The following is a 461373-nucleotide window of genomic DNA, read 5'->3' as shown; positions in this document are numbered from 1 at the left end:
TTGCGAATCCAATAGGACAGAGGAAAATAAGGGTTATTGCAAATTCTCTGAAACTTATCCGGGTCAGCACTTAAACTTTCAAGCAGCAAACAGAAAATGGTTCTGGATAAATGTAAATCCTCAGAGAGTTTCCTGGCTATTTCTAAATAAATTACATAGGCCTGTTCAAACTCTAATGATTGAAGCAGGTTCAGGTAATCGCTTGCCGTTGTTAAAGCCGGTGTAATTTTGTGCATACATTTAGAGAACAATAGCTGGTATTCAGAAATGGGTAAGTACTTGCCCAGATTGATGAAATCTTTTTGTGAGAGGCTGCTCAGCGGAGCCGAATTAAAAGCATCAATCAGAGATTCGAAAATACCTGTCCCTGGAAGTTCCGGACATTTCTTTCCAGCCTCTCGATAAATCATACAGGCTTGTGTCAATCGCAATGATTTGAGAAATTCAATGCTCGTGTTGACCTCTGAAAGAGTGACAAATTTATCAACGCATAGTAAAAATAAATCTCGGCACTGCGTGTTATTTAAGAAGCTGCTGAGCCTCGAAAATCCACCGGGCCACTGAATTTGATGTGGAAGGAAATCAAAAATTGTTTCTATGGTTGCTGCCGATTCGCCTGGTGTCATTAAGCGAAGTTCACCTATCGTCTGTTCAATCGTATGTCCGTTTGTTGCAAATTTAATTCGAGGGCTTATTTGCTGAAGCTGGGCTTTTGTTAGAAAACGGCCAATTGAAACAAGATCTTTCGCTGATTTAATAAGCTTAGGAATAAATCCTTTCAACAGGTCGAATGCCTCCTCGAGTTCGGAAGGCCCCAGACATGAAAAAAGAGTGCCGAGAGTGAATACACTCTTGCCCTGCCAGCGGCAGAACCTGTATTTAAACAAATCAAAGATTTCCTTGTTTTCTTTGTTGGGTCGACCTGTTTTTATCAAAAATTCAGAGAATGATTTAAATGATTTAATACTTTCAAGTAAGACCTCTTTTTGAGTTGAGAAAATAATGTGACACTGTTCTTCGTCAAGATACTGGAAGGGAGCCCTGTTAAAAGAGTTCATATCAGAGAATAGTTTGAGATTCTCAAGATTATCCAATACAAAACGATTGATTATTTTCCTTTGCTGAGGAGATAGATAAATCAATAAATTCTTCCAATCAGTCGTTGTTTTCAGCAAATCCCTTAAGTGGGGTATTATATACTTGTCAAAAACACTATCGCGTTGCTGGATACTGAGGCCTTGAAGTACATTGGCAACTGCATAAGTACCAATGCGTGAAAACCCCTCCAGACGAAATTCGACGCTTTCAAAAAGAGTATTAATATGCTGTTCTGAGCTTAGTAGAAACTGGCGATCTTCGGCATCAAGTGATTCCAGAGCGCAGCTAGTCACCGATGAAGAGCTGTCCACTGTATGCACACTGGCTCTTTCGAAGACCCGCTGCCGCTCCTGATGAATGAGTTGGATAGCATGACTTAGACTATGAAAAGAACCGATGTTGGAAAAATCAGTTAATGTGACAAGCAAATGGAGATACCGTCTGGGTATATAGCGTCCAACATACTTGCTTTCAAGTGCAGAACGAACCTCAGTGGGACTTGTTTTTTCCAGTTTATCCAGTTGAATTTCTGAAAGCAGTTCATCAAACTGTGCCGGTATTAAAATCCTGAGTAACTGTAATAATTGGGCTGATGATTGAACCCATGCCGCTAGCTGGCTTTTATAAGTTTGAAACAAATCTGTCTGTTCATAGTGATGTAAATTAGAGTAAAGCGATTTAAACTCATTAAACGTTTTTACCGGAACAGACTGATCGGCTAAGCCATTTGGAAATATTATCATCCGATGCTCAGGCGACAATTTCTTGTATACCAGTGTGCGATTATTCACTGTGTTCATCAAGGACGGCAGCTTTCCTCGCATTTGATTGAAAAAAACCGTCTTTTTTTCGGTGTTATGTGTGGAGATTACTCTATAGACTTTGCAAAAAGAGTCTGCTGTTGTAATCCGTTTTGAAAGCTCGTCGATAATTGAACCCAAGAGAAGATTATTTTTTTGCTGATCAAGCTCAGCAATCAGGTCCCAGGAGAACTGGGATGGTCTGTTTATGCATAATCGAACCAGATAATCTTTCGTGGTTTCGTAAACAGCCCGGCATTGCTCTATATCCAGAGCTTCTGAAAGATGGCGCAACAATGGAATCAACCTATCCAGTGTTTTCTGATGGAATGGAAGCAGTGACAGGCTTAACCCCTTCAGCAGCGCATGCAATTTGTCAGTTGAGGTGGTCAGGGAGAACAGAATTAACTGGTCTCTAACGTGTGGATCAAGTAAAGAGGCAGCGAGCCTTGCATCGTTACAAATGCTGGTAATTTCATCGGGGCTAAGGCTTTGCAGAATGTCTAAATCTTCAGGTTCCTGAAAAGAATAAGAGATTTGTAATTTATCAAGAACCTGGGGATTTAGAGGGAGTTTATCATGACCATTTAAAGGTTCGGAATTATCGAGTTTTCTCTGAAATGCTTCTTTCGCCGCTTTGAGAATTTTTAAGGCTTCTTCTGCCAGCGACTGCTGCCTGTTTGAGCTAGTTTTTATTTTGGCCAAAGCCTCATGATGTTTAATTAATAGTTCATCCAGTCTTGTCCCTAAAATAGAAAGACAGGTGCTGGGATTTTCGCGATTATCTTTCTTAAAAGCATAGCGTTTCAGGCTGGATACCTTATCAGCAAGGGTTTCCGGAAGCACCCTTTGCAAGGGAGGTATATTGGTTGAAGAGGCAATAATACCTAGTTGTACCAACAAGTTATAAATAATTTGGCGAGCCTCTTCCAATTGCTGCTCATCAGGCTTATCTATTGCAACAAGGGTTTTGAGAGGGGCAAAATAGTTCTGAAAAAATTCATTGTCCTCTGGCGGCAGCTGTTCGACAATTTCAAGAGTTTCGACAATAAGCCCTTTGTTGAATGGATTTACTACAGGCCCGCTGAAACCGCGGAGTCTCTGAATATACTGGTGAATTTCCTCCGGTTCATTGGAATGATCTTCGATGGCATTATACCAGGTGATAAAATCCATAAGACTTTTATCAAAAAACTGACCTGCCGCCAATTCGCTTCCACGCCCATGAACACTGTTTTCTTTCATTTTTTTGCGAAGCAAAGTCAGCTGGCCTAATAAATCATCATTATTTGCCGCCAGAGCGTCAAACTGCTGCTTTGACTCATAGATAGTCTGGGTATCCAATGAGAAATGGAAGATACGGAAAATTTCTTTTTCATTCAATTGAACCACAGAGGGGTCTGTATCGTCATCAATATAAGGATTATAAATAGTTGGAAGACCCACGGCCTCGTCTTGCCTGAGCAGGCAGCGCAGCGGAATCAAATGGGTGCCCGCGTCATTCAGTATGTGAGAGGATATAATTTTCAGCAGGTCCATTTCGCATTTCCCTGTCGTCTGATTAGAGACGGGCAGCAAATCAGGGTAGTCCTCGTGCACCGAGACGACGCATTGTAGATCAGGAATTAAAAATACAAGGGGATTGGCAGGTTCCTGAGATTTGGGTTTGGATAAGGCAACCCATTTTGCAGCATCGCACCAGAACGCCGTCACCGGGTGAAACGGTAGGGCAGTATATGAAAGAAGGCTTTTTTTTATTAATTCCCAATTGTCTTTAAGGGCTTGTTCCAGCGCTTCTGAAATGTTTTCTGACTCGGATAATTCCAAAAATACCTGATGGCAATGGAGGGTATAGGCTCGAATTGCTTTTTCATGCATCGTCTGCAAAGGGTCTGCTGATTCAATTTCCTTTGCCATATCTGAAAGTGATGCCAGAGTTTTGCCTATAAATTCGCGAATTTCGTTATCCATTGTGTCTCTAATAAAACCTATGTGGTCTGGCATTGTACTAAGAGTTGGGTTTGTAATCCAGCTTTTCTTTGCTGCTATTGACTAATTAGGAAACAATTGGAATAAAACATTTTATCTCGAATTATGGTATAATCCGTCATTATAAAAAGCACATTGAATGGATAGGATTAAAATTCATTGTAAATAACTATCGCATTCGAGGAATAAATTATGAGTTTTAAAGAGCTGGGATTGATTGAGCCCTTGGTTTTGGCAACCAGCGAACTGGGATACCTTAAGCCATCTCCTATTCAGACGCAGGCCATTCCTGCTGTTTTGGGGGGAAGAGATGTTCTGGCTTCCGCACAGACAGGTACGGGAAAAACAGCAGGTTTTGTTCTGCCTCTTCTACAAAAGATCCACGATAAGCCACGGGCCAGATCCAATCGGGTTCTCATTCTGATATTAACTCCAACCAGAGAGCTGGCAGCGCAGGTCCATGAAAGTATTTTGGAATACGGGCGCCATTTGTCATTGCGTTCCGCTGTTGTTTTTGGCGGGGTAAAAATTAATCCTCAGATGATGAAGTTACGCAGCGGTGTTGAATTATTAGTTGCAACTCCAGGACGTTTGCTGGATTTACATCAGCAGCGAGCAATTTCCTTTGATCAGATTAATACTCTGGTGCTCGATGAGGCCGATCGAATGCTCGATATGGGTTTTATCCACGACATTAAACGAATTATCAGCTTGTTACCAAAGAACCGGCAGAATCTTTTGTTTTCAGCTACTTTTTCCGATCAGATTCGTTCACTTGTGAAAAATATACTCAACAATCCTGTGGAAATTGATGTGGCCCCCCGCAATACCACTGTGGCTACAATTAAACAAACCGTTCATCCGGTCGATAAAGGTCGGAAAGCGGCATTGCTCGGCCATCTGATTCATAAAAATAAATGGGGACAGACGATAGTATTCTCGCGTACCAAACATGGGGCAAACAAGCTGGTCAAACAATTGGCTGAACAGCAGATCTATGCCGCGGCAATTCATGGCAATAAATCACAGTCACAGCGCACCAAGGTTTTAGCCGAGTTCAAAGCGGGTACACTGCATATCCTGGTTGCTACTGATATTGCAGCGCGAGGAATTGACATTGATCAACTGCCCTGTGTGGTTAATTTTGATTTACCGCAAGTGGCTGAAGATTATGTCCATCGCATTGGCCGCACCGGTCGTGCGGGTGCTGACGGCTTGGCTGTGTCCCTGGTAAGCGCCGATGAAGTGGGTCAGTTAAATGCCATCGAAAAATTAATCAAACGCAAATTAAACCGGGTTGAAATTGAAGATTTTGAACCTAATCACAATTTACCTGCTTCAGTTCCTAACAAGACTCCTCCCGGAAAAGCTGTGGCATTCAAGAGGAGAAAACCCCTTGGTGCTGACAAGCAGCAGGCGAAGCGAAATCGCAGACCTGCTTAATAAAGTATTCTGTGCTGACAAGCTATACAGGAGTTGTCTGTTCAAAGGATTGATCAGAGTTTTTGAAAGCTGCACAGAAACAAAATTAAGTGATACAATCAGTCCCCTAAACTGTATCTGGAATCAATGGACATTTAACAGGGGACCTTTTAATGAGTCAGTTTTTTGCAATTCACCCGGACAATCCACAGGCAAGATTGCTAAGAAAAGCAGCGTCCATTATTGAAGAGGGTGGTTTGATTGTTTATCCAACTGATTCAGGCTACGCGTTAGGATGCCGTTTGGGCAACAAAGCGGCGCTTGAACGTATCAGACGCCTGCGTCAGCTTGATAAAAATCACAATATGACGCTGGTCTGCCGCGATCTTTCGCAGCTAGGAACTTATGCCAGAGTATCTAATCCGATATTTCGCCTGTTAAAAGCATTCACTCCCGGATCCTATACATTTATTTTAAACGCCACTCATGAAGTACCCAGGCTTATGCTGCATCCCAAGCGGAAAACATTGGGTTTGCGTGTGCCGGACAATAATATCACCTTGTCATTGCTTGAATGCCTTGAGGCGCCCTTAATGAGTACAACCCTGATTCTTCCTGGCGCCGAGGTTCCCTTAAGTCAGCCTGAAGCCATCAGAGACTTGCTGGGCAACCAGATTGATTTAATTATTGATGGAGGCGACTGCGGTCACGAACCCACTACGGTCGTCGATTTAACTGGTGATTACCCTGTAATAATCCGGGAAGGTAAGGGTGATCCGGAACCGTTTCGCTGATTTATATAAACCTGAGGTTTTAGATGTCTTTATTTAGTGCTAACAAACGTGTCGTTTCAGGTATGCGTGCCAGTGGCCGTTTACATTTGGGTCATTATCATGGTGTTCTAAAAAATTGGTTGAAGCTCCAACACCAGTATGATTGCTATTTTTTTGTTGCTGACTGGCATGGCTTAACCACTTCCTATGAAGAACCAGGATTTATAGAAAATATTTTATGGGATATGGTTGTTGATTGGCTGGCTTGCGGGATTAATCCCAGTTTATCCAAGGTTTTCATTCAGTCCTGGGTGCCTGAGCATGCCGAATTACACCTGCTTTTATCGATGATAACGCCGCTTGGCTGGCTGGAAAGGGTGCCTACTTATAAAGATCAGCAAGAGAAACTTCGAGAGAAAGATTTATCAACCTATGGATTTCTTGGTTATCCGCTTTTACAAAGCGCTGATGTTTTACTGTATAAAGCTGATTGGGTTCCTGTGGGTGAAGATCAGGTTGCGCATATTGAATTAACCCGTGAAATTGCACGACGTTTCAATTTCATTTATGGCAAAGAGCCAAATTTTGAAGTGCAGGCCGCTGAAGCAATCAAGAAAATGGGCAAAAAAAATGGTTCCCTTTACAGCGAGTTGCGAAAAAAATTCCAACAGGATGGTTGCCATGAATCACTTAACACAGCCAAAGCATTGATTGCTAATCAACACAATCTTTCGATTGGGGATAAAGAGCGCTTAATGGGCTATCTGGATGGTTCAGGCAAAATTATTCTTCCCGAGCCGCAACCTCTTCTGACGGAAACACCGAAAATGCCAGGTACAGACGGGCAGAAAATGTCGAAGTCCTATGGTAATACTATTAGTCTGAGAGAAGATTTGACGCAGGTAGAAAAGAAAATTTTCACTATGCCGACTGATCCTGCTCGAGTGAAAAGGACAGATCCTGGCGAGCCTGAAAAATGTCCGGTCTGGCAATTGCATAAAATTTACTCCTCTGAAGATGTGAAAGACTGGGTTCAAACTGGCTGCCGCTCTGCTGGAATTGGCTGCATTGATTGCAAACGGCCCGTGGTGGATGCGATTAAGCAGGAACTGATTCCCATTCAGGAAGCTATTAAAACATATGAAGCGGATTTAAGTTCTGTTAAACGTCTGGTAGCGGAGGGTAGTGAAGCTGCCCGCGATGAAGCGAATAAAACGCTGAAAGATGTGCGTGAAGTCATAGGCCTTGATTATTAATGCACACTGCTGAAACAGAGCCGGAACAAATAATACTCGCAACGATCGGAGGCAAACCATTCACTGATTTGCCACCGGATCTGTTCATCCCTCCTGATGCGCTGGAAGTATTGCTCGATTCATTTACCGGACCCTTAGATCTCTTGCTGTATCTGATTAGAAAACAGAACCTGGATATTCTGGACATTCCTATTGCCCTGATTACCCGTCAATATATGCAATACATTCAATTGATGACGGATAGAATGGAGCTGGCCGCTGATTATCTGGTGATGGCTGCCATGCTTGCTGAAATCAAATCAAGAATGCTTTTGCCGCAAACCAGTTCTGAAGAAGAAATTGAAGAAGACCCGCGTGCGGCGCTGGTTCGAAAATTACAACTCTATGAGCAATTTAAACAGGCCGCACTACAATTAGATGAGTTACCCCGTGAAGAACGGGATTTTTTCAGTGTAAATCTGCCGGTTGATGGCGCGGAAAAATTAAGATTACATCCGGATGTTTCGCTTCAATCGCTAATAGAAGCAATGGCTGAGCTGATTACCCGCCAGGGTCATCAGGTGCATCATCAGATTATGCGTGAACCGCTATCAGTTAGGGAGCGAATGGCCATCGTTCTCGAACGCCTGCAGCAGGGCGAAAACATGTCCTTTGTCGCGCTGTTAAACAAGGAAGAAGGGCGAATGGGAATTGCTGTTACATTACTGGCTGTTCTCGAGTTAGCCCGGCAATCAATTGTCATTATTATTCAAACGGCCGCGTTTGAGCCCATTCATATTCGGGAGTTTGATAATGGATGAGATTAACTTAAGAGGAATTCTGGAAGCTTTATTAATGAGTTCGGAAAGTCCATTGACTATTGAACAATTGCAATCGGTCTTCGATGAATGCCCTCCAGAGAAAGAAGCAATTAAACAGGAGCTTGAGAACCTTGCCCGGCAGTATGATAACAGTGGTATTGAGTTAAAGCAGCTAGCCAGTGGTTTTTGCATACAAACAAGGAGTAAATACAGCTACTGGGTTAATCGGCTGAATGCCGAGAAACCGGTAAAATATTCGCGTGCCTTGCTGGAAACCCTGGCCATTATTGCCTATCGCCAGCCGGTGACACGCGCTGATATTGAAGAGATCCGCGGTGTTGCAGTGAGTACCGCCATCATTAAAACCCTGTTGGAGCGAAACTGGGTACGGGCTGCGGGTTATCGGGATGTGCCTGGAAGACCGGCTGTTTATATTACGACCAAATTTTTTTTGGATTATTTTAATTTATCATCAATCCATCAGCTGCCGCCGCTACCTCATTTTGAGGATATGCCTTCAGGCAAAGCCGAGCAGTCTGTCGATGTAGAAGAAGAGTGTGTTGAATTATGAAAGAACGTTTACAGAAGATATTAAGCCAGTCAGGCCTTGGCTCGCGCAGAGAAATGGAGAAGTGGATTGAGCAGGGCTTGGTTTCCGTGAATGGGCAAGTTGCCAAAATTGGAGAATCGGCGGGTCCTGAAGACAAAATTGCGGTAAAAGGCAAACTCATTGCCAACCCGCTTAAACATAAAACTAAAACTCGGGTGCTTATCTATCATAAGCCGGTCGGTGAAATTTCCAGCCGCCGCGATCCCAAACATAGCAAGACCGTTTTTGATCAGCTGCCTCATTTAAAGGAAGGGCGCTGGGTGCAGGTCGGTCGTTTGGATATTAATACCTCGGGTTTGCTTATATTTACCAATAATGGGGAATTGGCAAACCATTTGATGCACCCCAAACAACAGCTTGAAAGAGAATATGCTGTCCGTGTGCATGGTCAGGTCAGTGATGAAATAGTAAGTAACCTTTTAAAGGGGGTTACCCTGGATGATGGTTTCGCCAAATTCAAAAAAGTGGAATACCGGGGCGGTGAAGGGGCGAATGCCTGGTATCATGTCACACTGACTGAGGGACGAAATCGTGAAGTCAGGCGCCTTTGGCAATCGCAAGGTGTTGAAGTGAGCCGTTTAATCCGTATCCGTTATGGTCGAATTACCATGCCAAGATCGCTGGCAAGAGGAGATTCTCAGGAGTTGTCCGATAAGGAAGTGCATTCCTTTCTATCATCCGTAGGCATGAGCGACGTATGACAAGATGATAGGTAAATTTCCTAATTAATATAGAAGATAGATGTAACATGACAAGAAAACGCAAAACTCCACCTGTTTTAAGCACTGCTATTATCGAAAAATTCAGTCATGATGGGCGTGGAATCGCCCGTATCAACGGCAAAACGACGTTTATTGATGGTGCTTTACCTGAGGAAACCGTTTCATTTGAGTATCTGCGAACCAAAAAAGATTATGACGAGGGAAGACTGGTTGAGGTGATTAGCCCTTCCGTTCATCGGGCAAACCCTCGCTGTCAGCATTATCAACTCTGTGGCGGCTGCTCTTTACAGCATTTGGATGAAGAGACGCAAATTCAGGAGAAGCAAACCCTGCTGTTTGATATGTTCCAGAGAATAGGCCATTGTCAACCTGAAACGATTCTTGAGCCTTTAAGTGCTGGCAGCTGGAATTATAGAAACAAAGCCCGCTTAAGTGTTCGTTATGTACATAAGAAGCAAGCCACTCTGGTTGGGTTTCGAGAAAAAAATAATCCTCGCTATATCACAGAGATCAGCCATTGCCCGGTCCTGCATAAAAAAGTGGATGATAATATTCAGGCCTTGCGCCAATTGATGGACTCTTTAGAGTCTCCTGAAAAGATAGCACAGATTGAGGTAGCGGCGGGCGATGATGAGGTGGCTCTAATTTTACGAAATCTGGATGCGCTATCCAGTCAGGAAGAACAGCAATTGAAAGCCTTTGCTGATGCCAGCGGCTTTATCTTATATCTTCAGCCGGGTAACAGCGAAACTGTAAAACGTTTCTATCCGGAATCGGATGATGAGTTTCTGCACTATGAATTACCTGAAGAGGGCATTCGCTATCAATTTCACCCCACTGATTTCACTCAGATAAATCCGCGATTAAATCGACTTATGATTCCAAAAGCTTTAAAATTATTGGAATTAAATCAAGAAGATACAGCTCTTGATCTGTTTTGTGGACTGGGAAATTTCTCTTTACCCATTGCCAAACGATGCCGCCAGGTGATTGGTTTTGAAGGAAGTGAAACCATGGTTGAGCGCGCTGCGATGAATGCCAGAATCAATCAGCTGGATAATCTGCAATTTTATGCCGCCAATCTTGATGAGCCAGATATTCTGGCTAAATTTAATCTTCCAGCCATCAGTAAAATGCTAATTGATCCTCCGCGTTCAGGAGCACTGGAAATTATGCGGCAAATCGATAAACTTAAACCAGAGCGTATTGTTTATGTTTCCTGTAATCCAGCCACTCTGGCTCGCGATAGTGATATTCTGGTTAATCATCAGGGTTATCGTTTTATCGCTGCAGGGGTTATGGATATGTTCCCTCATACGTCTCATGTTGAATCGATTGCGGTGTTTCAAAAGGAAAAGTAGTCATGGTTAAGGTTAAAGAAGATACTCCCTGGTTAAGCGACAATGGTATTGATCTGGAGCAATGGCTGCACCAGTTAGGGAGCAAGGGGTATTTTCAGGATTTGGATTTAATCCGCAATGCCTGCACCTTAAGCCAGCTTGCTGGCTTTGATCATGCAACTGAAACCGGGATTTCCTGCTTGCAGCAGGGTTTGCAAATGGCAGATCTGCTGGCTGATCTGGAAGTGGATCAGGAAACTCTTAGCGCCGCTATTATTTTTGAAAATGTTCATTATGCCGAGCTCTCACTGGATGATGTCGAAGAGCAGCTGGGGCCATCGATAGCCAAGCTGGTTAAAGGCATTGAAAAGATGAGCGCTATCCATAATCTGCAGGCACTTAATAAATATCCGCAAAATAAGCATCAGATTGATAATGTTCGCAAGATGTTGCTGGCTATGGTTGATGATGCACGGGTAGTGCTGATTAAGCTCGCAGAGCGTTTATGTGTTTTGCGTACCTGCTCACAATTACCCGAAGCCATACGCCGCCAGATTGCCACAGAGGTCATGGAGATTTATGCGCCGCTGGCGAATCGTCTTGGTATTGGTGCCATCAAATGGGAAATGGAGGATCTCGCCTTTCGCTATCTCCATCCAGAAGAATACAAGTCCATCGCCAAAGGGTTAAAGGCCAAACGCCTGGACCGCGATCGTTATGTAAATCTGATTGTTCAGGAGTTGAATAAACGGATCAAGGCCACCGGCGCTACTCATTTTGCGGTTTACGGACGCTCTAAACATATTCACAGTATTTACAAAAAAATGCAGCGTAAGAATGTGCCGCTGGAAGAAATTTATGACGCCACGGCAGTTCGTGTTCTCCTTGAAACGAAAGAGCAATGCTATGATGTGTTAAGCATGGTGCATGCACTTTGGAAGCAAATTCCCGCTGAGTTTGACGACTACATAGTCAATCCCAAACCCAATGGGTATCAATCGCTGCATACAGCAGTTGAAGGTCCCGAGGATCGCGTGTTTGAAGTTCAAATCAGAACTTTTCATATGCATGATTTGGCTGAAATGGGAGTTGCCGCTCATTGGAAATACAAAGAAGGTGGGCTTCAGCAAAAAGAGAGCCATGAACGCAAAATTGAATGGCTGCGGGATGTTTTGGCCTGGCATAAGGAAATGGCCGCCTCAAGTGGTGTTTCTGAAGCAATGGAAACCGAATTTCTTGAAGATCGTGTCTATGTATTTACACCAGATGGCGATGTGCTCGATCTGCCGAGCGGAGTAACTCCTCTTGATTTCGCCTATCACGTTCATAGCCAGCTCGGCCATCGATGCCGCGGTGCGAAAGTGAATGGTTCTATTGTCAACCTGACTTATCAACTGCAAACGGGCGATCGGGTCGAAGTGTTAACTGGCAAAGAATCAAGGCCTTCACGCGACTGGATTAATCCTCATTTAAACTATCTGAGAACTTCCCGCGCCAGGGCAAAAGTATTGCATTGGTTTAAAATGCAGGATTATGACAAAAACAAGGCGGAAGGCCATGAGATTCTCGATAAAGAGTTGAAGAATCTCGGCATCAAAATGGATCGCCTTGGCGACGTGGTCTCTTCGTTCAATTTCAAACGTCTCGACGATATGCTGGCAGCATTAGGGCGCGGTGATATTAAACTGGGGCAAATATTGCATCGAATCACGCCTTCCGTGGAATCAGAGCCGGACATCCATACGATTGTCAAATCCCAGGCTATCCCGGAGGTCAGGGGAAGTGATTTACGTATCGAAGGAGTGGGTAATTTATTGACTAATATGGCGAGATGCTGTCAGCCATTACCCGGTGATGATGTCGTTGGCTATATTACCGTTGGGCGCGGTGTGTCTGTTCACCGCAAAGATTGCGCTAATATTCTGCATGCCAGTGACAAGCAAAAGCAGCGTTTTCTGGAAGTCTCCTGGGGCTCGGCGACCCGCGATCATTACGTGGTTGACGTCATTATTAAAGCCTTCGACCGCTCAGGACTTTTACGCGATGTCACCTCCCTGTTATCCAATGAAAAAGCGCATGTCTATGCCTTGCAAACGCAAAGCGACAAGCAGGAAAACATGGCGACTATTAAATTAACCGTGGAGATTGATGGCTTGAACAGCCTTTCGAGGTTACTGAACAAACTGGAACAAATACCCAATGTTTTAGAAGCTCGCAGGCAGGTTTAAACCGGTTTATTCTGAGGAGAGCAGAGTGATAAAAAATCCCCTCTCCCAAGTTGGGCGAGGGCTAGGGTCACTGCCATTAAGTTAAGGAAATTTTGTCATTCCCACGAAGGTGGGAATCCATTCCTCAATTGCATGTAGGTTGTGCCCTTGGCACAACATTGAGTTCTGGAGTGGTTCAACCCTTTGTTGGGCCAAGGGCCCAACCTACGAGGATTCCTTAATTTAATGGCAGTGAGGCCTAGGGTGAGGGCTGATTTTAACTACTTAGGACCTACAAGAGGAGACTGTTCCGGCGTTGGATTGCTGGCTGTAATCCTTGAAATCCAGGTTGAGAGGAAAGCCGGGCTCCAGCTTCCTTGTCTTTCGGGAGCAGCTCTTCGGGATTCTCTTGCTGCCTGCAGTCTTTCTTCAAGAACTGCGGCGTCTGCTTCCGCTTTTTTAACAAGGTTCAATTCTGCGATTGTGACTGAACGTTTGGTTCCCTGCGTATGTTCTATATGCGCTGCATAAGTGTGCGTGAATTGTCTTTTAATGGTTTCCATATCAAGCTCTATTGGAAATCTGACAACATTCCAATAGTTGTACTCACCAGGTACATTGGCGGTTAACGAAAGCATTTCATCATTTACGATTTTTGACAATGGGATGATCTCGATATCATATCCTAAATGTTGGCGGCGTTCTTCGTGAACTTTGGTTACATCGTCTCCCGTAATGAATAAATACTGATGGACACTCTGATGCTCGAATTTAATGCGTCTTGAATTAAGGATATGGGTATCCATGAACGATTTAACAGTATACTTGTCGGTGAACATTTCCACTGCCTTTTCATTATCAAACAACAAACCGGAGGTTGCATCATCGCTATCAGCTAAAAATATAAGCCGTTGGCAATCTCTATTTATTGAGGGATCCACCGCGGGTAATTCACTTAGATTGAATAGTTCATTTTTAGTAGTAAGATAGAGCTTGAGTTCTGGAACCAGGCCAATTCTGGCAGGAGACGAGGGAGTTTCTGATATGCTGTTGTATTGGAAGGGCATGAGGATTGTTTCACTTGGCGCTTGAAGTGAGGCTATGAAGCTTCCATATACTTTATTATGTCTTGACGCGTTAAGCGTATCTTCATCTGCAAACGATAAAGGAGTGACTGTTGACAGCCATTTGGTTGGAACAAGAATTATTTTAATCATATTTTAATTTCTACTGGTGAACAATGCGGGCATTATATCACCTTAAAGTACAAAATTCAAACAAAATTAGAGGTGTAATTTATCGGCCGGACTTATGCCAGCCGACTTGAGGGTGGCTTATCAACTGAAGTATGATATGTTTCTTGCTTCTTCTTGACTATCTTTGGACTCTTCTTTCTTAGCTACTGGCTGAGGTACTGTAGCGCCGTACATTCCATGTCGGTTTGTTCCCGGGCTGGATGGCTGTTCTTCCTTGAAAGAACTCAATTCTAATTCCAGCGCGCCTTTCTGAGCGATCAGTTCTTGCAGTTGCTTATTCAGTGGTCCTTCAGTCTCAATAGTTGCCATTATTTCCTGATCAAGCTTACTGGGATCAACCATTCTGATTTCTTTGGTCTGTCTCAGGCGTTTGAATAGGTCAAGTCCTTTACCAATTAAGAAAAGAAGCCTGGCTTTAAAGCCGGCATATTCTGGAGAATAATTCTCATCTCTTGGTTCTTTCTGCTCTTTATCCACCATAACCATTAATGAGATACTTTCAGGCCCTGCTTTTTTCAAGTGCTTCCTGACTTCAAGGTAGGTGTGTGCAGTTTCACAGACATCATCCAGAAAAATAACATGCCGCCCGCCCAAAGGAACTTTGGATTCAGCAATTATATTAACCTTACCGCCTGTTGTTTTATTGCCATAGCTTGACACCTGCATGGTGGCTGGCGTGTAAATATATCCAAGCTCATTGAGTGCATCTTCTACATCGCGGGCAAATGGTATGCCTCCATCGAGAAGGGTAATGAGTACCGGATTAGTGCCTTGCGGATGTTTTTCTTTAATCTCGGCTGCCAATTCTTTGGCACGAACCTTTATTTGTTCAGCGGTGAATGCTACAGGACTTTCCTCCCAGACTTTGTTTGCATAGTCCTGGGTAATTTTATGAACTCGTTTCAACTCAGCAGTTACTGCTTTGATTTCGTTGTCAGTCTGCTCTATTTTCTGCATCAATGCTTGTCGTGTCACAACACACCTCTTATGTAATGTAATGGCTAAATACAGCGTGCAGGATTTTTATTCATTCAGTAAAAAATAGCAAATTCTTTTTAGCTTTATGAATTATTAATTGACGTCACCTTTTAAAGCTTTATCGTAAGTACTGTGAATATCTAGTTTAAGTTTATGAAGCCAACCCGCCATTCTTTAATGGATCATATTTTTAATGTCTTTGGAAATTACAGCGAGTCTAGCTTGTTCATTAAATCGTCTAGATCCACATGTAACCTGCTATCTTTGGATGTTTATCAATCAGTTCGATGCATCAAGTAGCATGTTGGTTATGTTTTATAGTATAATCAAATTCAAAATTTAGACACAAGGGTTTACATGTTCACCGAAACACCCACAAATAGCCTATTTGAAGCCTTACGCGAGGATGATGAGATAAAATTCAAAAAGCTTTTGAATATTAGTGATCCCAATGCAAAATATGAAGGCATTCCATTATTGCATTTTGTGGTACGCAGTGCGGGCCCTAAGCACCTTTATGCCTTAATTGAGTCAGGAGTTAACGTTAATATTCTTTCAGAACAAAATATGCCTGCAAGCGCTTTGCAGTGGATAACCGGTATGATGTATCCAAATGGTTTTTGCTGGGGATGGCCTCGAAATTATGAGTCTCGTGAAAATCATATTACCTCCATAGGCATAGATGGTTCACGAGAGCTAGATGGATTTATTGGAACAGCCCATGCAATTATGATTGATATTTCAACAATGTTAATATCGCAGGGGGCTACTATAGATTTCTACAGTGCCTGTGCATTAGGTTATCTGGATAGTGTGAAAAAACATTTGGCGGGTAATCCTGATTTGCTTTTTATCCCCGGACCTGATGGCGCCTCAGCATTAGCATGGGCCGCACGCCGAGCACAAAATCAGGTTATATCCTTGCTACTTGAGTTAGGTGCTGATGTCAATCAACATAATTCTGAGTCTTATTTAACCCCCTTGGAAGAAGCAGTTCTATTTCATGGCACAAAAGAAACACTAACCCTTCTTCTTGCGAAAGGAGCATGGCCTAGGAGAGGTATTATTGGCGCTTGCGGTAAAAACCGCATTGAAATTATTGATTATTTACTCAGTTGCGTAAGCAACCCCTCTGACTTGATAGAAGCAGGCGACATAAAAGCGATTCAATCAACTACAAACTACTTGAATATATTAAACGTCTTTGCAAAACATCATATTTCTTTGGCTAAAATCGAAAAAGAAATTACTTCATCAGGTTTGGAACGGCCATTAATTTTTGATGGCTGCACAAAGAGTATCGATTTATTAAGACTGTTAATATCAATGGGTTGCAATATTAATGCTAGTTTTCCTAGACAATTTGTTGCAGGCCAAGATAGAGAAAATAATAAGTTAAACGAGGCAAGCCCTTTGTGTTTTCTTTTTTTACATCTCCAAACTAAGACAACAGAAAAAGAGAAATTAAAATTATTAAACAAAATGGCTTTATTATTTCTTAACGGCTCAGAGGTTAGTCCAGCACACGCCCATCAGCCGCATCCAATTAATGATTTATGTGCAATTGATTTAATCAGTTTTTTAATATTTATTTATGATGAGATAAAACAATCTCAAATAAACAGAACAGAGGCATTCTCTAAACTAAGTCGTGATTCAATTTCGTTATTAGAAGACAAAATAGAGCAAGCATTAATAGTTACGAGGGATAGCGGTATTCGGGGTAAATTGGAATACCTTGGTTCCTGTTGCCGATTTCCTAGCTTAATGACACTTTGTATACGTACTCTGACCAAATATAATTTATTCAATGAAACACAGAAATCAATTGTACCTGATGAGTTGGCAGAACAGTTGACCATAAGTTAAAATTTAAATCCTAAGTCAAACCTATACTAGCAAGGGGTAATGCCTAGTACTAGAAGAGTGCCAACCCTTTATCGATTTTGTGGCAAATCGCTGGAAACGCATTCAGCAAACCGACCTGTAGGTTTCCAACACAAAGCATTACCTGAAATGCCCTTATTCTCTAACATCAATTTCTAAACTCTTATTAGATACCTTTTCTTACAGAGAGTCTGTAGAACTAGTTCATAAGTTTGGACAGGAGGCTTATCGGTCATCAATTCTGTTAAGTGAAACAGTGGTTGCTTGACATGTAGACAAAACCAATCTTCGCCGTAGAGAATGAAGCACGCGCTCTCGCCAAGATGCCCCTAATATCACTGGCAATTTGAAACAAGAGATCCTGCCATATTAAGTTCAATAGCAAAAGAATTTTTAATAAAGTCAAGCAACGATTGCTGAGCATTCGTCTGTAAATCTTTCTGACTAAATGCCTCATAGACTGATTCGTCGTCATCAAAACTTTTCATTAAAAATTCAGTTACATAGCTTTTTGAATCACTGTGATTTAGTGAAGATAAAGAATACATGAATGTATTCTTAGCCCGAGAAATAGCTTTTTTTATTCGCCGCACCTGTTCAGAGTCTTCAGTAAAAAAATTTGGTTGACCAGTGCTTGGTAAGGCCTTTATTAACTCACTGCAATGAATTAATAAAGTTTTAATATCATCAAATGCCTCTTTCATTTGTTTAGAACGAGCTATCGCTTGTTCTTTAGGTAACCAGGTTGTTTCATTACCGTTTGCTATAACAAGCGAGATATTGTTTTCATCAACAAAAGTCGCATTTATATAACATAAGCTACGATTAAATTTTGTTTTTAATACTTCAATGTCTTGATACAGCTCTTCTAAATTTTTTGCCACCCTATCGAAAGTGGTTACGATATCAATTGTCTGACTGAGTTCGGATATTATTTTTTTTTCTTCTGCAAATTTAACTACGACGTCCTTATTCAAACAAAGCGATAAAAACTTGGCTATATTTTCTTCAGTAAACCCCTCGTTTCTAGTATTAACTAATGGCTTTGAAAAGTAACTATGATTTGCAGGTGGCGCTAAATAAAGCGTGAATTCTCTCGCCGCTGTTTTCTGGAGTAATGGTAAAGCATATAACCATTGATCCATTAACTGTCCCTGACCAACTATAGCCATAGTAATCGTTGATTTATCGGGTGGTAGTCGATCGGGTAAATCCTTAAAAATGTCTTGAAAAAGAGTTTGCTCTTTTGTCATAAGGAATGGTTTTACCGAATCGGTAGTAACAGCCATTTTATATTGATCATAAGAAAATAGGAAAAAACCATCTCCTGCTAGCAAATCCTGCGTTTGCATCACATCATTAAACACGTTTGCTTTAAAAATATTTTCAAAATCAATGCCAACAATAAGGTGAGCTTTTTGAGGTTGTGCGTTTACTTGGTATTGGGCCACTGAGTTAAAGTAATTAATGGTTATTTTAGCCTTTAACTCTTGGGCTATAAGAGCAAGCCAATTGAATTGATTTTGCGCAAGCAAGGATAAATTAGGCTCAATCAATGAAATTTGAATATTTTTGTAACCCACTTTAAGTAACTTAAGCACAATAATAAAATCTTGTAATAACTTACCGCTGCCTATGCTTAGATAATTTAAAGATACTGTTGACTGGGGCGGATAGCGCTTAAGCGCTTGACTAAGTAGCTCAGCTTCTAACTGCTGCCTCACTTCTCGCTCATGCCCATGGCAAGCACACTCTGACAAAGCGGGATAAAGTTGACTTACTGTTGCATGTATATCTGTTCGTGGGGCTAGTGCTTTATCATCTGAAATTGTTCGCTCAAAAAAAGATAGAAGTGTTTTATTTTGCCGATGCTGTTCCAACAATAATAAATAGGCTTGGTATTCTTCTAACTCTTGAATAATAGTGCTATTAGCTAAATCAGCTTGTAAATTCGGCTGCCTTCTCAGATAGGCCAGAAAACAATTCAATTCTTGACTACTATTGCATCTAAAACCTTGTAATTGAACACAATATTCTCTATCGAGCTGACGTCTATAATTATTAAGCAATCGATTTCTTTGAGTTTCAAAACATAACAACTTATTATTATCTAGGCGCTGAGGTTTTTTTAATCCATAAGCCACTAAAAGTTGAAGACACATGAAAATATTAGCATGATGTGGTTGCTCTAAATTTGGCGCATAATATTCAAAGTAAATCTCCAGAAACAACTCTTCTTGGTTTAATAATTGCTGAAATTCATCTGATTGATGATACTTTTGTATGAAAATAAAAAGTGCTTGAATGCTGCCTTGTTGAGATAAAGTGATTAATTCCTGCCGCATATGAATAACCAAAGGAAAATAAAAACGATTATATCATAGGCTAGTTGACTACAAAATAAACAAATGAAAAGGGCGTTCTATATGTTTTCGTCATTGGCATCTATTATAATTCGTGCTCATTCATTCTCGGGTAAAGTGAGGTTTAACCTTTGGGTTGAAAAGGATCATTCCCATGGCTATCACACCGTTTAATTTCACCGTTTTTCCATGAACGATAAGCTCTACATGCGCTTTCTCACTGAGTCCTCTTGCAAAATCGACGGCTTCTTTCGGTCGTGAATCTGAGTAAATACAATGGAAGTTTGTAAAACCGTTGGGCACTGAAACTGATGATACACTGATAAGTAGTGGAATGATTCCCTCTAGTTGGATATCTGAGGTTTGATCGAAGGATTGACCCGAATATAGCTAATAAATTTTCCTGATGAAGCAAATTGAAACCTCTGATTAAATTTGTCAGGTTAATGTCTAATAGTTGACTAGATGGCGTCAGGTAATGAAAATTTTACACCCTTATCTGATCAGGATGAATAGGGGAGGCGAGAACTGTACCGTTTAACTCAATTGCAAAAATAGCGCTGGAATTTTTCTTAAACTCAGCAATTGCCTTACTCTTTCCATTTCTCTGAATGAAGGTCTTGGCTTCCTTAACATTCTTAATGACTTTTTTTTCTTGGATGTTTATGTCCGTTCCTATAGCAAAGTCTTCATCTCAGTTAAGCACCCCATTAAAAAACAAATTATCCGCGCATACTTGTTAATATTCATTACCCCCTGTAGGATTAACTGCTAGCAATATCTTCAATTAATGCATAGAAGCATTAAGCTGTTCAAGTTAAAATGCCTCATAATCAAATCATCAACCAGGTTGATACAAGTTGAAAAATGATCGATTCGTTATCGGTTGGACTTCAGTCAGAAGATATTTCAAGCAGATAAACAAGGGCTTCCATAAAGATAAATCAGGATGTCATTTGCTACTATCTTTGAACGAATTATTCAGGACATCGGTGGCAATATAAATTCCTACGAAATGATGTCGAAAATTCAGCATCAACTATCAATAGTTCCGAAAACGAATATGAAGGTTTTCAATTAGTAAGGTAACTAATAAAATCAATCGCGAACCACTGCGTAAAGTGTAACACTAATTCATTTAGATGTGATTTTTGATATCTCGAGGAGTCCTGTTTACAAAAAACTTATCTATCTCAACGGCATGAATCAATTTTACGAGAGCCCCGGGTTCAAAATGATACCCAAAGCGACTCGTCGTTGTTCGCTAAGTAATACATTGTAAGTTCGGCAGGCGGCACCAATGGACATGGATTCCAAACCGATGCGTTTTTGTGACAATAACTCAAAAATAGCCGGAGAGGGTAATTTACCAGACTCTGTATGGCCAATGATGATAATCTCTGGTTGAACAGCTAAAAAACTGTTTAACGATTGAATAATCATTTCAGAGATCCTGGTGACAGGCCAATCGGTGAGTACTCCTTGAGCTGAGGCAATAAGATTGTGCTGATAAATTTCGCCGTCAATTTTAACTTCTGAATCACTGTATGCCTGCACGGCAAATTTATCTGCGGATTCCAAATGTAGGTGCATGGTTTTTAGTCACACAATAATTTATAATATCGAGCATTATATCATAGAGGTGAATCATGAGTCAGTTTCCACGCATAAAACGTTTACCCCCTTATGTCTTTAATACAATGACCCAATTAAAGTCAGAAGCGCGGGCGCGTGGAGAGGACGTAATTGATTTTGGCATGGGAAATCCCGATCAGCCTACGCCGCAGCATATCGTTGACAAGCTTGTTGAAACGGCACAACGTCCCGATACGCATCGGTACTCGATGTCCAAGGGTATTCCTCGCCTGAGGCGGGCAATGGCCAGCTGGTATAAGCGCAATTACAATGTTGAGCTGGATAGCGAAAAGCAGGTGCTGACCACTATTGGATCTAAAGAAGGCCTTGCTCATCTGGCCCTGGCTATCAGCGGCCCGGGAGATACAGTGATTGTACCTGACCCAGCTTATCCAATTCACACCTACGGATTTATTATCGCTGGAGCCAATGTCAAGCAAATTCCGCTGGTTGATGAAAATCAGTTCCTGCAGGATATTGAAATAGCCATAGAGCAAACCTGGCCACGGCCCAAAGCGCTGGTTATTAACTTTCCTGCTAATCCCAGTACACACTGTGTGGAATATGATTTTTTTGTAAAAATAGTTGAATTGGCAAAACGTCATCACATCTGGGTTATTCATGATTTGGCCTATGCTGATATCGTCTTTGATGGATATAAGGCACCTTCCATTTTACAGGTTCCCGGTGCTATCGATATCGCCATTGAAACCTATTCAATGTCAAAGTCCTATAACATGCCTGGCTGGCGGGTTGGTTTCGCCTGTGGAAACGAAGAACTGGTCGCCGCCTTAACCCGCATAAAATCCTATCTCGATTATGGCACTTTTACCCCAATTCAGGTGGCAGCAATTGCAGCACTTGAGGGACCGGATGATTGCGTCCATGAGATTAGATCCTTGTACGAAAAGCGCCGCGATGTGCTCTGTGAAGGTTTGTGTGAATTGGGCTGGTTTGTAGAAAAGCCCAAAGCCACTATGTTTGTCTGGGCAAAAATTCCCCCGTTTTACCGCCATATGGGTTCGCTTGAGTTCTCAAAATATTTGTTACAGGAAGCGCATGTCGCGGTATCCCCTGGTATTGGCTTTGGTCCGCAGGGTGATCAGTATGTCCGTTTTGGACTGATTGAAAACAGGCAGCGAACTCGCCAGGCACTTCGTAATTTAAAGGCATTATTTAAAAAGGATGGTTACGCTGAGGCGGTATAAATGGATATTATCATCAATGGCTTATCTGATGATTGCCCATCTGAGGCCAGTCTCTTACCAACTCAGGGTAATTACTGGCTGAACATTCTTCATGTTCTGGATAGTCATAATGAAAATCCTGCGATTGGAGATTTTTTACGACGCCTTCATCAATTGGAAGGCCAGTGGATTGTCGCCTCTCCCATTCACTGGGAAGCAACTCATAATGATGCAATGATTGTGGCAATGGGCCATGAACTTGAATTAAGCGAGGCAGATGCCCGAAACTTATTTCAGCAAGTTAAACAATTTTTAGAGCAGGACAATTGTTCAGCCTATTACCATGATGCACACTTATGGCTGTTGAATCCAGGTGATAAGCCCAAATTACAAAGCCAATTCCTTCCTCGCATTCTGCATCACTCCTTATTACCTATCTTAAAAAATATGGGCCAATCTCTATATTGGCAACGTCTGTTTACCGAAATGCAGATGTTGTTTTCCGCAAGCACCGTAAGTAATCAGAATAATGGGGCTAATGTAAACGGGCTGTGGTTTTATGGCGAAGGGGAATTTCATTTTCCTGCTAAAAAAAGAATTTTAAGCGATGATGCACAATTAATCTCAGCATTTCCTCAAATTATTCAGAATCTTAATCTGCAGTGTAAGCTGGATAAAAACACCGTCATTTGTTTGCATGATGAACAAGCGCTGGATGCTCTCCTCGATAAAGCAAAAAAGAAAGGTTTGGCAGTTCGCTGTTACTGGAATAATATGGCCTGCCAGATAACAAAACCAAATGTATTGATACGATTGTGGAGATCCCTGATTCATGCAAATAAAAAGAAGAACGATTGCTGAAGTTTCCTCGACCCTGAGCTCATTATCCCCGCTGTTACAACGTATTTATACGGCCAGAGGTATTGAGCATGAGAGTCAACTGGACAAACGTTTGCAATCTCTGCTTCCTTATAATGAGTTGATCGACATTGACAAGGCCAGTCAGCGTCTCGAGCAGGCCTTACGACAGAAACAAAGAATCCTGGTTATTGGTGATTTTGATGCCGATGGCGCCACCTCAACCGCGGTAGCTATTTCGGCATTGAGGAGCATGGGGGCAGCAAATGTAGATTATCTGGTTCCTAACCGCTTTGAATTTGGCTATGGACTGACTCCCGCAATTGTTGAGGTGGCCAGACAACGAGCTCCTGATTTATTAATTACTGTCGATAACGGCATCGCCAGCATTGAGGGTGTGGATGCTGCCAACCAGGCGGGAATAGATGTATTAATTACGGATCATCATTTACCCGGAGATCAATTGCCCAAAGCCTGTGCTATTGTGAATCCCAATCAGTATGGCGATGGATTCGCCAGTAAATCAATGGCTGGAGTTGGGGTTATTTTCTACGTTATGCTGGCCTTGCGCAGGCACCTGGTGAATTCCAACTGGTTCGCCGAACAAGGTATTGAAGCACCGAATATGGCCCAGTTTCTGGATTTGGTCGCCTTGGGAACTGTCGCCGACGTGGTTACTCTGGATCAGAACAATCGCATCATGATTAATCAGGGGATTGCCCGCATTCGGCAAGGGCATTGCCGGCCTGGCATTCTGGCCATACTGGAAGTTGCAGGCAAGAGTGCTGAAACGATTCGCGAATCGGATATGGGATTTTCTGTGGCTCCGCGTTTGAATGCTGCCGGGCGTCTTGATGATATGTCTCTAGGTATTGAATGCCTTTTATGTGAGGACATGAATCGGGCAAGGCTTTATGCCCGTCAATTGGATGAGTTGAATCAGGAGCGCCGTCAAATTGAGGCGGAGATGAAAGAGCAGGCTTTAGCGGTCGTAAACCAGATGGCTAAAAAAATGGAAAATAGTGTTCATCTTCCTCCGGCATTATGCTTAATGGATGAAAACTGGCATCAGGGAGTGATAGGGATCCTGGCGGGGCGCCTGAAAGATCGCTTTCACCGGCCGGTTATCGCTTTCGCGGTAGTCAGTGACAGTGAAATGAAAGGTTCTGCACGCTCTGTTTCAGGCCTCAATATTCGAGACGTTCTTGCAGAAATCGATACCCATTACCCAGGTCTTATCAATCGCTTTGGTGGCCATGCGATGGCTGCGGGATTAAGTTTGCATCCCGGCGCCTTTTCAGATTTTCAAAAAGTATTTGTTGAAGAAGTCGCAAAGCATCGCCATGAACTGGATTTGGAAGGGGTGTTATTAAGCGATGGTTCGCTGACATCATCAGAACTATCCCTGGAAACTGCTTTAATGTTGCAACAGGCAGGTCCCTGGGGACAGCAATTTCCTGAACCTTGCTTTGATGACATATTTGAAATTATTGAACAGCGCCTGGTTGGTAAAAATCATCTTAAGCTGAGTCTTATTCATGAAAGCGGGGGCGATACAATTGACGCGATAGCATTTAATGTGGATCTCAATCAATGGCCGAATCATCGTCTGCGTAAGTTGCATATGGCATATAAACTGGATATTAATGTGTTCCAGAGGCGGGCAAGGCTACAATTAATAGCTGAAATGTTAGTGCCTTTGACTTAAATGCTCACTTATAATTAATTTGTACAAAATAAAAGCTACTGTATACTATGTCTAATTTTTTGAAGTTTATTTTCCATTATGTCAAGTGACGCGATTTTTTCCCCATTGGCTATTGCCCCAATGATAGACTGGACGAATACTCATTTTCGCGTATTCATGCGTCTGATAGCCCCGAGGGCATTGCTTTATACGGAAATGCAGACAGCAGGAGCCATACGCAATAAGCCGGAGCGGGCATTAGGTTATGATGCCTGCGAACATCCGCTGGCTTTACAGTTAGGGGGCTCAGAGCCTGAGGCACTCGCAGAATGTGCAAAGATTGCAGAGGAAAGGGGCTTTGCGGAAGTGAATCTGAATTTAGGCTGCCCCAGTGATCGAGTCCTGGCAGGGCGCTTTGGCGCCTGTATGATGCGAGAGCCGTCGCTAGTTGGTGAATGTATCGCTGCGATGAAGGAGGCTGTCCGAATTCCGGTTACAGCCAAGACGAGAATAGGCATAGATCATCAGGACAGTTATGATTTTTTTGCAGGATTTGCAGAGAAAATTATTAACGCGGGCGCTGACAAGTTAATTGTTCATGCGCGAAAAGCCTGGCTGCATGGTTTAAATCCCAAGCAAAACCGCAGCATTCCACCCATAAATTATGACTATGTGTATCGATTAAAAAAAGAGTTTCCAGCGATTCCCATAATTGTAAACGGAAATATATCAAACCTTGAGGCCATTAAAACACATCTTGAGCAAGTTGATGGAGTTATGCTGGGCCGGTTAGCCTGCGATAATCCCTATGCACTGGCTGGTTTACATCGTCACGTTTATCCTGATGTTCCCGTTTTAAGTCGTCTGAGTATCTTTCAGAACTATATGTATTATGTGAAAATCCAGTTGGAGCAATCGGTTCCGCTTTCAGTTCTGTTAAAGCCTGTTTTTAATTTTTATCATGGACAGTCGGGAAATAAAGAGTGGAAAGCATTATTGCAGTCTATTTTGCAAGCTAAAAATGCCGCCCAACTGGACTTTGCGACAGAATGGCTTGAAAATCGGGAGTCATTACTTAACTCAGTCATTCCCGAATCTGCAGCGCTTTGAAATTCAATGGATTTTCAGGAGTAATTATGTTTGCAAAAACCGTGTTAACCTTGCTGATTAGTTTGGTTTCCTTTACTGCCAATGCCTATTTTTGTCTATCGGGCTATCATTACAGTGAAAATTATAGCTTTCAGGCAAGCTGCGATTACTACCGTCTGCAGGATTTAATGAGAGGGAAAACTTACAATACAAGTTGTTATAAAGGATTAATTTTTTATTACTATTGCCAACTGGATGAGAAGCCTGTCAGCACTAAGTGAGCTGATTTCCCCATTCATAGACTTTCTGCTCATCAACAATATTGCGTGTTTCAGCAAAACCCTCTCTGTTTTTCAGGGGTTCAATTGCTGAGGCGGCAATATTAATGCAGTCAGGTTTCGCATGTTTTTGCATATGCCCCGCAATATCAATTGCCCGATCACTGACTTGTTCCAGGGGAGTATCATCATCGATATAAACAAAGCCGCCATTGATGCCGCAGCGGACATGAAAATTTCGCTTAATCTGTTTTGAGTGTTGATTGAAGTCAACGAGGCGTTTAAGAAGCATTTTGGCAGCGCTGACCGCTTCATCTATTTTTTGAAAGCAGCTCATCATACCATCAGGGGTCATTGCATATTTAATGACATGGTTTTCTTTCAGGCACTGTATTACCAATTCATTATAGCGATCGAAATCATAGGCCGCGAGGTACTTGTCTTCATTACGTTTCATTCCTGTGGAATCCACAACATCAATGGATAGAAATGCTAATTGCTGTCCCATCGCATCCAGTTTACTTTTAAGACGGGCAAACTCTTTCAACATTTTTCGCCGTTCGCTGGATGAGAGGGAGGAATCGAGTTGCGAAAATTTACTGTCAATTTCCTGCATCTGCTCCCTGGACAGGCGTTCCTCAAGTTTTTTTCGCCATTGCTGATATTGAATACTTTCTCGTCTTTTGTATATCAATAAACCAAGCTTGTCCTGTATCAGGTTTAAAAAGTGCAGGACGATTGAGATTAAACCTATCAGGATAATCTGACTGAAATCCGTTCCGGAAAACTGGTAGGGAACCGTTCTTTTAATTAATCCGATTGCTTCGGCTGTATGCGAGTTTGTAAACTGATTGAGTTTCATCAGAACAGGGTAGGCCTTTGGATCGGATATATAATGGCTTAAAAATGAAATGGCAATGAGTATTATAACCAGAGTGCATAGCATTTTAATAAATCTGACAAGGTAAATGAGTCCTCTTGCGGTTGTGACTTGCATATTGAATAACCTCTTTTTTTGAAATAGTTCATTGGCAGGTTTTTAATTCTTTCCTAAAAATCCTTATTCAGTGCAAGGTTTCTCTTAAGATTTTAGCCCAAAATTCAACCTGCGCGTATTTTGAAATTGTGTTGCACTGCCAAGTCATAACACAGAATTTTCATAATTCGAGCCGATCTGGGAGTCTGCACTTTGTTTTGAGAGCTTAATTTACATAGAAATGGTCTTATTCATGGCAATTTTTCTTTAATTCTAGTAAATTAAGCGCTTTTGACGTGCAAAAATCACAGGGGATTATTAGGCCATGCTAAATACATTGATGAAAAAAATGTTTGGTAGTCGGAATGAGCGGACCTTGAGACGCATGGAGAAGGTTGTGCTGGCTATCAATGGTTTTGAGCCAATGATGCAAAGCCTCTCTGATGAGCAATTGGCAGCAAAAACCCAAGAATTTAAAACGCGCCTGGAGCAGGGTGAATCGCTTGATGAAATGCTGGCTGAAGCATTTGCGGTTGTCAGGGAAGTCTCTGTACGGACAATGGGATTGCGGCATTTTGATGTGCAATTGATTGGGGGAATGGTTCTGCATGAAGGGAATATTGCCGAGATGCGAACTGGTGAAGGTAAAACCCTCGTAGCCACATTGCCCGCTTACTTAAACGCTATTAGCGGTTTAGGTGTCCACGTGGTGACTGTAAACGATTATCTCGCTAAGCGGGATAGCCAGTGGATGAAGCCAATCTATGAATTTCTGGGCTTAACGGTTGGAGTCATTACCCCCGACATGGCGCATCCAGCAAAACAGGAAGCGTATAAAGCCGATATCGTCTATGGAACCAATAATGAATTTGGCTTTGATTATCTGCGCGATAATATGGCATTCAGCCTGGCAGATAAGGTTCAGAGAGAGCTAAACTTTGCTATCGTCGACGAAGTCGATTCCATTCTCATTGACGAAGCGCGAACGCCTTTAATTATTTCTGGTGCTGCAGAGGGCAGCTCTGATTTCTATGTGAAAGTAAATAAACTGATCCCCCAGCTTAAGAAACAGGAGGAAGAAGGTGATGGCGGCCATTACACCGTAGATGAGAAGCAGAAACAGGCGCATCTGACTGAGTCTGGTCATCAGCTTATTGAAGAGTTATTGACCAATGAAGGTTTGCTCGATCCAGGTGAAAGCCTCTATCATGCAAGTAATATCATATTAATGCATCATGTCAATGCGTCCTTGCGCGCCCATGTCATGTTCCATCGTGATGTAGATTATATCGTCAAAGACAATCAGGTTGTTATTGTTGACGAGCACACTGGACGAACCATGCCCGGTCGTCGATGGTCCGAAGGGTTGCATCAGGCTGTTGAAGCCAAGGAACGAGTGGCTATCCAGCATGAAAATCAGACGCTTGCCTCTATTACTTTCCAGAACTTCTTCCGCATTTATAATAAGCTGGCTGGAATGACTGGTACTGCGGATACTGAGGCCTATGAGTTTCAGCAGATTTATAACCTTGAAGTGGTTGTTATTCCAACCAATCGTTCCATGCAGCGCCAGGATCAAGCGGATCTGGTTTATCTGACTCAGAAAGATAAATACGAAGCGATTATTGAAGATATCCGTGATTGTATTTCCAGACGTCAGCCAGTACTGGTCGGTACGGCTTCCATTGAAGCCTCTGAGCTGGTTAGCCGCCTCCTGGATAAAGTCAAGATCAAGCATCAGGTGCTCAATGCAAAATTCCATGAAAAAGAAGCGCATATCATTGCTGAAGCGGGTCGGCCGGGTGTAGTCACAATTGCTACCAATATGGCGGGCCGGGGAACTGACATCGTATTGGGAGGCAGCTTGTCTGCCGCTCTGGCTGAGTTGCCTGCCGATGCTTCAGAAGCTGATCGTCAGAAAGTAAAAGAAGAATGGCAAAAGCGTCATGAAGAAGTATTAAAGGCAGGGGGCTTGCGAATTATTGGTTCCGAGCGCCATGAATCTCGCCGTATTGATAATCAGTTGCGAGGTAGAGCAGGCCGTCAGGGGGATCCTGGCAGCAGCCGCTTTTATCTGTCGCTGGAAGACAATTTAATGCGTATCTTTGCTTCAGAGCGTGTGGCGAATATGATGCGCCGTCTGGGAATGAAACCTGGAGAGCCTATCGAACACAACCTGGTTACAAAAGCAATTGAAAATGCACAGCGTAAATTGGAAGGTCATCATTTTGATGTGCGTAAGCAATTACTGGACTACGATAATGTTGCCAACAACCAGCGTAAAGTGATTTATAGCCAGCGGGCTGAAATTATGGCAATGAGTGATCCTAAGGAAACTGTCGATTCAATGCGCGAAGATGTAATATTCGGTCTGGTTGATAGTTACATTCCTCCGCAGAGCCTTGAAGATCAATGGGATTTAAAGGGCTTAGCCACTACCCTGCAGGAAGATTTTCAAATTAAAGCGGATGTAGAAAGCTGGGTTGAAAACGATCACTCCCTGCAACCTGAACAAATCAGGGATCGAATTTTTGATTTATGCTTGAAACGCTATGAGGAAAAAGAACAGCTGGCTGGACGCGAAGTGCTTTCACAATTCGAGAAGTCAGTGATTCTTCAGACGATGGATACTCAATGGCGTGAGCACCTTGCAGCAATGGACCACCTGCGTCAGGGAATCCACTTAAGAGGTTATGCTCAAAAAGATCCGAAGCAGGAGTATAAACGAGAAGCGTTTACATTATTTACAATGATGTTAGACAATTTGAAATACGATATTATTCGTCTGCTCACCTCGGTTCAAGTGCAGACTGAAGAAGATGTGAATGCTGTCGAGGAGCAGCGCCGCTCTGAACAGGTTCAGAAAATGCAATTCATTCATGAAGATGAGTCGCTAGCTGAACAAGACCAGCAGCAAGAAGGGCAAACTACTTTTCGCCGGACAGAGCAAAAAGTAGGGCGTAATGAGCCTTGTCCTTGTGGTTCTGGCAAAAAATATAAAAGCTGTCATGGTAGTCTGGTGTGAAAGTAGCCGTTGCAGTCATTGTTGACCACTTACAGAAAATTCTCATTACTCAAAGGCCCTTGCATGTTCCGCATCCAGGGGCCTGGGAATTCCCTGGGGGTAAAGTCGAAGCCTCTGAAAATGCAGCGGGTGCGCTGATTCGAGAAGTGCATGAAGAAGTGGGTTTAACTGTTGAGAAGTATGATTTCTTAGGCGAAGTTGTCCATTCTTATGGGGCAAAGCTCGTTCAACTCCAGGTTTTTCTGGTCTCTCATTTCTCAGGCACTGCCGTTTGTAAGGAATCCCAACTTGACCTAAGATGGGTAAGCCTTAATAACCTTAGCAATTTTGAGTTTCCAGAAGCTAACCTTAAAATTATCCCAATGATAGAAAAGGCCCTTTTCAAGTAACAGTCAGATAACGTTCTCTAACCAGTTTCAGTATTTCTAAGAGTCAGCACGTCGCAGCTTGCATGATGCATGACCGCATTGGCTGTACTTCCTAAAAATGCGGGTATGCTTGAGCTATGACTGCCAAGGATAACCAGATCGCAGCCTAAGTCTTTAATTTTCTGTAAAATATGCTGAGAAGCTGTGCCAATTTCAATGTATTGCTGTTCGGGCGGGATACCCAGACTTTCGCAGAGTAAGTCCATAACTGTTTGGGCATCTTCCTTGGATGGCTTGGCAATTTCAGCAAATCCCAGGCTTTGTGCGAATTGAAGCGACTTGGGGGGCTCGATGACATGAAGAAAATGAAGCTCGGCATTAAACGCTTTTGCTAACTTCACTGCCTGTTGACAGTAAATCCTATGATTTTCTTTTAAGTCCGTCGCGTGCAGAATTATTTTATACAAGATTGCCTCATCCATAAAACAGGTATCAACTTAATTGTAGTTTCTTTCAGTAAAAACAACAACCTTATATTAGCTTCTACGTCCCTCGGGCAAGCCGAGCGACATGAGGAGTAGGGCAGCTCATTGAACCATGCTGTGACGTAGCAGCCCAATCCTAAAATTTAAACCCTGGTCGATCATTATCCTGTTCGAGTGAATTCATGGCCTGTTCTGCAGACTTCACAAAGGGAGAGGTAAATGAATCCTCTCTGTGAGCATGTATGCCAAATTTCGAAAGAGGCCCTGCATTTTTTGCTCGTGACGGATTTTGATTTCCTTTCCGTTTTTTTAGGGTATCAGTATCTTCGTTGTCATTAGCTCTTTTGAAAACCGCACCACCTGCCAGTACCTCATCTTCTTGCAAGGGATCTTCAGGTAATAGAGGGGGTTCATTAGAATAATCCGAAGACATTAATGCCAAAGCAGATGCTGCCATTAATTTCTTCTGCTCAAACTCATCAACGCAGGTTTCATTGAAGTTTCCACTGCCTATAAATTCTAAATTTTCTGATATTTGCAGCTGAATCGGCTTTTCAAATGGAAATGAACCAACATATCTCACCAAGAATGTCGGGGTACTGTGAAACCTGGTATTAACAAACTTGCCGAGCTTTTCTAATTGGGGACATTTGCCGAGATAAGTGTCAATATCGCCTGGGATATCGATTGATCTATCCAGGGCGCTTCCCATTTCAATAGCAATAAACCCGCCCACTTCCAAACCCATCTGCGCCTGGCTAATGAGTGGCATCATAAAGTTTTTGAACCAGTCCTCATATTTTGGATACAATTTATGTGATTGTAGTTTGCCTGGATAGTTTTCTTTATCAAAATAAGGAGGAGAGGTTAACATCATGTGGTTGGGCTTGCCGTCTGGGCATAACTGAGCTTGTGTGAGGGCTTCCATTGGAAGTGCATAAGTAAAGGTTTGGAAGTTTTTAGGTTGATGGTTTGCAATGATCTCTTTATAGGCTGGTACCAGCTTAGTGTTCGGATCGGTTCCAACATAACGATTAACGCCCAAAGGGGAAGCACCAAAGGCACCTGCCATCCGATCGGCCCATCCCATACATAAATCGAGATAGCTTTCCACTGAGTAGCCATATTCTCTTTTCAGGAATTCAACAAGAGAACCTACGTATAAGGGATGATACTGGTTTACACCATATTTTCTTATAAGTGCATATCTTATTTTTGAACATGAAAGATGCATGTCAAGCCTGTGAAAATTATACATATCTGACGGTGTATTTCCAGATAGATTGGGAGCAGCCACCGCAGTTTGTGCTTTCTGGGCATTTTTTCTGGCATTCATCGCTGTCTGGCGAAGTTGCCCACAAAAAAATGAAGCCAGATTATCTTCACTCCAGGCACTTAAAGGAGTATAGGCATTTGTTTTGGCCCTTTGTCCATTGCTAACGGCATAACGGAAAGGATCCATATAGCGGGCTGAGACAGACGCTCCAACTAGAGTTTGTGGAAAACTGTCGTTAAAAGACAGGGTCAGTTTTTTTGTTGTACCAAGCTTTGGCATAATATTTTTTAAAGCTTGCAAATCTTTTTCCGCGTCTTTTCTGCTTATCTGTTCAAATGGGAGTTCCAGTTTCTTTTCCCTGATTTCTTTGAGCAATCGTAAACCAATCATTTGGCATATCAGGAATTCAATGGTGTCAACTTTAAGCGCCCTTTCATCGGGGCTTAAAGACGAGTGGCAGATCTGGATATAATTCTGCACTTCAATCAATTTGCTCTTAAAATAATCTGCACTGATTAAGATATTTGCTTCGAAATTAAGAAAGTCGAAGCGATCACTGAATAAAATAGAAGTAATCAGTTTGAGTAGTTGAGGATTATCTTTCACTTCTTTTTCAGTAGGAATGAAATCCGAAGGAGATGCGTTTATAAGTTTTTTTTGTGAAAAGTACTTATAGTTCTTCATTACTTTAAAGTTAATATTTTCATAAGCTGTGCAATCGACATTATATTCTTTGCTAAGGAGATTGATTATTTGCTGAGAGTTATTTAAAAAACGGGGCATAGTAATTGATACCAGAATAGTGCTTCAAAATCGGCTATTTTAGGTATATTGACGATAAACTGTCAATAAATAGATCATTTTGATTTAATTATTTAGAGATTGTAAAACAGGTTTGGGTCGGGTTTTTTACAATAGAATCTGATACCTTACTTCCATCGGGTAGTTGAATTTTCGGTGAGATTTCCAATAAGGGGAGAAACATAAAATCCCGCTCCAGTAAACGTGGATGCGGGATTTGAAGCCGCGGATGTTGTGAGAAACACTTTCCAATAATTAAAATATCAATATCCAGGGTACGAGAACCCCAGCGTAATCTTCTGATCCTGCCATGAGTTTTCTCAATCTGCTGGCATTGTTTCAACAAATCCAAAGCCCGGAGTCCTGTTTTAACCTTAATGACTGTATTACAAAAACAAGGCTGAATTTTTCTGCCCCAGGCGACACTCTCATACAGACTGGCTGTTTTGAGTACCTGGGTCTTAGGTAACGAAGCTATGGCCTGAATTGCCGTTCGTATCTGTCTTTCAGGACTTTTCAAGTTACTTCCAAGCGCAAGATAGCAAATCATTCTGAAACCGATTTGCTCCGTTGTCTGCGTCTGGGTTTTCTTGACGGAGGGGGGGATATTTCATTGATCATTTCATGCTGCCTGCTTTCGTCTGCATCCTGAAAATTTGTCCACCATTGGGCAAGTTCCATGGATTCATCACCAGCTAGCGCCCTTAGTGCCAGAAAATCGAACGCTGCCCTGAATCGGGGATGTTGCAACAAATTAACCGCTCTTCCGCCATGCCGTTTGGTAAAGCGAAATTGCAAAAGCCAGATTTCACGAATAACCTGAGTAAACCGTTTGGGAATAGCAATGACCTTATTCTGTTCAAAAATCACATGATTCATTGCTTTTTCCAGTGCCGATAAGGGCGGTAAATTTTCTGCTTGCTGATAAATCGCTGCCTGCTGTTTCAGAGGAAACCAGAGCAATACGGCAAAAAGAAAGGCAGGAGTTACCGGTTTATTACCTTGTATTCGGGTATCTGTACTTTCCAGAGCAATTCCTAATAGCGCACTCACCGGATATTCGGAATGAAGCAATTGCGAGGTTTGGCTAAAGAGTTCTGCAAATAAGCCATGCTCAATCAGCAAGCGCTGAACGGCCTCACCTTGTCCGCATTGATAGAGCTTGGTAATCTCATCGAATAATCTGGAGCTTGACACATGACGTATTAACGAACTCATCTTCGTCAAGGGTTTCGCAGTTTCTTCTTCCAGAGCAAAATTAAGTTTGGCGCTGAAACGAATGGCACGAAGCATCCTCACCGGATCTTCCTGATAGCGAATGAGTGGATCTCCTATCATACGCAATTGTCTGCGATGTATGTCTTCCACTCCGCCTGTGAAGTCGACAATGGAAGAATCTTCGATATTATAGTAAAGTGAGTTAACGGTAAAATCACGCCGCCAGGCATCTTCATCCAGACTACCGTAAACATTATCGCGCACAAGCATGCCGCGCTCATTAACCTGCTGGCTTTCATCAATTGACTGATTACCGCGAAATGTGGCTACTTCGATAATATCGCGATGGAATATAATATGAACTAATTTGAAGCGGCGACCAATAATACGGGCATTTCTAAATAAGCTTTTAATCTGGCTGGGAGTAGCGTTAGTTGCCACGTCAAAATCTTTGGGAGCCTGGCCTAAAAGAAGATCACGCACGCTTCCTCCAACAAGATAAGCTTGAAAGCCAGCGCCATTGAGGCGGTTTAAAACCTTCAGGGCATTAGGACTGATATCCGTTTTTGAAACATTATGCTGTGTGCGGGGTATGATGAAGCTGGCTTCTATAGGAGTATGTTTTCCCCTGGACTTTCGCAACAGCTTTTTTATTAACTTAATTATTGTGGTCACCTAAATAAAGATTGTATAACGCTGTCTATTATAGCTAAGATATGTAGTAAAGTGAAATGGTTATGTTTAATTAAAATCATAGTCTTATTCTCAAGAGAAAATACATTTTTTTTAGCTCAATAAATAATTGATTTCGATCAAGTCATGAGAATTACAAATGGATATGTTGGATATCATATTTAGTCTGATAGCATTGGTTATATTGGAGATTGTACTAGGAATAGACAATTTAATCTTTTTATCAATCCTTACAGAAAAATTGCCTTTGGAGCAACGTAAGGCCGCCAGACGATGGGGGCTTACATTTGCCTGGGTGACCCGTTTATGCCTGTTAGCCTCAGCGGTCTGGCTGGCAGAACTTAAGCATCCCTTATTTTCAATTGCTAAATTTTCCTTCTCGGCACGGGATCTTTTTCTTTTCGCGGGCGGTGCGTTTCTCATCGTCAAGGCGACACAGGAAATTCATGATGAAGTGGGAGAACATCCCCCGCTTATGATTGATAAGCCCTCCAGGAAAACCACTATGAAATCGGTGGTGACACAAGTTGCAATTATGGATGTGGTATTTTCACTGGACAGCGTTCTAACTGCGATTGGCCTGACTAACCGCTTCTGGGTTATGGCGGCTGCAATTACCTGCGCTATTCTGGTAATGATTTATGCCAGCGAACCAGTCAGCCGTTTCATCGATAAACATCCGACGATAAAAATGCTGGCCTTGTCTTTTCTTATTTTAATAGGTACGGTTCTTATCGCAGACAGCTTCTCATTCCACGTTCCTCGGGCTTATGTATATTTTGCGATGGGTTTTTCCATTAGTGTAGAATTGCTTAATATGCTAAGACGCTCACGTCATAAGCGAAAAAGAATTCATAAGTAACATATTGTAGAGCTTAGCTCTACATTTTCATCGACTGCGACAGCTTTTCAGCTAATACTGAAAAAAGGAGCATAGGTTTGAGTTGGTTGAAAGCAACCTGTCTCAGTTTGAGAAATGCTTTTGTAAATTTAAAATTACCATCTTTCAAAAGATGGTAAGCCGGCTTATTACGGGCCAGCTCGTGCAAAAACTCCTCTCGTGAGGAGAATAAAAGCGATGGCGTTTGAAATCCTGATGCGGGGGAGTTGATTTTCCGAATCACAGTCTCTTCGCTTTGCCTCAAGTCTTTTAAAATATCTGGGGGAATGGTTAATAATTTTGTGCCGGCAACTGAAAGCACTTGCTCTTTATTCCTGAAGCTCGCTGCCATAATTTCAGTAGAAATCGCATGGGCACTGTAATAGTCAACAATGGTTTGTATCAGCTCTACCCCCGGGGATTGTTTCGATTCGATATGATTATTGGAATAATATTCATTCAGACGCCCCACAAAAGGAGAAATAAGTGTAACTTTCGACTGTGCACAGGCTGCCGCCTGAACCAGGGAAAACACCAGAGTTAAATTACAATGGATCCCTTGTTTTTCCAATTCTTCTGCTGCCTTTATACCTTCCCAGGTTGCTGCTACTTTTATCAGAATACGGTCAGGCGCGATTCCATTTTTTTCGTAAAGGGAAATTAAGTATTGGGCCCGCTTGATTGTTTCGATTGTATCGAAACTTAAACGAGGATCCAGTTCACTGGAAATTCTGCCAGGAATTACCTGTAAAAGTTCTGTTCCAATTTTGGTAATGAAGCGTGCTGCAAAGCGAATGGCCTGCGGGTAACCGGAATTATCATCTTTTTCAGCTTCGGTCAGGGCTTCTTTCAATGTCCGTTGGTAATCCGGATTAAGTGCGGCATCCAGAATCAGTTTGGGGTTGGTTGTTGCATCGCGTGTTTGAAATTCATTTAACAGTTTGATATCCCCAGTATCTGCAACCACTTCAGAGTACTGTTTAAGTTGTTCTAGCTGGTTCATCATACCACCTCTCCATCATTGCCATGAATTGGGCTATATTGCTATTCCTGCTTATACAAGAATAGCAATAATTTGAGGAAGGTGCTGAAACCAGATTATTCCTCTATTTCAACCATTTCAAAATCTTCTTTTCCTGCTCCGCAATCCGGACAAAACCAATTCTCGGGAACGTCTTCCCAGCGAGTCCCTGGCTCAATGCCATCCTCGGGCCAGCCTTCCTGTTCATCGTAAATAAAACCACAAATCACACAAATGTATTTTTTGAAATCCTGCATAAATGAAAGTCTCTACCTTAAAAAAGCTGTAATTTAACGATTGTATTTTGTCTTGTAAAGTAAATTACAGTTAAGTATAGAAAGTGGTTATTTTTGATCAAATGGTTAAAAAAAGGTAGAATGACCGCTTTCTTAGGCAAAGGAGTCGTCGTGAGTCAGTCTCAACAACTTTTTAATGAAGCTCAGGTCATTATCCCAGGCGGAGTTAATTCTCCTGTTCGTGCATTTAGAGGGGTCGGCGGTGAGCCCATATTCTTTAAACAGGGGAAGGGAGCTTATCTCATCGATGCAGACAATCGGCATTATATCGATTATGTGGGATCGTGGGGGCCATTGATTCTTGGGCATTGTCATCCAAAGGTAATCGAAGCGGTTTCTACTGCTCTCCATAATGGAATGAGTTTTGGTGCGCCTACCGAGCTGGAAATTCGCCTTGCCGAAAAAATAATCCAGTTAATGCCCTGTATTGAAAAAATACGTATGGTTAATTCCGGCACTGAGGCGACAATGACTGCGATTCGCCTGGCCAGAGGATTTACCGGAAAAAATAAAATCATTAAATTTAATGGATGCTATCATGGTCACAGCGATAGTTTACTTGTCAAAGCCGGTTCAGGTCTTTTAACTTTGGGAATTCCGTCTACTCCAGGTATTCCAGCCAGTATTACTGAACACACACTGACTGCAGATTTCAATGATCTTGCGTTTACCGCGCAATTATTTGAGGCCTATGCCGATGATATTGCAGCGGTAATTCTTGAACCAGTGGCCGGCAATATGGGATTTGTTTTACCTCGGCCTGAATTTTTAAAGGGTTTGCGCGAACTTTGCGATCATTACAATTCGCTACTGATTTTTGATGAAGTGATGACTGGTTTTCGTGTTGCACTGGGTGGTGCACAGGCGGTTTTCAGCATTGAACCGGATATTACGACATTAGGGAAGGTGATTGGCGGCGGCATGCCAGTAGGTGCGGTAGGCGGCAAGGCCGCGATTATGAGCCATCTTGCTCCAGAAGGAAAGGTTTATCAGGCGGGAACTTTATCGGGCAACCCTTTGGCAATGGCCGCGGGATTAGCCACATTAACTGAAATAGAAAAGCCTGGTTTTTTTGAAAATCTTGGGCAAACAACACAAAACCTGGTTCAGGCCCTGGCCGAAGCGGCAGACTCATTAAATGTACCATTTTGCTCAGCATCACTGGGCGGAATGTTCGGTTTCTGCTTTAGCGAAGCATCACAGGTCTTTGGCTATGAAGACATTGCGGCATCTGATGAAGCACTATTTAAACGCTTTTATCACGGCATGCTCAACAAGGGCATTTACTTTGCGCCGTCTCTCTACGAAGCTGGGTTCGTATCTTCTGCACATCAGAAAGAAGAAATTAAGATGACACAGGAGGCAGCGGCAGAGGTGCTGGAAGCGTGTTTTAAAATCGGGGCCTGATTTTATTTTGTCTTGAGATTTGTTTTTCCTGCAGAGGATTTTAAACCCCTCTCTCTAACTCTCTCCCCTGAGGGGAGAGAGGACTTTTAAGGAAGGTTCCTCGAAAACTGATTATTTAAACCCAAACACTTTCTCTGCAATCATTGCTTCTTCATCGCCCCGTATTACCAGAATATTATGACCTACATCCGAAATATTATCGCAGCTTTCTATCTTCTCGGAGTTTTTTTCCTCATCGATAAAAAAATTAAAATGCTTAAGCGGACTTAAAATCATTTTACGGATTTGAACGGCATTTTCACCAACCCCGCCAGTAAAAATAAGCGCGTCGAGTTGCTCTATTTGGCTGAGATAAGATCCTATTACTTTTTGAATGGTATAAACATACATATGAATGGCCAGCTTTGCCTTTGGATCGCCTTTTGTGAATCGAGAGGATAAATTGCGCATGTCATTATCGCCGCCAATACCATAAAGTCCGCTTTTTTTGTTTAACAGATGATCTACCTCTTTGGGGCTTAAGCCTTTATCTATCAGGTAGAGTGGAATTGCCGGGTCAATATCGCCGCAACGCGTTCCCATAACCAGGCCAGCCAGTGGGGTTAACCCCATTGTAGTATCTGCGGACATTCCTCGTTTAATCAGGCATGCACTGGCTCCATTTCCCAGATGCAGGCTGATGAAATTACAGGCGTTCAAAGGCTTATCGAGGAACTGAGCAGCGCGTCTGGCAACATATTCATGATTAATGCCATGAAAACCGTAACGCCTGATTTTAAATTGCTTACTGACTTCCATGTCAATTGGGTAATTGTAGACATGATCAGGCATTTGATGATGAAACCCGGTATCAAAAACAGCGACATGCACTGCTTCCGAAAAATTCTGCTGCGCCAGCTCAATCCCAATTACATTAACGGGATTATGTATCGGCGCAAGAAAACTTAATTCTTTAATTTGCTGGAGCGTTTCCGGAGTAATGATAGTAGGTTCAAACAAGTCTGTACCTCCATGTACAACCCGATGACCAATACGTGTCAGTGGATGATGGGCGAGATCTGATTTCAAGCGGGTAGACAATAGTGAAAACGCCTCGGCATGATTGGCTAATTGCTCCTGTGAAACGGAGCTGTTTTTAAAGTGGTGATGCCAGCTGGCACTCGACTCGGCAATTCCTTCAATCAGACCGCTTAGCAAAAGCTTGTGACCTTTGCTGGAAAACGTATAGGCCTTGTATTTAATAGAAGAGCTGCCCGCATTAATTGAAAGAATATTCATAGTTTTTCCCGGTTGACCTGAAGTGCCGTAACCAGAATCGTATTGATTACATCCTGGGGTGTGCAACCTCTGCTTAAATCATTAATAGGTTTATTTAACCCCAGTAATACAGGGCCAATAGCCAATGCACCACTTTCCCTCTGTACTGCCTTATAAGTGTTATTGCCTGTGTTCAAATCTGGAAAAATTAACACATTGGCTTTGCCGGCCACTTTGGAATCAGGCATTTTCTTCGCGGCGACTTCTGCGTCAACCGCTGCGTCATATTGCAAGGGACCCTCAGCCGCTAACTTAGGATGTTTCCGACGTAAAATTTCCATGGCGCCCGCCACTTTCGCTACACTTTGGCCTTTTCCGGATTCTCCTGAAGAATAGGACAGCAAGGCCACTTTGGGACTTATTCCCAGCCTTCTTGCCATATCGACTGCCTGTTCAGCAATTTCTGCGAGCGTTTCACTGTCTGGTTCTGGATTAATAGCGCAATCGCCATAAATCAGCACTCGGGTAGGCATACACATGATGAACACAGAAGATACCTTGGAAATTCCCGGTTTTGTTTTAATAATTTCCAGAGCAGGACGTACCGTATCTGCGGTAGTATGGGCCGCACCCGATACCATCCCATCGGCTTCACCACTGTAAACCATCATTGCGGCAAAATAATTCACATCCGTCATACGCTCAAGCGCGATGGGGAAATTGATATTTTTATGCTGCCTTAGTTTGAAATACTCATTAGCAAAAATTACCTTGTCAGTGGACTTGTCAATGTCAATAATACGGACATTGGGAAGTTCCAGTTCCAGGCGTTTGGAATGCATTTTGATTTTTTGCGGATCACCAATGAGCGTAATTCTGACTACATTGCGTTTGAGTAAATAATCCGCAGCAATGAGGATTCTGCTGTCTTCGCCTTCAGGAAGAACGATGTGGCATTTTTTTTCTCTGGCTTTGCGGATTAATTCATAGAGAAACATAGCCGGACTCATTGAGCGAATATACGTTTTGCTGCTTAATACACTCAACAAGGGCTGTGACAGATAAGGCACCAGTGCCTGCATCGCTGTTTTAACCCGTTCCTCGTCATGGGAACTAAGGCTGAATTTTGCTGAAAATAATCTGGTCGCCGTTTCATAGGTTTTGTGTTCGACCAATAATACAGGGAAGCAATGCTCAAGACCGGTAATGATATTCCGGATAATAATTCCTGGTTTTTCCCCACCGGTCAGAACAATTCCAGCGATTTTGGGATAGTTGGCGGATTGTTCGGCCAGTAATGAACCCAGCAGAATGTCGATTCGATCATCCGGGGTAATAATCAGCATGCCGCCCCGGTCCAGACGTGACTCGAGAAAGTTACCTATGGTTTTTGCTGCGATGGTAAATTGCCGAACTGGTCTGTCCAGTTCCTCTTTACCGCAAAGGACTTCAGCCTCCAATAATTCTGCGATCGCTTTGACCGAAGGGCTGGATAATTGCTCAAATTCAGGGATAATTACAAGAAACGGGATAGATGCAAACTGTTTTTTAAATAATAATTCCGCCTCTGTTTCATCCTGCACACGGCTGATAATGATCCCGGCAACGGCCACATGGGAACGCCTGCACATTTCAATTGCCGTATTGAGTACTGCCAGAGTATGTTCCAGTGTTCTGTCTTTTGAGGAAACGACCAGAAATAATGAGCAGTTTAACTGGTAAGCCATGTTAATGTTAAACTGAAACTCATACACATCATTGTCGCTTTCAAAATCAGTACCTTCAAAATAATCGAGAGACGAGGTGTTATCGAGCTGGGTTTTTTCAAGGACCATCCCGAACAGATCATCAGGTTGGGTTCGCATCATGGATATAGCCTGGTTTACGTCCATAATTGCAGGAACCACAGTGCCGGTGGTTTTTTCTAACAGGCACTTCTGGGCGTCGTCTTTTTCACTGAAAAGCTTGAAGCAGCGAAACGCAATATGCTCTGCTAACAAGGTAGAAACGATACCCAGGGAGATAAAGGATTTGCCCGCTCGTTTCTCTATACCTGATAGATATATTTTTTTGTGCATATTGATTCTCTCTGGGTCAGTCTTAGTTGATTTTAGACTATCCGGATATCCAAGTTAAGAACTTTAATACAGTTTTTTATTTAGTCACTCATTAAAAGGGTGGGGTAAAGGCATAGACAGCTTAATAATTGCATGGCATAGTCAAAACAGGCAATCTAACAGAAGGACGTATTGTGTCGACAGAAGATAGAATCCAATCAGCCTCAACTAATTGGCCGCAAGGTGTATTTGCTCTGTTTTGTATTCAAATTTTTTCGACTTTAAGTTTTAGCGTTCTCTATTCCACTCTTGTTCTGTATATGACTGGCCCCTTAAATCTATCGGCACAGAATGCCAACAGTATAATGGGTGTATTTGTCGCCTTCAATTTTGCTCTCCATCTGCTGGGTGGTTGCTGGGGTGGCCGCTATCTTTCCAACCGAATGTTGTTCAGCATTGGAATGCTTGCTCAGGTTATTGGTTGTATTTTGCTTTCAACGGAGAGTCTGACTTACCTTTATTATGGACTTGCTGCATTTTTGACAGGTTGTGGTTTGAACGTCACTTGTATCAACTGCATACTGACGCAATTGTTTTCTCCTGAAGACACTCGCAGGGAAACGGCTTTTTTATATAACTATGCCGGTATGAATATTGGTTTTTTCGTGGGATTTACTTTAAGCGGGTATTTCCAATTATCTCAGGGATATGAACGATTATTTTTATTAAGCAGCCTGGGAAATTTAATAGCGCTGGTTATTTGTCTTTATAATTGGCCATCTCTCGCTGATAAGGATACGATTTATGCCAGGCTGCCAAGACGAAAGCAGAAAAAGTTTCTTGTATTAGGCGCCATAATGGTCTTCCTGCTATTCCTTCTACTGCAGCCTTTGCTTCATTTCGCCGCGTTTGCTAACAAGCTGGTTCTGACAACCGGGGGAATAATGCTGCTGGTGATATTGTACATTGCAAGATCACAGGACACCCCTGTGGCTCGAGACAAGATTTATGCCTTTATTACGTTGATGGCGGTAAGCATTGTATTCTGGACCTTGTATCAGATAGGACCAATGGGTCTTACCCATTTTATTGACCATAATGTACAGCGCCACTGGCTATTTGTGACCATTCCACCGCAGTGGTTCCAGAATATTAATACAATTTGTATTGTTTTCGGCGGACCGTTATTAAGTGTGATACTAAATAAATTAAGAGCCCGTAATATTGGTGTAAATATTCCCACTCAATTCGCGATTGCCCTGGTATTTATTGGCGTTGCCTTTGCAATATTACCTATAGGTATCAGTCATGCAGATGCCAGGGGACTGACTTCCCCGTTTTGGGTTGTTAGCAGCTTTATTTTACAGAGCGCAGGCGAATTATTAATTTCACCCATAGGCTATGCAATGGTGGGGAGCCTGGCTCCGGCCTCGTTGCAGGGGGTAATGATGGGAATGTGGATGCTGACCACAGGTGTGGGAGCAACGCTTTCCAGCTATAGCTCTAACTGGATGACCGCCGGGATGAATAGCGTTGAACCGCTTATTACGAACCCAGGATATGGCCGCGTGTTTCTTGTTCTGGGTATAACGGCTATCGCTGCCGGTTGTTTGCTATTTACATTGACTCCCTTATTGAAGCGGTGGATGTATAAATCCACGCTTAGTTCAAAAACAAATGTCAGCACACTAGCTGCAATTGGATAAGAATTCAAAGGATCACTGCCTGTTCATGAAGAGCTAATCGGGATACACTGTTGTCAGTTGTATTTTTGAAGAGCTCTTCATGTGAGTAATCCCTTTATCCCTATAGAAACTGCCCAAATTGTCTGGCAGGAAAACATTCCTTATTCACTTTTGTACCAAGACTCCTATTTTTCCGGAGAAAATGCTTTGTCAGAGGCGAGAGATGTTTTCATAGAAGGTAATGATTTAATCAATCGCTGGCTAAAATTACAGCCTCTTGCACGCAAGCAATTTTGTATTGGAGAAACAGGATTCGGAACTGCCTTAAACTTTCTTATAACCTGGCATTACTGGCTTCAACATGCGCCTGAAGAGGCAATATTGTATTATTACAGTTGTGAAAAGCATCCATTATCTATTGCTGATTTGAAAAAATGTCTTGCTCAATGGCCTGAGTTTGAATGCTTATCGGCCGAGTTGATTAGCCAGTATCCTCTATTGACGCCAGGATTTCATTATCTTTCTCTTTCCGAAGGAAAAGTCAAATTAATTCTAATGCTGGGCGAGGCAGACTCCTGTTTTAAGCAGCTATCAGTCTCAGGTGATTTAAAACTGGATACCCAGCTGAAATGTGCAGGATTTGATGCCTGGTACTTTGATGGCTTTGATCCTGAAAAAAATGAATCCATGTGGAGTGAAGATCTCTTTAAGGTGATTGCCTTGCTGTCCAGGCCGGCCTGCACATTCGCGACACGGTCTACGGGAAGCAGGGTTAAAGACAATTTATTAACCTGTGGTTTTATAATCAATAAACAAAAGAAACTGGATGCGAAGACTGATATGCTAAGCGGGGAACTTCTTACCGCACGGTATAATGGCGGCAGACGAAGTACTCCCTGGCATTTTTCAACAAAAAAAGAAGTAGCAGCCCGCAAGGCAGCTATTATAGGGGCAGGTCTTGCAGGAGCAATGACTGCCAATGCGCTGGCTCGGCGGGGATGGAAAGTCACAGTGCTTGAACGGGCAGCCAATCCAGCTCAGGGCGCCTCAGGAAACTCGCAGGCGATATTATATCCTCAGCTATCTGCTTTTAAATCTCCACTGACCGATTTCATGCTGATGGCCTATCTTTATGCGCTGCGTTTTTATAAGCAATTACCAGCCATTGAAAAGTTTGCAGATTTAAAGGGTATTATTCAACTTGCTTATAGTGATAAGGAACGTAAATTACAGTCCAGTTTAAAAAAATGGCTCGAACGATATCCTGAAATGGCTGTTCCAATCGATGCAAAAGAGGCTTCTCAAAAGGCTGGTATTGTTTTGGAAAATGGAGGTTTGTTTATACCTGAGACCGGATGGATCGATCTGCCTGAGTTATGTCGTTTTTTACTTGAGCATCCAGGAATTAATACTCAGACTGATACATCTATTTCTCAAATTCACTACGAGAATGGATACTGGCTGGTTAATAGCCAGAGAGCGGAAGTCCTGGTTATTGCAAATGGATATCAGGCAAATCAGTTTGAGCAAACCAGCTGGCTGCCATTGAAACCTATCAAAGGGCAGATGACCTGGATTGATGAATCATTGGAAAGTCGAGCTTTAACGCGGCCTCTGTGCGGCGATGGTCATGTGCTGCCTGCGCGAAATGGTCTTCATGCCTTGGGTGCTACATTTGAATTAGGTTTTACGCATGATCAAGCGGATAACCAGGGGAGCCAGCTGAACTTGAACAGGCTTTCCACCTTGGCTGCTAATGTAAACTGGCAAAAAGAGGTTCGTGAACAATGGGCCGGTGTCCGGGCTGCAGCTCCGGATTATCTTCCAGTGGTAGGACCTGTACCTGATGAGCATACGTTTTTGCAGCGCTTTGCAGAATTGGCCGATGACTCCAAACGCTGGATTGCCGCGAGTGGGAGCTATCTTCCCGGATTGTATCTGTGTTCAGGATTTGGATCGCGTGGTTTGACCAGCGTGCCTGTCTGTGCGGAATGGCTTGCCGGGCTTATAAATAATGAACCTGGATTTCTGCCCAGAGACACTATCCGAGCACTATCAGCGGGTCGTTTTTTAATCAAACGTATTGTGTTTGGGAAAAAATAGTAATTATGCACAAAAAATAGATTCTGCGTTCAAATAACTTTTCCTTGATTCTGATTGCAGAGATAGTTAATCTTGGCAGCATTTGTTAAGACCGACTGCCATGAGGGGTTTGTTGTGTTAAGTATTGAAATTTTTCAAATAGATGCGTTCACTGACAAGATTTTTCATGGTAATCCAGCGGCAGTCTGTCTCTTAAGCGACTGGTTAAATGATGAGTTGATGCAGGCAATCGCGGTAGAGAACAATTTGTCCGAGACTGCATTTGTCATTGAAACGAGTAATGGCTTTCATATCCGCTGGTTTACTCCTAAAGGCGAAATCAGTCTTTGCGGTCATGCCACTCTGGCAGCTGGATTCGTTCTGTTTGAACTGGGCAAGTGCAGCGGCGATGTGATTCATTTTTCCAGTATCGGTGGACAGTTAAGCGTCAAAAAGAAATCAGAGCGTTACATGCTTGATTTCCCCAGACTCGGATATTCTCAAATCCATGCACCGGAACAATATGAGACGCTGATCGATCAGAAAGTAGTGGAGTTTTATGAAAGTGAACTGGATTATCTGTTTCTGCTTTCTGATGAAACTTCGGTCGCTTCGGCACAAATAGATTATCGAAGTTTAAGCTTATTACCCAAACGCGGTTTAATTATTACGTCAGCTGCAGCAGATCATGATTTTTACTCGCGCTGTTTTTATCCCAAGCATAATATCACTGAGGATCCGGTAACTGGATCAGCGCATTGTGTACTGGCACCATTTTGGGCTGAACGCTTGCAAAAGAATACTTTAAAAGCAGTTCAGGGTTCTTTAAGAAAAGGCGAGCTTTGGTGTGAGGTTTCCTCTGACAGAGTATATATAACTGGCAGCTGCAAGTGGTTTCTTAAAGGCCAGCTGGTGATTTAGTATTTGTTTCTCACAGTCTCACTGTCCTTGAGTTACAGAATGGGTGTTAAACTTAAAAGAATGTTCTCTCTCTAACTCTCACTGCCATTAAGTTAAGGGGTTATGTCATTCCCGCGAAAGGCGGGAATCCATTCCTCAGTATGTAGGTTGGGCCAAGGGCCCAACATTGAGTTCTGGAGTGGTTCAACCCCTTTGTTGGGCCAAGGGCCCAACCTACAATAATTCCTTAACTTAATAGCAGTGAGGGCTAGGGTGAGGATTGCTTTAAGGGGAGAGAGAATTTTTAAAGCATCGTCTGAATGTCCGTGGCAAGTTTTAATATTATGGTTTATGCTGAATAAGTCGTCGGTAAAGACGATTTTTATAAATTGACTAAGGATAGTTAAAATGATGAACAATTGGAACAGCGTTATTTTCTTAAAAACTGAAAAATCATCTTCTGACATGATGAACATGATGTCCAAATGGGACGGCATAGAAAATATGTGGTCAACCACTGGCGATTGGGATTGGTGCATCAAGCTGGATAGCAAATCTTCAAGCCCTGAGAAAACTGAAGAGTTTGTTAATCGCATGCGTGAAGGCCATTGGGCTACTCAAACCAAAACCAATTGGTGGAAGCAAATCGATAAACGATAAGCTGAAATTGTTTATCGAGTGTTAAAGATTTGGTGCGCAATCCAGACTAAGCATTGATGATTTAATTTGGATTGCTCACGCAAGCCTCACTATAGTCCATATCGGTTGTGTTCATTTAAGCTCTTGCTATTTCACATAAATTGCTTTTTAAAACTTCTTTCTTTTCGTCTTGCCATACATCATCCATCATGTAAAAATGCCAACACACTCAGGATGGAATCATGTTATGACTGAATCTGCAGGGAAACGATTTAGGTTATTAGTAAAAACCCAGGCACCACTTCAGGTGATGGGAACAATTAATGCATATTGCGCTATGCTGGCAGAGCGTGCAGGTTGCCAGGCAATTTATTTATCTGGAGCAGGTGTCGCCAACGCATCTCATGGTTTACCGGATTTGGGTATGACCAGTTTGCAGGAAGTTGCTGAAGATGCGCGACGGATCACCTCTGTTAGCGAGCTTCCACTTTTAGTGGATGTCGATACCGGTTGGGGGCATGCATTCAACATTGCCAGAACAATCAGGACAATGGAAGATGCGAAGGTTGCCGCCATTCATATAGAAGATCAGGTTATTGCCAAGCGTTGCGGCCATCGCCCCAATAAAGCAATAGTCAGTATGAGCGAAATGGGCGATCGGATAAAAGCCGCGGTGGATGCGCGTACTGATGAACAGTTTGTCATTATGGCAAGAACAGACGCTTACTCGGTAGAAGGCATGACTGCTGCTATTGAGCGTGCCCAGCTTTGTGTAGAACTGGGTGCTGATATGATTTTCCCAGAGGCAATGGCTTCGCTTGATGAATATAAGCAATTCACAGACAGTTTACCTGTACCCGTTCTGGCAAATATCACCGAGTTTGGCAAGACCCCTCTATTCACGCGCGACGAGCTGAAGAAGGCAGGTATCAGCCTTATTCTTTACCCGCTGAGTGCTTTCAGAGCTATGTCAAAAGCTGCTTTACAAATGTATGAAACAATTCTGAATCAGGGAACCCAGTCTTCATTGCTTGACTCAATGCAAACGAGAGAAGAATTATATGATGTTTTGGGATATCACCGCTATGAACAAATTTTGGATCAACTGAGGGAGAAAGAGGATGGTCAATAATACAGCCGGATTAGCTGGAGTTGTTGCTGGGCAGTCAGCAATTTGTACAGTAGGTAAAGCTGGAAAGGGCTTAAACTACCGAGGATATTCGATTGATGACTTGGCCCTGTATGCCAGCTTTGAGGAAGTGGCCTATCTTCTTCACTACGGTCATTTACCCACTCAAAAAGAGCTGGATGCTTATAAAGACAGATTGATGAGCCTGCGCAAATTACCTGAGCCATTAAAACAAGTCCTTAAAATGATTCCCAGGAATTCACATCCGATGGATGTATTAAGAACAGCGTGCTCGTTTCTTGGAAACATTGAGCCGGAAACTGATTTCAAGCAGCAATATGATATTGCTGATCGTCTGCTAGCCTCATTTCCGGGAATGATTTGCTATTGGCATGCCTATCATTTTGAAGGTAAGGAAATTAGTCTGGAAACCGATGAAACGTCCATCGGCGGCCATTTTCTGGCAATGCTTCATGGCAGAAAGCCCGAAAAACTCGAACGAGATATGATGAATGTTTCATTGATTCTTTATGCAGAGCATGAATTTAACGCGTCTACTTTTGCTGCCAGAGTTACTGCTGCCACATTGTCTGACTTTTATTCTGCAATTACTTCAGCTATTGGTACTTTGCGTGGACCCTTGCATGGCGGTGCCAACGAAGCGGCGATGGAAATGCTGGAACAGTTTAAAAACCCCGATGAGGCAGAATCACGGTTGATGTCAATGCTGGCTAATAAAGAAAAAATTATGGGATTCGGCCATCGGGTCTATACCGTGAGTGATCCGCGTTCGGATATTATCAAGGAATGGTCGAAGAAATTAGCAGAAGTTCGTAATGACACTCAGTTATATCATATTTCTGAGCGGGTTGAAGCTGTAATGCGCAGAGAAAAGAAGCTCTTTCCCAATCTGGATTTCTACAGTGCCTCGGCATACCACTATGCAGGTATTCCAACTCCTCTGTTTACCCCGATTTTTGTGATGTCCCGTATCACCGGATGGGCTGCCCATGTCTTTGAACAGCGAGCGGATAACAAGCTGATCAGGCCTACTTCAGAATATACCGGACCAGAGCCAAAATCTTACCTGCCCATTGAAAAACGAGGTTAATATGCATTCCTATGTTGAAGATAATGTAAAACCAGATTATGACTTGGTGATTCAGGATATTGCAGACTATGTTCTGAACTATGAAATAAATAGCCCTGAAGCTTATGAGACTGCCAGGCTGTGCCTGATGGATACTCTGGGCTGTGGAATGCTGGCGCTTAATTTTTCAGAATGCACCAAGCTCCTGGGGCCTGTTGTACCGGGAGCTGAACTGCAGGGTGGGGCAAGAGTGCCAGGAACATCCTATGAACTGGATCCGGTTCAGGCGGCTTTTAATATTGGCGCGATGATTCGCTGGCTCGATTTTAACGATACCTGGCTTGCGGCAGAATGGGGACATCCATCTGATAATTTAGGGGCAATTCTTGCAGTTGCCGACTACATAAGCAGACTCAATTTAAAGCAGGGCAAGTCGCCTTTGTATATGCAGGATGTCTTGACTGCTATGATCAAGGCGCATGAAATACAGGGTTGTCTGGCACTGGAAAACAGCTTTAATCGTGTCGGACTGGATCATGTTTTTCTGGTCAAAGTGGCCAGTACAGCGGTTGCAGCCCAATTGTTGGGTGGTGATCGCGATATGCTGTTAAGAACCTTATCGCAGGTTTTTGTTGATGGCCAAAGCCTTCGCACCTATCGCCATGCGCCTAATGCCGGTTCACGAAAATCCTGGGCTGCCGGCGATGCTACTTCGCGTGCAGTTCGTCTGGCATTGATTGCCAAGGCGGGTGAAATGGGTTATCCAAGCGCCTTGTCAGCACCCAAATGGGGCTTCTATGATGTGCTTTTCAAAGGCAAGCCATTCGCTTTTCAAAGACCCTATGGCAGTTACGTTATGGAAAATGTCCTCTTTAAATTATCCTTTCCGGCGGAGTTTCATGCACAAACTGCCGTGGAATGCGCAGTGAAACTTCATCCGGAGGTTATTGCAAGGTTTGATGAGATTAGTCAAATTAAGATGATTACCCACGAATCGGCTATTCGTATCATTAGTAAGCAGGGGAAGCTTCATAATCCGGCGGATAGAGATCATTGCCTGCAGTACATGGCTGCTGTTGCCTTATTGCATGGTGATTTAAGAGCTGAGCATTATGAAGATGATTATGCTTCCGATCCACGTATCGACCAGCTGCGGGAACTGATGCATGTTACTGAAAATGAATCTTTTTCCAAAGATTATCATGATCCGGACAAACGTTCGATTGCCAACAGTATGCAACTGGTGTTTAAAGATGGAAGCCAATCTGAATTGATAAGCATTGAGTATCCAATTGGACATAAGAGACGTCGTGCTGAAGGGATCCCGGTGTTAAATGATAAATTTATGCGTAACCTGAAAACCCGCTTCTCAACGCCGCAAACTGAAAAAATAGCCTCTGCCATGTATGATACCAATTCACTGGCTGCGATGTCTGTGGATCAATTTATGGCGATATGGCAGGTTAAATAACTACATTGCCATAACCTTAGGGGAATTCTTACAGGTTGGGCCCTTGGCCCATAGCGGTCAGGCTAAGAAGTAATGTTATCCCCTCTCCCCCGCTGCGCGTGGTGGAGAGGGGACTCTTAGCCTGACCACTATGGGCCCTTGTCCCAACAAGCGAGTTGAATTCTTCTAAAACTTTCGCTTTATATTTGCAGCGGCGAGGATCTTGGTAGCGATTTCTTCAATAGAAAAGCGGGTTGAATTCAGATAGGGAATGTTCTCGTGTTTATACATCGCTTCAACTTCCGCAATTTCAAGCCGGCATTGTTCAGCTGAGGCATACTGACTATTGGGACGTCTTTCGGTTCTTATGTGCTGCAGGCGTTCAGGATCAATGGTTAAGCCAAATAATTTACGCTTGTAAGGCCGTAATATCTCGGGTAAATGATAATGGAGTGTGTCTTCCTCAGTAAAAGGATAATTGGCGGCCAAAACACCAAAATGCAAAGCCATATAAAGACAACTGGGCGTTTTGCCAGAGCGTGAGACGCCCACAAGAATAATATCGGCTTTATCATAATCCCTGATTTTGATGCCATCATCATGCATCAGGGCATAATCGACTGCCTCAATGCGATTACTGTAGGATTGAGAATTGGCAACCCCATGAGTACGGCCTACAGTGTAGGATGATTTTGAGTGCAGTTCAGTCTCGAGCGGACCGATAAAAGTATTAAATAAATCAAAAACACAGGCCTCTGCCAGTCGAATCGTCCTGGCGATTTCCATATTGACCAATGTCATAAACAGCAAGGGTTTAACGCCGGTTTCTTTATAGCAATTGTTTATGCGCTCAACGACTTTTTCCGCTTTATCATGAGTATCCACATAAGGGATGGTTTGCTTTTCAAATACGATATTTTCAAACTGGGTCATCAGGCTATTGCCTAAGGTTTCAGCAGTAATCCCGGTGCCATCTGAAATCATAAAAACATACCGTTTCATTCTTTTGCCTTTTGGTTTAGCAGATTGACACTATATTACAAAATTTATCCAGTTTCGGCAAACTTGGCAAGAGTGCATTCTTCTGCTATGTTGAATTTAATCATAAAGTTATAGAAACAATTTGAATGACTGAATTAAAAGAGAAAACAAGAGATTTACACGCAATTGCCACTGAAATCCAGGCAATAGCTCAAATTGGACTGGCATACAGCAAAGATCCCTTTGATCTCGAGCGCTACCAGCAATTAATGCGAATTGCCGCAGAATTGTTTTCACCTCTTTGCGACTTAAATTCCGAACATCTTTCTGTAGAGTTTCTTACAGAAATTGGTTATTCCTGTCCTAAAATAGATGTCAGGGCCTTTATTCGTAAAGATGATCAATTATTATTAGTCAGAGAGGCTCAGGATAATAAATGGTCTTTGCCTGGTGGATGGGCGGATGTAAATCTATCGCCTTCGGAATGTGTGGCTAAAGAGGTATTGGAGGAAACCGGGCTGATCTGTCAGGTAAACAGATTGCTTGCGCTCTGGGATACAGCAAAACATGATCATCCGCCACATTGGCCCTATATTTATAAATGTATATTTGATTGCAGTATCGTTGGTGGGGAGTTTTCTGTGAGCCATGAAATCAGTGATGTTAAATTTTTCCCTTTAGATGATTTACCGCCGTTATCGCGCTATCGAATAACAGTTTCTCAAATAGAAAAACTGGTTGATTTACAAAGGGATGGAACTTTATGCACTGTATATGATTAAGAGGATATGCAATGGAACCCAGTCGATTTGAGTACAACAATAAGTTGTTCATAACGGGTATGATTAGTCTTGCCATGTGTCTGGTGCTGATTTGCCTTGCGCTTTATCTGTTTCCCTATCTCATTTTTAATTGGGTTTATGATGTGCCAGAGTTTGCGATTACTTTTCGTCAGTGGTTGGTTGAAAAGTACGGCATAAGTGAAATAGCAGCTGGCTGGAGTGTTTTTCTGATGTTTTTAATCCCGGCATTGATTACAGGGTTAATTTCTTATAGTACTTCCAATGCCATCGATAATAAAATTCACGGCCTTGACAAACCTTCAGATGAGAAAGAAGAACAGAGTAAGAACAGACTTGAGAGCGTGACATTCGGATCGCAATTGCTACTTTTAATCATAGGAATAGTAATGCTTGTGCTTTTTGTAGATTGGTTAATGTTTTCGATATGAGTTATATCTCATAAATACAAGGAATTTGGGGGTAATCATGACATTTTTTAAACGTTATAAAATCAAATCGCTCAATAAAAAATTAAAGGCTTTGCAGCAAAGTCGTTTAAGTACTCAGCCGAGCGAAGAGGCTCTGATTAAGGAGCGCGCAATTTATAAATCACTGATTGATATTTATAAATCCCTGAGGGGAAAGAAAAAGTATCCATTTGCTGATCAGATGATTCGGGAGTGCCAACGCGCAGCCGCAGCAATTGATGATGCAGAAGCCCAGTATCTGCTGGGGAAAGATCTCCTGGAGGAAGCTAAATTCAGAGAGCAATTGGAAAAAGATAAAATCTTTTCCAGCACAATCAATGAAAAACATATGACTCAATTGTATGACGAAGCGCATGCCTATTTTATTGCTGCACAGAAACTAAATCACATCCAGGCCAAACGCTTGCAAGGACTTGCCTATATCAATGGCTGGGGTGTTGAGCCCGATCGTGAGAAAGGTTTTGAGATGATTGTTGCCAGTATCAATCAGGAAAATAGCTGGGATAAGGTACCGCAAATCTTTGCCTCTCTCGGTTTAAATAAACCTGAGTTCTTTTCTGCCCTAACTAAACTCAGAGGCAAAAGTTAGTACTCCTATTTGCTTCTTCTATACTGCCTATGCTCCTAACTTCTACGTCCCTCGGCTTGTCCGAGGGATCCAGAGGTCTGATAGATCAACTGGATTCCCCGCATAAAGCGAGGGACGTAGGAGTAAGAGTTAAAGCCTTATGTAAGTGCTATTAGGCCCAACAAAAGGGTTGAACCACTTCGGAACTCAATGTTGTGCCAAGGGCACAACCTACATGCAATTACAGAATTTCCCTAACTTAATGGCAGTGGGCTTAGCCACAGGGCGCAGTGGAGCTGTATGCCAGCTCAACCAACAAGTGAATAGGCCTGAGCTTTAAAAGCCCTAACCTTTATGATATAACAGCGTGGATATGAAGTGGTTTAATTAAAGGAATACATGATGTTATCTGGCAAGTTATGGAAGCTGGGAGCTCTTTCAGTTGGTCTATTATCATTCTCTGTATCTTACTCAAACACGGGTCAATCAGTCGATACCTCCATTTGGGAAACCTACCAGGGCAATGCTGCCCATACAGGATATGTTCCCATCGCCATTGATCCTGAACTGATCAGACAGCTTTGGGCAGTATCCGTGGGACGGGATGGCTTTCCAGGTTGGAGAACTGAAGTTCATCAGGCCTCCATTGGTCAGAAGTATGTATTTGTCTCAAGATATAACTATGGCCAGGCAAATTCATTAGAAGCATTTTCGTTTACAGACGGGCAGGTTGTCTGGACCGCAGATTTAAACCACGTTGCCGTTCAGCCAAGTGCCTATCATGATGGTGTGGTTTATGTACAAACGGTGTATAGCGATTCGTATAAAACCAGGCTTAGGGCATTTGATGAAAATACAGGCGAATACATTTTTTCATCGCATTTTCCTGCACAATACCAGGATTACAAGGCGCCTGTGATTGATGAAGGCGTGGTGTTCATTAGCTCTGGTTATTACTCTGGAATTACTGCTTTTGATGCACATAAAGACAATAAACTTTGGCATACTCCTTTTCCTCGTTTGTCTAACGGAGCTTCTCCTGCTGTAAATAAACAGTATGCCCTTTATTATAATGCCGGATACCTGTATAAGCTTGATAAAAACAAAGGCAAGGTTCTCGCTAAAATTCACGATGATAATTGGGAATGGAGTAATGACTATGATCCAACGCCCGTCCTCTTGGGTGATTCTGCTTTTGTGACCAGTAATCATTCCTTAACTAAATTTAATATCGCAGAAGATAAAATTGAATTTGCAATTTCTAATGTGTCCAGCAATCCATCAGTGGATGATAAAAACGTCTATGTTATTAAAGACTCTCATCTTACGGCAATCAATGCTGGTACAGGGGATGTGGTATGGAGCATTGATAGCTCTGAATACCATAAAGTTGAGGATCTCCTGGTCACTAAAAACCTGGTTTTTGTTTCGGATGGGAAAGAAACAAAAGCCTATTCAAAATCAAAAAAACATGAAGTGGTTTGGCAGGCACCTGTGGGGGGTAAAATGTCTTTATCATCCAGAGGCTTGTTTATAGTTTCTAAAAAAGCAACGCTTACAGCTTTTGGTATAAACAGTACCGTAGAAGCTGAAGTCAAATAAAATAGTCAAACTCGTATTACAAACAGGAATCGCCTTCATGAATGAAGACCAATTCACTGTTCTTTAATAAGAATACCCAGGAATATAAGCTGCGTAAGCTATATAATACATTCATCAAGTACGGTTTTTATCAGAAATATGGTGAAGAGGAAGATGGAGCTGATTTTAGAAGGACGCTAAGTGTTGCGGACAATCGATATGTTAACTGGACTTCGATTGATAAGAAAATTAATAAACCTTGTACTGAAACCTGGCCGCAATTTTTTAAACGAAATATCCTGGGCGGCGAACAGCCTACAGAGGAATGTTATACTTATTCACATCCAGTATATGATACCAGACCCACCTAGTTTGCTTGCTATTTAGTTATGTAATGCGATAACTGCATTGAGATAAAAAGCGAAGACAAGCCAAGTAATATAAGGTACTAATAATGAAAAAACCAATCTATTCCTGGTTCGTATTTTTACCATTAATATTAAATTAAGTATAGTAAGAATCATCAATAGAAAAGCACTGAAAATCAAGTAATGAAATTGAAAGAAAAATGGCGTCCAGAGCCAATTTATAATCATCTGGAATGCGAATAAACAACGGAATGAGTTAGGATAAATATGTTTTTCTTTATTCCATAAAGTCCAGGCTATGAAGGCAAGTATCCCATATAAAATTGTCCAGACAATCGAGAAAATGAAACCTGGAGGGGTGAGAGCTGATTTATCAAGATTTTCGTACCAGGGGTGTAGGTTGCTTTGTGTTAATAACCCTAATGAAAACCCTATCAGCTGAAATATAAGGATCCAGATTAGTAATTTAAGGAGGTTGTTCACAGTCAAATTTCGTCTCCATGACATTAATCCCGTTCTTATTGATTATTGTCAGAATTGTTATATATTTCCAGGAGAAGTGTTAATTGGATTATATCACTTACACAGGGTGATTTTTAGTGAGAACATATAAAGTAATAAGTATTTACATCCTTTCCTATTTCTTCTTTGGTATTATAGTTTTTCTTTTAACCTTTGGCTTTGCTGATAGCTTTAAAATTTTAACAACTTCACCCCTGAGCAAAGACATAAATGGAACAACTATTTTATTTTCGTCACTCTTAGCCAGTGTCTGGATTATTAAATTAATGAGAAAACGTTTATCACTCCAGCCTTATCCCTATTTTATATTAGGTTTTTATATTGGGAATTTATCTTTATTATTAATGTTCCTATTAGATGCTTTGTTGAACAACTATGTGATTTGGAAATTCCCTGAATTTTTATTAATATTTTTTGCGCCATTTATTGAATTGTTTGTTTCCTATCTCTTTGGTTTTGCATTTTTGGCATTAATTCCCTCTTGTTTAAGTGCATATATCCTTTTCAAAGTGATACAGAAACATTTTAAAGCTTGGTAGCAGATAGAATATTTTATTGCTCAGCGATTTGGATATTGAAGATTTGATTCAAATCGCCAGAATTGGTATAATTAATGTACATTTAGATGGGTATTTACTCCAACATGCATCTTTCGGATAAGCATTTGTTCTTTACAGCCAGCAGCGAAATGCAAGAGCTGATCAAACCTTTAGAAAAATACGATATTAATTACTTTACTTATAACAAAAATTATTTGGATGGCTCCCGTATTCGTCTCACCACAAATGCTCCTCATTTAAAGGCTTTTCTGGAGAATGAGTTTTATAAAACTGGCAACATCGATGCCAGCCCTGAACTTTACCTGAATCAGGCAATGCTTTTTTCCTCCTTAAAAAATCAAGTGATAGTGGAATGGGTGCGCGTTAATTTTCAGATCCATAATGGCATTTATATAGTACGAAAATCTGAAACTTACACAGAGTTTTTCTGTTTTGCCACCTCATCAGATTCGCAAGACATGGTCAACTTTTACTTAAACAATTTGGATTTTTTGCAGAAATTTTGTGACTATTTCCAAGATCAAGGTAAAAGTCTGATCGACCGTGCTGAAAAAAACAAATTAATCCATGAATATAACAGCACCCCGATTGAGATCTGTAAGAAAGTCGATATCAACTTTCTATTAGACGCCGATGCCGAAAAAAAACTGACTCCAAGACAATTGGATATTGCACTCTTCCTCATGCAAGGTAAACGTGCAAAAGAAATTGCCCAGAGCCTGCATTTGTCTTACCGCACAGTAGAAGACCATATCGCTATATTAAAAAACAAATATCAAGCTCGGAACATTATTGAATTGGTTATTAAAATAAATAATCAATTAAGGGCTTAATTTGATGCCTGTTGCTGTTAATAAGCAGAATAATTCACTTTTTTAGTGAATCACAGCCAAAATCCAAGATACCAATGGATTATTGATTTGCCCCAAAATAAAGCGACTAGTCCAGCGAAGCATAAAAATGGGCCAAATGGAATCGGGGTATTGCGGTCTTTGTCCTGTAAACGAAGATATATTAATCCGATAATTGCTCCGCAAAATGACGCTAAAAGCAAAATCAGAGGAAGCATTATCCAGCCGAACCAGGCACCAAAAGCGGCAAATAACTTAAAGTCTCCATTTCCCATTCCTATCTTACCGGTTATGAGATAAAAGATTTTCATAATCGACCAGAGAAACAGGTAGGCCGCTGCGGCTGAAATGACTGCATTGGGTAAATCTGCAAACAGATGCTGTGTATTAGCCAAAAGCCCAAGCCATAATAGACTTAGGGTCAGATTATCAGGAAGGATCTGATGTTCAAGGTCTATATAGACCATGATAATTAATATCCATAAAAACAAAAAAATAAGCGGTAAAAACCAGGTAAAGCCGAATACCCAGGTCGCATAAAGACTAAGGATGCAGGTCAGCAACTCAATAAATGGGTATTTAAGTGGAATACTTTGCTTGCAGGATTTGCACTTTCCACGCAAAAAGAGATAACTGAACAGTGGAATATTAGCAATTGCCGGAATCGTTTTTTTGCAGGAAGGGCAGAATGAACGGGGGAAAAAAAGATTAATATTGGCTGCCGGTGTTTTTGTTTCAAGGTTTAAAAGACACTCGCACTCCTCTGTCCATTGTCGTTTTAACATAATTGGCAAACGATAAATAATCATATTGAGTACACTGCCTACTGACAATGTAAATAGAGCTATGAAAGAATATAATACAGCGGGATTTAGTTGTGAGAGTTGATCAAGCATGAAATTACACCACAGAACCAAGTTTGAAAATAGGCAGATACATAGCAACAACCAATCCGCCCACCAAAATACCCAGAATCGACATAATTATCGGTTCTAACAAACTGCTTAGGGCATCCACGGCGTTGTCAACCTCTTCCTCATAAAAATCAGCTACCTTGCCCAACATCTTTTCAAGAGTACCTGATTCTTCTCCAATGGCAACCATTTGTATCACCATATTGGGAAACATATGTGTATTGTGCATGGCAAGCTGCATTTGCTGGCCTGTTGAGACATCCTGGCGAATCTTGTCGGTAGCCTCTGCATAGAGGATGTTTCCTGTCGCACCGGCAACTGATTTCAGTGCATCCACCAGCGGTAATCCAGCTGCAAAGGTTATTGAGAGAGTTCGAGCGAATCGAGCGATAGACGCATTGACGAGAATAGTACCAATAATCGGAATTTTAAGCAGGCTGCGATCAATTGTATGCGCAAATTGAGGTGAATGATTTTTTGCATGGATAAAGGCATAAATAGCACCACCCAGCAATCCAAAGATAATATACCAATAGGATTGGAAAAACTTTGATAAATCAATAACGCCTCGAGTCAGAGCGGGCAAGTCCGCGCCAAAGCCTTCAAAAAGGGATTGAAATTGCGGCACTACAAAGATGAGTAATGCAGCGGTTACCAGAATCGCAACGATAAGGACGGCGATAGGGTAGGTTAATGCTTTTTTGATTTTCTTTTTAATGGTTTCGATTTTTTCTTTATAAGTGGCAACCTTGTCTAGCATGATATCGAGTGAACCCGATTTTTCCCCAGCATCCACGAGATTTGTAAACAATTCATTGAAATACACCGGATGCTTTGATAATGCTTCTGCCATGCCCGTACCGGACTCAATATCCTTTTTTACGCTTTCAAGCAGTTTGATCATCCTCGCATTCGTTTGGCCTTTTGTGACAATATCAAAAGATTGAATGAGGGGGATCCCCGCGGCAATCATAGTCGCGAGTTGACGGCTAAAAATTGTGATATCTGCCTGCTTGATTTTTTTATTTTTTCTATCAAAAAAGGGCTTTCTCTTTTTGACTACTTTTTTAACGATATAGCCTTGCTTGTTTAAATCAGCTTTAGCCAGAACTAAAGTTTTGGCTTCAATTATGCCCTTAACCTTTTCTCCGGCCCGATTAACGCCTTCCCAGCGAAAGCTTTTTAAATTATTTTCAGTTTTTTCCATTGAGTTAATCCATTGTGACTCGGTTGACCTCTTCGATGGTCGTAATTCCTTCCTTTATTTTTTCAAGTCCGGCATGATAAATGGTCCACATTCCTTCTTTCTGTGCCTGCTTTAGAATGTCAAGGGATGTGCCGCCTGACATGATAATTTCACCCAGTGCCTTGGACATTGGCATCACTTCAAAAAGCCCAATACGTCCTCGATAGCCGTTTTGATTGCAATTGGGACAGCCGGCTGCCTTATAGATTTTCATTCTCTGGCTATCTTCCTCTGAGAATCCCAATTCAACAAGACTTTTGGGCGTGGTATCATCACGAACTACTTTACAGGCATCGCATAATTTACGCGCAAGTCTCTGAGCAATCAACAGGCTGACAGAGCTGGCTATATTAAAAGAGGGGATTCCCATATTAACCAGACGGGTGAGGGTTTCCGCTGCACTATTGGTGTGTAGAGTCGATAAGACAAGATGTCCTGTTTGTGCGGCTTTGACCGCAATTTCTGCCGTTTCGAGATCGCGTATTTCCCCCACCATAATAATATCCGGATCCTGACGTAAAAATGCTCTCAAGGTGTTTGAAAACGTTAATCCCGCTTTGGGATTAATGTTAACCTGATTAATTCCAGGCACCTTGATTTCCACTGGATCTTCCGCTGTCGAGATGTTACTTTCTTTAGTATTCAGAATATTCAAGGCGGTATAGAGGGTTACGGTTTTACCGCTTCCTGTCGGGCCGGTTACCAGTATCATACCCTGCGGTTTTTCAATTGCTTTTAAAAAATGAGCGCGTTGCAGAGGGCTAAATCCAAGGGCCTCAATTCCAAGTCTCGTTGATCCGGGATCCAGGATCCGCATGACAACTTTTTCGCCGGCAATTGTCGGACAGGTACTTACCCTGAAATCAATAGAGCGTGCACGGGAAAGTTTCATTTTAAAACGTCCATCCTGAGGGATTCGTTTTTCTGAAATATCCAGATTGGACATGATTTTTATTCGAGCTGTAATTCGACTTGCCAGACTGACAGGAGGGGCAGCCACTTCGTTTAAAAGACCATCGAGCCGATAGCGGATACGATAATCACGCTCATAGGGCTCGAAATGAATGTCCGAAACGCCTTTTTTAATTGCCTCATAAAGAATTTTGTTGACGAATTTAACAACGGGAGCATCTTCGCCGGCCGCACTGCGATCTGCTTCTTCCTCGTCCGCGCTTATCTCAAGATCATCAAGGTCATTGGCATCCTTAACGTAGTCATTTAGTCCCTGATTTTCTTTTTCATTGAGTAATCGATCAACCAGTTTTGCTAATTTATTGCTTTCAACAACAATCGTGTTGGTGTGAAGACCGGTATGAAACTGGATTTCTTTAAAAGACGCTTGCTTGCTGGGATCATCCGTGGCCAGGAAAAGATGGTTTCCACGGGTAAAAAGGGGGAGAATGGTATGACGTCGAATAAGCTTTTCGTTAACGAGTGATACCGGAAGCACTTCAGGATCCACGCTATCCAAATCAATAAAAGGCAGGCCGAAATTCTGTGCGACAATCAAAGCCACCTGCTGTGCGCTTAAAATATGATTCTGCACCAGATATTGCAATAAAGTTTGCTTATTCTGGTGAGCCTGGGTTTGACATTCAAGGGCTTTGGTCTTGTCAAGAAGATTTTCATGGACCATTAGCTGCGCAATCCCTTGTAGTCTTTGTTCTTCCGTTGTGATTGCCATCAGTTTATTAAGAAGTTAATACTATGATTACTATAGACAAAAAATCGGCTCAATGCACGAAATAGACGAGTCTGTGCTGGTAAGGAAATACAGGAATCTTGCTGTTTCTGTTATGCCTGTGATACAAAAGAAGCTGGGTATATAACTGGAACAAAGCTTGTCCCTAGAAAAACAAAAGAGCCGATTCAGGATGCTGGATGAATGGTTTTTAAGCGAGCCAGGTCTGTCAGTATCAAAAGCGTTCTGCGAGGAGCTCCAGCCGTTAAAAGAGTTGCTTCATGGTGAATGCCTGCTGCAATTAGGTTGCTGTGGGCAAAACCAATGGCTCCCTCTTTTACGTTATCAGCACAAATGGATTGCCACACCGCATTCCAATCTTAATCTCAGTACGTTTATTTCAGAACTGGATCTGCTGCCTCTCGACAGAAATAGTGTCGATTGTGTTTTAGCGCCATTGACCCTGGAGGGTACTTCTCGCATGGCGGTCGTTGATGAAATTGACCGGATATTAAAACCCATGGGCTATGCGGTATTTCTTGGCATTAATCCAATCAGTTTATGGGGAGCGCGCCTGCGCTGGTCAGAGGATTTGTGTTTCGGTCATACTCGAAGTACAACACGCTCTGCTTTTTCGGTCAAAAGAGCGATGATTCACCGAGGCTTTATTCAATGCCATTTATCCTATTTTCATTATATCCCGCCTTGCAGTAATCCTTTGTGGATACAGCGATTTAAGGTGTTGAATCAATTAAGCAAGATGATATCGATTCTTCCTTCAGGATTTTATTGTCTGGTTATGAAAAAATATCAGGAAGATCCCATTCATCCTCAGGCGATAACTTTCAAAGAGCAATTGGCTGAAATGCGTATCCGACCAGCCCAGCAGGGTTGTAACTCAGAGCAGACTCGTTGACTCAAGATGAACAGGAACGTGTAAACTCTGAATAAATTCGGTATAATCGCGCCAGGTTCTGTGAAGCAATTTTATTGTGAGCGAAAATGCGGATAATTGAGTGCTAATATGTTTTTGAATGAGGCGAATAGCGAGTTCTATTTAACGAATTCAAAAACATATTGGCACCAGTTAGCTGCATTTGCAGCCACAATTAAAATTGCTTCACAGAGCCTAAGATTGTCTATCGTTTTATAGACTGCACCCAAGTCACTTACTTCAGGTCAAATTATGTCAAAAAAAACTATTTACCGCATTATGTTTAATCATCAGGAGACGGTGTATGAAATTTATGCTCGTAAAATTAGCGAAAGTGAAATGTTTGGCTTTCTTGAGGTAGAGGACTTTGTATTTGGTGAAAACTCTTCGCTGGTAGTCGACCCTTCCGAGGAGCGTCTTAAACTGGAGTTTAGCAACATTAAAAAAACATTCATCCCGCTTCATTCCATTCATAGAATCGATGAAGTAAACAAGCAGGGAGTTGCTAAAATTAAAGAGCATGGCAAGTCGGAGGCCAAGGTGAGTATGTTCCCAGTGCCTGGTAAAAGAGAATAATATTTAATGAAGACGATGCTTGCAGATTAATTAATTCAATTTTAGGAATTCTGATGTCAATACCAGTTAATATCAAAGAAGTTTATGAAAAATCATCGCTTCTTTTCAGCACCCAGGAAGTGGAAGCTGCCTTGGACAAGATGGCGGCCAGTATCAATGAAGTGCTGCAGGATAAAAATCCGGTCATCTTATGCGTTATGATTGGCGGCCTGGTTCCTATGGGCAACTTGCTTCCCCGGCTTAACTTTCCTCTGGAAGTTGATTATGTCCATGCGACACGCTATAACGGCGAGATTCGTGGCGGCGAGCTTATCTGGAAAGTAAAGCCCAGCGTAAATCTTGAAGGGCGTACGGTATTGGTAGTAGATGACATTCTTGACGGGGGGGTTACTCTGGCAGCTATTATCGACACAGTGGGCGCGATGGGGGCTGAGGCAGTGTATAGTGCTGTTCTGGTAGATAAATACCGCAAGAGAGTTCCTAATGGCCTGCAAAAAGCAGATTTTGTCGGGCTTGAGGTAGAGGATCATTATATTTTTGGTTATGGAATGGACTACAATGAGTATCTGCGTAATGCACCTGGAATATTTGTAGTCGATCCCGAACACGAATAAGTCGATTATAGACTTATGTGTAGCTCGGCTTGTCTCTGAGGAGTCCCCTTCATTATTTATATAGTCAGCGGATGACTTACCAATTACTCAAACAGATCTATTATCGTGTCGTTCCCGCAAAGGCGGGAATCTATTTCTCAAGATAATTCCTGACGTTGTTTGCAAGATGGATTTCCGCCTACGCGGAAACGACATTATTCAAAGTCATTTTGACCTGATAAGCAACTAACAAAAATTGGTGTTCAAATATAGGTCAATTAATGTTATAATGGCTCAATTGTTTTGGAGAGCCGATATGTTTTTAAAAAGATTTCCTGAAAATCCCCTTATTCAAAAAATAAAAATTAATGGCCGGTTTATAAGTGTTTATGTGCCATTAGATAAACTGGAAGCGTTCAGGGAGCGTTATGATCGCTTGGGGCATAAGTATGAAACACTGGCCATCGGTGAAGGCGTAATGCATGATTATGCCCATAACTCCCGCAATAAGCATCTTGGCTGGCTAATCAAAAAGAGCCAGCATGAGCATTTTCATTTTATATTGCCTGCCCTGGCAACCCCATCAAACCTGGAAGCGTTTTTAAATCATTTTGATGCGGATTTAACGCAGTTACAAAGGCATGAAATAGTATCAGGCTACGAGTCCTACATTAGTAAAATGTCGTTGGAACGTGTTCTTGAATTTTCAAAAATTTATGAATATATAGCAGCTGCAATTAATCAGCAGGATTTATATGTGAAGCAGCTAATGCCTTTATTCAACGAATTGTGTATACAGATAAACACGTATGATCAGGCTGTGAATGAGCAAAAAAAGATACCATTAACAATTCAGTTGGGGAATCGAACTATCAATGCAAAGAAAGCATTCGACACTGTTTCCAATTTTTTTGGCCATGTAGGGATTATTATTCAATTTGCTAATAAATTACGAGAGCTGCAAGACAAAAATGAGGCATGTCTAGCGTATAGCTCAGAAATAATCGAGGAAATTAATCAATTATTTGAAAAGGCGTCCTCCATGCCGCTTCCTGATATGCTTAAACTGTCCCCGGAACTATCTGAGGAATTAGCTGATAACTTTCCATTTATGGATGCCAAAATCAATGAATTCTATGTACATATCAAAGAGCAACTCTCCGAACGGTTAAACACTTCAGAATTAGTGTTTACTCCAAAGGAAGCGGAGCTGAGTAATTATGATAAAGCAATTGCGATCTTAAATAATCAGGGAAAGATAGGTAATACGATTATAAACCTGATTACCCGCCTGGCTGAGAATCAAAATAGCTGGAACCCATACTGGCGTAACAGCAACGCAAAAATGGAATTAATAATTAATGCAGTCTTAAACGCTGAGAAGGGGGCTGATTTTGCATCGATATTAAACGATAAGCAGTCTGAACTTTATACAGCACTAAATATGCAACGATTACTTCCAGTGACTATTTTGGGTAACCTGGGTTTTTATCACGCTAAATCTGCCATCAGAGCAGAGAATGAACTAGCGAAACACGATGATATTAAAGACACATCTGCCAGTATCATCTGATATCTGGTTAACCATTAAGTTCATTGGTAATAAACAGCGAGTCAAAACAGGCGGTTGTGGCAGAATCTCGACGAGATCCTGCCCTTAAACACTGCTTATCTCTCGGTCAGCGCGTTTTCCTTGGCTTTCAATATAGGTTTAAGCAAGTAATTCAAGACGGACTTATGTCCGGTCAATATATCCACTGTCGCCATCATTCCGGGGATAATATATAGCGGTTTTTGCTCAGTACCCAGGTAATTCTTCTCTGTTCTCACCCGGATAATATAATAGGTTTCTTCTTTCTGTTTTTTTTCATCGGTTATCGTATCGGCACTAATCTGCTCTACTTTCCCGGGAAGACCTCCGTAGATGGAAAAATCATAGGCAGTAATTTTTACCATTGCTTCCTGCCCAATCTTTATAAATCCAATATCGGAAGGTTTAATTTTGGCTTCAATTAATAAAGTATCGTCGAGAGGAACGATTTCAATGATATCCATTCCTGGTTGAATTACTCCCCCAATGGTATTTACCTTGATTTGTTTGACTATTCCTTTCACCGGCGAGCGTACGGTAGTTCTGACCAGTCGGTCTTTGTCTGCCATATGCGCTTCGTTTAAGGCTGCAAACTCGCCCTTGGCTTTATTCAGTTGTTCTAAAGCTTGCGATTTAAACTGAAATATTTTACCCTTTAACTCATTAACACTGCGTTGCAGACGTAAAATTTCCACTTCGGACACAGCTCCTTTGTCAACCAGGGGCCTGGAAAGATTTAATTCCTTAATGGCGTTGTCGAGCGCCTCTTTCATCTGTTCCAATTCTTCTTTTCTGGAGTTGAACAGTGCTTTTTCAGCTTCGACCAAACCTGGATTTTGCTTGGAAAAATCAGAAGGCACAGACATTTTCGATCCGCTCATTTCCGCATTCAGGCGCATTATCTGGATCTGTAAGGCTGCCATCTTTTTTTGTGCTTCATTAAAAGTAGCCATAAAACGAGTATTATCGATTTGCATCAGGATCTGATTCTGCTGGACAATCTGTCCTTCTCGTACGTAGAGTTTGTGAACGATTCCTCCCTCAAGGTTTTGAATAATCTGAATCTGACTGGAGGGAATTACCTTGCCTTCTCCTTTGGTGACTTCGTCCAGAATGGCAAAATGGGCCCATAACAATGCAACGCAGACAAAGATGATCGTTCCCCATAGGATTAAATGTGAAAATATGCGTGATTTTTCAGACATTATTTTTTTCCTTTTGAACAGTCATTCCTGTACGAAGGGTTGCCAGGACGGTTTCTTTGCTGCCATTGGCGACTAAGCGGCCTTCGTCAAGGACAATAATTCGATCGACTAATTCCAGCATGGACAATTTATGAGTAATAAGAATCAGAGTATGCTTGGGAGTCAAAAATTGAGTAAGCTGCTCTTTCACATAACGCTCACTGTTATCATCCATTGCGGATGTCGGTTCATCCATAATGAGTAAATGCGGATTACGAAGCAGCGCGCGGGCAATTGCAACGGATTGGCGTTGTCCTCCTGACAGCTCGCTTCCTTTTTCGCCAACTTGTCGGTCAAAACCATCCGGATGTTTATTAGTAAAACTCCCGACTCCTCCCGCATTGGCAGCTCGTATGATTGATTTGTCGTCAATAAAGGGTGCGCCAATGGTAATATTCTCTCTGACGCTGCCATAAAAAAGGCTGACATCCTGCGGTACGTAGCCAATCTGCTGCCTAAGATCGTCAGGATTAATCTGGCGATAATCGGTATCATCCAACAATATTGCACCCTCGGTAGGGAGATACAGTTTAAGAATTAATTTCGCCAGGGTCGATTTACCTGAACCGACACGTCCGATCACCGCTACTTTCTCACCCGCTTTTATCGAGAAAGTCAGATTTTTCAGGATAGGAAGTTTTTTATCCCCATAATCAAAGGAGACTTGTTTAAACTCGACATTACCCGTTAAGGCAGGACGATGCAGAAAATGCGAATCCTCGGAAACATCGAGAGGCATTTGCATCACGCGGTTCAATGATTTCAGTGCATTGACGGACTGATAATAGCGAGTCAGTAAGGAAGCAACCTGCGACATGGGGGCTAGTGCACGACCGGTGAGAATAGTGCAGGCGATCAAGGCACCCATTGTTAAATTCCCTTCGCTAATCATATACACACCCGCAATAACCATAATTATCGTTGCCGATTGCTGAGCGAATGCCGTTAAATTCATACTGATATTAGAGACACTACGCAGTTTCATCCCGGTTTGGGCGGAAAGCCGGATAAGCTGCTCCCATCTTGATTGCAAAGCCGATTCAGCCCCCACTGTCTTCACAGTTTCAATATTAGCCAGAGACTCAAATAAGGTCGCCTGTTTTTCAGCGGCTAATTGATAAGACTGCTTCGTTAATCTGACTAAGGGAAGTTGCAAAATGAAACCGACAAGAAAAATTATAGGAACAATAATTAATGGGATAAGAAAAAGATTACCCCCGATAAAATAGATAACGAGTATAAAAATAGCAACGAAAGGTAAGTCAACCAGCACGGTCATTGTGCCTGAGGTTATAAAATCACGGAAAACTTCAAAGGATTGAACTGTATTGCTTAAAGCGCCCACTGATTTGGGCCTGTCTTTCATGTTAACACCCAGAATCTGTTGAAATATAGAAGCAGAGAGTTCAACATCACTGCGCTTACTCGCCTGATCGATAAAATGCGCGCGTAAAGTCTTGAACAATAAGTCGAATAGAAACACCAGGCCGACACCACCGGCAAGTACCCACATGGTTTCAATAGCATGATTGGGCACTACCCGGTCGTACACGTTCATGGTGAACAGAGGCAACACCAGGGCAAAAATATTAATTAACAGGGAGGCAACCAGTACTTCGGAATAGAGGGGCCAGGATTTTACCAAAACCTTCCAAAACCAGTTCCTTGATCGTTTGCCTGTAGTTTCTTCAGCTCTGGTTGTAAATTTATATTCAGGATGTACCAGAAATGCTTTTCCAGTATATTGGGGTAAAATGTCGTCCACATTAAACAGTTGGCTGGAATCCTCTGGTTTGAAGACTTTTCTCTGTCCATGAGCGTCATGAATCAGTAAACAGGCTTCATCTTCTTTTAAGAGTAATACTACAGGCAGGCTTTCATCCGAAATTTTATTAATGGGTGTTTCTTTAAGCTCGGCATTTAACGATGCTCTTGCGGCAGCGCGGGAAAATAGTGCGGGACTTAGCCTGTTACGTTTTAATGGCAGTCGTGCTGAAAGCGATTGAGCAGAGTAAGGGTTTTGATAATACCTGCTTAACAAAACGAGACAGGATAATAAAGAATCATTAGGAGGAAGCGATTCTTTATCAATAGACGACCAGGATTGTTTTTGAAATATTGTCATAATAATTATCTTTTATAGTTAGTTTGACAAAAAAATAAACCTCAAGCCATCATAAAAAGGTTAGTTTTTTCACGCTATTTCTCAGCGCCATCTGCTTTTTCAAATGGTAATTTATAAAAGCTCAGTGCAAACGATGAGAACGCCAGTATTGCAATGACCAGTAAGAAAGAAAACTTATTCTCTAAAAGACTTAAAGCGATAACTCCCATAAAGAAAGAACTTATATTAAGGAGGAGAGAGTAAAGTGAAACTTTAATCATAACTGACTCATCATTACTCTCAACAGCAAGCCGACTAAACACAGGAAATCCTATCCCCAAAGTAAAAATCAGCGGTAATAAGGTAGCTATAAGCGATACGAGCGTAAAGATTTTCAGGAGACTGAATAGTATAGCCAGGAAGCCTGAGATTAGAACAATTATACTGCATAGTGTAGCAATACCCTTGAGGGAATACCGTTTTAATAACCAGCCTATACATCGTGTTCCCAGAATGAAAAAAGCAAAAATCAAGCCTTGTACCACACCAAATGCTATCGGATTGTACTTCAGGTAGCTGATTACGAAAAATGGCCCGCAGATACTCCATGCGGTCATACCGGCAAAAAGTAAACACCATACGGATGCAGGACGGAGAAAGCGGGGGTTAAATGTTGTTTTCAAATATTTTTTGATCAAGAGGATAAAGTTACTCTTGTGACCATCCTGACTGGCCGTTTCTGGCATAATTTTGTACAAGTAAATAAGACAGAAAGAAGCCGCCAGGGAAAGAATAAGAAATATCCAGCGCCAGCTGGCCAGCTTCATAATAAATGCTCCCAATATAGGCCCTACGGCAGGAGCAAATACGGTAATACTTCCCATCCATGCAATAATTTTTACAGCCTGTTCCTGGTCGTAGAGAACATGTATGGTGCTATAGCCTGCAATTATAAGGGAGGTGATGGCCATTCCCTGCAGAAAACGAGCAAAAATCAATACTTCAATTCCAGGAGAAAAAGCGGCCATGAAGGATGAAATGACAAACACAGCTCCTCCCCACAACAGAATTTTTCTCCGGCTATATTGCTCAGAAATCCAGCCTAGCAAAAGCTGAGCAAATACATTACCTAAAAATATGACGGTAAGAGTGAGCTGGACAAGAGAATCGCTAACCTTAAATTGCTGGGCGATGATCGGCATTGCGGGAAGGTAAGCGTCGATGGATAAATAGCTGATTAATTCGTATGCGACTAGAAATACCGGAAACAACTTTAGATTAGAAGATCTTAGCATTTGTCTGCTGCCTTATTAATACAGCTGGATGCCCAGCCTCATTATTTTGCTTCAAGTATTGATACTATTGTAATTTTAGCTCAAATCCTAATTTTATCCATCTACAGGCAGGCAGTACCTGCGAGGTAGCCTTCAAGTGCCATCTCAAATTTATCCTGGCTCATAAGAATGATTTCACAGATTTCCCTTACTGCTCCTTCACCGCCGCTGCGCTCGGTCATCCAGTGCGACCACTCTTTCACCTGTTGCACTGCATTGGGAACAGTGACGCCTAATCCGACTTGTTTGATAATCATCAAGTCAGACAAATCATCTCCGATATAAGCAAAATCACCATCGTGTAATTGCAATTCTTCCTTGATCTGCGTATATGCTTTTCGCTTGTCAACTTGACCGCAAAAACACATGATGCCCACTTTCTGCATTCGCTCATAGATGACATTGCTATTGGAGGTGGTGATAACTGCAAGATGAATACCTGCCGCAATCAGCATTTGCATACCAATTCCATCATGGGCATTAAATGCTCTCGTGTCCTCGCCGCTACTACCTATGTATACTTTGCCGTCCGTCATTACTCCATCAATGTCGCAAATAAGACATTTTACTTTTTTCGCACGCTCAAACAAATCGCCTTTATTTAATTGATTCATTTTTATTTTCCGAAAAGAGTTTTATAAGTTTTGGTTATGTTCTTTCAGTATAGGTACAAATCAATACACAATCATTTCAATCAGGAAAAAGAATTTGGGCTTTATGAATGTCATCATAAATTTGTCCAATAAGGGCATCTATAGATGAAAACTTTATTTCGTCACGCAACTTATGAACAAATAAAATTTCCAGCGCCTCACCATACAGATCGCCAGAGAAATTGAAAATGAAAACTTCCAGCACCTGGGTCGAGCCTCTTACTGTAGGTCTTTTACCAACACTGGCAATTCCCTGGTAGCTCTGGCCATTTTTCCGTCTTACCTTGACGTAAAAAATTCCTGACAGGCAAGGGTACATATGTTCAGCATCGATATTTGCTGTAGGAATACCCCATTGACGACCCAACTGCTTTCCCTTTTGAACTCGTCCGATATAGCGAAAGTCGTCTTCAAGATCATGTACGAAATGATTGCAATCGCAAAGCTTCTCAAATTGTTCAAAATGCACAGGGAATTTTTCGTTATGGATAGAATTTTCAGAGATTAGTAAAACTTTGGGAGGGTCGGCCAAGGGCTGGTAAGAAAATTTTGAATGCGTGGACTGTTTGATTTCGTTTGGAGCGGACGCTTTATCTTGATAATATTTCATGACAGGGCCTCTTTCATGCAAAACTGCTAAGCCAATCTCGCAATAACAGTAATGAATAACTTGATATTGTTGACGATCTTACCGTTCAACACCCAAATCTCTCACGATAAAAATTGAACTCAGCCGAATTCGACTGAGCAAGTAGTTGTATTTTGTCAGATGAAACATTTTTTATAAAAATCTTCATATCTGACACCTTTTTTACTAAAGTCCTGGCCACCCTGGTAACTATTAAGCATCCTGGTCAGGATCCCATCGTTTGACGACTCCAGAATCAATATCAAAAAGATCGAGAGCTCGGCCTACGCTGTGGTCAACGACATCCGCTAAAGTTTGTGGATTGTTGTAGAAAGCAGGCATCACTGGGCAAATAATGCCGCCTTGCATGGTTACTTTAACCATATTTTCCAGATGGCCAAGATGCAAAGGAGACTCTCTGGTCATTAGAACCAGTTTTCGTCTATCCTTGAGCATGACATCGGCAGCACGTCCAATAAGATTAGTGCTGATACCATGTGCAATTTCAGCCAATGTTTTCATTGAGCAGGGGGCCACGATCATCCCCAGGGCTTTAAAGGAACCGCTGGCGATATTGGCACCAATGTCATTAATAGGATGATAGACATCCGCCATACTTTTTAATTCTGAGACAGAGAGTTCTGTTTCGTATTCGCGAGTCAACTGAGCTGATTTACTGACAACCAGATGAGTTTCAATCGGGAGAGAATGTAAAAGCTGTAACAAACGGATTCCGTAAATAATACCGGATGCACCACTTATACCAACAATAAGGCGAGGATTATTCTTCATCCTGTGACTCCTTCAATTAATAATTTTTTTTGCAGACGCAAGTCAAAGATAAGTATAGCAGTGTTTTTTTCCTGCATGGCTATGAATTGATTATTATTAATCAAAAAAACGCTTAAAAATTAGGCTACTACAAATAGAATACTATAAGAAAAGGAATCCATTTATGGAAAAACAGATAAGTTCGCACTAGAGGGGTACCTTAAACTTTTACTTATCGATGGAGAATGGGATCAAATCTCATAATGAAACCTATTATGAAGTCATCAATCCCAGCATTGAAGGGCTTTGTACCGTCAACTTGCGACACCGATTCCCTAATTCAACTTTCACACAAAGAACACCCGCCTGGCTTCATATTTCATGTCTATACTTTTTACGTATTCCTGGCAATATTTCCTTGGCAAAAATAGGAATGTCGTGCAAATAATCAGGAAAAATGATCATCATGCCATCTATATGAGTGCGATCAAATATTTCCAGAATTCGCTCCATAATCGTTTCTGTTGAACCGGCTAGGCGCATCGATAAAAAACCAGTGCGTGCAGCTTTAACATAATCATTTTCTTTACCAATTTCTTTGTCCAACAGGCCATAAGCTTTTAGCATCCCGTTTAGGGCGCCTTCATCCAGGCCCTCGCTATAATAGTTAGCACGAGCCTGAGCTTTAGCATCGGTTTCATCCATGACTAAAGTCATCTGAATGTAGGTGCGCATATAACGACTTTTTTGTTCAGCATGTTCTTTGACAGACAAGCTGATCTTAGCCAAATCTTCATCTGTTTTACCACTTAGGAAAATAGCGTCTGTTTCATTGATGGTAAAATTCATGCCTTGCGGAGAAATACCCGCGCAAATAAGGAAAGGCTGCTTCTCAGGTTTAGGGCCAGATTGACAGTCAATGAGGGAAAAATACTTACCTTTCATTGTTACGGATTCTTCGCGCCAAAGTGCTTTTATTGCCTGAATCCACTCTGTTGCCAAATCATAACGTTGATCATGATTAACATCATCCAGCCATGCTCCCATTTGAGAAAATTCATCCTTATAGGAACCCGTTACTATATTTAATCCAGCTCGGCCATTGCTTATCTTATCCAGAGTGGTGATTATTTTTGCCGCAACCGCGGGGTTTTGTAATAGAGTATGAATGGTTGTCCAGATTTTAACACGAGATGTGATGGCTGCAATTGCCGCTGCCAGTAATGTAGCATCAAGCGTATCGTTCCAATGACGAGTCTCTCCACCGTATCCTCGATACTTAGCCATTGACATAACAAAATCAAAGTCTAACTTCTCGGTCATTAACGCAATTTGTTTATTAAGCTCATAACTGCCATCAAGTTCAGGTTTATTCTTGGATAAAATCCAACCGCCGTTACCCATAGGGAGGAACACACCAATATCTTTTCCCTGGGTGTCAGACGGTAAACCAAAGCTATTTTTATAGATGCTCATTGTTTTTCGACTCCTGCTACTTAAACATTGATGAAAATTAACTTAATTTGCTTTTTCAAAGTCAAATGCATCAGCAAAAATCATTTTTTTACAAACTCCTTTTTCGAACCTAAGCATCACGAATGTCATATATCATTTCAAAACGGCCATTTAATTGATAATCAGTTAACGAGCTTGAGGATGCTTGTTCTATACGGTCCTTTATTTAAACAGTCCTTCGATAATAATCCTCAATAGTTGATTCAAGCTTATTCTGTGCCGATAGAATAAACTCACAGACTTCACGTACAGCACCATGCCCGCCTTCATTTTTTGTCTGCCAGTGAGAAATGTCCTTTACCTGCACTACTGCATTAGCAACTGCTATACTAAGACCGACACGGCTCATAACAGCCAGATCGGGAAGATCATCACCACAATAAGCGATAGCCTCATCATCTAACTGAAGTTCTTCTTTAAGATGATAATATGACGGTAATTTATCACTTAGCCCCGTGTAACAAATCACTCCAAACCGCTCTAAATGATGAGTAATTGTAGAAATTTCGGAAGTAGTCAAAATTGCAAATTTAATGTCATTTTTTATGAGCATATTAATACCGACACCATCCAAGGCATTAAGCACTTTTAAATCAAACCCAGTCTGAGACATGTAAATTGAACCATCAGTCATTACACCATCCAGATCACAGATGAGACATTTTATTTTTGATGCTCTCTGAATCGGATCATTGATTTTTTTATTTGTGGTAAGATTGCTCATAGTTTTAACCTGCTGTGTTTAATTTAATTTTTTTTGGTTTCAATCTAGGAAATGGATTCGTTCTTTGGGTAACTCTATAAGGTATAGCTTACCCTTATTGAATTGGTCAAGCTTCCTTCAAGCACAGCAGGAGGTACAAAAATTAATCTGGCAGCAAAATACCCAGGGTTCCAAACCGCTATTTAGGCACACTTGCTTTTTCTGTGCCTGGATTACATAACTTTGAATTGCACATAATAAATCCTATGCCGCATCTTTTTGTTTAGTAAACTAAAAAAATCATCTTTTTTTCCACAAAAATCAAAATATAAAACTATAGTTAGATAAAAGAATAAATAGTTAGTTGCCAGCATGGATGAAAATTATCTTTTAGCCGCCTTAGAACAGGCCTTTCTGGGACGAGGAACTTGTGCTCCCAACCCTAGTGTTGGAGCTGTCGCTGTCCGTGAAGGGAACATTATAGCTCAGGCATTTCATAAAGGTGCCGGTACTCCACATGCGGAGGTCCTGGTTTTTGAGCAGTTTCCAAAGCATTTGGAAGGAGTCACTCTTTATGTCACCCTGGAGCCTTGTAATCATTGGGGACGCACGCCGCCTTGTGTGAATGCGATTATTGCGCAGGGAGTCGATAGAGTGGTGTACGGGTATCGAGATCCCAATCCTGTAGTCATCTCCAATAATACCCCTTCAATTCTGAAAGAACATGGTATCGAAAGCCGTTATCTTCCTCTGAAAGAAATCGATGATTTTTATATCAGCTATCGACACTGGCGGCTTACTAAAAAGCCCTTCGTCAGCACTGCGTTAAAACAAAATTTTTCAGGCGAGTCGGATTCCAGATTCATTAATCCACCACAGGATGAATTTTTTCAAATGCAAAGAAAAAATGCAGATATTATTCTAACAGTTGCTGAAGGTCGTTACCCAAACATTCAAATGATTAATGTCGATATAAATGGCAATAAATATCAGAAAAATATCGCCATTATGGATGATAATCTTCAATTAGATAATTCCTCTGAAATCTTTAATTCGTCAAAAAATGTATTAATTTATTTTGATGAGGGAATAGAGCCAATATCCCAAAACAAATCAGCAACCTATTACACTAAAAAGTCGAAAGATTATGAGTCAAGTTTGGACGAGATAATCACTCATCTTGGCGAGCTTGGATTTCATGATGTATGGGTGGAAGGAAGTGCTGAGCTTCTGGCAGCTTTACATCAAGCAGATCTCGTCGATAGAACTTATATCTATTCTGATGAAAATCAGAAGAAGATAAGTGACGAAGAATTATTGAAAAATAGTCTGAATCATCAAAAAAAAGCTGTCTTAACCTGGCAAATTATGAATGAGGAATCCATACTTTGCTGTGATTGGAGGAAACGCTAGTGTTTACTGGTTTAGTAGAGAAAGTGGGGAAAGTTCTGACCAATACAACTGTATCGTCTGGAAAAAGGCTGGTAGTCGAAGCATTCATACCCGATTTACAGGAAGGTGAAAGTATTGCCGTCAATGGAACATGTTTAACCTGGTTGCCTGAATCGCCAACAAAACTACAATTCGATGTTTCACCAGAAACACTCGATGTAACGACTCTGGGGAGTCTGCAGGAGGGAGAGCCAGTTAATCTTGAGCGTGCCATGATGGCATCCACGCGTCTGGGGGGCCACTATGTATGTGGCCATGTCAATACAACAGCATTTGTAAAAGAGAGGAGGAAAATTAAAGATTTCACAGAACTTGTGGTCGGTGGTTTTTCAGAAGATCAAAGGAAATACCTTATACCAAAAGGGTCTATTACCTTGGATGGAGTGAGTTTGACAATTAATGATGTTAGAGGGCGAGAAATTTCATTAATGATTGTGCCATATACTCTCGAAAATACCACGCTGAAGTTTATAGGAGAAGGGAAAAAAATCAATGTGGAATTTGATTATATCGCACAAATTGTTGCATACAATTTGTCTCTAGCTGGTTAATTTTTTACAGATATTTAGGGGTGAAAAATATGTCAAATAGTGCCTTTGCATCAATAGAAGAAGCTGTTGCAGCGTATAAAGCCGGTAAAATGATCATTTTGATGGATGATGAAGACCGGGAAAATGAAGGCGATTTATGTATCGCTGCGCAATTTGCAACACCGGAAGCAATTAATTTTATGGCTACACACGGCCGGGGACTCATTTGCCTTGCTATGGAAGGAGCAATCATTGATAAATTTAACTTACCAATGATGGTTGCTAAAAATGGTTCGCCTTTTGGCACAGCGTTTACAGTTTCAATTGAGGCTTCAACAGGAGTTTCAACTGGTATTTCTGCTTATGATCGGGCTCGAACAATTCAGGTAGCAGCAGATCCAAACAGCAAATGTGGTGATCTTATTTCCCCAGGACACATATTCCCATTACGAGCCAGGGATCGAGGTGTGCTGGAGCGTGGCGGTCAAACCGAGGGAAGTGTTGACCTGGCCAGATTGGGAGGTTTAACTCCGGCTTCAGTGATCTGCGAAATTATGAATACTGATGGAACAATGAGTCGACGTGATACCTTAACATTTTTTGCCAAGAAACATGGATTGCTCATGGTAACCATTAAAGCGCTTTTAGAATATCGTATCCGCAATGAAACACTGATTCAACCACAGGCCACCGTTAATTTACCAATGAAAAACTACAAAGATTTTCGTATGACTGTGTTTTCGAATCAACTTGATAATTCAGAGCATTTTGTGCTGATTAAAGATTCCGTTAATAAAGATGTTCCTCCTTTAGTCCGTATCCATTCGGAATGTATAACTGGGGATGTTTTCGGTTCATTCCGATGTGACTGTGGCATGCAATTGCAAAACTCAATTGACCGTATCGCTCAGGAAGGGGGAGTTTTAATATACCTGCGTCAGGAAGGACGAGGTATCGGTCTTGCTAATAAACTGAAAGCCTATGAGCTTCAGGAAAAAGGCCTGGATACAGTGGATGCTAATCTGAAACTGGGATTGCCGGTTGATAAACGCGATTATGCGATGGCTTATCAAATACTTCGCCATTTAAAAGTGGACTCTATCAGACTTTTAACTAATAATCCTTCAAAAATCGAAGACCTGGAAAAGTATGGTATCAAGGTGGTCGAGCGTATTTCAGCACAAATGCCGCCCACTATGGAAAATCATTTCTATCTGAAAACCAAAAAAGACAGATTAGGGCATTTTCTTAATTTAGGTGAGGATGTGTCATGATACATTATAAAAACACTGAAGAAGAAGGTATCGTTGAGTCTTTTCCGGTTGGGATTGTTTTCAGCCTGTTTAATCCGTCAGTGTCAAAGCCCCTTTTAGAAGGGGCTCTTGAGCACTTGCGGGCAAGAGGATTCAAAGAAGAGCACATAACGGTTGTAGAGACGCCCGGAGCGCTTGATATTCCCTATTTTGCGCGTATGCTGGCAGCTCAGAATCGCTTTGAGGCACTCATTGTGCTTGGTTCAATTATTCATGGTGAAACCTACCACTATACCTGGGTTGGCCCACAGGTTTGTAAAGATTGCCAGGATATATCAAGAGATTTTAATATTCCTGTTATATTTGGCATCCTGACGACCGAGCATGCCTCGCAAGCGATGGAAGCTCTTGGTGGACGCTACGGACATAAAGGCGTGAATTGTGTAGATTATGCGATTGACATAACCAATGTGCGACGGCAGCTCGCTGCAAGTTAAATAAGTCATGACCGATTAAAAGTAGGGAGAATATAATGCAATATTCAAAGCCGGCTGAAGATCTCAAGCCTGTTAAATCGTTTCCTGTTGCAATAATTACAAGTCAATTTAATTCTGATATTACAGCGGCATTAAAAGAAGGTGCAGTGGATCAACTGCGCAAAAGAGGAATTGAAGATAAAGACATACTGCTCTTCGATGTTCCTGGAGCTATTGAAATCCCGCTAGTGGCCCAACGTATTGCCAGCAAGAAAATGGCAAAAGCGATTATAACTTTAGGTTCAGTGATTCGTGGTGATACCAGTCACTATGATTTGGTCTGCGATGTGGTGAGTGATGGCTGTATGAGAGTATCTCTGGATCACAGCATTCCAGTACTTTTTGGGGTGCTTACCACTGAAAATAACGAGCAGGCCTGGGATCGTCTTGGAGGCAAGTACGGCCATAAAGGCAGAGAAGTAGCTGATTGTGCCGTGGCAATGCATGAACTCTTAACCAATCTGGGTTAATTTTCACGATTAAAAGACGTTGAAAACTGTTTTGTGGAGTTCACAAAGTCCATTGCGAAAGTCGCATAGCTCTTTTTAATGAGCTCCACTTATCAAACAGCCTTCAATAAGTGACAATCAGTAGTGAGTACCTTTATGGCTAATGAGTTTGAGCAGTTTGAAAAACGGAAACAGGATCATATTAAACTGGCATTGATGCCTGAGAATCAAACCGATAATCTAAGCAGCTTTGATCATTTACATTTTGAACACGAGGCTTTACCCGATTTGGATTTTGATGAAATTTCAATCGAAAGCAATCGCTTTGGGGTCAAGGTCAAATCTCCTTTTTTAATCAGTTCGATGACAGCGGGGCATCTCCATGCTGCCTCAATTAATCGAAACCTGATTGAAGCCTGTGCGCAAAGCGGGTGGGCTATGGGTGTCGGATCTCAACGGCGCGAATTAACCGATCCACAAGCGGCTTTTGAGTGGCGCTCTTTACGCCAGGATTATCCTCATGTCAGCCTGTTTAGCAATATTGGCATTGCCCAATTAATCATTTCTTCAGTTACTGACATTCAACGTATTACAGAATCACTTCAGGCCGATGCGTTAATAGTCCACTGTAATCCCCTGCAAGAGTGTATACAGCCGGAAGGAGATACTACCTATAAAGGCTGTTGGGCCGCATTGGAAAATATTGTTAAAAAACTTGGCTTACCGATCATTGTTAAGGAAACTGGCTGTGGTTTCTCAGCTTCCACAATTAAAAGACTGAAAGATATTGGTATTGCTGCCCTTGATGTAAGTGGATTGGGTGGAACCCATTGGGGACGTATTGAAGGACATCGGGCTATTCATGATCCTGTACGTTATCAGGCCGGTATTACATTTAGGGATTGGGGTGTGGATACGGTGGAGTCGGTGAAAACCGCTGTTGAATTACAACCTGTTTTTGAAGTTTGGGGATCCGGTGGCGTTCTGAATGGTTTAAATGCCGCAAAACTTTTCGCATTGGGTGCGAGCACCGTAGGTTATGCCAAGCCAATGCTTGAAGTGGCTTTGGAATCGGTTGAGCAAGTCATGTTGCGCATGTCCACCATTGAATACGAATTAAAAGTAGCCATGTTTTGTACTGGGAGTCGTGTACTCAGTGACTTAAAGGGGAAACTATGTGCCTAGATGATGATAATGCGGAATTATTTCATGGGTTCTCCAAATTAAATTCACAGGAGCGATTCGAGCGATTGATGGCCTTTGGAGTTCTCAGCCAGGAGGATATCAGCTACCTTTCCAGGGGAGGGGTACAGCATCTTGATTTATCGGAAAAACTAATTGAAAACTCTATTGGTTATTTTCAGCTCCCTTTAGGTGTGGCTACCAATTTTCGCATTGATCAAAAGGACTATACTATCCCTTTAGCAGTGGAGGAGACATCCATTATCGCGGCTCTATCAAAAACAGCTCGCTGGATAAGACGACAGGGGCAGATTGCAACCAGAATTAATGGAGAGGGAATTATTGGGCAGATTCAATTGGCTAATGTGAGTAACTTTGAGCAATTTGCTGAGCTCTTTTCTGAAAATCGGCAGCGATTGATCGATCTTGCCAACTCAGAAGTTGCTGCAAATATGGTCAGGAGGGGCGGAGGTGTGACCGATTTAACTCTGAGACGAGTTCCTCTGGATGAGCAGCGCGATATGGCAGTTATTCATCTTACTCTAAATAGCTGTGATGCAATGGGTGCTAATTTAATTAATCAGGTATTGGAGTTTTTAAAAGAACCCATAGAGCAGCTGACAAATGAAAAAGTAACCATGTGCATCTTGTCAAATTTAAACGATCAGAAGCTGACCACTGCAAAAGTGTCAGTCGAGGGCGTTGACCCGCATCTGGGGAATCGCATACAAGAGGCTTCATTTTTTGCAGAGAAGGATCAATATCGAGCAGCCACCCATAATAAAGGGGTGATGAATGGGATTGATCCAGTGCTGATTGCCACTGGCAATGACTGGCGAGCTGTGGAGTCTGCGGTTCATGCCTATGCCTCCAGAAACGGACGTTATCAGGCTATTACCATTTGGCGATATAAGGATGGGGTACTAACAGGAGAGATTACTGCACCGATCATTGTGGGGATAGTTGGCGGCGTAACCACCCTGCATCCCACTGCCAGGTTATGTCTTGGTATGATGAAAGTACAATCTGCCAATGAATTATCTCGTGTGATTGCCGCAGTTGGACTGGTGCAAAACCTGGGGGCGCTTACCGCATTATGTACAGATGGGATTGTTAAAGGGCATATGCGTCTGCATATCAATAATCTACTGATGGCCGCAGGTGCCAGCAACGAGGAAATGGACGCCCTGAAAGAACGATTACAGGCCTATCTGGCATTAAATAAGCGGGTCAATTTAAGCGATGCTCAACAGTTGTTGGAAGAGTTAAGGATACAAAAACAAAACCTTTCCTCATTATAAGGATATCAGGGAGATTTTAATGACAATCAGTAACTCCGAGGCACTGACTTATTTGCAAAATCCCTTTTGGGATTTTTCAATTTCGACTTACGGCAATTCCCGCGTTCAGGAAATTACGCACTCCCTGCAGGATAATGAGGGTGCCAACGTCAACTTATTATTATACTGCTGTTGGTTAGCCTTTCATGTAGAAAGATTATCTCAGGAAGAATTTAACAAAGCCTGTCAGACGGTTTTTTCATGGCAACAGGATGTCACTACAAATTTACGTCAGGCGCGTCGTGCTATTACTGAATTGGGAAAAGAAAATAAAGACTGGGTGGATCGTTATTTGAAGCAGGTATTAAACGTTGAAATACTCTCTGAGTCCTATCAACAGCAGCTTCTATATAGCGCGGTGAAGGATAAAGATACCCAGGCTAATAACAACGATATCAATCTGGCTGCTAATTATCTGGTGTGGTTGTTTGAATTAATGGGGCGACCGATTAAAGAAGAGCATAGACAGCTGTTTAGTGAGTTAGCCAATTCTGCGAAGGGCTAAAAATCCTCTCTCCCTGAGGGAGAGAGTTAGAGAGAGGGGGGGCTCTTAATGCCTATGCAGATATGACAAGTTTGGACAAAGGCTACCCAGCTCTAGACGACTCTTTTAAAGCCCGTCTCAGTATTTTCCCGACATTTGTTTTAGGAAGTTCGTCAACAAATTCCACAATTTTAGGGATCTTGTAACCTGTCAGATGTTCTCTGCAGTGCTCAATAACCTGTTCTGCTGTCAGGGCAGGATCGCGCTTGACGATAATAGCCTTCACCCGCTCACCGCTTTCTTCATGCTGAACGCCGATAACACCTACTTCATGTACGCCTGGCATCATCCCGATAACCTGCTCTACTTCATTGGGATAGACATTGAAACCGGAAACAACAATCATATCCTTTTTACGGTCAATAAGATAAACGAAACCATTTTCATCGATTTGCGCCATATCCCCTGTACGTAAAAATCCGTCTTCAGTCATCACCAGAGCGGTTTCATCCGGACGCTGCCAATATCCAGCCATAACCTGAGGGCCTCTGACGCAGAGCTCGCCTGTTTGATTGAATCCAAGCTCCACACCGTCGTCATTGCGTATTGATACTTCAGTCGAGGAAATGGGTAAACCGATACTTCCATTGTAATCTTCCATATACATTGGATTAATGGTTACCGCGGGACATGTCTCGGTTAATCCGTAGGCTTCGAGAATACGGCTTTTGGTCAGTTCGACCCATTTCAAAGCAACGGCTTTTTGTAAAGACATTCCGCCGGAGAGCGCCAGTTTTGACTTGCTGAAATCAATTTCATGAAAAGCGGGGTTGTGCATCATCGCATTAAACAGAGTGTTAACACCTGTAATCGCTGTAAACTGGATATTTTTAATTTCCTTGATAAAGTGGGGAATATCTCGCGGATTAGTAATCAGAACATTCTTCGCGCCGGCCTTTAAAAAGGTCAGGCAATTGGCTGTCAGTGAAAAAATGTGGTAGAGCGGCAGGGCAGTAACAATAATATCCTGCTCACCCACATCCATTGGGCTAATCCAGGCATAGGCCTGCAGCACATTGGCAACCATATTTCCATGAGTCAGCATGGCGCCTTTGGCCACCCCTGTTGTTCCACCAGTGTATTGCAGAAATGCAATATCATCGTGATTAAGATCAACAGGCTGCACTGGTTTGCCGCTGCCCTGACTCAGGGCTTCGTTAAAACTGATGGCTTGAGGCAGGTGGTATGCTGGAACCATTTTTTTAATGTACTTAACAACGGCATTCACAATAATCCGTTTAACAAATGGAAGCAAATCACCAATTTGCGTGACGACAATATGTTTAAGCATTGTATGCGGCAAGGCTTTTTCCACCGTTTTCGCAAAATTAGCCAAAACAACAATGACTTCAGCTCCAGAATCATTCATCTGATGAATCAGTTCATCGGCTGTATAAAGCGGATTGGTGTTAACTACCATATAACCGCCGCGTAAGGCGCCAAATAATGCAACCGGATACTGAAGCACGTTAGGCATCATAATAGCGACTCGTGCGCCTTTTTTTAAACCTAGTTGTTGTAGATAAACCGTAAACTCGTTGCATTTCCTGTTTAATTCTTCATAGGTTATACCATGCCCCAGATTTTCATAGGCAATTTTATCAGCATGCTTGTTGCAGGCTTCGTCGAATAACTGTGCCAAAGAACGATATTCATTAATATCAATTTCAGCGGGCACACCTTTCTGATAATTTTTAAGCCACACTTTCTCCACAATAGTGTCCTTCTGTTATCTGTCCTCTCGTGTTAGTATAAACAAAAAATGCGACGGTGGATATCAGAACAATGGTAGATAATTTATTGAAATCTCAGGCTTTTAAACTAAAAGGGCGGTTATACACTTTTACAGTGATACAATTATTATCTACGGACAAGACTCTTTTTGTTCACCAATTAAATGAAATGATAGCCAAAGCGCCCAGGCTGTTTGATAATACGCCTGTTGTATTGGATTTTAGTCAGTTGAATAACCAGTCAATTGATCTGGATATTTTTTACCAGGAATTAAGGGAACATAATCTTTTTCCTGTAGGAGTCCAGGGAGCTGATCCACTGGTGTCTACAGTTGCCCAATGTAAAGGTATGGCTGTTTTGCATGCCTCTACGAATCATGATAAACCGCTTCTTGATGAGCAGCCTGAAGAAGTACCTCATCATGACAATCCTAAAACCAAATTATTGACGACTCCTGTTCGCTCAGGCCAGCAGGTAGTTAGTAAGGGCGGTGATTTGATTATTACCGCATCGGTCAGTCATGGCGCTGAGTTGCTTGCTGATGGAAATATCCACGTGTATGGCACACTCAGGGGACGAGCTCTTGCAGGTATTTCAGGCGATAAAACGGCCCGTATTTTCTGCCAGGCTCTTGAGGCCGATCTGGTGTCTATCGCGGGCTTTTATCGTCTGAGCGATGCGATTGAGCCTAGTACAACACCTTGTCAGATTTATCTTCAGGATGAGCACATTCACATTGAACCCATATGCTAGAAGCTGTTTTTATTTCGGATTTACATCTGCATCCTGGTGATAATGAGATTGCCAGACGTTTTGAAGCATTTCTTAGCTGGATAAAGAGTAATCCCTGTCGTCAGTTATATATTCTTGGTGATTTTTTCCATGCCTGGGCTGGTGATGATGGTATCAGTCCCTGGAGCGAGAGGATTGCCGAGTCGCTAAGAGAGTTAAGCGCTTCTGGCATTCATACCTATTTCATGCATGGCAACAGGGATTTTCTGATTGGTCATCAATTTATTGAAAAAGCCTCTCTCCAGTTACTTGCTGATCCTTGTATCATACAGCTGAACGGACAAGCCATCTTATTATCCCACGGCGATCGCTATTGCACGCTGGATAAGGCTCATCAACGTTTTCGTCGTTTAACTCGAAACAAATTCTTCCGTTTTCTGTTTCTAAGTCTGCCTTTAAGTACCAGAAATCGAATGGTTGAACGCGTTCGCCAGCAAAGCCAGTCGAATCGTTCTCTAAGTTACGAATCAATGGATGTGGTTGCCCGTGACTGTATTCAGGAGATGCAGTCAAAGAATACACCCATTCTGATACATGGTCATACTCATAAACCAGGTATCAGCGAATACCCAATGCCTGACCAGTCAATACTGCGAAGATTTGTACTAAGCGACTGGGACAATACTCCGAAGATTTTAAGTTTCGATAATGTGAAGGGTTTGAGTTTTGTTAGTTTGGAATGAGAACGTAAATGCCTAATGTAAAGAAATCGAAAAAAAGTTTAAATGATATAATTCCCCATTATGTTACAGGGTATTCTAGTGCAAAAATCAATCATATAATGTCATGATAGATGTGTTATTATTTATTAATAGAGTAATATTTGGACAGCCAAGCCTTGCTTAGAGGATAGATTATGAGTACGAACAAAGAAGAGATAGAAAAACGCCTACGCGAAGAGATTATTGCAAAAGAGAATGCCAACATTCAGGCTACCCGCGATGCAAAACAGCGTATTGCCGCGGAAACAGACTGGGCCAATGCTCAACCTTACTGGGATAAGGTAGAGCAAAAAGCGAATGATTTGATGGACCGGAGTATGGAAGGGTTCACCGAATGGTCGACAGGTGCATCAGAACTGGTAAATGCCTTTATGAAATTAAATATTGCACTGAGAGTCACTTTTGCCAACAGCAACCCGGTTGAAAATGCCATTATATGGCTTGGTGGGAAAGCAATCGACATAGGTAAAGCAGTTGCCGAGAAAGCCGGAATCTATACACCTCAACCCAAAGAAGCTGTTGATTATGCCGTTAATTTTGATGCTGATGGCAAATTAACTACTCATCTGCGATATAAAGATGAAGAGTTTACTGAAGGTCAGAAAGATCTAGTGGATGCAGGATTATTGATCTGGTTAAAAAAGAATGGATTTAAAAGAGAACCTGATAACACCATTAAAAATGTAGCGACAGGCAAACCCATGACACAGGATGACTATATAAAGATGAATGCGGATAGTAAGAATGGATTAAGAGCACACTTTGAAAACTATTTCCAAATGGCTTTCAATAATGTTAATGAGAATACTGAAGAGAATACAAACAGTCCGTCTATGTGACAGGCATAGAAATCCTTTCTTCCCTCAGAATCAACCCTCACCCTGGCCCTCTCCCAACTTGGGAGAGGGGAATTTTCCTAGGGAATCTTCCTTGAGATCCTCTCTCCCCTCAGGGGAGAGAGTTAGAGAGAGGGGTTTAAAATCAACCATCTCCAATTTGGGAGAGGGTATTTCTTATAAATACACAGCAAATTCAAACCGGAATGCCGCTATGAAAGCGAAATAGCTCATCCTTATCTCTTATGATCTGATTCTCTATCTCAAGAAAAAATTGCAACCGCTCTTCAACATTCTGCCCATATAAATGAGCCAGTTTCAGATAGTCCTGAAAATGACGCGCTTCAGATTTAACCAGTGAGGAATAAAAGCGGCTTAAAACCGGGTCATCCAATAAGGGAACCAGCGCATAAAACCGCTCACAGGAACGTGCCTCGATGATTGCTCCTACTATCAACTGGTCTCTCAGGCGATCAAAGCCTCCACCCTTTGTCACATGAGCATGTATTTTCTGGGCATAATTACATGACTGTAAAGGTCCAAAGGTATAGTTTCGTTCCCTCATTAAATCAAGCACTTTTTCAAAATGCAATAACTCCTCACGAGCCAGTGGAGACATGGTTTTAACCAGCTCAGCCAGTTCAGGATACTTGCTGATAAAATTGATCGCAGTAGCTGCAGCTTTACGTTCGCAATGTGCATGATCCAAGAGCAGTAAAGGAATATTTTTTAACGCTGCGGTCAGCCACTCTTCAGGGGTAGGTATTTGTAAAAAATCAATTAAAATTTGCAAATCATTGGAAATAGGGCTTAGCATGAGGGTATTCTATAATTCAAAATATGCCTTATAACATAGATGTATTATGTCCTCAATTAGCGATCCTCCTGAGTTTTCTAATTGAGATTCACTTGTTGCAATTTTAATTGGACGCATCATGAGCGAAGAAAAAACAGAAAATGATTTATCCAAATGGTTTTCAAGCTATGGAATAATTACCGCCAAGCGGATATTGGAAAATTATAAGATAAAGCTGGCTGATGAAGATTTACTCTATGCACTGAAAACACCAAACAATTTCTATCATACGCTGATGCGTATGCCTTTAAAAAATGTTTTCAATGGCATCATCATGCAACAGGCGAGAGACTATCAGCTTTATGCGCAGAAATTGTTCATTGATTATCTTCTCTCCGGTGAGACAGGAAAAGTTGAGGAAGCTCCAGGCGGTGCCACCAGAGAAGATCTGGAGGCGGAACGTCAAACCCTTTTAAAGATTAATGATACATTTCATATCGATGAACTGGCTCAAGAACAGTTAATATCAGAAAGCCAGAAAAAACTTAGATACTGCGCTGAGGAATGGCAAAAGAAAGTACAAGCAATGGCGAAGGAGATTAATCAGGAATTAGCTACCCAAGGCATTCATGAATCTGATCACTCAATTGCACAATTCCTCACCAGCCTCCTGGTCCATTACGATTTTACCAAAGGAGACAACTCTATTAGCAAGGATGTTTGGGCCAGAGCCGAAACAAGTCTCGGCATAAATCTGGATGCAGAGCGCCACCGGCAAATTTTAAGCCGAATCAGCGAATTAAAGCCGGTAGTAATTGCTGCGGAACAGGATTTGGAGGAATACTTCGATCGAGTCATTGGGATGGGAGTTAAAATGAGAGACTACCGAAGTGTTTTTCATGATCTCATTATACGCATTAATGAATTGATCAAACTACTTCCCGACTACAAACCGGACGTAGCACAGGTTCAGGAAAATCAGGAATCTTTATTATTTGATGCCAGTTTAGGTGAAGATGAGAAATAAGAAGAATTCCGAAAGAATTTCGTGTATAATAGCGCGCTTTAATGAGAACTGAATGGAGTGACGATGTCAACTGAATTAACCCTTTCCATTATCAAGCCCGATGCGGTTGCCAAATCGGTTATCGGTAAAATCTACTCACGATTTGAAGAAGCAGGCCTTAAAGTAGTTGCTGCAAAAATGGCACATTTGACCAGAGAACAAGCTGAGGGGTTTTATGCTGTTCATAAAGCACGTCCATTTTTCAACGATTTGGTGAGCTTCATGATTTCCGGTCCTGTTATGATTCAGGTTTTAAAAGGCGACAACGCAGTCATGAAAAATCGTGATCTGATGGGTGCAACAAACCCTAAAGAAGCAGCTCCAGGCACTATTCGTGCTGACTTTGCTGACAGCATTGACGCTAATGCAGTACATGGTTCTGACAGTGCTGAGAACGCTGCTACTGAAATTGCTTTTTTCTTTGAACCTCATGAAATTTGCGACAGATAATTCTGTTTCAATCCGCACGAGCTCTTGATTAAGAGCTCGTGAACACGGCCAGTTAATTTCTGATAAACTATATAAATGCTGCGAAGCGTGTATTATCCCCTGAGGTTGTCATGACTAGTAAGATCAACTTGTTGAACTTTAATTATCAGCAAATGCAAAACTTTTTTTTAGAACTTGGCGAGAAAAAGTTTCGCGCGCAACAAGTCATGCAATGGATTCATCAGGCGGGTTATCATGATTTTTCTCAAATGACGAATCTTGGAAAGGCATTGCGCGAACGTCTTTCTCAAATTGCAGAAATCAGACTTCCAGAAATAGTAGCCTGTCAGCAATCAAAAGATGGTACCTGCAAATGGCTTTTAAAGCTGGACTGCGGTAATTGCATTGAAACCGTTTTCATACCTGAAGCCAATCGAGGAACTCTCTGTGTTTCATCACAGGTTGGATGTGCCTTGAATTGCAGTTTCTGTTCCACAGCAAAACAGGGATTTAACAGGAATTTAAGCACTGCTGAAATTATTGCTCAGGTATGGTTGGCTGTAAGAACCCTGTCTAAAGAAGATGGGCATCATGATAAACATATAACCAATGTTGTTATGATGGGAATGGGCGAGCCCTTGCTAAACTTTGATAATGTAGTTGCGGCAATGGACATCATGATGGATGACCTGGCTTATGGACTCTCCAAGAAACGAGTAACCTTAAGCACATCCGGCGTATTACCTGATCTGGAAAGACTGCGCGAAGTCAGCCCGGTAGCCCTTGCTGTCTCATTACATGCACCTAATGACGAATTGAGAAATGTGCTTGTTCCAATCAATAAAAAATATCCCCTTGAACAGTTAATGAAGCTTTGCAAGTCTTATTTTAAAGATGAACCTAAGCGCAAAGTGACATTTGAATATGTCATGTTAAAAGGGGTGAATGATCAGCCTGAACACGCGAGACAGCTGGTTAAACTACTCAAGGATATTCCATCAAAGGTGAATCTGATTCCTTTTAATCCCTTTCCCTTAACCCAGTATGAACGGTCTTCCAAAGAGGCAATTGATGCGTTTCGAGACATATTAGTGTCCAAGGGAATTAATACCATTACAAGAAAAACACGAGGCGATGATATTGATGCCGCCTGTGGACAACTCGCCGGAGAGGTGAAAGATCGCACCACGCGTTCGCAACGATGGCAAAAACTGCATTTTCAATCCAAAGAGAAAGCAGTCAGTCAAAACGAAAATCAAAGCTAAGTCTTTTTAAATTGCTTTATTCGCGGTTATAATGGGCGCTCTTTATCATAGTGGTGAAAAAAATTGTGTTAATCTGTTCACGGCTTTTATTACTGACTCTTCTTTCGTTGCTCATATCTTGTCAACACAGCTCAGAAATTCAGGCTGAAAAAAAACTTGAAACACAAAAACGTAATGATGCATCCTCCTATAATGTGCAATTGGGAATGGCTTATCTGAAGCAGGGTGATATTCCCCGGGCTAAACGAAAATTGTTAATGGCTCTGGATTTAACTCCAAACTCACCAGACGTCAACGCCGCTATGGGTTATTATCTCGAGAAGACCGGTGATAAGGCTCAGGCGAAAACCTATTATCTGAAAGCGCTTGCAGCAGCACCGCAAAATGGTTCCCAGCTAAATAACTATGGCGCATTCCTCTGTCGTCAAGGGCAATATCAGCAAGCTGAGCAATATTTTCTTAAAGCCGTGAAAGATGTTCAATATGTTCATACTGCCGGAGCCTATGAAAATGCAGGGCTTTGTGCAGAACAAATCCCTGATTTTCCAAAAGCAGAGCAGTATTTTATAAAGGCACTGGAGCATGATTCTCAGCGCAAACAGTCGCTTTATGAATTAGTTAATCTGGAAATTAAACACAATAAAACCGAAAAAGCACTTACCTATTTAGAGCAATATAAGGATTTAGTTAACAGCGATACAGTCCTTTTAACAAAAGCAATGGACGCTGCTCATGAAGCAGGACGCTTCGACATGGAAGAAAGCTATAAACAACGTCTTAGCAAGTTGGAACAACCAGCGGACTATACCGGAGCAAAAAATGAATACGACAACATTAACGGATGAAGTTAATCAAATCAATCAGGAACTTCCTGGTTCACAATTAGCTCGTATACGTGAAAAAAAGGGCTTTAGTCAGGAATATGTGGCCGGAAAACTTCATCTCAGAGTACGTGTGATCGAGTTACTCGAGGCGGATAATTATGAACAGATGCCTGAACCGGTATTTATCAAAGGTTATCTGCGCGCTTACGCAAAATTATTGGGGATTTCACCGGAACCTTTTCTGTCAACCTATAACAGTTTATTTAACTCAGAACGCAAACTGGAAAAAGCCTTGTGGCAAAGCAGACGCGAATCAAACCGTAAAGAGAAAGTGGTCCGCTGGATAACCATGATTGTTGCCTTGGCAGCAGTGATTTCCGTAAGTCTCTGGTGGCAGAAAAACAAAACAAATCAAACGGTTATTTCTGCCGAAAAAGTATCCGAAGAAAAGCCTGTGGCTGCCAATACTGAAGCCGATACCAAGTTAACAGAACTGTCACAAATGCAATCCATGTTTAGCAATGATTCAGACAGCGCTTCGGAGGTCCAAGGTGGTTGAGAAAATCCAGGCCATCAGAGGCATGAATGATGTCTTGCCCCAGCAAAGCGCTGCCTGGCAAAGACTTGAGGAACGATTCAAATATTGCATGTCCCGTTATGGTTATCATGAAATCCGTTTCCCAATCGTAGAGTCCACTCAATTATTTAAACGATCTATCGGCGAGATTACTGATATCGTTGAAAAAGAGATGTATACATTTAACGACTTAAATGGAGAGAGCATCAGTTTACGGCCGGAGGGCACGGCAGGGTGTCTTAGAGCATGCCTTGAGCATGGATTATTACACAATCAGCAGCAAAAGCTCTGGTATGCAGGCCCAATGTTTCGCCATGAAAAACCTCAGAAGGGACGTTACAGACAGTTTCATCAGTTCGGCGTTGAAGCACTGGGTATGTCTGGACCTGCAATTGAACTGGAACTCATCGCTCTTTGTTTTCGTCTGTGGCGTGAACTGGGAATACAGGATCATGTTAAGTTACAGATTAATAGCTTGGGTGAAATCAGCGAAAGACAGCGTTACAAAGAAATTCTCACAAATTATTTAAGTCAGCATTTTGAACGACTTGATGAGGACAGCAAGCGCCGATTATATAAAAATCCATTGCGGATTCTGGACAGCAAAAATCCAGATATGCAGGAACTGCTATCTAATGCTCCAAAATTAGGCGATTCCCTTGGAGAAAAAAGCAGTCAACATTTTTCAACGCTTTGTTCTGGTCTTGAGCGTCTGGAAATTCCATACACCATTAATCCTCAGCTTGTCAGGGGCCTCGATTATTATGGTCACACTGTTTTCGAATGGGTGACGGACAAGCTTGGCAGTCAGGCTACTGTTTGTGCCGGTGGACGTTATGACGCCTTAGTTGAACAATTAGGAGGAAATCCTGCACCTGCAGTGGGTTTTGCTATTGGTGTTGAACGAATGCTGTTATTATTGGAAACTCTTGATATAAGCATGCCAGCTCCAGCTTACCCCAGTTTTTTTATTGTAGCGACAGGTGAACAAGAATTGTTACAGGCTCTGGTTGTTGCAGAAAAATTAAGAGCAACAAACCCGGAGTGGCAAGTGCTGACTAATACAGCAGGCGGCGGCTTTAAGAGCCAGTTTAAAAAAGCGGATAAGAGCGGTGCTGATTATGCCATCATTATTGGTGAGAATGAGTTACTTAATAATGAGGTCAGTATTAAAAACCTGCGTAATCAGGAAGAGCAGATTACAGTTTCACAAACTGCCTTGGGCCAATTTTTAACAGATCATCTTGGATGATGACAGGAGAAGATAATGTCAGTGTACATGACAGAAGAAGAACAGTTAGAAGCAATTAAGAAATGGTGGAATCGGTACAGCACTCGGATTACCATAGTGCTTTCTATTATTCTGCTGGCCGTATCCGCTTACAAGTATTGGAACTGGCATGTTGAAAAGGTCAACATACAGGCATCCAACGCCTATGAGCACATGATGGTTGCTTATTCCAATAAGGATAATAAATCAATCAAATCCTATGCGAACGATTTGATAACCAATTATAGCGAAACGGTCTATGCAGATGCCGCACGCATGATTCTGGCTAAACTGCTGACTTCTCATAACCATTTCGGCAAAGCACGTACCATGCTTGAGGACGTTGCCTCTCATTCTAAAATGAAAGCCTTGAAACAGGTTGCCCGGATTCGCATTGCGCGCCTTCTGGTTGCTGAAAAAAATTATGACAAGGCGCTGGAAGAGCTGACATCGGTTGATGATGCCGCTTATATGCCTGTAATCAATGAACTGAAGGGAGATATTTTTGCCGCAACAGGTCACTACCAGCAGGCAATCACTTCTTATAAAGAGGCGATTACAGAGGTGAGGACACATGGCATTGGCAACTTGTTTTTGGAAATGAAAACAAATGAGTTAGCCGCGTTATCTCAATCAAGCGTATCAAAAAGCAATTTACAGGCTGCATAGTAATAAGAGGTCACATGTTTAAAAAAAGTTTATTATTAGTTGTAATTTCGGCTCTGACTGCCTGCTCTACGGTAGATGATTATCTTTTAGGTAAAGATAATACCCCTGTTCCAAACGAACTTGAGCCAATTAAGCCCAAAGTGGCATTAACTGAAAAATGGTCTGTTCCTGTCAGCCGGGCCAAGCATTCAGGGAATTATCTTAAATTACAACCGGTTATCGTTGGAAATACGATATATACAGCGGATGCCAGTGGTTCAGTTGAAGCAATCGACAAAAAAAATGGAAAAATCCTTTGGTCACGTAAACTGGACAATGTGTTAGTTAGCGGCCCAAGTGTTGGCGCTGGCTACATTGCGGTGGGTACTGAAAATTCCAAGGTGATTGTTCTAAAACAGGCTGACGGCAGTGATGGTTGGCAGGCCAGTGTATCGGGTGAAGTATTGTCAAAGCCTGTGATTGCTCAAGGTAAAGTGCTGGCAAAAACCATTGATGGTAACCTGTACGCTTTTAACCTGGCTTCCGGCGAACAATTATGGGTATCTGATCATGGCGCACCGGGTTTGGTATTGAAAGCAAGCTCATCTCCGGTTGTAGTGAACAATCAAACCGCATTAGTAGGCTACTCCGATGGCAAAATGGATGCGGTAGATATCCAAACCGGGCATGTCATCTGGCAACGTAGCATCGCATTTGCCAGCGGTGCCAGTGATGTTGAGCGTCTGGTAGATATCGACGCAGATCCTATCGTTGAAGGGCAAACAGTTATTTTAGGCAGCTATCAGGGGTATGTCGGCGCATTTTCCCTCTCCGATGGCCAGTTTATATGGAGAAAACCAGCCTCCATTTATAAGAATATGACTGTACAAGGCAACACGCTTTATCTGACTGATAGTGAGGATGTTGTTTGGGCTATTAATAAGCAAAACGGGCAGGTGAACTGGAAACAGGTCGCATTGAAAGCACGTGGCTTAACGGAGCCGGTGATCTCGGGCGACCGCTTGCTGATTGGTGATAAAACTGGAATGCTGCATGTTCTTTCAGCTCAGTCAGGGGAATTTATTTCGAGAGCTCAGGTAGGAAGTGCAATTATCTCAACACCAAGTGTTTCAGGTAAAGATGTGTATGTAATGACCAATAACGGCAAATTAAGCCGATTTTCAGTAGGGTAAGCATGATTCCAGTGGTTGTATTAGTGGGCAGGCCTAATGTAGGCAAGTCCACTCTGTTTAATCGGTTAACGAAGACTCAGGACGCTTTAGTGGCGGATTACCCCGGGTTAACACGAGATCGGCAGTATGGTCAGGCAGAGTTTGGAGACAAACCATTCATTATTGTCGACACAGGCGGGGTAGGTGTCGAAGATTTGGCTGTGGATGCCTTAATGTCTAAACAATCGGCAATGGCTCTTGAAGAAGCCAATGTCATTCTTTTTCTGGTGGATGCCAGAGATGGACGAACAGGGATTGACGAAACAATCGCTGTTCAACTGCGCAAACTGGGCAAGCCTGTCTATCTTGTTGTAAATAAAATTGATGGCCTTGATGAAGAAATTGCCATTTCAGAATTTCAGCAGCTGGGTTTTTCTGATATCTATCCCATTTCGGCAACTCATGGTCGAAACATGTCCGATCTATTGCATGATTTAACGGCTGATTTTAACTCTGTCGAATCGGATCTGGACAATGAGAATCCAAACGAGATTAAAATTGCATTTGCCGGTAAACCCAATGTTGGGAAATCTACCTTAATCAATCGCATACTGGGCGAAGAACGAGTTGTTGTTTACGATATGCCTGGAACGACTCGAGACAGCATCTCAATTCCTTTTGAGCGAGATGAGCAACGCTATATATTAGTTGATACGGCTGGAGTTCGCCGCCGAGCGCGGGTTGATGAAAAAATTGAGAAATTTTCAGTTATTAAAACTCTACAGGCTATCAAAAACTCACATGTCTGTTTAATGCTGATCGATGCAAAAGAAGGTTTAACCGAGCAGGATATGCACATTCTGGGCTTTATTATCGAAGCCGGGAAGGCGCTGGTTATCGCAGTCAATAAATGGGATGGATTGGAAGAGGATCATAAGGAGCATGTGCGTAGTGAAATCGGACGACGTCTCCATTTTGCAAATTTTGCCAAAATCCGTTTTATTTCTGCATTGCATGGGAGTGGAGTAGGATTATTATTTAAAGATATCAAGGAGGCCTTCGCTTCTGCAGTACAGGCGTTTTCAACGCCCAAGCTCACCCGGCTGTTACAGGATATTGTTAGCCAGCATGAGCCGCCTTTGGTTCAGGGAAGACGTATCAAACTGCGCTACGCACATGCAGGAGGGCATAATCCTCCTATCATCGTCATTCATGGAAATCAGCTTGAATCTTTACCAGGAAGCTACAAACGGTATCTGACCAATGCCTTTGTAGAGCATTTGGGCTTGATTGGCACCCCTCTGAAACTAGAGTTTAAGAGCAGTGCCAATCCCTTTAAAGATAAAAAAAATAAACTGACTGACCGCCAGATAAAAAAGAAAAGACGCCTGATGAAAAAAGTCAAAAGCAAATAAATTTTCTCTGGAGCCTTGACTATATAAACTATATCGGGCTTCCGTTTGGCTTTTTGATTATTTTTTCACTTCCAAATGCAAACTCTGGGACTTGATTTTTTCCGTTTTAAGGACTATCTTTTATTGTGCAATGCAACAAAACGGGGATTGTCATGATTATGGAAAATTATATAAATCAGCTAAATCAATTTGCAAGACAGATACAAAAGCCGATGGAAGAAATGATGCAATTGAATATCAAAACCTTGCAGTCATTCCAGGCTTTTAAGCCAGAAAACTTACAGAAAATTGAACGGCCCGAAATGATTTGGGAAAGACAAATTTTTGCCCTGATTGATTCTGGACACAAGTGGCTTGATTATGTCGAAAAATCCTATGAAATATCTGAACGAGCCATGCTGCAATTATTGAAAGGGCTTGGTCAAATAAGAGAAGAAACAAAAGCAGGCAAAAGTGCTTTTGATACCGCCATGTCAAACATGAGTCAATTTAATCCAATGACAGCCTGGCAAAATACGGCTAAACAAGTACTGGATCCAGCTGCAATGGAGGGTATCGATCCAACTCAGATCGTTCGTGAAGTTGCTGAGGCCGCTGGAATGCCGCAATATAAGAAAGAGGTGTCCAAGCCTGAGGGAAATGGTTCTATGAGCCAGAACAAGCCCGGTAAACGCTCAGAAAGAGCGGCTGATAAGAAAGACAAACACTAGGCCTTGTCTTTTCCGATTAGCATGATGATCGCACATTATCAACAACATGTATCCCCGCAATGCGGGGAAGAACAATGTTACCTCTTCCTGAAAAGGGAAATAATGCGTAGACAGGAAATTAAATGTCTCTATTTTTATTTGTTCAAATAATCTGTACCCTTGTTGGAATAGTGCTGCTTTTCGTGGCTTTTAACATGCTGCGCCCCAGAGAAAACGAGCAAAAAAGAATTCAGGATCAGTTTATGCTTTATTTGGGGCTTGGACTTTTTTTAATCTTTTTTCCCTTTGTTATTGATTATCTTTTACTCTAGCGGCGATAAGTGCTTGAGATTAGATGTTCATTGGCTTTGCTTGTTGAATGCAGTTTGTACATAAAATGGGTTTCTGCGGTTCGGTCTCCATTTCTTCTTTTTTCTCAACAGACAAATCGAGATTGTCTGTATCCTCAATCTCTACTTTGATACCACAATTCTCACAGTGCTGTACAAATGTCATGTTTGATTTCCCTGTCTATGCTTATATTTATATTTTAGCTTATTTATTGCGGAGACGGATTGCTTTGTAAATGAGGTCAACTATGATCATTAATGAGAGTGTTCATTGAGCCGTGTCATTACTCAAAGGCCCGCCGTCATCTCGAACGCAGGCCGTCATCTCGAATGCAGTGAGAGATCTCCCGATGCTGGCACAAACCAAAATCAGATAGATCTCTCACTGCGTTCGAGGTGACATGGCATGAAACAGTTTGATGAAGACTCTCTCATTAATAATAGTCTTTGAGGAGATCTTGATGGCTATCTGGTCGAGGGAAATTACGATTGAACAGCTTAATCAATATATCAAAAATACCATGTCAGAAGTTTTGGGTATGCAGTTTTTGGAAATAGGCGATGATTTTTTAAAGGCAAGCATGCCGGTTGATGATCGAACCAGGCAGCCTTTCGGTCTTCTTCATGGCGGAGCGAATGTCGCGCTGGCAGAAACAGTGGCCAGTATGGCTGCCAATGGAGTGATTGATCCACAGAAGTATTATTGCGTGGGTTTGGAAATCAACGCGAATCATCTTCGCGCTGTCAAGGAGGGAATTGTAACTGCAATCGCTTCACCTATACATCTGGGGCGAACTACTCAGGTTTGGGAGATCAATATTTTTGATGAACGCGGGAAAAAAACCTGTGTATCAAGAATGACTGCGGCAGTAGTGAAGCGTTAAGTTAAATTATATCGCCGCGCCTTGGTGGAAAGCGCGGCAGCAGGCGATTATCTGCCAGGCTAGCAAATAAAACTTAAGCTAAACTGCAATTCATGAGTATATAAATTGGATAGCTTGGGATAGCCGTAACCCCAGGGATCAGGCATCTCATTGTTTAATCGGCTCTTACCCCAATCAGCAAACTCATATCCCAATCCTACTTGCCAATGACGGCTCAGTGATTTTTGAACCCCGGCACCCAGCGTAAATGAGAAACCTTGTGTGGTGTTGCTTTGATAGCCAAGTTGTAATAACGCGACGCCAGGATTCAGCAGATAAACAGGGGGCTGTGTCTGGAAACTATAGGCATGGTTAAAGCCGATACCGAAACTGCCGCTCAGGTAAGGTTGCACATAATAGCCTGGATTATCTGTAGCCAGTAAACCTTTTATTGCTACGCGAGTGTGGTTAATGTGATAGCTATAGTTTGCTACGCTTGGAACACCAATTAAATCCATTGTTCCATTAACTTCTACCTGACTGGACCCGGCAAAAGCAAGTCCGAGCCGGCCAATCATATTCGGTCCGGTCTGATGTTGCAATGCCAGAAAGACTTCACCAGTTCCAAGAGTGCTGGCATCCTTGCTTCCCCTGAAACGATGCACTTCATCGAAATTGACGGGATAAACATAAAGACGACCCAAGGTCTGGTCATCGCCCGGCCAGGCCCAGGCAGGCCCCGCACTCAATGTAATCACTTTGGACCATCCAATGAGATAGGGTTCATCTTCAAGAATGCCGTCTGCATAGCTGTTTACTGAAAATAAAATCCCAATCGCTAAAGAAATTGGCTTATAAAACCTCATCTTTTGTCCTTAAATTAATAAGAAATTTATTTAAAACATATTCCATGTCGTCTATTTAACGTTGACTCTACGGGTGAGTCAATCACTATTTCAAAAATTTGATAAATCTCAGCAGGCAGAATAATGCCCCTTAAGCGCCTGTTTAATTATTGTGCTATATATTGATAAAGAAGTAACCTTGTCGAGTGTGACTTTTATGGCACTGTCAGACCAGCTTTTTGCGCAAATTGGTGTCTATCAACAACCGCATAAAGAATCGAATTACCAATTAGTTAACCGCTTGCTATCAACTGATGCTCAAACGGAACTATATGCCGGTGTCGGATCTTACCAGGAGCAGCATCGGGAAAAGGTAGATAGCTATCTTAACAGAAACAATGTACTTCCTAATGTTTCGATGAGTGATCCTGAGTTTTTTAGAAAAATGTTTATTCAGCATGTCGAGAAAATAAATTCACAGACAAGCAATCAATACAAGGTTGGAGATCCAGATACCCGGGGAACAAATCCAGAGCAGGCAACAGTTACAATGGAGAGTTTTTTAGGTAAGGATGGTGCAGAGCTTTATCGGCTTGCACTTGAGGAGGAGATGAATAGCAAGGAATACCGCGAAGGGGTATTCAGCGCTTCAACAACTCATTATGAAGGTGAAAAATGGTCCAAGCGGGCAGTTGTTATCGTTGCAGGCCCTTCAAGTTCTGGAAAAACAGTTTCGGCTGTTCAGGCAGTGAAAACTACTGCGCAGTTCATGCCTAAGGTGCCTGGTGATATGTCAGGAAATGATGTAGTGGCGGTGGATGGCGGGGTAGCCCGGGAAGTATCCCAAATAAGAAAACTGGCCATTCAGGCCTCGATTGCTAAAGGTTATACGGGAATAAAAGACTTACATGAACAAAGTGCTATTCTTGGAAAAGCAAAAGATCGTGTTCAGGAAGCTTTGTTTAAAACGGATACTGGAGTAGGGGTAGTAATACCTGAAACCTTTTCAATGTGGATTAAGCCTTTGAACGCCATCAAAAAATTGATGCCTCGTATTGAAGCCTTGCCCAATACCAAGCACGTATTTTGCAGAGTCGAGGGCGAGGAGCCTGGCTTGTTCCAGAAAGTCGTTTCTTTTCTGGGTTCTCGTCGAGCCTGGAAAACTGATCAATTTGATGCAGAGCAAAAATTTGATATGAACTCAACTCAGGGCATACCAGAATCCAAGGCCTATGGAGCCAGTGGTTTCAAATTTGGTGACATGGGTTCACGTATGGCTGAAAAATGGTTTGAATCAAACAGCAAAGATAAACTAAGAATGGTCGTTATCAATGATATGATCCTGGTTAAGCCAAATCCTAATGGTCAAAAGAATAACTGGATCCCTGCAGAGCAAAATGACAAAGGTGCAATCGCTATATCGAAGCGCGCATTTGATACCTGGACTAAAAATCCCGATCCAGACAAAAGTGATTTAAAAAGTTACAGCCGAACTTCCGAAGGAAGGCCTCCTCCAATAATTAAAACGTCTGCAGAAATTGATATCGCTATCGCTTATCAGACGCTTGTTAACCGACGAATGGATTTACTCGGCCAAAGAGCGAATATACGTAATCTGGAAAATAACCCAGAAAAAGAGGCAATGCTCACTAAAAAAATTGATAATATTGAATTAGCTATTAAGGCTATTGAATCGCCCAATCTCACCGATAAACATTCTGTGGAGCAATCAAAGGCGCAGGTATCTAATGTTCTGAAGGACATGAAGGCAGAAGGTCAGCTTGCGATGTTTTTCAGTACAACAAAAAAAGCCTTAGAGACAGCGATTAGCGCATTCGATAAAACTTCCGCCGCATTGGAAAGCAGCCAGGAAAAAAAGGCTGAACCAGCCCAGCCCGTGGCAGTAACCCCGGAGCAGCAAAGCTCGTCAGAGGGAATTAAAAATTTTTCTTCATTTAAAAACAATTTTAAATCCCAGATCATGGCCGCAAAACCGCCGCCTGATTTATCTGAAGAAGTCGAAGCAACAGCGGCTCCCAGTGCCTGAAATTATGTAATATTCTCTTTTTCTGTGCACTGGATTCAGCTAGAATGGTGGCTTTGGGGTTCATTACTTTGAAAAGGAAACCACTGCTTCTGCTGGCACTTCTGTTTACCAAAACGACTCTTGCATTTTCCGTCACAACCTGCGATCCCATATCAGGGCCGATGCGAATACAAAATCCCGCTGAGGAAACCGTATTTGATCATAGCAGCGGATGTCCAATTCCTAATGGCGACTATTCGGATAACCCGGCGCGGCCTTTTATTGCAGCGGATCAGACGGTCTGGTGGTTTGCAAGTAATTCAAAGGGCTATTTTAAATCAGTAGGGGTGCCGGTGGCTGATGGTGCCAAAGATATTATTTCCAGTCTGGTACGTTATCAGGAAAACAATCAATGCGTTGCCTGGCTGGAAAGTCAATTTAATACCACACCGAATGAATATCCAATCGCGAGCTATAACAATGAAATCTGGATGGTTACGCCTTTTACCCTGGATGGACAAAATATTTTCACATTTGTTCATAATGAATATCATATTATTCCATCCAACGTGGATGATGTGTATGGAAATCTGATTGGCGCCTCTTCCACAGACGGTGGAAACAGTTTTCAATTTTACACCAATGCACAGCAGCCAGGATATAATATACCGCTTATTGTCGCCCCATATCCTTTTAACAGCAGTGGTAAAGGGGGAATGTTCGCGCAGAGTAATATTATTCAATGGGGAGACTATTTCTATATTTTAGTTGAGCAGAATCTGCAGCCTTTTAACAGTTCCGCACCTGCCGCGGGAGTTTGTATTTATCGTAATGACAATCTTGCCAATCCACGAGGATGGCTTGGTTTTGACGGCAAAGCTTATACGGTTCCTCTTGTTCCGGAATATCATCCGACAAACCCGGAACAATACTTGTGCCACAGCGTATTACCGAATTATTATCGCTTTTCCTGGACTTATAATTCAGTGCTCCAAAAATTTATCATTATCGGCCTGGACACCAATTACTCTCAGTCAGGTCAATCCATCGAGGCATTTGTCTATACCCTCGCAAATCTTGATCCCGATACGGGAATTCTGACATCAGCAACCAATACCGGTTCTTTGTTTAAAGAATATTTTCTGCGTCAAATTACCTGGCTTGACCAATGGCAAAATGCAGGCAACGTATTCGGGCAAGCTTATCCAAGCATGCTGGACCCCGGCAGCCCAAATGTGAATGGAGATAGAAATTTTCAATATTCAGGAGCCCATCCCTATCTTTACTATACTTCTCTATTTCCTGCCCAGGAAAATCATGGAAGGGATAGGGATGTCGTACGGCAACAATTGATTGTTGAGAACTGCATACCCCAGTAATATGGATATTATTAATCGCAAACGACTGGCGACCTAAGGAAAACTTCCTCAGTTTCGGGCTCAAGATCCTCAACTGAGAAAAAACCTAGATTTTCTTGCCAGCGGTTGACGCTTGCTTTTATTGTAGTAAGAGCCATTTCTTTCGGAGAATCTGGCTCTTCAACGATACCGGATACAACCACTGAGGCATCTTCTGAAAGATTTAATTTATCAAGCGCTAAACCGTCTACTTCACAGTCATCCTCTAAATCGACGACTCTTGGCTGTTGTTTAGGTGCACAGTAAATTGCCTTGGAACATTCACTAAACTCGGGCTGGTTTTCAAAATTTATACTATTCAGGTCTAGTTTATGGCGAAACTTTTTGGGGTTTCCTGCCTCTATGGTCTCACCTGAGCCAGATTCCGCACGATTATTTAAGTTATTGTATTCATGCGTGTAGGGAAATGCCACCGCAAGTGTCGCTGTGTAATAAAACAAATTTAAATTTTCGTAACGCTTACCTAATGATTGAGCAAAATGAGCTGCAAGATTTCGGTTACTGTTATTTGTTTCACAAATGTATAACTTCAGTGCCTTAAGATCGTTGGCCATCTGATCAGTTAGTCCACATGCCTTTAGACGCCCAGCCACTGCATTAACTGATAAGACAAACGTATCTTCGCCAGATCTTTTAAAAAATGAATTAATATTGCTTACCCATTGAGACTGCCCAATGCCGTCCGCAAAAAGATAAACAGTTGAACCTTTGGGACAGTTTTTTTCGCTAAATTTAAATTCATCAACATACTCTTCGTAATCATTGTCTGTCTCATCGAAATGGCGGTAAGTAACAATACTGATGTCTTTATCATTGTTTTTAGTTTGCTGATAATTATAGCGCCAGCTTATTGCTCGCAAATAAAGTGAGAAGTTATTTTCAGTGGCAGAAAAAGGGATAAATAAGACAATTTTCGACATTGGACCTGGCTCATAATGCGAAATTCAGGTTTTATATTAACCGCACTTGATTAAGGAAATATTAACGTATAATCCAGAGCTCCCATTACTAGAGAACCCATTATGAATGTGGTCCGGTATTTTGTTTCCTGATACAATAAGCAGCTTACAACACTAATTCATAAACGCAGAAGATGACTCAACTTGCCTCTGCCTTTCAGAGATTAATCGCATGAACGAATTATCAGTGGAAAACTATAAAAACCCCCAGCAATCGGAGCTAGGGCAGTCATCTGAATATGATGATCACTATAATCCGGAGCGATTATTCGCCATAGCTCGTGCACCCAAACGCAAGGAAATTGGCATTGATCCAATGGCTCTGCCTTTTTACGGTTTTGATTGCTGGAATCATTATGAAGTGTCATGGCTCAATGAGAAGGGGAAGCCTGTCGTTGCAATCGCTGAAATTATCTATGATTGTGCAACACCAAATATCATTGAATCAAAATCATTAAAACTGTATTTCAATTCATTCAACAATACACGGTTTAAAGATAATGAAGCAGTAAAACAAATCATTAAACAGGATTTGGCGCAACGTGTTGGCGGGGATGTGCAGGTTCGTATACTTGGCTTAACAGAATCCGGCTACAATCACATTAAACCAAGCGCTGCTGGCGAATGCCTTGATGATCTTGATGTGGCTTGTTCTGTTTATCTCGTTGAACCCAGTTTTCTTTGTACAGAAGATAAGCGAGTAGAAGAAATACTTTACTCGGACTTATTAAAATCAAATTGCCTGGTAACCAATCAACCTGACTGGGCTACGGTACAAATTACCTATACGGGTAAGAAAATTGATCATGAAGGGCTATTAAAATATTTGATCTCATTCCGTAATCATAATGAGTTTCATGAACAATGTATTGAACGCATCTTTATTGACATCATGAATCGCTGCCAGCCGGAAAAATTGACTGTATATGGAAGATACACAAGACGCGGGGGGCTGGATATTAACCCTTACCGTTCTACTGAAAAGTTGAAATCAAAAGAACTGAATTTTCGATTAATCCGGCAATGAGAAACGCACCCTAAGCCCTGGTACGTAGAGGATTGTCAGTTAAATACCTTAAAAAGCTCTATTTGAGACGAGTCTGTATTTTAATTTTTAATCTACAATTAAGCTAAGTATTCATAAAAGGACTTACTATGCTGAGAATAGCCAGCGTGTTCACTTCGCTTTTATGCTTTTTGGTCTTACCTGCTATAAGCCATGCTGATGAAACTTATAGTTCAAAATTTATTAATCAAAGCAATAAAGGTTCTCAACAGTACACTCTGGTTAAAACAAGATTATGGCCCGATTCCGGATGTATCATGGAGAGCGGTCCTGAAGTACTTCAACCTGGTGACAATACAGAGCTTGTCATTGCAAAAAAGCAAGGCTGTGATCAGGCAGGCATAGGCTACTCTCTGTATGAGGCGAGCGATACTAAAAAACAACATTTGCTAGGTTACGTTTCTCACCGGTTTCGTGATGGAACCTTTAGCTTGCAAGTGTCTGTATTTTGCAAAGATAAGCATTGCGTTTTTAAGGACCTCAATCCTAAACAAGATGATTAATTAAGATTGTCTGGCGCGGCTCATATTTAAGGTCAATTTAATTTTAAAGACTCGATGCCGCGCTTAAGTCAAAAAGCCAACAATTTGTTTGGCCATCTTGAGGCAGTGAACGATTGATAGTACATATAAATGGAGTTATAATTAGTGCCTATAAATCCACAATTACCTAAAGAACCCATTCATCTGATATCAAAACCTTTTGTGTACTATATTCGTGTTGAGACAAGTACAGCATGCTTATTATTGTTATTTACCGTTGTTTCACTAATTATTGCAAATTCTCCTTGGTCAAGCTCTTTTTTATCTATTTGGGAAATATCATTAGGAATCCACGTGGGTACTTTCGAATTTTCTCGCTCAGTGCACGCATGGATTAATGATGGCTTAATGACGTTGTTTTTCTTTTTTGTCTCTTTAGAATTGAAAAGAGAAATAGTATTTGGTGAGCTACGAGAGCCCAGGAAGGCCGCATTTCCTATTATGGCCGCCTTGGGCGGAATGCTCCTGCCTGCTCTAATGTATCTCATGCTCCAATCCGGCGGACCAGGGCAGAAAGGATGGGGCACGGTTATGGCCACTGATACTGCTTTTGTGATTGGCTGCTTGGCACTTCTGGGTAAACATATTCCTCAAAGCCTCCGTATGTTCATGTTGTCCCTGGCGATTATTGATGATATTGGCGCGATTTTGGTTGTTGCCATCGGATATAGTCACGGCCTTTCTTGGACAGCTCTTTTTATATCGGTATTAGGGTTGTTTTTTATACAAATAATGAAAAACCTGGGGATTCGAAATATTAGCGCCTATTTTTTTGTTGGTTCTTTCATTTGGATGGCAATAGATGCATCAGGAATTCATCCCACGGTAACCGGAGTTATTTTAGGATTAATGACTCCTACTAAAACTTGGGTAAGTGATAAACGACTACATATGATTTTAGAACACATGGTTTCATATCCACCTGGAGAGCACTGGAGTGGCGATACGGAAGATCGCAAAGCACTTCACGTGACTGAAGTAGCAGCTCGTGAAGTTCTTTCCCCGGTTGAACGATTAGAAATTCTTTTACACCCTTGGATAGGTTATCTCATTTTGCCTTTATTTGCGTTAGCTAACGCGGGAGTAGCCCTAACTTCTTCAGATTTTACCCAGGGAGTTACAGTGGCTGTTTTTTTAGGTTTCGTTTTGGGAAAACCCATAGGTGTTTTGGGTTTTAGTTTTATTGCTGATTTTTTTGGATTAGCGATTCGGCCTAAAAGCCTTAATTGGATTTTGCTAGCTGGTGGCAGTATATTAGCTGGGATTGGATTTACAATGGCTATTTTTATCGCTAATTTAGCGTTCAATCAAGAAGTTATCAATGCTGCTCGTTTAGGGATACTATTGGCCAGTATTTTTTGTGCTTTGGCAGGGATGTCTGTTTTTTTAATATATAAATATTTTATCAAGGATAAATCAATATGATTTTTCAGTCGTTTTAGCTCTTGTATGACATTGGTATGGCACTGATCTGAGTTCATGAACAATTAAGAATGTTTGTGCTATAATTAAGTATAGATTGTATAAACATTTCCATTTTCGATCCTTCTCTCAAACAAATTATACTTTCTAGTTCGCATTTATTTGCGCCTTTATCTTCTTTATATCGAGAATTAAAATGTTTACTTACACTGCAAAAATATATTTTGATGATTTTGAAATCACAAAACGATCTGGAAATAATTTGGAATCTCTTTTTATTTGGATGTTAACCCAAGCTCAAGGACAATCGGGTAACTTAAGCGGTCAGATTACTAATAATAAATCGAAATTGGTCGAAAGAGTATTTCAGAACTGTGCTTTTGATTAAAGCTTTGAGTGAGCACATACATTGACCAAATAACTTTTTTGAAAGAAATATAGTGTGCAGAGCCCGCTATATTTCTTCAAGACATTTTTTTTACTATCGAAGTATCCTACAATCCTGCCTGATGACTTTTAAATGGCTGTATAATATTGAGAGTCTTTTCCCAACTGCCTGATTTTGGTAGTTAATCAGATTTCCCATATCAGAGGTTTTACATTTGACTCACAATAATCAAACACCCTATGCGACACTTAATCCAAATACCATTCTGGATGCGATTGAAAACACAGGTTTCCTCTGCACAGGGAGCCTCCACGCCCTTAATAGCTATGAAAATCGTGTTTACCAAATAGGAATTGAAAACGCAGAACCTCTAATTGCTAAATTTTACAGACCCCAGCGCTGGAGCTCAGAGGCAATTTTAGAGGAACATCAATTTTCACTGGAGTTGGCAGAGCATGAAATTCCCGTTATCGCTCCATTAATTATTAACGAGCAGACCTTACACCATCATCAGGACTTTAGATTCGCACTTTTTCCAAGGCGCGGCGGCCATGCCTTGGAATTGGATAATAATGAACAATTAGAGTGGATGGGGCGGTTTATAGGTCGTATGCATAGAGTCAGCGCCAGCCGATCCTTCCAACACCGTATCTCCCTGAATATACAAACTTATGGTTTTGAACCTTATCGTCTTCTCATTGAGCAAGGCTTTATCCCTGACTATTTAACTTCTAATTTTTGTAAAACCGTTGAAACAGCATTAGAGAAAGTAGCACAAATATTTGAATGGGTAGGCGACCTCGATCAAATAAGACTGCATGGCGATTGTCATGCCGCTAATATACTATGGAGAGACTCCGGCCCGCATATCGTAGATCTGGATGATTGCCTGATGGGACCTGCCATACAGGATATCTGGATGTTACTTTCAGGCGAGCCGAAACACATGGAGTTACAGCTTGAAAAAATTCTAAATGGCTATTATGAATTTCACGATTTTAATCTGCGCGAACGTCATTTAATCGAAGTTCTACGCACATTACGCATGCTGCATTATTCAGGATGGCTGGCAAAGCGATGGGATGATCCCGCATTTCCATTAAGTTTTCCCTGGTTCAATACACCAGTATATTGGGAAAATATGATGAGAAATCTGAACGAGCAAATTGACTTGTTAGATCAGATTGAATGTTAAATATCTAGCGTAATGAGGAAGAAGCATTCTCTTCAGGAGCCTCTTCTTCATTTAATTCCGCAGCTTCCTGCTCTTCTGCATCGGCTGTGTTCTCTGGAGATAGTTCGAGATTGTTTGCTAAATTACTGCTTACTGTATCAGAGAGCGAGCAATTATTCTGATTTTGTAAAACTTGATCGCATGTTTTGGTGTTTGCATCAAAAGCGTTCAAATAGGCCTCGTACGCCTTATCACTTGCTTTGTCATTCTGGTGTTTAATAGAACAGGCAAAATCATAGGCCTTGTCATTAGCCAAATCATTTTTTTCTTTAATAGCCACCGCTTCTTCGTAGGTCATTTCTCCAGCTCTGTAACTATTAAAAGCAGCAGCCGAATTAGCATTATTGCGCTCACAGGTCTCTCTATAAGCGTCGAAGGCCTCGTCACTTTTAGCATTATTCTGCTTTTGTACAGCAAGATAACCCTGATAAGCTGCATCGTTTGCGCTTTCAGTTCGGGCTATTGCTTCGAAAGGAGATGACCCCATCATATTTTTATTAAGATCTTTATTGGCTTTGCGCATCTGTTCAATAAAATCTTCCAGTAATTGCGCTAGCTGACGTTGCAGTTTTAGTGCATCTTCTTCGGTTAGATTCATACATAATAACCATCAATACGGGCTTTTATTAGTATAGATCAAGAACCGGGCAATACTAGCAGAAGGGGGCTTAGCTATTTGTCGGTCTTTGGATTTTCCAATCGCTTTCATCCTCGTGATATAGATTTTCAAAATGCTTAACTAATGCATTAAAAGACTGATTTCCAGTGGCATCATTTCTATAGGTTTCTACAAATTTCTTCCCAAATGAGCTGCTTTGATAACATAAATCCGGCTCCTTCGCTTCGATAGCCTCTGCAAAAACTTTTGCAACCTCTGTTCCTGTCTGAAAAGAAGAGGGGTCGTACCACTGATAAGCCTGTTGTGTAAAATTTTTATAATGCTCATTAGTAACATCGGTTCTTGACCCTTCAAATCGGGTCAGCTCCGTTGCGATAGGGCCTGCCTGGAAGTTAATTACCTTAATATTCCATGGTGCCAGCTCGATGGCCAGTGATTCCTGCAGCCGTTCAAAAGCCGCCAGGGCTGAAAAATAGACTCCTACGCCAGGCATGCTGATGGGCGACGAAGTAAAGATGGAGGAGGTCGTAGTCAATAATCCTCTTCGGCGTTGGCGCATAACGGGCACAAATCCTCGAATTAAGGCCAAAGGACCAAATACTTTGGTCTGATAGGTCGTTAAAACATCCTCGTCTGCGGCTGATTCCACAGGCCCGATTGCCACATTGGCTGCATTGTTTACCAGAATGTCAATATAGGAATACTGAGATAATATCCGTTTGATAAACGCATCAATTGAGTCCTTTTGGCAAAGATCTAAAACCTGAATGTCCAAGTTTTCAGGATTGGGAACGTTTAACTTGTTCAATTCCGATCTTTCTATGTTTCTTACAGTGGCAATTACTTTGAATCCTCGCTCAAGCAGTGCACAAGCCAGGTTATAACCCACACCAGATAGTTTTGAACATCCGGTAATTACTGCAATCTTTTTATCCATAATAGGTGTTCCAATGCTTGCTGTCTCTGGGAATAATTGTAGTATTAATGTCAATAAGAATGAAGGCTCGTCTTACAGGTGGCAGCAAGAATAACTCGTCTTAACGGTATATCGTTGATGTAATTGAGCAAGAATATTGTTCGTACTCGCCCTAACTCACGAAATGCCTGGTAAATTTTATTCTTACGGCTTTGCGTCCACAGATTCCGCAAATGGTTGAGGATATAATTTTATCATTCTGAATTGACATCAATACCCGTCACATATCGTAGTTGGTCTTAAGTCTTTATGTTTTTTATGCATTAGTTAACGTTTACTTAATATATATTTGATATGGTTTATATTAAATACACGCATACAACAAATCAAAGGGCTCTAACATCGGTGTCTTTTGCAATCTATGAAGATGCAGCAGAAAAATATGGTTTAGAGCCTGATAAATATCTGGCGCACATGGAGAACATTATAAAGCCCGCGGTTAGCGGAATTAAAATCCATCCGCATCTTGGAGAAGTTTTAGGCGCATTTAAACGCGAATTGAGCTGGTCGGATAATCGTGATGAGAGTCAAGCGTTTCATGCTTTAAATATGGCTCTAGAGATGTTTTTACGAAAGAATTTCATTAATCCAGAAAAAATTGCTAGGAATAAATTAGCAGAGATTGAAGCAAGCATCCAACAATTAACAGCAGGTTTAAATCCATATACTGATGAATTAAAATCTGCTTATGTGAAATTAAAAGCTTTGGTTGACCAGCATTTTGCACTTTCTCCTGCTATGCAAATTAAAGAAAGCGCGAATTTTGAACGAAAAACAACGCTTGTTTGCTCTGAACATAAAGGAGCTATTGAAAGTGATGCAAAAATTAAATCTACTTTTTATAGTTTCCTTGCAATGATTTCAAGTGTTTTAGTTGTTGTTGGAGTGCCAATTTCTAAGACTTTTCAAGGAAAAAGCAATTTCTTTCAAGAAGCTGCTCAAATACCAGGAAATATACTGAAGCAATCAGATCTTTCTGTACCGCTTGTTGAGATACAAGATTCTGACGAAGCTGATCAACAAGTTGGGATTGGGAGTGGTCCTTCGTAAGGCCACCTTTTAAAGAGTGTTGACGTGGCATTATGGCGGGAGCTTACGGTTCGTGTTTCCTACCGAATTAGTAATTCAAATGAAACAAACAAACAGCATTATGAAAGAAGTTGAATCGTTAACCAGGCAGGCTGCGCGTGTGCTGGCTGAAAACCCTGAATTTTTTAATGAAGAATTACTGAGTGATACAGCCATTCTCCAGGTAAAAGAAGAAATTGAAAAGCTAGAATGTCTAAAAAAATTATGCAAACTTCAGGATGAACAGATAGTAGAATTCCTCTTGGAAAAGCATTTACGCAATGAGCCAATAGAGAATCCTTATCCCTCCCATCTAAGTTTACAGGATGCTCTGAAATACCCCAAAAAGTTACCTGAAGTCCTGAAATGGCAAACCCAGTTTCTTTTGACTAACCATAAAAAAGAGATACTAACAGATAGTCACCCTGAAATAGATCGTCATCCTGAAAACTTTAGTTTGAAAGGTGGCCTTGATAGCGACATGCTTACTTACAGCCCCTCTTTTTTTTCCAATAGAATTACTTTTGTGCCAGCATGCCTGAGAGAGAATAGGGAGCAATCAAATACATTAAGCCCTGGTTGTCGATAGAACTAGCCCCAAGGTTTGGTATTTCTTTGACTCAATATCAATGGCGAATGCTATCCGTCCCCTTTGCAATACTAAGTCTGATTATCAAAATAATCAGACTTAGTATTTCTTGATTCATCACTGATGCAAATTATACGGTAATGCCCCATTCCGAAAAACAAAATATAAGTTTACCAATGGATTTCAATTTTTGACGCTCTGTGGCTAGCACTTAGTAGTTCTAATGGCCCTCGTTTTTGCCCCTATTATGGAGGAGATTGTTTTTCGAGGCTTCCTCACTCCTTTTTTTCGCTATTTTTTCGAAAAAATTGGCATTGAGAAAGAATTAGCAGAGCACAGCACTGTTGGTCTCACAAGTATTATCTTCGGTTCAGCCCATTCTAATTAGCAAGACTACAGACGACCTACTTGGCTTTTAATGCTGAAGAACTGGTAAGAAAAAATAATGGGAGTTTATGGGGAAGTATTTCCTATCATTTTACAAACAATCTTTTTGCAGTAGCTGGCTCTGTTGTGAGGAAAGGATGTAAAGAAGCATTTAATTCAATAACATCATTTACCCTTTAATTTATACAAAATGCGGCCACTCTGACCGCATTGTTTCTTTTCCGTATTTTTATTTAAGGCTGTCAGGCACGACACCGCCGCTTTCGGCAAGCTTAATCATAACCTGCTCGTGAAGCCAGACATTCATCTCAGCCGAACCGTTGAGGGCTCCAGTGTAGCCAAGTTCCTGGGCAAGCTGCTTGCGAGCGCTAAGGCTTGAATCGAGATTCAGCAGCTTCATCAAATCGACAATTGATTGTTCCCAATTGTAGTCCTTACGACCAGTAGTATCGGCGACCTTTTGGATCATCGCTTCGACTTCGGCTCTTGTCATCGGCTTTCGGGTAGAGGGGGCTGCCGCCGTATTGCCGCCGGTGACCACTGCTGTAGCTGCTTTTGCAGTTCCAAAAATTGCGGAAACGATGCTACCAAAAATGCTCATGTCTTCCTCCTTGAATTAATTCCAGGCGCATCGCTGATGCGCGTTCCTGGTTAAGTCTAGTGCCCACTTTCTGATCTTACAACCTTTTGTAGACAAAAGGGAACAATTCATCGATTTAGCTAAAATGCCACTACTTAGTATCCTTGCTGATTCAAAGCTATAAAACCGTGTTTAGACATTATAACTCAAACCCGATATGCTTAATTACAACTAGTTATAATGTAGAAACACTATGCTCACCGTTTACTGGAAGCGCGATTTTTTCACGCAAGGAGACTGCTTAAAACTTATCCATGAGAGTGGTGACTTTTTTGCAACAGTTACAGCCCGACTAAAAAAAGAAGATCGCACTTTTAAATTTCAACATATACTCTGGGAAGGGATTGATTATTTAACTATTAAAGAATTTAAGAAATTGTTGAGGACGGAGTCTTTTTTAGGTTCGATGTATTTGAACTCTGAGGAAGAATTATGTTTAAAACTAGTTTTATCACCACCCCCCTTGTCTGATTTTTTTACTGAAGAAAATATACAAAAACACCCCTGGATTCCTGGATTTCGACGAATGCGGGAGTATTTAGCAAACGCTTTGGAAATGAGCAGCAACAATTCGAAAGATTTACACTTTAGCGAAAATGAAGGTCATGTTCCTTTATCTAACTTAATCCACCAAACATATAAACAAAAATCGGTGACAACCGTTATTGCTTTACTAAACGATTTACCAGCCCAGCAACGAAGTTACTTCCTCCAAAAGTTTGCACTAGACACCTTGAATAACTATCGTGAAGGACGATTTCTAGTTATCTATTGCCCCCTTTCACGATTGACTTCTCCCACCAATCTAAAGATTGAGACACTCTCTTTATATGGTTTAAATCCTCATGCCTATCTTTTGCAAAAACTTCCGATAATATGGGTTATTGATGAGCTGGAGCAATTTTTTGACAAACATAATTTATTCAATGTCCTAAGCGGAGAGCGTTATCGCTTTGATCTCTGGAATTGCCATTTTCTCCTTAGCGCCGCCGACAAGCCCAACCCTGATAGATTCTATAGTGGTTGTTTCAATCCAATACAGACCATTCGGGTTATAGGAAGGAGAGAAGACGAAGGGCCGTCTATTTATCGCTTTTTCTATAGTATGACCGCAGAGCCCATTCAGAATAACATGACTTCCACAGCAATATCAGGCATCCCAATCTCAATTGAAGAATTGCTTGTTCTCTCCAAAGAAAAAACGAGCGCAACTATTCCACAACAGCCTCACCCTACTCCACCTGAGCTTCAAGAACCTCTGGATGATCCAAAAGCCATCGAAGAGTTATCAATAATCATGCAAGATACAATCAACGCCATTGAACGCGCTAGTTTATTTTGTGTGGGAATACAAAATGTGCGCAAGGTAAGTGAACTACGACAGTCTCTAAATAACGCAAAAAGCAAGAGCACAGGAACGTTAGAAGAGTTTTTAAATCACAAAGAAAAAGAGGCTAAATCAATTCTACAAGCATTCGCTTATTATCGAGTCGGGTTATTTGGCGAATCACGCTCTGTGAAACGATACCACGAGCATGTGGAAGCGTCTTCTTTAGCAAAAATATATTAACTAGACTTCACGGAGTTCTTTTATTTCTATAACTCCAACTTCTTGACCAGATGAGGACTACTAGAGAATGTCATCTCGATTACTGTAAACTGCCACTAATTTGTGGTGATAATTTTAAAACATGCTATTAGAGTTGGCTGATTTTACTGGGATATCTTGGATCGTGTCCCAATGCTCCATGATTTTCCCGTCTTCTAACTTGAATAAATCAAAAATAGCTCTACCTCGAGTGCCAGGCTCACGAATAGAGTGTACATGAAGAATTACATAGTCCCCATCCGCAAAAATTTGTTTAATTTCACTATGAGAATTAGGATAGAATTCAAGTAAATATTGAATATATGCTCTTAAACCTTCAGCTCCATCAGCGGCAGCAGGATTATGTTGTTTGTAATGTGTGCCCAGATATTTTGATGCTGCTTTGAAGTTTTTTTGATTAATTGCTTTATTATAAAACTCAGTGACAATTTGTTTATTTATTTTTTGTTGCTCTTCAATAGATGCATAGCTATTGTCAATAATTGATAGCAGAAGCAAACTTATCGCAACTATTTTTGATCTATCTATAATCATAAAACACCATTGGTTATTGATTCTCATGGGTTATTTTAAATTGTCATCAAAAAACTCGGGTAAATCTTTCAATGCCTGTGCTCTTGCTGTTTCATTAAAACCAATGTGATAAGGTTCTCCTTTTTCGTCAATAATCTCTTTTGATACTGGAAACTCAAAGTTATCAAACCCATGCAATGCATTTTTATAAATTTTTATGGAAACATTTTGATGACTATCAGAGCTTTGCTCGACTAGCTGAATGCAATCTTTGGTGGTTGCGCGATCATCATTTTCTCCAATAAATACTTTGGTGATTGCCCTTAGTTTTGCTCCGTCTTCAAGACGATGACATACGCCATAAAACGAAGCCGCTGCTTTAAAAGGAAGCTTTTGATAAGGTTTCGGATCTTGTTGTGATAATGCCATGATTTTCAATACATCAAAGCCTCCCATGGAGAATCCTAAAAGCCCTATCCGGGCAGGATCAACTGAAGGAAGCTGCTTAAGATATTCGTAGGCAGGAACGATATCATCAAGCTGGGCTTGCGTTGCTCTTTCCCAGCCTACTGAGCGACGGTCTTCCCAACCTCTGGGTTTAAAACTGTCTATCATATAAACTACGTACCCATGCTCTTTTAATCGGGTGGCCCAATCATAATTCACTTTTTCAATACCGGTACTCGCGTGCAACAATAAAATAGCAGGTGAGCGCATCGTTGCATCAGAAATATAAAGACTGTGATGGGGATCCTTGGGATCAAAGACATATTCTTCATTATGTGCTAGTACTTCAGTACACAGCAATAAAATAAATATTATAAACAGCAACCTGGGGTGGAGAAACATAATTTAAATCCTTAATTTTAGCTGAGCTTATCCATTTGTATGAGGTTTTAGGGGTAAAAGAGATGAAACTCACCCTCATTTAACAAAGTGGTTATTTGTTGATAATCCAGAGTATTGGCTGTTTGAGATGCATTTTGGAATTTCAAACCGATGACTGATGCCATTGCTGACCAGGAAGTAGGTTTAAAATTGTATTGAGTAATATAGCCTTTCTCATAAAGGTTTGTTGTTACAAAATAATCATAACCTCGAGCTATATTATCAGCTCTCCAAATTGATTCTTCGGCTGCTGGGGTTAGAATAATTTGGTTTGCTTCTGCTATTTCTTTTTCGAGATTGTAGTTATCAATACCATAGGTAGATAACAAAATTTGTATTCGATATTGATTGAGCAGTTCCTGAGTCAGGCTTATGAGTTTATCTTTCCTGGATTCAGTGTCCAGATAAACAATATCGGGATCATAAACTTGATTATTAATTAACAGTCCGCCGCTTTGGATAACTGTACTTTTCCAATATTCATATCCTCTTAGCATTTCACGCCCTTTAGCACCATCCTCTCCTGTCAATGGTAAAGCAACCCCCATACGCAGTTGTTTGTGTGAACCTGGGTTAAATTCAGGGATGAATGCCAAACCATTGGGTCCAGCATGGGTTGCAATAGAGCTGAGCTCAAAACTATGTAAATCTATTTTAGATAAATGCTTGTCGGTTGCATTAGACACATAAGCATATTGACCCTCCGGATCAATTAAAACATTAATCGGATTTAATCCGGTGACTAAACGTTTTATAACCTGGCCTGAATGAACATCAATTACAGCAACCTGGTGATCAAAGGGAGCTGGTGCTAATACATAATTTTGATCCGGCGTAATATCCGAGTAAAGAATCGGTCCTAAATTCAAATTAGTGAATTGTTTTTGAATGGCAAGGGTCTCTGGATCAATAAATACAATCTGATTGACAGCGGATACCATTAAGGAGCGATTATCTGGCGTGTATTTCAGGCCCCTTACAGCAGAGGGCAATGTGAGGCTCCCCGTAATCACTCCTGAATCAGGATCGATTCGGATGACACCGTCCTTACCCGCCATTAACCACAATGTTTTTCCATCATTGGAAAAGAAAATATTATGCGTATTTGGACTAACCGCAATTTTTTTCACAATCGTTTTGGTATCGATGTCAAAGACAAGGATCTTCCCACCCTTTTCCACATTAACATAAAGCTGTTTTTCAAAAGGAGGTCTTAACTTCACACCATGAGGCGCGCTATCGATGTCTGAATAGTCCTTATTTTCTAGTGACTGAAAAGTAAATAAACGATATTTCTCGACTTGATTTAATAAATCGATAACAGAAATGGACACACCGGGTATGCCAGAGCCGCTGTCGTAGTCCCTAATACCAAAATTGCTGACATAAGCCGTTTTTCCATCTTTTGTAACAGCAATCTCATGAGGAAGTAAGGCAAGTTTCAGACTCCCTTTTCTTGCACCAGTCTCAGGATTATAAAAACTGATACGATCGGCATTTTCCTCCACAACAGCTAACGTGGAATTGATAGAAGAGGAATAAGTGAAGCTATTGAAAATCGATAAAGCAAGGAATAGGCTGTAGCTTTTTTTGAACATCATTAAATCCCTTTATAACTAAAAAAGTGTCGCCATGATAGTGACAGAATATAATATTTGTCAATATATATAGGGGCCTATATAATAATGAAGAAAGGAACAATCCATGACATTTAACTTAAATGAACATACTGGTGTCTTGATTAAAAAAGCAGCCCGCTTATTTGAACGTGTTTCCAATCTCAACCTTGAAGAGCTGGGTGTGACCTACAGTCAGACTATTTTTCTGGTTCGCTTGTGGGAGCGGGACGGCCAAACGCAAATGGAGCTTACAAAAAGCGCCGGACTGAAACAACCTACCGTAGTAGGTATACTTGATAAGATGGAAAGAGACCAGCTTATTACACGTGTACGAAGTGAATCTGACAAGCGCTGCTACCATTTTTTTCTTACTGAAAAAGCCAAATACGCTTGCCGTAAATTAGAAACACAGGGAATGTTGATGCAGAATTTGTCTACTGGTAATTTACCCGACAAAGAAGTTAGCAAGTTAAATGAGAACCTGTTATCAATTATAGAAAACCTGGAGCGTTTCATTGAAAACATCCGGGGAGAGTCTTAGAATACCCCGGTGTTACATCACAAACCCTCTTGCCAGCTTTTACAACTATTTATCGGATGAATTAACCACCAATAAATTATAACAAAACTATACTGGCCAATTTTTTTCAACAGACCATATTCGGACGTGACTCGCAAGTTTGTATGTAAGACCAACGATGTTAGTTAATTATTTTGGTTGAGATTAGTCCTGCTGGGTAAGAGGTATCTGGCTTCCTGAAAACATAAATAACTGTGCTCTTAGAATCCGATAGGCGATCCTCACTTGAAGTGGCTTAAGTGAGGATTGAATGTCCTTCAACAAACATGCTATAAGGACAAAGTCGCTTGGTGATTAGCCCATAGCCTCACTGCCGTTAAGTTAGGGAATCATTGTAGGTTGGGCCCTTGGCCCAACAAAGGGGTTGAACCACTCCATAACTCAATGTTGCGCCAAGGGTACAATCTACATGTAATTGCAGAATTCCCTAACTTAATGGCAGTGCACCCTACCCTCCCCCCCACGCTGCGCGCGGTGGAGGAGATAACATTACTTCTTAGCCTGACGGCTATGGGTGATTAGCCCGACAGTTTCCCTCGGCAATGACACTACTACAAATAATAAACGAAATAATTTTATGTACTTTGTAAATTTAAACTTAGAGGTTGATAAACTTCAGGTCCATCAATAGCCAACTCAAGTTGTTTATTATAAATATTATTGACTGCTTCCAGCACGCTTTTAGCTATAGAACAAAATGCTCGCATGTTTTTTGTCCACTCACCATGGTTAATTACATTTGCACCAATTATCAATGCTTTTTTTAATTCAAATTCATTCTCTAAATTTATTGCGAATGAGGTTAAAGAAGACAGCAAGCTACTTATTTTTCGATTAACTTGACAAATTTTAATTTGAATTGGACAATCCTTGTCAGAAAAAAAATTTTGTAAATCAAGAATATTTTTCTTTATTTGATTTATATCCTCTTGTATTTCTTCATCATTAAATACCTGTGTTTTATTAACACATTCCAGGGTTGTTTTTTCGATCGCGACAAAATGAGCTTCAAGCTCTGATAATGCAGTGTTTATGGTTTGTACGCTAATCGCTTTTTGGTTAGGATTAGGTGGTGTCGCGACAAAAAAAGTTGGACTGGTAGAACTTGTTTTTAACTGATTAAAACGTGCCAAAAGATCATCCTGGTTTACTTTCAAATTAAGCTCTTGAATGGCTGGTATGATATTTGGCTTTATTGCAGAAGAAACCTTTAAATCAGATGTTTTAAATAAACGGCAAATTTCAGGCAGTTTTCTGATTTTCGCTAACTCTAGCGGAGTTTTGCCATCTGCATCTTGACATGTTTCGCTTGCATTGGCTTGTAGTAAAATTTTTACAATCTCTTCATGTCCAAAGAATACAGCAGCATGTAAAGGAGTAAAACCATTTTTACCAGCGACAACATTAACATCAGCTTTGTATTGAAGCAGTAAACTGACAAGCGCTTTTTGACCTGTTGAGCAAGCCCAAAACAAAACAGTATAATGATATTGTTCATTATTCGAATGCAAGGGTGTTTCAATACAAGCGCCATTTATTAAGCTTGTTTCAACCTCTTTTATAGTCAGGTTTTGGCTGGCAAAAATAAATTGCTGATTTAGCTTTTTTTGATGTTCTTTAAGTAAGGTTTTTATTGCTAAAGTGCTTTGTTCCGCCCCTGAAAAAGCATTTTTTTGTGCTGCATTTCTAATGGCAGCATTTGCATTTGTTTTCAACAAAAATCGCACTACCTGCTCATGATTATTGACGATGGCATTTAATAAGGCGGTGGAACCATTTTCACTCGTTTTATCTAATAATTCAGGGTAATTTTCAACAATGACTTGCACCAGCTCTAGATGACCATGGCTGGCTGACCAATGTAAAATATTACCTCCATATTTTTCATCAGTGATTTCAGCGATAGAGCAATGCTGAGCTAGAGAATTAAGTAAGGCTTGACAAATAATTACATTACCGTCTTGCGCTGCTTTTAATAGCGCTTGTTTGGCTTGTTCAAGTTGTTCGTAAAAATTCATGTAAATTACCTCTAAATATAGTGTTTACCAATTTCAATGAGTTCATTTTTTATTTGATTGATTCCTTCTGTTCCATTTCTGGTGTTACAAGAGGCTGAAAATATTGTATCTTCGTTGGAAATCTATTTTTAAACTCTCAAGGTAATCGGAAGATCTTGATTTTAACATAATGGTAAAATTGAAGTAAACTCAAGGATGGACTGTCTATTTAAACAGGCGAATATATTTTAAAAAAATTCGAAGTACTTTAATAGAATTTGAAGCCAAATTATCGCTTGGCTAATCGTACGAATTCTCGGGGCGAAATCATCTTTTCCTGTAAATGTTTCCACACAAATAACCTCAACTTTAAAGCTATGATTCAATTTTCCATTTTGATTCGGCACATAGTGCTCGAGCAATACATTCCTATGCTATATTATTTAAAGAGCTTGTTTCATTGCTTTATTATCATGACCTGTCGAGCGGCTATTAGATGGGTCACGAGAGGCACACAAAAACCTCCAGTGATTCAATACATGCTTTTGGATAAGGATTTGGAATATATAATTTATCCCAAAGAATTTGTAGTATCTGATTTAAAATCCAATCTTAAATCTATTTTAGAGGAGTTAGAAACATGCTCTAAATCCGATGGATTAGAGGTGTATTATAAGTCCATAAATAAAGGATACGGCAAGCACCGCAGGGACTCAGGTCAATTTCATAGGTGGATAAACAAAATATTGGCGAAAAAAAAATTGCTAAAAGACAATAGTCGTCTGGCTTTTATATTAAAAAAAGACCAATTGCGTTTATTTAAAGATGCATTATCGTTATTGGACATAGACTGCAAGACGCGTGGTAATGCATATGTTACGCATCTCTGGGCCATTGGGTTAAAAGCCACACGAAGTAGAGTTACTATTGTAATCAAACAGATTTGGAAATCCCGCTTTTCTATTATTCGTATGAATCCAACACATGAGCGCAATTTCCAAGAATTCTATTCCCATTTGCTCTAAAGTAGATAATGTTGGGTCCTCTGGATTACAGTATTATTCTGCTCTTCAGGAAAAGGAAGTTAATTGCGATACTTAAGTGTTCTCTCTTGCTGCTTAGTTTGCTAAATTGAACAACAATATGAACCTCCTTCCCTACTTCTGGTAATCGCTACTCCGCTTCTAATTGGAGTATCACCCCATTTCACCTGCGCATTCATCTCTATATTAAGTGCACTTCATCGTTTCATTGATACCGAATCACAAACTTCCTAAAAAGTAGTCTTCAAAAAGATCAACAATCCATTTGAGGAGTAAACAGTTTTTGAAATTGAACATCCAAAATAAAATCATTCAGTTAGGTATATACCCTACTAATTTCATTTACTTCATCCATTGGTTGTTTTTCTGGTTCAGTTATATATTTAGTTGCGAAATAACAGTATATAGCTCCTGGAGTTGCCCCTATAAAACTGAACCACCTAACTCACCGCTAATAAGCTCCTGATATATTCTCTGGGAGCCATCATTTTTAGGATTATGACACAGCCGACAATAGCTTATTAGCCTGGGATGAAAATTAAGGATTGGAATGTGGCGATACACTTGCTTTAATTTTACTGGAGGGAATCCGGCATTACGCAAAATCATATGAATAATAAGCGTTTCTCGTTGTTTTTGCTCATTCATATAGGATTTGCAATTCGCATGAAACCTGTCTTTAGCGGCATTAAACGCTTCGGCCAATTGCAGTGTAATGGGTGGCCCGCCTAAGGCGCCTTGATAGGCGCTCGTTGCTTGAGGGTTATTATGATTAGAAGGATAAAAATCCAATAATGCCTCGGCGAAATGCAACAAATCATTTGCGAAATACGATGCATCGGGCACATTAATCCAGACTGATGGATAGTAAATGACTTCGTAACGCATCACCTGCCGCAAGAACTTCTTTAAAATCAGAAACTATCTCGAGTGCGCTACTCATAATTTATTGAGACCAGAAACAACCCTGGCTTTTTTCTAATCCGCAAAACTTAGGACACAGTTGATAGGTCTTTACCAAATTTTCCAAATGCCGTTTCGCGCATGCACACTGGGGAAAGCACCAAGTATAGTATTGTCTTCCCCTCGCCCGTCATTATCTGGGTTGCCCTGAATGCTTTGATAACTGGATGGATTGATTTGGAGTTGAAATCCCACCGGAAGCTTTCGCAGTAGCCCATAATTTTGCACGTATGGTCACTGTGATGGGATTCTGGTTTCCTTTATGCTGAGTAAATTAGAAGGATAGTCAACCCCGTAGTTCTACGGTATTTTTTTATCGCACCCTGGTTTAAAATAATCCTTCCCTAAAGATCCGTTGCAAAGTAAATTCACACCTCAGCACTTTAAAAGAGTCAGCCCACCATGAATGAAAAGAAAGAAAAAAACGATAACCAAACCCCTTTACGTGAAAATCTTGGAAAAGCCGCTGATGTCATTGCAGATTCTGCAAGGCAGGTTAACCGAAGTGCCAAAGCTGTTGGAGAAAGTATTCCTTATGTAGGAAAAATTTCAAGAGCGGCAACGGTTGTATCGGACGCTGCCAAAGATACCGAATACGGTTTTGGTGAAAGCCTGGTGTGCAATGGACTCAAGAATGTTGTCGAAGTGGGGGCTGGTGCGGGGGTCGTGACATGGGGGTTAGTGCGCGGAGCAGCTGTTGGTGGTCTTGCCGCTGGGGGGCCTGTACCCAATCCCTATGTTAAAGGAGCCGGCGCCATAATTGGGGGATTAACCGGGGCAAAATTAGCGTCTGACGCGGTTGCTCCAATCGTTAAGCCGCTTGGCGAAGTTACCCGGAATGTTTGCCATGCCACATTTGGCTGGTTAAACGGCCGAAATATGCCTGCATCGCCAAAAGCAGAGCAAAAGCAGGCAGCACAGCAACAGGCGTCAACGAACACCGCCCGTTATCAGGCGACTAATCTACATTCTAAAAATACCTCTTTCCAGCAATTCATCTGCACAAGTAACCAGTTTAATTTATCTTATCAGCCGCGTTATTTCGCATTTAATAATCTTTCAATGATGACCTGGAGTGCGCAACAACAGGCGGTCAGGGAATTTCAGTTGCGCTACGGGTTCATGTCGCCATCGATTGAGTCGGCGATTTACCGTGAAGTTTCTTTATCAACGTCTTCCTGGAATAGCGCTTATTTCCAAACATCGGGCTTGGCAGATTTTTCGCATGTGCTTATGGCAACCAATCTGGTCAGTAGCTTTAACGCGTATAATATAGTCAACAGAGTCTATTCTCAAATGGAGGCATCCGGGGAAATTGGCGGTGTCGCTTCTGAGGTATCCCTCATTGAGAACCTCCTCAACAGTGAGGCGCATGCAGTTACCGATCATTTCTATCTGTGCTTTCCCGAGGACAAAATGTCTGTTTCTGATGAGTGGTTTAATCAGGTTCAGCATGAACTTTACAATGCCTATCACAAAGAAAAGACCCTGCCGATTTTTAGTTTGCATATTAACCAAAAGGGTTTTAACTATCCCGTTTTGCCTAAGGCATTACAAGACACATCGGTCGGCAGGCTCATTGGATTCCTGGATTTCTGGCTGAAAGGCTATTTAAATGGCGGCATTTTTGATGAGGCGTTTTTAGAGCGATGGCATGAGCAGGAAAATTGTGATGATGCTTTTTTAAGAGCCAACATGATTGACCTTAAGAAATACTGCAAAGAGAAGATGCCGGGCCTTGCTTATATTTCATTGCGCGAGTTGGAAAGCCGTTATGGAGTACAATATAAATCAAGCGATTCTGCTTATCAGCAGCCTTTCATGACCTCATTTCGCATTATTTCCATACTTCCAAAAATCGAAACGATTGACAATATGCTGCTTCCCCATCCCGATATAAGGATTGAGTACAGTGTTGATTTAATGCCGGACTATAAGCAATATGTCGATTCCTATTTATTGGAACATGGAAAATATCCCCCGGAATATGAGAGCAATTTACGCTGCTATGAATTGTTTGCCCAGGAAGTGGCTGAAAAAATGCCGCAACTGCAGTTCTGTAAAGAGCTATTCAAGCGTTTAGGGATAATCACTGTACTGTCATATCTTTATGTAACCTTCGAGAAGATGGGCAAGCTTCCTCAGCTTCCGCCTTTAAAAGAGGCAGCTATTCATCCCCATTTCCCAAAATCTTTACCGCCAATTCCAGTTCGTCATTTTCAGACCTATCCTTTGAGCATTCAGTTTAATGAGATACTTGAGCGCTTCAGGCAGACAGAGGGGCGTGAGCAAAGCGATCAATTATTTTCCGAGCTTTTTAAATTTAAAAAAGCAGGGGCGCTTCCCAAGGGCATTGCCGAGAAAATGCAGGCAAGTGTTATTTCGCTGATTAAGGAAAAACTAAGCCCTAAGCTTCCGCAGGGTGAAGCAGTTGAGATTAATGAAGATGAGAGTGAGCGCATCACAAAAGCCGCGAATGATTACTTACTGAATAATATTCGCCAATTGCACAGCATCATTGAAAAAGCCGCTAACAAAATGGCCGCCGGCTTGACCAGGGAACAGCAAGCGATGGCCAAAGAAAAAGCATTGGCCTCGCGGATTGAATATATCATAGGCGCCATTACTCAAAAGCAGGCAATATTAGAGGCTGAATGGAAAAAAGATCCTCGGAAAGCACAGGACGGAATTCTTGCGGTAATTCCGGAAGACGCTCTGGTAAAAGACAAAGAGGAAAAATTAATCTCATTGCGGGCGAGCATACGCGATAATTTCAAGGCTATCCAACAAAATATGGACACTACGAAACAAGCTGCTATTTCTGAAATTAAACAGAAAAGCGAGTCGAATTTAGCCGATGATCTCGCAGAGCTGTCAAAAGCCTATGAGGCTGGATTGCAGGCAAATAAAGAGCGTCATGAGAAACAGGCTGCAGAAGCTTTTTCCCAACAAATTACAGCGCTTAAAGATCTTATTATCAAGCAGCTTGAGGAAGCAATAAAAAAAATCGAAGCCAACAAAAAGGCTCAGGTCGACGCTGTACCGGTGCATCTCCGTGCAGCTAATGAGGTTCAAATTACGGCGTTCATTAAAGGGGAGAACGACCGGATTGAAGGGATTCGACAGTCGATTGAGCAGGTTAAACTTGAAGCGAGCGAAACAGTTCCGGGGACAAGCCCAAATCCTGAAGAGGCTATACAATTATTGCGCACCAGAAAAACCGAGCTGGCAGCACTAATTAACCCACAAGTTGAAAAATTCATTAAAGAAGACAGCGAAAAATTAAAAGAAAAGTATGATGAGGAAATAATAAAATGTAAACAGCATTATACAAACCTTAACCAGAAACAGGCTAAAAATATCGAAGCGGCGGTAGCCGAAGACGTTATAACTGCTTGTTATCAGGAGGCATTAGGGCAGTTGGGGTATTATTTCGCCCATGAAATAAAACGACTTACCAGTTATCTGCAGAATATACAGCATCTCATTGATTGCCTGCTTTCTCACAAGGAAATCGCAGAAAATCCTGTCAGTAAGCAATACACCCACAGCTTCGTCTCTTTCACCAGCTCGGATTTAACACGAAAATATGTCGGCGGCTGTGCTCCCGAGCTTCCCAATATAAAAGCTGCTCCGCTGCCGCATGGGGAATTATTTGCAGAGTCACTGTCTGCCGCTTTTAAAGCGGGCAGACAGGACAAAGTCAGCTTTCAGTTCCAAGGGCAAAGCTATATTGCTTATCGATTAAGAGCCAAAGATTCTGAACTGGTGCTCGCTAATTCAGAGGAAAATGAGGCACTGGATACTCTGGCCGTGGAGGCGATTAATCGCATAAATAATGATGCCGCCCAGGCTGTGCATTTAAGTCAGGAAAGCTTAAAAACAATTGTTGACAGCAATGGCGCCACCCTGATGCACTATGCGGCAGTGTCCTTAAATCCCGCTATTTTAAAAACTATATTCCAGGCAAACGGTATAGAAGTGCTTCGACTGGCGGATAAAGCAGGTAATTTGCCGGTGCACATGGCAGCACAATCGGGTCATGTAGAAGCGCTGCGGTTAATGCTTGGCATTGCCCCTGATCTGGTGAACGCCAAAAACAAACGTGGACTGACACCGCTCATGCTGGCTGTGCAGCATGGTAAACAAGAGGTAATGGAAGCATTGCAGCTCGCAGGAGCCGATTTTAACTATGCGCTTCCCAATGGTCTATTTCCCTTGTTCATGGCGTTCCAGAAAAATTTCAGATCGCTTGCATTATGGATGATGGAGCATGTCCCTGGACTGGATCTCAATCAAATGATTGACAGCCGTATGACCAGTTTACACCTGGCCATTCAAGGCGGTGAAATAGAAGCAGCCAAAGAGTTGGTTCGCCGAAAAGCCCGGCCGGACATCCGCAGAAAATCCGATGGCTACACCGCGTTTCATTGTGCGGCGTCTCAGGGTGAAGTTGAACTGCTTCAAATCATGTTAGCGGCTAACCCGGATTTAGCCGTGGATATGCCTTTGGAGTCTAAAAAAACAGCCTTGCATCTTGCGGCACAGGCAGGACAGTTAGCTGCAGTTCAGTTTCTCATTGGAAAAGGCGCTTTAATCGATGCCCAAAACCTGGAAGGAGAAACCCCATTAATCCTCGCTATTAAGGCGGGACAGCTTGAAACAGCCCAATGGCTTGCTGAGCGGGCAGCTGTTAACCAGCCTAATCATAAAAAACAGACTGCTTCACAATTAGCTATTCAGTATGCGCTGCCTGCCGTTAGCGATATCTTGTTCAGGCGCGGTGAAGACTATCACGCCAAAGACAGAAATGGCTTTTCAAGTCTGTATTTTCTGGTGCGCAATGGGGATTATGCACGCGTCAGGCAGTTGCTTCGAAAGAATGTAAATTTCAGGGAGATGTATGAAGGCAATAGCTTAACAGCGATAGCGGCGCAGTTTGGCCATTTTCTCATTGTTTATGCTTTGCTTGAAAAAGGTGTTGCCTATAAAACATCTTCATCGCTGACTCTGCTTGATTGTGCAGTAATGGCTGATGAAATTGGTTATTTGCGGGATAATCTGCAAGAAGACAATGATATGACCGCTTTGAGTTTGAAGGCAATTCAAAATAGAGCATTTTCCTGCCTGGAATATTTATTCAAAAAAGGTCAAAAGAACTCTATTCAGACGTCTCTTTTAATAGCTGCGGCAATTGAAAGTAATGATGAAAAAATAGCTTCTTTGGTTTTCAGATACTGCAAAGATATCGATCAGCCGCTGGATACTGAGAGAAACTATCCAGTCCACATCGCGATAAAGACTGGCGCCCATCGTATTTTACCCTTGTTAAAGGAAAGGGCTTGTCAATTTGCAAGTGTTAACAGCAGGCAGCAAACGGCTTTTCATTTGGCTGTAAAACAGGACGATGCTGCGCTCCTTAAACGTTTGTTTAAATTAAGCCTGCCGAGTGAATGGCCGAAAGACTTGTTTGTATTGGAAGAAGTGTCTGCTGATATTCGTAAGCTGCTCAGTAAATATGAAAAGCGTCAATCCCCCTCTCGAGAGGCTGCTAAATCAAAAGGAGTTCCAGTTCAGCCCTCCTCAGCTCCCAGCAAGCCGCTTCCTACCCCTGTTCTTGATAAAAAGGGAAGGAAGGTTATAAAAAAATTCAAACTGCATCTACAAAAACTGCAATTTGATAAAGCATTGTCATTATTTAACAAAGAAAAAATTCTGTTGACGGCTTTCAAGTCCACAAAAGGGGCTTCTTTACTGCAACATCTTATCGCAAATACCTATCATCTGGCTTCACTTCAGGCAGGTGAAGAAGGCTTGGCCCTGGGTAATCTTGATTCCTCTTTGGAAAAATTGTTGGCCGCCTTAAAAAAGGATGGAGTCTCTCCTGGTTTGTTTAAAGGAGATAAAAATGTATTACGGGCGATTATCAATGCAAATGATGACGCAACGGCATGCTACCGCTTTGATGTCCTGGTCAAGTATTTTCCTGACTGCATTGCCGATTTAATTTCCGACAAAATCCGCGGCCTCAGTATGCTGCAGTTAGCTTCAGCAAAGTCACATAGCATGCTCTTTACCAAAATGGATGCGGTTTGCCGTAGTGCTGAAACATCGGATCATAATGGTTTGCATGAAGCCATAAAGGCCAATAAGTATGAACTGGTGAAACAGTTGCTGCCCTATTATGCGGTTAACCGCCCCAATCATAAAGGGCAGACTGCCCTGATGTTTGCAGCAGCCACCGGCAATGTCGCCTTAATGAACCTGCTGCTAAAAGAAGGGGCAAGAGTTGATCAGGTTGATTTAAAAGGTAATAGTGCCTTGCATTATGCCCTTGAGAAGCCCTCTGAGGCCGCCGCATTAACGCTTCTTCCTCTGATGAAAACACCCAATCAGAGCAACCGTCTGGGCATAACGCCAATGATGTTAGCTGCTGCCAAGGAATCGCTGCCTGTCTTGCGATACCTTTGCGAGTCGGGACATAGCATTTCCTCTGTTGATCAATCCGGAAACAACGCCCTTCATTATGCGGCGATGCTTGGAAAAGTAAAAAGTATTGTGTATCTGGCGAGGCAGGGCTTTGATTTAAATCAACCCGAGACACCTGAGGAGACTAAAAAACTTGAAAAAAGTGCGAGGCGAACCGCTTTGCATCTGGCTGCTTTGAATGGACATGTTAAAGCCGTACTTTGTCTGCTCGAGTTAAAAGCTGACCTTGAAAAAGAGGATAAGCATGGCTTTGGGGTATGCGAGTATGCCATTTATTCGAAGAATCAGGAAATGCTGGATTTTGTTAAATTAATTCCGCTTTATCATAGCAAAGAACGCAATCGATCGCTTTTGCATGCAGCTGTAACAAAAAATAACAAAAATGCATTGGCAGAGCTGATTCTGGACGATGTGGATCTCAATGTCCTGGATAAGAATGGGCGATCTGCTTTGCACTTGGCCTGTATTAACGATGCCAGGGACGCTGCTGCGCTGTTGCTCAAAGGTGGGGATCTTGTTCTCAATGATACTGATCGGCTTGGGTATGCGCCAATTCACTATGCTGCCCAACTTAATCATGTGGGTTTGATTGAATTGCTGGCTAAAGCGGGGGCAAATCTGAATCAACCAGCAAGCGGCAATGGCACTGCATTACACCTCGCTTGCCAGAATGGAAAGATGCCTGCAGTGCTGGCATTGATAAAGCATGGGGCTGATTTAAACCCCATCAATGCTCATGGTTTAACGCCTGCACAAACGGCTCTGGGTAAAGGGCATTTTAGAATTGTCAGGGCACTGGTGCAAGCGGGGGATAAAAGTATAAGCCCTGCAAGTTTTGCTCATTTACCTAAGGAGCGTAATGACGAGTTAAATCGCGCGTTTAGCCAATACCATGCAGTGTCTAAAGTGAAGGAAGGTTTAATGATGCACAGTTTTTATAAAAGCTTTCATAAGCCGATGCAGCCATCAGCTGAACAGTCAAAAACAAACGTCCCAAGCTAATGTTTTAAGAGAAAATACTAATGAGAACCCCTGAATCGTATCAATCGGCAACTTTTCAAAGTCAAAAAGAGGCAGTCCTGGATGAAGTGGATTATTTTTCGCATCAAAAGAAAGCAGAAATTTTTTTCAAGAATTTCCATACAGTGCCCTCCTGGCAGCAATGGAATCAGTTTTGCAATCATTTAAATGCCAGCCAGGATAAGACAGCCGAGAAATTTTTATTACAGGAGCTTGTTTTTCAATGTTTTGAGCAGCCTTTGGCTGTGAAGGAATTGGCGCAGCTTATCACCCTGGCTTCCTATTTTAAATCAGTTTATGGCCTTGAACTGTATCGAAGATTATTAGAGGCAGAAGTGCCAGATAGCGAACGCCGAATTGCCGATTACCTTGCTGTCATGCAATTACTGATTAATCTGCAGGATGTCAAAGGAATTTCTTCTCTGCTTAAGAGCCACCTGCCTGATCTACAGGCACTGCGCAAGGCTCTGCAGTCAGAATATGGTCTTTATCTGGAAAAGCGTTATCCCAACCGCGATATCGATACAGTTTTGGAGCGCTTTGCAACGGCTGATGAGTTTACGGCAAACCCCTTGCCCGCGGCAGTCCTACAGCGTTTTAAACCGGAATATCTTGGCATCAGGGCAAAGGCAAAAACACTTCAGGAATTGAGCCAGGATGCTTTGAAAACTTCATTTCTCGAAGCGGCAAAACGATTTCGTGAGCAACAGGATAATGAAGCCAAGCAAATAATGATTGCTGTAATTATCGAAACCCTGCGCCGCTTTTTTAAAATATCCCCTTACGATACTCAAATCATGGCCCTATTGGCTTTAATAGGTCAGGAAGAGACGGATATCAAGGGTTGGATTGCCCAAATCAGAACGGGCGAGGGCAAGTCGACTATCTCTGCCATGTTGGTTGCCTTTCTGGCGGGACAGGGGCATTTTGTCGATGTCATCACGTCTTCTTCGGTGCTGGCAATCCGCGATTACAGAAAGTATGCAGAGTTTTTTGAAGCTCTGGGAATATCCAGCTCCCACATCAGCCGTGTCGAGCAGAAGCAAGCGCATTTCCATGCACAGGTTTTGTTTGGTACAAATTGGGATTATGAATTTGCACAATTAAGAGACGGTCTGAATAAGGAAAAGTTACGGTTTTCTTACAATCTAAATGGAGAGCTTGTCCCTCGCACCCTCGACGCTGCGGTGGTTGACGAGGTGGATAATCTCCTGCTGAATACAACCGGTGCTGCCCGTATTTCCTATCCTGGAAAAGACGATTTAACCTGGATTTACGCGCCAATCCTGAAATTCACTATAGAAACTGTGAAAGCAGGCCGAATTACTCCAGAACATATTTCAAAACTAAGAAATCAACTGGGTATGGAATTTAACAGCCCCGCGTTTCTGAAGGAGTTACGCTCGCTATCGGATACTGCCCTCAGCCGATGGATTAAAAGCGCGCAAATTGCTTATTACTACAAGAAAGAAGGGAGAGATTATATTATTCAGGCGGATGACATTCGCATTGTTGATTATTCCAATACCGGAAGTATTAGTGAAGGATGCCAGTGGCAGCATGGTATCCATCAAATGCTGCAAGCCAGGCATCAACTGAAAATAACGCCTCAGTCCCTCATGGTGGCTTCCATTTCCCATCCTTCCATGTTTAATGAGTATCAATTGCTCTTTGGTTTAACAGGAACTATGGGAGAGAAAATTGAGCGGGAGGAAGTTCAGGATATTTATAAAATAAAGAGCTTCGATGTCCCGCCGCATTTTCCCTGCCAGCGAAAGACATTGCCTCCCAGAATTCTCGATGATATTCCTAATCAGTACCTGGCTATATATCAACGCATTCAGGAAATGCAGGCGCTTAACAGGCCAGTGCTGGTGCTTTTTGAAAGTATCGCTGAAACCGAACGATTTAATGCATATCTTGCTGAAAAAGGCATTAACAGCCAGTTGTTAAATGAAACCCAGCGGGAATCGGGCGAGTACATTATTGCGCGAGCCGGACAGGAAAGGATGGTGACGATTGCCACCAATATAGCAGGAAGAGGAACTGATATTATCCTGTCTCCCGGAAGTAAGGCAGCCGGCGGATTGCATTTTATTTTCACCTTTCATCCTGAGGATTCCAGAGTACAGGAACAAGGGGATGGGCGCTCTGCAAGGCAGGGAGAACCGGGCAGCTCGGAAATGATTTTACAAGCCAAAGATCCCAATATATTAACTTTATTAAGCAACCAATCACTGGATTCTTTAGTGCAGAATTGGCTCAAGGGGACAAATGAAGAAAAAATAAATTTTCTTCGTCAGCTAAGAAACGAGCAGACCGAAAGGCATTCGAAAGAACGCCGCTATAGTTCAAAACTGGAAACAATGCTCTACAGCGTATTGAAGGAGTTTTTCAGCAAACTGCAGGAAATTCGTGAGGATTTTGATACCCTGAGCCCGGAAGAGTGGCAGCAATCCTGTCAGATTAATGCAGCGCCTTCACAGGGAGATCCTTTAGTGCACTCCCCTGCCTGGCATTCGCTTTGCAACAGGGCCAGGATTTTGCTTGGTTATCACTCAGAAGGCAAGGCGGTCGATTGGTCCTCCTTCATTGAACAGTATAAGCAGCTTTTCATTGAATCGATTAACGAGGAATGGGCTCTTTTTTATAGCACACTGGACCATACTGTCCGGGATATGGATCTTAAACTGGCTCAAAAAACGATTCAGGAGAATTTCGCCAAACTGAACCTGGCAAGAATGAATAAAGAATCCGCCTTTGCAGGTCTTAGCCATCTATTGTATCAAGCCAGTCTTCCACAGGAGGAGGCACCGAAGAAAGTTCAGTCAGGATTTTTTTCGCTGAAACCGCGTGAGTTATATGATAAAGCAGTGGCTCATTATAAGCTGGAGGATTACCAAACGGCATTCAACTATTGTGTTGCTGCAAAAGAAAGCTATGAGCAAAACAAGGGATCCGATTTGGAATTAGGGTATTGCTATTCGGTGCTAGGGTCTTGTAATGCGAAGAAGAATCTGATTCCTGAAAGTATTAATGCATTTGAAAAGGCGCTTTCGCTATTTTATCCACTTAACAACAATAAAGAGCATACTGAATTATTGAAGCGTACGCAGAATAAATTTAATGATTCTATGAATCTTGGTAAATTTGATTTTAAATTTATTTATGACAAGGCAGTAAAAAATTATCAGGCGGAAGCTTATGTCGTCGCGGTGTATCAATTATTGTATTTAATAAGCTATTTTCCTGGACAGGCCAAAGACGAGCGTGCAATTTGCTACTCAACATTGGCGTCCTGTTACAATAAATTGAAACAAAGCGAAGAAGCTGATGCGGCTTGCATAGAGGGGATTAAGCTTGCTAAAGAGGCGGGTAAGTTACAGTTGGCGGGGAGGATTTCGGATAAGAAGGATAGCTTTGATAAGGTCCGTGTGTCGGGGGTGTCAGCAGGGTTGTGATGTTGTTGAGCATTAGGTTACCTTTTTCAAGAACGTATGCCTAAGCTTATACGGCGTAAACTCAAACTGTTCATGTTCTGGCAAAAATGCCAAACTTGCTTTAAAACCCGCTGACAGATTCGGTATATGTTACGAGTATTGATTCTATTCCCTGCCCTATTTACAAACAGAGGTTCGTTGGTAATCGCTACTCCGCTTCTAATTGGAGTATCCCCCCATTTCACCTGCGCATTCATCTCTCTATTAAGTGCACTTCATCGTTTCATTGATACCGAATCATATACTTCCAAAAAAGGAGTCTTCAAAAAGATCAACAATCCATTTGAGGATTGAATGGTTTTTGAAACTGAATGTCCAAAATAAAATCATCCAGTTTTGCATAGTCGAGCTGGATTTCGTAAATCATAACCCCTTTTTGATAATGAGCCAGGTGGAATGGAAGCTTGATATTGCCAACTTCCCGCCAATCTGATTCCAAGCGGTACTCTTCAGAACTGCCGATAGCATTCACTAACCCGGTTGATAAATCAAAACAATATGCACGCTTCGGATTTCCTTCGTTAGCTTGAATACATTGACTGTTCTCGGGTGCCCATGCCGGTGGGAAATCCATCATCTTAAACTTTGTGCACTCGTTTCTTATCCAAAGCAAGTCACGATTAGCGCGCTCTGCTGTGAGATGCATATATTGAATCAGGGCTTTGTCGTCAGTAAATTCATATTGATTGCCAGTCCATAGCCAAAAAGATACCCCATCAGTCCCCCTGTCGTATTCGATCCGTCTGCCTTTTATTTGCTCACGTAATTTATTGGGGTAAATAATATCGGTGTGATAGCAAAAGTTTTCTTTAGTACCTTGCTGATAAAAAGAAATCTGCCCGTATCGTGAGATAGATTGCATTTCCATCAAGGCATTTTCGCCACCACTAGCCTCTATATGTCGTGAAAGCAGTTTCTCAACTTGCGAATTATTTAGCATGCTCGCGATCCCTATTGAAGGGAGCAGCAACACAAGTGCAAGACATTTGATAAGAGATGGCATCATATCGATACGCATATAATGATGTTTGATGCTAACATAGAGGTGAGGCCCTTGATACAAGAGCTGAAATTTAGCACATAACTAACATGGAACTCAAATCAGATACACATCTTTTCAGTGAGTAATATGCCAACTTTTTCAGGAAAATATCTCCGATACTTAATTAAAATCTGTTACAATGCGGCGCTCGTCTAACCACTTAATTAGGAAAGCTGATGGAAGATTATGATGATAGCGATTTTGGTTATCAACCTTTTTTCACAAAAGAAACTCGCGATGAATTCACAGATAGCCCTCTCCCTTCTTTAATTAAAGAGGTTGTTTTAAGAGTTAAGGAGTCTTTTCGAGAGCCCAATCGATTTCAAAAAAGCACGCCGGTATCCTCTGAAAGAATAGCTATTCCAGGGACAAAATTATTTACCTCCGCGGGTCCTCAAAGGGATACATTAGATAATTTCATTGCAAACAATATCTACCCTTCTGAAAATCCAGTAAAAAAAATTATTGCCCTAGGGGTAACATTTTCTAGTGATAAACATCATTTTCCTGATTTTGCTGATTATTGTTTTACTGACGGGGATAGGTCATTTGCTTTGGCAGGAAAAAATTATCGCTTTACAGTCACTCGAAAAAGCGGCGAGGCTGAGTTTAAAACGAATCGGGTTTGTCCCAGCACTATCGCATATTCCACTTTAAGCTTCCCCCAAACCGATAATAGCGAAGCAAAAGATGTTGATGTCGTTTTAATTCCTATATCGGATGGCGGCTCACTTAACCTGGCAAACTGCTGGCATAGCCATCCTGTTCTTGATGGTGAAGTGCTTAAAAAGGCGATTTGGGAGATCTATGAAGATAGTTTAATTAACAACACCGTAATTCACTGTAGCGCAGGCAGAGGGCGAACAGGGTATTTTCTCATGAGTCTTATGCTTTTAATGAATTATGACACGGTGTTTGCCAGTGAGAATGTTGCCGATATTACCAGCGAAGTAATGAAAATATATAAAATGCTTCGCGAAATAAGTCCGCTTTATATGCTGCGCGACAATCAATTAGGGAATGCTGTTTGTACCAGCTACCTCGCCCATCAATATGGTATGGAACTTCAGGCGAAAGCAAGAAATGAAGCGACTACTCAATGCGAGACCACTGAAGCCACTCCCCTAAGGCGAAGTGCGTCATTTGGCGATATGAAACAAAACGTAGCCATCCTCGCCAAAATGGGAAGTGTATACACCGCAGTAGTTCCTGACGAAGAGGAAAAAAACAGCCATACCTTGGAATTGAAATAAGGGCCTTCGTAAACATTTTGCCTAACGAGCTCCCGCAAAACTCTTGCGGGACCTGGCAATCCAACTCAAAATTAGTCCGATCAAACTCCCTGATATTACCAGGGTACCTCTTTGAAACGATAGTCAGAATAGCTCCGGCAGGGATACCAGTTCAAATCGATCATCCAGAGAATGCATTACATCTTTAATCACGCCATCCGCTTCGTGAAGATCTCTTAAAGAATACCCGACCGTAATATGAGGATGAAAATGTCTCGGATTCCAGGCATCTTTATTACCTCCATTTTTGACGAATTCTTCATAAATTAATTGCCGAATTTTCAATAAATTTATAGATTTTACGATAAGAAAATACGTTTCTTCTGTTTTATCATTAATGCTTGCGACACCTCTTCCCAACCCCAAAATCTTCACATCCGAGTTTTGAATGCTATTCTCTATGGCAATCTCTTCAATTCGTTCTATGCTGACAAACTTCTTAATGACTTCGGAGTATTCTGGCGGTGTTACCACCGTGATATGTGCTTCACCATCTTCATTCCACCCTGTGAAAAATCGCAAGGGGTATTGCAGATAGCTTGAGAGTTCCTCTCGTATTGATTTAACTGGCTGGTATTGAATATTCATCGCGATCGCAGTATCGAAAGGACCTGATCCCCGATGCGATTCAAAGGGAAGACTGCTATTAACATAAATATTTTTTGAAAGAGAGATTTGTTCGGCTGCGTATCCATTCATACTAGCGAGAAGTAATACACCGATAGATATTATTTTAAATATTAAATTCAACATTCCCTGTTTCATAAGTTTTTCTGTAATTGTTTACTCGGTATGGGATACTAGCAGAGGCTTATAAAGCAGTCGAGCAGCTAACAAACAATTTGATTCATATGTTCTGAATTCATATTCTTGCAGGTTTTACAAAAAGATTAGAATATGAAACAATGTCCATTTTATTATCAGCGTGTCAAATAAATGCAAAGAGAAAATCACCCTATCGCTAAGAAAATACCCGAGCAATTCTGGTTTAATAAGTTTCAGCTCAAAATAACCTGGAATGATGACCAGCTTATTGGAAAACCCTTTCAAGAAACAACTCGTCTTGATTTTCCAGAAGATGATGTTCAAGCTCTCATATAACTAAGAATATTTTATCCCGATTTACAACTGTCCGACTATATGCGTTTCGCACAGGACACACTGGGTTTATCTCAGCAGAAAATCTTTACCATCAGCGCCATTATGGGATACCTGGATGTCTTGCAAAAAATTAAAGACCAATCGCCTGATGAATTTCTAATTCTGATACAAAACAAAGAGTATGAGGCTTTTTGCTGGGCGGCAGCAAATGGTCATCAAAAAATTATCGATTGGCTAGCCAGTGAAGCGCCGAATGACTTGTCATCAATGATTCGATCCCAATCCTATGACGCCTTTGATTTTGCAGCTAAGTCTGGTCATTTGCATATTCTTGAATGGATGCAGAGAAAAGCACCGGCGTCACAGTGAATGTAGTACTCTTTGATTCCTTTTTCTTCGAAGCATGCTGAAATCTGATTGATATCATCAATCGCCCCCTTAAACGTCGTACCTATATTTAAATTTAAAATAACAGGACGCGTAGAATCCAGTTCATCATAAAGTTGCTGATATACCCTACCTCTGGGGCCTCTCATCAAATATCGAAATGGCTGTCTTGCGATCTGACATCATGAAATTTCTATGCTAGGCTTTTAGGTTCCCCATTAATAATCGATTAAGGAAAATCACTTATGAAGAAACTTATCTTATCACTTGGCTTGTCTTTGTTACCTGTGTGTAATATCGTTTTTGCAGATACTGATAATCAAGTTGGTGTAGATAATCCATTTGGTTCAAACGTAATCATCTTCGATCCCTCTATGCCCGCCAGTGAAATCAATAACAGGATTCTTCAAATCTACAATCAGCAAAATAATCCTGCGAACAGCTACTCTGTTGATTTCTCTGATAATCGCTATGCGTTTATATTCATGCCGGGAAAATACGGCACTGCTTCATCACCAGTTGATGTGCGTGTTGGAGTGTATACCTCCGTTGTCGGTGCGGGACAAAAGCCCGATGATGTCGTCATAACCGGTGCCGTGCGTACTCAGGATAGACCCAATCTGGGTGGAGTCACCACCGTATTCTGGCGCTCAATGGAAAATCTTGCAATTATTCCTACCCTGGGCTCTCTTACTGATGGCTCTATTCCTAAAAACCAGAATGTCTGGGCGGTCTCTCAGGCATCACCAGCAAGACGCATTCACGTAATGGGCGATTTGCGTTTAAATGATGTAAGCTGGTCAAGCGGCGGCTTACTTGCAGACTCACGGGTGGATGGAACCATTTATTCAGGTACACAACAACAATATCTGACAAGAAATACGCAGTTTAAAGCCTGGAATGGCAGTAACTGGAACATGGTGTTTGTGGGTATTACACCGGGAAGTCAGATACCTGCGGGTAATTGGCCCAATCCACCTTACAGTATCATTGATAAAGTGCCTTTGATTAAAGAAAAACCTTATTTGGTATTTGATAAACTTACCAATCAATTCGCACTAAATGTAAGAACGCGCAGGAAAAATGTTTCCGGTACTGACTGGCATATTGCAGGCAAAAACCTGCCGATATCGTCATTTTATATGGTAAAACCAGGGGATAGTGCAGCTTCAATCAATGCAGCTTTACGACAGGGAAGCAATCTTTTCATCACCCCAGGCGTCTATCATTTAACAGAAACCATTAATGTCACGAGAAAAAATACAATTATATATGGGATGGGATATCCGACCTTCGTTTCCGATACAGGCAAACCAATCATGAATGTTAGTGATGTTGAAGGCGTTCAGCTAGCTGGCTTTATGATCGATGGTGGTCCTGTTTCGGCCCCTGTTTTACTACAGGTAGGTGCCTCAGCGAACAATACAACCCATGTTGATCCTGTTTTCATTGATGATGTGTATTGTCGTGTAGGTGGACCCAATAACTACAAGAGCACCGCTGGAAGCTGTATGGTTATTAACAGCAATGATGTCGTTATTGATAACACCTGGCTATGGCGTGCAGATCATGGCTCGAATGTGGGCTGGACTCAAAACGCCGGTGATTATGGCATTATCATTAATGGCAATAATGTCAAAACCTACAACCTTATGTCCGAGCATTTTGAAAAATACAACGTAGTATGGAATGGAAATGGCGGAATAATGTATGAGTTTCAATCGGAGCCTGCCTATGATGTTCCCAGCCAGCAAGAGTGGATGGATGGAAATATTAATGGCTACGCCGTTTATAAAGTGGGAAGCAATGTGACTACTCATACAGCGATTGGTTTTGGTGTCTACACCAATTTTAAAAACGCTATTTGGATGGACAGTGCCATTTTAGCTCCCAAAGTACCGGGGGTTAATTTATCGCATATAATTGGCTTTTGGCTGGGTGCGAATGGTAACTCAGGTTATAGACATTCAGTTAATAACGATGGCTGTGGTGTAAGTCAGAACAGCAGACTTTGTCATTATTCCAAGTGGCAGTGAAGTACCTGACTTTAGAAATCTTCAGGCTGACTCTCAATTCGATCCGAGTCAGCCAGAACAACCCAATCAGGCTTATGCCCATAAATCAGTAATCTAACTGCTTCTTTTTTTGATATATACTCAAGATAACCGCATCGGCCTGGATAGAATTACCTGTTATTGAAAGGGATACAATGAGTCTTTTTAAATTTTATCAAAGCTTATTCAGATATCAGAAAAAACAGCCTGTATTGTTTTCACTTTTATTTATCTCCGTCATCCTTTCGGTAGTGTTTCAATGCATTCAACCTGTGATCGTCGAGTGGTTAATTAATGATGTTTTAAAAACAAACAGTATTTCTCTGTTAGCGCTGACGATGTTTCTCTTACTGGCTAACTATATCCTTTTTATTTTTGCTTTTCTGATGCGCACAAAAATTCTGTCCACTATGGGGGCAAAGATTATCAGCCATTTGAGATATAAAATGTTTGTTACTCTTCAGAATTTAAATCTGACTTCCTATTACAAAAAACAATCCTCTCCTCTGATCTCCTATTTTAGTGAACATCTTGCACTTATTGAAAGCACTACCCTGTTCTCAACCTGGAGTATTTTGAGTGATGTTTTACTTTGTTTTATTGCAGGAGCCCTTCTGTTTTATTTTGACTGGATTATTGCTCTGATTATTTTACCCAGCCTGGTAATAATTCTGGCGCTGCCACGTTTCTTTTTCAGAAAAACCGCGCAGGCAATAAGCGATAAACAAAAAATGGATGCCCAAATACTGGATAACATTCAAGAAAATATTAGAATGCAGGACGTAATACGATTAGAGCTTTTAAAAGAGTTCAAAAAAAACAAATTTAAATCCTTTCTCACACAATCAACAGAAGCAAATTATAGATATAACATCAACTTAGGTCTTTCCAGTGCCTCTTTGCTAATTGGCATCAATTTTTCCATGCTTTTGATTTATATTCTGGGAGGAATCCTGGTATTTTTTCATTTATTAAGCCTGGGCTCGTTTATTGCATTTATCCTGTTATTCAGAAACTTTTTATCATCAGTGAATAGCATCAGCAATACCTTACCTGTCATTATGCGCTGCGCCTCAAGCTTGAAGATCATTGAGGATTTACTGGAGATGGAAGAAACATCCAGTAAAGAAGTTTTTCTTCCACGACTTCAGAAAGGAATTTATATAAAAGACGTTGCCTTTAATTATGATGACAGAATCGTCCTGAAACAGGTTAATTTTGAAATTGCAGCAGGAAACTTTCTAGGGATTGTTGGCCTGAGCGGCTCAGGTAAAAGCACCCTTTTAAAGCTTATTCTAAAGGAAATTACTCCTGCTTCAGGCACTATCATTTTTGATTCAAAGGATTATCGGGATTTCCCTCAGGAATCATTGCTTGCTCAGACTTCGGTGGTATTACAGGAACCCAGGCTTTTTGAGGGAAGCATCCTGGAAAACATCAGAATGGGTCGTTTGGACGCATCAGAAAATGAAATTATTGAGGCCGCAAAACAAGCTGGAATTCACAATGAAATTATGCAGCTTCCTGATACCTATAATACGCTTATAGGCCCTAAAAACTCCGATCTTTCTGGCGGCCAGAAACAAAGGATCTGTATAGCCCGCGCACTGATTGCCAACCCTGCGATTCTTTGTCTGGATGAAGCAAGCTCGGCCCTGGATCCTTTTTCTTCTTCACTAATCGATGAAACCATCGATAAATTAACCGGCTTGCATACAATTATTTCGATAACACACAGGCTAAGTTCGGTTGTCAATGCTGATTTGATACTGGTTATGAAGGAAGGTGAAATTGTGGAATCGGGTAACCACAGCACTCTGGTTAATCAAAATGGATTTTATAATCAGCTATGGAATAAACAAAAAGGCTTCACCTTAATGCCGGAACAGGGCTTTGTGCGAGTTAATCCTGCATGGCTTGAACACATACCTCTTTTTGCGGAATTCGATAAAGAGCTCATGGTTGACATTGCGAACAACATGACTACCGAGCGATTTGACAGACATGAAATTGTGTTTAAACAAGGTGAACAAGGGGACAAGTTTTATATTATCGCTATCGGTATGGTTGATGTGTATTCTATTGAAGATGGCGAAGAAATAATCATCGCAAGTTTAAGTGATGGCGACTTTTTTGGAGAAGTCGCCTTGCTTTATAATTGTGAGCGAAATGCCACTGTCAAAACAAGTTCGACTTGCCTGTTTTTGTCTCTGTCTTCCGATGGTTTTTATAAAATTATTGAACATTTACCGAAAGAGAAAAAGGACTATTTGCTTGAGAAGGCCTATGCTCGTTTGAGCGGCGAACAAAAATTAAAAAACATCCATGCTCGTTTTACAGTTTAATAATTCCTGGGCTTAGTACATTGCTCTTGTTCAAAGTAAGCATTCAATATAATGCTGCTAAATAGGACAGACAAGTTATTTATGGAACTTATTTTTCATTTATGAAAAAATGACGTCTTTTAAATGGAGTAAGGACAAAATTAAATGAAAAATAGTATGTTTAAACAGGAGCAAGCCACTTCCTCACCCGCGATTAAGCATGTGATTGACTTGCAAGGATTTGAAATCAGCTCGAAACAAAGGCCAGTACCCGCCCTGCCTTCAATAACTGAAGAGTTATTGCAGAACTTACAGAATCACTTGGGAAATAAGTTTGTGGCTGAGGAGCTGATTAATAAATTGCCCAAAGTCGACCTCCATGTTCATGGAGAAGCCGGATTCATAACGGTTAGAAGAGCAAGGGAAATTGCCGCAAGAAATGGTCTTCAATTCCGCGAAGATCTTGTTCATGAGAGCGGTAACCTGTTTAAATATCGAGGGGTAGAAGACTTTCAAGGCTTTCTCGATGATTTTTTTGAAATTTCCGATTTTATTAGAACACCACAGGATATCGAGGACATTGCCTACGATTTTTACAGATATTGCTATGAAAATAATGTTATTTTCGCCCTTCCCGGCATATCCTGGGTCCAGTGCAAAAAATACATGAGTTTTACTGATTTTAATCAGGCTTACAACAGAGCATTAGTGAGAGGCATGCAGGATTTTGGCGAGATTAGTGTTTTAAGACTGCGTTATTATCAGGAGCGCCACCACTATCCAGAACCATTTAATGAGATTTGGAAAGATCTTAAAAATTGCCCTAATGGATTAATTACAACAATAGGCCTGGCTGGCAATGAAGGGCCATTTCCGTTTGAACTATTCAAAGAGTTTTACAAGGAAGGCAAAGAGCTTCGCTTATCAGCAGAAAACCCAGCCTGGTATTTTACGGCGCATATGGAAAAATCCTCGGATGCGAAGATTATACTGGAATCGACAGAACTTCTTGATTGGGTAGCACATGGGCAAAATAGTGCTGATGAGGAGGAGTACTTAAATATAATGAAAGATAAGGGCGTAACGCTTGAAAGCTGCCCTATCAGTGATATTACAGTATATCCTAATGAAATTCCTGGTTTGGATAGACACAAGCAATTTATAAAGTTTCTGGAAAAAGAAATAATCTCATTGAACTCGGATGATCCGGCATTTTTTGGTGGAGTTGACCGCGTATATCGGCAAGTTTTCGCTGCCAAACTGGCTGATTTGCAGCAATTGCTGCAATGTACAGTGAATGGATTATTACCTGCACAGCATGCAACCCAGGAAGAGCTCAAACAAAATCAACCTGTTTTTTATCAGGATCAGCAACGCATCGCAATGGCAGGATTGTTGAAAGTTCAGTTTTTCCAGTATTACTGCATGATGCTTCCCGCATTACTCAACTTATCCTCCGAAAGTGCGAAAAAATTGTTTGCAATTAATTTAAAAACTTCAGAAGCAAGCCTGGCTGAATTTTTGTCTGAGTTTCGCCCTGTAGCTGATCAAAGCATCTCGAATGCGCTCTCTGGAATGCTCCAATGTAAATGCAAAATCCGCGGCCTTAGTCAGGCTATCCTCCAGACAACAGTCGATCTGCATAAAATTTATATTCAAAAATGCGAGAATGCAAAAACCAATCAGGATGATAACGAGGCTGATGACAAAAATGACTTTGGCCATGCAGTTGCATCAAGCATTCTTTGCTTGAATGGAATGCTTTCATAACATAGAAGATAACCGGTCCCCACTGGGGACCGTCTTAATCAGTAATCGTACTTCTGACTTTGACTGAATCCTTAAAGCTGTAGACTGTAATAGGGAACCGAGCCCTTCTCTCGTTGATAAGCCACAAGCTGATCGATTCGCTTTGTTTCTTCTTCATTTAGTCCGCTCTGTTGTAGAAGATTTTGTTGCAGAAAACTATAACGATTTGATAATTCACTGGCGTGCATTATTTGCTTTGCCAGCAATACCTTGTTTAATTTATTTTCCTGTATCTCCTCATCGCTGAGTTTTCTTTTCTTACCAAAAAGAAGAAAGGTTCTTGATGCGGTTTTCACAGAAACGGTTTCCCGAGACGCATTTTTTATTCTTAATTGCTCTTGCGAAGAAAATTTGGAGTTTAAAGGCTGTGTTGTTTTTATTTTACAGTAGCGATCGAGTTCATCAGGATCTTCAAAATTTACCGGTTTTGCTGTCTTATCTTTCGCTTCAGAATTCTCTTCCCGCACTCTTTTCAAATCAGCAAGGCTATTGCTGAGTATGTTACGCGTGTTTTCGTTTAGAGAGTTCACTCTGGCCTGCAAACTCCTAAGTTCAACATACACTGCAACCCTCATATGTCGGCAAGCCTCTCGCTGTCTTAGATTGAGAGTATTGTTTCGTAAAAGCAGATCGATTTTTGATAAAGTTTTCTTTAATCGAAATATCTGAAATGGAATAGTCTCTGCTTCCTTGCATTGCCGCTCAAACCAGGCATCAATACAAGACTGAGAACAGGATCCCATTTTCTGATGTTTTATCTGATGATCATCATCCAGTAATCGCCCCTGTCTTTGTAATTCGGATAATGGCTGCAGCATATTTTGTAAACCGGTTTTAATATCCGGTGCGGTGGTGATTCTAGGCGCTAATAACTCTGGCATTAACGAGCCTGTTACCAGCTCATCGATGTCAATTGGGCTTGTTTTTTTAGCGGGGCTTTTATCCAGGCCAAATACATTGTCTACAATTGAGGTTAGCCAACTATAACTTTTCTGGACACCATACCCGGTATTAATAAACAGGAAAACTGAAGAATCCTTCTCAAGTTTTTCCACTTCAAACAGAGTCGCATGCCCTCCCTGAGTAGAGGCAAAACCGTGGCTAAAAAGGGCAGACTCCCCAGGACAAAGATTATCAATTTTTTTAATCGCCTCAAATGTCATTTCATCATGCAATTGTTCATTAAGCGTTTGTACATCCTGATGACGTCCATTTTTGATAAGATACTCTGTTTGCGTACGATGTCTCAAAACTCGTCCTTCCTGCTCCTCACAACTCTTGAGCTGCACCGCTATTCGCTTGAGTCGGAGCTGGATCTCAGATTGCTCGGGCAAGGTGCTGATATAATCATTTAAATCTGAAACATAATCACGATAAGCGGTAACACTGGCATTTCCTTCCAGGTAATCGGGTACGTCTGTAACGGAAAGTAAAGAGCGATGCGACAAATTCGATAACTGCCTGTCGATATCTTTTTCACTATCCACAAGAGAATCAATTTGCTCGTCCACAATGGATAGCACCCATTTATCCAGGAAGTCAAAGCTAAACTTCATCTTTTCCAAGCTTTGAATTTGTTTTTTTAATGACTTATTGAGTGAGAGAAGTCGAGATTCATCTTTCGGGACCCAGCCAAAGAAGTAGAAAATCTTCTTCCACCAGCTTTTTTTACTGTAAATTTGCGTATCATAGAAGTCATTGTTTTTTTCGAGAATTGATTTTAGAAAATCAATTTGCGCAACAAGGCTTTTCTCCTTATTTTTTTTATAATCTGTATGAAGTGTGCGTGCTTCATCGTATATGCTATGCAGGGTATAGCTTTTGTTAGGCTTTTGCATGAAATTTTTTAAATTTCGGCGAGATACTAAATTGTAGTGAACTGACATGAAATAATCGGATGATGCTATTTTTGACATATTGTATAATTTGTCTAGCATGATGCCAAGCTATAGAAATTAGTAATTGAAAAACTTGAAATAAAATACAGACGCCTTGAAACAAAGCCCCATAAAGTATAAAATAAAGCCTATTTGATTTATTTCCGATACCAATGCCAAACAATTCTACTGAGACCATGCCTGTACCTGGCGATAATCCAAACGATAACATTTCTAAACACAGATACGCTGGCAGCCAGTTACAGGGGGGGCGTGCTTACCAGGAAGATACTGCCGCCTGGTTTAAATCAGACTCCGCTTCTTTGGACTTGACACCCCTGCAGATTGGCCAGCGTCTATGGACTGCTTATCGGCAAATTGACGCTGAAATACTTAGAGATAAAACACTTGAACAAGTCGGTTCAACCGCAGTTACAACAGTGATTAAAAATAATTTCCTGATTACCGCACTTCTTGCAGATGCTGCAGCATTCGCTGCTGTTTATAATGAATCTGGCGAAGTGATTGATGTCTACAGATTAAATGCGAGAGAGCACAAGCCCGAGCTCGAAAGAGCACGTATAATGGAATTCGAAGATTATTATGTTTTAAATGGCCGAGTTTGGGGCAGACTTGCCGTTTCCAGAGCAATTGGCGATGCCTTTTTTCTACCTGTTATCGCCGATTCAGACATTTCCATTGTCGACTTGTCCAATATTCCCGCAGGATATTCAGTAAAATTAATTAGCTGCTCAGACGGCTTTACAGATGGAGCACGCAAGCAGGTAAAAACGCTGGGCGACGTTAAAAAGGCTCAGGAAAACTATCTGAAGGAAGCAATCGCCGCTGCTGGTAAATCAGAAACCATTTCAGAAGGCCAACTTTCTGATCATCTTGCTTACTGGGCTATCACAAATGGATCTAGCGACAATGTGACCGTCGCAGTGCAAACCGTTAAACGGCCAAATGAGGTGCCTGGTTTTATGGGCATGAGCGGTGTGTACGATGGCCACGGTGGACAACAGGTCTCGGCTTACATAGCTGCTCGCATCCAGGATAAACTGGAAACCCTTTTCGCAATGAGTGAAGAGGACTATCAAAAACTTGAAGACAGCGCATTTTCTCAGGAAAAAGCTTTTCTCCGCGACAATACAGATCTGAAAGTATTTGATCTGAATACCCGATTGAAAAAGCCAGAGCCTGTTAGCGAAACCTCCGCAGCCTCCGATGCAGAAAAACTATCCGCACCAGGTAGCTCCGGTTTCTTCGAATCGAACAGTTCACCAAAAAAAGGATTAAAAAGGACAGTATCGATATTGGACTTAAAGACGGTAATAACGGATACAGGGAATACAAGAGATACAGAAGATGAGCAGCGCAATAAAAAAGCAAGGCGGGATGACAGCTCATCCTCCAGTTTTGTACCGTGATAGAGACGGGTAGCTTAGTTCAGCTGCGATGACTCACTTTACCTGTCGTCATTGCGAACAAAGTGAAGCAATCCAGATCGAAGCTTGAGCAAAGCAAGGAACTGGCTTGCTTCGCTAACGCTCGCAAAGACATTTTTTACGCCCCCATCTTCATTTACGCAACAATATCTTCGTGAGAAGGACAGCCCATCTCTTCCAAAACAAAATCCATTTGCTGAAAATACTCTTCCCATGAGGGGTATTTAAAACTATTAATACGCTCAAGTTGTGCCCTTCTGCGACTACTCTCCGACGCAGCGTATTCTGAGATAAGTTCTTTCCAGCGCCTGCCATCCAAAGGATCAATATAGTCAGGAATATGTCCTGCAATTTCTTTAAATACCGCCAGATCGCTAGCAATCACTGGTACTTTCAGGGTTAAGGCTTCAACAAGAGGCAAGCCGAACCCCTCACTGAACGATGGAAAAAGCAGAGCTTGAGAGTGAGAAAGATAGGTAACTAAATCTGCATCCGGGCAATGTGATAATTCAGTGACGAACGTTTTAAGAAAATGAGAACGCTCGAGAATGTCTACCACATTTTCACACTCCCAGCCACGTTTGCCAATGATGACTAAATGAGGAGCGTTTTCTCCCATCTGTTCCACTAACTGGCGCCATATCTGCAGTATTAATAAATGGTTTTTTCGCGGTTCAATGGTACTTAACATCACAAAATAGGGCTTCTGGATTGGCCTTAAACCAGGTTCAATAGCTGGTGGAATTCCTGAACCCAGCAAAATAGCCTTAGTATAAGGTAAATCATAATTGTGCTGCTTTGAATAAAGGATTAAGTCATTCAGAGTCGCCTCTGAATTGGTGATGATTGCGCTTGCCAGCGATAAAATGGAAGCCATTTTTTCGTGGTATCGCCGGTCTTCTCCTGGGCTGCAATATTCAGGATACGTAATCGGGATAGTATCATGAACGATAAAAACGGGTTTAATACCCTCTTCTTTTGCCAGACGTTGATAATCGGATTGTCTTAAACCGACATGCCCCGTGTTTAGTAAAAAGGCTGGCTTCTCTTTACTCATTTTTTTGCGCGAGAAAATGCCGCTAATAATACATTTGGCTAACTGGGAACGAGTACCCTCACTGTTCAGCCATGTGAATAATGCCTTAGATTGAGCCCGCGGTAAAATCCAGCTCCGGCCGCTCCAGCGTACAAGCGCGAGCCCTCTTTCGCTATAGTGATTGACGAAAGCCTGAGTAACCCTGTCAATACCCGTAATCGTTTGTTTTTTAAGTTTACGCCGCATTAGCCGGGTGATATCAATAACAATATTCATTCAGAATCCTTATGCAATATGCTGTTTCAACCAATCCAGCATATACTCCTGAACCTCTGCTGGCGCTTGATCGATACTTTGCATGCATACAAAAGCGACATTCTTATTTTTATGGGCCTGATTCAGGCGTTTTTTTATTTTAGGAAAAGAATGACTGGCCCCATTAACCATTGCCACCTTCTTTTTAAGATCATGCACTGCCCGCTTTTCTTTTAAATCAAAATGAACCATCAAGGGTACGCTCGATACCTGATCCGCATGTCGAAATGGAATGCGTATATTCCTGGAAAACAATTCGGAATTGTTTGTCATGTACTTCTCAAAAGAACTTCGGAATAAAGGAAAAGGGGCATGCGGGAGAAGATAAAAATGCGTATCCCAACCGCTCATTCTGGCAGATTTTTCCTGCCATGCCCGATGAGGATTAGTCTTTGGAAGCGGTTCCTTAATGCTAAACCATTGGCTTAGCTGTTTTTGCAGTCGATAAGTCCATCTTTTCTCTGCCTGTACCTTCCATTCGCCTCGAAGAATTAATTGCTGGTTGCGAAAAAAATCCTCCGGGCTGACCTCCCGAATGATAAAAAAATCGTCGTTGAGATAAAGAAATTGATCCGACAAGCCGGGAATATGCCAAATTAACCACTCCACACTGATGCTGTTGAATACCGGTGCTTTTGAGCCAAACTCTAAAAGCAATTCATTCTGATCAATTATTTTAATTTTTTTTGCCAGATTACTACCCTGTAAATCTGCGATTACCGAAGGAATTTGCTGATTGGTGATAATAAAGATTGTTCTAATCCAGGGGGCGAAACGATCAAGCGAAAGCAGGCAATACTGAATTTCATTACAGTGGTTAATACGTGTTGGTTCAACGGCCGTATGCTGTTTGATTCCCAATTGTTCGCAAAACGATCGCAGCTTCTCCAGATAAACAGGATCATGGCCGTCAACCCATGAAATAACCGCATCAATTGGATTCATATTCTCTCTGGGCTCTCTCACAAACTCACAATTTTAAAAGAGTTTAATTGAAAGTCCAGAAAACTATGAAATTTATTGAACTAAGGGCTTGAGGGGGGGCGCAATTGGGTAGAATCCTCCAGGCATTGCAAACTTAAGTTTCTTTTAAAAAATAAATGACTGTTTTCAGTCATCGCAGAACTCAATATAGATTTTCTGAATGACTCACCAAATGATTCAAAGACCTCAAGATTAGCAAGCGCGTCAGTCATTTCTGACAAATAAGACCCCCATCTTGGTTTTATATTGGCTAATTTATCATTTCTGCTGTTTAATAATCTGATAAAGCTGACTGCAAGCATTTTTAATTCTTTAGAACTCTTCTGATCATTTTCCAGAAGATCGACAGCAGCGACTCTCAACTCGTTTGCAAGTTCCAATATCTGTTTTCCTTCAGCAGGATAATAAATTGAAAGAGTCCAGGCGAATGCTTCCAGACGGGAAAGATGAAAATACAATCCCTGGCTATCAATGCTAAAAAAGAATAAACCACATGCCACATTTTCTTTTCCCGCAATCAATTGAACAGGAGCCTGATTACCCAGAAACTCCTGAGAATATATATCTTTTACCAAGGCTCGTTTAATCTCGATACGTTCATTGTTTTCCAGCTTCCAGTTCACTTCGGCCGCCACCAGTTTTTTAAGCCTGTTATTGATACCATATTTATATTTTTCTACCAAGGCTCTACTGATGAGTTCGGGCATTAGACTTCGGAGGCCCAGCAGGGTTAATACAAGACTCTCTAATCGGACTCTTTTTATCGACTGATTAATTGAGATACATGAAAATCTGTCGCTCAGATCGTATGCTGATGAATTGGAAAACTGGTGCTTTCCAATATCAATCAAGCTTTGAACTATTGCATGTCCCTGAGGAGATGTTAAAACTACTCTTCTGTCATATAACCTGTTGAAAAAAATTGTATAATAACTCTCATATTGCTGATCAGGATCGCCTCTGCTCTCTTCTCTGAAGAGTTTGCAAGCCAGATCCCTTAATTCCACCTGGAAAGAAGATAGATTGCAATTGATACGATTGAGGCTGGAAATGCGTGAAAACAGCAGAGCATATGAGGAATCATTCAGTAGTTTATCTTCGACCGCTTCAGTCAGTTTTTGCCATCCCGGTTCATGGATCTGATAGTCATATTTATGAAGGTATTGCAATAACTCGAGTTTAAATCCAAGCTCGGCGCCTTCGGATTCAGGCGCTTCATAGGCTTGTTGTAATTGTAAAAACAGATGAAGCAAATTATTGGAAAAAGTGGGAAGTAATGATGAAAAATTAGCGGGAAACTTTTTAAGGAGGGTCATTATCGCTTCAAGAAGCTCTCGATCTCTAACCGGGATATCAAGCGTCCACAATGAGTGAATGAACAGATTATGATAGGCAGGAGGTATTATTTTAAAGAGATGCTCCCAGGCAGCTCTGACTGGCTTTGGTATGACACGATGAATAAAGCGGCGAAGTTGTAGTGAGCCTCCTTCAACTTTACAGTAGTCACTGCACAAACTGATATAAAAAAACTCGGAGTGTTCCTGCATGAATAAATCATAGAATAATTTCCCCCTTCGCGAATTGGGCCGTAAGCCAAAACCCATTTCAAATTTCAGTTTTGGCCATAGTTCATTTTCAATTTCGCTTAGTATCTCCCTCGCGGTAAAAAGAGACTCTTTCTCACTCTCACTATATTGGGAACGTTTTATTTGATCCCATCGGGGATAAGACGTGGTACAAAATGCCGCATTAGGGTATTTTTTAAGGAATTCAAGCTTTGGGTTTTTTAGTGCCAAAGCTTTTCTTAACAGACTCGCCTCAGATTCTGTAAGTGGTTGTCGCCCCTGAATTTTTTTTTGGATAATCGATTTGCTTTCCCTATTCAAATTATCGATGAAAGATTCACGCGCAGTTCCCCCATACAAGTAAAAATAATATATCTCCCCCTGAACCACTTGCAGGTAAATCTGGTCTTCTTTGAACTGAGTGAATAAACGGTGCATTATCAAGGGTCGTGCATAATTTTTTGGAATTTCCGGTTTGGGAATTGGAAGAACGGGTACAAAATCACTGGTCCATACAACAAAATCATTGGTATATTTTGCATGCAGCAAAGAGAGCCCGAGAATCATATGAACAAATTCTTTTAAGAGAATGGGTTTATCCTCACTTCCGAACTCCCTGAAGAGATGATTAATGACACCCAGAGACCATTCCAGGGGCAGAATTTTATTAAAAATTTCCATTTCGACAAAATAAAAAACCTTATTAACAAAATTTGCCGCTAACTGTTTCTCATCATCATCCGCAATCCGTCTAATTAGTGGTGTCAGGAGTTCTTTATACCAAGGTGTCATAGTTCCGTGCCTGTTAATTAAATCCATTCCAAGTATTTTAATAAGAGATGGAAGCCCTTATAATTTAGTATATTCATAATGGTAGCTTAAGTTAAATCGAATGTGCCTGAAATAATGCCATTCAATGGACGCGCTCTTATTATTAACAGGGAACTGGTCAAATTTAATGTCAAAATTTTTTTTTTATACCGGCCAGAAAATTTTTAGCCTGCATCGGGCAATTACTCTCTTTTTTGTTTATCTGGGCCATTTATCCTATTGCTTCATATTCAAATGGCAGGATGTGCGATGGAGCCATACCATTCTTGGTACTCTGCACTCAGGATCAGTGCTGGTGTTTCCGCTCCTTATACTGAGCTGCCTGATTGGGATGTCTCTGGCTTATAGCATTAACTACATACTTGCACCATTCAATTTGCAGAATCAGGCATTGTTTATTGCACAAAGCACTATCATCCGCGATATGGCGCCCCTTCCGATTGGTTTTATTTTCTGTGTGCAATGCGGGCTTAATCTGATTAACCCGGATCATCCCAGCTTAAATCATACGCCCGATCGGGTAATGCTGGAGACCATTATTCCTTTGATTGTAGGCGTCAATATTACAGCGATGTTACTTTACACCTACATATCAGCGGCTTTTTTTCTCAGTGTTTTTTTAACCTTTTCCTATCTTTTGCATATGAGCACCGACGAATACCTTTTGCGTCTTTCAGAAATTATTAATCCAGCGGATGTAATCACTTCGCTGATCAAAACTATTCTGTATGCAAGCATTGCCAGTTATACTGCAGGTTATTACTATTACTACGTTACCAGTAAGGTGATGCCGGTCAGAAGAGCAGTTTCAAGAATTATAACCCGGGGTTTATTTTGGCTGGTTGTGATTAGTGTGTTGGTCAAACTGAACTTTACTTAACACTTTAGGAATTTCATGGAACAGGAAAGATTTTATATCGGAACAGGTATTTTTGTTTTTTTTGCTCTCATTCTAGCCGTATTTGGTACCCTATTCGTTTATAATCAATACCTTCATGGCAAAATTGAAACCTATGTCATGTTATTTAAAGGCTCTCTCAGCGGACTGGATGCTACCTCGCCTATCACCTATCGCGGCGTTAAGATCGGTGAAGTCAAACGTGTTGAGCTGACCGCTACCAAGTCCAAGACCAATGTATCTATTCCCGTATATGTGGAATTCTTTGTCGAGAAATCATTTGAGCCTGGGGATAATCCAATTCAAATTCTCATCCAGAATGGGATCGTTGCTACTATTTCATCACCCAATTTGCTGACAGGTACCTCCAGTATTGAGCTGGTTCTTGCGGAAAAAAAACAGGCTTCTGTTAAAGCCAGAACTTTTCATGGCGTCCCTTTATTTCCAACAGAAGTGGCTGTCGAAGACGATATGAGCGCCAAAGATACAATGCGAACGGCCAGGCGTACACTGAATGACATCAGTAATTTTGTTAAATCGAAAGAACTAAAAGAAGCCATTATAGCTATTCAGACAATGGCTGACAGTATTAATCAATTTGCCGATTTGATGACAGGCCAGATACCAAGCGCCTTGATCTATTGGAATGAAAGTTTGAAAGAGGTATCCAAAATGGCTTATTCCGTGCGCACGCTTACTGATTATCTGGCGCGCCATCCCGATGCCTTGCTAAGAGGAAGGTGATGAAAAAATATCTCTTAATTGTACTGACGTTACTCTTGGTTGCCTGTGGTCGAAGTAAAGAGCCATTGTTATATGTCATTAATCCCATTTTGAATACAAGCTCACAGGCATACAGTCATTCAGTAATGCGTATTGGTATCGACGATGTGAGTATACCGGAGTATCTGGCCAAGCCCCAGCTGATGTTTTTCCTTAGCGCTAATCAGAGTAAAATGGAAGATGATCATCAATGGGCTGAAGGTTTGCAGAGTAATGTTAAAAGAGTGCTTCGCAGCAATCTCTCCACGCTTATCCCAAATGCCGTGGTCGAAGTAGCTCCCTGGGACCCCAAATTTGATCCCGCCATTCAGCTTCAGGTAAACATTAACGAATTTAAAGTGGATAGTCAGGGCAACAGTATCCTGCAGGCGGATTATGTGATCTATGGACCATCCTTTGAGAACAGGAAATACAGTGCTTACTATCACATCAAGTTACCGGTTGTTAACCAGCAAACCCTTGTAAGCAGTATGAACGCTAATTTTACCTGCTTAAGCCGTGATATCAGCCGCCACATCCCAGTGAAATTAGCGGAGAAACCCAAGGAGTCTCCAGAGACTTCCCTGCCGCCGCTAACTACGAAATAAGCCTGGTCCTGGCCTCACTGCCATTGAGTTAGGGAAATTCTGCAATTGCATGCAGGTTGTGCCCTTGGCACAACATTGAGTTCTGGAGTGGTTAAACCCCTTTGCTGGGCCAAGGGCACAACAATAATTCCTTAACTTAATGGCAGGTGAATCCTGGCCCGACCTACGGGTTCTGATAGATTGCCAGAAGAATTTCCTCTTCCAATCCCTTTGCGATATAAATAGGCTTTTCAACTCCGTTGATAATGATTGAAAAGACCAGCGGACTTCTTTCAGGACGCATCAGAAAACCGGATAATGAAGAAGCATCATGGAGTGTTCCTGTTTTGGCATAAACCAAATGATTCAGATCTGTCTTTGTCATACGTGCCTTCAGACTGCCGCTGCTGCCTGATTGCGGCAATGCCTTAAAAAGGATTTCACGCAACTTTTGATTTTGATACAAGGAGTCCAGCAAATTAACGAGTTGCTGAGCTGTCAGCAGGTTGTAACGTGTTCCCTCCCCGTCGTAAAGAGCAATTTTCTTAACATCAACCGAGGTATTCTTGCTTAATATCTGTTTAATTGCGAATACCCCCTGCTTGTAGGAGCCCTCACCCGTAATAGCAAAGCCCAATTCTTTAGTGAAGCTATTTGCATAAAGATTATCTGACTCTTGCAGCATATGCGTAATCAATTTTTCAGCGGCAGGTGATTCCAGGCTGGCGATCATTTTAGCATCGGCAGGCGCTTTGCCGGTATTCACATGACCGTTCAAAGCAATATGATGTATTTTGAGATAGTCTTCAATTAACTTCCTGGCTCTTGCTACAGGCTGCGGAATGGCCAGCCTCATCACTTTGGGATCTTTAGTCTGAGCGAGACAACCATAGAGTTTCAAGGTATTGCCAGGCATGACTTCAATATTCATATTGCAATGATTTTTTTCGGTTTGAGCAGATACCGTATCCACCTCATTGATGAGATGCAGTGGATTATCAGGCTTCTGCGATTGAATCTGAACCCGTTTGTTTAAAAGCCTGGAGCTGGTAAATTTAAATGCAACCTCATTCGCATCAAGAATTGCCGCTGTATCGGGAGCAGCATAGTACCAGCCCAGATCATCAAAGGACGTTCCTCCAGGATAATAGGGTGGTTTAAAATGTGATACGTCTATTATCAAATTCCCTTTGATCTTCTTTGGAAGACTTGAAAGCAAACGGGCCAAATCCTTAGAAGTCAATGATGGAGAGCCATTGAAAACCACATAAACATCATTCCCTTTTGTCATTAATCGAGTTTTGAACTTATATTCCGGAGTTAATTGATAGAGCGCTGCCGCCGCGGTTAGCAGCTTGGTGCTGCTTGCTGGTGCCAATAGCTTATCCGGATTTTTACTGTAGACTATTTCGTTTGTAACAACATCTTTCACCACTATCCCCACAGTCGCCTGGGGCAGTTTCTGTTCAATTAATTGTTCAATTTTTTCATTAAGATCAGCATAGACAGAGGTGCTGCAGAATAGAAACAGTATGCCGGCAAAACGCATAGAGCTCTCCCTTTAATCGAGTTAATTTATACTGTAGGGGCGGAAGGAATGGGATCCTTGGACATTTCTCCTATTCCCAATGCTAAGGCCAACAGTCCGGAATAAACTGCCTCCAATATAAAATACGCTTTACATAATGCATGCTCATCGTTGGCACATTCCTCACCCATTATGTACAAAGCAATGATAAATGCCAGCTGAGTTAAAGTAATCCCGGCTTCCAGTCCATTAATGATTTTTTCGCTTGTGTGGGTTGATGTGCAAAAGACGGTATAACCGGATGAACCAATTTGCACCACTTTACTCGGAATTGCATTGAGAGTGCCGCCGCTAATGGCATTGAGCCCATTTTCAACAACTGTAGCCACAGCGGATGCTTTTTGAGCTCCCCGATGAGTTGATGAGGATGAATAATAAGGGCCAAATAAGCCAGACATAGAAATCTCCTGAAAACTACAAGGTCACAAACTATATCTGGTTTCGGGTGAAAACGAAAAGTATTTTGTATAGAGTAAACAGAAGAACAATTTTATCGCCGCCATACGAACAAATTGAAGCAATCCAAAAAACTTTTCGAATTGCTTCCGAATCACATTACTTTAGTAGGCGATGGATCATCCAGTTTAGAATCATTTCCCCCTCTTACCTCTTTTATCTGTTCTTTGAAACTTAAAAATTTCATTGAATCCTTGACACTGTTAACAGTCTGCTCCGCTTTGGTTTCTTTTGGTTTAAGGGATGGGAAATAGTTGCCTATCCAGGATAATAGTTTCTGAAATTGGCGGCCGAGCCAGTTTTTACTTTTTGAAGACAATTGATCTTCGGCAGTTTCAATCATTGTTACCGCGGTTTTTCTAAATGCCTGAAGGTCTTTTTTGTCATGAGCCTGTCCGGAAAAGTAATTCATTCCATGAATCGTCAGATTATGGGCCATCTCTCTGATAATCATTCGATCTTTACTATTAACTTCAGACGATTCTGCGCGTCCTCTTAATTTAATAAGCGCGTCAAAAAATAATTTTTGATTGGCCTCTTCCTTCTCAAACTGATGGACTGTACTAACTGAGTGACTCACAAATACATCATACTCTTTTGCCAGTTCTGATAAAGGATTACTGGGTGGAATATTTGCAGCAACTAGCGCTTCCTGCATGAGAGTATTGTCTTTAAGGATGTTTTCTTTATAGAGCTCAATAAAGTTGTTGGCCAAATCCGCAGGTAAAGCATCGACCATGCTCGATAATTGAGTAATCAATACCCTGTAGGATAATTGGGAAGGTACTTCTTTGTTTTGAGCATCTTTAAACATAATTAAATGCGTCATCAACTGATCAAAAACCTCAGGGCTTCTGTTTGCAATAGAGCTAAATTGATTATGGTTCTGAATAATGAACCTGATGTCTTCATCGGATAAACTCATCTGATCCGGATACGCCAGTTTCCAGAGCGCTATCATTTTATCCAGTTTCCAGGCATTTTCCGGTTTATCTAAATCGGCAGCATGGGTATTAAGTGCATCGAGCACCTCTTTTGCTGGTAAACCCTTGTCGATATAAGGCCAATATTTATCAAATTTCTTTTGATTCGCAAAAGGAATGTCTCTTAATGCTTCATATTTCCAGACAATGACGTCATCCTTGGGTGCAGGCATTAAAAGAGCTTCTTTTTCCTTTAGATTACTTACAACAAACTCCCCTTCCCCCAATAGCTCTTTAATCTCGGGATTAGCTCTGAAAAATTCGTGAAGAGCTTTTGGTTCATTGTTATTTACAAAATCAGTGAGTGACAGGGATTTAGTTGCCAATGTCTCCTCTAAATTTCTTAAAAACGCGACAATAGCTTCAGAATGTTCAGGAAGATGGCGATTTAAACGTTGAGAGAAATTCTCCCGATCATATAAATAGAAATCCAACAGCTTATTAATTTTAGGAAATTGATAAGGAACAAGTGGTTTTAACTCAGGACGTCCATTGATATCAAAGTGTTCTGCATTCATTAATTGAGTCATAAACTCTTTATCAGAATCACTGCCGCTGAAATGAACCGCATCATTTCGTTCCCATAAACCTGATGCGGGATTGAAGTTGAAATGAATAGTTAATCCTGCATCGATATTATGAAGCATTTTTCCATTAGTGTCCCAAAACTGAATACCTTGGATGAAATAAGTTTGTGTAAATTCATCACCATTCTTTTCAATATTCCATCGACTGGAGGCTGTATTCCACTTAGCAATGATACCTCGCTGGGTGTAGAGTTCAGAGTTTTGCAAGTGAGCAATACAATAATTTATTGCATAGGAAAGATGTTGGGACTGAGCCTTAACCAGATCTAATGCCTGTGTTTCTGAAATCTTTAGCACTTCAGCGAGCTTAGAAACAGCGGTAGTATTATTTAGCACAACAGTTTGGCCATTAAATTTCAGATCACGTTCAGAATCATTCACAATTTGTAGCTTTTTCCCCGAAACAATTTCTTCTTTTATTTTTAGACTCTCACGGTTAAGCAGTAGTTGAGAGTTTTTTGTTTCTGCAATAGAGATTATTGAATTAAGTTCTTGTTCAAGTTGCGCTTTGACAGTCACTAGCTGATTCTTAAAATCATCTACTGACTCGACAGGTTGTAGTGCCTTATACACCGCCTTGGGTGCATCGGTATTATAGAGATCAAATTGAGCATGCCATTCCAGAAACTCCGGGCTGGCCGTTGGATTTTCCGAATCACTAAATGAGACAGGCCTTATTTGGTTAAATAACGTTCCAGGTAAAGAAAACATTAATGCGTAGAGCTGAAATCGATCACGATCAGTGGACTCAGGAGACAAGGGAATTTTGCGTAAAAATTCCTTCATACGAGAATCAAACTGATATGCTTCATTTAACCTACCCTCTTGTGAGAAGAAAGGCTCAAGATCAGCGTTTTCCAGTTTGATTTTGCGCTTGTCTAACCAAATTGCCTGAGGACCATTCAAGGCCTCAGTCAAGAGATGATTATCCTCCAGGGTCTTCAGGATCAAATCAATATACTGTATCGCAACAGTAAGTGTTCTTTCTTCTTTTGTCTTCGCTGGCATTGTCATTACAACTATCTATTTGGTTATAGTATTAGTTTAATGTATCAGGCTTAAATAAATGTTAAGGATTTGAGATTTATTTAGAGACAAAGTCCAAAATACAGTCTTTGCGAGCGTCAGCGAAGCAATCCAGCTCCTGACTTTATTCAAGATTCGATCTGGATTGCTTCACTTCGTTCGCAAAGACGACAGTGTCGTGAGACTTTATCGATGCCATTTTTGCGGATGCGATTCACGCATCATTAAGACGGCCAGCAAACTAATTAAGAAGCAAACCGGCATGACTAACAAGGCTTTATTATAACTCGCCACAGTATACACATGAATGCCGCGAGTACTCACCCATTCTGTGCTCTGATGAAGAAATACGCCGACTAAGGGCTGGAATACCGCCCCGCCAATAAGAACTGATAAGTTATTAAAGCCAGAAGCGGTGCCCACTAACTCAGGAGGATTATTATCTTTAACCACTGCAAAACTAACCGTCTGACCGCCGGCTCCAATGCCTAAAAGAAATAACACAAAATACATCATCTGGATGTCAACCTGCGGAACATAGAGCAGAAAAATCGTAGCTACCAAACCGCAAAGTGAACTGATGCCCAAGGCAATTTTGCGACTGTGAATCCGGTCACTAACCCAACCGAGCAAAGGGCTTCCAATACCAATACCTAACCAAATCATGCTGCACAGGCCAGACGCAGTAAGCACTGAGATTTGAAATTTCTGTTGTAAATAAGGCACTCCCCAAAGCGCAGCAAAAACTGCGATTGGCGTCCAGATAGCACAGGCATACAAACCAGTTATCCAGGTATAGCCACGCCCACAAACCTGAAGTAAACGCCTCCATTCTTCTTTAAACTGGCGTTTGGTGGGGGATTGCGTTTGCTGATGTGGATAATCTCTGATCACAAACCAGATCAGAGCAGCCAAAATGAGCCCGATAAAAGAAAGAATAAAACTGGATGTGCGCCAACCCACTGCTTCAATTAAAGCAGCTAGCGGCACTTCTCCAAACATCGCTCCAACAGAGCTCATTAACTGGGCAACACCTGCCAGAATAGCGAACTGCTGAGGTGGAAACCATCTGGAAAGCAATACCAGAACGCCGATGAATGAAAAGGCAGAGCCGATCCCAATTAGAAAACGACCCAGGGCGGCGGTCAGCAAACTATCAGTTGCGGCAAAGAAAAAAGAGCCCACAGCACAGAGAATCAGTGCGTAGGTCATTAGTTTTCGAGGTCCGTAACGATCAAAAAGTAATCCAGCAGGCAATTGCATTGGCGCATAGGCATAAAAATAAAAGGCGGAAACAATGCCAAAGCCAGCAGCACCAACCTGAAAAGTATTCATCATAGGATCAGCCATAACGCTAGGCGCGACCTGTAACACAAACTCATACAGATAGAAGCTGGCTGATAATAAAAAAATGATATAGGCACTGGCTTTATTGGCCTGTTGATAATGCGGATAATGCGCTGTCACACCAATGTCCCGAGTGTCAAATCAAAAGGCACATTACACCCATTCGGATTTCTTTTGTCAATCCCCGCAGGATAAATTGCTCCAAGAATCGCAGGATATTTTGCGCCCGTAATCGATTTTAAATTGAAAGGAATGTGGTTCATCGTTTTAGCTGCAAACCAGGCAAACATCATGGCTTCAATATAATCAGCATGAATATTGAAGTCATTGCTCGATTTTACGGTACAGGCACTTAAAAGGGTCTGCAGCGACTGCAGCAACTCGTTGTTATGGGCACCTCCGCCGCAAATCAATACAGTAAGCGGTTCCGGAAATATTTGCTGGATGCCCATGGCTATTGTTTTGGCAGTCAGAAATAATAAACTGGCCTGCACATCCTCAGGAGGATAATCCCCTTTCAGATAGCGGCTTAGCCAGTCTAGGGAGAAATATTCCTTGCCGATGCTTTTAGGTGCTGGGCGTTTGAAATAGGGATCATTCAGTAATTGCTCGATGAGCTCCTGGATTATTGTTCCCTGGCCAGCCCATTCTCCATTTTTGTCATAACTTTTGCCAAGATGCTCGCTTATCCACTGATCCATAAGACAATTGCCGGGCCCCAAATCAAAGCCTGAAATTGTTGTTTCATTATGTAAACAGGTGATGTTGCTGATCCCTCCGATATTCACAATAGCTAAAGGGGTTTCAAGATGTCTGAAAATTTCCTGATGATAGGCAGGAGCAAAAGGTGCTCCCTCTCCACCAACAATTAAATCTCTTGTGCGAAAATCGGCAACCACCGTAATTCCGGTAGCCTCGGCAATAGTGTGGCCGCAACCTAACTGAACAGTATATGGGATTTGAGCACCTGCATCATGACATAGTGTCTGGCCGTGACTGCCAATGGCCTGAATCCACGGTTTCTTATCCTCATGCCTTAGAATAAGCTCCTGGGCAGCCGCGGCGAATTCTCGACCAATAAGCGTATGCAACTGGTTAAATTCGGCGATCGTTTTTCTCTCACCTTGAGAAACCGAAAGAATACTGTCTCTGACCTGATGATCATAGGGTCGGGTTAAACCATCGATAAAATTATTATTGTCATCAATCAGGGCGGCGTCAATACCATCCATACTGGTACCAGACATAAGACCCAGGTAAAATTTCATCAGATTCTCAGCAGGCATAAATAGAATCAGCTATTTTAATATGAATTTCAAACGCATGCTATGCTAATATATTGCCAGCATACTACGAAATAATTGAAAAGGAATCAGTCATCTGTGAACGAGAATAAGCTGGTTTATCTTGGTTTTCTTTCTTCCTTTTGTCTCGTAACCTTTGATTCTTTTCAGCCAGCTTTGCCTGCAATAACCAGTTATTTTGAGACTACCCATGCTCTCGGGCAATTAACCCTCAGTCTTTTTTTCTTTTCTTTTGGGGTAGCTCAACTCTTTTGGGGTCCAGTCATTGATTATTTCGGGCGTCGCAAAGCCCTTTTTTCAAGCCTTTACGTTTTTCTTTTTGCCACCTTGATTTGCACTTTCGCCACCAGTATTGAAATATTGATTATTGCAAGAATCATTCAGGGATTTGCAGCCTGCAGTTCCAATATAATCGCCTTCTCCACTGCACGTGATGTGGAGGATAATATTGACCGAGCCCGTCTACTATCCCATCTTTCGATGATCGTTACGGCCTCCCCTATTTTTGCCCCATTGATAGGCTCATTCATTTTTGTCAATTTTGGCTGGAGGGCCAATTTTGTATTTATGGCCTTGCTGGCTATTGTTTTATTTTGGGCCTCAATTCCTTTTTTAAAAGAGTCTCGCTATTGGCAGAGATCAGCCAAGACAATCTGGCACTACTTTAAATATTACAGGGAAATTTTATGGCATAGAAAATTATGGATAGGGACCATCATGGTTACATTTTCCTACACTTGCCTGATGATTATTGTGGTAAATGCCGCTTATCTGGTTATCGATAGTTTAAGTTACTCGCCACAAGCCTTTGCCCTTATATTCGCCTGCAATGGGTTAACTATTATTGTGGGGAATTATTTCGGAATCTGGCTAAGAGAGTATAAATCTCTCGTATGGAATATTCGTTTTGGTAACCTGTTAATGGTTGTTGGCTCAGCATTACTCATAATCTTATATATATGCTATGGAATTACACTGACCTCTCTGGCTCCTGTCCTCTTGCTCAGTTTTGGATTAAGTATTTCCAACCCGCCGACTGTCTCTTTGATTCTCGCTGATTATACTGAGCAAGCCGCTACCGTCCTTGGCTTTGTCAACACCTTCCGTATGTGTATGTCTTCAGCATTGGGAGGTCTGGTTGGCATTTTTCTTATGCAATATCCCTCACTTTTTTCAGTCAGTCTGTTAGCTTGCGCATTTATTGGTCTTGTTGCCAGCCTCTTTTGCAAGGAATAAACGAACTATACTTATAGTTAGCTTCGCTGTTTAACGGAATAAACTACAGGAGAGCATTATGTGGAAATATATTATTGCCTGGCTGTTAGGAGTACCGCTTAGCGTATTGGTTCTGATTTGGCTTTTAGCCCGCGTTTTCTAGTTGTATCAGCCGTGATAAACGCGTTTATTTTAAAAATCCGCGCAAAAACGCCAAGTTGTCTGCTTCCTTTGCCGGTTTATCCCAGCGTATACGATGTATTCTTGGAAAACGAAGCGCCAGACCTGATTTATGGCGCTTCGATTCACGTACCTCATCAAAAGCTACTTCAAACACCAGTTGCTTCTCTACTTCGCGCACAGGACCAAACCGGTTAATGGTGTGATGTCTTATCCATTTATCGAGTTCATAAAGCTCCTTGTCGGTAAATCCAAAATAAGCCTTTCCGATAGGAACTATCTCACTATTTTCCCATAAACCAAACGTATAGTCGGAATAAAACGATGAACGTTTCCCTTGTCCGCGCTGAGCATACATCAATACAGCATCCACCAGCATTGGATCTCGTTTCCATTTAAACCAATGGCCTTTTGGACGGCCTGCAATATAAGGGCTGCTTTTACGTTTTAACATAAGCCCTTCAACAGCCACGTGTTTTTCGGCAAGTATCTGATCTCTGATTACAAAAATATCCTGCTTATCCAAATCGAGAAGTTCGGATAATAGCCAGCTGGAATTCGGATTTTCTTTATACCAGGATTCAAGACTGACTCTTCTCTCCATAAAAGTCAGCGGACGAATATCCTTTCCGTTAATAGAAAGCATATCGTAAAAAATAATGGCGGCCGGGTATTTGTTAATAAGGTCTTTACCAGGATTTTTCCGATTCAAACGCTGCTGCAGTTCATTAAAGCTACCAACCGTTTCCTGACTTTGGACAACCAGCTCTCCATCAAGTACTACTTTTCCCTGTATTTCAGCAAGAATATCCGGGAATGAATGACTAATATCCTCTCCTGTTCGAGTAAACAATCGCTTGCCAGAGTCGGTTGAAATCAATTGAACTCGAATTCCGTCAAACTTTCTTTCTATAGCGTATTGTTCGAGATCCAGGCTATTCAAATCTTTTTCATTCAAAGGATGCGAAAGCATCACCGGATGATAATGGATACTCTCTGCAATTTGTGGATAGCCAGTGTGTCCTTCAAGCCAGGCAAACAACTCCTTATATGGCGGCTTAACAGCATGCCATAGATGCTCAATATCTTTCACATCAACCTGCCCGTACTCGGCAAGAGCTTTTTTTATAAACCGGGCAGAAACACCTACGCGCAAACTTCCAGTGCCTGTTTTCAATAAAGCCCAACGCTCATCCGTCGTCGCACTGTTTAAAAGCTCACGAAGATAGGATGCAATTCTTTCTTCAGATAAATGATTAAAGGTATCAATAATTTCACTCAATGCAGGAAGCGGCTTTGAAATTTGCTGGTTTGGCCAGAGTAATGCGATAGTGTCAGACAGATCGCCAACGTAATCATAAGATAAGGAAAATAATACCGGATCGACATATTCCTTCATTAACTCTTTTATCATACTCCATTTGAACGTTGGAAACTCTAGTGTGCCAGCAAGTATGGCCAGACCATAACCCCTTTCAGGATCGGGAGCTGTCGAAAAATAATTTTTTAGCAGTTCAGTTTTAGCCAGATTACTGTATGTGAAATACAAATCATTCAGTAAGCTCGAAAATTGATGCATATTCACTCCATATTTTCTTCGTATCCTAACAAATGCAGCGCTTGCGCCTGGTATCCCTTTTGCCGAGCATAATAAACAAGGGCTTCTTCGCTTCCATGTGTGACCCATAGCAATTCGGGATTAATTTCTTCAATGGTCTGGGTCAGTTCATGCCAGTCCGCATGATCAGAAATGACCAAAGGCAGATCAATACCTTTCTGTTTGGCACGTGCTCGAATCCGCATCCAGCCTGAGGCATAGCCTAAGCGAATATCTCCGAATCGCCTGTTCCAGCGATCCTGTAATGCGCTCGGCGGACAGATAACCAGTTTCCCGGCTGCAGTTTGCGGACTAAGTTGACTGGCAGATCTTAAATCACCCAGATCTATCCCTTTTTGCTGATAAAACTCACAGAATGCTGATAAGGCGCCATGAATATAAATCGGTTCATCAAAACCTGAAATCCTCAAACTTCTAATAACGCGCTGGGCTTTCCCCAAAGCATAGGCGGCAACGATATGACAGGTGCCAGAATGGTTTTTCATCGATTCCAATAAGCGGTTTAACTCTGACTCAACAGGCGGATGCTTAAAAACAGGTAATCCAAAGGTCGCCTCTGTAATCAGGAGATTTGCAGGCTCCGCTTCAAAAGCGGCACAAGTTGGGTCACCGGAACGCTTATAATCACCAGAAATAATCAGACGATATCCTTTAAATACGATAACAACCTGAGCACTTCCCAAAATATGTCCTGCCGGCAGAAAATAAACAGTCACGCCGTTAATATCAATCCTGGAATGGTAAGTAAGTCCTTGAAAACGGGTATTGCAATTTTCACCATAACGGATTTGCATGAGCTCAATTGTTTCAAAAGTGGCCAAGACCTCCTCATGGTCCATACGGGCATGATCGGAATGCGCATGAGTGATTACTGCTTTTTTTACTGAGACAAGCGGATCGATGTAAAAATCGCCAGGAATACAATAAAGTCCCTCAGGCTTTAAGCTAATCACTGCAGCGGCATCAATCCCCATGAAAACTCCTTTTTTCCGGATTACATTTAAAGTATGGATTAAATGAAAACCTTCATGCGATATTAGGTACAGATATTGATAGTCCCTCTCCCTAAGATAACCTTAAGCTAAATGTTCTAAAATTATTGTAAGCAGTAATCAGTTATACGAGTTTTAACATGTCTAACAAATCCCCTTTACCTGATTTTGGATTCACCAGCGTCAAAGGAATGGAGCAAGCTTATGTTATCCCCATGATTAATTTAATTCTTCAGGAGGGAGATATTAAGCTTAGTGCCAATGATAATGGGATATGTAATGGCTTGGCTGCGGTTTATGTCCAATATGCTCTCGAAGGAAAATCCAGCCAGTTTGCAAAAATCTTAGATGCTATAAATCGTAAGGGGGAGTTATTAGCTCAAAAGAAAGATCCTGAATCTATCCAAAATCAGACTGTTAGCGACAGCGAGATTAACAAGTTTATACGGGAAGTATTAAATGCCTATCTGCCCCAGGAGTTCAATAAAAAACTAAGCCAGGAGGATGCGGTACTCAATCTGAAAGTGCCAGTTGCCCAGCCTGCACCAGGACCTGACGGAGATGTCACGACTGTCAACGTGCCAATGAAGCTACAGCGCGTTTATAATATCGGGCTGGTCGCTGAGCGCGGTGACTGGAGAAATATCTTTAACAGAATGAGAGTTCCTGATACTGCCTGGACAGTTAGAACCCCAACACATGCAATCGCTGTATCAGTCAATAAAGAGGGAAATTTCGAAGTCTATGATCCGAATAATAACAAGTTTCGTGTGTTTACAGATGGAGAGAAAGTAAACGCTGCAGGTAAGTTAGCTAATTTTTTATCCAGGGAAGCGTTTGCAACAGAACAAGGCCCTCTGGAAACAATTCCCCTGACCATTAATGTCATGGCGCATCCTTCCTCAACCATCAATCACAGCTTCCCTGATAAAGAAAACTTTATTATCAAGAATATTATTAAAAATAATCCTGATCGAGCTAATGCCTCTGCCGACGTTGGCGATAATGTTCATTTTAATCAACTGACGATGGCAGCTATTCAGGACGATAAGGACTTAATAGAGGCCTGGTTTAGAAATGGAGCAAGCGATTCACGTATGGCGTTGAAAATGGCTGCTCGTGACAATAAACTGGAAGCAATGACTATATTGCTAGACGAGCAATATAGAAGTTTTTTAAATGATGCCGATGGAGATCCCAGTGTTGCTTATCTGGCTGCCAGTAAAATCGCACTGCAAGCAGGCCGACTACAGGCTTTTGAAAAATTCATTGAAGATGATTTTGTACGCCAAACACTGGATAAACATGTACAGAATGAGCAACATGGAAAAGTGTATCAGCTTTTTCTACTAAAAGGAGCAGCCGCATCTCGTAACCCCGATTGTGTCAAGGCGGTAATTAATTACTTAAATGAATCAGTACCAAATCTTAATCTGGCTGCATTAATCAAGTCAGAAGATGTACTGGATATAGCAAGAAATGCAGGTGATCAGCGATGTCTCAATATACTGAAGACTTTAGCTGAAAAACCACAAATGGCTCATGACTCAGCTGATGAAGCCGATTATCCTCAAAATGAAGAAGAAACGAAAGAATATGTTAGTCGATTGCCAAGCTTTACAGAGCTTTTGAGCAGGCTATGGAATTGGATAAAAAGCGGATTCAGTTCGCCCAAATCAGCGCAGAGTAAAATTGCGGAGCAGGACGAAGCTATGAAGCCATTAATTGCTACCTCACAGTATTATAAGAGTCGAGCCCAAGATATACGGGACGAAAATAGTAATAATGAGGCAGACAATACGAACGAGGAAGACTTGTCTGCGCAAAGTTCACACAGCATTTAAGCCCTCACTGCGATTAAGTTAAGTGTAATTATGTCATTCCCGCGAATGCGGGAACCCATTCCTCAGTTGGCATTACAGTAGTTCAGAGAAAGGGCCTGCTCAGAAGATTCAAATTAATTTGAAACAGCGTTTAAAGTTTTCAGTGGTAATTCTCGCGACCTCTTCATAATCAATTTGCCTCAAGTCTGCAACCGCCTGAGCCACATATTTAACCAGCGCGGGATGATTTTGCTTGCCTCTGAAGGGAACCGGCGCAAGATACGGGGAATCAGTTTCAATCAACAAACGATCCAGAGGCACTTTTTTAGCAACATCGTGCAAAACAGTTGCGTTTTTAAAGCTGACAATTCCAGACATTGAAATATAAAAGTTCATATCGAGAGCTTGTTTGGCGATATCCCAGGTTTCCGAAAAACAATGCATTACCCCGCCAATGGCGTCCGCATTTTCTTCTTTCATCACTCGAAGTGTATCTTCGGCTGCCTGACGGGTATGAATAATCAGAGGTTTTTTTGACTTAATCGCTGCCCGAATATGCTCGCGAAACCGGGAGCGTTGTAAATCAAGCCCATCTTCAGTCTCGGTTCGATAATAGTCAAGTCCGGTTTCCCCGATGGCAATACAGGCTGGATGGCCTGCCATTTGTACTAGCAATGGGGCATCAGGCTCCTTTTCAATCAGGCTATTCGGATGCAGGCCAACGGAAATACTCACCTGATTATATCGCTTGGCGATAGCGCACAAAGTATCATAATCAGACAAATCGACGCAGACACAGAGAAAGTGCTGTACATCATTATCCTCTGCTTGTTGGATGACGTTATCCAGATTATTGTCAAATTCGGTTAAATCGATAAAGTTTAAATGGCAGTGGGAGTCAATCAGCATCGCATTACATCGTATCAGTCATTTGAGATGATTTTAGCATGCCAGCAAGGTGAGTTTCTATTTTATTCGCAAAATTACGGGCGTCTGGATCGATAAATTGAAGCCCCAGGCCCGGCGGTTTGCTGCCTTGTGAACCTCGGGGAGTGATCCAGACTACCCGTGCCGTTACACGATAGGTTTGTGTCTCATTAGGCAAGTTAACCAATAACACGACTTTGGTGTCTATAGCATAAGACTGTAAGGTTCTTACAAACAGGCCGCCATTTTTTAAAAATGGCATATAAGCCATATACAATGCACTTTCGGAAGGATAAGCACAGTTAATTACTGGAACTTCCTCGCTCATTTTTGCATCCCTGTTTTGTCATAATTAATAGATTTTCCAACGCCAGCAGCGGGTTCACATTCATATTATGGTTCAAATTTCTGGTAATAGCATTTATTTTATCCAAAACCATGAATAATGAAAACAAGTGAAAGCCTGAGGCGAGTTGGCCAAGAGCTTGAGAGTTAACATGGCCTGGAAACTGTTTCAGCAGTTTAGCCTCGATCATTTCTGAGCATATTAAATACAGGATCCAGGTTAATTCTACTAAAGGATAAACTGCCCATTTTGCGGCAAGCTCACAGGCTGAGTATTGGTTATTACTTAACTTCAGCAAGTCCTCAATAATTTTCGGCAAATCGGCGGCAAGTTTTCCGCGTTCGCTCTCCGGATTATAACAGGAAGCCAAGCTTAAATGACCTTCAGATTCAAGCCTGTCTGTGAATCGCCATAATTGGCATCGGCTGATGATGGTCGGAAGCAGCGTACCAACCTGCTCGGCCAATAAGATGAAATAGACATTAGCAGGCGGCTCTTCAAGGATTTTTAATAAAGCATTGGCTGCAAATGGGTTCATTTTCTCTGCAGCATAGACTATAACTACACGCGTATACCCTAATTGAGGGCTGGTATAAACACTGGACTGTAAGTCCCGGATTTGCTCGATCTTAATCCCTGCCCCCGCTTTTTCAGGCATAATTATCTGAAGATCGGGATGCTCTTTACTGTTTGCCAGAGTGCAGGATTGGCAGTGCTCAATATCTGAATGCAGAGAGGAACATAAAATACTTCGGGCTATTTGCAGTGAAAACTGCTCCAGCGACAAATGCGCGGCTCCTACCAGCATCAGAGAATGACTGAGCTTGCCTTTTCGTGCCATCTCAACAAAATGCTGCCAGTGTTGGTAATGAGTGCGTATTAAATGCGCCGGTTCAGACAAATTCACCACAGCTCCCAAACTATCAATTAAAAAATGCTTCCAGACTGGAGATAACCTGCTCCTGAACTTCACTTAGGGACAGTTCCGCATCGATAATAACGACTTTTTCCATCGTGCTGATTTTATGATGATAAGCTTGATAAACCCGGTTAAAGAAGTCCATAGATTCACGCTCTATACGATCAGCCTCTCCCCTTCCCCTGGTTCGGGCCAGCCCATTCTCGGGTGAAATATCAAGAAAAAAAGTCAAATCAGCCTGAATATTATCAAGGCAAAAAGAGGACAACTGATTAAGAAACTCCATATTGAGTCCACGCCCCCCGCCCTGATAAGCAAAACTGGATAACTCAAATCGATCGGCAACCACCCAGCCGCCCTTTTCCAGAGTTGGATGTATAAGTTCTTCCAGCAACTGGACTCTGGCTGCATACATTAGTAATAATTCGCTTCGCGCTGCAAGAGTCTCACCAGGATAATTTTCCTTTATGATTTCGCGGATTTTTTCTCCAATACGCGTTCCGCCTGGCTCGCGGGTAAGAATGACTGAATCAATTCTTTTTGTCAGAAACTCTTTAATGGTATGAATGACAGTTGATTTACCTGCGCCCTCCATCCCTTCAACGACAATAAATTTGCCTTTTGACGTCATTCATGCCCCTTAATCAGATAGCGAAAGATAGCGCGGCGTTGTTCATCATAATTAGTGGAAAAGTAATGCGAGCCATCACCTTTAGCCACATAATATAAATAATTGGTTTTCTCGGGTTGAGCCGCAGCGAAGATAGCATTTTTTCCAACCATTGCAATCGGTGTCGGTGGCAATCCCTTGTTACGATAGGTGTTATAGGCAGAGTTTATGGCAAGGTCCGCATGAGTTAATTTTCCTTTAAAATCAGGCCCCATTGCATAAATAACTGTAGGATCCATCTGCAGTGGCATATGCTTCTTTAAACGGTTGACAATAACTCCTGATATGATCCCGCGCTCTTCTGCAATAGAGGCTTCCTTCTCCAAAATCGAGGCTACAATAAGGAGGTCATACGGTTCTTTATAGGGAAGATCTGCAGCCCGCTGCTGCCATGCCTCATTAAGTACCTTAAGGAGATTTTTATTTGCAAGTTGAATTATTTTTTTTGCATCACTCCCTGCATTGTAACGATAGGTATCTGCCAGCAATAAGCCTTCCGCTGTTTCATGATTACCAATAATCAGCTTAAAATCATCCGGGCTGAAGTACAGATAAGGGGTTTGTGTAAATTGCTTTTCAACCTGAGCAAGTGTTGTCCCTTCGATAATTGCCAGGGATTCAATCAATACCTTCCCTTGAATTATCTTCTCAAGGAAATCAAGCGCTGAATCGCCGGGTTCGATTTCATAGACTCCTGCCTTAAACTGAGCGGCAATCTTTTTCCATTTAATATAATTCAGCAAGGTTTGCTCAGACTCAATAAAACCTTGGGTCTTTAGTTGATGCACAATGGCACTGGCAGTGGAGTTAGGTTTGATTTCAATAATGAAGGGTTTGCCATTATCAATCATGGCGGAATGTAAATCGTTGTGAATAAAATAGGCTTCATAGCCGAGAAAAATCAAACTACATACCAAAAACAGAACGGCGAATAGTTTGATTACCCGGCCAAACATTTATACACGCTTGAATAGTAAGGAACCATTAGTCCCGCCGAACCCAAGAGAATTGCTTAACACGTAATCAACTTTTCTCTTTTGCGGCACATGTGGAACATAATTCAAATCGCAACCCTCATCCGGGTTATCCAGGTTAATAGTGGGCGGTACGATTTGATCCTTAATTGCGAGAACGCTAAATATCGCTTCAACTGCTCCAGCTGCTCCCAACAGATGACCAGTCATCGATTTTGTAGAGCTAATAGCCAGATCATAGGCATGAGTACCAAATACTCGTTTAACAGCCTTGGTTTCATTCATATCATTGAGATAGGTCGAAGTTCCATGAGCATTAATGTAATCAACAAGCTCAGGCTCAATCCCTGCATCATGAATAGCCGCTTCCATTGCTCGAGAGGCTCCATCCGCATCTTCATCAGGTGCTGTAATATGATAGGCATCGCCAGACATGCCAAAGCCAGCAAGTTCGGCATAAATTTTTGCACCGCGAGCTTTTGCGTGTTCGTATTCTTCGAGAATGAGAATGCCTGCGCCTTCACCCATAACAAAACCGTCACGGTCCTTATCCCAGGGGCGTGAGGCTTTTTCTGGCTCTTCATTTCTTTTTGATAAGGAGCGAACAGCAGAAAAACCAGCCAGACAAAGCGGTGTCGTAGTCATTTCAGCACCACCGCAGATCATTACATCTGCATCGCCGTAAGCAATCATTCGCCCTGCCAGACCAATATTATGCGTTCCAGTAGTACAGGCTGTTACGACTGAAATATTAGGGCCTTTAAGGCTATGGCGAATTGAAATCTGTCCGGCAACCATGTTAATGATGCCTGCGGGAATAAAGAAAGGGGATACTTTTCTTGGCCCACCGGTTACCAGCTTATCCTGATTATTAGTGATTGTCTCAATGCCACCAATTCCTGCACCTACAGCCACACCGGTACGAAGGCTTAGTGTTTCATCAATCACCAATCCAGAGTCAGCCAGAGCCTCATCAGCAGCCGCAATTCCGTATTGGGTAAATACATCCATTTTGCGAGCATCTTTCAGCGGCACGTAATCCTCAATGTTAAAATTTTTAACCTTGGCCCATATTTTGGTGGAGTATTCAGCAGTATCAAAACCTTCAACCAGTCCAACACCGCTTTTACCAGCCAATATATTTTGCCAGGTTTCCTCGACATTAAGTCCAACAGGGGTAACCATCCCCATCCCAGTGACTACAACACGCCGCTTACTCAATGAATACTCCTCAATTATCAGGCTTCTTCTTTATTCAGGTTTGATTCAATATAATCAATGGCTTCCTGAATAGTAGTAATTTTCTCTGCTTTCTCATCAGGAATCTCAGTCTCAAATTCCTCTTCCAAAGCCATAACGAGTTCAACAGTGTCTAATGAATCAGCACCCAGATCATCAACGAAAGAAGCATTGTTTTTCAACTCTTCTTCTTTAACGCCTAATTGTTCGACAACAATTTTACGAACCCGCTCTTCAACTGTACTCATAACTAGTGTTTCCTCTTTGTTAAAAAAATTTATGAAGGTAGTTTATTCAATTCTTGCAAGAACGCAAGAAATTAATCCATGTACATTCCACCATTCACGTGAATAGTCTCTCCAGTGATATATTTGGCGCAATCAGAGGCCAGAAAAGCGACTGTTTGCGCAATATCATCAACAGAACCCAGACGTTTCATGGGTATTCTTTTCAGCATTTCATCTTTAACCATATCTGGCAGGATGCTGGTCATATCGGTATCAATAAAACCAGGGGCCACCACATTTACTGTGATACCCCGGCTTGCCATCTCCTGAGCAAGTGATTTACTGAATCCAACAATTCCTGCTTTGGCAGCAGTGTAATTAGTCTGTCCTGAGTTGCCGCTGGCCCCTACCACTGAGCCTATAGTGATAATACGGCCCCAACGCGCCCGAAACATCGGCTTGATACAAGCCTTGCTCATGCGAAATACAGCAGTTAAATTCGTTTCGATAACTTTAAGCCACTCCTCGTCGTCCATGCGAAGCAACAGATTATCGCAAGTGATCCCGGCATTGTTGACCAGAATTCCAGGCAGTTTTTCCTGATCAGAAAGCTGCGACATTAAATGCTCAATGGCGTCCTTATTGGTAACGTCCAAAGCGGCACCCTCGCCAGAAAGGCCTTCCTGTTTGAAGTAGTCGGAAATAGTCTGTCTGCCGCTTTCCGTCGTTGCGGTACCTATAACATAAGCCCCTTGCCTGGCTAATGTTTTGGAAATGGCCATGCCAATACCACGTGTTGCACCGGTAACCAATGCAATTTTACCCTGAAGATTTATCATTCCAAGCTCCGAATTAATAACTTTCGCTCATTTCCCATTGCGACAAAACCGCTTCCATCGAATCATTGTCATAAACACTAGCGGCAGATAATGAACGATCAATTCGCTTGACCAAGCCAGACAATACTCTGCCTGGTCCGCATTCGATGATATGCTCCACTCCATTGGCTTTAAATAGTTGTATAGTCTCTACCCAGCGAACAGGACGATATAACTGCTCTTTCAAGAGCGTTCTCATTTGCTGGATAGATTGATAAACAGCCAGATTCACATTACTGACCACAGCAAAATCCGGCAGCCTGAAATCAGCAGCATTCAAATCACTCTCAAACGCGCTTGCGGCGTCTTTTAATAAATCGCAATGACAGGGAACACTGACCGGGATAAGCTTTGCAAGCTTCGCACCGGTTTCTTCCGCGTTAATTATGGCTTTTTCAACAGCAGTGCTATGACCCGCAATAACCACCTGGCCTATCGCATTGTAATTGGCAGGACTGACTTTAAACTGTGAGTCGCTGGATTGCTTGCATAGCTCAACAACCTGTTCATCAGTCAATCCAACAATAGCAGCCATAGCGCCCAAACCCATTGGTACTGTTTGTTGCATTAACTGACCGCGCTTTTCAACCAGTTTTGCTGCTGTTTGAAGACTTAGCGCATTAGCGCAAACCAAAGCGGCATATTCACCGAGACTATGTCCCGCCATAAATCTTGGACGTGGCAAATCCTGTTGTTTTAATGCTCTGAAGACAGCAACATCCGCTGTCATCATTGCGACCTGCGTATATTCAGTTTGATTAAGACGGGTTTCCGGACCATTCTGAACCAAATGCCATAGATCATAACCTAATGCATCAGATACCTGATTAAATGTTTTATGAATAACAGGATAGGCTTCAGCAAGCTCAGCCAGCATACCTACTGATTGAGATCCCTGTCCGGGGAATACAAATGCCAGATTTGCCATAAAATAAATCTCCAGAATGGATTAGTAACGAATGACCAGGGCACCCCAGGTCATACCGGCACCAAAGGATTCAAGAAGTAATAACTCATCACGTTTAATGGAGCCATTTTTGATTGCAAAATCAAGAGCCAGAGGAATAGAGGCAGCAGACGTGTTACCTTGATTCTCTATAGTAACAATGACCTGAGACATCGGTAAGTCCAGTTTCCGGGCGATTCCCTTTATAATCCGAATATTGGCCTGATGTGGAACTAACCAGTTTATGTCTGATTTCTTCAGCTGGCTGGCTTCAAGAATTTCATCAACAATGTCACCCATGATGTTAACTGCAATTTTAAACACCTCGTTTCCGCGCATGCCAATATAGGAGCGCTGGCCTTGAGTCGTAAAATTTTCATAGGTGAGTAAAGCATCCGCATCAAAAGAGGAATGCAGTTTACTGGCAATAATTCCATCTCTTTCGGAGTCTGCCGACAAGACAACAGCTCCTGCGCCATCGCCGAAAAGAATACTGGTAGAACGGTCTTCCCAATTTACTGCGTGAGACATACGCTCACTACCTATTACAAGAATATGCTTTGCAGCTCCGGAACGGATAAAATTCCATGCGTTGTCCATAGCATAGACAAAACCACTGCAGGCAGCACTGATATCAAATGCTGGAATTGGTTTTTTAATATTCAGTGCTTTTTGAACATGACAGGCCATGCTCGGAAAAAAATGATCAGGGGTACAGGTTGCGACAATAATAACGTCGATATCGTCTGCTTCAATAGTAGAAGACTCCAGTGCTTTCCTGGCAGCTTCTGAAGCCATAAAAAATACAGTTTCCTCATCATTGGCGATATGTCTGCTGCTGATACCTGTTCTGGAATGAATCCACTCGTGAGTGGTATCCAGTCTGGACTCAAGTTCCACATTGCTTAACTGATGCGTTGGTAAGTAACTGCCTGTACCATTAATTACAGCATTTTTCATAACAATAAGCCTTGATTGATAAAATCGGTTATTTGCTCACGCACAAGGTCCACTACATTGTTCTTAACTTGTAAAATTGCTTCTTCAATGGCATTTTGAAAAGCCAGTTCGTTTGCACCGCCGTGGCTTTTAATAACAATGCCATTTAGCCCTAGCATACTGGCCCCATTATATCGGGCTGGATCCATACGGGTTTTAAGATGATTTAGGGCAGGTTTGGCAATCAATCCCGCGAGTTTGGTTAAAAATGAGCGTGAAAAGGATTCCCTGAGAACTGACAGCATTAACTTGGCCAGGCCTTCGCTTGCTTTTAAGGCTACATTACCAACAAAACCATCGCAGACTACCAAATCTACTTCACCAGAATAAAACTGGTCCCCTTCCACATAGCCAACATAATTCATTAGTGTACATTCGGCCAGCATATGGGCGGTACGTTTTACCTGATCATTTCCCTTGATTTCTTCAACACCAATATTTAGCAATGCGATTTTGGGTTGACGTTTTTTATCAACAGCCTGGATTAGAGCCGAGCCCATTACAGCAAACTGAAAAAGATGCTCAGCACAGGAATCCACATTAGCACCCAGATCAATGACCCGGGTTTTTCCCTGCTGTGTTGGCAAGGTAGCTATTATTGCCGGACGATCAATACCGGGTAAGGTTTTCAGGACAAAACGCGCGGTAGCCATCAATGCGCCGGTATTTCCAGCACTGACACAGGCTTCTGCCTTTCCTTCTTTCACCAGATTAATCGCAACTCGCATGGATGAATCTTTTTTGTTTCTCATTGCCTGAGAAGGCAGTTCATCCATACCCACAATTTCAGAAGCATGCACTACTGTGATTTGCTCTGGATTCGCAGTATGTTTTTTTAGCAATGAGTTAACTTGTGTTTGATCGCCAACCAGAATCAGCTTAAGTTCCGGGTTTTGCTGAACAGCTCGAACACAAGCAGGAATCACCACCTTAAGGCCATGATCCCCTCCCATCGCATCGACGGCAATTGTTATGCTTTTCAAGCGAATTACTCTTCTTTCTCGTCTTCGTAGACATTATCGGTGTCAAGCACTTTGCGACCACGATAATAACCATCCGGGGTGATGTGATGTCGGCGATGCGTTTCACCTGTTGTGCTATCTACGGATAAAGTAGGTCCGGTCAAAGCATCGTGTGAACGTCGTTGATCACGGCGTGAGCGTGATTTTTTATTCTGTTGAACAGCCATTGTATTACTCCTAGGCGAATAGTCTAATGTTGGGCGAAATATTACCCATTTTTTCCCTATAATCCAAGTCTTAGTGCAACTAATATTGGAATTTAGCAAAAATTGCTGCGTATTATACTGCAATTTCCCATTATTCGGAAATTTCCGCGATTTATTTTAAATGTTCATGTGTTGTTGCATTTCAGCATCGCAATCCTCGACATGCTCATGAAGCATTGGACTGTAGAGAAATAGCTCATCAGTAACCAGTTGTTTCAAGTCAACCTCATCCTTCTCATAAACAACTGTCTCAAATTCAGCCATCAGTTTTTCAGCAATGGTTTCAGAGGCACATAGGGCGAGTTCCGTTGAATTGGAATAATCGCAGGTAAATTCATTTAAACATCGCTGGCAGATGATTGTCAGCTTTCCGCTCACGGTCATGCTTAATAAATAATAATTTCGACAAAACTCAATCTTAAACTGACAGACCAGCTCACAAGGCGGCTGGATATGCTGCGGCAGACGCTCAGTCAGCTCGAGTAAAGCCTGCTGATAGTCATTATATTCGGGGTATTTTTTCAGATTAATTATCATAAAAACTCAATTCCAGGTAACTCCGTCTGGAGCACATATATGCGCAACCGACGTACAGTGTAAATCAGTTAAATCTTCACCGGATTTATGGTCAAAGGCTCGCGATCAGTATAAACGGATACGCCGAAGGGGCCAATATTTTTTCCTGTACATCGATATCTCAGGTAATCAATAAGATGCAGGGTCAAAGCAGCGATGGTTCTGGTATTATGCCGTTCAAATTGAATCCAGCTTGCTTTCTTCCCTTCTTTATTCTCGGAAACACCAAATAGCACCTCTTTGAGGACGACTCCCGAAAATGAATATTGCTGCACAATAGACTGATGAGATGAGCGGCGCTTCTGCAGTCGCTCTTTAAACTGCAAAGATATTTCAGAATAAAAAAAACCATCATCTTCAAATCTAAGATGTGCGCCTTTTAACATTTCTTCAAGAATTTCTGCCGTCAGGCGCTTATTGTGGTTCAAATCAAGGCGCAATCTGTTAACCACAAGTACAATAAAACTAATCTCCGAATGAGTAGCCGGAACTATTTCTCCGCTTTCGATTAAATGCCTGATAGATAAACTTTCACGATATGTATTTTCAATTTTACTGAAAAATTTAGTTAGTCGAGCTATTTCAGGCATAATTATTCGGAGATTTTGGGAAGTATACTTTAAGTATATTTTACTTGTGAAATAACGCCATTCCCGATTGAAATGATTTGAAAATTTGCTTTATATCGAGTGGAATTCCTTTTCGCCATCAGAATTAATATTTTTAGTGCTTTGCCAGCACCACCTATTACAGTAAAATACAAGAAGCACGATTTAGCTTATCTTCAATGCGAGCAATTGCCCATTCTGCTTTTGCGTATCCCCGCTCTTGTGCGCGTTGATAGCATTCTAAGGCGTTACTTAAATCTTCATTGCATCCTTTACCAGACTCATAACAACGACCTAAATTAAAGGCCGCACGAGCACTGCCTAGCTTGTCTGCATTTTCATAATGTCTATAGGCTTCTTCAAAATTCTGGGTAACAGGGTAAATCCCATTTTCAGCATACCAGCCTAGCTGACAAATAGACTCACTGTCCTTTAGCCGGGCAGCTCGAATATAGTAATTCCGTGCTTGCTTTGTATTGCTTTCCCCATTATACCAACCCTCTTCATAAGCCATACCTAAATTATAAAGCGCTTGCGGGTTATTCTTGTCTGCAGCTAATTCAAAACAAAGTACAGATGCTTCATCATCCTTCTCTATGCCCTGTGCCCAATGATAGCACACCCCTAAATTGACCAGTGCTTGTTCTTGACCTGCTAAAGCGGCTAATTGAAAATACGGCACAGCCTCTTCATAATATTTTTTTTGATAAAAATGCCAGCCACAATCATTTAATTGTTCTGCCGTTAAGCCTTCAATATTTTCTGGGCGCTCTGAAAAGAAGTACATACTTTGAGTCACTATTCTGCTTCTAAAGAAGTGAATATTGAAAACCCGCTGTAATTCGGCTGGCGTCATACGAGTAAAATCTATTTGTGCATTTGCATCTTGATCTAAAAGAACAAAGTACCCAATAATTTGTTTAATTTTATTTGCTCTTTGCCTATCCGTTATCAATGCTTCCCTATACATATCACGCAGTTCTATCAAAGCAGACTGGCCTCCCGCTTCAACAGAAGCAATCTGTTCCTGAAAACGCTCAAAATCGCAATCCGGATTTACCGTCAATGGAAGCAGGTTCATTGCATTATAATTAATAATTAGTATTGTTTTTAAAAATAAATAATTTAACAACTGTGATTCTGGCAAAGCTTGAATATGAGTCATAAATACTAAATAATAAATAAATTGACGCATATTGTATCTTTATTTGAATAATTTGCGCAAATTATTTGTCATCAACGTCCGATTGAGTCAGACGAATTATGTCATGCTATTCGCACAAATATAGCTAATTGCTGCTAAGTTATACATATACATATTTAAATAAATGAGTTCGCTATGTGGGAAAAACTGGGAGAAGGAACATTTAATGTTGCTTATGTTAATGAAGATAGAACTAAAGTATTTAAAGTTCAGAAAGCTTTAGGCCACTATGTACCGCCTACCGATGGGCCTGAAAGATCAGCGAGATTATGGAATGAGATAAACAGTAATTATCCACCACCAGCCTATTTGCATACTGATAATGACAGCATCCCTCCCAAATCAGGATGGGTTTGTCCTTTTATCGAGGGTAAAAATGCATCGGATCGGGAGATAGGTAATGCACTCTTAGACATTTTTAATCGTACGGGTCGTATTGTCCTTGATGCCTATGTACCTGGAAATTTTAAGAAAGACGAAAAGGGTAATATTGCCTGTGTTGATATTGGAATGGCATTCCAGTTGCAACAGCAAGAAGAGGCCTTCTTTGCTCGATATCAAAGAGGCACCAGACCTGCCAGCATGATAAGCAACTCTGAATGGAGACGTGGCTATGACAAGATCTATAGCACTTTTCCTTTTATCCCAACAATCATTGCCTCTAATACAGTGAATACGACCAAAGCATTATTATTTATCAAAATGAATCGTCCAGACATCTATAATGTTGATTTTTTAAAATCAGATAAATCCCTGATTAAAAAGTTGGCCGCGGCTTATGATGAATCAGTAAACCCATCATTACCGCAACCCAATCAAGAGCTAATTTCGAGTGCTAAACAGATTCTTACGCATGAAAAACCTATTACAATTAATCAGTTAAAAGAGAGCTGTAAAGCTGAGCTTGAACGATATATTAATTCCCGGGGCACTTTAAATCTCGACGGAGAGTTTAGCCCATCTTTCAGGACCAAATTTTTCAGAAATCAAACGTTAACAGCCAAAAAAGTAGACGTCGCAAAAGAGCTGCTTCAAGAACTCGACGATGCGAACAGCCCGGAAGATATCCAATTGGCTATCCAGAGGATTAAGGAAGACCCAGGGCTTATCAGTCAGGGAGTAATTGCTGATGAACTTCTAAATAGAATAAACAAATGTTCATTTATTATTGACAATGTGAGTGAATTCAATTTGACTGCATCTAACAGTCAAGCTATATCTCATTGATTATGATTGTTGTAAATTACTTGCTGAATTTGAAGTTTAAAGAGAATTTAATTTTCATAACAGGGTTTCAGTGAGAAGCCACTTGGCTTAAAATAGATATATTTTAAACATTTGTAAAATTATGAAAGCAAAGGTCATTGTGGGTATGTCCGGAGGTGTTGATTCCTCAGTGGCTGCCTGGTTACTCAAGGAGCAAGGCTATCAGGTCGAAGGCTTGTTCATGAAGAATTGGGAGCAGGACGACCAAGACAATTATTGTCCTGCAGCAGTAGATTTGGCAGACGCAGAAGCAGTCGCAGGCAAGCTGAATATCCCTCTGCACTGTGTTAATTTTTCAGGTGAATACTGGAATAGAGTTTTTACTCATTTTTTAAATGAATATGAATCCGGAAGAACACCGAATCCCGATGTGCTTTGTAATAAAGAAATCAAATTTAAAGCTTTTCTGGATTATGCCTTAGGTATGGGGGCTGATTTTATTGCAACCGGTCATTATGCTAAAATCAAACATGAAAACCCATTCCCTGCATTGCTGAAAGCCAAGGATCGTGAAAAAGACCAAACTTACTTTTTACATGCAGTAGAACCTTCTGCTCTAGCTAAAACTTTATTTCCAATAGGTGACTACCACAAGGCGGAAATCAGGGAAATGGCCAAAGAACTGGGATTGATTACCCATGATAAAAAGGATTCCACAGGAATTTGTTTTATTGGCGAAAAGAAATTTAAAAACTTTCTGAATGAGTTTATTCTGGCCAAACCAGGTCCAATCAAAACTACAAAAGGTGATATAATAGGACAACATGATGGTTTAATGTTCTATACGCTAGGGCAAAGGCAAGGCCTGGGCATTGGGGGGCTTGCTAACTCAGGTGATGAGCCCTGGTATGTGGTTGATAAGGATCTGGCGAACAATACTTTAGTTATTGCCCAGGGACAGAGCCATCCAATGCTTTATTCGCAAGGGTTGATGTGCAGTGAAATTCACTGGCTTGCGGATTATAAAGATCAATTGCCAATCACCTGCTATGCTAAAACCCGATACAGGCAAACAGAGCAAGCCTGCATCATTTCACCACTGAATAATAAGCAGCATTGTGTGATGTTTGCAGATCCTCAGCGGGCAGTTACTCCCGGGCAATATATTGTGTTCTATGATAAAAACCAATGCCTCGGTGGTGCTATAATTGAGCAAAATATTCGATAAACTGATACATTTTTTTGGAGTTACAAATGGACGCCACAATGACAGAAACCTCTTCCGTTCATTTTACCGTCAGTGCAGCCGACAAGGTTGCCTCTTTATTGGCTGAAGAAGATAATCCTAAACTCAACCTCCGGGTTTTCATTAGCGGTGGAGGGTGTTCGGGTTATCAGTATGGCTTTACGTTTGACGATGTCATTAATGAGGACGATACCATCGTCTCCCAGCAATGCTCAGATGGCAGTTCACGAGTGAATTTATTGATTGATTCTATGAGCTATCAATATCTTTCTGATGCAGAAATCGATTATGTCAAAGGCATACAGGGCGAACAGTTTGTAATTCGTAACCCTAATGCAAAAACAACTTGTGGTTGTGGTTCTTCTTTCAGTATGGATGAGGATGAGTAGTATTTTATTTCCTGCCTTCCCATTATTGCTCTAAGTTCCCGCTTTCGCCTGGAATGTCCTTCATCCCGACTTTCTCAGGATGAAGGCGTAGGCATAACTCTAGTAAGGTCTTACGATCACTTTTGTTCCAATCTTGACGAAATTCTGATTCAACCATTTAGCATCGCCAGGTCTTACGCGAATACAGCCGTGACTGGCATTGTAATTGGGAACATCAGGAGACCCGTGTATTGCATAATATTTACTGAAAAACATGCAATAAGGCATGGGAGCTCCGCCCTTTCCCAAAGGATAACGGCTGGAACGGCATCCTGCCCCGCTTTTACTCATTACCCGGTAAGTTCCCGAAGGGGTTTTACAAGAGCGTCTGATATCACGGCAGTAATGACTTCCACCAGATGCTTTTCCGCTTCGTACCACCTTCCCATTACTGGATATCGCAACCCAGGTTAATTTTCTCGGATTAAAAATAAATGTATTGGAGGCTACATTAATGTGGGGTACATTGTCTGGAATTATTGCATTGTCGGCATAGGCATTATCGAATACACAAAAAGCAAATGCAGCGAGGATGAATTTGCGGAGGTTTCTTGCTTCCATGATCTGTCCTTTAGATGATCCTAACCTAAATATAGTTCATTTATTAGGCAGTTCCAGTCTTCAGGAATTAAGAGTTGTTTTGCTGATAATCAAAATAGAAGGATTTTTACTTTTATCAAGCCATTGAAGCAGCAATTGCAGATTTTTTTCCTCCATTGCAATGCAACCATGTGTTCCCTGATTCTCAGAACGCCATATTCGGGTATTGTACATCGCATGGATTAACTTCTTTAGCCCAGCACGTCGGGAGGGCATATACACTGGCCAGTAGTCCTTAACAATCAGGAAATTTTTCATCATAGATCCGCTGGTCTGCCTGGTGTTGAAAAGCCAATAGCGAAGGCTTGTGGCGATCCGGAATTATTTAATTGATCCAGGAAGAGCAGCTTTATCCACCACCGAACCCAATTGCCCCTGCTGAGCAGAATTCCGAGGCAGCCAGATTCCCAAAGGAGTGAACAGGCTTTTTAATTCCTGTGAGCAATCATTATAAAAATAGGCCCCACCCCATCCATAGGGTCTGTTTTGCAGTTGTTAATTGCAATAGCTCGGTTTGCTTCAGAAAACTCAAGGGTTTCCAAAGCAGCAAGATTCATATTGTGCTTTATTCTATTTAACCATTTGGCATCATGTTCTTTAAAGTTTTCACCATAATGACGTGCCGAAGGTTCTTTGTTTTGATTATTGAATTCATCCAGTATTTCCAGTTCAGTTTGCTTTATTTTAGGAAAAAGTGAACGGACAAGGCCTTCACTCCAGGGAGACAGACCATTCGCATCACTTGAGTAATAATATTGATAGAACTGCTCTACCTGCAGCTCCTGATAATTACTGCTTAATATCGGTGCATCATAATCAATGCTATCAGCAGGGAGATAATCATTGACATTTTGCGAGTACAGATCAAGCGGAAAATCATAGATGGGAACTTCAACCGCATGCCCGATTACCGGAATTAAAATAGCAAGAATGCAAAATAAAGCGAATGATCTTAAAGCAATTCCTGACATTAAAACACACTAAATGGGCGATTTTACACCATTCTATCATATAAATTTAATCGCTTAAAGAAGAGTGTATTTACACCTCCTCCTCAAAGCGGTTGACTCCCGATTTTTTTACTAAAAATTCTATAAAATTTTTGTGGCCCGCTAGCTCTTCCTCACTGGCGCTATACACCGGAATATTATACTGAACATTACTAACTACCGCTTCGGTTTCAACAATAATTTGCTGCTCTTCTTCCAGATCGCTGCCAAATAAGCTGGTTTGCCCGCCAGTCATTGCCAGATAAACAAATGCCAAGATTTCAGCATCAAGGAGCGCTCCATGAAACTGGCGATGCGAATTGTCGATTTCATAGCGTTTGCAAAGCGCGTCGAGACTATTTCGCTGGCCAGGATGTTTTTCTTTTGCCATCACCAGGGTATCAAGGACCATGCAATATTTATCAAGCCGATGCGGATGCTTAAGATGCCCGAGTTCAGCATTGATGAAGCCCACATCGAAGGGGGCATTATGAATGATTAATTCGCTATCGCAGATGAAATTAAGAAACTCATCAGCAATTTCAGAAAAACGCGGCTTATCTTTTAGAAACTCGGTACTGATCCCATGTACCCGAAATGCTCCCTCATCCACTTCTCGTTCAGGATTGATATAAACATGGTAATGCTTACCGGTTAATTTTCTATCAAGAAGCTCTACACAGCCAATTTCAATAATACGGTGTCCCGCATCATGACTAATACCCGTGGTTTCTGTATCAAGAACGATTTGGCGCATAAAATTATCTCTTTAATTTAGTTTTGTAATAACTCTGAAATAGCAAGATTTGCCAGCTCGTCTGCCAGCTCATTTTCGACATGACCGGAATGCCCTTTTACCCAATGCCAGTTAATCTGATGTTTCTGAGCCAAAGCATCAAGCTGCTGCCAGAGATCCGCATTTTTTACAGCTTCTTTTTTAGAATTTTTCCAACCATTTTTTTTCCACTGAAAAAGCCATCCCGTCATACCTTGACGGACATATTGGGAGTCGGTGTATAGCTCTACCTGGCAAGAACGATTCAAAAGAGTAAGTGCCTGAATGGCAGCCATCAGCTCCATTCGGTTGTTTGTAGTATGCGCTTCCCCGCCATATATTTTTTTTTCCTGGCCTTTATAGCGTAATAAAGCCCCCCATCCACCAGGACCGGGGTTGCCTTTGCATGCTCCATCAGTAAAAATTTCAACAATCATAGTGAATTCAATCTTCAATAAAGCGGGGAGTGTAACATCATTTTTGGAATTCTGAATTCTCCTTCTGATATTTTCTGTTTAGCAACTTCGATATCCGGTGAAAAATAGCGATCTGATTCATAATGCCTTACACAGGATCTCAGCTTTTCATAGAAAAACTTCAGAGGGGTTGAGGTTGATAATGGCTGATGAAAGTCAAGCCCCTGACAGGCAGCCAACAACTCAATAGCCAGAATAGTTTTTGTATTATCCAGCATCAAATGCAATCGTCTGGCCGCATTTGTGGCCATGGAAACATGATCTTCCTGATTGGCAGAAGTCGGCAAACTATCGACTGAATGCGGATGCGCCAAAGCTTTGTTGTCGCTGGCACAGGCTGCCGCTGTCACATGAGCAATCATAAATCCAGAATTAAGCCCCCCTTCCTTAACCAGATAAGCCGGCAATCCGCTGAAATTCTTGTCTATAAGCAAAGCTATTCGTCTTTCAGAGTTAGCCCCTATTTCTGCAATAGCAAGCGCCAGATTATCGGCCGCCATAGCCAGTGCTTCACCATGAAAGTTACCACCCGATAATATTTCATGTTCTCTTGTGAAAACCAGAGGATTATCAGTAATTGCATTGACCTCAACCGCCAGAGTATCTCTGACAAAATTCATTTGATGCAAAACTGCACCCATGATCTGTGGCTGACATCGTAGTGAATAAGGATCCTGCACTCTATTGCAGGAACGATGAGACTCTCTGATTTCACTTTTAGCCAATAACTCGCGATAAAACTGCGCGACGACACGCTGTGACTGATGTCCACGAATTCGATGAATGCGATCATCAAAAGGCGTATCGCTTCCCAGCGCCGCATCCAGTGAAAGGCAGCCGGCAATTATAGCGGTTTCAAACAAAGTCACACATTGATAATAAGCCTGTAAACAGATAGCGGCAGAAACCTGCAAGCCATTCAATAAGGCCAGCCCCTCTTTGGGGCCAAGTTCCAGGGATTTTAAGCCGGTAAGTGCCAATCCTTCTTCAGCAGGCATTACTTTACCTTGATAACGTACATTCCCGGCACCAATTAATGGTAAACTAAGATGAGCAAGAGGAACCAGATCCCCTGAAGCCCCCACTGATCCTTTGGCAGGAACGCAAGGCCAGAGTTGATGGTTATACATCGACAGAAAAGCCTGAATCAACGCCGGACTTACCCCAGAATATCCCTGAGCAAGACTATTTATTTTCAGAAGAAGAATTGAGGCAACCGTCTCATCATCCAGAAGCTCGCCCGTTCCACAGGCATGCGACAAAACAATATTTCGCTGCAATTGTCTCAGATTCTCAGGACTTATTGTCTGAGACGCCAGCGAACCAAAGCCGGTATTAATTCCATAGACAATTTTTTTATCACGAATTACTGACTCCACTTCTTTGAAAGAGGCCTCAATATCGGCATGAGAACTTTCATCAAGCGTAATAACCTGCTTTGAAACCAAAAGCGCTCTGATTCTGGCCAGTGTTAATTCGCCCGGAACTATGCTTACAGATTCAAACATGGGCTTTTTCCTCTTCCATAGGTAACCACAAATGATTTTCATGAGCACATTGTCTGGCTAGAGAGTAACCTGCATCGGCATGACGCATAACACCTGAAGCCGGATCGTTATACAATACTCTTGCCAATCGTCTGGCAGCCTCATCAGTTCCATCAGCAACGATGACCATTCCTGCATGCTGGGAAAATCCCATACCAACACCGCCGCCATGATGAATACTGACCCAGGTTGCCCCACTGGCACAATTGAGCAAGGCGTTTAGTAAAGGCCAGTCGGAGACGGCATCGCTCCCGTCAATCATTCCTTCCGTCTCACGGTTTGGGCTTGCGACTGAACCGGAATCAAGATGATCGCGGCCAATCACAACAGGGGCTTTTAATTCCCCATTTTTAACCATTTGATTGAAGGCTAATCCCAGGCGTGCCCGGTCTTTGAGTCCAACCCAGCAAATTCTGGCTGGCAAGCCCTGGAAACTGATTCTTTCCTTCGCCATATCCAGCCAGCGATGAAGCGGCTGATTTTCCGGCAATAATTCTTTTACCTTTTCATCAGTTGCATAGATGTCTTCGGGATCTCCTGATAATGCAACCAAACGGAAAGGCCCCACGCCTTCACAAAACAACGGCCTGATATAGCTTGGAACAAAACCTGGAATGGCAAAGGCGTCTTTGACTCCAGTTTCAAATGCCATTTGGCGAATATTATTGCCATAATCAAATACTGGAATACCCTGTGTCTGGAAATAGAGCATGGCTTTGACTTGCTCCGCCATTGATGACTTCGCTGCCGTAACTACTTCTTCAGGATGGGTTCGTCTCAGTGAAGCCGCTTTTTCCAAAGTCCATCCTTTTGGTAAATAGCCATTGAGCGGATCATGGGCGCTGGTTTGATCGGTTATCAGATCGGGACGAACCCCGCGCTTTGCCAGCTCCGGATAAATATCGGCCGCATTACCGAGCAGACCAACCGATACCGGCGCATTACTGCTGAGGGCTTTATTAATCCAATCCAAAGCCTCATCCAGATTATCAGTACTTTTGTCCAGATAACGAGTGTGCAGCCGTTTATCGATACGGGTCTGATCGCATTCAACTGCCAGCATACTGGCCCCTGCCATTGTGGCGGCCAAGGGTTGGGCCCCACCCATTCCACCAAGCCCGGCAGTTAATATCCATTTTCCTGCCAGACTTCCCTGATAATGTTTTTTCCCTGCAGCAACAAAGGTTTCATAAGTACCTTGAACGATGCCTTGAGAGCCAATATAGATCCAGCTTCCTGCGGTCATCTGGCCATACATCATCAGACCTTTTTTGTCTAATTCATTGAAATGTTCCCAGTTTGCCCAATGAGGAACCAGATTAGAGTTGGCAATCAGCACGCGGGGAGCATCCTCATGCGTTGTAAAAACCCCTACTGGTTTGCCTGATTGGATTAAAAGGGTCTGATTCGATTCGAGCTTTTTTAAAATTCTGACTATTGCATCAAAGCAGTCCCAGTTTCGCGCTGCTTTTCCAAGCCCACCATAGACAATTAATGAATCGGGTCTTTCTGCGACCTCCGGATCAAGGTTGTTGCACAGCATTCGCAAGGCAGCTTCTGTTAACCAGCTTCCTGCCTCGAGCTCATTGCCTGTTCTGGCTTTCACCAGTCGCTCCCTAGTAGATTGCACACTCATTGTACTGCTCCCTTAGACATTCCGAGGGAGATAGCATACACCAGAGAATGGTGTGCTGGAATATAGCTATCAGACAAGAAATATCAACTGAATTGACGAATCCGATGCGCCTTCTAATCATCCCACCACTATCCTGATGAAAACTTATAATCCACATGCTACACTTGCAGCAATATATGTGAAGATACCTATCGTGAATACAATACCCTATACCCATCCGCCTTCCTTGAAAGTTTTTTTTGCCACAGAGATGTGGGAAAGATATGGCTTTTATGTGGTTCAATCCCTTTTAGCCCTCTATCTTGCTCTTCACTTTGAGTGGCCTGATGATCAGGTCTATTCATTAGTAGGCTCTTTCACCGCAGTTACCTATTTATCCCCACTAGTCGGTGGGTGGATAGCCGATAATTTACTGGGTCAGAAACGAACAGTTATTGTGGGTGCCCTCTGCCTGTTTACCAGTTATTTATTTCTTTCTCTTTTTTCATCCCCCGCCATTCTGACTGCGGCTTTGTCGGGAATAGCAGTCGGTACAGGTCTTTTAAAACCCAATATTTCCTCGCTTCTCGGCAATGAATATTCTGCAGACTCTCCCAGGCGGGAAAGCGGTTTTACGATATTTTATATGGGGATAACTACTGGAATTATTCTCGGAACCACTCTGCCGAGCCAGCTAAATGAGCACTTCGGTTGGGGCGTTTCCTTTTTCAGTGCCGCGCTTGGGATGATCATCTCACTTTTTGTCTTTGGGTTCGGTGTTAAACTTTACAAAATTGAAGACTATCATCCTTTCCAGTATCAGGCGACCAAGCTTTTTAAAGCAGCCGCTATTATGCTGGCATTGTGGGGAGTTTCTTTTCTTATTCTTAATTTCGCAAGTATTGCCAATGCGGCTTTTGGAACAGTAGTTATCATTTCTCTCGCCTATCTGGTGACCACCATTCAGCGGGAAAGTGGTACCCAGGCCCGGCAAACGATGGTTATTGGGCTTCTCTGTATCATCTCTGTAATGTTCTGGGCATTTTATTTTCAGATGTTTCTGTCTTTGACTTTATTGATTTCGCGTGTCGTAGAGCCCACATTGTTAGGTATTAACTTTCCACCGCCCTATTATGTCAGCATTCAAAGCTTCGGTATGCTGGTATTCGGCTATTTTCTATCACGCCGCGCCCCGCGCCTGAATTCAACCCAAAATGGCTTGAGCACCGGCAACAAATTTGTTCTGGCAATGATTTTTATGACCCTGGCTTATGGACTTATTACCTTTGTCTGTGTGACTGATAGCCATAGTCATCTGTTATCCCCCTGGTTATTTATCCCGGCGTATCTGCTTATCTCAATAGCGGAGCTATTGCTTTCACCTGTGGGTTTGTCTGCGATTACCGTATTGGCCAGCAGGCGTAAAGTAAGCACCATGATGGGAATTTTCTTTGTTTCTCTTGGCATCGGCGGCTTCCTTTCAGGTAAACTGGCTAATTTAACCTCTGTAGAAGGCGGTTCGACTATGTCTGTTTCGCTTTTGAAAATGCACTATGCCCAATCATTTACGCAGCTGTTAATTATCCTTCTGGTTGCTACATTACTTTGTATCGGTTTGAATCTGATAATCAGGAAGTTATTGCTTGGGAAATCAGACTAATGCGAAATTAAAATTGGACTGTTGTAAAAATTTTTCTGCCTTAATGGCGGTAGTTCCCGGCTTCTGTTAAAATCAGGCCCTTTAAAATTGAGATGAAATAGTCTATGTCTGAATACTCTACCCAGCTTAACCAGCTCCTTACCTATCTTGATGACATTCATGCGAATGATATCAAAGTACTCGATGTCAAGGAGCAGACTACAATTACCGATTATATGATTATCGCAAGCGGGCGCTCTTCACGCCATGTTAAATCAATTGCTGATTTTGTCATGGAAAAAATGAAGGCTGATGGTTATCCCGCGCTTTCAGAGAATGGTATCGAACACGGTGACTGGGCTTTGGTAGACTTCGGCGATTATGTTCTCCATGTAATGCAGCCTGATAGTCGTGCCTTCTATAATCTTGAAGCCTTATGGGAAAAATAAGTCTGGCTATTTAACTGTATGTTTAAAATAACAATTATTGCCTGCGGTAATAAAATGCCCTCATGGGTCAATGAAGGTGTAAAGGAGTACGCCAAGCGCCTGAAAGAAGCCACGAGCCTGAATCTTGTAGAAATTCCTTTGGGAAAACGAAGCAGCTCCAGTGACCTGTCAAGACTGATGGAAAAAGAAGCTGAGCTAATCCTGTCAGCTATTCCCTCCTCTTCGTATGTTATTGCACTGGCGATTAATGGTAAACAATTTAGCAGCGAAGCGCTGGCTGCCAAAGTTGAAAAGTTACAGCTTGGAAACAGTCATGTCTGTTTTATTATTGGCGGGCCAGAGGGATTGAGCACCGAGGTTCTCGAACGTGCTAATGAGCAGTGGTCACTGTCACATTTAACGCTGCCGCATCCTCTTGTAAGAATTATGTTACTCGAAAGTCTCTATCGTGCATGGTCGATAATTCAGAATCACCCTTATCACAAATGAGTAATTGATGTAATATAGCCGCTCTTAATGGCCCAGACATGTTCAAAGATGCGATTTAATCACTCTGTAAAAAATGACCGTATCGAATCGCGAATGCATCTTTTTCGTCTTAACCTTTTGATCGCTCTGGTTATTTGCTTCACCATTATTCTGATTTCGCGCCTGGCTTATCTGCAGCTATCCCAATTTAAACGCTATGAAACTCTCTCGCTGAAAAACCAGATGAGTATCATACCAATCGCCCCTCCGCGTGGCATCATACTCGATAGAAACGGCGTGGTTCTCGCCGAAAATGTTCCTGTTTATGTACTGGAAATTATTCCCGAGCGGGTGAAAAACATGCAGGTGACGCTAAGGCAATTGCAGGCCCTGCTTCCTTCAATTTCAGATGATGATATTGAAAGCTTCAAAAAAGCGCGATCCCAGAATCGCTCGTTTGTACCTGTCCCAATTAAATTAAAACTGTCTCAGGAAGAAGTTGCCCTGTTTGCAACGCATCAGCATCAATTTGACGGTGTTAGCATTAAAGCAAGACTTATGCGTTATTACCCCTTGGGAGAAATGACCGCTCATCTGTTAGGTTATGTTGGACGAATCAATGTGCAGGAATTGCAGCGTGTTGATCCAACCAATTATCGCGCAACCAATTTTATCGGTAAGTCCGGTATTGAAAAGTACTACGAAACGCTTTTGCATGGTCAGGTGGGCTATCAGCAGGTTGAAACGGATGTGAGCGGACGAACACTTCGAGTGGTCAGTAAACAAAATCCCATTTCGGGGGAAAAGCTATACCTTACTATTGATACAAGGCTTCAGCGAGTGGCTTATGAAGCATTGCAGGATAAGCGTGGCGCAGTCGTAGCTATCAATCCTCATAATGGGGATATTCTGGCTATGGTAAGCTCCCCAAGCTATGATCCCAATCTATTTGTAAACGGGATTCGTTCTGAAGACTACCAAAGGCTTTCAACTGCCAAGGATAGACCTTTATATAATCGCGCAGTCAGAGGCCTCTATCCACCAGCCTCCACAATTAAACCTTTTATCGCGCTGGCGGGTTTGGAAAAAGGGGTCGTGGACACAAATTACAGCGTTTATGATCCAGGCTGGTTTAAGTTACCCGGGGTCAGCCATTCCTATCGCGACTGGAAAAAAACAGGACATGGTATCATTAATATCAAGCGCGCTATTACCGTTTCCTGCGATACCTACTTTTATCAGCTCGGGCATCGAATGGGTATCGCCTCCATTGAAGATATGCTTACTCAGTTTGGTTATGGGCAACTAACTCATGTCGACTTGCATGAAGAAGCGCCAGGTCTTGTTCCTAATAACCGCTGGAAAAGACGAAGCAAGGGATTGCCCTGGTACCCTGGGGACACATTAATCACAGCAATAGGTCAGGGCTTTATGCTAGCCTCTCCTTTGCAGATAGCCAATGCGACAGCGGCGATGAGCCAGAAAGGTGTTCGCTATCGCCCCCATTTAATGGCCAAGTCAATCCAGAGTGATCGCGAAGAAACCCATCCTTATAAACCGCTGGAAGAATACCCTATCAAGTTAAAAGATGATAATTACTGGAACATCATTTCAGATGCCATGCATTCCGTTATTACAAACAATGAGGGGACCGGCTATCGATTCGGACGCAATGCCCCCTATTCTGTAGCTGCTAAAACAGGCACTGCTCAAGTATTCAGTCTCCCTCAGAATGAGAAAAAAAGGCTTGGAGAAATCCCAGAGTATTTACGCGATCATTCACTATTTATTGCCTTTGCCCCGGTAGAGAACCCGGAGATTGCCATCGCAGTGATTGTTGAGAATGATACAGCCGCATCTGGAGTGGCCAGAAAGGTGCTTGATGCCTATTTTGAACTTCAAAACGGAAAAGATCCCTCATGAATACACAGCCAATGCGCCCGGTTTACCGTTTTACCTCGAAATCATTGCATGTTGACTGGCCCTTGCTAGTCCTCATTTTATCCATTGTCATGTTTGGAATGCTGATTCTGTACAGCGCATCCAATCAGGATATGAGTATGATCATGCGCCAGGGAATGCGTCTTTTCTTTGCTTTTGGAATTATGCTGATTTTTGCAGCGATCCCTCCACATAAATACAAAATCTGGACACCCTGGATCTATTGCGTCGGCCTTGGATTACTTCTGGCCGTAATGGTGATGGGGAAAATTGGTAAAGGAGCTCAGCGCTGGCTTGACTTGGGTGTATTTCGCTTTCAACCTTCAGAAATTATGAAATTAGCCATCCCCATGATGACCGCCTGGTATCTGGATAGAAAGCCAGTTCCCATTAATATGAAAACCCTTATTATTGCCTCCATCATGATTTTCTTTCCAGCGTTGCTAATTGCCAAGCAGCCCGACTTAGGTACAGCAATCATGGTAGTTTCTGCTGGACTAAGCGCAATTTTTCTCGCAGGAATTCGGCTTCGTATTATTATGATTGCTGTCATTCTTATTGGTTCAGCAGCCCCGCTGCTCTGGCATGTTATGCATGACTATCAGAAACAGCGGATCCTGACCTTATTAAACCCGGAGCATGATCCATTAGGTTCGGGTTATCACATTATCCAGTCAAAAATTGCTATAGGTTCAGGAGGATTATTCGGAAAAGGCTGGCTTGAAGGCAGTCAGTCACATCTGAACTTCCTTCCCGAACATGCCACTGATTTTATTTTTGCCGTTTGCGGTGAAGAATTCGGATTTCTTGGCAGCCTTGCGCTAATCATTTTATTCATACTGGTGTCATTTCGCGGTTTGCAAATCGCCATACAGGCTCAAACAAGTTACACACGGTTACTGGCAGCAAGTCTTGCGATGACTTTCTTTTTATCAGCCTTTGTGAATATTGGTATGGTGATGGGGATATTACCTGTTGTTGGCATCCCGCTTCCTCTGGTTAGTTATGGCGGTACTGCGATGGTCACTTTTCTTGCAAGCTTTGGCATTTTAATGTCGATTAGCACCCATCGAATTTTATTTAATAACTTGCGATAGGTTTTCAACTCAGTAACCCTGCAGGCTCTGCTGCCAGGGTTACTCGCTCAATTATCAGGCCTCGGCCGCGGCTACCGGTGAATAGGAGCGTCGATGAATGGGGCATGGGCCCAATTTTTCCAAGGCGTTTCGATGCATTTCTGTTGCATAACCTTTATGGATGGCAAATCCATAGCCAGGATAAAGGCTGTCCAGTTCAATCATTTCCTTATCGCGCGCAACTTTCGCCAATATTGAAGCGGCACCAATTTCGTAAATGAGTAAATCCCCTTTTACCACTGTTTCACAGGGCATGGAAATCAAGGGCCGATGTTTACCATCAATCAAAACCTTATCAGGGATGACATTTAATGCTTCAATCGCGCGCGTCATTGCTAACAGCGTTGCCCGATGAATATTAAATCGATCAATTTCACCAACCTCCGCGCGCCCGTAGGCAAAGCAAATAGCATGATCCTGAATTTTTTTTGCCAAATCCTCTCGTTTAGCGGGAGTCAGCTTTTTTGAGTCAGTGATCCCATCAATAGGATGCCTGAGGATGACAGCCGCCGTCACCACGGGCCCCGCCAGAGGCCCGCGCCCAACCTCGTCTACACCGGCGATATTCATAATCATCATATTCTTATTATTGACCAGGAGGCAGATAATACCCTTTTAAAATTGATTTATCATCCAGGAAATGCGATCATAGGTGCAAATTTTTCAGGTTTTATATGTTGTATGCGAGTCTTAAAATGTGCTGTTATCGGAGTTGGGTATCTGGGTCGCTTTCATGCTCAGAAATATAAACTGTTACCGGATGCTGAATTAGTCGCTGTCTGCGATGCCAATCCAGCAACCTGCGAAGCGGTAGCCAGCGAGCTCGAAGTGAGCGCCTGCCATAATTATCGTGAGTTATTTGGCAAAGTTGAAGCTGTCAGTATTGCTGCGACAACCAATCAGCATTATGAAATTGCTAAAGAATTTCTAAAACAAGGCATTCATGTTTTAATCGAAAAACCTATTACTGAAACTGTTGAGCAAGCCGATGAGTTAATTCAGCTTGCCGCTTATCACCGGGCCAAGATACAGGTAGGCCATCTGGAGCGCTTTAATTCTGCCCGTATGGCTCTTGATGAGTATCTTGACAATCCACTGTTCATTGAATCACAGCGTCTGGCCCCATTTAACCTGCGCGGCACGGATGTGAATGTGATTCTTGATGTAATGATCCATGATATTGATATTATTCAGTCAATAGTCAGCAGCCCTATTATTCATATTGATGCTCAGGGCGCTCCCGTGCTTTCCCGCTCCGCGGATATAGCCAATTCTATTGATATTGCCAATGCGCGTATTACCTTTGCCAATCAATGTGTGGCAAATGTAACAGCAAGCCGAATCAGCTTTAAAACTGAGCGCAAAACCCGCATATTCCAGCAGGATTCCTATTTATCCATCGATTACCACAACAAGCAATTTGCTGTTTTCAAAAAAGGGGATGGGGAGATGTTTCCTGGTATTCCGAATATTGTCCGACATGAATCTGTTTTTGAAAAAAGCGATGCTTTACTTGAAGAAATCAAGGCGTTCGTCTACTGTGTCCTCAATGACACTAAACCACTGGTATGTGGTCAGCAAGGGCGCGATGTCCTATCAACAGCGGCAACTATTACGAGCCTGATACAGAACAATCTCGCCAGCCGTCATGCTCACATCTAAAAAACTGGTGATCATTGCTGGCGAAGAATCAGGCGATGTGCATGCAGCGGAATTAGTTCGCCGTTTGCTAAATAAGGATCCTGACCTGCAGTTCAGTGGTATTGGCGGACGGCATATGCAGGAAGCTGGTGTTTTTCTGGTAAATGATCTGGCCCGTTATGCCGTGACTGGCCTCACTGAAGTATTAAAACACATCCGTGTAATCAAAAAGGCATTTAAAGAGATCAAAACACATCTGGAAAAAAATCCGCCTGACTTGTTAATTCTGGTTGACTATCCTGGTTTTAATCTGCGCCTTGCCCGCTTTGCGAAACAGCAACTGAACCTTAAAATCATTTACTATATCAGCCCCCAGATTTGGGCATGGAAACCCAAGCGCATTCATACGATTAAAGCTTGCGTTGATAAGATGGCAGTTATTTTACCTTTTGAGAAAACACTTTATCAGCAAGCCGGTGTGCCGGTTTCTTTTGTAGGTCATCCGCTGGTAAAGAAAATCCCCCATTTCGAGAATTCCGAATCCTTGCGCCAAACCTTGAATTTACCAGCCAATCGCAAGCTGGTAGCCTTGCTGCCGGGAAGCCGCCTTAATGAAATTAATCACCACATGCCTGTTTTTGTGCAAACCATTCAACAGCTTAATACGATAAGAAGCGATTTACATTTTGTCATCCCCATTGCAAAAACCTTAAATTCAGAGCGAGTCAAACAGTTTGTTCAGGCTGGAATCAGGAATATCAGCTTTTTAAATGGCCAATCCCTCGAGGCTGCAGCCTGCAGCGATTGTGTAGTCGTGGCCTCCGGAACCGCTTCATTAGAAACCGCACTATTAAAAAAGCCAATGTGCATTGTTTATAAGGGAAATCTCTTATCGTATCTTGTTGCCATGAAGGTAATCAGAGTGAAGTATTTTGGTTTATGTAATTTGCTCACAAACAAGATGGTTGCTCCCGAATTATTACAATATGATTTCAATGTGCATGAGCTTGCCAAAATGATTGAGAACTTGCTTGATGATCAGACCTTTACTCAACGCATGCTCAGACAATTGCATGAAATGAAAGTCTCTCTCTCTACCGAGGCTGCAGATGAATCTATCGATGAGCTGGTACTTAACGAACTATCTTCATAACTGCGTTTTCAGCGCCAGCCGATTTGCAATTAACTCATTTTCCGTCTAGTCTTAATTTGTTACATCTGCTTATTCTTTATTCATACCAGGGAGGTTCAAATGAATAGCGATATTTTTGAAGGAAAATGGGAAGAAATCAAAGGTAAAATGAAACAAGCCTGGGGTAAATTGACTGATGATGACTTTGATGTCATCGAAGGTAATCAGCAAGAAATTTATGGAAAACTGCAAAAACATTACGGCTACACTAAAGAACAGGCCGAAGATGCAGTCAAACGATTCAGAAAAGATTATTCCGATAATTTATAGCGATTAGTATGCCTGGCCTTGAGTCAGGCATACTATCAATTTTACTTTCTTTTTGATGATTTACCCGATTTATTACTTCTTGTACTTTCACTAACCGTGGTCTTGGGATGTTTTTTGGCAAAAGCCTCAGAAACGTATTGACCCGTTTGTGCATCTCTGTATCTTTTGTTCATTGCTAACTCCCTTTAAGTAGCTATATATATAATAGAATAGCTCTGAAATTTATCCAGTTTGTATTAAATACCCTGTCGTTCTCGTGCAATGTTCTGGCATAACTTAAAAGAAATCCTCTCACCCAAGTTGAGAGAGGGCAAGTTCAATGTCATTAAGTTAAGAATTCTGCAATTGCATGTAGATTGGTACCCATAACTAATGGAGCTGGCTTCTACTAGCCTTCTTGAATTACCGATGATTTATTGTATACTTCGGGCCTTTAGCAATTATAGGATTAAAAATGATCAAAAATGCTTTAGTTATTGCATTATTAGGAACTTGTGTAACTAGCAGTTCTTTCGCTTTTAATATTTTCCCTGATTTGAAATCAACCCATAGAACTCATAGCCTTCATACTAAAGTCGTAAAGAATCAAGATACTGATTATACTGATTTTTCTGGTACCTGGTCAGGGAGTTGCTCTTATAATGGAGAATCCGATGAGACAACGATTATCATCCGCAATGATGAGGTTTCCATTGAATTAGATGGTGAACAATATAGCATGGGAGCCATAAAAACCGAATCTACATCTGATAAAATGCAAAGCTTTACTTCACAAGCTGTTATTAATTGGAATCAGGAAAGAACTCAATTGAACTTATCAGGGACTATGACGGTATATGAGTATCCTGATTACCCTTACAATAGTTCTCGATCGCTCGTTACTATGCTATCCAAGGGAAGCATTGCACTTAATAACAAACAGTTGATTATTAAAGTTGAGGGAACCATTTTTGATGGTACTACACCAAGCGATCCCATGTTCACCAGTGAGTGCACTTTAGATAAAGTAAAATAATCTATTTCTTGCCTACGTCCTCGGCTTCTTCGAGGGACGTAGGAGTAAAGGTTAAAGCCTGAAGGATTTTCAAGTAAGATCAATATCCTGATAAATGTTCCTATAATTAAAAGAGCAATCTAAAAACAGGATGACTATGCGTAGATGGATCTTTTTCATATTATTCTTCATGCTCCTGGCTCTCGTACTATTTTACTTCACCGAAATTAAACACCTGATTAAACTGGTGCAGGAGATGCACCCGGGCTGGTTATTAGCGGCATTAGCGCTGCAATTTGGGACTTATTTGCTTCTGGCTCTGGTATGGTGGTGGGCTCTTTGGTGGGTCAATGAACGTGTCAGCTATTTGTCGCTGGTATTACTGAGTATTTCCCAGCTATTCGTGAATCAGACAGTTCCATCAAGTGGTTTGAGCGGCGCAGTTGTAGTAACCAATTTTTTAAAGGCTCAAAAAGTCTCTAAAAAAGCCATAGGCCTCGCTATTGCGCTCAATGTGTTTGGCCGCCAGATTGCTTTTACCCTAACGTTTATGGCCGCTGTTATTATTTTATGGATATATCGTTCACCTGGCCTGACATACCAGATTCTGGGAATTCTCTTCGCTTTACTGATGTTTGTAGTTACCGGGTTGTTTGTGTACCTATGGAAACTCGCTGCGGATGCGAAATTGCCGGGTCTGCTGAAACGATTTTCCGCGATTGAAACCTTATTTTCCTCAATCAGGACAATTAAACCGAGTGTTTTATTAGAATTACAAATTGTAAGCCCGGCAGTGTTGCTATTTACTGGTATCGTAATATTCGACTCTCTAACCCTATGGGTCATTCTTTATGGCTTCAATGTCGAAACCCATTTTCTTCCAGTCTTTGCAGCGCAGGTTCTTACTACCGTACTTGCCGGTGTATCATTAATTCCCGGTGGTCTGGTTGTCTTCGAGGGCGGACTCGTGGGTATGCTGCATTTAATAGGATTACCCTTTGATGTTTCCTTTGCGGCCACCCTGCTATTTCGCGGTTTTACTTATTGGCTCCCTATGCTGCCTGGTTTTTTGATAACCCATAAACAACAAAAATGAGTAGAACGAATCTGGGTAAGAAAAATAAAGAAAAATTGCCTGATACCGAATTTCAGGTTAATTACTATCCTCCTCAGGATATCCCAAAAGATGAGCCTTACTACCATAGTTTATTGAAAACAGCTTTAGTCAGCGAAAGCGTACAGAATTTTATCGAGTATGCATTAAAGGAAGAGGCAGAGGAAGAAGTGGTGCAAAATCTCGAGCAGACAACAGGGTCAAGGGAGTGGTTTATTGAAAACAAAACAACCGCGGCTCAACAGGATAGTTACATCGCACCGAGATTTTAGTTGCTGTTGATATCCCCTCTCTCTAACTCTCACTGCCATTTAGTTAAGGAAGTTTTGTCTTTCCCGCGAAGGCGGGAATCCATTCCTCAATTGGCATTATAGCGAGCTTAGAGATGGATCCCCGCCTTCGCGGGGAGGACAGTTTATATACAACTGAGCTTAACTTAATGCCAGTATCTCTAACTCTCTCCCCTGAGGGGCGAGAGAACATCAGAGAAGATCCTTAAGAAAAAGAATGATAGAAAACCTGACGGTCTTTTCATAGAATACACACTCATTCAGTCATAATGCTTTACTCGTGGAGAATTCAAATGAATGGTAGCCAGCTAAATCAAATAATGAATATTGCTCAGGGCCAGGCCCAAAATAAGAAATTACCAGTTAAAACATTCTACCAACTCCCCGACAGCCTGAAGGCGATTCGATTCGACGAAGAAGATAGCATTGTCATTGCCATGTATAATCTTAGTCTTATTTTATCGTCACTCGAGATACATAGGAATGACCGTGTGCACAGAACCACTTTATCCGATAAGCTGAATAAGCATCTCAAGCGGGTTTTGCAACTGGATGACCCCGCCGGCACTCTTACTATGAAACTCCTCATGGAACATCATAAATCGCTTCCAAACAGCAAAACCACCAATGAACTTATCGAAAAACTCTTTGAACATTCTCTGCCTCAAAGCTATTGCAGCTTGGAATTGGAGGGTGTGCTGAGCAGTATTAAAAAAAGTACACTGCCCAATAAAGACAAGTTGATGCGAATCTATATAGATCACGCCAAACGAGAGTATAATAAGAAAAATTTGTCAAGATACGACCTTGATTCACTAAGCCGCGCCTGGGAGAAAAATGTACAATACTTTTTGTCCCGTGATGATCTGCGCTGGCTAAAAACCTGCTATGAATATCCCCAATCCCCTGTTTACCATCTGAAAGGAGGCTTGATTATAGCTGAACGACAACTGAACAATTCACCCAATCAATTATATAAGGACATGTTTTATTTTACTCTCATCAGCGGTATAGCCCTTTTTTCAACAGACTTTGATAAACAAGCGAATAAGGAAGCAACCGCTTTACCCGCTTCTTCAGAAAAAGATATCAAGCAATACTTTATTGCAGGTTTGTATTGTCTGTATCTTCTCTCCCTGCCTTTGCGTATGGTCGGTTCATTGATGAGCGCCTGCGGCATGTTCAAATCACAACAACCCACCCCTCTCGTCTTTCCTGATTGGGCCTCGAGGAAGCTTGAGCGACTTGAAGGAAACAAATCTGCTGAGGGACCGCGTGCTCCTTGAAGGAGCTACCATCCTCCTTCATAAGGACGGTGCAGTTTTAATTCTTTTAAGGAAGAACCACGATGATAATGCAAGGCCATGATCTCCTGGTTAGTTTTCGGATCTTTAAAGCGGTGGTAGTCGATAGCAAAAAAACGATGTCGATTCCCATTCGCTTGTAGGCGATAAAAATTCAGGCCAAATCCGCCAACGCTTTTGTAACAAAGAAAAGCAACACTTATGTTACCTTTTTTCAAGGCAGCATAACTGGCTACAGTTGCCGTTATTACGGTGGCAACACCTGCTGTAAATCCTTTACTCTGTTCACCAGTTCCAATGTCTTCGGACATTTTTAATTATTTTTTAACAATTTTTTGGATTATACTTAATTAATACTTCTCATGCTATGTTAAAACGGAGTTACATTTTTCATGGACTTGATGGCCAAAAAAGTAAAAGAAAAATTATTGGAGCATCTGTTTGATAACACCGCCAAAGCCATTACATTTACATTGATTCTGGCACTACTAATCATTTTCTATTTAAGCTACCAAGACATTCCACTAACCCAGACCGGTTTATGGCTTGGAATTCTCTGCGCCATATTAATCCTTCGCCTTGTAATCGCTATCCTCGCCATTAAAAGCCCGCAGCGCAGTGAGTTCTTCTACTGGACTTTAATCATTACCGGTTTTCTTTTAGGAGCCATGCTGGGGCTTTTTTTCTGGTCATTTTACTGGGAGATGTCTATTTCACAGCGTATGATTCTATTACTTTTTTTTGCGGGACTCGCAACAGGAAGCACTATTTCGATGGCCGCCTCCCCGCTATCCTATGCCGCCTTTGTATTACCAAACTTCCTGCCAATAATTTTGCGATTTTTAATGGATTCCCATGATGATTCTCGTCTGGTTGCCATCGTTCTGATCATTTTTCTAAGTTATCTGGGTGTTATTTTCAATGCAAATAAGAAAATGCTTCGCAAAAACATTATTCTTTTAGCGCATGAGAGCGAACTCAATAGTCAGCTGGAACAATTTAATCAGAAACTTAGTATCGTTTCGATTACTGATGAGCTGACTCAACTGGCCAATCGACGGTATTTTCAGGAGCGTTTAATAGCGGACTGGATTCGGGCAAAGCGCGCTTCGCTTCCCCTGACTCTGATGATTATTGATATTGACTATTTTAAAGAGTGTAATGATAACTATGGCCATCTTTATGGTGATGAATGCCTGAAAGAAATTGCGAAAGCCCTGACTGAAGTGGTAAAACGTCAAACGGATCTGGCCGCTCGCTATGGCGGGGATGAGATGGTTGTAATTTTATACAATACCTCGCTTAATGATAGTGAGCAATTCGCCATGCGTCTTAAAGAGGCAATTGATAGTCTGAATATAAAAAATGAGTACTCACCGATTTCAAATCGTTTAACTGTTTCGATTGGCGTGGCCAATACAATCCCGGCGATTGATGATGATTATGAATCTTTATTCACGAGGGCTGACAAAGCGCTTTATGAAGCCAAATTAAATGGAAGAAATTGCATAGCCGTTTCCAAATAACAATAACAAAGGCAAGAGGTACGATGAAAAATAAAACTGCTCTAATCACCGGCGCTTCAAGTGGCATTGGTAAAGCCTGTGCGCGTGCTCTAGCCAAACAAGGTTCAAGATTGATCCTTGTTTCTCGCAGAAAAGAGCGTCTGGCTGAACTGGCTGAGTCTTTGAACAATGAGTTTAGTACAGAGTCACTGATTATCACTCTGGATATAACCCGCAAACTGGACGTAGAATCTCAATTGTCAAAGCTGCCAGTTGAATGGAAAGATATTGACATTCTAATTAATAATGCCGGGCTGGCTCTGGGCAGCGACTCTATCCAGACGGGTGAGATTGAGAACTGGGAACGTATGATTGATACCAATGTAAAAGGCCTTCTCTATGTCAGCCGTCTTCTGATTCCTGACATGATTGAAAGAAAATCGGGGCATATTGTGAATATTGGTTCAATAGCGGGACAGGAATGTTATCCTAATGGCAATGTCTATTGTGCCAGCAAGCATGCAGTTCGTGCTATTACTAAATCAATGCGTCTGGATTTACTGGGTACATCAGTTCGAGTTTCAGAAATTGCCCCTGGCGCGGTAGAAACCGAGTTTAGTATTGTTCGCTGGAATGATGAGCAAAAAGCCAGGGAGTTTTATCGCGATTTCGACCCCCTTCTTGCTGAGGATGTGGCTGAAGCCGTGTTGTTTTGCCTGACCAGGCCGCCCCATGTTGATATCGCAGAAATTACTATCTTGCCTAGTGTGCAGGCTTCAGCCAACTACATTAGCCGCAAAGGCAAGCAGAAAAAAGAATGATTCTGGCATTGGAGATGATAGCCATTATAAAAGTGAATAAAAAATATGGCTCATAATTTGCCTTTAATCACAACATTGGCAACCGCCCTAGGATTAGCACTGATTATGGGCTTTATTGCAATCAAGCTTCGCCTCCCTACTCTGGTGGGCTATTTGTTTGCAGGAATTATCATTGGTCCCTTCACACCAGGTATTATCGCCAATCCTCATATAGCGGCCGAGTTTGCTGAAATTGGGGTGATGCTCTTAATGTTTGGTGTTGGACTTCATTTTTCAGTGGATGAATTACTCGAAACTCGAAAAATTGCATTGCCTGGCGCTTTGCTGCAAATTCTGGTCGCCAGCTGTCTTGGTGGGACTGTTTCCTACTTTTGGGGATGGAACTTTAGTCACTCAATTGTATTTGGCTTAGCCTTATCTGTTGCAAGCACCGTAGTACTAATCAAAGCCCTGGAAGCTCAAAGGCTACTTGGAACAATTAATGGTCAGATTGCTGTTGGCTGGCTGATAGTTGAAGATATCGCAATGGTGCTCGCTCTTGTTTTTTTGCCCTTCATCGCCCTTTGGACGGGAACATCCGAGCCTGGATCATCCGATAAAAATTTTTGGCTTACTCTCGGAGTAACCATTTTAAAAATTTCATCCTTTGTAGCAATCATGCTGCTTATTGGCAGATGGGGATTACCCAGATTATTGTGGCAGATAACCAAAACAGGCTCTCGTGAACTCTTTACCCTCTGTATCATTGCTGTGGCAGTAAGCATTGCATTTTTGGCTGCCAAGTTATTTGACATTTCATTTGCTCTCGGAGCGTTTTTTGCAGGAATGATCCTTAGAGAATCACGGTTTAGCCGCCGTGCGGCGGAAGAGTCCCTACCCTTCAGAGATGCTTTTGCCGTTTTATTTTTTGTTTCTGTGGGCATGTTGTTTAATCCCTCAATTTTTATAGAGCAACCTTTAAGAGTACTTATTGTTGTATTGATTATTATGCTGGGGAAGTCGATAGCTGCTGCTATTCTTGTGCTTTCATTTCGTTATCCGCTGAACACTGCACTCACTGTATCTGTAAGCCTGGCGCAAATTGGAGAGTTTTCATTTATCCTGGCGGGTCAGGGCGTACAGTTAAAGCTGCTCCCGGCTGAAGGTCAGGCATTAATACTCGCAGGCGCTCTAATCTCAATAGCGCTGAACCCGCTTTTATTCAAATCGGTCGAAACTCTTCAGCTCTGGCTCAATTCTTCACCCTTTTTAATGCGTTTTCTTCAGCGTTCAGCAGATCCCTTAATTGAACTGCCTCTCAGCACCCAGGAAAAATATCCTTCAGAACATCTGGTATTGATAGGATATGGCCGCGTTGGAAAACGGATTGGTGAAATTTTGACTGCACGACATATTCCCTACGTCGTTGTAGAGCAAAACCGCGAGTTAATCGAAGATATCAGAAGCCAGAATATATCTGCGGTATTTGGGAATGCCTCTGATCCCTCCACTTTAATTCAGGCTCATGTAGCACGGGCTGCCATGCTGGTTGTTGCCACTTCTGATCCTTTTAATATTCGGCAAATGGCTGATATCGCCACGAAATTGAATTCAAAGATCGAGCTTGCTATTCGAGTTGAAAATGAAGACGACAAAAATATGCTCGCCAAAGAAATTGACGCTGAATATTATTTGAGTGAAGAAGAACTGGCCAAAGGCATGGGTAAGCATATATTAAGCAGGTTTGAAAAGCCTGAATGAGGCTCTGCAAGGTTAGACTGTCTACAATTGCATGTAGGTTGGACCCTTGGCCATAGCCGTCAGTCAGGCTATGGCCAAGGTCCCAACTTACAATAATCTGGCAGTGATGCCAGGCGGGAATAACAGAAGCCAATTATGATTTTTTGAGCTGATCTACTTCTTTTTGCAACTGGGCTATTTGCTGCTGTAATCCTGTTTGCACTTGCTGCAGTTGATCCTGGGATTGGGTATTCATTTTTTGAATTTCATCTTCCAGTTTATTCTGCATTTCTTTTAGCTGTGCCTGCATCTGATTGTTTAAAGTGGTAATCTGCGTATTGTTTTGATCCTGCATTTGCTTTAACTGCCCTTGAATTTGCGTATTCAAGGATTGTACATCAGCAGGCGTGTTGTCAGCCCAGGCATTAACAGAAATCAGGGCCGAAAGAAGCACAGCAGCTTTTAAAGTAGTCATAATTATCCCTAAAAATTATTTATCCCTGCTACTTTAACTCATAAGATCGTTTTTTTGAACTGGAGATGCTGATCCTTCTTCTGCAGAGGTGTGTCTTCTTCTTAGATCAAAGCTATAACTTCCTTTGTCTTCTTTGGGATTAAACGATTCCCGAGGAGACTGCTCCTCCAGTGAACTGGTCTGCTTCCTTTTGATATGCTTTAGGAGTTTGCCGTAAGAAGCCTCGGTCTTCTCAATAACAGCCCGCGGATCAGCAGTGCTCACATCCTTAACCGCTCTTACTGGATAGAGAGCTTCTCCCACATGACGCATCGACTTATGTGTTGAAGCAAAAAATCGATGGGTGGCATGGCCGGGTTTGGCACCAAAGAGTCCGGCAATACGGGCGATACCCATCTCAGCTGTGTATACAAATGACTTAATGATAGAACTAAAGCCGCTATAAAACAGAAAAACCATCGAGCTCGAGAACGTGATTAATCGAGTGAGATCTTTTTTGGTTTTATCGAATAAATCTCCCCCAGCTCTCTTCATAGGTTCCCAGGGGTGAGGTTTTTCTACAGCCCAGGCCGCCAGGCTTAAAATAATAGACCAGCCAAAACGACTAACGGCCGGAATATAGCTTAGAGGAATTGAAAACAATTGAAAAGCAATGGATGGATAGGCTGTTTCAGGATACAAGATTTTCTTCAGAGCACGGCTATCTTCCCTGGAAAAGTGTTTGTCTATTTGCCTTGATAAGGCAAATAGATGTTTTGAACCCATCTTTGGAATATCATCCGCATTGGACGATAGCCAGTAAGCCAGCAAAAATCGATCAATAGTTGGTTTGTTAGTTGCATAATATTGTTCAACAAAACCTTTGATGTCATCGGGAGTGAGTTCAAGTTGTTTTGATCTCACTCGTTCTCCATACTCAGCGATTAATGCTTCATAAAATAAAACAGCAATTTTGGCGCCGACAAAGGGATATCCAGCATGCGGATTATTACCCAGATCTTCCAGCACCCTTTTACTAATCCAGGGTATGGGGTGTCCGGCAATACCATTCGCCAATACATAGCCAATACCATAAGCAGCAGCACAATACGCTGCAATCGTTAATGGATCTTCACCAAACTGATAGACAGCATTTGCCGCCTGACTATTATAGCCGTCCGTCAATGCATTCCAGCCTGCCGCGAGGACCTGAGCCTGAGTACATCCACCGCCGATTGTGGCAGCGAGCTTTGAAGCGCCTAGTGAATAGGAAAAATGACTGAACCAGTTAACGTAATTCGCGCCAAAAATAGCAGTACTTACACCTGGCAAATAAATCACTGCAGCCCCAACTCCATAGGCGCATGTGAAAATTACACCGGAAACTGGATCTTTTGCAAAACCGTGAGTGAAAAAGCTGCTGAATCCATTAAGTCCTCTGGCAACCGCTGTAAGAATATCATTCTGCTCACCGGATGTTAGCGGATAATCCGCCTCTGCAAACAAACTATCTGCGCTAAACTTAAGTTCAGTGTCTACTTTGCAACGTTTCAAAAGCTGGTTTAATCGTTCTTCCTCTATTGTTTTAATTGTTTCACATTCTGCCTGAGCAGCGGCCAGGGTGTCGCTCAATTCAGGTATTTCCGAGGTGGCTTTCCAATCTTCAAGCATGGCAGCGGGTAAACGAAATACCAGGCTGCTTCCGAAATCCTTAATTCCGCTAAAAATATCTCCTATCGCATAACCCACTTGCTTTATAAAATTCCAGGGATTTACCCAAAGAGGTTGATTGGGTTTTGCTTGGGCACGAAGCTCTGCTGCTACCAAATGAAAATTTTTATTTTTCCAGCTTTCTTCTTCCCAGTTTCTGGTGGGTAACACGAAACTTTTAATGAAATTTAAAAGAAAATAACCTAGACTTTTTAACTGCGGAACGATACCGCGATGTGCTTTCCAGCGGGTTGCGGTAATAGTATCAAGTTCTTCGACATCATTTGAATTGCTGACTTTTGGGGACTGTCCTTTTTTAAGCTCCAATTTATCCCAACCTTCAATGAAGCTTATTGCGAGTAATACCTGTCGTTCGCGAGCAGGTGTTAATTCCTCAAGATTAAAGTCATAGGTTACCGCTTGATCTTTATCGAACGCGAAATCACCATGATGAGAAGGATTGACGGGGTTACGCAGATCGGGTAAATGATCATCCAGTTCTTTTCGTGCATCTTCAATAAAATCGTTTAAATTACCGCGGGTCAATGCAAAAAAACGTTTATTACTAAAACTAAGATCCTGATTGATTCCCTGCAATTCATATAAATTCTGATGTATCTGCTGCTTGATAAATTCAAGAATCGACTCATGACCTCGTCCACGATTAAAACGACGAAGATTATCAGCATTTTTTTGAATTTTTTGAGAAAAGTCCTGAGCTCTTTGTATATCCTCCTGCAGGTCATCCCTCAACTGCCTCATAGTCCCGTCATCAAATCCAGGACAATCCACCTCGGAAAAATAAGCGCCCAATTCATTGCTGATTTGTTGCAGTTTTTGAATATATCGCTCGAAATATTTGCTAATTTTTTTAGCGGAATTATCTCGATTAACCAGCGACTCAAGATCCTGCATCGCTTCAAATCTATCCTGATATAAATCAAGTAAAGCAAGCTTCATACCCAGTGAATTGCTTGCCATACCCTTAGCAGCCTGCTCATGGGCCACAATGCGATACTGCCCCAGGGAACCAATGATTTTGCTGGTCAGGGAATGGGTTTTAATAATACCCCAGCGGGTTGCCTGTTTAATTTTTTCGGCCGAGCTTTTCCATAAAACGGAATGCTCATGGCCGTTTTGTTTTACAAAAATTACCTGGCCATTGCTTTCAGGTCGAGTAAAAATTTGCTTTTGGAAAATGTCCTTACGCTTTGCTGCCGCGACAGATGGTATAGAAGAATCCTGAGGGAGAGTGAGTCTGCTGCTCTCACTGTCTAAATAAAACTCTTTAATTCTTTTATCTTTATATCGTTTAAGCAGTTTCTTTGCACTTAATGGATAGGGCATACAGGCTCTGTCGTTCAAAATTTAATGATAGTCATTTAGCAATTATACGCTTGTTATATTAAGCAAAACTTAAGGAAATAGAATGTCAAAACAAATCCTTCGCACAGGATATTTTTTTTATATATAGAGTGAATAACAAAGAATCACCTACCGATTCAAGAACATTTATATGATTTTTTAGCGAAAAAAGAAGATTATATGGATAAAATCAACGAGTTGAAAAGAATTTCAGATTAAAATCTTCCCTGTAAAAGGCTAGTCTGGGTTGTTCGTGCGAATGTTAATCGCATGATTTGTCGTTTGAGGGTTATTAAGTGCAATCATTTAAGAGTTAGCCATTAAGCACTCTACACAATAATTGACTATACTAGTCATAATTTTATAGCGGAGCCTCTCATGCCCTGGAAAACGGAAGAAGAAGAAAACACATATGCCAGATATCGCTCTGGAAATAAGGTATTAATCATTTTTTCAACAGAAAACTATAAAAAAATATCTTTTCAATATGAGACAGATAAAAAAAAATTTAGAGCTTTCTCCGAGCAATTTCTTAAGAATCCTGAATTAAAAAAATACGAATGGCCTCAAAACATAGACTATTTTAATGAGGGTGGTGCACTGAGTAATCACTCTGTAGCTACCTTAGATAGCAGGGATCTGCTTCTTTTTTTGAGATTAATACATAAAGATGAAAATCTCGACATCATACAAGATAAGATTTACGGTCTGTTGGATATCAATTTAATTTCCAAATCCAATCAGGAGAAAATTGAACAAGGTCAGCTAAATACTGTATTGGACAATGTGAAAGCTGCGCAGGCAAAAGGGGATTACTTTCCTATCTGGGGAGCGATTGAATATTTGTTGGGCGAATTTACCAAGGACATGGATAATACAGCAGCCCTTCAGCAAGCTTATGATCTCTGTACTAAAGTTTCCGTAGAAAACCCTTATTATGTTGATGCTCAAAACCGTCTACTGGAAATTCTTGATACCCAGGAGCCTGAGCGTGCTATCTTAAAAAGTAAATTTACAGCAGCGATAGGTTATGAACCGCGAAAGGCAGCCAATCCCCCCCCGTGCAGCTATGATTTTGCATGAATTGCTAGGTGAAACAGGCCCCGCAAATATTAAAGATCTCCCATCCATTGAAGCATGGTTACAAATGGCTGACCGGTATTATCTTTTAAAGAAAGAAGTTGAAGAGTTACGTGCATACAAAGCAGCTCATGAGACACCTGAGGAACAAAGCGCAGCACAATCAGAGGTCAGAAGTTTGGCTAGTCAGGGTGGCCTTTTTAAAACAGTAAAACAGGAGAAAGAGGAGGTCGGAAAAAGCCCCGCTCCGACAAGAGGACTAACACCATCATCTGATAATTAGGCAGTAATCTTTCTGCATTTAAACCATTCTATTAATATCAGAAAATTTCTGTTAGCATCCCTGTTTTTTTATGTAACTCCTCAGGTTGTGGATAACCTTGATTTAATTCAATCAAATCGTCTCAACGTCATCCTGAACGAAGTGAAGGATCTCCTGAATCTGGCTCAGCTCTAAGCAGTTGAGATCCTTCGCTACTCTCAGGATGACGTACCTGGGGGAGTTACGTTTTTATTGGTATAAACCAGAATGGAAATTAATAAAAACAAGATTTGGTTTCTACAGATGGCACGGGTGGTCGCTTGTTTATTAGTGGTTTATACCCATTGGTACGGACTTCTGACAAATACCAATGAATTGGTTCGTTTCCTGTTTCCCAATAGCCAGCCGCATTTTCCCACAGCTTCAATTACTGAATATCTGGGAATATTCACCACTGTCTTAGGACTAAATTTTTTTTCCAGCGTTCATTTTGGTCTGGGTCTTTTTTTTATCCTAAGCGGCTACGTCATTCCCCTTTCCCTGAAAAAAACCAATCCCCTTTCCTATCTGATTCGTAGATTATTTCGCATTTATCCTACTGCTATTGTCTGTATGATTCTGGCTGCTGTGGCAATGTTATTAGCAGGCTGCTGCCTCGGCTCTGCACCTTTTAATTTTTTAAAATTTAAAGTGGTAATCAGCAATTTGCTGTTAATTAGAGACTTGATCAATGTCCAGTTTATTGAGTATTCCACCTGGACGCTAGAAATTGAAATGCATTTTTATTTAATCTTCTTCTTATTTTTTTATTATAAAAAAGAAAAAAACCCTTTAAGTTTTATTATCCTGACGGCGTTGTTGGTTGTTATCTACAAACTGACTTGCACCACTCCACCGCCCCACGGCTGGGTCTTACGTGTGCAGCGTTTCGTGTCAATTAATTCAGCTTATTTAAGTTTTATGTTTATTGGTACAACAATATATTACACCCTAAGCAAACAATGGACTTATATCACCGGCCTTTTGACTGCGGCTGTATTATTAATTTTAAACTATATCTCTCTCCATACAGGTACTCAATTTGACGCTAGTGGCAGCAAAATCTTCATAAACCATCTCTATGTTATACCCTTCTTCCTGACTTTATATGCCAGCAATTCTCGTTTACCTTTTAGTAAAACTTTAAATGGCATCGCTAATTTTTCCTATCCTCTTTATCTGACCCATGGATTTGTTGGTTACAGTTTATATTTAATCGGCCTGGTGTTTACTCAAAGCATATTATGCTCAGCAGTTTTTGCATTCAGCCTGGTGATATTATTAGCAACTCTGATTCATAGAAAGGTCGAAAATAGAGGAATTGAATATTCTAAAGAACTGGTGCAGAAAATAGAGGGTCGCGGAGATAAAGAGGTTGTTTTTGCATAATCTATCCATTTAAAGCGCATTATCAATGCGCTTTAAATCTGGGAACTGATGTTATGCAGACTCCATACACAGGACAGATTTCCTGATTTCGGAAATGCAGTGGCCATTCCAGATATAATCATAATGGCCAGCCTGTACCGGAATGCCAAGAGCCGGTGGTCGAAAAATCGCCACACACTTCCCCCCTGCTCTTCTGGCACTTGGATACAAAATGCCCCACTCATTCTTCAGTTTGATGCGTCGCCCAAACTCCTGGCTTTTAGAATAAGACTCCAGCGCCGGGCTACAAATCGGTGCGTAACGATCGTCGCAAATGCTGACCAGTGCCCTGGTTACTTTTGCCTGATATTCACGCATTTGGATAATACAGGCTTTTTCATTGGATGCTTTGAGAAAGATTTCCCGGTGAAATCTTGTTTCAGCAATAGCTGTTTCGACCGAGTCAGCTGCATAATAAACTCCGTATGAAGAGCCATCGCTAAACCGGGAAACTCCGAAATGAGTAAAAGCAGCCATTAACGGTGTAGATCCAGGACCATATACCCACTCATCTTTAGGCAGCAAGGAGAGCCGTCCGTATTCCTCCGCCAGACGATCATTGGTCAGTCCCTCAAGAAGAGCAATCTCCTCCAGTTCTTCTGCACTTTCTGCCCAGTCAAATAAACTAACGGGCGGATATCTTGAAGGAATTAGTCGATGCGTTTTAGCCTTATAATCAATATACTCATAATCCATTAATATCCTCGCCAATAATCAAGAAAGCGCCTTACGTCTGCAAGACGCAGCAAACTGCCATCCAGCATAAATTCTCTTGGTGTCTTGCCATTAAATGGCGGTAAACTATTAGCCCGTTCGATCCATGACGTCGCCTGTTCGCTATCAATAAACAAGATTCTCAAATCTTTATAAATCCCCAGGAGTAATGAAATCCGCTCTTTCTCATCTTTGGACAAACGTCCTTCCAACTTGTTTATCCCTTTATAATAAGTTGAAGCGGCCATATCACCCATTAAAATACGGGCCTCATCAGTATCAAAATGGAATCGCTCCATCAGATTCTTTAATGATTTCCAGGCTACGCCATCAGAAATGATTACAGCAGGATTAACAGAGACTTTCATGAAATTCTCCACTTGTTCCAGCCTTGCACATCATTTTACTCATATACAAGACTACTTTTTATAATTTTAGAATAAATTCTAAAATTAGACAAGCAATCCCCTTGCATCCCTATCAATATTTTGTAACTCTGTTTAAACCAATTTTATTAAAAGAATCTATATATGCGCTTGATATTTAGCATCTTATTAAGTGTTGCCCTTCTCCCCCCTACTTATGCAACAGCTCTTTCACAAGAGCAGCCTGACCCTTTAAATCTTAAATGGCTGGATAAGTCGATATCCCCAGCCGATAATTTCTTTGCCTACGCTAATGGCACCTGGCAAAAACAAAATCCCATCCCGCCAGAATATGCAGTCTGGGGCAGTTTTTATATTCTTCAGGAAAGTGTTCAGGATAGAATTCATCAAATGCTGACCGCACTATCGGATAACAAAAACCTTCCCGAAGGCAGTATTGAGCAAAAGATTGGTGATTTTTATTTTAGTGGAATGGATGAGGCTGCGATCAATCAACTGGGCATATCCCCCCTTCAGGATATGTTTGACTCAATTAATTCAATAAAAAATAGTAAGGATTTGCAGCAGGTTATTAGTAAGCTTCAATTGAATGGGGTAAGTGCCTTATTCAATTTCGGCAGCATGCAGGATTTTAAGAATAGTAATGAAATGATAGGAGCTGCGATGCAGGGAGGACTGGGATTACCAGATCGCGATTACTATACCAAAGCAGATAAAAAGTTTCAGGATATCCGCTCTGCCTATGTCCGGCATATCGCCAAAATGCTTGAACTGGCTGGCGATGACGCTGGAAATTCTCTGAAGGAAGCAAATGAGATTATGCAGCTTGAAACCGCTTTAGCTAATGCTTCAATGACTCAAATTGAGCAGCGAAATCCCCGTGCTATTTATCACATGATGGCTGTAGATGAACTGGACAAAATAACCCCTCAGTTTTCATGGCCTGCTTATTTTAATCAGATCGGTCTTGAGAAAATCGAGCATATTAATTTGGGGATGCCCAACTTTTTTAAGAAAATGAATGAGTTGCTCACCACCGTTTCATTAAACACCTGGAAAAGCTATCTGCGATGGCATGTTCTTGATGCCTACGCACCTTATCTGTCAAAACCTTTTGTCGATCAAAACTTTCGCATGAGCTCACTTTTAACCGGTACAGAAAAACTCCTGCCTCGCTGGAAACGGGTAGTGAATACCGAAAGCCAGGCATTAGGTTTTGCTATCGGTAAAATGTATGTTGAAAAATATTTCCCGCCTGCGTCGAAAGCTCAGGTAATGGAGATCCTTAATAATATTAAGCAGGCTTTACGGGATGAGTTGAAAACACTGCAATGGATGTCGCCTGCAACGCGAAAAGCCGCCCTGAAGAAGCTTGAGTTGATGAAAGAGCGTGTGGGTTATCCTGAGAAGTGGTGGGATTATTCAAGTCTCAAAATCGACAGAGGCCCTTATGTATTGAATGTCGTCAGAGCCAGCGAGTTTCTGGTCAAAAGGGATTTGAACAAGATTGGAAAACCCATTGATAAAACCGAATGGAGCATGACCCCGCAAACGGTAAATGCCTATTATGATCCTTCTATGAATAACATTAATCTGCCCGCAGGCATTTTACAGCCGCCCTTTTTCGACCCCAATGCGCCAACCGCGGTCAATTATGGAGCGATTGGTTTTGTCATCGGACATGAAATTACTCACGGTTTTGACGATCAGGGGGCACAGTTTGACGGTTATGGGAATCTGAAAAACTGGTGGAGTGCTGAGGATTTGAAAAAATTTAATGCAGCGACCCAATGCATAATGGACCAGTTTTCACAATATAAAGTCGATGATCTGTCAGTCCAGGGTAAACTGGTAATGGGTGAAGCCACTGCGGATCTGGGAGGGTTGACTCTCGCCTATAAAGCCTTTAAACATTCAAAAGAGTACGCATCAGCTAAAACCATTGATGGGTTTACCCCCGATCAGCAGTTTTTCCTGGGCACCGCTCATGTCTGGGCTTCCAATATCCGTATGGCACAGATGCGTACCCTGATTATGACTGATCCGCATCCGCCAATGATTTACCGCGTCAACGGTACTTTAGCGAACATGCCTCAATTCCAAGCCGCTTTTGGTATTAGCGGACAAAGTCCAATGGTGAATCAGAAACGTTGTGTGATTTGGTAGGAATGTAGGATTGGTAAGTACTTTAGAGTCAACTTTATGATTAAACTCATCAGTATTATTCAATTTCTAATGTTTTCTTATACGGCATATTCCTTTCAATATCCTGCTTCTTTGTTAGATACCAGGATTAATGTAGGTGATCATGAGTTACATATAGTATGTCAAGGTCAAGGCAAACCTACTGTTATTCTTGAAGCAGGAAGTGGAACAGATTTATCAACCTGGTCGATAGTACAGCCTGAAATTGCTAAATTTGCACGAGTATGCACTTATAGTAGAGCTGGATTGGGAAAAAGCAGTATTCCTAATAATAAAACACAACTTGATGCCGTTCAAACAACACAGGATTTACATACATTACTAAGCAACCCGTTAATTAGAACAAATAGTCCCCCACCCTATGTTTTAGTGGGACATTCTTATGGAGGATTATATGTACGTAATTTCTTAGAACTTTACCCACAAGAGGTTGCTGGAATGGTTTTGATTGAAGCCACATCAGGTACTATGACTATGAAAGACTACGGATTTTCCGATGAGCTTGTTAATGCGCTGATTGTTGTTAACCAAAAAAAGGATGCCTACTTTAAACGTCATCCAGAAGTTAGCGAGGAAGAGCTAAAAACTGTCAAGCCAAACCAGGAGTTAATTACTAAAATTAAGGCACAATCAGTTCCCAATAATTTAATACGATCAATTAATTGCTTGCGCCAGCTGGAATTTAATGATATGGCTCGATTAGATAAAATGAATAGAAAACACCCTCATTTTTTAGGAAGTAAGCCTCTTGTAGTTATAATTACCGAGCAAAATGAGATGATTGATTTAGTTAGCCATTATCGAGTGTTAAAAAATTTTGTAAGTGCCGTTATTAATGACGATCAGCGTGATGCCTTTTCCGCAATATTTAAACTTGATTTTACTAAACCTATAGCGCTGGCGGAAGTTGAAAAAACTAATATGTTGTCATTATCTACTAACAGTACACTAAAGATAGTTAAACAGAGCGGACATAATATTCATTTGGATCAACCGAAAATTGTTATTGATAGCATCAAGAACGTTGTTCTCACTCTAAAAGGACAATTATAACTTTCTGCGTTCTATTCAGCTTAAAATCCTTCTAAAAAAAACAATTTTCGCAGGAAAGTATCCACTTACTACTATTGAAACTCTTTTATCAACTGCTAATATTAAATTGCATACTTCAAAAGTAAACATATGAAATTTAAATGGAAAATAATTGGCGCTGCTTTGTTTATAACTATTTTATGTCTATGGGTATGGCTATTTTGCGCCAGAGGTGTCTTTGATTGGAATCTAATTTTCAAGGTCGATCCTTCCGTGGCTTCCAGCTTTTTAATTGATTGCCTTTTAGCCTTGATTATAGGAACAATTTCTTTTAAAGCGGGTATAAAATTAGAAAAAGAAACAGCCAAGGCCGAAAAAGCTGAATTACAAAATATAGAAAAAATTGTAAAACAATTAGCCGGCGAAAAAAATGAATTGATCTTTTCCACAAGATTTGAGGATGAGCTGTCTTCACTTGCTGATCCATTTAAAAATAAAGTACTTTTCTCTTTACAGAAACTTATCTCTGATAATTTTAATCAATTAGGACCAGATGTTAGGAAAATCAAGGACAATACTTATTGTTTTAAAATTGATTCGTTACGAGTAATTTTTTCTAAACAAAAAAATGTATTCATTATTCACGAAATGGTAAAAAAATGCTAATTAACCACTGGTGTCAATAAGGGCCAAGGCAGAATATGCACATGTGGTGCTACTAAGAAAATTGCCATTTCGCTATGATTATTTTTCGAGACCAAAGACTCGAAATTTTTAGACTCCTGATATGCAGATAAACCTAATCGATTAGCTGGCACTTTAAGACAATACATTGATGCAATACATTATTCTAAATTCCTCTGATATAGACAAGATAACTTATGGAAATTTGAATTGTCTCCAATCTTACAATTATTGCAAAATTTACAAATACGTCAATTTGCCGTATAATTAAATTAATAAATAAGGAGTATCCACTATGGCACACATTTCCAAACATTCAAATGAAGTTGAGCGCTTAGAGGCTAGGATAAGTTCGACAAAAAAATCAGTTTTAAAAGATGCTGCCTCACTTAAAGGTGTTAGTCTTACAGACTTTGTTGTTAATTCAGCGTATGAAGCAGCACAACGCGTAATTAAAGAATATGAACAGCTTCATCTGACGAAAGCGGATAGAGATATTTTTATACAGGCATTATTAAATCCACCCAAACCAAATGAGAATTTGGTTAAAGCAGCTAATCGTTATAAAAAAGTGTTCAGTCTAAATGATTGAAGAGCAAGAATATATAATTGAGCAATTACATAAACATAATCGAGTAAATTTTTCTTGCGGAACAGATGAACTTGACCGTTATTTGCAGACTCAAGCAAGTCAGGACATTAAAAAAAACATGTCTGTAACTTATGTCTTATCGGAGCAAGGAAGTGACGTTGTCCTAGGTTATTACTCAATTTCAACGATAGGAATATTTCCTGGAGATTTGCCAAGCTCTTTGATTAAAAAGCTGGCAAAATATCCGGTATTGCCTGGAGTATTAATAGGTAGATTGGCTGTAGATGAAAAATATAAGGGAAGAGGATTAGGGGGGCTTCTATTAATCGATGCTTTGAAACGAACTTTAGCAGTAGGAGAGCAAATAGGAGTTGTTGCCATAGTGGTTCATGCCAAAGATGATAAAGCCATAAATTTTTATAAGCATTATGGATTCTTAGCATTACCTGAAAACGACTTTAAGTTGTTTTTACCCCTAAAAACTATTCAGGGATTACATTTGGATTAACTCAGATAGGTATTAATTAAGCTGAATTAGTGTGATTACCGAGGGAAAATGACGGATTAATTACCAAGCGATTATGTCGCGCTACTATATCAGCCCAAGAAGATCCAAACAATCCTCACTAAGCCACTTCACGTGAGGATTTTGCTTTAAGGACTCTAAGGGCGGAGGTATTCATATTCTCACGAAGCCAGATATTCCTTACCCCAGCAGAGCTGATCTTAATAACCAATAGTAAAAACATAGGAGAACAACATGTTACCCGTATTATCAAAAGAAAAATTATTCAACTTAGCGCCATCCATCTTCACACAAGCAAAATCTCATCAAACGAGTACTAAGTATTCGCCCATCTCAACCGAGCAAGTCATTGACAAACTCATGTCAGAAGGGTTTTTCCCCACTTGGGCAACTCAGACCAAAAGCCAGAACCAAGAATCAAAAGTATTTGCAAAGCACATGCTTCGTTTTCAACGCCATGATGTCATGCAAAATAATCAGGGACTTTACCCAGAACTGGTTCTCATTAATTCTCATGACGGTTTGTCATCCTATCGCTTAATCGCTGGTCTTTTCAGGGTTGTCTGTGGTAATGGACTGATTGCAGGGCAATCGTATGACGAAATCAGAATTAAACATCAGGGCAATGTGATTGAAAATGTCATTGAAGGCACCTATAAGGTGATAGAAACGGCGAATAACATGCTTGATGCATCGGATGATATGGCTTCAATTCTTCTGAACGATGAGGAAAAAATGATTTTTGCCGAAGCAGCCCATTCACTAAAATTCTCGGATAAAGAGAGAGGCATGAGCGTTAATCCTCAGAGCTTATTGCAACCAAGGCGTTATAGGGATCAAACAGATAATGATCTATTTACCGTGTTCAATATCCTTCAAGAAAATTTAATTAAAGGCGGGATCCGTGGCCATCGTTTCAATAAATACGGTTACACCACTCGTACAAAAACCAGAGAAGTAAAAGCCATTGATCAAAATGTCAGATTAAATCGTGCCTTGTGGACTCTTACTGAAAAAATGATGGAAATAAAAAGATAGTTTCTCATTGGTGAGCAAAGGTTCTCCTTTGTTCACCTCATAAGATCGAAAACAAGCATCAAATTAAGGACATTTTATGAAAATAAGATTATATCATGGTCGCAATAATCCAGAACAAGAAATGGATGATTGGGGGTTTGAGAGTGTAACACTTGATGGCGTTGAGGGGATAATATGGACTTATGGAGTGCCAAGAGTTTTTTTTGTTAATGAAAATGCCTTACAGATAGCCAAGGATTTGACGGGTTGGGATGCATTGGGAGATGGTTTAGAAATGCATGTTTTTGAAGATTTAATTAAAACGAATGATGGGTATTTTGGGGATTGGGAGTTAAGCTAATGTAACCACACTAATATTGCTGCAATGAAAAGCTTACTTAGAGTGGGCTTTCCTCAGTTCACTTCCACCTTTTATTTTCTTTTTTTCTTCAATAATTATCAAAATTGATTGGATAACTACTTCCAATAATCAAACGAATTATGGATTACTTACATGGGTATTAGTGAGTCCAGAATAATAGCTCAAGTGCTGATGAAAAGAGTGACTATTATTAAATCCGAAAGGGCTTCCCCCTGCATCATATGCCCCGAGCATAGGCAATCCGCTAACAGGGTTTACTCTAAAGGTTTCGAGTAAGCTGGAATTGATCAATTGATGAGTAGAAATAGTCGTATGAACTTCCTGACTTATTCCGTGGTGTTTGCTCATAAAAGGCAGAACATGACGTTTAAAATATTCATTCTCAATATAGTTAAAGTGCTTATCTTTCGATGCAATGGCTTTTTGGTATTCAAGGTAGCCTCTCGGTGGCTCTAATACAAAATCTTTAATGCGAACCATTAACTGTATTATTTTTTTGATAGCGTTAATCACTTCAAGATCCTTTTGAAAAAATAGTTTATTATCGAATCGACTGAATTTAACTAAAAATATCCCTTCACAGACGCGCAAAGGAATGCGCTATTTTTTATTTTGTTTCATCCGGTGTAGCTATACTTGTAGTAGCCTTCCATAAGCATTGTGCCGAGTTGTATTTCCCGAATCTACACACACCACGCAATGATAATTGCTTTTTTCATCTCTGCGTAACCATTTGATTGTATTAGAGTAAAAGGTTATATAAATCCAATAGCCTTGCTTTTACATGAAACAATCACTGCTCTACTGTTTACAATAGTAAACAATAATCCTTGGCAAATCAAGGGTTCATCTTCTAGTTTACAATTGTAAACGACAGGTTTACAATTGTTTACGCACAGATGTTCAATATTGGAATTTTATGAAAGGGAAAGATGTAATCTCACTGCGCATCTCCGAGCATGAGAAAGACTATCTACAAAACATTGCTAAAAATTTTGACCTTCAGAAACGTGGTTCTGATGCGCTCTCTTATTCAAAGGCCATCAAAATACTATTGGATTTTTGTTTGCATAATGACATCTTCCCCATGAAGCGGACAGAAAATCCACTCCAGGAAATGAGAAGGATGCTCGAACAAATTCATGCCTCTATTCCCCACTTGATGTACCATAATCATTTTCAGAGCTTATTGCTTTCATCAAAATTTAACGATGATTCTTTAAATCAGATTAAACAGAATACGGTCGATTATTTAAACGGTAATTTTTCTGGGTTCCAAAATATTTCCTATAAGGAAGTTAGATTCAAAATGAATGGCATTGGTTTGAAAACAGTTCCGCTCGAACAGGGAGAGTCCTTATGGAAATAACAATTGATTTGGGTGAAGACACCATTGATTCATTGAATAAAATATCTAAGATTAAGGGCAACGCCTTTTCAACGGCTGCCGCCGAAATGGTATCCTTTGGCGCACGCATCTACCTTCAGTCCCTTGAACAATCCAAAGAGGACTCCACTACAAAGCTTTTGCTTGAAAACAGTATTCGTTCTAATGAAATTCTGACCGAGTTACTGCATATTGTGTATGACAAAAATAAATCAAAGATAGGCGCCTTTGACGCCGATACAGCGTTAGCCCTTATTGAGCGCATGGTTTCAAACTTTAGGAAGGGAGTCTCTTAAAGCTCCCTTTCCATTTCACGGTTCAATGGTGAATTGTGTAATTCATTGGCTCGATTATTTTCTATAAACTCTTTGCTATAAGAGCGCTCTTTAATCCGGTTTATTAATTGCTTATTTAACTCTAAAAACTCACCCGTACCCTTTTGATTTAGACGCTGATCCTGGTTTATAAGCGCTTGAAATCTATCCGTTACCAGGCTTGTTTTTTTATCAATTCCTATATTTTCTACTTCACACTGCTGTTTAAATTCATCCAAGCTTATTCCTTGTGAAAGCTGTTTTCTTAGCGCATCTCTACCCTCTATAACAAGAATATCATTTAAATCGGTATTCTCTTTTTTGGGTATGATAATGGATACTTTAAATCCAGCGTCATTCAATCGCTCTGCCGCTCTAATGATCGGGTTGGTCTTTTCATTTTTTGCATATTTATAGGTAGCCTGTCCATCATTATCAACACAAAGAATAACCTTATCGGGCAAATTCTTAGTATCAATATTGGCAAAATTGGCTTTACCCAACACCGCATATACCGGCGCTTTCTCATTCACATGGAGAATGCTTAACCCAGTTTCTACCCCTTCAGTTAAATAAGCCGTATCGCCTTTTCCATTATTATTTAAATTAACCACATGATTCGTGATTGAACCAAATGTTTGTTTTACAGGCTCGCAAGATTTATCTTTTCCCCCGGTGCTTTTGTCTAGCTTTGTGACTTGAACATGATGAATGCCCCCCTGCTCGTCCTTACTAAATGCTAAGAGTGCTGGGACGTATTTATCGCCATTCTGCGTACGGGTATACACTGAGGGGCAATAACGAAGGTCTGCCTGGTTATACTGATCTAAACCCCGATGAACCAGTAGATATTTTTCGGCCAAGCTTCCTTTGATTGGAAGTGATTTCTGAAACAAAGATTGAGCAAGATTGCGCTTTCCTTCGTTTTTTAGCTTATCCTTTGATTCAACCTTTGCTTTTGGCGCTTTTCGCTCATAGTCGGGCATATAATTTATAAACCGCGCGGCATAGTCCAATGCGTCTTTAAAGCCAGATAAGCCTTGCTCCTGCTCGATGAGGTGAAAGAGGTTTCCTGACTCCTCCGTTTCAAAGTTATGCCATAAACCGGTGTTAGTATCTATTTTCAGACTTCCCTTCGTCCCATAGCGATAACAATTTTTAGTCGATAATTGGTGATTGGGTTCACCTAACAAACTTTTTACTAGAGGCTCAGCCACTTCTATTAATGCCTCGTAAACTTCTTCAGCACGAATAACAGGATTAAGTTTGCCGTCATTTTTAAGCCTCGCATCAGTATTTAATAGGACGACATCCTTTTTTAGAGCGACTTCATTCTTTTTATTGATGACATTAGAGAGTATCAATTGTTGCTTTGAATATTTCAGGCGATAGTGTTCTGCTGTTAGTACAGCGGATGTTTTATCTGCATCCCTCTGTTTTAGTGGATCTTCAAGACGCTCAATAAGTCCGTTTAAGTGATCGGTATAGATGGTGGTTTGATGACTCGCGCGTGTTAAATCAATTTCATGTGAACGATGGGTGGTCACCACAATTCTATCTTCTAATTCCAAGGCAATCACTAACTTTCTCGTAGCGCCCTGGCTGGAGTAAGCGGTGTTAGTATAGGCATAGTCCCAGTGCTGATCTGACTTCTGGGTTAAATCAAGTACTATTTCTTTTTCCCCATGGTGAAGGATTGCAGTTTGTCCATGCAAACGGGTGACGGCATATTCTTCATTGGCAATGATTCCTTTGTCTGTGTCATTGCGCTTTAAGCGGATCCTGTCTCCGGATGCAAGCGGATATTGGTCGTATTTATAAAAGGAGGGCATCGTTTTAGGAAGAATTGAGGCATTTATGGAATAGCTGGTATTTGCCTCATCTGTACAAATCAGTTTATTTCTCTCAGTATCTACCTTTTGTACCGTAAAATACCCATCTTTCTTAGCCACGGAGTAGCTTTTTCCAAATCGAATGACATCTCCAGGTTCAAAAGACTTGGCAAACACCTGATCGGCCTGGTCAATGGTCTTTGAAAATAATCGTCCGCATTGCGTGTCGTTACCTACTATCTGATCTTGTTTTTTTAATCCATCACGGATTAGCATTTCAATCGGCGTTCTATCTTCATGCGCATGAACCACTATCAGGGTATTTTTCTGGCATTCCCCCGTTCTACTTAGGAAGTCCTCTGATATGGCCTTATAAATTGGCTTGTAATTTTTTTTCCCATCGTGATTGCAGTCAATTTCTATAATTGATGAGGTAGGTTGATTTGAATGACTTTGCCGCTCAACAAAGGCTTCGGGATTGATATTTTTTATCACGTCCAAGGCTTGACCGACCTCTCGTTTGGAGGAAAGTTCTGCTGCTTTCTTTAATTCAGGATTGGGATTCTGCCGAACAATCTCCTCCATATAAGCCGTTTTTTGCGATTGGCTTTTAATGGTTAATTCATGAGGGATCCCAGATGCGAGTGATTGCAGCTGCGTGATATCCCCTGTAAACGCCATCCGAGAATTGGTCTCAATGCATTTCTTTTGTAACGCATGATATTTTTCATTATCTATCATGGAGCTTTCATCCACGATTAATACGTATCGGGAATCAATGGGCGTCTCATTTTGTAAAAAACTATCAATGGTTTGTGAGGGAATGCCATTTGCATTTAATTCCTCAACAGCCTTATGGGTAGGCGCTAATCCCAGAACCTTAAATTCATTCTCCGTTGCAATTTCCCTGACATGGCGCATCATGGTGGTTTTCCCTACACCAGCCAATCCCTGAATCGAGACAAATCGATCAGCAGTCGTGGTAATCAATGTAATGGCATCTTTTTGCCCTTGGGTTAGAGAGTCTGGCAGCGATAACAGTCGGGATTTATGTGGCGCAATGGGTGTGACTTGATTTTGCTCTGAAAAGTTGGCATGTAGTATGGCGTCTTCAAGCTCTAAGGCGTCTTTGGTTGTCCAATAGGTCTCTAAGTAAACCAAATCGTTAGACATTCGTTGCTTTAAAATAGGCGCAATGTCTTCAAAATCAGCTTCGCCTAAAGCGTATTTTAGGGCATGGGTCATTAGGTCACTGTGCTTAAAGGCCGCATTTCGCTCCGCACATTTAGCGATGGCATAATGGATGGCTGCTTGGGCAATGTGCGCCTTGTCCTGCGATTTGAGTTCGAGGTTATTTATTAATGCTTTAAGCTCTTTTTCAATGACCGGATTGGCATACGCAATTTCCCGGTAAATTAAATCTGGTTTTTTCTGTTGTACTTCAAAAGCAGTCCATTTCTGTTGTGCTTTCTGTAAAAATTTCTGAGCCTTTACCTCATCTCGAGTAAAGAGTGTTACGTTTTTAGCATTTTCCCCTATCTCACCCATTAAATTACGGTTCAGTTGATAAGGCTCGGCGCAAACAAATGCTTGCAGGGTATTGGGCGCTATTTCTTGGGGGTTTTTACAGTAATCGTAAGAGAAATAATTATCCGACAACATTTGGTGATTTAAAAAAAGGGATTCTGAACCCTGTTGAACATACAGACCTGATTCGGTAATCTTTGAAACGGTAAATGCACTTTTTGGCTCAACCTTTCGTCTTTGCACGTACAACGTGCGATCATTGATTAAGCGCTCACCGACTGTAATATCCAAACGTTTTTCACGAGAAATACGATACTCTTCCTTTGAATTAAGAGAAAATTCACTTTGTTTGCCTAAGAGGTTTTCCAGTACCAAGCTGTTTTTATTTTTCCCGCGAACAATATAATGTGTTGCAGCCCTGCCCTCTTTATAAAAAGAAATCCTATCGCCTATCTGGTAGCAATCAGCCCGCTCTCTTTGTGGTGGCGTCAAGCTGACAGTGCTTAATACAGAAACGGTGGTCGTTTGCCTGGATAATTGCCCCTTATTCATTAAGCCTTCTCTGATATGACTATTAATGGCCTCCTTTTGCTTATTATTGATTGCAACCAATGTATGTTTCTGTTGTTCCTCAGGTGTTAACCTTAGCCAGGCCGACATCATTGATTCGAAATGTTGTTTTTCAACAGCCAGCTTGAGCTCGCCTTTAATAGGATTACTGAATGACTGATGAGAATGCACGCCATTGTCTTTCAATAGCTTAATAGGATTACCTGCACTAAATCCGAGTGTGGAAGCGGAGTTATTAAGTAAAATGAGTTTGCTCTTATTTTCTTTCGTTAACTCACTTAATGCGGATAAATCCTTCAATGAGAGTTTTTGCGCATCATGAACAATGACCATATCTTGTTTGTTTTTAGTCCAAGGAGTGGATTTAATTCGTTTTCCATAGTGGTATTGAAAGCCAGATACCGTATGGACGATATCGTCTTTGAAAAAATTTTTGATTCTGGAAATCAATCCATTCTGAGAGTGTTTAATTTCTTCGCGTAGTTGCAGCGTTTTTAATCGGCCGGGATGAAGCACATAAGGATTTAGTTGCTGCTCTGACGCTAGATTCACCATATCCTGTATCAATTCCTTTTCGGAATGGAAACCATTGACGTCAATAATTTGTATTCGATCAGGGCTTTTGAAAATGTCAGACGCGAGCCCGTACCCGGCGATATGAAGGGAGGATCCAGTTTTTAAATCCTGGGTTCCACTGCTTATAAATTCCTTCTCCAGGCGAAGTAATCCCTTCGTTGTATAATATTCTAATGGTTTTCCCTTCAGCGCTTCTTTAGCAAGAAGCGATTCAATCTCCTGTTCAATTTCTTCATGGCTTATTAATCCGGCCGAGAAGCTCATGGCCTGGCGAACCAGTGTGCCATGCTGAATCTGGGTGGAATATTCTGATAGATGTAATAGCGCATCTGACACTGCTTTTTGAGGATTGGAGCTTAAGGGTTGAGTATGCGTTTTCCTTACCTCTCCCTTCCCTTTATTGTATTTTGATTGCTGGACAATCTCTTCCAAATTCAAACCAAGTCCTGCAATTTCTTCCTTCCAGAGCTGATGTAAGGATTCACTATCAACTTCTACCTTTTTTTTCCGCGTGGATAAATTAGACTTCTCTGCAGCCTTCGCACTCGTTGTACCCCGCTCTTTCATATCTTGTACGATCTGCTCGCGTCTTTTGGAGGTCACCTTTATGGCTTCCTCACTAATCCCTTCGATTTCAAAATTGCCATACCGATCTTTGATATGAATTGAGTAGCCAAGCTCTCTTACTTTTTTGGCTAAAGAAGACATATACACTAGGCCTAAATAGTGTTGATTACTATAGATTAATTCACGAAACCCATGGTCAAGGTTGTCTTTATCTTGTTTCGCTCTTGAGGATAGGGCACGCCATAGACCATCCGAACGCTCCGTCATATTCAGGATAGCTAAGTGCGTATGCAAATCAGGATCTAATTCTCTTGAGGTGGTATGAATAAACGATGCAGCGACTAAGTTTCTAGTCTTTTCAAAGGTTGTTTCCTTGTTAAAGGTAATACGCGCCTCTGCCGCTAACTGTTCAATACGTTCAAACGCAATACCCACTGCCTCTTCATGCGCCTTCAATAATCGTTCATCTTTTCCCACCAGTGCTAAAATAGAAACTGATTTCGGTGCTGATAAAGTAACATCAGTCCCAGGACGGTGTTTTCGTTCTCCATTCTCTATGATCCCCAATAGTTGGCCGCTGGGTAATTCGCCACTTAACAATTTTAAAAATTGTTCAGGTTCGATAACACCGGATAAGTTAAGCTGTTTAGCACCATTGCCGAGCCATCTGGACATACTGTTTAAAGCATCTCTATCACTTAAATAGTAATTGTCCTGATTGGTATAATAATGAAGTGCATCATTGGCACCGCCAATTTTTTTTAAAGTAAGCATTATTTTTCTCCCCTCTTGCTTAAAAAATATCTTTAATCACAATGGACGATTCCCGTAACTCAATGGCATTGGGATCCTGGTGACTTGAAGAGGAAATTGCTTTAGGTTCCGCAAAGGGGGATTCAGGAAGTATCAGATCTTTATCTGAAACATCATGAGCCAGTTGTTCAAATTGATGAATTTTTTTAACTGCTTCATCCGCACTTGGATCATTTTGAATCATTAAGGCACTATGATTTACTTTTTCCAAGGCATCAAAGTTAATTGCGCGTTCAATAAGCGGTACGCAAATTACTTGACGGTCTATGTATTTATTTTTTAATCGCGTGATGGGATGGTTTCCTACCAAGCGAATATAACACTCCATGTCATCAAGCGTCATAATATCGCCTTCTTCAACCGTATTTCGTTTGGCACGTTGCGAACCGACTGTATTCCCATCACGTACTGAATCTGGCCCATACGACTGACTTTCTTTCATCTCATTGATAACCTGTGACCCTAAATCTTTGGACACCCATTCCGCTACTTTCGACTTTGGACTTCTAAAATAAATCGAGGTATTGAGTAAATCGGCAATGGCACCAGCCTCATGGGTACCATAGATAAAATCCAATTGCGCGATGGATTGAATGCCAATGGCAACACATCCACCAAACTTGCGAATATCAGCCAATGTGTCAGAAATGGTTTCTAATCGATGAAGACTCGCTAGCTCGTCCATGACAAGCCAAATGCGCCCTTTATTATTGGCCATTAGGGATTGAACTCCCTGCATGGCAAGTCCTAGCCAAAGGGAAATCAATGGCTTTATCTCTTTGTGGTATTTCGAACGCGAGGTAATAAATAGCCATCCTTTATTGTATTTTTTGGGATCGGTTGTATTTTGGATCCACTCTTTAATCGAAAAATCTTCCTTACCGGACTTATCAAGCCCTTCGAGAAAGCGCAGTGCCTTGGTGTAGGTTGCCAATACTGATTTAATGGAAATAGCGGTTTTTTCAATTTCTTTACTGACTAAGTTTTCCGATTCAGTGCCTTTGAGAATTCCCCTTATTTCCTCCAAAGAGGTAGTGAGCAGTAATTGCAGCAGAAACACTGGATCTTTCTGTGCATAATCCCTGATTTTCCATGCCATTGAAGTAAAAATGGTTCGTGCCGAATCCACCCAAAAGGGATCACTGCCTTGTACTGACTTAGGGATTAAATAGGAGGCGAATGAGCCAAACTCCAAAGGATTGGCGCATTCTCTCCACATTTTCCAATTCGCACATAAGGTTGAAACAGGGTTAAGCTCAATATCAATGCGCTCATCAAAAAAGTAGGGCTTAATAGTGCATTCTTTATCATAGATGATTGCCGGTTCACCCAATGCTCTAATCTGATCTAAAAGCATCATCATGGCTTGCGTCTTCCCTGCCCCTGTAGTGCCGTGAAATAACATGCCTTGTTTTTCAGAGTACATCGGCATGGGAATGCGATTTAAAAGCTTAATCTCTGATGCACCCCGTTTGGACCCACTGACCGATTGGATGGTTTCTTTTGGGGAAGCGGCAAGACGTGTACCTGAAACAAATTGATCTTTGGTGTACTTTTCCCCCAATTTAATAAAGAACCGGGAAAAGAGTAATGTAATCAATAGATACACTGCTCCGCCAAAAAATAAAGAAACTTTCGACTTGGAAATAAGACTTTCTTTGGCAAGGCGAACTGCCGATTGAATTATTGGACTGTTTTGATAAAACGCTGCGGTTACCTTGCTTCCGTTCAGGTTTGTCCATAACACTTGATCCTCATAATGCGCTTTGACCAGAATATGACTGATTTGGTTAAGCCCGAATAGCTTAAGCTCTGTCCATGCATAAAATATCATGATGAGTGAGAACAGCACCATAAAACCAAAAATAGCCCAGCCAAAAATTCGATTACTTACCTGGATCATCATTTTGGTTTTGTAATCAAAAATCTGACCCCCACTGATAAATTGCAAGATACTTTGCTTCATGGCCATTAATCCGATCTTTTGGCCGCTTTGGCTTGAGAAAAAAGACGTTCAATCTGTTGTATCAGAACACTTTGTCCTAAACGCTGGGCTTCCATATTAAAAATGAAGAGGGATAAAACGAGGCTAAATACAATCGCTCCCATAAGCAGCATTTCCAAATCATCCAACCGAAATAGAGCAATACCTATCAAGAGTAACAAGGCATAAAACGTCAGATAGCATTTCAGGTAGTGCTTCATTAGCGCACGAATAAATGGTGCTGACTTTAATTCGGATTCAATGGCAACCCATAAAATAAAACCTCGCCCTAATCCACACAGAAGGAAAAAAAGAGGAATTAAATTATAAAGAACGACCTCGCTCATAATGTCTAATAATGCGCTTCGATTCATATGAAAGCCCATAAGCACTAAGAGTTTCACTAGTCCTATGGCTAAAACGCACAACAGCAGGTAGATCTTTCCCACCATTTTCAGATAAGGAATATACACTTGGTTGCCACTGAGTGTTTTGACCTTCAATGTCGCCAACGCATTTAAATCATGCGTTAACGCCTCTTGAAATTGTTTCTGATCATTCATGATTTTCCTCCTTGTAATATCGGTTATTGTCCACATACTCTTGCTTTTGCTTGCTGTATCGATGCGTTAAGCCTGATTGTGTGGAATGGATTGATTTTTGCGTATTTGCCGATTGGTTTTGATAGGTTTGAGACAAATCTTCCCTATTCTCCATTCGTAACTCATGCGCCTGTTGGAGGGCATTGTCTTGCACCATACTTAAATGCCTTTCCTGGGATTTGTCCAAAACATCCGATGAACCGCTGGCATGCGCTTGATTAATCTTTGATTGTTGGTGCGCACGCAGGGCATCTCGTTGTGCTTCAAATTGGCTTCTTACCTCTGCAGAAGAAGGTTTAACCCACTGTCCCACTTGCTCTTTGATGGCCGATTTTCCTTGAGTCGATCCCATAAATTCATCAGCCAGTTTTTGTTGTGCGCTTAAACTTGCCGCATCGCCGCCTAAAAGCCACTGCTCCCCTTGAACTCCATGACGCTGAACCACCCAATCATGAAATGTCTGATCTAATACCCTGTCCATACTGGAGGAGTGTTCTTTCACTTGATTGGCCATGTGTTGATAGTTTTCACCTTTACTGTATTCAGTAGACGCCATATCCGATAAGGCCTGTCCTTGGGATAAATTGGCGGCAATCTGCTCTGATTTAGATAAATTAAACGAATCATTGGCATCCAGATGATGGGTCTTAGCGGTCGCTTCCATATGATTTAATGCATTGGAAAAGGATTGGCCTTCACTGGAGTTAAAGAAGGCTTGAACAGAGTTGGATTGGGATGTGCCTGCTCTTGCGCTCACACTGGCCTCCCCAGAAAGGCCTGTCGTCCAGTGTGCGAAAGACCCGAGTATTCCCCGGCGAGTATCTATTCTTGCTGCAACCGCTGCATCGATAGAGACTTGCCCTGACTTGTCATGATGCTGATTATACTGATTGACCGCATCCTGCATTTGACGAATATCTTGATTGAGTGCATTACTGAGCGTTTTATTGATCCCTGTTCCCTCACGCACTTCATTCCCATCAGTTTCACTAAATTGAGATAATCCACTGAATGCTTGCTGTAAATGCGAATCGGCCGTTGTACGATACGTTTCGGCATTATGAAACGACTGACTGGCATTTTCTTGCAAGGATGCGCTGATGCGGTCTGATGCATGCAATCGGGTTGCCATTTGGCTTATCGCCGGCTGCGCATTAATGACGCGCGAACCATCTGTTCCAGCCGAAAGGAGCGCCCCATTGGCGGCTTGTACGGTGGCTCTACCCTCCATATGCTGGAAATTGGTATCCCATTTATGCGCATGGGTATTGTCGTAATTCATATTCCATCCGCTGTAGGAAGCCATTGAAATGTTTCCCTGGGTAGCGGATTGGGCTTCTCCCGTGGATAATGATTGCGCCATTCCCCCTAAATGCTGAGAGGCGGCACTTAAGAGATTAGGTAATCCCTTTGCAATAAACAGCGCAATAACGGGTACACTGATGGCCAAGCCACCAGCGGTATAGGCAAAGCTGCTTTGAATACTGGCGATTGAATCAACGGTAGAAAAAGTAACCCCGCCGTTTTTTGCACCAAACAAGGTCAGCGTGGTGGCAGAGGCTAAGGAAACAAAAAAATGAATGATGATGAACATTGGTGGCCATGACCATAAAAAAACTTGGGTTTGCAGGTAAATCATGTACACCCCATGCATGGCGGGCACGAGTGCTAAAAGCATCACTAAAGGAAAAATACACAAGGTCAGCATCCAAAACACGGTCATGTAATATGGCAATCGATACCCTGCAAGCCAAAAACTATTGGCCTCCGCGACATGCATCTTTTGCAGACTGGAGGTATTGGTATAATTCATCAATTCCGCATCGGCGCCTGCAAAAGCAAAGGCATCCAAAGCGGAATCACGCGTGGCATTAATTAAAATATTTTGCGTTAAAATATTGGCCGCATCCTTGGATACATTCATAAAATAAGAGTGTGCGGCAGCGAGTCCATCACTAAATTTCTCTTGGTTGCCTTGCGTCATGATTTGCGACAAGTGCACTAACTGTTTTTCAACCCCCTCATTCAGTTGCGGTTTTAATTGTTCGGCGGCCTCAATACAGCTTAAATTACTACCATCGTGGAATAAAACACGATAAATAGGCGAAGGATGTGCGAAATAAAGCTGGATTAAATCGGCGCTACCTTTCAATTCATTAGGCGTAATTTGTTGGCTTCCTAGCAGTTTCGCTGAAAAAATGCACTGCCTGATGTACGCTGATAAATCACGGGACAATTCGGGAGAAAGCGATAAATTAGCACTGGAGGCAGCCAACCAAGTCCGCGCGCCAAAGAGCATCCCTGTTTTGGTATAGTCCAAATCATCCGGCATATGGAGTACATTACTAGATACTTTTGTGATCCCATACCCAATGCCACTGATGATGGCAGCGGGAAGCCCAACGCCTAACGGCACGTTATCTACAGTCAGCGCCGAGCCTGCTGAATCCGCAGTTTGCATATCCACAATAGCGACGGGGACTTTGAGCCCTAAAATGCAAAACAGCAAGAAAAACGTACAAAGGACATAGCGACTAATTGCCTGGATTTTCTTTCCAGTAACATACTGAAACCCGACAACGCCTACGGCTAGAATACTGACAATATCTTGAGCTGTCTGATAGGTTGAAGTCCCTAATAAGGTCACCATCGCATCGAGTACGGTCTTTAAATATTCCCCGTTTTGCGGCGTATAAATGGTTAATAAACTCATTGCACGTCTCCATAATAGGCGGTTCTTAAGGTCGGGGTTAAGGCACTTAGCGCTTGTTTCACGTTATTGCGTATCAATTCATTGGTTTGCAATGCGGCATTAAAACGTTCACGGCTTTCTGTGTTAAAACGAGTGACGAACTGTTGGGCGATTTGGAGATTTTTATACAAGCGCTCTTCATTATGCGCACCGATTTCTTTGCCAGAGAGCGAGGCGCGAATCACATCGAGGGAGTTAGAGAGATACTGTGCTAGTAAGTCAGTGGCTACACTTTGCGCTAATTCAAAGCTGCCCTGAATGCCGGTGTTTTGTTGCGCATTGGCGGATATAAGATTAAAGACAGCCGGCTGGGTTAATTCAATTAAGCCCTTTTGTTTATCGGTTAATGCTTCCCCCATTTTGATACGGTCATATATCCCTTGCAGAAGTTCTTGGACTTGAGACACCAAAGCCTTTTTGACATTAATTTCTTGCGTACTGGTTGCATCAATGGATAGACAATGCGACTCAGCGCCGGGATCGGTACAACGGTAACTCGGTAATTTTCCGCCATACAGTAAGGCTTTGATAAAATCTTGATTAGTGGCTAAGGAGGGATAAGTAAGCAATGCCCCTTTACTATTAAATACTATCGTTCCTGAAATGGACATGTACACTTCTGCTAATTTGGGATCTTCCGCAATGAAGGAATTAATTTGCAGTGAATCCCATACAACATTGGTATTGATTAATACGCGATCTTTATACTCTGGGTTATTTTTAGCTTCCTGTAACAGGGTTTCAGCCTCCCCTCCGGTAGAGCAGCGTTGACGAGCCATTGCCCAATCCGTAAAAGTCCCTTTGTGGCGGCCTAAATCTTCACAAAGACGCTGTTGAGCCGCGCGATTTCTAGGCCATAAGGCCGCACTTAAATTTTCGCCCATTTCACAGGAATTAAAATTAGTCCCATTGATTTCATTGGCAAGCTTCTGCATAAATTGCATGGCATGCGCTATTTCAGGCAGTTCGGTTTCTAGCGCGAGATTTAGGGCATAGCCTGCCCCTCCTGATAAAATGTTTTGCATGAATTTTACAATCTGATCGGATTTGATAAAGGAGAATCCACCAGCAAATAAATCAATTCCCCCGCAACCAGAACGCATGCCAGGGACATCCACATGCGCTAATCGAATAGTTCGTACTTGATTACGGGCATACACGGAACCTAGTGCCGCAAAGCCGGCTGCTTGGGTTTGATAGGCATGCGATCCGGTCACGTTGGCATCAAAACCCAGGTTATTAAAAAAATGCGTGAGATCAGACTCCGCATTAGCAAATAGTTGGCTTGACCCAAACAGTAAGGCGACTGCACAACTTTTTTTAACAAAACCCAATCGCATGAAGGTAAAAGGTTTAGTCATGGTATTGCTCCTCCAAATGGGTCAGCAGTTCATCCACTCGCTTTGCCAGTTGGGCAGGCTGTGCTTCACCAAATAGCACGGCATACGCCTGATTGGTTGGGCGGTTTACCAGGTAGAGGGCAGGAACCACGGGCTTGTATTCACCCGATACATACAAGTTTTGAAATAATTGGGGCGTTAGATTGTTTGTCTCAAATCCTTCAAGCGACTCACCATCTAAGCTATAAGCTTCCACAGGGATGTTAAAATAAGCGGTAAAATCCTTAAGAATGGGGGCAAATTGATGGCAATGCGGGCAAGTCGAGCGATAAATAAAGATAAAATAATAGGCTTCCCGAAGCTCATCGAGCCTTTTTTCCCTATTGCTATCCAATTCGTACTGAGCCTGTTTTTTATTTAATAGCGCGTGTAGCTCATCTAAGGCCACATTCGCAAAAACAGGCATTGTCAGAATGGACAAGAGGACAACCCAAATGCCTTTTTTCATTCACTCACCCCTTCATAGCTCAATCGTTTAAACTGGGTCATCACATCAAAAATCCGCTCTTTAATTTCATCCAGTGATAAAAAACCATAAGATACCGGCGACATCCGATTGCTTTTTAAATCCACAAAATAAAGCGCGGGCATGTATTTCGCTTCAATCGCCATTTGTTTTTGGATCACCTCAAGAGGTATTGATTTGGGATTAGGAAGCCCCTCTATTAATTGGCCATCGGTCGATACTGAAATCATTGAAAACCCATATTCCTTAATGAAAGGCAGTAAATGCATTACGAATTTTTGGGAAATAGAGCTAGTGCCTCGATAAAATAAAAGAAAGCCATAACGGGCACTGCTTTCATGGATCACTTTGTTGATTAGTAATTTCTGCGCATCATTACGAACTGCGATGGCGGTGTTATCAGTGGGGAAATTTAAGCTGCTGTCCAGCTCTGGATGCATTAACAACACTTGTTGCCAATAGCGCACAAACTGCTGGTTATTTTTTGAATACGCCATCTGGGCTTTCATATAATCATGCGTGGCATTGAAAGAAGGTTCTAACAAGGCTTGTGCTAATTTATTCAGTGTTTCCTGGCGCATCGCCATTAGGCGCTCATAGGGTGATTTAACCACCGCAGGCGCTGGCGGTGTCTTGGGGGCTGGCTTTTTAACGGGCTCTGCAGTATACCAATGAAATCCTTTTGGCAGTTCCTGCACCATCTCTGCATGAAGTCCATTGAAGCTAAAACAGAAGGCGACACACCAAAGCAGACGGCTCATAATTCACTTGCCTTTTTTTGAATTCGCTTTGTTACTTCATCAAGGGTCTTTTGTGGATTGGGCGTAGTTATTTTTAAATCCCCTGCAATCCCTGCTTCCCGGTTAGGCGTACCCTGTCCGTACGGATAGATTGGCGTAACAAAATCAACCTCATTTAAATTCATGTGTTGAAGTTCAACGATACTCAACCCGGCACAGGTCGGCTCCTCTGCACTCCCTAAACCCTGTGGATTGACTTGCGTCAAGCGAGCTTCCTGGATGATTCGCGCCATTTTACTGGGAAAAACACAGTAAGAGCGCTTTTTCTCTAAACAAACCCCTGCGACTTCTTCACTGCAATACTCACCCAGATAATGAGCCACATAATTTAATTTGGCTTTGCCCAATGCCTTGTCTTCCTCACGGCAATGGGTCAAATCAATTGCTTTTCCCCATCCTTTATCATGGCAGCAGTCAATGATATCAACTGGCCATATTTTGCACTGAACCGCTTTGCCGCTAAAAAGCGACATAGTCGGCTGTTGACTTAACTCGCGTCCTGCCTCACCAACCACTGCCAGGGCAGAAACACTTTGCCCAAACTCCGCATTTTGAGTTTCGATGTGTTCAACACACTCGCCATCGGCGCAGAATAAGTCTTTGACACACTCCACAGGCGATTGGCAGACATTTTCCTGGCAGCTATAGGTTTGTTTATAAAGCGCACAGTAATTGTTCTCATAGCGACTGCACTCAGAACCAACTTGAAGACATCCTTTATTTTTCTGCAGTGCGCATTCATCTGCCGTAGCGCTTGAACACGAGTAGACTAACTCACGCGCCCAGCAATCACGCGATACAGGCAAGCCTTCAATGGTTTTCGGGGACTGGGAGTCCGTACAGCGTTCTTTTTTTAGCCGGCAAAGCCCGCCTTGCTTTTCAAATGGCGTGCAATTGCTTAGCCAGTTTTCCTGGCTAATATAAGGCTTTGAGTTGGCATTAACCGTTAAAGCCACTTGGATAGGATAGGATCTTCCCCACTCCTTATTGATAAAAAAGCTAATCACCCCGTTATTGGCGCAGCTTGGGTACCCTATAATCTGGACCCAATAGGCATTATCGCCATTGTTTTGGATTGCATGGACACTGGCTTGCAGTTGATCACAAGGATGTTGCATGCGGATAGGATAAGGAACCATGCTTGAAGCCGCGTTGGTGACTACCCCGGTGAATAAATTAACCGTAATCACTCCAGTCCATTTCTTCGCCACCACAAACGAAAAATCAGCGCGCTGTACTACTTTTTCAGAATCCACGACGACGTTTAGTGTTTGACTACAGGTTTGATCAGGTAATAACCGCGAACTAAAGCACTGCTCTTCATGGGTTTTCATTTCGCAAACCGGTGCTTGGTTATTGCACTGAACCCTATCGTTTGAGATCCCATGCACAATGGCATAACTTTCATCTTGAATGAGCTGGGATTGCGCTAAGACAGAACTGGAAAGATTCAATTCAAACTGATTCTTCCCAAAATTATCAATGACCGTCCGTGCCCCCTGGTCATTTTGAATGGCGGCTTGGGCACTACTAGACAAATCCGTTTTTTCTGTTTGAATTCCCTGGTAGTAGCTTTCCTGCTCAGGATGTTCTGAATAGTTATCAAAAAGAGAGCGCGGCTCAAAACCATTCATTGACTCTTTAGGCTGTGCACTTAAGGATTTGGCATAATTTTTCAAGGCATCAAAGTCAGACCCGGTTTGGTTTGCAAAACAGGCAAAGGAGCACCAAACGGTAAGGAAAAACCACTTAAACATGGCCTTTCTCCAATATCAGTTGTGCAACCTTGGCTGCGGTTTCTCCTTTATCCGCAATGAGCTGTAAACTGTTTTTAATGGATGCATTGCCATAAACCACATCAAAAGGCTGTTCTTTGCAAAGCAACTGCTGGCCGCATGAAACAGGTCTTTTACTGACGACCAGTGCGGGGACGGCCGTAATATGAAACTGCTCAAACCATAAGGGATCGACCGATACCCCATTAAAGGCCAGTTTTTGTTGTTTGGCCTTGGCATTGAGTTTAGAAAAAGCTGTGATCGTTTTTTTGAAATCCCCCTCGATGAGTCCATTAATCACCACTGGAATTTTATAAGAGGCTGCTTCATCGGCCAGTGCAAACAGCAATGCGTCTGGCATTGAAAAGGAAACGAATAATACCGCTCCATCAACGGTTTGACCTGTTCGTACGTGTGCCGTTTGCTTTTGCGTGCTTTGAATAATGTTCTCAATCAGCGTTCGATTCGCATCATACGACTGATTAGAGGATTGATTTAGCTGCATCAACACCTCTTTAGGGATAGTGCTCTGCTGCTGTTCGCTGGTTTCTAATGCCTCGTTTAGGTGATCATTCACATTGGCATGGCCTGTTGTGATCATTAATGAGCTCATTAACAAAATCCCAAAATAATTCATGATCTTCCTCATCATTAAAGAAAACAGCAGTTTCTTTTTTTCCAAATTAAGAACCCGAAATTGTCGCCATCCCCGGGATAGGTGTGCCCCGCTTCCCAGCCCACCACCGATTGCCCAAACGGATGGCAACGATGCGCTTCAGGCAAGGTGTTGACTAACTGATATCGATAGCGGTTTTTGGGCATAATGCTGGATGCATAGGTATGGCAGATTGCAGGCCAATCTTTGCCAATTGAATCGCGAATGGCTGGTGTTGGCGGCCGATGGAGTTTGAAATCAACCCGCTCTGCCAATAATACAGCTGCACTAATCGGACTGGATTGATGGGCAACAAAACCGGTTAATGGATAGGTCGAGCCTTGCGCACCCTGACACCAAAACAGGCTATTAACCGCTGTACCACCCAGCGCTTTCGTGGCATCAAAAGCACAAGAGGCTCTTACAGGAGGGGACGTAAATAATACCGCCTCAGGATTAATGATGAAGGCGAGTTCTGAGTCATTCCAGGTCGGATCTAATTCGGAAGGATACAAAATGTCAAAATCCTCTGTCTCCATACAGCCAAGCGAAGTTAACACCTGCAGCCAATAGACTAGGGGATATTTGTACCAATGCACATAATAAAACGCCCCACGGCCATCGGTTTCCGGGAATTGCGAACCACCTAACCCTTTCTTGGTGACTTTCAGCTGTACTCCCAAATTAACCATGCACCAGGGCTTACGAGTAACATCCACTAATGCAGTCGGCTCCCAATAGCCAATGGTTACGCCTAAGCGCTCGCCAATGGGCGTGGGGCATAAACACAAGGGGGTTCCTGGGTTTTTTGTATCGGGATAACTGCTTTTAACGACGTCACTACTCCCAATCGTCAGTGGGAATAAACAGTTCCAACACACATCGGTAATGGGATTCACAAAATGCCCTTTGCACTGGGAAGCATATAATGCGCTATGAGTGCCGAATAAGACGAGTAAAAGGCACCTTAAAATGAGTCGACTTATCATATCCAACCCCCAATAATGTACAGCCTCCTACGGCTACTCATTGCGATACTTAAGCAAAACGAAACGCTTACAAGGAGCAGAAAAGGATTAATGGATCTAAGCCCTTCGGCATGTTGCACCAAGAATGCAGGAAGCAGGATCCAAATCATCTGAATTAAAATGGCGATATAAAAACCAACCCAACCCCAATTAGTTGCTCGGTCTGGATTGCTCATGGCTCTTCCAGTCAAGGAGAGACACGAAGACATTGAGAAATAAATGCCAATCACACATCCACTGATCGCTAAAACAGAAGGGAATTGATGTTCACTTAAGGCTTGAAGAAACGCCGTCGGATGTTCAGATAACAATATGGTCAATATTAACGCAATGAAGGCATGATAAATCCCATAGAGACTTATGGATAAAGTCCTTTTTATGCCCTGTTTGAATGTCATTGTTCTCATGGTTCTTTTCCTTTCCATTTAATTATTCGCAGCTGATTTCCTGAATGCTCCAAACAACTCCCTTTTGCCTTACGATGGAAGGCACATGTTGGAGATGAAAATAACTGCTCAATCGCCCTTCCAAATCAAAATAAATTGAACCCAGCAAGTTCGACGTTTCCCTGACGTCCCCTCCCGTTAAAATAAATTTTACAAAGTCATATTGTTTGTAATGCGTGTGAACCCATGCCATTTGTTTGGGATCATCGGCGTTGAAGAAAAGCAACGTCTTTGAAAAGGAAGTGCGTTCAAAGGGATTCAAACGAGTACCTGCTTTAGCGATTAACACGCCATCAGGGGTATAAAGCGTTTGATTAACGTTGATACTTGGATCTATTTCATATACTCTGGGAGACTTTGTAGTCGATAGATGAAGCGGATTAGGCCGCCTGACATGGGCTTCAACACGTGAAATCAATTGTTCCTGGTGCTCTTTTAATTCGCCAGAACGCTCCATTCGATGAAGCTTATTCATAATCACTTCACGGATATCCTCCTCAATAATGGGGAACACCTCTCCATAATTTCCCAGATTTTGAGCGTGCACAGACACCACACTTATAAATAATGACAAAGCAAAACCGGCTCGTTTTTTCATGATCCTTTGAGTTTCTCCAAAGCGATTGCAATCACTTCATCTGTGACATCCAGCGACCCGCTGGCGATAACCGTGGCGGCAATTAAGGTCACGTGACGTGACTCGCCAAATTCTGAAAGCACCTGTGGCAATAAAGACGAATAATGACTTAATACGGTCTTCTGCTCTTTTTCAGATAAATGGCTTTGACTTAACAAAACGGCTGGCTGATTCAAAACACGTTGCATATCGACAATAGCAATGGGCGCTCCTTTCGGATGGCTCCATGTCAAAACACCAGAGAGTACGGCACCCGTTAAAACGGCCAGGAGATATTTAGAATTAAACCGCATCGACAAGCCCCTCCCCGACTAGTAAATCCCTGGATAACCCATAATGTTCACTGGCCACCATCAAACTGGCCTCTACGTATGAGAACCCCTCTGCGACATAATTCATAACCTTTTGGTAGTCGTGTCCATCTGAAGACAATAAAACCCGGGTAAAGGGATCAACGAATAAGCGATGAAAGGATGAAATACCGTCGGCACGTACCAACACTTGCGAAAAACCCGCATCTTTGGCTTTAGGGAATGACCTCAATAATGTCAGTTCATAATCGGAAAAGGTGTTATGCGCATTTTGATGTTTGGTTAACGAATCAGCGTCCTGAAGAAAAACGAGTTTTAATGACGAGTTTTCCCAGGCAGCCCGTGCCTCTGGAAAAGAATAATAATCATCAATCCCCTGCGTGATGGTGACAAAAGAGGCATTATGCCTTCGTCCCGTACGAAACCCTCGATTGATGAAATTAACCGCCACTTGATCGCCTGAGAACAAAGACCAGGCTTCATCAATGACGCACATTTTTTGGCGGCTGCGATCGGAATTAAACATGCGATTCTGGAATTGGGATAAGATAGACAGCAGGACAGGTGCGCGAATGGTTTCATCATCTTCAATTTCTTTTAAATCCACTACGATAATGCGTGCTTCGGGTGATAGTTTTGAAGGAGCATTAAACACCGTACCATGCTCTGAATACGTGCAGAAGGGATCTAAGTTTTTTGCCAGAATTTTTCCGGTGGGGAATTTCTCCCGATCGCGCTGGTATAACTCCAACAATTGGCTTTGGACGGTATCAATAGTGGTGGCCTGGCCATGTTCAAAGAAGGCCTGAAGAATGGCCTCTCGCAAGGTGCCCCGGTCATCATCGCTCGCGCCATCTTTTGAGCAAGCCAATAATTGAAACAAAGAAAGAATATGCTTTATTTCTTTTCCGATGTTAGTTACATGGGTGAATGGGTTCATCGAAAGATTGGCATACTCAAGATAGACACCACCCAAGGCATGGCAAAGTTTTTTGTAACTTCCGCCAACATCCACGATAAACAGGTCGCCTCCATTAAAAAGAATATTAAGCATTAACATTTGAATAAAAAAACTTTTACCGCCACCTGAAGTACCGGTAATGGCAATGTTGTAATTCGTTCCTAATTTTCCTGAAAAAGGATCGATGCAGGCGAATTGGTTGCGAAGTGTGGGCAATAACATCCCTTTTCCAGTCCCCGCCCAATCTGAAAGAACAGGCATGTATTGCGTCGCATTCCATGAGGAAATTGGCCACATCATGGTGGGCAGCTGGAACCCTTTTTGCAGATGATTGGTGAATAAAAAGGGCATCGATGCTAAAAAATACGGGGGTTGCATCCGACGGCTTAAAGCGAGCTTAATGCCATTGTAAGAAAAGCAAACCCGGGCAGCCTCCAGATCACGAGCCTGCTCTGACGGTCTTGAGAATAAAACAAGGTTGTACAGCATCCTACAAGAGCGTGTTTTTCCTGCTGCCAAATCATCCCGAAAATGACGCCATTCGCGGGCTTTTTTTTCGGTACCCGCTACATGAAGCGCATAATCCCCCTTGGCTTTTTTATCTAAATCGCCGGTTTTTCGATTGGCTCGTCCCTGTGCTTTGGTTTGCTCTTCAATCAGATAGGTGACTGAAATGATGTGATTACAAGGAATACTCTGCTCTGGATGGAACACATTATTAGTATTATTGATGTTATCCCAAAGATGATACTGACGCGGTAATTCATCAATGGTCATAACCGATGCCACGGTCTCAAAGGCTTTACCTTGATGATTAACTCCACTAATGAGGAGCCCTTCCTTGGTGATTTCCACATCGAAATCATGCCCCACCGCCTGGTATTTAATGAATCGGCTGGGATCATAGGCGGATGATTTGGGATACAGTGTATCGGGTTCGTTCGCCAGGTAGAAATGGAGTAAGCGCAATAAGTCCACGGCATGGCATGCTCTGAAACCAATTTTGGCAGACATCAATGCCGCTTCAAATGCGACACGAAATTGTGCAAATTGCGCCTTCGTCTCTTCCTCCTGTTTGCCATTCATTTTATCGATAACGATATAGCACTCTGTTTGCGTAAGTCTTGGATTCACATTGGTGTTGGACTTAAACCCATGAACGGCCGCTTCGCCATAAAATGAACGAAGGGATCGGCCGAGCAGGTTTAAATTTTTAAAATCCCGGGAGATGAATTGATTTAGGAATGCATCCAATTCATGCCCCACTTGATTGTGCTTTACCAAAATAAGTTGAAGGCAATATTCATCAGACACTTTGGTTCTTAAGATTGAATCCAGCTGCTCCGCAATCTTCTCATTTGCACCGGTTAAAGGGGTAATGCGGTACAATAGCCCAGTATTCCAGCGATTAATGAATAGGTGTGAGTCTTCGTCATAATACTGATAGGGAAGTTCCTCACAAAACAAAGGGTACCGATGGTCGCTTGCGTGTAAGGTATTTTGCCGAGAAATAGATTCCTCTCCAGCAACCAAATAGTCATTGACTGAATCCTTAAAATCCTGGAAGTATTGTTTAAGCGCTCCGAGCATAGCTTTTCCTAAAATAATTGGTTCATCATCGGCTTACTTGAGAAGTAGCAGCCCCTGCATTGTTCTTGTTGAACGTATTGCCCATCCGGAGTAAATCGTCTGGCATCCACCATACGGTTGACCTGCTCCATGCTTTGACAACCTCCACGCTCAACAAAAGGGCAGCGAACGTCTTGATGATCGAAAATCGAGTGCGAACATCCCGTACTTCCTATTACAGAAAAAACACTCAACAAGACCAAGAATGGTTTAACCATGGCTATCTCCCTTAGGGTTCACAGATGAAAAGAAAGGTTGATTAGTAAGCCCATTCTGATTTAAGAATTGCTCTGCCGCGTTTGAGTCCGATTGAGGTGTGGACTGCGCAACAAGGGGCTCAATGCTGTCACTGGGAGCAGTCTCTTGCCCTGCCCGGCTGATAGTGGTCGTAATCGCTGCCTCATTTTGCGCGGATTGGTTGTTACCCGATTGACCGGATTCAAACGACTGATGCGCCCTATCAATCCAAAATCCTTTGGTAAACATTACGGAAACGCGCCTTCCCGCTCGCGCGACGACTAAGGGGTGATAGATATCAGCGATTTTCATGATGTAATCGGATATTTTATTTGCGGGATTACTCACCGCCCCGCCTGCAGCAGATTGGGCAAGGGTCGACGCCTGGCCGTAAGTGGTTATGGTGCCTGCCCCTGGATTGATGGTTTGTGCGGTGTTGAGATTTTTTAGTCCATCACCAAATCCCGCGATCATTCCTGCAGCTGCACTGTACTCCAAAAGCGGTTTGGTTTTCAAAATGGAGGTTCCGCGCAAATCCTGCATGGCATCCAAATCATAAACAGAACCATAGACCTTCTGCTCAAAACTTAAATTGGGTTTTGCACAGGATAAGGTTTCAAGATGCATCACCACTGCATCATCGGATAAATCGCCATAGGTTGAGACAATCGCCAGGCAACCATTGAGGCGCGAATGGCGATTGTTCGGCATTATTCCATCGGAATCGAGCCTGATAAGGGCTGTCCCCATATTTTTAGAGCCATTAATCCCTGCATCCCCTTTGGCACCACTAAGCATGAACCCCTCTACATGCGTGCCCGCCCAAACATAATTGTCTGGCGTTCGTTCTTCCTTGGATTGACGGCGGTAATTGAAATTCACTGTTTCAAGGCCTGCTTTGGAATAAAACGTTTTTTCAGCTTGAATGCGCTGCTTTTGACGGGCAGCCATTTCCTCGCGGGTTGGCGGTCTTGCAGTTCCCATTGCTAAATGCGTTTGCGAGTTTTTGAGCAAGGCGACCTGTAGTTTGGCATTCATTTCTTTATTTTCGAGCTCAAGTCGTTCTAATTGTTTTTTCATCTCACTAAGCAATGCCTGACTCTCAGAATCGTCGCTTTCCGATTGTTTGGCTTCCTTTTTTTTGTTTTTTTCAACCAGGGCTTTTAGCGCATCAATCTGGCGCTGTTGCTTTTCAAGCACCGCTTCATCACTTAACTTACTAAATGCACTGTCTAAAACCCCATCGAAAACCGGTTGGTTATTCGATTGAGACATCGGTGCCGGTTTTGACGAGTAAAGATAGAATCCATAACAACAACCCCCGATAAACAGAAACGCTAAGGCATTACGAAGCTGCTCCATTTTGGCGCTATGGTTTTGATTCCCATTTTTATTTTTCTTCATCAACTTGCTAATCAGCTTCATCTCGCATGCCTCCTTGTTAACCGATGGCGGACTGTTCACGGTAAATGCCATAGAAATAAGCGGTTTGTTGGGGCTTAAGTCTCTTTTCTGAAAGCTCCATCGTCACAAGCTTTGGATGCTCAAATAAGGCAGGAGTTAGTGCCATCTCGCTTCGCGATTGGTTTTCGATGCGATACACATAGCCCGAAGAATCCTCTCCCTGATACTGCTTCACCAGGGTTACCTTTAAATGCTTATGGAGGTAAAACGTCGTGGGCTTCACTGGCACTTCCTGATAGCCCAGTGGCATTGTTCCCTCCATTAAAGCCGTCATCAAATCACTGCTCTGGTATTGCCGCTTTTCCTTCATGTCCACAAAATCAAATCCTCTCATCTTTTTAGAGACAAATCGGATGGTTTTACCCAAGTCTTCTATAGGGGATATAGTGGCTGAAAAATGATGGTTTCTATCGGTAGTGAAATACACTGTTAAGGGAATATGCGCTAAGGGCTTTAAGACCACAGCACCATCTAAGTCATCGTCATTCTCCTTATTTTGCTCTACGATGAAGGCGTGTTCAGGAAAGCTCACTTTAACGATTCGCTCCCCTTCCACATCAATGCGGTTAAAGTTTAGGGATGACAAAGACAGCGTAAATTGCTCCCCTTCTTCAAACTTAAAGGTGGCTACCGGAGTTGCTGCAGAAAGGCTTGTGGAAAATGCCATGCCCAGAACCAAACAATGAAGTGACTTCATGAATGCACCTCCTGAATTGACATCGGCCACATCATCCCTTGCTTATAAGAGAACTGGACTAAATAGACCTTCGCTTGAGGCTTCACCTCCAGTCCATGACTGGTTCGATTCAAGGTGCCTTTGATTTTGGCTTGCACATTAGAGGGATCAATTTCAATATCCTTTTCATAAAACACACTACTGATATTTTTTTCTTTCACCACACCGATTTCAGAATCTAAAATCTTCTTGAATGCTTCCTGATGAGATGCGGGAATTAAATGAACTAAGGTTGCGAATCGTGACTCAACGGTTTCTGGATTGTAGGTTAACCGCAGTTGGATGACCTTTTTGGTCATATCTTTAATATAGGATGGAGAGTAGGAAGCGTTCCCCAGGAAATACCCCTCTTCCGTACAGATGGGCAACCAATGCGTTTCTTTGTGTTTAACCACATAAAAGCAGAGCCCACCCAAAATAATCACAGCAAATGTCGCTGAAAATGCCCAGGCAAGAGTTAAGTTTAATAACACCCTGTTTTTCAATACCACATTGTCACGAAATATTCGGTTCATAAGGCTAGCCTATATAAATTCGGTGAGCAGAATTAGGAAATGTTCTAAAGATAGGGCTTGTCATTGCATGCGGTAATGACCAATAAATGATCCCGAGTAGAACCCTTAGCGGTAATCCCCCGAATTTAAAATGCATGATGAGACTTAAAACCGCACCAATGATGAAAAGCTGGGGAGCATATCCGATAAGTAATCCAATGCCCGTGAGCAAATACACGGGCAGTCCAGTAGTCAAGGGAATTCCGGCAATACGCGGCTCTTCTGACAACATAAAGGTGGTATAGTTATGAGACATAACTTAAACCCCAATGAGTAAAAATAATGAGTAGCGGTAAGCCCACAAATACCCAGGGGCTTTTGCTTTTCATCCAGGTAAACCCGGCCACCAATGTTTCTGCACCATATAAATAACCCGGTAAGTCCGAATTCTTTCCGAAAGTAGCACTGACATCACTTTTCATCCCACTAAGATAATTTTGCCCTGCTTCTGCATGGCCAGTACTGGTAAAACACAGCATAAGAAACCAACAGAAGACCAGAACAGGCATTGACCATTTTAAAAACTCATGGAGCTGAATGCTTTTCTCCCTGACCATTGCATTGATAGTCATAAATTGTTTCTTTTTCATTTTGATAACTTCCCATGTATCACTTCCAATTGGTCAATGATGTGTTTTACTTCTTCTATGTAGGGGATAACTAACGAAGAGAAATACACGCAGCTCCATGTCTCTGACTTCACGTGCTCCAGTGTTTTATGGACTAACTTAAGTGTTTCGGTTGCAGAATGAATTCTATTTTTTTCAATGTATTCCCCAGATAGTTTCATTACAGCACCAGCATGGCTGACATCAACCGAGCAATACTCCTTGGTGTTCGTAGCCGCCAATTGGCTTAAATTGTTTCCAAGGTATTTGCAATCAGTAGCCAGTTCTTCTTTGTCAACAGAGGCCGAATACACAGCGCCTGATAACACGATTGCCCCAATAAAAAGCATCGAATTTTTGTAAACATTCCTTCTCATTTTGAGTTGCCCTCCCTTTTTTAGGTAAAAAAATCCCCTGCCCTATTTTTTAGGGCATAATTAATTCAGTTTGTTTATTGTTTATCGAGCGACTTAAAAAATCCCGGAAATGACTTTCACTAGCCCCTGCTCTAAGGCTGGGCGTGCGTCAGCAAACTTTAAGTTGACCTTATCAGCATTCGACACGATTCGAACTCGATATTTTTTAAATGCACTGGTGTTTGAATAACTTTGAGAAGTCCCGCTAGAGGATCCATTTCCAATATTCGCCCTGAATTGCTCTTTGATTTGAACCCCTTTTCCTGCGTGCTCACTAATCAGCACATCCGTAATCATGGTGTAATTGACATCCTTTACTAAGGCATCCGCGGCTAAACCAATTACACCTCCAGCAAGCCCTCCTGCAATCATCCCGTTGCTTGAATTGGTAAAACTGCCTGCAGCAGTGCCTACTGCTGCACCTGCAATAGCTGAACCATAGCCCCCGCCTAATGCAGATTGGCTTGCAGCAATACTCATCTTACCAACCTTAAGCACATTCGCTTGTAAGAGATAATGGGCAGCCCCTGGATTATTCATCACCTTATAACCTTGAGAAATTAAGGCTGTTTTTAATTGGGGGGTAATATCCATGTCTTCATCGGCAGTAGATTTCACGGAAATATACACTGTTTTCTCAGCATTCGAGACGGGCTCTAGAAAAACAGTCTCGCTCTGTTTTGTGCTGACTTGTAATGATCCATGTTCGATTGCGGTTTGGGTTGCAGCACAGCCTGCTAGTGCCAAGACAGAACTCACTAAAAAAGCATTGGGTATTACTTTATTTTTTGCATTCATGATTAATCCTTTATTTCCCGAGCCTTATTTTTTTCAAATATTTCTAATCGGTGTACAGCCATTGACTTTGGAGCAGATATACCTACATCAACTTTTCCATCTACATTTTTAAGAATGGTGATACATATTTCATTCATGACCATGATGCTTTCGCCCACTTTTCTGGATAAAATCAACATTTCTATTTCATTCCTTGTTTAATGGGATCGCATGCTCTAACTCTGATATTGATCGGTATTTCTTTAAATGATCTTCCAATCGCAAAGTGGCTTCTTGAATCTTTTTTCTATTTGATCGACCACATGATTCTGACAAAAGACGATTCGCACTTTGCGATAGCCGAATTGTTATATGAACACTCCTGTAATTGTTATCCGATTCCAATTTCTTTTCCTTAAAAAAATAAACCTGTATTCGATTTTATAATTTCAATTAAAATAAATGGTGGCTGAACATATGTAAGAGGTAGGAAATAACTTTTGAAATTAATAAACATTTAATGTTATTATTTTGAAAGGCGCTTAGCTGCCTACCGAATAGGGAACGACTGTTTGGCGACTGTGTTCCCTGTTCTCCACTCTTCTATTTTTTTATTTTATAAATTTTCTTTTATCATTTATATAAGTAAAAATTACGTTCTTTAGATTATATTTGAATAACGCAAAATCTGATTAATTTGCGACTTTGTCAAATTCTTTGATAATGACTCTTGAAGCTTGTTTTTAATATTAAGGATGTAACCCTCAACTGTTCTGTGTGATATCTCCATTTCTTTTGCAATATGCTTCGAGGTATACCCCCTAGTTAGTAGGCGAGCACACTCAGCCTGCTTTCCAGTCAAATATAAATTATCTGATTCATTTAATAGAAAATATCTATTAATTTTTGTTTGCTCTAAAAACTCTTGCCTTATTTTTTCAGAGACATCCATATTATTAACTCGATTAAAATTTATATCTTGTTTAAATGGTAAATATATGCGATTTTGCTCCGCTTCTTTTATCAAAGAATGTGCTTTATCATTGAAGTAATGAATAAACCTCTGAAGTAGATCAATATTTCCTATATAAAAATTATTTATTGAATATTTATCTTTGCTTGATGCAAAAATGTATAAATAAGTAACATCCTCTCTTTTAATAATAAAGCTAATCCCATTATCGATATTAAAAAAATCTCTACCTTGAAGATATATAGGATCTTTACAATCTAATTCCGACCACAAAAAATAACCTTTCGGAAGTAAATGCTCTACATCTACAGCTCCAATAGAATTAAATAACGAATTTTTATAAAAATGAGCAATCCACTCTGGATTATTTGTCAATAACTCTCGGGAGCAATCACTATTGTATATTTTTATGTAATTGAAATATGTAATTCCAATTGATTCAAGTAAAGGATTAAATAGTTCCCGTATATTTGTACTACTAGTTAACGCATGATGCTTTTGTAAATTTATACCGTCCATATATAACCTTTATTAACTCATGCTAACGAAAGATTCTTATCCTCTCGAATCACAGGTTCATCTAATTTTGTTAACATATTTATTAATGCACAAACATTAGATTGCACTAAAGGAATAGACTTCTGTTCCTCTGTAAGAAACCCCTTTTTTTGACATATATTCAAGAAACTAAATAACGAATCAAAAAAACCATCTATATTTAGAAAACCTATTCTTTTATTGATCTCCCCTATTTTTATTGCATTCCATGTTTCTATAGCCTCTTCAAGAGTACCGATACCACCAGGCATTACGATAAAAGTATCTGCTAAATGTTGCATTAGTTTTTTTCTTTCTTGCATAGATTCAACTACATGCAGATTATCTAATATTTCTAGCGGTTTTTCCTTCTCAATGAGGTGACGCGTAATTACACCTATGACTTTACCACCAGACTCCTTTACGGTTTTGGCCAACAATCCCATCATCCCAAGACTAGAGCCGCCGTAAATCAAGGTAAGATCCAAATCAGCTATCTCGTTTCCGAGTTTAATAACCGCCTCTTTAAACGCGTCGTCATTACCAAAATTTGCACCCAAATACACACATACTGACTTCATCACGCAACCTTATTTTTTTGTATTTTAATATTATATTCAATGTAATTGGTAAAGATTATACGTAAAAAATACCTGTTTAATTGATTACCTGTTATGCTCGATGGCTAATGTACGCGCCGCGTACACTAAAGCTTATCTTCCAAATATTTACCTAAATATTCAGTGAAATTATCAATATCTATTTTTTTAATGATCGGCTTTGATAACGAAATTCTTCCCTCACTTGTGATTCTAAATAAAACCTCTCCTGTTTTCCCTTCATATACTCGCGATGAGTTTCTGTTTGTTTTAATATTCGACAAGTGCTTTTCAATAAACTTTTTGAGATTATCTGTTCCATATCCTTCTCTAATTTTTTGAGCACAATTCATAACAGCTGCTAAATATTCATCCCCTTTACTGCACATCAGAGACAAAAAAGCCGCTGTCTTAGGTTTCACTTTTGTCATATCTTCAACAGATTCCCAAACTTCTTTTGGCACTTTATTAAAAGACATTAGTTCACTAAAAGATGTCTTAGGTATATTCAATCTTCTAGAAAGCTCATTTTGACTAATGTTTAAATCAATCATTAGTTTCTCATAAGCAACAGCTAAAGAATAAGCTGATAGACTTTTTTTCTTGTTTTCACTTGTTTGAATTACCAGACAACCCGCATCGTCTTCTTTTGTTATAACCACTTTTAAATTCAAATTAGCAATAGTACATGCTCGCCATCTTCTTTCACCAGCAATAACTTCATACTCAAAATCTAAAGAATCTATCTTTCTAACTATTGCTGGTTGTAATTGTCCATTTTGCTTTATATCTTCTGCTAACTCGTCGATACTACCGAGTTCAAATCGATTTCTATCTGCATACTTCCAATTCCGACATTTTTTAGGATCAATCTCTAAAATATTATAATTTTCTTTATTCGCTAACTCTTCCTCTAATGATTCAATCTGCTCCTTTAGACTTTTATTTTCTTCTATTTCTTTAGTGGCAATATTTTTCCAATCTGACGCATTGTCCTTAATAATAGCTCCGGTTACAGCCTGTTTTCGAATATCAACTTTCATTCACTACCCCCTACGCCTTCAAAATAAAATCAATTACACCAAGGTATTCTTCAGCCACTCTAGAAGTTGGCTCATAATCTACAATTGACTGAGAAATGGCTGGGCTTTTACATTCCTTTACTTTTACACTCTTAGAAATAACAATAGGACAGAACTCTTTGGGATATGTTTCTTTTAAGCTGTTAATAATTGCGCTATCAAAGACGGACATGGGCTTTGACATAGAATTACCTACAATAGCTGCAACTTTTAAATTATCTGCAACTTTTCTCATTTTTAAAACATCTACCTTATCAAAAACATCTTGCATACCCCAACTATCATATAAGTCAATAGTAAAAGGCATCACAACTTTGGTTGTTGCAGCTAAAATCGCATCAAACCAAGGAGAGTCTGTAGGTATCCCATCACAAATTACTACATCATATATGGATCTATATCCTTCTATTTTTTCTTTTAATCTAAACAGCAGATCTTGTGGTGGGATTGCGTCCAAAACACCTCTCAATTCTTTCCCAGTAGCAATTACATCAAGGTGATCGTTATATTTAAAAGGAGTTCCACTTTTCCCAAGAAGGAGATCGCTCGTAGATAATCCAATGTTTGAAGGGGATTTGACTAAAGATAAACTCAAATGTCCTTGAGGATCTAAATCAATAGCAAGAACTCTTTTTTTGTAAGTATTAGCTAAAATAAGTGAAAAATTAAATGATTGTGTAGTTTTTCCTACACCGCCCTTATTTGTAATAATACTCCAAACATCTGCAGCTTTGTTCATTATTTGAGAATGAGTATTATCATCACCACCCTCGTTATTTATCCAGCTTTCCAATATTTTTAATGCTTGCACCGGTGCTTTTGTATAATATTTCTGCTCCCTACCCATCATCCATTTTTTTATAGTATTGACGGAATACCCAGTTATTTGAGATATATCCGATTGCTTCAATGAATATAAATCTCTTATCTTTTTTATTCTGTCATTAACGTCTAAATCTTGAATTGCTTCTGTCATCATGAATCCTCGCCATTGAACGGCCCTTTTAATGACCATATTGGTTTTAAATAAATCTGTTTTTAATTAAAATAATTTACCGCAGAACCATAGTAGTTCCATTTAGGAACCAATTCAATATCATTGACACCGCAAGTTCCTCTAGGATAAGATATTTTTTGAATTTTTCTGAATATGGCAATCTAATTAAGAGGAAAGATATAGAGAACAATTAGAATTTAATAGATAAGTGGCCATGACTAGTTTCGCAGACCAGTCATGGCTTATAACAATTAGCTTGGAACGAAGCTAAACACCAAAAACATCAAGGAATGAATAGTTCCATCGAAATTTTTGGATCCATCCACGGATTATTTTAGCTTTGTTCCCCTAAAAAAACAATAAAAACAATAAAGGTAAGGGATATTATCTATGGGGAACCTTTGTTCAATTTTTCACATGAGATTTAAAAGTCTCATGAAAGTTATTCCATCTGCCCGAAAAGCGCAGCTTGTGGATTATATACTGCTCGGCTGGCAAACCAGTACCTACACTTTAAAAAACTCAAGTAATAAATGGTTTATGAAGCCTTACGCTCAAATCGTAGAGGATACAGGCATCCCCAAAAGCACCCTGGAGCGATACATCAAAGAATTACACGAAGAAGGATTCATTGAAAGACGCCAGGCGCTCTATAGTAGAACCAGAGATCAGGGTGGCTTTGAAGTTAAAAAGGGCAACTACATTCACATTACCGATAAACTACTGGCATTAATTAAGCCCTCTGAACCTGCTTCCAATATTCCACCATCGGATATAAAAGATATTAACAACGATATCAATGCGTCTAATGAGGATAAGCATCAAAATCAGGACAAGATCAAACCAAAATGCAATAATGTTACTATAAATGAGGGGATCGATCCCCTCAAAATGAGGGGATTATATATAAGTGATCTTTATCCCTCTTCTTTTATTAATACTATTAGTTTTAAAAAACTAACTCGTTCTGTGGATAAACCCACACTACAGCGATTAAGCCAGCAATTCGATACTATCCAAAACTTCTTCTGTTCAGAAATCAAGGAAGAAATCCCTGATGAAGTCAAAAAACTGGTATTAGGCACGTTCTTCAATCTAAGTTTTACACACAAAAAGCAACTTTCATCTCCGAAACAACTGGCAGCGGAATATTTGTTTGTCCTGCTTAACAATGAATTTTATTTACCGGATGTGACCTGTTTTAAGCATCGTAATAACATCCTTTCAAAAATGATCCGGGAAAATCGCTGGCGAACTCCTAAGGGGTTCTATAAGCACTTTTACTTGGGACAAGATTTTAAAGACCAACAGGCACTGCGCGAAGAACGATATCAGCAGCAGAAAAATAACGAAATAAATTACGACTATGAGAGGATTGAAGAGCAAAAAGACGAACGACTTGCCCAGTTAGAAGCGCAAATGCTTGAAAAAAGCCTCTTAATTGAGACGTTGACTCAAAGTATTTATCAGCAATCCACTGAAGAAATGATTGTTTCGATTAGAGAGCGTATTCAAGAGATAAAACGCGAACTGGAGCAGCTATGGCAGCAACAGTTTTTAATTGAGCAAGAGAATGAACGGCAACCATTTAATCCCATAAAGCAGTGTGCATAAGTATGGGGGAACTGTAGGAAGCTGGAATCAGCCTACTTGGTGTTCTCAGTGGAAAGGTACTCAGGATTAAAGTGCTAAAGACTGGGCTAGAAATAACCATTTCATTTAGCCCAAGATCACGAGCCGTTCGTTTGTTTGATCCAGTCGTTTATCGCTTCAGTGCTGTCTTTAATGACAGTGATCGCCTGCTGATATAATGGTTCAAGCAAGTCACTTTGGCCCGCTTTCCAGTAGCGTTCCAAGTATTGGCAGGCTATTTTGATGCGGGTAGCGCCTACATACACTGCACCGCCTTTGATTTTATGGGCGAGTTGCTGGGTTTTTTCCCAGTTGCCCTCATCGTGCGCTTTTTGCATTAACGAAAAATCTTGGGGTAAGGAGTCCTTCACCATAAACGCCAACATATCAGCCAGCTGAGATTGGGTTCCGGTTGTCTTTAAACCTTCCTCAACGTCTAAGAGTGGAAACTCATTGAGCTGAAATAAATGCGCTTCTTCCTCTGGCAAGTCTGCGCGATAAGCAGCATTTCCAGCGCGGGGATCTGGGGATTGACGCCCCGGAATAAACGCCGTGACAATATCAGAACAATTTTTAGCCGTAAGCGGTTTGGTCAGTACGGCATTCATACCCGCATCGATACAGCGTTTTTTATTCTCATCGCCGGCATGTGCCGTTAAGGCAATAATAGGCGTATGCGTTTTTTTGGTTAATTCCTGCACGCGAATCGCATGCGTCACCTCGTAACCGTCTACATCAGGCAAGCCGATGTCCATCAGGATCAAATCATAGTGTTGCGTTTTCCATAAATCGAGCGCGGTCTTGCCGTCTTCTGCGATATCAACGGCACATTGAAGTTTGGATAATAATGATCGGGCGGCATGCTGTGCAATGATGTTATCTTCAACCACGAGTACTCGGTGCTCAGCGGATTCTACGGAGGGGCAGGGTGGTGGTTTAATTTGCTGTGCATACGTCGTTTCGTACAGTTGATCGACCAGCGAATCCTGTTCTTCCATGCCTAAATCATTATCGAGAAGCGGCTCCTGGAGAGGGATGACGCAGGTGAAGGATGAGCCCTTGCGAGGCTCACTTTTAACATAAATTTCACCGTTTAATTCATCCACAAATTGCTTCACTACCGATAAACCCAAGCCAGCCCCTTTATAAATGCCCTGGTAGGAAGGGGTTAAGCGCTTAAATTGAACATAGATTTCCTGCTGTTTGTCTTTGGGAATGCCCATGCCTGAATCTTCAACAACCAGCATTAACACCAATTGCTTCCCTTCCTGTTTAGCAAGATGCGCGGATAATTTCACAAATCCAGTATCCGTGAAATTTAAGGCATTGGCCACTAATTCAAGGATAATGCGATGAATACGCACCTTATCCCCTATGACATAACGGGGGATAGCTTCATCAAATTGTAAAGACAGCGATAATCGTTTCTGGGCGGCTCTCGCCATGTTCAATTTAATGACATGCTCTAATGCTGCTTTTAAATCAAACTTCTTTTTAAGCCTGGGGATTTCTCCTGAACTGACACGAATGGCTTCAAGCACTTCATCCAATAAATCCAATAGGGCATGGCTGGAGGCTACCAAGTTCTCAGAGTATTCTTTGATGTGGGGGTTATCCGATTCCATTTTAAGTAAATCGGCAAACCCTACAATACCGGTTAATGGGGTACGGATATCGTGGCGCATGTTCTCCAGAAATTCTGTTTTCGCCTGGCTGGCTGCTTCAGCGCCTTTTTTAGCTTCAATGAGTGATTTTTGCAGTTGTTCTATTTCGGTAATGTTAATGGATATCCCCATTATTCCTACCGTTTCATTATTTTTATTTTTTAAAGGCACTTTTTGAGATAGAAAAGTGGATTGAACGCCGTTGATTAACCCGGTTTCTTTGATGGTAACGGGCTCTCCGGTGCGCATCACTTCCCTATTGGTTTGATTCACTGTTTCGGCAATTTCTTTCCAGGGCATATCGTCGTTCGTTTTTCCAACAATATCCAATCGGTTACTAAGACCAATATTGTTGGCATGCTCCTGATTGCAGCCCAGATAGCGATTGTTTTGATCTAACCAATAAATATGCCCAGGAATATAATTCATCATGTGATGATAAAAGGATAATTCCTCTTCAAGCTCCCGAAGACGTTTTAGTAATTCATCCTGCAGTAGTCCGTTAGGATTATCGCTCATTTAGTCTTAGCCATTCTGACATAGTTTATTTTTCTAGCTAATTATAGTTCAGTTTCATTGAACAATAGTTCCTGATATTTACGGGGTGTTGGGTCATACAGGGGATAATAAGTAATTGAATCACAAAACACATGGTTTAAAAACAAAAGACTAGGGTTTTCAAAAGTGCATCCCTCTTTTTTTGCGAAATAAGCATGCTGATTAAACGCCTCCCATTCCTGTGCGATAGGGGCCTTGAATGCGCTGTTATTTTCATAGGCTTCCTTGTAAATACAGGGCGTGTTTCTTAGATTGCCTGAAAATTGAGGATGCGCTGCAAAATTCGCCAAAAGGATTTGTATAGGCGACTGTTGATTTAAACGATTAACATAGGTCTCGGGCCGTTCAACACCGTCTGGGTAGTTTACAATTCCTTCACAGATTATCGCCGCTTGACACTTATTATCGAAACGGGGTGTTAAGTAAAATTCTTTTTTGTCGAGGGATGGTGTAAACCCTAACAAGAGTTCATCATGATAGCGGTGCTTTACAAAACGAGAAACCTTAATGATGAGTGGAATATTGTGTTGCAAAGCGCTCAAAAGGATCACTTTGGCTGTTGGATACTGTGGAAGATAGCTGCGTTTATGATCGTCGTAACGAATGACTAACAATTCCATTAGTGCTGGGTTATCATACAGCTGACTATGTCTCTGAATAATTTGGCACGACATAAAGGACAACTCTTTCTGCGCACTGGAAACGAAAGACTTTATTTTATTGTGCACTAATCCAAGACCATTTAATGCCTCCAAACAGGTTTTTTCATAGAGCATAAACGACGAAGAGGGCAGTTGTTTTTTAGTCAGGGTTAGCAAATAAGACAACACGATAAATTTAACATCGAAAAGCAATTCATTATCAAACCCAAGATAGAGGCCATGTTCCTGAAGATAGCTCTCAATGGTTTGTCTTGTATGCTCATTGATTGGCGGTAATGCGCTTATTTTTTCAATGATTGTATTGAAGGATTGCATCACCGAATGCCAAACAGAGAAAGCGCTCGTATCGCGATACTTATTAGTCATATGCCATAAAGCAAATGCTCTAATGTGGCAAGCATTCTCACAAACCAGCGGGTCTAGGGCATTCAGCTCGTTGGTTATGAACAGGTGAACGGCTTCCTGGCAAAGCATGAAGAGGTTTTTCAATGTTTCTTTAGGAAAGTTAATCAGTTTATGAAGAAAGTCTTGAGGAAAGAGGTGCGAGAGATTTTGGGTCATAAATGTATTATCCATAATTACATGGACGATGATTGTACAAAAAATAATCATAAAAAGCAATATGTGATCAATTAATAAAGCGGGTTGTTTTAAAATAAATTCTAGAGTCGCACTGCCTGCGGAAAGAAATAAGGTAAACTTGATTAATTATCAATGAGATAGAGAAAATAATGTCTCTAAAGAAAACAGCGGAAAAAGTCAAGACTGGTTCTTCTTAAAAAAAGAAGATACAATGCATCTCCCAAATCTTTATCCAAAGCCAGGCTTTTGTGGATAAGTTTTTTTGAACATCGCTCTATAAACCCCTCTTTTATTGCTTTCCTCCTTCAAGCCCCTTGATTACAAAGGCTTATCGCGTATTAACGACAAGAAATCACGGTTTCACTTATCCACAAAATCTGTGGATAACGATGTGTATAGAATGTTAGAGCGCTGATAAGTAAAGGAAAAAAGCCACTGCCCAGACATTTTTTAATCTGTGTTGAGGCGAAGAGCACTATGATGCTCGTCTGCTTGCCAGATACTGGAGACGTTGGCATCTTTGAGGAGTTGATTGCCATGCAAATGCTCCCAGGCTGCATGGCGGCAGGCGATTTGCGATTCGACCGGCAAGGACTCAACGTCAATTCGTTCATCAGAGTCCATCACCTCAATGATATCGATACTCCCGTATCGTTTGTGCTGCCAAAGGACGTATGCTTTTGGCCAGTAATAGCGGAAATGAACGGTCACTTGTTTTCCATCCAAATGACAATCGGTTTGATGCAGAGACATGGTATTCACTCCTTAGAAAGACCACAGTAGGGTAGGGGAGTGTTTAATAAAAGACAAGACTGGAAAAATCGGCGCATTATCGTTAAGCTTCGCGCATGAAAACCGTATCGCTCTTAATTATTCTTTTATTTAGCCAGGTGTGTGATGCAGTACCGCCTACTAATTTCGCGCAAGCTAAAAAAATAGCAACGGCCGTATTTGAGTCACATCCCATCACCCTGTATTGCCAGTGCCATTACCAAAACAAGCAAATTGATTTGGCAAGCTGCCAGATGAATGCCGCCGCCGATAAAAAACGCGCCCTGCGCCTGGAATGGGAACATATGATGCCCGCCGCAAATTTTGGCCGGCAATTCGCCTGTTGGCGGGAGCCGCTTTGCCGACGTACTAACGGAACACCTTATAAAGGGCGGGCTTGTTGTGAAAAAATAGAGCCGCGGTTTCGTCAAGCGGAAGCTGAGCTTTATAATTTATGGCCGGAAGTTGGTTTGTTAAATCAGCTCCGTTCTGATTATCGCTATGCCGAGCTCCCTAATAAATCCAAAACCTACGGCTGTGAGTTTTACGTGGATAGCGCTACACGTCGGATTGAGCCTGCCGATGCGGTGAAAGGCCTTGTTGCCCGTGCAAACCTTTTTATGGCTGACCGCTATGGCATTGCATTAAGTGGCGCACAAAAACAATTATTTCTTGCCTGGCATCGTCAGTTTCCGCCAACGGCTTGGGAAAAAGAGTGGGCTAGTCAAGTGGCTGGTATTGAAGGTTATTCTAATCCCTGGATTGATGCGGCTTCTTAGACCATTAATTGATGATGGGTGTTCGTTTTTAAAGTCGGCTTATTGCCTTTTTGCGACAATTTGACAGCCCGTATGGCTTTACTATACTTAAAGTGTAGACAGAAGATCGCGAAAGCGAACTCTTTAGTCTGCATCAGAAAACCACCTCAGGGTGGTTTTTGTTTTTCTGTCGCAAGCATCGGAGAAACCATGGGCTTAGGGCAGTATCGCGCCAAACGAAATTTTTCCCGTACCCGTGAACCTCCGGGCTGTGAATCTTTCACTAATCAGTTCCGCTTTGTTATCCAAAAGCATCAAGCCTCCCATCTGCATTATGACTTTCGCTTAGAGCTTCAAGGCGTTTTAAAAAGCTGGGCGGTGCCAAGGGGGCCGAGTTCTAATCCCGCTATCAAACGCACCGCTTTTCAAACAGAAGACCATCCATTGGATTACGCGGAATTTGAAGGGGAAATCCCTAAAGGGGAATATGGTGCGGGCACGGTAATACTATGGGATAACGGCATTTGGGAGCCGTTCGATGACAATCCCATTGGCAGTTTCTATAAAGGGCATTTACGATTTAGCTTACACGGTGAGAAACTCCAGGGGGATTGGGAGCTCATTCGTAGTGCAAAGGAAAACACCTGGCGACTAGTGAAGATGAACGATGAGTTTAGTGACTTCAATCCCATCCCTATTGTGGAGCGAATGCCGGCGAGTGTATTAAGCGGCTTAACGCTTGAACAGTTCACTGATAACCCACAAGCGAAGCCACAATTAGTTCATCGAAGCGCCAAACAACGAATCGATGAGCGCCTGGCTCGAGTACACAATGAGGCGATGCCTGAGAAAATGTCACCTCAGCTCACCACACTGGCAGATACACCGCCAACAGGGGATGCCTGGCTTCATGAAATCAAATGGGATGGTTACCGGATGCTGGCCTTTAAGAAGGGCGATACGGTATATATCATGTCCCGCAATCACATCGACTGGACAATATCCTTTCAGGTGATTGCTGATAAAATTCGTCTGTTGCCATTTGAAAACCTCATTCTCGATGGCGAAATGGTCATTTTTGATGAATCCAATCGCGCGAGTTTTCAGTGCATGCAAAATGCCATTGATGCCGGTTCAAATTCCCCATTTCGTTATTATTGCTATGACCTGCTGTATTACCACAGCAAAAGCCTCCTCTCATTACCGCTTATTGAGCGTAAATCGCTACTACAAGCAGTGCTTCGCCAGGCACCGAGTGCGATTCGCTACAATGACCATATACTGGGTGATGGCCGTGAGGTGTTCGCTAATGCCTGTCGTTTGGGCCTTGAAGGCATTGTGTCTAAATTAGCCGATAGCCCTTATCAGACCAAACGCAGCAAAAGCTGGCTTAAAATCAAATGCGTCAAACGCCAGGAATTTGTTATCGCGGGATTTACACCGCCGCAGGTATTTCCTTTTGTTGATTTTGTTCTTGCGGAACTTTCTTCAACAGGATACGCCACCTAATTTATTTTTCCATACACCAGATTCGAGCATAACTCGGAACAAACAGTTAATACCTCTGATTTTGCAATGCTAAAACAATTCTATTCAAAATTGCTAAATCAAGAGTTAAGTACTAGGGATGCAGATAAAGTTATTAGAGGATTTATCGATCTTCATTCCGCCTCTGATGTTAGAAGCAAGCTAAAGCTCATAGAAGATAGAATGGTTGGAGTTGAGCCATCTCTGCAGCTAGGTTTAAAGCTTGAATTAGCTTATAAGTCTAAAAAACTTGAAGGTATCTATATTCCCTCAATTATTTCTATGTTGAAAGAATATAACCGGTCTGACTTAGACGGCATGTTTTTTGGAATTACCAAACAGTGGTATAAGAATTTAAGGCGCAAAAGTTCGATTGACCAGATTAAGGACTATTTAACTTCTGCCAAGAAAAGATTTTCTCAGTCTAAAGGAAATCAAGATGATTTATATTTCAATGTTGCCAAGATAGCATATAAAGAATTGGCTGATTCAATTAACTAACTAATAATGTTCCCGAAATCTAGCTTTAATTACAGAAGCTAGATTTCGCATGACTGAATATCACGTTTTAACTACTTGTTAGTTGTAGTATACCAAACATTAATCCGCTCAATATTTATAGCAATAACCTATTGTTTTTATTTGTTTTCATAAAGATTTTTTTTACATTGTTTTCAAAATTTTGATGCTTTTGATTCCTTAAACCCATCGCTTTCTAAACAGTGATGAGCAACGCGAATTCCTTTTCCCAGTTGCAGCAGAACTTGCTTGTTGCTTCGTCATCCCATCCCCATTCGCAAAAATAGTTCTAACGGAATGAATAGCCAATGCAAGGTGGAACGCAGAAGCTTGCGACGAGTAGACCTTGCATTGGTTATTCATGGAGGTTATTGTCACTCGCGAATGGGGATCGGATGACGAAGCAACAACTTCCGGAAAGTGGGTTAGACCGGGCTTGTCTTTACTGGTAATTAATCGCTCTATACAGTATATTATCTGAATTAGTTTGCTGTTTTTAGAAGTACCCGTCAGATTAATTTGAATAACTACAACAAAATCGCTTGGATCTAGTCCGACAGTTTCCATCGGTAATGGAACTACTGCAATTTCTCAGAGACCTAGCCACTTGGCGATGCGGTTCAAGTGTTTTCCATGAGCACTCTCAAGCGTTTTCAGATAATCATTTCTATTTTGACCAATTCATTCTTTTTGTGATTTAAGCTGTTCTGTTAATTTGCTTTTAAGCTGATCTAAAATTCGTTCGCGAATCTTGCTAAATTCACAGTCAGTTAAAATATTCTTTTCGTTTAGGAGTTTCAAAAATTTTATTTTTTCAGAAACTGTTTCATAGTTCACTTCAAACCGTGGGTCATCAAAATTAGACGCTAATAAAACAAGTAATAGCTTTTGATTTTCCGCATGTTTTTTATTAACTCTGTTTGTATTCTCTATAGCTGTAACAATTTTATTGATGTCCTCATTTTCATTTACTTCCTGCTCGTCACCTTTTCTAATTTCACTGATAGCTCTTGCTACACAGTAAGGTATAATTACCCAAACAAGTGCATCTCCTGCTAAACCAGCCTGTTGAATAGCAGATGCGTCAGACGGTGAAGAGATATAACAGTACGCCACAAATATCGATATCAATAGGGAAATAAACCATATAAATTTGGGCATTATTTTCTAGTTCAAAGTTTCTCTACCGTAATGTCGGCATTTTCGTTGAAATCTTTAGAGCGTATTTGCCTATGAAAGTTATTCATTTGGCTACAACTGTTATATTAATGGTAGGGTTGGTTTATTTCTATAAGGGAACTATGGTTTAACTCAACATTTTTATCCAGTATGAGACACTGAGTTCTGAGTTTATTAGACAAATTAGGTAAGTCATTTTGAATCTTTTCAAATAATAATTTGTTCGATACTATCATTTTAGCTGTTTTCAAAAGTTCTTTGTTCAATTGCTCTGCTTGTAAACCTGTTAGTTTTGAGCATACCGAAGTCAGCTCATTATACCGCTTTAAAATTGGATATTCATTTTGTAAGTTGTTATAAATTGTTTTTCTATAATGCTTTCAGAATGGTACACCTTTGCATGAGTTACAGCAATTAGGCGGATGGTCAAATTATGAGATGGTGTTGAGGTATGCGCACCTATCAAGTGACCATTTAAGAGCAGCGGCGGAACGGATCTATGACACGTTTTTGCCACAGTAAATGGGATTTTATGACACAATTTAAGGCTAAGTGCTTGATTTTAAATGGCGCGCTCGGAGGGACTCGAACCCCCGACACCTTGGTTCGAAGCCAAGTACTCTATCCAGCTGAGCTACGAGCGCCTGGTGAGATTCGGGTAAAACTTGTGCTGATCTGTATTAGTGGTATGAAATGGTGGGTCGTATAGGAATCGAACCTATGACACAAAGGTTAAAAGCCTTCTGCTCTACCGACTGAGCTAACGACCCATTGGTTTGTCACTAATAGTTATTTGCTCTTTGGATTATCCACCAAAAATGGTGGGCCGTATAGGAATCGAACCTATGACACAAAGGTTAAAAGCCTTCTGCTCTACCGACTGAGCTAACGGCCCAAAGAGGCTGGAATAATAACGGATTAGGATAAAATTTCAAGTATTTTTTTAAATTATTTTTTAAATTAATGCCTCTCCGATATATAAAAGATCAGTACTGGCAAGAATTATCCAACCCTCATGAGCCAGTTTAATTTTCTGTTCATTCAATTGCTCAGCCGCTACAACAATCAGTAACACATCTGCTCCGAGGGCTCCGCAGCCCTTTGCTGCGAGAACTCTTTTATCAGCTTTTAAGTCCATGATTTGCTGATGGCTATGTTCTGCCACTAATCCCATTTCCGACAAACGTTGATGATAAGTGTTAATGGCATTGATGAGACTTTGACTATCTTTGTGTTCAAAAGCTGTTTTTGCCTGTTCGACTATTGATGGCAGCAAGTGAATGGCATCTGGTAAACTCATATCCTGTAAATGCTGATGGGTCGCCAGTTTTTTTCCGCTGTGCAGCAAAAGAAAGGCGATATCCGGAAATGGCCACTGGTAACAGTCCAGGGTATTTTGCTCACGATTGATGTAGACGCAGTGATGATTTGACTGAGCCAGCACATCATAACCGCTGGGGCGAAGTCCCTTGCCGTTCCAGGCGCATTCAAAATAAGCATTTAAAAGATTTTCTTGCGTCGGGCTAATATTTTGTAAATAGCAGCTCGCCAGATAAGCCCCCAGAAACTGAGCACTTGAAGCCCCTAAACCTCCCTGTCCCTGATAAGGGTCAAACCAGCTGAGTCCTGCCCCAGCCTGTTTTTGTCTGCTCCACCATTTTCCTGCCGGAGATTCAGGGTGAATTCCCTGGATTTCTTCCGTTGAATTAATTCTCAACTCAAAGCAGGGCGATGTCGTGAGAATAAAAGCTGGTTTACCTATAACAGCCGCATATTCTCCCATCAGAAATGTTTTTGCAGGGATAGACCATTTCATTCTTTATTATCCTTTGCGGATCTCTGCCAATAGCTCCTGCGCATTTTTAAGACTAACGCGCTTATTTAATGATAGCCAGCTTTGCAGCTTATCTTTCAATACAGGCATTTCATCTTCATTGGCTCCTGCAACTAATAATAGATTATCAATATGCAATTTCATATGTCCCTGAATAATGCCTTCGGTGCAAAGTGCCTTCATGGCCCCTAGATTCTGTACTAAACCCACCGCCGCGATAACTCTTGCCAAATGATTGGCGGAGTCAATTCCCATCATGCGCAAACACATGCTGGCAGTGGGATGAAGCGCCGTCACCCCGCCGACCGTTCCTACTATAAGCGGTGCCGTTAATTGCCCGGTTAATTGACCATTATTGTAACGCCAGCGGGTAATAGCGCGATATTGGCCACTGTGAGCTGCATAAGCGTGGATCCCTGCCTCCACTGCTCTCCAGTCATTTCCCGTTGCAATCAAAACCGGATCAATACCGTTCATAACCCCTTTGTTATGGGTCGCCGCCCGATAAGGATCTTTTTCAGCAAATAAAGACGCTTCCTGCAGGCGCTCGCCTAATTCGTCATCAACTTCATTAATTACGACACGAGCGGACGTTAATTTCTGATCATTAAGATTGGATAAAATGCACATTGAAACTTGTTCACCGCTTAAGTTCTCAAGCGGTGTTTTCAGATATTCCAGTACCTGATTGATAATATTAGCCCCCATTGCGTCACAACTATTCATCATCAGATGAATGATGGCCATATCAGCCCCGTCATCACGAACCAAATGACGCAAATGCAAATCTCTCACACCGCCGCCGCGTTTCACCATATTGGTGGCAACATCCTCATTGGCTTTTTGGATTAGCATCTGCTTATTTTGCTGAAACAAGGCTTCAAAACGGGGGAAATTTTTGACTTTGGCTAACTGAATTTGTCCAATAATGCATTCACCATCGACCCAGGTTGTTATTTCGCCCTGCTGTCTTACCCATTTCGCCGTTTTTGATAAAGCTGCAATGATTGAGGTTTCTTCCACCGCCAGTGGAATAATGTAATCCTGATGATCAATTCGAAAGTTGGTAGCGACCCCCAGAGGCAATTGAAAATAGCCAATTACATTCTCAATCAGTTTATCTGCCAGGCTAATGTCATTTATCCCCCCCGCTCGCAGGTAAGACACATCATCGCTAGTTAAAGCGCCTAACTCCAATAATCGATTAAATCGTTCCTCACGATTCAATCTGGAGAAACCCTGAAATAATTGGCTGGCTTGATTACTAATCGGCATGCCTTCTCCTGTAAATCTGAAATAACTAGCGGTTAAACCAATAACATGAAAAAAAGGCAGACTTTAGCACAAACCATTAGAAGATAACTATAAGATTAAAGGAATCATTTCTTGACCTTTTCCAATAAGGAATAAATTTCATTCAGGCGTGTATTTAATCGTGTAAAAAAATACATCAGATTAAAAAATCCCAGCGATTTGCTTTCCAGTGTAGAAAATCGGGCAGGATCTGCCTTAATCGCCTTGGTCAATATGTCAATGATATTAATCGCAGGCAGCATTGGCGCATGCGTTTCTTTTTTCAGACGCTTTTTTAATGTATCCAGATTATTTATTGTGGTATCCACAGCCAGTAGAATTCGTTTTTTATCCTCTTCATTGATATAAGAGGAAAGCCAGGAATAAGCCTCTATCAGCCCCACTACATAGTGAGTACAAAAAGCGGTTTGCGTCAGTAAAAGATGAAAATCCTTGCGGTTAATGCGATGAAAAAGGACTTCATAACTAATAGATAATGCGTTTTTCCGTATCAACTGGTACTCAAGATATAATTGCTGAACGGTAACAGGCTGCGAAGAAATTGGCCGATTAAGGAATTCATTGGACAACGAAGCCTGAATTTTTTCTATATAGCGCACAAACAAATCAACCACATTGGTTCTGACCGGCATACAATAAGTGGAAACGGTCAATGCGATCGCAGCACCAAGGGCTGTATCCAGAATTCTTTCTCGCAGTAAATACAGATTCCAGTCGCCAAACATGGCAAATAAGTAAACTACAAAGCCCGTCAGGGCAATCATTGCCGCCAAATGAAAAATCTGAAAAAGATACACTGCGAAAAACACAAACAATAGCATAATCCCCAGAATTACATACTGATTCTGCGGGGTTAGCCAATACAAGAGCGTACCACCCGCCCCGCCAAGAATTGTCATACTTACCCGTTCCAGTGAACGTTTCAGACTCTCTCCCCAGGATTGGGTAGTCAATGCCATTGCAGTCAGGGTAATCCAATACCCTCTTTCCAGATTAAGAAAGTAACTTAAAATTTCCGCGATGGTAATTGCTGCTGCAGCCTGCCATGCTATTTTAGTGGTATTGCGAAGCGCCATCTTGAATCCTCACCAGTTCAGCCATGTGCTGATTAAGCAAATTGAAAGTTAATTTCAGATTGAGTAAAGCCATCACCAGTGTGGGCTCCGTCAGAAGCTCATGGCTCATGGATTCATCCAGCTGCCGCAGGGAAACCTTTACGCGCTCATATCGGATTACAAAATCCTTTCTCATTCGCACCGCATCAAAAAGCGCGGCGAGACGCCGATTAATGACAACCAAGGATAATCGAACGGAGCGAGGCAGTTGATAATCATAAATTTTTATAACATGGTAGGCTTCCACCATCATCGTGTAGGCGCTCACAAAAGCATACTGATGAACGAGAATTTCACTGACTGTTGATTGGTAGCTATCAAATACATCGCTCTGTTCTATCGTTTGGTTGCTGTCGAGCAAGTGATTCATATTATGTTTCAATCGCACAAAGGATAATTTTTCAAAACTTTGAATAACATCGCGTTTAACCAGATAATATCGGATTTCCCTCATTCCTCTTGCGAGTAATTTAAATAAACGATTTGAGTTTTTTATATATAATTTGGGATAATTTTCAGGAAAAATAAATATTGCCACCAATGCCGCGACTAAAAGACCAATAATCAGAGCATGCAAATGCATCCAGGCGGCATCCGGTGTATCAAAGGGCAGAATAGTGGCAAAAAAACACAGGATCCAGGCCATCATCGGTGCCATACTGTTTTGCAGTCCGAAACGACGGCAGTAGTTCACTGCAAAACCTAATCCAATTAAAACCAGCGCCGTCATATTATGCGAATCTCTGACTTTAAGTCCCAGAATGAAAACCATAAAATAAACCAGATCAAACACGATGACCTGAATAACCCGCAAAGCAAAAGACTTGGCAATGATCCCCTGCAGTGAGAATCCGCAGGCGATTCCGGCCATTAATTTTCCAAACAAAGGTTCTTTTATGCTCAGCGTCAAGGTAATCAAAATTGCCATGACCGTTTTTAATGCATGTTTGAGACGGAAATAGCCTGGATCTACCCCCCAAAGAAATAATCTTAACTTCCTGATCGGCGTCATTATTTAATTTTACATCCTTACTGCTGTACCGGCCTGACCTACAAGCAGGGTTCTTAATTAAAAGTCATCTCACAAATTCTCCAATTTCTCAAGTCTTCAGATCTGAATTTTGGAGAGTGTTCATTAAACTGTGTCATTACTCACAGGCACGCCGTCATCTCGAACGTAGTGAGAGATCTCCCAAATTGACATGGCATGACACAGTTTAATGAACACTCTCGAATTTTATGATTGAAAAAAAATGCGCGCCTAGATACTCTACGTAAATAGTTTATTCGAGATAATTAAATGGCTGGCAGAATGCTTGTATTCTCTGCGCTGAACAATTCTTATAGCCAATGCAATCATGACTAAAGTACTCTCAGACGCCGGGCTTAAATATGACGAAGAGCATCAGCGATATGAATGCACAGGATCCTGGACCGTCTCCACTCTGAATGGCTTCATTGAGGCAGTGCAAAAAGAAAAGCTGCCAGAGTCGGATAGCTTGCGTATCAATGGAAAACAGCTTAAGCACTTTGACAGTGCAGGCGCATTAGCGCTGCATAATTTTATTTTATTTCTGAAACAGCACAACAAAAAAGCGGAGCTGGAAGATTTTAATACCCAGCAATCGGAACTGCTTAAACTGATTGCTGAAAAACAGGAAGTGCTTGATTTTCAGGTCCCCCCGGCAAAACCTCAGCCTATTCTTGAGATGATTGGGCAGGAAACCATTCATAAAATCAATCAGGCTGACGGCTTTATTATTTTGCTTGGCGATCTGAGCACCAAACTGTTTGAAGCATTTGGACAATGGCGGCGCTTTCAGTTCCCGAGCATTGTTTCCATTATCGATTCAGCCGGCATCAAAGCCCTTCCGATCGTGGCACTGCTTTCATTTTTAATTGGTGTGGTACTGGCTTACCAGATGGGGCTTCAGCTGCAAACTTATGGAGCCAACATCTTTATTGCCTATTTATCAGGAATGGCCATTTTCAGAGAGTTCGCCCCGCTGATTACCGCCATTATCGTAGCGGGCCGCACCAGCTCAGCATTTACTGCCCAGATTGGCAGCATGAAAATCAATGAAGAAATCGATGCCCTTTATACAATGGGCTTATCCCCTACCGAATTACTGGTCATGCCCAAAGTCATTGGCCTGCTGATTGTATTTCCCTTACTGATTTTCTGGTCTGATGTATTCAGTGTGTTTGGAGCGATGTTCATGTCAAAATGGATGCTTGGCGTCAACCATTTCGACTACCTCGCCCGCCTGAAAGACTCAGTTGGCTTGTCTCAATTGATGCTGGGTCTTTATAAAGCCCCTGCCTTCGCCTTTCTGATTGCTTTGGTGGGCTGTTTTCAGGGATTTCAAGTGGAGTCCAGCGCTGACAGCGTCGGAAGTCAAACGACCAAAAGTGTTGTCCAGGCCTTGTTTCTGATTATTATTGCCGATGCCGTCTTCTCAGTGGTTTACAGCTGGATGGATCTATAATGACCAGCCCCGTAATTGAAGTAACTGGTTTAAAAAACAAGCTGGGCGGGCACTGGGTTCATAAGAATGTCAATTTAACTGTCAATCAGGGAGAAATTCTTGCGATTATCGGAGGGAGCGGCAGCGGTAAAACAACAATATTACGCAGCTTGTTGATGCTTTTAAAGCCAACTGAAGGCGAAATTAAGATTTTTGGCCAGGATATTTCGACCCTTTCTGTGCGTAAAGCCAATACCTTGCGTCAACGTTGGGGCATGTTATTTCAACATAGCGCCTTGTTTTCAGCCATGACTGTTTTGGAAAATATAACGTTTCCTATGCGTGAATTCACGGCCATGGACAAGCAGTTTATGGAAAAACTGGCCATGCTCAAGCTGTCGCTGGTCGGATTGCCGGAAGAATCAGCGAGCAAGTATCCTTCCGAGTTAAGCGGCGGTATGCAGCGAAGAGCAGCAGCGGCAAGAGCTATCGCGATGGATCCGGAATTATTATTTCTGGATGAGCCAACAACCGGTCTTGATCCGCGAGGAGCTCGTCAGTTCGATGAGTTGATTCTTTTTTTACGTAAAACATTAAATTTGACCGTTGTGATGATAAGTCACGACCTTGAATCCTTAAAATCGACCGATCGGGTTGCTTTTATAGGGAATGGAGAAGTGTTGGCAGTGGAGCCTTTAAAAGAATTAATGAAAAATCCGCATCCACTGATTGCTGAATACTTTAGTAAATTTTAAACTACTGGCATTTGCCATCGGAGTTAAGATTCCTTGGAAGCTAAAACAAATTACACTATCGTTGGGTTAACTGTGGTCATTCTTACTGCGGCTCTGCTGGCGTCAGCCCTGTGGCTATCAGTAGGTTTTGATCAAAAGAAATACAAAATATATGCAGTATATATCCACGAAGCAGTTTCAGGGCTCAGTGAAGACTCGCCGGTGAAATACAATGGCGTGCCGGTGGGTTCAGTGGCCAAAATCGAACTAAGCCAGATCGATCCTCAGCAGGTTAAAATTTTATTAAATATTGAGGAAGGCACCCCCATAACCACCAGTACCACCGCCACATTAATTTCTCAGGGGATTACCGGTACAACTTACGTGGGTTTATCAGCCTCCTCCTCTGAGCTCACCCCTTTGAAAAAAATTCCCAAAGAACCTTATCCCATTATTCCAGCCAAGCCTTCTCTTTTTTATCAGTTGGATAGCGTATTAAAAGAAGTCGCTGAGAATGTAAATGGCGTTACGGTCAAGATTAATAAAATTTTTGATGATGAAAATGCCCTGTACATTAAAAACACCTTAAAAAACCTGGAGGGCTTTTCTGATGTGGTGGCTAAAAATAATGAAACCATTAACAATACACTGAAAAGTACAGACGTTCTGACCCATAATCTCGCCCAAGCCAGTAAAGATTTGCCCGCGATTATCCGCGAGGTGAAACAAGGGGTGGAAAAACTGAATGTAATGACGGAACGAATTAGTGAAGCAGGGGAAAAAGTGAGCAGCGCTATGGATGCCGGCAAAACCACCCTGGATAAAATTTCACAACAAACCATACCGCCTGCCGTTGTCCTGATTCGCCGTTTAAATACGATTGCAGCTAATCTGGAACAAGTCAGTAACTTAATGCGCCAAAATCCTGCTGTGGTGGTTCGGGGAACTGCGACGCCCAAAGCCGGACCGGGAGAGTGATTTGAATAGATTAATCGGAAGCTTTGGCCTGATTGCCAGCATACTGTTTTTACAAGGATGTGCGGTTAAACCGACAGTTACCAATGAATATAAACTGGAAAGCTTCAGCAGCGAGAAAACTGCCAGTAAGCCGGTCCATGCTTCCATTCTGATAACCCATCCGGATGCTGCAACTGGCTATGACACCGAAGAGATGCTGTATACTGACAAACCTTTTGAAATCAGCAATTTTGTCCATAATGCCTGGATGGGGCCACCCGCCGATATGCTTTTACCTCTCATGGTGCAGAGCTTACAGAAAAGCGGCTATTTCTATGCAGTCGCTTCGACTGCAACTTCGGAATTAACCGATTATCGTCTCGATACACAGCTATTGGAATTACAGCAGAATTTTCTGAAAAAGCCCAGCCAGCTTGATTTCACTGCCAAAATTGTTTTAACACATGTTAGTGATAACCGTATTATCGCCTCAAGAATAATTGAATTGCATATTCCCTGTCCAAGCGATACACCCTACGGCGGTGTTATTGCCGCGAACCAGGCCACAGGTTTATTTACAGCCGGGGTTACGAAGTTTGTATTAAATCATGTTAAAAATGATTCCCATTAAACCGGAACAACAGTGACTAAAGGAAAGATTGGAAGCAGTTTGTAAAGGCTTGATACATTTCGATTGATAGTACACTCTAATCCACTCTTAAAATCATGGCGAAAATACAAAAACAATTGTACAATGGCTCGCCATTAGGGCGAATTAAATTTTGATCCCCCGAATAATATTTGTAACCAAGAATAAGAAGGAGAGAAAAGGATGAGAGCTAAGTCATTTTTAAAACTGGGACTGGTCGCAGCAAGCATCGTCCTGCTGGCATCCTGTTCAAAAACCCCAGGCAGCGCTGGTGATTACTCCGGCATGGGTGATACTGATGCTTCGGCACACGGTCTGGGCCAGTTTACTCGTTTTGCGGGTCAGGAACCAGGTGAATCCTATACCACTCAGGCGCCCCATAATCAGTTATACTTATTCTCTTACGATGACTCCACATTTGCACCTAAATACATGGCCTCTTTAAATGCGCAATCCGATTATTTAAAATCTCATCCAGGTGCACGCGTGCTTTTGGCGGGTCATACTGATGAGCGCGGCAGCCGTGAATACAATATTGCGCTGGGTGAGCGCCGTGCAAACACCGTCGCTGAGTTAATGCGTATGGCTGGGGTTAGCAGACAGCAAATTCGCGTGGTGAGTTATGGTAAGGAGCGTCCAGCTAATTTTGGCCACGACGATGCGTCTCACATGCAAAATCGTCGTGTAGAATTTATTTATGAGGCGACAAGATGATTCAAATGAAGCATCGCTTTCTCGCGTTGTGTTTCGCTGGTTTACTTCCATTACAGGCTGCTGCAGAAGCGCCTGTAGTGGACGACAGCGAAAACTTTGCGATTCTCGATGAACAGCAGGCTGATATGGAACAGCAGCCTGTTGCCAAGGCACAGCTTGACGATAGTTATCCTGAAGAAGAGATTGCTCTGGTCCAGGATAATGAGCTGACTCACAGTGAAAATGCAGAATTGCTGGATAAACTTCAGGGAATGAGGCAGGAAATACAGGAACTTCGCGGTCAACTGGAAGTGCAGTCCCATGAATTAAAACAGCTTCAGCAACAGCAACTGTCTTTCTATAAAGATCTCGATTCAAGACTGAGCAACACGCTTCAGACCAAATCCATTGCCCGAAATGAAAATCCAGCTGAATTAAAGCTGGAAACCAAAACACCGCCGACTGCAAGCGTCAGTCAAGCACCTTCTGCAGCCCCGACTGCAGTTAAATCAGTTCAGCAAAGCAATACGGCATTAACCGAAATAAATACTGCGGTAATCCCTTCCGCTAAAAATAATCCTGCCGATGAACAATTAAGCTATCTTGCCGCTTACGAATTGGTAAAGAACAAGCATTTTGACAATGCTTTGGCCGCAATGAATACTTTTGTTGCTCAGTACCCACATGGAGGCTACACAGCCAATGCGCACTACTGGCTGGGCGAATTATACATGGTCAAGAAAAATTACGCCGAAGCGATTAGCCATTTTGACCTGGTACTCAAACAATTCCCTTCATCCAGCAAAGCGGCAGCCTGCACCCTGAAAATGGGCTATGCGCTGGCGGCATCAGGCAGAGAAACTGAAGCCAAACAAAGCTTGCAGCAAGTATTAAAAAATTATCCTGACACTCCAACGGCACAGCTCGCTCTGGCTAAATTACATACTCTTAGTACCTCATGACCAAATTAAACAACCAGTTGCGTATCACTGAAATATTTCATTCATTACAAGGCGAATCAACCACTGTCGGCCTGCCGACAGTTTTCATACGGCTTACCGGCTGTCCTCTTCGCTGTCAGTATTGCGATACAGCCTATGCCTTTAATGGCGGGGAAAACACTGAAATTGCAGCTATTCTTGAAAAAGTGGCCAGTTTTGAATGCAGCCATGTCTGCGTCACCGGTGGAGAACCTCTGGCTCAGCCAGGATGTTTAACCCTAATGCAGCAACTTTGTGATGCGGGTTATCAGGTTTCCCTGGAAACCAGCGGCGCACGCAACATAGAAAACGTTGACAAGCGGGTCATGATCGTAATGGATTTAAAAACACCGGACTCCGGTGAATGTGCTAAAAATTTATTTAGCAACATTGACTACTTAAAACCTACTGACCAGATAAAGTTTGTATTATGCAGTCGTAAAGATTACGAATGGGCCAATCAGCTTTTGCGAGAACAACGTTTACATGAACGCACCCAGATTCTTTATTCTCCAAGCTGGAACCAATTGCCTGCGACCACTCTGGCGGACTGGATAGTAGCCGATCGACTGCCGGTCAGATTTCAGATTCAGCTGCATAAAATACTTTGGAATGACGCCCCCGGTCATTAACTGCGAGGAGAATAATTAATGCAATGGTTTGCTCAGGCCCCGTCAAATATAGCCCTGATAAAATACATGGGAAAAAAGGATGATAACAGCAATTTGCCGGCGAATCCGTCTCTATCCTATACCCTTCCCAATTTATTGAGCAATGTCACTCTCGATAGTCATTCCGGCAGACAGGATTTCTGGGAGCCGCTGCATTTACCAGGCGCGATGCCCTTTGAATTATCGCTGGCTTCTCAGCAGCGCTTCTTAAAGCACCTGGCCTTTCTAAAAAATCATTTTGATTATCAGGGCTCTTTTTTAGTACGTTCATCGAATAACTTTCCGCATGGCAGCGGCCTGGCAAGCTCTGCATCCAGTTTTGCCGCCCTGACCAAATGCGCCATCCGTGCAATTTGTGAACTGAAAAACATTCCTTTGCCGCCTATTGCACAAGCAGCAAATCTCAGCCGGCAAGGCTCTGGTTCCTCCTGCCGTTCTTTTTTTGCTCCCTGGGCTCTTTGGCAGGATGACAGCGTGCAGGCCATTGACCTGCCCTATCAGCAATTACTGCATCAGGTAGTGGTTATTAGCCGGGAAGAAAAACAAATCTCCTCAAGTGAAGCGCATCGTCTGGTTAAAACCAGCAAGCACTATGCAACACGCACACAAAGAGCAGTAGAAAATCTCAAAGTATTGCTAAACGCCTTACAAGCAAAAAACTGGGCCGATGCCTATCAGATTTGCTGGCGCGAGTTCCATGACATGCATCAATTATTTGCTACCTGTGAAAAACCATTCACTTATATGACAGCGAATAGCAAATCCCTGCTAAAATCCTTACAGATACTATGGGAAAAAGAAGGTGACGGTCCTATTGTCACTATGGACGCTGGCCCTAACATTCATTTACTTTACCGACCCGATCAGGAAGAACTGTCCCAACGCTTTAAACAACAACACTTGGTTGGAAATTATGATGTTTTATGAATTTCAAACAACAACATATGGCAAATGGATTTTAGCGGGTGAACACGCTGTATTGAGAGGCCATGACGCACTGGTATTTCCAATTAAGGAAAAAAAGCTGATATTCAGTTATAAACCCTCGGATTCAGAGCTAAGCGCCAATTATGAAGGTCCCAATGGCGCTGACATGCACCTTTTATTCTGGAGTGTACTCGAACAGGGTCAACAATTGCTGGGCCAATCTTTAAATCGTTTAACCGGACATTTTCACCTGCATTGCAACATTCCGGTTGGCGTGGGGATGGGGGCATCCGCAGCTCTTTGTGTGGCAATGGCACGCTGGTTCGCGGCGCAAAAGTTGATCACTCCTGAAACCACTTCCCTTTTTGCAAAAAATCTCGAAAATCTCTTTCATGGCAAAAGCAGCGGTTTGGATATCGCTGGCGTTTCGGCTGAATCAGGTATTGCCTTTAAACAAGGTCAGGTAAGCCCGATGGTCCAAAAATGGAAGCCTGTCTGGTATTTATCATCTTGCGGGCAAATAGGCTTCACTTCACACTGCATTAACCAGGTTAATCAGTTGTGGCAATCCGATAGCGCTCAGGCAGAAGGCATTGATTTATCCATGCAGGACGCGGTTGATAAATGCCGCAAGGCACTAAAGGAAGACTACTCACCTGCCAGTTTAACCCTGTTGAGCGATGCGATTCAGCAAGCTGGGCAATGTTTTAAAGACTGGGGGCTGATAAGCGAGAATTTAGGTCATCATATTCAGAATCTTCAAAATCTTGGTGCCTTGGCCGTAAAACCTACCGGTTCAGGCGGCGGTGGTTATGTCATCAGTTTATGGGAAAGTCCTCCTTTGGCTCCTGCCAATCTGGAATGGATCCCTATTAGTTAGTCATGCAATCAGGCAGGAAATTACTCAATGAACTGATAATACACCTCATCATCCTTTACCATACCCAGCTCAAAACGCGCCTGCTCTTCCAAAGCCTGCTCGCCGCTTTTCAATTCGAGAATATCAGCTTCAATAGCATGATTACGCGCCAGCAACTGCTCGTTCTCGATTGTTTTTTCAGCAATTTTATTATCCAGCTGACGCCATTGGCTAATACTACCCTCCCCGAGCCACAGTTTGTACTGCAGACCGATAAGAGCTACCAGTAATATGACAATAATTGAGCGCATATGCGTGTAATCAAATAAGCGGTTGTTCCAGTATAACTTTGCTTTATGGATTTGTGGAGCCCAGTTCAGCAAAGTTATAGCCCAAGTCCAGAATCGAGGTATTATGAAAATACATTACCAGCATAGGGTAATCCGGATTGCTCCTGGATTCTTATTAATTGATTGTATTTAGCCACGCGATCCGTACGGCAAAGCGAACCTGTTTTAATTTGCCCGCAACCTGTAGCCACCGCCAAATCAGCAATAAAGGTATCTTCGGTTTCACCGGAACGATGAGACATCACGCAGCGGTAGCCATTAGCCTGCGCCAATTGAATAGCCTGACGTGTTTCTGTCAGCGTGCCAATCTGATTTAACTTGATTAAAATCGCATTGGCCATCTTTTGAGAAATTCCCTCTTGTAAAATACGGGGATTGGTAACAAACAAATCATCACCCACCAATTGAATTTTATTTCCCAGCCGACGGGTCAGCTCACGCCATCCATCCCAGTCATTTTCATCCAGACCGTCTTCAATACTGACGATGGGATAACTGGCAACCAGTTCTTCGTAGTAAGCAATCAAGCCAGCGCTATCGAGGGTCTTATTATCGGAAGCCAAATGATAGGAATTTTCTTTATAGAGTTCGGAAGCCGCAACGTCCAGTGCAAACACCAGATCCTTACCTAATTTATACCCAGCCTGTTCTACTGCCTGGGATAACATATCAAGTGCCTGACGGTTTGATTTCAGATCCGGAGCAAAACCTCCCTCATCACCTACTGCCGTATTCAAACCCTGCTTTTTCAAAACCGCTTTCAAAACGTGAAACACTTCGGTTCCCATTTGCAAGGCGCTGTAGAAATCCGAAGCCCCTACCGGCATCAGCATAAATTCCTGGATATCGACATTATTATCCGCATGCGCCCCGCCGTTTAAGACATTCATCATCGGAACCGGCATTGACATACGCTGGCCTTGGCTAAGGCTCATGTAAAGAGACTCTTTACGGGCACTGGCGAAAGCGCGTGCTGAAGCCAAAGACACCGCCAGTATCGCATTGGCTCCCAGGCGTGATTTATTTTCTGTACCATCCAGCTGACAAAGTGTTTCATCAATCTGGTCTTGCTTTTCCACTGAAAAGCCTTGCAGTGCCTGATTAATTTCCTGATTAATAAAATTAACTGCCTTGCTGACCCCTTTACCCGCATAGCGTGCTTTATCGCCATCCCGGAGTTCACAGGCCTCTCGACTACCCGTAGAGGCACCGGAAGGAACAGCAGCACGCCCCATTTCACCACTCGCTAGTATTACATCAGCCTCTACAGTAGGATTACCGCGGGAATCCAGAATCTCACGGCCTTTTATACTGATAATTTGCATGAATTTAACCTGATAATGTCAAATAAGCCGCTATTGTTTGGTCAATCTCATGGATTGTCAAGGTATTAAATTTCCTGACAATGACTTTGCTACTATACTGAATGAAGAACAAAAAACTGAAGATGACTCACTTGGTAATCCCAATAAAACTAAAATCGGCCTGATACTATGAATGGATTCAAAAATGACTATTCTCCTTTGATTAAGCTGGCCATTCCGCTGGCTTTGACCGGTATTCTGCAATCCGGGGTTTTCTTTTTTGAAACGGTTTTTCTTTCCCGCTTAGGTCCCGACATTCTGGCCGCCGGATCATTAGTCAGCTGGCTCTTTGGAACCTTTGTGGTCATTCTCTTTGGAACATTAAGTTCCATTAATATCCTGGTGGCTCATAAATTTGGCGCCAAAGATCATCAGGGGATTACGCGAGTGGTAAGAGATGGCCTTTGGCTTGCACTTATTCTGGTTATCCCCAGTTTTTTGATTTTCAGGAATATGGCGCCGGTTTTTCTGGTTTTTGGACAAAGTCCGGCGGTGGTTTCTTCAGCGCAAGCCTATCTGCATGCCATCAGCTGGGGGCTTTTACCCACTTTTATTATGACCGCATTATTTGAAATCATTATTGGCCTTGGCCATGCCAGAGTCATTCTAAAATTCAGTGTGGTCTATGTCGCCATGAATATCCTTTTCAGTTATCTGCTGATATTTGGAAAATGGGGGCTGCCGGCACTGGGAATCGCCGGAGCTGGTTGGGGAATGACTATTGGTTACTGGATTACGGTGGTTTTGCTGGCATTTTATCTATTAATGGATAAATCCTACCATTCCTACTTTAAAAAACTGTTTAATGCCAGCAAGCCGTCCTATGTGTTCGAGCTGCTGCGTATCGGTTGCCCAATCGGATTTATGTACTGCATTGAAGTCGGCTTCTTTTTCACCCTGACCCTGATTATGGGCTTTTTTGGCAGCCAACTATTAGCCGCTAACCAGATTGCAATGCAATATCTTGGCACCCTGATGTCGGTTATTTTTTCAATTGCCCAGGCCATAACGGTTCGCATGGGCCATTTATTGGGTGCGGGAGAGACGCAAGCCGCTAAAAAAGCAGCGAATGCCGGGATAAACCTTTCTTTTGCTTTTATGTTTCTGGTGGCACTTTGTTACTGGTTCTTACCCTATATACTTATTTCTGTCGATTTTGACCTCAGCAAACCGGAAAATTATTCCATTATTCACGATGCTGCCAGAATCCTTGCCGTCGGTGCTTTGTTCCAAATGGCGGAGTCAGTGCGGATAGCCCTCTTTGGCGCCTTAAGAAGCTTAAAAGACACGCGGTTTACCTTGCTGATTTCAATCTTCAGCTTCTGGCTGCTTGCCTTACCCATCGGCTATGTTTTCGCTATGCAATTCAATATGAAAACCACAGGACTTTGGTGGGGAATGATGATTGGAGCTTTAAGCAGCGTATTTCTTCTCTATTGGCGGTTTCAATACAAAATACAGCGCTACAATCATGGGGAAGATATTAAGTACAACAGTAAAACTGAACTGAAATAGAGCTATCAGGCAGGAGCGTACAGCAGTGGACGATTAATTTCTTCGATTTTATCGAGGCACGCTTTATTTAGATGACCAAGCGCTTCAATAGAGAAAACCCTCTGTAATTTATTCGCTTTCTCACTTAATCGGGTCAAGTCTATGATGTAATCCTCTTTATTTGGATAACCTGCCTCGGTCTCGATTCGTTTAATTGCTTCCATTGCCAAGTGATTTAATAAATCAGCTTTTGTAGTAGTCTCTATTGTAGAATAGATAGTCCACTCAGACGGGCGATTGCTATCGTAGTTCATTATGCAATAGAACAGAACTGTAAATAGCATATTTTCTATAGGAATTTCGCCATATGCATTTAATGCAGAACCCAGCCCGGAGGACCGGTCCTGTTTTATTGTCTCTGCAAGATAGAGCCTGGATTTGTTCTCTGAGTTATAAATAAAATCTATCATGGAGTAGTTCATTGACGGGGCTGTATGCTCAGATTCAGTCGAAAAAAAACCACAATGACTCATTAAAAATTTAAGCATTTGCAATGTTGATCAGTCTTGAACTTGACCAAAATATTACCACAAAGGCCATTTATTCTCAACAAGCCTTATTTTTCTATCCCGGAGCTGGACTTGCCAACCACTTTCACTTTAATGTATAGCGTTGAATTTTGGGTAAACGGAGTACCGGCACGAATGACTTCGGTATTCTGATCAGCGGCTGGTTCACCTTGAGCAGTTCCCAGGGGCACCCACTCATTTAAAGGCAGCATTACAGTGGTCATGACCTGCTGCTGGTTAAAGCTCTGATCGCTAACTTGCGTATCCTGTTCGCGAATTCGCTTAACGGAGAGTCTGACTTTTTGCCCCTGCAGTAATGGCTCAACCATTAATCCGGTCTGAACAAGACGACGGTCGTAACTGACACCAGCACTCCAGAAACCAATCCCAACATTACTGATTACTGGCTGATCTTCCCCGGTGCTGATAAATGCGGATTCGCCATTCATTACTTTGACTGACTGATAGCGCTGCTGGTTTTGATTGGACGAGGTACTGATGCTTATCGTATTAGAGTTTTGGGTACTCAGCCAGTCAGGGTCACCCTGGAATACGGCAATTTCAAATGTCACCGGCGGCTGATCCAGTTTATGAAGCACTTCACGAAGCTGGGTTAAGGTGTCGGGGGTGACTTTAAGAATCAAGGTCTGACCGCTGCCGCTTACTGCCTCTCCCTGAGATAATAAGGGCTGAATTAACTGGATTACATTATCGGCCTGCTGATAATGAAGCTCGATAACCTTGGTAACCATCTGAGCGGCAAACAGGCTTCCCGTAAAAAAAAATAATATCCATATCAAGCGTCTCATGTGAACAGCTCTCCCTGATTCATATCACTGACATTTTGAGCATAGCACGAAAATTATAACGAAAAATATGAATCGCAAATTGCATCTTGCATGAGGACAAGTATATAATCGCCGCATCGCGAATAAGGTGATAGCAAATTCATGACACGCATTTTTAATATGTTCGGACCTTCACCTATCCGTCCTATTGAGCAACACATGCGCAAGGTAACTCAATGCGCAAAGCAGCTCCTGCCTTTTTTTGAAGCAGTGCTAACACTTGACTGGCCAAGCGCCAGCGATATCAAGGATAAAATATCAACTCTTGAAAAAGAGGCGGATATGATCAAGCGCGATTTACGGCTTCATCTTCCTACCGGTCTTTTCTTGCCTGTGTCACGCACCGACCTGCTTGAGCTCTTGAGTGCTCAGGATAGAATTGCCAATAAGGCTCAAGATATCGCAGGATTAATCGTCAGTCGTCAGATGGTTATTCCGGATGCACTGTCTGTTGTGTTCATGCCTTTTCTAAACCGTTGTCTTGATGCTGCCAAACAGGCCTGCCAAGCCATCAATGAACTGGACGAATTGCTCGAAAGCGGTTTTCGTGGAAGCGAAGTCAAAATCGTTGAAGAAATGATTATGACTCTCGATGAAATCGAGCACGACAGTGATGACAAATTGGCGGATATCCGACACCGCATTTTTGACCTTGAAAAGGACTTGCCACCGATTGAAGTGGTCTTTCTTTATAAGCTGGTCCAATGGATTGGTGATTTAGCTGATCATGCCCAGATTGTGGGCGGCAAATTACAAATTCTTATCGCCAGGTAGTATATCTTATGGATTATTCTGTATTCTTTCTCTTTGCAGCTATTGCTTTATGTTTTCTGATGACCTGGGGGGTTGGCGCGAACGACCTGGCCAATGTCATGAGTACGACAATGGGTTCCAAAGCGGTCACTGTTCGGCAAGCAATGATTATTGCAATTGTCTTTGAGTTTGCCGGTGCTTTTCTGGGTGGGAGCGGTGTTACTGAAACCATGCGCGATGGGATCATCGTCAGCAGTGAATTATCCGAGCAGCCTTTAATCCTTATTGAGGGCATGCTGAGCGTGCTTCTTGCCTGTACTGTATGGATGAATCTCGCCAGTTATTTTGGTCTCCCTGTCTCTATTACCAATGCGATTGTAGGTTCAATGGTGGGTTTTGGCAGTGTTGTTCTGGGATCTGATGCCATTCATTGGTCGCAAGTATACCGCATTGCTGCCGGCTGGGTAACCTCGCCGATGATTGCAGGTATCACCGCATACTTCCTGTTTATCAGTATTCAGCAGACCATCTTTATTAAAAGCGATCCGCTTGAGAAGGCTAAATTATATATTCCTATTTATCTTTTTTTGATTGGTTCCGTTCTGTCATTCATTACTGTTTTTAAGGGTTTAAATCATTTTGATATTCATCTTAATTTCAAGCAGGATCTGGCGGTCACTCTGGCAACCAGCATTGTTATTACGCTTATCGGAATAATTATTATTCGCAGAATTCCCGAAGTTCCTAAAATCAGACGCCGGGAGCGTTTTCTGCAAGTAGAAAAATATTTCGCAGTGCTGATGGCCTTAACCGCCTGCGCTATGGTATTTGCACATGGAGCCAATGATGTTTCCCTGGCTGTGGGTCCATTAACAATTATTCATAGCCTGATAACCCAGGCCAATACACCAATCGCGGTTACTCAATATCCGGCCTGGATTATTTTTCTGGGATGTTTCGGAGTTATTATTGGTTTTTTAATGTATGGGCGCAAAGTAATTGAGACCGTAGGCAGTTCCATCACAGCATTAACGCCCAGTCGGGCTTTCGCGGCCACTCTGGCTGCCGCCACTACGGTTGTCGTAGCAACCAGCACAGGCATTCCGGTTTCAGCGACTCAGACTTTGGTCGGAGCTGTTCTGGGTGTGGGTCTGGCTCGCGGCATTGGCGCATTGAATCTGATAGTAATCCGCAACATTTTCATGTCCTGGATTCTAACCTTGCCAGCCGCATCTTTATTGACAGTTCTGGCTTATAAGGCATTGCATTTCTTTTTGGGATGAGAGTACGTAGATAAATTAGGGGAACTATTGTAGGTTGGGCCCTTGGCCCAACAAACGGGTTGAACCACTCCAAAACTCAATGTTGGTCCAAGGGCCCAACCTACAGGTAATGCAAAAATTTCCTAACTTAATGGTAGTGGCTAACACATAGCGGATCTAATTAAAAATTAAAAATCTTCCCAGATCTCTTCTTTGTTATTATCTCTATTTGCATGATCACGAAAATAAAAAATTCGTTTATGCTTTTTAATCTCTTTTTTCTGAGAAGCCGATTTCTCATGCTCCGCATCAAATTGAAACAGGAATTTATCAATAGGACTGACAAAAGCCTTATCAATATCTTTTTTGCTCATAGTACATTCCAACGTAACATAATTAATTAATTTTAGCGCTTTTTATGATAACTTACCAACATTCGTTTCTCAATCAGGAGTTTTGATGACGGCAATTAAACAAGCTGAGTTACACGTTCATTTAGAAGGCACTATTTCCCCACAATTAGCTTTAAAGCTTGCCAAGCGCAATCATATTGATCTGCCGTCTGGCTTATTCGCAGCGGATGGCCAGTCTTATCAATACAAGGATTTTCTGGATTTTCTCAAAGCTTATGATTCAGTCGCGGCAGTGATTAAAAAGCCAATGGATTACTATGACATCACTTTTGATTATCTAAAAGAAAGAGCTGATGCCGGTGGTATTTATGTGGAGTTCATGTATTCTCCGGATCACGCAGAAATGTCCAGCGGGATTCCTTCCTGTGAGCATTTGGCAGCTATACAGCAGGCTATTGATGATGCTGAAGCCAAACATCAGATTATCGGAAGAATTATTGTTACCGCAGTCAGACATTTTGGCGAAGACTCTGCCATAAAAGTGGCAAAACAGGCTATTAAGGAAAATGTTCCCTGCATCACTGGGTTTGGCCTGGGCGGCGATGAAATTAATTTTCCACCTAAACTATTTACCAAAGCCTATCAGATTGCTGCTGAGGGCGGTTTGGAATGCACCGTTCATGCCGGTGAATTTGCCTCAGCAGAAGGTATGATGGAGGCGATGGACTACCTGCCTGTTAAACGCATAGGACATGGTGTGCGAGCTATCGAATCCCCGGAAACCATGGCTCGGCTTAAAGACAAAGGGATCGCACTCGAAGTGTGTCCGGGCAGCAACGTCGCTCTGGGCCTCTTTCAAAACCTTGAAAGCCACCCCCTTCCTCAATTATTGGCGGCAGGTATCAGAATCAGCTTAAACTCAGATGATCCGCCTTTTTTCCGTACCAATTTGGCTAATGAATATATACAGGCCCAGAAAATTTACGGTTTTTCCGATCAGCAAATGCTGAATTTCACCCGCATGGCGATTGAGGATGCCTTTGTCGATGAGCAAACCCGCAAGGAATTGCTGCAACGATTGCAATAATTACACTCGGTCTGTAGCCTGAAAACTACAGACTTTCACTCTTGACTTATAGGCTGGATGACCTATTGTCAATACTGAAAGGTTTAATTTTGAAATAGGGAGTGTTTCATGTTTTCAATTAAGAATGTACTGCACGGAATTATCGCAGGGATTATTGCTGGCATCGTATTCAGTTTTTTTCTGTTGATGGGAGGGATGGTTGAAACCCTGGGAGCAATCATCAGAATGCCCACTCTGACAGGCGGACTTCTTGTTCATGCCATTGTCAGTATTATAACTGGTATTGTATTCGCCGTCGTTTTTGGCTATTTCATTCATTCCTGGGGTCTTGCGATATTACTGGGACTACTTTTTGGTTTGGGTATGTGGATAGCTGGCCCCATGACCTTATTACCTTATATGGCTGCTGGAACTCCTCTCTTTTCAAAATGGAATTTAGTTGATTTGAAAGCCAATATCCCACCGCTGGTAGGGCATTTGGTCTATGGATTCCTTTTGGGTGTTGTTTATTACACACTCAGAATTAATCAATCCCGATTATAAAACATTTAGACAGGTCCAATCCGGCGTTTCTAAAATGGTATATAATCTGATTAATCATCAGGGTGATGGAGCACCTATGCAATCTTTAGCAATGATGCAGGCGGTATTGGAAAATATACCGCAACTGGTCTTCTGGAAATCGGCAGATGGATTCTACCTGGGTGCCAACAGGCACTTTCTCGAGTTTGTCGGTCTGCAATCCCCGGAATCTTTAGTTGGTAAAACAGATGCTGAGCTCGCTTTGGCTCATCCAGTCATTCGCTATTTTGCCGAAGCGGATGACCAGGTATTAATGTACAGGATTCCGCATTCGGCAATTACCAGAACTATTCAGCATCATAATCAAACACTCACCCTGCTAATGGATAAATCGCCATTATTATCAGAGACGGGGCAGTTAAAGGGATTGCTTGGGGTGGTTACCGTCAAACAGCCTCAATTTTCAAATCCTATTCACTTAAATGAAATCATCGACAATCTCCCTCATCTTATCTTTTGGAAAGACATTCGCTCGGTTTATTTAGGTTGTAACCGGCGGTTTGCAAGTTTACTCAATTCAACTCCACGCGATATCATCGGTAAAACTGATTTTGAATTGAACTGGAGAAAAGAGGACGCCGAGCTCTTTGTTTCAGGCGATCTGGATGCTATGTCGGGCAATTCTAAAATTAATGTTGAAGAAACCATTGCAAGGGCCGATGGGCGACTAATAACCATGCTCTCGAGCAAAGTACCCATGTATGACGAGCAAGGCGTTTGCATTGGGATACTGGGACTTTCGATAGACATTACAGAGCGTAAACAACTGGAAGTTAATTTGAAAAAAGCGCTTGAAACGTCCCAGGCGGCTAACCTGGTCAAAACCGAATTTATTGCTGATATGAGCCATGATATCCGAACACCAATTACCGGAATCATTGGCATGTCGAAAATGCTGGAGGACAATTCGACTACAGCGGAAAATAAACAATATGCGCAATGGCTTAGTCAAAGCGGAGAGCAATTATTAACCTTGTTAAATGCGGTTCTCAAGACTATCTCTACTGATAGTCCACATGAAGAGATGGACAGCGACTGGTTCAATCTGACCGACTGTCTGAACAGTCTGGCAAAACTGGAACTCCCTGCCATTCAGACAAAACAGTTATCGCTGGTGCTGGTGATTGGACAAAATGTCCCAATCCAGCTATTTGGTGATCAGCATAAACTACACCGTGTTTTATTAAATTTAATCGATAACGCAATCAAATTTACCCATAACGGTTCGATTCTATTGAAAGTGGAGCGTATTTCAGAAGGATTCTTACTATTTCAGGTGATTGATACCGGTGCAGGGATCCCCAAAGAGACGCAGCAAAGAATAGTTGAACGCTTCAATTCCCCTCTATCCTCTTTAAACAATGAGGAGCAAGAAAAAATAGGGTTTCATATCGTTCAAAAATATCTTCAGTTAATTAAGGGCAAGTTTCAACTAAGCAGCATTGAAGGTGAGGGAACGACAGTGAGCTTAACCATTCCTCTTAAAAAAATCAGCCCGCAAACCGAATGTCTCCCAGCAACGCAAGTTAAAAATGCCTTGTTAACTGATTTGGAACAACCAGGCAAACCAGCGCCTGTAGTACCTTTAAAACTGGAATCTCAAGGATCGAGAGTGCTGTTAATAGAGGATAATCTGATTGCACGAAAAATGGCAGAAACCATGCTGGATAAACTAGGTTGTGAATATATTTCAGCTGACAATGCTGAGGCCGGTTTTGAATTGATACGAAGCCACCCTATCGATATTGTCATCACAGATCTTGAATTGCCGGGCATGGATGGGTTTCAGTTTGCCGCTCTAATCAGACAATGGGAAAAAGAACACCACCAGGAAGAGCGGCTTATCTTCGCTTTGACTGCTCATTGTGCTAATGAGGTGGATGAGTCTCGGGCAAATATAGTCAATCAGGTTCTTACCAAGCCCTTATCTATGAGCACGCTTGAGCAAATATTACCTCATATCAGGTTGCATACACCTTTGGCGAATGCAAACGCATCGGCAATCAATGAATTGAATCATTTTCCGATTTTTGACAAGGAACAAGCCCTTTCACAATTGGGCAGCGAAAAAGAAATGCTTGATCTATTAAAAATGCTGATTACAAAAGAGCTCCCTGAAGACCGTGAGGCTTTACAGAATGCATTTAAAGGTCATGAATGGCAAACGCTTGAACGAATCGCACATAAGTTAAAAAGCGGGGCAGCCTATTGTGGCACACAACGTCTTTATTCTGCCTGTGAATCTTTAGAAAAGGCATTAAAGGATGGCTACAACCCTTCCTCAGAGCAAATGTATGAGCAACTACAACAGATCATCGTGCAAACCGAACAGGCACTGACACCTTATCTGAATAAATTATAACTGGCTCCCTGTATACAATACACCGTCTTTGCGAGCGGTAGAGAAGTAATCCAGAGCTCCGGACTTTATTCAGGTTTTGATCGGGATTGCTTCTCTTCGTTCGCAAAGACTTCAGGCTAGTTGCTTATTCTATTTATGCAAAAATGAGTGACAACGCAGAAATCTGGAATATGGTTAGTTCATCTCTTCCATGTACTGACGAAGTTTCTTCATAGCGTTTTTTTCAAGCTGGCGGACTCTCTCCGCAGAAACACTGTATTTTTCAGCCAAATCCTGCAGGGTTGTTTTATCATCCGCAAGCCAGCGCTGCTGAAGAATATCCTGACTTCTGTCATCGAGTCGTTCAAACGCAACCGAGAGATTATCCCGTCCAAGTTCACCGCTTCTTTCCTGCTCAACCAAATAGGCTGGATCATTATGTTCATCGTGCAAGAAATGAGCCGGAGCTTTATAGGCGTCATCATCGTCATCAGTCGCCAGGGCATCATAGGAAGAATCCATCGCGTTGAGCCGCTGCTCCATTAGCAAAACTTCCTCGCGCGAAACCCCCAGGTCTTTAGCTACGTCATCCACTTCCTGACGACTCATCCATCCCAAACGGTTTTTCATCTGCCGTAAATTGAAAAACAATTTACGCTGCGCTTTGGTTGTAGCGACTTTCACAATACGCCAGTTGCGTAATACAAACTCATGAATTTCTGCTTTAATCCAATGGACTGCAAATGAAACCAGACGAACTCCCATTTTGGGGTCAAAGCGTTTTACCGCTTTCATCAGACCAATATTGCCTTCCTGGATTAAATCATTTAAGGGCAGGCCGTAGCCTAAATAGCCGCGGGCAACCCGCACTACATAGCGTAGATGGGCCAGGACAAGCTGGCGTGCGCTTTCGAGGTCGTTTTCATTTTGAAAACGCTCAGCATAATCATGTTCTTCTTCAGCAGATAGCATTGGAATAAGATTGACTCGATGGATGTAGGCATCGAGACTTCCAATCGGTAAATTGATTGATGCTAGTTGTAACTGCCGATTCATACTACTCCTCCAGTTATTCCATCACCAAAAATCAAAACTAAGCCGCTGTCTTCCTGTTTGATGTAATTTATAAGTAAGGGACAGCAGGAAATTACCAGAAAACACTGCTTTAAGTGCTCAATACCATATTATACACCCCCTGTAAAGAAAATTACAATACAGAGACTCCTTCACAGAGGATCAGAAACTGAGCCTGTTAATGATAAGGCCCTATCGAAGCCAACTGCCGTCTGACTGATAAATGCGCTCCCAGCCATCCCAATAAAATTGCAGCGAGAACAATTGAATAAGCTTGTTTCACTGATAAGCCCTGCAAAGGGTAATTCATATGATAAACAGAGGCCAGTTCCTGAACAGCAACGGCAATACTCAGCATAAAAATATTGACAAAAAGAACCGCAAAAATTGCTCCCAGCAATCCATACCAAATGCCAGAGTATAAAAAAGGGCGAAGAATAAACGATTCGGTGGCGCCAATTAATTTTAATACCTGGATTTCCTCATGACGATTATGAATTGCCAGACGCAAGGTATTACCGACGATTAACACCACAGCAGAAGCCAGTAAAGCCATCAGTGCATGAGCAATCTTTCCGGCAAAACCTAATATGGCATGCAAGCGCGTTATCCACTCCATATCCAGTTTAGCCTGCTCGACCTGGGGCATGGATTGCAGGCGTTCAAACAGTTGTCTGACCTGCAAGGGATTATTAACTGAAACTGCGGGAATCACGTCAATCACCGCCGGCAAAGGATTTTCCGGCAGATATTTCATAATATCATGCATGCCTTCCTGCTGCTGCAGTTCCTGCATACCCTCATTAGCGGTTTTCAAGGAAGCCTGGCCGACTCCTCCCACTGCGCGCACTTCCTGTAGCAGGGCAGTTTCCTCAGCTGAAGATACATTGGTCTTTAAATAAAGAGAAATATGACCGCCCTGCTGCCAGTCAATCGTTAACTGATTCAAATTTTCCGAAAAAACCCAGAATAAGGTGGGTAAAGTCAAAGCTATTGCAATCACAATCACAGTCATCATAGTCGCTAAAGGTTTGCGGCAAAGGTGATTAAAACTGTTGGTAGCTGCCTGCAGATGATAGGCTCCTGCCTGCTTTAAATTATTCAGCATATCCGGCCTCCTTTCAGCATGATAATCCGATGCTTCATTCCTGCAATCAAGGCCAAATCATGTGTGGCAATCAGAACGCTTACCCCTACCTGATTAAACAGTGCGAACAATTTCATGATCTCTGCAGACAAGCCAGGATCAAGATTTCCTGTGGGTTCATCAGCAAGTAATAAATCCGGTTTATGCACTACGGCCCTGGCTATTCCCACTCGCTGCTGCTCTCCTCCCGATAAATGAACAGGCAGCATTTTTTCCTTGCTGAGTAAACCCACCATGTCCAGAGCCGCATGCACACGCTTGGCTATCTGAACGGGAGGAATGGCCTGAATTTGCAAAGGCAAAGCGACATTGTCAAAGATGCTTCGATCGCTCAAAAGATGCGGCGACTGGAAGGTGATTCCCAAACTGCTGCGATATCTGGCAATATCATTATTGCGCAACTGATTTAAACGGACGTTATTCACAATCACCTGACCGGAAGAGGGATCTTCCAGCTTGGAAATTAATTTTAGCAAGGTACTTTTGCCAGCCCCTGAATGGCCGGTAAGAAAAGCCATTTCGCCTCTTTCGAGGGAAAAATCGATTTGGCTTAAGGCTTCAAATCCACCTGGATAACGTTTACTGACCTGTTCAAATTTAATTATCATTAAACAATGCCTTGACAAATTGTGACGGTTCAAAGGGACGCAGATCGTCTATTCCCTCACCAACTCCCAAATAACGGAATGGTATCGCCAACTCATTGGCAATAGCAAATAAAATTCCACCTCGCGCAGTGCCGTCAAGCTTGGTCATGGTAATACCTGACAAACCAACCGCCTGATGAAATTCACGCGCCTGATTCAAAGCATTTTGCCCAATACTGGCATCGAGCACCAGCATCGTTTCATGGGGTGCCTCAGGATTTATTTTTTGCATCACCCGCTTCACTTTTTTCAGCTCTTCCATCAGATTATTTTGAGTGTGCAGGCGACCCGCAGTATCAGCAATCAGAATATCTATGCCGCGTGCAGTAGCCGCCTGTAAGGCATCATAAATCACTGAGGCACTGTCAGCACCTGTATGCTGAGCGATCACCGGAATTTCATTTCTGGCCCCCCAAACCTGCAACTGCTGCACAGCGGCCGCCCGGAAAGTATCTCCCGCCGCCAGCATTACTTTTTTGCCTTGCTGCTGAAATTGTTTGGCCAGCTTGCCAATGGTCGTGGTTTTCCCCGCTCCATTTACCCCAACCGCCAGAATTACGAAAGGCTTGTGGGCCTGATTATCAACTAGCAGGGGCTGTGAGCAGGGACTGAGAATTGATTCCAGTTTATCTTTTAGACTACGAAATACCGCATCCCCATCATTAAGCTGCTTTCGAGCCATTCCCTCGCTTAACTGCTTTAATACCTCCTGACTGGTGTCAATTCCCAGATCGGCACTAATCAGCACAGTTTCCAGTTCCTCCAGTAAACCAGCATCAATTTGTTTTTTTCCAAGCAGTAAGCGCCCAACGCTATCACCAAATTGCTGGCGTGTTTTAGCCAGTCCGCGTTTCAGGCGGGTATAAAAGCTTAATCGTGATTCTTCTTGCGGCTGTACTTCAGGCAGGGGCTGCTCGGCAGCCAGGGCCGTTTCGGGTGTTTCAATCGTCACAGCCTCTCGCTGAGGCTGATTAGTATCAGTTTCAGGCACTGGAGGTGAGTTTTTTGTAGAAACATCCTGATTTTTTTTAAACCATTTAATCATAAGGTATACAAAAGAGAGGAAATATGGAATTCTATCACCTTTTTTCGCCGGGAGTTAATCCATGCGTCTTGTATTTGCAATTTTCTTTACCTTGCTATCCACTCTTGCCATGAGCGGCGTGCAAAAATTTACTTTGGACAATGGATTGAAGGTAATTGTTAAGGAAGATCATCGCGCGCCTGTGGCCGTCGTGATGGTTTGGTATAATGTGGGTTCCGCAGATGAGCCCGGAGGTATTACCGGCGTCTCTCACGCACTGGAACATCTGATGTTCAAAGGCACCAAAAAGTATCCTATCGGCATGTTTTCAAAAACAATCGCGGGTATTGGAGGCCAGGAAAATGCCTTCACCAATACCGATTATACGGCTTATTTTGAAAAAATTTCGGCCTCTCAGCTTCCCATTGCCTTTGAGCTGGAAGCCGATCGCATGCAGAATCTGGTCCTGGACCCCAATGAATTTTCCAAAGAAATCAAGGTCATTCAGGAAGAGCGGCGCATGCGTACTGACGACAATCCGCAGGCGCTGACCTTTGAGCGTTATCTGGCGACCGCCCATCTGGCTGCCCCCTACCATCATCCGGTTATTGGCTGGATGACTGATTTGCAGCAAATGAACGTCAATGATGCCCGTGCCTGGTATCAAAGCTTTTACACTCCAAACAATGCGACGCTGGTGGTGGTCGGGGATGTCAATCCTGAAAAAGTGCATGAACTTGCGAAATTATATTTCGGCCAGTTAAAGAAAAAACCCAGTTTTGTCAGAAAATCACAACTGGAACCGCCCAATTTAGGAGCTAAATCAGTGGCCATTCATGCACCCGCCAAACTGCCAATGCTTATGTTCGGATATTCGGTACCCACTGTAAAAACAGCCAACACTAACTGGGAACCTTATGCCCTGGAAGTCATAGCCGGTATTCTGGACGCGGGAGAAAGCTCAAGATTTGCCAAAAACCTGGTTCGTGGCAACCACCTCGCCAGCAATGTAGATATCTATTACAATTTATACAACCGATATCAAACGCAATTCGTCCTTTTTGGAATACCCACTCAAAACCATACTATGGATGAATTAAAAACCGCTTTGCTGCGTGAAATTCACCGCCTGCAAACCGAACCCGTCAATGAAGTCGAATTAAATCGTATTAAAACGCAAATTATCGCCCAGAAAACATTCGAGAAAGATTCTATCTTCGGCCAGGCGATGGAATTGGGTTTACTGGAAACGATTGGATTGGGTTCAGAAACAGCCGAGAGTTATACAACCAAAATACAGGCAATAACACCCGCTCAGATTCAGGAAGCAGCTCAACGTTATTTAAATGAGAATACGATTACGGAAGCCCGTTTGTATCCCTTATTGCAGTCCAAGGAATTACAATGAAAACAATTTATTTTTTAGCCGCTTTACTCATCAGCAGTCTAAGTTTGTGTGCACAGGCCGCCTCATTCAAAACTGAAAAATGGAATACCAGCAACGGAGCCCGTGTGGTCTTTTATCAGGCTAACGAGGTTCCCATGCTGGATATCAGCATCGCTTTTGCAGCGGGCTCTGCCTATGACAATAATTTTTTTGGTCTGGCAGCCCTGACCAATCGCTTGCTGGATCAGGGAAACAGTAATCTGGACGCCAATCAGATCGCTGAGAAAATAGCAAATACCGGCGCCCAGTTTGATAGTGAAGTCAGCCGCGACATGGCTATCGTACGTCTGAAAACCCTGACCAGCCTGCCTGCACTAAATGAAGCACTGGATACATTTAACCTCATCGTTAATAAGCCCAACTTCAGACAAGATGCTTTCAACAGAGAAAAAAATCAGCAGATTATTGCAATCACCCAAGCCCAGGAGTCACCAGCAGATATTGCCAATAACCTGTTTTTCAGCAAGCTTTATAAAAATCATCCCTATGGGCATCCCGTGAACGGCACCGTTGAATCAGTGAAGAAAATTTCTAACTGGCAAGTAAGGGATTTTTATAAAAAATATTATGTCGCCAATAATGCAGTCATTGTAATGGTGGGAGCTATCAGCAGCCAGCAAGCGCATGAAATTGCGGATAGTCTGGTTAAAAATATCCCTGCCGGAGTTAAAAGCCCCGCAATCGCTAAATCTGCACCGCTTGCAGGAGCAGAACAAGTCAATTTTGATTTTTCATCTTCGCAAACGGTTTTGAAATTAGGGCAAATCGGTATCCAGCACGATAACCCCGATTATTTCCCGTTAATGGTAGGAAACTATATTCTTGGTGGCGGCTCACTGGTTTCACGTTTGTCGACCGAGATCCGTGAGAAAAATGGTTTAACCTATGGAATCAGCAGCCAATTTATGCCGATGCCGGGCAATGGTCCGTTCATGATTAGTTTTTCAACGCAGAATAATCAGGCAAAACAAGCGCTGAAGATGACTCAGGATACATTAAATGATTTTCTGAAGTCCGGCCCGACTGATGATGAGCTAAATGCTGCCAAACAATATCTGACAGGCAGCTTCCCCTTATCCCTGTCAAGTAATTCCAATATCGCCGGTATGCTTTTGCGTATGACATTTTATAATCTCCCGGATAACTATCTGGATACCTATGTGGCACACATCGAAGCGGTAACAGCGGAAGACATCAGGAAAGCCTTTGATATGACCATTCATCCAGAGCGCATGTTGCTAGTCAGTGTAGGGAAAATGTGAAAAATACGGTAAGAATTATCGGCGGTCACTTCCGCGGAAAGAAAATCAGCTTCCCGGATGTGGAAGGTTTAAGGCCAACCCCTGATCGGGTAAAGGAAACGCTGTTTAACTGGTTAATGAATTCCCTGCACGGTAAACGCTGTCTGGATGCGTTTGCCGGCAGTGGTTCACTGGGGTTTGAGGCTTTGTCCCGCGGGGCGGCTCATGTTGTTTTCGTAGAGTCGGCCAAGCCTGTATTTGAGCAACTCAGAAAAACCGCAGCCAGTATTTCGGCAAAGGGAGTTGAGATTATTCATGGTGATACCCGTCACTATCTCAAACATTGCAAGGAACCGTTTGATCTCATTTTTCTTGATCCGCCTTTTGCCAGTCGCCTTCAGGAAGAATGCATTGATATTATTGCAAAAAACAGAATGTTAGCTCCAGGAGGCTTGCTTTATGTAGAGTCTCCTGAGCCCCTGAATCTGGACAATACTCAATGGGAAGTCTTAAAAAATAAACAGGCCGGGCAGGTCATTTTCTCGCTTTATGAACGACTATGATCATAGTTTATACTCCTAGAATTCATCTTAAGCAAACTGCTGCGCTCGCAGGAAGCTACCAGAGTTCTATTTTACATTTGAAAATGTACGGTAATTCTTGACAAGGTGACAGCCTCCTGTTTCAATCATTACAGTACTGATCCATTAAATAGCCGAACAAATAATGAACAAAAAATTGGCACTATTGATTGCAACTGCTATCTTGCTGCAGGCCTGTAAAGGAACAGGCATTTATAAAAAGCCGCCTCTAAATGATCCAAGCGATGATGCAACGATTAAACTTGCTGAAGCCGCTTCGTCCATAAGCGATTCCATGCTTCAGATGACCAGAGTTGAAAAGAGCATCGTTCCGCCGCATGGGGATAATACTCTCACTATTCCCAATGCCTACAATCTGCAAGCCAGAGCTTCAGTGGACTGGTCTGGCCCCATTGAGGAATTGACCGCACGTATTGCGAAAGCTGCTCACTATCGTTTAAGAGTACTGGGTCCTGAACCCGCTATTCCAGTACTTATAAGTCTGAATGCCAAAGATCAGAGCCTTGCCGAAATATTACGAAACATTGATTATCAGGCCAAACACAAGGCGAACATACATGTTTATCCAAACAGTCAGGTAGTTGAATTACGATATGTCAAAATTTATTCCTAGTTTAAGTGTTTGCTGTTTGACCCTTTTGGTGGCAGCATGCGCACATCGATCCACAGTAACGGTAATTGATACCAGCACACTGCCAGGGCTTATTGCGATGGGAAACACAGGCCCTGCAAATGCCCGTGGCACGCAAAGCGTTGGTAAAATCAGGGAAATGGCTCTCAAGGAAACGGCTTTGAGCCTAGGCGCTCAATCAGGACTAGCCTGGAGAGCCTGTCAGATTAATGACGAATTAACCCGACAACAGCGAACTCTGGACGCAGTATATGATTTTAACTCATTGATTCTCGAGAACAATATCCTGCCTCCTGTCCTGCTGGAAGGCCGTAATACTTTAAATCTTGCTGATCTGCAAACTATCCGTGTTTCGGATAGAGTATATAAAGTTTCCAAACAAGCTCATTTTGTAACAACACCTCCCACCTGGCGCCAGTACTTGTGGATGGATTACAAAAAACCAGAAACACCGCATGTGAGCCTGCTGCCTAAATGCAGGGAAGAAAGAGCTATCTGGGTAGCGTATATAGAAAAAGGCTGGAAAAACGGCGTTGATCAGGCAAATACCATCCTTGAAGAAAGCGTGGCCCGTATCAAGGAAGATTTTAGCGGAATGATTCTTTACCGAAAACTGCTGGCAATGAACATGGTTTCACCTCCTTTCGTATCCCATACCGAACTAGGGGTTACCGGAGATGCTTCAGAAATTCATATTGATGATCGCGTATTGCGTATCACAGCACTACCCGGCCTTAATATAAACAGCAAAGAGTGGCGTGCAGCTGTAGAGAAAGACGAAAATGCTCTGGAGCAATTCAAAAATATGGATAAGCTCGCACAAAACACCAATATCACAGTGACAAGCAAAGCATGGCAGCCAGTAATTGCTCCGGTGAATTAATTGCAAGCTGAGCCTTGGCACATACTTTAGCACGTCATCCCGAACGTAATGAGGGATCTCCTTGATATGCACTGCTCTATGCAAGGGAGATCCCTCACTACGTTCGGGATGACAAGCAAAGTTGAGACCCCGGGCTGGAATGTCTACAATTAACTACAATAGCTTTGTAATAATTAAAAGCAGCTAGCTGCGCACACTGTACCAGGCTATTCGTGCAAAAATTAGCGCAAACGCTGCCAATACAGCTCAACAGAGCAACAAAAACGTCCACTTTTCAATTTCAGGATTTGCATATGAGTAACATTAGTCTGATGCCAGATGAACCTACCCGATTCACGCCCATTTTTATGGACAAAATGTTAGAGCATGCGGAGAGCCTGCATGCCTCAGATATCACTATTCAGACCGGCTCGCCTATCTTTGCTGAGGTATATGGCCGACTTTTAAAAATTACTAACCGCACTTTATCCAATACCGAGCTGGGTGACCTGATTAATTCCATATATGGCCCTAACGCCACCACCCAGTTATTATCAGGTAAGGATATCGATACCCATTATGAATTCCGACCCAACCGCGGCGTGCGTTATCGTTACCGGGTCAATGCCACAGCTTGTCTGGTCGAGGGGCATGATGCTATCCAAATCACCTTGCGGACAATTCCGACTACCCCGCCAAGACTGGAAACAATGGGGCTTCCTGATAACATTCTCGAGTCTATAGCACCACAGGAAGGGATTGTCTTTATCACTGGCGCAACCGGCTCTGGTAAATCCACCCTGCTTGCCTCAATTATTCGCGAACTTATTGAGAATCAGGACTCCAATCGAAAAGTTCTCACGTATGAGTCGCCTATCGAGTTTGTGTTTGATGAGATTGAAACAATTTCGGCTGTGGTCAGCCAGTCTGAAATTCCCCGCCACCTACCCGATTTCGCTGATGGCGTTCGTAATGCGCTTCGTAGAAAACCACGTCTGATTATGGTGGGAGAGTGTCGTGATGCGGCAACAATCAGTGCGGCTTTAGAGGCGGCATTGACCGGTCACCCAGTGTATACCACCCTGCATACCTCCGGCGTTGCTGAAACCATGCGCCGACTGGTAACCTCATTTAGCGGTGAGGAGCGTTTAGGACGAACCATCGATATTCTTGAAACCATCCGGCTCTGTATCTGGCAGAAGCTGGTTCCTACCGTAGATGAAAAACGGGTGGCCTTGAGAGAATATTTAGTTTTCGATGAAGAAGTCCGCGATACTCTACTGGAAGGAGATCCCAATGAGGTCACTTCCCTGACACGAAAACTGGTTCGTCAGAAAGGACAGTTAATGACGGTTGATGCCCGTAACAAGTTTGAACAAGGAATTATCAGTGAACGGGTATATAAGCTGATTATTGCTGGAACCAAAGAATACCAAAGGGAATAACAGGAGCACGTCACCCCAACGTAGTGAGGGATGACAAGCGACGACTTTCTCCTTAAGTAAGTGCCATTCGGCAGAGGCTCAACCTGCCTGTAATTCGAGACTTCCTTCCAGGGCGGAAATTATTATTCTCCGCCTTGAGTTGCTTCCACATTCGCTCCAGGCGAGCTGACCGCACTGGCGGCTTTTTTGACGCCCTTCATCGCGTAACCGCTGAGTTGTTTATCAATCTGCTGAGCCGCTTTAGCTGTGCTCGAACCCGCGTCACTTATCTGCTTCTTGGGTTCTTCAGCCCATTGTGAGGTTTCCTGACCAATGCCTTCAGCCTGACCGCCAATCCATCGTAACACCTTATCGGGGAGATAAGTAATCAGGGTAAAGGACTTGGTCACAGCCGTCACGTACATCATGGTATAAACAAGAATTGAGAAAAAGAACCCATAAATACCCGCCCAACCGGTATATCCCGTACTGGTATTAATTGCACCCGCCTGTTGACTGGGATCACCGGAAGTGCTGCTGTAACTAAATGCCGAGCCGCTTGGATCCCCCTGAATGAAAGTCACCACATTGTAGAAGCCGGCATTAATGATCCAGACGACCACATAGGAGAGCGCAATGGCAGCGATATAGCCAATAATCATCATTGCCGGCCGTAAGAAGACATTCATAAGAATCATGATGGCCTGCTCGCCTTTACCAAAGGCGCCCTCACCTTCAGGATGAGTGATTCCAAGTGCAACAATCGGTGCCGCCACCATAGCCTCAATCACCGCAATCAACCACCCCATCGTACCGAAGGTGAAGATCATATACGGCAGGAAGGGAATAAAATAGGCAGTCGTGAATCCTATACTGACCATCGTGCCCAACCAGGCAATCAGTAAAGGCATTACCATTGCAATCAGCGGGAATATGAACACACCAAACCAGGGAATTAATATACTGGTAATTGCCAACATCAGCAGATAAATCCACAGCTCATTGGCAAAATTGATATAGTTCACACCCATATTGGCCAGCGCAATAACCGGATTCACCGTGGGCTGCTGAATAAACGATACGCCATAGGTAAAAATCTGCGCCATTCCCTGTAGAGGAACCGAGAGGAAGGTCAACACGACCATATTAATAATCTGTGCCATCATGGAGAGGAACAAATTAAACAGCGTCACAAAGATGACGTTGTAAAGCAGAACACCGAACATTTCACCCAAACAGAATACAAAGAACAGGATCTGCACTTTTCCACAGCTAAAACTCATCGGTTTTAAGTAGAACGGCGTGAACGTGATATTAATTTTCATAGCAAATTTGGGTGCTGTCACAATCCCTGGCTGACCCGGTAATTGCACCATAGACGCATTGCTAATATAACCGTAGGTTGTAGACGACCCTAATCCGGTTACCGCCTTATGGCTTATTGAATTAAAGGTGGGAACGTCCAATCCTGAGTTCAATACAGTGGAGCCGTCAATCAGTCCGGCAATATGTTTTACATATTTATCATCGCCCTGATACCACTGACATAACTCAGAGTACTGCCCTTTACAGGTGCCATCGCCTCCAAACGCATTGGTCATGGTACTAATATCCGCTGAACTGCTGTCCAGTCCGGAATCTGAATCGGTTTGGTTCGACAACTTGATATCGGAAGAGTTAATCTTGGCCAGGTCAATAAAATAACTGCCAGCCATTAACCAACCCTGAGCCTCTGCCTTGGCAATAAAATCCCTTACATTGTCTTTGGTTTTACTTTCAGTAGCCTGCGTGTAGAGATTTAAAGTCGGCAGCATGATGCCATTATAATCCGATACCGCGCCCTGAAACTCAGTACCGTTAAACAGGGGTGCGCTTTGAGAAGACGAATCGCTGCCCCAGGAGATACAATCCTTGTCAGGACTGCTGCAGGGAACTCCTGTGGACATATAGGCAACACCATATTGCTGAACAGCCACCTTGGAGAACTCATTATCCTTATTAGCTTTGGCATAGGTTGAAGAGTTCAACTTGGGATCATTATTCACCATCACCGTGGCCACCTGCGACAAATCCTGATACATCTGCTGGATGGCAATGGCTCGAGACATTTTTACGGTATCGATTTCATTTTTGTCGAGAGTAGAGATATTTTTTTGGATGGTAGTAATTTTATCGGCAGGATAGGCATTCCACTCTATCTTTCCGCAAATACCGTTTAAAAAAGAATAGGCTGAATCCGAGTCGAAATTCGGCATTGGAACACTTTGTTTTGAATTATTCGGATTATTATTCTGCTGGGTTACCACATTGACTGTATTAAGGAAATCAGGGACATTGGCCTGACAAAAATCCTGCATTTCCTTACTGGGTCCATTGACACAGGGACCAGAATTTTTACTTGCCTGATTTTTGTAGCCCTGTTGCACACTCGTCAGAGTATTCTGCAGCCCAAGCATACAAACCTGACCTGCAAGAATCGCGGTAGCCCCTGTTGCGATACTGCCATTGTCTCCAAGAATCGATTTCATCGGATCCATCTGGGCCTGGACTATCACGCCTCCGCGGTTCAGATAACTTAACGCAGCCTGCCAGACTTTATCAGCCGCACCCACCCCCTGCACGACCACCCACATAACGAAAATCTGCATCAGGCAGTAACCAGACGCCTTGGGTATTAAAAGTGCCAGACCAAAGGTTGATCGCAACGGAACCCAAATGGATGACCATTTCTGCCCAAGCATTTGGCCTTCATGGGCCGTATTAACAGTGGATACCAGCAGGGTGTACATGATAATAATACCGCCCAGAGCCAGTACAGCCGAGTTGAATACGCTAAACATCGTCCCCATAATCTGGCTGCCGGTACCATGCAGCACCCCATCGACGATTCCAAAAATATTTCCCAGAAAAACAACCGAATAATCACTGGGCGGGGGAGCAAAACTGATAGAACTACTTCCGCCGCTGCCACTGTCTTGTGCAAGGGCTAACAGGGGAAAGAATGCAGAAAGCAAACCAAATACTATTTTATTCATGTTTTTCACCTAACAAACCCTGCCGATACCATTCCTTAATAGAAACTCCCAGTTTACGATGTTTAATCTGGTAATACCAAAAGTGATAGCGGAAAGATAAAGCAAGCGCGATGAACATCACCACAACGCTCAGTAATATCGATCTCCAGGTACCGTATAAAACATGGTAGCCGGTATATCCAAGCATGAATATGGCAATCAGGACCATCAGAATACTTAATCGATATAACCCTTTCTGGCGGGCAAGCAATTCCGCGTCATCCAAATGCAATTCACGTACCGCCTGTTTAAAGGATTCACCCGTTGTGCTTTGCTGGGGAACAAACATTTTTTTAAACCCATTACCCAGATAAGCGGTAAAGGATTTTAAACGATCGTAGTCCACCCAATAACGAATATTGAAGATACTTCTGATAATCGTACCTATCCGCGAGTCACTTACTTTTTTCATAAAATTTACTTTCTATGTATTAGATTTTTCTACCACTTACTATACTATAGTAGTTACATAGCCCCCAGTCTATCAATTAGTTTGACAGTAAAAAAAGAGTAAATGTATGCCTGATCTAAGTCATGAAGCTTCAGCCCAATATTGGTTTGAATATGTGGATCCAATGATCTACCGCGTAATTACCTTTATGGAAAGCGTGGAAGACTGGACAATGGATGGAAATCCGGAATTGGAAGCAGCTATCAAAAAGCTCGGTGAAGAGCTTGATGACATCGATAAAATCGATATGGGAATGCTGGGCCAGGAGGATGCATTCATTCGATTGGCAGGAAATATCAAGTCAGGACGCGGCCTTAGACTTTTACAAGCCATAGATACTGTACATCCAGGCAGTGCATCGCGTATTCTGATCCATGCGGAAGAAACCAGCCTGGGCAGCCATGATCCGGCCGGTTTCTTTCTGAAAAGAAATATTACATTTGAACGCCTGCGTCTGCTGGGACGCGTTTTTTCAGAATATCGCTTAAAACTAGTTGCTCGTGCTCTTGAAGGGGAAGAATAAATGCTATTGAAACCGAAACAGGCTTTACCCGTTTTACTGTTACTCTGCTCATCGACTGTGATTGCTGATGTTCCAACAGGAGGCCTTGATGACGCCGGTGGCGGCGGCCAGAGTGATTTGCCTACCTATCTGCAAAATCTTGGAAAATATTTTGGTTATGACATCACCCAGTATTGTACTACCGGAGGAACTTGCAGTCAGGGCGGGGGCGGCTCGGATACTTTCAGTAATTTGCTGATCAACTCCCAAAATAATTTAGCCCCTCAACTATCCAGCTATTACAGCTTTCTCGGTGCTCTGCTTTCACCAGGGGCATCCAGCAATGGCAGTAGTGGACAAGGCGCTCCCATTGTGAACGGCGGATCACAGGGCAACAGCACTATTAACAGTCTGGCTGCAACTACCTTTCCTTCCTATGGCAGCACCTCAGGAAGCGGCGTCAGTGCCTCCGCTCTGATTGATCAGACAGCCAATAAGCAATATATGTCAGATCCGGTTAGCCAGGCAGTTTTTAATATTCTGACAACCCCTAACAGCAGTTATTGTGTTAACAATGACGGCTCCTGGAAGCAGCAATGTAAATATCTGTACCGCAGTCTGGTAATGTCAAACGTGATAGGCACCCTGCCCTCCACCGATGATTTTTTTAATAGCTCTTATACGCAAGGGCTGGTTTCACAGTTGAACAGCAACGCTCTGCTTTCTCCAATGCTGTTCAGCACGAATTCTGGCGGTCAGACAACAACTTCTTCCCCGCTGGTCTCCGATGACTCACAGAACCAGGGTTTAACGGCCAATAATCAGGTACAGGAGGCCGCCAACTTTATTCGCTATGCCAGCGGACAGGTTAACCCGGTCGCTCTGCCAGATAGAAATACCTATGATTCACTTTATAATAAGGCTTTAAATCTGAGTAAAAATACAGAAGCCTCGGATCAGATTCAGGCTCAGACCACACTCACCGATTATCTCACTCGTCTTCGCACTTACGCGGCGCAAGTGTCGGTAGGAATTGGTAATCTCTATTATATTTTGTCCAAACGCATGCCACAAAATCTTAGTGGAACCTCAGGTAACACGACGAGTCAGGCCTTAAGTGAATATACGATGGCTACCTGGCGATTATTCAATAGTAATCAAAGCAGCAGCGGTGGACAAACTCAGCAACAATGGGTGGAGCAAATCAATACCGCTAACTCAGCCACAGTGCAAAAAGAAATTGCGGTTTTACTTGCCGAGATCAACTATCAGATGTATTTAAGCAGACAGCAGCAAGAGCGTCTTTTGTTAACAGAAACTATTCTGCTACTGCAAAATTCACACGCTGCAGAACCCGATGCAGGTCTGGCTGCAGGCAGCAATAATTCTGATTATCAAAATCCGGCCTCTTCTTCCTAAAATATCCTTCTATGGCGTGTCCCTGGACACGCCAGTTTCACTGGTAACTGCTCACGAATTTACTAGTTACTCAGTGGCGGCTTTATTCGTGTAAATATTTCATCAATTAATTGATACACCACAGCCTTCTTCTCCTGCCATTTATCCACTACATTGCTTTGCAGTACTTCACAGTTATCAGACAGCCAGGAACCATATTTGACCAATAAAAGAGCACCATTTGCAGTGAGGCAAGTCCCCACCTCTTTTTGAATTTTTGCATCGCAGAGATCACCTTCACTATAACAGCTAAGTATTAACAGCTTACTCATGTTCTGCCAATCCGCAGGAGGTTCAACACCCAGAAACTGCTTGTTAATCAGCTTCGGTAATTCCTGGTCCATTACCCAGTTAATATCAGAGGATTTCAGGTTTAATGGACAGGATAACTGTTTAGTATATTGCTTTATATCCTTTCCTATACTGGAAAGCTGATGAGCATCAATACACTGCTTGGCAAAGGGTGAGTTAGAACAAACACTCAGCAGTGAAAACAAAAGGATTGAATATCTTTTCATAATTCCTCCCGAACAAAGATTCATTATATCCTGATAAGGCTGATATTGCTTATTTTACCAGTCTTGCATGTTTAGCCGGATGAATCGTTTTATTTTTTTCATGAAAATACACTTTAGTAAATTCCGCTCCAGTGAACAAGATTTGTGCGGAATAATAAATCCAGACCAGAATGAGAATCAACGCGCCCGATGCGCCAAATCCTTCTGCCAAATTGGAATGGGAAAGGTATAGTCCCAATAATAATTTGCCTATTGTAAACATTAAAGCAGTCAGAAAAGCACCCAGCCAGACGTCTCTCCACTGCAATAATACATCGGGGATGATTTTAAATATCATTGCAAAAAGAATGGTTATTCCAGCCATAGAAATAATGATGTTTAATCCGTAACCCAGAATGACTAACTGAGGTAAAAGCTGTAATAAGCCAGCACTGATCATTGATAAAAGAAGAGAGACTATCAATGAAACCAGAAGAAGAAATCCTACACCAAGCACTAAAGTGAATGATAAAAACCGATCACTGACCAGCCCCCAAAATCCTCTATCCGCACGGGGAGTCACCCCCCATATATTGTTCAAGCCAGTTTGTAAGGCACCAAAAAAACCGGATGCACCAAATAGCAGAATAATGATTGAGACCAGTTTTGCGATAAGATGAGTGGAGGGTTTGACTGTTGAGATCATAAGTCTGATTTGCTCAGCCGGCGCCTCTCCGAAGGTTTCACCCAATTGGGCCAGCAGGTTTTGCTGGACAATCCTGGGGTCAAACACAAGACCCGCTATGGCAATCGAAATAATCAACAAAGGCGCTATTGAAAAGATGGTGTAATAGGATAATGCTGCAGACAAAGTAGCCACTTTGTCTTCATTCCAATTATCCCATACTTTTTTTAATATTTTTCTGAAGTCCATTTTCACTAGGATTGCTCCCTGGTTTAAAAATCAACCCTCACCCTAACCCTCACTGCCATTAATTTAGTGAAATTCTGCAACTGCATGTAGGTTGTGCCCTTGGCACAACATTGAGTTCTGGTGTGGCTCAACCCCTTTGCGTGGGCCAAGGGCCCAACCTACAATGATTCCTTAACTTAATGGCAGTGACCCTAACCTCTCCCAGCTTGAGAGAGAGGACTTCCACTTAGTCTAGTAGAGTGTGGTCTTTTACGCAGCTAACTAACGCCCCGCAAAAGGATGATTAAGCTCTGGCCGGACTGCGCCATTAAGGGGCTGCGGACGAATTGGACCACCGAAAAATCTCGCCCCCTGATTCAGAAGATTCATCGTTTCCTGTGGAACTATCGAGCCCGGTTTTAACCCATTCAGCGCCGTTTGCAAAGGCAGGTCTTTAACCTGTGCTGCTTTTGCCGTTGCTTTAAGACTATCAATAACCTGAGGGGTTGGCTGCAATTTCATTAATCTAAGCATGTGTACATAGCTTGCCTTCATTTCCTCCTGAAAAGCAGGCTGAGGCCTTGGAATGTAATTATTGGATGTGTAGGCAGCGACTCTCTCCCTCGCAAATAATTTGGCGTCATGGATATCAATCAGTGCTTTACTGAATTTCGCAACATCCTCAAGCACGTCTAAGCGCTTTTCTTCAGCCACATTCCTTCTTTTTTCCAGCCGGCTCATATCCTGAGCCTGCTTCATTAACAGCAATTGCTGAGTACCCAGCATATCACGATGCTGATGCAATCCAATTTTATGAGCTCGATCTATCAAATGAGGTGTCCTGACGGGACGATTCGTAAGCTCATTTTCATGCTCGAAGAGATAAATATGCTGGTCTTGCATACGCAATTGACAATGAGAAGGCACAAAGAAGGCGGCCTGTCTGAAATCAATTACTTTGTTACCAGAGACGTCATACATCCGTTTTTCATTTTTCAGAACACCCAGTATATTCTCCAACTGCTGCCTGTGTATTTCAGCCGCTTGCTGATGAATGCGTTTTCCGACTAATTTATTCTGAGGAACTGGATTAAAGGTCTCAAGTCGTCGATTAATTAGCTGTATACTTTGTTCAGGATTGGCTTGCTGATAAATAGTTTCCAGATAGGCATCGTGTTCATTAAGCAAAGTCTGTAAGCTATTATATTTCTGCGTCAGTTTGAGCTGTTTGCGGTCAATTTCCGCAATTTCTTCCTCAACTTTCTCAGCAGCGAGAAGGCTGTGTTGCAATGCAACATGGATAATCTCTTCCGATATTTCATAAGCCTCCAGCATTAGTTCCCATTCTCTGCCAGCAGGTAATTCCAGTTTAACCGCTCCCTGCTCATGAACTACTTTGTTACGCGCTAAATCCTTCTGTATTTGTCTATCAAGTTCTGCGTTATAGTCTTTTCGCGCTTTTGCTTTTTTGGCAGAGAGCTGCATTAAAAGATAGGCCAAAGCACGGTGGGCCTTGATTAAATCATCTTGCGCCTTTAAACGCATGGCATCCATAATCGCTTCATGAGCAGCGATTTCCTTGTAAATTCTGACTCTTACTTCTTTGCCTTCAGGGGATTCAAGGAACTCATGGACATGCTGGGCAGTTTTTAGACCATATAATCCCAGCACTCGTTTCACATCACTACCGGAAACCCTGTGTGCTTTCTCATCTTCTTGAAGATGGTCAAAGGAATGAAGCCATTGGCTGATAGCCTCAGGAGAAGATGAAAGAGAAGGCATCCAGAACCCCGCTTTGTATAGGAATGAGTAATATTGCTAATTTTATACTTTTTGGAGTTTTTATGCAATTCGCTTCGAATTTCATTTGGACATTGTGGCTATATTAAAATCACTTAAAGTGAATATTAACTCGGTAATGCATCGACAATGCTAACATCACTGCGTGTCAGAGCAGTGGACTGAAACACCTCATCCAACCTTTTAATAACGGCTTCCACTGTAATAAGCTTCATGGTATCCGGCCCATGGGCATGCGTTCCCCAGACATTTTCCCCGGCTGACTTATTCAAAACGGAAGTAACCGCCTCTGGATAACAATCTACTGCCAGATGACGAAACGTGTAAGGTCCTGAAACATCTGCACTGGTCACTGCATGTAAAGCGATCACCGGTGTACCTACAGCTGCAGCCATATGAGAGGGCCCTGTATCCGGGCAAACCAGTAAACTGGCTTTACTGATTACGGCAAGAAGCTGCTTGGGTTTTGTTTTACCGACCAGGTCCACACAGTCAACTTCCTGTAAAATCTGATTTGCCAGATCCCTGTCACAGGATCCTGGCCCACCCGTCAGTACTACCTGAGCATTCCATTTATGCTGTGCATATCGAATCATTGTGATGTAGCGCTCAACCAGCCAGCTTCTTTCCGGTTTGCTGGCAGCAGGATTGACCAATAGGAGAGGCCCGTGTTTCGGTAAATGATCTTCAGCCCATTCATAGTCCGCTGCGGCAATTGGCAAATCCCAACGCGGGGCTAACTCAGGAATGTCCAGCACATCTGCAAATTTTAAAAATCCGTCCAGAGTATGATCATTACCCGGGGCAATCGATTCCCTGACAAACCAGGCATGCCCATCTTTGGCACGCAAGGCGTCATAGCCAATTTTTCGTTTTGCTTTGATTAACGGGTAAAGCAAATTAGCGCGAAAACTTGCCTGAGGCGCCAGTAAGACATCAAAACTTCTGTCCCGCATTTGTTTGTAAAAGCGCCAATAATCAGCAATAGAGTCGGGTTTATTGATTACAAGGAATTCCACACCATCCATTCCCTCAACCAAATCATAAGCTGGCCGGGAAATAACCCAGGTGATTGAAACATTCGGTAAGCAGTCCTGCAGACGTCTGACCAGAGGTACCAGCATCAATACATCGCCTAAAGCAGACAGGCGCACAATACATATCGATTTAATCATGACATCAGCCAGAAATTGAATTAAGCAGATTCATTTTGCAATACAAAGATGGAGCCGCAGTAAGGACATACTTCCTTGCCTGTTTTCTCGATAGGCAGATATACCTTGGGATGAGCATTCCACAGTATCATTTCATGGGTAGGACAACTTAAAGGCAAGTCTTCAGGATGAACGATATAAATTTTTTCAGTACTTGCCGGAATATTGCTAGTATCAGACATGAAGTTCTCCATTAATCACACTAGGGTAGATAAGTTAATTCAGGAATTATCCATTATTTTATGAATGTTGGCTATGACCTTCTGCATGGTATTACTTTCTTCAGGCGGGAAATAGTCTATTTGCGCCCAGCTTCTTAGCCAGGTCAACTGCCGTTTGGCGAGCTGCCGGGTTGAAGCAATTCCTTTCATGCGAAACTCCTCAAACGAGGAGTACTCTCCGGCCAGATAGCTCAGGGCCTGACGATAGCCGACACAACGCATTGAGGGATAATCCATTGTCAAAGACCATTTACTTTGTAACTGCTTCACTTCCTCCAGAAAACCCTGATCCAGCATAAGGTCAAAACGCATCGCAATCCGTTCATGTAACCAGGCTCGATTATCAGGAAAAAGACCCCAATTGATAAACGAAAACTGATGTTTTTTATCCTGTTGCTGCAGAAATGCTGATAAGGGTTTTCCCGTTGTGTAATAAACTTCCAGGGCGCGCTGAATCCGCTGGCTATCATTGGCATGGATGCGTGAGGCAGAGGCGGCATCTACAGTCAATAACTCTGCGTACAGCGACTCTAATCCCTCGCTTGCGATGCGTTGGGATAATTCGCTGCGTAAACTGTCATCAGCAACAGGAAGTTCCGAAAGCCCTTGCTGAAGCGCATTGAAATACATCATCGTTCCACCCACCAGCAAAGGCCAGTTACCGCGTTCCCGTATTGCATTAATAAGCGGTATCACATCGTCACAAAATCGGGCGGCTGAGTAGCTTTCATTGGGATTGAGAATATCAATTAAATGATGCGGTGCTCCAGCTAGTTCGTCCTCGTCTGGCTTTGCTGTGCCAATGTTCATCTCACGATAAATCATTGCAGAATCCACACTGACAATTTCAAAAGGAAATTGCTGAACCAGCTGACTGGCTAAAGCAGTTTTACCTGAGGCGGTTGGCCCCATAAGACAGAACACCCGATTATGCATGTAATAAATCTCGACAACGCTGCTCGCTCAGGTGAGTTGCAATCCCGCGTAAATCACCTGATTCCATTAATTGGTTTTTTAAATAGAAAAATAATTCCTGCTTCATTTCATCGGAAGTGAACGACAGGGAAAATTCATAGGCTGACATTAGATAATCGACCATTTCGCTAAAACTGGAAGGACAATCTGTGCAAAATAAATCAAGAAACTGCTTAATATTCAAATCGGGCAGCATTAGCGGAATAGAGCTAACCATTATTTCCGATTCAGACAGGAAGACAAGCTGGATACCTGCATGCTCGAGTAGTTCTTTCGCCTCTGCTATTTTAGTAAAGCGGTCTGATTCCACAGTATATTTTGCCGGGACCAGCAGCGGACGAGCAGGCAGAGGCAGATTGCTTTGCAGCAATTGCCTTTTCAGATTTTGTTTCTGTAAAGCCGAGCCATGCACAAGATATGGCTTTTCATCAACAAGAATAATCGCATGGGCAGGGTCTAAAATATACCATCTTTCAGCGCCAGACTGTTTTAATAACCTATCCTCTTTTTCTATCACGGGAAAAATCAGACTTTCCCTGACGTAAGTGGCGGCCGGAGCCGCCAGGCTGATGGCAGGAATTGCCTGGTTCGTGGATTTTTTCAGGACAGCAGCAATTTGTGAGCTGATAAAATCATGAATGAGGCGAGGCTGCTGAAAACGCACTTCATGTTTTGTAGGATGAACATTCACGTCGACCTGATTGGCTGCAATGTTTAAATACAGCAAACAGGATGGATGCCTGCCGGCATAGAGATATTCCTCGTATGCCTGACGGATGGCATTATTTAAGAGCTTATCCTTGATTATTCGCCCATTCAGATAAATCCATAATTTATCCACCTGGCTGCGCTGATAATCGACATTACTAATGAAACCTTCCAGGCTTATGCCATTGATTTCACTATCGAGATGAATGGATTGATCGAGAAAAGATTTGCCTAAAATTTTTTGAATACGCTGTCTGCGGCCTGCTTCATCAACTGCTGGCATCAAATTTAACAGCAATTTGCCATTATGACTAAACTGTATTGCAATCTCAGGAGCTGCCAGCGCAAAACGTCTCAGAACCGTATCAATTGCCTGGAATTCAATGCGTTCGGGCTTTAAGAATTTTTTACGAACTGGGGCATTATAAAATATATCTCGCACATCAACCGTTGTTCCCTGGTTTCTTGCGCAGGGAACCAGCGTATTGCTCTCCCAACGCATGGCATGCGCCTGCTTAGGCGGCTTTGAACTGATACTCAGCCTGGAAACCGAAGCGATACTGGCTAAAGCTTCGCCTCTAAAGCCCATACTGGTTATGGAATACAAGTCATTTAAACAGGAAATTTTACTGGTGGCATGCGGTGCAATGGCCAAAGGTAAATCCTCTGCGAGAATACCCATCCCGTTGTCACTGATTTTGATGTGATTCAGGCCGCCACAGCCAATATCAACAGCAATTTGGGTGGCTTTGGCATCCAGGGCATTTTCCAGCAGCTCCTTTACGATAGAAGCAGGCCGCTCAACAACCTCTCCTGCCGCAATCTGGTTCGCGACATCAACAGGTAACTGCTGAATTCTCATGATACGGCGGAAGGAATGGTCAAACGCTGTCCTGTTTTGATGGATCCATTATTCAGATGATTAGCCGCCTGCAACGCGGCTACAGACACTTTATAGCGGGCAGCAATTTTGGGCAGTGACTCGCCTGCCTGGACCAGGTGAAATTGCCCTTTGCTATTGGCCAAGGCCTCAATCTGTGTACCATGCGGCGGGTAATCCCAGAAATAGCCTTTTATTCCCTGGAAAATGGCCTGGGTTAGTCTGGCCTGATAGTTTCCATTGGTTAAATTACTTTCTTCCTGAGGATTGGAAATAAAACCGGTTTCTATCAGAATCGAAGGAATATCCGGGGACTTTAATACCATAAAACGGGCCTGCTCCACTCTTCGATTATGTAAACGAGTAATCGTATCAAGATTTCGTAATACTCTTTCTCCCATATGAAGACTTGCACCAATGGTCGCAGTTTGCGATAAATCAATTAATACTGTTCGGACCAGACCACTCTGGTCATCAAGATCCTTCAGATTAACACCGCCAAGCTCGGAATAGTTTTCTTTCTCCGCCAGCCAGCGAGCGGCTTCACTAGTGGCACCGCGCTGAGATAACGCAAATACCGAGGCCCCATTGGATTGCTGATTGATAAAGGCATCGGCATGAATGGAGATAAATACGTCGCCATTATATTTTCTGGCGATATTAAGGCGTTCGCGCAGCCCGACATAATAATCCCCTTTGCGCGTTAATACAGCACTCATACCAGGCTGGCGATCAATAATATGCTTTAATTTACTGGCGATAGCCAATGTCACATTCTTTTCCCAATTATGGTGCGGCCCCTTAGCCCCTGGATCTTTTCCTCCATGCCCAGGATCAAGCACAATCACTACATTTCTGAGAGAACGGCCGGGTAACTGACGCACCGGAGGGGCTGGCGGCGTTAAATTAGTACTCGTCTTAACCGGTTTGGGAGCCTGCGCATGACCATTATTGGTAGATAAGTCAAGGGTGAATGCGTGTTTGGATTTTGAAGAAGCCCAGGGACTGGTTCTTAACATCACCACATCAGTCACTTCAAAAACCAGACGTAAGGTTTGCGGATTGGGACGGCCGCTTCTCACCCGTTTGATGAGTTGATTCCCTTTCAGTTGATTCAGATTGAACACCAGATCGGTTGACTCAAAATCGACTACCACTCGATCGGGATTGGTCAGAGTGAAGACTTTGTGTGCAATGGGAGTGTCAAGACTAAAAAAAAGCGACATTTTGCCGTTTTGCTCTTTTATTTCAATTGATTGTAATCTGGCAGCAAAACAGCTTGCTGATACAAGCGTTAATAATCCAAGGATAAATACCCGAATTTTCATTCTTTACCTTCAAAGCAGAACAAAACCTTATCACCAGCAGCACTTAACGATTCGATGATCATTTCACGGCTGCTCCCAGTTATCATGAGTGTTATCCAGAGATCCGGACTTTTAATACTATGTCTTGCCCGCTCTGGCCATTCCACACAAATTATCGCATTGTCATCAAAATAATCGCGAAAACCAATAAACTCAAGCTCATCTTCATCGTGGATACGATATAAATCAAAATGATGTATTGGCCAGGAATTGCAATTATAACTTTCTACCAAAGAAAAAGTAGGACTTTTTATAATCGATTTTACACCCAGCTCAGTCAGCAAGGCGCGGATAAATGTGGTTTTACCAGCCCCGATTTCCCCACTGAAGCTAATCACTAAAGGAGAGTGAATGCAGGCAGCTAATAAAGAAGCAGTCTCTTGCGTCGCACTTTCATCAATTAACTCTATGTGAAGTATTTTTTTCTGCATGAACCAGTCTTCTCAACTATTAGTTATATCGTAATAACTGCGTGGCAACTATAATCCGACCTTTGGATTAAGGCGGATCTTATTATTCACCAGCAGACGGACAAAAGGCATGATATCACTGGCCAGCAAACCTTTCTCCCCTTCTTCCTCTGCCGCTAAATCCGCTGCCGCCGCATGCAGCCACACGCCAAGACGGGCAGCGTCTGCCAGACTGAATTTCTGCGCAATAAGCCCTGCGATGATACCGCTTAGGGCATCACCCATGCCAGCGCTTGCCATTCCCGGATTACCCTGGGCGCAAAGATAGGTTTGCGCCGCATCAGTGCGTATTAGCGATCCCACGCCCTTCAATACAATTTGACCGCCATATTGCTGTTGTAATTGGCATACGGCTTCAAAGCGGTTCTTTTGAATATCTTTCAGCTTACAATGCAGGAGACCCGCTGCTTCACCGGGATGGGGTGTTAATATCCAGTTGTCATCATGCTGGGGATTGTCAGCGAGAATGCGAAGCGCCGACGCATCAATGACCATGGGCAATTGGGAGGCAATCACCTCGTTGAACAGGTCTATCGCCCAGTTGTCAGTACCAAGTCCAGGTCCAATTATACAAACGCTGGCCTTTTTAATTAATGGCTCTATTTCTTTAATCGAGCTGATGCCATGAATCATAGCTTCCGGCAAGCCCATCACCGGACGCCCGGCATGCTCAGGTTTGGTAGCCACCGTCACCAGACCCGCTCCCGATCTGGCCGCGGCCAGTGCAGCAAGGCAAACGGAGCCAGGCATGCCTTCTCCACCACCAATAATCAATACATGGCCAAAATCGCCTTTATGCGTATTTTTCCGGCGAGGAACCAGCTGGTTAAAGGATTCTCTTTCATCAATTAAAATTGCTGCAGGGGAAATTAGCGATAGACAGGGAGCACCATCCAGCTCATCAAGAAACAAATGTCCGCGGTAATCCGGACCATCCATTGTCATTAATCCGGTTTTAATACCAATAAAAGTAATAGTGCAGGAAGCCCTGACACAATGTCCAAGGGCGACCCCGGTATCGGCGTGTAAGCCCGAAGGCAAATCCAGAGATAAAACGGGTAAGCCACTGTCATTAATTAAGTCAATTGCCGACTGCAAAGGCTCTTTTACATCATTTTCCAGGCCAATACCCAGTAGTGCGTCAACAATCAGTTCAGCATCATTATCCAGCGTATCTTCCATAAATTGAAAAATCACACCAGCCTGTTGAGCACGTTCAGCCATTAAACGAGCAACCGGAGGCAGCTGATCCGTGGGCTTAAACTGATTAATCAACACGGCATAGCCCTGCTCATGAGCAAGCTTAGCCAGTACATAGCCATCACCTGCATTATTGCCGCCACCGCAAAACACAACCAGCTTTTTCACAGCAGGGTATTGCATTTGTAAAAGTTTAAATGCGCCAGATCCTGCCTTCAACATCAGGTCTTCTTCAGAAAACCTCAAGTGCTGCTGCATTAATTGTTCACAGTTGCGAATTTGTCGGGTACTGAACAGCGATGTGGTTGATTTGACCATAATATTTACCAAGCATTGCCTGGATACCGCGAACAAGCCGCGGTATGGGCGAATAAAGTTATGAATAACAAAGCTTTCAATACTGGCATCAAACTTGAGACTCAATGCCAATCGCAGATCAGCGATCAGTCAGAATCTTTCTTAACCAGCTTTAAGGCCGGTTTGGGCCGCTTGGGTTCTTCCCTGGGAGCTGGTGGCGGCTCATGGTATTCCTCGCCAAATTCCATGCCCCGACCGTTTTCCTTTGCATAAATTGCAAGTACTGCAGCTGGAATGACAAAGATTTGCATGGTTTCACCCGAAAATCGGGCTGTAAATACAATCCGATCATTTTCAAGATGCAAACCTCTGCAAGCCTGAGGCGAAATATTCAGTACAATTCTTCCATTATTCACATGAGCCTCTGGAACCTGTACACCAGGATAATTCGCATTGACCAGAATGTAGGGGGTCATATGATTATCAACAATCCAGTCATAGATAGCCCGAATCAGATAAGGCTTGTTCGATGTCATACTCATATCAGGCAGCCCGTAATTGTTTCTCAACTTCAGACAAACTGGTTTGGAATGAATCCCGCTTGAACAGTCTCTGCATATAAGTATGCAAGGCCTTTGCTTTCGCAGGAACTTCAATGCCTAATTGCGGTAGACGCCATAATAAGGGGGCCATCGCGCAGTCCAGTAAAGAAAATTCATCGCTTAGAAAATAGGGTTTATCAGCGAAGACCGGCTCAAGGCTAATCAGACTTTCCAAGAGATGCTGCCGAGCTTCTTCAGCCTGCTCATTCTTTTTAATTTGCATTAAAAGGTAATACCAGTCATGCTCGATACGATGCATCATTTTCCTGGCTTCGGCTCTTGCAACTGGATATACAGGCAGCAAAGGCGGATGTGGAAAACGCTCATCGAGATATTCCATTATAATTCTGGCTTCATAAAGAACCAGTTCACGATCAAGTAGGGTTGGAACCGTTCCATATGGATTGATAGAGAGTAAATCGTTCGAGGCTTCGCCTTGTTTAGCGGGCAGAATTTCTACATTAACCCCTTTTTCTGCAAGTACAATTCTCACCTGGTGACTGTAAACATCATCACTGTCAGAATATAAAGACATAATCGTGCGCTTTGTCACAATAGCCATCGCAACTCCTCGTCATACGTTAACTCAGCATATAGCATGCAAAAGAGTGCATTTTAGCACAAATTAGCAAGCAATGTTTAAGAATAGGCAAATTTATCATTAACGATCGGTCTAATGCTCAATCTTTTCCCAGTATGCTTTTTTTAGTCTGTAGACAACCAGCAAAAATATAAACAGGAAAGCGATGACAAATCCGCCTGCACGATAACGCACAAGCTTGGCCGGCTCTCCAACATATACCAGAAAATTAACCAAATCAGTAACCGCACTGTCAAATTCAGGCTGAGTCATTTCACCTGGCTCAGACAGTAATAAATGGGACAGGAATAAATATCCGGCCTCATCTTTATTCTCGATTGCGACCACTCTGCCTGCCAATGGTTCAAGTACATTTGGCATGGCCACCCCAGGAATTAAAATATTATTCGCGCCAAAGGGTCTCGTTTTATCTACGTAAAATCCCTTGAGATAGGTATAAAGCCAGGATGCGCCTCTTTGTCTGGCACTTAAAGAAAGATCAGGCGGCACTTTTCCGAACCATTCCTGGGCATCCGCTGGGGGCATACTAATTCTGATGGGATCGTAAATTGGAGCGCGGGTAAAAATCAGATTGTTAATCAACAAATCACTATCCAGCTCCCCGTCAAAAGTTGTTAAACCCAAATCATGAGCCATGCGATTATAGCGCATGTATTTCAAGGAATGGCAACCTGAACAATAATTCATATACATTTTGGCCCCGCGCTGCAAACGGGCCTTATCCTGCAAATCAATATCAACAGGTAATAATTTGACATTATCTTCTGCAGCAGCATGCAGAACACCAGCCAGGAAAATGGAAGAAAGTCCAAGACACAGCTTTTTTGAAATCATCGGCTTATCCTCTCTGGTACTTCAAGATGCTGCTCATAACGTGTATAAAATGGCATCAGGATAAAATAGGCGAAGTATATAAACGTACAAATCTGGGCGAGATATTGCCGTACGGGGGTTACCACCACGGTTCCCAAATACCCCAGGGTTACAAAGCTTATTAAAAAGATAAGCAATGCCCAGCGTGACAAATATCCCTTGTACCGCATTGAACGAACCGGACTTCTGTCCAGCCAGGGCATGAAAAACAGAAGTAGAATGGAGGAAAGCATTGCGATAACACCGATTAATTTGTTCGGAATCGCTCTTAATATGGTGTAAAAAGGCGTCATATACCAGACTGGCGCAATATGATCCGGGGTCACCATCGGGTCGGCAGGAACAAAATTGGCATGCTCCAGAAAATATCCGCCCATCTCCGGGGTGAAGAAGATAATGGCAAAAAACAAAATAAGAAATACCATTATCCCCACCGCATCTTTTACAGTGTAATAAGGATGAAAAGGGATTCCGTCCAGTGGGATGCCGCGGGGATCCAGATTATTTTTAATCTCAATCCCTTCAGGATTATTAGAGCCTACCTTGTGCAGAGCAACAATATGCAAAAATACCAGAACTAATAGCAATAGTGGGATACCAATAACGTGCAGAGCAAAAAAACGCTGCAGTGTAGCATTGGCCACATTGTAGTCACCCCGCAGCCAGGTAACCAGCGTATCGCCCACAAAGGGAATTGCTCCAAACAGCGAAGTAATCACCTGCGCTCCCCAGTAGGACATTTGTCCCCAGGGCAGCAAATACCCAAAAAAGGCCTCTGCCAGAAGCAATAAAAATATCACCATTCCAATCAGCCAGATGAGTTCTCTCGGTTTTTGATAGGACCCATACAATACGCTGCGAAACATATGCAGATAAATCACAATAAAAAAAGCAGATGCACCAGTGGAGTGCATATACCGCAGAAACCAGCCATAATTGACATCGCGCATTATGTATTCAACGGAATCAAATGCCCCATCTGCAGTGGGGGTATAAAACATCGTTAGCCAAAGACCTGTTACCAGCTGATTTATTAAAACAATCGTGGCCAAAGACCCAAAGAAGTAGAAGAAATTAAAATTCTTTGGTGCATAATACTCACTGATATGCTTTTTCCAGGTTGTCATCAGAGGAAAACGAGCATCAATCCAATTCAGTAATCCGCTCATGCTTGACCATCCTTTTCATCTTCGCCAATTATAATCAGGTGTTTATTAACAAAACGGTAGGGCGGAACCTCCAGATTAATTGGTGCAGGAACTCCTTTGAAAACCCTTCCAGCCAGATCAAAAGTGGAACCGTGGCAAGGACAGAAAAAGCCTCCCGGCCAGTCAGGCCGTAATTCTCTTTCATTGGGAGTATATTTAGGCGAACAACCAAGATGGGTACAAATTCCCACCAATACCAAATACTCGGGATTTATCGAGCGGAATTTATTTTGTGCATATTCAGGCTGCTGGTCAACCAGTGAATCAGGATCGCGCAAATCATCGTTATGCCCATTTAAATGTTTGAGCATTTCAGGTGTGCGCCTGATAATCCAAACAGGCTTCCCCCGCCACTCAACAGTAACCTGCTGGCCAGGCTCAATTTTACTGATATCAACTTCTACAGGGGCACCAGCAGCCTGTGCCTTAGCACTGGGCAGCCATGAGGAAACAAAAGGAGTTAAGGCACATACAGCCCCTATTCCACCTAATACTCCAGTGGTTCGTAATAAAAATTGACGCTTCTGTTCATCAATCACTTCCGATGGATACAGCTCACCCTGCTCAGGCTTGATTTCATCATTCACGGTGCTTTCTTCCTGTCTACTTCCTTTTATACCGTTTCAGACATCATGATTGAAGCATCAAGCTTGCTCTTTCAGTATCAGCTTGAACGCAATCAATTCCAGAATTCTGATAAAGGTGAAATGTACTATTTATATCAAAGATTTAAGCGTTTGCAAATGCAGGAGATCTATTTGCCAGGTATTCAATTGATGCGCTTGATTTTTTCAGGCTAAAAAAGAGAGTCTTCATCAAACTGTGTCATACCATGTCATCTCGAACGCAGTGAGAGATCTCCGAATGCTGGCACAAACCAAGATCTAGGAGATCTCTCACTGCGTTCGAGATGACGGTGCCTGTGAGTTAAGTAATGACACAGTCTAATAAAACACTCTCTAAAAAAAAACCCCGCATCGGCGGGGTTTGATATAAAGATATAATTAGCGTTTTGAGTACTGAGTGGCGCGACGTGCTTTGTGCAAACCCACTTTCTTACGCTCAACTCGACGAGAATCACGAGTCAGCAGACCTTTCGCACGTAATTTGCGTCGGTAAGAATCGGCTTGAGGTTCAGCATCTTCAGCCAAATCAATTTCATCGTACTGAACCAGTGCGCGGGCGATGCCCAGGCGAACAGCACCAGCCTGACCAGAAATACCGCCGCCAACAACAGTAGCGTAGATATCGAAACGCTCAAGAACGTCAACAGTTTCTAAAGGCTGTCTAACCACCATACAGGCAGTTTCGCGACCAAAATATTCTTCCAGTGCACGATTATTGATTTTGATTTCGCCTTTACCTGGACGGATAAAGACTCTGGCCGTTGAGCTTTTTCTACGACCAGTACCATAGTATTGCTGCAATTCAGCCATATTATTTATTCCTCAATCTCTAGTTGCTTAGGTTGCTGAGCAGCATGTGGATGTTCACTACCAGCGTATACTTTCAGCTTACGGTACATTTCTCTGCCCAATGGGTTTTTAGGAAGCATACCTTTTACAGCTAACTCAATAATTCTTATAGGATTTTTTGCCTGGAGCTTCTCAAAAGAAGTGGATTTTATGCCACCAGGAAATCCAGAGTGATGATAATACATCTTCTCTTTGAATTTACGGCCTGTAACAGTCACTTTTTCAGCGTTTGTTACAACGATATAATCCCCAGTATCAACGTGAGGGGTATATTCTGCCTTGTGCTTGCCGCGTAACCGACGAGCGATTTCAGTAGCCAGACGACCTAAAGTTTTGTCGCTAGCATCAATTATGAACCAATCACGTTTAACTTCGTGAGCTTTGGCGCTGAATGTTTTCATTAAATTAACTCCGTACCGCCTTTTATCATTGGTAATCTTTCAATCTTGGACGGGCGATTTTAACCAAAACTGTAATAACCTACAAGTAAAATAAGTAAAAACTTGAACAGAATCTTAAAAAAAGATTATTTAAGCGTTACTTATCCATTAATAATTGTTCGACAATTTTATTCTTTAATAAATGCTTGTCAACAATTTCATCAATATCTTCAAGCGTGGAGTAAGTATACCATACGCCTTCGGGATAAATTACAATACAAGGGCCTTGGGTGCAACGACCCAAACACCCTGATTTACTAACACGTATTTTTCCAGGACCATGCGCTCCAAGTTCAAGCAAACGCTCTTTCAGATGCTCAAAATACTCGATACCGCCACTATTGGCACAGCAAACTTTGCCAGCTGCTTTTTGGTTGGTGCATATAAACACATGCCGGATATAATGACTCAACAACTATTTTCCTTTCTGCTCAATTTTAGTTTTTAATTTCAACCCCGCTTTAAAGGTTACCACCCTTCGCGCAACCACTGGGATCTCTTCACCAGTTTTGGGGTTTCTACCAGGTCTTTGCGGTTTATCTCTCAGATTAAAATTGCCAAAACCTGATAATTTAACATCCTTTCCATTTTCCAAAGCATTCCGAATGGCTTCGAAAAACTCCTCAACCATTGCTTTTGCGTCTGGTTTGGACAAATCCAATTCACTAAACAAGGTTTCTGCAATCATTGCTTTACTTAGTGCATTCACGATTTTAATCCCTCAACGTAATTGAAAAATCATCCTCAAGTGTTCTGAGTATAGCATCAATTACCTGGTTTATCTCGTTATCAATCAAGGTTTTATTGTCGTCCTGCAGGACCAGCGCAATAGCAGCGCTCTTCTTGCCTTGTGGAATATTCTCTCCGCGGTAGATGTCAAACACATGAAAAGACTTCAACCAGTTATTGGGAATTACCGATTTAACCGCTTTTTCAATTTCCCCCATCTGGATGTTATCATCCATCAGAATGGACAGATCGCGACGGATCTGTGGAAATCGGGAAATTTGCGCATAGCGTATAACCGAGCTGGCTATCAGCTCATTCAAATACAACTCAAACAGTAATACTTCCTCCTGAATATCCAGGGCATCGGCAATACGGGGATGAAGACTGCCGCACCATCCCGCCACTTTACCATTGATTAGTATTTTCGCTGTTTTTCCAGGATGCAAAGCAGAATGCTCGGCTAACACAAACTCTACGTCTGAAATTTGCAGCAGTGCAAACAGACCTTGCAGATCACCCTTGATATCATAAAAATCAAAGGAACGTGCAGGCTCACACCAATTCATACCGCCGCTCTCTCCGGCAATTAAACCGGCAAGGCAAGGGTGTTCTTTTACCTGGTCATTCTCGACTTCAAACACCACACCTGCCTCAAAAAACTTAATCGATGTTTGCTGCCGATGCATGTTGTAAATCATGGAAGCTAAAAGGCCAGGCCACATTCCGGTACGCATTTGCGACAGCTCGGAGGAAATAGGATTCAATAAGCTCAATGCCTTTGTATGCGGGTATAGAGCCTGCTGCAATTCGGGATCGACAAAACTATAGCTAATTGTCTCATGATATCCACGGTCAGCGAAATAATGCGCTGCACGCTTGGAGATTGACTCGACAGGGGCAATGCTGCCTGGCTGAACCGTCGTAATCATTTTTTGCCCTGGAATTCGGTCATATCCTCGAATACGAATGACTTCCTCGATTAAATCCACCTCAAGCTGAATATCAAAACGATAAGCGGGCGGCGTAACTTTCCAGCAGGATGACTCTTTGCTGACGGTCATTCCCAGACTCTGCAGCAGTGCCAATATCTCAGCCTCTTCCACAACCACGCCTGTTAATTGCTCCACCCTGGATGGATTAAAGCGGATGCAGGGAAGTTGGGGCATAAAGTTGTTTTCAACCACTTCGGTGACAGGCCCCGCTTGTCCCCCGCAAATATCCAGTAGCAGACTGGTGGCTCTCTCGATAGCCTTTAATTGCAGTTGTGGATCGACCCCTCGCTCAAAACGTTGCGAGGAATCGGTAAACAGACCAAACTTTCTCGCGACTCCCGCGATGTGTATAGGTGTAAAATAGGCACTTTCCAGAAAAACAGCAGTGGTTTCATCACTCACAGCGGTTTCTTCCCCACCCATTACACCGGCCATTGCCAGCACCTTACTCTGATCAGCAATCACCAGAATATTATCGGTCAATGTAGTCTCCTGGCCATCCAGCAAGCGCAATGACTCATTGTTTCGAGCAAAACGTACTTCAATATTGCCGTCAAGCTTTTGCAAATCAAAAGCATGCATGGGCTGTCCCAGCTCAATCATCACATAATTTGTTATATCAACCACCGGATGAATACTGCGTATACCTGCACGACGTAGCCGCTCGCGCATCCACAGAGGAGTCACAGCATGTGAATTAACACCCTGAATTACTCGTCCACAATAATGCGGGCAAGCCTCGGCGTTTCTGAGCTGAACTAAACGCTGCTCATCGATGACAGGCCGAGACGGGGTTTCAGCAATGCCAGCCAGAGTGGAGCGCGTTAATGCTGAGACTTCTCTGGCGATTCCTAACACGCTCAGGCAATCAGCGCGATTAGGTGTTAAATCAATATCAAATACCTGATCGTCCAAAGATAAATAAGTACGTAAGTCTTGTCCAACAGGCGCATTTCCGTCTAATTCGATAATCCCGTCTGAACTTTCAGTCAAGCCTAACTCTGAAGCTGAGCACAGCATTCCCTGTGACAACTCTCCGCGTAATTTGGTTTCTTTAATATGAATTCCACCGGGTAAGCTGGCGCCGATTTGTGCGAGCGCAACCTTTAAGCCTTTTCTGACATTGGACGCACCGCAGACCACATGCAGCAGCTCTTTGCCTGTGCTCACTTCACATAGTGTTAACTTGTCAGCCTGAGGGTGCGGCTTTGTATTTAAAACTTCTGCAACAATAACCTGGTCAAAAGAGCCGGCCACGGGGCTGATTGAATCGACTTCTAATCCAGCCATCGTTAATAATTCGGCCAATTCTTGTGCATTAAGGGAGGGTTTTACCCATTCACGTAACCATTCTTCACTTACTTTCATCGTTTCCTCTTACCAGGATTTTTCAAGCCGATTGCTCAGGAGGTGCTATTTAAAATTGCTTTAAAAAGCTGAGATCATTTTCAAACATCATTCTTAAATCGTCGATACCAAAGTAAAGCATCGCCAAGCGATCCATTCCCATACCGAAAGCCCATCCCTGATAGTGTTCTGGAGATATATTAACGGCTTTGAGCACATTGGGATGAACCATTCCGCAGCCCAGCACTTCAAGCCAGCCGGTAAATTTACAGGAACGGCAGCCTTTTCCTGAACATTGGGTACACTCGATATCTACCTCAGCAGATGGTTCAGTAAAGGGGAAATAGGATGGTCTAAACCGCAATGCAAGCTCACGGCCAAAAAAGTCGGCGAAAAAATCATGGAGCAGACCGCGTAACTGAGACAGTGTGGCTGTTTTTTCAATTAATAAGCCTTCAACCTGATGAAACATCGGCGTATGCGTTAAATCGGAGTCGCAGCGATAGACCCGTCCGGGTGCAATTAAACGCATTGGCGGCTGGCGCTCTTCCATAGTGCGAATCTGGACAGGCGACGTATGCGTTCGCAGCAAATGTCCATCGCCAAAATAAAAGGTATCATGCATCGCACGCGCGGGATGGTGCCCTGGTATATTAAGGGCTTCAAAATTATAAAATTCTGTTTCTACTTCCGGCCCGGTGACAATATCGAATCCCAGACGGCTAAAATAGTCATTAACCCGTTGTTTGACCTGAGTAACTGGATGCAGAGATCCTGAGTGGGTATTTCTTCCAGGAAGACTAATGTCGATTCGCTCATCACGAAGCTTCTGCTGCAGGGCTATTTCTTTTAGATCAATTAATTTATTTTCAATTAAGCTGTTAAGCTCTCGTTTGGCAAGATTTACCAACTGGCCAACTTTGGGTTTATCTTCAGCACTTAGATGGGCAAGACTTTTAAGAATTTCCGTCAAAAGACCTTTTTTACCCAGATAATCAATCCGAATAGCCTCCAAGATTTGTATACTATTGGCTTCTTGTACGGCCTTGGCAGCCTTTTCCTGTAATTCGACTATGTCTTGCATGATCTTGACCTGCATATAGAAAAGGAGGCTCAAGCCTCCCTATTCATCTAACAAAATGAAGCGCTTTGATAATAAACTCCAGTCCAATGCGTGTTTGCCCTGGATCTTCTGCATAATCCAGCGAGCAGATCAGGGCGCAATGAACAATTATTATCTATTGGGCTAAAGCGGCCTTGGCTTGTTCAGCAACAGCAGCAAAAGCCTGCTTGTCATAAACCGCCATATCAGCCAGAACTTTTCTGTCTAATTCGATAGCGGCTTTTTTCAAACCATCAATCAAACGGCTGTATGACAAACCACACTCGCGAGCCTGAGCATTGATTCGAGTAATCCACAATGCACGGAATTGTCTTTTCTTTTGACGACGGTCACGGTAAGCATATTGACCGGCTTTGATCACTGCTTGTTTGGCTACTCGATAGGTACGACTACGGGCACCATAATAACCTTTGGCCTGATCTAAAATCTTTTTGTGACGTGCTTTGGCCGTCACTCCACGTTTAACTCTTGGCATTATTCACTCCTCCCCTTAACTACCGTGAAGCATACGTTCTGCGAGACGAGCATCACACTTTTTCAGTGTACCTGCCGCAACACGCAAATGACGTTTTTGCTTTGGCGATTTTTTGGTAAGGATGTGATTTCTGTAAGCGCGTCGACGCTTGATAGAACCACCCGCTGTCTTACGGAAGCGTTTACTCGCTCCACGATGCGACTTTAACTTTGGCATAGCATATACTCCGCATTTGTTTCGCTACTAATGTTGGCATCCAGTACTTTCAAATTCAAAACGAGCAATTTGCCTGTTGGCGATGAATTGCAGCAATGTAAAGAAGTATTCAGTAATCAGCCTTTTTTCTTAGGCGACAAGACCATAACTAATTGGCGGCCTTCACGTTTAGCCTGTTGCTCAACCACAGCATGTTCTGCTGTATCTTGCATGAGACGCTCCATGATTTTCATACCAATGTCCTGATGGGCCATTTCACGACCGCGAAAACGCAGCGTAATTTTGACTTTGTCACCATGATTAAGGAACCGTATCAGGTTGCGTAGCTTGACCTGATAATCCCCGTCTTCCGTCGTAGGACGAAATTTCAACTCTTTGACCTGAATTTGTTTCTGCTTTTTCTTCGCTTCAGATAATTTTTTATTCAGTTCAAACAGATATTTACCATAATCCATAATCTTACAGACAGGCGGCTTGGCAGATGGCGATATCTCGACCAAATCATGCCCACTATCCTCTGCTGCGCGTAGAGCTTCTCGCGTAGACACAATGCCCACCTGGTTGCCGTCAGCATCAATGAGACGTACCTCAGGTACATTGATTTGTTCATTAACTCTTGCACGATCGCTATCGCGCTTATTTGGTGCAGTAATAGTTTAACCCTCCATCTGAGTTTTAAATACGACCTTTGGTCGCAATCTCTTTTTGCAACAGGTCGCAAACGCTGTCAATCGTCATTACACCCAGATCCGTACCTTCACGTGTTCTCACTGAAACGGAGCCGGTTTCCACTTCTTTGTCACCAATGACCAAGAGGAAGGGAATTTTCTGTAAAGTATGCTCGCGAATTTTAAAACCAATTTTCTCATTTCTCAAGTCAAAATTGGCTCTGATCCCCTGTTTTTGCAAAATTTTTGTTACTTGTTCGCCAAATTGCTGTTGTTTTTCACTTACAGTAAAGATTATAGCCTGAGTTGGTGCCAGCCATAACGGCATTTTTCCAGCATAATGCTCAATGAGAATTCCCATAAATCGCTCGAACGAGCCCAGAATGGCCCGATGCACCATCACTGGAGTTTGCTTGCCGCCATCTTCGGCAATGTAACTTGCTCCCAAACGATCCGGCATTGAAAAATCAACCTGTATAGTACCACATTGCCAGATTCTTCCCAGGCAATCTGCCAGGGAACATTCAATTTTCGGGCCATAGAAAGCACCTTCGCCAGGCGCATCCTGCCATTGAATGTCATGACCGGCCATCGCCTGTTTCAAGGCATTCTCCGCTTTGTCCCATACTTCATCACTGCCTACCCGTTTTTCGGGTCTTAGCGCCAGGCGATATTTAATTTCACTGAAACCGAAATCCGCATACACAGACTGAACCAATTCGAGCATCATTGCCACTTCAGACTGAATTTGCTCTTCTGTACAGAAAATATGCGCATCATCCTGCACCATATTGCGGACCCGCATTAAACCGTGTAGCGAACCGGAGGGTTCACAGCGGTGACAATTGCCGAACTCTGATAGGCGCAATGGCAAATCGCGGTAGCTTTTCAAACCATGATTATAAATTTGTACATGGCAGGGACAGTTCATGGGTTTAACAGCATAGAGCCGGTTTTCCGTCTCAGTAATAAACATTTCATCTCTGAAATTATCCCAATGGCCGGATTTCTCCCACAGTGAGCGATCGACTAATTGTGGAGTTTTTACTTCCTGATAACCAAAATCTGCCAGACGGCTGCGCATGTAACGCTCTAATTCCTGGTAAATTATCCAGCCATTCGGATGCCAGAAAACCATTCCTGGTGCGATATCCTGGAAGTGGAAAAGATCAAGGGCCTTGCCCAGTTTACGGTGGTCACGTTTCTCTGCTTCTTCGATGCGATGTAAATAGGCTTCCAGCGACTTCTTATCATTCCAGGCTGTGCCATATACCCGTTGCAGCATTTCGTTATTGGAATCACCTCGCCAATAAGCCCCCGCCAGTTTGGTCAGTTTAAATGCTTTCAGTTTGCCGGTGGAAGGCACATGCGGACCTCGGCAAAGATCTTCAAAATCCCCCTGTCGATAGAGGGAAATCACTTCGCCCTGGGGAATTTCGGCAATAATTTTAGCTTTGTATTCTTCCCCTAAACTACGGAAATAATCAATAGCTTCATCACGCGGCAGTTCACGTCTTGACACAGGATAATCCGCTTTGGCCAATTCAGTCATTTTTGCTTCAATACGCTCCAGATCTTCCGGCGTAAAGGGACGCTCAAAGGCAAAATCATAATAGAAACCATCCTCTATTACCGGGCCAATAGTTACCTGGGCACTTGGAAACAGCTGTTTGACTGCCTGTGCCAATAAATGGGCGGTAGAATGCCGAATAACCTCAAGGCCCTCTTTCTGTTTCTCGGTGATAATGACCAGATCACTATCTTCCTGAATCAGAAAGCTGGTATCCACAAGATGTCCGTCAACGGAGCCAGCCAAGGCGGCCTTAGCCAGCCCGGGGCTAATAGTATTTGCCACTTCATAGACAGTTACAGGCTGTTCAAAGTGTTTAATTTGTCCATCAGGCAATTTAATATGAGGCATCTTTATTCCTTCCGTCTTCAGATTGAAGCAAATTTTAGCAGTATGCACAGAGAAATGGGCTATCCTGGCATTATTAATTTATATATTGGCAAAACCTACAGACTAACCTATTTTTGAACAGAGGTAAAGCATGAAATAACAGTGCCTGCCTGCATTAGTCATTATCATTCATAAAAGCTGAATGAGCTTCAGCTTGGCTGTTGCGAGAATTAAGCAGACTGTCAGGAGAAACATAAAAACCAGGTTATGGGTGACTGCATCTGCCACTCTCTTACTTGGTTTTTTTGGTCATATACATCTTGTAATCGGCCTGAGCCAGCATGTCTTCAAGAGTCTGATGCTCTTCTGGATTGAACTGAATGACGCCCACACTGAATTCAATGGCGTACTCTTTGGGCTCTACTGACTTCAATGCATGATTAAAGCGTTGAATAACTCCTGATACATCTTTTTGATTCAGTTCGGAGCAAAATACACAAAATTCGTCGCCTCCCAAGCGGGCAATTATATCGTAATAACGAAAATTATGCACAAGAGCGTCTGCAACAAGTTTTAATACTTTATCACCCTCTGCATGTCCAAATTGATCATTAATGTATTTAAATTTATCCAAATCAAAAAACAACAGGGTAAATATCTGATTCTCACGCTGGTATTTCTGAAACAGGTAGCCGGCCAGTTTTAGAAATCCCCGGCGGTTGGTTAAGCCGGTTAATTCATCGGTTATAGAAACCTGTAATTGTTCCAGATCCCTTTCAACCATCTGAGCAAGATCATGGATAAGATTCTGATCGACTTCAGCCTTCAATCGAGGCTTGTCATCAATCAGGCAAATAACTCCCACATTGTAGCCTTTAATTTTTAAAGGACAGCCTAGGTAAAATCTGAAATTTGGCTCCCCTATCACAAAAGGATTATCATAAAAGCGCTCATCCCTGGTTGCATCTTCAACCACCATAATTTCATCTGAAAGAATAACATGACCACAAAATGAAGTTTTTCTGGCGGCCTCGGCAATATCAAATCCTTGGGTAGATTGCATCAATTGACGCTCCGCTTCCAGGAATGAAATCACCGAAATAGGCACGTCAAACAGCTTGCATGCGATTCGGGTTATCCTATCAAAACGTTCTTCTTTCTCGGTATCGAGTATTTGTAATTTATAAAGTGTCGCCAGGCGCTCTGCTTCATTTACTGGCTTATGCGGAGGTATAATTTATCCAATCCTTGCAAATACATTCCAATACCGATGGAGCTCTATATAGGAATAGTATATATCATAGAGGCAATCGTCTATTCCATAAATTTTATTGCTGCTTGAACAAAGGAAAAGCTGATGTATGAAAATTGATTTAGATAACAGAGGGGTGAAATTGGTAGGCACGAGTGGGATCGAACCACCGACCACCACCATGTCAAGGTGGTGCTCTACCACTGAGCTACGTGCCTAGCACAACGTCCGGCATTATATTAAAGCTTTTTTCACAAAGCAATTAATTTATTTAATAATTCTGATAATAAAAAAGGCTTGAATGGACTGCGATCAATTCAAGCCTTACACGGCGAGGTTAATTGCCATGAGTTAAACCACTGCTGGCAGTTACCGGGGTAATTTGTTCCGTCTTCATACTCCCATCGCTACCAGAGCTTCGTGAAGCCGTTTCCGTTGACTTCGAGAGACATCATAGCAAACCAAAAATTAATGTCAACAATTAATTTCCAAAAGAAACCAAAAGTTTCCGCTTATCTTAATAATTGCACCCTGGTTTCCAATTTGTTACACTTCATTACCTTTCCTCTGATTATTAAACAATGGAAAAAGTCGACCTTAGTAAACAGTTTTCCTACCGGTTACGAGACGCTATGATTGCCGCGGGATTAAACTCTCAGCGCTCAACTTCCGGTGTGTGTATTCATCAACTGGCCAGTATAACTGGCTATTCTGTGCAGATATGCAGGCGTTATCTGCGTGGCGAAGCGATTCCTGAGCCTGCCAAACTGGTAGAAATCGCGGAAAAATTGAACGTATCTCCAGGCTGGTTGTTATTTGGCGACAGTATTTCGCTGCAACCAGAAGGAGCTGAAACCCTCCTGATTCATAAGAATCTTCTGCACTATATTTTCACTCGCGCAGGAGATCTATATAATGCAAGCCGCAATAGAGGGGAGATCGCCAATTTTTTGCTGGATCTCATCAAGGACGTGAGTCAGATTAATGCAAATTCTGAGCAAACCAGGAAGATTATTGATTTAGCGCTGGCATCTGCCGGGCATTTTAACCATTAGCATGGAACGTTTTAAGCAAATTCATGGAAACCAGTCGTATAGCAACAGCACATCCGCAAATGATGGATCTTCTATTTGGTCACAAGGATAAAATACAGCGCATATTTAGTGATGTACTGGGACTTCATCAAATCCATCATATGTCGGTGATATCAATTGATTCGCATGCTCGTATTCTGATTATTTCCTCTACTCCCTCGATGGAGTTTAACCTGTTTAGCCGTAATTTATGGGACTACGATTTAACTTATAACCCTGCCTGGTATCAGCGTTGTGAACAGGCAAGCTGGCAATCGCTCTATCATCCGGCGCGTTATGAGGAACTTTATTATTTACGACAGGTCAGACATGAACTGCCTGTCGGCACATCAATTGCCGAACCAGCGCAGGAAGGCGGCTATTTTATTTATTCATTAGGCAGTAACAATACCTGTATGCAAGTGCAATCTCAATTTGCTCATGAAAAAGAGTTGCTATGCAAAATTGGCCAGCATTGCAGCAGCCTGCTTGCGCCCCTGTTTTACGATTATAAGCAATAGTTTTAAAGGCTTAGCCCAGCCCGCCATAACCATTATTGATTATGAATAATAAGTCCTGCTTTTGCATTTTCACTGAGCTTTAAAGCTTCACGAATGGCCTCCTTCTTGTTCTTAAAGTGTCCGCTAGCTCGCGATGCACCTTGCTTTTTCACAGTCCAGCCCTCTTCATCAGCAAATACAAGATAAAATGCGTTTTTGGCGGGTTTTAAATTCAGACTTTTTGCCAATAGTTTTTTAATGATTAGTAAATGCTCCTGCTCTTGTTTTAGAGCCGTCATAAATTCCTCTGCCAACTGTGGATATCCATTTTGTGCAGACAGTTCAATCAATGTTTCCCAGGCTGCATTATCCGACAGCTCTACAGTCATTAAGGCTTCCAAGGTTTGCGGAATGCTTGTTCTTGGATCAGTTAGCACCTGAATGATGCCCATTCCCATTACTCCGCTCACATCTGCACAGGGAGTCATCACGGTAGGATCGGCGCCCAATCGGGTTATCGCTTTCTCTAACATGGCCATATGCTGAGCTTCCTCCTCGCACAGATGCTGAAATTCCTTACATAATTCGTCTTGATTCAGTCCTTTAGCTTTTGCGAATGCGGCATCATATATGCGAACGCCTGAACGCTCATAAGCCAGGCGTTCACCCAGTTTGTCAATAAGCAATTGAAAACCCAATGGATTGCTTTTTGTTCCTTCAGCTTCAGGAATACTGCCCACAGGATTGGCTTCTGCAGCCATTTGGCTTCGCTGCCTACTCAGCATGCGACTATCTCCAGGAACATCAGGCGGGAATTGAGTTTCCGCGTTGAGCATGGATTTCAGATTTTGTGGCTCCAACAAGACGCCGGTAAAATTATGTCCTTGATAATTTTTCATAATAGACTCCTTGTCCTCAGTGTCTTGCACTACTAAGTTCAGTACCGGGACGCCACTGGTAGCCAGCAGAGGCGATATCAGCCGGAACACCTTCTGAATTCATATGCTCCCTATAATTTATTGATCTTTTATCTTCTTTTTCTAAGGGTACATACTGAGCACCATTGGTGCGCAAATTAATTTCAGCTTTTAAAACTTCGAGCACAAACTCACGCTGACTTTTGAATTCAAGCATTACCGGCAAGTCACCAGTCAATAATTCAGCCGGATCTCTTTTTTCAAATTGCTTGAATAAATCGCATGCAAGATGAAATTGCCCTAATTCATAATCCAGAAATCTCTCCCATATAGCCTTAACCCGCAGATTGCTCTCCTGCTCTACACAGCTTAGATAAGTATAAATTTCCATTAATTCATGAATAATCCATTTTTCAATCAGAGACTCCTCTGGATCCATTAAAGAACCATATTGAGTGACATGCTGCTCTTCAATGGAGGCGATTTCAGCATAAAGCTGCCTTGCGATCGGATCAGCAAAAAGAGGCCCGATATTCATATAATAATCGTGAGTCTGGAATTCTGCGGCTGTAATCATAGCTGCATGTATTTTTGTGATTAACTGAGCCTTGTCTTTCTGATAGGAATCGCGAAGGTCGTCCCTTGGGGCGCGGTGATGTTCTGATGTTGGGCGCCCAGGAATTAAATCGGTATATCCCTGCAGAATATTGTTGGCATCTTTGCCTTCCAGCCTATCCAGCATTGCCGCATAGCGATACAGATGATCAAAATCTTCAAGTAATCCAAAGCGGTAAGTTTGTGCCTGATAAGGATCAGGCTCAGATTTTGCAACGGCGGCTGTTACTTCAATAGCCACTTGTTCATAGGCAATTGTGGTTTCAAGCGGTGAATGGTCAGCTGAGAGTAACCAGTTAATCTGTGTTGCCTGGTGCTGTTCTACCCGTCTTACCTGAGCTAGTGGAAGCTGAAGTTCTTTATCGAAGCGGGATAAGAAATGTTTGGTGCGCAGCGCATCAAGCTCGATCCCATTTAGCAAAATAATGCGCACACGGGTAAATGCATCATCGTCCAGCTTGCTGATTGGTTTTCCTGCCAATTCTTTCCAGGTAAATTGTTGCTTATCAAGCGGACAGCCCTTCTCTTCTAAAATCGATCTGAAATTGCTTGCCATATAAAGCTCCTTTTAGTTGGACTTAGCGCGTTCATCATCCTGAACAGTTTTGAAATCTGGTTTATATTATAACTATAGCATTGAACTATTTTTGACCAACCAATTCCTTGGCTTACTGCATTAAGGAGATGTTATGACAATAGGGAAACTCATGTTCATAGGCGGTGCGGAAACACAAACAATTAACGAGTCCAAAAATTCTGAAAAATACCGCTTTGAGTTATTAGAGGAACTTTTTTCTGAATTGCGTATTGAAACACTCGAAGTGATAACCACACCCTCGAAAGAATTTGAAAAAATGAGAAAAAAATACAGTACTGTGTTCGACAAAATTACCGGCAGCAGACCTCATTTTATTATTTTGGGCGATGACAAGCCTGAAGAATATCTCGAGCGTCTGGAAAATGCTGACGCTGTTTTTTTTACCGGAGGGAATCAGGAAAAAGTCTTAGACTTAATGGATAAAGAATTAATCCAGACCATTACACAGCGTTATCGTGAAGATAAACTAATCATTGCCGGAACAAGCGCTGGGGCGATGATCCTCGCCGACCAGATGATATATGAAGGCGGAAATGAAGCGTCCCAGGTTGATGATCATTTGAAAACTACGAAAGCCCTTAGTTTATTGGCAGACTCCATTATTGATACCCATTTCATCCAGCGAGGACGTTTTGCACGTCTTGCCCATGCAGTCAAACGCTTCCCGGGACATATTGGTTATGGGATAGAAGAAAATGCGGCGCTGCTCATTGAAAATGGTACTCATGCCAGTTGTTACGGTGGAGGAACCTTAACTATAATCGACGGCCGCAAATTACAGAAAAATGACTATAACATTACCCAGGAACTAAGCCATGAATTTGTGCTCAATTTAAAAGTGCACTTGCTGATTAAGGGCTGTCAGTTCAGGCTGCCTGATTTTGATCAGGTTCATTGTTGAGGCGTCCTTCATTCATCCTTCACACTTTGTCATTTTCCGCGCAGGCGGAAATCCATTCAAACATGGCACTGTGTCAAACCATAAATAGATTTCCGCCTGCGCGGAAATGACAGGGTTGGGAGAAACTATCCATTTAAGGATTGGCGCAGATAGCGAGTCTTCAAGGCCTTCTTTATTTCCCGCCTAACAAGCGCTCCTCTTCAAAAAAAGTGACTTTTCCGGTTTTAATATCATGCAGACCAGCCACAATGCCTACCTGGCCCTTGTCCAGCAAGTCACGGATGATGGGGCTTTGCTCTCGAATCTGCCGAACTACATTGAGTGCATTATTTCTGGCAATTTGATTGAGAAGCTGCGGGCTCGTGCAATTTTCAGTGCCTGCTTCCTTTTTCGACTCAGAAACAACGGGTTTAATTTTATCCAGAATATGGTCGAGATGACCCAGATTCACATTTTCGCAGGCACCAGCCATTGCGCCGCAGGAACTGTGCCCCAAAACCACGATGAGACGCGAGCCAACCACCTTGGTTGCGAACTCCATGCTTCCTAGCATGTCATCACTGAGCACATTTCCAGCAACACGCAGAATAAACAAATCAGACAAACCCTGATCAAAAAACAGCTCAGGAACGCTGCGCGAATCCATGCAATTGAGAATTACCGCCCAGGGATATTGTCCATAAGAAGATTGTTTTGCCTGAACCCTGTAATTTCGCTGCAGCATTTTCCCATCCAGAAAACGCTGGTTGCCCTCTTTAAGTTTCATTAATGCTTGTTTTGGAGTCATGTTCTGCTGTTTTTCAGAAGTACTGACCTTTTCAATCAGCAAAATCTCTTCCGTTGTCGCTGCAAACAGCCAGTGTCCCCAAACCCACAGCAAAACCGCTACCAAATATTTGAACATTGTCATATCCATTCATCCTTGAAAAAATAACTAGTTAATCAGTTTCCAAGCTCTAATTCAACCCATACAGGCGCATGATCAGAAGGGCGCTCGGCGCGTCTCGGCTCTTTGTCGATCCTTGAGCTAAGACAACAGGACGCAAGTTCATGACTAAGTAAAATATGATCTATACGCAGACCTCGATTACGCCGAAAGGAGGCCGCGCGATAATCCCACCAGGTGAACTCAATTTCATTTTCCGGGAAAAGACGAAAACTGTCTTTTAGTCCCAGATTAAGCATGCTGGTGAACGCTAATCGCTCTTCAGGACTGACCATAACATTGCCAATCCATTCGGAAGGTTCATGCACATCCCGGTCTTCAGGTGCGATATTAAAATCGCCGAGAACGACTAATTTTGGGTATTGCTTCAACTGCTCTTCAATATAAGCGGTTATTTTATTGAGCCAGTCCAATTTGTACAGATATTTATCCGAACCCACGCTGGAACCATTGGGGATGTAAAGATTTATAAAGCGTATTCCATCCAGCGTGAGCGCCAGAATACGGCGTTGCGGATCCTCGAGATCGGGTATATCAGTAAGAATGTCCTGAGGTGCACTACGACTGATTACGGCCACTCCGTTATAGGATTTTTGACCGGAGAACACGACATGATAGCCTAGCTCTCTGAATAAATTGGCGGGAAAATTGTCGTCGAGTAATTTGGTTTCCTGCAAGGCCAGAATATCAATTTCGTTTTTCTGAAGCCAATCAATAACCTGTTCCAGGCGTATTTTTAAAGAATTTACGTTCCAGCTGGCAAATTTAAGCACACCAATCTCCACTGTAATCAATTATTAAGGGGGCATGATCAGAAAAGCGATCTGCGGCATGAATCCCTACGTTATTTACTGACTCTGCCAAACCGGGAGTGATCACCTGATAATCAATACGCCATCCGATATTATTTTCTCTAGCGGTTTTACTGCGCTGCGACCACCAGGTATATTGCTCAGGATGAGGGTTTTTTACCCGAAAAGCATCGACAAATCCCAATTCGCCGAATAATTTATCCATCCAGGCTCGTTCCTCCGGTAAAAATCCGGAGTTTTTCTGATTGGAACGCCAGTTTTTTAAGTCAATTTGCTTATGAGCGATATTGTAATCACCGCAAAGTATTAACTCTCTGCCCTCTTTCTTCAGGCTATCAAGATGCAGGGCAAACCGTTCAAGAAAATCAAATTTTACCTGCTGGCGGATATCTCCGCTGGTTCCCGAGGGAAGATAAAGAGAAACGACACTGAGCCTGGGATAATCAAACTGAATATAGCGGCCTTCTTTATCGCAAAAATCAAAACCCAGGCCTTTTACAATACGTTGCGGTTTATGACGGGCATAAATTGCTACTCCGCTATAACCTTTCTTTTCAGCGTCATAATAATCGCAAAAATAAGGCTCTGGATAATATATGTTATCCAAAAGCAGCTGCTCGCGCTGCGCTTTGGTTTCCTGAATACAGACAAAATCGGCATCCTGCTGCATTAACCATGAATAAAAACCACCACGCGCTGCGGCACGAATCCCATTGGCATTAAAACTGATAACTTTCACAAATTGACCCTTTAGTACTTCTTACAAAATATACAGTATCTTTCAAAAGAGAAACTGAACTAATATTCCATAGTCATAAGATTAACTCACATTTTACCGAATTGCCTCGCAAAGCAAAATACTTTGCATTAAGGCTCTATGATTCGTTATGACTATCGTTTAGGATATTTCTCTAGCCACAACAGGGACAGTTTCATGCGATTAAAACGGACGACCATACTGATTAATCTAATCGTCCTTGCCATTGTTTCACTCAGCGCCTGTAATAAAGAGCAGAAAAAACCTGCCGCAGCGCCCGCTGAAGTGATTGTGGCCTATCCTTTGAAAAAGAAAATCATCGAATGGGACGAATATACCGGGCGCTTTCAGGCGATTCAGGAAGTGGATGTGCGCGCAAGAGTCACCGGCTACCTGCAGGAAATCAAATTCAAAGACGGACAGCGTGTAAAAAAAGGCGATGTGCTTTTCATTATCGATCCCCGGCCTTTTGAGTACGCACTGGCACGCGCACAGGCCCAGTTTGAAGTGGCGAAACGAGGTTATGAACGTGCAATTAAGTTGCAGAAAGAAAGTTTCATTTCCGCAGAAGTGATTGATCAGCGTCTTCAGGAAATGCAAGTCGCAGAGACCCGAGTCAATGAGGCGAAACTCAATGTAGAATTTACACAGATTACCTCCCCAATCGATGGCAAGATCAGCCGCTACTTTGTCAGTGTCGGCAACTTGGTCCGTATGGATGATACGGTGTTAACCCGCGTGGTTTCGGTAGACCCAATCCATTTCTATTTTGAAGCCAGTCAAAATGACTTATTAAAATACATCCGGCTGGATCGCGCCGGCAAACGTCCAAGCTCGGATCGCTATCCTAACCAGATTCTGATTCAGCTTCCCGATGAGAAAGGCTTCCCGCATCAGGGTAAAATGGATTTCGTAGACAATATAGTGGATCAGCAAACAGGCACCATTCAAGGCAGAGCGTTGGTTCCAAATCCTGATGCAGTAATCTATCCTGGCCTGTTTGGCAGAGCGCGTTTAATTGCCAGTGGTGAATATGAGGCCTTATTGCTTCCCGATAAAGCCATTAGCATGGATCAGAGCCGGCAGTTTGTCTATGTGGTGAATGATAAAAATCAGGTTAGTCGAGTCTATATTGAACTCGGTCCCTTAAGAGACAGTGGATTTTATATCATTCGCAAGGGACTTAAAGCGAATGAGAAAGTAGTGATTGATGGGATACAACGCATTCAGATCGCTGATCAATTGGTGAAACCCAAACTTATTACGCTCAAGGAATAACTGACTCAATGAAAATTGCGCACTTTTTTATAGATCGCCCTATTTTTGCAACAGTTATCGCCATTATTATTGTGCTGGTGGGCAGTCTTTCCTATATGAATCTGCCTGTTGAGCAATATCCCCCCATCGTTCCTCCCACTATTCAGGTGACTGCTCAGTATCCCGGGGCTGATGCCAAAACAGTAGCGGATACGGTGGCGACACCCATTGAGCAGGAAGTCAATGGAGTTGAGAATATGCTGTACATGGACTCTCAATCCACCAGTGACGGCCAGATGCGTCTGACTATTGCCTTCAAAATTGGTACCGATCTGGATCAGGCGCAGGTATTGGTGCAAAACAGGGTGGCAATTGTTGAGCCAAAACTTCCGGAAGAGGTTCGGCGCATCGGCATTACCACCGTAAAAAACTCGCCTGACTTAATGTTAGTGATTAACCTCTTCTCCCCCAACAACAAATATGATCAAACCTATATCGGCAATTATGCCGTCCTGCAATTGCGCGATAAAATCCGGCGGATTGACGGTGTGGGCGATATTCGTCTTTTTGGTGCCAGTGAATACGCCATGCGCATTTGGCTCAATCCTGATCTGATGAATTCAGCCGATATTACCGCCAGCGATGTATTAGCAGCCCTTCGCTCACAAAATGTACAGGTAGCCAGTGGGATTTTGAACCAGCAGCCACAAGATCGACAATTCGGGATCGAATTTAACATAGAGACGCAGGGAAGACTGATTAAACCTGAAGAATTCGAGAAGATCATCATCAAGTCCAAAGATGGACGCATTGTTTATCTTCGCGATATAGGAAGAGTTGAGCTGGGGACACAGAATTATTTAATCAAGGGGTGGTTAAATAAATACCCTGCAGTCGCATTACCTGTTTTCCAGCGACCAGGCACTAATGCCCTGCAGACGGCAAAAGAAATCGTTGCAACCATGAAAGAGCTCTCCCCTCGCTTTCCTCCAGGCTTGTCCTATAAAATTGCCTATAACCCCACTCTATTTGTTCAAGAGTCAATCAATGCCGTACAGCATACTATTTTTGAAGCGATTGCGCTGGTTGTGCTCGTTATTATTATTTTTCTGCAGACCTGGCGTGCAGCAATTATCCCGGTCATAGCAATCCCCGTTTCCCTGATTGGGAGTTTCGTAGTTCTTGAAGCGATTGGTTTTTCATTAAACTATCTGACTTTGTTTGGATTGGTTTTAGCCATTGGTATTGTGGTTGATGATGCGATTGTAGTCGTCGAAAATATGGAAAGAAATATCCATAATGGCATGGAACCGCGCGATGCGGCCAGGAAAACCATGACCGAGGTGGGCTCTGCCCTGGTCGCAATCGGGCTGGTTTTAGTCGCAGTCTTTTTGCCCACCTTATTTTTAGAGGGTATTTCCGGGAAATTTTACCAGCAGTTTGGAGCCACGGTTGCAGTCGCAACGATAATCTCGGTTTTTGTTTCCCTGACTTTAAGTCCGGCACTGGCGGCACTTCTACTTAGAAAACCACCGGAACTTCAGCAGCAAAATCTGCCCTTCTGGCGAAAACCCTTTCACCGAATGGCCAGAGGATTTAACCACTGCATGGAAAGAGGTTCAGAAAAATACGGCAGGCTGGTCTGTAAGCTGACTCGCCGAAATGGTTTGATGATAGTGATTTATCTGATTTTAATAAGCTCTACCATTTTTCTGTTCAGAAGCATTCCCGGCGGCTTCATTCCCAAACAGGATATTGGATATTTTATCGTCTCCATCCAGTTACCCTCAGGCGCCTCACTTTCCCGCACTGATGAGGTAGTTAAACAGGCGATTGACAAACTGCTGGCAATTCCTGGCGTTGCCAATGCGGTGGGCTTCACCGGATTTTCGGGCGCGACCTTTACGAACTCATCAAATAACGGGGCAATTTTTGCCGTTCTCGAGTCCTTTGAAAAACGAGAAAAAAAGAATTTGTCTTATGATGGCATTCTAAATCGCATGCGTCAGGAGCTTGGCAGTATCCTTGATGCGACCATTGTGGTGATTCCACCGCCTCCGGTGCGCGGGATCGGCAACGCCGGTGGTTTTAAAATGATGATTCAGGATCGGGCCGGTCTTGGAACGAATGAACTTGAGAAAGCCACGCTTGATTTAGCTGCCCGCGCTAACCAGGCAGAGGCCACTACTTCAGTGTTTACCTTTTTTGAAAATAAGACACCGCGTCTTCGTCTTAATTTCGACAGAGATCGCGCGGAGCGACTGGGCGTTCGTGTGGCCAGCGTCATTGAAGCCCTGGAAGTGTATCTGGGTTCGGTATTCATTAATGAATTCAACTATCTGGGCCGGACATTCAGAGTCATCGCGCAGGCAGATGCCAATTATCGCCTGACCCCCGATGATGTGCTGCGTTTAAAAGTGCGCAATGAAGATGGACAAATGGTACCTATCGGCTCAGTAGCCAGATTAGAAAACACCACGGGCCCCTCGCGTATTCCCCATTTTAATTTATATCCCGCTATTGAATTATTGGGGGATACCAAGCCTGGCTATAGCTCCGGAACCGCACTGGACACAATGGAACAACTGGCCCGGCAGTTTTTGCCTTATGGCCTTGACTTTGAATGGACTGAAATCGCCTTTCAGGAACGAGCGGTTGGTAATACTGCGGTAATTGCCTTTACCTTAAGCGTAGTCTTCGTTTTCCTGCTGCTGGCGGCTCAGTATGAGAGCTGGATTTTGCCTTTAGCCATTATTTTAATTGTCCCAATGTGCCTTTTTTCTTCACTTATTGGTATTAAATTATTGGGCATGGATAACAATATCATGACGCAAATCGGCTTTTTGGTGTTAGTCGGCCTGGCCTCCAAAAATGCGATTTTAATCGTGGAGTTTGCCCGCCAGCTTGAAAACCAGGGGGAGAGCCGCTGGAAAGCCGCGATGGAAGCCGCCCGGCTTCGGTTACGACCCATTTTGATGACTTCCTTTGCGTTTATTCTCGGAGTTTTTCCTTTGGTTATCGCAATTGGAGCAGGCGCTGAGATGAGACGAGCATTAGGGGTTGCGGTATTTAGCGGGATGCTGGGAGTTACTTTTTTTGGACTTGTCTTCACACCGGTATTTTATGTTATCAGCAGTTATCTTGGTTCGCTCTGGAAGAAAAAAGAGAAAATCCCCTCTCCCAAGCTGGGAAAGGGCAAGGGTGAGGGTTGATTTTAAATCCCTCTCTAACTCTCTCCCTGAGGGAGAGAGTATTTTCAGCAAAGAAAAGTGCCCAGATAATCTTCAGTTTTTAAAGGACAGTCCTCCACGCCCTCCAGGAGATTTAATTTCTGGGTTTGCTCCAGAAAATCATCTGGATTTTCAATGACACGCTTTACCAATTCAACCAAAGCCTGCTGGCAGTACATGCTATCGCACAGCGTTGAATAATATTCGTAACCTAAAACAACCTGGGCAACCGCGGTTAAACAATTATTGGGACGTTGCACACTGCCATCCGGCTTTCTTTCCGGGAATAAATGATAAGGCCTTTTATGTTCAATCAACTCCCTTTCCCTTGCCAAATAGTCATTGGAACTCACTTTAACCCCGGGACCAAAAGGTAATTGGACAATCAAAAGAGGATAGCTGCCCTCTAGGTTCAGGGATCGCTCACGCCACTTCCCAATATCATATTTTAAACGGCTAAATGTCGAATTATAAACATACATCTGCTCATCCAGCATCTGCTTTGCAGATTTACCCTCAAATTGAGCATCTCGATAGGCGTTTCGCTTACCCACTATCGATAAGGTATCGGGTCTTTTACTGACATGACCCTGGATTTGGCCCTTGGTATCGGTCAGGAACGAGAAGCCATGACCAGGGTACAGACCAGCGCCTTTACTCATTTTCTGAGTAGGTGTCACCCCTATGAACAGCGAGTCAGGATGCTTTGTGACCATCCTTTCCACCGATTCGGTCACTTGCGTGATTAATTCCTGCTCTTTTTCCTCACCTCTATTTTTCTTTTGGGCTGCATCTGCAACATGATGATTATGTAAATTGATTTGCAGCAAGTGGCCATTATTGGAATGTTTCTGGCTAAATATAAAACCGAGCTGCCTGGTAACCAGATGCTCAGGAGTGTTCAGGCCGCATATGCTGCGCACTTGTGGAGCTGGGAAAGCAGTTAATCGTGGACTCTGCTGTGTACTGAATGCTTTGAAAAAATTAAACATAAGATTCTCTCAGTTAAACCAAGATTATCTGTTCCATTGATAAATATGGTATTGCGTATAAGTAGTTGCGCTAATAATGTCCTGTCCAAGCACAATGCCGAGGTTACAACGACAAGAGGCAAGGAAGGCGAAGGACAGTCATCTTATTCTTAAGTGTTCCAATAACCAGAGCAGCAGAGATTGAGGAGGCTTTGGTGTTTATCTGGATGTGAGAATAAGTTGCATGCATAATGACATCTCTAACAAGTTGGATTAATTTTAAACTGATACAGAATGTACTGTTACTATACATGATGAAGAGATTGTTATCAACATGAAATATACATTCCTTAATCGACTTGATTAAGGAATGTATGAGAATAACACTGACGCACTATCGCTCAGGGAACTGTCTCAAAGCCGCCTGTGCCAATCGCTGTCCGAGGCGGCGAGCCAGAACGATTTCATCTTCAGTTAAGGGACTTTGATTATCGAGTCCCGCCACATGGGAAGCGCCATAGGGAGTACCTCCGGATTGAGTTGTGTTAAGCGCCGCTTCCGTATAAGGGATCCCTAAAATCATCATGCCATGATGCAGCAAAGGCATCATCATACTGATTAATGTCGTCTCCTGGCCGCCATGCATGGAGCCGGTGGAAGTAAATACACAGGCTGGTTTATCCACTAAAGCACCTGAAAGCCATAATGCAGTGCTTGAATCAAGAAAATACTTAAGCGGTGCCGCCATATTCCCGAAACGAGTAGGACTTCCCAAAGCCAGACCGTTGCAATGCTGCAAGTCTTCGAGACTGGCGTAGGGAGCTCCTTCCTCTGGAACCGGAGGAGCTGTCGCCTCACAGGCCGGCGAGACGGCTGGAACAGTTCGCAGGCGGGCCTCAATCCCTTCAATGCTTTCAACGCCTCTGGCAATGTATTTCGCCAGTTGTGCGGTGGCCCCTTTGCGTGAGTAATATAAAATCAAAATATAGGGTTTTTGTTTCATCACAGACATTCCTCTTTGAGTTCCTGAGCAGAGGAATGCACAGGAGATGCTATTCGAATGGTCGATTTGACAATCCAGAGCACCCAGGCACTAAACGTCAGCCCGCCTACGGCCAGAAGCATGGGTAAACTGGCGCCTACCTGCGCTATTATTCCGGTGAACAGAGAGGTCAGGCCAAAGCATAAGGCCATAATCGAGCCGGTAACGCCCATAACCCAACCCTGCTCTCTGGCACTTACCAGATGAGAAAAAATAGTCAAAAGCACTGAGTATGCGACTGACAGGCTAATACCGATAATAAAAGTAGCCGTCCATGCAACCCAGGCTTCGCCGGCCAATAGCATAATCAACACTTGCGAAGCGGTTATCAATAACCCAATAATCACTACCCGGTTATATTCAAAGCGTCTGGTGCAAAAATCAACAATATAGCCGCAGCCAATGCTAAATCCAAGTCCCATGAATGCCAGGAAAAAGGAGTTTTCCATTACTGAATAATGGTAATACTGGAAAAGATACATGGGGATGAATGAAAAGTAGTTACTCCAGCCAAAAATCATGATCAGAAGTACCACCGAATATTTGGCAATTTTGGGATGTTTAAAGGCTGAAATAATAATATTGATGGAATGATGCCAGCGAATATTAATTTTCTCATTCCCCCCTGTGAAGGTTTCTTTAAAGGAGAATGACAGAATGATCGCGTTAAACAGCGAGATCGCCGCGGCAAAATACATCGGTGTGGAAAAATTAAACCAGCTTACCAGACGGGAGTCTGAAAGCAGCCCGCCAAAAACGGGGCCGAGCACGAATCCCAGGGAAACCGCAAGGAGGATCCAGCCGATATTTCTTGCCTTGTTATCCTCGGAACTGACATCAACAATCGCAGCCTGCGCAATAGGCTGACTGCCAGCCGTAAATCCTGCAATCATTCTGCCGAGAATCAAGGCCCAGAAACTGCTGTACATAATTGCGATTGCCGATAGCAAATAGCCCAGGAAAGCCCCTACCAGACAGATCATCAATGATTTTTTACGCCCGACATTATCAGAAAGATCACCCAACACTGCCGCGCCAAAAAACCAGCAGAGCATAAAGATGCCAATGGTCAGTCCGTAATAAAAATCGCGCATACCTTCGCTGAGAGAAGCTGGCAGAAAGCCAGAGCCTGGCTCAATAATGATGGCGTTTAATATGGGAAATAATAAGCCCAGCCCCATTCCATCGATAAATAATACCAGAAACAAAGGCAGAATTGCCGTCAGTGATTTTTGCTTAGTCATAATTCAATCCTAATAAAGCACTCTCATAACCCGCTGAAATATTAATAGCAACATGAGAGAACAGGAGCGCTACATTCTTGTAACAATCCCGACATTGAAGCGTCAGGTACTTTGATATGCACCAGGGCATAATATGAAGTTAGTTGTTCATTTTCTTAGCCAACCAAAAAGAGGACAACAGTCAGGAGAACTGATGAGCCTCTATATTAGCAAGAAGTTTGACGGATAGCCATCTATTAAAAAGCAATGTATAATAAGTGAACTTTTTTCGAGACTATTCATTCGCTCTACAAAGTACTCTGCCCAATTTGTGAAAATCAGCAGTCGGGCCTGGATGATTGGCGGCTATTGGTAACACCATCTATGAATGCTCTCTTTGTTTATGTTGATAGCCATGTCACAGCCTTTAATTAATATTTCCCGGAAGCAAGCTTTATACTTTGCTGGTTTCCTTGTTCTGTACCAATTCCTGACCTACATTGCCAACGATATGATCATGCCAGGAATGATCCAGGTGGTTTCATCATTTAATGGTTCAGAAGCAGCCATCGCTACGTCTTTAACCGTGTATATCCTGGGTGGAGCCAGTCTGCAGCTTTTTCTAGGCCCACTTTCTGATGCCTTCGGCAGACGCCCGGTCATGCTCGTCGGAGTCGCTTTGTTTGGAATTTTTACATTACTCATTGCCGGCTCACACTCAATGACCCAGTTTTTAATCGCCCGCTATTTTCAGGGGATGGGCTTATGTTTTATTGCGGTGGTGGGCTATGCCACTCTGCAGGAAATTTTTGCCGAAATGGATGCTATTCGTTTAATCGCTGTTCTATCCAATGTTGCCTCTCTGGCTCCTCTTATTGGGCCGCTGGCTGGTGCCGCCTTCATCCTGTTATTTCACTGGCGAGGCATTTTTCTGCTGATCGCATTCTTTACTTTTATTGCCCTGCTTGGTCTGAACTATTTTATGCCGGAATCAGTGGGGGCTCGAAAAAAAGACGGTGAGCTGATACCTAAAATTTCGTTGGCACCTCGTGTAATCGCAGGAAACTATTTCAGGTTACTAACTAACAGTGAATTCATGATCGGTGCGATTGCCTCGGGGATTCTGGCAATTCCCTGTATTGCCTGGATTGCCATCTCGCCGATCATTTTAGTTACGGATGCGAAATTAAGCGTTGTGCAATATGCACTCTGGCAATTACCTATCTTTAGTGCCGGAATCGCCGGTAACTTTTATCTGCGCAGGCTCACCCATCATCTATCGGTCAGACAAATTATTATTAATGGTTCCCTGATTTTCAGTTTGGGTTTATTACTTTGTTATTTACTTCCAATACTATTCTCCTCCAGTTACATCTGGTTAATGCCAGGCCTTGTGATTTATGGATTTGCATTGGGCGTACTGCAGGCACCATTAAACCGCTATGTGTTATTCTGCACGCCGGTTGCAAAGGGAACAGCATATGCAATGATCAGTTTAATCAGTATGTGTGCTCAGGCGATTGGCGTGGAGATAGCTAATCATGTCTATGTAGAGCATAATAATCTTCATTTTGGCTTTTTTTGTTTTGTTGCGGGGATTGTGTATCTATTGGGATTAATACTAATGTTTAGATTATCCTTCAGGAAGCAGTTGAAACAGATCAGTCAGACAGCATGAGGCACGCCGTCATCTCGAACGCAGTGAGAGATCTCCCAAATCTGTGACATGGCATGACACAGTTTGATGAACACTCTCAACGGTATCGATGATACAATAGGTATAAAAACTCTAAAGGACAGTGCGAACGAATGGACTTGAAAATCTGGCTGAAAAACCGCTATGAAACCAGCAAACGTTTTGTCTATTTTGTGGTGGATCATTTTTTTGAAGATGACTGCACCTATCGAGCGTCTGCATTAGCATTTACCAGTCTTTTAGCGATCGTTCCATTAATGACCGTTGGTTTATCCATCTTGTCATCATTTCCGGTATTTCAGGGCCTTATCCAGCCCCTGCAGAATTTTATTTTCGATAATTTCGTCCCCGCTACCGGTGCGGTGATTCAAACTTACATTCAGCAATTTACCGCGCAAGTTTCCAAATTGCCGGTTTGGGGAGTCATTTTTCTCATAGTGACTGCACTATTAGTCATGGTGACTATCGAAAAAGCAATGAATAAAATCTGGCGGGTAAATTGCTCTCGACACGGGGTTTCGGCGTTTTTACTTTACTGGGCTATCTTGTCGCTTGCACCAGTCTTTTTAGGCTTAAGTCTGGCTGCAAGCTCCTATCTTTTTTCTCTTCCCTTAATGAAGACCCCATTTACCCCTTCTTTTTTATTCAATTATTTACCTTTTTTTCTATCATTAACCGGTTTTACTTTTTTGTATGTGGTCGTACCTAATCGACCTGTGCAATTTCGCCACGGGTTTTGGGGCGCATTATTCGCAACCATTTTATTTGAATCAGCAAAGCAGGCTTTTGCCTATTATCTGGGGCGCTACAATACCTATCAGCTGCTTTATGGTGCTTTTGCCACCGTTCCCATCTTTTTTGTCTGGATATACTGGGTATGGATTATTACTTTATTGGGTGCGGAAATTTCCTATGCATTGGCTGTGCATCATCAAAGACGAACCGGCACGGCACTACCAGGCTTTCTCCATGCCTTACTGTGGCTTAAGCTTTTATGGGAAGCACAAAAGCGAGGTAAAGGATTAACATTGGCAGAATTAACAGAAGCCAGTGTAAGACCTTATGCGGTAGATATTGGTAAAATGATTGAAATTCTGGAAAAATTAAAGCTGATTCACCCTGACAACGATGAGACCTATCATTTAAGCCGTGATTTAAGTGATGTTTCACTTTATTGGTTAACTCAACAATTACCCTTTCAACTGCCAGTTCAGAATGAGTTGAAACATAATGACTGGCAGCCTTGGGCCAAGGTGTTTAGCGAAGCGGACAGCGAGTTAAAGTCAACACTGTCTCTATCTCTGAGAGATTTGTATACGAATGCTGACAGTAAAGAGATAGCAATGGCCTTTTCCAAAAAAATCGACGAATAACTGCGCACTGATAAATTGAATATAGGGGCACAAAAAACCGTTCAGCATCTCCCCCCAGCAAGTTTCGATCTGGATTGCTTCACTACGTTCGCAAAGACAACATGGCTGGGGAAGTCACGGTACGTGGCATCGTAAAGCCGTACATTGGGGCAAGCCCATCGCCTACTTCTTCTCTCCACCGCCATCCTGTTTATTGACAGTGCGCCAGGCTCGTTCTTCGGCCTCTTTATGAGAGACGCCTTTTTTCTCATAACTGTCTTCAATATGTTCGGCTTTGCGTTTTTGTTTGGCCGTATATTTTGATTTGTCTCCACGTGGCATGGTAATCTCCCTAATGAACAATCCTTATTAAATTATAGCAAACTGAGATCATCCTATTCTGATTGGTCTCAAATAAGACTATAGTTAAAGAATGAGACACCGATAAGGAGATCGTTATGTCTACCTGTCAAGTATGTGGAAATGCTTATCAGAATCCTTTAGTTATCCAGCAAAATGGCAATCAATATACTTTTGACTGCTTTGAATGCGCTATTCAGGAATTAGCCCCTGAATGCAAGCATTGTTCCTGTAAAATAATAGGGCACGGAATAGAAGCGAACGGCGAGTTTTACTGTTGCGCTCATTGCGCCAGAGAGTCCGGGCTCACGGGGGCCCGGGATCGAGTGTAATCGATTTCAAAAGTCTCTGGATACAGCATGCTGCTAAATGGTTATTTCTGTAATTTTTTTACAGAACTGGCCTTGTGGAAGTTCTTCCAGAAGATCAAGCCATTGATCTCTGATTTCATCAGGAATTTCTTTCACATGTTGCGCATGACTTTCATGACTATCCCAATATTCGACACAGGTAAATTTATTGATGTTGGAACAGTCCTGGTACAGTTCAATACTTTGGAATCCAGGCACTGATTTCATCATTTCAAAGGATTCAATAAATTCATCACGTGCGTAATCTTTTGTTGTAACAGTAAATATAAAAACCATTTAATCTTCCTCTTTTTTAACCAGGACAGGATATCATAAATTCAGTTTTTGAGCAGGGGTAAACTATCGATTAGTTTTCAAGGCTTAATGGTAAAAGATGATTCTTCAGCTGTTTCAATCCGGCTATCCTCAGGCCCTAAATTGTTTTCCTGGGCATCCAGCTCTTCTGTCGTATCAACAGGGCTGCCCGCTTGCGTATCAAGAAATCTGCTTTTTATTTCAGCGTCGGTATCAACGGGAGAATGATTATTTTCTGCTTCTGTCTGTTCTTTGATTTTAAGCCACTTGGAATGAGGGGGTCTTGCCATGATACATCTCACAAATCGTGTGTATGATTTTAGTATAGAAGCACAGACGCCTGGAGATGAATTAAAATACAATATAACAAGCGGCTATTTGCTCACGTAATCCGCCAGTAATTTTTGAAAATCGGCCTTCGTCAGCGGTTTCATAAATAAATCATTCATTCCTGCCGAGAGCGCTTCTTCATTCATGGCATGAACAGTGAGCCCAATTATAGGAACAGGTTTTTTATTATTTAAAACTTCCCAGTCTCTGATCCTGGTGGCCAGCTCCAGGCCGGAAAAATCAGGTAATCCCAAATCAGTGATGATCAGATCAAATTGATTTTCGGTAGCCAAACTAAACGCCAGTTCAGCATTATCGGCAGATAGCCAGCGACACTGGCTTTGCTTGGCTAAACTTTGAATTGTGGTCAAAGCAATTAAATTATCCTCTACCAACAATATGAAAGGAATTGGCATTCTTTCAGATCCTTATAAGCCATTTACAGCGAAATTAATACAGCAATTCTTTAGATGTAATGGCTATGATTCTCTTAAATTCAGAGAGAATTCATTAAACCGGATCATATTCCCGCGAGCAACACCTAAGCGTCATCTTACATCCTCTCGCCCCTCAGGGGAGAGAGTCAGAGAGAGGGGTTTAAAAATCAAACCCTCACCCTAGCCCTCTCCCAATTTGGGAGAGGGGATTTTCGCTTAAGTTGAAGCCTATTCGCAGCAATACGACCCAGCCTGGCTAAACACTCTCATTAACACCCATGTTTGATCTTCAATCCTTTATAGGATTATAGTCCGAGGAATAACTAGTGTCATAATAATCTATAGCATTAAATTGCGCTGATCATTAGTCAATAGCGAGCGCAACAAACTTATAAAATATATCGAGCCAAATCCTCATCATCAACCAGTTTACCCAAGTGCTTTTCAACGTAGGCTGCATCAATGTGAACCGATTCACCTGATTTATCCGTTGCCTCAAATGAAATAACCTCTAAAAGACGTTCCATAACCGTATAGAGACGGCGGGCGCCAATGTTTTCAGTACGTTCATTCACTTTCCAGGCCACTTCAGCAATACGGCGAATACCGCTATCGCCGAAGGTCAGCGTTAATCCTTCAGTAGCCATTAATGCTGAATACTGCTCGGTTAATGATGCGCTTGGCTCAGTAAGAATACGGACGAAATCTTCCACGCTTAATGCCGACAGCTCCACACGAATGGGCAGACGTCCCTGAAGTTCAGCAATCAAATCCGAAGGTTTCGCGACATGGAATGCACCGGAAGCAATAAATAAAATGTGATCCGACTTAATCATTCCATATTTGGTTGACACAGTAGAACCCTCCACCAAAGGCAGGAGATCCCGCTGAACCCCTTCTCTGGAAACAGAACTGCTCATTCCAGTGTCTGCGCGCTGGGCCACTTTATCCAGCTCATCAATAAACACAATGCCGTGCTGTTCGACCTTTTCAATAGCCCGTTGCTTTATATCATCCTCATTGATTAACTTTGCCGCCTCTTCTTCACGCAAAATTTTCATGGCTTTGGAAATGATCATTTTACGGGTTTTAGTCCGGCCGTTGCCTCCCACTTGCTGAAACATCGATTGCAGCTGGCTGGTCATTTCTTCCATACCCGGAGGGGCCATAATCTCAATGCCTACGGGTGAAGAAGCAATTTCTATTTCAATTTCATTATCATCCAGCTTACCTTCCCTCAGCTGTTTACGAAAAACCTGCCGGGTTGAGTTCTCTTTTTCGCTGGCGAACGTGGCACCACGAGCGGCAGGAAGCAAGGCATCCAGTACACGCTCTTCAGCCGCATCCTCTGCCAGATGCTCTACTTTTCGCATCGCATTTTCGCGTTCCTGCTTAATAGCGATATCAGCCAAATCTCTGATAATTGAATCGACATCACGCCCAACATAGCCTACTTCAGTAAACTTGGTAGCTTCTACTTTGATAAAGGGTGCTTGCGCCAGTTTGGCCAGGCGTCGTGCAATTTCAGTTTTACCAACGCCAGTTGGACCAATCATCAGAATATTTTTAGGCATAATTTCATTGCGCAATGAGTCATCCTGAATCTGCATGCGCCGCCAGCGATTCCGTAAGGCAATTGCTACTGCTCTTTTGGCTTCATCCTGACCAATAATATATCGATCTAACTCCTGTACGATCTCACGTGGAGTCATCATAGTATTACTCATGCTCACTATCCAATTCTTCAATGGTTAAATTATGGTTGGTGTAGATACAAATCTCACCTGCAATTTGCAGACTTTTTTCCACGATTTCCCGGGCTGATAATTCGGTGTTTTCCAGCAAAGCGCGTGCGGCAGACTGAGCGAATGGACCTCCGGAACCAATCGCAATGAGTCCATGTGCTTCCGGTTCAATCACATCACCATTTCCGGTAATAATCAGAGAAGCCTTATGATCGGCAACAGCCAGCAGAGCCTCCAGACGGCGCAGCATTTTATCGGTTCGCCAGTCTTTTGCCAGTTCAACTGCTGCGCGAACCAAATGGCCTTGGTGCATCTCAAGTTTTCGCTCAAATCGTTCAAATAAAGTGAAGGCATCTGCCGTACCGCCAGCGAAGCCCGCGATCACCTTGTCTTTATAAATACGGCGTACTTTACGGGCATTTCCCTTCATCACCGTGTTACCCAGTGTCACTTGACCGTCGCCCCCAATAATTACTTTATTCCCTCGTCGTACCGAAAGAATCGTAGTACCGCGATATTGCTCCAAGGCTGATTCCTCTTTTAAAAGTCAAAGCTGTCAAATGGGGATTGATTAGTCATTTTCAATAGATATTGAAATATTTTTTATGAGCCTCAGGCGGTGCTGCTCAATCAGGCTGGCAAGTCAGGCAGCCCTGCTCTTCGCAGAGCTGGCAAAGGCCTTTCAATTCAATAGCTGCTTGCCCCAGGTTGAAATGAGAATTTTCAGTGATCTGTTTGAATAATTGCCTGAGCTGGTTATCATACACTTCCTGCACCTGATGGCAGTGATTACAGACCATCAAGAGTTCGGATGGCAAATGCTGCTCTGGCTGCTGGCAAAGGGTATAACACTGTATCGACTCTACTTTGTGCACTAATCCTGCAAAAACGAAATAATCCAGCACCCTGTAGACGGTAGGCGGCTGCGCATTAATTTTCGTTTCCAGCAGCAATTCAAGAATCTCATAAGCCTTTAAGGGCCTGTTTGCCGACCAAAGAATGTAGAGGATTGATTTGCGAAGAGAGGTCAGTCGTTTAACAAGTCCATTACAATATTGATTAAAGCGCTCAGGATACATTGTCAGGGGCTGCTGTCTTAAGAAAAGAGACGCCGTTTTCCAGTGGCTCAATAGCGAGATATTCGGCAATACTTTGGCCAATATCAGCAAAACTGTCTCTTCTGCCAATAAAGCAGCTGGGAGTATTCTTGCCAAAAGCGAGAACCGGAATATGTTCGCGGGTATGATCAGAACCCGGCTGAGTGGGATCGCAACCATGATCTGCCGCTATTACGACCAAATCGTCTGGTTGCAATATTGACAGAAGTTCAGGCAGGCGCACATCAAACGCTTCGAGAGCCCGTGCATAACCAATAACATCGCGGCGGTGTCCAAAAGAAGAATCAAAATCGACAAAATTCGTAAAGACCAGACTACCCGATGGTGCTGTATTCATAGCCTTCAGAGTTGCATCGAACAGGGCCATATTGCCGTCAGCTTTAATGGTTTGAGTTAAACCCTGATGGGCATAAATATCAGCTACTTTTCCGATTGCAATCACTTCCCGATTATTTGCTTTGAGCTTATCCAGTAAGGTGGGTGCCGGCGGCAATGTAGCGTAATCTTTACGATTCCCCGTTCGAGTGAATGCTCCCGGCTTGCCGATAAAGGGTCGTGCAATCACCCGGCCAATCTGGTACTCATCCACCAGGCGCCTTGCCACTTCGCAAATCTCGTACAGCCTGTCCAAACCAAAATAATCTTCATGGGCCGCAATCTGGAACACGCTGTCAGCGGAGGTATAAACAATTGGCTGATTGCTTAGAATATGCGCTTCACCCAATTCATCAATAATGTGGGTGCCGCTCGCATGTTTAAGCCCCAGTACCCCGGCGATTTTGGTTTCTCTGATAAAATCAGCGATCAATTTTTCGGGGAAACAGTTTGGGGTATCTGGAAAATAGCCCCATTCAAATAAAACAGGAACCCCTGCCAGCTCCCAATGTCCGCTGGGTGTATCTTTACCCAGACTCTGTTCCACCGCATAACCATAATAGCCTTGAGGCTCATCCAGAGTAGTCAAATCGATACGTGGAATACCGGTACTCGCCAATGCCGCATGATAGAGCCCCAGGCGCGCCAGATTAGGAAGCATCAATGGACCCTGACGAACATTTTCGCGGTCGGCTTGCCCCTCGGCACAGGCAGCGTGAATATGGCCAAAGGTATCAGCGCCCTGATCACCATAGCGGATTGCATCCTGACTCGCGCCAAGACCGAAAGAATCCATCAATAATATACAAACGCGACCCAACATATTACGCCTCCACATGCCGGCCATGAGTTTCTCTTAATCCCCATAGAGAAAACAGTGCGACTAATAAGCCTATAGGCAAAATGATGGCAGCAAATTGGTAATCGCCTAACGAATAGACTGGTGTACCGCCGTGCATTTGCATTTCCCCATGACTCATTAATAGCACACTAAAGAGATTCTGATAAATAATGTAGCCACCCTGGGTTAAAATCGAGATTACGCTGACAGCAGTCGCTGTAATCGATATGGGACTACTTTCTGCAACCAGCGCATAGCTAATGACCTGACCTGCCGTAAAAAATCCCAGCAGAAAAAATAAAATCTTCATTACTGGCAGAGAAACCGGGGCATAAAGCACGACCAGTAATGTAGCCAGCGATGCAATGACGCTAACTTTCATAGGTAATATCCTCAGACCCAGCTTGTCGGAGATCCAGCCAATGAATGGGCCACCAATGATTGCACCAAGGAATAGCAAGGTATTCACCATTGACGCATCATCTTTACTGACTCCCAGGCGCTGTACCAGATACAAAGAACCCATCATGGCACCAAATACTGCAATTGCCATATTCATCAGACTGGTATATAGCGCGGCCCTTAAGGTTTGAGGATTCAGATAGGTTTGTTTAGCAACTGAAAGTACATTCAGTGATTGAGAGGAAGAGGATGGCTTGACTTGTTTTTTCTCGATAATGCCAAAGAACATTAAGCATAATATAGCCATTCCCAGCCATCCTACCTGAATCAGCGCATCCCGCCAGCCAACCTGTGATACCAGCTTGGTTAAAGGATATTGGGCTAACATGCCGCCAGTCATGGCTATGGTCACGATAATACCGGTAACCATGGCCATCTTGCGAGGAGGAAACCAGCGCGAGGCCAGGCGAATTGGGCCAAGAAAGCAAAAAGCGCTGCCAATACCAGTAATAAAGCGGCAAAGTAATGCCAGATAAAACGATTGAGCATTTGCCAGAATAAATGTGCTTAAAACACACAAAAACATGGCCAGCAATACTGTTTTTTTAGTGGAATAGGTATCTAAAACCAGACCCGCTACGAACAGGAAAATTACATTGGAAACATAGTAAATGCTGGACAAAAAAGCCATTTTATCAGCCTGAATATGAAAATCCTGCATGATGTTGTCAGCAATGGAGGCAAACATATTGCCCTGAATAAATTCATAAAAGAAAAATAGAGAAGCGCTCACACAAACCAACCAGGGGAGCAATGACTCACGAAGTTTTCCAGTTTCTCGGTATTCTTCCACCATATGCATGTTCACTCCTTAATTAATACGGTTGCAGTAAGTTTCGCGTATGAGCATAGAGGCAATAAATGCCAGGATGATAGCTAAGGGAAACATCCACATTGCAAACTGAAAATCCGCCGTTGAGTAATTTTGTGTGCCACTGCCCGCATGGTGTTGAATCAGGAAGCCAAATAGAACCTGTCCAATACCACCGCCACCCATAATAAGCACTGAGGCAATACCCGTTGCAGCACCCGTATTTTCAGACGTATTGCTTTCTGCTATCAATGGATAGCTAATTACCTGCGTGCTGGTAAACAAACCCAGCATAAAAAAGAGAGCGCTTAGCTGGAACTGCGATAATTCCATATTGAAAAAGAGCGGCATTACCACGATTAAACTGCCTATAGCACCTGCGATCATTAATAGCTTTCGGCGTCCCTGGTAATCGGAAAGCCAGCCCACCAGCGGGCAGCCAATAATACTGCCAATGAAAATCATACTGACTACATTACTGGCAGCCATTTCTGATAACTGATGCGCTTTCTGAAGATAACTCGCGCCCCATAAAGCGCAAAGCACCATAATCGGCAAATTCAGAAAAGAAGTATATAAACCCGCTAACCAGGTTTGAGAGTTGCTTAAAGCCTGGAAAAAGCCAGGCAGTAATTCAGGCCGGGAAGCAGAACGAGAAACATTGCTTTTATGGGGGCTGTCCTGAATATTGATAGCAATCCATGCTAACAGCAGCCCGCCTACGGCGCTGTCAATCAGCAAGGCGTTTCGCCAGCCGAAATTATTAACTAACTGAGCCAGAGGCGTATGCGCTGTCATCCCTCCCAAAAAGGCCATAGTTACTAAAGAACCAATCACAAATGCCTGACGGCGCGGAGGAAACCAGCGTGAAACCAGCACTACACAGGATAAAAAACAAAACGCATTTCCAATCCCGGATAAAAAATGAAATATAGAGGCTAAGAGAAACGAATGAGTGACTGCAAAACCCAAAGTGCCAGCCACACAGATAAACATGGCAGTCAGAATGACCCGACGCGGTGAAAATCGATCGAGAATCAATCCTGCCGGCAGCAGAAAAAGAATGTCCGCCCACAGATACATGCTGGACATCCAGCTTAGCTGGGCCGCATTCAGGTTGAAATCATCCCGTAAGGGCTGATTGATTACATCAAAAATGTTTAGCTGAAAAAATTCATAGAAGAAAAATAAACCTGCAGAAAGACAAACCAACCAGGCTTTCATACCACCACGAGGCACACCAACTACACCCGAATCCAAGGCCAATGAGTCAGACAAGCATTCCCCCAGAAAATAGACGCCAAAACTGGGGCGCATTATATCAAATATTTGCGTTAAATGGTATCGCTATTGGACAAATAACTTGCAATTTAATCCCAGCTCCCCGCAGGATGCAAGAAGGCATCGCTTGCTGCACTGAAGCAATAACGATTATCCATTATTTTGCATTTTTGTTTTTATCGGCCTAATATGTGGATTACTTAAAAATAAGTAAAGAGGACTAAAATGATTCCCGCAAAAGGATATGCTGCCCTGCAACCTAAAAAAGAACTTACTCTCTACAATTTTGAACGCCGCGCTCCTGGCGATCATGATGTACTAATCGACATTAAATATTGTGGTATCTGCCATAGCGATATTCATCAGGTTCGGGAAGAATGGGGAACAGGACTGTTTCCAATGGTTCCTGGACATGAAATAACCGGGATTGTCCGTAAAGTGGGCGCCAAAGTCAGCCAATTTAAAAAAGGCGATCATGTCGGCGTGGGCTGTTTTGTTGATTCCTGCCGGCATTGTGAAAACTGTCAGGGGCATGAGGAACAATATTGCCGGGAAGGCACGACTTATACCTATAACAGCAAGGAAAGAGTTAACGGACATACCACTCAGGGCGGATATTCCAATGCCATCGTGGTCGATGAAAATTATGTTCTGCGGATTCCAGAAAACATACCTCTGAATAGCGCAGCACCTCTTTTATGTGCGGGAATCACGCTCTACTCTCCCCTGAGGCACTGGAATGCGGGCCCAGGTAAAAAAGTAGCCATCATTGGATTAGGCGGCCTTGGGCACATGGGAGTCAAGCTTGCACATGCAATGGGTGCCGAAGTGACGGTCCTTAGTCAATCGATGAAAAAAGAATCCGATGGGAAACGATTGGGAGCTGACCATTTTTATGCGACCAGCAATCCCGAAATCTTTTCCAAACTCGCTAATCATTTTGATCTGATTATCAACACGGTGTCTTCAGCGATTAACTGGGGTGATTATATGCAACTTCTGAAAACCAATGGAACAATGGTTATTCTTGGCATTCCACCCGAAAATGTGCCTATGGTTGCCATGCCGCTGATTGCGCAAAGACGAAGTATAGCAGGCTCATTAATCGGTGGAATTAAACAAACTCAGGAAATGCTCGATTTTTGTGGTAAACACAATATCAGTTCCGACATTGAACTCATTCCCATCGATTATGTGAATGAAGCTTATGAGCGCATCCTCAAGAGTGATGTGCGCTACCGTTTTGTAATTGACATGCAAAGTCTCAATGATGATCATACATTGATGTAATACCTCATTTTTTCAAGGAGAGAAGTTAATGGCAAAAGTACTTTGTGTTCTTTATAAGGATCCCGTAAACGGCTATCCCAAATCTTACGCCAGGGAAGATATCCCTGCGATTAATAGCTATCCTGGCGGTCAGACCGTTCCAAACCCTGAACACATTGATTTTAAACCGGGCGAGTTATTAGGTTCAGTCTCCGGCGAATTGGGTTTGCGTCCTTTTTTGGAAAAAATGGGGCATCAGTTGGTGGTTACCGCCGACAAGGAAGGACCAGATTCTGAGTTTGAAAAAGAGCTGGTTGATGCCGATGTAGTGATTTCCCAGCCCTTCTGGCCTGCTTATTTAACTGCCGAGCGGATTGCCAAAGCAAAAAATCTGAAGCTGGTGATTACGGCCGGCATCGGTTCTGATCATACAGATTTAAATGCAGCGATAGCAAAAGGCATCACGGTGGCTGAAGTCACTTACTCCAATAGCATCAGCGTCTCTGAGCACGTGGTGATGATGATACTGGCGCTGGTGAGAAATTACATTCCCTCCTACCAATGGGTAATTAATGGAGGCTGGAATATTGCCGATTGCGCTGCCCGTTCTTACGATCTTGAAGGAATGACGGTTGGATCTCTTGGCGCTGGAAGAATTGGTCTTGCGGTCATGAAACGTTTGAAACCTTTTGATGTAAAACTGCATTACACTGATCAGCATCGTTTGCCAGAAGCTACCGAAAAAGAATTAGGTCTGGTTTACCATGAAACACTGGAATCGATGATCCCGCTTTGTGATGTGTTCACCATTAATGTGCCTTTGCATGCTGAAACAGAACATTTGGTCAATGACGCATTAATCGACAAAATGAAAAATGGCGTGTATATCGTCAATACTGCAAGAGGCAAAATCTGCGATCGCGATGCCATAGCCAGAGCGTGCAAGAATGGAAAAGTCGCAGGTTATGCAGGCGATGTATGGTTCCCGCAACCCGCTCCGGAAGATCACCCCTGGCGCTCCATGCCTCACCATGCCATGACCCCTCATATCTCCGGAACAAGCTTGTCTGCCCAGGCCCGGTATGCCGCAGGTACCCGTGAAATACTGGAGTGCTGGTTTGCAGGAAAACCGATTCGCGACGAGTATTTAATTGTCGATAAACACCAGCTTCGGGGTGCAGGCGCTCATTCCTACACCAGCGGCAAAATAACAGTCGGTGAAAATTAAATCCCCGAGCGTTATCATCTAATGAGAATAGCAGGTCGGTCACTATGGCTAATGGCACTGTTTTAAGGCTTTAATCTACTCCCCACGTCCCTCGGCTTGAGTCCGAGGGATCCAGGCATCTCATGCTTTCTTAAAAGCATAGGGTATAACAAAACACAGGGATAGAAACAAATATCCCCGCAGCATATTGATCAACAATTCTTCACAATGGTTGAAATTTACAATATCACTGGTTATACTCAGCAAACTTTTGACTCTATTGGAACTTTTAGTTATGGCGTCCAACTTTTCTGAAGAACGATACAAAGCTCTGATATCGCAGGCTATTGAAGCAATTGAGCAGAATGATCTGCAACAACTGAAAAAACTTCTCAACCAATCCTATAAGGGACTTTTACCAGTACTTACAAGAAAAGGGCGGGGAGTCACCTTCTCAACCAGAGAAGGCATGGTTCCTTATTTGAATACTCGCAATGAGAAAGCCTTTTTAAGAGATCTGGCGATTCAAAAAGATCATGTAGACATCGTTGATTTTTTATTCACTGATGGCATGGGGGTCCGGACTGAATTAAACTGCGTTGACGTGGTAAGCGATGAAGTTCGTGAGAAGTCTTATAGAGGACACTTTCTGAATAAGGCTTTGGAATACAATAGCAGGAAGGTTATCGATCATTTGCTCACAAAAGGCTTTTCGCTTTCTGTAGAACAATTAAAGCAGTACGCCAGAAATAATAATGCAGAACAGTATTTAAATGCAGTCAACCCTCTATTAAACAAACTTCCTGCCTTGGCTCAAAAAGCGGATAGTCTTCACAGTCGGGAATACTACCGCGAATCTGAACGAGTTCGATCGCTGGAACTTTTTATACGAAATCAAATTAAATTGTATATTGATTTCTGTATTGCTCTGCCTGAAAAAAGTGCAGAACACTTGGAAAAGCAGCTTAAATCACCCTGCTATCCATTCACTTCCACTGTGAAAGATGAACTCAGGGACCACAGGGGATATAAAGAATTTTTTGCAAACCTTATGATTACAATATCCACACTATTTATCGCAAATATTTATCAGGCAGTTGCCACAAAAGGCGAATCGTTTTTCTTTAAATTCAATACAGACTCTGTAAATCAGTTAACTGAAGTGCAAAGCAGCCTTACTGAATGCAGCCTTTGATAGTCAAAGGCTTGCAGCAAAGTTGTTATGCCAGTCTGGGCCTATCAGATGATTGTGGCGATAACTGATTGCAAAGACAGTCATGTTACCGCGTCCGCTGTGTGCGAAGTTTTATGCCTTGACAGGGTTCGATAGCTAAGCTTTTAAAATCAATTGCTTTCCAGAGCGAGAAGGAATTTTTTCGCCGGGTAATAAAACACCCACTAAATTTAATGGATCTACCGCAAAGATAGAAATTTCCTGCGCCTCAGATTGAGCGGGAGTGGCTCGTAATGAATCTACGGCATAAGCCAATGCAAACTGTTCACCGGTAAAGCCGCTGATAAATCGCCCGCCGCGGATTTCCCCCTGTGCTTCCAGTCGACGAAAACCGCTTAGCAATTCTGACCAGGACGCCGCGATTTTTTCCCGCATAACAATCTCGCGAAAACAGACCCCGTAGCGCTTTAGCAGGATTCGACAGATGGATTCAATACGCCGCTCTGGCTCTACTGGCTTAGCGGCACGCAATAAGGACCAGCGTCCCTGGCTGAATAAATTATGGCGGCGAGGACGTCGACCGGTCCGCCGCTGCGGGTCTATCATGGCACGTAAATTATCGAAGCTGTCAGCACTTATCAAACCTGCCGCCACCAACTCCCAGAGCGCATTTTCAACTTCTGTCTTTAACTTCTGCACATCACTGACAATATCGCTGAAGAATGAAGCGCCATGCGTTTGCAGGTAGGTATAAACCACTTGGGCGTTATAGCTTAAACTTTTTAATTCCTCTGCAGTATAGGCGGATTTTCCAGCCAGCCAGCCTGATTCTTCCCGGATTAAAAAGGTTATAGGCGTGACACTGTTCGCCTGAATCGACTTGTAACTGCTAATTTCAAGATCCTTCTCTTTCAGGGAGGATTCAATACTGGGATGGAGGCTGGGTCTGCCCCACATGACTACCCCCGAGAGACAAAGCCTGTCCAGCAAATCCGGACTGTAGTCACTGATCCGTTTGGCAAAAATCTGCTTTTCCCAGGCATTTGCCGGAATTTCATAGGCCTGTAACTGGCGGATGACTTCTAAAACACCCTGCTCACCCTTAAGCTGGCTTTTGCCGGTGATATGCTGCCATTTAGCCAGCCAACGAATAAATTGCAGAGCGCTTACCGGTTCAATTTCCTTTCGTAATTTCGCCAGTGTCTGCTGATGAATTCTTGCCAGTAGACGCCGTTCACACCACTCCATTACGCCCTGGTTTTGTCGAAAATGTCCTCGTAGAATCTGACCGCTTGCTTCCAGTTTTAACAGACCATTATTGATCTGGCTTTCAGGTAACTTTAATAAATCGACAAGCTCGCTTACATTAACTGGGCCAAGATGCTGCATCCACCCTCTCAGCATCATCAGCAAGGCATCATCTGCATCATAGACTTGACTATCCCAGTCGATTAAATCCTTTGAAAACACTGCTGAAGGATAAATGGCCTGATACCCATTCTTTTTCTCGGTGGCAACCCAGAATGCCTGACCGTTCACCAACGCGGTACCAGCACGATTCGCATTCTGCAATTGTTCAAAAAAAACAGACCAGCTATCAGAGATGCGCAGATTATCACAGGAAAGACCAATCATCGTTTGCAGAAAATCATGCAATTCGTCCGCGTTTCTGATGTCAGGCCAGGCCTGTCTTTGTACATCGGCAATCACTTCCGCATCAAGCTGCCCCATATTGCCCTGCAGCCATTCGGGTAAAATCCGCCGCATGGCCACTGCCCTCGTTCGCCGCTCCTCCAAGGGCGCATCGTCAAGGAAAGCATAAGGGTTTGCATTGAGGATCTCATGCGAAAATACTGAGGGGGTTGGCGTATCCACGGCGATACAGTGTATCGTTCCCGCTTTAATCGCTTTAAGCAGTTCACGCAAACCCTCAATATCCATCGCTTCGGTCAGGCAGTCTTTCATGGTTTCATCGATCAAAGGATGTTCAGGCAACTCCACATCCTTTCCACCCAGATTGTCCTGACAAGCGGCGGCTTGAGGGAAAACTGCAGCCAGAAGATCATCTGCACGCATGCGTAATATATTAGGCGGCACTTTGCGGCCATTGCGGTATCGCATTAAAGCCAAAGCCCTGATTGCATCCCAACGCCAGCGGGTTGTGAAAACAGGTGATTGCAAAACTGCCTGCACCAGGACCTTCTTTATTGTTGCCGGATGGAGAAACTGAAAAACATCTTCAAGCGGAAAGCTGTGTTGCTCGGCTAAAGAGATTGCTAACCCATCGTCCGTTGCCGCAGCCTGTAACTCAAAATTAAAGGAACGGCAGAAACGTTTGCGTAATGCCAGCCCCCAGGCCTTATTGATACGCGCACCAAATGGGGCGTGAATAATTAGCTGCATTCCGCCTGACTCATCAAAAAACCGCTCGGCGATAATCGTCTTCTGGCTGGGAACTGCCCCTAATAAAGCACGTCCTTCAAGGACATAATCAATCATTTGGCCCGCAGCGTAATCACTGACATGACAGTGGGCGGTTAACCATTCCCTTGCTTTTTTCTGAATTGCAGAGTCAGTAGCTGTTGGTATTGGAAGTAATTCATCTATTTTGTTTCTTAAGCTGGAAACCTGTAAAGACAATTCATTACTACGGGCTGGTGCTTCCCCCAGCCAGAACGGCACTGTGGGTGCTGCACCCTGAGCGTCCTCAACAATGACTCTTCCTCTGGTATTTTCAACTTTGTACACCCTCCAGGACGTATTGCCCAACAGAATGACATCGCCGCGATGGCTTTCCACAGCGAACTCCTCATCGAGAGTACCGACTACAATTTCTTCAGGAGCGGCAATGACCGTAAATAAATTGGTTTCCGGAATTGCACCGCCATTCATAATGGCCGCCATGCGGCTGCCTCTTCGCCCCTTTACGATGCCATTGATTCGATCACGAAAGAGATAAGCTCCGTAGCGCCCGCGAGAAGCGGCAATGCCTTCGCTTAGCATTTCCAGAACGGTATTAAAAACCTCTCTTTTCAAATGACGGTAAGGATAACTGCGTTTCACTAATTTGAATAATTCCTCTTCGCTCCATTCGTCGGTGGCGCAAGCCGCTACTATCTGCTGTGCCAGAATATCCAACGGCTGCTCGGGTATTATCAACCGATCCAAATCACCGCTGTAGATGCCATATACCAAAGCGGCACACTCCAGCAGCTCATCGCGGGTAGTGGCAAAAAAATGGCCTCTTGAAATTGCGCCGTGCCAATGGCCGGCACGGCCCACGCGCTGTAATGCAGCAGCCAAGGCCCGTGGTGATCCAATCTGGCATACCAGATCCACCGTACCAATATCAATGCCAAGTTCTAAAGACGCGGTTGCCACAATTACTTTTAAGGCGCCGGTTTTCAACCCATTTTCGGCTGCCAATCGTAATTTGCGGGATAAACTGCCGTGATGGGCGGCCACCAATTCCTTGCCTATGCGGTTAGCAAGGTGATGCGACATGCGCTCTGATAGTTTCCGTGTATTGACAAAGACCAGCGTGGAGCGATTCTGCATGGCCAATTCTGCTACGCGATCATAAATTTCATCCCAGACATCATTGGAAGTGACAGCCTCCAGCGCGGTTTTAGGAACCTCTACCTTAAGATCCAGATGGCGCTGATGACCGATATTAACGATATTCGGAACGGCTCGGGAACTGCCGCTTAAAAATTTAGCCACTTCTTCGATAGGTTTTTGGGTCGCAGATAAGCCAATCCGAACCGGCAATTCATAGGTCAGTTTTTCCAGACGCTCGAGAGACAAGGCCAGATGAGTGCCGCGCTTACTATTAACCAGAGCATGGATTTCATCGACGATGACAGTGCGAACTGTTTTTAACAAAGCCCGACTCTTTTCTGCAGTCAGCAACAAATAGAATGATTCCGGTGTTGTTACCAGAATATGAGGCGGCTTTTTCAACATCGATTGCCTGTCCTTTGCCGGTGTGTCGCCAGTTCTGACGGCCACCCGAATATCATCCATTATTATGCCCGCCGCATTCGCATTCTCCTGAATTTGCTTTAAAGGGCCAAGAAGGTTCTTTTGGATATCATTGCCCAGGGCTTTCAGAGGTGAGATATAAATCACTTCGGTTTGATTCTCCAATCTGTTTTCCACTGCCGCGCGCATCAGTTGATCAAGGCAAACCATGAAGGCAGCAAAGGTTTTGCCCGAACCGGTTGGCGCAGAAATTAAAGTATGCTCGCCAGCCAGGATTCCTGGCCAACCTTCAATCTGCGGTGCGGTAGGCGTCTCAAACTGATTAACGAACCATTCCTTAATTAAGGGATGAGCCCAATCGATACTATGTGGATAGGAAGAGATCATGGCTATAGTATAGCAAATCTCGGCTTCTAAAAGGGCAAACCTGAGATTTGCAAAAAACCGATTTCAATCCTAAGTTTATTAAATGACAGGGAATAGTGAGACCCAACATGCTAGCCTTCGACCAGGATAAAGCAGAACAATTTTCGCAACATTTATTATTGCTTCTGAACCACGCCGCTTTAGCTTTAATGATATCAATAGGCCATCGCAGTAAACTCTTCGATGTAATGAGTACAATGGACGCGGCAAATAGTGACGCAATTGCCCAGAATGCAAACTTAAATGAACGCTATGTCCGGGAGTGGCTCAATGCGATGGTTACAGGCGGCATCATTGATTATGATACGCAGCAAAAACTCTATTCTTTACCAGCGGAACATGCCGCGTTTCTAACCCGGGCAGCCTCTCCGAATAATATTGCGGTGATCGCCCAGTTTATTCCTATACTGGCCAACGTAGAAGATTTAATCCTGAATGCGTTTATCCATGGCGGCGGCGTGCCTTATGAAGCCTATCACCGTTTTCACAGCGTCATGGCTGAACAAAGCGGACAAACTATTTATCTGGCTTTACTGGATAAGATTATTCCCTTAGTCAATGGTTTGAGAGAACAACTCCAGCAAGGGATTAAAGTGCTCGATATTGGCTGCGGTTATGGACGCGCGCTTAGCTTAATGGCCGAAAATTTTCCCAATAGCCAGTTTTATGGATTTGATTTATGTGAGGAAACCATTGACCATGCCAATGCACTGGCCCTGCAAAAAGGCCTGACTAATCTTCATTTTATGCGTAGGGATTTAGCGAAATGGCATGAACAAAATCAATACGATTTGATTACCAGCTTTGATGTTATTCATGATCAAGCCCGTCCAAAGGACGTCCTCAAGGCTGTTTATGAGGCCTTAAAACCACAAGGAGTGTTTCTGATGCAAGATATAAAGACTTCCAGCCAGGTGGAAAAAAACACTAATCACCCTATTGCCCCCCTGATTTATACCATTTCATGTCTGCATTGCATGACGGTTTCCCTGTCACAAAATGGAGCGGGGCTGGGGGCCGCCTGGGGAGAGGAACTGGCGGAGGAAATGTTAAAAGATGCCGGATTTACCCGGATTGAAAAAAGCTATCTTGAACATGACATCATGAATACTTATTACATTGTTCACAAATAAAGGATTTTGCTTAAAATTCAATCTATATTTTAAACAGGCTATTTTCGCAGGTTAAAGGTCATGAACTCTTTGCATCAGGCTCTTGTCGTGTGTTCTTTAAGCCTGATTATTTCTATTAGTCAGGCCCAAACTGTTCCAACTCAGCCTGGCACACTGCTTAATGATATCCATTCCGGCTTAAATCCTACTCAGCATTTACAAGTAATTCATCCGGTTTCAATAACAGAAATTCAAAATACCATTCAGAAAGCCAGGCAGAAGGGTTTATCAATCAGTATTAGCGGCGGTCAACATTCAATGGGCGGACAACAATATGGCAGAGGCACTATGAATCTGAATATGTCTCGCTTTAATAAAGTAATCGGTCTTGACAGTGACAAAGGGATTGTCGAAGTTCAGGCCGGCATTGAATGGCCAGAATTAGTTGCCTGGCTGCGTAAGAATCAAACTAATCCGCCACAGTGGGGAATCCGGCAAAAGCAAACCGGGGCGGACAAATTGAGTATTGGCGGCGCCCTGTCCTCCAATATTCATGGGAGAGGTCTTAATATGTCTCCCATAATTGATGATGTCGAATCGTTTACACTCGTGGATGCCAATGGAGATTTGCTGGAATGCAGCCGCAATCAGAACGCCGAGTTATTCAAACTGGTTATTGGAGGTTATGGACTGTTTGGCGTTATTGCAACTGTCAAACTGCGCCTGGCACCGGTAACCACACTTGAAAGAGAGGTGCAGGTAATTAATATCGATCAATTCATTCCTCTGGTAAGTCAGCGCATCAAAGAAGGTTATTTGTATGGCGATTTCCAGTTTGCAATTGATCCCGCCTCGGATGATTTCATGAAGAAAGGCATTTATTCATTGTATAAGCCAGTCAATATTCAAGTGGATACGCAAAAAGCACAGAAAGAATTATCCAATCAGGACTGGACAAAACTGCTGATATTAGCCCATAAAAACAAATCGGCAGCCTTTACAATTTACTCAAATTACTATCTGGGAACCAATGGTCAGCTTTATCGATCTGACACCCATCAAATGGGATTTTATTTAAATAATTATCATCAGCTGATTGACTCCAATTCCTCGGAAATGATTAGCGAAATTTATGTGCCAAGGGATCAGTTGGTTCCTTTGTTTAATCAATTACGCGGTGATTTTCGCAAATATAAAATCAATCTGATATACGGAACAATACGCCTGATAAAAAAAGACAATGAAAGTTATTTACCCTGGGCCACACAGGATTATGCCTGTATCGTTTTCAATTTTCATGTAGACCATTCAAAACAAGGCATAGCAAAAGCCCAGCATGATTTCCGATTAATTATCGACAGGGCTCTGGAGCATGATGGCAGCTACTTCCTGACCTATCATCGCTGGGCCAGAAAAGATCAGGTTCTTAAAGCATATCCGCAATTTATTGAATTTTTAAAACTCAAAAAGAAATATGATCCTGATGAAATTTTTCAATCCAACTGGTACCGTTATTACAAACAACTGTTTAATTGTAACTCCCCAGGTTGTGGATAAGTTTGATATTAATTCAATCAAATCGTCTCACGTCATCCTGAACGCAGTGAAGGATCTTCTGAATCTGGCTCAGTTCCAAGCAGTCTGAGATCCTTCGCTACGCTCAGGATGACGTACCTGGGGAGTTAGGTTTGATTTGGATAGCAGCACCTCTTAATGTTATAATCGCTGCAAATTCTTTGTTTATTTTCATATGAGACGCATCGCTTTTCTCTTTATTTTACTGCTCTTATCAATGCATGCCGACGCCCATTCACACTTTAAAAGCCGCATCGAATCTATTCCTGAATCGACTCAAATCTTGATGAAACAATATACATGGAAGCCCAGCTGTCCTGTTCCTATTAATCAGCTGGTTTTAGTTAAACTTTCTTACTGGGGATTTGATAAAAAAACACACCAGGGAATGCTGATTGTTCATCAGGATATTGCCCCGGAAGTGGTGGAAATTTTTCGCCGTCTGTACCAAAAAAAATACCCTGTTCAGCAAATGAAATTAATGGAAGAATATAAGGGCAATGACGAATTGTCCATGCAGGCGAATAATACATCCGCTTTTAACTGCCGCCAAGTGACCAATCAGCCGGACATCTATTCACAACACAGTTATGGACGAGCTATTGATATTAATCCTCTCATTAATCCCTATGTTAAAGGCGCTTTAATTTTACCGGAGCAAGCAAAGAATTTTGCAAGCCGAAAGCAATCCTATCCGGGAAAAATTGCAGAAAATACCCCGTTTTATCAACTTTTCAAATCCTATCACTGGGATTGGGGCGGCAGTTGGTTTGATTTGCAGGACTATCAGCATTTTGAAAAAAGAGCCAATGGAGAAAAAAGAAATCCCTACGGCTATTCCTGATTTAATTAGACCGCTATTTGCGCCAAAGGTTGTTTACCTGCCAAATCTGTGCTTAGTTTTAATGAGGGATATTTAAAATAACCGCAAACGGAGCTTGTGATTATGGCAAATGGAATCACTAAACTAGCTAAAGCAGCAAGAAAGAAATCAGGTAACTCCTGGGAACCTATGCAACATACTCGCAGTATTGTACAACGCTGGCATAAGCAATTACTGTCCGTCGATTTTTCAATTGAGGATATCAAAAGACTGGAAAATGAAATTCTTCAGGACAGCCGATTTCATCCAATTGATCTAAACTCCAATGAAAAAATAACTTACAGTGATAGCGCTTATACACAAAAAGAAGCCATGATTGATTTTGTTCTGGCTGTATGTCCTTATCTGTCATTACATGGCTTGCATCGACTGACGTCTTTAGCCTTAACCAAAGAAATCAATACTATTGATAATACCTTCTTGCGAAATAATGAACTGGCTCGTTATTTACTGGTTTATGAAGCAGGAATTTATGCCAGCAAACCCAATGAATTAGAAGCGATGTTATTGTCTCAGTTTAAAGAAATTGCCGATCATTTTAGCGAAGAAGGCTGGTTCAATGTCATCAATCATAGCATCTTGCAGACACTGGGTAATTTAAAAAGAGATTATACCGGCTTTGAAAACTTGCATCTGTCAGAAGGAGTTTCTCCGGAGATGATTCAACGCTTAAAGCACGCAGAATCTGAAATAGAAATATTCAAACCTGAGCTGGATCAGCCAGAGCTTCCTGAATGGTTTCATCCCCAAGGGGAACGAAAATGCCATCGTAAACTGCGCTTTTTTGGTTTTCGAGAAAAAGAAGCCTCGCAATCCTTTAGCCACCCTTCACAAAGTGCATCCAGGCTGGATTGAACACTGATGTGCCTTTGCCTTTTCGGGTAGCAACTTGCGATACTTATTTAGTGGCGGTGAAAAATAACATCTTACAGCGGGTATTTTACTTCCCTGAATTTCGTGATATTTTGCAGCATCGAAGTTCACAGAGGCTATTTCATGCCGCAGCTTCATTTGTCCTCTCAGGAGAAAAAAACAATTGTACTGGCTGCCTTAGGTGGAGCGCTTGAGTTTTATGACTTCATTATTTACGTCATCTTTGCTCCCTTAATCAGTGAAATATTTTTTCCACAAAGTGATCGCCTGGCCTCATTGATGAGCGTCTATGCGATTTTTGCGATTGGCTATTTTATTCGTCCGCTGGGCGGAATAATTTTCAGTCATTTTGGCGACAAATATGGGCGAAAAAAAACCTTCCTCGTTTCTATTGCCCTAATGGCAATTCCTACCTTTCTAATAGGTCTTTTGCCCACCTACGAGCAATTGGGTCTAGGCGCGAGCCTGCTGCTGATTATTCTTCGGGTTTTGCAGGGGCTGTCCATCGGCGGTGAAATACCTGGTGCACTGACCTTTACCTGCGAGCATGTTGCCAGAGAAAAGCGAAGTTTTGCCTGCGGTGTAATCTTCTCTTTTCTTAACATCGGTATCCTATTAGGCAATTGCCTAAGCCTGCTGCTTAATCAACTATTAACAGCAGAACAATTAGCCAGTTACGGCTGGCGTATCCCCTTCCTTTTAGGCGGTGCCTTAGGCCTTATCAGCTTTATTATCCGCCGTCAGCTCAGCGAAAGTCCCCTCTTCCAGGCCTTGCACTCACAACATAAACAAACCCGCCTTCCATTTTTTGAAGCCCTTGCTAATCACTGGCGGCAGATTTTGCAGGGAGTAGGACTTACAGTGTTAGCCTGTGCCGTTATTAATTTATTATTTCTCTATCTGCCGGGGTATTTGTCCAGCGTTTTGACTTATTCTAAACAACAGGCGAGTTTATTTAGTACCATTACTCTAGTAATCTATACATTCCTCATGCTCTTTTTCTGCTGGATGGGCGATCGCCTTGGCCGGCGTCGGCTTCTTTGTCTTGGCGCCCTCGGATTTAGTATTTTCGGCTATCTTATTTTCCTGATATTAAGTTTTGAAACAACAGCAAGCTTAAGTGCGGCGCTGCTGCTAATTGCCGTATTAAGCAGCATGATAATGGTTTATCCCAGTCTTTTGGTGGACTTATTCCCTACCTCCATCCGTTTTACCGGGATTGCAATAGCCTACAACATCACCTTCGCTATTTTTGGAGGATTAACTCCATTAATTGCAACGCTTTTAATCAAATATACTCAGAATAAGCTGGCACCGGGGTATTATTTAATTCTTTGTGCCTTACTCTGTCTCTTTTCACTCACGACAATCAGGACGTTGTGTTTTAACAAAAATGGCCCTGGTAAAATCCACAACGAATTATCCGCTTCTTTCGGAGAATAATATGAAACGATTGAGTAAACTGCTTATTCCGGCTTTCTTTCTAAGCTTAATTTTCTCGGGTAATGCCCAAGCCTGGTATGGTGTTTATGGCGGCGGAGGGTATAGAGATCACCATCATCACGGCTATGAGCGCGGTTATGGCTGGGGTGGTTTTTACGGTGGCGGCTGGGGTCCGGGACCGAATGTCATCATTAATATTCCAGCAGAACCCCGCTATTATGTGCCCTGCGAAACCGTGCGCATTTGCGATCAGGCCACCGAACAATGCTGGCTTGAACGACACTGCGGGTAGTAGAGTTTTCTAAAATTCTCTCTCCCTCAGGGAGAGAGTTAGATAGAGGGATTTAAAAATCAACCCTCACCCTCACTGCCACTAAGTTAAGAGAATTCTGCAATTAAATGTTGGGCCAAGAGCCCACCTACAATGATTCCCCGTAACTTAATGGCAGTATCTCTGAACATTATTTCTATCAGGCTGCTTGAGTTCGAGGGCATACACTTTGAATTGATGTTTCAGAATTACAATCTTTTTCCTCTCCGGTTTCAGCACCAGGCTTCATCAGCGGTATGTTTTCCAGTGCTTTAAGAAAACAAACAGAGTTTTTTCTGGTGGTTTCCAACTGGATAAATCCTGCTTTTTTATACAGGGATTGGGCTTGTTTAAGATTCGGCTCCGTACCCGCATAGATTGAGCTATATCCTTTCTTTATTGCCGCCGCCTGGATCTCCTCCAATATTTTTAAACCGAAGCCCTGCCCGCGAAGCTCCGGCAAAAAATACAGTTTTTCCAGAGCGCAGCTTCGATTGATTAAATCCGCTGAAAAGAATCGGTAGGCATTAGAATACTTCAAAGAAGCCGCATTGGGCCGAAAACCGCCCCCACCCAAAATGCATTGGGTTTCAGTATCTTCAATCACAAAATAAACGCCTCCCTCTTTATGGATGAAACCATAAAGATCGCTGATTCTATCTGGTAAGTTATCAATGTCATACCCCCCCCGACTGGCTATCCCGATATCCGTATTCGGTTAAAACATCAATGATAATTTTAGCCATACTCGCATTGTCCTCAGGCTTCATTTTCCTGATTATTTTCATACCATTCTCCTTAACAGTACTAAACATCACTTCATGAAATCATTACTCCTCATCCTATCAATAAACTTTTTTTCCGAGTGTTGTCTACAATAAAAGGATTGGCCATCAGTTATATTCTGGAGCAAATATGCCCTGGACCGAGTTGTTTAAGAAAATAGACGCAATCATCTTTGATTTTGACGGGGTTATTTTTGATAGCGAGTTCCTGCATTACCAAGCCTGCTGTCATGCACTAAAACCCTTGGGAACTCCACTGAGCTATGAGGAATATGTTGAGCATTATCTGGGCTTTGTGGATAAGGAAATGTTCCCTCGACTGATACACAATAAAAACTATAAATTATCGGCACAAGAGATTGATGACCTGATTGATAAAAAAGTCGCCGCATACACCCAGCTTATTCATTCCCGTAATGAATTACCTTTAATTGCAGACTTCGAGGCGTTTCTTTTTAATGTGATTTCCAGGGTAAATCAGTTAGCCATTTGCAGCGGCTCTTCAAGAGCTGAAATATCAGCAGTGCTTTCCAAAGTCAGCCAGGGCAAACTGCTGCAATATTTTCACACCATCGTCACAGCTGATGATGTCAAAACGGGAAAACCCTCACCTGAAGGGTATTTATTGACTGCCAGCAAGCTGAATATTTCTCCAGATCGCTGCCTGGTCTTTGAAGATACTCCCCATGGGATTGATGCCGCCAAAAATGCTGGCATGCATGTTATTGGCCTGTTAACTACCTATAAGAATCATCATATTGCCAATGCGGATCAAATTGCCACAGGCTTCAGGCAATTGCTGGACGAAGCCCACCCGCTATGATTGAGGGCATTTAGTTGCTTCTCATTCTATCTTTGCTTAGAATAATCCCTCCTGCATTTCTCTTTAGATCGCCTGCTAAGAGATGGCCACTCGCAAAGACGATTCCCTAGCGATGCTATGGGCTGCCTTGTCGTTTTTCAGTTAGCTTATCGCCCCATTGGAGATTTCATAATGTTGGTTAAAGGACTATTTTTTATCCTGCTGCAATGCATAATCACCCCGTTATTTGCACACACTGCCGATGTTCGGCTGCCCAATCCCGAGTTATCATTAATCCAAAAGGCAGAACGTCTTGGTCCATTAAATCAGGGGAACAAACTTAGTTTTACTCTCTGGCTTAAATTGCGTAATCAAACACAGCTGGATCAGATAGTTAAGACTATATACGACCCGCAAAGCCCAGCTTTTCAGCAATTCCTGAATGCGGATGAAGTGAAACGTGATTATCTACCCGATGAGAATATGATCAGGGCAGTTACAAGCTATTTTAAGCATCGAGGCATGCAGGTTGAGCCGCTCTACTCCAACCTGAAAATTACCGGAACCGCAGGGCAAATCGAGCAGATTTTTCACATCAGACTGAATAATTATCGTTACAGAAACAAAATTGTCTATGGCAATGACCAGGCCCCACTGATCCCTCAGGAAATCGCCGCTCATGTGGCAGGAGTCAGTGGACTGAGCAACATCCCTTATGCAAGCCCAAAACGGAGGTTCAAACCCAAAGATGTTAATATCGACACCACACATTGGCAGCCAGAGGAAATAAAACTGCTTTGGGATTCATTTACCCCGGCCGCTCTGCCAACCACCACCTCTTTACAAGGGGTCTCCGGCAATCATCTGCGAACAGTCTATCAGCTTAATCAAATTCCCCCGGTTAATGGGGTAGCCATTGATGGAGCTAATCAAACTATTGTGATCATCGATGGTTGCGGAAACTCAACCCCAAACCAGATACTGAACCATGTTAATCATTACAATACAGAAAATAGCCTGCCCCAGCTTAATGCCAGTAACTTTGCGGTAGTCAAGCCTGACGGCTCTCCCTACACCGGCCCCTGTGCAAATCCCAATGGATGGGATGGTGAAATTATTCTGGATATCGACGCCTCACATACCATTGCTCCCGCCGCCAATATTGTATTGGTGATGACCGATGATGTGAACAACGCAGAAGTAGCGCATGCGCTGACCACTATCACCGGCAACCAATTTTCCATTGGCGGTTTTTCCAATGCCTATGTGGTATCCAACAGCTGGGATAATGATGTGGAACATCCATTTGAAATGCTGGAAGCCATTTTACAGCTTTCTGCAGCCCAGGGTTTAAGCGTCAACTTTGCGGCCGGCGACTGCGGTGATCAAACCTATGCCAGCAGTTGGCCATGCAGCATTATGGGGGCAGAGCCGAGCGTGCAATATCCGGTCAGCTCAGCTTTTGTAACAGCTGTAAGCGGCACCAGTCTGTTTGTTGACCAACTATGGAATTATGCCTTTGAAACAGGCTGGGGAACCCGGGTCAATGGCTCCTTCTACTCAGGCAGTATGGGCGGAGTCAGCCGCTATCGCAGTGCGCCAGCCTGGCAAAGTTCAATCAGTAATTTTATTGTCGGCGGCTATCCTCAGGGTACGAATAACAAACGAGCCCTGCCCGATATTGCTATGCTGGGCGACCTTTACACGGGCTTATTAACCTATTCAGACGGCTGCAATCCCTGCTGGGATGGCGGTGCCAGCCTGGCAACTCCTTTATTTTCAGGTACACTCACGCTGGTCAATCAGGCGAGAGCGGCTCTGGCGGGTAATCCACACCCCCTAGGCCTCGCCGCCCCCTATTTCTATGTTTATAACGCCAGTTTACTGCAGAACAAGGCGATCAACCTGATTACCCCGCCCCATCTTGTCATCAGCGGAGCAACGCCCATCAATGGAGGCCCTGTTTCTGCCTTCAAGTTACACGATCCTTATTTTAATCAGGAGATTGGATTTAATTGGGATTCATCACTCACGATTGTAGAAAATCAGTTCTGGAATGATGTGGTCGGTGTGGGCTCCCCAAACATCCCTAATTTTGTCCAAATGATGGCTAGAATGTGAGAAGCAAAGTGAACCAATTAAATCAACTATTCAAAGTCTTAAGCCTGTTAACTTTATTTCTCATAAGCAATCTGGCACTCGCCGGCTCTCCAGTATTCACCATGATTCCGCAAACACCAGTAGTTTTGCAATTAGTGAGCGGTGAGACAGCCATTGTTAAATATCTGGTGACTAACCAGTCGCTCAAACCACACACCATCACAATGAAGCCTATTGCCGGTGTCATTCAACTAACTGATTCCGGCAGTTGTTCGAATCCTTTTACCCTTAGCGCCAAGCAATCCTGTATTCTAAGTCTGCAGATTACCGCCAGTCAGATCCCCGGAAAAATCAATGAAGGGCCGATTATTTGTCAGATAGCGCCTGACGGTAATCCCAGTCCACTGCTTTGTAATCAACCCAGTCCTGCTAACAGCCTTAATATCAGCGTAAAGGCAGCAAATCAATACTCAGTGAACATCAGCGCAGGCAGTGGCGGCAGTGTCTTCCCCAGCGGCACCCAAGCGGTTAACAGCGGCGCAAGTCTGCCATTGTATGCCAATCCAGCCCCAGGATTTTCTGTTTATCAGTGGCTTGTCGATGGATCGGTAGTTCAAATGGGCGGCAGCAATTTTACACTGACTAATATCATCGCTAATCATCAGGTTTCAGTCAGTTTTACCAGCAATCCTGTTTTTTTTAGCGGCGCTCAAAACGGCAATATCTATTATTCATTTACTGGCGGTTTAAGCTGGAGTGCAACGGCACAAATGCCAGGCGCCGGCAGTCCGGTCAATAGTTTATGGGTCAATCCGCTGGTGATGTATTCAGGAAATGCCAATGGCTTTATTTATTACTCCTTAAATAATGGAAATAGCTGGCAGCAAACCGCCTCTCCTGATGGCAGCGCCATTAACGCGGTGTTTGTATTGAATAATCAGCTGTATGCAGGAACCGCCAGTGGTTTTATTTACTATTCCGTCAATAATGGCAGCAACTGGAATCTTCTCTCTTCTCCGGATGGAAGCGCGGTAAACGCTCTGTTTTTAACTACCAGTGCCTTTTATGCTGGAACCAGTAATGGAAATGTCTATTATTCCTCCAATAACGGCATCAGCTGGACTGCAATCAATGGTTTGGTTGATGGCAGCCCGGTTAAGGGCGTTTATGTTGCGAATAACAGTCTGTTTACGAACACAGCAAACGAATATGTGTATTCCAGTAATGCACTTACAGGAGGGGGTAACTGGGGAAGTATTGCTCAGACAGTGTTTAGTCTTTTTGTTAATTCATCGGGTCTTTTATTCGCCGGAACTCAGGGAGGCTATGTCTATTCAGTCAGTGAAGGCCTGGATTTAGGTTTTATTACCTATAGTCCGATGAACGCAGTAGTGGTTTTAAATTGAAGAATAAATTGCTTAAGCATTAAGCAAACCTGTCGTCTTTGCGAACGAAGTAAAGCAACCCAGATCGAATTTTGAATAAAGTTAGGAGCTGGATTAAACAGCTGTTTGTAATATCGGTACCAATTGGATTGAAAAATTTACAAACGTAACTCCCCAGGTACGTCATCCAGAGCGTAGCGAAGGATCTCAGACAGCTTGGAACTGAGCCAGATTCAGAAGATCCTTCACTGCGTTCAGGATGACGTGAGACGATTTGATTGAATTAATATCAAACTTATTCACAACCTGCGGAGTTACAATTGCTTCGCTGACGCTCGCAAAAACGATTGGTGTATCTTAGCAAGCTAATAGCCCCTCTGTTGCGGAATGATACATTCGGAATCGAGCTTGGGGGCCCATGAGGGATCACTTGTACAATCCTTTTTGTAAAAGACCTGCTGGTAAACTCGCATATTAATGAACTTCCCTTCTTCATTCTGATCGGAATACACCCAGAGCGTCGTCCTTGAAGGATCCAGAGCAAATGAACCGTCGGCGGGTAGTTTATTAGGGAAGTTCTTAAGCAATGGCGTAAAGTCCTTATAAGATATCTTCGACTCGGGTGAACTGAGCCAGGTAACCAGCTTGGCATAATCTTCGGCGGTGGGATTTAAACCCTGCTTATCCCAGGCAATTATTACCGAAAATTGTGCCTGGTTACCGCTATAATCAAAAAGCTTTTTCTTGGCATCCGCATTCCATTGAAAGCTGCTCCAGTATTGGGTTTCTCCATTGTCTGTAGTAATCGGGATTCCAAGGCTTTCGCTAACTTTCAGGATGGTCTGATAGGGATTTGAGCTGGGATTGGGGTTGGGATTACGCGGTGAAACATCACCGCCCTTGTCGCTGATACTTATTATTTTCCCGACGGGGCAGACACAGGCAGGATTTTTGTCCTTGCCGATGCTGTGCGTATCACCCCATATGTAGTCATTGAATAACCTGATATATAACTCTGCATGCTTCGTTCCTTCAGCAGTTAATGCATGAGGACCCGATGCGGTATCCTCCGCATGGCGTACCACAAAAACGACAGGCATACAGCCATTGGCATTTCTGAAAGCCCCTGAGGAGCTACAGGCTGATTCGGCAGCTGAGACATCAAAAGCCATCCATCCTAGAAATAAAGCAATAATGAGTCTCATTTCAGGCTCACAGTCTGTTTATCTTCTTAACAGTTTAGCAGATGGCTGACTTTTCGGAGCTGATTCATTTGTCTCTTAATTGATGACATAACCAGTTCTTCCAATGCCCTGGTTATGTGGTATTTAAGGGATTTAATCTTTGAATTTTAAAGCATTTACAACCTGTTGTACGTGTGAATCAATCTCGCCATCATCCGAACTCAGGGAAAATAGAGAGGCTTCCTTATACAAACGGTCATGCTGATGATGTCTGTTTTCTAAAAATTTTGCATAATTTTCGACTGGCAAAAGAGGACGATTATAGGAGATTCTTTCTAATTGAATATTTAAACTGACTTGCAAATAGATAGTGAATTCAGAGGCCAATAATTTTCTGTTTTTTTCACTGAAGATAATACTTTCATCAGTAGTAACTACGATATTGTCTTTAGTCATTTGATACGCCAATATCTCCGACAGGCAATTTTGAAATGCTTCAGCACCCTGCTCACTGATTATTTCCTCCATGTTTCGACCAATAGAAGATTCCAGTGCAAAATCTGTACTTATAAATTTCCAGCCGAGCTCTTTGGCTAGTGCTTGCGCCAGAACACCCTTTCCGGCACCAGAATGGCCAATAATAAAAATGCGTTTACGCTCTGCCATGATAACTGCCCTCCTAATTGATACTAAAGAAAAGCATTGTAGATCACTCTGAAAAATGCAAGAAAAAGTGAACACTACAGTGCCCGAATATATAAAACAGCTGCTTCAAATATAAACTGATTCATTTTCACTAAAGCTCTGGTTTATAGCCTACACTTTTCTTGAGCATGCCCATTTTATAAACAAGGAGAGTTACTATGAAAACTAAATTAATAGGTCTGGTATTCCTGAGCAGTTGTTTTATTGCCAGCCCAATTGCCTTTGCTTCACAAACTTTAAGTACGCAAGGTCAAAGCAGCAACGGCTGCCAGCCTTCCTGTGCCGGCATACCGAAAGGACAATGTTCCTGTGTAACCACAAATCACATCAAATGCTGCGGTAAAAAAACAGATGGACTCACTTCCAAACCAGCATCTAACGACTAACATTCAGGAGATGGGCAAAATGCCCATCTCCCTTAGGGATGCTTGTTATATCCATGGCATTTTATGGACAAAAAAAGTATACTGCGTAAAATTTTTAACAATTGTATGGGAAATGCTTAAATCCACTATCAAATTTAAATATGAGTCAGATCCTGGTCATTATGTGAGATTCAGGTGCGTAATCGATATTCCTCATCATGATTTTATTAATCAAGTGAATATTTGTATTACGGAATATGAAAATCAAACCGTGTGTAACCTGAGCTTGAGAATCCCTCGATCTTGGTCAGACAGCCCTGAAACACTCAAGAAAAACAGAGAAGAGGAGGTCTCATCCTGGTTTAATAATGAAGAGAATATTCTCTCTATCGACGATGAATCAAAGCTGATTTTTGCTTACATAACAGAACAGCAATGTGAACAAAAGTTGCAGGTTATTCTTGATAAGCTTCCATTCGCTGCTGAGGAAGTGCAGAAAATTAAAGGCTTTATTCAGAATAAAATGTATCGAACTACTGACGAGGCTTTGACTGATATTGAGGGGTTAATTAAAGAGGAACAGTATGAAGAGGCACTTAAAAAGACATTAACATGTATTGATTGGGGATATGGATGTGATTTATTACTGGTTGCCGGCGATCAGTTTTTTGAAAAACGCCGTTTTTTGGAAGCGATAGAGTGTTTTTCCAAGGTGCCCTTTGAAAGTACGCGGATAAAAGAAAAAATAGAAGAGGCAAAAAACGCAATCAATGAAGCCCTTCATCAGCAAGCCTCTCTGCAAACACAAATAAAATCCCTTACAGCCGAACTGAAGAGATATAAGAAACAACCTATAGAGATAGTTGGCTTCTTTCCAGGTGAAGAATCAAGCTCACCGAGAATGCCAAAATAGTTAGTTCAGTGAACCCATTAATCGTTTCCAGGCAGATAAAGCTCGCTGGTGAATATTGTTAATGGGTTAAAATATCTTAGATAATTAAATGTATTGCTTATGTTCTGATAACACTGGTCCCAGAACAGAATGCTGCAGGCACTGTCCAGTAAGCTTGAGGCCTGCTCCATCGAATCCCCATTCTGGACAAAACTTAGAAATTGATAATTAACAGGGAGTTCAGGTCTTTTAATTTCACTCAAAATACCTTCAATTTTCGGAAAAGTGATCCAGCCCGCAAGCGTTTGCGGCTTCCCAATCGTTAATTCCTGCTCAGGAAATAACTGGACGTGATAATGCAACTCCTCCAGATGCTTGCCCATGATCATTTTGTACATGTCAGGAACCATTGCGCCTGGCGTTCTTGCAGCTGCTTCCAGGAATATTAATTCTCCAGTTTGACTATGCTTGAATACTTCTATATGAAATGCCGATGAAAAACGGCCAAGCGCGTTTAAAACCATTTCAGTGAAGTCTTTTAAACGGGAAAGCAGGCTATCATCGTTTACTGGAATGCTCCCCATAGGTGAGCCTTTGGAAAACCGTGCCAGTGGCCAGGCATATTGACCCGCCATAAAAAACTCGCTGCGATTTTCACGAACAATTACATCACAATGGAACAGTTCGCCTTCAATGAATTCATCAATTTCAAAATCCCAGGGCTTTTCCGCTATCTTTTCAAATACTGCTCGCAAGCTGTCCTTATCGGTAACATGAAATGTATCGATGCTGCTGACTAAATCAATCGGCTTGATAAACATTGGAAAGCCGATAGACTGGACCACTTCATTGATGTAAAGTTCTGCGTCAGTCTGATAGGCTTTTTTCTCAAAGGGGATAAACCGGGGAATTCTCAACTGCCCCTGAAGTTTATTCTTTGACACCAGCTTATTTACATAAGGCAATACCTGCGCAAGAGAGTTTCCTGGGATACCATACTGCTCTCTTAATTGCGCACAGACCAATTGAGTACTGTCTTCATTGGATAAGAGCCGTAAATTTTCTGCGCCATAACGTTTAATAAGGCTCAATACGATGTGCTCTGCTTCCTGATAATGGATTTGATGAAAGCTCCTGTTATGAACAGGATGAATTTCATCAAAAAGCGCTTTATTCTCAGCGGAAAGATGACTTAAACAATATTGGCTTCCAATCAGGATAAATGGGGTATCGGGCTTGTTTTTAAGCGCTGTCAAATCGGCTTTGACAGGAACTACATTGTATAGAAAAACATTAACGGTCATTTTCCCTCGAGGCGTAGAGTATCCTGAATAATCATAATATCAAATTAAATACACAATGTACAATATTTTTTCAGTAAATGCATTTTTCTCATCGCTCGACCCACCGATATCATCGATCACAGCTCACTATTGTTGTTCAACTAACACCCAAATCAATCTATACTAGACGTATGTTAATCTGATGAACGCAACGGATGAATCCGACTCAGAAGTTAGAAATTCTCGAATTGCTCTTTAATAGCATGCCTTTTAATTACATTTTCTGGAAAAACAAAGAAGGCGTTTATATGGGGGCAAATACCAATCAAATCGCCCTGTTTGATCATAATGGACAAGGTTTCATAGGTAAAACAATTTATGAAATAATAACAGATTATGAAGCTGCCAGGAAAATCGATGAGATTGATAGGAAAGTAATGCAGGATGGAACCTCATTAACGCTTGAGGACCTGGTCACAACCGCGCAAGGCGAGCAACGGGTTTTTCTGACGCAAAAGCAACCTATTCGTAATCGCAGTGGAGAAATTGTCGGCCTTTTGGGTTTCTCAGTCGATATAACCGAGCGCAAAAAAATGGAAGATGACCTGAGGCGCTCCAAAGAGATGGCCGAAGAAGCCAATAAAGCCAAAACCGAGTTCCTTGAGAACATGCGCCATGATATTCGAACGCCCCTGACTGGAATTGTTGGATTTGCTGATTTACTCAAGATGGACTCCAATACCCCTCATATTCATGAATATGCCGATAACTTAATCGCCTCCAGTCATGCGCTGCTTGAGCTGATGGATGAAGTACTGGAAGCGATTCGCGTAAGCTCGGGAGAAATTCCAAAGCTGAAGAAAAAATTCGACCTGCGGCATTCTTTAGAACACGTGATAAAACTGAACCGGGCCCGCGCCGCGCAAAAAAGTTTATCGCTCTCTTTGGATTTTGATAAGTCGATACCGCGTTATGTGATTGGCGATAAGGTGCGAATTCATCGGATTGTCCTTGAGTTAGTAGCAAATGCTTTAAACTTTACGGACACGGGATTTGTGAAGTTAACGGCGCTGCTTGCCAAACGTCAGGGGCAACAGCTGGTAATAAAATTGGCCATTGAAGACTCAGGGATTGGCATTCCCAAAGATAAACAGCAGGAAATCTACGTTCAGTTCAAACGCCTTACCCCTTCCTATCAAGGCATTTATAAGGGCGCAGGTTTAGGACTATCGGTAGTCAAACAATTCGTGGACGAATTAAATGGTGAAATTTATGTTACCAGTGAACCGCGGATAGGCTCCTGCTTTACCTGTATTATTCCGCTGCAAGAGCCGCTGCTTGATGACGATTTGGGAATTGAAGAGTATTCATCAACAGCGGAAGATGAGCTCTACGAGACAACCTATGCCCAGCAAATTAAACCACCCGGGCCTTTTGTTCAATCTCTCGAACATCGGGTGCTTGTGGTCGAGGATAATATTATCGCCCAGCATGCGGCTAAATCGCTTCTTACCAAGCTTCAATGCACTGTAGATATCGCCGAAAATGGAATAAAGGCGTTGGAACTCTGGAAAACGCAGCACTATGATTTAATCTTAATGGACATCGGCTTACCTGATATTGATGGTTACGAAGTAACGCATGCCATTCGTGTCCATGAATTAACTAAAAAAACACATACCCCGATTATTGCTCTGACAGCTCATGCGGGTGATGAAAATAAAAAACGCTGTATTGATGCAGGGATGAACGCAGTACTCACCAAACCTTTAACCGCTAAAAATTGCTCTGATATTGTCATTGCCTTTATTCCAGGACGTCATGCGCCTGAGAACGGCCCTGAAAATAGCTATCGTTCCGACCTGCCTCAAATCGAATCGCATCTGTTCAAACTTAACGCGTTCCCACTGCTGGATATTGAAGAAGGGCTTAAAACCAATGGAACGGAGAGTCAACTCGCCGATATGCTTAGCTTCATGGTGAAAGACTCCCTGCCTCAGGACTTTCTTTTAATGAAGGAAGCGCATAATCAGGGAAATTGGGAGAAAACCCAGCAACTGGCTCATAAGATAAAAGGCGGCGCAGTCTACGTGGGGGCTCTTCGTATCAAAATGGCCTGTCAATATCTGGAACGCTACTGGAAGTCAGGCCAAAGAAAATTACTGGAGCCTCTTTATCAGCAGGCCGCAGCGGTCATTACGGAGAGTATTCGAGCGATTAATGATTGGCTGGAAGAAAGAAGATAAGCTATTTGATTATTTAGGCTTGTCTACCAGACGAATACCATTGGACTCGATAATAATTTCTCCACGTTTATAAAGCTGGCCAATGGCGCTTTTAAAGCTTTTTTTACTCTCGTTAAACGCTCTCATTATTTCGAGAGAAGTACTCTTGTCGTGCAGAGGTAAAAAGCCTCCATTTTTTCGTAAATCATTCAGAATTCGCTGCGAAAGATCAAGAATATTTTCCTGCCCCATTTTCCTCAGAACAACATCGATTTTCCCATCATCGCGCACTGTTTTGATATAGCCACGGGTTCTTTTACCATACTGCAAAGGCTGAAAAATATCTGAAGAATGAATAAGTCCCCAATGACGATTATTAATAATCACTTTTCGACCCAGAGGACTGGTATCCGCAATTAATAAATCCACTTCTTCACCACGCGTGAACTGACCAGGATTTTTTTCTAAAAAGCGATCCAGTTTGGAGCTTGCAATTATTCGTCCCTGATTATCCAGTTTCGCATAGACGAGATATGATTTATTTTTTTCCATCGGACGCTGTTGTTCAGGAACCGGAACAAGCAAATCCTTATCCAGCCCCCAATCAAGAAATGCGCCGACGCGATTCACATCAATCACTTTCAAAAGCGCACAACTACCCACCAGAATAGCAGGCCTGGAGGTAGTGGCAATCATTCGATCGTCGGAGTCAAAATAGATAAACACCTCGACCAGATCACCCAAAGCGGTGTCTTTGGGCACATATTTTCTGGGTAATAAAACCTCTCCCCAATCATAGGCATCCAGATACACACCAAAAGCAACCTCTTTGATAACCCTTAACTTATTATATTGTCCGACTTTAATCATAATCTGCTCTATTTTGTACTATTGCCGAGCTTAACATAAAAAGTGTTTTCCCGCTTGCGAGTTAAAAAGCGCAGCTAAACCAGAAAACATGATGCTACGTTATTTTAGGATTTGCGAAATAGTTATATTTTTTATATAGTAAATCCCGCTATATTCAGCGTCACGAAATAAAAGGATTTAGAAATAATGATGTATAGAAAAAAATATTTATCTTTGCTTTTAGCAGGTATATACGCCTCAGGAACTGCCTTTGCGGGAACCATGGGTGAAGCAGGATGTACATCAGTACTTTGTGCTGTTGATGCACCTGGTGGTTTCTATATTGGTGGAACAGCTTTTTATGTAAAACCCAGTGAAACTGGAATTGGCATGGTCACTGATAGCTGGTTATTTAATAGCCCAGGCGGTTTTACAGCCAGAAGCAAACCCTTTAACCCTCCGCATCGTTGGGCAGGAAACGTCAAGCTGGGATACGATTTTCCTATGTCTGCCAATAATATTGAAGCCAACTATTTGTTTTTAGAAAATAAAACACATGCAACTAATGATTTCTCAAATGGATCAATTGGATTTGGCAGTATTTTATTTCCTGATGCAACCATTCCCCCATCCTTCGATTTTGTAAGCGACGCTCAGTTAAAATACGAAGTTGATCAGGTTGATCTGAAAGTTGGAAGAAAATATACCGATGTAAATCATAATTTCTCAATACGGCCTTCAGTAGGTGTTCGCTATGCTGAGCTGAAACACTCTCTTACCTTTGCTGCTCCTGGTAATATGATTAGCAAATATGACGGTGCAGGCCCAATGGTCAGTATCGAGGGAAATTATATGCTGGCTTATGGAGTTGGACTGGTAGGCTATTTTGATTATGGTTTGTTAGCTGGGCAAAGCAAAACAAACTCCTATGTAAGTCTGGCAGGTACAAACTTCGGGTTTAGCTGGCCAAAACAGGACAGAGTCGTTAGCAGTATAACAGCAAAAGTGGGTGCTAATTATTCTTATGCATTCTCAAATGCTGCCAATTTAACTCTGGAAGCGGGTTATCAGGTTAATGAATTCCTCAATGCATTGGATACAATCAGAGGAACACTCGCTTTTGATGGCATTCAGCGCATTAATGGGCTTGAAACCAATGACTTCGGCTTTCGTGGACCCTATATAAGTTTGACAGTACACGCTTAATTCTTCATTAAGCAAAGCATCAGGTTTTCCACTCCTGATGCTTTGCTCAACATAGATCAACCTACTGATTTAGTATCATTTATCTAACGTAACTCATTCTTCCTTATGGCAAAATCCAGGCCTTTCTATTAGCCCCTGCCATTAAGCCAAGGGAATTCGGCAATCACTTGTAGGCTGGGCCCTTGGCCAATGGCACTTACTTAAGGCTTTACCCATACTCCTACGTCCCTCGGCTTGTCCGAGGGATCCAGGAATCTCATGCCTGGATTGGATCTCTGGATCCCTCGGACAAGCCGAGGGACGTAGGTAAATATCTTAAGTAAAAGATTCCAAAAACAAAATCTGATCACCATTCAATCACTTTGTATCAAATTATCCATGAATATCTCATTTTAAGCTAAACTAATCATAAATATGCCATACGTTTAATTAAAAATGGGCCACTCGCAATGGAAGAAAAAAGAGAAATTAAGGAAAATAATGGAATGCCATTCTGGCTACAGTATGCGGATTTATATCTCAATCCTGAGTTTTTTAAACGGGGGCTATTAGTCGTTACACCGCACACGGAGGATAAATCCGTTTCCCGGGAAGCGCAGAGTTTCGTTATCAACAATCGTGAATTTTGTTTTCACCAGGAACAAAACGATAAAAGCTTACCCAGCCCGAACGCCCGTGCTGTTAAAAAAACCCAGGCCTTATTGGCAGCACTAACCCATACCTCAGGCTCGCAGAATCTTTTGCCACTGCCTGAGAAACCCGCTGTGCTGTTTAATAAACAACGACGGGATGAAATATTTTTACCCCTTCTTTTTAAAAATCAGCAAGAAACCTTTGGCACCTATGTTTATCCCTGGTTAGGTAAGTCATCCTCTCCTTTTCAGCAATTTAATGGGTTTAGTCAATTTGTTACAGCCGGATGTATGTTTGGAGCGAGCCTTCGGGCTGTGCCCGATAAAGGAGAAGAAATTGAGCTGATCAACCATCAGATTCGCCTGGAGCCTGGTGCTACGATTACCGCGGTTCGCCACGACAACCCTCTGGATAACGCCCAGGATAAGACCAGTAATCCCTTTGAGCTAATATTGTTAAATGAGTTCGAGAAGAACTGTCTGATAATGAAATCACTCGCCAAGCCCAATGCAGATATTACAATACATTATCATTTGCCTGTTTATGATTATCTTTTATTTGGAATCAAACTCTCCTTCCATCACCAAATCACCGATCAAGCCTTTGACGAATTCACTAAACTGATTTTGGAACGAAAAACTTTTTACCAGAAACAGCTGAGCCAAGTCGCCTCTCGGCAAGGAATCAAAGTCATTTTTCAATCTCCGTTTGACAACCTTTTGCAGGAATTAAACTCAGAGAATCCATCGGCCTCACTATCGAGCCAATTAAATCTAAGTAGTTTTTTTGCAACTCAAAACCCGTATGAAAGAGAGAAATCATTCGTTAAACTATGCCTGAATCGCTTAGCTGAAAATGAAATAAATCCTTTACATAAACAAGTCTGGCAAGATGCTTTAAAAGCGCAGGAAACACTGCCAGAGACATTAGAAGATCTCTTCAAATTAGCCAATGCGGTGTTTATTGCGGCATCTGCCAGAAATCAAAAACCCTATGAAACCTGTTCTTTGCTTCCATTATCCGAAAAACAAATCCAGTTACATTATGAAACCTTGCATACTCAATTCGAGAAACACTTTCAGAAAGACCAGAATCCCTATTCTCCTGCTGTTAATATAACCGGTATGGAACCGGTGATAACCTACTCGCCAAACACAAAAGGCTTACTGTTTTATTTCGCCTGCTGCCTGCAAACCTTGTCTGGTTTAATCTCTAATCAGAAACTCGCCCATCATGCCGCTCGCAATCTCGGCTTTTTCGCACAATCCGCATCCAACAGCCCAAAAGAAAAAACCACCGACGAGTTATCTGGCCCCGTAGACTTGCAATCCCTGCTCCCCGAAGCAAAACCAGTTTTGAAACACTAAAATGAGATAAGAGATTGATAAAAGGATCTGTTGATGAAAAATTCAAGTATTAGCCCAGAAACGCAATTAGGTGAGATAGAGCAACTCTTAAGCATTGACCATCGCCAGAATCATAGCGTTGAAGAAATTCTTGAAAAAGTCATCCGTTATTATGAAACCATTATCGGCTGCATGCCTGGCAACGTGTATTGGCTTGATAAAGAGGGACGCGCAGTGGGCTGTAACAAGAATGTTTTAAACATGTTCGGCTTAGACTCTATTGATGAATTCAAAGGCTTGAGTTTCGATGAAATGCGCACTATCGGACGATGGAGTGATGCCGCAGCTCAATCTTTCAAAAAGGACACTCTTGAAGTCATTACCACAGGCCTTCCCAAGTTAAACATTGAAGAGCCGCCTATCCCCCATAGCGATGGACGTATTATTCATTTTCTAACCCATCGGGTTCCACTTTTTGATGAGAAGAGAGAAATAATTGGCGTGGTTGGGATTTCAATTGATATCACTGAGCGAAAACAATTGGAACAGGCACTTAAGGAAGCCAAAGAACGTGCGGAAGCTGCCAATCAATCTAAAAATGAGTTTATGGAAAATATGCGGCATGACATTCGCACCCCATTGACTGGCATTGTAGGCTTTGCGGACCTGTTGAAGATGGAGCCTGATTCTAATAATGTTCAGGAGTATGCGGAGAATTTGGTCGCTTCCAGCCACGCTCTATTAGAGCTGCTCGATGAAGTCCTTGAAGCCATTCGCGTGAGTTCAGGCGAAATTCCCAAACTTAAAAAAAAGTTCAATCTTTTTGAGGTGCTGGAGCATGTGATTAGATTAAATCGTGCCAAAGCTGCACAGAAAAAATTGTCTCTTTCCATGCATTTTGATTCATCCCTGCCAAAATATGTGATTGGTGATAAGGTGCGTCTTCACCGAGTCGCCTTAGAGCTATTGGCTAATGCCTTGAATTTCACAGATAAGGGTTTTGTCAAACTGTCAGTCTGTCTTGCCAAATGCAACGAACAGAAACTGGTCATTAAACTCACCGTCGAAGATTCCGGGATAGGTATCCCCAAGGATAAGCAGGAAGAAATTTATGTACAATTCAAGCGGCTTACCCCATCCTATCAAGGGATCTATAAAGGAGCTGGCCTGGGTTTGGCCGTGGTGAAACAATTCATTGATGAACTCAATGGCGAAATTTATGTAGAAAGCGAGCCTCTGAAAGGCACCTGTTTCACCTGCTTTATCCCTCTGCAAAAGCCCCTTCTGGAGGATGAATTTGGAGTGGATAGTACATTGGGCGCAACGATTGATCGTGCCAATGAAACGACTTATGCTCAGCAAATAAAGCCTGCCGTTACTACTAACCATCGTTTTCGCGTTCTGGTTGTGGAAGACAATGCCATTGCACAGACGGCTGCCCGCTCAATTTTATCAAAATTAAACTGCGAGGCAGAAATTGCAGAATCAGGAAGAGCGGCGATCGATCTCTGGAAAGACAGACATTATGACCTTATTTTAATGGACATCGGCTTACCAGATCTGGATGGATATGAAGTAACTCATCAAATCCGTGTCCAGGAATTAGCAAAAAAAACACATGTTCCTATTATTGCACTAACCGCCCATGTGGGCGATGAAAGCAAAAAACGCTGTATTGAAGCTGGCATGAATGCTGTACTGAGCAAACCGCTGACAATAAAAAACTGTGAGGACATGCTGGATACATTTATTCCTGGCCGCAGGTCAAAAGCAGAGGATTTAGCAGAAAAGCAAAATAATATATCAACGCTTAACCCACAAGAACATTGGTTTCAGCTTTCCGACTTCCCTCTGTTAGATATTGAGGAAGGATTAAAGACCTTAAACGATGTTGACAGTCTCTCTGAAATGCTTAAGTTCATGCTGTCTGAATCCCTGCCAGTCGATACCGAGCAATTGGTACTTGCTCATCAGCAAGGAAACTGGGATAAAACTCAGCAGCTGATACACAAGATTAAAGGCGGTGCGGTGTATGTCGGCACAACCCAGCTAAAAATGGCCTGTCAATACTTTGACCAATATTGGAAATCAGGAGAGCGTGAGTTATTAGAGCCGCTGTATCAGCATGTACTCACTATTATTGAAAACAGCAAGGATGCCATTTCTGATTGGCTAAACAAGCATTATTTACCAAACACCTGACCCTGCAATTAGAAAGCCAGCGCATCGCAATCCATTTACGATGGAATACTTCCATGATACTGTTTAATGCGGCCAGATGCAGGATGCGTTTGACCCAATTTATTGAGTTATTGAACTTATGAATGTTTACAATATACAGCCTGAAAAGCGGCCATACCTGGGCTTCGGTTTAGGCTTGCGAACGCAACATTATGAAGACATATTGAATTATTTACCTGACATTGACTGGTTTGAAATCATCAGCGAGAATTATCTCATTCCAGGCGGAAAGCCTGTGTATTATCTTCACAAAATTCGCGAACACTATCCTATGGTTATGCATGGAGTCTCTCTGTCATTAGGCAGCAGCGATCCCATTCAGTGGGATTATCTTAAACAGGTGAAGGAGCTGGCTTCCCGCATCGAACCAGTCTGGATATCCGACCATCTTTGCTGGACAGGCGTGAATGGTTTGAATATGCACGATTTGCTGCCTGTACCCTATACGAAAGAAATAATTTTACATATCGTGTCACGACTGACACAGATTCAGGATTACCTGAAGAAACCATTTCTAATAGAAAATGTCTCCAGTTATCTTGGTTATAAGCAATCAGAGATGACGGAATGGGAGTTTATTACCAGTATCCTGAGACAATCCGGTTGTTATATGTTGCTCGATGTGAATAATGTCTATGTGAGTGCGGTGAATCATGGTTTTGACCCCATGGATTATTTGAACGCACTGCCGCCGGAGAAAATCATCCAAATTCATTTAGCCGGGCATTCAAACTGCGGCAATTATCTAATAGATACCCACGATGCATCCGTTATTGACCCGGTCTGGGAACTTTACGAAAAAGCGGTGCAACGATTTGGCTCAGTATCAACCATGATTGAGCGTGATAACAATATCCCACCATTAGCAGATTTATTGACCGAGCTTGGGAGGGCCAGAGAGATTGCCAGCCTTGCTATGCAGGAGCTTTGCTATGACTAACTGGGAACAATTACAACGGGATTTCCAGAATTATTTACATTTCGGGCATTTGGGCATTGAACAGGCAATTGTGAATACCCCGCTTGCATGCGCGAAGACCCGTCTGCAGATATATCGTGATGCCTATCAGGCACGCCTGGAAGAGGCAATGGCCAGCAACTTCCCTCATCTTAAGACTTGTTTAGGGAATGAGGTCTTCCATCAAATGTCCCTGGATTATCTGGCTTCTTACCCATCTACCTATCGTTCCATTCGCTGGTATGGGGTTAAACTGGCGTCTTTTTTAGCGAGTTATCATCGAGAGCCGTTTATCGCCGAACTTGCGCAGTTCGAATGGAATATGACGCTTGCCTTCGATGCTGCTGAGAGCCCTGTATTTCAGTTAGATCAGATGGCAGCGATTCCAACCGAATTATGGGAAAGCATGATACTGAAAGCCCATCCTTCACTAAACCGCATGAATTTCTTATGGAATGTGGTTGACCTCTGGGAAGCATTGGCTAATGGTCAGGAACTCCCGACGATGAACAAGAGTCTTAAACCATCGCCCTGGGTATTGTGGCGCCATGAATATATGAATCGCTTTTATTTACTGGCAGATGATGAAGCCTGGGCCCTTGACAATACATTAAAGGGATTATCGTTCGGAGAGTTCTGTGAAGGTTTATCTCAATGGCATGAGGAAGACGCAATTGGCATGCGAGCTGCTTCTCTTTTAAAAAACTGGATTCAGTCAGGATTTATTACCGATATTTCATTTCAATAATAAGGATATTTACAATGATTAATAAAGACAAGCTTGTTCAATCAGCAATTACAGCTTTTTTAGTGCTGTCTTCCAGCCATTGCGCCATTGCAGCCTCAGATAACACCGACTCAGGGTCTAATGAAAAATGCTATGGCATTGTAAAAGCAGGTATGAATGATTGCTCTACAGCAACCTCCTCTTGCGCAGGATCTGCCACCAAGGATAGTCAACCCGACGCATTCGTATTTATGCCCAAAGGTCTCTGTGACAAATTGGTTGGCGGGAGCCTTAAATCAGAAACAAAACCAGCTAGTTAGATGCAGGCGTTTTTGTCAAAACAAGAATAATCAAGGGAGTTAATGATGATAATAACGGTTCTGTTTCGCCAGTTGCTGGTGATGATGATAGCATTGCTAGCCTGCTTTCCCCTTCATGCGGCAGAAAAATGGACACTCGATAATCAGCATAGCTATGTTTTATGGCGAATTAAACATTTAGGTTTTTCTACCCAGACAGGCAAATGGTATGTGAACGGATTTGTGATTCTGGATAAAGAGAAACCGCAGAACAGTAAAGTTGAAGCCACAATTGATGTCGCCAAATTTATTACTGGAATACCGGAATTAGATAAGCATCTCCAGGGTCAATTATTTTTTGATGTGAAACGCTATCCTACAGCCATTTTTGTTAGCGACAAGGTGGAAATGACGGGTAAGAATAGCGCTAATGTGCATGGAATACTCACAGTGCGCGGGGTGAGCAAGCCAATAACGCTGGCTGTCACGCTTAATAAGGTTGGGAAAAACCCTATTAATGACCGAATGACTGCCGGTTTTGTCGCGACCACTGAATTGAAACGCTCAGATTTTGGTATCAAAACCTTATTACCTGATCTGGGTGATGATGTCAGCATTGAAATTGGTGCAGAAGCTTATCAGCCTGATACTTCGGGGAATAACAATGCTACTCAAAAACAGTAACAATCATTTTGGTCTGGTTGCTATTTTGTTTCATTGGATTATGGCGATTCTAATCATCGGTTTGCTGATCATGGGTATTTATATGGTAGAACTGCCTATCAGCCTGCAAAAACTGAAACTCTATGGTTGGCATAAAGAATACGGCTTATTGGCGCTCGCTTTGGTGATAGTCAGATTGTGCTGGCGGATAATCAATATTAGTCCTGAACTATCATTACCGCGATATGAAATTATTGCAGCGCGGCTTGTGCACTGGGCTTTTTATGGCTTCATGTTCGCTATGCCCATTACCGGCTGGCTTATTACTTCCGCAGCCGGCTTGCCTGCTTCATTTTTTGGCCTATTTACTTTACCGAATCTCATTGCGCCTGATGAAGAACAGCGGCAGTTCTATGAGCTTGTTCATGAGTGGCTGGGGTATGGATTGATTGTGACCATTATTCTTCATGCCAGTGCTGCTCTAAAGCATCATTTTATCAATCGGGACAATGTATTAAGGAGGATGATTTCATGATTATTGAAAAAAGGAAGTGGCCATGGCTTTGTCTGGCTATGGTACCTCTGTCAGTAAAGGCAACCCCTCCTTCCTGGGAGATTATTCCGGCTGAAAGTCAGTTGATCTTTACCGCTACTCAGAATGGAGCGCCAGTTTCAGGGGAATTCAAGCATTTTTCCGGCACAATCCTGGTTGACCCTGCTGACTTAAAAAATAGCAGTATTGACATTATTGTGGATATTAGCTCCATCAGTGCTTCCTATGCTGAATTAAAAGCGACATTGATTACTCCGGATTGGTTTAATGCCAGGCTTTTCCCAAAGGCTGAGTTTAAATCCACCCAAATTGAGAAAACAGGTGAAAACGCTTATCAGGCAAAAGGGATGTTGACCATTCGCGATAAAACACAGCCGGTTGTCTTATCGTTTACAGGAGAGCAGCCTGATCCTGACAAGGGGGTTGTTACTGGAAGCACTGGAATTAAACGAATTGCTTTTGGAGTAGGACAGGGCGAGTGGTCAAGCACCGATGAAGTAAAGGACGAAGTAACTATTAATTTCAAAGTGACTGCAATTAAAAAATAGAATGACAGGAGTTTATTATGCGACTTTTCAAAACCCGATTGCTGGGTGTTTTGCTATCGTTTTTTGTTGTGCAATCTGCCGCCTTTTCTGAAGCCGCTGATTTTGGGGTAGCGGTGCAAGGTTATGATGTAGTAGGGTATTTTACGGATAAAAAACCTGTCAAAGGCAATGGCGATCATGTGGTTTTCTATGACGGATTGAATTACTTGTTTGCCAGTGATGAGCATAAGAAAATGTTTAGTAAAAATCCTGAAAAATACCTGCCTCAATATGGCGGTTGGTGTGCTTTTGGTACTTCGGTAGGCAAAAAAATACCCAGCGATCCCCTGGCTTGGGCCATCGTTGACGGAAAGCTTTATTTGAATCTTAATACAAGGGTACAGGGGATCTGGAGTAAAAATACTAAAGATTATATAAATAAAGCGGATAATAATTGGCTAAAGATTAAAGACAAAGATCCTTCATCGCTTTAAGTTTTCAAGGGGAGATGTGTGCACTCCCCTTCAATTAATGCTAAACGCCAGGATTATCGACTTTAACAATGAACTTAAAATAATCAATTAAATCGTCCAGATCGTCATCTTTTAAACCCACATAACTAGAACCACTCATGCGGGAATTCGGGAGCTTTCGCACAGAATCCGGATTTCGTATAAATTGTTTCAGTTGATTTATGTCAGGATAATACTCAAAGATGGTCTTAGGATATATGAGATCTGGACCTATTGTCGCTTTCCCAATATGTTTTAACGTATGGCAGGATGAGCAATGACTAACGTAAATATTGTATCCATTTAAAACTCTTGTTTTTATTTTTTGCGGTATGCGAGCAGGAGCGGAAATAACAATCGATTCGTTAATACGCTGATGCTCAATGATTTGGACCACACTCCATGCCCAGTACTCATCTGAAATATAAGAAAGTTCAGGATCTGTCCAAATGACCGCATAGGGGCCAGCTGTGGTATTCGTATGATTAAATAAAAGAGGCCATTTTTTATCGGGTTCAATAGCCAGATAAGCAATAGAAGCATTCTTTTGACAATTTAAGATTAGACGAGCGGGAATTAAAACAGAAAATTGATCATTTGCGACAAACTCTAAAATGTTGTCAGGATTAATTTGATATTTATCTAATAAATCACATAGCCTAATTGTTTGATACTTCATCTTTATATTAGGATAGGCGCGGCTATAGTCCATCTCCAGCGTTTCCAGCTTTAAAGTTTGCAGCTCTGCTTTATTCAAAACAGCGCTTTGTTTTTGCCCTTTAATTTCTAATGGGAATGAAAAACAAACTTTGCCAGGAAAGACCTGCAAAGCCACAAAAGTCAAAATCATGAGGCTTGAAAACTTATTCATTAAAATCCTTTTTAATACAATTATGAGTGACTCAATACAACCCATTGATTCCCAGCAGTTATAGGGCTGAAAGCTCCTTGAAAGCAAAAACTAGGAAACTCTGTCAATAAGACTTTTAATTTCATCATAATTAAAAAAATTTTCTAATTTTAGGCTGGATTTATTTTTAAGAATATCGCCAAATATCAGAAAATGTTTTTCGTAATACAATGAATCCAAATAATCAATCAGATTTTTCTTAAAAAAATCGCCAGACTTCTTACTTTTTTTAAATTGATTTAAATCAACAATTTTCTCTTTCTTCTCTAACTTCTGTTCGCTAATATTGATTTCCTTATTCAATTTATGCCTGTAAAGTGCCTCTATTTTCCCAACGGATATTGCATCTACTTTCAAAAATTGAGAAAGCGTTGTCAGGAAGCATAAGTCTTTATACTCATGAGTTTGCTTATAAATGTACTCTTGAGACCAGTGAGTGTGCAAAGCGACTGAAGCCGTATCTAAAACAACTCCAACAGACCATTCTGGCTGATTACATTTGATTTTGTTCTCATTCCGCGAGATAAATTCCAAACCTTTAGCAAAAGCAATTATTAAGTCATGAACCAGCACTTCATCCTTAGCCTGGAATAAATAATCAGAATACCGTTCTCTGGCATACGCAGTCCAGGTATCGAATAGTAGTCTTGCTGTTCCTTTTATTTTGAAAATCAGGTGGGATTCAATAACAGCCTTAAAATGAACAGAATTTTTATCTATTATTAATCCCCTTTTGTTATTCTGGTAATGTAACTCCAAATCAAATCGTCTCAAGTACCCGGGGAGTTACCTGGTAATTTTACTTTTAACCAATTATACCCAAATAAAAAACATAATCACATTATTAAGGATATGGACCACGATACCATTTTTCCTCAGCTTTAATCTAAGGCCTCATAGCGCTTTATTCAATTGACCCATCTGGCAAATAATGAGCACTTTGTTAAAATTAGTATAAATATACCAGGAATCTAAAATGCCAGGTTCAGAATCATCGAATAATAAACGACGCCACAGCCCTATAGAGCAGAGCTCTCGAAAACGACAAAGAACGGATAGGGATTCCAGTTCAACCAATCAATACTCTATTGAGCAGCTATTCAGTAGTATTGACGAGCTGGTTAAAAAAACACCTTCAGCAAGGGAAAGACGCTCTGTTTCAGATGTGTCAGAGAGCTTAGCGAATATTGAAAATATCCTGAGAACAACCCCCGATCTTCTTAAGCTTCACTTTGAAAAAACTGCGGTTTCTACAAAGTTGTCCCGCTTTATTTCCAATTTACGTGAGCTTGTTAGCCGTGGTTATCCAATAAAGACCTTCCCTACAGCGATTATTGTAAAAATACTGAATAGTATGCTCCGTGAAGAGAAATCAACTGCATATTCATTAACCACTATATTGTCTTGCCTGGGATCGACATTATACCAAGTTCTTGACCAGAACATCCCTGCCAATTTAATTGAACAGGTTGTACTCAAAGCAGTCAGGCTAGATGCTGACTACCGAGCGTTAAAAGGCTGTATTATGGGGATATCGCAGCTCAACGAACATAAAAAAATACACGGCCAACTGCAAGCAGGCAGCTTGGAAAAAATTTTTCCATTAGTGGTCAAACGCTCGGATAATACAATTATTACCTCGGCCCTTTGTGAATTATTCAAGAGTCTTAAAAAGAATGATACTCTTTCTGGCGAGGTGAGTGCGCTTCTGATTAGTAATTGTTTAAAGCATTTTACTCTTAGCAGAAGCAACAGATATAACGCCGACACCAAAGATAATTTCGGAAAAAAAAGTCGAAGTTTTATCATATTTAACCTAAAAACATTAGGCGATTATGAATGCCTGACTGATCGTTTTGAAATGTCAGATCTCATTCATGTATTGAAGGAATTTCTGGTTTATACAGAATATGACCGATATATTGGTAATTATGTTTATTATCTGGGCACGCTATCGTTCCAGGGGCATATTCTGGGGCGGGCCACAGCTGCTGATTTAATGAAATGCCTGAAAACAATCTCCGGCAATGATGACAGCTTGGGGTTGGCAATTTTTGGCGTCGGATTATTATCCGATAATGGCCGAATTCAGGGCCGAATTAGTCTTAATGAAATTTACCCCTATTTCCTGAAGCAAAAAACCCTGCAAAGGATTTCTCAAGGCATGGTCGCTCTGGGTTTTTTATCCAGAGATAATATGCTATCTGGCTGTTTACCTCTGGCCCCATTAATTGCATTCATCATCCCCTTTCTTGAAAAGAATACAGTTCCTGATGAAAATTCTGCTCATTCCTATGTGTCCATTTTGGTGAATCTGCAAGAAGTATTAAAAAAAGGAAGTTTTGAGGGAAAAATTCCGCTTGGCTTTCTCAAAAAGATAGTTACTGAACTCTTAAAGGATTACACACCTAAACAATTGGGCGTCGCACTAAGTATGGTGAATGACCTTCTCATCCAGGGAAGCATCAGTCAATGGGAAGGTGCCTGGTTAAACGCGCTTTTAATTAAAAAGAAGATAAGCCAGCATATTAATTATGAGGTTGATCGCGGCGAAGCTATTTCTATTTTTTCTGAATTAGCACAGATTTCGGAAACCTGTCATGATTTCAGTAAAGATCTATTGCTTCCATTGGCCGAGGGGATCCTGCTCACAGGTAACATGGAGATAGAAGATGCTTTGGAGTTTCTTGATTCTGTAAAATTACTGGCTCACAAGGATAGAAACTATCTCCCCTGCTTCCTGAAGGCTCTTGATTGCATACCTCCTTATCCGGGTTTAGATGAGGAGCATCAGGATCTTGTAGAAGCACTGGCTGACAATTTAAAAAACCTGCCTTATTTACTGGACATAATGCAAAAGCGGTTAAAAATCCCTTCGAGTCAAACGGTTCGTTCCAGAGCTCCATGCGTGCCATTTTCCAGACAAGAGACAAGATCCTCCGTAGAAATAAGGCCAGCTAATACAGAAATAGAAGCGAGTGAGCTTGAAAGAAGCGAAATCCTCTGGCAGACACCGAGCAATGATTTTCATTCGGAAGTTGATAATGAAACGGCGGGAGAGGAAGGAGATACCCTCCTGCCGAAGACAGGAAGAAAATTGAATTCAACTTCTAAAAAAACAGGGAAGAAAATCAATATCCCTGATCGACCAGGTATTGATCTTTACACCGCTATCTCTAATAACAAAAAAGCGGAATTATGCGCCTTACTTGGCATTCAGGATAAGGTATATGTACGAAAATTTAGAAGAGTACGCCTGACACAGGAGGGGAACAATGGCAGCTCAACACATGAACCTATCCCCTTTACTAATTCCGAAGATCTTGTATTTGCGTTTTTTTCCCTTGAAGAAGAGGTTCTGAACCCTCTCATAAACCGCATTAACAATGCGGATTATTTATTAGCCTTATTTGATGCCTGCTCTATAAAAAAACGCTTTGAGCTGGTAAAAAGCACCGCCTGCATTCCCTTGATTATTCAAAATTTCAACTCACTCACTGAATTGGCTCGATTTGTAAAAATAGTGACCTTTGAGTTTCAATATTACAGGGATCATAAGGCTGTTTTAAGCCTCAATGACGAGTTAGAGGCGCGACGCGATAAAAATCTGGATGAGGCTTATCAATTATTAGTTTTACAAAAAATCTTTTTAAAACGAGCCCTTAAAAATCATTTCAAACATACCCGTGTTCGTCCTCTGATAGAAGTCGCATTGGCCAAAGTCCAGATTGAGCTGGATAAATTACCCAGACCGGTTCCAGAAGCGGCACCAGTGGTCACTCAGGTTTCTTTTTTTCAAAAACGCCCACGCACTTTAAGACGAATTGACTCCCCACCCCCGCAAGAACCAGTTCGGGAAAAACCTGCAAGACCTGAGGGAGCAGCAGGTTTTGCAAGAGTCAGAATCAATTGCAACTATTTCTATGAGACAGAAGATATACAAGCTATTCTGGCTGCACGCATAAAACAGTTATTGATTCGGCAACCCTCTTTACCCGGAGTTTCTGTCCTTGCCTGCGCACAATTAAATATGTCAGGCAATAACATCGCGAATGTTTTGCTTGATTATTTGGTACATGAGCCACTGGGAGATTCAGAAACCCTGCTCATTCCCATTCAAGACCATCAGCATTGGGTGGGCTTACGTATTGATATACAGAATAAAGCCATTGTTAAAGTCAGTTATTTCGACAGTAATCGCGGTGAGAATTATGACTACCGCGAGGATGCGAGATACGAAGAGATATGCAGGCAACTGAGGGAAAATAATTTCATAGGAAAGGAAGACGAATTAACTATTCCACCGAACTGCATGCAACAACCCGATGGCTCAAGCTGTGGTGCCTGGCTTATTGAGAATTTCTATTGTGACTTGAAAGGAAGATGGTACATGCCAGAACCGCGAGCTGATGAAATCAGAAAATTGCATCTTAGAACCCTGTATTCAGAACGGCCTGATTATTACGCAGGTTTTGCACCAAGGCAGGCATCTGGACAAAGTTCAATGCCGAGCGAAAGTGAGCAGCGAAGTGCGCATGGTTTAAATTCAAGGCCCTAGGCCTGTAAGCAGCAGGATCAGTTTACGCTCCCAGGTTTTTCTTGTCTTTCTCCTCATTGTCTTTTATAGTTCTAAAAAGCTTATTCCCGCCTTTAATTTTAACACACTGACAAAATATAGAGGCATTAGTATTGCTCGCAAGATGCCAATTGGATGTATTTTATACGGAATGTTTATGGAAATCATAAATACAAAGAAGAAGACTCGATATACATTAACTCAATCCATTTATGATTCTATCGCTGGAGTTGCCGGCGATGACTCTACCAGGAACAGGAACCATCCAAAATCATTGCGCGTTTTCTTCGCAACAGAAATGTGGGAACGCTACGGCTTCTACGTGATACAAACATTGCTGGCACTTTATCTTGCAAAACACTTTAATTGGAATGATAAAGATATTTATGCTCTTGTAGGTTCCTTCACAGCCCTTACTTATGTTTCCCCAGTTTTAGGCGGCTGGGTTGCCGATAAACTACTCGGCCAGAAAAGAACGATCATTACTGGGGGGATTATTTTATTCTGTTGCTATTTACTGCTGGGATTTATCGACTCCAATTTTGCTTTACTCTGTTCTCTGGCAGGAATCTCTGTTGGCACAGGGTTATTTAAGCCTAATATCTCCTCATTGCTCGGCAATGAGTATCCAGATGATTCTAATCAAAGAGAAAATGGGTTTACCATTTTTTATATGGGCATCACCTTAGGGATCATTTTTGGCTGTACTTTTCCAAACCAATTGACCTTCTATTTTGGATGGCCTGTGTCATTTATAAGCGCAGCTATTGGCATGCTATTGGGATTACTAGTCTTTGTTTTGGGCATTATTAAATATCAGATAAAAGATTATGCCGTATACGAATATTCATTTAAAAATATTCTATTAGCAGTTCTGATAGTAATGGTTTTATGGTTGGCGTCCTTTTTTATTCTGACCTATACCACCCTAGCCAATTTTGCATTTACGGGTATAGTACTGCTCTCGGCGGGTTATTTTGCGTACACAATAAAAGAGCAATCCTCTTATGATGCACGAAAAACAATAGTCATCAGCTTGTTATGTATTATTTCCATTATTTTTTGGGCTTTTTACTTCCAAATGTTTTTGTCATTCACTTTGTTTATTGCACGAGTGGTAAAACAAGACTTATTCGGATTACACTTTCCCCCGCCTTATTATGTGAGCATTCAAAGTTTTGGCGCGATTGTGTTTGGTTTGTATTTATCTCGAAGAAAATATAATACCGTCACCCAACATGCAGGAATTCAATCAGCCAATAAATTTTTGCTATCCATGTGCTTTATGACCGCGGCTTTTTTATCGTTAACCTTTATCTGCAAAACCAGTGAAAACGACCAGCTGTTATCACCCCTGCTATTTATTCCTATTTATCTGATGATCTCACTCGCTGAATTATTGTTATATCCGATTGGACTTTCTATTGTCACAGTGCTCGCACCCCGTAAAAAAGTAAGCACCATGACAGGTATTTTTTTCGTCTCCCTGGGGGTCGGTGGTTTTCTGGCAGGAAAGTTAGCCGAATTAGCGGCGGTTCCACATCAGGAATTGTCTTTGCCGGTATTAAAAGCCTATTATGCATCTGGCTTTAGTACTATCACCTGCTTATTGATAGCCGCTCTTTTTATAAGCTTTATTTTGAATCGACTTATAAAACGCTTGCTATCCAATGCGCCTGCAGAATACAAAAATACTGGAGACCATTTCGCTCAAAGCCAGATTGAACCGTGTTGATGCAGGAGATTATAGCTGAATAATCTGCATATGTTACAGACATAGGAACTCATGACAAAATATGTGGCTAGAGGGCCCGCTTAATCTTCGGGCCTAAGAACTCAGATCATCAACCCCATTAAAAAATCATCGAAATAATGCTCCCCAATCCTCAAAGCTTTAATTACTGTTCCCTCACAAACAAAACCAAATTTTTTATATAACTGAATCGCCTGATAATTATCCGTTCTGACCTGGAGCTGGAGTTTGGCTAATTGCTTCTGTTTTGCCCATTCAATTGCCTGTGCAAGCATTTGTGAACCCACTTTCTGCCCCCAATAATTACGAAGCACAGTTAAACCAATATAACCAATATGCTTCAATCTGGATTGAGCAGATGTTTCCAGGAAAAGTTGCGATATAATCTGATCATTCACCTTTCCTACTAACATTAAATTCCTTTCTTCGCTGATACATTCATCAATAATTTTACTTTCATCTTCCACAGAAAGTGGAAACTCATTCAGACCAAAGGTAAGGAAATCCGTTTCTCCTCCAACAGCGTTTAAAAATTCAATAATGGCCTGGGCGTCCTCAGGCATTGCTTTCTTAATTTCACAATGGTGACTAATTGTCATTAATCGGACTCACAAATTAGAATTTTCACCATTCTGCCATCATCCATTGTGATTGTTAAACCATTACTAAATACAGATTGATTTGCCAATGCGTCTGGCTCTGTAACCCTCCCGTAAAATAGCACCATTCAAAAATAGAGTTTCTCGGGCATAATAGGCAAGAGGAGGAGAAACGATGAAACGCAGCCGATTTACAGAGCATCAAATATTAAATATTTTAAAATATGTAGAGAATGGCCGTCTGGTAAAGGATGTCTGCCGTGAGCATGGAATATCCGATGCCACCTATTACAACTGGAAAGCTAAATATGGCGGGATGGAGGCCTCAGATATTAAACGAATGAAGCAACTTGAGGAAGAAAATGCAAAGCTGAAACGGATGTTCGCTGATTTGTCGCTGGAAAACCGTGCGTTAAAGGATGTGATAGAAAAAAAGCTTTAAAGCCGGCAGAGAAAAGGGAGATGGCTGATTATCTGGTAAATGAATACGGCATGAGTCTTAGACAGAGCTGTGCCGCCTTAAGCCTGAGTCGCACAGGTTACTATTATCAGCCGGCAGTAAATAAGGATGAGACGGTGATTAAAGAGCTGATGGAAGTTACCAAACGCTATCCGCGTTATGACTTCAGGAAAGTGTTTGTCAAACTGAGGCAGGCGGGGTTTACATGGAATCACAAAAGGGTTTACCGGGTTTACTGTGAATTGCAGTTGAATATCCGCCGTAAAGGAAAGCGGAGATTGCCTACACGCAACCCAGAGCCTCTTGCGGTTCCCGCTACAGTTAACCATACTTGGTCTGCTGATTTTATGAGCGACGCATTGAACTGTGGCAGACGATTCAGGACATTTAATGTGGTTGATGATTTCAACCGGGAAGCACTGGCCATTGAAGTGGATCTGAGCCTGCCTGCCCGACGGGTTACCCGGGTGCTTGACAGCATTGCTGCCAGTCGAGGATATCCGGCAAAACTGCGTCTTGATAATGGGCCTGAGTTTATCTCTCTGGTATTGGCTGACTGGGCTGAAAAACATGGAGTTACTCTTGAGTTTATTCAACCCGGAAAACCTACTCAAAATTCATTTATTGAACGGTTTAATCGAACTTATCGCAATGAAATACTGGATTTTTATTTGTTCAGAAATCTCAATGAAGTTCGGGAAATAACCGGGAAATGGATGAAAGAATATAACGAAGAAAGACCGCATGAATCACTGGGAGATCTGTCACCATTTGATTATAGATTGATTAAAAATAAGTCGGAAAACTCTAGTTTCGGTTGGCACTAATAAGGGGGGGTTTACAAAGTTATTTTCAAAGTGTGACAAATTGTCACGGTTTAATTGAAACACCATCAACTCGTATCGAGCAAAGTTATGGTTGTAACTAAAATGCAGAGTTATGCTCGAATCTGGTGTATGGAAAAATAAATTAGGTGGCGTATCCTGTTGAAGAAAGTTCCGCAAGAACAAAATCAACAAAAGGAAATACGCCATGAAGGATTGTAATCTGAAAGAGGTATCTACACCAGTTGAAAAAATCACTGATCCATTAACTGAATTACTAAAAAATGGTGCTCGTGATTTAATTAGGCAAGCGGTTGAAGCGGAGTTAGGGGCGATGCTTTCTGAGTATGAAGATTTAAAGTTAATCGATGGTCGACAAGCCATTGTCCGTAACGGTTATTTGCCGGAAAGAACCATTCAAACGGGCATTGGTGATGTTGCTATTAAAATACCTAAAGTGCGCGATCGCAGTGGCTCAGGGATTCAATTTAATAGTCATCTGTTACCGCCTTATTTAAGACGGACAAAAAGTATTGAAGAGTTAATTCCCTGGCTTTACTTAAAAGGCTTGTCCACGGGGGATTATTCCGAAGCATTGAGCTCACTATTAGGTGAACACGCAAAGGGTTTATCGGCGAATACGGTATGCCGGCTAAAAAGCCAATGGCTTTTAGAGCATCAAAACTGGCAACGCCAGGATTTAAGTCAAAAACGTTATGTTTATTGGTGGGCTGATGGCATTTATAGCCAGGTTAGAATGGATGAGCGTTTGTGCTTGCTCGTTATTATTGGGGTGACAGAGCATGGCCACAAGGAGTTAGTTGCCGTTTGTGATGGTTATCGTGAGTCATCGGCAAGCTGGGAAGAATTGCTCACAAGCTTACGCCAAAGAGGCCTTACTCATTCACCAAAATTGTCAGCTGGTGATGGGGCATTGGGTTTTTGGAATGCGCTTACTAAAGTGTATCCGGACTCATGCCATCAACGCTGTTGGGTGCATAAGACCGCCAATGTTCTGAATAAATTACCCAAATCTGTGCAGCCCAAAGTGAAGGCAGCCCTGCAGGAGATTTGGATGGCGCCTACTCGTAAAGAAGCCTATAAGGCGTTTGACAATACCCTGGAATTATTTGGTGCTAAATATCCAAAAGCCATGGAATGCTTGGCTAAAGATAAAGAAGAACTATTAGCGTTCTATGATTTTCCAGCAGAACATTGGATTCACATTCGAACAACCAATCCAATCGAATCAGCCTTTGCAACCGTGCGCTTACGTACCAAAAAATCGCGTAATTGCGGCTCAAGAGATAGCACGCTAGCCATGGTATTTAAATTGATGGAGTCGGCGCAAAAACGATGGATAAAAATTAGAGGCTTTAACCTATTAACCCTGGTGGTGAATAACGTTAAATTTGAGGATGGAATACAGGTTAGTAAAAAATCAAGCAGGAAGGCCGCCTAATGCTGTACACCACATTTGACAATAACTCGATTGTTAAGGGATTCTGATAATGTATTACTGCGGCGCCTCATTATCCCTGATTTATAATGATCATCCTGTTCTTCACAAAGCCCAATCCATTCTGGTAATTGTTTGCGGAGGGGTCAATACAACCCTTTTTAATATCCCTTAGCATTCAATATAAGCTGTCATTGGCAGTGTTTAGGTCATTGGCAGTGTTTAGTATGTAGCCTGGTTGGCGCTTTGCGACAACCAGGTTGCCTTATCCCCAATCTCCAGGAAGACTTTCCTTCATGAAAACCCGGTTGCCGCAAAGCGCCAACCAGGCTACGCTGCTACATATGGGCCGGCAAATTATTCATCGGTTGTGTTAAGAAAGATCATCACGAACATGATGAAATTCAGAAATAGTCCTGCTTTCATTTGCCCATTCCAATTTGGAGATTGCCACATCGCAAACCACTCCCCACCAATAACGAGAAAGCCCACCATATACAGTAAAAAGCCCAAGAATAAGCCAATGAATGCGGTCTGTTTATATGAATTAAAATCACTATTCTTTATTTTGGAGCCAAGAATAAAACAGCCAATCCAACAGATAGTTGCCGCTATCACTTCCCATACAATAATTAAATAGTACGCCAGTTTCTGGAGGTTAGAATCTGTAATAGCTCGCCCCATAAGAGCAGTTTCATTGAAGGTCGTATCCATGCTTAATACATGATGCACAAAAAGCCAATTACTGTTGAAATCCACCACATTATTAAAAGCCACCAGGCTTAAGAATAAGGCAACCGACGCAACCATACCGATTTTTATATATCGCAAACTATAGTTCATTTTAAATAATGTGATTGTTAGATCTTAGAGATAATAATAAGAAAATTAATAATTGGAATCCACACGAGAGCCTAATGTGGTGTAAAAATATTCTTGAGCACTCATTTATTAAATTTTGACTCCGAGAGTAAACCAGGCTCTTCCTTTTCATCACCCAGGGTTTCTTGTTTAAATTTGTTCAGAGCCTTTGATTCATCAGTTTGATTAAGAGCAAAGAAAGTTTGGGCAAACTTTTGTCGATGCTCTGACTTGGCCAAGCCCTGATTGACTGCGAAACCCAGAACCATGCCAATACCTACAAATAAACCAATGACTGATTTAATTACTACTTCAGCAATACGATATAACCAGCCATGTCCCATAATCTTGTCTGCAGCTTTAATCTGTTCTTTACACGAATTCCGAAATTCAATAATTGTTTTGTTTAATTCCTGTTCCGTTAACTGTAAGGATAATGAGTTGAAAAATTGTTCCTGATTCGTAAATAAAGCCGTATACAACCTTTCTCCTTCCAATTTGGTTGCCGTATTATTTCGGCTGGATTTGTTAAGCTCTAACTGCAGCGCTGTCAAATTTTCTAAAAATTTCTTTTGAATTTCTCTTTTATTCGCTTCGAAGTTAATAATATTTTTTTGAAGTTCTTTTTCAGGATTCTGTGTCATGGCAGCATCATCTGCAGGAATCCTCTTTTCCTCAGTAGAACGCTGGGTTATAACAGAAGCAGTCAGCTGTTTTGAATTTTGATGGCGATGATACAAAACATCAAAAGTTGCAGTTGCTGGCGCTTCTCCATGTAGAATATCCTGCTCAATATATTCTTCCAGGTCATCACTTAAATCATTAACAAGGATATTTGGGCAATTTAATAAATTAGAGACTCCGGGTACATCCAGGCAGGTGGCAACATGACCACTACCTATGAGTGCTATATATTTTCCACCATCATTAAATTCCCTGTATCGCTCAAGCATCAACATATTCATTGCGCCAAAACGCTCTTTGGTCCCTTTGATATCTCCCAAATCACCCAATGATTGTGTAACCGCCAAACGATAAGAGGCTTCAGAATCGACCGCCACTATTCTGATCTGATGCTTTTTAGCTTCTTGAACTACCGCTGTAAATGTAGCCGATCCTGATAGCTTACGCTCTTCATCCAGATAATTTAAATAGAGTTCCAATTCACGCGGCATAGCGGCATCAGGCTGTGAATGTAGATAGACATCGAGTAATGCCTGGTGGCGCTCCTGCAGTAAATGCTCCATATAGATAGTGGTGACGCCTTGAGATTTAAACAAAGCCATATTATCAACTAAAAACTGTTTGGGGCTTTTATGTTCATGTACCTCGCCAACAATCAGACCTTCATTGCTGTCGAAGCATTTAGTAATAAATTCTGCTTCGTTGAAACCTTTTTTATTTTCAATACTTACTTTTCTTTTAGTTGCCAAGGCCTGCGGGGCCAATTCGATGGCCACAGTTGAAAGAAGGCGCTCTTTTTCAGCATTTAGAAAAATTTGGTAGTCGTCCTCTATATAGTCGTCAAAAAAATAATTTAATGGGGATTTTCCAAAATAACTCACACCGCCCAGAATCGTTTTATCAAATACTCCTCCATGATTAAAAAAATCAGGAAATAATACCGACATTTCTTTGGGGCCATATCCGATGTCAATACGGAGGGCTTGGTCATCAAAAAAGAGTAGTGGATTGCTAAGGTTAAGCTCTCTAATTTTCTGGTCAAAATACTCTTTAACCTTATAATATCGGGCCCTGTGCTTTTCCAATCCGTCTAATAATCGGCTTGCTGGCGCATCTAAACCACTACTTTGATAATACTCGATCGCTTCGGTTTTCGCGGCTTTTGCAGCCTCTGCAGTGATAGCTTCACTTCCATCCTGCCTGTGAAAGTCAATATCGGGTATTTTTAAAAGCTCAGCCAGTTTTTTAGGCCATTTTGCTATTTTCTCTCGGTCTGTACTTGCAAAAATCTCAAAAGCCACTCTAAAAGGCGCTTTTTGAGGGTTTTGCAGAGCATTAATCATTTCATATTTATCTTTCATGTCCGTTCAAATTTATAACCAGATGTTCCAATAACAACCATTATAGCATGTGTGAATTCAGGCCCCGATAAAATGCCCTTACTTTTCAAGAAATATTGTGATTTATTCGCAGTCTATAGATATTCAGAAAGTTGAAACATAAAGATGATGCTGCATTTTGTTAATTTCTGTCAGAGTAAATGACTAGCAAAAACTTATTGAAAATTGCACACTTTCCATCATTGGGGGCATCAGCCCAATAAGCTGGCGTCTTTAGTGGGAGATGATGTTCTTCTCCAGTTAAATAAGTAGCTATTTCTAAGAAGTAAAGCCGCGCGAGAAAGCTTGGGAATTACCTTAGTCGACTCAGCAACGATAAGGTTTGATAAATCTTTACCGAGCTTAATCGCCGGTTGTTCGATAAATTTTTCAGAGAAATGTGCTAAAGGCCAAGTGATTATAAATACAAACGCGGCAATTAATAAACCAAACTCTAGCGGATGAAGTTGCACAACGGTAAATCGAGCTAATGGTAAAAATAAATTTAATACCATTACATTCCATAAGTATAAACTAAAACTTATTTTACCTAAGTACTGAGAAAATGGTAGCTTTAAGAAAGAAGAAAATTGATCCTCTGGATCACTACTTAAGTAGAGTATTAATATCGCAATGCTGAAGCCTTGCAGTAAATTGGCTGTAATACTGGAGTGGATGAAAAAACTTCTAAGAAATATCATTGTAAACAGTGGTAGAAACCATCCTATTTTTTTCATGCTGTTTTTTAATTCTTCTGGAAAAATTGCACAGCAAAAGCCTAAATAAAAATAATATATCCAAGTATTGGCCGCATGAAAATTAATTCTAAAATCATTGTCTATTATTAATATCGATAATGAAGTTAAAATTAATACTATTTTAGCGCCCCATTGTTTATACGCGTAAAAAGTCAAAAGAATCAGTGGGATTGCCCAAATTTCAGATTGTAATGTCCAGCTGGCACCGTGCAGTGTTATTTTGAAAAGCAAACAATTTTGGACAAAGGGATGAAATTTAATATGAGGGTAAATTGTTGGTAAAAAATAATGCAGGCAATTAAAAACAAGGTAAAAAGCAGCCAGACATGGAATTAGAGGGAGATAAATTCTAATTATTCTTCTTAAACTAAACGTGATAATTGGCAGCTGTTCTGTTTTAGTTCTTAATAAAGTATTAAATAATACCATTCCACTTAAAACAAAAAAAATATTAACCGCTGTATGACCATTAAAAAGCAAGAGAAACAATTTGGTGATTTTAAAATAGTTTTCTTTGATTTGATAAATGGGCGTATACAAAACATCAGTAACTATATAATTACTTAACATTAAGATACTGTGAAATACTAGCACAGCCAGGGCCGCATACCCTCTTAAGCCATCCAGGAGCTTATTTCTTAAGCTAAAACCATGAGCGGAAAAAGTATTTGAGTTATACATATCTTAATCCAAGCCCCCAGCTCCATTAATTAATAACAACTTATGAATTATAGAATCCTAAGTCTTTTTTCAATACGTCAGTAATTTTCAGCTAAGGATACCTTGAAGTCTACGTAAAATATTAGGGGAATTTATTGTTACCAGAAGCCATGCTAGATATGGCTCCCCGGACAGGACTCGAACCTGTGACCTAATGATTAACAGTCATCCGCTCTACCGACTGAGCTACCAGGGAATAAGGCGGAATCATAAAGAGATCCCGCTGATGAGTCAAGGGTTTTCTTAAATTTTTTTATCTTTTGCAGAAACGACTTAGGCGGTCAAGCGCACTGCTTAAATTATCCATGCTGGTGGCAAAAGATAGTCTTATACAACCCTCATTTCCGAAGGCAGAACCCGGCACTAAAGCCAGACCTTCGTCCTGCAATAAGTTTTCAGCAAACTCGACATCATTGGCGTAACCTCGCTTTTCGATAATCGATTGCACGTTGGGAAAGCTGTAGAAGGTCCCATCCGCGGGGATCACCTCAATACCTGGCATGGTTTGCATGCGATCCACCAGATAATCGTGTCGATGATGAAAGGCCTTGACCATATGATGAACGGTTTCATCACCGCCGGTAAGTGCCGCTAAAGCGGCTCTCTGCGCGATGGAGCAGGCGTTTGATGTGGATTGCGACTGCACTGTTTTCATTGCATTGATCAAAGGTGCAGGGCCCGCCGCATAGCCAATACGCCAGCCAGTCATTGAATAAGCTTTGGAAACACCGTTAAGTACAACAGTTCTATCATATAATTCTGGGCAGGCATTGAGTATATTGCAAAAGGCTTGCGTCCAGATAATGTGCTCATACATATCGTCTGTGGCAATCAAAACCTGCGGATGCTTCTTCAGTACTTCCCCCAGGGCTTTCAGCTCATCAAAACTATAGGCAACTCCTGAAGGATTGGATGGACTATTTATAAAAAATAACCGTGTCCGGGGAGTAATTGCCTGCTCCAGCTGGGCGGGGGTAATTTTATAGCGCATGGCAGGCGTTGTCGGGATAATGACTGGTGTAGCATCCGCTAATAAAACCATATCCGGATAAGAAACCCAATAAGGTGCCGGTATTATGACCTCATCGCCCTCATTCAAAAGAGCCTGGCAAAGGTTATAACAGCTTTGTTTTCCGCCGACTGAAACCAGAATCTGATTTAACTGGTAAGCAAGTCCGTTATCGCGATTAAATTTTTCTCGAATCGCCTGTTTTAATTCGCTGATACCATCCACTGGCGTGTATTTGGTAAATCCAGCATTAATCGCTGCAATAGCAGCATCCTTGATATGCTGAGGCGTATCAAAGTCGGGCTCTCCAGTACCGAGATTAATAATATCCATTCCCTGTGCCTGCATTTGCGAGGCTTTGGCAGCCACGGCAAGCGTGGGCGAAGGCTTTACCTGCTTTACCCGATTAGCCAGTGTAATTTGCATCAATCACTCCTCTTTCTAAATATTGCCTCTAAACTGACGTGGATTCCTGCTGTTTTGTCATTTGTACATCAGGCAATTATTTACCGTTGTACGACAGGTCAAACTATAATGCAGGTTTGCTAAAAATCAAGCTGTAAAAAACTTGCATCTTTTCCTACAAAATGTATATAGTTCTTATTATGAAAAATGTATTTAAAATTTATTCAAATTTTCAGCCCGCAGGCGATCAGCCTACTGCCATTTCCTCACTGATTGAAGGCGTTGAATCCGGGCTGGCAAAACAAATTCTTCTTGGGGTTACCGGCTCAGGTAAAACCTTCACTATTGCTCATGTCATTGAAGCAATGAAACGTCCTACATTAATTATGGCACCCAATAAAACATTGGCGGCTCAGCTTTATGGAGAATTTAAAACTTTTTTTCCAGATAATGCCGTAGAATATTTTGTATCCTATTACGATTATTATCAGCCCGAAGCTTATGTTCCTGCTTCAGATACCTTTATTGAAAAAGACGCATCAATTAATGAGCATATTGAACAAATGCGCCTTTCAGCAACCAAAGCGCTTATTGAGCGCAAAGACGCCATAATTGTTGCTACGGTTTCGGCCATTTATGGATTGGGCGATCCGGATTCCTATCTGCGTATGGTATTACATCTGTCGCGCAAAGAACAATGCGACCAGCGTAAAATTTTACGCCGTCTGGCAGAAATGCAATATACGCGTAACAATCAATCTTTGGACAGAGGGCAATTTCGGGTTACTGGCGATGTGATTGATGTATTCCCTGCTGACTCGGAGAAAGAGGCTATTCGTATTGAATTATTTGATGACGAGGTGGAGCGTATTATGCGCTTTGATCCTCTGACAGGCGATATCATTCAGCAGCTCCCCCGCGTGACTATTTTCCCCAAAACACACTATGTGACACCGCGGGAAAGACTTCTGGAAACAATTGAGCAGGTTAAGGAAGAACTGCGAATCAGAGTGGATGAGTTTACCCGGCAGAATAAGTTGCTTGAAGCACAGCGTTTGCAGCAACGCACCTGCTTTGATATCGAGATGATGCTGGAACTCGGTTATTGCTCGGGTATTGAAAATTATTCACGTTATTTGTCAGGCCGTAATGAAGGCGAGCCTCCGCCTACTTTATTTGACTACTTACCACCAGAGGCCTTGCTGATCATTGATGAGTCGCATGTGACTGTTCCACAGATCGGCGGGATGTACCGCGGAGATCGCGCCCGTAAAGAAACCCTGGTTAATTATGGTTTCAGGCTCCCCTCTGCACTGGATAATCGCCCCTTACGTTTTGAAGAATTTGACGGCCGCTCACCACAAACCATTTATGTATCTGCAACCCCTGGTCCCTTTGAAAAAGAACATGCCGACAATATTGCAGAACAGGTCGTTCGCCCTACTGGACTGATTGACCCACAGGTTATTGTCAGGCCGGTCAGAAATCAGGTGGATGATTTGCTTTCTGAAATACGCCTGGTTCAGGCTCAGGGTGAACGCATTCTGGTTACCACCTTAACCAAACGGATGGCAGAAGATTTAACTGATTATCTGCAGGATCAAGGGATCCGCGTGCGCTATTTGCATGCAGATATTGATACTGTTGAGCGGGTTGAAATTATTCGTGATTTAAGATTGGGTGAGTTTGATGTGCTGGTCGGCATTAATTTGTTGCGAGAAGGGCTGGATATGCCTGAAGTAGCGTTAGTTGCTATTCTGGATGCCGATAAGGAAGGCTTTTTACGCTCCGATCGCTCATTAATTCAAACTATTGGCAGGGCCGCCAGAAATTTAAACGGCCGTGCTATTTTATATGCGGATCGCATGACCGGTTCAATGCAGCGTGCCCTGGATGAAACAGAGCGTCGGCGTAACAAACAATTAGCCTACAACGAGCAGCATGGAATTACTCCCAGGGGCATTAAAAAATCCATTGAAGATATTATGGAAGGCGCATACAGTAATAAGCGAAAGAGTCAAATCGCCGAACGCCAGCCACAATATGAGCTTCTGCCGCCGGATCAGCTTGCCAAACGAATTAGACTACTTGAAAAACAAATGCATACTCACGCCCAGAATATGGAGTTTGAAATGGCTGCCAAAGTTCGTGATGAACTCCTGGCCCTTAAAGATCAATTGAAAGCCTGAGTGATGCTCTAATGGAACTAAGCATATGACAATCAGTATGGGTCAACTGAAGTTAATTCTTGACGAGTTTGCAATGACAAATCAGCATCATGAACCAAACAGCAAGTCAGAGCAGCTGGCGGCTTCTCTCGCTTCATTGACCCGCAATACCAAGAATCCCGAGCAAATCGTTGATGCTGAGCTAAAAGCCAAAGTGATTAGATACATTGATCAGTTCTGGCAGTGGGCAGTTGCTAACATTACCGGGGCATCATGGCGAAAAAACCCTCAGGTTGGCAGCTGGCTTTTATTACAGAATAATCTGGAAAGTAATGGTTTTAAAGGGGTTTACCAAAGACATTACCCGTTTTTCTTTGCCCGCCACTCAGAACACTTTTACAATGCAGAACAGTCATTTTCTCTTGAACAGGTTTTAGCCCTGTTCAAGGCGACAGCCAGAGTTTTAGGCTATATAAGGGTAGAGCAGATTGAAAACCATCCCTTCGTCAGATTTCACGATCTGCAAGCCCAAATAAAAAGAGGGCTTAACACACAGCATCCTATTCTAGTGGATGCCGCCACCTTATTCGCCTGCTTATTTTATCTTCTGCATTTTCATTTGGGCAAAGAGCAAATAGCCTTACTGCCAGTGCTTATTCGCTGCCGGCCAGAAACCACGGATGAAGAGCGACATTCTGAAACTGCTCTGTTTATCAGCATATATGGTTCAAGCGCTTTATGCAGTATTCAGATTGCCTCTTTAAAAGAGTACCTCGATTATTCAACTGTTCGTTCGCATGAAGCGACCATACCGCTTCAGCACGTTCTTCCTCCTTCCCGCCCGGCACTCTTGAATGTGTTTTCTGAAGTTAAACAAAAGCCGGCCGCATTGTCATTAGCAACGGCGTTCAATAATGATTTGCTAAAAGTAAACCCTTCGGAAGGAAAGGCAAAAGGGGTGTCTAAAGCAGAGAATCAGCAGGCATTTGAGAAGGTAATGAATTTTGTCAACTACACACTGGGCATGATAAACACGATTGAACTGGACCAGCCAAAAACCGTAATCCAGCAATTACACAAGGGCTGTCTGCAGTATTATCTGGATACCCGGCAGAGTGAATCCCCTTCAATTTTTTCCTTTACCCCTTTTTCTGATAAGGCGAAATGTCAGGTCGCCATGCAGTTGCAGCAGGATAGAAACGCGCAGCTGGGCTTCTTCTCAGGCTTTACCAGCCGACAGGGTAGATTAGGTGTTATTAACGAACTATTTGAAGCCGCGTTTAACTCATTACCTGAAAAAAACAGCAATGCAGCACCCAGGGGATAAATTTGGGCCTTTACTGGTTTAATCCTCTCCCATGTAATATTTATGATAAATTGAAGTATAGGTGCCGTCATTTTCTATGTTAAAGATGGCCCTGTTAATTTTCTCGATTAGCGGCGCTTTATCAGGCAGGCCGATAATGCCATAACCCTCACCTAATTGAATGCTTTTTCCCACATTTTTTATATTGTAAATGCTGTTACTTATGAACATATAAGCTACTACATCGTTCAATCCAATGACATCTATTTTATGATTGGCCAAATCAGAGATCAGATCATTCATGCTGTTATAGGCAATGATCTGGTTGGTATTCCCATAAGGACTTTCCACTAGTAAAGTATAAAATGTGTCCTTCATTGCTCCTATCTTTTTATTCCTGATATCAGCTAACTTGTCAATCCCACTATTTTGCAAAGCGACAAATTGCATTTTACTGACTGCATAAGGGATACTGGCTGCATACTGATTGAGTTCAAAAGGTGTATAGGGGTTAGGCATAATAAGTAAATCGATTTTTCGATTATCCAGTAGCTCGAATTGATTATGAAGTGTCACACTCTTATATTCACAGCGCCTTCCGATTTGCTTACAAATGGTATTCATTATATCGATGCAAAAACCAAAATAATAAGAGCCTCGAGCGCTATCTACCTTCTGCACAATGGGAAGCCCCGGCACTGTGACCCCAACAATCAGGGAGGAGCAGAAACCAGACTTACAGAAAATCAGTAAAATGAAACACAGCGTCATCCCTGGCTTCAAGGCTCGATAGATATCCATATTATCCCTTGGCATTTTTTTTAAATTTAGGAAGAGGATTGGAAATTGTCAATTACGCCAGAGCTAACTCCACAGGTTATCCAGAGCACGATGAGATCCCTCGCTGCGCTCGGGATGCCGTGGAGAATTTTTGTCATTTCATTGACAAAAATGAATGGCATTAATACACTGAATTTTTATTCAAAATTTCAACACCTATGGCCGTTGATTTTTTTAACCCTTTCTCAGGGATCCAGGAAGCAAAACGTACCCCTCACGCCAGGACTTTGAGAACTTCCCTTTCGCAAAAAATAAAAGATACCTACTTCATTTTTGCCGGCAATGAGAACCATGTAGGCATCTATGATTATGCCAGTTTATTCATACCTCGACTTCTTGAAAATGTGTTGCCCTGGAGATGGGCTTTTTCATTCTATATTCTGCGCGCAATAGTCAGTGGAGCGGCTACCACTCTGGTTTTGCCAATCGTGCTAATCGTACACGCTGTTTCAGAAAGCATTGCCTGGAATTATAAAAAACAGGCGATGGAACTCAAAGGTTATAATATTGGCGGGGATCGGGAAAATGGAAAGGTGCAGGGATTAAGCTGCGCTGAGTTTTTAGAGAGAAACAACCTGGACATCGAAGACATTCAGGTCACTGTTGAAGAACTGGATCCTCATCTTCAAAAAACATTCATTCACACCTCCCATCAGCTGAGATTCTGGCGGCATCCACAGCAGGAAAAAAAGAAGGAGGAAATCACTGATTTTGTAATCCCATTACGACGAGGAAAGGACGCGGGTCTGTATTCGTTTTTCCAATTAAATGTTGGGCGGGTAGTCAGTACTATTGAACACTGCAATCAAGTCCAGGAAACTGAGATTAATAATGAATTACTTAAGCGTTATACGGGATAATTTTCCTTTTAACTGAAACCATTTTTGTCTTTGCGAACGACGTGAAGCAATCCAGATCGAAGTCTGGACCAGGTAGGTTCTGGATTGCCAGGCGCATGGAACTTAAGACAAGGCCTCAGTCTGGGCTGATTTAAATTGGCCTCTCCTCTGCCATAAACTGCTGATTAATGGTGGGGAACACATCAATAATAACCCAAGGATTAAAGTCAATTCATAACGACCTGTGCTTCCGACATTAATATTTTCCGGCGGCATGAAACTGACCACCAGGGTAGCCAGCGTTCCGATGATGCCAACTGAACAAACGAACAGCAGGCCTGCTTTGCCCCCTGGAATGCGAAACGCGCGATAATGATCCGGAGCACTGAATCTTAATTTGATTGCTGCAAGAAACATCATTAAATACATCAGCATGTAAAGCTGGGCGGCCAAAGCCGTCAGTAACCAGTATGATCCATTTACACTGGGCATAAACAAAAAGAGGGTTGATAATAGCGTGACAATAACTGCCTGGGTAATCAGCATCACCACCGGGGCATTTTGTCGATTGGTACGTTGAAACAACTCCGGCAGATTACCATCCTGAGCTGCCACAAGAAGTCCTTTGGTAGGCGCAATAATCCAGTTACTGACGCCGCCGAGGCCACCCATAACCAGCATCAAAGCCACTATCGGCATCATCCACACCAGGTGATATTGCTTAAAAAACGCGTTGAAGGCCTGCATAATCCCGGCCACCAGATTGATTTCGCTGTTAGGTAATACTACCGCAATAGCCAGTGAACCTAATATAAGGGTGCTTAGAATAATCAGGACCGAGTAAATAAGCGCACGAGGAAAGGCATGCTGCGGATTATTGACATCGTTCGCATGAACCGTGGCAATCTCTATCCCGCAGAATGACATCATAATCGCCGTTAATGAAACCCACATGGAGCGATCCTGCCAATGCGGGCTGATACTTTGCAAGTCAAACTGAACTTGCAGGGGATTGCCGCCTGCCAGCCAGACCGCTCCCAAGCCAATGATTAAGCCCATCGGCAACAAAAGACCGGAAATAGCACAGATATTGCTAAACAGAGCAGACGATTTCATACCGCGCAAATTGACCAGAGTTGCCCCCCAGAAGGAACACACAATCACCAGCCATAAAAAATAAGGATTGTCCGCCATTGCCGGATTAATCAGATAACCGATTGTTCCTGCGACAAAGGAAAGGATAGTAGGATACCAGATGACATTTTCAATCCATTGCAGCCAGATGGCAAGAAAACCGGCCCTTTTACCAAAAGCCTCTTTAACCCAGATATAAATGCCGCCCTGTTTGGCCCAGCCAGAAGCCAATTCGGCAGAAACCAGCGCGGTAGGAATTAAAAAAAACAAAGCCCCGAGAAAGAAAAAGGAAATTAGCTGGCTGCCAAACAAGGCCGTTGCGGGTAAGTTTCGGATACTATCTACCGAGCCTACAGTAATCATTGTCAGACTAAAAATGCTAAGCGCATGCTTATTACTCATTACATTCCTTCACTGCTGGTCCACACTTGCTGAAGCTATTATATTGGCTTTAGCTTAAGAAAATCTTAATTATTGAATAATTAATGGTCAAAATGAGCTATTTATTTTAAACGCCTTAAAATAAATTATCAAAATGCATCACTGTACGCCACTCTTTCGCATTTGTAAATAATGGATACGCTGAATAAAATTTAATCATTTTTGGCTCTGGTAAATTGCAGGCATTTAACACTGATTGTTTATCCATATCTGAGTTATAATATCTCCTTTCTATTCGCCTGATTTTAATATGGAAAATACGCTTTTGACTCAGGTTTTCATCTTTCTGGCAGCGGCCTCTCTGATCGTTCCTCTTGCCAGCCGTTTTAAACTGGGTTCGGTTCTGGGCTATCTTTTAATCGGCATCGTTATTGGTCCTTATGGTCTGCGGCTTATGGGTAACGCCGAGCAAATTATGCATTTTGCCGAATTCGGGGTCATTATGATGCTTTTTCTGATCGGCCTCGAGCTTGAACCTCCCATGCTTTGGCGCTTACGAAAAGCCATAATCGGCCTGGGCAGTTTGCAGGTGGGCATCACCACACTGGCCCTGACAATGCTTGGTCTTTTATCGGGCTTTAAATGGCAAACCAGCCTTGCTCTTAGCATGGCTTTTTCCTTGTCTTCAACCGCTCTGGTTTTGCAAATGCTGGAAGAAAAAAACCTGCTGCGGACTGTTGAAGGCGAAACCTCTTTTGCCGTTTTACTATTTCAGGACATTGCCGTAATCGCAATATTGATTATTCTGCCCCTACTGGCAGCCGAACCCGGTCTGGCTGCTGCCAGCGAAGCTCATGCAAGCCGTTTTCTGAACTTGCCGGAATGGGCGCATGCCATTACCGTCGCCACCGTCATCAGCTTGCTGGTTATTTCTGGTCACTATTTTTCACGTCATCTGTTTTCAATGATTGCCCGGACTAATCTGCGCGAATTATTTACCGCAACCTCGCTGGCTCTGGTGGTCGGTATCACTTTATTAATGCAAACCATCGGTGCTTCCCCCGCTCTGGGGGCCTTTGTCGCCGGCGTGGTTCTAGCTAACTCCGAATACAAGAGAACACTGGAAACCGATATTGAACCGTTTAAAGGATTGCTGCTGGGCCTTTTCTTTATCTCGGTAGGCATGAGCATGAATTTCAACTTGCTGGCCTCCCATTCAGAATCGGTTCTCGCAGGAGTTTTTCTGATTGTGATTATTAAAGCAGTCATTCTGATCGGGCTTGGCTATTCTTTTGGATTAACCCGATTACAAAACCTCGGGTTTGCCCTTTCGCTTTCTCAGGTGGGGGAATTTGCGTTTGTTCTTTTAAAGTTTTCTGCCTCACTTGGAGTTATTTCTCTGCAAATCAGTGAGTTGAGTATTCTAATCGTGGCGCTTTCAATGTCCATAACACCATTCCTGATGTTATTGTACTATCACATTCTGGTACCCCGGTTTATGAGCCGGATTCCAAAACCTGAGTTCGATACCATCAAGGAAAATCATCCTATTATTCTCGCTGGCTATGGACGTTGCGGCCAGATTATTGGACGTTTTCTTACTGCACAAAAAATTCCTTTGACTATTCTGGAAAGGGATCCTGAGCAGATTGAACTGCTTCGTAAATTTGGCTTCAAAGGCTATTTCGGCGATGCCACACGTCTTGATTTACTGCAGAATGCCGGGGCTTCCCATGCGAAACTGCTAATTATTGCTGTGGCGGATCCGGAAGTAAGTCTTGAGGTCGCAGCGATGGCTAAAGAAACCTTTCCCCACTTAAAAATCTTTGCGCGCGCCAGAAACCGCCGGCATGCCTATGAATTGCATAAGCTCGGCGTGGACTACTTCAAACGGGATACCTTTGATTCGGCGCTCAATATGGCAAAAGATATTATGATTGAGCTTGGACACAACCCCAAACACATGGCAAAAAAAATGCAAATGTTTGCCGAACTGGATGATGCTTCACTTAGAAAATCCTTTGCTTTTTTTGATGAGGAGTCGACTTTGATCAACTTTTCGAGACAAGTAAACTGGGAACTTGAGAAAGTATTGCAAACCGATTTGGAAGCGCAACACGCCGTTTCAAGAAAAGAGGTTGAAGCGTAAAGAATATTTAAGTTTGGGAATTACTGTAATGATATGGACCCATTCTCTTATCAAACGGCTTCGTAATGAGCCAAGATTAAGTTGATATCCACGAGATATCTTAATCAACAAGGAGACGGGTCCATGAAAGAGATTACCCTATTAGGAATAGATAGTCAATAGACTCATTAACAGGTCGAATATATAGGTGCAATCTTACTTCTATTTATTTGTTGATTATAATTTTGCTTGTAAAAACGAATGGGTCCATATATAGGTTGGGCCCTTGGCCCAACAAAGGGGTTGAACCACTCCAGAGGTCAATGTTGGGCCAAGGGCCAACCTACAGTCAATTGCAGAATTTCTTGGATTTATACTTATTTAACTACCATAATCCATTTGGAAGAAGGGTCAGTTCGTCTGTTGTTATTGGGATTACCTGCAGTGTAGTGCTTGCTCATCAAGGTGCTGGTATTGCCATCAAATTTGTTATTGCTGATATGTTTTTTCAGGCACTCACTCACTGTTTCTCCAGATGTTTTTCCGCAGAAAGCCTGAGTAAAATCATAGTAGGGTAAAAGTTTGCTGCTGTCCGCATTTTTCCCGATGAAATGATAGGTTACATAATCTTTTAACCGCCATGCGCTGCCTGAATTTGACCTTGAAAAGCTCAGGGTTTTAAAGGAGGAAGCATTTCCATGGTCCACGCCAAGGCCTGCGGAATAAACGATGGGGATTACGTAGCTTTTATTGCCAACGACCATTGCGTGAATTTCATCATAATGTGAGTGAGCGGCCATCATGCCAATGACTACTTCAGGGTATGCCTTGATTATTTTTTTGAATGAGTTTTGATAGTCTGTTTCCCAGGATTGTGGAGGAACATGCATTGCCAGCACTACACTGTTATTTTTTGCGCGACTGGATTTAAGCTGACTCTCCAACCATTGCATTTCTTCCCTGGCGCCCTCTCGTGAAGGTGAAAAGCTAGGTCTGTTCACAAATAATACGCTGTTTAATGAGAGCATTTTGAGATGATCACCTAAATAGGCAGAGTAATAACCATATTTTTTGTTTTCACTGCTAATACAGGCCTGACCTTTGTAGGGGCATTTAGTCCCGGTTGAAAGAAAGCCATTTCCATTTCCGGTTATTGCTTGCAAAAGCGTATAGGCTGAATCATCACGATAACTAAATGGACCGTAGTTTCTTTGTAATGAATCGTTATTTCCAAACACGGAAAAGAAAGGAGCAGGATTTATCTTTTCCTGAAGCGCTTCGAAAACGCCATTAATATCATCCCGGGAGGTTTTACGGCTATAGCCATTATGAGCTGGCAAATCACCAAGTAACACGACAGAAGGATTGGCGGACCTCTTCAGATCAACCTGTTCTCCCAGTTTACTGATTAGTGTCTGATAGCTTCGCTGGTCTAACTCATTTCTGAGATCAGCAGGCGGATTAATATTGGTTGTTTTGCGAAGCGTAACATCCATATGCGGATCAGAAATTAAAAACAATTCCGCCTGATTGCTGTTGTTTGCAGCGATAGCTGGAATGTTAACGGCATAGAGCAGGCTTGCAGCCATTACCATCATTAATTTTTTAGTGTTCATCATTGTCTCCTAATAAACAGGTTGCCAGTAAGCACTATTAGCGTTCACTTGATTACAATGATATCGACTGGAATTTAAGGCCTCGTTAAAGCAACTACGCAATTTTTGCAAAATAGGTGGAAACATCAGAAATTGTCTGTGGTTTCAACAAAAACTGCCTTTAAATGGCCTGCATTCAAAAGCAGTTATTAGACTAAGCGTTCTTATTGCTGTTCATCATAGCGTTTAACGCTGGACAGCACTTCCTCTCTGGCCGGTTCGATGCCAGCCCAACCATCGACTTTCACCCATTTTCCTTCTTCAAGATCTTTATAATGCTCAAAGAAATGTTCAATAGAAAGCAACAGCGGCTTTGGCAAATCCTGATAGGTTTCAACGCCTTCATACATTTTAGTTAACTTGTGAGTCGGCACAGCTAAAAGCTTGGCGTCTACCCCTTTTTCATCAGTCATTTTCAGCATGCCCAGTATACGGCAGGCAATTACAGAACCACTGATTAGAGGCACAGGAGTAACTACCAGAACATCAACCGGATCACCATCTTCCGAAAGCGTATTGGGAATATACCCGTAATTTGCCGGATAATACATGGCCGTTGCCATGAATCGATCGACGAATAAAGCCCCGGACTCTTTATCTACTTCATATTTTACCGGTTCCGCATGCATCGGAATTTCAATTACCACATTAATTTCATTGGGTATGTCTCGACCACTATTAATCCGCATTAAGCCCATTTTCTTCATCCAAATAATTTTTTCGCAGGTATTATGCTAAAAAGTGCTTTAAAAGGCAAAATAACTCACTCCAGTATAAAAGCAATCTCGGTATGCAAATAAAATACCTGTTCTTGCACCATCTATTGCGCCAGTTCTGGTATGGACTCCGCGGCCTTTCGCCGCGAGACCAAGTCAAATAGTTATATTTAAATTGAAATATTAAGGTGGCTTTGAACGCTTTCCTTGTTGATTTTACCAATAATATCAGTAAGACCCTGATCTGCCTCTAGTAAATAATTCAAATTATTGCCAATATGACATATGACGGTGGCTCTGCCTTGAGACATTCCGGAATTGACTTCCATTGCATTGCTCATGTATTGCAATTTTTGAGCGATTATTTTTACATCGTCCATGCTATCCAGGGTTATCCAAAAGGTTAATCCTTTTGTTGTACTTGATTTCCAACCCGTTACCCCTGAGTATTTCTCAATAAACGCAGCGGCCTGGGAAACTTGTCTTTGTAACAGTTCAGGCGCTACAGGAATGGCTGTTTTTTTAGCATCATAAACTTTTTCAAGATTTTTGCCGGCTGTCACCATATCTCGGCAGAACCCGATTTGGCATTCTATCTCGTTTTTTAATTTGGGCTTAAACTGTTTTTTCCACTTTTCAATGGATTCTATTGCAAGGTTATTGACGTTGATGGAGGGATATTTACGCTGAATGCGCTTACAAAGAGTAGCCATTGCAATTGTAAGCTGCATATGCTCTTCTCTTTTCTCATTTTTATAGGGTGCCTTTTGAGCTTCAAGGATGCGAGCTTTAATCAAATCGGCTAGTGGCTTTCTTGTTACAGCAATTTGACTAATTGCTTTCGAATACTGGCTATCAGGGTTTCTTGCATCTCCTGGATATCGCAATAAAATATCAGGATATCCCAATCCTTTTAAAACACAATTCATTAAACAGGTGGCAGTTCTTCCATTGCCATTAGCAAATGGGTGTATCTCTGTAAGTTCATAAAATACATTTGCTGCAAAAGTTGCTACCTCATCAATATCTTCAGCATTGCATTGCACTAGTTGCTTTACGAATCTATCGGAAAACTCATTCATTTTTTCCATGATTTGTTCTGGCAAAATACATATCTTGCATAGCTTTCCAACGATGGCCTTGTCTTCATCAGAAAGCAGATTCCTATTAAAAGCTACATATAATTTTGACAGCGTACGAACACTTTCCGGATTTTCATCTTTATCAACAATTTTTTGAGCGCAATCTGGAATAGTTATTGATGGGTCTTTTTTGATTCGATCGATTAATTTTAAAAACTTTAAGCTATCTGATTCAGGTACTTTATAGTTTTTGAGCAGAAAATTTGCGAATTTTTTTGCTGTATTTCCAGGAGAATGCTTGTTTGCCAAATAAAGAATAAACTCCTGTACCATGGATGCTCCATGATGCCAGCGGAAAACAAATTGATCAGTAAATTCTCCTGAATGCATTTCAAATGGCGCTAATAAGGTTTTCGCTATAAAACCATGTATTCTTTTTGTGTGTTCAAGCAGGTCGGTGCTGGTCAAAGACTTTGTTTTTATTAAGGGAAGCAGATTTTCCTGTGCATATAAATAGGCTGCCATCATATCCTGATATTGGCCTGCCTCATGGAAATATGTATCTTGCAAGGTCTGTGAATCGTGGTTGGGAGATGATTCTGGATCAAATGAATAGGCAATAGCAGGATTAAATTCTTTAAGAAAATCACGGTAATACATAGATGTCTCGTAAATTAAAAGCTCTATATTACCATAAATTGACCAATTATTGCATCTATTAAGCACAGATTGATAACATTTGCTCACCTGAATTATAGTTGTTCTTTAATGCTTGAAATATAATATTTTAGGCAGTACCACTATTTGGAGTAAGCATGCCTGCACCGTTCTATAGACGTCCATCAAGAATCTTGTATGGGTAAAAGGACTTACTTTTTATTCAAATTACATTAACCAACTCCTGCAAGCGGACGAGGTAAAAACTGATTTAACCGCACTTTAAATCATCCCCCAAGCAGTAAACTTTGAAGTGCCTGCCATCTCGGAGTATAATGATTCATTAAGCCAAATTCAGGAAAACTATGGATTGCTTGTTCTGCAAGATTGCAAAAGGTGAACTCCCGTCAACGATCGTTTTTGACGGGCCTGAGATCATGGCCTTTCGGGACATTCGCCCTCAGGCACCGACTCATATTCTGGTCATTCCCAAGCAGCATATTGCTACAATTAATGACACAGACAGCAAGGATGAGCAACTCCTCGGACGAATGATCCTGACCGCCAAAAATCTGGCTAAAAAAGAACATTTAAGTGAACAGGGATATCGGCTTGTTTTTAATGTGAATTCAGGTGGAGGGCAGGAAGTTTACCACATTCACTTACATCTTCTTGGCGGCCGTCAGATGACTTGGCCTCCAGGTTAGGACATTGTCAATGCATGAACTATATACAAAAATACTTGAAGAAATTGGTGAAGATCCTAATCGTGAGGGTCTGAAAGATACTCCAAAACGAGCAGCCACTGCTTTTCAATATCTGACTAAAGGCTATAATGAGGATCTCCAGGATATCATTAATAATGCTCTTTTTGAGTCAGACATGAGCGAGATGGTGATTGTTAAGGATATTGAATTATATTCCATGTGCGAACATCATCTTTTACCATTTCTGGGCAAATGCCATGTGGGTTATTTACCAAACGGCAAGGTATTGGGGTTATCCAAAGTAGCACGTATTGTGGAGTATTTCGCACGCCGCCTGCAGATCCAGGAACGTTTAACAATGGAAATTGCCAGTTGTATCGAATCCATTACAGGAGCGAAGGGCGTCGCAGTAGTCATTGAAGCCAAACACCTGTGCATGATGATGCGTGGTGTGGAAAAACAAAACTCAAGCATGCTGACTTCAGTTATGTTGGGCGCTATGCGTCAGAATGTAAGCAGCCGGGCTGAGTTTCTGTCTCTAATCGGTAAATAAATCTCGAAGCAATATCATCGTCTCTCGGCCTCCCGTGAAAGCGGGAAACCCGTTCACATCCTTTTTTATATCCGCTTTATTCATCGAGCAGCCCAAGATCAATTGATTCTTTTTTAAGCAACCCCTATATTATAATTGATAATATCAAATAGCTTATTGTGGAGTAATATGTCATGGCTAAAGTTCGAAAACCCTATGCAAAAGAAAACAAAAAAATAGCAGATGAGAATCTGGAAAAATTGTCAGGCGGCTTGAATATCCAGTTTATAGGATTTAAGGAGTCAAAAAAGACATCAAAAAATAAGGGAAAAAAGAAAGACCATTGATTAAATCATGCGTTTGCGCTCCATCAGAAGCACATTTGCCAGAGGAACCGCGCCTTAAGCGCGGTATACAGGCAATCATAAGTGAGGGGAACAAAGTCCTCGAATTTTAGAGATTGTCAGAATGCTCAGACAAATACTCGGCAACTCCTTTCGGAGAGGCTTTCATACCAGCCTTACCTTTTTCCCAGCCAGCAGGACACACTTCGCCATGCTCTTCAAAAAATTGTACAGCATCGATTATGCGGATAATTTCATCGATGTTGCGGCCAATTGGTAAATCATTAACGATTTGTGAACGGACCAGGCCATTTTTATCGATGATAAAGGCACCACGAAACGCGACACCAGCCACAGGATGCTCGACACCATAGGATTGACAGATGGTGTGGGTCATATCGGCAGCCAGAGTGAACTCAACAGCGCCAATACCACCTTGCTTGGTGGGCGTATTGCGATAAGCATTATGGGTGTACTGAGAGTCAATGGACACGGCGATAACTTCGACGTTTCTTGCTTTGAACTCACTCATACGGTGATTAAGAGCAATCAATTCAGACGGGCATACAAAAGTGAAGTCGAGAGGGTAAAAGAATATCAACCCGTAACGATCTTTTAAAGCACTGTGCAAATTGAATTTATCAGTGATTTCACCATTGCCCAACACTGCAGGCACAGTAAAATCAGGGGCTTTTCTTCCAACTAAAACACTCATTCCTGCTCTCCTTTTTCGGCACATCGCAATGTGCTTAATTCTTATTATTTTAAGAGGTTACTGCTTCTCGCAAGATCGCTTCCAACTCACCTTGCTGATATAACTCGGCTATAATATCAGATCCTCCGATTAATTCACCCTTTACATAGAGCTGGGGAAATGTAGGCCAGTCAGCAATTTGCGGCAGAGCCTGTCTGATATCGGGATTGGCAAGCACATCCACATAGGCGAAATTAACGCCGCAGGCATCAATGCATTGGACAGCGCGGGCCGAAAAGCCGCATTGGGGCATTTTGGGGCTGCCTTTCATGTAAAGTAATATAGCATTATCTTTAATCTGCTGTTTTATTTTGCTTATAACATCCACTGAAATTTCCACAAAGGCACCTAAAAAAGTTTCGATAAAACATAATTATGGCGAAAATAAGTTCAATTAGCAACTGAACAGCAATCCAGGCCTGTCATTTCAATCATTTTTTTAGTAAAGATCCCAGCCATTCTCGTCGTTTACCCTATAAAGAGCTTTGATTTAATTGAATATGCTCAACATCCTGCTACACTTACCCATTCAACTTACTTATTGGAGAAATCATGGCTTTTTCACTCCCTCCACTTCCTTATGCAATGGATGCTCTGCAACCCCATATTTCCAAAGAAACTCTCGAATATCACTATGGTAAACACCATAATGCCTACGTCACCAATTTGAATAAATTAATTCCCGGCACCCAGTTTGAGTCCATGTCTCTGGAAGAAATTATCAAAAACTCAACAGGCGGCATATTTAACAATTCAGCCCAGGTGTGGAACCACACTTTTTACTGGCACTGCCTGAGCCCACAGGGTGGCGGAGAGCCTGCTGGAGAGTTAGCCGAAGCGATTAACAAAGCGTTTGGGTCTTTTGCGGCTTTCAAAGAACAATTCACCCAGACAGCGATTACTACATTTGGTTCTGGCTGGGCCTGGCTTGTTCAGGACAATGCCGGCGATCTCAAGATCATCAGTACCAGCAATGCAGGCACGCCGATGACTGATAACTTAACCGCCCTGCTCACCTGCGATGTCTGGGAACACGCCTATTATATCGATTACCGCAATGCACGACCTGATTATGTTAACGCATTCTGGTCATTGGTGAACTGGGATTTCGTAAGCAAGAACATGCGTTAATTCAGGAGTTCATTTTTAATTTAAATACTGCTATTTTAGGGGCGATCGATATCGTTCTCGTTCGCCCCGATATCTCTCAATTCCTGCATTAATCCATGCAGCAGCTCGAATAACCTGGAAAAGGAATATCATGGCAATAATAACAAGTTACAGCCCAATGCCAATTTCATTCACTCATGGAGAGGGAGTATGGCTGTTTGATGAGAATGGAAAAGCCTATCTGGATGGTCTAAGCGGCATTGCCGTTTGTGGACTGGGGCATGCGCATCCTGATGTCACTCGAACTATTCAGAGTCAGGCGGCAAAACTTTTACATACTTCCAATGTGTTTCATATAAAAGAGCAGGAACTTCTGGCTGAACGGCTGACCAAAATGACCGGCATGCAGCAGGCATTTTTTGCCAACTCGGGGGCGGAAGTCAATGAAGCGGCTATTAAACTGACTCGTTTATACGGACATAAAAAGGGCATTGAAACCCCGTCGATTATTGTCATGGATCGTGCCTTTCACGGAAGAACTATGGCAACATTAACCGCTTCCGGCAGCAGAAAAGTGCAGGCAGGATTTGAGCCGCTGGTGCCAGGTTTTATCCGCGCCCCCTTTAACGATATTCAGGCGCTGAAAACCATTGCTGAAAACCGCGACGATATCGTTGCCGTCATGCTTGAGCCTATTCAGGGTGAAGGCGGCATTTTTCCAGCAGAAAATTCTTATCTGCGCGCAGTATCCGATTTATGCCATCAACATGACTGGCTACTGATTCTCGATGAAATCCAGACAGGGAATGCAAGAACCGGCAAATTGTTTGCTTTTATGCACGCCGGAATTCAGCCAGATATTCTGACTACGGCCAAAGGGCTTGGCAACGGCATACCCATTGGAGCCTGCCTGATGAGCGGCAAAGCCTGCGACTTGTTTAAGCCAGGAAATCATGGCTCCACTTTTGGAGGCAATCCATTAGCCTGTGCAACAGCACTTACTGTTCTGGATGTAATCGAAAGAGATAAGCTCTGTGAAAAAGCGGCTCATGATGGAATGCAGCTGCAGGACAAACTGATGCGTAGTCTGCATGAGCATCCGGGAATTCGTGCGATTCGTGGTCGCGGCCTGATGCTTGGTATTGAAATTGACAAACCGGCCAGCGATGCCCGCCTGATTGGCCTGGAGAATGGAGTTCTATTTAATGTGACGGCTGAGAATGTCATTCGGCTTCTACCGCCGCTAACTATCACCGAAGAAGAAATGGATGAACTGGTGAAGCGTTTAAGTAAAACAATTTATCAGTTTTATGGAATGTGAGCGCCTGGCTTTCTCTTGCCCTGACCGGCTTGAGAAAGCCTGTCTTTGAAGCACTCGTTTTTTATTGCAAAGGGATCTCCTTTCCTGACAAAACAATGCTGTCCGCATGCTGAATATTTAAGTATTCGCTACGCATCGCCTGCAATATTTGCTGTAGGGTTAAAAACTCATAACTGAGCTGAAAATACAATTCCGCGCTTTGATTTTCCTGCAGTTCTCCCACTGTAAGATAGGCGGCCTTCCCCATATCTGAAAAATAACGGAGGCTGACATGCCTTTTCTGAGCCATTCCGGGAAACAAACCGCAGAATAACAAGCTTTTATCCCCTACATCCCTTAGCAATTCAACTTGCTTATGCCGGGTGGAATTCATGGACTCGAGAAAATCCATCGCAATTACCGATTCAATCAGTTTGGGGCCTTGTGAAAAACGCATTAACAGAAAGACCAGATAACTTTCAGTCGTTTCATTTAAGACCATCTGCGTTGAGGCTTGCGCTTCATTCACCAATGCATGCCATTGACTAAGTTCTGTGGGATGCAATATCAACTTCTTCATGAATGGCTTCCTTTTTTTGTACTTGTCATTGAAAGTTTAGCAAAGTGCATACCAAAAGATTAAAATTTAGGCATAAGCCGAAAGAAAAATCATGATGAATAAAGTATTGGAATAGCAGCGCTTTAAAGTGCAGAATATAAAAAAAACATACATTTTTATTTTATTTTTCAATAAGTTAATTAATGATTTTTACTTGAACCCTTCTCTGTTTTTTCCTAAACTGAAATTTTGCATCGCTTGGGTGTTGCAATGTATAAACGCATATTCGCATTCCTGTTAAGCTTCCTGATTCTCAATTTATATGCCAGTAACCAGCCTGATTGTGATGGAACTACAGCAAACCCCTGTTTGATTCAGGATACCATGCCGGAGACTATCGCATTGGCCTCGATGCGGGATTTATCGCAGATTATTCAATTTAAGAAAGAAGAGCCCTCTGCCTTGTGGGTTTCCGCAAGTGCTAATCCCAATTTGCAAGGCTGGCTTCAACTGGCAAGCTATATCACGGCAAAAAGCAATGACGAAGCATCGCAACGCATCGTTCTGGATTTAAGACAGGAAAATCATGCCTATCTGAATGGTAACTCCATCACTCTTTCTGACACTCATAACTGGATCAACATTGGTAAATCCACTGAACAAGCGGAGCAGGCGGAACTGGATTGGCTTAAGGATCTGGATAAATCCGAAGTCATTTCAGGAATATTGACTCCTGATCAATTCCTGGAACAGCGTTTTGACGCGGGTTTGACAGTTCAGGTCGAATCATTGAGTAACGAAAAGCAACTGGTGAGCAGTTTAGGCTTCGTTTATTACCGTTTAGCGGTAAGTGACCATCAGAGGCCCAATGATGAGATTGTCGATGAATTTGTCAGCTTTATTGATCATTTGTCCCCGCAAACCTGGCTGCATATTCATTGTCGTGGAGGGAAAGGACGTTCCACAACGTTCATAGTGATGTATGATATGTTAAACAATGCAGCAGAGGTGAGTTTTGATGAAATCATTGCCCGCCATGCCGCCGTTCCCCCTTACTATGATCTGGCCAATACAAGCCGCTCCGATAGCGAGCTGACTCATTATTTTGTTGAGCGCTATCAATTTCTTGATAATTTTTATCGTTATTCCCAGGCACGTCTTGGAGGCTACTCAGGCAGCTGGTCGGAATGGATAAACCAGCAAACTATAGTAAGTACCTCCAAGGTGCTGTGATTAATCAGACAAGTTTATCAAAAAAGGAATAATCAATCTGGGTATCGGGGAGATTTAAACCAATGGGTAAAACAAAACTATTCAAAAGGGCATGCCAGAAATCAGAATATAAATAATTCTGCAGGGGATGCTCTGCTTCTATGGGAAAACAGGGGCCGTGATTAACTTCCAGCAACCAGACCCGTCCATTGCAATCCACCATAAAATCCACACCAAATAAAGCAAAAGTTTTCAATGTGAAACGGGTAAATGCCTGTGGGTAGCGTTGTTTCAGGGCCAGGACCAACTGTGAAACAATCTGCTGGATTTGTGGATAAAGAGTTGGGAAAAATTCAAAACGCTCAGAGGGAATCTGAATGACATTGCTTTCCTCTTCATGCAAGTGTTCATTAGTCAGGTGGGGGCGCAAATCGCTGAATTGTTCCGAAGTGTAGGGGTGGCGGGATACATTCAGGTAGCCCCGAGGAAAGAGATAGGCGCCGGCATAATTACTGAGTACCAGAAACATGCGAATACTGTATTTACGCTGATCCCTTAATAAGTGAGGCTGGTTAATGTATTGCTGCAGTACATGCTCTCCACCAAGGCGCTGGTTACTGGAGAAATGGGTTTCCAGATCAGCGAGACTATTAAAAATTTTAATAAATTGCCCATTGTTTAACAAGGAAGGCTTCAAAATCCATACAGAATCTTGCTTTCTAAAGCTGTCTTGATTAAGAAATTGCAAAATAACAGGCCAATTCTGATCGTTAATGATAAAAGTCGGCATCATGACCTGCGGACAATATTCAGCGACCAAATCGCTCAGGCAGTGCTTGAATTCGAGACACTGCGCCGCATTTTCATCAAACTGCAGATTGGCGTCACTGAAATGAGCCATCCATTTGAATCTGGCAGGCATCCAGCCCGCTTCAAGCAGGTAATAATTCAAATTAAAAAAAGTGGGACTTATCGTTTCTTTAAACAGAAAACGTCCCGATTTTAATCTATTCATTACACAATTCCGGATCCTTTTCGTTTAACAGTGATTTGCCTGCAGAACTCTGTTTAATAATTAAAGAAGATAATATACCTGCGAGCAAGCCCCAGAATGCCGCACTAATCCCAAAAAAGTTAAGACCTGAAGCAGAAACCAGAAAGGTCAGTAAGGCCGCTTCGCGCTGTCTGTCATTATCCAGAGCCTCTTTGAGATTGGACGCCAGCGTACCAAATATAGCCATACCGGCAACCGCCAGAACCAAAGTTGAAGGGAATGCTGAAAATAAAGCGACAATAGTGGCGCTGAATAACCCCATCATTAGATAAAACAGGCCTGCACTCATTGTGGCACGATAGCGTCTTGATGCATCAGGGTCAGCCTCTTCATTCGCACAAATGGCTGCAGTGATCGCGGCGAGATTCAAACTGAAGCCGCCAAAAGGAGCCATCAGCAAATTGCCTGCCCCCATAATGCTAACCAGTCTTGAAACAGGAGGATTAAACCCCTCAGCTCTTAATACCGTCAGGCCAGGGATATTCTGGGATGTCATAGTGATGATAAACAGGGGCAAGCCTACGCTGAAGAATACTGACCAGGAAAATTCAGGCCAGGTAAACACAGGCCCTGAAAAGCTCCAATGAATAGATTGGAAACGAAGCTCACCCTGTAAAGCAGCCACTGCAATGCCCAGCAACAAGACGACAAGCAATACATAACGAGGATAAAAACGCTTTCCGAGAATATAGGCCGCAAGCATCACTAAAACCATCAGCTGGGCATCCTGTAATGCAAGGAATACATTCAAACCGAAATGGAGCAGAATGCCGGCAAGCATGGCAGAAGCCAGTTCCCCCGGTATACGGGCCATGAAACGCTCAAACCAGCCGCTTATACCAGCTAGAAATATCAATAATGCAGAGCAAATAAAGGCGCCCACGGCTTCAGACAAGTGCAGCCCTGTCAGGCTGCTTGCCAAAAGGGCTGCTCCCGGCGTAGACCAGGCTGTCAGAATAGGCATGCGGTAATACAGCGAAAATCCAATACAACTTAACGATACGCCCACTCCCAAAGCAAAGATCCAGGAAGCTAATTCCGCAGTGGAAGCATGCACAGCAGAAGCAGCCTGAAAGAGTATAGCAGCCGAACTGGTAAAGCCGACCAGGACCGCGATGAATCCGGCAGAGAGATGAGAAAGAGAAAAATACGATCGCATGCTTGGATTCCTATTAAAAACACTTTAGGTATGTTATGATCGATGCGCTATAACGCACAGGATCCAAAGCATAGCATTGTGCGTTATAACGCTCAAGTTTTTATTATCAGACTCTCGTATCAGGTTCTCCACCCGGATACGAGAGTGCTTTAATAGGGGAACCCTGTGGACGAGTTAAACCAGCGTATTGGAATACGCCTGCGTGAGTTGAGGCAGCACTATGGATGGAGCCTTGATAAAGCAGCCCAGGAAACCACTGTCAGCAAAGCCATGCTGGGACAAATTGAGCGTTTTGAATCATCACCTACCGTTGCCACCCTCTGGAAAATTGCCAGCGGCTTTCGAGTTTCCTTTTCCTCTTTTTTAGAAGAGCCTGCTGAGGAATCAGCCAAACTGTTTCTCGAAGGAAGTACCAGTGCCTGGGAACACAGTGACGAGCTTATTAAAGTTACCCCCCTGTTTCCCTTCGACAGACATTTGCATGTGGAAATATTCAAGATCGAACTACTCCCTGGCTGTGAGCAGCATTCGGGAGGCCATGAGCCTGGCGTAGTTGAACATGTTATTGTGATTGAGGGCGCTTTAGATGTGTTAATTGATCAACAATGGAAGCAGCTTACTAAAGGGGAAGCAATCCGTTTCGCTGCTGACCATGCACATGGATATCGCAATTTAAGCGATGAGACCGTTTATTTTCACAATATTATCCATTACCCCCACTCCGCTTTTGTGTTAGAAAAATCCATTTAGAGCAATTAATCAATAACGTAAAGATTCCATCAAGAATCTGTCGTTCCCTTCTTGGAAAAACTGGCTATGCTATGATTAATGTATACCGTATTTCATGAGAATTAACACAATGTCAGGTACTACCCAGTCCAGCAGCGCTGAAACCGTCGAAACCGTTTCAACTCCGGCCCCTGCTACAACAAGTCCCGAGCCAGAGAGTACAGTAGCAGCTCCTGCGCCAACTGCCAGCAGTGATACCGCTGCCAAAACAGAAGAAACGAATAAAAAAGCCGCTCAGGATAAAGAAGTGAATGCAGCGCTCGCCGCTGAGGCCGCCAAGGCAAAAACCACAATGGCCCCAGCACAGCCGGCCAATACCGCGGGTGCAAAAAAAGAAGATAAAGCAGCCCCTGCCGCGGAAGAGTCATTTTTTCATCAGGAAGTGGATAAAAATGCAGATCCCTGGATGCAGATGATTCAGGAATGGATGAACCTTATCAATGACCTCAATGCCCAGTTTACCGACTTTGCAGCAGATAAGATCAAAGGCGCTGCCGCCACCGGTAAAGTACTGGGGGGCCAGGCAGTTGATTCGATAGCCGCCCAGGTCACCAGCTTCTTCAACAAGTTTAATAATAAACAACCTGCCGAACTTCCACCAGGCCAGGAAGCTAAGCCTAAACCTGATGAGGGCCTGGCCCTGGATGCAGATCATAATATTTCAATGGGAGTGGTGAAGCCCGAGATGGAGTCCCCAGAGGATATCCTGTCGACCTCCTACTTATATAATCCCGGTCCTGAAACCGGGAATACCGGTGACGAACCCGATTTCGGTGAAACTCAAATCCCAAAAGCGGATATGCCTTTGCCAACACCATCACCACAGGAAAGTGCCTCCTTATTCGAAGAGGATGATGAAATTTTTGAAATGAGCGAACTCCCGGAGTCCCCGAAGGATATTCTCGCCAGTTCCTTTACGAATGAAGCCGATTTTCAGATTGGAGATGCTGTCAGCGTAGAAGCTGATGACAATAGTTCCTCGCTAATGACTTCCATAGACGATGACGCGGTGAAGAGTTCAGTAGCGGAAGAAATACCAGATCTGCCTGCACCCACAGCTTAGATCAATAAAAATAAATAGTTTGTTTGCGCCGGCTACAGCATAAAAAATGGCTATGCTATGATTAATGAATATGATGTTTCTGACGAGATTTTAAAGAATGTCCGGATCTACCAGTAATACAGCGCAGACTGAAGAGAACAATAAAAAAGCTCGGGAAAATGAAGCGAATGCAGCTCTTGCAGCCGAAGCCTCCAAAGCAAAAATGGCAGTAGCCCCGGTGGCGCCTGCAAAAGGAGCTGCCCCAGAGAAAGACGATAAAGAAGCCCCTGCAGCAGAGGAAGGGCATTTCTTTAGTGTAACAGTCGACAAGAATGCAGAACCTATGCAGCAAGTGGTACAGGAACTGCTGAATATGGTTCTTGAAATGAATCAAATGACCACTGATTTTGCAGAAACGAAGCTAAAGGGAGCTGCCCAGGGCGCGAAAGCGCTCGGAGGGCAGGCTTTGGACGCATTGAAGCCTAAACTCTTGAGCGGTGTCGATGCACTCAGGAATTTCGTCAATCCTCCTCCCAAACCCGCTGAACTTCCTCCCGGCCATGAAGCCAAGCCCATGCCTGATGCCGGACTCTCGCTTGGCCCGCGGCACTCTATCTCAATGGAGGAGATGGAAGAGCCGGAAGATATAATTGGTTCTTCTTATTTATACAATTCAAGTGCTGAGTTTTCAGACACTGGCGACAGCCCTGATCTCGGAGATACCCAGGCCCCTAAAGCGGATATGAGCTCGGTAATGCTTCACGATCCCGAACAGCAAATCACCGTCGAACTCACTGCGGAAAAATTGCAGACCTGGTTAAATAAAGTGGACATCACCCCAGCCCCTGAAGGTGAAAACCCTTCAATCAAGCTTGGTAAACAGGGTTTGCAGCAAGCAAAGGATGTCATCAACTTTCTGAATACCCCGGCGGGCGATACCACCAAAGAGAAAGTTGCTGCTGAACTGATGCAGGCGGTGGAACAGGAAAAAGCCCGGGAGGAGATGCAGCGAGAAGAATTGCTGCAGCAACAGCGCCTGGCAGCTTTTCTCGTGCATATAGCACAACAGGATGAGGACAAGATTGCAGATAGAAACATCCAGATGCAGGAAGCGATTGACCAGAAAATACAGCAGGAAAGACAACATCAACTGGCCGATACAGATTCTGCCTCTGTCAAAGCGGAAAAAGAAGCCGAACTGGACGCAAGGATTAATGCCTATGACGCTCAGATAGGCGAATTACAGAAATCAATTGATAATCTCAATAAAGACATCGAAGCGACCAATAAAGAGATTGAGCGTTTAGAAAAGAATACAGAAACGATTGATGCAAAGCATGATGCCTACCAGGCTCGCGCTGACAAAGTAAAAAAATATGATCCAAAAGATCCCGCTGAACGGGCAAAAATCGAGAAAGGCCTCGCGGATTTGAAAAAAGAGATCGCAAAGGATATGGATAAGATCGCCGAAGAGGCAGGAACTGTATCCCCGGAACAAACCAAAGCTGATATTGCCAAGGTGAACGCTAAACAGGTGGAGGTAGCAGCCACGGAGGATATGCTTGCTGTTTACAAGGGCGAAAAATCTGCCTATAAGGCAGATGGCACCCCGACTTCTGACTTCAATGACACCGCCTATGTGGCACCCAAAGGAAAAAGTATATTAAAAGGTGATGATGGCAGTCTTTATCTGGTTAATAAAGATGTCACCGACGTGAACAGTTTAAGCGCTTCGCAAAAGCAGCAGGCGAGCAGCGATTTTAATCGCGCCAAAGGCCAGATGACCAGTGTAGAAGATGTCATTAAAAATAACAGAAGCGGTGAGCATGGCTTAAATAACCAGCAATTAGGCGCCGCGAGACAAACACAACAGACCCAGCTTAGCCAGCTGTCAGAAATGCGCATGCAGATACAAAAAGCACAGGAAGAAAAAACCCAGACCCAACAGGAACAAAATAATCTTAGAAATCCATCCCCTGCACCGGGCAATTCAAGAAAGCTATCCAAAGCCGAGGTTGACCAGGCCACAACAGTATTTAACAAAATGCTTAACCGGGTCGCGGATAACTACAGTGATGGAGGCATAAAGGCCTTGCAAAACCAGGTGGTGAATACTTTTGGGAAAAATCCGCAAACCGATGCCCTGCTTAAGCAGATTCCCCAAGGTCAGCCCATCGATCCGGCGAGTATCAGACAATTAACCCAGCAATTCCGCTCCTGCGGCACGACGCCTGATGCGTCCATGCAGGCAACGGTCGAGGCAGATCAGCAAAATCAGCAACGTGTCGGCCCTCGTTGATTTATGCTGCCGCCACGGACAAATCGCCATTAGGATTGTGACCGCATCTAGTGTATAATGTAAGCACAATTAATCACTACACTGCCGCAAGAATCCAAAAAGAGTGTTTTTTGGCAAAAAATGGGCTCATAGGCCTGCAGCTGTGCATCGTTATTCGTCCTGAACAAGGTTTTTTATGATTGAGAAGATAAGAAATATAGCCATTATCGCGCACGTGGATCATGGTAAAACGACATTGGTTGACAAATTATTACAACAAACCGGTACGCTGAGTGAGCGCGGGCCTAAAGTGGAACGCGTCATGGACTCGAATGCCCTGGAAAAAGAACGGGGTATTACCATTCTGGCCAAAAACACCTGTGTTTACTGGCGTGATTATCAGATTAATATTGTCGACACCCCTGGGCACGCCGACTTTGGCGGTGAAGTGGAGCGAATTCTTTCCATGGTGGATAGCGTGCTGCTGCTGGTCGACGCCGTGGACGGCCCTATGCCGCAAACGCGTTTCGTCACTCAGAAGGCCTTTGCCCGTGGATTAAAGCCCATTGTCGTAATTAACAAAATCGATCGACCCGGCGCGCGTCCTCATTGGGTTATGGATCAGGTATTTGATTTGTTTGACAATCTGGGAGCTACTGATGAACAGCTTGATTTTCCGGTTGTCTATGCTTCCGCACTGAATGGCTATGCTATGCTTGAACTGGATGAAGAAGCTAGCGACATGAATGCCTTGCTGGAAACCATTGTCGATCGCGTGGCTCCGCCAGACGTAGATGAGAATGGCCCCTTCCAGATGCAGATCAGTTCGCTTGATTACTCCTCCTATGTTGGAACCATCGGCATTGGCCGAATTACTCGCGGCAACATCAAGGCAAAATCTCCAGTTAAAATTATTGATAAAGACGGCGCTATCCGCAGCGGTCGTCTGTTGCAGCTGCTTGGCTTTAAAGGTCTGGAGCGGGTTGAGGTTGAAGAAGCCAGTGCCGGCGATATAATCGCGGTAACCGGTATTGAGCAGTTAAATATTTCCGATACGCTCTGTGATCCTAATAACGTGGAAGCCTTAACGCCGCTGACAGTGGATGAGCCGACTATCAGCATGACCTTTCAGGTTAATGATTCTCCCTTTGCCGGTCAGGAAGGCAAGTTTGTAACCAGCCGCAAGATTCGCGAACGGCTGCAAACTGAATTGCTGCACAATGTCGCCCTGCGGGTGGAAGATACGGCTGACCCTGACAAGTTCAAAGTGTCAGGCCGCGGCGAACTCCATTTATCCATTCTCATCGAAAATATGCGCCGCGAAGGCTATGAGCTGGCCATTTCCAAACCAGAAGTGATCATGCGCGAGGAAGATGGCGTGATGCTTGAACCTTACGAGCGTTTAACGGTTGACGTTGAAGAAACGCATCAGGGCAGCATCATGGAAAAACTCGGCGAACGCCGCGGGGAACTGCAGAATATGCTTCCCGATGGGAAAGGCCGTGTTCGCCTCGATTATCTGATTCCAACTCGCGGCCTGATTGGCTTTCACACCGAGTTTTTATCCAGCACCTCCGGTACTGGTCTTAATTATCATGTGTATGATCACTATGGTCCGGCCTTTAAAGGCCGTCTCGGCAAACGGAACAACGGCGTCATGATTGCGAATTGTCAGGGCGCTGCGAGAGCGTTTGCTCTGTTTAACCTTCAGGATCGCGGTCGTTTATTCATCGAACCGCAAGTAATGTGTTATGAAGGCATGGTGGTTGGAATCCATTCCCGCGATAATGATTTGGTTGTGAATGTCACCAAGGAAAAACAACTGACCAATATTCGCGCCTCAGGCAGCGATGAGAATATTTTGCTGACGCCGCCAATAAAACTCAGTCTCGAACAGGCTCTGGAATTTATTGATGACGATGAATTGGTTGAGGTAACACCGCAAACCATCCGTATCCGTAAAAAGGAATTGAAAGAAACCGATCGTAAACGCAGTTCTCGTGCTAATGTTGAAGAATAACATTTAACTTGTCATTGAGATGATGAAACAGAAATTTCAACGCGTGATTTTATATGCACGTCAACACCGCGCCAATCAGGGGGTCAATGAAACCATACAGCGTTTGATTGATTTCCTGGCCAGGCAAGTTGAAACCTTTGTTGATACCGATACCGCAGACCATTTCGATACCGGTCTGCCGGTACTATCCCGAATTCATATGGGTAAAAAACAGGATTTAATCGTGGTCGTTGGCGGGGATGGCAGCCTGCTGTCCGCCGCGCGAATGGCCATCGGGGTTGATGTACCAGTTATTGGTATTAATCGCGGACGCCTTGGATTCTTAACCGATATTCTTCCTTCCGAACTTGAGAAACAGATTAAGCCGGTTCTTGATGGCGAATATTATGAAGAACGGCGTTTTTTGCTGAGGACGCGAATTCATGACCAGGACAACACCTACTTTCAAGGCAATGCCTTGAATGATGTGGTCTTAAGCCGTGGCAATGAAACCCATCTGATTGAATTTGACGTTTACATTAATCAACAGTTTGTCAGCCACTATCGCTCAGACGGAATGATTCTTTCAACCCCTACCGGCTCAACGGCCTACTCATTATCCGCAGGCGGCCCCATTATGCATCCGCAACTCAATGCTATTGTCCTGGTGCCGATGTTCTCTCACAGCCTAAGTTCGCGTCCGCTGGTCGTTGATTCACAGGTTTCAATCGATCTGGTTATCAGCAACTCCAATGAGTCAGATCTGCGAATAAGCTGTGACGGACATGAGTCAAGGCTGGTTAAACCAGGGCAGCAAGTGAATATTGAAAAAAATGCGCAATGTCTGCGCCTCTTGCATCCGCTTGACTATCACTATTATGATACACTACGCATTAAATTGGGTTGGGAATCCAAGCATCAGGGATAAATCATGCTGACCACCTTACGCATCGAAAACTTTGCAATTGTACAATCATTGGAGCTTGATTTCGCCAGGGGAATGACTGCTTTTACCGGAGAAACCGGCGCGGGTAAATCCATTATGATTGATGCCCTGATGTTAGCTCTCGGTGAGCGTGCCGACTCCTCAGTAGTGAGGCCGGGCGCTGAACGCTGCGACATTACTGCCGTTTTCGATTGCAGCGGCTCAAAAGACACCGCGCTTTGGCTTAAGAATCATGAGATTGATTCAGACGGCGAGCTGGTTTTGCGACGACTGCTTTATGCCGAAGGTCGTTCAAAATCCTATATCAATGGCAATCAATTCCCATTACAGAAAATAAAAGAGCTCAGTGAAATGCTGGTTCATATTCACGGCCAGCATCAGCATCAGACACTCATGCAGCACGCCACGCACCGCCAGCATCTCGATCATTATGCCAACCACCCCGAGCTTCTGCAGAATGTGCAGCTTCATTACAAGCAGTGTCAAAAAATAAAGCAGGAACTCGAGCAATTACAAAAACTCGACAATCAGCAGGACCGGATTGAATTACTGCAGTTTCAGATTGAAGAACTGGATAATCTGGAGCTTAAAGCAGGAGAAACCGACAGTCTGCATGCTGAGCATCAGCATTTGCATCATGCCAAGGATTATTTACTGAGCGGCAATCAGCTTGTGCAAATTCTCGATGGCGATGAAAGCCTAAATATAAGCCAGGCTTTGCATCAGGGCCTGCAGCTTCTTGCTGATTTACCGTCTCAGCATCCTGCGATACAAAATGCACTCGAGCTGTTGCAAACCGCTTCGATCCAATGCGAAGAAGCCCTGTCAGAAATTAAGCAATTTGTCGAATCGGTGCAACTGGATCCGGAACGCTTGCAAGAGGTTGAATCACGCTTGGGTGCAATTCATCAGGCTGCACGTAAATACCATGTCGAGCCAGAGCAGCTTGTCGCTCATGCAGAAAAGCTGAAAGAAGACATCAGAAAGTTAAATGATGCCGAGCAAAGAACGGCCGAACTTGAAACACAATATCAGATTCACTTGCAGGCGTATCAGAAAGCGGCTGCTTTACTAAGCGAATCGCGCAGAAAACATGCTGTGCAGCTCGCCAAAGAAATTACCAGTATTATTCAGAAATTAGGAATGCCCAAGGGCTTCATCAGTATGGAGCTCAGCGCCCTTGATAAAATGCAGTCTCATGGCCTGGATAAAGTGGAATATAAGGTTTGCACCAATCCGGGGATGACACCTGATGCTCTGAACAAGATTGCATCTGGCGGCGAATTATCGCGAATCAGCCTTGCGATTCAGATGATTACAGCTCAACGCGGCGCCACCCCTACTTTATTATTTGATGAGGTGGATGTCGGCATTGGCGGCTCGACAGCGGCATTGGTAGGACAACTGCTTCGCCAATTAGGAGAGCGCCTGCAGGTATTTTGTGTGACCCATCAGCCACAGGTCGCTGCTTCAGCGCATCATCACTTCATGGTGCAGAAACACAGTGATGCACATCATACCTACTCGAGCATTCTCCCGCTCAATGAGTTAGAAAAAGTGAATGAAATAGCTCGTATGTTAGGCGGAATCACTATTACGGAGCAAACACGCTCGCATGCTCGTGAATTACTGACACAACACTCCTGAGCAAAGCGAATAGAAAAGGATTTTCTATGAAACAGTTTATTTCACTGATTGAACGTTTACGATTTCTCTTTTTGTTTTTTGTGCTGATTGCATTCTGCCTGGCAAAAACAATCCATGCGATTTACGCCGATTCTGCTGAAGGCCTGGCCAACCTGTTCTTCTTTTTACTGATCGTCTCCAGTCTGTTTGTAATTGGAAATCGCTCCCTCAAACTGCTGGCGGTATTGACGACGACCGCCGCCATAGAAATTCTGCTGGTTCTAATTGATTATCCCCGACTAAATACCATCCGCTCTTCCTTTGCTGCAATCTATTTTATGCTGATGTTCGCAGGTTGCCTTCGTTATACTTTTCGTGATAAGTCCATCAATATAACTACTTTATTCGGCTCTTTATGCGCCTACCTTTTTATCGGTCTAAGTTATGCCTATATTTATCTGATGCTTTGCAGCTTAAATCCAGCCGCTTTTTCAAACCTGGGCATGAATGAGGAAAACCTGGCGATTTATTATTCTTTCGTTACCTTAACCACTATAGGCTATGGCGATATTTTACCGCTTAGCCCTTTCGCTCAGACACTCTCATGGTTTGAGTCCTTTACCGGGCAGGCCTATCTGGCGATAGTGATTGGGCAGTTGGTAGGCCGCTATGTGGCGGACCGTCTGAGTTCACAGGAACATTAAAAATGCGGTTGCTCCATAACTGGCAACCCGCTAAACTTGCGCCAGAAAATTCGTCTCCCTTCGGGTGAATAGAAATCGACTGGAATTTGCTTAATGAATCAGGAAACACGCCGCAGGATATTCAAGATCTTTCAAACCTTAAATCCACATCCGACCACGGAATTGATTTACCATTCGCCCTTTGAGTTGTTAATCGCTGTTTTGCTTTCAGCGCAAGCTACTGATGTCAGCGTCAACAAGGCGACTGCCAGGCTATTCGCCGTCGCCAATACACCTGAGTCCATTTTAGAGCTTGGAGAAGAGCGGCTTAAAGACTACATCAAAACAATCGGCCTTTTTAATACCAAGGCGAAACATGTCATCGCCACCTGTGAGATTCTGGTTACTCAATATCGAGGGGAAGTACCTGCTGAGCGTGCCACCCTGGAAAAGCTGCCCGGTGTAGGGCGAAAAACAGCCAATGTAATCCTCAATACCGCCTTTGGTCAGCCCACAATGGCAGTTGATACACACATTTTTCGTGTGGCGAATCGCACCGGAATTGCGCCCGGCAAAACCCCATTAGCAGTTGAAAATGCCTTATTAAAGCGTGTGGATAAGGAATTTATTCATGACGCGCATCACTGGCTTATTCTGCATGGCCGCTATATCTGCCAGGCGAGAAAACCGCGTTGCCCACAATGCCCTATTCGTCAATATTGCGAATATCCAGATAAAACTGCCGAATCCGATTTTAAATGAAATCAACCACATAATAAGCCGTGTACCGCATTCAGGGTATATTAAACAAAAATGAACGTCTTGCTCTGGTTATTTGCAGATTTTCCCCATAGAATGAAATTTCGAGAGTCTTCATCAAACTGTCATAGCATGACGGCGTGACTGTGAGTAAGGATACAGTTTGATGAACACTCTCGAAATTTCGGACTATTGCAGGAGAGCATTATGGGATGGATGGCCAGCGTTCAAAATTTGGGAACTACGGTTCAAAATTGGGGAAAAAGTCTGAACAATGCGCTGACTTCGCTGAGTAATAATAGCACATTGACTACTGTTGCAAAGGGATTGGGTAATTCAGCACATAAAGTCGTTTCCTATGGGTTCAAACAAATGGCGGTCGCTCCTGATCTGGCATACAACCTCACAAATTCGTCAGTACGTTCAGTATACAAAAATATGGCCTATATCCTGGGCCGGGATGTTGCTCCCCTGGTTGCGGCAAGTTTTATCAATAAATTAGCAGTCGAGCAATTGCGAGCCTTATACACTGAGGACGAAGAGCAGCTGGTTAGTGTTAATACCGGCCTGACCCTCCTTATTGGTGGTCTCTATGTGCTGGGTTTTTTGTATCGTGCAAAAAAAAATGTCGAAACGACAACCCATATGTTGATGCACATTTCAGATGCCTCAAAAAAGTTTTCGGAGGCCGGAAGTGTATTAAATGGCGCTTCATTTAGAGTTATGGCTCCCCCGGCTCCAGGGGCGGCGCCAGTTCCAATGACCATTTGCCAACAGCAGAAATGTGGTTTCATGGAAAAATTCAAGGGCTCTATTGAAAACAGTATTACCTACTGGGCAACCCGCGGTCTGATCTGGGGGATCAGTTTCATTCCCTATGTCGGAGAGATGGTTTCTACCGTCTTATTAATTCTTTATGATGGCCAGTTTATTCTGGCGATGGCAATGCCTGAGCATTGCAACCGGCATATTACTGCCTATCTTGAGGAGAATTGGGAGCTGGCGGCCTCACTGGGAATAGGGTCGCGCGGAGTGGCCTTTGCCTTTGTTGAAGGGATTTTTTATTTAACCGGGATACCCCGCGAACACTATCAGGATGTGATGCTGAAATTTGCGGTGTTGATGCAGATTGCCACTGCGACGCATATGAATCTTCCCCCTCCTGTCGATGAAACATCACGCTATGTGGTTGACCCGCTATTACTTTTCGGCCGAGGCGTTTCTTTTGTTGATGGATTAATCATGGAAGGAGCCAAGAAAAAAATCCCCGAAATGTTAAAACAGCAGAAATCCACCTTTAACTGGGAGAGGGCAGGAGAGATCGTGCAAAGCTGCTGGAGTCATCCCTATCTGCAAAAGGTAATCCCCTGGGTAGCACCCTCTATGTTCGTCAGTAAGACCAGTTTTACCAATGACCCTCTGATTAAGGCGGACTGGATAGCGTTTAGGAAAGGCAGCCCAGCAGTGACGAAGGCTATTATCAAGACCTCAAAAAACCTGGCAGTTTGGGCTGCTTCAAGTGAGCCTGATATCTCAGCAAAAGCCTTGCAGAAAATTAAGGGAATGCCTCCTTTTGTGACCAAAATAGCGATGGCTTCATTGTATAATCCATCTATTATGGAGCTTGTCTATCGTGCCCACTTTAGCTTCTCAGCTATACCTCCGGGAGAAGAAAGACCACAGATTCATCTCAATGGGAATAAATTAAGGGAGATTGAATCCTCTACCAAACAAGATAAAAAAGACGAAACCACTTTAAAAGAAGTCGCAGCGCTGCCTGCACCACCGACCGCAGATCTTAAGTCACAAGAGCCTGTTGACGTAAAGGCTACCCAGCTAAAAGATTCTTCGATAGAGGTTTCAGCGAAAGCCTTGCGATCCCGAGGCAAGTTCTCTGCTACGGCCCGAACCGAAGATCTAAGACCTCTCTCATCCACCGACTCCAGAAATACAGCCGAGCGCGATAATCTTAAAGCAGTTTCTTTTTCTTGAAGAAATAAAGCATGGCCACAGCTAAAAAGGCCATGCCGCATAAGACCGTGGGATAGGCATAACGCCATTTCAGTTCAGGCATATAGTCAAAATTCATCCCATATACGCCTACAATAAAGGTCAGTGGGATGAAAATACTGGCAAACAAAGTCAGTATTTTCATGGTTTCATTCATACGATTATTGAGCGTTGACAAATAAATCTCCAGCATGTTATTCGTCATTTCACGCTGCAAATCAATTGCTTCCAAAAGCCGCAAACAGTGATCATGCAGATCGCGAAAATACATATGATACTCAGCATTTATTAATTTCCCTTTACTCGAAATTAATAAATGGACAATATCTCGAAGTGGAGCGATGATTTTACGAAGCAGCATAATACGGCGCTTGATCACATAAAGGTTCTGCAAGGAAATAGTTTGTGGATTTTCAATCAGCCTGTCTTCAATCGCAGTCAGTGATTGTTCAATTCCCTCCACATAATCAAAGAAATTATCCACCACCTGGTCCATCAAAAGATAAGCCAGATAATCAACAACCTGATCGCGGATTAAGGAGTTTTCCATTGCCAGGCGTTTGTACAGGGAAACCAGCTCTTCATCGTCACTCTCTCTAAAAGTGATTAGCAGATTTTCCTTGATGATAATACTGAATTGCTCGCTTTCTTCGCATTCCTGCTCTTTAGGCTTATCCATCATACGAAAGACAATGAATAAACCCTCATTGATGACATCCACTTTCGGCCGTTGATGAGTATTCATGATATCTTCAACAATCAGGGGATGAACACCGAATACATTACAGCAGTGATTAATTTGTTCAACATTCTGCAAGCCGAAAATATCAATCCAGACGGTTTTCTTCTCCTCAAGTGCTGCTTCTACAAGCGCCTGGTCAAAGCCCTCGTGGCATTGATAATTGGACTCATCATAGATGTGTATGAATGCGCGTGTAGGTTTGGGCGGATTTTCACCGACATACACTGCTGATCCCGGCATCATGCCTCGTTTTGCGGAGGATTGCTTTCTGAAATGAACCATTCGTAATTCCCTGTGCAGAATATTGTACGAGTTTAAATGATGAAAGGGTTTATTGGCAATTTAACCGCTTATCAAAGGCAGCAACATCTCTTCTTCCCATTCCCTGATACCCAGTGTCCGACTTTCCCAATCTCAATAACTTGCAAAAATAATTAGTATAGTGTTATATTGCCGGGCACTTATTGGCACGGATGTGGACAATGAGTGCTCTAAACGATTTGAATTAGGGCGGTTGGCTCATGTCTTTTCCAATACAGCAACAGTCACGCAATTGCTTAATGCTGACAGTTTCCATGCTCACTTGTCTGATGCTGCTTATTAATGTGTCATTCAAGATTATCAATTTTGAGAGCATGTTAATCACCTCCAGCAGTGTGCTATGCCCGCTGGTCGCTTGTTTTTATCTGGCCATTTTAAGCAAATGCAGCTTTGTGCAGCAACGTCATGCTCTCAATCAATCCTTGCTGACACTGTATCTCTTTTCTATAGGCATTTATATCCTCGTTAATCTGCCTGCCGCTGAGTATATGCGCGACAGCACTGCCTATCAGATTGTATTTGAGGACATTCCCAGGAAATTTTTTGCCTCCACCATTGCCTTTGCGGTCAGCTTTTATTTACCCCATCTATACTGTTGTGCGCGGCGTCCGGGAATACTCATTTCCCCCAAAAAACGCTTATTGCTTGTTTTATTCGGCGGTATTTCCTTTTTCTCATTTGATTTTCTTCTTTTATTCGCTGACCCGCATGTTGAAAGCTTTGGCAGTATGTTTTTCGACTCGCTGCTCATTTCAGCGACTATTCTGCTTATTGCAGCGATTTTTTATTTAATAATGCACCTGACTGCCAAACCTGCTTCTACCGATGTTCCTAAGGAATCATTTTATTTTATTTCGCCCTGGTATCACTATCTGGTCAGCTTCGCTGTCACCGTTACATTAATTTCTCTATCCTGTGAATACCGCATTGTTTCATTTGGAAATGACTGGACTCTGACTGCCAGCGGCATTGTGTTTCCTTTGGTTATAATGGCCAGTAATTTGATCGGCGAGCTTTATGGCTATAAAGCCAATCTGCTGCTGGCCTTATTTATTATCCTGGCTGAGCTGGTATTTGACGGCTTGTTAATGCTGGTGACCGTGCTCCCTTCACCTGATTTTTTTGATTTGACTCCCTTTTATTCCTTCACCATGCCAAGACGCATCCCAGCGACCATACTGACCTTGTTAATAAGCCTGGCAGGGAACAGTTTTCTTCTTGAAAAGCTGAAGCAGACCGGTTACGGCAGCAATCGGGGCTTACGTCTGCTGGTAGCCAATCTCATCGTTAATTCCTTGTTATGCCTGATAAACTACAGTTTGTTATTCGGCGGAATGTATCCCTTTGAGCAAGTATTTAATCTGGCCACCAATGCCTGGGTGTTAAAATTTATTCTCACCTTGATTGGTGTGCCTTTCGTGTTATGGATTTATGAACTGCTCAATTCGCAGATTGTGAGACGCAGGGATTCGAGTCTGCCTACTGCTTATTAATATCTTATAATCTACCCTTAAAGTTCTCTCTCCCTCAGGGAGAAAGTTAGAGAGAGGGTTAAAATCAACCCTCACCCTAGCCCTCACTGCCATTAAGTTAAGCTCAATTGTATATTAAACTGTCATCCCCGCGAAAGGCGGGGATCCATCTCTGAGCTAGCCACAATGCCGACTGAGGAATAGATTCCCGCCTTTCGCGGGAATGACAGAAGTACTTAACTTAATGGCAGGACTAGCCCTCTCCCAAACTTGGGAGAGTGGATTTCTCTTAAATAGAATTTAGGAAGGGGTGATTTTATCCCTCTCATCTTTTCTTAGGTCTTTTCCAACCATAAACCGTTTTTTGTCGATTTTCACTTAATGTTAGTTCATCTGCAGGCACACTTTTACGAATCGTACTGCCGGCGCCCACTGTCGCATTGCGTCCGACGGTCACCGGGGCGACTAATTGCGTATCCGAACCAATAAAAGCGCCGTCTTCAATGACTGTCTGATGTTTATTAGCACCGTCATAATTGCAAGTGATGGTACCTGCTCCAATATTCACATCCCTGCCAATCCGCGCATCACCCAGATAGCTTAAATGGCTGGCTTTGGAATGCTCATCAAATACGACATTCTTGGTTTCTACAAAATTACCAATTTTGCAAAAGCTGGCAAGCTCTGTTCCTGGTCTCAGGCGGGCAAAAGGACCGATATGGCATTCAGCACCCAGTTCGCTTTTCTCAATCACACTATTAGGCAAAATATCCGAACCTGCACCAATATGGCTATCCCGAATCACACAGTTAGGGCCAATGCGACAGCCGTCACCCAAACTCACTTTACCAATAAACACACAGTTGACATCAATGGACACATCCTTGCCACAAGTTAATTCGCCTCTAATGTCGATACGGCTTGCATCAGCAATCGATACCCCCGCCAGAAGGAGTTTCTCAGCCTGTCGCTGCTGCCATATTCTTTCAAGCTGCTGTAACTGCAATGGCGTGTTAACTCCCTGAATCTCGACCGGATCTCGGGCAGTAATGGATTGAACCATTTGTTCTTCCTGTACTGCCAAAGCAATAATATCTGTTAAATAATATTCTCCCTGCGCATTATTGCTATTCAGCATGGGCAACCAGCGCTTCAGATCCCCGGCGTTGGCACAGCAAATGCCGCTGTATATTTCCCTGATCTGCCGCTGCTGCTCACTGGCGTCTTTTTCCTCTACGATGCCGTAAATAGCGGTATTCTCATCGCGCAAAATACGCCCCAATCCAAAAGGGTTATCGAGATTGGCCAGCAAAAGACTGAGTTGGTTAAAGCTGCCTGATTGCCGGATTAAATGCCCCAGCGTTTCAGAGCTTATTAAAGGCACATCCGCAGAAAGAATTAAAACCCGGGCTTCCTCGGGAATAAACGGCAGGGCTTGCATCACCGCATGACCGGTACCTAACTGCTTTTCCTGCAGAACCCAGTTCACCTCCAGTGACGACAACGCTTCCCGAACATGGGTTCCTCCATTGCCGTAAATAATATGTACCGCTTCAGGCTTAAGGCTTTGTGCAGCCTCCACCACCCACGACAACATGGGTTTGCCAGCCAGTTTATGCAAAACTTTGGGCGTAGTGGAATACATCCGCTTACCCAAGCCGGCTGCCAAAATAATAACGTGTAAGGACATCTATCAATTCTCCTGTTAAAACAAGCGCTTTTAGTGTTTAGGAAGGTTTTGAATTAAACACTCTGCATCCGTATTGCTAATCCTAAAATTACTGATATGATAAAAAATTGCAACTAAAAGGAGTAGTGCAATGACAATATTTTTAAAGATCATGCAAGATTATATCAAAGAACAAATGCATTTGTATGATGCGGACTCCAGGAAGAAATGGGCTCCAACAGCTGAACGCGCGAAACTGGCAGAAGATAAAAGAACCATTGCGGATACGTTAACCGGCCTGATTTGTGCCATTGGAAATGAAGAAACTAAATCACCAATCAAAGAGCCAGCATCTGATGAACCAGAAGAGCCGTCGCTACAAGAAAAAGAGCCGGTTAATTCAGATATCCACAATGATGAAATTTATCTTGCCAAAATTTTAAAAATACTCGAAGACAAACAAATTGAGGCGAACGAAGAGGCACGCCTGAAGAACATTGGCCCCGGAGACTTTAACAAGTTAGTTGTAAATATAAAAGAATTAGCGAGCGCTTACTTAAGAAAGTTGAAAAAGCTGGGATTAAATAACATACCTAACGATCAGCCTAAAGACCCGCAACAGATATTTAATTATTTTATGGCTGATTATCTGTTTAAGAATACCCAGGCAGAAAGCAAAAATCCAACCCTGTTGCAAAGCGTTGCTTCCTTTTTCTTTACTGATAAAGTGAATAATCTGCAAATTGCCGCAGCAAAAGAACGACTGGTTGGTATCGCAGTAAATAATCTTTTTATTATGCTTGGGAGACCAGGTACAGATAAAATGAGAGATAACCCTGAAGGCAGAAAAATTGCCGTGAGTCTGCAATTAACTGCTTTAGAGAGTGGTAACGTGCAGGTTATAAAAGACAATGGTGTGGGTCTGGATCTTCCTATTCACTATGTTGCTCCTTTAGGAACAGTAGGAATGGATAATAATATAGGGGTCTCTGAAGCCTATCTGAAAGAATGTATTAATAAAGCCAGAGAGGCAATGGGTATAGCAATCCCAAAACCAACACCGACAGAAGCGTCCGTATACCAACCCTCCTGATCGGTTTAAAAAGGTTCGGGCATTCCCGGTTGGATCGGACCGGGACATACCTAGTAATTGCTTAGCTCACCACATAAATTTTTCTCTACTGCCAGTTTAATATCAGCCACTGGCAGGTTTTTACTGAGCAGATAAAGCAATTTACAATGTGCGGCCTCCGGCGTCATATCATGACCGCTGATTAAACCGGCATCTTTCAGAGTATGACCGGTGGCGTACTGATTCATTTCCACATAGCCCTGCTGGCACTGGGTGCAGTTAATAATAATGACATCGCGTCTGCAGGCTTCTTCCAGCATCTTCAAAAATCGGGCATCGTTATTTTGCGCATTACCAGCACCATAAGTTTCCAGAACCAGACCACGCAGAGGCTGTTGCAGAAGAGCCTGCAGGACATCGGTTGAGAAGCCTGGGAACAGTCTGAAGTTGGCGATAAAATGCGGGCTAATGGTTTGCAGATGAAACTTTTTCTTAACCAGAGGGAGAATTAAATCCTGGTTAATTTTTATGTCAATACCAACACTGGCAAGCAGTGGAAAGTTTGGAGAAGCAAAGGCCTCAAAATGCTGAGCCGAAATCTTCTGACTGCGATTGCCTCTGAGCAAACGCTGGTTGAAATAAATACAAACCTCTGCAACGGGCTGATGTGCACAGAGCCATAAGGAGGTCAGGATATTATCATACGCGTCATTCCTCACTTCCGACAAAGGAATTTGCGAGCCGGTAAGAATCACGGGTTTGCCCAGATTCTCAAGCATGAATGACAGGGCTGAAGCCGTATAGGCCATCGTATCGGTTCCATGAAAAATAACAAAGCCATCAAATTGTTCATAATGGGAAGCAATATCGCAGGCAATCTGATTCCAGTCGTTAAGAGTCATGTTGGAAGAATCAAGCAAGGGAGAATATTCTTTAATCTGATATTCAGGCATGCTCGGATGCGAGAGCGCAGTCATTTGTTGCAAAGCCTGCTCCACATACCCCTCGGCCGGTTCATAACCGTGATTGGTTTTGACACTGCTGATGGTACCACCCGTATTGAGGATAAGAACTCGCTTTTTCATTACCAGCCTTGTTCGTAAAGTTCAAAAATCTGCAAAACAGCTATTATTTTAGTGTTGGAACCAAGTTAAATACAGTTTTATTTGCTCGGCTCGAAACTTTGTGAAAAAATCAGGGCATTAAGAGTTTAGTGTAAGTAGTTAGTCATGGTAATTGATCGTGCCGGGTACCGGCTGAATGTCGGTATCATTCTGGTGAACGACTCCGGCCGGGTTTTTTGGGGAAGGCGCCACGGGCATGATGCCTGGCAATTTCCGCAGGGCGGATTGGCTGCAGGTGAAACCTCGCTGGAAGCGATGTATCGCGAACTGAAAGAAGAAATAGGTCTGGATCGGGATGATATTGAGGTATTGGGTGTTACCAAACGCTGGTTGAAGTATCGCTTGCCGAAGCAATATCTGCGGCATGGCAGCGACCCGCTGGTGATTGGGCAAAAACAAAAATGGTATCTTTTGCGCCTGGTAACGAGTGAGCAAAAGCTTAGGCTGGATCTTAGTGACTCCCCTGAATTTGACAGCTGGCGCTGGATTGATTATCACGAACCGCAGGAACAGGTAATTTTTTTTAAACGGCAGGTATATGCCCAGGCAATGAAAGAGCTTGAGCATTTGTTAAGAAAACGACGCACGCCCTATGGCATTCGACGAAAGCGAGGTAACCAAAGTCGATAAATGTTAAAAATACTCAAGCGAATAGTTCAGGATGTAACGACTGCCAGCCATTTAAACGATGCATTGTCCATTCTCGTCCAGCGCGTACGCAAAGCGGTCAGCGCGGATGCGGTATCCGTATTTCTGATTGATAACAAACATGCCGAATATGTACTTGTAGCTACAGACGGCCTTAATAAAATGGCGGAGTATCGGGTACGCGTGGCGCTTGATCGCGGCATTATCGGACTAGTGGGACGACGGGAAGAACCTATTAATCTTGAGGATGCGCCTATCCATCCCGATTTTCATCAGAATCCCCTGATTGGCGAAGAACATTTAAAAGCGTTTCTGGGTGTGCCGATTATCCAGCATCGCAAATTGTATGGCGTACTGACCGTTCAGCAAGCCGAAAAACGTTGTTTTGACGATGCAGAAGAAGCCTTTCTTATCACTCTGGCAGCGCAGCTGGGCGGCATTATCGCTCAGGCTGAAGCTACCGGCGAACTGGTACAGATTACTCAGCCTAAACTCACCGGCACAAAAAAAACGGAAACCATTCAGACCGCACTGACCGGTGTGGGCAGTGTTCCGGGAGTAGGTATTGGCACCGCGGTTGTGGTTTATCCGCCGGCGGATATTGATGCGGTGCCCAGACATAATGTGGACGACATTGAGCAAGAGGTAACCACCTTTTTTGATGCCTTGCAAATTGCCCGCCAGGACATGCAAAGACTAAGCAAACGAATGAAACACACGGTTGCTGAAGAAGAGCATGCATTATTCGATGTTTATATCCGTATTCTGGACAAAGACAGTTTAGGTACTGAAGTAGAAGATGTTATACGTTCCGAAAAATTAAGCGCGCAAGCGGCACTTTCCAGCGTTATCAAAAAGCATGTTCAGCAGTTTGAAAGTATGGAAGATGATTATTTACGAGAGCGGGCCAGCGATTTTCGCGATCTTGGCCGTCGGGTTTTGGCAGAATTGCAGCGCACCCAGCGGGAAGAAATAGTTTATCCAAAGCGAACCATTCTGGTAGGTGAGGAAATCACCGCCTCGGCTCTGGCAGAGGTTCCAGAGGGGCATTTAGCGGGAGTGGTTTCGGCAAAAGGAGCCAACAACTCGCATGTGGCCATTCTGGCGCGCGCACTGGGCGTACCTACTGTCATGGGGGTTCGCGGTTTAAAAACTGAATACCTGATGGAACGTGCAGTCATTGTGGATGGTTTTTTAGGCCATGTTTACATTTCACCCAATCGTACTGTGCTCGCTGAATTTAAGAAACTGGCACAGGAAGAACACGAGCTGAATCAGACCTTAATCAGCCTTCGTGACAAGCCGGCCGAAACTCTGGATAGCTATAAGGTATCCCTGCAGGTCAATACCGGGCTTGCGATGGATGCCGGTTTGTCAATGAGCGTGGGGGCGGAAGGGGTTGGCTTGTATCGCTCTGAAGTTCCATTCATGAGCCGCGATCGTTTTCCCTCTGAAGATGAACAATATATTATTTATCGACAAATTCTCAAAGCCTTCGCCCCGCGCTTTGTCACCATGCGCACTTTGGATATCGGCGGAGATAAAATACTACCCTATTTCCCGGTAGAGGAGGATAATCCCTATCTTGGATGGCGAGGAATCCGCGTCACGCTTGATCACCCTGACGTGTTTCTGATGCAGATTAGAGCGATGATTCGCGCCAGCGAAGATCTGAATAATCTGCGGATAATGCTGCCGATGGTCACTACATTAAGCGAAGTCGAAGAAACTTCCCTGCTCATTGAACAGGCTTATCACGAGTTGCTGGAAGAGGGTTGCCGTATTGAAAAACCCAGACTCGGAGTAATGATAGAAGTACCTGCGGCCGTATACCTTGCCAGAGAACTGGCGAAACGCGTGGATTTTCTATCGGTTGGCAGCAATGATCTGACTCAGTATCTGCTGGCAGTTGATCGCAATAATGCCCGGGTAGCGGGACTTTATGAATCCTTTCATCCAGCCATGCTGAGGACATTAATGCGTGTCGTCGAAGGCGGGCATGCTGCCGGTGTTGAGGTCAGTATCTGCGGCGAAATGGCCAGCGATCCTCTGGCGGTCATGTTATTGCTGGCAATGGGATTTGACACCTTAAGCATGAACTCCACCAGCCTGCCACGAGTAAAATGGATTATCCGCAATGTGTCTTTAGCCAGCTGCCGTAAAATGCTGGCAGACGTGCTGGAAATGGAGCATCCGGCTGAGATTAAGCTTTATTTGCAAACGGCACTAGAAAATGAAGGCCTGGGCGGGTTAATCCGAGCAGGCAAGACGTGACTGGTGGTCTATTCCTGAATGCTCTGTCTTATTGCTTGACGGGTCTGTTTGCCGGTTTAATGGCGGGGTTATTAGGCATTGGCGGCGGTATTATTGTCGTACCGGCATTGTTTTTTCTTTTTGAACAAAATCCGGCAATCAGCAATGATCTGGCGCCTCATCTGGCAGTTGGCAGTTCATTGGCAGTGATGATTTTTAGTTCCTTAGCGGCAATCCGGGCTCATCATCAACGTGCCAATGTATCCTGGTCGGTTTTTAACCATATCTGGCCAGGTCTGGTCAGCGGTGTTATTCTGGCTGCCGTTATTGCGAGAATATTGCCGGCGGACTGGCTGAAAGCCTTTCTCGGAGTTTTTCTCCTTGGTGCAGCAATACGCATGCGCACGGGATTACCCTCCAGACCAGAGGGAAGCTTTCCGGCCGCCTGGATCAATCACAGTTTCAGCTTCTTTACCGGGCTTATTTCAGGTTTGCTGGGGATTGGCGGCGGCCTGATGATTGTTCCTTATCTGGCTTATTGTGGTGTTAATATAAAAAAAATCGCCGGAATATCCGCCCTTTGCACCCTGGCTGTCGGTGCAATTGGCTGTCTCGCTTTCACTATATCAGGTTTAACTGATAGAGAGCTGCCTTATGGCGCCTATGGCTATGTGTATTGGCCAGCGGTAATTCCTATCGCGATAAGCAGCATTTTATTTGCGCCAGTGGGCGTGAGTTTAAATTATCGCTTGCCGGTAAGACGTCTGAATATTATTTTTATTATCATGCTGGTGGTGACCGCTGTAAATTTACTTTGGGACTTTGTTTAAACCTATAATTGAGGAAAACATGCTAACTTATCCCGTTATTAATCCCGTTGCGTTTACGCTGGGTCCAGTGAAGGTGCATTGGTATGGTTTAATGTATTTGCTTGGATTCTTTATGGCCTGGGCTCTGGCCCGCTTGCGCGTTAAGCTATATCGCCTGGACTGGAGTAATGAGCAGGTTAGCGATTTAATTTTTTACGCAGCGCTTGGCGTTATTATTGGCGGCCGTGTGGGCTATATGCTTTTTTATAACACGCATCAGCTAATCAGTACTCCCTGGGCTTTGTTTAGGCTTTGGGAAGGGGGAATGTCGTTTCATGGCGGATTGATTGGAGTGGCTCTGGCTTTATGGTTATTTGCACGCCGCAGTAAAAAGCCATTTCTTGAGGTTGCCGACTTCATTGCCCCGCTTGTGCCATTAGGTCTTGCCGCGGGGCGGGCCGGGAATTTTATCAATGGTGAATTATGGGGAAGGGTAACTGATGTGCCCTGGGCAATGATTTTCCCGGGAAGCGATGGTCAGCCGCGCCATCCATCCCAGCTTTATGAGCTTGGGCTAGAGGGTATTGTACTTTTCATTGTAGTCTGGTTATATGCAGCTAAAAAACGCCCGACGGGCTGTGTATCCGCGATATTTTTAATCGGATATTCACTTTGTCGTATTTTTGCGGAATTTTTCCGCGAACCAGACATACAACTTGGTTATTTGGCATTTGATTCGCTAACCATGGGACAGCTGTTGTCCATCCCCATGTTGTTAGCCGGATTATGGTTATGGTGGGTAAAACAATGCAAACCTATTTGAATCTTTTAGATCATATTTTAAAAAACGGCACTGAAAAAACCGATCGTACCGGTACCGGCACTTTATCGGTATTTGGGTATCAGATGCGATTTGACCTGCGCCAGGGCTTTCCTTTAGTCACCACTAAGAAACTGCATACCCGCAGTATTATTCACGAGTTATTATGGTTTCTCAAAGGTGACACCAATATCGCCTATCTTAATGAAAATGGCGTTAGCATCTGGGATGAGTGGGCAGACAGCAATGGCGATTTGGGTCCAGTTTATGGCCGCCAATGGCGAAGCTGGCCTTCTCAGAATGGTGAAGCGATTGATCAGCTCAGTGAAGTCCTTCAACAGATTCAAAGCAACCCGGACTCCAGGCGATTACTGGTCAGTGCCTGGAACGTGGGCGAGCTCGATAAAATGGCATTGATGCCCTGTCATGCCCTCTTTCAGTTTTATGTGGCCAATGGACATCTGTCCTGTCAGCTTTATCAACGCTCCGCTGACGTGTTTTTAGGCGTTCCTTTTAATATTGCCTCCTACGCTCTCTTAACTCACATGGTGGCGCAGCAGACCGGGCTTTTGCCGGGCGAATTTATCTGGACCGGAGGTGACTGCCATCTTTATCTTAATCATTTGGAGCAGGCACAAACCCAATTACAGAGAACACCTTATCCTTTACCACAATTGGAAATCAAGCGAAAACCGGACTCTTTATTTGAATACCATTTTGAGGATTTTGACATTGTGAACTATCAGTTCCACCCGCTTATTAAAGCCCCGATTGCTGTGTAGTCTGCGTCACTCCGCACAGGCACGTTTGGCATTAACTTAAGAGAAAATCCCCTCTCCCAAGCTGGGAGAGGGCTAGGGTGAGGGTTAATTTTTAAACCCCTCTCTCTAACTCTCTCCCCTGAGGGGAGAGAGGATTTTTAAATTAATGTTTTGAAGCTATTTGCTTCGGTTCCGCTACAGCACGCGGCAATTTGCCGTTCTCGCTTTTACCAAAGATAACCACCTGGTTCCTGCCATTGTTTTTTGCGTTGTAGAGCGCCTTATCAGCCGCCTCAATTAACTCGGCTGTAGTTTTGGCATCTTTGGGATACATTGAAAGTCCAATTGACGCCGTCACTTGCCCTATTTGTTGAGCCCCGTATTTAAGCGGGGTTTTCTGTATGGCCATTCTTATCGCTTCAGCTCGCATTTTTGCATCATCCTGACTAATATCATAAAACATCACAATAAACTCTTCACCGCCATATCGGGCCGCGATATCTCCCAAACGAATATTCTCCTGTAGTATATGGCCAAATTCCTTTAAAACGACATCCCCCGCTTCATGGCCGTAAGTGTCGTTAATTTTCTTAAAATGATCCAGATCAATCATCAGAATTGCAAAAGGCGAGTTGGAGCGCTGCGCCTGATGCAGCTGCTTGAACATGAAATCTTCCAAATAACGGCGATTGTATAAACCCGTTAAAGGATCGCGGATGGACTGATGGCGAAGGTTTTCACGCAGGCGAACGTTTGCCAGGGCTAATGCGGTTAACTCAGCAAAGGCAGTAATCAGCAAACGCTTGTTTTCATCTATCAACAAAGGCGTATCCGTCTTTGCTTCCATATAGAGTAAACCATAGATGTCGTTCTGAGCCATCAGCGGTACACAGAGTAATCCTCTGTCACCATGCTCTTCCAGCTTAATATGAGAACAGACCAGTTCTTTCTCAGGCTCATTCACCTGGTGAATACGACCCAGACGAATGGCCCAGCATTGGTCGGGGACAAAGGTTTGATCCTGATCATGCGGTTCTCCCCAACTGGCTGCATTCTCAAGGTAGTTTTTAGAAGGGTGCATAATAAACAGATAGCCGCCATTGACAAACGATAGCAGGCGCTGCGAGTATTTTGACATGACCGTGCTAAGCTCCTCCAGTGTACTGCAAGCCAGCATGATGTCACTCATCTCCACCAGCAAAGTGATTTCTATATTCTTATTTTGCAACTCAAGCATTCCGGCAGTTAATTTCTCATAAGACAGTTGTAGTTCGGTATGTTCTTTAATGCGCTGGGTGATGTTTCGCACGCTGTGCACAACTCCGTTGACTTCATTATTATCGTTTTGAATCAGACTTGATGACATCTCATAAGTATATTTTTCGTCATTCACCTTAAGTTCCGCACGAAGCAGCTTCTCATGGTTTTGCAAAGAGTCCTTCCATTGAGCAGCTATTGCACGTTTTTCATCGGCAATACCCTCAAAGGCGTCATCGATGGACATCCCCAGGGTAAGAGTTTTTCCAAAAAGCTGCTTGAATTCCTGCTGATAGGCTTCATTAAAAATGATGAACTGCAGATTTTTATCCAGGGCGGCAATCATATCGCTTGCACTTTCAATAATTTTTCGCAGGCGGGTCTGCGTGTTGAAGTTATGCTTTTCTGCGGTTCTACGAGTTAGCAGCTCCATATTCGCCAGCGCAAAGGCAATAATCAGAAATAAAATACTGATGGTACCGCCGACTATTAGAATAGAGCTAAACATTTTCGATTGACTGATTGCGGAATTATTTCGCTCAGTCAGCAAAACCATTTCAACTGATTTAATCTCCTGGCCCAAATCCTTTACCCGATTCGACAGATTCTGACTTAAGTTCAATTGCTCAAGACCTTCTGGGGTATCCAGTTTGTTACTTAATTTAAATTGCAAAATGCGGTTTAGTAACTCCATTCGCTGATCAACCAGCTCCAAAAACCGCTGAGTACGTACTTTTTGTCCTGGATTATCATGGGTTAAAGTTGTAAGTTGCTCTATATCTATCGTTAATTGCTTTTTGATTGGTTCGATATCTGCCAGAAACTGCTCATTACCTCGAAGCAAATAAGCTCGCTGCCGGGATTCGATATCGACCACGCTATACAAAGAGGAATCGATACTTTGAATCACCTGATAGGTATGGATAACCCCAGTTATTGGCCTTGACTAGGGCCTTAAGCTGATAATAAGAGTAGACATTAATTATCAAGAGGCAGATCAACGCAGTAATAAAGACAAAATTAAGTATGCCTCTGCTTAATTGCAGATTATGTAAGAAAGACGAAACTGGTTTACCTTCCACAGAGTATCTATCCTTATAGCCTAAGTAACATTCTTTTCTTATTATAGCTCTCAAATTGCAGCAGGGTAATTAGCACCCCCTGAATGCCTGGGACAAACCAGGCACGTGGGGAGCGGAAGGTATTACCCTGTAATTTCAGACCTCAGGCAGAGCATCACCCATCTCAAAAGACCTGTAGAGACAGGTTAATGTTTTTTAGTACAGCTCCTATACCCCTCTTTATCCGCAATTAAATACTCCGGTAATTTGGGGTTATCAATTTGCTCTGTATTTCTGTCCAGGATTAAATGACATTCCTCAACATAAGTAATCTGGCTGCTGTCATCGACCAGCAGTCGATACCATGGGCTTCTTGCGGCAAATTCACGTTTACTGGCCTGCGGGTTATAGCGCCCGGATGCCTGGAATAAAGGATCGATATCAACAATGACGGCTCGGTAGCCGTGCTGCTGATGCCTGACGCAATCGCCGATATTAAATTTGGCTTCTTTAGTCATAGGCCCTCCTGCTTTTTTTGGCATTACATTATTAGTATCGGTCAATTTCCATAAAGCTTAAGCTTGCTATTCCCCAGATTCAGGCTCAAAATGGCGGTCAATAGTATATTTTTGCATATCAGAATGTCGGCCAGGATTAGCCCTCAGAGCATTAATTCCGATCTGTTCCTTTATAAAACCCGGTTTATCAGTTTTGTATTGCTGCTTGCCTATACGTTTCTTCATACCCGGCTCACAGTAATCTACATACAGGTTACACTGGAACAAATGCTTGATTTTTGCACTCGCATGCCGTTTGCCCAACGCCTGCTGGTTCCTGCAATGGCGAAACTTTTATCCTCTTTTCTGCCTTTCTCTCCAGGCTCTCTTTTCTTTCTACTGGAATTTCTGTTTACAGCCGCCTTTTTTTTCAGTTTGCAGGCATTGCTTCAACGCCAGCTTTCTCGGCGGGCAAGTCTTGTTTGCTCCTGGCTGTTTCTGTTGTTATTGCCGCTGTTGTCAGTAGTTAATTACCGCATAATGTTTGGCGGCCCGGCGACTTTTTATTACCCCTCAGACTCAGCCTCCCTTTTTTTTATAAGCATGGGTTTTCTGCTGTGTCTACAAAAACGCTGGACGCTGCTCCTGTTCTGGATATTTCTTTCCACATTTAATCGGGAAAGCAGTATTTTACTTGTGCTGTTAATCCCGGCGCTGCATTGGAGTGACAGAAAACAAATTGCCAAGCCGATGATTGCTGCAGTGCTGCTCTATATTCTGGCGCGGCTGATCATTCTTCATTTAACTAAGAATTCGCCTGGCCCGCTCACCGAATGGTATGATCAGTTTTTTGGCCACACCTATTTTGAAACCAATTTCAACTGGCTATTCAGGCAACTGGCTATTTTTCTGGTTAATTTTTGTTTTATGGGATTGCCTCTACTGTGGTTTGCTTTCATTGATTACATTCCCCCGCAGTTAAGACCCATTCGCTTCATAGCACTCTTCTATTTCCTTGGCTTACAGCTCATTGGAAATTTCTCTGAAGTTCGCATCTTTCATGAAATTGTCATACTTCTTTATTTACCGGTCTGCACTGCGGTTAATCGATGGATCCAAAATGAGCCTTTTTATGAAGCGGACTATAGCCACGCAGGCCTCTTCTTTCTCAATCGTTATGCCGTCTCGCTCATTTTATTAGCCACTACACTGGCTCATCCGCTGCTTGAGCCTTTGGTAGTCAAAATCGCCAACTTGTCTGGAAGCAAGAACCACAGGGCGACGAATGAAGACTGGTATGACAAATATTATAGATAGTGCACCAAATGGTGCAAATAATGCTATAATATCACATATGGTGCAAAAACGAGGGACTCATGAACATTCAATCCAAACCTGATGAAAATTATGTCCTGGCAGTAGCCCTCACTAATTTAAAAGCACAGCTGGGATTGACTGACGAGGAGTTGGGCAAAATCATTGGCCGTTCTCGTAATACAGTCAATCGAATCCTGAAGAAAAGCGAGATTGACCCAAAAAGCAAAGAAGGTGAGCTTTCATTATTATTAATTCGAGTTTACCGTTCTTTGTTTGCCTTAAACGGTGGGAATAAAGAGGCAATTAACCACTGGTTAAGAACCAATAACTTTCATATTCAGGATATCCCTTTGGAAGCCATGAAGACTGTAACAGGACTATCCAGAGTAGTAAGTTATCTGGATGCTATCAGGGGAAAGATATAATGGTCGATATTTGGCTGCGAGCTAAGGGTAAAAATGAGATTAAACCCATCTTAGCGTCCATATTTCGCTTTGTAGAATCACAGGAAAAAGCAGCCACTTTGAATCTGGTGAATAACTTACATGAGCAATGTCTTTTAGAAGAGTTACTTGAGCATACCAAACCGCTATTTCCTGATAATACCGATTCGCTGGACTATCTACTGAAAACAGCATTCCGTTATCCTCCGCTTAAATATGGTTCGCGATTTGGATCTACTTTTGAGCAGAGTCTCTTTTACGGATCATTAAATCTTTACACGGCACTAGCGGAAGTTGCTTATTACCGATTTGTTTATATGCTAGGCCCGGAAGTACCCTTTCACACCTCTATTACAAGCGAATTCTCTTCCTTTTCCGTCTCTATTAAAAGCAAATGGGGAGTGTTTTTAGATCAGCCGCCCTTTACTGAATTTGAATCCATTCTAACCTCTCCCACTTCCTATTCTGATACACAGCAATTGGGTTCTGATATGAGGCAAGACGGAGTAGAAGCTTTCCGATATATTTCGGCCAGAGATAAAGAGAAAGGGAAAAATATTGCTCTGTTTTCGCCTGGCGCTTTTCATGCGAACAGCCCCTCCAATTTAACAGGTTGGTTATGTCAGACCAGCGTTAACGAAGTGGGCTTTATCTCTAAACGAGATAATCAACCTATAATGTTCACTCAGGACTATTTTTGGGTCAATGGAAAATTCCCCTCACCTTCAACTTAAAATGTTATGAGTTTGGCTCAAAGAAGGTTTCTTCCATCGGCATAGTAAAATACCCAGTTCGTATAAGAGGCATAACGGCACTGCTAATAATATTTGCGATAAGACATCAGGCGGCGTCAGCAGCATGCCCACAGTAAAGGCCAGCACGATAATGTAGGGGCGTACCAGGGTTAAATGCCGAATTTCAAGCCATCCCAGTTGAACGAGTACAAAGCAGATTAAGGGTACCTGAAAGCAGATGCCGAAAATGATCAGCATGCGGGTAATAAAATCCAGAGCATTGCTGATATCAGGCATCATTTTGACTCCATCAGGAACAGCCTGAATAAAAAATTGAAACATAAACGGCAAAACCCCATAAAAACAAAAAGCAATCCCCAGAAAAAAAAGGCCTAAGCTGCCAAGTACCGCGCCCTTTATTTTTTTTCGTTCATCGCGATAAAGTCCCGGCGCCACGAAGCCCCATAGCTGGAATAAGAAAAACGGCGTTGCCGAGAGAAAGGCGAGATTGCTGGCCAGAGCGATTGGCGTCAACACTGGGGCGGTAACCTGTGTGGCAATCAGGCTGCCTTGGGCGGCTGGCAAGGCATTCAACAGAGGAGAAACCACCCAGTGAAATAAATCCTTTGCAAAATAAAAATAACTGGCAAACAGGATAGCAAAAAAAATCAGCACCCTGATCATCCGTTTTCTAAGTTCAATAAGGTGCTCTAACATAATTTATTCCAAATGGCTGCTCACCGAGATGCGTTGAAAGACTATTCATTTATATCGATCTCGGTTAGTCTGGTCAATCCGGTGGTTTGAATTATTGGCATTATGAACAGGGATCTTTTCCGCTATAAATTACGTTTCATCAGCATTGCCCTTATCTTCGGTTACGCCTTTATGCATGTCAAATTAACCGGTGTCTATGACGGGGCGACCCTTGATGAAATGATCAATTTTACGGCCAGACTCCCTTTTGGTCAGAGAATGCTGGTACCCGCGCTCGCCTGTGGACTCAGTTATATTTTACCCATCGGTACCGATCAGCTCTTCTTTCTGCTGGAGCTTATATTTGTCAGCTCTTTTTTTATGGCGCTTTTTCATTTGCTGAGAACCGAATTTTCGATTGATGAAGCCCGGCTGTTAAGCTGGCTTTTTCTACTGCTGCTTCCGTTGATGTCCATTATAAATTACCGCTTTACCATCGACGGCGAAGCCTCATTTTTTTATCCCGCCGACAGCGCTTCCTTATTTTTCATGACGCTGGGCTTTTTATTCTGTATAAAAGAACAGTGGCGCTGGTTGATTCCCTTGATTTTCATCGCCACTTTTAATCGCGAAAGCAGCATCCTTCTGGTTCTCTTAATACCGGCACTGCACTGGCAACAGTTAAAAAAAGTTCGGGTTGTATTCGGACTGGCTTTAACCACTTATCTTTGCGCCCGACTGCTGGTTGTATTGCTGACTTACAAGCTGCCAGGCACTTACAGTGAATTTTATTTTCGTGATACCAGTCATACCCATTTTGAAGCCAATCTGCTCTGGCTTCTGGAAGATAATAATCTCTTGTTTTTCATTTACTGTCTTTGCGGACTGCCCTTGTTCTGGTTTGGTTTTCATGATTACATTCCCCCGCAATACCGGCCAATCCGCTATGTGGCCCTGATTTACTTTATCGGACTTTTATTGGTCGGGCATTTCATGGAAGCGAGAATCTTTAATGAATTGCTAATACTACTTTATTTTCCGGTCAGCATTGCCGTATCCCGATGGGTGTCAGGCCGCTCTCCCTTTATTGCTGTGAAACAACACTGGCTTTACTTTGCTGACCGATATGCAGTTCTGGCGATTCTGGCGGGCATTGCCATGGGGCGCTCGGCTATTAATCCCTGGGTATTGTGGTTTGCTGCAAACTAGCCGCAAGGAAACATTTGGTAGTTTACTCAAAGTACTGTATAATTGGGAGCGATAATTTTTAGGTGAGCAAGCTCATCACTAATACGCACTTAACCCAGAGTTTGTAGCAGATAACAATTCTCGCATCCAATTTTATCTCTTTGATATTCCTAATTCTGAATACGAGTGCAACTACTAGCAGACTGGATTTTCAGGTGAAAGAAAGTGAGTCATCGTCCTCGTAAACGTTTTGGTCAGAATTTTTTGCAAAATCAATCTATTATTGCACAAATTATTGCTGCCATTCATTTAAGTTCCACTGATACTGTAGTGGAAATTGGCCCAGGTATGGGCGCAATGACACAGGCTTTGTTGAAAATCCTGCCCAAACTGACCGCTGTCGAAATCGATCGCGATCTTTGCGCATTACTTAATGAAACCTACAATCCGGAACAACTGCAGCTTATTAATGCCGATGCTCTGACTGTCAGCTATAATCAATTGGGTACTGGCCTGCGAGTTGTGGGCAATTTGCCTTATAATATTTCAACCCCGCTGCTCATTCACTTATTTGGCTTTGTGTCTTCCATCGAGGATATGCATTTCATGCTGCAAAAAGAAGTGGTTGAACGGCTTGTTGCCTCCCCGGGTTCAAAGGATTACGGGCGTTTGAGCATTATTACTCAATACTATTGTCAGGCTGACTTCTTATTTGAAGTGCCGCCAGAAGCTTTTTTTCCAAAACCCAAGGTAGATTCGGCCATCGTACGTCTTAAACCGTATACAAGCTCTCCCTATCCCAAAGTTGACATCATTCGCTTTCAAAATCTCGTTGCACAGGCTTTTTCCATGCGCCGCAAAACACTGGCCAATAACTTAAAACCCCTGCTGTCAGCTAATGAGATAAGTAACCTGGGGATAGACCCCTCGAGAAGACCAGAGCAGATTTCAATCAGAGAATATATTGACATCAGTAAGCATCTGGAAATGATATAAAATTAATTAGGAGCAATTGGTTTACACCACGGATCAACTGCTCAAAGACTCGTAGATTATGGAGGTTGTCTTGTTTCATCGTTATGGAAGAGGACGTATGTCCCAAGCCCGGCCTTTAAAGGATTTAACTAAAATAGTAACAGTTGAACAAATCCTTGCCGAAGATAAACGTAATCAGTTAGTTCAGCACATTAGCGAAAACTGTGCTCTGGAATCGGCGCGCTTCGATAGTATCGGCCTGACAATCATCCATAATCTGGTAAATCACACACAGCTTTTGCCTGAAACCTCCAATAGTTATTATTCCCAACCGGGCGGCTTAATCGATCATGCCTTGAACCGTACTGAAGCCGCACTGAATTTGTTCAAGCAATACATGATTCTTGAAGAAAATAGCAGTTATTCAGAGGAGCAGAAACTATGGCAATACGCTCTGCTTTCTGCGGCTTTACTGCAAGGGATTGGCAAATTACAAATTGATTTGACCGTAGAGTTATTTGACAATAGCGGACAATACCTTAAACAATGGAATCCCTTGCTGGAAAACCTGATTTTAGTCGGCAGCCATTATTCCTATACTTTCCAGAAAGAAAGCAATATCGAGTTTCGCAAACGTCTTAATCTGCTGATGGCGCGTCTATTGATGCCGGCCAGCGGGTTTGCCTGGATTGCCTCAAAACAGGAAGTACTTGAGGTTTGGCTGGCCTTGCTGAATGAAGACGCTTATTCTGCTGGTACGCTCGGCGCGATATTAATCCGCGCCAATGCTATTGCCTTACAACGTTATTTTAATCAGCAGGCAGCGCGTCACTATGGCAACAGGGGCCGCTATGGCCGGGTGAGCACTTTCGGCGGCGGGGCTCCTGACTCTGTCAGTGATATCGAGCAGCAAATCGGCATTGAGTTTTTACAATGGTTACAGAAAAGTCTGGATAGCGGCCTGATTATGATTAATAAGCCGCCGCTGTTAATGGTACCCGGCGGCCTGCTTATGTGTCCGGATATTTTCAAATGGTTTGTTCGCGAACATCCTGAGTATAAAAACTGGCAAGCGATTCAAAATGCCTTTCTTTCATTGGGACTGCACCGAAATGGGCCTGACGGCTCTACGTTTCGGTTTGAACATAGCAAAACTCAGCAAATGTATAGTGGCGTGGTCGCTGAGGATTACGGCTCAGTCTGCATGCCTGCTGAAGCCACTGTGAGCCATCTCACCACCGGCAAAGAAGGCAGAGTGAGCTCGCTTGAGTTGATTCATAACGCCCCTTATAACAATATCTTCACCCAACAAACGCAGCAGGCTTCTCCTCCGCCGCTAGCACATGTTGATGCGGCGGGAGAGTGGAAGAACCCGCGGTTGCCATCCATAGGGAATCAGCACAGCTTACTGCCTGGATAAATTATTGTATAAGGACTCTCCACCATGCCCGATTATGCGATTGGGGATATTCAAGGCTGCTATGAGCCATTAATGAGATTGCTGGACAGCCTTGATTTTAATGATCGCAGTGACCGGCTATGGTTTGTCGGCGATTTAGTCAATCGTGGACCGGAATCACTTAAGGTGCTTCGATTTATCAGACAGCTTCCTTTGAAGCCGGTTATTACCCTGGGTAATCATGATCTTCATCTTCTTGTTAAAATATTTGGCCAGAATGCAAAAGTAAATGCCGATGATACTCTTTATGAAATCCTCGAGGCTCCTGACTGCGAAGAATTGGGGCATTGGCTGCGCAATCAATCGATTCTCGTTCACGATCCAGACTTAGATGTGGTCATTTGCCATGCAGGTATAGCCCCAATGTGGGATCTTGAAACCGCTATCCGGCTTGCATCAGAACTGGAACTGGTCCTTCATTCAGCTGACTATGCGCATTATTTTGCGGCCATGTATGGCAATGAACCCAGTTTATGGCGCGATGATTTGAATGGCGTGGAGAGGTTGCGTGCGATTACCAATTATTTTACGCGAATGCGCTTCTGTGATAAGGATGGGCGTCTGATATTAAATTATAAGGGAACGATTGCTGAGGCACCGGCCAATCTACTGCCCTGGTTCGGCGTTCCCAAGCGTATTTCCATTGATGCGGATCTGGTCTTTGGCCATTGGGCGGCCCTCGGAGGCTATTGCCCGGTACCGCGTTTGCATGCCATTGACACAGGCTGTCTATGGGGCGGTCAATTAACTGCATTGCGCCTGCAGGATAAAAAGCGCTTTGCAGTTTCCGGACAATCAGGGGATGGATTGCTTTAATTTTACCGGAATAATCCCCCCTTTTTTTATACGGGCAAGGTCGGGATTGAATTTAAGATTTTGATACACACTGTCTATCGAACGCAGATCGAGTAATAGAGGGATAAGCTTTCCTTTAGGCTGGCGAACATTCACCAGATAATCACCCGGGGTAAGGCTTAACGGCTGTGGATCGTAATCGACGTCAATTTTAACTGTTGTAAAAAAATCCTGGATGGGTGAATAGTGGATTGAAACAGAATGCACTGCCGGATTAATAGCAATCACCTCTTGAGCGGCATTGATTTTTTCCACCTGAATATGGTGTTTATTCAATAAATCCAGTACGCGAGTTTCACCGCCTTTTATTAAATAAGCGTCAGGCATCAAAATGGTTTCATCAATTTCTATATAATCAAAATTGGCAAATTCACGGTCAACAGTCTGGAGATTATCGGCTCGGCGCAAAGAAACGGCTGTTCTGGGCTGCTGCATGTTCAGATTATAGTGGTAAGCCAGATAACTTTTATAGTGTAAGGGATATTGTTTCCATTCATTGCGCGCTTGCTGAATAATCGCCTGCAAGGCCTGTTTATTTTTTTCAATTACCTTTATGAAGCTCAGCACACTGATGTACTGCTTGTTTCGCCTGACCTCAATATTGCCTGGGGTTGCATAATGCCCATCCTTAGAGTCCAGGCGGTTTTCAACCAGCACCGAAAAAACCCCCTGCAGTGCGCTGTAATTTCGCATGTTACTCACTCTCAGCCCACCATGGCTAACCGGCTGGTTAAGCTGCAAAATTTCGCCGCGATAATGCTCACTGCGCAAACCGTATTCTTCACTGGTTTTCAGTAATTGCGGCAATAGTACCTCATGGCTGAACTGTCGTAACTTCTCGTTAATATTGGGATTATTTCCTATTTCGTACTGTGCTTCTGCATTGACATAATAACCTTCTTTCAGAGTAAGGATTTTCTTTTTGGTGGACGACTCATGCAAATCAAGTAAAGCATCAATCTGATAATCTTTAAGAACATTGATAAAAATTTGAGTTTCAGCATAGGCCAGTCGGGTAAAATCGACATTCAGGTTGCCGTTTATGGCATTAAAACGGGAGTTAGTATCACGACCATCCGGATTCGCGTTGACAATAATCATAAAATTGATATCGTCCAGCAGGCCTTGCTGCTGCTTATTAACAGCTAACTCCAGAGCCAGCTTCTGCAGGGCTTCGCAGCCTGAGGGCTCGGTTCCATGCTGCGACCCGAGTAGTAACACAGTCAGCTTATTAGCCTCATGCTGCCCGTTTTCTAAAAAGGCTTTTGAATTGGAAACCAGCAAGGCAGAAATGGGCCGCCCTCCTGCTGAAAGCCCAAGATGAAGCAGCCTCATGTGAGGAGAATGCTCACTTAACTGCTGAAGAAATGCCTCAATGTGCCGGCTATCCGGTAATGATTGAAACTGGCTGGCTTCCAGAGGGGTTGCAAGGGGCACGGGGCTGGTTTTCGCCATCAGCGGATGGCAGACTAGCCATAGCACAGAAATCACCATCCATTTTTTCATTTGTTTAGTTCCTGTTTTTGTAACTCCCCAGGTACGTCATCCTGAGCGTAGCGAAGGATCTCAAACTGCTTGGAACTGAGCCAGATTCAGGAGATCCTTCACTACGTTCAGGATGACGTTGAAGTAACAATTTTTTTAATTATTCTAGCAATTTTTATGCCGTATCCCTCACACAGAAAGATATATAAGGAGGGCAAGAAAGCTTTGCCAGGTGTTTTTTTCAAACAGACTAGTATTTTCTGTCACTAGTGACCTAAACTAAAATTAATGACATCAATAAGTTATCTTACAGGATAAGACGATGGATTTAGTGAAACTATTAGAGTCCTCATCGCTGTTTTCAGCCCTGAACAAGCGCATTTTATGGCGAATTGCTGACTTGGCCCAGGAAAAAACCTATCTGAAAGGGGATTATCTGGTTCGCGAAGGGGAAACAGCCCAATATTGCTTCATCATTGTATCCGGTCAGGTAGAGGTGTTTCGGGAAATGAATCTGCCCGATAAACTGTTTATTGCCAAACTGGGGGCAGGAGAAATTCTCGGTGAACTGGCAATAATTGATGGCTTGCCTCGCTCCGCCAGCGCCATTGCTCTGGAACTTACTAAAACTTTAGCAATCTCTGCCTGGGATTTTAAAGCCCAGATTCAGGCTTATCCTGAAATTGCCTTGCAGTTATTACCTGTTATTGCCAGGCGTTTGCGGGATGTCCAAAATCAATTAACCACTATGAATACTTGATATGGAAAAAAAGCCTATTGTTTTCCGACAAAGTGCCTTGGAGCATGTCAACCGGCCAGTGCTGCTTGATGACGCGCTGCAGGTGGTCTCTACACGCAATTGGCTCATCCTGTTAATTCTGACCTTGTTATTGCTGGGTTTCATTTACTGGTTATTTTATGGAAATATTTATCTGCGCGTGCAAGGCAATGGAATGCTTCTGAGCCTTAACAATCCAATTGTATCGGTACAATCCTCAGAACAAGGAGGTGTTGTTCAGCAAATCTATGTACAGCCTGGTCAGCGCGTACATAAAAATATGCTGCTGGTAAGAATGGATAGCGAGCTAGGCATGCAACTGCAATTGCAGAAAAACTATTTAATCCAGCTTAAGAAGCAGCAAGCTGATCTGACCGAGCGCGCCAAGACCATTCTGGTTAATCTCGAAACCAGTCAAAAACAGCAAATTGAAAAAATAAACTCCAGCCTGGCTGCAGCGCAGCAGAAAATCAAGCAGTTGGAAACCATGATGGGCCTGAAAGAAACGGCCTATAAGAAAGGAATTCTTGATTTACCCAATGTCACCGAAACCCGTATTGAGTATTATCGTCTGCTACAGGAAGTGCGCTCTCACGAGGCGGATTTGATTTCCATGAAAGCTAACCTGATTGATCTCAAGGACAAATGGAGAGAACGACAACTCGAAATGGACATGACCGTTCAGAAAGCGGAGTATGATTATAATCTGGCTGAGAAACGCTGGGAACTCACGCAGAATATTATTAGCCCCACCGATGGTGTGGTTGCTGAAATCAAGGTGAAGGAAGGCGATCTGACCAGGCCCGGCGAACCCTTGCTGACTATTGCGCCCGCTGAAAGCAATTTATACGCCTTGATCTTCATACCAGCTACCAAAGGCAAACTTCTTAAAATTGGCATGACGGCACAAATTGCTCCAAGCACGGTGAATAAACTGGAATATGGAACCATCCAGGGACGGGTCGAAACCATTTCTCTGCTGCCTGTAACTGCTGAAAATATGATGACTATTCTGAGAAGCCAGGATCTGGTTCGCTTCTTTAATAACTCCACTCCGCTGATTGCTGTAAAAATTTTACTCGATAAAAATAATGCTACCCATAGCGGTTACCAATGGACCAGCTCGAAAGGCCCTGACATTAATCTGACCCAGGGAACAGTGGTTGAAGGGATGATTAACGTCGAAGCGAAGAAACCAATTGAATTATTTGTGCATTTTGTGGACTAAAAAGCATACCCTATGGCAAAAGAAAAATTACAACAAGAGCGCGTCAATACGCCAACCATTCTGCAAATGGAATCCACTGAATGTGGAGCAACCTCCTTGTCTATTATTCTGGCTTACTACGGGAAATATATTTCTGCAGAAGAGGCAAGGGTAGCCTGTAATATTTCCCGTGATGGTACAAAGGCAATCAATATTGTGAAAGCAGCCAGACATTATGGAATGGATGCTTTTGGCGCCAATGTCGACATCGATGAGTTTGAAAATGTTAAAGTCCCCTTTATTGCCTATTGGGAATTCAATCACTTTCTGGTAGTAGAAGGCTTTAATGCAAAAACAGTTTTTCTAAACGATCCGGCAACAGGTCCACGCAAAATAAGCTGGGAGGAGTTTGGTAAAAGTTATACGGGCGTAGTGCTGGAAATTACTCCTGGAGAGGGATTTGAAAAGGGAGGCACTCCAGAACGCTCGACCCTGTCTTTATTGTTTGACAGAATCGGCAATAATTACTGGCCTATGCTGTTTATCATATTAACTACTGTGGCCTTAATAATTCCCCAGATTGCCACCCCAATTTTTACAAAAGCCTTTATTGACCATCTGCTTATCGATAATCAACGCTCGTTAATTCCTGTCGTTCTACTGGGGCTGGCTTTTACCACGATTGCTGAAGTTCTGTTTAGTATACTGCAATTCAAAGCATTAAGACGCTTGCAATTCAAACTCAATATTGTCAATTCAATCCAATTTCTTTGGCATCTTCTACACTTACCCATTCGTTATTTTCAGCAGCGGGCATCGGGTGATATCGCGAACCGGAACTCGCTTAATGAGGAGCTTGCCTTATTGCTGTCAAAAAATTTGCCGGCACAAGTGGTAGGGATTTTTGAGATGTTAGCCTTTGGTCTGGTTATATTCTTATTAAGCTGGCAAAT

At 42.6% G+C, this 461373-nt stretch carries 423 protein-coding genes and 5 tRNA genes (2 of these 428 running past the window's edge); 217 read left to right on the top strand and 211 right to left on the bottom strand.

What is annotated here, in order from left to right:
- Positions 1–3869, bottom strand: the 5' portion of a protein-coding gene (locus LXA66_RS02665) for a hypothetical protein (RefSeq protein WP_233011802.1). Its footprint begins 460 nt before the window's first position; 3869 of the gene's 4329 nt are visible here — the first part of the coding sequence; the start codon lies at positions 3867–3869; its stop codon lies off the left edge, out of view.
- Between the two features lie 210 nt (positions 3870–4079).
- Between LXA66_RS02665 and LXA66_RS02660 the strand changes: the two genes are divergently transcribed.
- The 8 genes from LXA66_RS02660 to relA all read left to right on the top strand — a co-directional run bounded on the left by LXA66_RS02660 (position 4080) and on the right by relA (position 13038).
- Positions 4080–5330: a DEAD/DEAH box helicase gene (locus LXA66_RS02660; RefSeq protein WP_233011801.1), complete on the top strand. Its 1251-nt coding sequence runs from the start codon at positions 4080–4082 to the stop codon at positions 5328–5330.
- A gap of 152 nt (positions 5331–5482) precedes the next feature.
- Positions 5483–6103: an L-threonylcarbamoyladenylate synthase gene (locus tag LXA66_RS02655; RefSeq protein WP_112218436.1), complete on the top strand. Its 621-nt coding sequence runs from the start codon at positions 5483–5485 to the stop codon at positions 6101–6103.
- Positions 6104–6126: 23 nt separating this feature from the next.
- Complete coding sequence (locus LXA66_RS02650) at positions 6127–7338, top strand: tryptophan--tRNA ligase (protein ID WP_112218435.1); 1212 nt, start codon at positions 6127–6129, stop codon at positions 7336–7338.
- The gene (locus tag LXA66_RS02645) at positions 7338–8138 is read left to right on the top strand and encodes a ScpA family protein (protein ID WP_112218434.1); all 801 of its coding nucleotides are present in this window, start codon (positions 7338–7340) and stop codon (positions 8136–8138) included. Before LXA66_RS02650 ends, LXA66_RS02645 begins: the two co-directional genes overlap by 1 nt.
- Entirely contained in the window at positions 8131–8709 is a 579-nt protein-coding gene (scpB, locus tag LXA66_RS02640) for an SMC-Scp complex subunit ScpB (RefSeq protein ID WP_233011800.1), read from the top strand. The genes LXA66_RS02645 and scpB overlap by 8 nt, the downstream gene beginning before the upstream one ends.
- Positions 8703–9449 carry a 23S rRNA pseudouridine(2605) synthase RluB gene (gene rluB, locus LXA66_RS02635; RefSeq protein WP_233012054.1) on the top strand — a complete coding sequence of 249 codons (747 nt, stop codon included), beginning with the start codon at positions 8703–8705 and terminating at the stop codon, positions 9447–9449. The genes scpB and rluB overlap by 7 nt, the downstream gene beginning before the upstream one ends.
- 47 nt (positions 9450–9496) lie before the next feature.
- Complete coding sequence (gene rlmD, locus LXA66_RS02630) at positions 9497–10831, top strand: 23S rRNA (uracil(1939)-C(5))-methyltransferase RlmD (RefSeq protein ID WP_233011799.1); 1335 nt, start codon at positions 9497–9499, stop codon at positions 10829–10831.
- Between the two features lie 2 nt (positions 10832–10833).
- On the top strand, positions 10834–13038 hold the full coding sequence (gene relA / locus LXA66_RS02625) for a GTP diphosphokinase (RefSeq protein ID WP_233011798.1): 2205 nt from the start codon (positions 10834–10836) through the stop codon (positions 13036–13038).
- Between the two features lie 260 nt (positions 13039–13298).
- Here the strand turns inward: relA and LXA66_RS02620 are convergent, their stop codons facing one another.
- Both LXA66_RS02620 and LXA66_RS02615 read right to left on the bottom strand, forming a co-directional pair.
- Positions 13299–14234, bottom strand: a complete 936-nt coding sequence (locus LXA66_RS02620) for a hypothetical protein (RefSeq protein WP_233011797.1) — start codon at positions 14232–14234, stop codon at positions 13299–13301.
- A gap of 120 nt (positions 14235–14354) precedes the next feature.
- A complete protein-coding gene (locus tag LXA66_RS02615; RefSeq protein WP_233011796.1) occupies positions 14355–15248 on the bottom strand; it encodes a phosphoribosyltransferase family protein in 894 nt (297 codons plus the stop codon).
- Positions 15249–15608: 360 nt separating this feature from the next.
- On the opposite strand from LXA66_RS02615, the gene LXA66_RS02610 reads away from it, so the two are divergent.
- A complete protein-coding gene (locus LXA66_RS02610; protein ID WP_233011795.1) occupies positions 15609–17120 on the top strand; it encodes an ankyrin repeat domain-containing protein in 1512 nt (503 codons plus the stop codon).
- 353 nt (positions 17121–17473) lie between these two features.
- On the opposite strand, the gene LXA66_RS02605 is transcribed toward LXA66_RS02610, so the two are convergent.
- Entirely contained in the window at positions 17474–19483 is a 2010-nt protein-coding gene (locus tag LXA66_RS02605) for a hypothetical protein (RefSeq protein WP_233011794.1), read from the bottom strand.
- A 1230-nt stretch (positions 19484–20713) separates the two neighbouring features.
- On the bottom strand, positions 20714–21094 hold the full coding sequence (locus tag LXA66_RS02600) for an Mth938-like domain-containing protein (RefSeq protein ID WP_233011793.1): 381 nt from the start codon (positions 21092–21094) through the stop codon (positions 20714–20716).
- Positions 21095–21150: 56 nt separating this feature from the next.
- On the opposite strand from LXA66_RS02600, the gene alaC reads away from it, so the two are divergent.
- The 5 genes from alaC to LXA66_RS02575 all read left to right on the top strand — a co-directional run bounded on the left by alaC (position 21151) and on the right by LXA66_RS02575 (position 26238).
- Complete coding sequence (gene alaC, locus LXA66_RS02595; protein WP_112218423.1) at positions 21151–22344, top strand: alanine transaminase; 1194 nt, start codon at positions 21151–21153, stop codon at positions 22342–22344.
- The gene (locus tag LXA66_RS02590; RefSeq protein WP_233011792.1) at positions 22345–23184 is read left to right on the top strand and encodes a hypothetical protein; all 840 of its coding nucleotides are present in this window, start codon (positions 22345–22347) and stop codon (positions 23182–23184) included.
- Positions 23156–24889, top strand: a complete 1734-nt coding sequence (gene recJ, locus LXA66_RS02585) for a single-stranded-DNA-specific exonuclease RecJ (RefSeq protein ID WP_233011791.1) — start codon at positions 23156–23158, stop codon at positions 24887–24889. The genes LXA66_RS02590 and recJ overlap by 29 nt, the downstream gene beginning before the upstream one ends.
- Positions 24890–24967: 78 nt before the next feature.
- Entirely contained in the window at positions 24968–25978 is a 1011-nt protein-coding gene (gene dusA, locus LXA66_RS02580) for a tRNA dihydrouridine(20/20a) synthase DusA (RefSeq protein WP_233011790.1), read from the top strand.
- Positions 25979–26004: 26 nt separating this feature from the next.
- Positions 26005–26238, top strand: a complete 234-nt coding sequence (locus tag LXA66_RS02575) for a hypothetical protein (RefSeq protein WP_233011789.1) — start codon at positions 26005–26007, stop codon at positions 26236–26238.
- Here the strand turns inward: LXA66_RS02575 and LXA66_RS02570 are convergent.
- The gene (locus tag LXA66_RS02570; RefSeq protein ID WP_233011788.1) at positions 26231–27232 is read right to left on the bottom strand and encodes a hypothetical protein; all 1002 of its coding nucleotides are present in this window, start codon (positions 27230–27232) and stop codon (positions 26231–26233) included. The genes LXA66_RS02575 and LXA66_RS02570 overlap by 8 nt on opposite strands.
- A 304-nt stretch (positions 27233–27536) precedes the next feature.
- On the opposite strand from LXA66_RS02570, the gene secA reads away from it, so the two are divergent.
- Entirely contained in the window at positions 27537–30236 is a 2700-nt protein-coding gene (gene secA, locus LXA66_RS02565; protein ID WP_233011787.1) for a preprotein translocase subunit SecA, read from the top strand.
- Positions 30233–30625 carry a (deoxy)nucleoside triphosphate pyrophosphohydrolase gene (locus tag LXA66_RS02560; RefSeq protein ID WP_233011786.1) on the top strand — a complete coding sequence of 131 codons (393 nt, stop codon included), beginning with the start codon at positions 30233–30235 and terminating at the stop codon, positions 30623–30625. The genes secA and LXA66_RS02560 overlap by 4 nt, the downstream gene beginning before the upstream one ends.
- 17 nt (positions 30626–30642) lie before the next feature.
- Here LXA66_RS02560 and LXA66_RS02555 read toward each other — a convergent pair whose 3' ends face one another.
- The 4 genes from LXA66_RS02555 to pcnB form a co-directional block, all read right to left on the bottom strand.
- Positions 30643–31071 carry a universal stress protein gene (locus LXA66_RS02555; RefSeq protein ID WP_233011785.1) on the bottom strand — a complete coding sequence of 143 codons (429 nt, stop codon included), beginning with the start codon at positions 31069–31071 and terminating at the stop codon, positions 30643–30645.
- Positions 31072–31225: 154 nt separating this feature from the next.
- On the bottom strand, positions 31226–33148 hold the full coding sequence (locus LXA66_RS02550; protein WP_233011784.1) for a hypothetical protein: 1923 nt from the start codon (positions 33146–33148) through the stop codon (positions 31226–31228).
- A gap of 88 nt (positions 33149–33236) precedes the next feature.
- A complete protein-coding gene (gene folK, locus LXA66_RS02545) occupies positions 33237–33716 on the bottom strand; it encodes a 2-amino-4-hydroxy-6-hydroxymethyldihydropteridine diphosphokinase (protein WP_255665100.1) in 480 nt (159 codons plus the stop codon).
- Positions 33713–35029 (bottom strand): polynucleotide adenylyltransferase PcnB, encoded by a 1317-nt coding sequence (pcnB, locus tag LXA66_RS02540; protein WP_233012053.1) that lies wholly within the window; start codon positions 35027–35029, stop codon positions 33713–33715. The genes folK and pcnB overlap by 4 nt, the downstream gene beginning before the upstream one ends.
- Before the next feature lie 187 nt (positions 35030–35216).
- On the opposite strand from pcnB, the gene LXA66_RS02535 reads away from it, so the two are divergent.
- Positions 35217–35939, top strand: coding sequence for a TerC family protein (locus LXA66_RS02535; RefSeq protein ID WP_133140022.1), 723 nt, complete (start codon positions 35217–35219; stop codon positions 35937–35939).
- Between the two features lie 19 nt (positions 35940–35958).
- On the opposite strand, the gene LXA66_RS02530 is transcribed toward LXA66_RS02535, so the two are convergent.
- Together LXA66_RS02530 and LXA66_RS02525 are read right to left on the bottom strand one after the other, a co-directional pair.
- Complete coding sequence (locus LXA66_RS02530) at positions 35959–36963, bottom strand: transaldolase family protein (RefSeq protein WP_233011782.1); 1005 nt, start codon at positions 36961–36963, stop codon at positions 35959–35961.
- 92 nt (positions 36964–37055) lie between these two features.
- The gene (locus LXA66_RS02525) at positions 37056–37235 is read right to left on the bottom strand and encodes a rubredoxin (protein ID WP_058508349.1); all 180 of its coding nucleotides are present in this window, start codon (positions 37233–37235) and stop codon (positions 37056–37058) included.
- A 150-nt stretch (positions 37236–37385) separates the two neighbouring features.
- On the opposite strand from LXA66_RS02525, the gene hemL reads away from it, so the two are divergent.
- On the top strand, positions 37386–38681 hold the full coding sequence (hemL, locus tag LXA66_RS02520) for a glutamate-1-semialdehyde 2,1-aminomutase (protein WP_233011781.1): 1296 nt from the start codon (positions 37386–37388) through the stop codon (positions 38679–38681).
- 111 nt (positions 38682–38792) lie between these two features.
- On the opposite strand, the gene LXA66_RS02515 is transcribed toward hemL, so the two are convergent.
- On the bottom strand, positions 38793–39959 hold the full coding sequence (locus LXA66_RS02515; RefSeq protein WP_233011780.1) for an acetate/propionate family kinase: 1167 nt from the start codon (positions 39957–39959) through the stop codon (positions 38793–38795).
- Positions 39956–42016 carry a phosphate acetyltransferase gene (pta, locus tag LXA66_RS02510; RefSeq protein ID WP_233011779.1) on the bottom strand — a complete coding sequence of 687 codons (2061 nt, stop codon included), beginning with the start codon at positions 42014–42016 and terminating at the stop codon, positions 39956–39958. The genes LXA66_RS02515 and pta overlap by 4 nt, the downstream gene beginning before the upstream one ends.
- A gap of 173 nt (positions 42017–42189) precedes the next feature.
- Between pta and LXA66_RS02505 the strand changes: the two genes are divergently transcribed.
- From LXA66_RS02505 to LXA66_RS02475, 7 genes are all read left to right on the top strand, one after another.
- Positions 42190–43701 (top strand): oligopeptide:H+ symporter, encoded by a 1512-nt coding sequence (locus tag LXA66_RS02505; protein ID WP_233011778.1) that lies wholly within the window; start codon positions 42190–42192, stop codon positions 43699–43701.
- A gap of 81 nt (positions 43702–43782) precedes the next feature.
- Positions 43783–45783, top strand: coding sequence for a bifunctional tRNA (5-methylaminomethyl-2-thiouridine)(34)-methyltransferase MnmD/FAD-dependent 5-carboxymethylaminomethyl-2-thiouridine(34) oxidoreductase MnmC (mnmC, locus tag LXA66_RS02500; RefSeq protein WP_233011777.1), 2001 nt, complete (start codon positions 43783–43785; stop codon positions 45781–45783).
- A 114-nt stretch (positions 45784–45897) separates the two neighbouring features.
- The gene (locus tag LXA66_RS02495; protein WP_233011776.1) at positions 45898–46683 is read left to right on the top strand and encodes a PhzF family phenazine biosynthesis protein; all 786 of its coding nucleotides are present in this window, start codon (positions 45898–45900) and stop codon (positions 46681–46683) included.
- 390 nt (positions 46684–47073) lie between these two features.
- Positions 47074–47322 (top strand): hypothetical protein, encoded by a 249-nt coding sequence (locus LXA66_RS02490; protein WP_058508394.1) that lies wholly within the window; start codon positions 47074–47076, stop codon positions 47320–47322.
- A gap of 226 nt (positions 47323–47548) precedes the next feature.
- A complete protein-coding gene (gene prpB, locus LXA66_RS02485; RefSeq protein WP_233011775.1) occupies positions 47549–48433 on the top strand; it encodes a methylisocitrate lyase in 885 nt (294 codons plus the stop codon).
- On the top strand, positions 48423–49541 hold the full coding sequence (prpC, locus tag LXA66_RS02480) for a 2-methylcitrate synthase (protein WP_112218401.1): 1119 nt from the start codon (positions 48423–48425) through the stop codon (positions 49539–49541). Before prpB ends, prpC begins: the two co-directional genes overlap by 11 nt.
- 1 nt (position 49542) lies before the next feature.
- A complete protein-coding gene (locus LXA66_RS02475) occupies positions 49543–50991 on the top strand; it encodes a bifunctional 2-methylcitrate dehydratase/aconitate hydratase (RefSeq protein WP_233011774.1) in 1449 nt (482 codons plus the stop codon).
- 165 nt (positions 50992–51156) lie between these two features.
- Here the strand turns inward: LXA66_RS02475 and LXA66_RS02470 are convergent, their stop codons facing one another.
- Positions 51157–51972, bottom strand: a complete 816-nt coding sequence (locus LXA66_RS02470; RefSeq protein WP_233011773.1) for a pyruvate, water dikinase regulatory protein — start codon at positions 51970–51972, stop codon at positions 51157–51159.
- Between the two features lie 125 nt (positions 51973–52097).
- On the opposite strand from LXA66_RS02470, the gene LXA66_RS02465 reads away from it, so the two are divergent.
- The 5 genes from LXA66_RS02465 to LXA66_RS02445 all read left to right on the top strand — a co-directional run bounded on the left by LXA66_RS02465 (position 52098) and on the right by LXA66_RS02445 (position 55741).
- Entirely contained in the window at positions 52098–52733 is a 636-nt protein-coding gene (locus LXA66_RS02465; protein ID WP_233011772.1) for an NUDIX hydrolase, read from the top strand.
- An 11-nt stretch (positions 52734–52744) separates the two neighbouring features.
- Complete coding sequence (locus LXA66_RS02460; RefSeq protein WP_233011771.1) at positions 52745–53182, top strand: hypothetical protein; 438 nt, start codon at positions 52745–52747, stop codon at positions 53180–53182.
- Between the two features lie 37 nt (positions 53183–53219).
- Positions 53220–53810 (top strand): hypothetical protein, encoded by a 591-nt coding sequence (locus LXA66_RS02455; RefSeq protein ID WP_233011770.1) that lies wholly within the window; start codon positions 53220–53222, stop codon positions 53808–53810.
- A gap of 378 nt (positions 53811–54188) precedes the next feature.
- Positions 54189–55391 (top strand): PQQ-binding-like beta-propeller repeat protein, encoded by a 1203-nt coding sequence (locus tag LXA66_RS02450; RefSeq protein ID WP_233011769.1) that lies wholly within the window; start codon positions 54189–54191, stop codon positions 55389–55391.
- 41 nt (positions 55392–55432) lie between these two features.
- Positions 55433–55741: a hypothetical protein gene (locus LXA66_RS02445; protein ID WP_233011768.1), complete on the top strand. Its 309-nt coding sequence runs from the start codon at positions 55433–55435 to the stop codon at positions 55739–55741.
- Positions 55742–55753: 12 nt separating this feature from the next.
- Here LXA66_RS02445 and LXA66_RS15885 read toward each other — a convergent pair whose 3' ends face one another.
- Positions 55754–56245, bottom strand: a complete 492-nt coding sequence (locus LXA66_RS15885) for a TspO/MBR family protein (protein WP_370637126.1) — start codon at positions 56243–56245, stop codon at positions 55754–55756.
- Between the two features lie 92 nt (positions 56246–56337).
- On the opposite strand from LXA66_RS15885, the gene LXA66_RS02440 reads away from it, so the two are divergent.
- Together LXA66_RS02440 and LXA66_RS02435 are read left to right on the top strand one after the other, a co-directional pair.
- Entirely contained in the window at positions 56338–56799 is a 462-nt protein-coding gene (locus LXA66_RS02440; RefSeq protein ID WP_233011767.1) for a hypothetical protein, read from the top strand.
- A 149-nt stretch (positions 56800–56948) separates the two neighbouring features.
- Positions 56949–57653: a response regulator transcription factor gene (locus tag LXA66_RS02435; protein ID WP_233011766.1), complete on the top strand. Its 705-nt coding sequence runs from the start codon at positions 56949–56951 to the stop codon at positions 57651–57653.
- 50 nt (positions 57654–57703) lie between these two features.
- Here the strand turns inward: LXA66_RS02435 and LXA66_RS02430 are convergent, their stop codons facing one another.
- From LXA66_RS02430 to pilB, 3 genes are read right to left on the bottom strand one after another with little or no spacing between them, the layout of a single operon-like run.
- Positions 57704–58567 (bottom strand): A24 family peptidase, encoded by an 864-nt coding sequence (locus tag LXA66_RS02430; protein ID WP_233011765.1) that lies wholly within the window; start codon positions 58565–58567, stop codon positions 57704–57706.
- A gap of 4 nt (positions 58568–58571) precedes the next feature.
- Positions 58572–59792: a type II secretion system F family protein gene (locus LXA66_RS02425; protein WP_233011764.1), complete on the bottom strand. Its 1221-nt coding sequence runs from the start codon at positions 59790–59792 to the stop codon at positions 58572–58574.
- 4 nt (positions 59793–59796) lie between these two features.
- A complete protein-coding gene (gene pilB, locus LXA66_RS02420; protein ID WP_233011763.1) occupies positions 59797–61515 on the bottom strand; it encodes a type IV-A pilus assembly ATPase PilB in 1719 nt (572 codons plus the stop codon).
- A 157-nt stretch (positions 61516–61672) separates the two neighbouring features.
- Between pilB and LXA66_RS02415 the strand changes: the two genes are divergently transcribed.
- From LXA66_RS02415 to LXA66_RS02400, 4 genes are all read left to right on the top strand, one after another.
- Positions 61673–62428 carry a methyltransferase domain-containing protein gene (locus LXA66_RS02415; protein ID WP_233011762.1) on the top strand — a complete coding sequence of 252 codons (756 nt, stop codon included), beginning with the start codon at positions 61673–61675 and terminating at the stop codon, positions 62426–62428.
- Between the two features lie 270 nt (positions 62429–62698).
- Positions 62699–63022, top strand: a complete 324-nt coding sequence (locus LXA66_RS02410; RefSeq protein ID WP_058508328.1) for a DUF1820 family protein — start codon at positions 62699–62701, stop codon at positions 63020–63022.
- Between the two features lie 53 nt (positions 63023–63075).
- Positions 63076–63636, top strand: coding sequence for a hypoxanthine-guanine phosphoribosyltransferase (locus tag LXA66_RS02405; RefSeq protein ID WP_233011761.1), 561 nt, complete (start codon positions 63076–63078; stop codon positions 63634–63636).
- Positions 63637–63931: 295 nt separating this feature from the next.
- A complete protein-coding gene (locus tag LXA66_RS02400; RefSeq protein ID WP_233011760.1) occupies positions 63932–65188 on the top strand; it encodes a hypothetical protein in 1257 nt (418 codons plus the stop codon).
- Positions 65189–65283: 95 nt separating this feature from the next.
- Here the strand turns inward: LXA66_RS02400 and LXA66_RS02395 are convergent, their stop codons facing one another.
- The 8 genes from LXA66_RS02395 to LXA66_RS02360 all read right to left on the bottom strand — a co-directional run bounded on the left by LXA66_RS02395 (position 65284) and on the right by LXA66_RS02360 (position 74179).
- A complete protein-coding gene (locus tag LXA66_RS02395) occupies positions 65284–66411 on the bottom strand; it encodes an HlyD family type I secretion periplasmic adaptor subunit (protein ID WP_233011759.1) in 1128 nt (375 codons plus the stop codon).
- The gene (locus LXA66_RS02390) at positions 66404–68575 is read right to left on the bottom strand and encodes a type I secretion system permease/ATPase (RefSeq protein WP_233011758.1); all 2172 of its coding nucleotides are present in this window, start codon (positions 68573–68575) and stop codon (positions 66404–66406) included. The genes LXA66_RS02395 and LXA66_RS02390 overlap by 8 nt, the downstream gene beginning before the upstream one ends.
- A gap of 74 nt (positions 68576–68649) precedes the next feature.
- Complete coding sequence (locus tag LXA66_RS02385; protein ID WP_233011757.1) at positions 68650–69849, bottom strand: MFS transporter; 1200 nt, start codon at positions 69847–69849, stop codon at positions 68650–68652.
- A 101-nt stretch (positions 69850–69950) separates the two neighbouring features.
- Positions 69951–70502 carry an HAD family hydrolase gene (locus LXA66_RS02380; RefSeq protein ID WP_133140050.1) on the bottom strand — a complete coding sequence of 184 codons (552 nt, stop codon included), beginning with the start codon at positions 70500–70502 and terminating at the stop codon, positions 69951–69953.
- A gap of 76 nt (positions 70503–70578) precedes the next feature.
- Entirely contained in the window at positions 70579–71151 is a 573-nt protein-coding gene (locus LXA66_RS02375; RefSeq protein ID WP_233011756.1) for a riboflavin kinase, read from the bottom strand.
- A 231-nt stretch (positions 71152–71382) separates the two neighbouring features.
- Positions 71383–71961 carry a UbiX family flavin prenyltransferase gene (locus LXA66_RS02370; protein WP_233011755.1) on the bottom strand — a complete coding sequence of 193 codons (579 nt, stop codon included), beginning with the start codon at positions 71959–71961 and terminating at the stop codon, positions 71383–71385.
- A gap of 351 nt (positions 71962–72312) precedes the next feature.
- Complete coding sequence (locus LXA66_RS02365; RefSeq protein WP_233011754.1) at positions 72313–73416, bottom strand: LLM class flavin-dependent oxidoreductase; 1104 nt, start codon at positions 73414–73416, stop codon at positions 72313–72315.
- A gap of 205 nt (positions 73417–73621) precedes the next feature.
- Complete coding sequence (locus tag LXA66_RS02360) at positions 73622–74179, bottom strand: HAD family hydrolase (RefSeq protein WP_233011753.1); 558 nt, start codon at positions 74177–74179, stop codon at positions 73622–73624.
- Between the two features lie 351 nt (positions 74180–74530).
- On the opposite strand from LXA66_RS02360, the gene ribD reads away from it, so the two are divergent.
- From ribD to LXA66_RS02320, 8 genes are all read left to right on the top strand, one after another.
- Positions 74531–75571, top strand: coding sequence for a bifunctional diaminohydroxyphosphoribosylaminopyrimidine deaminase/5-amino-6-(5-phosphoribosylamino)uracil reductase RibD (ribD, locus tag LXA66_RS02355; RefSeq protein ID WP_233011752.1), 1041 nt, complete (start codon positions 74531–74533; stop codon positions 75569–75571).
- Positions 75571–76161, top strand: coding sequence for a riboflavin synthase (locus LXA66_RS02350; protein ID WP_112218376.1), 591 nt, complete (start codon positions 75571–75573; stop codon positions 76159–76161). Before ribD ends, LXA66_RS02350 begins: the two co-directional genes overlap by 1 nt.
- 29 nt (positions 76162–76190) lie before the next feature.
- Positions 76191–77414: a 3,4-dihydroxy-2-butanone-4-phosphate synthase gene (ribB, locus tag LXA66_RS02345; protein ID WP_112218375.1), complete on the top strand. Its 1224-nt coding sequence runs from the start codon at positions 76191–76193 to the stop codon at positions 77412–77414.
- Positions 77411–77890, top strand: a complete 480-nt coding sequence (ribH, locus tag LXA66_RS02340; RefSeq protein ID WP_058508314.1) for a 6,7-dimethyl-8-ribityllumazine synthase — start codon at positions 77411–77413, stop codon at positions 77888–77890. Before ribB ends, ribH (LXA66_RS02340) begins: the two co-directional genes overlap by 4 nt.
- Before the next feature lie 35 nt (positions 77891–77925).
- Positions 77926–78399 carry a 6,7-dimethyl-8-ribityllumazine synthase gene (gene ribH / locus LXA66_RS02335; protein ID WP_233011751.1) on the top strand — a complete coding sequence of 158 codons (474 nt, stop codon included), beginning with the start codon at positions 77926–77928 and terminating at the stop codon, positions 78397–78399.
- Positions 78400–78534: 135 nt separating this feature from the next.
- Positions 78535–79563, top strand: coding sequence for a type 2 isopentenyl-diphosphate Delta-isomerase (gene fni, locus LXA66_RS02330; RefSeq protein WP_233011750.1), 1029 nt, complete (start codon positions 78535–78537; stop codon positions 79561–79563).
- Positions 79554–80861 (top strand): hydroxymethylglutaryl-CoA reductase, degradative, encoded by a 1308-nt coding sequence (locus LXA66_RS02325; protein WP_233011749.1) that lies wholly within the window; start codon positions 79554–79556, stop codon positions 80859–80861. The genes fni and LXA66_RS02325 overlap by 10 nt, the downstream gene beginning before the upstream one ends.
- A gap of 19 nt (positions 80862–80880) precedes the next feature.
- The gene (locus LXA66_RS02320; RefSeq protein ID WP_233011748.1) at positions 80881–81405 is read left to right on the top strand and encodes a TIGR02444 family protein; all 525 of its coding nucleotides are present in this window, start codon (positions 80881–80883) and stop codon (positions 81403–81405) included.
- A gap of 82 nt (positions 81406–81487) precedes the next feature.
- Here the strand turns inward: LXA66_RS02320 and LXA66_RS02315 are convergent, their stop codons facing one another.
- On the bottom strand, positions 81488–83158 hold the full coding sequence (locus LXA66_RS02315) for an AMP-binding protein (RefSeq protein ID WP_233011747.1): 1671 nt from the start codon (positions 83156–83158) through the stop codon (positions 81488–81490).
- A gap of 71 nt (positions 83159–83229) precedes the next feature.
- Between LXA66_RS02315 and minC the strand changes: the two genes are divergently transcribed.
- The 3 genes from minC to LXA66_RS02300 all read left to right on the top strand — a co-directional run bounded on the left by minC (position 83230) and on the right by LXA66_RS02300 (position 85531).
- On the top strand, positions 83230–83931 hold the full coding sequence (gene minC / locus LXA66_RS02310; protein WP_133140384.1) for a septum site-determining protein MinC: 702 nt from the start codon (positions 83230–83232) through the stop codon (positions 83929–83931).
- Positions 83925–84653, top strand: coding sequence for a UDP-2,3-diacylglucosamine diphosphatase (locus LXA66_RS02305; protein ID WP_233011746.1), 729 nt, complete (start codon positions 83925–83927; stop codon positions 84651–84653). The genes minC and LXA66_RS02305 overlap by 7 nt, the downstream gene beginning before the upstream one ends.
- A gap of 173 nt (positions 84654–84826) precedes the next feature.
- On the top strand, positions 84827–85531 hold the full coding sequence (locus LXA66_RS02300; protein WP_233011745.1) for a hypothetical protein: 705 nt from the start codon (positions 84827–84829) through the stop codon (positions 85529–85531).
- Positions 85532–85724: 193 nt separating this feature from the next.
- On the opposite strand, the gene LXA66_RS02295 is transcribed toward LXA66_RS02300, so the two are convergent.
- Positions 85725–86345 carry a tRNA-(ms[2]io[6]A)-hydroxylase gene (locus LXA66_RS02295; protein WP_233011744.1) on the bottom strand — a complete coding sequence of 207 codons (621 nt, stop codon included), beginning with the start codon at positions 86343–86345 and terminating at the stop codon, positions 85725–85727.
- Positions 86346–86463: 118 nt separating this feature from the next.
- Between LXA66_RS02295 and LXA66_RS02290 the strand changes: the two genes are divergently transcribed.
- The 11 genes from LXA66_RS02290 (at position 86464) to LXA66_RS02240 (ending at position 96011) form a co-directional block, all read left to right on the top strand.
- Positions 86464–87351: a hypothetical protein gene (locus LXA66_RS02290; protein ID WP_233011743.1), complete on the top strand. Its 888-nt coding sequence runs from the start codon at positions 86464–86466 to the stop codon at positions 87349–87351.
- Positions 87352–87414: 63 nt separating this feature from the next.
- On the top strand, positions 87415–87840 hold the full coding sequence (ndk, locus tag LXA66_RS02285; protein ID WP_233011742.1) for a nucleoside-diphosphate kinase: 426 nt from the start codon (positions 87415–87417) through the stop codon (positions 87838–87840).
- Between the two features lie 110 nt (positions 87841–87950).
- Entirely contained in the window at positions 87951–89084 is a 1134-nt protein-coding gene (gene rlmN, locus LXA66_RS02280; protein ID WP_233011741.1) for a 23S rRNA (adenine(2503)-C(2))-methyltransferase RlmN, read from the top strand.
- 65 nt (positions 89085–89149) lie between these two features.
- Complete coding sequence (gene pilW, locus LXA66_RS02275) at positions 89150–89929, top strand: type IV pilus biogenesis/stability protein PilW (RefSeq protein ID WP_233011740.1); 780 nt, start codon at positions 89150–89152, stop codon at positions 89927–89929.
- Entirely contained in the window at positions 89904–90467 is a 564-nt protein-coding gene (locus LXA66_RS02270; RefSeq protein ID WP_233011739.1) for a helix-turn-helix domain-containing protein, read from the top strand. The genes pilW and LXA66_RS02270 overlap by 26 nt, the downstream gene beginning before the upstream one ends.
- Positions 90460–91737, top strand: a complete 1278-nt coding sequence (gene hisS, locus LXA66_RS02265; RefSeq protein ID WP_370637120.1) for a histidine--tRNA ligase — start codon at positions 90460–90462, stop codon at positions 91735–91737. The genes LXA66_RS02270 and hisS overlap by 8 nt, the downstream gene beginning before the upstream one ends.
- Before the next feature lie 15 nt (positions 91738–91752).
- Positions 91753–92424 carry a tetratricopeptide repeat protein gene (locus LXA66_RS02260; protein WP_233011738.1) on the top strand — a complete coding sequence of 224 codons (672 nt, stop codon included), beginning with the start codon at positions 91753–91755 and terminating at the stop codon, positions 92422–92424.
- Positions 92425–92438: 14 nt separating this feature from the next.
- Positions 92439–93596 carry an outer membrane protein assembly factor BamB gene (gene bamB, locus LXA66_RS02255; RefSeq protein ID WP_233011737.1) on the top strand — a complete coding sequence of 386 codons (1158 nt, stop codon included), beginning with the start codon at positions 92439–92441 and terminating at the stop codon, positions 93594–93596.
- A gap of 2 nt (positions 93597–93598) precedes the next feature.
- Positions 93599–94990: a ribosome biogenesis GTPase Der gene (der, locus tag LXA66_RS02250; protein ID WP_233011736.1), complete on the top strand. Its 1392-nt coding sequence runs from the start codon at positions 93599–93601 to the stop codon at positions 94988–94990.
- A gap of 158 nt (positions 94991–95148) precedes the next feature.
- The gene (locus LXA66_RS02245; protein ID WP_233011735.1) at positions 95149–95700 is read left to right on the top strand and encodes a hypothetical protein; all 552 of its coding nucleotides are present in this window, start codon (positions 95149–95151) and stop codon (positions 95698–95700) included.
- Positions 95701–95822: 122 nt separating this feature from the next.
- Positions 95823–96011 carry a hypothetical protein gene (locus LXA66_RS02240; protein ID WP_133140397.1) on the top strand — a complete coding sequence of 63 codons (189 nt, stop codon included), beginning with the start codon at positions 95823–95825 and terminating at the stop codon, positions 96009–96011.
- 19 nt (positions 96012–96030) lie between these two features.
- Here LXA66_RS02240 and LXA66_RS02235 read toward each other — a convergent pair whose 3' ends face one another.
- A complete protein-coding gene (locus LXA66_RS02235) occupies positions 96031–96195 on the bottom strand; it encodes a hypothetical protein (RefSeq protein WP_165483149.1) in 165 nt (54 codons plus the stop codon).
- 295 nt (positions 96196–96490) lie between these two features.
- Here LXA66_RS02235 and LXA66_RS02230 point away from each other — a divergent pair, with 295 nt between their 5' ends.
- Positions 96491–96913: a hotdog fold thioesterase gene (locus tag LXA66_RS02230; RefSeq protein ID WP_233011734.1), complete on the top strand. Its 423-nt coding sequence runs from the start codon at positions 96491–96493 to the stop codon at positions 96911–96913.
- A gap of 59 nt (positions 96914–96972) precedes the next feature.
- Here LXA66_RS02230 and LXA66_RS02225 read toward each other — a convergent pair whose 3' ends face one another.
- Positions 96973–97758, bottom strand: coding sequence for a hypothetical protein (locus LXA66_RS02225; protein ID WP_233011733.1), 786 nt, complete (start codon positions 97756–97758; stop codon positions 96973–96975).
- 196 nt (positions 97759–97954) lie between these two features.
- On the opposite strand from LXA66_RS02225, the gene LXA66_RS02220 reads away from it, so the two are divergent.
- Together LXA66_RS02220 and LXA66_RS02215 are read left to right on the top strand one after the other, a co-directional pair.
- Positions 97955–99784, top strand: a complete 1830-nt coding sequence (locus LXA66_RS02220; RefSeq protein WP_233011732.1) for a hypothetical protein — start codon at positions 97955–97957, stop codon at positions 99782–99784.
- 68 nt (positions 99785–99852) lie between these two features.
- Positions 99853–101142: a hypothetical protein gene (locus LXA66_RS02215; protein ID WP_233011731.1), complete on the top strand. Its 1290-nt coding sequence runs from the start codon at positions 99853–99855 to the stop codon at positions 101140–101142.
- 11 nt (positions 101143–101153) lie between these two features.
- Here the strand turns inward: LXA66_RS02215 and LXA66_RS02210 are convergent, their stop codons facing one another.
- Positions 101154–102101 carry a hypothetical protein gene (locus LXA66_RS02210; RefSeq protein WP_233011730.1) on the bottom strand — a complete coding sequence of 316 codons (948 nt, stop codon included), beginning with the start codon at positions 102099–102101 and terminating at the stop codon, positions 101154–101156.
- Positions 102102–102312: 211 nt separating this feature from the next.
- On the opposite strand from LXA66_RS02210, the gene queF reads away from it, so the two are divergent.
- The 4 genes from queF (at position 102313) to LXA66_RS02190 (ending at position 106753) form a co-directional block, all read left to right on the top strand.
- On the top strand, positions 102313–103167 hold the full coding sequence (gene queF, locus LXA66_RS02205) for an NADPH-dependent 7-cyano-7-deazaguanine reductase QueF (protein ID WP_233011729.1): 855 nt from the start codon (positions 102313–102315) through the stop codon (positions 103165–103167).
- Positions 103168–103295: 128 nt separating this feature from the next.
- On the top strand, positions 103296–103709 hold the full coding sequence (locus tag LXA66_RS02200) for a hypothetical protein (protein WP_233011728.1): 414 nt from the start codon (positions 103296–103298) through the stop codon (positions 103707–103709).
- A gap of 144 nt (positions 103710–103853) precedes the next feature.
- On the top strand, positions 103854–105173 hold the full coding sequence (nhaA, locus tag LXA66_RS02195; RefSeq protein ID WP_233011727.1) for a Na+/H+ antiporter NhaA: 1320 nt from the start codon (positions 103854–103856) through the stop codon (positions 105171–105173).
- 599 nt (positions 105174–105772) lie between these two features.
- Positions 105773–106753, top strand: a complete 981-nt coding sequence (locus tag LXA66_RS02190) for a serine/threonine protein kinase (RefSeq protein ID WP_233011726.1) — start codon at positions 105773–105775, stop codon at positions 106751–106753.
- Positions 106754–106757: 4 nt separating this feature from the next.
- Here LXA66_RS02190 and LXA66_RS02185 read toward each other — a convergent pair whose 3' ends face one another.
- The 3 genes from LXA66_RS02185 to LXA66_RS15880 form a co-directional block, all read right to left on the bottom strand.
- A complete protein-coding gene (locus LXA66_RS02185; RefSeq protein WP_233011725.1) occupies positions 106758–107390 on the bottom strand; it encodes a hypothetical protein in 633 nt (210 codons plus the stop codon).
- A gap of 70 nt (positions 107391–107460) precedes the next feature.
- Positions 107461–108348, bottom strand: a complete 888-nt coding sequence (locus tag LXA66_RS02180) for an SDR family oxidoreductase (RefSeq protein WP_233011724.1) — start codon at positions 108346–108348, stop codon at positions 107461–107463.
- Positions 108349–108398: 50 nt separating this feature from the next.
- Complete coding sequence (locus LXA66_RS15880) at positions 108399–108560, bottom strand: Tn3 family transposase (protein WP_370637118.1); 162 nt, start codon at positions 108558–108560, stop codon at positions 108399–108401.
- A gap of 172 nt (positions 108561–108732) precedes the next feature.
- On the opposite strand from LXA66_RS15880, the gene LXA66_RS02175 reads away from it, so the two are divergent.
- The 3 genes from LXA66_RS02175 to LXA66_RS15875 all read left to right on the top strand — a co-directional run bounded on the left by LXA66_RS02175 (position 108733) and on the right by LXA66_RS15875 (position 110432).
- Positions 108733–109437: a hypothetical protein gene (locus tag LXA66_RS02175; RefSeq protein WP_233011723.1), complete on the top strand. Its 705-nt coding sequence runs from the start codon at positions 108733–108735 to the stop codon at positions 109435–109437.
- A 100-nt stretch (positions 109438–109537) separates the two neighbouring features.
- On the top strand, positions 109538–110044 hold the full coding sequence (locus tag LXA66_RS02170) for a hypothetical protein (RefSeq protein WP_233011722.1): 507 nt from the start codon (positions 109538–109540) through the stop codon (positions 110042–110044).
- A gap of 223 nt (positions 110045–110267) precedes the next feature.
- Complete coding sequence (locus LXA66_RS15875; RefSeq protein WP_083499145.1) at positions 110268–110432, top strand: CPBP family intramembrane glutamic endopeptidase; 165 nt, start codon at positions 110268–110270, stop codon at positions 110430–110432.
- A 228-nt stretch (positions 110433–110660) separates the two neighbouring features.
- On the opposite strand, the gene LXA66_RS02165 is transcribed toward LXA66_RS15875, so the two are convergent.
- On the bottom strand, positions 110661–111032 hold the full coding sequence (locus tag LXA66_RS02165) for a DUF3597 domain-containing protein (protein WP_233011721.1): 372 nt from the start codon (positions 111030–111032) through the stop codon (positions 110661–110663).
- Positions 111033–111264: 232 nt separating this feature from the next.
- Here LXA66_RS02165 and LXA66_RS02160 point away from each other — a divergent pair, with 232 nt between their 5' ends.
- Positions 111265–112641 carry a hypothetical protein gene (locus LXA66_RS02160; RefSeq protein ID WP_233011720.1) on the top strand — a complete coding sequence of 459 codons (1377 nt, stop codon included), beginning with the start codon at positions 111265–111267 and terminating at the stop codon, positions 112639–112641.
- A 114-nt stretch (positions 112642–112755) separates the two neighbouring features.
- On the opposite strand, the gene LXA66_RS02155 is transcribed toward LXA66_RS02160, so the two are convergent.
- The 3 genes from LXA66_RS02155 to LXA66_RS02145 are packed head-to-tail and all read right to left on the bottom strand — an operon-like array spanning position 112756 to position 115682.
- Positions 112756–113214, bottom strand: a complete 459-nt coding sequence (locus tag LXA66_RS02155) for a nuclear transport factor 2 family protein (protein WP_233011719.1) — start codon at positions 113212–113214, stop codon at positions 112756–112758.
- A gap of 30 nt (positions 113215–113244) precedes the next feature.
- A complete protein-coding gene (locus tag LXA66_RS02150; RefSeq protein WP_233011718.1) occupies positions 113245–114042 on the bottom strand; it encodes a dienelactone hydrolase family protein in 798 nt (265 codons plus the stop codon).
- Between the two features lie 47 nt (positions 114043–114089).
- Positions 114090–115682: a hypothetical protein gene (locus tag LXA66_RS02145; RefSeq protein ID WP_233011717.1), complete on the bottom strand. Its 1593-nt coding sequence runs from the start codon at positions 115680–115682 to the stop codon at positions 114090–114092.
- A 103-nt stretch (positions 115683–115785) separates the two neighbouring features.
- On the opposite strand from LXA66_RS02145, the gene LXA66_RS02140 reads away from it, so the two are divergent.
- Complete coding sequence (locus LXA66_RS02140) at positions 115786–116241, top strand: MarR family winged helix-turn-helix transcriptional regulator (RefSeq protein ID WP_133140416.1); 456 nt, start codon at positions 115786–115788, stop codon at positions 116239–116241.
- Positions 116242–116855: 614 nt separating this feature from the next.
- On the opposite strand, the gene LXA66_RS02135 is transcribed toward LXA66_RS02140, so the two are convergent.
- Positions 116856–118298, bottom strand: coding sequence for an ankyrin repeat domain-containing protein (locus LXA66_RS02135; RefSeq protein WP_233011716.1), 1443 nt, complete (start codon positions 118296–118298; stop codon positions 116856–116858).
- 518 nt (positions 118299–118816) lie between these two features.
- On the opposite strand from LXA66_RS02135, the gene LXA66_RS02130 reads away from it, so the two are divergent.
- Entirely contained in the window at positions 118817–119302 is a 486-nt protein-coding gene (locus tag LXA66_RS02130) for a hypothetical protein (RefSeq protein WP_233011715.1), read from the top strand.
- A gap of 441 nt (positions 119303–119743) precedes the next feature.
- Here LXA66_RS02130 and LXA66_RS02125 read toward each other — a convergent pair whose 3' ends face one another.
- Positions 119744–120208, bottom strand: coding sequence for a hypothetical protein (locus LXA66_RS02125; protein ID WP_233011714.1), 465 nt, complete (start codon positions 120206–120208; stop codon positions 119744–119746).
- A 477-nt stretch (positions 120209–120685) separates the two neighbouring features.
- Here LXA66_RS02125 and LXA66_RS02120 point away from each other — a divergent pair, with 477 nt between their 5' ends.
- Positions 120686–127774 (top strand): ankyrin repeat domain-containing protein, encoded by a 7089-nt coding sequence (locus tag LXA66_RS02120; protein ID WP_233011713.1) that lies wholly within the window; start codon positions 120686–120688, stop codon positions 127772–127774.
- 20 nt (positions 127775–127794) lie between these two features.
- Positions 127795–131253: a hypothetical protein gene (locus tag LXA66_RS02115; protein WP_233011712.1), complete on the top strand. Its 3459-nt coding sequence runs from the start codon at positions 127795–127797 to the stop codon at positions 131251–131253.
- A gap of 310 nt (positions 131254–131563) precedes the next feature.
- Here LXA66_RS02115 and LXA66_RS02110 read toward each other — a convergent pair whose 3' ends face one another.
- Entirely contained in the window at positions 131564–132232 is a 669-nt protein-coding gene (locus LXA66_RS02110) for a hypothetical protein (RefSeq protein WP_233011711.1), read from the bottom strand.
- 278 nt (positions 132233–132510) lie between these two features.
- Here LXA66_RS02110 and LXA66_RS02105 point away from each other — a divergent pair, with 278 nt between their 5' ends.
- Positions 132511–133587: a protein-tyrosine phosphatase family protein gene (locus LXA66_RS02105; protein ID WP_233011710.1), complete on the top strand. Its 1077-nt coding sequence runs from the start codon at positions 132511–132513 to the stop codon at positions 133585–133587.
- 123 nt (positions 133588–133710) lie between these two features.
- Here the strand turns inward: LXA66_RS02105 and LXA66_RS02100 are convergent, their stop codons facing one another.
- Positions 133711–134379 (bottom strand): 2'-5' RNA ligase family protein, encoded by a 669-nt coding sequence (locus LXA66_RS02100; protein ID WP_233011709.1) that lies wholly within the window; start codon positions 134377–134379, stop codon positions 133711–133713.
- A 183-nt stretch (positions 134380–134562) separates the two neighbouring features.
- Here LXA66_RS02100 and LXA66_RS02095 point away from each other — a divergent pair, with 183 nt between their 5' ends.
- The 5 genes from LXA66_RS02095 (at position 134563) to LXA66_RS02075 (ending at position 141262) form a co-directional block, all read left to right on the top strand.
- Positions 134563–134727: a hypothetical protein gene (locus LXA66_RS02095; RefSeq protein ID WP_233011708.1), complete on the top strand. Its 165-nt coding sequence runs from the start codon at positions 134563–134565 to the stop codon at positions 134725–134727.
- A gap of 39 nt (positions 134728–134766) precedes the next feature.
- Positions 134767–135096 (top strand): ankyrin repeat domain-containing protein, encoded by a 330-nt coding sequence (locus LXA66_RS02090; RefSeq protein WP_233011707.1) that lies wholly within the window; start codon positions 134767–134769, stop codon positions 135094–135096.
- A 263-nt stretch (positions 135097–135359) separates the two neighbouring features.
- On the top strand, positions 135360–137150 hold the full coding sequence (locus tag LXA66_RS02085; protein ID WP_233011706.1) for a hypothetical protein: 1791 nt from the start codon (positions 135360–135362) through the stop codon (positions 137148–137150).
- Positions 137151–137323: 173 nt separating this feature from the next.
- Positions 137324–139513 carry an ATP-binding cassette domain-containing protein gene (locus tag LXA66_RS02080; RefSeq protein ID WP_233011705.1) on the top strand — a complete coding sequence of 730 codons (2190 nt, stop codon included), beginning with the start codon at positions 137324–137326 and terminating at the stop codon, positions 139511–139513.
- 144 nt (positions 139514–139657) lie between these two features.
- A complete protein-coding gene (locus LXA66_RS02075) occupies positions 139658–141262 on the top strand; it encodes a hypothetical protein (protein ID WP_233011704.1) in 1605 nt (534 codons plus the stop codon).
- Positions 141263–141333: 71 nt separating this feature from the next.
- Here the strand turns inward: LXA66_RS02075 and LXA66_RS02070 are convergent, their stop codons facing one another.
- Positions 141334–143217, bottom strand: coding sequence for a hypothetical protein (locus tag LXA66_RS02070; protein WP_233011703.1), 1884 nt, complete (start codon positions 143215–143217; stop codon positions 141334–141336).
- A 134-nt stretch (positions 143218–143351) separates the two neighbouring features.
- On the opposite strand from LXA66_RS02070, the gene LXA66_RS02065 reads away from it, so the two are divergent.
- A complete protein-coding gene (locus LXA66_RS02065) occupies positions 143352–144608 on the top strand; it encodes a PP2C family serine/threonine-protein phosphatase (protein WP_233011702.1) in 1257 nt (418 codons plus the stop codon).
- Positions 144609–144762: 154 nt separating this feature from the next.
- Here LXA66_RS02065 and LXA66_RS02060 read toward each other — a convergent pair whose 3' ends face one another.
- The 3 genes from LXA66_RS02060 to LXA66_RS02050 form a co-directional block, all read right to left on the bottom strand.
- On the bottom strand, positions 144763–145938 hold the full coding sequence (locus LXA66_RS02060) for a glycosyltransferase family 1 protein (RefSeq protein ID WP_233011701.1): 1176 nt from the start codon (positions 145936–145938) through the stop codon (positions 144763–144765).
- A 9-nt stretch (positions 145939–145947) separates the two neighbouring features.
- Positions 145948–146922 (bottom strand): Stealth CR1 domain-containing protein, encoded by a 975-nt coding sequence (locus LXA66_RS02055; RefSeq protein ID WP_233011700.1) that lies wholly within the window; start codon positions 146920–146922, stop codon positions 145948–145950.
- An 80-nt stretch (positions 146923–147002) separates the two neighbouring features.
- Positions 147003–149318: a hypothetical protein gene (locus LXA66_RS02050; RefSeq protein WP_233011699.1), complete on the bottom strand. Its 2316-nt coding sequence runs from the start codon at positions 149316–149318 to the stop codon at positions 147003–147005.
- A 166-nt stretch (positions 149319–149484) separates the two neighbouring features.
- Here LXA66_RS02050 and LXA66_RS02045 point away from each other — a divergent pair, with 166 nt between their 5' ends.
- Genes LXA66_RS02045 through LXA66_RS02035 form a run of 3 tightly spaced genes read left to right on the top strand, consistent with a single transcriptional unit; the run spans position 149485 to position 151625 of the window.
- Entirely contained in the window at positions 149485–150237 is a 753-nt protein-coding gene (locus LXA66_RS02045; RefSeq protein ID WP_233011698.1) for an ABC transporter permease, read from the top strand.
- Between the two features lie 15 nt (positions 150238–150252).
- Entirely contained in the window at positions 150253–150999 is a 747-nt protein-coding gene (locus tag LXA66_RS02040; protein WP_233011697.1) for an MlaD family protein, read from the top strand.
- Complete coding sequence (locus LXA66_RS02035; RefSeq protein ID WP_233011696.1) at positions 150999–151625, top strand: membrane integrity-associated transporter subunit PqiC; 627 nt, start codon at positions 150999–151001, stop codon at positions 151623–151625. The genes LXA66_RS02040 and LXA66_RS02035 overlap by 1 nt, the downstream gene beginning before the upstream one ends.
- Positions 151626–151788: 163 nt before the next feature.
- Here LXA66_RS02035 and dacB read toward each other — a convergent pair whose 3' ends face one another.
- From dacB to LXA66_RS02010, 5 genes are all read right to left on the bottom strand, one after another.
- A complete protein-coding gene (gene dacB / locus LXA66_RS02030) occupies positions 151789–153153 on the bottom strand; it encodes a D-alanyl-D-alanine carboxypeptidase/D-alanyl-D-alanine-endopeptidase (RefSeq protein ID WP_233011695.1) in 1365 nt (454 codons plus the stop codon).
- Positions 153154–153179: 26 nt separating this feature from the next.
- The gene (locus LXA66_RS02025) at positions 153180–153590 is read right to left on the bottom strand and encodes a hypothetical protein (protein WP_233011694.1); all 411 of its coding nucleotides are present in this window, start codon (positions 153588–153590) and stop codon (positions 153180–153182) included.
- Positions 153591–153742: 152 nt separating this feature from the next.
- The gene (locus LXA66_RS02020) at positions 153743–156232 is read right to left on the bottom strand and encodes a hypothetical protein (RefSeq protein ID WP_233011693.1); all 2490 of its coding nucleotides are present in this window, start codon (positions 156230–156232) and stop codon (positions 153743–153745) included.
- Positions 156233–156430: 198 nt separating this feature from the next.
- The gene (locus tag LXA66_RS02015) at positions 156431–157711 is read right to left on the bottom strand and encodes an MFS transporter (protein ID WP_233011692.1); all 1281 of its coding nucleotides are present in this window, start codon (positions 157709–157711) and stop codon (positions 156431–156433) included.
- Positions 157708–158859, bottom strand: coding sequence for an anhydro-N-acetylmuramic acid kinase (locus tag LXA66_RS02010; protein WP_233011691.1), 1152 nt, complete (start codon positions 158857–158859; stop codon positions 157708–157710). The genes LXA66_RS02015 and LXA66_RS02010 overlap by 4 nt, the downstream gene beginning before the upstream one ends.
- A gap of 114 nt (positions 158860–158973) precedes the next feature.
- On the opposite strand from LXA66_RS02010, the gene LXA66_RS02005 reads away from it, so the two are divergent.
- The gene (locus tag LXA66_RS02005) at positions 158974–160131 is read left to right on the top strand and encodes an MFS transporter (RefSeq protein ID WP_233011690.1); all 1158 of its coding nucleotides are present in this window, start codon (positions 158974–158976) and stop codon (positions 160129–160131) included.
- A gap of 166 nt (positions 160132–160297) precedes the next feature.
- Here the strand turns inward: LXA66_RS02005 and LXA66_RS02000 are convergent, their stop codons facing one another.
- Positions 160298–161869, bottom strand: a complete 1572-nt coding sequence (locus LXA66_RS02000) for a cisplatin damage response ATP-dependent DNA ligase (RefSeq protein ID WP_233011689.1) — start codon at positions 161867–161869, stop codon at positions 160298–160300.
- Positions 161870–161871: 2 nt separating this feature from the next.
- Positions 161872–162882 carry a ligase-associated DNA damage response exonuclease gene (locus LXA66_RS01995; protein ID WP_233011688.1) on the bottom strand — a complete coding sequence of 337 codons (1011 nt, stop codon included), beginning with the start codon at positions 162880–162882 and terminating at the stop codon, positions 161872–161874.
- A gap of 158 nt (positions 162883–163040) precedes the next feature.
- Between LXA66_RS01995 and LXA66_RS01990 the strand changes: the two genes are divergently transcribed.
- Complete coding sequence (locus LXA66_RS01990) at positions 163041–164744, top strand: hypothetical protein (RefSeq protein WP_233011687.1); 1704 nt, start codon at positions 163041–163043, stop codon at positions 164742–164744.
- Between the two features lie 108 nt (positions 164745–164852).
- Here LXA66_RS01990 and LXA66_RS01985 read toward each other — a convergent pair whose 3' ends face one another.
- The 15 genes from LXA66_RS01985 to LXA66_RS01915 all read right to left on the bottom strand — a co-directional run bounded on the left by LXA66_RS01985 (position 164853) and on the right by LXA66_RS01915 (position 176455).
- Positions 164853–165632 (bottom strand): TatD family hydrolase, encoded by a 780-nt coding sequence (locus LXA66_RS01985; protein WP_233011686.1) that lies wholly within the window; start codon positions 165630–165632, stop codon positions 164853–164855.
- 4 nt (positions 165633–165636) lie between these two features.
- Entirely contained in the window at positions 165637–165978 is a 342-nt protein-coding gene (locus tag LXA66_RS01980; RefSeq protein ID WP_112219575.1) for a PilZ domain-containing protein, read from the bottom strand.
- Positions 165953–166903, bottom strand: coding sequence for a DNA polymerase III subunit delta' (locus LXA66_RS01975; RefSeq protein WP_233011685.1), 951 nt, complete (start codon positions 166901–166903; stop codon positions 165953–165955). The genes LXA66_RS01980 and LXA66_RS01975 overlap by 26 nt, the downstream gene beginning before the upstream one ends.
- 16 nt (positions 166904–166919) lie before the next feature.
- Positions 166920–167546 carry a dTMP kinase gene (tmk, locus tag LXA66_RS01970; protein WP_233011684.1) on the bottom strand — a complete coding sequence of 209 codons (627 nt, stop codon included), beginning with the start codon at positions 167544–167546 and terminating at the stop codon, positions 166920–166922.
- On the bottom strand, positions 167543–168541 hold the full coding sequence (gene mltG / locus LXA66_RS01965; protein ID WP_233011683.1) for an endolytic transglycosylase MltG: 999 nt from the start codon (positions 168539–168541) through the stop codon (positions 167543–167545). The genes tmk and mltG overlap by 4 nt, the downstream gene beginning before the upstream one ends.
- Positions 168542–169780 (bottom strand): beta-ketoacyl-ACP synthase II, encoded by a 1239-nt coding sequence (fabF, locus tag LXA66_RS01960; RefSeq protein ID WP_112219579.1) that lies wholly within the window; start codon positions 169778–169780, stop codon positions 168542–168544.
- Between the two features lie 17 nt (positions 169781–169797).
- Complete coding sequence (gene acpP, locus LXA66_RS01955; protein ID WP_058506471.1) at positions 169798–170046, bottom strand: acyl carrier protein; 249 nt, start codon at positions 170044–170046, stop codon at positions 169798–169800.
- 71 nt (positions 170047–170117) lie between these two features.
- Positions 170118–170864: a 3-oxoacyl-ACP reductase FabG gene (gene fabG, locus LXA66_RS01950; protein WP_233011682.1), complete on the bottom strand. Its 747-nt coding sequence runs from the start codon at positions 170862–170864 to the stop codon at positions 170118–170120.
- A gap of 13 nt (positions 170865–170877) precedes the next feature.
- Positions 170878–171831: an ACP S-malonyltransferase gene (gene fabD, locus LXA66_RS01945; protein WP_233011681.1), complete on the bottom strand. Its 954-nt coding sequence runs from the start codon at positions 171829–171831 to the stop codon at positions 170878–170880.
- A 21-nt stretch (positions 171832–171852) separates the two neighbouring features.
- On the bottom strand, positions 171853–172809 hold the full coding sequence (locus tag LXA66_RS01940; RefSeq protein ID WP_233011680.1) for a beta-ketoacyl-ACP synthase III: 957 nt from the start codon (positions 172807–172809) through the stop codon (positions 171853–171855).
- Positions 172806–173831 carry a phosphate acyltransferase PlsX gene (plsX, locus tag LXA66_RS01935; RefSeq protein WP_112219583.1) on the bottom strand — a complete coding sequence of 342 codons (1026 nt, stop codon included), beginning with the start codon at positions 173829–173831 and terminating at the stop codon, positions 172806–172808. Before plsX ends, LXA66_RS01940 begins: the two co-directional genes overlap by 4 nt.
- A gap of 5 nt (positions 173832–173836) precedes the next feature.
- Positions 173837–174037, bottom strand: coding sequence for a 50S ribosomal protein L32 (gene rpmF, locus LXA66_RS01930; RefSeq protein ID WP_058506476.1), 201 nt, complete (start codon positions 174035–174037; stop codon positions 173837–173839).
- 156 nt (positions 174038–174193) lie between these two features.
- A complete protein-coding gene (locus tag LXA66_RS01925; RefSeq protein ID WP_233011679.1) occupies positions 174194–174613 on the bottom strand; it encodes a DUF177 domain-containing protein in 420 nt (139 codons plus the stop codon).
- A 68-nt stretch (positions 174614–174681) separates the two neighbouring features.
- Entirely contained in the window at positions 174682–175242 is a 561-nt protein-coding gene (locus tag LXA66_RS01920) for a hypothetical protein (protein ID WP_233011678.1), read from the bottom strand.
- Between the two features lie 157 nt (positions 175243–175399).
- Entirely contained in the window at positions 175400–176455 is a 1056-nt protein-coding gene (locus LXA66_RS01915; RefSeq protein ID WP_233011677.1) for a tetratricopeptide repeat protein, read from the bottom strand.
- Between the two features lie 144 nt (positions 176456–176599).
- Between LXA66_RS01915 and LXA66_RS01910 the strand changes: the two genes are divergently transcribed.
- From LXA66_RS01910 to erpA, 3 genes are all read left to right on the top strand, one after another.
- A complete protein-coding gene (locus tag LXA66_RS01910) occupies positions 176600–177691 on the top strand; it encodes a hypothetical protein (RefSeq protein ID WP_233011676.1) in 1092 nt (363 codons plus the stop codon).
- Between the two features lie 121 nt (positions 177692–177812).
- Complete coding sequence (mnmA, locus tag LXA66_RS01905) at positions 177813–178898, top strand: tRNA 2-thiouridine(34) synthase MnmA (RefSeq protein ID WP_233011675.1); 1086 nt, start codon at positions 177813–177815, stop codon at positions 178896–178898.
- A gap of 26 nt (positions 178899–178924) precedes the next feature.
- Positions 178925–179305 (top strand): iron-sulfur cluster insertion protein ErpA, encoded by a 381-nt coding sequence (erpA, locus tag LXA66_RS01900; protein ID WP_058506481.1) that lies wholly within the window; start codon positions 178925–178927, stop codon positions 179303–179305.
- Between the two features lie 99 nt (positions 179306–179404).
- On the opposite strand, the gene LXA66_RS01895 is transcribed toward erpA, so the two are convergent.
- From LXA66_RS01895 to hutU, 8 genes are all read right to left on the bottom strand, one after another.
- The gene (locus LXA66_RS01895) at positions 179405–179905 is read right to left on the bottom strand and encodes a L,D-transpeptidase (RefSeq protein WP_233011674.1); all 501 of its coding nucleotides are present in this window, start codon (positions 179903–179905) and stop codon (positions 179405–179407) included.
- 60 nt (positions 179906–179965) lie between these two features.
- Positions 179966–180205: a hypothetical protein gene (locus tag LXA66_RS01890; RefSeq protein WP_233011673.1), complete on the bottom strand. Its 240-nt coding sequence runs from the start codon at positions 180203–180205 to the stop codon at positions 179966–179968.
- Between the two features lie 60 nt (positions 180206–180265).
- Positions 180266–180367 (bottom strand): hypothetical protein, encoded by a 102-nt coding sequence (locus tag LXA66_RS15870; protein ID WP_370637156.1) that lies wholly within the window; start codon positions 180365–180367, stop codon positions 180266–180268.
- Between the two features lie 5 nt (positions 180368–180372).
- The gene (locus tag LXA66_RS01885; protein WP_233011672.1) at positions 180373–180915 is read right to left on the bottom strand and encodes an NlpC/P60 family N-terminal domain-containing protein; all 543 of its coding nucleotides are present in this window, start codon (positions 180913–180915) and stop codon (positions 180373–180375) included.
- Positions 180916–180985: 70 nt separating this feature from the next.
- On the bottom strand, positions 180986–181690 hold the full coding sequence (gene dnaQ, locus LXA66_RS01880) for a DNA polymerase III subunit epsilon (protein ID WP_233011671.1): 705 nt from the start codon (positions 181688–181690) through the stop codon (positions 180986–180988).
- A 17-nt stretch (positions 181691–181707) separates the two neighbouring features.
- A complete protein-coding gene (gene rnhA, locus LXA66_RS01875) occupies positions 181708–182145 on the bottom strand; it encodes a ribonuclease HI (protein ID WP_112219590.1) in 438 nt (145 codons plus the stop codon).
- 14 nt (positions 182146–182159) lie between these two features.
- The gene (gene hutH, locus LXA66_RS01870) at positions 182160–183692 is read right to left on the bottom strand and encodes a histidine ammonia-lyase (protein WP_233011670.1); all 1533 of its coding nucleotides are present in this window, start codon (positions 183690–183692) and stop codon (positions 182160–182162) included.
- Complete coding sequence (hutU, locus tag LXA66_RS01865; protein ID WP_233011669.1) at positions 183685–185367, bottom strand: urocanate hydratase; 1683 nt, start codon at positions 185365–185367, stop codon at positions 183685–183687. Before hutU ends, hutH begins: the two co-directional genes overlap by 8 nt.
- A gap of 193 nt (positions 185368–185560) precedes the next feature.
- Between hutU and LXA66_RS01860 the strand changes: the two genes are divergently transcribed.
- From LXA66_RS01860 to rodA, 5 genes are all read left to right on the top strand, one after another.
- Positions 185561–187006 carry a peptide MFS transporter gene (locus LXA66_RS01860; protein WP_370637116.1) on the top strand — a complete coding sequence of 482 codons (1446 nt, stop codon included), beginning with the start codon at positions 185561–185563 and terminating at the stop codon, positions 187004–187006.
- Between the two features lie 104 nt (positions 187007–187110).
- On the top strand, positions 187111–187434 hold the full coding sequence (rsfS, locus tag LXA66_RS01855; protein WP_112219594.1) for a ribosome silencing factor: 324 nt from the start codon (positions 187111–187113) through the stop codon (positions 187432–187434).
- An 18-nt stretch (positions 187435–187452) separates the two neighbouring features.
- Positions 187453–187923, top strand: coding sequence for a 23S rRNA (pseudouridine(1915)-N(3))-methyltransferase RlmH (gene rlmH, locus LXA66_RS01850; protein WP_233011668.1), 471 nt, complete (start codon positions 187453–187455; stop codon positions 187921–187923).
- A 48-nt stretch (positions 187924–187971) separates the two neighbouring features.
- Positions 187972–189825, top strand: coding sequence for a penicillin-binding protein 2 (gene mrdA / locus LXA66_RS01845; protein WP_233011667.1), 1854 nt, complete (start codon positions 187972–187974; stop codon positions 189823–189825).
- The gene (rodA, locus tag LXA66_RS01840; protein WP_233011666.1) at positions 189822–190940 is read left to right on the top strand and encodes a rod shape-determining protein RodA; all 1119 of its coding nucleotides are present in this window, start codon (positions 189822–189824) and stop codon (positions 190938–190940) included. The genes mrdA and rodA overlap by 4 nt, the downstream gene beginning before the upstream one ends.
- Positions 190941–190994: 54 nt before the next feature.
- Here the strand turns inward: rodA and rnhB are convergent, their stop codons facing one another.
- Positions 190995–191549 carry a ribonuclease HII gene (rnhB, locus tag LXA66_RS01835; RefSeq protein ID WP_370637155.1) on the bottom strand — a complete coding sequence of 185 codons (555 nt, stop codon included), beginning with the start codon at positions 191547–191549 and terminating at the stop codon, positions 190995–190997.
- Between the two features lie 111 nt (positions 191550–191660).
- Between rnhB and LXA66_RS01830 the strand changes: the two genes are divergently transcribed.
- The 3 genes from LXA66_RS01830 (at position 191661) to LXA66_RS01820 (ending at position 194082) form a co-directional block, all read left to right on the top strand.
- Positions 191661–192641 (top strand): Gfo/Idh/MocA family protein, encoded by a 981-nt coding sequence (locus LXA66_RS01830; RefSeq protein ID WP_233011664.1) that lies wholly within the window; start codon positions 191661–191663, stop codon positions 192639–192641.
- Positions 192628–193773 (top strand): lipid-A-disaccharide synthase, encoded by a 1146-nt coding sequence (lpxB, locus tag LXA66_RS01825; RefSeq protein WP_233011663.1) that lies wholly within the window; start codon positions 192628–192630, stop codon positions 193771–193773. Before LXA66_RS01830 ends, lpxB begins: the two co-directional genes overlap by 14 nt.
- A 99-nt stretch (positions 193774–193872) precedes the next feature.
- Positions 193873–194082, top strand: a complete 210-nt coding sequence (locus LXA66_RS01820) for a CsbD family protein (RefSeq protein WP_133140199.1) — start codon at positions 193873–193875, stop codon at positions 194080–194082.
- A 41-nt stretch (positions 194083–194123) separates the two neighbouring features.
- Here LXA66_RS01820 and LXA66_RS01815 read toward each other — a convergent pair whose 3' ends face one another.
- Positions 194124–194255 (bottom strand): multidrug transporter, encoded by a 132-nt coding sequence (locus tag LXA66_RS01815; protein ID WP_112219599.1) that lies wholly within the window; start codon positions 194253–194255, stop codon positions 194124–194126.
- Between the two features lie 281 nt (positions 194256–194536).
- Here LXA66_RS01815 and LXA66_RS01810 point away from each other — a divergent pair, with 281 nt between their 5' ends.
- From LXA66_RS01810 to LXA66_RS01795, 4 genes are all read left to right on the top strand, one after another.
- On the top strand, positions 194537–195097 hold the full coding sequence (locus tag LXA66_RS01810; RefSeq protein ID WP_233011662.1) for a hypothetical protein: 561 nt from the start codon (positions 194537–194539) through the stop codon (positions 195095–195097).
- Between the two features lie 136 nt (positions 195098–195233).
- On the top strand, positions 195234–196172 hold the full coding sequence (locus tag LXA66_RS01805) for a lysylphosphatidylglycerol synthase transmembrane domain-containing protein (protein WP_233011661.1): 939 nt from the start codon (positions 195234–195236) through the stop codon (positions 196170–196172).
- A complete protein-coding gene (locus LXA66_RS01800) occupies positions 196169–196462 on the top strand; it encodes a hypothetical protein (RefSeq protein WP_233011660.1) in 294 nt (97 codons plus the stop codon). The genes LXA66_RS01805 and LXA66_RS01800 overlap by 4 nt, the downstream gene beginning before the upstream one ends.
- A gap of 311 nt (positions 196463–196773) precedes the next feature.
- The gene (locus LXA66_RS01795) at positions 196774–197766 is read left to right on the top strand and encodes a hypothetical protein (RefSeq protein WP_233011659.1); all 993 of its coding nucleotides are present in this window, start codon (positions 196774–196776) and stop codon (positions 197764–197766) included.
- Between the two features lie 5 nt (positions 197767–197771).
- On the opposite strand, the gene LXA66_RS01790 is transcribed toward LXA66_RS01795, so the two are convergent.
- Entirely contained in the window at positions 197772–198095 is a 324-nt protein-coding gene (locus LXA66_RS01790; RefSeq protein ID WP_233011658.1) for a hypothetical protein, read from the bottom strand.
- Positions 198096–198185: 90 nt separating this feature from the next.
- Here LXA66_RS01790 and LXA66_RS01785 point away from each other — a divergent pair, with 90 nt between their 5' ends.
- The 3 genes from LXA66_RS01785 to LXA66_RS01775 are packed head-to-tail and all read left to right on the top strand — an operon-like array spanning position 198186 to position 201850.
- Complete coding sequence (locus LXA66_RS01785; RefSeq protein WP_233011657.1) at positions 198186–199310, top strand: GGDEF domain-containing protein; 1125 nt, start codon at positions 198186–198188, stop codon at positions 199308–199310.
- Positions 199311–199333: 23 nt separating this feature from the next.
- Positions 199334–200110 (top strand): SDR family NAD(P)-dependent oxidoreductase, encoded by a 777-nt coding sequence (locus LXA66_RS01780; RefSeq protein ID WP_233011656.1) that lies wholly within the window; start codon positions 199334–199336, stop codon positions 200108–200110.
- A gap of 45 nt (positions 200111–200155) precedes the next feature.
- Positions 200156–201850, top strand: a complete 1695-nt coding sequence (locus LXA66_RS01775; RefSeq protein ID WP_233011655.1) for a cation:proton antiporter — start codon at positions 200156–200158, stop codon at positions 201848–201850.
- Between the two features lie 133 nt (positions 201851–201983).
- Here LXA66_RS01775 and LXA66_RS01770 read toward each other — a convergent pair whose 3' ends face one another.
- Positions 201984–202304 carry a hypothetical protein gene (locus LXA66_RS01770; protein WP_233011654.1) on the bottom strand — a complete coding sequence of 107 codons (321 nt, stop codon included), beginning with the start codon at positions 202302–202304 and terminating at the stop codon, positions 201984–201986.
- Between the two features lie 33 nt (positions 202305–202337).
- Positions 202338–205340: a hypothetical protein gene (locus LXA66_RS01765; protein ID WP_233011653.1), complete on the bottom strand. Its 3003-nt coding sequence runs from the start codon at positions 205338–205340 to the stop codon at positions 202338–202340.
- A 396-nt stretch (positions 205341–205736) separates the two neighbouring features.
- Between LXA66_RS01765 and LXA66_RS01760 the strand changes: the two genes are divergently transcribed.
- The 3 genes from LXA66_RS01760 to LXA66_RS01750 all read left to right on the top strand — a co-directional run bounded on the left by LXA66_RS01760 (position 205737) and on the right by LXA66_RS01750 (position 208128).
- Positions 205737–206441, top strand: coding sequence for a hypothetical protein (locus tag LXA66_RS01760; RefSeq protein WP_233011652.1), 705 nt, complete (start codon positions 205737–205739; stop codon positions 206439–206441).
- Positions 206428–206721, top strand: a complete 294-nt coding sequence (locus tag LXA66_RS01755) for a hypothetical protein (protein WP_233011651.1) — start codon at positions 206428–206430, stop codon at positions 206719–206721. Before LXA66_RS01760 ends, LXA66_RS01755 begins: the two co-directional genes overlap by 14 nt.
- Positions 206722–206967: 246 nt before the next feature.
- On the top strand, positions 206968–208128 hold the full coding sequence (locus LXA66_RS01750) for an acyltransferase (protein ID WP_233011650.1): 1161 nt from the start codon (positions 206968–206970) through the stop codon (positions 208126–208128).
- Between the two features lie 51 nt (positions 208129–208179).
- Here LXA66_RS01750 and LXA66_RS01745 read toward each other — a convergent pair whose 3' ends face one another.
- Both LXA66_RS01745 and LXA66_RS01740 read right to left on the bottom strand, forming a co-directional pair.
- On the bottom strand, positions 208180–208863 hold the full coding sequence (locus LXA66_RS01745; protein ID WP_233011649.1) for an RES family NAD+ phosphorylase: 684 nt from the start codon (positions 208861–208863) through the stop codon (positions 208180–208182).
- Positions 208863–209249: an antitoxin Xre-like helix-turn-helix domain-containing protein gene (locus LXA66_RS01740; protein WP_233011648.1), complete on the bottom strand. Its 387-nt coding sequence runs from the start codon at positions 209247–209249 to the stop codon at positions 208863–208865. The genes LXA66_RS01745 and LXA66_RS01740 overlap by 1 nt, the downstream gene beginning before the upstream one ends.
- Before the next feature lie 162 nt (positions 209250–209411).
- Between LXA66_RS01740 and LXA66_RS01735 the strand changes: the two genes are divergently transcribed.
- The 7 genes from LXA66_RS01735 (at position 209412) to LXA66_RS01705 (ending at position 215684) form a co-directional block, all read left to right on the top strand.
- The gene (locus LXA66_RS01735) at positions 209412–211433 is read left to right on the top strand and encodes a M13 family metallopeptidase (protein WP_233011647.1); all 2022 of its coding nucleotides are present in this window, start codon (positions 209412–209414) and stop codon (positions 211431–211433) included.
- A gap of 36 nt (positions 211434–211469) precedes the next feature.
- Entirely contained in the window at positions 211470–212525 is a 1056-nt protein-coding gene (locus LXA66_RS01730; protein WP_233011646.1) for an alpha/beta hydrolase, read from the top strand.
- Between the two features lie 129 nt (positions 212526–212654).
- The gene (locus LXA66_RS01725; protein ID WP_233011645.1) at positions 212655–213170 is read left to right on the top strand and encodes a hypothetical protein; all 516 of its coding nucleotides are present in this window, start codon (positions 212655–212657) and stop codon (positions 213168–213170) included.
- Positions 213171–213483: 313 nt separating this feature from the next.
- Positions 213484–213780: a DUF1778 domain-containing protein gene (locus tag LXA66_RS01720; RefSeq protein ID WP_233011644.1), complete on the top strand. Its 297-nt coding sequence runs from the start codon at positions 213484–213486 to the stop codon at positions 213778–213780.
- On the top strand, positions 213773–214288 hold the full coding sequence (locus LXA66_RS01715) for a GNAT family N-acetyltransferase (RefSeq protein WP_233011643.1): 516 nt from the start codon (positions 213773–213775) through the stop codon (positions 214286–214288). The genes LXA66_RS01720 and LXA66_RS01715 overlap by 8 nt, the downstream gene beginning before the upstream one ends.
- Before the next feature lie 252 nt (positions 214289–214540).
- Entirely contained in the window at positions 214541–215344 is an 804-nt protein-coding gene (locus LXA66_RS01710) for a DUF932 domain-containing protein (RefSeq protein WP_058508506.1), read from the top strand.
- Positions 215345–215420: 76 nt separating this feature from the next.
- Positions 215421–215684 (top strand): hypothetical protein, encoded by a 264-nt coding sequence (locus LXA66_RS01705; protein WP_058508505.1) that lies wholly within the window; start codon positions 215421–215423, stop codon positions 215682–215684.
- Between the two features lie 138 nt (positions 215685–215822).
- Here the strand turns inward: LXA66_RS01705 and LXA66_RS01700 are convergent, their stop codons facing one another.
- Positions 215823–216218 carry a hypothetical protein gene (locus LXA66_RS01700; protein ID WP_233011642.1) on the bottom strand — a complete coding sequence of 132 codons (396 nt, stop codon included), beginning with the start codon at positions 216216–216218 and terminating at the stop codon, positions 215823–215825.
- Between the two features lie 406 nt (positions 216219–216624).
- Between LXA66_RS01700 and LXA66_RS01695 the strand changes: the two genes are divergently transcribed.
- Together LXA66_RS01695 and LXA66_RS01690 are read left to right on the top strand one after the other, a co-directional pair.
- On the top strand, positions 216625–217074 hold the full coding sequence (locus LXA66_RS01695; protein ID WP_058508504.1) for a hypothetical protein: 450 nt from the start codon (positions 216625–216627) through the stop codon (positions 217072–217074).
- Entirely contained in the window at positions 217065–217388 is a 324-nt protein-coding gene (locus LXA66_RS01690) for a hypothetical protein (RefSeq protein ID WP_058508503.1), read from the top strand. The genes LXA66_RS01695 and LXA66_RS01690 overlap by 10 nt, the downstream gene beginning before the upstream one ends.
- Here LXA66_RS01690 and traI read toward each other — a convergent pair.
- From traI to LXA66_RS01550, 28 genes are all read right to left on the bottom strand, one after another.
- Positions 217385–223252: a conjugative transfer relaxase/helicase TraI gene (gene traI, locus LXA66_RS01685; RefSeq protein ID WP_233011641.1), complete on the bottom strand. Its 5868-nt coding sequence runs from the start codon at positions 223250–223252 to the stop codon at positions 217385–217387. The genes LXA66_RS01690 and traI overlap by 4 nt on opposite strands.
- Positions 223253–223271: 19 nt before the next feature.
- Complete coding sequence (gene traD, locus LXA66_RS01680; protein WP_058508527.1) at positions 223272–225257, bottom strand: type IV conjugative transfer system coupling protein TraD; 1986 nt, start codon at positions 225255–225257, stop codon at positions 223272–223274.
- 5 nt (positions 225258–225262) lie between these two features.
- The gene (locus tag LXA66_RS01675) at positions 225263–225838 is read right to left on the bottom strand and encodes a hypothetical protein (protein ID WP_233011640.1); all 576 of its coding nucleotides are present in this window, start codon (positions 225836–225838) and stop codon (positions 225263–225265) included.
- Positions 225831–228590, bottom strand: a complete 2760-nt coding sequence (locus LXA66_RS01670; RefSeq protein ID WP_058508465.1) for a conjugal transfer protein TraG N-terminal domain-containing protein — start codon at positions 228588–228590, stop codon at positions 225831–225833. Before LXA66_RS01670 ends, LXA66_RS01675 begins: the two co-directional genes overlap by 8 nt.
- Positions 228587–229990 (bottom strand): conjugal transfer protein TraH, encoded by a 1404-nt coding sequence (locus LXA66_RS01665; protein ID WP_058508464.1) that lies wholly within the window; start codon positions 229988–229990, stop codon positions 228587–228589. Before LXA66_RS01665 ends, LXA66_RS01670 begins: the two co-directional genes overlap by 4 nt.
- Positions 229983–230477 carry a type-F conjugative transfer system pilin assembly thiol-disulfide isomerase TrbB gene (gene trbB, locus LXA66_RS01660; RefSeq protein ID WP_058508463.1) on the bottom strand — a complete coding sequence of 165 codons (495 nt, stop codon included), beginning with the start codon at positions 230475–230477 and terminating at the stop codon, positions 229983–229985. The genes LXA66_RS01665 and trbB overlap by 8 nt, the downstream gene beginning before the upstream one ends.
- On the bottom strand, positions 230474–231256 hold the full coding sequence (gene traF / locus LXA66_RS01655; RefSeq protein WP_058508462.1) for a type-F conjugative transfer system pilin assembly protein TraF: 783 nt from the start codon (positions 231254–231256) through the stop codon (positions 230474–230476). The genes trbB and traF overlap by 4 nt, the downstream gene beginning before the upstream one ends.
- Complete coding sequence (gene traN / locus LXA66_RS01650) at positions 231253–233052, bottom strand: type-F conjugative transfer system mating-pair stabilization protein TraN (RefSeq protein ID WP_058508461.1); 1800 nt, start codon at positions 233050–233052, stop codon at positions 231253–231255. Before traN ends, traF begins: the two co-directional genes overlap by 4 nt.
- On the bottom strand, positions 233045–233683 hold the full coding sequence (gene trbC / locus LXA66_RS01645) for a type-F conjugative transfer system pilin assembly protein TrbC (protein ID WP_233011639.1): 639 nt from the start codon (positions 233681–233683) through the stop codon (positions 233045–233047). The genes traN and trbC overlap by 8 nt, the downstream gene beginning before the upstream one ends.
- Positions 233684–233721: 38 nt before the next feature.
- Positions 233722–234714 (bottom strand): conjugal transfer pilus assembly protein TraU, encoded by a 993-nt coding sequence (traU, locus tag LXA66_RS01640; protein ID WP_058508459.1) that lies wholly within the window; start codon positions 234712–234714, stop codon positions 233722–233724.
- Positions 234711–235160 carry a hypothetical protein gene (locus LXA66_RS01635; protein ID WP_058508458.1) on the bottom strand — a complete coding sequence of 150 codons (450 nt, stop codon included), beginning with the start codon at positions 235158–235160 and terminating at the stop codon, positions 234711–234713. The genes traU and LXA66_RS01635 overlap by 4 nt, the downstream gene beginning before the upstream one ends.
- Positions 235161–235182: 22 nt before the next feature.
- Complete coding sequence (traW, locus tag LXA66_RS01630) at positions 235183–235797, bottom strand: type-F conjugative transfer system protein TraW (RefSeq protein ID WP_058508457.1); 615 nt, start codon at positions 235795–235797, stop codon at positions 235183–235185.
- A complete protein-coding gene (locus LXA66_RS01625; RefSeq protein WP_058508456.1) occupies positions 235794–236129 on the bottom strand; it encodes a TrbI F-type domain-containing protein in 336 nt (111 codons plus the stop codon). Before LXA66_RS01625 ends, traW begins: the two co-directional genes overlap by 4 nt.
- Entirely contained in the window at positions 236119–238698 is a 2580-nt protein-coding gene (gene traC / locus LXA66_RS01620; RefSeq protein ID WP_058508455.1) for a type IV secretion system protein TraC, read from the bottom strand. Before traC ends, LXA66_RS01625 begins: the two co-directional genes overlap by 11 nt.
- Positions 238699–238706: 8 nt before the next feature.
- Positions 238707–238955, bottom strand: coding sequence for a hypothetical protein (locus LXA66_RS01615; RefSeq protein ID WP_058508454.1), 249 nt, complete (start codon positions 238953–238955; stop codon positions 238707–238709).
- Positions 238948–240399: a TrbI/VirB10 family protein gene (locus tag LXA66_RS01610; RefSeq protein WP_233011638.1), complete on the bottom strand. Its 1452-nt coding sequence runs from the start codon at positions 240397–240399 to the stop codon at positions 238948–238950. The genes LXA66_RS01615 and LXA66_RS01610 overlap by 8 nt, the downstream gene beginning before the upstream one ends.
- 16 nt (positions 240400–240415) lie before the next feature.
- Positions 240416–241135, bottom strand: a complete 720-nt coding sequence (traK, locus tag LXA66_RS01605) for a type-F conjugative transfer system secretin TraK (RefSeq protein WP_058508452.1) — start codon at positions 241133–241135, stop codon at positions 240416–240418.
- Entirely contained in the window at positions 241132–241689 is a 558-nt protein-coding gene (locus tag LXA66_RS01600) for a TraE/TraK family type IV conjugative transfer system protein (RefSeq protein ID WP_058508451.1), read from the bottom strand. The genes traK and LXA66_RS01600 overlap by 4 nt, the downstream gene beginning before the upstream one ends.
- A 4-nt stretch (positions 241690–241693) precedes the next feature.
- The gene (gene traL / locus LXA66_RS01595; protein ID WP_058508450.1) at positions 241694–241984 is read right to left on the bottom strand and encodes a type IV conjugative transfer system protein TraL; all 291 of its coding nucleotides are present in this window, start codon (positions 241982–241984) and stop codon (positions 241694–241696) included.
- Positions 241974–242318 (bottom strand): type IV conjugative transfer system pilin TraA, encoded by a 345-nt coding sequence (locus LXA66_RS01590; protein WP_233011637.1) that lies wholly within the window; start codon positions 242316–242318, stop codon positions 241974–241976. The genes traL and LXA66_RS01590 overlap by 11 nt, the downstream gene beginning before the upstream one ends.
- Entirely contained in the window at positions 242315–242713 is a 399-nt protein-coding gene (locus tag LXA66_RS01585) for a hypothetical protein (protein ID WP_065236176.1), read from the bottom strand. Before LXA66_RS01585 ends, LXA66_RS01590 begins: the two co-directional genes overlap by 4 nt.
- 93 nt (positions 242714–242806) lie before the next feature.
- Positions 242807–243550: a complement resistance protein TraT gene (locus LXA66_RS01580; RefSeq protein WP_058508448.1), complete on the bottom strand. Its 744-nt coding sequence runs from the start codon at positions 243548–243550 to the stop codon at positions 242807–242809.
- Positions 243551–243552: 2 nt separating this feature from the next.
- A complete protein-coding gene (locus LXA66_RS01575) occupies positions 243553–243729 on the bottom strand; it encodes a carbon storage regulator (protein WP_083499264.1) in 177 nt (58 codons plus the stop codon).
- A gap of 7 nt (positions 243730–243736) precedes the next feature.
- The gene (locus LXA66_RS01570; RefSeq protein WP_083499263.1) at positions 243737–243934 is read right to left on the bottom strand and encodes a TraY domain-containing protein; all 198 of its coding nucleotides are present in this window, start codon (positions 243932–243934) and stop codon (positions 243737–243739) included.
- Between the two features lie 256 nt (positions 243935–244190).
- The gene (locus LXA66_RS01565; protein WP_058508446.1) at positions 244191–245021 is read right to left on the bottom strand and encodes a helix-turn-helix transcriptional regulator; all 831 of its coding nucleotides are present in this window, start codon (positions 245019–245021) and stop codon (positions 244191–244193) included.
- A 17-nt stretch (positions 245022–245038) separates the two neighbouring features.
- Positions 245039–245620, bottom strand: coding sequence for a TIGR00730 family Rossman fold protein (locus tag LXA66_RS01560; RefSeq protein ID WP_058508445.1), 582 nt, complete (start codon positions 245618–245620; stop codon positions 245039–245041).
- 125 nt (positions 245621–245745) lie between these two features.
- Positions 245746–246681 carry a ParB/RepB/Spo0J family partition protein gene (locus LXA66_RS01555; protein WP_058508444.1) on the bottom strand — a complete coding sequence of 312 codons (936 nt, stop codon included), beginning with the start codon at positions 246679–246681 and terminating at the stop codon, positions 245746–245748.
- A gap of 10 nt (positions 246682–246691) precedes the next feature.
- Complete coding sequence (locus LXA66_RS01550) at positions 246692–247699, bottom strand: AAA family ATPase (RefSeq protein ID WP_160037296.1); 1008 nt, start codon at positions 247697–247699, stop codon at positions 246692–246694.
- 453 nt (positions 247700–248152) lie between these two features.
- Here LXA66_RS01550 and LXA66_RS01545 point away from each other — a divergent pair, with 453 nt between their 5' ends.
- Positions 248153–249331, top strand: coding sequence for a helix-turn-helix domain-containing protein (locus tag LXA66_RS01545; protein ID WP_233011636.1), 1179 nt, complete (start codon positions 248153–248155; stop codon positions 249329–249331).
- Between the two features lie 116 nt (positions 249332–249447).
- Here LXA66_RS01545 and LXA66_RS01540 read toward each other — a convergent pair whose 3' ends face one another.
- The 3 genes from LXA66_RS01540 to LXA66_RS01530 all read right to left on the bottom strand — a co-directional run bounded on the left by LXA66_RS01540 (position 249448) and on the right by LXA66_RS01530 (position 253568).
- Complete coding sequence (locus LXA66_RS01540) at positions 249448–251532, bottom strand: response regulator (protein WP_115343326.1); 2085 nt, start codon at positions 251530–251532, stop codon at positions 249448–249450.
- A 41-nt stretch (positions 251533–251573) separates the two neighbouring features.
- On the bottom strand, positions 251574–252794 hold the full coding sequence (locus LXA66_RS01535; RefSeq protein ID WP_058523985.1) for a hypothetical protein: 1221 nt from the start codon (positions 252792–252794) through the stop codon (positions 251574–251576).
- Positions 252795–253265: 471 nt separating this feature from the next.
- Entirely contained in the window at positions 253266–253568 is a 303-nt protein-coding gene (locus LXA66_RS01530) for a hypothetical protein (RefSeq protein WP_058508232.1), read from the bottom strand.
- Between the two features lie 95 nt (positions 253569–253663).
- On the opposite strand from LXA66_RS01530, the gene LXA66_RS01525 reads away from it, so the two are divergent.
- The 3 genes from LXA66_RS01525 to LXA66_RS01515 all read left to right on the top strand — a co-directional run bounded on the left by LXA66_RS01525 (position 253664) and on the right by LXA66_RS01515 (position 256372).
- A complete protein-coding gene (locus LXA66_RS01525; protein ID WP_058508231.1) occupies positions 253664–254365 on the top strand; it encodes an endonuclease in 702 nt (233 codons plus the stop codon).
- Between the two features lie 189 nt (positions 254366–254554).
- Positions 254555–255853 carry a DNA polymerase ligase N-terminal domain-containing protein gene (locus LXA66_RS01520; protein WP_233011635.1) on the top strand — a complete coding sequence of 433 codons (1299 nt, stop codon included), beginning with the start codon at positions 254555–254557 and terminating at the stop codon, positions 255851–255853.
- A gap of 66 nt (positions 255854–255919) precedes the next feature.
- Positions 255920–256372: a hypothetical protein gene (locus LXA66_RS01515; RefSeq protein WP_233011634.1), complete on the top strand. Its 453-nt coding sequence runs from the start codon at positions 255920–255922 to the stop codon at positions 256370–256372.
- A gap of 699 nt (positions 256373–257071) precedes the next feature.
- Here LXA66_RS01515 and LXA66_RS01510 read toward each other — a convergent pair.
- Positions 257072–257551 (bottom strand): hypothetical protein, encoded by a 480-nt coding sequence (locus LXA66_RS01510; protein WP_233011633.1) that lies wholly within the window; start codon positions 257549–257551, stop codon positions 257072–257074.
- Between the two features lie 414 nt (positions 257552–257965).
- On the opposite strand from LXA66_RS01510, the gene LXA66_RS01505 reads away from it, so the two are divergent.
- Positions 257966–258091, top strand: coding sequence for a hypothetical protein (locus LXA66_RS01505; RefSeq protein ID WP_233011632.1), 126 nt, complete (start codon positions 257966–257968; stop codon positions 258089–258091).
- A gap of 45 nt (positions 258092–258136) precedes the next feature.
- Here the strand turns inward: LXA66_RS01505 and LXA66_RS01500 are convergent.
- From LXA66_RS01500 to LXA66_RS01470, 7 genes are all read right to left on the bottom strand, one after another.
- Positions 258137–258213: transfer RNA gene (locus tag LXA66_RS01500), tRNA-Arg, on the bottom strand.
- A gap of 50 nt (positions 258214–258263) precedes the next feature.
- A tRNA-Lys gene (locus LXA66_RS01495) sits at positions 258264–258339 on the bottom strand.
- Positions 258340–258388: 49 nt separating this feature from the next.
- A tRNA-Lys gene (locus LXA66_RS01490) sits at positions 258389–258464 on the bottom strand.
- 60 nt (positions 258465–258524) lie between these two features.
- Entirely contained in the window at positions 258525–259385 is an 861-nt protein-coding gene (locus LXA66_RS01485) for a mevalonate kinase (RefSeq protein WP_233011631.1), read from the bottom strand.
- A 6-nt stretch (positions 259386–259391) separates the two neighbouring features.
- Positions 259392–260678: a hydroxymethylglutaryl-CoA reductase, degradative gene (locus LXA66_RS01480; protein WP_233011630.1), complete on the bottom strand. Its 1287-nt coding sequence runs from the start codon at positions 260676–260678 to the stop codon at positions 259392–259394.
- 104 nt (positions 260679–260782) lie between these two features.
- A complete protein-coding gene (locus LXA66_RS01475) occupies positions 260783–261793 on the bottom strand; it encodes an FUSC family protein (protein WP_233011629.1) in 1011 nt (336 codons plus the stop codon).
- Positions 261771–262844 (bottom strand): hypothetical protein, encoded by a 1074-nt coding sequence (locus LXA66_RS01470; protein WP_233011628.1) that lies wholly within the window; start codon positions 262842–262844, stop codon positions 261771–261773. Before LXA66_RS01470 ends, LXA66_RS01475 begins: the two co-directional genes overlap by 23 nt.
- A 346-nt stretch (positions 262845–263190) precedes the next feature.
- Here LXA66_RS01470 and LXA66_RS01465 point away from each other — a divergent pair, with 346 nt between their 5' ends.
- From LXA66_RS01465 to LXA66_RS01425, 9 genes are all read left to right on the top strand, one after another.
- Complete coding sequence (locus tag LXA66_RS01465) at positions 263191–264321, top strand: ABC transporter permease (RefSeq protein ID WP_233011627.1); 1131 nt, start codon at positions 263191–263193, stop codon at positions 264319–264321.
- Positions 264321–265055: an ABC transporter ATP-binding protein gene (locus LXA66_RS01460; protein ID WP_233011626.1), complete on the top strand. Its 735-nt coding sequence runs from the start codon at positions 264321–264323 to the stop codon at positions 265053–265055. Before LXA66_RS01465 ends, LXA66_RS01460 begins: the two co-directional genes overlap by 1 nt.
- Before the next feature lie 33 nt (positions 265056–265088).
- Entirely contained in the window at positions 265089–266012 is a 924-nt protein-coding gene (locus tag LXA66_RS01455) for an MlaD family protein (RefSeq protein WP_233011625.1), read from the top strand.
- 13 nt (positions 266013–266025) lie between these two features.
- Positions 266026–266622, top strand: coding sequence for an ABC-type transport auxiliary lipoprotein family protein (locus LXA66_RS01450; protein ID WP_370637154.1), 597 nt, complete (start codon positions 266026–266028; stop codon positions 266620–266622).
- A gap of 201 nt (positions 266623–266823) precedes the next feature.
- Positions 266824–267354 carry a peptidoglycan-associated lipoprotein Pal gene (gene pal, locus LXA66_RS01445; protein WP_112220022.1) on the top strand — a complete coding sequence of 177 codons (531 nt, stop codon included), beginning with the start codon at positions 266824–266826 and terminating at the stop codon, positions 267352–267354.
- Positions 267351–268295 (top strand): tol-pal system protein YbgF, encoded by a 945-nt coding sequence (ybgF, locus tag LXA66_RS01440; protein ID WP_233011623.1) that lies wholly within the window; start codon positions 267351–267353, stop codon positions 268293–268295. Before pal ends, ybgF begins: the two co-directional genes overlap by 4 nt.
- Complete coding sequence (gene queE, locus LXA66_RS01435; protein ID WP_112220024.1) at positions 268292–268945, top strand: 7-carboxy-7-deazaguanine synthase QueE; 654 nt, start codon at positions 268292–268294, stop codon at positions 268943–268945. Before ybgF ends, queE begins: the two co-directional genes overlap by 4 nt.
- Before the next feature lie 18 nt (positions 268946–268963).
- Positions 268964–269911 carry a diphosphomevalonate/mevalonate 3,5-bisphosphate decarboxylase family protein gene (locus LXA66_RS01430; protein ID WP_233011622.1) on the top strand — a complete coding sequence of 316 codons (948 nt, stop codon included), beginning with the start codon at positions 268964–268966 and terminating at the stop codon, positions 269909–269911.
- Positions 269901–270791 (top strand): mevalonate kinase, encoded by an 891-nt coding sequence (locus LXA66_RS01425; RefSeq protein WP_233012049.1) that lies wholly within the window; start codon positions 269901–269903, stop codon positions 270789–270791. The genes LXA66_RS01430 and LXA66_RS01425 overlap by 11 nt, the downstream gene beginning before the upstream one ends.
- Before the next feature lie 20 nt (positions 270792–270811).
- On the opposite strand, the gene ftsB is transcribed toward LXA66_RS01425, so the two are convergent.
- Together ftsB and eno are read right to left on the bottom strand one after the other, a co-directional pair.
- Positions 270812–271153, bottom strand: a complete 342-nt coding sequence (ftsB, locus tag LXA66_RS01420) for a cell division protein FtsB (protein ID WP_370637113.1) — start codon at positions 271151–271153, stop codon at positions 270812–270814.
- Positions 271154–271182: 29 nt separating this feature from the next.
- Positions 271183–272445, bottom strand: coding sequence for a phosphopyruvate hydratase (gene eno / locus LXA66_RS01415; protein WP_233011621.1), 1263 nt, complete (start codon positions 272443–272445; stop codon positions 271183–271185).
- A 168-nt stretch (positions 272446–272613) separates the two neighbouring features.
- On the opposite strand from eno, the gene LXA66_RS01410 reads away from it, so the two are divergent.
- The gene (locus LXA66_RS01410) at positions 272614–273999 is read left to right on the top strand and encodes an MATE family efflux transporter (RefSeq protein ID WP_233011620.1); all 1386 of its coding nucleotides are present in this window, start codon (positions 272614–272616) and stop codon (positions 273997–273999) included.
- Positions 274000–274004: 5 nt separating this feature from the next.
- Here LXA66_RS01410 and LXA66_RS01405 read toward each other — a convergent pair whose 3' ends face one another.
- Together LXA66_RS01405 and LXA66_RS01400 are read right to left on the bottom strand one after the other, a co-directional pair.
- Positions 274005–274448, bottom strand: a complete 444-nt coding sequence (locus LXA66_RS01405) for a hypothetical protein (protein ID WP_233011619.1) — start codon at positions 274446–274448, stop codon at positions 274005–274007.
- 146 nt (positions 274449–274594) lie between these two features.
- Positions 274595–275356 carry a type II/III secretion system protein gene (locus LXA66_RS01400; protein WP_233011618.1) on the bottom strand — a complete coding sequence of 254 codons (762 nt, stop codon included), beginning with the start codon at positions 275354–275356 and terminating at the stop codon, positions 274595–274597.
- Between the two features lie 141 nt (positions 275357–275497).
- On the opposite strand from LXA66_RS01400, the gene LXA66_RS01395 reads away from it, so the two are divergent.
- A complete protein-coding gene (locus LXA66_RS01395; RefSeq protein WP_233011617.1) occupies positions 275498–276169 on the top strand; it encodes a TIGR00153 family protein in 672 nt (223 codons plus the stop codon).
- Positions 276170–276177: 8 nt separating this feature from the next.
- Positions 276178–277431: an inorganic phosphate transporter gene (locus LXA66_RS01390; RefSeq protein WP_233011616.1), complete on the top strand. Its 1254-nt coding sequence runs from the start codon at positions 276178–276180 to the stop codon at positions 277429–277431.
- Between the two features lie 167 nt (positions 277432–277598).
- On the opposite strand, the gene LXA66_RS01385 is transcribed toward LXA66_RS01390, so the two are convergent.
- Positions 277599–277784: a CBU_0585 family protein gene (locus LXA66_RS01385; protein ID WP_058507789.1), complete on the bottom strand. Its 186-nt coding sequence runs from the start codon at positions 277782–277784 to the stop codon at positions 277599–277601.
- 85 nt (positions 277785–277869) lie between these two features.
- Between LXA66_RS01385 and LXA66_RS01380 the strand changes: the two genes are divergently transcribed.
- The 3 genes from LXA66_RS01380 to LXA66_RS01370 all read left to right on the top strand — a co-directional run bounded on the left by LXA66_RS01380 (position 277870) and on the right by LXA66_RS01370 (position 281794).
- Entirely contained in the window at positions 277870–278850 is a 981-nt protein-coding gene (locus tag LXA66_RS01380) for an adenosine deaminase (RefSeq protein WP_233011614.1), read from the top strand.
- A 108-nt stretch (positions 278851–278958) separates the two neighbouring features.
- Complete coding sequence (locus tag LXA66_RS01375; RefSeq protein WP_112220035.1) at positions 278959–279393, top strand: hypothetical protein; 435 nt, start codon at positions 278959–278961, stop codon at positions 279391–279393.
- 76 nt (positions 279394–279469) lie between these two features.
- Entirely contained in the window at positions 279470–281794 is a 2325-nt protein-coding gene (locus LXA66_RS01370; protein WP_233011613.1) for a PAS domain-containing protein, read from the top strand.
- 174 nt (positions 281795–281968) lie between these two features.
- Here the strand turns inward: LXA66_RS01370 and rpoH are convergent, their stop codons facing one another.
- The 4 genes from rpoH to ftsY all read right to left on the bottom strand — a co-directional run bounded on the left by rpoH (position 281969) and on the right by ftsY (position 285686).
- Complete coding sequence (gene rpoH, locus LXA66_RS01365) at positions 281969–282829, bottom strand: RNA polymerase sigma factor RpoH (protein ID WP_112220037.1); 861 nt, start codon at positions 282827–282829, stop codon at positions 281969–281971.
- A 196-nt stretch (positions 282830–283025) separates the two neighbouring features.
- On the bottom strand, positions 283026–283955 hold the full coding sequence (gene ftsX, locus LXA66_RS01360) for a permease-like cell division protein FtsX (protein ID WP_233011611.1): 930 nt from the start codon (positions 283953–283955) through the stop codon (positions 283026–283028).
- Positions 283949–284599 (bottom strand): cell division ATP-binding protein FtsE, encoded by a 651-nt coding sequence (gene ftsE / locus LXA66_RS01355; RefSeq protein ID WP_058507914.1) that lies wholly within the window; start codon positions 284597–284599, stop codon positions 283949–283951. The genes ftsX and ftsE overlap by 7 nt, the downstream gene beginning before the upstream one ends.
- Complete coding sequence (gene ftsY, locus LXA66_RS01350; RefSeq protein WP_233011609.1) at positions 284592–285686, bottom strand: signal recognition particle-docking protein FtsY; 1095 nt, start codon at positions 285684–285686, stop codon at positions 284592–284594. The genes ftsE and ftsY overlap by 8 nt, the downstream gene beginning before the upstream one ends.
- Positions 285687–285747: 61 nt before the next feature.
- Between ftsY and LXA66_RS01345 the strand changes: the two genes are divergently transcribed.
- From LXA66_RS01345 to dotB, 6 genes are all read left to right on the top strand, one after another.
- Positions 285748–287073, top strand: a complete 1326-nt coding sequence (locus LXA66_RS01345; RefSeq protein ID WP_233011607.1) for a pitrilysin family protein — start codon at positions 285748–285750, stop codon at positions 287071–287073.
- Positions 287070–288374, top strand: a complete 1305-nt coding sequence (locus LXA66_RS01340) for a pitrilysin family protein (RefSeq protein WP_255665005.1) — start codon at positions 287070–287072, stop codon at positions 288372–288374. The genes LXA66_RS01345 and LXA66_RS01340 overlap by 4 nt, the downstream gene beginning before the upstream one ends.
- A complete protein-coding gene (gene rsmD, locus LXA66_RS01335) occupies positions 288371–288916 on the top strand; it encodes a 16S rRNA (guanine(966)-N(2))-methyltransferase RsmD (RefSeq protein ID WP_233011605.1) in 546 nt (181 codons plus the stop codon). Before LXA66_RS01340 ends, rsmD begins: the two co-directional genes overlap by 4 nt.
- 163 nt (positions 288917–289079) lie before the next feature.
- Positions 289080–289568 (top strand): type IVB secretion system lipoprotein DotD, encoded by a 489-nt coding sequence (gene dotD / locus LXA66_RS01330; RefSeq protein ID WP_058507799.1) that lies wholly within the window; start codon positions 289080–289082, stop codon positions 289566–289568.
- The gene (locus LXA66_RS01325; protein ID WP_058507800.1) at positions 289549–290469 is read left to right on the top strand and encodes a type IV secretion system DotC family protein; all 921 of its coding nucleotides are present in this window, start codon (positions 289549–289551) and stop codon (positions 290467–290469) included. Before dotD ends, LXA66_RS01325 begins: the two co-directional genes overlap by 20 nt.
- A gap of 311 nt (positions 290470–290780) precedes the next feature.
- On the top strand, positions 290781–291893 hold the full coding sequence (gene dotB / locus LXA66_RS01320; protein ID WP_172458292.1) for a Dot/Icm type IV secretion system ATPase DotB: 1113 nt from the start codon (positions 290781–290783) through the stop codon (positions 291891–291893).
- Positions 291894–292015: 122 nt separating this feature from the next.
- Here the strand turns inward: dotB and dotA are convergent, their stop codons facing one another.
- A complete protein-coding gene (dotA, locus tag LXA66_RS01315; RefSeq protein WP_233011604.1) occupies positions 292016–294907 on the bottom strand; it encodes a type IVB secretion system protein DotA in 2892 nt (963 codons plus the stop codon).
- Positions 294900–295358 (bottom strand): type IVB secretion system protein IcmV, encoded by a 459-nt coding sequence (gene icmV / locus LXA66_RS01310; RefSeq protein WP_112220045.1) that lies wholly within the window; start codon positions 295356–295358, stop codon positions 294900–294902. The genes dotA and icmV overlap by 8 nt, the downstream gene beginning before the upstream one ends.
- A gap of 106 nt (positions 295359–295464) precedes the next feature.
- Between icmV and icmW the strand changes: the two genes are divergently transcribed.
- Both icmW and icmX read left to right on the top strand, forming a co-directional pair.
- Positions 295465–295920: a type IVB secretion system protein IcmW gene (gene icmW, locus LXA66_RS01305; protein WP_112220046.1), complete on the top strand. Its 456-nt coding sequence runs from the start codon at positions 295465–295467 to the stop codon at positions 295918–295920.
- Positions 295921–297318, top strand: a complete 1398-nt coding sequence (icmX, locus tag LXA66_RS01300) for a type IVB secretion system protein IcmX (protein ID WP_133139324.1) — start codon at positions 295921–295923, stop codon at positions 297316–297318.
- A gap of 62 nt (positions 297319–297380) precedes the next feature.
- On the opposite strand, the gene LXA66_RS01295 is transcribed toward icmX, so the two are convergent.
- The 27 genes from LXA66_RS01295 to LXA66_RS01165 form a co-directional block, all read right to left on the bottom strand.
- A complete protein-coding gene (locus LXA66_RS01295) occupies positions 297381–297875 on the bottom strand; it encodes a hypothetical protein (RefSeq protein ID WP_233011603.1) in 495 nt (164 codons plus the stop codon).
- Positions 297876–297924: 49 nt separating this feature from the next.
- Positions 297925–298788 carry a YihY/virulence factor BrkB family protein gene (locus tag LXA66_RS01290; protein WP_233012047.1) on the bottom strand — a complete coding sequence of 288 codons (864 nt, stop codon included), beginning with the start codon at positions 298786–298788 and terminating at the stop codon, positions 297925–297927.
- A gap of 261 nt (positions 298789–299049) precedes the next feature.
- The gene (locus tag LXA66_RS01285) at positions 299050–300549 is read right to left on the bottom strand and encodes a hypothetical protein (RefSeq protein ID WP_233011602.1); all 1500 of its coding nucleotides are present in this window, start codon (positions 300547–300549) and stop codon (positions 299050–299052) included.
- 125 nt (positions 300550–300674) lie between these two features.
- Positions 300675–301742, bottom strand: a complete 1068-nt coding sequence (locus tag LXA66_RS01280) for a glycosyltransferase family 9 protein (protein WP_233011601.1) — start codon at positions 301740–301742, stop codon at positions 300675–300677.
- 20 nt (positions 301743–301762) lie between these two features.
- Positions 301763–301963, bottom strand: a complete 201-nt coding sequence (locus tag LXA66_RS01275) for a zinc-finger domain-containing protein (RefSeq protein WP_058507807.1) — start codon at positions 301961–301963, stop codon at positions 301763–301765.
- Positions 301964–302002: 39 nt separating this feature from the next.
- Complete coding sequence (miaA, locus tag LXA66_RS01270; RefSeq protein ID WP_233011600.1) at positions 302003–302938, bottom strand: tRNA (adenosine(37)-N6)-dimethylallyltransferase MiaA; 936 nt, start codon at positions 302936–302938, stop codon at positions 302003–302005.
- Positions 302931–304547, bottom strand: coding sequence for a DNA mismatch repair endonuclease MutL (gene mutL / locus LXA66_RS01265; protein ID WP_233011599.1), 1617 nt, complete (start codon positions 304545–304547; stop codon positions 302931–302933). Before mutL ends, miaA begins: the two co-directional genes overlap by 8 nt.
- A complete protein-coding gene (locus tag LXA66_RS01260) occupies positions 304544–305893 on the bottom strand; it encodes an N-acetylmuramoyl-L-alanine amidase (protein WP_233011598.1) in 1350 nt (449 codons plus the stop codon). The genes mutL and LXA66_RS01260 overlap by 4 nt, the downstream gene beginning before the upstream one ends.
- Positions 305890–306363, bottom strand: a complete 474-nt coding sequence (gene tsaE, locus LXA66_RS01255; protein ID WP_233011597.1) for a tRNA (adenosine(37)-N6)-threonylcarbamoyltransferase complex ATPase subunit type 1 TsaE — start codon at positions 306361–306363, stop codon at positions 305890–305892. The genes LXA66_RS01260 and tsaE overlap by 4 nt, the downstream gene beginning before the upstream one ends.
- A gap of 48 nt (positions 306364–306411) precedes the next feature.
- On the bottom strand, positions 306412–307920 hold the full coding sequence (locus LXA66_RS01250; RefSeq protein WP_370637153.1) for an NAD(P)H-hydrate dehydratase: 1509 nt from the start codon (positions 307918–307920) through the stop codon (positions 306412–306414).
- A 125-nt stretch (positions 307921–308045) separates the two neighbouring features.
- A complete protein-coding gene (locus tag LXA66_RS01245) occupies positions 308046–308441 on the bottom strand; it encodes a ClpXP protease specificity-enhancing factor (protein ID WP_058507812.1) in 396 nt (131 codons plus the stop codon).
- 1 nt (position 308442) lies between these two features.
- The gene (locus LXA66_RS01240) at positions 308443–309063 is read right to left on the bottom strand and encodes a glutathione S-transferase N-terminal domain-containing protein (RefSeq protein ID WP_112220057.1); all 621 of its coding nucleotides are present in this window, start codon (positions 309061–309063) and stop codon (positions 308443–308445) included.
- Between the two features lie 111 nt (positions 309064–309174).
- Positions 309175–309936 carry a cytochrome c1 gene (locus LXA66_RS01235; RefSeq protein WP_112220058.1) on the bottom strand — a complete coding sequence of 254 codons (762 nt, stop codon included), beginning with the start codon at positions 309934–309936 and terminating at the stop codon, positions 309175–309177.
- Positions 309933–311144 (bottom strand): cytochrome b N-terminal domain-containing protein, encoded by a 1212-nt coding sequence (locus LXA66_RS01230; protein ID WP_233011592.1) that lies wholly within the window; start codon positions 311142–311144, stop codon positions 309933–309935. The genes LXA66_RS01235 and LXA66_RS01230 overlap by 4 nt, the downstream gene beginning before the upstream one ends.
- Positions 311141–311770: a ubiquinol-cytochrome c reductase iron-sulfur subunit gene (petA, locus tag LXA66_RS01225; protein WP_058507816.1), complete on the bottom strand. Its 630-nt coding sequence runs from the start codon at positions 311768–311770 to the stop codon at positions 311141–311143. Before petA ends, LXA66_RS01230 begins: the two co-directional genes overlap by 4 nt.
- 417 nt (positions 311771–312187) lie before the next feature.
- Positions 312188–312619 carry a 30S ribosomal protein S9 gene (rpsI, locus tag LXA66_RS01220; protein WP_058507817.1) on the bottom strand — a complete coding sequence of 144 codons (432 nt, stop codon included), beginning with the start codon at positions 312617–312619 and terminating at the stop codon, positions 312188–312190.
- 5 nt (positions 312620–312624) lie between these two features.
- Positions 312625–313059, bottom strand: a complete 435-nt coding sequence (rplM, locus tag LXA66_RS01215; RefSeq protein ID WP_233011591.1) for a 50S ribosomal protein L13 — start codon at positions 313057–313059, stop codon at positions 312625–312627.
- Between the two features lie 136 nt (positions 313060–313195).
- Positions 313196–313513: a ferredoxin gene (locus LXA66_RS01210; RefSeq protein ID WP_233011590.1), complete on the bottom strand. Its 318-nt coding sequence runs from the start codon at positions 313511–313513 to the stop codon at positions 313196–313198.
- Complete coding sequence (locus LXA66_RS01205; protein ID WP_058507819.1) at positions 313514–313807, bottom strand: integration host factor subunit alpha; 294 nt, start codon at positions 313805–313807, stop codon at positions 313514–313516.
- Between the two features lie 4 nt (positions 313808–313811).
- On the bottom strand, positions 313812–316187 hold the full coding sequence (pheT, locus tag LXA66_RS01200) for a phenylalanine--tRNA ligase subunit beta (RefSeq protein ID WP_233011589.1): 2376 nt from the start codon (positions 316185–316187) through the stop codon (positions 313812–313814).
- A gap of 49 nt (positions 316188–316236) precedes the next feature.
- Entirely contained in the window at positions 316237–317250 is a 1014-nt protein-coding gene (pheS, locus tag LXA66_RS01195) for a phenylalanine--tRNA ligase subunit alpha (protein WP_233011588.1), read from the bottom strand.
- A 154-nt stretch (positions 317251–317404) separates the two neighbouring features.
- On the bottom strand, positions 317405–317764 hold the full coding sequence (gene rplT / locus LXA66_RS01190) for a 50S ribosomal protein L20 (RefSeq protein WP_112220061.1): 360 nt from the start codon (positions 317762–317764) through the stop codon (positions 317405–317407).
- Between the two features lie 15 nt (positions 317765–317779).
- Positions 317780–317980, bottom strand: coding sequence for a 50S ribosomal protein L35 (rpmI, locus tag LXA66_RS01185; RefSeq protein ID WP_112220062.1), 201 nt, complete (start codon positions 317978–317980; stop codon positions 317780–317782).
- A 116-nt stretch (positions 317981–318096) separates the two neighbouring features.
- The gene (gene infC / locus LXA66_RS01180) at positions 318097–318633 is read right to left on the bottom strand and encodes a translation initiation factor IF-3 (RefSeq protein ID WP_058507822.1); all 537 of its coding nucleotides are present in this window, start codon (positions 318631–318633) and stop codon (positions 318097–318099) included.
- Positions 318634–318655: 22 nt separating this feature from the next.
- Positions 318656–320569 (bottom strand): threonine--tRNA ligase, encoded by a 1914-nt coding sequence (thrS, locus tag LXA66_RS01175; RefSeq protein ID WP_233011587.1) that lies wholly within the window; start codon positions 320567–320569, stop codon positions 318656–318658.
- A 271-nt stretch (positions 320570–320840) separates the two neighbouring features.
- The gene (locus LXA66_RS01170; protein ID WP_255665201.1) at positions 320841–321746 is read right to left on the bottom strand and encodes a sensor domain-containing diguanylate cyclase; all 906 of its coding nucleotides are present in this window, start codon (positions 321744–321746) and stop codon (positions 320841–320843) included.
- A 197-nt stretch (positions 321747–321943) separates the two neighbouring features.
- Positions 321944–322018, bottom strand: a tRNA-Val gene (locus LXA66_RS01165).
- A gap of 363 nt (positions 322019–322381) precedes the next feature.
- Here LXA66_RS01165 and LXA66_RS01160 point away from each other — a divergent pair.
- Both LXA66_RS01160 and LXA66_RS01155 read left to right on the top strand, forming a co-directional pair.
- Entirely contained in the window at positions 322382–322855 is a 474-nt protein-coding gene (locus tag LXA66_RS01160; protein WP_233011585.1) for a helix-turn-helix domain-containing protein, read from the top strand.
- 23 nt (positions 322856–322878) lie between these two features.
- Positions 322879–323394 (top strand): hypothetical protein, encoded by a 516-nt coding sequence (locus LXA66_RS01155; protein ID WP_233011583.1) that lies wholly within the window; start codon positions 322879–322881, stop codon positions 323392–323394.
- Positions 323395–323426: 32 nt separating this feature from the next.
- Here the strand turns inward: LXA66_RS01155 and LXA66_RS01150 are convergent, their stop codons facing one another.
- A complete protein-coding gene (locus LXA66_RS01150; protein ID WP_233011582.1) occupies positions 323427–324272 on the bottom strand; it encodes a demethoxyubiquinone hydroxylase family protein in 846 nt (281 codons plus the stop codon).
- 16 nt (positions 324273–324288) lie between these two features.
- Entirely contained in the window at positions 324289–325461 is a 1173-nt protein-coding gene (locus tag LXA66_RS01145; RefSeq protein ID WP_233011581.1) for a hypothetical protein, read from the bottom strand.
- Between the two features lie 133 nt (positions 325462–325594).
- Between LXA66_RS01145 and LXA66_RS01140 the strand changes: the two genes are divergently transcribed.
- Entirely contained in the window at positions 325595–326404 is an 810-nt protein-coding gene (locus LXA66_RS01140; RefSeq protein ID WP_233011580.1) for a cyanophycinase, read from the top strand.
- Positions 326405–326576: 172 nt separating this feature from the next.
- On the opposite strand, the gene LXA66_RS01135 is transcribed toward LXA66_RS01140, so the two are convergent.
- From LXA66_RS01135 to LXA66_RS01125, 3 genes are read right to left on the bottom strand one after another with little or no spacing between them, the layout of a single operon-like run.
- Positions 326577–327308 carry a carbonic anhydrase gene (locus tag LXA66_RS01135; RefSeq protein WP_370637152.1) on the bottom strand — a complete coding sequence of 244 codons (732 nt, stop codon included), beginning with the start codon at positions 327306–327308 and terminating at the stop codon, positions 326577–326579.
- 38 nt (positions 327309–327346) lie between these two features.
- Positions 327347–328123, bottom strand: coding sequence for an exodeoxyribonuclease III (gene xth / locus LXA66_RS01130; RefSeq protein ID WP_133139342.1), 777 nt, complete (start codon positions 328121–328123; stop codon positions 327347–327349).
- Positions 328116–328901 (bottom strand): exodeoxyribonuclease III, encoded by a 786-nt coding sequence (locus LXA66_RS01125; RefSeq protein WP_233011578.1) that lies wholly within the window; start codon positions 328899–328901, stop codon positions 328116–328118. The genes xth and LXA66_RS01125 overlap by 8 nt, the downstream gene beginning before the upstream one ends.
- Positions 328902–329096: 195 nt before the next feature.
- Here LXA66_RS01125 and LXA66_RS01120 point away from each other — a divergent pair, with 195 nt between their 5' ends.
- Positions 329097–330197, top strand: a complete 1101-nt coding sequence (locus LXA66_RS01120) for an efflux RND transporter periplasmic adaptor subunit (protein WP_112220071.1) — start codon at positions 329097–329099, stop codon at positions 330195–330197.
- Positions 330198–330205: 8 nt separating this feature from the next.
- The gene (locus LXA66_RS01115) at positions 330206–333388 is read left to right on the top strand and encodes an efflux RND transporter permease subunit (protein WP_233011577.1); all 3183 of its coding nucleotides are present in this window, start codon (positions 330206–330208) and stop codon (positions 333386–333388) included.
- A gap of 44 nt (positions 333389–333432) precedes the next feature.
- Here the strand turns inward: LXA66_RS01115 and LXA66_RS01110 are convergent, their stop codons facing one another.
- The 3 genes from LXA66_RS01110 to LXA66_RS01100 form a co-directional block, all read right to left on the bottom strand.
- Complete coding sequence (locus tag LXA66_RS01110) at positions 333433–334398, bottom strand: hypothetical protein (protein WP_233011576.1); 966 nt, start codon at positions 334396–334398, stop codon at positions 333433–333435.
- A gap of 373 nt (positions 334399–334771) precedes the next feature.
- Positions 334772–335380, bottom strand: coding sequence for an NAD(P)H:quinone oxidoreductase (wrbA, locus tag LXA66_RS01105; RefSeq protein ID WP_233012046.1), 609 nt, complete (start codon positions 335378–335380; stop codon positions 334772–334774).
- Entirely contained in the window at positions 335380–336663 is a 1284-nt protein-coding gene (locus LXA66_RS01100; RefSeq protein ID WP_233011575.1) for an MFS transporter, read from the bottom strand. Before LXA66_RS01100 ends, wrbA begins: the two co-directional genes overlap by 1 nt.
- Before the next feature lie 394 nt (positions 336664–337057).
- Here LXA66_RS01100 and LXA66_RS01095 point away from each other — a divergent pair, with 394 nt between their 5' ends.
- Positions 337058–338320, top strand: a complete 1263-nt coding sequence (locus LXA66_RS01095; protein ID WP_255664979.1) for an MFS transporter — start codon at positions 337058–337060, stop codon at positions 338318–338320.
- A gap of 131 nt (positions 338321–338451) precedes the next feature.
- Complete coding sequence (locus tag LXA66_RS01090; RefSeq protein ID WP_233011573.1) at positions 338452–339711, top strand: YihY family inner membrane protein; 1260 nt, start codon at positions 338452–338454, stop codon at positions 339709–339711.
- Positions 339712–339873: 162 nt separating this feature from the next.
- Here the strand turns inward: LXA66_RS01090 and LXA66_RS01085 are convergent, their stop codons facing one another.
- Positions 339874–340032, bottom strand: coding sequence for a hypothetical protein (locus LXA66_RS01085; RefSeq protein WP_058507838.1), 159 nt, complete (start codon positions 340030–340032; stop codon positions 339874–339876).
- 116 nt (positions 340033–340148) lie between these two features.
- Between LXA66_RS01085 and LXA66_RS01080 the strand changes: the two genes are divergently transcribed.
- Positions 340149–340382, top strand: coding sequence for a hypothetical protein (locus LXA66_RS01080; RefSeq protein WP_233011572.1), 234 nt, complete (start codon positions 340149–340151; stop codon positions 340380–340382).
- 33 nt (positions 340383–340415) lie between these two features.
- Here the strand turns inward: LXA66_RS01080 and LXA66_RS01075 are convergent, their stop codons facing one another.
- The 9 genes from LXA66_RS01075 to LXA66_RS01035 all read right to left on the bottom strand — a co-directional run bounded on the left by LXA66_RS01075 (position 340416) and on the right by LXA66_RS01035 (position 348112).
- On the bottom strand, positions 340416–340697 hold the full coding sequence (locus LXA66_RS01075) for an antibiotic biosynthesis monooxygenase (RefSeq protein WP_233011571.1): 282 nt from the start codon (positions 340695–340697) through the stop codon (positions 340416–340418).
- Positions 340698–340774: 77 nt separating this feature from the next.
- On the bottom strand, positions 340775–341005 hold the full coding sequence (locus tag LXA66_RS01070) for a hypothetical protein (protein WP_233011570.1): 231 nt from the start codon (positions 341003–341005) through the stop codon (positions 340775–340777).
- An 84-nt stretch (positions 341006–341089) separates the two neighbouring features.
- Positions 341090–341461 carry a response regulator gene (locus LXA66_RS01065; protein WP_112220079.1) on the bottom strand — a complete coding sequence of 124 codons (372 nt, stop codon included), beginning with the start codon at positions 341459–341461 and terminating at the stop codon, positions 341090–341092.
- A gap of 410 nt (positions 341462–341871) precedes the next feature.
- Positions 341872–343197 carry an ATP-dependent protease ATPase subunit HslU gene (gene hslU, locus LXA66_RS01060; RefSeq protein WP_233011569.1) on the bottom strand — a complete coding sequence of 442 codons (1326 nt, stop codon included), beginning with the start codon at positions 343195–343197 and terminating at the stop codon, positions 341872–341874.
- A 4-nt stretch (positions 343198–343201) separates the two neighbouring features.
- Entirely contained in the window at positions 343202–343753 is a 552-nt protein-coding gene (hslV, locus tag LXA66_RS01055; protein ID WP_112220188.1) for an ATP-dependent protease subunit HslV, read from the bottom strand.
- A gap of 100 nt (positions 343754–343853) precedes the next feature.
- Complete coding sequence (locus LXA66_RS01050; protein WP_233011568.1) at positions 343854–344306, bottom strand: Fur family transcriptional regulator; 453 nt, start codon at positions 344304–344306, stop codon at positions 343854–343856.
- Positions 344296–345543 (bottom strand): phosphopentomutase, encoded by a 1248-nt coding sequence (locus tag LXA66_RS01045; RefSeq protein ID WP_233011567.1) that lies wholly within the window; start codon positions 345541–345543, stop codon positions 344296–344298. The genes LXA66_RS01050 and LXA66_RS01045 overlap by 11 nt, the downstream gene beginning before the upstream one ends.
- A 1-nt stretch (position 345544) precedes the next feature.
- Positions 345545–346825 (bottom strand): MFS transporter, encoded by a 1281-nt coding sequence (locus tag LXA66_RS01040; protein WP_133139356.1) that lies wholly within the window; start codon positions 346823–346825, stop codon positions 345545–345547.
- Positions 346826–346834: 9 nt separating this feature from the next.
- Positions 346835–348112 (bottom strand): MFS transporter, encoded by a 1278-nt coding sequence (locus LXA66_RS01035; protein WP_233011566.1) that lies wholly within the window; start codon positions 348110–348112, stop codon positions 346835–346837.
- 228 nt (positions 348113–348340) lie between these two features.
- On the opposite strand from LXA66_RS01035, the gene LXA66_RS01030 reads away from it, so the two are divergent.
- The 3 genes from LXA66_RS01030 to LXA66_RS01020 all read left to right on the top strand — a co-directional run bounded on the left by LXA66_RS01030 (position 348341) and on the right by LXA66_RS01020 (position 351786).
- On the top strand, positions 348341–349405 hold the full coding sequence (locus LXA66_RS01030; RefSeq protein ID WP_233011565.1) for an NAD(P)-dependent alcohol dehydrogenase: 1065 nt from the start codon (positions 348341–348343) through the stop codon (positions 349403–349405).
- Between the two features lie 28 nt (positions 349406–349433).
- The gene (locus LXA66_RS01025) at positions 349434–350612 is read left to right on the top strand and encodes an NAD-dependent formate dehydrogenase (protein WP_112220084.1); all 1179 of its coding nucleotides are present in this window, start codon (positions 349434–349436) and stop codon (positions 350610–350612) included.
- Positions 350613–350886: 274 nt separating this feature from the next.
- Positions 350887–351786, top strand: coding sequence for a hypothetical protein (locus LXA66_RS01020; RefSeq protein ID WP_233011564.1), 900 nt, complete (start codon positions 350887–350889; stop codon positions 351784–351786).
- A gap of 135 nt (positions 351787–351921) precedes the next feature.
- Here the strand turns inward: LXA66_RS01020 and LXA66_RS01015 are convergent, their stop codons facing one another.
- Positions 351922–356136, bottom strand: a complete 4215-nt coding sequence (locus LXA66_RS01015) for a DEAD/DEAH box helicase (RefSeq protein WP_233011563.1) — start codon at positions 356134–356136, stop codon at positions 351922–351924.
- Positions 356137–356243: 107 nt separating this feature from the next.
- On the opposite strand from LXA66_RS01015, the gene LXA66_RS01010 reads away from it, so the two are divergent.
- The 6 genes from LXA66_RS01010 (at position 356244) to LXA66_RS00985 (ending at position 362353) form a co-directional block, all read left to right on the top strand.
- Positions 356244–357308, top strand: coding sequence for a class I SAM-dependent methyltransferase (locus LXA66_RS01010; protein WP_233011562.1), 1065 nt, complete (start codon positions 356244–356246; stop codon positions 357306–357308).
- 60 nt (positions 357309–357368) lie between these two features.
- A complete protein-coding gene (locus LXA66_RS01005; RefSeq protein ID WP_233011561.1) occupies positions 357369–358844 on the top strand; it encodes an FAD-binding protein in 1476 nt (491 codons plus the stop codon).
- 304 nt (positions 358845–359148) lie between these two features.
- Entirely contained in the window at positions 359149–359706 is a 558-nt protein-coding gene (locus LXA66_RS01000) for a M15 family metallopeptidase (protein ID WP_233011560.1), read from the top strand.
- 102 nt (positions 359707–359808) lie between these two features.
- On the top strand, positions 359809–360600 hold the full coding sequence (locus LXA66_RS00995; protein WP_233011559.1) for a hypothetical protein: 792 nt from the start codon (positions 359809–359811) through the stop codon (positions 360598–360600).
- A 141-nt stretch (positions 360601–360741) separates the two neighbouring features.
- Positions 360742–362061, top strand: coding sequence for an MFS transporter (locus LXA66_RS00990; protein ID WP_233011558.1), 1320 nt, complete (start codon positions 360742–360744; stop codon positions 362059–362061).
- Position 362062: 1 nt separating this feature from the next.
- Positions 362063–362353 (top strand): hypothetical protein, encoded by a 291-nt coding sequence (locus LXA66_RS00985; protein WP_112220092.1) that lies wholly within the window; start codon positions 362063–362065, stop codon positions 362351–362353.
- Positions 362354–362531: 178 nt separating this feature from the next.
- Here LXA66_RS00985 and LXA66_RS00980 read toward each other — a convergent pair whose 3' ends face one another.
- The gene (locus LXA66_RS00980; RefSeq protein ID WP_370637150.1) at positions 362532–363005 is read right to left on the bottom strand and encodes a GNAT family N-acetyltransferase; all 474 of its coding nucleotides are present in this window, start codon (positions 363003–363005) and stop codon (positions 362532–362534) included.
- 281 nt (positions 363006–363286) lie between these two features.
- On the opposite strand from LXA66_RS00980, the gene LXA66_RS00975 reads away from it, so the two are divergent.
- The 3 genes from LXA66_RS00975 to LXA66_RS00965 all read left to right on the top strand — a co-directional run bounded on the left by LXA66_RS00975 (position 363287) and on the right by LXA66_RS00965 (position 367464).
- Positions 363287–363979 carry an HAD family phosphatase gene (locus LXA66_RS00975; protein WP_233011556.1) on the top strand — a complete coding sequence of 231 codons (693 nt, stop codon included), beginning with the start codon at positions 363287–363289 and terminating at the stop codon, positions 363977–363979.
- A 171-nt stretch (positions 363980–364150) separates the two neighbouring features.
- The gene (locus tag LXA66_RS00970) at positions 364151–366079 is read left to right on the top strand and encodes a protease pro-enzyme activation domain-containing protein (RefSeq protein ID WP_233011555.1); all 1929 of its coding nucleotides are present in this window, start codon (positions 364151–364153) and stop codon (positions 366077–366079) included.
- On the top strand, positions 366076–367464 hold the full coding sequence (locus LXA66_RS00965; protein ID WP_233011554.1) for a hypothetical protein: 1389 nt from the start codon (positions 366076–366078) through the stop codon (positions 367462–367464). Before LXA66_RS00970 ends, LXA66_RS00965 begins: the two co-directional genes overlap by 4 nt.
- Before the next feature lie 344 nt (positions 367465–367808).
- Here LXA66_RS00965 and LXA66_RS00960 read toward each other — a convergent pair whose 3' ends face one another.
- On the bottom strand, positions 367809–368648 hold the full coding sequence (locus tag LXA66_RS00960) for a hypothetical protein (RefSeq protein ID WP_233011553.1): 840 nt from the start codon (positions 368646–368648) through the stop codon (positions 367809–367811).
- 132 nt (positions 368649–368780) lie between these two features.
- On the bottom strand, positions 368781–369293 hold the full coding sequence (locus tag LXA66_RS00955) for a shikimate kinase (protein ID WP_233011552.1): 513 nt from the start codon (positions 369291–369293) through the stop codon (positions 368781–368783).
- A 197-nt stretch (positions 369294–369490) separates the two neighbouring features.
- On the opposite strand from LXA66_RS00955, the gene LXA66_RS00950 reads away from it, so the two are divergent.
- Together LXA66_RS00950 and LXA66_RS00945 are read left to right on the top strand one after the other, a co-directional pair.
- Positions 369491–369718: a hypothetical protein gene (locus LXA66_RS00950; RefSeq protein WP_233011551.1), complete on the top strand. Its 228-nt coding sequence runs from the start codon at positions 369491–369493 to the stop codon at positions 369716–369718.
- 163 nt (positions 369719–369881) lie between these two features.
- Positions 369882–370610: a hypothetical protein gene (locus LXA66_RS00945; protein WP_233011550.1), complete on the top strand. Its 729-nt coding sequence runs from the start codon at positions 369882–369884 to the stop codon at positions 370608–370610.
- Positions 370611–370627: 17 nt separating this feature from the next.
- Here LXA66_RS00945 and LXA66_RS00940 read toward each other — a convergent pair whose 3' ends face one another.
- Positions 370628–371893 carry an acetyl-CoA carboxylase biotin carboxylase subunit family protein gene (locus LXA66_RS00940; RefSeq protein ID WP_233011549.1) on the bottom strand — a complete coding sequence of 422 codons (1266 nt, stop codon included), beginning with the start codon at positions 371891–371893 and terminating at the stop codon, positions 370628–370630.
- 194 nt (positions 371894–372087) lie between these two features.
- On the opposite strand from LXA66_RS00940, the gene LXA66_RS00935 reads away from it, so the two are divergent.
- Positions 372088–374118: a response regulator gene (locus LXA66_RS00935; RefSeq protein ID WP_233011548.1), complete on the top strand. Its 2031-nt coding sequence runs from the start codon at positions 372088–372090 to the stop codon at positions 374116–374118.
- A gap of 9 nt (positions 374119–374127) precedes the next feature.
- Here the strand turns inward: LXA66_RS00935 and LXA66_RS00930 are convergent, their stop codons facing one another.
- Positions 374128–374967 carry a S1 RNA-binding domain-containing protein gene (locus tag LXA66_RS00930; RefSeq protein WP_233011547.1) on the bottom strand — a complete coding sequence of 280 codons (840 nt, stop codon included), beginning with the start codon at positions 374965–374967 and terminating at the stop codon, positions 374128–374130.
- A 186-nt stretch (positions 374968–375153) separates the two neighbouring features.
- Between LXA66_RS00930 and LXA66_RS00925 the strand changes: the two genes are divergently transcribed.
- From LXA66_RS00925 to LXA66_RS00880, 10 genes are all read left to right on the top strand, one after another.
- Entirely contained in the window at positions 375154–376152 is a 999-nt protein-coding gene (locus LXA66_RS00925) for an Lpg1974 family pore-forming outer membrane protein (protein ID WP_233011546.1), read from the top strand.
- A 449-nt stretch (positions 376153–376601) separates the two neighbouring features.
- The gene (locus LXA66_RS00920; protein WP_233011545.1) at positions 376602–378152 is read left to right on the top strand and encodes a hypothetical protein; all 1551 of its coding nucleotides are present in this window, start codon (positions 376602–376604) and stop codon (positions 378150–378152) included.
- Between the two features lie 33 nt (positions 378153–378185).
- Positions 378186–380333 carry a response regulator gene (locus LXA66_RS00915; protein ID WP_233011544.1) on the top strand — a complete coding sequence of 716 codons (2148 nt, stop codon included), beginning with the start codon at positions 378186–378188 and terminating at the stop codon, positions 380331–380333.
- Between the two features lie 118 nt (positions 380334–380451).
- Positions 380452–381312, top strand: coding sequence for a DUF692 domain-containing protein (locus LXA66_RS00910; protein ID WP_233011543.1), 861 nt, complete (start codon positions 380452–380454; stop codon positions 381310–381312).
- Positions 381305–382078 carry a DUF2063 domain-containing protein gene (locus LXA66_RS00905; protein WP_233011542.1) on the top strand — a complete coding sequence of 258 codons (774 nt, stop codon included), beginning with the start codon at positions 381305–381307 and terminating at the stop codon, positions 382076–382078. Before LXA66_RS00910 ends, LXA66_RS00905 begins: the two co-directional genes overlap by 8 nt.
- 14 nt (positions 382079–382092) lie before the next feature.
- Entirely contained in the window at positions 382093–382377 is a 285-nt protein-coding gene (locus LXA66_RS00900; RefSeq protein WP_233011541.1) for a DUF2282 domain-containing protein, read from the top strand.
- A gap of 81 nt (positions 382378–382458) precedes the next feature.
- The gene (locus LXA66_RS00895; protein WP_233012045.1) at positions 382459–383040 is read left to right on the top strand and encodes a YceI family protein; all 582 of its coding nucleotides are present in this window, start codon (positions 382459–382461) and stop codon (positions 383038–383040) included.
- A complete protein-coding gene (locus LXA66_RS00890; RefSeq protein WP_233011540.1) occupies positions 383021–383554 on the top strand; it encodes a cytochrome b in 534 nt (177 codons plus the stop codon). Before LXA66_RS00895 ends, LXA66_RS00890 begins: the two co-directional genes overlap by 20 nt.
- Positions 383551–384120 carry a YceI family protein gene (locus LXA66_RS00885; RefSeq protein ID WP_233011539.1) on the top strand — a complete coding sequence of 190 codons (570 nt, stop codon included), beginning with the start codon at positions 383551–383553 and terminating at the stop codon, positions 384118–384120. Before LXA66_RS00890 ends, LXA66_RS00885 begins: the two co-directional genes overlap by 4 nt.
- A 17-nt stretch (positions 384121–384137) precedes the next feature.
- Positions 384138–384593, top strand: a complete 456-nt coding sequence (locus LXA66_RS00880) for a YHS domain-containing (seleno)protein (RefSeq protein WP_112220112.1) — start codon at positions 384138–384140, stop codon at positions 384591–384593.
- Positions 384594–384633: 40 nt separating this feature from the next.
- Here the strand turns inward: LXA66_RS00880 and LXA66_RS00875 are convergent, their stop codons facing one another.
- A complete protein-coding gene (locus LXA66_RS00875; RefSeq protein WP_233011538.1) occupies positions 384634–385482 on the bottom strand; it encodes a c-type cytochrome in 849 nt (282 codons plus the stop codon).
- 90 nt (positions 385483–385572) lie between these two features.
- A complete protein-coding gene (locus LXA66_RS00870) occupies positions 385573–386295 on the bottom strand; it encodes a hypothetical protein (RefSeq protein WP_233011537.1) in 723 nt (240 codons plus the stop codon).
- A gap of 202 nt (positions 386296–386497) precedes the next feature.
- Here LXA66_RS00870 and LXA66_RS00865 point away from each other — a divergent pair, with 202 nt between their 5' ends.
- Both LXA66_RS00865 and LXA66_RS00860 read left to right on the top strand, forming a co-directional pair.
- Positions 386498–390079, top strand: coding sequence for a Ulp1 family isopeptidase (locus LXA66_RS00865; protein WP_233011536.1), 3582 nt, complete (start codon positions 386498–386500; stop codon positions 390077–390079).
- A gap of 175 nt (positions 390080–390254) precedes the next feature.
- Positions 390255–391832, top strand: a complete 1578-nt coding sequence (locus LXA66_RS00860) for a peptide MFS transporter (protein WP_233011535.1) — start codon at positions 390255–390257, stop codon at positions 391830–391832.
- 101 nt (positions 391833–391933) lie between these two features.
- On the opposite strand, the gene LXA66_RS00855 is transcribed toward LXA66_RS00860, so the two are convergent.
- A complete protein-coding gene (locus LXA66_RS00855; protein ID WP_233011534.1) occupies positions 391934–392449 on the bottom strand; it encodes a GNAT family N-acetyltransferase in 516 nt (171 codons plus the stop codon).
- 175 nt (positions 392450–392624) lie between these two features.
- On the opposite strand from LXA66_RS00855, the gene LXA66_RS00850 reads away from it, so the two are divergent.
- From LXA66_RS00850 to LXA66_RS15810, 3 genes are all read left to right on the top strand, one after another.
- Positions 392625–393736, top strand: a protein-coding gene (locus LXA66_RS00850) for an IS3 family transposase (protein ID WP_233011533.1) whose coding sequence is annotated in 2 segments (ribosomal slippage) — positions 392625–392877 and positions 392877–393736 — 1113 coding nt in all. Because the reading frame shifts where the segments join, the coding sequence is not laid out codon by codon here.
- Between the two features lie 205 nt (positions 393737–393941).
- Positions 393942–395195: an IS256 family transposase gene (locus LXA66_RS00845; protein ID WP_233011532.1), complete on the top strand. Its 1254-nt coding sequence runs from the start codon at positions 393942–393944 to the stop codon at positions 395193–395195.
- Between the two features lie 49 nt (positions 395196–395244).
- Positions 395245–395367: a hypothetical protein gene (locus LXA66_RS15810; protein ID WP_255664962.1), complete on the top strand. Its 123-nt coding sequence runs from the start codon at positions 395245–395247 to the stop codon at positions 395365–395367.
- A gap of 182 nt (positions 395368–395549) precedes the next feature.
- Here LXA66_RS15810 and LXA66_RS00840 read toward each other — a convergent pair whose 3' ends face one another.
- The 5 genes from LXA66_RS00840 to LXA66_RS00820 all read right to left on the bottom strand — a co-directional run bounded on the left by LXA66_RS00840 (position 395550) and on the right by LXA66_RS00820 (position 401029).
- On the bottom strand, positions 395550–396035 hold the full coding sequence (locus LXA66_RS00840; protein WP_233011531.1) for a DUF2165 family protein: 486 nt from the start codon (positions 396033–396035) through the stop codon (positions 395550–395552).
- 101 nt (positions 396036–396136) lie between these two features.
- Positions 396137–398098, bottom strand: a complete 1962-nt coding sequence (locus LXA66_RS00835; protein ID WP_233011530.1) for a membrane-targeted effector domain-containing toxin — start codon at positions 398096–398098, stop codon at positions 396137–396139.
- A 230-nt stretch (positions 398099–398328) separates the two neighbouring features.
- A complete protein-coding gene (locus LXA66_RS00830) occupies positions 398329–399555 on the bottom strand; it encodes an acyltransferase (RefSeq protein WP_233011529.1) in 1227 nt (408 codons plus the stop codon).
- A 159-nt stretch (positions 399556–399714) separates the two neighbouring features.
- A tRNA-Asn gene (locus LXA66_RS00825) sits at positions 399715–399790 on the bottom strand.
- Between the two features lie 57 nt (positions 399791–399847).
- The gene (locus LXA66_RS00820) at positions 399848–401029 is read right to left on the bottom strand and encodes a pyridoxal phosphate-dependent aminotransferase (protein WP_233011528.1); all 1182 of its coding nucleotides are present in this window, start codon (positions 401027–401029) and stop codon (positions 399848–399850) included.
- Positions 401030–401208: 179 nt separating this feature from the next.
- Here LXA66_RS00820 and uvrB point away from each other — a divergent pair, with 179 nt between their 5' ends.
- Both uvrB and LXA66_RS00810 read left to right on the top strand, forming a co-directional pair.
- Entirely contained in the window at positions 401209–403197 is a 1989-nt protein-coding gene (gene uvrB / locus LXA66_RS00815; protein WP_233011527.1) for an excinuclease ABC subunit UvrB, read from the top strand.
- A gap of 25 nt (positions 403198–403222) precedes the next feature.
- Positions 403223–404503, top strand: coding sequence for a hypothetical protein (locus tag LXA66_RS00810; RefSeq protein ID WP_233011526.1), 1281 nt, complete (start codon positions 403223–403225; stop codon positions 404501–404503).
- Between the two features lie 18 nt (positions 404504–404521).
- Here the strand turns inward: LXA66_RS00810 and LXA66_RS00805 are convergent, their stop codons facing one another.
- Positions 404522–405283, bottom strand: coding sequence for a transporter substrate-binding domain-containing protein (locus tag LXA66_RS00805; protein WP_233011525.1), 762 nt, complete (start codon positions 405281–405283; stop codon positions 404522–404524).
- A gap of 197 nt (positions 405284–405480) precedes the next feature.
- Between LXA66_RS00805 and LXA66_RS00800 the strand changes: the two genes are divergently transcribed.
- The gene (locus LXA66_RS00800) at positions 405481–406182 is read left to right on the top strand and encodes a hypothetical protein (RefSeq protein ID WP_233011524.1); all 702 of its coding nucleotides are present in this window, start codon (positions 405481–405483) and stop codon (positions 406180–406182) included.
- 102 nt (positions 406183–406284) lie between these two features.
- Here the strand turns inward: LXA66_RS00800 and LXA66_RS00795 are convergent, their stop codons facing one another.
- Positions 406285–407697 carry an APC family permease gene (locus LXA66_RS00795; protein ID WP_233011523.1) on the bottom strand — a complete coding sequence of 471 codons (1413 nt, stop codon included), beginning with the start codon at positions 407695–407697 and terminating at the stop codon, positions 406285–406287.
- 289 nt (positions 407698–407986) lie between these two features.
- Here LXA66_RS00795 and LXA66_RS00790 point away from each other — a divergent pair, with 289 nt between their 5' ends.
- Entirely contained in the window at positions 407987–409825 is a 1839-nt protein-coding gene (locus tag LXA66_RS00790; protein ID WP_233011522.1) for a monovalent cation:proton antiporter-2 (CPA2) family protein, read from the top strand.
- 356 nt (positions 409826–410181) lie between these two features.
- On the opposite strand, the gene LXA66_RS00785 is transcribed toward LXA66_RS00790, so the two are convergent.
- From LXA66_RS00785 to LXA66_RS00775, 3 genes are all read right to left on the bottom strand, one after another.
- Positions 410182–411423 (bottom strand): metallophosphoesterase, encoded by a 1242-nt coding sequence (locus LXA66_RS00785; protein WP_233011521.1) that lies wholly within the window; start codon positions 411421–411423, stop codon positions 410182–410184.
- A gap of 200 nt (positions 411424–411623) precedes the next feature.
- Complete coding sequence (ppa, locus tag LXA66_RS00780) at positions 411624–412157, bottom strand: inorganic diphosphatase (RefSeq protein ID WP_133139559.1); 534 nt, start codon at positions 412155–412157, stop codon at positions 411624–411626.
- Positions 412158–412345: 188 nt separating this feature from the next.
- Entirely contained in the window at positions 412346–413917 is a 1572-nt protein-coding gene (locus LXA66_RS00775; protein WP_233011520.1) for a Fic family protein, read from the bottom strand.
- A gap of 362 nt (positions 413918–414279) precedes the next feature.
- Here LXA66_RS00775 and LXA66_RS00770 point away from each other — a divergent pair, with 362 nt between their 5' ends.
- The 3 genes from LXA66_RS00770 to LXA66_RS00760 all read left to right on the top strand — a co-directional run bounded on the left by LXA66_RS00770 (position 414280) and on the right by LXA66_RS00760 (position 415500).
- On the top strand, positions 414280–414621 hold the full coding sequence (locus tag LXA66_RS00770; protein WP_058506824.1) for a histidine triad nucleotide-binding protein: 342 nt from the start codon (positions 414280–414282) through the stop codon (positions 414619–414621).
- A gap of 10 nt (positions 414622–414631) precedes the next feature.
- A complete protein-coding gene (folE, locus tag LXA66_RS00765) occupies positions 414632–415174 on the top strand; it encodes a GTP cyclohydrolase I FolE (protein WP_112218899.1) in 543 nt (180 codons plus the stop codon).
- A 173-nt stretch (positions 415175–415347) separates the two neighbouring features.
- Positions 415348–415500, top strand: a complete 153-nt coding sequence (locus tag LXA66_RS00760; protein ID WP_233011519.1) for a hypothetical protein — start codon at positions 415348–415350, stop codon at positions 415498–415500.
- A gap of 106 nt (positions 415501–415606) precedes the next feature.
- Here LXA66_RS00760 and LXA66_RS00755 read toward each other — a convergent pair whose 3' ends face one another.
- Entirely contained in the window at positions 415607–416212 is a 606-nt protein-coding gene (locus LXA66_RS00755) for a peroxiredoxin (RefSeq protein ID WP_112218897.1), read from the bottom strand.
- Between the two features lie 49 nt (positions 416213–416261).
- A complete protein-coding gene (gene grxD, locus LXA66_RS00750) occupies positions 416262–416579 on the bottom strand; it encodes a Grx4 family monothiol glutaredoxin (RefSeq protein ID WP_133139620.1) in 318 nt (105 codons plus the stop codon).
- Between the two features lie 224 nt (positions 416580–416803).
- On the opposite strand from grxD, the gene sodB reads away from it, so the two are divergent.
- Together sodB and LXA66_RS00740 are read left to right on the top strand one after the other, a co-directional pair.
- The gene (sodB, locus tag LXA66_RS00745; protein ID WP_112218896.1) at positions 416804–417382 is read left to right on the top strand and encodes a superoxide dismutase [Fe]; all 579 of its coding nucleotides are present in this window, start codon (positions 416804–416806) and stop codon (positions 417380–417382) included.
- A 130-nt stretch (positions 417383–417512) separates the two neighbouring features.
- The gene (locus LXA66_RS00740; protein WP_233011518.1) at positions 417513–418682 is read left to right on the top strand and encodes an aspartate aminotransferase family protein; all 1170 of its coding nucleotides are present in this window, start codon (positions 417513–417515) and stop codon (positions 418680–418682) included.
- A 61-nt stretch (positions 418683–418743) separates the two neighbouring features.
- Here LXA66_RS00740 and LXA66_RS00735 read toward each other — a convergent pair whose 3' ends face one another.
- The gene (locus tag LXA66_RS00735) at positions 418744–419241 is read right to left on the bottom strand and encodes a hypothetical protein (protein WP_233011517.1); all 498 of its coding nucleotides are present in this window, start codon (positions 419239–419241) and stop codon (positions 418744–418746) included.
- A 249-nt stretch (positions 419242–419490) separates the two neighbouring features.
- Between LXA66_RS00735 and LXA66_RS00730 the strand changes: the two genes are divergently transcribed.
- A complete protein-coding gene (locus LXA66_RS00730; RefSeq protein WP_233011516.1) occupies positions 419491–420453 on the top strand; it encodes a tyrosine protein phosphatase in 963 nt (320 codons plus the stop codon).
- A 4-nt stretch (positions 420454–420457) separates the two neighbouring features.
- On the opposite strand, the gene LXA66_RS00725 is transcribed toward LXA66_RS00730, so the two are convergent.
- The gene (locus LXA66_RS00725; protein WP_233011515.1) at positions 420458–421447 is read right to left on the bottom strand and encodes a tubulin--tyrosine ligase family protein; all 990 of its coding nucleotides are present in this window, start codon (positions 421445–421447) and stop codon (positions 420458–420460) included.
- The gene (locus tag LXA66_RS00720; protein ID WP_233011514.1) at positions 421440–422645 is read right to left on the bottom strand and encodes a benzoate/H(+) symporter BenE family transporter; all 1206 of its coding nucleotides are present in this window, start codon (positions 422643–422645) and stop codon (positions 421440–421442) included. The genes LXA66_RS00725 and LXA66_RS00720 overlap by 8 nt, the downstream gene beginning before the upstream one ends.
- Positions 422646–422810: 165 nt before the next feature.
- Here LXA66_RS00720 and LXA66_RS00715 point away from each other — a divergent pair, with 165 nt between their 5' ends.
- From LXA66_RS00715 to LXA66_RS00675, 9 genes are all read left to right on the top strand, one after another.
- Positions 422811–423395 carry an XRE family transcriptional regulator gene (locus LXA66_RS00715; RefSeq protein ID WP_233011513.1) on the top strand — a complete coding sequence of 195 codons (585 nt, stop codon included), beginning with the start codon at positions 422811–422813 and terminating at the stop codon, positions 423393–423395.
- Positions 423396–423504: 109 nt separating this feature from the next.
- Positions 423505–424497 carry a hypothetical protein gene (locus LXA66_RS00710; protein ID WP_233011512.1) on the top strand — a complete coding sequence of 331 codons (993 nt, stop codon included), beginning with the start codon at positions 423505–423507 and terminating at the stop codon, positions 424495–424497.
- Positions 424498–424594: 97 nt separating this feature from the next.
- Positions 424595–426775, top strand: coding sequence for a hypothetical protein (locus tag LXA66_RS00705; RefSeq protein ID WP_233011511.1), 2181 nt, complete (start codon positions 424595–424597; stop codon positions 426773–426775).
- A gap of 175 nt (positions 426776–426950) precedes the next feature.
- Positions 426951–428774 carry a translational GTPase TypA gene (typA, locus tag LXA66_RS00700; RefSeq protein WP_112218887.1) on the top strand — a complete coding sequence of 608 codons (1824 nt, stop codon included), beginning with the start codon at positions 426951–426953 and terminating at the stop codon, positions 428772–428774.
- 22 nt (positions 428775–428796) lie between these two features.
- Positions 428797–429681 carry an NAD(+) kinase gene (locus LXA66_RS00695; RefSeq protein WP_112218886.1) on the top strand — a complete coding sequence of 295 codons (885 nt, stop codon included), beginning with the start codon at positions 428797–428799 and terminating at the stop codon, positions 429679–429681.
- 3 nt (positions 429682–429684) lie between these two features.
- Positions 429685–431346 (top strand): DNA repair protein RecN, encoded by a 1662-nt coding sequence (gene recN, locus LXA66_RS00690; protein WP_233011510.1) that lies wholly within the window; start codon positions 429685–429687, stop codon positions 431344–431346.
- Positions 431347–431372: 26 nt separating this feature from the next.
- A complete protein-coding gene (locus LXA66_RS00685; RefSeq protein WP_233011509.1) occupies positions 431373–432029 on the top strand; it encodes a potassium channel family protein in 657 nt (218 codons plus the stop codon).
- Positions 432030–432122: 93 nt separating this feature from the next.
- Positions 432123–432770, top strand: coding sequence for an endonuclease III (gene nth / locus LXA66_RS00680; protein WP_233011508.1), 648 nt, complete (start codon positions 432123–432125; stop codon positions 432768–432770).
- Positions 432771–432974: 204 nt separating this feature from the next.
- The gene (locus tag LXA66_RS00675) at positions 432975–434759 is read left to right on the top strand and encodes a hypothetical protein (protein ID WP_233011507.1); all 1785 of its coding nucleotides are present in this window, start codon (positions 432975–432977) and stop codon (positions 434757–434759) included.
- Here LXA66_RS00675 and corA read toward each other — a convergent pair.
- Positions 434737–435801, bottom strand: a complete 1065-nt coding sequence (gene corA / locus LXA66_RS00670; RefSeq protein ID WP_233011506.1) for a magnesium/cobalt transporter CorA — start codon at positions 435799–435801, stop codon at positions 434737–434739. The genes LXA66_RS00675 and corA overlap by 23 nt on opposite strands.
- 239 nt (positions 435802–436040) lie before the next feature.
- On the opposite strand from corA, the gene LXA66_RS00665 reads away from it, so the two are divergent.
- A complete protein-coding gene (locus LXA66_RS00665) occupies positions 436041–437333 on the top strand; it encodes a VUT family protein (RefSeq protein WP_233011505.1) in 1293 nt (430 codons plus the stop codon).
- A gap of 304 nt (positions 437334–437637) precedes the next feature.
- Here the strand turns inward: LXA66_RS00665 and glmU are convergent, their stop codons facing one another.
- Positions 437638–439002 (bottom strand): bifunctional UDP-N-acetylglucosamine diphosphorylase/glucosamine-1-phosphate N-acetyltransferase GlmU, encoded by a 1365-nt coding sequence (gene glmU / locus LXA66_RS00660; protein WP_233011504.1) that lies wholly within the window; start codon positions 439000–439002, stop codon positions 437638–437640.
- Between the two features lie 130 nt (positions 439003–439132).
- Between glmU and LXA66_RS00655 the strand changes: the two genes are divergently transcribed.
- On the top strand, positions 439133–440074 hold the full coding sequence (locus tag LXA66_RS00655; RefSeq protein WP_233011503.1) for a hypothetical protein: 942 nt from the start codon (positions 439133–439135) through the stop codon (positions 440072–440074).
- Between the two features lie 50 nt (positions 440075–440124).
- On the opposite strand, the gene ansA is transcribed toward LXA66_RS00655, so the two are convergent.
- The gene (gene ansA, locus LXA66_RS00650; protein WP_233011502.1) at positions 440125–441138 is read right to left on the bottom strand and encodes an asparaginase; all 1014 of its coding nucleotides are present in this window, start codon (positions 441136–441138) and stop codon (positions 440125–440127) included.
- Positions 441139–441282: 144 nt separating this feature from the next.
- On the opposite strand from ansA, the gene LXA66_RS00645 reads away from it, so the two are divergent.
- The 5 genes from LXA66_RS00645 to thyA are packed head-to-tail and all read left to right on the top strand — an operon-like array spanning position 441283 to position 446489.
- Entirely contained in the window at positions 441283–441807 is a 525-nt protein-coding gene (locus LXA66_RS00645) for an RNA pyrophosphohydrolase (protein ID WP_058506848.1), read from the top strand.
- Positions 441808–444099, top strand: a complete 2292-nt coding sequence (gene ptsP, locus LXA66_RS00640; protein WP_233011501.1) for a phosphoenolpyruvate--protein phosphotransferase — start codon at positions 441808–441810, stop codon at positions 444097–444099.
- The gene (locus tag LXA66_RS00635; RefSeq protein WP_233011500.1) at positions 444096–444908 is read left to right on the top strand and encodes a sulfite exporter TauE/SafE family protein; all 813 of its coding nucleotides are present in this window, start codon (positions 444096–444098) and stop codon (positions 444906–444908) included. The genes ptsP and LXA66_RS00635 overlap by 4 nt, the downstream gene beginning before the upstream one ends.
- Before the next feature lie 19 nt (positions 444909–444927).
- A complete protein-coding gene (lgt, locus tag LXA66_RS00630) occupies positions 444928–445710 on the top strand; it encodes a prolipoprotein diacylglyceryl transferase (protein ID WP_233011499.1) in 783 nt (260 codons plus the stop codon).
- On the top strand, positions 445695–446489 hold the full coding sequence (thyA, locus tag LXA66_RS00625; RefSeq protein WP_233011498.1) for a thymidylate synthase: 795 nt from the start codon (positions 445695–445697) through the stop codon (positions 446487–446489). Before lgt ends, thyA begins: the two co-directional genes overlap by 16 nt.
- 142 nt (positions 446490–446631) lie before the next feature.
- Here the strand turns inward: thyA and LXA66_RS00620 are convergent, their stop codons facing one another.
- Both LXA66_RS00620 and hspQ read right to left on the bottom strand, forming a co-directional pair.
- Positions 446632–448602, bottom strand: coding sequence for a diguanylate cyclase (locus tag LXA66_RS00620; RefSeq protein ID WP_233012043.1), 1971 nt, complete (start codon positions 448600–448602; stop codon positions 446632–446634).
- Between the two features lie 390 nt (positions 448603–448992).
- Positions 448993–449304, bottom strand: coding sequence for a heat shock protein HspQ (gene hspQ / locus LXA66_RS00615; protein WP_233011497.1), 312 nt, complete (start codon positions 449302–449304; stop codon positions 448993–448995).
- A 90-nt stretch (positions 449305–449394) separates the two neighbouring features.
- Between hspQ and LXA66_RS00610 the strand changes: the two genes are divergently transcribed.
- The 3 genes from LXA66_RS00610 to LXA66_RS00600 are packed head-to-tail and all read left to right on the top strand — an operon-like array spanning position 449395 to position 451777.
- A complete protein-coding gene (locus LXA66_RS00610) occupies positions 449395–450600 on the top strand; it encodes a hypothetical protein (protein ID WP_233011496.1) in 1206 nt (401 codons plus the stop codon).
- Positions 450601–450659: 59 nt separating this feature from the next.
- A complete protein-coding gene (locus LXA66_RS00605; protein ID WP_233011495.1) occupies positions 450660–451025 on the top strand; it encodes an MbcA/ParS/Xre antitoxin family protein in 366 nt (121 codons plus the stop codon).
- Positions 451025–451777, top strand: coding sequence for an RES family NAD+ phosphorylase (locus LXA66_RS00600; protein ID WP_233011494.1), 753 nt, complete (start codon positions 451025–451027; stop codon positions 451775–451777). Before LXA66_RS00605 ends, LXA66_RS00600 begins: the two co-directional genes overlap by 1 nt.
- On the opposite strand, the gene tatC is transcribed toward LXA66_RS00600, so the two are convergent.
- Positions 451769–452494, bottom strand: coding sequence for a twin-arginine translocase subunit TatC (gene tatC, locus LXA66_RS00595; RefSeq protein ID WP_233011493.1), 726 nt, complete (start codon positions 452492–452494; stop codon positions 451769–451771). The two genes, LXA66_RS00600 and tatC, sit on opposite strands and share 9 nt — an antisense overlap.
- A 102-nt stretch (positions 452495–452596) precedes the next feature.
- Here tatC and LXA66_RS00590 point away from each other — a divergent pair, with 102 nt between their 5' ends.
- The 4 genes from LXA66_RS00590 to LXA66_RS00575 all read left to right on the top strand — a co-directional run bounded on the left by LXA66_RS00590 (position 452597) and on the right by LXA66_RS00575 (position 456911).
- The gene (locus LXA66_RS00590) at positions 452597–453682 is read left to right on the top strand and encodes a hypothetical protein (RefSeq protein WP_233011492.1); all 1086 of its coding nucleotides are present in this window, start codon (positions 452597–452599) and stop codon (positions 453680–453682) included.
- A 204-nt stretch (positions 453683–453886) separates the two neighbouring features.
- Complete coding sequence (gene rsmA / locus LXA66_RS00585) at positions 453887–454657, top strand: 16S rRNA (adenine(1518)-N(6)/adenine(1519)-N(6))-dimethyltransferase RsmA (protein WP_233011491.1); 771 nt, start codon at positions 453887–453889, stop codon at positions 454655–454657.
- A 70-nt stretch (positions 454658–454727) separates the two neighbouring features.
- Positions 454728–456056, top strand: a complete 1329-nt coding sequence (locus tag LXA66_RS00580) for a TraI domain-containing protein (RefSeq protein ID WP_233011490.1) — start codon at positions 454728–454730, stop codon at positions 456054–456056.
- Positions 456057–456080: 24 nt separating this feature from the next.
- Entirely contained in the window at positions 456081–456911 is an 831-nt protein-coding gene (locus tag LXA66_RS00575; RefSeq protein ID WP_233011489.1) for a symmetrical bis(5'-nucleosyl)-tetraphosphatase, read from the top strand.
- On the opposite strand, the gene LXA66_RS00570 is transcribed toward LXA66_RS00575, so the two are convergent.
- Positions 456891–458456, bottom strand: a complete 1566-nt coding sequence (locus LXA66_RS00570) for a M14 family zinc carboxypeptidase (RefSeq protein WP_233011488.1) — start codon at positions 458454–458456, stop codon at positions 456891–456893. The two genes, LXA66_RS00575 and LXA66_RS00570, sit on opposite strands and share 21 nt — an antisense overlap.
- A 301-nt stretch (positions 458457–458757) precedes the next feature.
- Between LXA66_RS00570 and LXA66_RS00565 the strand changes: the two genes are divergently transcribed.
- The 3 genes in view from LXA66_RS00565 to LXA66_RS00555 are tightly spaced (at most 12 nt apart) and all read left to right on the top strand, a layout consistent with a single transcriptional unit that may run on beyond the window.
- Complete coding sequence (locus tag LXA66_RS00565) at positions 458758–459195, top strand: cyclic nucleotide-binding domain-containing protein (protein ID WP_233011487.1); 438 nt, start codon at positions 458758–458760, stop codon at positions 459193–459195.
- A 1-nt stretch (position 459196) separates the two neighbouring features.
- The gene (locus tag LXA66_RS00560; RefSeq protein ID WP_233011486.1) at positions 459197–460441 is read left to right on the top strand and encodes an NHLP bacteriocin system secretion protein; all 1245 of its coding nucleotides are present in this window, start codon (positions 459197–459199) and stop codon (positions 460439–460441) included.
- 12 nt (positions 460442–460453) lie between these two features.
- Positions 460454–461373 carry the start of a cysteine peptidase family C39 domain-containing protein gene (locus LXA66_RS00555; protein WP_233011485.1) on the top strand. The gene runs 1252 nt beyond the window's last position, so 920 of the gene's 2172 nt are visible here — the first part of the coding sequence; its start codon is at positions 460454–460456; the stop codon falls past the right edge of the window.

Source organism: Legionella sp. 16cNR16C (assembly GCF_021297775.1).
GTDB lineage: Bacteria > Pseudomonadota > Gammaproteobacteria > Legionellales > Legionellaceae > Legionella_C > Legionella_C quinlivanii_A.
Note: the sequence above shows the minus strand (reverse complement) of the source record. Positions and strands in the feature narration are given on the sequence as shown.

Coding starts and splice junctions, on each gene's coding strand:
- LXA66_RS02660 (WP_233011801.1), top strand. CDS start 4,080: ATGAGTTTTAAAGAGCTGGGATTGATTGAGCCCTTGGTTTTGGCAACC.
- LXA66_RS02655 (WP_112218436.1), top strand. CDS start 5,483: ATGAGTCAGTTTTTTGCAATTCACCCGGACAATCCACAGGCAAGATTG.
- LXA66_RS02650 (WP_112218435.1), top strand. CDS start 6,127: ATGTCTTTATTTAGTGCTAACAAACGTGTCGTTTCAGGTATGCGTGCC.
- LXA66_RS02645 (WP_112218434.1), top strand. CDS start 7,338: ATGCACACTGCTGAAACAGAGCCGGAACAAATAATACTCGCAACGATC.
- scpB (WP_233011800.1), top strand. CDS start 8,131: ATGGATGAGATTAACTTAAGAGGAATTCTGGAAGCTTTATTAATGAGT.
- rlmD (WP_233011799.1), top strand. CDS start 9,497: ATGACAAGAAAACGCAAAACTCCACCTGTTTTAAGCACTGCTATTATC.
- relA (WP_233011798.1), top strand. CDS start 10,834: ATGGTTAAGGTTAAAGAAGATACTCCCTGGTTAAGCGACAATGGTATT.
- LXA66_RS02620 (WP_233011797.1), bottom strand. CDS start 14,234: ATGATTAAAATAATTCTTGTTCCAACCAAATGGCTGTCAACAGTCACT.
- LXA66_RS02610 (WP_233011795.1), top strand. CDS start 15,609: ATGTTCACCGAAACACCCACAAATAGCCTATTTGAAGCCTTACGCGAG.
- LXA66_RS02605 (WP_233011794.1), bottom strand. CDS start 19,483: ATGCGGCAGGAATTAATCACTTTATCTCAACAAGGCAGCATTCAAGCA.
- LXA66_RS02600 (WP_233011793.1), bottom strand. CDS start 21,094: ATGCACCTACATTTGGAATCCGCAGATAAATTTGCCGTGCAGGCATAC.
- alaC (WP_112218423.1), top strand. CDS start 21,151: ATGAGTCAGTTTCCACGCATAAAACGTTTACCCCCTTATGTCTTTAAT.
- LXA66_RS02590 (WP_233011792.1), top strand. CDS start 22,345: ATGGATATTATCATCAATGGCTTATCTGATGATTGCCCATCTGAGGCC.
- recJ (WP_233011791.1), top strand. CDS start 23,156: ATGCAAATAAAAAGAAGAACGATTGCTGAAGTTTCCTCGACCCTGAGC.
- dusA (WP_233011790.1), top strand. CDS start 24,968: ATGTCAAGTGACGCGATTTTTTCCCCATTGGCTATTGCCCCAATGATA.
- LXA66_RS02575 (WP_233011789.1), top strand. CDS start 26,005: ATGTTTGCAAAAACCGTGTTAACCTTGCTGATTAGTTTGGTTTCCTTT.
- LXA66_RS02570 (WP_233011788.1), bottom strand. CDS start 27,232: ATGCAAGTCACAACCGCAAGAGGACTCATTTACCTTGTCAGATTTATT.
- secA (WP_233011787.1), top strand. CDS start 27,537: ATGCTAAATACATTGATGAAAAAAATGTTTGGTAGTCGGAATGAGCGG.
- LXA66_RS02550 (WP_233011784.1), bottom strand. CDS start 33,148: ATGCCCCGTTTTTTAAATAACTCTCAGCAAATAATCAATCTCCTTAGC.
- folK (WP_255665100.1), bottom strand. CDS start 33,716: ATGATTTGCTATCTTGCGCTTGGAAGTAACTTGAAAAGTCCTGAAAGA.
- LXA66_RS02535 (WP_133140022.1), top strand. CDS start 35,217: ATGGATATGTTGGATATCATATTTAGTCTGATAGCATTGGTTATATTG.
- LXA66_RS02530 (WP_233011782.1), bottom strand. CDS start 36,963: ATGATGAACCAGCTAGAACAACTTAAACAGTACTCTGAAGTGGTTGCA.
- LXA66_RS02525 (WP_058508349.1), bottom strand. CDS start 37,235: ATGCAGGATTTCAAAAAATACATTTGTGTGATTTGTGGTTTTATTTAC.
- LXA66_RS02515 (WP_233011780.1), bottom strand. CDS start 39,959: ATGAATATTCTTTCAATTAATGCGGGCAGCTCTTCTATTAAATACAAG.
- pta (WP_233011779.1), bottom strand. CDS start 42,016: ATGCACAAAAAAATATATCTATCAGGTATAGAGAAACGAGCGGGCAAA.
- LXA66_RS02490 (WP_058508394.1), top strand. CDS start 47,074: ATGAACAATTGGAACAGCGTTATTTTCTTAAAAACTGAAAAATCATCT.
- prpB (WP_233011775.1), top strand. CDS start 47,549: ATGACTGAATCTGCAGGGAAACGATTTAGGTTATTAGTAAAAACCCAG.
- prpC (WP_112218401.1), top strand. CDS start 48,423: ATGGTCAATAATACAGCCGGATTAGCTGGAGTTGTTGCTGGGCAGTCA.
- LXA66_RS02475 (WP_233011774.1), top strand. CDS start 49,543: ATGCATTCCTATGTTGAAGATAATGTAAAACCAGATTATGACTTGGTG.
- LXA66_RS02470 (WP_233011773.1), bottom strand. CDS start 51,972: ATGAAACGGTATGTTTTTATGATTTCAGATGGCACCGGGATTACTGCT.
- LXA66_RS02465 (WP_233011772.1), top strand. CDS start 52,098: ATGACTGAATTAAAAGAGAAAACAAGAGATTTACACGCAATTGCCACT.
- LXA66_RS02460 (WP_233011771.1), top strand. CDS start 52,745: ATGGAACCCAGTCGATTTGAGTACAACAATAAGTTGTTCATAACGGGT.
- LXA66_RS02455 (WP_233011770.1), top strand. CDS start 53,220: ATGACATTTTTTAAACGTTATAAAATCAAATCGCTCAATAAAAAATTA.
- LXA66_RS02450 (WP_233011769.1), top strand. CDS start 54,189: ATGATGTTATCTGGCAAGTTATGGAAGCTGGGAGCTCTTTCAGTTGGT.
- LXA66_RS02445 (WP_233011768.1), top strand. CDS start 55,433: ATGAAGACCAATTCACTGTTCTTTAATAAGAATACCCAGGAATATAAG.
- LXA66_RS15885 (WP_370637126.1), bottom strand. CDS start 56,245: ATGTCATGGAGACGAAATTTGACTGTGAACAACCTCCTTAAATTACTA.
- LXA66_RS02435 (WP_233011766.1), top strand. CDS start 56,949: ATGCAAGAGCTGATCAAACCTTTAGAAAAATACGATATTAATTACTTT.
- LXA66_RS02430 (WP_233011765.1), bottom strand. CDS start 58,567: ATGCTTGATCAACTCTCACAACTAAATCCCGCTGTATTATATTCTTTC.
- LXA66_RS02425 (WP_233011764.1), bottom strand. CDS start 59,792: ATGGAAAAAACTGAAAATAATTTAAAAAGCTTTCGCTGGGAAGGCGTT.
- pilB (WP_233011763.1), bottom strand. CDS start 61,515: ATGGCAATCACAACGGAAGAACAAAGACTACAAGGGATTGCGCAGCTA.
- LXA66_RS02410 (WP_058508328.1), top strand. CDS start 62,699: ATGTCAAAAAAAACTATTTACCGCATTATGTTTAATCATCAGGAGACG.
- LXA66_RS02405 (WP_233011761.1), top strand. CDS start 63,076: ATGTCAATACCAGTTAATATCAAAGAAGTTTATGAAAAATCATCGCTT.
- LXA66_RS02400 (WP_233011760.1), top strand. CDS start 63,932: ATGTTTTTAAAAAGATTTCCTGAAAATCCCCTTATTCAAAAAATAAAA.
- LXA66_RS02395 (WP_233011759.1), bottom strand. CDS start 66,411: ATGTCTGAAAAATCACGCATATTTTCACATTTAATCCTATGGGGAACG.
- LXA66_RS02390 (WP_233011758.1), bottom strand. CDS start 68,575: ATGACAATATTTCAAAAACAATCCTGGTCGTCTATTGATAAAGAATCG.
- LXA66_RS02385 (WP_233011757.1), bottom strand. CDS start 69,849: ATGCTAAGATCTTCTAATCTAAAGTTGTTTCCGGTATTTCTAGTCGCA.
- LXA66_RS02380 (WP_133140050.1), bottom strand. CDS start 70,502: ATGAATCAATTAAATAAAGGCGATTTGTTTGAGCGTGCGAAAAAAGTA.
- LXA66_RS02375 (WP_233011756.1), bottom strand. CDS start 71,151: ATGAAATATTATCAAGATAAAGCGTCCGCTCCAAACGAAATCAAACAG.
- LXA66_RS02370 (WP_233011755.1), bottom strand. CDS start 71,961: ATGAAGAATAATCCTCGCCTTATTGTTGGTATAAGTGGTGCATCCGGT.
- LXA66_RS02365 (WP_233011754.1), bottom strand. CDS start 73,416: ATGAGCATCTATAAAAATAGCTTTGGTTTACCGTCTGACACCCAGGGA.
- LXA66_RS02360 (WP_233011753.1), bottom strand. CDS start 74,179: ATGAGCAATCTTACCACAAATAAAAAAATCAATGATCCGATTCAGAGA.
- ribD (WP_233011752.1), top strand. CDS start 74,531: ATGGATGAAAATTATCTTTTAGCCGCCTTAGAACAGGCCTTTCTGGGA.
- ribB (WP_112218375.1), top strand. CDS start 76,191: ATGTCAAATAGTGCCTTTGCATCAATAGAAGAAGCTGTTGCAGCGTAT.
- ribH (WP_058508314.1), top strand. CDS start 77,411: ATGATACATTATAAAAACACTGAAGAAGAAGGTATCGTTGAGTCTTTT.
- ribH (WP_233011751.1), top strand. CDS start 77,926: ATGCAATATTCAAAGCCGGCTGAAGATCTCAAGCCTGTTAAATCGTTT.
- fni (WP_233011750.1), top strand. CDS start 78,535: ATGGCTAATGAGTTTGAGCAGTTTGAAAAACGGAAACAGGATCATATT.
- LXA66_RS02325 (WP_233011749.1), top strand. CDS start 79,554: ATGTGCCTAGATGATGATAATGCGGAATTATTTCATGGGTTCTCCAAA.
- LXA66_RS02320 (WP_233011748.1), top strand. CDS start 80,881: ATGACAATCAGTAACTCCGAGGCACTGACTTATTTGCAAAATCCCTTT.
- minC (WP_133140384.1), top strand. CDS start 83,230: ATGGTAGATAATTTATTGAAATCTCAGGCTTTTAAACTAAAAGGGCGG.
- LXA66_RS02305 (WP_233011746.1), top strand. CDS start 83,925: ATGCTAGAAGCTGTTTTTATTTCGGATTTACATCTGCATCCTGGTGAT.
- LXA66_RS02300 (WP_233011745.1), top strand. CDS start 84,827: ATGAGTACGAACAAAGAAGAGATAGAAAAACGCCTACGCGAAGAGATT.
- LXA66_RS02295 (WP_233011744.1), bottom strand. CDS start 86,345: ATGCTAAGCCCTATTTCCAATGATTTGCAAATTTTAATTGATTTTTTA.
- LXA66_RS02290 (WP_233011743.1), top strand. CDS start 86,464: ATGAGCGAAGAAAAAACAGAAAATGATTTATCCAAATGGTTTTCAAGC.
- ndk (WP_233011742.1), top strand. CDS start 87,415: ATGTCAACTGAATTAACCCTTTCCATTATCAAGCCCGATGCGGTTGCC.
- rlmN (WP_233011741.1), top strand. CDS start 87,951: ATGACTAGTAAGATCAACTTGTTGAACTTTAATTATCAGCAAATGCAA.
- LXA66_RS02270 (WP_233011739.1), top strand. CDS start 89,904: ATGAATACGACAACATTAACGGATGAAGTTAATCAAATCAATCAGGAA.
- LXA66_RS02260 (WP_233011738.1), top strand. CDS start 91,753: ATGTCAGTGTACATGACAGAAGAAGAACAGTTAGAAGCAATTAAGAAA.
- bamB (WP_233011737.1), top strand. CDS start 92,439: ATGTTTAAAAAAAGTTTATTATTAGTTGTAATTTCGGCTCTGACTGCC.
- der (WP_233011736.1), top strand. CDS start 93,599: ATGATTCCAGTGGTTGTATTAGTGGGCAGGCCTAATGTAGGCAAGTCC.
- LXA66_RS02245 (WP_233011735.1), top strand. CDS start 95,149: ATGGAAAATTATATAAATCAGCTAAATCAATTTGCAAGACAGATACAA.
- LXA66_RS02240 (WP_133140397.1), top strand. CDS start 95,823: ATGTCTCTATTTTTATTTGTTCAAATAATCTGTACCCTTGTTGGAATA.
- LXA66_RS02235 (WP_165483149.1), bottom strand. CDS start 96,195: ATGACATTTGTACAGCACTGTGAGAATTGTGGTATCAAAGTAGAGATT.
- LXA66_RS02230 (WP_233011734.1), top strand. CDS start 96,491: ATGGCTATCTGGTCGAGGGAAATTACGATTGAACAGCTTAATCAATAT.
- LXA66_RS02225 (WP_233011733.1), bottom strand. CDS start 97,758: ATGAGGTTTTATAAGCCAATTTCTTTAGCGATTGGGATTTTATTTTCA.
- LXA66_RS02220 (WP_233011732.1), top strand. CDS start 97,955: ATGGCACTGTCAGACCAGCTTTTTGCGCAAATTGGTGTCTATCAACAA.
- LXA66_RS02210 (WP_233011730.1), bottom strand. CDS start 102,101: ATGTCGAAAATTGTCTTATTTATCCCTTTTTCTGCCACTGAAAATAAC.
- queF (WP_233011729.1), top strand. CDS start 102,313: ATGAACGAATTATCAGTGGAAAACTATAAAAACCCCCAGCAATCGGAG.
- LXA66_RS02200 (WP_233011728.1), top strand. CDS start 103,296: ATGCTGAGAATAGCCAGCGTGTTCACTTCGCTTTTATGCTTTTTGGTC.
- LXA66_RS02185 (WP_233011725.1), bottom strand. CDS start 107,390: ATGAATCTAACCGAAGAAGATGCACTAAAACTGCAACGTCAGCTAGCG.
- LXA66_RS02180 (WP_233011724.1), bottom strand. CDS start 108,348: ATGGATAAAAAGATTGCAGTAATTACCGGATGTTCAAAACTATCTGGT.
- LXA66_RS02170 (WP_233011722.1), top strand. CDS start 109,538: ATGAAAGAAGTTGAATCGTTAACCAGGCAGGCTGCGCGTGTGCTGGCT.
- LXA66_RS15875 (WP_083499145.1), top strand. CDS start 110,268: ATGGCCCTCGTTTTTGCCCCTATTATGGAGGAGATTGTTTTTCGAGGC.
- LXA66_RS02165 (WP_233011721.1), bottom strand. CDS start 111,032: ATGAGCATTTTTGGTAGCATCGTTTCCGCAATTTTTGGAACTGCAAAA.
- LXA66_RS02160 (WP_233011720.1), top strand. CDS start 111,265: ATGCTCACCGTTTACTGGAAGCGCGATTTTTTCACGCAAGGAGACTGC.
- LXA66_RS02155 (WP_233011719.1), bottom strand. CDS start 113,214: ATGATTATAGATAGATCAAAAATAGTTGCGATAAGTTTGCTTCTGCTA.
- LXA66_RS02150 (WP_233011718.1), bottom strand. CDS start 114,042: ATGTTTCTCCACCCCAGGTTGCTGTTTATAATATTTATTTTATTGCTG.
- LXA66_RS02145 (WP_233011717.1), bottom strand. CDS start 115,682: ATGATGTTCAAAAAAAGCTACAGCCTATTCCTTGCTTTATCGATTTTC.
- LXA66_RS02140 (WP_133140416.1), top strand. CDS start 115,786: ATGACATTTAACTTAAATGAACATACTGGTGTCTTGATTAAAAAAGCA.
- LXA66_RS02135 (WP_233011716.1), bottom strand. CDS start 118,298: ATGAATTTTTACGAACAACTTGAACAAGCCAAACAAGCGCTATTAAAA.
- LXA66_RS02130 (WP_233011715.1), top strand. CDS start 118,817: ATGCTTTTGGATAAGGATTTGGAATATATAATTTATCCCAAAGAATTT.
- LXA66_RS02125 (WP_233011714.1), bottom strand. CDS start 120,208: ATGCGTTACGAAGTCATTTACTATCCATCAGTCTGGATTAATGTGCCC.
- LXA66_RS02120 (WP_233011713.1), top strand. CDS start 120,686: ATGAATGAAAAGAAAGAAAAAAACGATAACCAAACCCCTTTACGTGAA.
- LXA66_RS02115 (WP_233011712.1), top strand. CDS start 127,795: ATGAGAACCCCTGAATCGTATCAATCGGCAACTTTTCAAAGTCAAAAA.
- LXA66_RS02110 (WP_233011711.1), bottom strand. CDS start 132,232: ATGCTAAATAATTCGCAAGTTGAGAAACTGCTTTCACGACATATAGAG.
- LXA66_RS02105 (WP_233011710.1), top strand. CDS start 132,511: ATGGAAGATTATGATGATAGCGATTTTGGTTATCAACCTTTTTTCACA.
- LXA66_RS02100 (WP_233011709.1), bottom strand. CDS start 134,379: ATGTTGAATTTAATATTTAAAATAATATCTATCGGTGTATTACTTCTC.
- LXA66_RS02095 (WP_233011708.1), top strand. CDS start 134,563: ATGCAAAGAGAAAATCACCCTATCGCTAAGAAAATACCCGAGCAATTC.
- LXA66_RS02090 (WP_233011707.1), top strand. CDS start 134,767: ATGCGTTTCGCACAGGACACACTGGGTTTATCTCAGCAGAAAATCTTT.
- LXA66_RS02085 (WP_233011706.1), top strand. CDS start 135,360: ATGAAGAAACTTATCTTATCACTTGGCTTGTCTTTGTTACCTGTGTGT.
- LXA66_RS02080 (WP_233011705.1), top strand. CDS start 137,324: ATGAGTCTTTTTAAATTTTATCAAAGCTTATTCAGATATCAGAAAAAA.
- LXA66_RS02075 (WP_233011704.1), top strand. CDS start 139,658: ATGAAAAATAGTATGTTTAAACAGGAGCAAGCCACTTCCTCACCCGCG.
- LXA66_RS02070 (WP_233011703.1), bottom strand. CDS start 143,217: ATGTCAAAAATAGCATCATCCGATTATTTCATGTCAGTTCACTACAAT.
- LXA66_RS02065 (WP_233011702.1), top strand. CDS start 143,352: ATGCCAAACAATTCTACTGAGACCATGCCTGTACCTGGCGATAATCCA.
- LXA66_RS02060 (WP_233011701.1), bottom strand. CDS start 145,938: ATGAATATTGTTATTGATATCACCCGGCTAATGCGGCGTAAACTTAAA.
- LXA66_RS02055 (WP_233011700.1), bottom strand. CDS start 146,922: ATGAATCCAATTGATGCGGTTATTTCATGGGTTGACGGCCATGATCCT.
- LXA66_RS02050 (WP_233011699.1), bottom strand. CDS start 149,318: ATGACACCTTGGTATAAAGAACTCCTGACACCACTAATTAGACGGATT.
- LXA66_RS02045 (WP_233011698.1), top strand. CDS start 149,485: ATGTCAAAATTTTTTTTTTATACCGGCCAGAAAATTTTTAGCCTGCAT.
- LXA66_RS02040 (WP_233011697.1), top strand. CDS start 150,253: ATGGAACAGGAAAGATTTTATATCGGAACAGGTATTTTTGTTTTTTTT.
- LXA66_RS02035 (WP_233011696.1), top strand. CDS start 150,999: ATGAAAAAATATCTCTTAATTGTACTGACGTTACTCTTGGTTGCCTGT.
- dacB (WP_233011695.1), bottom strand. CDS start 153,153: ATGCGTTTTGCCGGCATACTGTTTCTATTCTGCAGCACCTCTGTCTAT.
- LXA66_RS02025 (WP_233011694.1), bottom strand. CDS start 153,590: ATGTCTGGCTTATTTGGCCCTTATTATTCATCCTCATCAACTCATCGG.
- LXA66_RS02020 (WP_233011693.1), bottom strand. CDS start 156,232: ATGACAATGCCAGCGAAGACAAAAGAAGAAAGAACACTTACTGTTGCG.
- LXA66_RS02010 (WP_233011691.1), bottom strand. CDS start 158,859: ATGAAATTTTACCTGGGTCTTATGTCTGGTACCAGTATGGATGGTATT.
- LXA66_RS02000 (WP_233011689.1), bottom strand. CDS start 161,869: ATGCATCAATTTTCGAGCTTACTGAATGATTTGTATTTCACATACAGT.
- LXA66_RS01995 (WP_233011688.1), bottom strand. CDS start 162,882: ATGGGGATTGATGCCGCTGCAGTGATTAGCTTAAAGCCTGAGGGACTT.
- LXA66_RS01990 (WP_233011687.1), top strand. CDS start 163,041: ATGTCTAACAAATCCCCTTTACCTGATTTTGGATTCACCAGCGTCAAA.
- LXA66_RS01985 (WP_233011686.1), bottom strand. CDS start 165,632: ATGCTGATTGACTCCCACTGCCATTTAAACTTTATCGATTTAACCGAA.
- LXA66_RS01980 (WP_112219575.1), bottom strand. CDS start 165,978: ATGAGCGAGGAAGTTCCAGTAATTAACTGTGCTTATCCTTCCGAAAGT.
- tmk (WP_233011684.1), bottom strand. CDS start 167,546: ATGACGTCAAAAGGCAAATTTATTGTCGTTGAAGGGATGGAGGGCGCA.
- mltG (WP_233011683.1), bottom strand. CDS start 168,541: ATGTTTGGCCGGGTAATCAAACTATTCGCCGTTCTGTTTTTGGTATGT.
- acpP (WP_058506471.1), bottom strand. CDS start 170,046: ATGAGTACAGTTGAAGAGCGGGTTCGTAAAATTGTTGTCGAACAATTA.
- fabG (WP_233011682.1), bottom strand. CDS start 170,864: ATGATAAATCTTCAGGGTAAAATTGCATTGGTTACCGGTGCAACACGT.
- fabD (WP_233011681.1), bottom strand. CDS start 171,831: ATGGCAAATCTGGCATTTGTATTCCCCGGACAGGGATCTCAATCAGTA.
- LXA66_RS01940 (WP_233011680.1), bottom strand. CDS start 172,809: ATGAAAAATGCTGTAATTAATGGTACAGGCAGTTACTTACCAACGCAT.
- rpmF (WP_058506476.1), bottom strand. CDS start 174,037: ATGGCTGTTCAACAGAATAAAAAATCACGCTCACGCCGTGATCAACGA.
- LXA66_RS01925 (WP_233011679.1), bottom strand. CDS start 174,613: ATGATAATTAATCTGAAAAAATACCCCGAATATAATGACTATCAGCAG.
- LXA66_RS01920 (WP_233011678.1), bottom strand. CDS start 175,242: ATGCCTGAAATAGCTCGACTAACTAAATTTTTCAGTAAAATTGAAAAT.
- LXA66_RS01915 (WP_233011677.1), bottom strand. CDS start 176,455: ATGCGTCAATTTATTTATTATTTAGTATTTATGACTCATATTCAAGCT.
- LXA66_RS01910 (WP_233011676.1), top strand. CDS start 176,600: ATGTGGGAAAAACTGGGAGAAGGAACATTTAATGTTGCTTATGTTAAT.
- mnmA (WP_233011675.1), top strand. CDS start 177,813: ATGAAAGCAAAGGTCATTGTGGGTATGTCCGGAGGTGTTGATTCCTCA.
- erpA (WP_058506481.1), top strand. CDS start 178,925: ATGGACGCCACAATGACAGAAACCTCTTCCGTTCATTTTACCGTCAGT.
- LXA66_RS01895 (WP_233011674.1), bottom strand. CDS start 179,905: ATGGAAGCAAGAAACCTCCGCAAATTCATCCTCGCTGCATTTGCTTTT.
- LXA66_RS01890 (WP_233011673.1), bottom strand. CDS start 180,205: ATGATGAAAAATTTCCTGATTGTTAAGGACTACTGGCCAGTGTATATG.
- LXA66_RS01885 (WP_233011672.1), bottom strand. CDS start 180,915: ATGTCAGGAATTGCTTTAAGATCATTCGCTTTATTTTGCATTCTTGCT.
- dnaQ (WP_233011671.1), bottom strand. CDS start 181,690: ATGCGCCAAATCGTTCTTGATACAGAAACCACGGGTATTAGTCATGAT.
- rnhA (WP_112219590.1), bottom strand. CDS start 182,145: ATGATTGTTGAAATTTTTACTGATGGAGCATGCAAAGGCAACCCCGGT.
- hutH (WP_233011670.1), bottom strand. CDS start 183,692: ATGTTTGAATCTGTAAGCATAGTTCCGGGCGAATTAACACTGGCCAGA.
- hutU (WP_233011669.1), bottom strand. CDS start 185,367: ATGAGTGTGCAATCTACTAGGGAGCGACTGGTGAAAGCCAGAACAGGC.
- rsfS (WP_112219594.1), top strand. CDS start 187,111: ATGTCTGAATACTCTACCCAGCTTAACCAGCTCCTTACCTATCTTGAT.
- rlmH (WP_233011668.1), top strand. CDS start 187,453: ATGTTTAAAATAACAATTATTGCCTGCGGTAATAAAATGCCCTCATGG.
- mrdA (WP_233011667.1), top strand. CDS start 187,972: ATGCGATTTAATCACTCTGTAAAAAATGACCGTATCGAATCGCGAATG.
- rodA (WP_233011666.1), top strand. CDS start 189,822: ATGAATACACAGCCAATGCGCCCGGTTTACCGTTTTACCTCGAAATCA.
- rnhB (WP_370637155.1), bottom strand. CDS start 191,549: ATGAATATCGCCGGTGTAGACGAGGTTGGGCGCGGGCCTCTGGCGGGG.
- LXA66_RS01830 (WP_233011664.1), top strand. CDS start 191,661: ATGCGAGTCTTAAAATGTGCTGTTATCGGAGTTGGGTATCTGGGTCGC.
- lpxB (WP_233011663.1), top strand. CDS start 192,628: ATGCTCACATCTAAAAAACTGGTGATCATTGCTGGCGAAGAATCAGGC.
- LXA66_RS01820 (WP_133140199.1), top strand. CDS start 193,873: ATGAATAGCGATATTTTTGAAGGAAAATGGGAAGAAATCAAAGGTAAA.
- LXA66_RS01815 (WP_112219599.1), bottom strand. CDS start 194,255: ATGAACAAAAGATACAGAGATGCACAAACGGGTCAATACGTTTCTGAG.
- LXA66_RS01810 (WP_233011662.1), top strand. CDS start 194,537: ATGATCAAAAATGCTTTAGTTATTGCATTATTAGGAACTTGTGTAACT.
- LXA66_RS01805 (WP_233011661.1), top strand. CDS start 195,234: ATGCGTAGATGGATCTTTTTCATATTATTCTTCATGCTCCTGGCTCTC.
- LXA66_RS01800 (WP_233011660.1), top strand. CDS start 196,169: ATGAGTAGAACGAATCTGGGTAAGAAAAATAAAGAAAAATTGCCTGAT.
- LXA66_RS01795 (WP_233011659.1), top strand. CDS start 196,774: ATGAATGGTAGCCAGCTAAATCAAATAATGAATATTGCTCAGGGCCAG.
- LXA66_RS01790 (WP_233011658.1), bottom strand. CDS start 198,095: ATGTCCGAAGACATTGGAACTGGTGAACAGAGTAAAGGATTTACAGCA.
- LXA66_RS01785 (WP_233011657.1), top strand. CDS start 198,186: ATGGCCAAAAAAGTAAAAGAAAAATTATTGGAGCATCTGTTTGATAAC.
- LXA66_RS01780 (WP_233011656.1), top strand. CDS start 199,334: ATGAAAAATAAAACTGCTCTAATCACCGGCGCTTCAAGTGGCATTGGT.
- LXA66_RS01775 (WP_233011655.1), top strand. CDS start 200,156: ATGGCTCATAATTTGCCTTTAATCACAACATTGGCAACCGCCCTAGGA.
- LXA66_RS01770 (WP_233011654.1), bottom strand. CDS start 202,304: ATGACTACTTTAAAAGCTGCTGTGCTTCTTTCGGCCCTGATTTCTGTT.
- LXA66_RS01765 (WP_233011653.1), bottom strand. CDS start 205,340: ATGCCCTATCCATTAAGTGCAAAGAAACTGCTTAAACGATATAAAGAT.
- LXA66_RS01760 (WP_233011652.1), top strand. CDS start 205,737: ATGCCCTGGAAAACGGAAGAAGAAGAAAACACATATGCCAGATATCGC.
- LXA66_RS01755 (WP_233011651.1), top strand. CDS start 206,428: ATGATTTTGCATGAATTGCTAGGTGAAACAGGCCCCGCAAATATTAAA.
- LXA66_RS01750 (WP_233011650.1), top strand. CDS start 206,968: ATGGAAATTAATAAAAACAAGATTTGGTTTCTACAGATGGCACGGGTG.
- LXA66_RS01745 (WP_233011649.1), bottom strand. CDS start 208,863: ATGGATTATGAGTATATTGATTATAAGGCTAAAACGCATCGACTAATT.
- LXA66_RS01740 (WP_233011648.1), bottom strand. CDS start 209,249: ATGAAAGTCTCTGTTAATCCTGCTGTAATCATTTCTGATGGCGTAGCC.
- LXA66_RS01735 (WP_233011647.1), top strand. CDS start 209,412: ATGCGCTTGATATTTAGCATCTTATTAAGTGTTGCCCTTCTCCCCCCT.
- LXA66_RS01730 (WP_233011646.1), top strand. CDS start 211,470: ATGATTAAACTCATCAGTATTATTCAATTTCTAATGTTTTCTTATACG.
- LXA66_RS01725 (WP_233011645.1), top strand. CDS start 212,655: ATGAAATTTAAATGGAAAATAATTGGCGCTGCTTTGTTTATAACTATT.
- LXA66_RS01720 (WP_233011644.1), top strand. CDS start 213,484: ATGGCACACATTTCCAAACATTCAAATGAAGTTGAGCGCTTAGAGGCT.
- LXA66_RS01715 (WP_233011643.1), top strand. CDS start 213,773: ATGATTGAAGAGCAAGAATATATAATTGAGCAATTACATAAACATAAT.
- LXA66_RS01710 (WP_058508506.1), top strand. CDS start 214,541: ATGTTACCCGTATTATCAAAAGAAAAATTATTCAACTTAGCGCCATCC.
- LXA66_RS01705 (WP_058508505.1), top strand. CDS start 215,421: ATGAAAATAAGATTATATCATGGTCGCAATAATCCAGAACAAGAAATG.
- LXA66_RS01695 (WP_058508504.1), top strand. CDS start 216,625: ATGAAAGGGAAAGATGTAATCTCACTGCGCATCTCCGAGCATGAGAAA.
- LXA66_RS01690 (WP_058508503.1), top strand. CDS start 217,065: ATGGAAATAACAATTGATTTGGGTGAAGACACCATTGATTCATTGAAT.
- traI (WP_233011641.1), bottom strand. CDS start 223,252: ATGCTTACTTTAAAAAAAATTGGCGGTGCCAATGATGCACTTCATTAT.
- traD (WP_058508527.1), bottom strand. CDS start 225,257: ATGAAGCAAAGTATCTTGCAATTTATCAGTGGGGGTCAGATTTTTGAT.
- LXA66_RS01675 (WP_233011640.1), bottom strand. CDS start 225,838: ATGAATGATCAGAAACAATTTCAAGAGGCGTTAACGCATGATTTAAAT.
- LXA66_RS01670 (WP_058508465.1), bottom strand. CDS start 228,590: ATGAGTTTATTAACCATTTATACGCCGCAAAACGGGGAATATTTAAAG.
- LXA66_RS01665 (WP_058508464.1), bottom strand. CDS start 229,990: ATGACTAAACCTTTTACCTTCATGCGATTGGGTTTTGTTAAAAAAAGT.
- trbB (WP_058508463.1), bottom strand. CDS start 230,477: ATGAAAAAAGGCATTTGGGTTGTCCTCTTGTCCATTCTGACAATGCCT.
- traF (WP_058508462.1), bottom strand. CDS start 231,256: ATGAGCCGTCTGCTTTGGTGTGTCGCCTTCTGTTTTAGCTTCAATGGA.
- traN (WP_058508461.1), bottom strand. CDS start 233,052: ATGTTTAAGTGGTTTTTCCTTACCGTTTGGTGCTCCTTTGCCTGTTTT.
- trbC (WP_233011639.1), bottom strand. CDS start 233,683: ATGAGCTCATTAATGATCACAACAGGCCATGCCAATGTGAATGATCAC.
- traU (WP_058508459.1), bottom strand. CDS start 234,714: ATGATAAGTCGACTCATTTTAAGGTGCCTTTTACTCGTCTTATTCGGC.
- LXA66_RS01635 (WP_058508458.1), bottom strand. CDS start 235,160: ATGAGAACAATGACATTCAAACAGGGCATAAAAAGGACTTTATCCATA.
- traW (WP_058508457.1), bottom strand. CDS start 235,797: ATGAAAAAACGAGCCGGTTTTGCTTTGTCATTATTTATAAGTGTGGTG.
- LXA66_RS01625 (WP_058508456.1), bottom strand. CDS start 236,129: ATGCGGTTTAATTCTAAATATCTCCTGGCCGTTTTAACGGGTGCCGTA.
- traC (WP_058508455.1), bottom strand. CDS start 238,698: ATGCTCGGAGCGCTTAAACAATACTTCCAGGATTTTAAGGATTCAGTC.
- LXA66_RS01615 (WP_058508454.1), bottom strand. CDS start 238,955: ATGGTTAAACCATTCTTGGTCTTGTTGAGTGTTTTTTCTGTAATAGGA.
- LXA66_RS01610 (WP_233011638.1), bottom strand. CDS start 240,399: ATGAAGCTGATTAGCAAGTTGATGAAGAAAAATAAAAATGGGAATCAA.
- traK (WP_058508452.1), bottom strand. CDS start 241,135: ATGAAGTCACTTCATTGTTTGGTTCTGGGCATGGCATTTTCCACAAGC.
- LXA66_RS01600 (WP_058508451.1), bottom strand. CDS start 241,689: ATGAACCGAATATTTCGTGACAATGTGGTATTGAAAAACAGGGTGTTA.
- traL (WP_058508450.1), bottom strand. CDS start 241,984: ATGTCTCATAACTATACCACCTTTATGTTGTCAGAAGAGCCGCGTATT.
- LXA66_RS01590 (WP_233011637.1), bottom strand. CDS start 242,318: ATGAAAAAGAAACAATTTATGACTATCAATGCAATGGTCAGGGAGAAA.
- LXA66_RS01585 (WP_065236176.1), bottom strand. CDS start 242,713: ATGAGAAGGAATGTTTACAAAAATTCGATGCTTTTTATTGGGGCAATC.
- LXA66_RS01580 (WP_058508448.1), bottom strand. CDS start 243,550: ATGAATGCAAAAAATAAAGTAATACCCAATGCTTTTTTAGTGAGTTCT.
- LXA66_RS01575 (WP_083499264.1), bottom strand. CDS start 243,729: ATGTTGATTTTATCCAGAAAAGTGGGCGAAAGCATCATGGTCATGAAT.
- LXA66_RS01565 (WP_058508446.1), bottom strand. CDS start 245,021: ATGGACGGTATAAATTTACAAAAGCATCATGCGTTAACTAGTAGTACA.
- LXA66_RS01560 (WP_058508445.1), bottom strand. CDS start 245,620: ATGAAGTCAGTATGTGTGTATTTGGGTGCAAATTTTGGTAATGACGAC.
- LXA66_RS01555 (WP_058508444.1), bottom strand. CDS start 246,681: ATGAAAGTTGATATTCGAAAACAGGCTGTAACCGGAGCTATTATTAAG.
- LXA66_RS01550 (WP_160037296.1), bottom strand. CDS start 247,699: ATGATGACAGAAGCAATTCAAGATTTAGACGTTAATGACAGAATAAAA.
- LXA66_RS01545 (WP_233011636.1), top strand. CDS start 248,153: ATGAAAGTTATTCCATCTGCCCGAAAAGCGCAGCTTGTGGATTATATA.
- LXA66_RS01540 (WP_115343326.1), bottom strand. CDS start 251,532: ATGAGCGATAATCCTAACGGACTACTGCAGGATGAATTACTAAAACGT.
- LXA66_RS01535 (WP_058523985.1), bottom strand. CDS start 252,794: ATGACCCAAAATCTCTCGCACCTCTTTCCTCAAGACTTTCTTCATAAA.
- LXA66_RS01530 (WP_058508232.1), bottom strand. CDS start 253,568: ATGTCTCTGCATCAAACCGATTGTCATTTGGATGGAAAACAAGTGACC.
- LXA66_RS01525 (WP_058508231.1), top strand. CDS start 253,664: ATGAAAACCGTATCGCTCTTAATTATTCTTTTATTTAGCCAGGTGTGT.
- LXA66_RS01520 (WP_233011635.1), top strand. CDS start 254,555: ATGGGCTTAGGGCAGTATCGCGCCAAACGAAATTTTTCCCGTACCCGT.
- LXA66_RS01515 (WP_233011634.1), top strand. CDS start 255,920: ATGCTAAAACAATTCTATTCAAAATTGCTAAATCAAGAGTTAAGTACT.
- LXA66_RS01510 (WP_233011633.1), bottom strand. CDS start 257,551: ATGCCCAAATTTATATGGTTTATTTCCCTATTGATATCGATATTTGTG.
- LXA66_RS01485 (WP_233011631.1), bottom strand. CDS start 259,385: ATGAAATGGTCTATCCCTGCAAAAACATTTCTGATGGGAGAATATGCG.
- LXA66_RS01480 (WP_233011630.1), bottom strand. CDS start 260,678: ATGCCGATTAGTAATCAAGCCAGCCAATTATTTCAGGGTTTCTCCAGA.
- LXA66_RS01475 (WP_233011629.1), bottom strand. CDS start 261,793: ATGGCGCTTCGCAATACCACTAAAATAGCATGGCAGGCTGCAGCAGCA.
- LXA66_RS01470 (WP_233011628.1), bottom strand. CDS start 262,844: ATGACGCCGATCAGGAAGTTAAGATTATTTCTTTGGGGGGTAGATCCA.
- LXA66_RS01465 (WP_233011627.1), top strand. CDS start 263,191: ATGACTAAAGTACTCTCAGACGCCGGGCTTAAATATGACGAAGAGCAT.
- LXA66_RS01460 (WP_233011626.1), top strand. CDS start 264,321: ATGACCAGCCCCGTAATTGAAGTAACTGGTTTAAAAAACAAGCTGGGC.
- pal (WP_112220022.1), top strand. CDS start 266,824: ATGAGAGCTAAGTCATTTTTAAAACTGGGACTGGTCGCAGCAAGCATC.
- ybgF (WP_233011623.1), top strand. CDS start 267,351: ATGATTCAAATGAAGCATCGCTTTCTCGCGTTGTGTTTCGCTGGTTTA.
- queE (WP_112220024.1), top strand. CDS start 268,292: ATGACCAAATTAAACAACCAGTTGCGTATCACTGAAATATTTCATTCA.
- LXA66_RS01430 (WP_233011622.1), top strand. CDS start 268,964: ATGCAATGGTTTGCTCAGGCCCCGTCAAATATAGCCCTGATAAAATAC.
- LXA66_RS01425 (WP_233012049.1), top strand. CDS start 269,901: ATGTTTTATGAATTTCAAACAACAACATATGGCAAATGGATTTTAGCG.
- eno (WP_233011621.1), bottom strand. CDS start 272,445: ATGCAAATTATCAGTATAAAAGGCCGTGAGATTCTGGATTCCCGCGGT.
- LXA66_RS01410 (WP_233011620.1), top strand. CDS start 272,614: ATGAATGGATTCAAAAATGACTATTCTCCTTTGATTAAGCTGGCCATT.
- LXA66_RS01405 (WP_233011619.1), bottom strand. CDS start 274,448: ATGATAGATTTTATTTATAACTCAGAGAACAAATCCAGGCTCTATCTT.
- LXA66_RS01400 (WP_233011618.1), bottom strand. CDS start 275,356: ATGAGACGCTTGATATGGATATTATTTTTTTTTACGGGAAGCCTGTTT.
- LXA66_RS01395 (WP_233011617.1), top strand. CDS start 275,498: ATGACACGCATTTTTAATATGTTCGGACCTTCACCTATCCGTCCTATT.
- LXA66_RS01390 (WP_233011616.1), top strand. CDS start 276,178: ATGGATTATTCTGTATTCTTTCTCTTTGCAGCTATTGCTTTATGTTTT.
- LXA66_RS01385 (WP_058507789.1), bottom strand. CDS start 277,784: ATGAGCAAAAAAGATATTGATAAGGCTTTTGTCAGTCCTATTGATAAA.
- LXA66_RS01380 (WP_233011614.1), top strand. CDS start 277,870: ATGACGGCAATTAAACAAGCTGAGTTACACGTTCATTTAGAAGGCACT.
- LXA66_RS01375 (WP_112220035.1), top strand. CDS start 278,959: ATGTTTTCAATTAAGAATGTACTGCACGGAATTATCGCAGGGATTATT.
- LXA66_RS01370 (WP_233011613.1), top strand. CDS start 279,470: ATGCAATCTTTAGCAATGATGCAGGCGGTATTGGAAAATATACCGCAA.
- rpoH (WP_112220037.1), bottom strand. CDS start 282,829: ATGAATCGGCAGTTACAACTAGCATCAATCAATTTACCGATTGGAAGT.
- ftsX (WP_233011611.1), bottom strand. CDS start 283,955: ATGCTGAATAATTTAAAGCAGGCAGGAGCCTATCATCTGCAGGCAGCT.
- ftsY (WP_233011609.1), bottom strand. CDS start 285,686: ATGATTAAATGGTTTAAAAAAAATCAGGATGTTTCTACAAAAAACTCA.
- LXA66_RS01345 (WP_233011607.1), top strand. CDS start 285,748: ATGCGTCTTGTATTTGCAATTTTCTTTACCTTGCTATCCACTCTTGCC.
- LXA66_RS01340 (WP_255665005.1), top strand. CDS start 287,070: ATGAAAACAATTTATTTTTTAGCCGCTTTACTCATCAGCAGTCTAAGT.
- dotD (WP_058507799.1), top strand. CDS start 289,080: ATGAACAAAAAATTGGCACTATTGATTGCAACTGCTATCTTGCTGCAG.
- LXA66_RS01325 (WP_058507800.1), top strand. CDS start 289,549: ATGTCAAAATTTATTCCTAGTTTAAGTGTTTGCTGTTTGACCCTTTTG.
- dotB (WP_172458292.1), top strand. CDS start 290,781: ATGCCAGATGAACCTACCCGATTCACGCCCATTTTTATGGACAAAATG.
- dotA (WP_233011604.1), bottom strand. CDS start 294,907: ATGAATAAAATAGTATTTGGTTTGCTTTCTGCATTCTTTCCCCTGTTA.
- icmV (WP_112220045.1), bottom strand. CDS start 295,358: ATGAAAAAAGTAAGTGACTCGCGGATAGGTACGATTATCAGAAGTATC.
- icmW (WP_112220046.1), top strand. CDS start 295,465: ATGCCTGATCTAAGTCATGAAGCTTCAGCCCAATATTGGTTTGAATAT.
- icmX (WP_133139324.1), top strand. CDS start 295,921: ATGCTATTGAAACCGAAACAGGCTTTACCCGTTTTACTGTTACTCTGC.
- LXA66_RS01295 (WP_233011603.1), bottom strand. CDS start 297,875: ATGAAAAGATATTCAATCCTTTTGTTTTCACTGCTGAGTGTTTGTTCT.
- LXA66_RS01290 (WP_233012047.1), bottom strand. CDS start 298,788: ATGGACTTCAGAAAAATATTAAAAAAAGTATGGGATAATTGGAATGAA.
- LXA66_RS01285 (WP_233011602.1), bottom strand. CDS start 300,549: ATGCCTTCTCTTTCATCTTCTCCTGAGGCTATCAGCCAATGGCTTCAT.
- LXA66_RS01280 (WP_233011601.1), bottom strand. CDS start 301,742: ATGATTAAATCGATATGTATTGTGCGCCTGTCTGCTTTAGGCGATGTA.
- LXA66_RS01275 (WP_058507807.1), bottom strand. CDS start 301,963: ATGTCTGATACTAGCAATATTCCGGCAAGTACTGAAAAAATTTATATC.
- miaA (WP_233011600.1), bottom strand. CDS start 302,938: ATGCATAATCGGGTGTTCTGTCTTATGGGGCCAACCGCCTCAGGTAAA.
- mutL (WP_233011599.1), bottom strand. CDS start 304,547: ATGAGAATTCAGCAGTTACCTGTTGATGTCGCGAACCAGATTGCGGCA.
- LXA66_RS01260 (WP_233011598.1), bottom strand. CDS start 305,893: ATGAAAATTCGGGTATTTATCCTTGGATTATTAACGCTTGTATCAGCA.
- tsaE (WP_233011597.1), bottom strand. CDS start 306,363: ATGCAGAAAAAAATACTTCACATAGAGTTAATTGATGAAAGTGCGACG.
- LXA66_RS01250 (WP_370637153.1), bottom strand. CDS start 307,920: ATGGTCAAATCAACCACATCGCTGTTCAGTACCCGACAAATTCGCAAC.
- LXA66_RS01245 (WP_058507812.1), bottom strand. CDS start 308,441: ATGAGTATGACATCGAACAAGCCTTATCTGATTCGGGCTATCTATGAC.
- LXA66_RS01240 (WP_112220057.1), bottom strand. CDS start 309,063: ATGGCTATTGTGACAAAGCGCACGATTATGTCTTTATATTCTGACAGT.
- LXA66_RS01235 (WP_112220058.1), bottom strand. CDS start 309,936: ATGATTTCAAAAAAGCTGTGTCTTGGACTTTCTTCCATTTTCCTGGCT.
- LXA66_RS01230 (WP_233011592.1), bottom strand. CDS start 311,144: ATGAGCGGATTACTGAATTGGATTGATGCTCGTTTTCCTCTGATGACA.
- rpsI (WP_058507817.1), bottom strand. CDS start 312,619: ATGGCTGAATTGCAGCAATACTATGGTACTGGTCGTAGAAAAAGCTCA.
- rplM (WP_233011591.1), bottom strand. CDS start 313,059: ATGAAAACATTCAGCGCCAAAGCTCACGAAGTTAAACGTGATTGGTTC.
- pheT (WP_233011589.1), bottom strand. CDS start 316,187: ATGAAAGTAAGTGAAGAATGGTTACGTGAATGGGTAAAACCCTCCCTT.
- pheS (WP_233011588.1), bottom strand. CDS start 317,250: ATGCAAGACATAGTCGAATTACAGGAAAAGGCTGCCAAGGCCGTACAA.
- rplT (WP_112220061.1), bottom strand. CDS start 317,764: ATGCCAAGAGTTAAACGTGGAGTGACGGCCAAAGCACGTCACAAAAAG.
- rpmI (WP_112220062.1), bottom strand. CDS start 317,980: ATGCCAAAGTTAAAGTCGCATCGTGGAGCGAGTAAACGCTTCCGTAAG.
- thrS (WP_233011587.1), bottom strand. CDS start 320,569: ATGCCTCATATTAAATTGCCTGATGGACAAATTAAACACTTTGAACAG.
- LXA66_RS01160 (WP_233011585.1), top strand. CDS start 322,382: ATGGAAAAAGTCGACCTTAGTAAACAGTTTTCCTACCGGTTACGAGAC.
- LXA66_RS01155 (WP_233011583.1), top strand. CDS start 322,879: ATGGAAACCAGTCGTATAGCAACAGCACATCCGCAAATGATGGATCTT.
- LXA66_RS01150 (WP_233011582.1), bottom strand. CDS start 324,272: ATGAAAAATTATCAAGGACATAATTTTACCGGCGTCTTGTTGGAGCCA.
- LXA66_RS01145 (WP_233011581.1), bottom strand. CDS start 325,461: ATGGCAAGCAATTTCAGATCGATTTTAGAAGAGAAGGGCTGTCCGCTT.
- LXA66_RS01140 (WP_233011580.1), top strand. CDS start 325,595: ATGACAATAGGGAAACTCATGTTCATAGGCGGTGCGGAAACACAAACA.
- LXA66_RS01135 (WP_370637152.1), bottom strand. CDS start 327,308: ATGTTCAAATATTTGGTAGCGGTTTTGCTGTGGGTTTGGGGACACTGG.
- LXA66_RS01120 (WP_112220071.1), top strand. CDS start 329,097: ATGCGATTAAAACGGACGACCATACTGATTAATCTAATCGTCCTTGCC.
- LXA66_RS01115 (WP_233011577.1), top strand. CDS start 330,206: ATGAAAATTGCGCACTTTTTTATAGATCGCCCTATTTTTGCAACAGTT.
- LXA66_RS01110 (WP_233011576.1), bottom strand. CDS start 334,398: ATGTTTAATTTTTTCAAAGCATTCAGTACACAGCAGAGTCCACGATTA.
- wrbA (WP_233012046.1), bottom strand. CDS start 335,380: ATGAAACAAAAACCCTATATTTTGATTTTATATTACTCACGCAAAGGG.
- LXA66_RS01100 (WP_233011575.1), bottom strand. CDS start 336,663: ATGACTAAGCAAAAATCACTGACGGCAATTCTGCCTTTGTTTCTGGTA.
- LXA66_RS01095 (WP_255664979.1), top strand. CDS start 337,058: ATGTCACAGCCTTTAATTAATATTTCCCGGAAGCAAGCTTTATACTTT.
- LXA66_RS01090 (WP_233011573.1), top strand. CDS start 338,452: ATGGACTTGAAAATCTGGCTGAAAAACCGCTATGAAACCAGCAAACGT.
- LXA66_RS01085 (WP_058507838.1), bottom strand. CDS start 340,032: ATGCCACGTGGAGACAAATCAAAATATACGGCCAAACAAAAACGCAAA.
- LXA66_RS01080 (WP_233011572.1), top strand. CDS start 340,149: ATGTCTACCTGTCAAGTATGTGGAAATGCTTATCAGAATCCTTTAGTT.
- LXA66_RS01075 (WP_233011571.1), bottom strand. CDS start 340,697: ATGGTTTTTATATTTACTGTTACAACAAAAGATTACGCACGTGATGAA.
- LXA66_RS01070 (WP_233011570.1), bottom strand. CDS start 341,005: ATGGCAAGACCCCCTCATTCCAAGTGGCTTAAAATCAAAGAACAGACA.
- LXA66_RS01065 (WP_112220079.1), bottom strand. CDS start 341,461: ATGCCAATTCCTTTCATATTGTTGGTAGAGGATAATTTAATTGCTTTG.
- hslU (WP_233011569.1), bottom strand. CDS start 343,197: ATGATGACTCCACGTGAGATCGTACAGGAGTTAGATCGATATATTATT.
- LXA66_RS01050 (WP_233011568.1), bottom strand. CDS start 344,306: ATGTATCCTGAGCGCTTTAATCAATATTGTAATGGACTTGTTAAACGA.
- LXA66_RS01045 (WP_233011567.1), bottom strand. CDS start 345,543: ATGTTGGGTCGCGTTTGTATATTATTGATGGATTCTTTCGGTCTTGGC.
- LXA66_RS01040 (WP_133139356.1), bottom strand. CDS start 346,825: ATGCATATGGTGGAAGAATACCGAGAAACTGGAAAACTTCGTGAGTCA.
- LXA66_RS01030 (WP_233011565.1), top strand. CDS start 348,341: ATGATTCCCGCAAAAGGATATGCTGCCCTGCAACCTAAAAAAGAACTT.
- LXA66_RS01025 (WP_112220084.1), top strand. CDS start 349,434: ATGGCAAAAGTACTTTGTGTTCTTTATAAGGATCCCGTAAACGGCTAT.
- LXA66_RS01020 (WP_233011564.1), top strand. CDS start 350,887: ATGGCGTCCAACTTTTCTGAAGAACGATACAAAGCTCTGATATCGCAG.
- LXA66_RS01015 (WP_233011563.1), bottom strand. CDS start 356,136: ATGATCTCTTCCTATCCACATAGTATCGATTGGGCTCATCCCTTAATT.
- LXA66_RS01010 (WP_233011562.1), top strand. CDS start 356,244: ATGCTAGCCTTCGACCAGGATAAAGCAGAACAATTTTCGCAACATTTA.
- LXA66_RS01005 (WP_233011561.1), top strand. CDS start 357,369: ATGAACTCTTTGCATCAGGCTCTTGTCGTGTGTTCTTTAAGCCTGATT.
- LXA66_RS01000 (WP_233011560.1), top strand. CDS start 359,149: ATGAAACAATATACATGGAAGCCCAGCTGTCCTGTTCCTATTAATCAG.
- LXA66_RS00995 (WP_233011559.1), top strand. CDS start 359,809: ATGGCAAATGGAATCACTAAACTAGCTAAAGCAGCAAGAAAGAAATCA.
- LXA66_RS00990 (WP_233011558.1), top strand. CDS start 360,742: ATGCCGCAGCTTCATTTGTCCTCTCAGGAGAAAAAAACAATTGTACTG.
- LXA66_RS00985 (WP_112220092.1), top strand. CDS start 362,063: ATGAAACGATTGAGTAAACTGCTTATTCCGGCTTTCTTTCTAAGCTTA.
- LXA66_RS00975 (WP_233011556.1), top strand. CDS start 363,287: ATGCCCTGGACCGAGTTGTTTAAGAAAATAGACGCAATCATCTTTGAT.
- LXA66_RS00970 (WP_233011555.1), top strand. CDS start 364,151: ATGTTGGTTAAAGGACTATTTTTTATCCTGCTGCAATGCATAATCACC.
- LXA66_RS00960 (WP_233011553.1), bottom strand. CDS start 368,648: ATGAGACTCATTATTGCTTTATTTCTAGGATGGATGGCTTTTGATGTC.
- LXA66_RS00955 (WP_233011552.1), bottom strand. CDS start 369,293: ATGGCAGAGCGTAAACGCATTTTTATTATTGGCCATTCTGGTGCCGGA.
- LXA66_RS00950 (WP_233011551.1), top strand. CDS start 369,491: ATGAAAACTAAATTAATAGGTCTGGTATTCCTGAGCAGTTGTTTTATT.
- LXA66_RS00940 (WP_233011549.1), bottom strand. CDS start 371,893: ATGACCGTTAATGTTTTTCTATACAATGTAGTTCCTGTCAAAGCCGAT.
- LXA66_RS00935 (WP_233011548.1), top strand. CDS start 372,088: ATGAATCCGACTCAGAAGTTAGAAATTCTCGAATTGCTCTTTAATAGC.
- LXA66_RS00930 (WP_233011547.1), bottom strand. CDS start 374,967: ATGATTAAAGTCGGACAATATAATAAGTTAAGGGTTATCAAAGAGGTT.
- LXA66_RS00925 (WP_233011546.1), top strand. CDS start 375,154: ATGATGTATAGAAAAAAATATTTATCTTTGCTTTTAGCAGGTATATAC.
- LXA66_RS00920 (WP_233011545.1), top strand. CDS start 376,602: ATGGAAGAAAAAAGAGAAATTAAGGAAAATAATGGAATGCCATTCTGG.
- LXA66_RS00915 (WP_233011544.1), top strand. CDS start 378,186: ATGAAAAATTCAAGTATTAGCCCAGAAACGCAATTAGGTGAGATAGAG.
- LXA66_RS00910 (WP_233011543.1), top strand. CDS start 380,452: ATGAATGTTTACAATATACAGCCTGAAAAGCGGCCATACCTGGGCTTC.
- LXA66_RS00905 (WP_233011542.1), top strand. CDS start 381,305: ATGACTAACTGGGAACAATTACAACGGGATTTCCAGAATTATTTACAT.
- LXA66_RS00900 (WP_233011541.1), top strand. CDS start 382,093: ATGATTAATAAAGACAAGCTTGTTCAATCAGCAATTACAGCTTTTTTA.
- LXA66_RS00895 (WP_233012045.1), top strand. CDS start 382,459: ATGATGATAGCATTGCTAGCCTGCTTTCCCCTTCATGCGGCAGAAAAA.
- LXA66_RS00890 (WP_233011540.1), top strand. CDS start 383,021: ATGCTACTCAAAAACAGTAACAATCATTTTGGTCTGGTTGCTATTTTG.
- LXA66_RS00885 (WP_233011539.1), top strand. CDS start 383,551: ATGATTATTGAAAAAAGGAAGTGGCCATGGCTTTGTCTGGCTATGGTA.
- LXA66_RS00880 (WP_112220112.1), top strand. CDS start 384,138: ATGCGACTTTTCAAAACCCGATTGCTGGGTGTTTTGCTATCGTTTTTT.
- LXA66_RS00875 (WP_233011538.1), bottom strand. CDS start 385,482: ATGAATAAGTTTTCAAGCCTCATGATTTTGACTTTTGTGGCTTTGCAG.
- LXA66_RS00865 (WP_233011536.1), top strand. CDS start 386,498: ATGCCAGGTTCAGAATCATCGAATAATAAACGACGCCACAGCCCTATA.
- LXA66_RS00860 (WP_233011535.1), top strand. CDS start 390,255: ATGGAAATCATAAATACAAAGAAGAAGACTCGATATACATTAACTCAA.
- LXA66_RS00855 (WP_233011534.1), bottom strand. CDS start 392,449: ATGACAATTAGTCACCATTGTGAAATTAAGAAAGCAATGCCTGAGGAC.
- LXA66_RS00845 (WP_233011532.1), top strand. CDS start 393,942: ATGAAGGATTGTAATCTGAAAGAGGTATCTACACCAGTTGAAAAAATC.
- LXA66_RS15810 (WP_255664962.1), top strand. CDS start 395,245: ATGTATTACTGCGGCGCCTCATTATCCCTGATTTATAATGATCATCCT.
- LXA66_RS00840 (WP_233011531.1), bottom strand. CDS start 396,035: ATGAACTATAGTTTGCGATATATAAAAATCGGTATGGTTGCGTCGGTT.
- LXA66_RS00835 (WP_233011530.1), bottom strand. CDS start 398,098: ATGAAAGATAAATATGAAATGATTAATGCTCTGCAAAACCCTCAAAAA.
- LXA66_RS00830 (WP_233011529.1), bottom strand. CDS start 399,555: ATGTATAACTCAAATACTTTTTCCGCTCATGGTTTTAGCTTAAGAAAT.
- LXA66_RS00820 (WP_233011528.1), bottom strand. CDS start 401,029: ATGCAAATTACACTGGCTAATCGGGTAAAGCAGGTAAAGCCTTCGCCC.
- uvrB (WP_233011527.1), top strand. CDS start 401,209: ATGAAAAATGTATTTAAAATTTATTCAAATTTTCAGCCCGCAGGCGAT.
- LXA66_RS00810 (WP_233011526.1), top strand. CDS start 403,223: ATGACAATCAGTATGGGTCAACTGAAGTTAATTCTTGACGAGTTTGCA.
- LXA66_RS00805 (WP_233011525.1), bottom strand. CDS start 405,283: ATGGATATCTATCGAGCCTTGAAGCCAGGGATGACGCTGTGTTTCATT.
- LXA66_RS00800 (WP_233011524.1), top strand. CDS start 405,481: ATGGCCGTTGATTTTTTTAACCCTTTCTCAGGGATCCAGGAAGCAAAA.
- LXA66_RS00795 (WP_233011523.1), bottom strand. CDS start 407,697: ATGAGTAATAAGCATGCGCTTAGCATTTTTAGTCTGACAATGATTACT.
- LXA66_RS00790 (WP_233011522.1), top strand. CDS start 407,987: ATGGAAAATACGCTTTTGACTCAGGTTTTCATCTTTCTGGCAGCGGCC.
- LXA66_RS00785 (WP_233011521.1), bottom strand. CDS start 411,423: ATGATGAACACTAAAAAATTAATGATGGTAATGGCTGCAAGCCTGCTC.
- ppa (WP_133139559.1), bottom strand. CDS start 412,157: ATGGGCTTAATGCGGATTAATAGTGGTCGAGACATACCCAATGAAATT.
- LXA66_RS00775 (WP_233011520.1), bottom strand. CDS start 413,917: ATGTATTACCGTGATTTTCTTAAAGAATTTAATCCTGCTATTGCCTAT.
- LXA66_RS00770 (WP_058506824.1), top strand. CDS start 414,280: ATGGATTGCTTGTTCTGCAAGATTGCAAAAGGTGAACTCCCGTCAACG.
- folE (WP_112218899.1), top strand. CDS start 414,632: ATGCATGAACTATATACAAAAATACTTGAAGAAATTGGTGAAGATCCT.
- LXA66_RS00760 (WP_233011519.1), top strand. CDS start 415,348: ATGGCTAAAGTTCGAAAACCCTATGCAAAAGAAAACAAAAAAATAGCA.
- LXA66_RS00755 (WP_112218897.1), bottom strand. CDS start 416,212: ATGAGTGTTTTAGTTGGAAGAAAAGCCCCTGATTTTACTGTGCCTGCA.
- sodB (WP_112218896.1), top strand. CDS start 416,804: ATGGCTTTTTCACTCCCTCCACTTCCTTATGCAATGGATGCTCTGCAA.
- LXA66_RS00740 (WP_233011518.1), top strand. CDS start 417,513: ATGGCAATAATAACAAGTTACAGCCCAATGCCAATTTCATTCACTCAT.
- LXA66_RS00735 (WP_233011517.1), bottom strand. CDS start 419,241: ATGAAGAAGTTGATATTGCATCCCACAGAACTTAGTCAATGGCATGCA.
- LXA66_RS00730 (WP_233011516.1), top strand. CDS start 419,491: ATGTATAAACGCATATTCGCATTCCTGTTAAGCTTCCTGATTCTCAAT.
- LXA66_RS00725 (WP_233011515.1), bottom strand. CDS start 421,447: ATGAATAGATTAAAATCGGGACGTTTTCTGTTTAAAGAAACGATAAGT.
- LXA66_RS00720 (WP_233011514.1), bottom strand. CDS start 422,645: ATGCGATCGTATTTTTCTCTTTCTCATCTCTCTGCCGGATTCATCGCG.
- LXA66_RS00710 (WP_233011512.1), top strand. CDS start 423,505: ATGTCAGGTACTACCCAGTCCAGCAGCGCTGAAACCGTCGAAACCGTT.
- LXA66_RS00705 (WP_233011511.1), top strand. CDS start 424,595: ATGTCCGGATCTACCAGTAATACAGCGCAGACTGAAGAGAACAATAAA.
- typA (WP_112218887.1), top strand. CDS start 426,951: ATGATTGAGAAGATAAGAAATATAGCCATTATCGCGCACGTGGATCAT.
- LXA66_RS00695 (WP_112218886.1), top strand. CDS start 428,797: ATGAAACAGAAATTTCAACGCGTGATTTTATATGCACGTCAACACCGC.
- recN (WP_233011510.1), top strand. CDS start 429,685: ATGCTGACCACCTTACGCATCGAAAACTTTGCAATTGTACAATCATTG.
- LXA66_RS00685 (WP_233011509.1), top strand. CDS start 431,373: ATGAAACAGTTTATTTCACTGATTGAACGTTTACGATTTCTCTTTTTG.
- nth (WP_233011508.1), top strand. CDS start 432,123: ATGAATCAGGAAACACGCCGCAGGATATTCAAGATCTTTCAAACCTTA.
- LXA66_RS00675 (WP_233011507.1), top strand. CDS start 432,975: ATGGGATGGATGGCCAGCGTTCAAAATTTGGGAACTACGGTTCAAAAT.
- corA (WP_233011506.1), bottom strand. CDS start 435,801: ATGGTTCATTTCAGAAAGCAATCCTCCGCAAAACGAGGCATGATGCCG.
- LXA66_RS00665 (WP_233011505.1), top strand. CDS start 436,041: ATGTCTTTTCCAATACAGCAACAGTCACGCAATTGCTTAATGCTGACA.
- glmU (WP_233011504.1), bottom strand. CDS start 439,002: ATGTCCTTACACGTTATTATTTTGGCAGCCGGCTTGGGTAAGCGGATG.
- LXA66_RS00655 (WP_233011503.1), top strand. CDS start 439,133: ATGACAATATTTTTAAAGATCATGCAAGATTATATCAAAGAACAAATG.
- ansA (WP_233011502.1), bottom strand. CDS start 441,138: ATGAAAAAGCGAGTTCTTATCCTCAATACGGGTGGTACCATCAGCAGT.
- LXA66_RS00645 (WP_058506848.1), top strand. CDS start 441,283: ATGGTAATTGATCGTGCCGGGTACCGGCTGAATGTCGGTATCATTCTG.
- ptsP (WP_233011501.1), top strand. CDS start 441,808: ATGTTAAAAATACTCAAGCGAATAGTTCAGGATGTAACGACTGCCAGC.
- lgt (WP_233011499.1), top strand. CDS start 444,928: ATGCTAACTTATCCCGTTATTAATCCCGTTGCGTTTACGCTGGGTCCA.
- thyA (WP_233011498.1), top strand. CDS start 445,695: ATGCAAACCTATTTGAATCTTTTAGATCATATTTTAAAAAACGGCACT.
- hspQ (WP_233011497.1), bottom strand. CDS start 449,304: ATGACTAAAGAAGCCAAATTTAATATCGGCGATTGCGTCAGGCATCAG.
- LXA66_RS00610 (WP_233011496.1), top strand. CDS start 449,395: ATGGCGGTCAATAGTATATTTTTGCATATCAGAATGTCGGCCAGGATT.
- LXA66_RS00605 (WP_233011495.1), top strand. CDS start 450,660: ATGAACATTCAATCCAAACCTGATGAAAATTATGTCCTGGCAGTAGCC.
- LXA66_RS00600 (WP_233011494.1), top strand. CDS start 451,025: ATGGTCGATATTTGGCTGCGAGCTAAGGGTAAAAATGAGATTAAACCC.
- tatC (WP_233011493.1), bottom strand. CDS start 452,494: ATGTTAGAGCACCTTATTGAACTTAGAAAACGGATGATCAGGGTGCTG.
- LXA66_RS00590 (WP_233011492.1), top strand. CDS start 452,597: ATGAACAGGGATCTTTTCCGCTATAAATTACGTTTCATCAGCATTGCC.
- LXA66_RS00575 (WP_233011489.1), top strand. CDS start 456,081: ATGCCCGATTATGCGATTGGGGATATTCAAGGCTGCTATGAGCCATTA.
- LXA66_RS00570 (WP_233011488.1), bottom strand. CDS start 458,456: ATGAAAAAATGGATGGTGATTTCTGTGCTATGGCTAGTCTGCCATCCG.
- LXA66_RS00565 (WP_233011487.1), top strand. CDS start 458,758: ATGGATTTAGTGAAACTATTAGAGTCCTCATCGCTGTTTTCAGCCCTG.
- LXA66_RS00560 (WP_233011486.1), top strand. CDS start 459,197: ATGGAAAAAAAGCCTATTGTTTTCCGACAAAGTGCCTTGGAGCATGTC.